The organism is Clostridioides sp. ES-S-0006-03, assembly GCF_020662275.1.
Taxonomy (GTDB): domain Bacteria; phylum Bacillota; class Clostridia; order Peptostreptococcales; family Peptostreptococcaceae; genus Clostridioides.
Genome location: NZ_JADGMM010000002.1, coordinates 1 through 461,373 on the forward strand (window position 1 = coordinate 1; position 461,373 = coordinate 461,373).

Sequence of the window (461,373 nt, forward strand, 5' to 3'; positions counted from 1 at the left end):
CATATGTAATAGGTGGAGAATCTTTATTTAATACTAAAGAAGTGAGTAATACATTACCATCTGTAACTAAAATAGCGGGTTCTGATAGAACAGAAACTAATTCAAAAGTAATAAATCATTTCTATAGAAAAGAGATACTTAATGACTTATATGTAGCTAAGAATGGAATGAATAAACAAGATGATTTAGTAGATGCTTTATCAGTAGGAGTACTTGCAGGCAAAACTGAATCTCCAGTAGTCTTAGTTGGAAATGGATTAGATAATAGCCAAAAAGAGTTAATCAAAAATAAAAAGTTCAAAAATATAACTCAAATTGGCGGGGATGGGAATGAGAAAGCATTTAGTGAAGTAGAAAACTTAGTTAAATAGACTAGAAGGTAGCAACTAGAGTTAGTTGTTACCTTCTTTTTATATATTTTCTTTCTATAAGTTTTTTATTTTCCATGTCATCCAACATTTGTAATGAAGTCATGCAATATATCTGGTATTCTTTAAACTCCATTGATTTTTTATTTGCTTTACCTAGAATAAGAATAAAGAAAATCAAGATAAAACTTTCAATGATAATAAAGTATATTTTTAATTTACTAATTATAATTACAAAAAAGGGTGTTAAAAATGCTACATACAAAGTAATATAAAATGAGGTTACAGGGTTATTTTTAGATTTCAAGGATGACTTAATTCTAGCCTTTTCTTATATTTTCAATAGAGTTCATTTCTTTCATATTATTATAAAATTTAAAACTATAATCATAATATTTTCTATATTTTTCTATATCAATTATTTCCTCTTTATGAATTTTTTTTAATTCATCCATATTATATCTCTCATTTTTAACAATTCTTTTTTTATCTATATTTCCATACATTGATTCTAATTTATTAAAATATTTTTCACTACAAAAAATAATTTTATATTTAATTAAGTATATTATTGTAGTTAATATTATAATTCCTATTCCAATAAGTATAAGATAGGTATTCCAAAAGTTCATATAGTATATCTCCTTTACATAATAATTTTTATGTGTTTTGCTTATATTCTTTTGTAAATAGAAATGGAACATAAAAAATTAAAATAAGTATGGATATTTCTAATATATCAGAATAAGTAATCGTTGAACCATAGGTAATACTAGAACCTGATATAAGAAAAGATGTATTATTTAAAGCGTGGATTATAGCACAAAACCATACATTTTTAGTCTTCATGTATACATATCCTAAAAATATTGAAATTCCAAATATATATATTGAGCGAGTTATTAAGCCTAATACTGGTGTTTCGGGTGTATATAATGTAAATATTAGAGGTAAATGCCACAAACTCCAACACATACTTAGTGCTAGAATACCAATTTTTTTACCAAATCTATCAAAAAAAATATCTTGCAAAAATCCTCTCCAACCATATTCTTCACCAAAAAAAGGGTATATAGAGAAGAATAACATCATAGAAGAGAATATATAATTAAAAATACCTTCATAGTTAGGTTGATTTCCTTGTATTATTAGGCTAAGTGATTCTGGAATAATTTTGGAAAATATGAAATAAAAAATTAATAAACAACCTACTTTAATATTTTTTATAGGAGACAAATCTTTTATACTGTCAGAATAAAGAATAATAGATAAACTACTTATAATAACCAATATAGTATTTAATGATTGAAATTGCTGATTATTTATTAAGTTTAATAATTCAATAATAAGTAAAAATAAGTAAATTAGAAAAAATAATATTATTAATGAATAAAATTTATATTTATCATTAGTCATTCCTTCTGTATAAAATTTTGCGATTGCAACTGAGGATAAGGGCAATATCATCATAAATAATCCGAAATTTTCTGGGTCAATAAACTTATTGAAATATAATAGAAAACCTAATAAATAAGTTAAACCAAAAGTTATAGAAAAAAATATTATAATCTGTATTTTATTTCTTTTTTCCTCGTTTTCAATATATTTTGGGTTTAATAAATCAATCCATTTTTCTTTTAACTTCAATAGAAAAACCTCCTTTAAGATATGACTTTTTTTAAATAATCGCAAAATTATATTATATTTAATTTTCCTAATCAAAGTATAGCAGTAGTATAAGTATAAAGAGTGTCTAAAAAATTACAAATACAAATTGATTTAATTTCAAATATAATATAACAAAAATAAATTAATAAAATTTTATTTAGAAGGGCTAATTTTTATGGAAATAAAAAAGATAGATAGTAATTATATAGAACATTTACTTAATAAATTAATCAATGAAGATAGCATCAATGAAAATATTTTATCCAATTTACTTGAAGTGGAAGTAGAAAAACTAAAAAATTATAAAAAGTATGAAAAAGAGCTAACAATAGATTTAGATACTTGGGTAAATGGGTAAGCTTAGCACTACAACTTGAATATACTATAAATGTTGATTCAGATTCTAGACTTAGAGGTATTTTAAGTTTATTAATTGATTTAAAGTAGTGCCTTCCTGAAATATCAAGTTTTTTGACATTTGGAAAAATCGCATTTCCATCTTTTGATGCCAAGAAAAAACTGTCAGTAAAAGGGGGATATTCTTTAAATTTTTTGTTTTCATAGTATTTTTATTCTTTAAGCATATGAAAGATGTTTTAAATAATTTCAGTATATCATCGAGATGACTTATAAACAATAACACAAATTAAAAATACATCTTATTAAATTGACAAATATTTTAACTTATACTATTGATTATAAAATTAGAAACTTATATATAACGAAATGTTTTTATACAAAAATATTTCGTTATATATAAAATATGTATAAGATTAAAAGATAGTATAAAAATCAGTAAAGAGGTCTATATGTTAACCTCAGAAAGTTTAATATATAAGTAGTAGTTAGAGGATTGGAGCATATAGTAAAGAAGTTGAATTATTAAAAATTATATTGATTGTAATAATTTAACTTGGGAAGAATTTACTGTTTACAGTGCTTCATTATAGCATTTATAAAAGTATATGTCTTATAAATTATATTTATATTAATATGGAATATGTTAAATAAATATATTATTCACATATTCTGTAACAATTTTTACCACTTGCTTTTGCTAAATACAAAGCTTCATCTGCTTTAGAAAATAAGTTTTTATATGATTTACTTGAATCTGTAGCAAAAGCAATACCAATACTTAATGTTATTTGATGATTGTTTTTTACTTTTATTTTGCTTACATCAGTTAAAATATCATTAATACTTTTTATTACAAAATCCTTTGTCAACGATTTCATAAATATCATAAACTCATCTCCGCCAATACGAGCAACTATATCCTTATCATCTGCATTTTGCATTAATATTTTTGAAACAGCAACTAAAACTTCATTTCCTTCTAAATGTCCAAAAGAATCATTTACAGTTTTAAAGTCATCAATGTCAATGACCATTAAAGCTTCACTATTTTTTTGTTTAGTATTGTTAAGATACTCATCTATAAAATTTTCTGATGCTTTTTGATTATAAAGCTGTGTTAATGGATCTCGTTGAGTTTGAGCAATTAATTTTTCTAATTTAGATTTGTCTTCAGTTATATCTTTCAAAACACCAATTGTTTTGATTGGATTATGATCACCATCATAAATAACTGAACATTGAACACGAATCCATCTCCATTCATCTTTAGTTAATGATTCTAACTGTCGTATTTCAATTGTTTCACGAAGATTTCCGCGAAGTACTTCTAATAATTTACCAATATCATCAAGATGAATGCTTTTTCCATCTTTCAATATGTTAGAATAATTTTTCGTTTCAAAATTTTCTAGTTCAATTTTTCGGTCTATTTCAACTCGTTGATATATCATAAAGTTATCGTTTTCAATGTCATATTCAAACATAATATCTGTAATGTTTTGTAAAGCAATGCGATAGCGTTCTCTCTCTAACTTTAATTCAGACTCTATATTTTTTAGTTGAGTGATATCTGTAATAATGCTATTAATTTTTACGATACCATCACTATTTAAGGATTTCATTCCAGAGTCTAATACCCACATTAATGTTCCATCTTTTTTACGTATTCTATATTCAGATGAATAGGTAGTGCCTTTTGCAAAACAACGTTGGCAATCTTCTAGTGCTTTAGGTAAATCTGGTGGGTATACAGCACCTACTGCAGAGCCACCACTCATTTCAATAAACTCATCGTATGTATATCCTAATATTTTGGGTAATCCTTCATTGACATAGAAGAATGAATATGTATCATCATCATTACTTCCTTTTAATCCACCATTGATATTATTGGTAATCATTTCAATTACTTCTGTTTTTTCCTTTAGTAATCTTTGCAAATAATCATAACTTTGTGTTCCTATTTTATTAGGGAAGAATTCATCAACTTGCATTTCACTATATGGATTTGATATGTGCATATGTCTCACCAATAACTGTCCATTATTTTCAATTATTTCAAATGTACAACGCTGACACACCTCTAAAATCATTTGGTCATTTTCTTTAGTACGAATAGTATATTTTCCTACTACAATACATCTATATTTATCTTCACTTACAACTTCAAATGTTTCATTATTCATATCACAAGAAGGGACTTCATTTTGACCAGCATAAAAATAGTCTTTTATTTCATTAAAAGAAGTGAGAAACTCTTGTTCTCCTGGACCAATCCAAGTAATATCTTTTGACAGATATCTTAATACCTCATTAATATCTCGATTTACATAAAAACTCATTAAAATATGTCTTACCAATTCAGGTGCTTTTTTTGAGAGTGTGCTCATGATATTCCCCTTTCTTAATATTATATAAATTAATTATATTATACATTAATGCTTTTAAATTAGAAAACTTTGTTGAACTATGACATTTCTATGAAATAAGAAAAATTTATGCAATATTTTAAGTAAAAGTAGGTTTTTTATATAAAAACTTATTTTATCTATGTTAACTCTGATTTATAGCATCAAATGATTTTATTATAAAAACACAAATAAATCAAAAATAGTTACTCTAAATAGCCTAGTGCCTTAAATTTAAATTAATTTTATTGCATTATATATTAACTTATAGCACATAGTGGGAATTTTATCATCAATTTGTCGAACGATTGTTATTAATTATACATAAATTGGAATTTTAATTTAATAAATCTATAACAGTATTTGTAATTTATTTATAGTTGAGACAGTTAAAATTAAATATCTATTAAATTTTTTATTTTATCAACATCGATATACATACCTTGTGCAATAGATCTTCCATCAATTGCAGAAAGATTACATTGTTTATACATAACTGTAACAATCTGACCATTACGTTTTATAAATCTGTATAAAAAAGGATTAATATTATTTGTGTCAATCATTTCTAAACTTTTTTTATAAACAAAATCTAAATCATCTGGATGAACAATTGCTCTTAAGTTGCCACTCATTTCACCAAAAAATTGTTCTTTTGTATAACCTATAATATCAAACATTTCCTCATTCATATATGTAATAATCATATCACCAAGTAAATCATAGCGAATGATACCTACAGGTAGCATTGAATAAAATTGTGATAAAGTACTACTTTCATCGAGATGAGTGTTTGTCATTTTAGGTATTGAATATGATTCAAATTCATTTATATAACCAGCAGTTTTAATTAAATCTAAATGTATTTTTGTTAAGATTAATTTATTTTCTGAAATAATACAATTTGCACTAAAATAGAAATTACTATATTTTTGATAATCAGTAGTTTCATCAGATAAAACAGCTTCTCCACTAATTAGTAATGAATCTGAACCAACATCATGTGGAGTTATGCTTTTATAAAGAATAGAAAATTTTTTACCTTTGATATGTTTTTCAAAGTGTTCTATCACCTCAGAAAAAGATATAAGTTCTTTTTTGTTATAAAAATCAAACCATTTAATATTTTCAATAACATTTGCTCTTAGTTTTTGCATATCTTGCATAATAAAAAATGCATCAAAGATTTTTTCTATTAAAGATTTTCCTATATCAGAATATTTGATAAACATTTTATCTGAAGTATTTTTTTTAGATAGTAACCTTTCAAATTGCTTACATTCCATAGGTTTTGCATAATAAAAACCTTGAGCAATGTCACAGTTTATGCTTTTGATAAACTCTACTTGTTGTTTTGTTTCAACTCCTTCACATACTGTAAGCATACCAAGAGCTCTTGCAATATTTATTATAGAATACAAAATTGTTGTATTTTTGAAATCATTTAAGTCATGGGATAAAAATATTTTATCAATTTTTATTATATCCAAAGGGAGATTTTGCAACATACCAAAGGATGAATATCCAGAGCCAAAATCATCTATTGATACAGAAAAACCAAAAGAACGTAATTCGTTTAGTTGTTGAATAATTGTATTTGTATCTTCTATTAATATATTTTCTGTAATTTCAATACTAAAATTTGATGTAGATATACTGTATTTCTCAGTAATATTTTTTAAAGTACTTGGAAAATTAGGGTTAAAAAAGTGAAGACGAGAAAAATTACAACAAATTGATACAAAAACATCATTGTTATCAATCCATCTTCTTATATTTCTACAGTTTTCTTCAAATAAATATAAATCTAATTCTATTATAAGTCCAGAGTGTTCAAATAAAGATATAAATTTATCTGGAGTGAGAAGCCCTTTAAGAGGATGTCTCCAGCGTGCAAGTGCTTCACATCCAACTATAGTATTACTTTTTATGTTATAAAGTGGTTGGTAAAATACCTCAATTTGTTTATCCAATAAAGCATATGATATTTCTGATAAAAATTCTTTATCACTTTCTAATTTATTATAAAAATTATTATCATTAAAATCAAATGAAATGTATCTATTTTTACCTTCACTTTTAGCTTTTTTTAAAGCACTATATACTTGATTTAAAAGTATTAAAGTAGTTACATCTGATTTCCCATTCCAAACTGTACTACCAATACTAAATGTAACATTAGAATAGACTTCTTTTTCATTAGGAAGTTGTATTTTTAATTCCCTAGCAGATTTTATAATAGATGTTCCCATATCATCTAATTTTTCCTTTGATATATTTGGGATAGCAATCAAAAATCCTTCTCCTTTTAAATGGCCAACTATTCCTTTAGATTCTGGAACATAATACAATAGTTTTTGAATGAGATTAATTAATAAATTTTCTCCAACTAGGTATCCGTATATATCATTGAATAATTTAAAATTATCAATATTTAATAACATAATTCCAATAGAAGTATTTTTTGAAATACAATTATCAATATATTGATATATACATTTTCTATTTGGCATTTTAGTAAAAAAATCTATTTCGTTTGAGACTTTTAATTTACAATTTCTTTTCTCTAAATCTTTAGACAATAGTTCTACTTTTTTATTTAACATTTTTATATAATCATAATTTGGCATAGCATTCCTCCATAAGATACTTTGATTTTTTGATACTAACTGTGTTTATATTAAAAATATTTAAATGTTAATTAATATTTGAACAATATACTGAAATAATATATCAATATTATTAAATTTATAAAGGTATATTTTGGAAATAAAAAATATCATATAAAAACATAATGGCATAGATGTAAATACAAAGTCAAATATATCTTTTGAAAAGCGTAGAGTCAGAAACATCATAATCAATATTATAATAGAATAATGAACAAAATATAGATATATTTAGATAGTTAACAAAATACAATTTATTTTTGAAAACTTGTTTTAGACGATTTTTTAGTATATTCTAAAATAGAATTAGGGAAATAGACGAGTTATTTATTTTTAAGAAAAAATATAATTATGGAGGTCTTTATATATAAATGAAAGATTATTATAAAATAGGAGAAATATCTAAAATATATGGTATAGGAAGAGATTCTTTAATGTACTATGAAGAAATAGGAATTCTAAAACCATTTAGAGATACCAATGGATATAGAATGTATAATATATCTGATATATGGAAATTGAATTTGATAAAAGAATTTAGAAGTTTGAATTTTCCAATGAAAAAGATAAAAGAATATTTAGACGATAGAAGTATAGAATCTACAAAAACTATATTAAATGAAGAACTTGATTTAATTGACAAAAAGATGCTTGAACTTGTAAGTCACAAGGAAAATATCATAACAAGATTAAGTTCAATTGAAAGTGTGATTCAAAATACTAAAATAGATGAGATAGAAGTTGTATATATAGAAAAAAGAAAAGCCTTAGAATTAAATGCTGATATAGAAAGAGATGAGGATTTTGATTTCTTAATTCAAAAGCTTCAAAAAGAATATGAAGACAGATTTAATATACTTGGAAATAATAATATTGGTTCTGCTTTTTCTATTGAAGCAATCAATAATGGTATCTTTAATGAGTTTAAGTCTGTATTTTGTTTTTTGGAAGATAATGAGGAGATATATAATATAGTTTTTGATGAAGGGTACTATGTAACATTAAATTATACTGGAAGTAACTCTAATAATAAAATATATATGGAAAAAGTATTTAGATTTATAGAAGAAAATAATTATAAAATAAATGCTGCGCCAATAGAGATATATAAAATAGATATACATGAAACTGGAATTGTAGATGAATTTGTAACTGAAATTCAAGTTCCTGTAAATAAATAGCTAAATTTTAATAAACTAGACAATAAATAACATAAAAAAATGTAAATTTGCCACCAATTTGCCACTTTATTATAAAATCGGTGGCAAATTGTATTTTAAGAACTTCTAAAATATTTACTGTTTCATTTCCATTCTATGTGTGACATAAGAATAAGTCTTAATTATGTTTTATATTGGTTAAAGTATAAGTAGATAGTGTTTAGATTGAAAATTAGTAATAATTATCTTTATACCCAATTAACAATATATAATTTTGATTTTCGACAACATTTATTATTTGTTTACTATATAATTTAATTAATAATGTATAAACAGGGGGATATAGGATGAAAATTAAGGGATTATTAAAAATTAACATCAATATTTATCAGACTTAAATCTTATTAGATTGATAGTCATGGATGATAAAGTAGTTAACTTATTGTTTTGGAGGGGAATTTATGTTTGAGAAGTTTAAAGTATTAAAAAGTTGGCAAAAGATATTAATTGTTATTATAGGAATTTTATTATTACCATTAACATTATTATTATTGTCTATTCTATTTTTAGTAAAAAGTATAAATAAAAATAGTAATAAAATAGTGAAAACATTAAAAGTTGTTATAAGCCTATTTGTAGTGTTTATACTCTTAATGTTCAATTGGGTATGGTGGGGAGCAACGTTTAAAGTAGCAACGGAACCTAACTTAAATGAGCAACAGGAAATAAAAAGAAAAGAAGAACAGGATACAAAAGACAAGGAAGTAAAAGAAAAACAAGAATTAAAAGCAAAAGAAGAAAAAGATAACTTAGAGAAACAAAAGAAAAAAGAGTTAGAAGAAAAGAAAAAACAAGAGGAGTTAGAGTTAGCTCAGAAAGAAAAAGAAGAAAAGGAAAAAGCAGAAAAACTTGATAAAGAAAGCGTCGACAAGTCAACTGAAAACGTTCAAGTTCAAAATCCTAAAACTGAAGAATCAAATCCAAACAACCAAAAAACATCTGAAACTGTATATGCAAATGGAGGAAAATCTAAATCAAATAAATATCATTCTTCTCCTACTGCACATAATATGGAAGGTGCAATTTCAATGAGTAGAGAAGAAGCAGAAGCAAATGGATATGTAGCTTGTAAAATATGTTATTAGTAACAAAGAAATAGACTAGTGTTTAGCTAGTCTATTTTTTATATTATATCTCTAAAGATTCTATAAGAGGATTATCACTAAACAACTTTAACAGATTTGTCTTTTTATATCCTTTGGGTAATTTAGTATAGATAATTACTTCTAGCCAATCTCCATCAATGCGTTTAATATTCATATTTATAATTTCAATTTTAGACTGCTTAAATTTTTCTTCAATATATGAGATTGAATCAGTGCTGTTAGAAATTTTGAGAGAGACCTGCTCTGCTGTAGGGAGTTTCATCCATTTCCTATCTCTATGAAGTAGTATTTGCGTGATAACGATAATAATGCTTGAAACAATACCAAGTAAGTATAATCCACAACCAATTGCAAGCCCTGTACCTGCTGTCGCCCATATACCAGCAGCTGTAGTAAGTCCACTCACTGATTGATTTCTGATAAATATCAATCCAGCTCCTAAAAAACCTATCCCACTGACAACCTGTGCTGCAACACGGGCAGGGTCTAAACCAATACCTGGAGTACCTACTACATCATCAAACCCATATTTAGAAACAATGATTATAAGTGCTGATCCTAGTGCTACTATAAAATGAGTTCGGATTCCAGCTTCTTTTAGCCTATTCTTTCTTTCATATCCAATCAAAGCTCCACATAAACCAGCAATAATGATTCTTGCTATATATTCAAATTGAATAAGTATATGATTATTCATCTATTTAGCACCCCCTTTTATGTAATATTATATATACTATAACACTACATTTTTTATGTGGATATAGTAACATTTGAAAATTATATGATTGTTGCACCTAAATCTAAAATCAGAAAAAGTATTTTATATATATAAAAATACTAGAAGGGATATATAAGATTATATGATTAAAGAGCAAACTTAAATTAATTAAGTTTGCTCTTTATAATGGTAAATATTTTTATTTACAATAATTAGACAAAAAAATGTCTGTATTTTTTATATCTGCAAAACTAGATTGTAAGGATGCCATAAATACTTGATGTACAATTTCAGCATTAATCTCTTTGTCATCCCAAAATAAATTTTTTGTTGTGCAAGCATCGCTTATAAGCGTAATATCGTATCCAAGTTTCTTTGCTGTTCTTACACTTGTATCAATACACATATGACTCATCATTCCACAAATCACTAATTTATCTATGTTTTTTTCTTCAAGACAACTTTGTAAACGTGTTTTAAAAAAACTATCTGGTGTATTTTTAATGATAATTTCTTCATTCTCAAGTGGAAAAACATTTTTATTTATTTTTGCACCATAAGTGTCGGGGAGAAAGAATGATGAAGTTGAACTCATTGATATATGCTGTATATGAATAATTGGTAAGTTATTTTTTCTAAAGAGTGTCAGTATTTTTTTAGCATTTTCAGCAGTTTTTTCTGTATTAAATAATTCACATTTCCCATTTTTAAAATAATCATTTTGAATATCAATTAAAATTAAAGCTATAGACATATTTATACCTCCTTATATATTTTAATTATAATACTGCTAAATGAAATGTAAATTACTTACTTTTTGGTATGTATAGAATTATTTATTATAACAGATTCCTTTATTGTGTAAAAATTCTTGTTGTCCATGTTCAAGCATATATTCTATACCTATTTCTTGCATTATCTCTACAGCTTGTAGCATTTTTTTGCCACGATTGGTAAGAAAATATTCAGTATGTAATGGATATCCAGTTGAACTGATTTTATCAACAATACCAAATTCTCTAAGTTCTTTTAATTGTTGGATTAACATTTTTTGACTTATTCCATCTATACTATGCTCTAAGTTAGAGAATGTTTTATTACATTGTCTCAACTTGAATACAATTATAGTCTTCCATTTACCTTTAATGATATCATGTACAATTTCAAGAGGGCATGTATATTCATCTCTTATTTTTATAATATATCACCTCCATAAAATGATAATAAATTATATCACTGTTTTTATAATATGACAAATCTATATGAAGTATATATAAAATTTGTGTTTTATTAAGTTCTAAATTTCTTCTAATATAGTTCACACTTAGTACACAAATAGTTAGTAATATATAAGTAAGTAATATATTTGATACAAATTAAATAATTTTAAAATAATTTATGATAATTTAGAGGAGGAAAATATATGAATATATCAAGAAAAGCTATGAGAATAATAGAATTAGCACAAAGGATTGCAACCAAGAGAGGTATCTCAGTAGAAGAAGCCTGGGATGAGGCATTAAAAGAATATAAACAGAAATACCAACATATTGCATAGAAATTTAAAAATATAGTCCAATTTTGTAAAGTAGAAAATATAATATAATCACTGATTGATTTTTCTGAAAAAATTATAAATTTACAAATTTAAATTATTTACAAAAATTTAGAATATTTAGTAGAAGTTAATAACTTTAAATGATACTATAAATTATAAGGTATATCATTATTAACACAAAAGGAGGATGTACACTTGATTGTAAAAATAGATAATACTTTAGAAAAAAAATTCTGGCAATATGTATCACATGAAGAAAGTTTAAACTTATTTATAATTGGATATGTTGAAAACTATGGATTTAGTTCTGATTCTCAAAAAGTATGGTCTCAGATAAAAGAAGGAAGTATAACTTCTATAATATTAAAAAATAAGTCAACACTTATAATCTATAGTTTAGAAAATAATTTTGATGTAGAAGAGATGAAAAGCCATATAAAAGGATTAGATATAGAAAGTATAAGTGGAAAAAAGTGTGTAATAGATAGGCTGGTGAGTATATACAAAGATTTTTATGAAAAATTGGATAATAAATTTTGTATATTAAAGAAAATAAAAGAGCTGGAATTTTCTACTATGAATGAATATAGGATAGAAAAGGCATATGAAAAAGACATTGATGAAATAGGAAAACTTTTAAATGAATCAGGATATAAGGTAAGTCCAAATTACATAGAAGCAAGAAAAGAGTACTTAAAAGAAGGTAACGTAAGAGCATATTTCATAAAAGATAATAATTCTATGATTAGTACTGTATCAACTGGTATGGAAACTAGTTTTTTGGCAATGATAGTTTCTGTAAGTACAGACAAACAGCATAGAAAAAAAGGGCTTGCTAGTTATATGGTGTACAATTTAAGTAAAGAACTATTGTCAGAAGGGAAAATACCATGTCTTTTTTATAATAATGAAATAGCAGGAAAAATATATCAAAATATAGGATATGAAGAGATAAATGAATGGACAATGCTTTTTAAATAATTCTAAAACACAAAACTCCATCAAGAATTAAAGTATTTATAAATAGATTTATTTTTACTATAATTCATGAGGAGTTTTATTTTAATTAAAATGTTATTTTTTACTGCTTAAATAGTCAAGTGTTTTAAGTTTGTAACCTTCTTTTTCCCAATGTGTAAGTACTTCATCCAATATCTCAGTATTAGTTGAAGAATTTGGATGTAATAAAACTATTGCACCAGGATGTGTTCTAGAGTAAATTTTGTTTTTAGCAAACTCATGAGTAGGTTGTTTCTTTTCATACCAATCTACATAAGCAAAACTCCAAAATATAGATTTATAACCCAAGTCTTGTGTATATTTTAGAGATTGTTCACTAAATTTACCCATTGGTGGTCTAAAATATTTAGGCATTTCTTTTCCAGTAACATCTTTATATGCTTTTTCTACACTTGTAATTTCTTCTTTGAATTTTTCAAAATCTGTAATCCCAGCCATTGATGGATGACTTTTTGAGTGATTACAAACCAAATGACCTTCTTTTTCCATACGTTTTATTAAATCTGGATTACTTTTTATATAACTCTCAACTACGAAAAATTGTGCCTTTGCATTGTGTTTTTTTAGTGTATCTAACAACTTTGGAGTGTTCCCACTTTCATATCCAGCATCAAATGATAAGTATATAACTTTTTCATTAGGGTTTCCTACATAATATGAATCATATTTCTTAAAAAAATTGGCTTCTTTTATAGGTGATGGTTGTTTACCATCCTCTCTAGGATTAAAATACCAATCATATTCATGTGTATCAAGTGTTGGACTAGAAATTTGAGTTTTTGTTTTATCTAGGGATTTAAAGTTCATACTAGCAATTCCAAAAAGTATTAAAGCGAATGCTCCTATCATAATGTATTTTTTCAGGCTATCTTTTTTCACAATGTCACCTCTTATTTAAAATTTCAAGTAAATCTTTCTTATAATATAGTTTGAATATTTATAGTTAAAAATATTCATATATACAAATAATAAATTAAAGAAGTTTCTTTTAAGATATATAAAATAACATTAATTATCTTAAACAAAATACATTATAAATGATAAAATATAAGGAGCAATTATTGTGTAGAAGTGAAATTGGTTTAACTTGAAGGGATAAAAAAATGAATAATATAATAAGTATATTGAATGATGTTGTTTTTTTAGATATAGAAGTTAGTGGAATAGACTATTTAAATTCAGAAATTTTAGAAGTTGGAGCTGTTAAAATTAAAGATTGGAAAGCTGAGACATATCAATCGTTAATAAAAAATAAAGCTGAAGTACCTATAGAAGTATTCTCTCTATGTGATAATCTTAAAAAAATTGATTTAGAAGATGCTTTTAATCTAAAAATGGTAGAAGAGGAGTTAAGAAATTTTGTAGGAGATAGTCTGATTATATGTCATGATTTAAGTTTTAAAATAAAGTTTTTTGAGTACTATATGCCAAAGCTAAAAAATAAATTTATTGATTCAATTGAGTTGGCAATTATTTTAGAGCCATATCATAAGGATTATAGTTTGGTGTATTTAAAAAGTATTTTAACTAGCGATAAATCTGAGACCAAGAATAGAGCTTTATCAGATGCTATTAATACTATAAATATTGTAAATTCTCTTTTAATAAGATTTAATAACCATGAGAAAACTAATTTAGAGCCATTAAGTTTTAAAATAAATTCATATCTAAATAAGTTTAATCTTGGAAAATGGGAATGGAGTAAATTTTTAGAAGAAGCAAACTATGATTTATCTCATGATGTAAGTATTATAAAAGAACATGAGGAGTTTAATCCAAAAGAAGAAAATATAAAAGAAAAAGAAACTTTAAAAATTTTACGTGAGCAAGAAAAGAAATATGAAGAATTATTAAAATATAAGCATATATGGGAGAGTAAAGAGGGATTTACATATGAATATAGACCAGGTCAGTATGAGCTTACTAAGGCAATACGAGAATTGTTTAGAAATAATGAAGATGACGAAAAAATTGCGTGCATAGAGGCGCCAACAGGGATAGGAAAAAGTGTTGGATACTTATTGCCAGCTATATTAGAAGCTAGAATTAATAAAAAAAGATTGCTAATTTCTACTGATACAAAAGAATTGCAGATACAATTGATAAATAAAGATATTCCAAATGTGTTAAATTCTTTAGGGTTAAATGGTAAAGTAAGTTATGGATATATAAAGGGAAAAAACAACTATATATGTATAGATAGATTAGAAGCATATATAGCAGATTATGAGTCTCAAGAACCTACTAAAGAAGAAATATTATCTTTAATATTTTTAGAAAGATTAGTTGAAGGTGGTAAATATGGAGATATAGAAGAAATAAATTATTGGGTGTTGGATAACTTCAAGGAAATAAATACTCACTTAAGAAATATAAGTTGTGACCCAAACATGTGTAAACCTAAAAAATGTAAAAAAGATTGTCTATATAAAAATAGGACAGAAGAGTTAAAAGATGAACATATAACAGTAATAAACCACTCTTTACTGGCTAAATGGCCATATAAAGATGAAAAGCCTTTAGAAAATATAATAGTAGATGAGGCTCACAATTTAACTGAAAAAGGATATGATTTTTTTTCAAGTATCATAAATTCAAAGTCTTTAAGATACTTATTGCAAGAAATTTATCCTTATGAATTTATACAAGATAGTAGTTTTATGTATAAAAAAACTAATACAAACATGAAGAAAATAAAGGCTTTTGATAAATTCTATCATATATTAAAAATTGAAAGAAAAGATAAACAAAAGATTGCTAGGAGTATAAATCTTATTATTGAAGAAATAGATTCAATATTAGCATTTGGCAATTGTAGTGAATATGGTAATGTAAGCAATTATAACCTAAGATGGGAATTAAATTTACAAATAGATGAAATTGCAGGAAAAATAAAAAAAGATGATATAGATACTGAAGTTAGCTATAGATTGTATAGTGAAAAGATAAAACTAAGTTGTGAAAAAATAATAAAAAATTTAGTTTCAATAATAATTGTAATTTGTAGGAATATTGATGATGATAGTATAGATAAAGAAACAGATATATATAAGTTTGGAAAAGCAAAGACAAGAGATTTAGAGGATATAAAAATTGTTTTTGAAATTTTCTTAGAGTATGATGAGAATGATGATTATGCAAGAATAGTTGAAATTGAAAAGAATTATAATGATTTTGAATTTAGAGTAGTTCCATTAAAAATAGCAGATTTATTTGAAGAAAATATTTTATCTCAGCTAGAGAAAGGAATATTTTTATCAGCAACCTTAAGTTTATCTCAAAATATGTCTTATTTTAAAACTACATTGGGAATAGATAGGGTTAAGAATATAGAAAAAATTATAGAACCAATTTTTGATTATAAGAATATGGTTTCTGTAGTAGCGTTTTCTGATATTTGTGAGTATAAAAATGCTGAATTTCCAAATGAAATAAGTAAAATTATATCGAATATATCATGCATTACAGAAGGGCATATGTTAGCTCTTTTTAATAGTAAAAATAGACAAGAAAAAACTTATGATATATTAAAAAAATATTTGCATGGTTTAAATTTAGAAATTTATGCTAATAAAAAAGGTGTTAGACATCTTAATGATTTAAATAGAAAGTGTGTAGTACTTGGCTCAAAAGGATGTTTTGAAGGTGTAGACATTCCAGGCGATGGTTTGGTATGTGTAACTTTGGACAAGCTTCCTAATTTAAACCCTAAAGACCCTTTGTATTATACTATAATGAAGAAGTATAATATAGATTATTACAGTATAAATTATCCCCAGATGACTATAAAAGTAAAGCAAGCTATGGGAAGACTTTTAAGAAGTAAATATGATTATGGATGCTTTGTGATTTTTGATGTTGGCACTAATATAAGCACATTAAAAAGACTAGAGCAAGATTTGCATGGTTGTAAAATTTTAAAGATGAATAGTAACGATTTTTATACTTATGCAAAAAAACACTTAAATAAATCTAGAAGCCTAATACTAAAATCTGTTATATTTGATACTATAAAAGCATTACAGGTCAATACTAAAATAGAAAATGATGAAGTTGATAAAAATACTATAAAAAAAGATATCAATGAAAATATAAGGCAAAGAGCTGTAAAAGGAGAAGTATATCATATAGATATTGAAAACAAAGATATGAGAGTAAAGTATTTCGATAAAAATTATCTAATAAATCTAGATATATTTATGAGAGAAACATAAAAACTAATGGTGGGAGTGATATATTTGGCAAAACAAAAGTTTTATGCTGTAAAAAAGGGCAAAAAAATTGGAATATATGAGACATGGGATGAGTGTAAAAAACAAGTAAATGGATTTTCAGGAGCTGAATACAAGAGTTTTACTACATCACAGGAAGCAAAAGAGTATGTTTATGGAGCAACAAAACCAACATTTAAAGAAGATGAAGAATTTATAGAAGCATATGTTGATGGTAGTTATGAGCATTCAATAAAGATGTATGGTTCAGGTGTTGTAATTCTAAAGAAGAATGAAGTTATAAAAACTTATAGTAAAAATGGAAAAGAGCAAACTTTAGTAGGTATGAGAAATGTGGCGGGTGAGATAGAAGCTTCTAAAATTGCAATGCAGTACTGTATTGATAATAATATTCAAAACCTGATTTTATATTTTGACTATGAAGGTATTGAAAAGTGGTGCACTGGAGTTTGGAAAACAAATAAAGAAGGAACTATAGCATATAAAAACTTTTATGATAGTATCAAAACTGAGTTAAATGTCAGATTTATGAAAGTTAAAGCGCATTCTGGAAATAAATATAATGAAGAAGCTGATAAGTTAGCCAAAAAAGCTATTGGTATATAATTAGGAATTAGCATGCTATTAAAAAAACATTGACTTATAACCAAAAAAGCAGGATTGTATTATAATAAGATAAGTTTCTGATTTCAAAATAATTGATATTATTATCAATTAAGTAAAACTCATTTAATATAATGCAATCTGCTTTTTTATATGTCAAAAGTATAAAATTTTATATTATGTCTAATTAGAATTGACCATAAAGACCTTCAAGTTCTTCTTTTAACAATTCAGGGTCATTTATACCAATAGACATAGTTCTAGCTAATATATTTGCCTGGTCATAAGTTGATGTCCAAGAGAATACACCACCTAAACAGTTTCTAAGCACATATTGAGTTTTTAAGAATATAGATAATGAATCATCATATGACATTGCAAATTCTCCATCTTTAACTAAATATGGAACCTGAGCAACTCTATCAAATCTATATTCATATCCATTTTTATTTATATAATCTTTTCTAAGTTCATCATAAGTTCTTGTTATAGTGGCACCTAATCTTCCATAAAATGGAAGGCCAAGAAGGATTTTTTCAGAAGGCATTCCAGCATTTTCAAGGTTTCTAACCATTGCATCAACACTATATCCTGGTAAGGATAAGTCTGAGTCAAAAAGGTTTGCCTGATGTTTTCTGCCATTTGGCCCTGTTTCACCTGCTGTGAAATCATAACTCATAAGATTAAAATAATCTATTATTGGAGCTATTTTATCTATTTCAGCACTTGAGTTTATATATCCCATATCCCCTGTTCCAGCTACACTAAGCCATTTCTCATCTCCTATAACGTCTCTTATAGCTGTTAGTAAAAGTGTGAAATTTTCTCTATCTTGAGGTCTCGATTTTATACCAGCTGCACTACTTCCAGGATATTCCCAGTCGATATCAACTCCATCTAAAGCATATTCATTTATCATTTGATTGACTTGTCTTGCAAAGTTATATCTGGATGTAGGCGTTAAAGCTGCATCGGAGAATCCTTCAGCTCCCCAACCACCAATGGCTACAATTACTTTTAAGCTAGGCTTTTCAGCTTTAAGCGCAAGCAATTGGTTTAGGAATCTAGGATAAGGAATAAATAAATTACCATATTGGTCTATTTCAGCAAATGCAAAAATAACTGCATCTAATAACTGAGCATCTACATTAGTTGGATTACCAAGAACATATTCCATTACAATAGGATTTATATCTGGACAATTTATATTTTCAACTATTGGATTATATGGGTCATTTATTTGTGGTCTAACTAACTTCTTTGAGTCTTTTAATGTTTTCATAGCTATTTTTTTAGAATTTTTTTCACTTGTATAATCATAGTTTTTATAATTTTGTTTATAGAAATCCTCATAGCTATTATCTTCTTTATCGCATTTATCATAGCTATTATCCTCTTTACTACATTTATCGTATTTGTATTTTATTTCATCACAGGATTTATCTTTAAGTTTATCCTGTTTGGAGTTATGAATTTTGTTAGTATTTTTAGTATGTTTTTGTTCACAATCACAACTATCTTTAACATCCTTATTGTATTCTTGTTTATGGTCATGAGATTTGTTTATACACTTAATATTTTCTTGTTCGTAATCATTTTCAATATTTTTAGTATGTTCTTTTTTACAACTGTAAGTATCATCAATATTTTTAGTATATTCTTCATCTGTGTAATTATCTGGCACAAAACATAAGTACCAATCCATACATGAATACTTTTTATTACAACTATTTACTCTATTTTTTAACTCTTTATAGTTTTTAGGATATGGCAAGATAACAGGCATTCCAGGGAACCAGTTTGCAGGAGTAACTACATTATCTCTATCACTAGTTTGAAGAGCATCTACTATTCTAAGTATTTCTGGTATATTTCTTCCTGTAGTCAATGGATAATAAAGAATAGTTCTTAATATTTGATTATTATCTATAATAAATACAGAACGGATAGTAGATGTATCACTCATTGGTTTTGATATCATGCCATATAATTTGGCAATTCTCATATCTCTATCTTCTATGATAGGGAATGGGATTTCTACACCTGTAAGTAAAAACATATTGTACATCCAAGCTAAATGAGAGCTATTGCTATCAACACTTAGGCCGATTAATTCTGTATTTCTTTTCTTAAATTCATCATAATATTTAGCAAAGCATAAAAATTCAGTAGTACAAACTGGTGTAAAATCACCAGGATGTGAAAATAAAACAACCCAATTACCTTTGTAATCAGACAGTCTAATAGGGCCATCTGTTGTATTGGCTTTAAAATCAGGAGCCTTGGATCCTAAACTTGGCAAATTTGGCATGTAAATCACCCCTCAATAAATTATCATTTATTTCATTCTATTAATTAGCACAGATTAGTGTTACTATTTTATTAAAATGAAGGAATACTAATGTCAAAAAAAGATATTTATTAAAAATATTTAATATTTTCGTAATATAAATGACAATAATAATTGCTATTTTTTTACTAATTTGGTATAGTAATGGATAAGGGGTAGTGTCAATATTAGTGATTATACGAGGTGATTGGATTGAAAAAAATTCTAAGAATTTTAGTTATCTCCATGATGATATGTTTTGCAATGACTTTTGCATTAGTATTAATAAATTCAGTTATGGGAGTACATGTAGGATTGGATTATTACTTTTTAATGGCGAGTGTGCTTACAGTATGCTTGACTACAGGAGTTGTTTTATGCAATGCTAGAAAAATATTTGCTAACAAAACTATACATACAACAAGAATGAAAAATGTCAGTGCTAATAAAAAACAAAAAAGTCATTCTAGGGATATAAAGAGAAAGATATCATAATTTATGTAAAGGAAATATTTATGTATAAAATAATGATTGGTAGGTAAAATAAAAACACGATTTAACTTGTGTTTTTATTTTTTTTCAGGAATTATGATATAATAACCAATAAGAAATTTAGTTTATCATAAATATAAATATTGCTAAATAGAGAGGGAACTATAATGAATTTTAGAGATTTATTTGAAAAAACTGTAGATTTTATTGATGAAAAAAGAAAATCTATAGTAGCAGTTTCATTATCAGCATTAGGCATACTTGTTTTAATCATAGTATTTTTCTTAAGTAGTAATGAATTTAGTGTAGGAAATGAAGCAAATGAGTTGTTAAAAATTGTAGAGAAAAGACAATACTCTATTGCTGTGGATTACTATGCAAGTGTAGATAAAAAGTTTTCTGATTCAAAAATGGAAAGGTTTAATAAATCCATTTCTAAAAAAATAAATAAATTATTATTAAATAGTGGTGACAAATATTTAGATGGAGATATAAGTCAAGAAAGTTTTATTGGATTAATAAATACAGTAAAATCATTAGATAAAATAAATATAAATGTAGATGATTTAATAACTCAAGCTAATAGAGTTGGAGAAATGTATAAAGAAGAAAATATTACTTACAATGTGGCAATTTCTTACATAAATACTATTTCAATTTTAAATGGTATAGGTGGCAACTTAGATGTATACAAGCAAAATGTAGAAACAATTAAAGAATCTAGAGATGTTTATGACTCTGCAGTAAAAGACCAAAAAGTATATAAATATTATGATGCTATTGAAAAATATAATAAAGTATTAAAAGAAGACGAAAAATATTACAACCTAGCTCAAAACGCTAAAAAACAATGTGTTGAAGAAATGTATGATTACTATATAAGTAAAGCAGAAGAAGCAAACACTTCTGGTGATTATGAGAAAGCATTACAGTATATAGACTATCTAAAAGAAGACTATTCAGACGATGAAAAGGTACAAAGTTTAGAGAAGAAATATAAAAAGAATTTATCATTGTATACTTTAACATCTGATGACATTATAAATATAATCTCTAAAAAAAGTGGGAAAGAAAAGGCAAATCTATCTATAAACTCACTTCCACAAATGGTAAAAAACGATAAATACTATTATGCTGAGGTATATGAGTATGATAAATTAATAAATGAAGTTTTAATAAGTGCAAAAACTAAAGATTTATATTCATATAAAGATGGTAAAAAAGATTATAAGGTGGACTATGGAGAAGGATATTTTAGAATATTAGAAGATGGAAGCTATCAATTTGGTATTACTAAATATAAAGCTAAATTTGTGTTGACTAATACTCTTGATGAAAAAGAAAATAAATACAAAAAGGTTGATATATTGGATATAGAAAAAGCTGATAAATATGTAAAAAGTAAAAAAAGTTTAGAAGAATTATTTGGAAAACAAAAAAATATTTATTATTATGCTGTAGTAAACAAAGGTTTATTTAGAGGAAAAGAAGTTTATGCTATCAACATATACAATGAAAAAATATATTCTATATCAGAAAAAGGATTGAGTGAATATTAGTTATTTATATTGATAATGTTAAATTATTATATAATTAAAAAGTTTTTGGGTTTTTAAGGCACATTATGTAGTAATATAATAGTAGGTGTATATAAATAATTTTATTGTAAGGAGAAGTAAGGGATGATTAATGTGAACAAAAAGCTAGTTATAGCTATTGGAGCTGTAGCATTATTATTAGTAATATTTGTAGGTATAATGTGTATGCAGTTTAAAGGGGAGAAAATAGCAAAAAACACATATGTTAATAGCATAAGTGTTGGAGGATTAACTAAATCTCAGGCTAAGCAGGAATTAGCTAAAAAATACAATTTAGATAATGTTGAATTTAATTACAACGATAGAAGTTGGAAAGTTAAAAGTCAAGACCTAAATTTATCTGCTGATTTGGATAAAACTGTAGAAAATGCATATAATTTAAATAGAAAGAATGGTTTCTTTAGCAACCTATCAAAAACTATTTCAGCAAATTTTGGTAAAAAGAGTAATTTAGTAGTAGTAACAAATTATGATAAAAATAAGTTAAAAACAGAAATGGAAAAAATAGCTAAAGAAATAGATGTAGAGGTAAAAGATGCAACAATTGATATAAGTAGTGATAAGGTAAAGGTTGTACCAGATTCTGATGGCCTTAAAATGGATATTTCTAAGAGTATGAATAGTTTTGACAGTCAGATTAAAAAAGGAAAGTATACAAATAAGTTAGTGGTAAAAGCTACTTCAGCAAAAATAAAAAAAGAGCAACTTGCTAATATAGACACAAATTTAGGTAAATATGCAACAACATTTAAAACTTCTCAGGTAAATAGAAGTATAAATATAAAATTAGCAACAGATAGTATAAGTAATATTTTACTTATGCCAGGAGAAACTTTTTCGTTTAATGAACATACAGGAAAAAGAAGCAAAGCGAATGGCTACAAAAGTGCTCCTGTTATAGTAGAGGGAGAAATGGAAGAGGATTATGGTGGAGGAGTTTGTCAAGTTTCATCAACTCTATATAATTCTGTTTTATATGCAGGCTTAGAAATTACTAATGTAAAAAATCATACTATACCATCAAGTTATGTTCCAAAAGGAAGGGATGCCACTGTTGCAGACAGCGGAATAGATTTCTTATTTAAAAACAATCTTAAGCATCCAATTTACATAAAAAATTATGTTTCAGGAAATCAAATTGTTTGCAATATATATGGAAGTGCAGAGGATAAACAAAATATAACAATATCAACAAAATTAGATGGAGTTTCACAAACTACAATGAAGAGGGTCAATGATTCTTCAATGCCTAAAGGAAAAGAAAAAGTAGATAAGAGTGGAAGAAATGCATACTCTGTATCAACATATAGAACATTTAATGATGCAAATGGCAAGAAAATTAAAACTGAAAAAATAGCTAATTCATATTATCCTAAGAAGGAAGGTATTATATTAGTTGGAACTATGGAACCAAAACCAGAAGAAAAGCCAAAGACAGATGAAAATAAAGATAATCAAAATACAAATAATCAAAATACAGATAATAAACCAAAACCAGAAACACCACCAACTGATAATAAACCTAGTGAGACACAACCACAACCACAAGCTTAAAGTTCTCAAGAATAGGATTTATGTAGAGTATTAAAAAATATAAATCTAAATAGGAGGGATTACTTTGAATTTAAATAATATAACTAATTACGTTCAAAGTATTTGCGAGAATATTTCTAATGTGTTAGATGTAGATGTTACTTTAGTTACAAAAGATTTGACTAGGATAGCAGGAACAGGAATATTCAGAGGTAAAATAGGAGAAACAATATCAGAGAAATCTGTGTATTCTCTTGTTTTAAAAGATGGAAAATCCTATGTTATAAATAAGGAAATAGAAGAGAACTGTAATAAGTGTGCAAATAGAGAAAACTGTAAAGAGTTAGCAGATATATGTACTCCTGTTAAAATGGGAGAACATATACTTGGAATATTGGGTATAGCTGCATTTAATGAAGAGCAAAAAGAAAAGATACTTTCAAAAGATAAGGAATTAACTGCTTTTGTAAGGAGTATGTCTGATTTAATATCTTTTAAATTGGATGAACTATACAAACAAGAGGTTAAGACTATGGATGACCTTGAAAGAGAAGCTATAGAAAATGCTATCAAAAAATATGGCAGTAATACAGAAGGAATGAAAAAAGTAGCAGAAGCATTGAATATAGGTATAGCTACTCTTTATAGAAAAGTAAAAAAATTCAACATTAAAAGTTAGTAATATTGTAAAAAAGGTAACCTTTTCATAAAAAGAATTGGATTACCTTTTTTATTGTGAGAATAATGGCAAAAAATGTATAGTTTTGACTTGACATATTAAATATGTTATCTTAAATATATATTTTGAAGTGGAGGTGATTATTATTTTAGTAAAAGATATAAAACAAGATATAGAAAACATGCCTAGAAAAATTTTAGATATATCTTTGATAGAAGAAAATAAAAGCGATTTAACTTTTTTTAACATAGAAGAAGAAGATGGTGATGAGACACTAAAAGCATTAAAACAAAGCTATGTGACTACTAATTATAAAGAAGAGACTCTTTTAAATTTACAAGGAGCTTTGAAGTCAAAGTCAGATACAACATCAAAGGAGTTAAAATTAGAATCATATAAAAGGTACAATAATGCATTGGACTTAGCGTATAAAGACTATATAACTAGTGCTGTTAATATGGTAAATAAAGCTTTAGAAATAAATCCTAAAGATATTGATATATTAAATCTTAGAGGGCTTCTAAAGTTATTAAAATGCGATTTTGCTAAATCATTTGAAAGTTTTTATACTGCTCTATGTTATGAAAATAATCATATATCAAGAAAATATGTTAATTTAATTTCATCTGAAGATTTCAAAACATTTTTAGGCAGATACAATCATTCTATAAGGTTTATAAATGAAGAAATGAATTATGAGTCAATACATATTTTGGAGAATATAGTAGAGGAAGAACCACAACTAATAGAACCATATGTAATCTTATCTTTATTGTATGATAAACTAGGTAATGTAAAAAAGAGAGAAGGATATTTGGATAGACTCAAAGAGATAGATAAAGATAATCCAGTATTTGAAAAAGAAGAAGAGAAACCAGAAGATACAAGTAAAAAAGAAGAGGAAAAACGAGTTAAAAAGAAGAAGAAAAATAGCTTACCATATATTATATTTGCTTGTATTGTAATTGCAATGGGTGTATATTTTATTCAAAGTAAAAAGAGAATAGAAACCTTGAATAATCAGATAAGTAAGAAAGATGAGAAGTTAACTGAAACTGATAAAAAACTGGGTGAAACAAATAAAGAATTAGAAAAAACAAATAAAGAGTTAGATGAAGCTAAAAATAAAGAACCAGAAAAAGAAATCACTGTAGCTAATGAGGAAGACTTATACTATAAGGCTTTAGATTTAAAGAAAAATAAAGAGTATGAAAAAGCGATAGATAGTTTCAAAAGTATAGTTTCCTCAGGAAAAACTAAAAAATACATTTCTGAATCAATATATCAATTAGCAATAACAAATAAAGCATTGAAAAATAAGGATGAAGCTATAAAGTATTATAAGAAGTATATAAATACGTATACTAAAAATGACCAGTACTATGATGATTCATACTATGAGTTAGGCATGCTATATTATGATAATGGAGATTTAGAAAATGCAAAAAAAACTTTTTATAGTTTAAGAAGTGAAGTTCCAGATAGTATGTATAACAATTCAAAAATAAAAGAAATTTTAAGCAAAAAATAGATTTATATAATTAAGTTTTTTGAAACAACCAAGTATGTATTTTATTAAATTAAAATAAAAATAAATTTAAAGAGAGATTGTATTAAATCATAACTTTCTATTTGAAGAAAGATATTTGCTTGTTTATAAGACTACAAATATATGGTTTGAAACAATCTCTTTAGTTTTTGGAGGTGGAAAATGAAAGTTTTCAATCAATTAGTAATAATTTTATGTATATGGGTAATAGGAGAGTATATAAGTTCATTTATACAAAGTGTTATACTTATTCCTGGGAGTATAGTTGGTATGCTATTATTATTCCTATTGCTACAATTTAAAGTGTTGGATTTAAGCAGTATAGAAAATATAAGTGGATTTTTCCTTGATAATATGGCTGTATTTTTTATACCAGCGGGAGTGTCTCTTATAAAATCACTAGACCTAATAAAAGAAAATGTATTAGTACTTTTACTAGTTATATGTCTAAGTACATTAGTAGTAATGTACACCACTGGAATTATAGTGGAAAAAATGATAAAAAAGAAGGAAGAAGGACAAAAGAATGTATAATGTATTACAAACACCAGTATTTGGTATAATAGTAACAATCGTGTTTTTTAATTTAGGGAGATACATTCAGCGAAAAACAAATAATCCTATATGTAACCCTATGTTAATTGCTATTGTAGGAATCATATTATTTCTAAGCATAACAAAAATTCCGTATGAAAATTACAAGATAGGAGCAGATAGCATAAATTTCTTTTTAGGACCTGTTACAGTAGTGCTTGCAGTTCCACTTTATAAACAGTTTGAATTATTTAAAAAGCATATGCTTGAGATTGTTATAGGAATAGGTTGTGGTATAATAATTTCTTTTGCATCTGTATTAATAATTGGTAAAATAGCTAATTCAGATGTAAGTATAATAAACTCACTTATTCCAAAATCTATAACAACACCAATGGGAATATCTTTAGCAAATTCTTTAAATGGTGTAGAGTCAATAACAGTAGTAGCTATAATTTTTACAGGTATTTTTGGTGGGATGGTTGCTTCAACTGTATTTAAACTTGGAAATATAAATCATCCAGTTGCTAAAGGAATTGCACTTGGGACATCAGCACATGCTCTGGGAACAACTAAAGCTTTTGAACTTGGAGAAGTAGAAGGAGCAATGAGTGGAGTTTCTATTGGGGTTTCTGGTACGATTACAGTAATATTAATCCCAATTATAATGAATTTTATGTAAAAATATAAAGTAACAATAGGCGTCTTTGAATACTTAAAACAAAATAAAATAAAAAAATTTTAAAGTAAAAACTGAATGAAAAAATTGCAAATAATGAAATAAAAAAATCATGTACTGAAATTATAAAAATAAAAATTTCATTTAAAACTTAATTATGAATAAAGAATTATATGGTTAAGTTTACTAAAATACTATAAAAATAAATATTTAAGAAAAAATACTATAAATTTACTATATTGCAAGTTGCATAATATATAGTATCATATTGTGCTAGAAGAATTTTAATTTGGAGCATAAATGAGAGAATTTAAGTACTTTGAAATTTTGGAATATAAAAAAATGCACTAGACATATATATAAAAGATACTATAATAGATGATGTAATAGATGACAGTTCAAGAAACTCTATGAAAAAATTTGCTTGAAATATTATCTATTACATCAGTAATAATATATATAAAAGTAAGTTTTTAAAATTCTAAAGATTTATAAGAATTGAAGGGAGAAAGAAATGAGTGAAGTTAAGAATACCCTACAAAAACATCCAGCTTTAAGATATTCAACAATGCTACTGGGGATGTTGATGACATCTATAGGAATAAATGGGTTCTTAAGACCAGCACATCTATTAAGTGGAGGTGCTACAGGTATAGCAACATCTATAAACTATTTGACAAATATCAATGTGGGTCTATTAACATTTTTAATCAATATTCCAATATTTATTTTAGGTTTTATATACCTAGAAAAAGAATTTTGTATTTCAAGTTTATTAAATATGATTGTATTTTCATTATTATTAGGTGCAACTCAGGAAGTAAGTAATATCATACCTATCAATGATATATTACTTCAAAGTGTGTATGGAGGTATATTATCTGGTTTAGGAGTTGGTATTGTATTTAGAACTAGGTCTTCTCAAGGTGGTACAGACATTATAGCTGCAATACTAAAAATTAAGAAAAATATAGAAATGAAAGATACTGCTTTAGCAATAAATGGTTTGATAGTACTTACAGGAAGCTTTTTATTTGGTTTAGATTTAGCATTATATACTCTCATAGGATTATTTCTAAATGCATATTCAATGACTTTTATTAAAGATGCAATGAATTATCAAAAATCTGTTATGGTAATGTCAACTGAAGTCGATTTGATAGCAGAAGACATAATGAGAAGTTTAGTTAGAGGTGTAACTTTCTTGGATGCAGAGGGTGCATACACTCATCAAAAAAAGAAGATTATATATACAATAGTTGCATCAAGTGAGATACCAAAGATAAAGGATATAGCTTTAAAATATGATAAAAAAGCATTTATATCTGTAAATGATGTTACAGAGGTAAAAGGAAGAGGATTTAAAGCAAAAGACTTATAAACTATAAAAATATAAGCTGAGGGTTTGTAATATGTAAATTTATATATTATAGTCCTCAGCTTCTTTTATTTAAAAATATAATAAATATGGTTTATTTACTATTTGTGTATCACTTTAAAAGAGGTTATTTTAAAATTAAAATTGAAAAAATTACTCAATGTGTAGAAAACATGACCAGTATTAGGATATAATAAATTTAATAGATTTAATAAAATATCTATGAATAACGTTGGAGGAATGGCATTATGAATTTATCTAAAGAATATGTTGATTTGTATGATAATTATTTAAAATATATAAATGAAGTAAATAAAGAGATTAAGAGCATAAAAAATATGAAAAAACGTGTTTTAAAAAAGGGTGATTTTGCATCAGAAAGTGAAGTCTTGGAATTAGAAGGAAAAACAATTCGTGATATAGATGATGTCGATACAAAAAAGCCAAAAAACAAAATATATAAATTTTCTAATGGAGATGTATATGTAGGAAAGTTTTTAGAAGGAAAGATGGAAGGTCAAGGTTCATATACTTTTTTTGTTGATGAAGGAACTGATATGGAGTACATAGGAGAATTTAAACAAGATAAAAAAAATGGAAAAGGAAATTTTGTATTTTCAAACGGTAATGAGTATATAGGTTATTTTGAGGAAGACATGATGAATGGCATTGGGAATATGCTCTATAACAGTAAAGATGAATATATTGGAACTTGGAAGAATGGCAAAAAAGATGGAAAAGGCATTTATAAATGGAATGATGGATGTATATATGCAGGAGAATTTAAAGGTGGAAAGATGGAGGGATATGGTATTTGTTATAATAGTGAAGGAGAAATACTTTATGAAGGAGAATGGAAAAATAATTTGATTCATGGAAAAGGAACTTACATATGGTCAAAAGGAAAGAAGTATGTAGGAGAGTTTATGCATGGTAAAAAACATGGTCAAGGTACTTTTTATCTAAATAATGAATTAGTTTATGAAGGAACTTGGAAATTTGATAAGCCATCTATCTTTGATAGAACTTTAGATGAAATATTTTCATTAAGATTGTAGCTTTATCTATTAATAGGTAAAGCTTTTTTATAATACTTATTAAATAAAAAACATATAAAGAGATGTTAATAGGATTTAATTAGTATATATTATCAGTATTAATACATGATAATGTATATATTAGAAATTTTTAGTGAAGCTTTTTAAAGGAGGAATATATTGAAAAAATTAATTGCTTTAGTATTAGTAATACTTATTGTTTTATTTTATAGTCCTGAATTATTGAGAGAAGTAGATGATTTGAAGGAAAAATTTTTTCAAAGCGAAATATGGAATGAGTTTTTAGATAAAATAAACTTAAGTGATAATTCAAAGAAAAAGGAAGATGAGAAAAATCAAAGCTCACAACTAAATAATAATGGAGAGAATAATTTAAACGAGACTAATATAAAAAATTTTGAAAAACTAAATTTAGGAGAAAACTTAAATCAAGTTTTAGCTAATATTGGAAAGCCTGGTAGAATTGATACTAGTGAATATGGATTTGACTGGTATGTATATAATCAATATGGAAAAGATTTTGCAATGGTTGGTGTTGAAAATGATGAGGTAGTTGCACTTTACAGTAACTCTATGAACTCATGTGAAAATCAAGATATAAAAATAAATCAAGATAGACAAACAGTAAGAAACAAGATTACTCCATTAAAATATAAGAAAAAAGGAAATACTAGATATATAATAAATTCAGAAAATCAATATGATATAATAAATAAGGAAGGTAAATATATTACAATTTTCTACGATATTCATGAAAAAAATAGAGTTTGTTCATATTTAATAATTGATAAAAGTACAGAAGATGAGTTCAAAGAATTATATCCAACTGATAAAGAAGAACTTAAAAAATGCTTTGAATTTGAAATTATAGACCTTGTAAATAGTGTTAGAAATCAAAGAGGATTGAATTCACTAAGATACAGTGAGCAAGCCACTTTAAGTTCAAGAAAACACAGTGAAGATATGAGAGATAATAATTTTTTTGACCATATAAACAAAAAAGATGAAACTCCTTTTGATAGAATGAAAAGAGAAGGAATAATATATACTTCAGCAGGAGAAAACATAGCAGCAGGACAGATTAATGCAATATATGCACATGAAGCTTGGATGAATTCAGAAGGACATAGAAAAAATATTTTGGGGAATTATAATAATATTGGAGTTGGAGTAATATTTGGAGGAAGTTATAAAACGTACTACACTCAAAATTTTTATAAATAACTAAAATATTTGAAAGGAAGTTTAAAAATGACACCAGGGAAAAAAAAGACAATATTTAAGAGTTTAATAGCAGTAGTCTTGTTTTGTGGAATAATACTAATAGCCAATTTTAGTAAAGTTTCTGCTTTAATGATGGAAACGAATGAAAATATTTTAATTAAACATGGTTCAAGGGAAAAGAAACTAATAGCAATTACCTTTGATGATGGACCTCATCCTAAAGAAACTGATCAAGTTTTAGATGTGTTAAAGAAGTATAATGTAAAGGCTACATTTTTTATAGCTGGAAAACATGCACAGTGGTATAAAGAACCACTGGTAAGAGCAAGTAAAGAAGGGCATGAAATAGGAAATCATACTTTTAATCATCCTGATATAAGCAATTTAACTTCTAGTCAAATTGAAGAGGAGATTGTTAAGTGTGAAGAAATTTTAAAGAAAGTTACTGGAAAGAAACCTACATTATTTAGACCACCATTTGGGAGTTACAGAGAAAAGGATTTAGTAGAAATTGCAAAAAAGCATGATTACAAAGTAGTTTTATGGACAGGTGTAGATGTGAGGGATTGGAAAAATCCTGGAGCTAATAGTATCGCAGATAAAATAATTAATAAAGTACAAAATGGAGATATAATACTTTTACATGACTATGCAACTGATGATACAGTCAAAGCTTTGGATATATTTATTCCAAAGATGATAGAAAAAGGTTTTAAGTTTGTTACAGTTTCTGAATTAATTAAATAATTTTTTTGGGGGGAGATTTATAGTATGATTCTCATGATAGACAATTATGATTCTTTTGTGTATAACTTAGTACAATACATAGAAGAATTGGGGGAAACAGTTATAGTAAAAAGAAATAATGAAATAACATTAAGAGATATTGAAGAACTAAATCCAGAGATAATTGTGTTATCTCCAGGTCCATGTTCTCCAAAAGAAGCTGGGGTTTGTATAGATATTGTTGAATATTTCAAAGATAAGAAGCCTATACTAGGAATTTGTTTAGGTCACCAAACTATTGGACATGTTTTTGGTGGTAACATAATAAAAGCACAACAACCTGTTCATGGAAAAGTATACAGTATAAACCATAGTAATAAGGGAGTTTTTAGTAGTCTTAAAAATCCTTTAAATGTTACTAGGTATCATTCGCTTATAATTGATTCTGATACAGTTCCAGATGAACTTGAAGTTACAGCAACAACAAGTAAAGGTGAAATAATGGGAATTAGACATAAGAAGTATTTAATAGAAGGAGTACAATTTCATCCAGAAGCTATTTTATCAGAGTATGGTCATGAAATGCTGAAAAACTTTATAAAAGAAGCTAGGGAAAGGATACATAGATAAAATGATAAGAGAAATAAAGACTAAATTAAATTCTTTTGAGATATTTACTATTTTTAGAAATGAAAATGATAGTTTTATATTAGATAGTGCTATGGACAAAGAAAAGTTAGGAAGATATTCTTTTATAAGTAGCCAGCCATTTAAAGTGTTAAGATATAAAAATACTGATGAAAATCCATTAGAAAATTTGAAAAAAGAATTAGATAAATATAAAGTTGTAAATAAAACTGACTTACCGTTTATAGGTGGAGCTGTAGGATATTTGTCTTATGATTTGGGAAATTATATAGAAAAATTACCTAGAACTGCTATAGATGATATTGAGATGCCTGATATGTATTTTGGATTTTATAACCATGTTATAGTAATAGACCATTTGAAGGGAAAAACTTACATAGCCACTCCAGATATAGATATAAAAGTAGAAGAAAAAATAATAGCTGATATAGAAGAAAAAATATTAACAGGAGAGAAAAAAGGAATAGATAGTATATGCTATCAGGAAAAAGATGTAAAACCTATTCAACTTAAATCTAACTTTACAAAGGAAGAATTTAAAAATGCAGTTGGAAATGTTAGAGAGTACATAAGACAAGGTGACATATATCAAGCTAATTTGACACAAAGGTTTAGTGGGGAAACAGAATTGACAAGTTTTGAGTTATATAGAGATTTAAGAAGATTTAGTCCAGCACCATTTGGAGCATTTTTAAATTTTGAAGAAGCACATATCTTATCAAATTCTCCAGAGAGATTTATAAGATGTATTGATAAAAAAATAGAGGCAAGACCAATAAAAGGCACTCGACCAAGAGGTAAAAATAAGGAAGAAGATTTAAAGCTTCAAGAGGAACTTAAAAATAGCGAAAAAGATAGAGCAGAGTTACTTATGATAGTGGATTTAGAAAGAAATGATATTGGTAGAATATCCAAAACTGGAAGTGTCAAAGTTCCAGAGTTGTTTGTAATTGAACCTTATGCAAATGTAAATCATCTGGTTTCAACAGTTGTAGGTGAACTAAAAGATGATAAGGATGCTACTGATATAATAAAAGCAACTTTTCCAGGTGGTTCTATAACAGGAGCACCTAAAATTAGAGCAATGGAAATCATAGACGAACTGGAACCAACACAGAGAAATGTATATACTGGTTCAATTGGATATATAGGTTTTAATGGTGATATGGATTTTAATATAGCAATTAGAACTATAATAAAAAAAGACAAAAAAGTATACTTCCAAGTTGGAGGAGGCATGACTTGGGATTCTGACCCAGATGAAGAATACCAAGAAACACTAGATAAAGCAAAATCTATAATGAAAGCCTTGAGGGGATATTATGAAGAATAATTTAAGCTTTAATAGTAGCTTGAGTAAATTTGGAATTGGGTTATTTGAGACTATTAAAGTTAAAGATGGTATAGCTATAGATTTAAATACACATATAGATAGGATGCTCAATTCGATAACATGTTTGGATTTGAATATAAATTATGAAAAGCGATTTCTAATAGATGAAATTATTAAATACATAAAAAAAGAAAATATTATTAATAAAGCACTTAGGATTACCGTTTTTGATGAAGGTTACAATATATCTATTAGAGAAATTCCATATAATAAAGAAGCATATAATAAAGGTTTTAAATTGACTATATCTCCTATAGTTAGGGGAGATAGCCTAATTTATAGACATAAGACTACTAATTATTTTGAAAATATATATACTAAAAATATTGCAAATAAGAATGGATACAATGATGGTATATTTATAAATTCAGATGGTGTGATTTTAGAATGTTCTATGAGTAATATATTCTTTATAAGAGGAAGTAAAGTATATACACCCAGTAGTAAATTACCAATTTTAAATGGAACAATAAAAAAAAGGATTATAAAGATTTGTGACGAATTACATATAGAGTTGATGGAAAATGAAATTAACATATCAGAAATTAGTAGTTTTGATTTTGTTTTTGTCACAAATAGTCTTATGGGAGCAATGAAAGTTACAGAAATTGACAAGACAGAATTTGGCAAAGAAAATATTATTTTTAATAAAATAATAGAGTGTTTGTAATAAATTAAAATATTAACAATTTATTGGAGATAAGAGATGGCAAGTCATACTTATAAAGTATATAGTGAAAATATTAAAAAAATAATAGACAATCCAAATACATTAGCAGTATTTCTAGTGGGTTCTAGTAAAGATGTAGATTTTAGTTTTTATAATGTAGAAGTTAATGATATTGATGTATTCGTTTTTGTAAAAGAAGGGGAAAAACAAGAGCGAGTACTGTTTGAACAAAAGGGAATAGAATTTGATATAAATTATTTTTCAAAAGATGGTGTAAAAAAATTATTGTCAGATAGAGAGTACTTCTTTGTGAAAGAGATGAAGGATGCTAAAGTACTATTTGATATGGAGAATATATCCAATACTATAAAAGATATGAGCAGAGATATTTACTTAAAAGGTCCTAGCAAATTGTCTTTAGAAGAAAAGTCTTTTTTAAAACAAGATATTGAAACAAAAATATCAAAGTTGAAAAATAAAGAAAAATTTGATGTTTTTGAATATCATTTTTTGACGAATTTATATTTAAAAGATATAATAATTGGGTACTTTAATATAAATGATAAATGGGTACCAAAAGATAAAAAATTGCTAAAAGTTTTGAAAAAAGAAAATAAGGAACTTTTTAACCTAGTATCAAAGGTAAGTGAAAGTTATGACTATCAAAAACTTTTAGATGTTTATAATTATATTTTTAAAGAAATTGAGACAAAAAAGATTATAAAATTAATCTTCTAGTCACGAGTCAATGGGGGGAGTTTAAATGAATAAAGTAGATAAAGAAAAAATACAACATGCAGTAAGAGAAATATTAGAAGCAATTGGTGAAGACCCAGATAGAGAAGGTCTAATAGAGACTCCAAATAGAGTTGCTAGAATGTATGAAGAGATATTCTCTGGTCTTAGTGAAGAACCAAGAGACCACTTAAAAGTTCTTTTTGCAGATGAAAAGCATGAAGAACTAGTACTAGTAAAAGATATTCCATTTTATTCATGCTGTGAGCATCATTTGGTTCCTTTTTTTGGAAAGGCACATATTGCTTATTTACCAAAAGGTGGAAGACTTACAGGGCTTTCTAAGCTTGCTAGAGTAATAGACACATTAGCAAAAAGACCTCAATTACAAGAAAGAATTACTAAAAATGCAGCAGACATAATAATGGAAGAGCTACAGCCATATGGTGTTTTAGTAGTAGTGGAAGCTGAACATATGTGTATGACAATGAGAGGTGTAAAAAAGCCTGGTTCAAAAACTGTTACATCAGCAGTTAGAGGTATATTTGAAAAAGATATTGCATCAAGAGCTGAGGCTATGAGTTTAATTACTATGAAGTAGTAAATTATTGTAGATAAAAATCGTTTGATAAGATATAAATTTTAATTTAAGGGAGTGTCATTAACTGTGTTTGATTATGGTAAAAGAACTTATATAATGGGTATATTAAATGTAACTCCAGATAGTTTTTCTGATGGAGGAGACTTTAGTAATTTAGACATAGCAATAAAACATGCAAAAGAAATGGTTGAACAAGGTGCTGATATAATTGACTTAGGTGGTGAATCTACACGTCCAGGTCATAGATATGTAGATTCAGAGGAAGAACTAAGAAGAGTAATCCCTGTGATAAAAAAACTTAAAAAAGAATTAGATATACCAATATCAATAGATACTTACAAGGCAGATGTTGCAGAAGAAGCTCTAAAATTAGGTGTCACTATGGTAAATGATGTTTGGGGGCTTAGAAGAGATAAGAATATGGCTTCTGTAGTAGGAAAATATGATGCAGAAGTATGTATAATGCATAATCAAGATGGGACAAACTATGACAAAGATATAATGGAGTCAATAAAGGACTTCTTTAAAGAGAGCATAAAAATGGCAATAGACTGTGGTGTAAAAAAAGAAAAAATAGTTCTTGATCCAGGGATAGGGTTTGGGAAGACATTTGAGCAAAATATAGAAGTATTAAGAAGATTAAATGAATTGAAAGAATTAGACTATCCTATTTTACTTGGAACATCTCGAAAATCAGTAATAGGGAAAGTACTTCCAGTTGAACCTAAAAAGAGATTGGAAGGAACAATAGCTACTACTGTACTTGGAATAAGAGATGGTGTAGATATAGTTAGGGTGCATGATGTTTATGAAAATTTAATGGCAGCTAAAATGACTGATGCAATATATAGAAAGTAGGTGTAGTATAATGGATAAAATATTACTTAGTAATCTAGGATTCTATGGATATCATGGTGTGCTTAAAGAAGAAAATTTTCTAGGTCAGAAATTTTTTGTCGACATGGAACTTTATGTTGATTCAAGAGAAGCAGGACTTAGTGATGATATAAATAAATCTGTAAACTATGCTGAAGTTTATAGTGTTGTTAAGGATATTACAGAAAATAAACAATTTAATCTTTTGGAGGCTTTGGCAGAGAACATTGCTGAAGAAGTCTTAAATAAATTTAACCTTGTAAATGGAGTTATGGTTAGAGTTAGAAAGCCAGAAGCTCCTGTAAATGGAATTTATGACTACTTTGGTGTTGAGATAAGGAGAACAAGAGATGAATAAGGCTTATTTGGGAATAGGGACGAATATGGGCAATAGATTTGATAATCTATCAAAAGCATGTGAACTTTTGAGAGATAGTGATTCTATATATGAAGTAAAAGAATCAAAATTATATGAAACAAAGCCATGGGGATATACAGAACAAGCAGATTTTCTAAATATGTGTGTAGAGATAGAAACAGAGTTTGAACCTTATGAGTTGTTAGAATATTGTCAAAAAATAGAAGAAGAATTGCATAGAGAGAGAATAGTACATTGGGGTCCAAGAACTATTGATGTAGATATACTATTTTTTAATGATGTAGTTTCAACTGATGAAAGATTACTAATACCACATCCAAGGATTCAAGATAGAGCTTTTGTTTTGATACCACTTATGGATTTGAATGAGGAACTTTTAATAAATAAAAAATCAATAAAAGAATATTTAAATCTCCTATCTGCTAAAGAAATAGAAGAAGTAAAGGAGCTTGTAGGTTATGAGAAAAAACCTATTTAATGATAATTCAAAGATAGTGATAAATACAAATAATAAAGAAATAACTGTAAAAGAAGATAAACTTGTAATAGCTGGGCCATGTGCAATAGAAAGTTATGAGCAACTTTTAAAGACTGCTAAATTTGTAAAAAGTCATGGTGCAAATATTTTAAGAGGAGGAGCATATAAGCCAAGAACATCACCAAACTCATTTCAGGGATTAAAAAAAGAAGGTCTTGAAATATTAAAAGCAGTTAAAGAAGAGGTTGGGATAGCTGTTATTACAGAACTTATGGATATAAGAGATATGGATGAATTATATAGTATCAGTGATATAATTCAAATTGGCTCAAGAAATATGCAAAACTTTACTCTTTTAAGTGAAATCGGAAAACAAAATAAGCCTGTTATGTTAAAAAGAGGAATCGCATCAACAATTACTGAATGGATAGGTGCAGCAGAATATATAGCAATAGAAGGAAATAGTAACATTATAATGTGTGAGAGAGGTATAAGAACATACAATGATTATACTAGAAATACATTAGACTTAGCGGCTGTACCGATTATTCAAAAAGAAACGGGACTTCCTGTTGTAGTAGACCCAAGTCATGCTACTGGAGTTAGATATTTAGTAAAACCTATGTCAATGGCATCACTTGCATGTGGAGCAGATGGAATAATGGTAGAAGTTCATCCAGACCCAGAAAATGCTCTATCAGATGGGATTCAATCTCTCTGCTTTGATGAATTTGAAGATTTGATGAAATCAATTAGTGTTTATTAAAAAGAGGCAAGAGCCTCTTTTTTATTCGTGATAGTTTTGATGTAAATTTATAAGATAATAGATATATAATTTAATAGTTAGATTATTTGACATAAATAAAAATCTAATATTGATGTAATTAACATAAAAAATAAAAATTTTTTGATTAATAAGAAGGATATCAATAAAAAAAGTCGAATTCTGTATATTGAGTGATTGACAAATTTAGAATATAGTGTAGAATAGAAATGTTAACACAAAAAATTACACCAGAAGGTGATAATATGAATGATATAAAAGACGTTATCGAAGAAATAAAAGCTAGATGTGATATAGCAAGTATAATATCTGAATATATGAATATAAAACAATCTGGAGCTAATTATAAAGGATTATGTCCATTTCATGGAGAAAAAACTCCATCTTTTTATATAAATACATCAAAACAAATTTATAAGTGTTTTGGTTGTGGTGAAGGTGGAGATGTGATAAATTTTGTCATGAAAATGGAAAATTTAGATTTTATGGATGCTGTAAAAATTTTAGCAAATAAATGTGGTATAGAAATTAATACCAACATGAATGAAGAAACTAGAATGAAAATAGAGAAATCTAAAAAGTTTCAAGATATTCATACAGAAGCTGCTAGATTTTATCTTTCAAACTTATTGGGAAGTAAAAATCTTGGGTATGAATATTTAAGGATTAGAGGATTAGATGATAAAATAATTAAAAAATTTGGTCTAGGATTTTCTTTGGATTCATGGAATTCTCTTATGAATGCTCTTATTAATAAAGGGTATACAAAACAAGATTTATTGGAGTGCGGTCTAATTGCAAGAAATAGAGATGGAACTAATTGCTATGATAAATTTAGAAATAGAGTTATGTTTCCTATATTTGATTATAGAGGAAATATAATTGGATTTGGAGGAAGAGTACTAGATGATTCTTTACCAAAATACTTAAATTCTCCAGACACATTAATTTTTAATAAAAAACAAAACTTATATGGACTAAATTTTGCTAGAAAAAATTTAGATAATAAAACTATAGTCTTAGTTGAAGGATATATGGATTTAATTTCACTTTATCAGTATGGTATAAGAAATGTAGTAGCAACCCTTGGAACAGCCTTGACTGAACAACAAGGTATTTTAATAAAAAGATATGCGGATACTGCTATTATATCTTATGACTCTGATGAAGCTGGAATAAAAGCGACTTTAAGAGCTATAGATATACTTATTAAATTAGGCATTACTGTAAAAGTTTTGGATTTGAAAGACTCTAAAGACCCAGATGAATTTGTAAGAAAGTACGGACTTAGTGATTATAAAAAGGCAATGGATGTTTCTACTCACTACATAAAATATAAAATAGATCATCTTAAAAAAGAATTCAATATTCAAAAAGATGAAGAACGAGTGAAGTTTGCAAAAGAAGCTTCTAAGATTATAAAACAATTGACAAGTCCTGTAGAAATTGATTTTTATACAAAATATTTAAGTAATCAAATAGATATTAATGTCGAGTCTATAAAAAGGGAAGTGTATGGTAAAAACTACAATAAGCCATATAATAAAAACCAGAAAAAGATAGAAGAAAAAGTAATTGAAAAAGTCGAAGTTAGACAAGATGGAAAACAATTAGTTGAAGAAACTCTAATAAAAATAATGTTAGAAGACAAAAAAATTAGAGAAATAGCTCTACTTAAAGTAGAAGAAAGTGATTTTTTATTGAATGAAAGTAAAGAAATTTTAAATTACATGATTAAAAATCAAGAATTGGACAAAATAACTATTGACAAATTGAAAAGTTTAAACATATCCGAAGAATACTTAAAAGAATTAAATTCAATTTCTTTGAATAGTATAAACTTAGAGAACACAAAAGAAATAGAAGGAATAATAACAAATATCAGAAAGAACTCATTAGAAGAACAAATTAATAACTTGTTGAAAGAACAACAGGAATTAGAAAATAATAATGATATGAAAGAGGTAGATGGTAAAGTTATGGAAATTGCTTTAAAAATAGTTGAGATAAATAAAATTTTAAAAAGCTTGTAGAGAAAGGAGGTTTGAGTGTGGAAAATAAGTCGAATAAAAAAGAGTTAAAAAAAGTTACCGCTAAGACACTAATAGAAAAAGGAAAAAAGCAAGGTTCATTGACGCTTGCAGAAATAATGGAAGCTTTTTCTGAAACTGAACTTGATAAGGATCAGGTAGAAAATCTTTATGAAACTTTAGGTAATTTGGGAATAGAAATAACAGAAACAAAGAACTATAAAGCTGATATAGACTTTTCGGCTACTGATGACGATTTAAATATGAGCCACATAGATGAAGATGCAGAAGTAATTTCACATGAGGACTCTTCTGCAATAGAAATAGAAACTGTGGATTTATCTTTACCAAAAGGGATAAGTATAGACGACCCTGTTAGAATGTACTTAAAAGAAATAGGAAAAATTCCTCTACTTAAGCCACATGAAGAGGTAGAATTTGCTAGAAGAATGCATGAAGGTGATGAGATAGCAAAGCAAAGATTAGTTGAAGCGAACTTAAGACTAGTTGTAAGTATAGCAAAAAGATATGTAGGTAGAGGTATGCTTTTCTTAGACTTAATACAAGAAGGAAATTTAGGTCTTATAAAAGCTGTTGAAAAATTTGACTATACAAAGGGCTATAAGTTTAGTACTTATGCAACATGGTGGATAAGACAAGCTATAACACGTGCTATAGCAGACCAAGCGAGAACTATAAGAATACCAGTGCATATGGTAGAGACTATAAATAAATTAATAAGAGTATCAAGACAACTACTTCAAGAACTTGGAAGAGACCCAAAACCAGAAGAAATTGCAAAAGAAATGGAAATGACAGAAGATAAAGTAAGAGAGATAATGAAAATAGCTCAAGACCCAGTGTCTTTAGAAACTCCAATAGGCGAAGAAGAGGACAGTCATTTAGGAGATTTTATTCCAGATGATGATGCACCAGCTCCAGCTGAGGCAGCAGCATATTCTTTACTTAAAGAACAAATAGAAGATGTACTTGGCTCATTAAATGATAGAGAGCAAAAGGTATTAAAGCTTAGATTTGGTCTTGAGGATGGAAGAGCTAGAACTCTTGAAGAAGTTGGAAAAGAGTTTGATGTAACTAGAGAAAGAATAAGACAAATAGAAGCAAAAGCACTAAGAAAATTAAGACATCCAAGTAGATCAAAAAAACTTAGAGATTATTTAGATTAAAAAGATACATCATTAATGTTTTTGCAATAAAGGCCATGGGATAAGTGATATCTCATGGCTATTTTGTGGTAGAGATTTTATATTATTTTTTATCTTGGTTTTAGTTTAAAATCAAGAACAAATAAAAAGATTGAAAGGAGATATATCTTTGAAACTAACAGATAGATTATTAAAAATAGCATCATTGGTGTCAGATGGTAAAAAGATAGCTGATATAGGAACGGACCATGGATACATACCAGTTTATTTGCTAAAGGAGGAAAGAGTTCCATTTGCAGTGTTGGCAGATGTTAATAAAGGACCTCTTGACAATGCACGAAAAGAGGTCATACAGAACAATCTTTTAGAGAAAGTCGATTTACGATTGGGTTCTGGTATAGAGGTACTAGAAATAGGTGAAGTTGAAGAAGTAATAATTGCTGGTATGGGAGGTATATTGATAAGTGAGCTTCTAGAAGCTAAAAAAGAAGTAGCACATAGTATAGAAAAATTGATATTACAGCCTATGCAGGCTCAAGAAGAGCTTAGACGCTATCTTCTGAATAACGGATATGAAATTTTAACAGAGGTTTTAGTGAGAGAAGATTTTAGGATATATGAAATAATAGTTGCCAAATATACAGGTAAAAATACTATAATAGAAGATGAGATACAGTTTGAAGTTGGAATAAAACTTTTAGAAAATAAAGATTCTCTTTTTTATGACTTTGTAGAAAAAAAAATAAAAACATATAGTGCTATAGTTAATCAACTAGAAGGTAAACATGGAGAAGAAATAGATAGGAAGAGAGAAGAAAGTAAAATAGCAATAAGAAAACTTGAAAATTTAATAAAATAAATAGGAGGTAAATATGTTACTGAAGAGTCTTACTAGAAAAATTGAAAAAAAGTATCCTCTAAGCTTAGCTGAAGATTGGGATAATGTAGGTCTTATAGTTGGAGATTTTGATATGGATGTAAAGAAGATTCTGGTATCCTTAGAAGCCAATGAAAATGTAATCAATGAAGCTATATCTCAAAATGTTGATTTAATTGTTACACATCATCCTTTTATATTTGGAAAAATTAATAAGATTAATAGCGCAGACTTAAAAGGTAGACTTATACAAAAACTCATTAAAAATGATATAGCCCTTTATTCTATGCATACCAATTTTGACATAGCATTTGATGGTCTAAATGATTATTTCATGGAAATTATGGAATTTAATAACTCAAAAGTTTTAGATGTCACTGAAAATGAGACTTTATACAAACTTGCAGTATATGTTCCATGTAATTATTCAGAAGTGTTGAGAAAGGCACTAAGTAATTCAGGAGCAGGCCATATAGGAAATTATAGTAACTGTACATTTTCGATAGAAGGAGAAGGTCAATTTAAGCCATTAGAAGGCTCAAATCCGTTTCTTGGAAGTATAAATGATATAGAAAGTGTAAATGAGGTTAAAATTGAAACTGTAGTACCACAGAAGCGTTTAGGTGGAGTGATAAGTTCTATGATAGATGCACATCCTTATGAAGAAGTTGCTTATGCTTTGTACAAGCTAGAAAACAAAGGAAAAACATTTGGATTAGGTAGAATAAGTAAACTTGATGAAAGTACAACATTAGAAAATCTTTCTAATAAAATAAAAGAAAAATTAAATATGAAGCATATAAGGGTAGTTGGAAGTCTTAATACCGAGATAACAAAAATTGCTGTTGTAACAGGAGCTGGTTCTGAGTTTGTGAAAAAGGCTAAGAGACAAGGCGCAGATGTTCTAATAACTGGTGATGTAAAATATCATGAGGCACAAGATGCACTTGATATGGGAATATGTATAGTAGATTGTGGACATTTTGATACAGAAGATATATTTAAACATGTTATGAAGAGATTTTTGGATGAATTTGAAGAGATTGAAACAATAAAAAGTAATGTATATTTAAATCCATTTAGTATCATTTAATGGTACTTGATAATAAAAGCACTATATAGAAAATAAATTTGATTTTGATTAGGGGGATAAAAATGAAAGTAGCAGTGATTTTTCATAGCGTTTGTGGAAGTACATATTTATTAGCAAGGGAGTATAAAAAGGTACTTGAAGAAATGAATATAGAGGTAGATATATTTAAAGTAAGTGATGAGGTTGCAAAAACACTTCCTCAGTACTATTTGATAAATTCAAAGGAACATAAAGATGAATTTGAAAGTATAAATGTAATTAAATCTGGAAAAGAATTACTAGATTATGATGCAATATTTATGGGTTCACCAACATATTATGGAAATGTATCTGGTCAAATGAAGATGTTTATGGACAGTTTTTCTGATGTATGGGTAGGAGCACCTTTAAGTGGAAAAATATTTGGTTGTTTTGCTACTGCAGGTTCACAACATGGAGGAGGAGAACTAGCTTTACAATCAATGAATATATTTGCTCAACATATGGGGATGACGCTTTTATCAGTTCCATGTACAGTAAGAGGAGGTCATCCAGCATATGGAATACTTCATATAGCAGGAGATAACTCTGATATAAGACCAAGTGATGATGTTAAGTTTGGTATAAGAGATTATCTAAACAGTCTTAGTATATATAAAAAATAGATATATTTTCAGCAATGGTTTAACCTTACAATTCATTTTATACTTGGACAGATATTATAATCTAAATAAGAGCTAATTAGAGTTTCATTAGACTAAAAAGATGTGGTGCGAAGGTTGTTTTATATAATAGGAGGATAGCAAAATGCGCTTTGAGAGGCTAAGAACATATGAAGATAAATTGTATTTAGAGGCAATAAAGTTATACAATGTAAGTTTTCCTTTTCATGAACAGAGAAACCCATCTTTACAAGCAGAAATTATGGGTCATGAAGAATATCAATTTAACTTAATTTATGATGAAAACGACATGGTTGGTATCATTTTATGCTGGGAAACAGAGAATTTTATTTACGTGGAACATTTCTGTATCAATCCTGAAATGCGCAATAAAAAGTATGGAAAAAGAGCTTTGGAGCTGTTAAACCAGCGAGGCAAAACTGTTATTCTAGAAATCGACCCTCCCATTAATAAAATTTCCATCAAGCGACAAGGTTTTTATGAGAGGGTTGGATATAAGGTAAATGATTTTGAACATATTCACCCACCATACCATGAAGAATGCAATGGACATCAGTTAATTTTGATGTCTTATCCAGAAACATTGACAAAAGTTGAGTATGGTAATTTCAATCAGTATTTAAGAAGAACAGTAATGGGGTTATGATTCAGAGTAGGTATAATTTATATGTGCCTTATTGAGATATTTTACGAAACATCATTTTTGCTGTTTTTAAAAATGGCAAGCATGAAAGAGTGGTATATACCAGCCCATTCTTGCCAATCATATTTTCATGCAAGTCAAGAATAAGGAAAACACCAAAACTCGTATAAACACTACATTTTTATGAGTTGTTGGTGTTTTCTATATTTTTAACTCAGTTTTCTTTGCTTACTCATAATAACGAGTGCCAAATCTTATATCAGTTTTTAATGCCATTTTCTCTCAGATATACTTTTGATGTCATTGTTCAATTTTAATACATAGATGTTCATTGTCGATATTCTCTTATTCTTCAAACAAGCTATATGGAACTTGTAAAGTTCTGCATAGTAAATTTATAATTAAAAGCATCTGTTTTTCTTTGCTTAATTCAGCAAATGATTTATCATGTAATAATCCACTGATACCTTTTAGTACAAATGGCGCAAGCCATTTAGACTCACTTAAGTCTTTTTTATCTGCTAATCTGAGTATTTCAATAATCATTGTCCTAAAAGAGGGCAGAATTGCTTCTAAGGTTAAGCTGTGAATAGATGATAAAACTGACCAATGAATAGCTCCATCAGATAATTTCGAAAATTCATCCATTCCGCTGTCATAGCATTCTATAAGTTGTTCCAATCTCATTCGTGGGGAAATCTTATCGGATTTCTGACTCATCAGTTTAGAAGTTCGCTCTCCTTGCATTTTCATGAAGAGTCTTAAGGCTTCATCAAATAATTCTTGTTTGGAAGAAAAGTAATGGTAGAACATTCCAACTTCTCCACCAACCTCATTTAATATCATGCGAATAGAGGTGCTTTCATAACCGTTTTTTAGAAACAACTGTAAAGCGCATTTAAGTATTTCTTCTCTTTTACCACCTTCTAAAATAGGTTTTCGTGCCATTTATTTAATCCTCCCTTAAACAGAATGGTGTTTTGCTTAAAGAATATCACAATGTATAAATAACGTCAATAATAAAAAGAATAATGTTCTTATAATTATTATTTGTGGATGAGTAATATGTTCAATTTTACCTAGTGCTATGATATATGTACTCATATCCAAAAGGAAAAATAAACAATAAAATATAAATATGAATACAGAAAGTCAAAGAAAAAGAAGGCTAAAGTCTTCAATTTTTTATGTTTTAATCTCTAAAATCAACATTAGTAAATCCTGTTAGCGAAATGTCAATTTGATTTTTTCTCGTACCATTCTTATATTCAAATCCTTTATTCATCTTAGTAAAATAGTCTGGATAATTAATTAGACCATATTTAAGAAATTCTTTATCTGTTGCGGATAGAGAAATAGTGCTATTTTTGTATTGATTTTTTGAAGTAAATTCTATACTTGAATCTTTTGAAGTAACATTTATTGCATCAATACAATTTTCGGGTAAATCATAACTAAAGCTACCATCAAGCACATTTACATCCATATTGCATTTTATATTTGGAATATGGAGTTGAACATAGCTAGAATTGCCCATTTTAGCTGTTTTTCCTGATATAGATACAACCCATTTTCCGTTTTGTTCTATCATTTTAATATTGTAGTATTGGTTGTTGTAATTTGCTATTATTTTGTTGGATGAGGTTGGTAGTATTTCTACTCCTCCATTGCAGATGTCTAAAGAAACATTAAGGTTTTGTGCATTGTGAGGTAAGCTATCACTGCTTTTTTGTGAGTCTGCACCTACCTTGGAATTAGCAGAGGTATTGAAATTTCCTCTATTGCTGATATCACTATCACCATGTACTTGTGATGATGTATGGATTTCTAAAGCTGTTGCTCCTGTTGATAATATAGTTATTATTAAAAATGTAATGAGGAGTAAAAACTTTGGTTTTTTCTTGAATTTCATAATTATTTTCAACCTCTCTTTCAATAATTACTTACTTTTTTTGATAGTTTTAATGGCAAAAAAAGTAAGTAATTTATGTTGATATTTGACATATATGACTGTATTATTTTCAAGTTTTTATATGGGTATGGAAAAATTTATGTCAGCTTGGATACAAGTAACTTTGTGTTGTATCTACATAGGTATTGAGGAAGTTTCTTAAAGTGTTTTGAGCATTTTCAATTAATAAAAATAATGATAAATAAATATATTTAAAGTGACCATACATATAGCCACTTTATTATATCGTATTAGATTATTATAAACGAGAAGCTTTACCAGAAATATGGTCTATTTCTATTTTAACTACAGTTGTCAAATTTATATCTTTTTCTATGTACTTCATACCTTCTTCAATAAAGCCCTTAGAATATTTTTTTATTATTTCTATAAGAGCATTTTTCTTTTCCTCATTGTCTACTGTTGAAGCTTTTCCAAATACTACAGCGCTAGCATATGTAGTACTAAATTTATCTGGAAGAACACTTTCATTAGCTACTACTAAGAAAGAAACCTTGTTATTTGCTGAGATATTATCTAATTTATGTCCACTTCTTGCACAATGAAAATATACAGAATCATTAAAGTATACATAATTTACAGCAACTCCATAAGGATAGCCATTTTCACTTATAGTAGAAAAAGTACCAAATTCACCATTTTTTAATACTTCTATAGTATCTTCTTTTGTCATTTCTCTCTTTTTTAATCTCATTTCTCTAAACATAATATCATCCTTCCTAATTCAATATTTAAATAAAAGTTTAAAGCATTTATAAAAATTATTCTACACTTTTTGTAAATTTTAAATAAAATAAAAAATACAGTTGACAATTATAAAAATTTAGAATATTATAATAGCAACAGCAAATTAAAAATCCTATGACAAGGAAGAGTAATTATGTTTAGCTTCAACATAGAGAGCTGAGGATGGTGGAATCTTAGCAAGAAGGAATATAGTGAATGGACCTTAGAGGAATAAATTGAAATCATATTTTTATGAGAGTAGACTTTATCGTCAGTCGCACGTTACAGCGAATAGGGTATGTAAGTACTTGATAATGAGATATATAAGAATTAAGTTTTAAGCTTATTTTTTATATAATTTAGGTGGCAACGCGGATAATCTCCGTCCTATTGATTTAGGACGGAGTTTTTTATTTTGCAAAAACTATTAATAAAGAAATTATATAATTTAAAATAAAAGGTGGTGAGAGAGATGTTATGAACTTCTAAAGCTAAAGAGAATGATATGGAAAATTGGAACGAAAATGAAATAAATATTAAACAAATTAGGGGGAAATATTACAATGAAAACAAATACAAAAAAATTAACTTTAAATGCAATACTTTTAGCTATGGGATTATTGATACATCAACTTACACCTGCTATAGGACTTCCAATGCAACCAGATATATCACTAGCAATGATGTTTATAATAATGATACTAAATAAGGATGATTATAAGATTTGTTTGGTAGCAGGAATTGTAACAGGAATATTTGCAGCATTAACAACTAAATTCCCAGGTGGTCAGATTCCAAATATACTTGATAAAACTATTACAATAAATATAATGTTCATGATAATGTATATAATTTATAAATTACCATTTATGAAAAAATTGAACAGTAAAAAACAAGATTTAATAGCTGCAACAATAATATTCCCAGTAGGTACAGTTATAAGTGGAACTCTATTTTTACTAGTTGCTCAAGCTATAGTAGGTCTTCCTGGAGGTTCATTCACAGCGTTATTTATGGTAGCAGTGGTACCAGCAATATTGATAAACTTAATAGCTGGTATGTTATTATTTAAAGTAGTAAGTATCTCTATAAGAAGAATAAGTTATCAAGGATAAGATTATATTTTATAAGCATATGACAAAAATAAATAATAAATTAATAAAGAGGTATTAAGTTAAATGTAATCTTAATACCTCTTTTTAAATTAAATTATAACAATATCAAAGACCTATTTTATATGTGGTAAGGAGAGAGTAGTGAGTGTATCCTTAGAGTCTCAACTAGACAACAAAATTTATCTAATAAGCAAACAATTAATGCTTCTTTGTATCTAGGAGGTCTAACAGTAAGTGGCCACATATGTTTTAAAATAATGTCTGTTTCTTTTTCATTTATTTGAAAGAATAAATTTGCGTTTTTTAGTGCTTCTTTAGGATGAGTAAAACCATGTAATCCCTTTCTATCACCTTTATAATGCCAGTCATAAAGAAAAAAATCATGCAGTAGAGCCCCTCTAATAACGCTTTGAATTTCAACATTTAAATGCAATTTTTTACATAATAGATAACTATAATATGCTACTGATAAACTATGTTCAAGACATGAAACATTGCCATGATGAGGAAATGTTCTCATAAGTTGTACTTTTTCAGATGAAAGTATCTCAGAAGCGCAATCATTAAAGTATTTAATTTCAGTTTTTGACAACATTATGCAAATCTCCATTCCTAGTAATATATAAATACTATATTTCAATGATAATATGAAATATTTCTTATCTTACAAAATATAATACCCAATAATACAAGTAAGATACCTTTTATGGTATTTAAAGTAAAAGAGATTTTATAACACTAAAAAGTGAAAAAATTAAAAATATAGCTATAAGAATATATAATATCTTTCCAATCGGATTTCCCAAATTTATAGTCCATCCTATGCCAAATCTTTTATCAACCATAAATGATGGGTCGTTTGGATTATTATATATAATACCTCCTATCCAGTACTTTTCATCATTATCTGGAGTATAAGAAGAATTGGATTTTAAATTTGGAGAATTAATATATGTTACCATTAAATAAATTATAACTAAAAGCATTATTATATTTATAACAGTTAATAAATTTGGATTTGTTTTTAATGATAAAAAAACGATAAAGAATTGTACTATCATCATAATCATCAATATAAAAAACAAATAACCAATTTTATTTAGATATTTAATGTTTTTAGTTTTACTTTCTTCAATTTTATTTGTATCTACTTTAATTCTCGCTTTTATAGCTCCAATAGAAGTTATATATAATAAAATCATTATACAAAACTCAAGACCTATTAATTTAAACACACCAAGATAGGATTTTTTCATAAATCCATCAGGTTTTCCTGTTATAGTAGAGTGCGTAGTAATTAAATCTGGTAATTGATTATAGTTAAGCAATGTAAAAATACTTATTCCAAAAGTAAGTAATACTGGTATTAAATACAATATCTTAAATTTTTTTATTATTTTATTTTTTTCATTTATAAAATCCATATCTATTACCAATTTTGAGTCTGCACTTATCTGACTTAATTCAGTGAAAAACTTGGATTTAGTCATTTTAACTTCTTTATGAATATAGATATATAATATACTTTCATATAGTAAAAACCCTATAATACTAATAGAATAAGAAAATTCTATTTTATCAAACATAAAAACTAGAGCTAAAACTAAAATAAAAATCACAATGAATCCTATAGATAAAAGTTTTTTAAATTTTTTATCAAGTATTATAAAATCAGGATAGTTTCTATGTTCTTGGTTTATAGAAACACCATAAATGTGATTTTTGCCAATAAGATGTGGCATAAAATAAAAAGTAGCATACATCAAAATTAAGGTTGAAAATATTGTAAATAAACATTCAATCTTATTCATAGTATTTCACCTCATACTTATCAAATAGATTTTTACTTAACGTCAAGAACTCTTCTTTATTGATACCTGATAAATAAGATTTTGCTACTAAAAGTTCTAAATCAATTCTATTTTTTTGGCGAGTTGAATTTTCTGTTTCCATTGGAAGTTGAGCTACAATTGCACCTTTTCGCCTATCAATATTTAAAAATCCTTCTTCTTTTAGTTCATTATAAGACTTATTTACAGTATGTAGATTTACACCAATATTTTCAGCCATACTTCTTACAGATGGAAGTGATTCATTTATTTTTAATTCTCCTGAAGCTATAGCTTTAGTTATCTCTTCTTTAATTTGTACATAAATAGACTTATCACTATTAAAATCTAAATTTAAAATCATAAAAAACCTCCATAATATCGTTATAAATAAAAATACTTGTTATATATATAGTATAACACAAAAAACATTATCAAGTACAAAATATAAATTTATATTCTACAAGATGATTTATATTATTTGTAAAAATTGTAATTTAAAAATAACATAATTTTTATCAAAATAATACAGATACTATCTATAAATAGAAATCAGAAAGGAGAAAAAATATGTTAACATATTTAATTAAAAGACAAATGAATAAAAAAGATGATGGAATGAGTAAGCCAATGATGTTTGCAGGAGCCGTGATTACAGGAGTGGGTGCATATGCAACTTATAGGATGATAAAAAACATTAAATCTAAATCTCAAATGTCTCAAATGATTGATACAGAGTATTATGGAAATAATCAATACAATGACTATAAATATGATGAGTTTGGTTATGAATGTGATTGTAGTGATAAAAAACAAGATTATGAATATGAAGAATTAAAAAAAAAAGTAAGAGAATTTAATTCAAGAAGAATAAATTGTGAAAATTGTCCACATGTTTCTCAAGAAGAAATGATGCATTATGTAAATAGTGTTAAAAATGATAAAAAAGACATTGATTTACATGAAGATGACAAAAAAAATAATATTTATAAAGAAGAAGAATATAAAAAATATGAGGAAGAATAAAGTAAGCTTTAAATAGTTAAACAGATGAGAATACCAGTTTATATAAAATTAAATATCTAAAATGTGAGTTGTAGCTTAACTTGAGAAAAATCTATACTATTTTCAAAATAGTTAAGTGTCAACTTGCATTTTTATTTTTATGTTTTTTAGTAATTGTTTGTGACTATTTTGTAATTCTAAATATATTTTAGTATCTAAAACAATTGTGTATAATAAAAGTTGTATATGTAAATAGTTTAAAATTAAAATGTTAAGAAGGGAAATAGTTATGTTAAAGTTATTGATAGTTGAGGATGACAGTACTATCTCTTTTGGAATAAAGTATGCATTGGAGCAAGAGGGATTTAGTGTAGATATATCAAAGGATTTATCAAGTGGAAAAGAAATGATATCTTCTAATGAATATAGTATGGTACTACTGGATGTAATGTTACCAGATGGAACAGGATATGAATTTTGTGAGTATGTAAGAAAGTTTTCTCAGATTCCCATAATATTTTTAACTGCTTGTGATGAAGAAGTAAACATTGTACTGGGTCTTGATATAGGTGGAGATGACTATATAACAAAACCTTTTAGAATTAGAGAATTAATATCGAGAATAAAAGCTGTTTTAAGAAGAAAAGGTGACGCTACAGAAGAAAATAAGAAGATATTTAAATATAGAGATTTAAATATATATACATTAGAAGCTAGAGTATATAAAAATGACAAGGAAATATTTCTGACATCTGTTGAATATAAGCTTCTTTTAATTCTTATACAGAATAAAAATACAGTTTTGAGTAGAAGTCAAATACTAGAAAAGCTTTGGGATGTAACTTATGATTTTGTTAGTGATAATACTTTAACTGTTTATATAAAAAGACTTAGAGAAAAAATAGGAGATGACTTATGTAAACCAATTTACATAGAAACTGTAAGAGGACTAGGTTATAAATGGATAGGAAGTGAAAATAATGTTTCTATATAATCCTGAAGTAAAGAACTTTTTTAGTAAATATATTATTTTAATGTTGATGGTAATTCTTATATCAATTGGATTTGGTATAATCAATATAAATACAACTAAAAATACGATTGTAAAAAATAATCAAGCTATAATAGGAACCTTAGTTAACAAGTATCCAAAACTAGAAAGTGATATCGTAGATATAATAACACAAGGAAAGTCCATGCAAAATGTAGAATTTGGTGAGAAAATATTAAGTAAGTATAACTATGACAAAACTATTAGAATAAATTCTGAGCCTCTTACTTCCAAATTACTTTCAAACACTATAAAAATAAATATAATCTTAGTTTGTATAATTTTTATGATGATATTTATGTTGATACTTAAATATTTTAGAACTATATATAATGATTTATCAGATATGACTAAGTATGTTTACTATAGTTCAGAAGGAAAAGAATTTGATATGAAAAATAGAAATCAAGAAGGGCAGATAGGTCTTTTAAAAACAGAGCTATTGAAGATGACAACAATTCTTAATGAAAAAGTTGAACTTTTAAATTCAGAAAAAATATTTTTAAATAATACAATTTCAGATATATCACATCAGTTAAAAACTCCCATGACTTCCTTAATCATACTAAGTGATTTATTATATAATGATGTACCATATGAAGTGAAAATAGATTTTTTAGACAAGATAAAAAATCAACTAAATCGTATGGATTGGTTGATTAAAAGTATGCTTAAATTATCAAAAGTAGAAGCTAAAGTTATAAAGTTTAAGAGAGAAAAAATAAAGTTTAGTGAACTTATACATAGAGCAATCCAACCAATGAAAATACCTATGGAGATTAAAAACCAAAAGTTAAGTATAGAAGGCAATGGTAATGTATCTTATGTTGGTGATATTGATTGGTCAGTTGAGGCTTTAGTAAATATAATAAAAAATTGTATAGAACATACTCCTGAGTTTGGAAATATAAGTATAATTTACAAAGAAAATCCATTATTTTCAGAGTTAATAATAAAAGATGATGGTGAAGGTATAGATAAAAAAGATATACCACATATTTTTAAACGTTTCTATAGAGGGAAAAGTAGTTCAAAAGAGGATAGTGTAGGTATAGGGCTTGCAATGGCAAAATCCATAATAGAAAGCCAAAATGGAGATATTTATGTAAATAGTGAAAAAGGTAAAGGAACTGAATTTCATATAGCATTTCATAAGATATATGATGATAATAGTGACTAATCTGTAATATTTAATTCACTTTATAGTAATAGCTTGAGTCTAATATATGAAGTATAGAATATAAATATTGGAGGTAGTTATGGAAATTTTAAGAGTAGAAAATCTGACTAAAAGTTATGGTAAAAATGAAACAAAAGTCGATGCAATAAAAAATGTAAGCTTGTCTATAGAAAAAGGTGAGTTTATAGCAATAACAGGTCCAAGCGGAAGTGGAAAGAGTACATTATTACATTTATTAGGAGGTGTTGATAGACCTACTAGTGGTAAGGTTTATATAAATGATGTAGATATATATAATCTAAAAACTAAGGATTTGGCAATCTTTAGAAGAAGAAATATAGGTCTTATATATCAATTCTATAATCTGATTCCAGTTTTAAATGTCAAAGAAAATATATTACTTCCAGCAGAGCTTGATAATAGAAAGATTGATAAAGAATACTTGAATGATTTGATGAAAACATTGGGTCTAAGCAATAGAGAAAATCATCTTCCTAATCAATTATCAGGAGGTCAACAACAAAGAACATCTATAGGACGTGCCTTAATTAATAGACCATCTATAGTATTAGCAGATGAACCAACAGGTAATCTAGATAGCAAAAACTCAAAAGAAATACTAGAGTTATTAAAATTATCAGTGAAAAAATATAATCAAACATTAATAATGATAACTCATGACAAAAATATAGCACTTCAGGCGGATAGAATTATAGGCATAGAAGATGGAATTATAAAAAGTGATGAGGTGATATAAATGAATCTATATACATCTCTAACTGTTAGATATTTAAAACAAAATAAAAGACGAACTATTGTAACTATAATTGGAATAATACTTTCCACTGCTCTAATTTGTGGTATAGGTAACATATTTGAAAGTTTTATGGATTATCAAATAAGAGAAACCATAAAAAATGATGGGAGTTTTCATGCTAAATTCTACAATGTAAACAAAAAAAATATAGACTATGCAACAAAATCGGCTGAAATAAAAAGTTATGCACTTACTAATCAACTTGGATACTCTAGAATAGAAGATACTGTAAATGGTATATTAAGCGTTAAGCAATATGATAAAAATGCTATGGAAGGATATAGAGTTTCTATAAAAGAAGGTAGATTTCCAGATAAAGATGGAGAAATTATTTTAAGTGAAAACATAGTTAATCTTATGGAGAAAAAGCTAAAAATAGGAGATAAGATAACCTTAAAAGTAGGTGATATGTTTGATAGTAATAACAAAAAAATTGATGATATGAGTGTATTTCATGAAGGTGATTATATTGCCAATGAAAAAGAAAAGACATTTAAAATTGTAGGTATAATCAAAAGGCCAGGATTTGAACTCACTGACCAAGTTGCTACTGGTTTAACTTACTTTAATCCTATAGATAATAATAAAGAGACAGTGAATATATCAATAACAGCAAAAAATCCTAAAGATATATATGAAATAACAAGAAAAATAAGTAATAATATATATACAAATAAAGATAAAGCATCAAACTCTGAAATGATAAAATACAATGAACATTTATTGAGATTACAAGGAGCTAGTAAGTATGCAAATATAAATAGTTCTATAAAAGCTATAATTACTATGGTAACTATTTTAGTAATTATATGTACAATTGCTACAGTATATAATTCTTTTAGTATTTCTATAACTGAACGAAAAAAGCAGTTTGGAATATTAAATTCTATAGGAGCTACTACTAATCAAATTAAAAGATTAGTTTTTATTGAAGGTATTATAATTAGCTGTATTGGAATACCAATAGGACTATTGTCTGGAACAGTAGCTATAGATTTAGTATTTAAAGCTATAAATAAATATCTTACAGAATCAGTTGTATCACAGATGGGTTTACAAATAGTATATAATCCATTAATAATAATTATCAGTATAATAATTGTTTTACTTACAATTTTTATATCAATTCTCCTACCTGCAATAACAGCCTCTAATATTTCTCCTCTTAGTGTAATAAGGAGTAGTGGAGATTACAAAGTAGGTAAGGTTAAAAATTCGAAACTTATTAAATTAGTTTTTGGAACAGAAGGTGTACTTGCATATAAAAGTGTAAGAAGAAATAGAAAGAAATTTATTGTGACACTTTTTTCTTTAATAGTAAGTATAGTAATATTTATATCTTTTAGCGGATTTATGGCGAATTTCTTAAAAGGTGAAGAAATCAGAAATTCTCAAAGAAACTACGATTTATATTTAAGTTCAAGACAAATATCTAAGTCTATGGATGATACTATAAATAAACTAAAAAATATATCTGGAATAAAAAACTTTGAAGTAGCTGTAGGAGAGTATATTTCTATAGGAGTAGATAAGGATAAAATAAATAAATCTAAAGAAAATCTAATTAAGGATTATTATCAACAACGTAAGGTTGGAGATAGTTATGTATATGAGTTTAACAACAACGAACTAATTTTTCCTGGAGAAACTGCAATACAAAATAAAACAAAAAACTTAATAAAAGGCTCTTTTGATAAAGAAAGAGCGATTAAAGAAAATGGAGTGATATTTGTTAGAAAAAGTTACTTTGAATCAAAGGGTAAGAAAGGCGTAATAGAGTTAACTAATTACAAAGTTGGAGATACTGTAACTTGTGAATATACTGGCGAAAATGATTCAAAGAAAAAAGTAAACATAAAAATTCTTGGTATAACAGATGAAAAACGTCTAGGAATGGGTTATCAAAATATGGGATTGCAATTTTTAACTTATGATGAGGTTGCTGAAAATATGGATTTAAAGTTAGAGAAAGGTATTGTCTTTATTGACTCAGGGGGAAGTGCTCAGACTAGGAAGAGTATAGAGTCTTTGGCTAAGAAAAATAATGTCAATTTTCATGATGAAAATACAAGTGACAAAAGTGAAAAGCAAAATTTAAAAGCTATTAAAGTTTTTGTATATGGGTTTATAGTAGTGATATCTCTAGTAAGTGTTACAAATATACTAAATACAATAAGTACAAGTATAAATCTAAGAAAAAGAGAACTAGCAATAATACAATCAATAGGTGTTACTCCTGTAGGTTTTAGAAAAATGATATACTTAGAAAGTTTTATCTATGGTATTTTATCTTTATTGTTTGGCGTACCAATTGGTATTGGGTTGATATTAATTATGAATAAATTAGTTTCAGGTGTAATTGAGTTTTCTACAGTTATACCATGGACAGCAATTGGCATATGCATAGTTAGTGTTTTTATAATAACCTTTATAGCAGCATATATACCTATGAATAAATTAAATAAGGAGAATATAATAGATAATATAAGAAAGGAAAGTATATAAAATACTATAAAAATAATTTATAGATATGTAAAATATTATTAAAATCGTTTAATTGGTATAAACTATAATTATGCTGATTAAACGGTTTTTATTTATATAAGAAATCTAATAAATAAATTGCTAGAGGTATTTAACTATTTAGAAAGAATTGGTATTATATAAAGTAGGAGTTTAGATAATAAAGAAAGATATTTGATTATATTGCAAAACAAAAGAAAAAGAAGGTGATTACTATTTCTCATATAACTGCTAAAAACATGTATAAAAGCTTAGAGGAAAGAATAAATAAATTTCCACAGGGTGCTCCACCCTCCGATACATTATATAAAATACTAAATGTACTTTTTACAGAACAAGAGGCAAAATTAGTGGCACAACTTCCAATAAAGCCTTTTAGAGTAAAAACAGCAGCTAAAATTTGGAGTATAAGTGAAAGTGAAGCATATAGGGTGCTAGATAAGCTAGCTAGCAGGGCACTAATACTAGATATAGAAGATAAAAAAGGTAAAAAATATATAATGCCTCCTCCAATGGCTGGTTTTTTTGAGTTTGCCATGATGAGAACAAGACACGATATAGACCAAAAACTTTTATCAGAACTTTACTATCAGTATATGAATGTAGAAGAAGATTTTATTAAAGATTTATTTTATTCAACAGAAACAAAACTTGGAAGAGTTTACGTTCAAGAAGAAGTATTGACTAATGATAATGAAGTAAGTATTTTAGATTATGAAAGAGCTACTCATATAATTGATGAATCGACTCATATAGGTATAAGCATGTGTTATTGTAGACATAGAATGCAACACGTTGGAAAAGCCTGTGATGCTCCTATAGATATATGTATGACATTTGACAATGTAGCTAATTCTTTAATAAACAATAAATTTGCAAGACGTGTAGATAAAGTAGAATGTAAGGAATTACTTCATCAAGCATATGAACATAATTTAGTTCAATGTGGAGAAAATGTTCGAAAAGGAGTTACATTTATATGTAATTGTTGTGGTTGCTGTTGTGAGGCGCTAGTAGCAGCAAAAAGATTTGGAAATCTTCACCCAGTACAAACAACTAGCTTTATACCAAATATAAACCATGAAAGTTGTGTAAAGTGTGGTAAATGTATATCTGCATGTCCAATAGATGCAATAAGTAAAGTAAAAGAAAATGATAAAGAATATATAAAAATTGATGAGGATAGATGTCTAGGTTGTGGAGTTTGTGTTAGAAATTGTCACAAAAATAGTATTATGCTATTAAAGAGAGATGAAAAAATAATAACTCCTGCAAATTCAGTACATAGAGCAGTTCTCATGGCAATTGAAAAAGGGCAGTTACAAAATCTAATTTTTGATAATAATGCCTTAGCTAGTCATAGAGCTATGGGAGCTATACTATCAGCTATATTAAAACTTGAACCAGCTAAAAAAGCTTTGGCTAGTAAGCAGCTAAAGTCAGTATACTTAGATAAATTACTAAGTATGAATGATAAATAAAGATTAATTTTATAATTGTAATAAAAACGGGCTATATTCAAATAAAATTATTTGAATATAGCCCGTTTTAAAATATTAAGCTATTTCTTTAATTTGTTTAAATGAATTTTCATTTCCATTTCCACCAATTTGTGTTACTGATTTAAATCTCATAGTTTTAAATAGTTCTTTTTGACTATAGTCTAGTAAATTTCCTACTAGTATTACAGGAGATTTAGTTTTTCCAGCTAAAACCCCAACAGATAAACCATCTATTAAATCATCTTGTTTATTGATTCCATTTTTAGCTACATATAGGTTATTTATATTAGAATCTTTGTAAAACTCTTTTATTACTTTTGCATTTGTTTCATTTCTAGTACTACCTGATATTCTTTGTGGATTTTTAAGTTTACTTTCTATATTTTTAGAAACTGTGTATTCTCCACCTATTATATAAGATTTATCTATTTTTTTATCTTTGAATAAATCATTTATTTCAGTTATATTACTATTTTCATTAGTAAGTATTATAGGCATATCATTTTGAGCTGATGCTGCACCAATACTTACTGCATCTGCTAATCCTTTTTCACCATTAACTACTGATATTTTTGATACATTACTAATTCCTTTTAATTCTTTAGCAAGATTTAAAGAAGTCTCATATCTATCATTTCCTGAAATTCTAGATACAGAGATATTATCTGACTTTATAGTATCTAAAGATTTTTCGTTTACAGAAGCTTCACCACCGATTACATATACATTTTTAACTTTTAATCTCTTTAATTCAGCTAAAGTTTTTTCATTTATTTGAGAACTTCCAGTTAACAATATAGGAGCATCTTTTTTATATGCAAATGGTGTTGCAGCCAAAGCATCTGCAATTGCAGAATCATTTATTAAAACAGCATTTTCAGCATTTTCCCAACCTGCTTGGCTTATCTTAATAGAAGTTTCATATCTATCAGTTCCTGTTAATTCATTTGCATTTACTTCATCTTGGTATGTAACTTCAAATTTGGCATTTGGACTTCCTAAGAAAGCTATTACGCCTCCTTTTGGCAATCTAACTCTATTATTCTTTGTCACTAAAGAGTAATTTACAGGAGTTCCTTTATCATCATAAACTGCAAAAGATGAATTTTGAGGAAGATTAACTTCTATTTTTTTATTTGCTATATCATCGCCAATTTTGTACCATTTTGCATACCCCTTTGAATCTATTTGATATGTAAAAGATTTTTCTGATGATAAATTAGTTAGAGAATCTTCACTTACATATGTTTGTGTTGCAAATTTTAGGTATTCTGTACCATTTTCTTTATACAGTTTGATATCACTCAAATCACGACCCATTACACCAGGTATTTCTATAAAAGCATTTGAATTATTCTCATCTATTATTTTAGTATTAGCTAAAAAACCTGGAGTTTTATCAGAAACACCAAGAATTGCTTTAACAGAACCAAGCATATAGTGTTGAGAACTATATTTTTCATCCACTATATAGTAGCCTTTTTCACCTCTTTTTTCCCATGCTTCTTTGACACTATCTGATATATCATTGTCATCTACCTTTTGAGCTACGTAGTATAAACTTGCTGTCTGACCTAATCCAGGAACATCATCATAAGAGCTCATATTTAAATATGTGATATTATTTTTTTCTTTTACAAATTTTAGGCAACTATTACCTTTTTCAGATACAAATCTATCTTGACCTATGTATACATATTTATCTTCAGGTCCATTTTCTATGTATGGAGAAGATACTGTTAGAGTACCATTATCATTAACATCGATTTTTAGCATATTTGAAGAAGCATAAAGTCCACTATTTTCTTTTAAGTAACTTGGCATTTTGACTTGTTGTGGCTTACTAAATGTTTTATCAGGTTTTATTTCTTTAATTTTACCTTTTTCTTTTAGTGCAGATAGTAAAATTTCTTGTCCGATTACTTCGTTAAGTTGACTACTTCCACCAGAAGAAACAACTGCAACTGCCATATTTTCATCTGGAAGCACTGTAAGATTACTATGGAATAATAAAGAATCTCCACCTTTTGTAAGTGCTTTTAGATTATATTGATTAAATGGATAAGTGTTGACACAATCCCATCCTAAACCATATCCAAGGATAGAGTCTTCTCCCTCAGGCCATAGACCATTTAAATATTCTTTATTTTCCATAGCTTTTACTGAAGCAGGAGAAAGAATTCCATTTGATTTTTTCATAAATGTTTGTGCAAATGTACATAGATTTTCTGCACTTGAATATAAGCCACCCATACCTATAGTATTAAAGTTATCTTGTGGAACTGCATCTTCCCAATAAGGTACATAGGCTTTTGCAAGTTTTGAACTATCAAAGCTATTTTCTGGAGTTTTTGTGTTTTGTAAGTTAAGTGGATTATTTATGTACTTATCAAGAAAATTAGTAAATGACATACCAGATACTTTCTCTACTAAAATTTCAGCTAAAGTAAATCCATCATTACAATAAACGGAAAAAGCTCCTGGCTTAGCTTTTAATCTTTGTTTCTTTAATTCTTCTAAGAAATTATCATGACTATAAGAATCATTGTCTCCCAATAAAAGGGCATTTTTTAAACTTCCTCCCATTAGCCCTGATGAGTGATTTAATAACATTCTTGGAGTGATTTCTTTATATCTATCATCAGCCATCTTAAATTCAGGTATATATTTTACAACAGGAGTATCTAAATTTACTTTTCCCTGTTCAACCAACTTCATAACAGCTGTAGTAGTAAATACTTTACTGATAGAGGCAATATTATACATATTATCCTTAGTTAAATTTTTATTATCTTGTTTGCTGTATACTCCACCATTTCCAGAAATCTCAATTTTACCATTATCAATTAGAGCATATTGAGCGCTTACAGCACCATATTTAGATAGTAAAGTTTGAATTTTCTCTTTAGCAAGAGCTCTAGTTTTTGTGTAAGACTCCGAACCTTTACTATAATCATTTAACTCTATATCAGAGCTTTGATACTTATCGGAGATATTGTTTGTGTCATTATCAGCAAAAGTAATACTTGGAGTAGCAGTAAATAACATACTAAGTACTAATGTGCTAGATAATAACTTACATAATCTTTGCTTAAACATATTAAATTACCTCTTTTCCCTTTTAATAATTATAATTAGCATAACATTCTTAATTATTTTAATCAACAGATTATTGTTCAAGAAAAGTGTATTTATAATAAGTATACATTTTATATATATGAGAAAAATAAAAATACAATATTTTGTTATCTGATAAAAAATAAAGGGTATAAGTAATATATAAATAAAATGGAGGAATCTTAAATTATGTACAAAACTATAAATAAAAATCAACTTAAGGAAATGATGAAAAATGAAAAAGATGTTTTATTGTTAGATGTAAGAACTAAAGATGAATTTAATGAAAGTAAAATAGAAAATGCGATAAATATATCTTTACAAGAGTTAATTAATAATATAGATGAAATTTATGAATATAAGGATAAAAAGGTAATAATTTATTGTAGAAGTGGTCACAGAAGTGTTACAGCATGTAATTTATTAGTCGAGGAAGGTTTTAAGCATTTGTATAACTTAAAATCTGGAATAACTGATTATATGAATTAAATACTTAGGTTATGTTAGGTGAAGTAATTTAATATTAAATTTTTATGATATGCTTTTATAAATTATAAAGGCATATTTTTATTTAAAGAAAATAAAGCTAGAATATATGTAAAAGTTATAGTTATTTTTTAGAGGAAGAGAATTACAAAGGATTAATGTAACTACAAGTTTATCTAAAGATATGCAGAGTGGTATAAAAAGTGTCAATCTGTGTATCTTTAGATATAGAAGTAAGAGATAGAGTATAATGCTAAATTGTATTTGTAAAATATATGTATCTCTGATTATTGAGCTGGTATATATTTAAATATTCATAAGATAAGTTAGAAAAGAACGAATTCTTTCTATCTTTTCATCATTAGAAATGTCATTACGTAGTAATATACCTTGTTGACCGTATACACAAAAGTATGCTGTTGTATCGGAATCAGGAACATCAATTTCTCCTCGCGAATGAGCTAGTTCAATTTGTTTTTTTACAATTGGCAAAAGCTTTTCACAGACTTTTAAAGATAACTGGTCATGAATTTTTTTGTTTTGTTCTCCATGACATATTTTGTAATAAAGATTATCATCAGTTTCTATATCAATAAATGTTGGTACTTCTTCAATTATTTGTTTTAATGTTTTATTTTTATCGTTTAGTATAGATAGCATTTTATCTACTAAAGTTTGTGCATACTGATCTATAGCACTATCAAATAAGATTTCTTTTGATGGAAAATAACGATAACATAAACCTTGTGCAACATTCATATATTTTGCAATATCAGTAATAGAAGTTTTTTCATATCCATTTTCATAAAATAACTTCATTGCAGTATCTAAAATTTCTTGTCTACGCTCATTAGGTTCTTTAGTAATACGTGGCATATAGCATCCTCCTTCTGATTTCAAGTACATAATAGCATATGGGATTTTGAAAGTCAATGAATGAATATCAGTCATTTATAAGTAATTGTGAGGGATAGTCTATTAACTAGAAAAAGGTAGTAACTGAGAAGCTACTACCTTTAATATAAACTTAAACTATAGATTATTTTTATAGGATTTTTAAAGATATAATCAAGTGTTTAATGTCCAGTTAAATTACTATCACCAAATTTTTTGTTAAATGGTTTTATAACTCTATTTATAGGCCCTTTTAAAAGTACATTTAAGCAGATGAACAAAATCATAAATAATAGTAATACTAATACATCCTTAATTAAATTTGGAGGATATATACCACCAACAGCCTCCCTTGTGGCACCTATTGCGTAAGTAAATGGCATTATAGGGTTTATTCTTTGGAAGAATGTAGGTGTAACTTGTATAGGGAATGTACCACCAGAAGAACCAATCTGTACAACTAGTAGTACTATTGCAATTGCCTTTCCTATATTTCCAAACACAGACACTAAAGAGTAAACTATAAAATTAAACACCATACTAGTAAACATGAGTAGAATTATTAGTAAAATTGGATGTTCTGCTGTTACTCCTAATAATAATATATCTCCAGTTCCAATTATAAATCCTTGAACGAGGGCTATACTTAAAAAAGTAAGTCCTCTTCCAAAATAAATCTCATAAGGTTTATAGTTTCCATGTACAGATGTAGATAATAATGCTGAAAGCAGTAATATACCTACCCATGTAGAAAGAACACTATAAAATGGTGTCATTGCAGAACCATAGTTGGCAATTGGATATAATTTTTCTGTCTTTACTTCAACAGGTTCCTTTAAAAAGTTTGATTTTGTCAATATATCACTTTCAAGTAAGTTAACTAATTTTTTCATATCCTCGCCATTGCTAATTTTACTTAAAGTATCAACTAAGTCATCCAACATTCCTTTTGCCAAAGGCAGTTTTTCTCTTATTAATGATATACTTTCTTGTGCATTTCCTGAAAGACTTAAAGAAGTAGTAAGAATTTCTTCAACCTTTGGAAGTTTTGCTTCTGCTTTATCTAAAACAGTAATTATATCATTTGCTACATTTATGCTTTTTTCAAATATACTATTTATAGGTTTTGATATTTTTGAGTCAAAATTATTCAAAATATTTAAATTAATTCTTCCTATACCATTTGATAAACTTAAAACATTATTTAAGGCACTTATAGATGGCTGTTGCCCAGATATAACCTTATCTTTAATATCATTTAATGTTGATATAGAAGAATCTATTTTATTACTGGAATCTTCAAGGCTATTTATTACATCATCCAGTCTATTGTTGGATGTAAGCTGATTCAATTTAGTTAAAAAATCTTCTAAAGTATCATTTAAAGATTGTAAGTTAGAAAGCTTTTCTGATAAATTGTCTATCAATTTTGGTACATCTTCACTTCCACTGTTTACAGCATCAATTAAATTTAATGTAAGAGAAGAAGCAGAAGATGAAAGGTCAACCATTAAATTTAAATCAGACTTTATAAGAGGAGAAAGTTCATCTACATTGTTATTTGTATCCTCTAAGAATTTTTTTACATCACTTGATAATAATTTTGTATCATTTAAAGTCTTTTTAATTGTAGGTAAATCAGCCTTAATATCTCTAACTGTACCTGATAATTTTGAAGTAGCATCAGCAGCTAAATCGACCGTTTTATTTATATGGTCAAATCTTTTTTGAAGGTCCATAAGAGAGTTTTCAACTTTTGTTAGTTTTGGAAGACCATGTTCAATTCCTGCACCAACTCCATTTGATACACCAAGAACTATTTCACTCACTGTCTTTATTATTGTTTGATTAACTTGTAACTGTATTGCAGAAGCTCCCTTGTCAGTAATCTTTGGTGCAACTGCATTTATCTTTTCATTTACTGTATAGATAAGTTCACCCTTTTTGACATCATCTGTAATTAGGGAAGTTAAATCTTTTGTGAAATTCTTTGGAATCTTAAGTGATGCATAATAAGTACCTTTTTTAACACCTTCAAGAGCCGTTTTCTCATCTACAAACTGCCAACCTAAACTTTTATTATCTTTAAGCTGTTCAATTAACTGGTCTCCGATATTAATTTTCTGTCCTGCTATCTCATTACCTTTATCTTCATTTGTTACTGCTACAAGCATATTAGCAGTACTCCCATATGGGTCCCAAGATGCTTTTATGTTAAACCAAGCATATAAAGATGGTAAAAAAGCAAGTCCTACAACTATTATAAGTACTGCATAATTTCCACGTATATCTTTTAGGTCATTTTTAAAAATTTCTAATATATTTTTTAAACCCTTTGAAGGTCTTAAATTTTTCATATTATTCCAGTTTAAAATTTCTTTTAAACCATTTGTTTTTTTCAAATCTCTCACCTCCTGAATATTTTAATAGATAAAAAAGTTAGATTTATAATCAATTTTAAATTATATTACTTTTTACACAAATAGTAAAGTTAAAGTTTTGTCTTAATTTTAATACATATATATTATATATAATAGTATGCTATAAATATATATAAATATGGGAAATAAAAACAAATAATTTATAAAATATATAGTATAAAAATTAAGAATAAATCAAATATTTATAATTGATATAATCAATTAAATTATTGATTGTGATATACTTTTAATAGTTAGAAAATGCTATGAAGGGATGGTTGAATGAGGTATTTTAAAAAATATATAAAAAAATATATAGTGTTGTTTTTAACAGCAATATTTTTCTTAACATTGGAAGCTTTTTGTGATTTGGCACAACCAACTATAATGGCTAAAATAATTGATATAGGGGTTTCAAATAAGGACTTAGATTACATATTATCAACGGGAGCATTAATGATAGGTATAACTTTTTTAGGAGCAGTATTTTCAATAATAAGAAGTATAATCTCAGCAAGAGTTTCTCAGTGTTTTTCTTATGATTTAAGACAGGATGTATTTGAAAAGATAAATACATATTCATTGAAGCAAGTAGATAAATTTGGTAGAGCCTCACTAATAACAAGAATTACTAATGATATTAATCAGATACAATTATTTGTTCATGGAATGATGAGAGTTTTTATAAAATCACCAATTATGTGTATAGGAAGTTTAATTATAGCGATAAAATTAAATTTAAAAATGTCAATAATTATTTTAATTGCAGTTTCAATTATATTTATTATAATATTGCTTAACATGAAGATTGGATATAAGTTGTTTAAAAAAGTACAAGAAAGTACAGATAAGATAAACTCAAAATTGAGACAGTTTTTAGGTGGAATAAAGGTAGTTAAATTATTCTGTAGGTATGATTATGAGAATAAACGTTTTGAAGAATTAAATAATGAACTTTTTCAAAATAGTAGAAAAGCCACAACAATGATGTCATTTTTTAGACCAACAATTACAATAATTATTAACATTGCTATAATAATAATATTGCTAATTGGGAGATATTTAATTTATTCTGGAGAAATTAAAATTGGAATTATAGTTGCCTATGTAAACTACATGACTAGAATATTAACATCACTTATAATGATTTCACACGTTTTTAATGTTTTTGTGAGAGCAAAAGCTTCTTATGAAAGAATAAGTGAAGTCCTAATTGATGAGAATGAAGAAGTAATTATCAAAAATACTGATTTAGATGCTAAAGAAAGAGAGTTAGAATTTATAAATGGTGATATAATTTTTGAAAATGTAGATTTTTCGTATAATAAAAATATAGATGAGAAGATATTAAAAGACATATCTTTTAAAATAAAAGAAGGGCAAAATATTGGCGTGATTGGTCAAACTGGTTCAGGAAAGACTTCTTTAGTCAATTTAATCCAAAAACTATATATAGTTGATAAAGGAGATATTAAGATTGGAGAGCATAGCATATACAGTATATCTAAAGATAGTTTAAGAGAAAAAATAGGTGTAGTCTTTCAAAATAGCAGTGTGTTTGGAAAGAGTATATCAGAAAATATAATTATGGGAAGTAAAGATATAAGTAAAGAAGATGTTGTAAAAGCATGCGAAATAGCAAATGCAAATCAATTTATAACAAAACTTGAAAATTCTTATGATGAAGTTTTGTTTCAAAGGGGTAAAAACCTATCAGGAGGACAAAGACAAAGAGTTACAATAGCTAGAGCTATAGCAAAAAAACCACAAATATTAATTCTTGACGATTGTTTTAGTGCGATGGACATCAATACAGAAACAGTTATAAGGAAAAATATAAAAGATTATATAAATAATTTAAGAGAAAATGAAAACAAGAAATGTACTATTATAACTATTTCACAAAAAATTAGTTCTATAATTGACTGTGATAAGATTTTAGTTTTAGATGAGGGAGAGGTGGTTGGATTTGCTGCACATGAAGATTTACTGGTTAGTTCTCCAACTTATAAAAAGATTTTTGAGTTGCAAAATCTAGTAAATGAAGATGTAAATTAAGGAGGAAGTGTATTGAATTTGAGTACTGGAAATCAAAAGGTGAGTAGACTAAAGAAAAAAGCAAAGCCTAAAGATTTTAAAAAAACATTTAAAAGAGTTTTTATGTACTTTAAAAAAGATAAAAAAATTACTAGATTAATTTTTTTACTAGTAATAATTGATTCAATTATATCAACTATAATACCATATACTCTTGGAAAAGTAGTTGACATAATAAATATTGATATATATTCAAAGTCTATTTTCTTAAAAGGAATACTTATTTTACTTTTATTTTATATAATTGAATTTTTAGTTAAGTTGTTCAAGGGGATATTTACAGCTAGATTATCTCAAAGCATAGTTAGAGATATGAGAAGTAATTTATTTCTAAAATTCAGGAATTTACCAATAACTTTCTTTGATAAGAGTCCTACTGGAGATATTATGAGTAGAGTAACAAATGATGTTGATAATATTAGTACAGGTATTTCAACTTCATTAGTACAATTAATTACAGGAATTTTGAACATATTGCTAACTTTCATTATGATGTTTATATTAAGCCCTATTTTAACTTTTTGCAGTATCGTGTTAATACCAATAGTAATGTTTCTAAGCAATTTCATTGCAAAGAGGACTAGAGTTTTTTTTAAGCAACAACAAGTAGAATTAGGAAAACTAAATTCTCATATTGAAGAAATGATATCAAATATAAATGTAGTAAAAGCTTTTAATTATGAGAAAAAATCTGTAGGTGATTTCAAAGCAATCAATGATAGGCTTTTGAGTATTTCACTTAAATCACAGATTTATACATCTCTTTTAATGCCTATTATGAACGTAATTAGTAATATAGGATTTGCAATTATATGTATTATAGGTGGAGTACTTGCGTCTAAAGATGTTATAACTATAGGCGTTATAGCAAGTTTTTTAAGTTATGTAAGACAATTTACAAGACCTTTAAATGAATTAGCTAACTTATTTAATACATTGCTTTCAGCTGTAGCAGGATGTGAAAGAGTCTTTGAAGTTATGGATGAGCAAGAAGAAGAACAAATAAATAGTAACACTAAAAGTGACATTTACAACAATAAAAATAATAATTTAAAAAAATCTTTTATAAATGGAGATATTGAATTTAAAGATGTAAGTTTTTCATATGACTCAAAAAAGAATATTCTAAGTGATATAAACTTAAAAATCAAGGCTGGAACATCAAATGCCATAATAGGAGAAACTGGCAGTGGAAAAACGACAATTATAAATCTGATTACAAATTTCTATCAAGTAGAAAAAGGGAAGATATTTTTAGATGGGAATGATATATATTCAGTTGATAGGAATTGTTTAAGAAATTATTTTGGAGTAGTTCCACAAGAAAGTTATATATTTAATGACACTGTTATGGAAAATATAAGGTATGGAAACCTAACAGCAACTGATGAACAGGTTATATCTGCTAGTAAAATAGCAAATTTACACAAGTTTATAATTAAAATGCATGGAGGATATGAGACTGTTTTATCAGATAGGGGTGAGGATTTAAGTGAGGGGCAAAAACAATTAATTAGTATTGCTAGGGCGGTATTAAAAAATGCACCAATACTTATTTTGGATGAAGCTACGAGTAATATAGATATAGCAACTGAAGCTAAGATTCAAGATGCAATAAATAATGTGACTTATGGAAAGACTAGTATAATTATAGCTCATAGACTAAGTACTATATCAAATTGTAACAATATAATAGTTTTAGAAAATGGACGAATTGTAGAATCTGGAAATCATAAAGAGCTAATGAAACTCAAAGGTCATTACTACAGAAATATACTGCTGACAAATCGAAATTAAAAATTAATAAAAAATTTTAAAAAAAATTGTTTGAAGGTATATGACACGGGTATATATAGAATAACTTAGAAAATAAAAAATTAAATTTGATATATAAAATATTAGGAGGAAATTAATTATGAAAAAATTTGTTTGTACAGTATGTGGATATATACATGAAGGGGATGCTGCACCAGCACAATGTCCAGTATGTAAAGTTGGAGCTGATAAGTTTGAAGAAATGAAAGGCGAAAAGAATTGGGCTGATGAGCACAGAATAGGAGTAGCTCAAGGTGTAGATGAGGAAGTAATCGAAGGATTAAGAGCTAACTTTGTTGGTGAGTGTACAGAAGTAGGAATGTATTTAGCAATGAGTAGACAAGCTGATAGAGAAGGATATCCAGAAGTTGGAGAAGCTTATAAGAGAATAGCTTTTGAAGAAGCAGAACATGCTGCTAAATTTGCAGAACTTCTTGGAGAAGTTGTAGTTGCAGATACAAAAGAAAACTTAAGAGTTAGAGTTGACGCTGAATATGGTGCAACTGATGGAAAATTAAAATTAGCTAAAAAAGCTAAAGAATTAGGATTAGATGCTATACATGATACAGTACATGAAATGTGTAAAGATGAAGCTAGACATGGTAAAGCATTCTTAGGATTATTAAATAGATATTTTGGAAAATAAATTTAATATAAATTAAGTAAACTTTTAGGAGTATTTCATTCATGGTTTTTAAAGATTATGAGTGAAATACTCCTTTTTGAGTAAATTAGATTCTAAAACAGTAAATTGACATACATATAGGAATACATTAAACTAAGTATAAAAATATTGACTATTTAATAAAGGTGGTGGATAAACTGATTAAGTATACACATAAAAGTAATATAGCTATTGTAGTGCTACATGAAATTTATGGAGTTAACAATTTTATAAAGGATATTTGTGAAAAATACTATCAAGATGGATATGATGTATTTTGCCCTGAACTTTTGGGTAGCGGGAAAGTTTTTTCTTATTTAAAAGCTCAAGATGCATATAATTTTTTTATAAGTAATATAGGATTTAATATCTATGAAAAAGTAGAAAAACTTATAAATGATTTAAAATTAAAATATAAGCATGTATTCGTTATTGGATATAGTGTAGGTGCAACAATTGCATGGAGATGCAGTGAAAATTCCTTATGTGATGGAATAATTTGCTGTTATGGTTCTCGAATTAGAGATTATATGGATATAATTCCAAAATGTCCTGTTTTATTAGTATTTGCAAAATACGATTCATTTGATGTTGAGTTTGTTGCCTCTCAACTTCTTGCCAAAAAACAAAATATTCAAATTGAAATCGCAGATGCAAATCATGGTTTTGTTGATACATACTCAAAAAATTATTCCAATATTCATACACAAACATTTAATCTTCAACAAATAGAGTTTCTATCTAAATATTCAAGTTAATAGAGAATATAATTATTTATAATAGAATTTAAACTTTGTTTGTCACACTCTCATACATAGAAGAAGAGAGTATGTCAAAATACATTTGTTTGTTGATATTTTAAAATTAGATAAAGACATTTTTACAGAAAAAGATGAAAGTAATAATGAAAATGTTTCCAAGTAAGAATTAAGTATATAAATAAATATAAAATAGATGAAAAATAAAGATGCTTTTAGATAGTCAAAGATACTATCTAAAAGCATCTTTATTTTATAAAAATTATGTTAAGATAAATAAGATTTGTATGAGGAATAAAATTAATTGAGAGAAAAAATCAAAAGAATACAATAATCACTTGCAAAAACTATACTATTATGATAGACTTAAATCAAAATTAAGAATTGTAAAAAGAAGGAAAAAAATAGGTAATCATTTTAATGAACCACAATTTAAAAATAAGATACTAGAATTTAAATAGAAGGAAAAGTCTACATATAAATTTAAATTAGTATAAGGAGGAATATCGTATGCCATTAGTATTATCAAATATAGGAGAAGAAGTAGTTATAAAGAAGATTTCAGGAAGTGATAAGACAAGAACATTTTTAAATAGCATAGGATTTGTAGTAGGAACAAATGTTAAAATAATTTCTAAGATAGATGGTAATTTAATAATAGATGTAAAGGATACTAGAATTGCATTAGATAAAAAAATGGCAAGTAGAATAATAATATAGGGAGGTAGTAATATGAACAAGCTAAAGGATATTAAGTGTGGGGAAACTGTAAAAGTTAAAAAATTAGAAGGAGAAGGAGCTACACGAAGACGTATAATGGACATGGGAATTACAAGAGGTGTTGATGTATTTGTGAGAAAAGTAGCTCCTCTTGGAGACCCAATTGAAATAACAGTTAGAGATTATGAACTATCAATTCGTAAATCAGATGCAGAAAAAATTATTGTGGAATAATAAAGTTAATTATAGTAGAGTTAATGCAATTATATAGTGAGAATGATTTTCTGTATCAAAAATAATTTATATATCTAAATATTAATGGAGGGAATGGAAATGTCAATAAAAATAGGTCTCATAGGAAATCCTAATTGTGGCAAGACAACAATGTTTAATGGACTTACAGGTTCATCACAATATGTTGGTAACTGGCCAGGAGTAACAGTTGAAAAAAAAGGTGGAAAATTAAAAGGAAATAAAGATGTAGAAATAGTAGATTTACCAGGTATTTATTCTCTATCACCATATACATTAGAGGAAGTTGTTACACGTAATTTTATGCTTGATGATAAACCAGATGCAGTAATAAACATTGTAGATGCATCAAATATAGAGAGAAATTTATATTTAACAACTCAGGTTTTGGAATTAGGTATACCTACTGTTATAGCTCTTAACATGATGGACGTTGTTAAGAAAAATGGAGATAAGATAAATATTAAAAAATTATCAGAGGTTATAGGTTGCCCTGTAGTAGAAGTAACAGCTGTTAAAGGGCAAGGAATTATGGAAGCTGCTCAAAAAGCAATTGAAATTGCAAGTGGTAACAATAAATTAGATTTTAAGTTACCTTTTGTTGATGAAAGCAAAGGAGCAATAGAAAAAATCGAAAAGATAATAGAGGAAAAAACTCCATATATAGATATGGAAACACGTTGGTTAGCTATAAAGTTATTTGAAAGAGATGAAAATGTTATACAAAAGCTTGATATTTCTAAAGTAATATTAAATGACATAGAAGAGATAACTAGAAATTGTGAAGATGAATTGGATGATGATAGTGAAAGTATAATCACAGCAAATCGTTATGAATTTATTAGTTCAATAATTTCAAGCATAATAAAGAAAAATAGAAATGGTAAAGAAACTGTTTCAGATAAAATAGATAAGTTTGTAACAAACCGTATATTAGCACTACCTATTTTTGCACTTATAATGTGGGGAGTTTACTACATAGCAGTAAGTTCATTGGGTGCTATAGCAACTGATTGGACAAATGATGTATTGTTTGGAGAAATTATTCAAGGTAATGTAAGTAATTTCTTAGCTTCCGTAAATGTAGCTGATTGGTTACAAGGTCTTGTAGTTGATGGCTTAATTGGTGGAGTTGGAGCTGTATTAGGATTTGTACCACAAATCATGCTTTTATTTTTGCTATTATCAATACTTGAAGATTGTGGATACATGTCACGTGTGGCTTTTATAATGGATAGAATATTCCGTAAGTTTGGTCTTTCAGGAAAGTCATTTATACCGATGCTTATAAGTTCAGGTTGTGGAGTTCCTGGTGTTATGTCAACTCGTACTATAGAAAATGACAGAGATAGAAAAATGACTATCATGTTAACTACATTTATTCCATGTGGAGCTAAGATTCCAATAATAGCTTTATTTGCAGGAGCACTGTTTGGAGGGGCTTCATGGGTAGCACCATCAATGTATTTCTTAGGAATTGTAATGATAATTGTTTGTGGAATTATATTAAAAAGAACTTCTTTATTTGTTGGAGAACCATCTCCATTTGTTATGGAACTACCTCAATATCATGTTCCTAGTGCAAAAGGAGTTTTAATTCATATGTGGGATAGAGGAAAAGCATTTATAATCAAAGCAGGTACAATTATCTTTGTTGCTTGTGGAGTAATATGGTTCTTACAATCATTTAACTGGTCACTACAAATGGTAGATGCAGGAGATAGTATATTGGCTAGTCTAGGAAATATAGTTGCACCAATATTTGCACCTCTTGGATTTGGAAACTGGCAATCATCAGTAGCAACAGTTACAGGTCTAGTAGCAAAAGAGAATGTAGTTGGAACATTTGGCGTTTTATTTGGTATATCAGATGCAACAGAACAAGACCCAACACTTCTTGGTTCAGTTGCAAGTATGTTTACAGTAGTCAGTGCATTTTCATTTATGGCATTTAACATGCTTTGTGCACCTTGTTTTGCAGCTATTGGTGCTATAAAAAGAGAAATGGGTTCATGGAAATGGACATGGATTACATTAGGGTTCCAAACTTTAACAGCTTATATAGTTGCTCTTCTTATCAATCAAGTTGGAAGTGTACTTTTAGGAACTGGTGGAAGTATTGCTGGGGCAATAATATCTATAGTTATAGCAATAGCTGTAGTATTTGGGGTTTTAACTTATTCAAATCGAACAATAAAAAAAGATAAAATTGGTAATTTGAGCTATATGAAAAATTAGTTCATATAAATAAGGAGTGATGATTATGGCTACATTTATTATAGCAGCTATTGTGGTAGTATTAATGGCATTGGCTGTGATGCATATGGTTAATAACAAGAAAAAGAATGGCAGTAGTTGTGGATGTGGTTGTTCTGGATGCTCAAGTAGTAAGAGTTGCCATGATACTAAAAGATAGATAAAATAAGAGTCTGATAATAAAGTAAGTTAAACTTTTTATCAGGCTCTTATTTTTTATATAAATAATAAATTTCATATTTGAAGTCAATTAGACTATATTATATTTTTACTGTATAATTATAGACAAATATATGATTAGGAGGGATTATTGCTAAATACAGCAATATAAATGTTTATTATGTTTAAATTTGATGTAACAAATGAACTTATGTGTATAGCAAGAGGAAGTGGTAAATTTTTTGCTAAAAAAGGTGCTATGGTAGCATTTAAAGGAAATTTTAACTTTGAAAAATTAATATTAGGCCCAAATAATGGTGGTGGTTTAGGTAGAGCATTGCTAGGACATGTTCAAAGGTCATTGACAGGAGAACAAATGCCAATAATGGTTGTTGAAGGTGAAGGTGAAATTTACCTAGCACAAAATGCTTATCATGTAGATGTAATATCAATTGACCCAGGTGACTCGATTTGTGTTGAGAGTGAAAACTTATTAGCATTTTCAGAACAACTAGATTATAGTGTAAAATTAATTGGTTCAGGAGTAATATCTCAAAAAGGACTTTTTACTACACATTTAATAAATAAAACAAGTCAAAATCAAGATATTGCCATAATAACAGATGGGAACCCTCTAATACTTGAAGGGCCTTGTTGTGTCGACCCAGATGCGTTAGTAGCATGGACTGGAAGGGAACCATATCCTAAAGTAGCAAAACTATCATGGAAAACTTTTGTTGGTCAGACTTCAGGGGAATCTTATCATATGGAGTTTGTTGAGCATGGTCAAATTGTTATTATACAACCATCTGAAAGATTGTCCAGCTTGAATACAGATGCAACACCTTCTGACAGAATGAGGTCAGGTGGAGTAAGAATTGGTATAGATTAATTTTTATAGTGAATTTTAATTGTAGCTTAAAATATATTTAAAGAATAAAAAGGGTAGCAGGGGTAGGTATATTAAAAAGGAGTATTAGATGCTGGAGAGAATTCATAGAAAGTTTAAAGGATATTACATTTTCTTACTAATCTTAGTTTTATGGAAAATTGTATGTGTTTTAGGTATATGGAGTAGCTATATTTTGCCTCCGCCTGAAAGAGTTTTGGAAACTTTTATAAAAATGATAAATGATGGTTCTATTTTTTTAAATGTTTATGCTAGTGTGAAGAGGATATTTATAGGTTTTTTAATAAGTTCATTGATAGCAATACCACTTGGAATCGTGTTTGGTGTAAATAAAAAAATGTATGAATATTTCAAGCCACTATTTGAATTTATGAGAAGTACACCTCCACTAGCCTTAATACCTATGCTGATTTTATGGTTTGGTATAGGTGAAGAGTCTAAAATTATAATTATAGTTTTAGCATCGTTTTTTCCAATATTTTTAAATACACTAAAAGGGATAAAAAATTGTGACAGTAAATTAATTGAAGTAGGCAAGTCTTTTAATTTATCTAAGAAAAGAATTTTTTGCAAAATAATAATTCCTAATTCTATGTTAGATATTGTTGTTGGACTTAGTTTAGGTCTTGGGTATAGCTTTAGAGCTATAATTGGTGCAGAACTTATTGCGGCTTCTTCAGGTTTAGGATACTTGATTTCTGACGGTAAGGATATGTCAAGAACTGATATTGTACTGGTTGGAATTTTTGTTATTGGTTTTTTAGGTATACTTTCAGATTATCTATTTTCAATGGCAATAGCAAAATTTAGTAAAGGGAAGCAGGTTGATTTAAATGGTTAGAAATGGATTTTTATTAGAGAATATACATAAAAAGTATTTAGTTGATAATAAAGAACATTTAGTGCTTGATGATATATCATTAAGTATATCTAGCGAAGAAATAACGGTTATACTAGGGGAAAGTGGCTGTGGGAAGACAACCTTGCTTAGAATTTTAGCAGGTCTTGAAAGTACTACTAGTGGAAATGTATATTTTTTTAATAATGATAAAAAGTGTATCCCAAAAGTAGGAGTTGTTTTTCAAGAAAGTAGACTAATGCCATGGCTAAATGTAAGTGAAAATATACTTTTACATACTGAAAAAAATAATAGAAATAAAGTTGATTTAGATAGATATTTAAAGATGATGAAACTTGAAAAGTTTAAGAACTCATATCCAAATGAGTTATCAGGAGGAATGGCTCACAGGGTAAGTATTGCAAGAGCTCTTTCTTTTAATCCAGATATTCTATTGATGGATGAGCCATTTGCAGCATTAGATTATTTTACAAGAAGAAAAATGCAAAAAGAAGTAGTAAATATCCATAAAAATACTAAAAAAGGGGTAGTATTTGTAACTCATAATATAGAAGAAGCTATGGAAATAGCAAAGAAAATAATTGTTTTTAGTAAAAATAAAGGGATTAAACAATTTAGTGTCGAAGATGAATATAATAGAGATTTAACTAAAAGCTATTATATAAGCTTAAAAAAAGAAATATTAAGGGAATTGGGGGAGTTTTAAGTGATTAAAAGAAACAAAAAAATTTTAGCAGTAATGACATCTTTAGTAATGGTATTGGTTGGGACTGTGGGATGTTCAACCAAAGAAGAGGGTAATAAAGATGTTCCTACAAAAAAAGAGACTAGTTTACCTAAGGAAATAAATTTAACCTATGTGAAGTCTCCACTTAACGTTCCAAGTATACTGGAAAAGAAAGATGATTCATTTGGTAAGGAATTTAAAAAGGATAATATAAAAGTTAATTTTCATGAACTAACAACAGGCCCAGAACAAACTCAGGCACTAGCTGCTGGAGAATTAGACTTTTTACATGCATTAGGTGGAACATCTGCTATAATAGCAGCATCTAATGGAGTTGGACTTAAAGTTACAAATATCTATAGTAGATCACCAAAAGGATATATGCTTATAACTAACAATGAAAATATCAAATCTATAAAAGATTTAAAAGGTAAGAAAATTGTAGGTCCAAAAGGGACTATACTTCATCAATTATTGATTGCTGCACTTGCTAAGGAAGGTTATACGATAGATGATGTTGAATATGTAAACATGGATATTCCTAGTGCTGCCTCTGCATTAGAAAGTAAAAGTGCAGATGTTGCAATGCTTGCAGGGCCAGTGGCTTTAAAAACAATAAATGCAGGTAGCAAAATGATAGTAAATGGAGAAGGTTTAGTTAGTGGAATAATAGTTACTGCAGTAAGTGATGATTTTGCTCAAAAATATCCTGAATTAGTAAAAAGATTTATGAAAGTTCATGAAGAGACTTTAAAATATATGGATGAGAATAAAGATAAGGTAATGGAAGAGGTATCAAAAGAAGTTGGTTTAACTTTAGATGAAACAAAGGAAATGTATTCTTGGTATGATTTTAGTTCTAAGATAACAGATAAGGACATAAAAGAGTTAGAGGATACACAAGAATTCTTGATGTCTAATGGAATGCAAGAAAAGAAAATAAATATTAAAGATATGTTATATAACCAAAATTAGTATATTAAGAAATTAGCATATTAAAATAGAAAATACATCCTTAAGTTATTGTGATAATAACATGATAAAAAAGGATGTATTTTTATTTTTAATTATTTTATAGAATAAAATCTAATTAGAAACAGCTTACTATTTTATCTACACTTATGTAGTCAAGTAATTTTCTCATTTTTTTACGATGAAGCAAGAACTTAGAATATGTGTCTTCTGATTGTTTTGGATCACCATAAACTTTCCAATACCTAATCATAGAAACTTCATAGTTACTATATCCCATAAATCCAATTACATCTTTAAGGGGATATCCTAAAAAAATACCTATTTCATCAGGAAAAGTATCAGTTTTAAGCTTTTCAACTAGATGCTCTAAATAAGCATTTACATTAGTATTTTGTTTGTATCCTAAAAACTTCAAGAAATTTACTGTTTTTTTACATTTTAATCTTTCTGACAATGCTGTTTTATTTACAAATAAAATTTTTAATCCTTTTTTTTCTTTATCAATAACTATAAAATCTATTCTTTTACAATTATATAGATATTTGTAAATATCATTAATTTTTTCCTCTCTATTTACATCAGTAAATGAAATATTTATTATTTCAGCAGGTTTAGAGCCTAAAAAAACTGGACCTAAAACTTCTAAAAGCCATTTTATATATGATGATTCAATTTTATTCTTACAACAAAATTGTGAATTGCAACAATGCATAAAAGATAACCTCCTTCAAATGAAAATTAATATCAATTAATTAAATTATACTATGAATGATAATCAATATCAATAATAAAATTATATTTTTTTTATTAATTACTTATCTATTATAATTTCCCAAAAAATAAATTATAAATTGTTTAATTTTAGTAAATAAAAAATAAAAATATAGAAATACTAAATTGAGAAAGAACTTTATTAAAACTTTTTGTAATATAAAACATCTAGGAGGATAATAAAAATGAAATTAAAAAGAACTTTATTTGTAGGACTAGCGTTAGTATTAGCTATAGGTATGACTGCTTGTACTAAAAAAACTGAAAAACCAAATGAAAATGCAGGAAAAAATCCAAATGAATCAGTAAACAACAATGAAGGTTATATGAATTATTATTCAACAAGCTATAATGATTATATAGCAGGTTTAAATAGATATTCTATTTATGATACTCCAGAAAGTATAAATAATCAATTTAAAGATAAAGAATATCCAGGAAATGAAAAATATTTAAGTGATGTAAAGGCTGCATACAAAGACAGTAGAGACAAAATACAATCATTTGTAACATCTCTTAAAAAAGATGGTAAAACAGAAGATGCTGAATTAAAGAAAATGAATGATGAATTAATAACTGAAGGTGAAAGATTAGTAAAAGATATAGATGCTAGATTAGAGAAATTAGATAAAGTATCTGATGAAGATATGAAAAAAGGTCAAAATGACTTTATGAAACTAGTTCATGGAACAGAAGATGTTGGAAATGATATAGGTAGTGGTTTTAGAAAAATGATAAAAGACATGAATGATAGATTAGGAATAACAGGAAATAATAAAAAATAGTAGAATAACCTGCCAATATCAACAATAAAAATTATTTTATAAAGCGCTGTAAAGCCACACGAACACTATGTTTGTGTGGCTTTATGTGTTTCTGTTTTAGTTGCTTAAAAATTCCGTTTTACGCCTATTTGATTTCAATATTTAATGATGGCTTATAAAAACAGTAAAAAAATATAAAACGAGAAATTTTCAGGTATAGTATCTAATCGAATTTTTAGCCTTGTTTTGTTGCCACATACAGGATAGCGTATCTACTCTATTTTTATAATGCTTTACTTTATTTCGATAAATAATTTAGAACACGATTATTAAAATCTTTTGCTTCCTCATACGCAGCATGTCCAAGACCTTTATATATAAATAATTCGCTGTCCTTAATTTTATCAGTTAATTCAACAGAAGAAGTTACACCAACTATCTTATCGTTATCGCCCCCAATTATCAAAGTGGGACATATAATATTATTCAACTCCATATATGCATCATGCTGAATACAAGAGGATGCTTGTATGAGAAACCGTCTAAAATCTTTAGGTTTACCGATTTTCCCAAGCAAGGGGTAAAGAAAACGATATTTTTTTAGATAATTCTCTGAATAAGAATTTTCTGATATGTCAATCATTAGATGCTTATATTTTTCTTGCTCTGCCAATGTAATCCAATTCCCAACAACTTCTTGTATGTTTTTATTCTGCTTTGATAGCGTAACTGCCAGTACGAGTTTCTCAATTAAATCGGGATAATCAATAGCAAGGTATTGTGCTATCATTCCACCTTGAGAAATACCTAAAACTTTAGCTTTAGTGATACCAAGTATTTTCATGGCTTTCGCTTGGTCTTTAGCCATATCTCGTGTAGAATAACCTTCTTTTAAATGGTTTTTTCTGCTAAAAACATATACTTTATAGTCTTTGGCGTACATGCGATATGCTATAGCCATTGCGATAGCCATTCTTTTGACTGTGGTTAATCCATCGCCTAGTCCAGGAAGCATGATTAATATTTTCACAAATATTTAATTCGCATTTTAAAATAGTTCGTTTTTATTTTTTACTCCAAGTTCTTTGCAAATAAGTTCTTTATATGCTTCTACTTTTGCTGGAAAATCACTAACATTCTACTCGAAGAAATCCACATCCAAATAGAAATTAGATAGAACAAGTATCAGTTTTGTCAAAATAATTGAAAGAGTAGTATCTTGATATCCATTTTCTAAACTGATATGAGGTTTTATGAACTTTGTTTTCAATTCAGAATAATAAAAAATAAAAATTTCAAATAAATTTATTGACAAATATTATTAATAAATATATTATATATAACATAGCAAGAAATGATAATCGAATTAAATTAAATAACGTCTTATCAAGAGTGGTGGAGGGACTGGCCCTTTGAAACCCGGCAACCAGTATATTTTATATACATTGGTGCTAAATCCTGCAACTAATATAGTTGATAGATGAGTATAAATAGCTTTCTAAGCCTGAGTTTATACTCAGGCTTTTATTTTGTTAGATACAAATTTAAAATACATAAATAAAAATAAACATACAAATTGAGCAGAATATGTGGGGAGGAAATTTTATGATTAGCATAAAAAATGTTAATAAGTATTATGGAAAGACTCAAGTACTTAAAGATGTAAGTATTGAGATAGAATCTGGAGAAATTTTTGGAATAATAGGTCATAGTGGTGCTGGAAAATCAACACTACTTAGATGTATAAATGGGCTAGAAGAATATCAAGAAGGTAGTGTGCTTGTATCTAATAAGGAAGTAAAGTCATTAAATGAAAAGCAAATGAGGGATTTAAGAAAAGAGTTAGGTATGATTTTTCAACACTTTTCATTACTTGAAAGAAAAACAGTGTTTGATAATGTAGCATTACCTTTAGAGTGCTTTGGATATACAAAGGCAGAAATAAAAAAAAGAGTTTTAGAGTTACTAGAAGTGGTTGGTATATCTGAAAAGAAAAATGATAAACCAAGAAACTTAAGTGGTGGTCAAAAACAGAGAGTTGCAATTGCTAGGGCTTTAGCACTAAACCCACAAGTACTTCTTTGTGATGAAGCAACTTCAGCACTAGACCCAAATACTACAAAATCAATTCTTTCATTACTTGAAGATATAAACAAAAACCTAGGAATAACAATAATAGTTGTAACTCACCAAATGGAAGTTATAAAACAAATTTGTGGAAGAGTGGCAATAATGGAAAATGGAGAGGTATTAGAAATAGGAGATACAGAAGAAATTTTCTTGAGAAATACTAAAGGACTTAGAAAATTAATAGGTGAAGAAAGTATAATTTTACCAAAAGGAACAAATATAAAAATACTATTCCCTAAAGACATTTCTAATGAAGCTATTATTACAACAATGGCAAGAGAGTTAAACATAGATGTATCTATAATATTTGGGAAATTAGAACAATTTAAAGAAGATATTTTAGGTTCACTTATTATAAATGTTTCAGATAAAAGTGGAGATAAAGTAAAACAGTATCTTACAGATAAGGACATAAGATGGGAGGAAATGATAAATGAATAGTCTAATTGATTTTTTAACAACACTATTTCCAAATGCATTACTACAAACTTTATATATGGTCATAGTACCAACCGTAGTGGCAACAATATTAGGATTTATACTAGCAATTATATTAGTAGTGACAAAACCAGATGGATTAAAACCAAATAGTACGATTAATAGTGCACTAGGATTTATAGTAAACATATTTAGAAGTTTCCCATTTATGATACTTATAGTTGCAATGATTCCAATAACAAGATTAATTGTTGGAACAAGTATAGGAGAAACTGCTGCAATAGTACCAATAACTATTGGTGCAGCACCATTTATCGCTAGGATTATAGAAAGTTCATTAAACGAAGTTGATAAGGGACTAATAGAGGCTGCCAAATCTTTTGGAGCTACAAAAAAACAAATAGTATTTAAAGTTATGATAAAAGAAGCAATGCCTTCAATAGTATCTGGAATTACATTATCAGTAATTTCTATACTTGGCTATACAGCTATGGCAGGTGCAGTAGGAGCTGGTGGACTAGGTAATATAGCTCTTATTTACGGATACCAAAGATTTGACACAGCAGTAATGGTTTATACAGTAATAGCACTTGTAATACTAGTTCAAATAATACAAGGTTTAGGAAATCTAGCTTATAAGAAACTAAAATAATTTAATCAATAAAACATTTTTAAAGGGGGAGTAAAAAATGAAATTAAAAAAATTATTATCAGTAGCATTAGTGTCAGCAATAGCAATATCAGCAGTAGGATGTTCAAACAAAGAGGATAAAAAAATATTAGTAGGGGCATCATCAAATCCACATGCAAAAATATTGGAAGTTGCAAAACCTTTATTAAAAGAAAAAGGATATGATTTAGAAGTAAAGATATTTGATGATTATGTGCTTCCAAATACAGCTTTAGATGAAGGTTCTTTGGATGCTAACTTCTTTCAACATATTCCATTTTTAGAGGAGACTGTGAAGGAAAAGGAATATAAACTTACTTATACATCTAAAGTTCATATAGAGCCAATGGGATTCTATTCAGAAAAAGTTAAATCATTAGATGAAGTAAAAGATGGAGCAGTTATAGCTGTACCAAATGATGCGACTAATGGAGCTAGAGCACTTAAATTATTAGCAAAGCATAAATTAATAGAAGTAAAGGATGGCGAACTTATAACTAAAAAAGATATAACTAAAAATCCTAAAAATATACAAATAAAAGAAATGAATGCAGAACAATTACCAACAGTATTAAAAGATGTTGATGGAGCAGTAATAAATTCTAACTATGCTTTAACAGCGAATTTAAATCCTACTAAAGATGCAATAGTAATAGAATCAAGCGATTCTCCATATGTAAATATAATTGCTTGTAGAGAAGATAATAAAGATAGCGATAAGATTAAAGCTTTATCAGAGGCTATGAATAGTAAAGAAGTTAAAAAGTTTATACAAGATGAATATAAAGGAAGTATAGTTCCAGCTTTTTAAATTAAATATACAAAATCTATAAAATGAGTAAAATTTTAAAAACTTTACTCATTTTTTTTTATAACTAGAAAGTGACAAATTTTTTGGGAGAATTGTGGTAACATATTTATAGATAAAACTATATAAAAATGAAGAAGTGGTGGAGAATATGGAATCTAAAGGAACTTTAAGGAAGAATAAGGGCTATATATTGGCTAATGGGTTATTTTTAATTATTGCACTTTTGAATATAAATTTGTATACAGTTTCCATAAATATGTATAGAATAATTTTACTTTGGATATTTGGATATTCTATAGTTTATATAACTAGTTTTGAAAAAGATGAATTTATAAACATACTAAAATTAGGATGCCTTGTATTAGTTTTTGTGGGGATTTTAGGCATAGCAGAATTAGAGATTCAAAAATTCCAAGTTATGATACTCAATTTAAGTATAATTAATATATCTACATTTATATACTTAACAATTTCTAAAATAAAAAAACTGAGAATAAGTCATTTGTTGATTTTCAACAGTACTTTTGTAATAGTAGATTATCTTCTAAGAAGTATTTTTAATAACTTTTATTTGAATATGATTATTATGGCAATTAATGTTGCCATGTCCTTGTTCAATTTATTGTTTGTATTAAACAAAACTAATAGTGAAACTGAACATTATAGCTTAATAAAAAATTTATCATACTTTGCTTTATTTGCAACTATTATAGGTTTTATAACAACTTGTCAAATTAGTATAGTAGATACAGATAGATTAATAGGAGTAGTGTATTTATTGTTATGTAATTATACTTACTATGTGTATGTATACAGTCTAATTAATAGAGTGGTATATCCATATTATGAATTAAATTCAATAAATAAGAAATTAAGTAAAAAGTCAGAACAATTAAGTAAGATAAATCTAGCAATAGAAAAGGACATGACTATACAGAAAACATTAAAAAATTACATAGATGAAAGAAAAGAGTTATTAAGACAAGCACTTGATACTATACCAAATGTATGGATAATAACAGATTATGATTTTAATATAAGTTATACAAATAATGCATTTAAAGATGAATTTTCAAAGGACATGAAAAACTTTTATCACATATTAAATTTTATAAAGGAAGATGAGCATGTAGCTGAAAAGCTAAAGAAATTTGATACGGATATAAGTATAATTGATAAACAAGTAGAGTTGAATAATAAAATATATTTGTTAAGTTTAAGTAATAATGAAGAAGAAAGTAATTATTTAATAAGCTTAAATAATATTACAAATGAAATAAAAATGGATAAAGAGATAAGGGCTATAAATAAAGATTATGAAAATATAATATTAAATATACCATCTCCTATACTTGTAAGAAGTGCAGAAGGTGGTATAAAGAAGAATAAAGTAATAAGCATAAATAAAAAATATGAAAAGAGTTTTAAATGTACACCAAAAGAGCTAGTTAATATGACATTAGAAAAATATTTTGAAACCTTTAACATAGATTTTTTTGATAATAGAGAGTTTAAAAGATTAAATCTAACAAAAGAAAAGAAAGCTGAAATAGTAAGTTATAATGATACAGCAAATTGTATAATTAATTTTGTAATGTCTGATTCAGAGGGCGAAGAACATGTTGAAGAAGTAAGAGTTGGAGATTATTGGTCAAATAATAAATTATTTAAGTTACTTACATTTAGAGATATAACTAAAGAAATAAATATACTTAGAACAGTAAATGAACAAAAAATAATATATGAAAAATTATTAGATGCTATACCAGAGGCTATTTTTCTTGAAGATTTAAGTACATCAAGAGTACTCTATACGAATAGAGCTTTTAGAGAATTATTTGGAATATCAAGTGATGTACTAGGCGTAACAACACAAAAATATAGAAATATCTTAGTAAAAAAATACATAAACAATTTAAATATAGGTGAAAGAGAAAAAAGTATTCATATAGTAAATGAAAACAATCATATTAAAGAAGTAAAGATGATATCAAGAACCTTATACTTTGGGCAGAAGAGAAGTAGAGTGAGAATAATTAAAGATTTAAGTGTACAAAGAGAGTCTGAGAGACTTAAAAAAGCATTAATAAAACAAAGACAGTATGACCAGATGAAGATGGAGTTCTATGCTAATATATCTCATGAACTTAAGACCCCTTTAAATAATATCTATAGTTCAGTTCAGCTTATCGAGAATCTTTATAAAAAAGGAAAGATAATTGACTGTCAAGATATATTAAGAGAACACATAAAAATAACTAAACAAAACATGTTTAGATTATTAAGATTAATAGATAATATAATAAATATTTCTCAAGTTAAATCAGAAATATATAAGATTAAAGCGGTTAACTTTGATATTATCGATATAACAGAAAGAATAGTTACATCCATTAGCAGTTATGCAAAATCTAAGGGAATAGACTTAGTTTTTGATACAAATGAAGAAACCATGAGAGTAGGACTTGACCCAGAATCTATAGAGAGGATAATATTGAATATATTATCAAATGCTATAAAGTTTACTTTAGAAGGTGGAGAAATACTTGTAGGAATATATAAAGAGGGTGAAAATGTAGAAATACTTATAAAAGATACTGGAATAGGTATAGAAAAGGAGAAATTAAACGACATATTTAATAGATTTAAACAAATTGAAAATAGTGGTATATCAAACGAATTCGGCAGTGGAATAGGATTGTGTCTTGCAAAATCATTAATTGAAATTCAAAATGGAGAAATTTATATAGATAGTAAATTAGGAGAAGGAACAAAGGTAAAAATAATATTCCCAATTAAAGAAGTAGTTGAAGAAGTCTATGATAAATCAAATTACAACGATAATATTGAAAAATTCGAGATAGAATTTTTTGATATATATAAGTAGTAAATATTGAAATCCATTATTTTATATATTAATATACAATTAAAAGCAGACTAATTTTACTTATGATTTTAGCTGTATTTAACTGACTATAAATAAACTTTATGAGGTGGAATTTTGGAAAAGGATTTTTTTAGGAAAAATGGAATTGATTTAGCTAAATCTATATTAGGTAAATATTTAATAAGAAAATATGAAAATAAAACAATTGTTACCAAGATAGTAGAGACAGAGGCATACATGGGTATAAATGACAAAGGCGCACATGTATATGGTGATAAAAGAACTGAGAGAACTAAGCCTCTCTATTTAGATGGTGGACATATATATGTTTATTTAATTTATGGTATGTACAATTGTCTAAATCTATCAGCAAATATAGAAAATGTACCAGAGTGTGTGTTAATAAGAGGTGTCGAACCAATAACTTCTTTAAATGAGATATCTGTAAATAGATATAATAAACTGTATGATAATTTGAGTAAGTATCAAATAAAAAATATTACTAATGGACCAGGAAAACTTTGTAAGGCTTTAAAAATAGATAGAAGCTTAAATAGTAAGAGTATAATGGGTGAAGAATTATATATAAGTGACTTTTATTATGATAATGAAGGAAAAAAAGTATTTAGTGAAGATAAATTGGATATAAAAACTAGTAAACGTATAAATATAGACTATGCAGAAGAAGCAAAAGATTTTTTATGGCGTTTTTATATAGAATAGGTACTGATATCAATAAGATATATATTTATAAAAATTATTTTTTATAAATATATATCTTATTTTTTATAGAATTTTTATTTTAGTATAAATAAATTTATAAAGCAGGAGATGTATTTTCAGTAGATTTTTATAATTATTTTCAATTGTTTTGTTTATACAAACAAAGATATATTTCAACAAAATAAGTATGATAATATTATACTATAAAATAAATGAATATTAACTTTTGGACGCATTTTATTAAGAATAGTCGTGTTTATATATAAAGTTAGTTTATTTTATATTAAACAGATTATTTATTACAACAAATAATTATTTATAAAAAATAGAAAAATTTTGACAAAAAAAGAAAGTATCTTTAGAATAGAGATATATTTAAAATCGTATGATTGAGGTTATAAGGTGATTTCATATGGTTTATTATGAAAATTATTGTTAGACAGAAAATTTAAAAATGGAATTTAAAAAGATGATAAATATTTTGATAACGATTGTTAAATTAGGAAATAACAAGTCTGTATCTGTATAAATATTAGAAAAATATGTATAGTTTTAGACTGTAAAATATAAGATATTGTAGAAATAAAAAAAGGCATTGAATAGATACTATTAAATTGTAAAATTATGTTATAATTATTGTAAAGGATGTAAAAATCTGTAGAAATAGCAATATAATAAGCTTGATTTTTAATAGTTAAATTCAAATAAACTATATAATGCAATATACATAAATTAAAGATAGTAATCTGATAAAAATTATACTAATAGGATTTATATATTATGAACTATATAAATAATAAAGTAAATTATAGGAATAACTTAAGTTTTATAATATAGTTTTATAATATAAAAAAAGTCATTATAATCAGATATATTAAAAAATAGAAAAATGATTAATAAATTTTATTAAATTAGGTAGAGAGATATATATAATAAATTATAAATAATGATAAATGTGTAGACAAAAGAAAGTGAATAAATTATATTTATACTAATAAAGTTTTTTTGAGGTGAAATATTATAGATATAATAGCCTATATTTATATTCTTATATTTATATTATGAAAAAATTAAAATTATTTAGGGGTGATGGTTTTGAATAAGGACATAGGAGCAAAAATAAAGCAACTTAGAACTCAAAAACAAATGACACTGAAAGATATGAGTGAGAAAACAAACTTATCAATTGGATTTTTGTCACAGCTTGAAAGAGGATTAACAAGTGTGGCAACAGATTCATTAGGTAAAATAGCAAATGTATTGGATGTAGATTTAACTTACTTTTTTATGAAACCAAAGGAGCATAAGAGACCTGTATTAAGAAGTTATGAAAAAGAAGTTTTTGATGTAGAAAATTCAACATTTATACATTATCATTTATCATCTAATTTAAAAGAAAAAACTATGTTACCAAGATTAATTGAAATTCTTCCAAGTAAAAGTAGTGAAGAAATTTGTTGCTATGTACATAGTGGTGAAGAATTTGTATATGTTTTAGAGGGCACTCTTACAGTGTTTTTGGGTGACGAGCAAATTGAAATGTATCCAGGTGATACAATACACTACAATAGTGAAAAGAACAATCACAATTGGGTTAACTATACTAATAAGATGGTAAGAATTTTAGTGGTAAGTATACCAAATCCATTTGAAAATTCTGATACAGTTAAAGAAGCTTAAAGTTTAGTTATTACTTATTTAAGGAGGAGTATTACAGTGAAAAGAATTGGATTTATAGGTGCAGGGAATATGGCCAGTGCTATGATAGGTGGTATAGTAAATTCAAAATTAGTTGAACCTAATATGGTAACAGCATCAGCATATACTCAAGGAACTCTTGATAGAATACATGCAAATTTTGGTATAAATACTACAAAAGATTCAAAAGAGGTTACTAGAAATTCTGATATAGTAATTGTAGCTGTTAAGCCAGACATATATGATGATATTTTAGAAGAGATAAAAGATTTTGTAGATGATAGTAAGATTATAGTTACAATAGCAGCAGGAAAATCTATAAAAGATATAGAGGCAATTATAGGTGAAAATAAAAAAATAGTTAGAACTATGCCTAATACTCCTGCACTTGTAAATGAGGCTATGTCTTCAATATCTATAAATAAAAATATAAAAGATGAAGATTTAGAAGCAGTGGTAGAAGTATTTAGTTCTTTTGGAAACACTGAAGTCGTACCAGAATATCTTATAGAAGCAGTGATTGGAGCGAGTGGTTCTGCACCAGCCTATGTGTTTTTGTTTATAGAAGCTATTGCAGATGCAGCAGTAATTGCAGGAATGCCAAGACAACAAGCATATAAATTTGCAGCACAAGCAGTTATGGGTTCTGCAAAAATGGTACTTGAAACAGGAAAACATCCTGGTGAACTAAAAGATATGGTATGCTCACCTGGAGGGACTACTATAGAAGCAGTTAAAGTCCTTGAAGAGGAAGGTTTTAGAGCCTCTGTTATAAAAGCTATATGTGCATGTATAGAAAAATCTCAAAAAATGAGCAAGTAATAAGAATTTATTTGAGATAAAAAGAATTGCCTTTTATAGAAAATTTCTATATTAGGCAATTCTTTTATTTACTTAATTTTTAAAATAAACCTGAAAGCCAATTCTTTATTTTTTCAAAGAAACCAACTGAGTCATTAGTATTGGATTGATTTTCAGAATTATTAGTTGTGTTATTTTCACTTGATTGAGTGTTATCATTATTCTCGCTATTATTTTCTGAGTTATCCGTATTATTAGAGTTAGTACTATCTTCTGAGTTATCTGTATTATTAGAGTTAGTATTATCTTGTGGATTTATTTGAACACCTTCTGTAGAGTTTATCACAGCATTTGAGCCAAGAGACTCATCATTAGTGTTATTTAAGATTCCCAAATCTTTTTTATCTCCTCCTGAGAATAAACCAGAGAACCAATCTCCTATTCCACTAAACCATCCACCTATAGTATCTAGTATTCCAGAACCTTTAACACTATCACCTAATTTTTTTAGTTGTTCATTTACATTGTCTGATACATTATCCAATGTATTTTTCATACTATTGTAATCATAATCTTGGTCAGCTATTTTTTTCATTACACCTTGAATTTGTTCTTTTTGTTCTGGTGTAATAGTAATATTGTAATTGTTTACAACATTATTTATCGTATTAGCTATTTGATTAGTATCCTTTGTACCATTTTTTACAATTTCTGTTTTGATATCATTCATCACACCAGTTGCTTTTTCTTGACCTATATCATCTCCTAAATCACCTGTAACCACTAACTCTTCAGAAGCAATTTCCTTTTTTGTTTCGTCAAGTTTTTTTCCTGATGCATCTTCAAATGCTTTCATAATTCCTGTCAATGCACCAGTACCACTTACAGGATATGGAGCAGCAGCAATAACATTTGCATTTTCAAGACCAGCTGTTGTAAGTGTTGAAGCAATCATTGAGCTAGTTACCCAAGTTAAATTTGCTGTTTTAACATTAATTCCATTGCCATTTGTTGTAGGCTCAACATAAGAGCAAGAAATAGTAACTTTACCAAGTTGGCTCTCTGTTGCAACACCTTGTAAATATTGTCTTTCTTCTGCATTTGTTACATCTAAAACTAAGACTTGGTCTTTTTTAACTCCAAAATAATTAAGCATTTGTTGTTTTTGAGATTCTGATAAGTTAGCTCCAAGTGTAACAACATTTGTTCCATCTGCATAAGCAAGGTTTAAACTTCCAAACACAAGCATAGTAGATATAATAATAGAGCTAATTTGTTTTTTAAACTTCATAATAATCCTCCTAGATTTAACATACATTACATTTTCAATATACATTTTTATCAATATACTGAATAAAAATATGTGCTACATTTCTATTATACTAAATATAAACTATTTTTTAAATCAATGCGATTACAAGTTTGTAATAAAAAAGGTAATATAAGGTAAATAATAAAAAAATAATTTTTATAAGAGATTGAAAAAACAATTAATGTAGTATACTATAATATAGAAATGATTATGATAATGTTATAGAATCGGAAGGAGAAAAAATAAATGTCAAAAGAATTAGTAAAAGACAGAGTAATAAAATATTTAATAGAAGATTTATTGGTACCTCAGGACATGATTGATACAAATGTTGAATTAGCAGAATTTGAAGAAGGTGCAGAGGGAACTTTAGATATTATTGTAAATGTTAAAGATGATGAGGATTATTACGCTCCAGTAATGATAGTGCAGTGTTTAGATGAAGATGTAGAATTAGAAGGGGAAGTTTTACAAAAACAAATAGAATTTTTAGAAGAAGTAGATAACATAACTATGTCAGGTAGATTGGTTTTAACTAATGGTGATGCTATGATGTATGCTGATTGGAGAGGCGAAGAATATGATACTGAGGCAGCACTTCCAACTTATGATATAATGGTAAAAGAGTTTAATGAGATGGAACAACAAGTTAAAGATTCAGAAGAAGAACATCATCATCACGATGAAAATTGTGGATGTGGATGCAATCATCATGAAAAGTAAATAACAAGCATATATATTAAAAAAGACTGTTTAATCAACAGTCTTTTTTTAGACATATATCAATCTAAAAACTTAGGATATAACAATATATAATAAAATAAATTATATATATAAGGAGGATATTAGGGTTAGAGGTAGAATAATATTATAGGTATAGTTTTTATAACTTTGTATACATAATATACAAAACAACTTATTTGAAGAAGGGGATATTATGTAGTTGTAGATTATGTAGTTTTAAATTATTTATTTTTGTTTTAGCAAATTCTATGAATAGAAGGGGTTTGATTATGGATACTAAAAAAGAAAATAATTATGAAAATTATATTTGTGTGGGTTCATCAAATGTATCAAATGCGATGAAAATGTATTTAAAGGAAATTGAGGAATACAAAATGTTGTCAGCAGGAGAAGAGGTAGAGCTGGCAAAGGAAATAATCAACTCATCTTCAGTAGCAAAGGAAAAGTTTATAAATTCAAATTATAGGTTGGTAGTGAGCATAGCAAAAAGATATAAAAGAGATAGTATTGATATGCTAGACTTAATTCAAGCGGGAAATATAGGACTCATAAAAGCAGTAGAGAAGTACGATTATAAAAAAGGATACAAATTTAGCACTTATGCTACATGGTGGATAAAACAAAGCATAACAAGATATATTGATGATTGCGAAAATACTATTAGAATACCTATACATCTTCACCAAAGAATAAATTTTGTAAAGAAAAAGAAACAAGAACTTTTAAATGTATTATTAAGAGAACCAACTGTAGATGAGATTGCAGATGCTTGTGGTCTTGAGGTTGAGAAAGTATTGGAATTATTAAAACGAGATAAAAATGTTGTATCTTTGGATACACCATTAAAAGAAGATGAAGATAGTAGTTTAGTTGAATTTATACCATCAGATGCTGATTTTAAAGATGTTGTAATGCATGAAGTGGAACAACATAATTTAAAAGAAAAAATAGAAGAATTGCTTACAGGTCTTGGAGAACAAGAACAGCAGGTTTTGAGAATGAGATTTGGCATTGATGATGATGACCCTAAGACATTAGAGCAAATTGGAAAGGTGTTTGGAGTTACTAGAGAAAGAATAAGACAAATAGAAGCTAAAGCAATAAGAAAATTAAGACATCCAAGTAAATTAAAACAATTAAAGCATTTTTATTAATATTTATAAAGCGAATATAAAAGAAAGTAGGAGAAAGATTCTCCTACTTTTGTTTTTTCTTTTGTTATACTTACACATAATCAATAATGGTTTTTCAATAGGAAAATATGAGATTAATAAAATAAAAATTACCTTTACATTACTTTAACTTGCAGAAAAGTTGAGTTTTTATTAGCTTATTGACGACTATTAATAATCATATTGATGTACTTTATTTAAAATGCACTTATATATTTCTGTTAAGTATTCTTCATTGAGGAGAATACTTTTTTGGATTTTCTTTAAATAAATAGTTATTTAGTAAAAGTGATTAAAATTTTTCAAAATAGATAAAATATGTTAAAATATAACTTAAAAATGATTATATATTTTCCTTATGTTGAGATTATTAAGTTATAAGAAATGAATAAAATGAAATTTAAAGATATTGCTAATATAAGTGTTTTGTTTTACCTAGATTAGAAAATAATAACTCCATTTCTGTGAATTCAATTAAATTTATTCTATTAGATTTAAATTGCGATTATAGAAAATGTTGTATAAATAAAAAACATAAAAAATAATGTTATTTATGATATATTAAAGAATAAACAACTACTATTATCTTCAGAAAATATAGGAATAATAGATTAAATTATATATAATAGGCTAGCTTTTACTGAACTAAAAGAAGTGTGTTAGAAGTGGAGTGATGAAATGAGCAAAGTGGCTAAAGCAACTTTTTATTTGATGATAGTTACTGTAATATCTAAGATTCTTGGCATGGGTAGAGAATTAGTTTTATCATCAATTTATGGAACAGGTTTGTATACAGAAAGTTATTTGACAGCTATGAATATACCAAATATTATATTTGCAGCAATAGGAACGGCTATAGTTACTACTTTTATACCAATGTATCAAGACATAAGTAGTAAACAAGGTGAAAAACAAGCAGTAAAATTTTTAAACAATGTCTTAAATATAATAGTTGGTATATGCATAATTGTAGCTATACTGGGTGTGATTTTTTCAAAACAACTTGTGAGTATATTTGCTATAGGATTTGAAGGCGAAAGATTTGAGCTTACTGTAAAATTTACTAAAGTACTTATAATGGGAATAATATTTATAGGTATTACTAGTGTTATGTCAGCATTTTTACAAATAAAAGAAAATTTTATCATAGTTGGATTTGGTAGTATCCCCTATAATATAGTAATAATTATTTCAATAATGATAAGTACCGTGTTTGGACCATATGTACTTCCAGTTGGTGCTGTAGTTGCTATGATAGTTCAGCTACTTTTTTACATGTTTTTTGTTAAAAAAACAGATTACAAATATTCATTTTACTTAGATTTTAAAGATGATAGTCTTATAAAATTGCTGGCATTACTTTCACCAGTGTTTATAGGTGTTGCTGTTAATCAAGTAAACTCATTAGTTGATACAACTTTAGCATCTACATTAGTTAAAGGTAGTATACCAGCACTTACTTATGCAGATAGGTTAAATGGTTTTGTTACAGGGACATTTACAGCCTCAATAGTGTCTGTTATGTACCCAATGCTGTCAAAATTAAGTGCAGAGAATAATCAAAAAAAATTTACTAGTTCAGTTAAATCTAGTGTCAATATGATAATAATTTCTATGATTCCTATTTCAGTTGGGTCTATTGTTTTTGCAAATCCAGTTGTTAGAATTATATTTGAAAGAGGAGCTTTTGATGCTAGAGCAACTCAAATGACAGCAACTGCTTTAGTTTTCTATGCAGTTGGAATGACTGCATTTGGACTTAGAGATATATTAGGTAAAGTTTTTTATTCATTACAAGATACAAAAACACCTATGGTAAATGGTATTATATCTGTTTGTGTAAATATAGTGCTAGATTTAATTTTAATAAAACCTATGGCTCATGGTGGTCTTGCTCTTGCAACTAGTTCATCATCAATTGCATGTATATTGTTACTTTTCATAAATTTAAGAAGGAAAGTAGGTTATTTTGGACAAGATAAGATAATAAAAGCAACCTTAAAATCATTAGTAGCATCAGTTATTATGGGAATTTTATCATATTTTACGTATAAATTTATATTTGGACTTTTAGGCGTAGGTACACTTAACGAGTTAGTATCATTAACCATTTCAGTAATAGTTGGAGGTGGAATTTATACATTACTAATGACCATTTTTAAAGTTGAAGAAGTTGATATGATATTAAATATTGCAAAAAGAAAGTTACACTTAAAAAACTAGTTTAACTATATTAATTATATATTTAGGAGGATTTTATGAAACACATATTAAAAACAGTAGACCATACTATTTTAAAGGCTACAACGACATGGGAAGATATTAAGATTTTATGTGATGAGGCTATAAACATGAATGTAGCATCAGTTTGTATACCACCATCATATGTAAAAAGAGCAGTAGAATATTTAAATAGTAAAATAAAGGTATGCACAGTAATAGGATTTCCCCTAGGATATCAAACTACTGCAACGAAGGTATTTGAAGCTGAAGATGCAATTAAAAATGGAGCAGATGAAGTTGATATGGTTGTAAATATTTCAGATATTAAAAATGGGGACTATGAGAAGATAGAAAATGAGATAAAAGAAATAAAAGCAATTATTGGAGATAAAATATTAAAAGTTATTATAGAAACATGTTATTTAGAGGAATATGAAAAAGTAAAGATGTGTGAGATAGTAACAGTGTCTGGTGCAGATTTTATAAAGACATCTACTGGAATGGGAACATGTGGAGCTACTTTAGAAGATATAAAGCTTATGAAAGAGCATGTTGGAGAAAATGTTAAGATAAAGGCTGCTGGAGGTGTTAAATCGATTTCTGATGCAGAAAAATTTATAGAGGCAGGTGCTGAAAGATTAGGTACTAGTTCAATATGTAAAATATTAAAAAATGAAGACATAACAGGTTATTAAAACTATTAATTAATGGATAAAACAATGACAACTAGATATTAGTTTAATTATAAATTTATAGAACAAAAGGCAGAGGGAAATTTCCCTCTGTTTTTTTTATTTAATCTTGACAGAGAAAACTTTATAATATATTATAGTCTTATAGTTAGTTACTTAAGTAATTAACTAACTTGAGAAGGAGGAACCTATGAAATTAATATTAAATAATGAAGAACCCATATTTATTCAGATAGCACGAGCAATTGAAGATGAAATACTATCAGATGGAATAAAAGAAGAAGAGCAGGTTCCATCAACAACTGAACTTTCAAAGCTTTATAAAATTAATCCTGCTACAGTCTTGAAAGGAATAAATACATTAGTTGATAAGAATATTTTATACAAGAAGAGAGGGATAGGAATGTTTGTATCAGAGGGGGCAAGAAGTATAATAAAAGAAGTTAGGAAAGAAAACTTTAAAAATAATTTTATAAAAAATCTACTTCAAGAAGCAGATAAATTAGAAATAAACAGAGAAGAATTAGTTGATATTATAATAAATTTTAAGGGGGAGTAATGTATGAGTAACTCTATTAGGATAAAAAATTTGTCTCATAGCTTCAAAAAACAAAAGATTTTTGATAATGTATCTCTGAATTTTGAAGAAAATAAAATATATGGTTTATTAGGAAAAAATGGTGCTGGGAAAACTACATTATTGAATATAATAGTAAATCAATTAATTCAAAGTGAAGGAGATATAGAAATTTCAGGAAAAAATATAAAAGAAGATTTAAAAGTATTGGAAGATATTTGTATTGTAAGAGAAAAAGAATTTTATAATTCAGACTTTAAGGTAGGTCAGATATTTGAGTTTTCTTCTAGCTTCTATAAAAATTATGATAAGGCATTAGAAGAAAAACTATGTAAATATTTTGATTTAAATATAAAGAAAAAGTATAGACAATTGTCTAGGGGAATGAAGACTATACTTTCAAATATAATAGGAATTTGTTCCAATTCAGCTATTACTATATTTGATGAACCAACAATTGGTCTAGATGCAGTAAACAGGCAAGAATTTTATAATGTAATCTTAGATAATTATATAAAAAATCCAAGAACGATAATAATATCAACTCATTTGATTGATGAAATAGATGATTTATTAGAGCATGTAATAATATTAAATGAAGGTAAGATTATTATAGATGAAGATATTGATACTATAAAACAAAAAGCTCATTATATTACTGGAAGCAGAGAAGAAGTAGAAAAATTAGAAGCAATAAGAAGTGTAAAGCCTAAAAAATCATTTGGAAATACAGTTGCCTATTTTTACTATGGTGACTTTAATAAAAACGATGAAAATATACTTAAAAATTCAAATATAGATGTAGGATATATAGGATTACAAGATATGTTTGTAAGTATGACTAAAAAGGAGGTTTTGTAATTGAATGAATTAAGACCATATATGAAATTTTTTAATAAAAATACAAAAACGTATATAATTTTATTTTTGGTAATAGGTGTTTTTTTAAATGTTTTACCACTTATTATTGTAAATTTTGCTAATTTACCTAAAGAAGACTTATCTTCATTTACAACTCCACTTTTAAACTATATAAGTATACTAATATTTGTATATGGAATATCTATAGTAAATAAAGATTTTTCAGGTGCTTTAAGTATAAGGGCAGATAGAAAGAATTGTATAAAAGCTATTATACTAACTTTAATTATTTTAGCCTTTGTTCTTTCTATTGTAAGTATAGTTTTGATATTTTTATCAAAGTTATCTATTGAGCTTATAACTGGTTATAAGGTAGATATGTTAGCTTTACTGAAACAAGATTTAATTTGGACCTCTATACCCATGATAATAAAATCATCAACAACAAATATGCCACTAGCTTATTTAAATTATTTTATAAATTTATGTATTAGTGAAATATGTATAGGTTTGATAGGCGCTTTATTGGGTGCTTTTACGTATAGGGTTAGAAAAGCTACAAGCTTTACCATATTAATAGGACTACCAATATTGATATTAATTTATGTAGTTAATTTTGCAATTAAACATATGCAAAAAATGATTACATATTTAGATAAAATTATTATTTTATTTGAAAATCCTTCTATTTTATTAGGGTTAAAAGTAGGAACTATATTTGTTTGTATAGCCTTAATAATATTACTACTTAGAAGAGCTCCAATTAAGGATTATGCAAATGATTTATTATAATTAAAATAGAAATTACCTTAAAAGTAGATTTAAATATTACTAGTAAAAAGCCCTTAAAAACCATTTGTTTTGGATTTTAAGGGCTTTAATTTCATTACAAATATGAAGTTTCTAAAGCGAAATTTGAATACAATTACTTTAAGCTAGCTTTATTAATTTTAACAAGTATATATTTTACTAATACTTATATTTACTCTTATATTTTTTTATAAACAATATAGATATAAATATAGTTATAATTTCAGCAAATGGAACAGTAAGCCATAATCCATTTAGATGCAATATAGGAGGAAGAATTACAATTCCTATAATTACAAAAACAAAGGCACGACTAAAAGATATAATAGCTGAAATTTTTCCGTTGTGAAATGCTGTGAAAAATCCTGATGCAAATATATTTATACCAACAAATAAAAAAGCAAAAGCAAATATTTTTAGACCTTGTAAAGCTAAACCAAATACCCCATTATCAGGATTTACAAAAACTCTAACAATAAGTGGTGCAAAAACTAAAGCTACAATAAAAACTAAAATAGAAGAAACAAATATAAATTTTAAAGAATGCTTAAATGTTTCTTTTAACTTATCACTATTTTCAGCACCAAAATTATAACTTATCAATGGTGATACTCCAGCAGCAAAACCTAGATAAACCGATGTCATCAAAAAGTGAGCATAAAGTACTATAGTAAGAGCTGCAAGTCCAGTTTCTCCTGCTAATCTTAAAGCAACTATATTAAATAAGAATGTTGTAATTCCTGTAGATAATTCTGTAACCATTTCAGAAGAACCATTTATCATTGTATCTCTTATAAGTCTAAAATCAGTTTTTGGTTTTTTTAATTTTAATGTAGACTTACTTGATAAGAAGTAGGCTATACCTAAAATACAAGTTAAAATGATACCTATAGCAGTTGCAACCGCAGCACCTAGAAGACCCATTCCAAAATATTTAATAAACACATAATCTAATATTATATTTGTTACACCTCCAATTACTGATAGAAATAAACTAAATTTAGAGTTTCCATCAGTTCTTGTAAAATATTCAAATATAAATTTTAAAATATAAAAAGGTGTACATAAAATCATAACCTTACCATAAGTTATACAATAAGGTAGTAGTTTATCTGTTGCTCCAAGTAAAATAGATATTTCTTTGACAAAAAAATACGAGATTATTGTGAATAAAATTCCAATAATCAATGAAAATAAAACTATAAAAGAAAATGTAGAATTGGCTTCATCTTGTCTATTTTCCCCCATACGTATAGAAACTATAGCTCCTCCACCAGTTGCCATCATTATTCCAAAACCACAAACAAGGTTGATTATGGGTAGTACAATATTTATACTAGCAAGAGCATCTGAGCCAACTAATGTTGACACAAATATACCATCTACTATTGTGTATAAAGATATAAATACCATGGATATAATTGCAGGAGAAACAAATTTCAGAAATTCAAAAGTAGTGAATTTTCTTGTAAATAAATTTTCCATAAATTTTACCTCCTTTTATTACTCTCTATATATAATAAGGTATATAGTAACTATATAGTCAAGAAAAACTTTGCTAATACTATAAATGGCTTTAAATCAATAATAACTTATGTTTCGTATAATTTATAGAATAGCGATTAATGAACTTTTATTGAAAGAATAATTATACTCTATTGAAAAAGATAATTATATCTTAAGAAAATCTTTAGAAATATAGGTATATAATCTTAAGTTTTACAGCTTATCATATATATAAGATTTTGTTTGATAAGAAGTATATTTTAGTAACTATATATATTCAATATAGTTTTCCTTAGGTTGGCTATTATTTATTAAATGTAATAACTATAGTATAGAGAATAGGTTACTTTTATTTCAATCAACAATTTTATATATTATATAGATATTAGGAGTGTGAAGTATGAAAAGGTTTTTTGTATTAGTTTTGGGATGTGTTTTTGTTTTAGGTATACTTTCTGGTTGTAGTAAAAAAGAGTCTAAGCCTATAGACACAAGCGAAAAGAATAGTGAATGGTTTTTTAATCTAGAAACAAAAGATGTAGATGGAAATAAGGTAACAAAGGAGGTGTTTTCAAGTAAAGACCTTACTCTTATTAATGTTTGGACTACCTGGTGTGGTCCATGTGTAGGTGAGATGCCAGAACTTGAAGCTTTATCAAAAGAATATGCAAGTAATAATTCAAATGTAGCTATAAAGGGATTAGTTGTAGAAGTGGATGGAGCTGATATGAAAACTGGTCTTTCTGATGAAGAGAGAGACTTAGTTAAAGATATTATGAAAAAATCAAATGCTACCTATCAACAATTAACAGTATCTGAAGGTTTGAAAAAGACTGATTTTAAAAGAATTATAGAGTTTCCAACAACTTATTTTGTAGACAAGAACGGGAAATTTGTAGGTGACAAAGTTGCAGGTGCAAATAGCAAAGAAGAATGGAAAAAAATTATAGATGAAAGATTAAAGATGGTAAAAAGTAATGAGTAACTTTATTAAAGAAAATAAAAAAGGTATTTCTATTATTGTAATTGGTATTTCATTTATTGTATTGGGCATATATCGTGGAGAAGCAAATATAGTATTAACTAAAGCAATTATGATTTGCCTTGAATGTATTGGTATTGGTTAGGAGAGCAATCATGAAGTTATTATCAAAAATAAACAATAATATAAGAATTATTACTCAGATTGCATTTACAGCATTAACAAATGGATATATAAATGGTTTTTTGCAAGGGACTATTTATGGTGGAGAAAGTAAAAACTTGTGTGTACCTGGATTAAATTGCTATTCTTGTCCAGGGGCACTAGGTGCATGTCCAATAGGTTCACTACAAGCCGTTTTATCAAGTAGGGATTATAAATTTTCATTTTATGTTGTAGGATTTTTAATGGCATTTGGAGCTTTTTTTGGACGCTTTGTTTGTGGATGGCTTTGTCCTTTTGGACTTATTCAAGATTTATTATATAAAATACCATTTCCATTAAAAGTAAAAAAAGTTTATGGTGACAAATATTTAAAATATCTAAAATACATAGTTTTAATAGTTTTTGTAATTATTTTACCAATTACTATTGTAAATGTAGCAGGTGGTGGTAATCCTTGGTTTTGCAAGTGGATTTGTCCATCAGGTACATTATTAGGTGGGGTACCTCTTATTTTAGAAAATGAAAGTTTAAAAGAATCCATAGGATTCTTATTTAGCTGGAAATTAAGTATTTTGATATTGATTTTATTAGTGTCAATAATGATTTATAGACCATTTTGTAGGTACTTATGTCCTTTAGGTGCAATTTATAGTTTCTTTAATCCTATTTCAATATATAGATTTAAAATTGATAAAGATAAATGTACAAATTGTACAGTATGTCAGTCAAAATGTAAGCTTGATATTCCAATATATGAAGATGTAAATAGTTTAGAATGTATTAGATGTGGTGATTGTATAAAAGTGTGCCCTCAAAATGCAATTACTGCAACTTTTTCAAAAAATATAAAGAATAAATCAATATTTAAAAAAAATGTAAGGGGAAATAATTTAATGAAGAAGATTACTATATGTATTATGATGTTTGCAATCTCAGTATTAGTATTAACTGGGTGTAATAATGACAATAAAATAAAAAGTGAAGTAGATAATATGTTTAATGCAATAAAGACTCAAGATTCTGATAAAGTAGATAAATATTTTCCAGAATCAGGGTTAGGTAGTTTTATCTATAGTGACAAAGAAGGATTTAAAATGTATTCTAAAAATATGTCTTGGAAAATCGAAAATATAAAGAAAAAAGACGATAAAGTTATTGTAGATTTAAAAATTAATAATACAGATATGGTTTCTATATTAAAAAAGAATCCTCCTAAATTAGGAGAAATGATGCCTAATCCAACTATGGAGGACATTGATTCTGCAAATAAAAAAGAGTTTACAATTGCTTTAGAAGTCGTTAAGTCTGGGGAAAATTATATATGTAAAGCTAGCCCTGAATTTGCAATGAAACTTTTAAATGTAATTACTGGAGGAGGTACAGATTATCTAGCTGAGTATAATAAAGATTATTTTAAAAAACTTGATGGAGAATAAAAAAACTAAATTTATAGATAAAACATACTCAATAATTTATTAAAATTATGGTCAATATGTAGAAGTTTATTATGTAAAAGTTGTTTCTTATAGAAATAAAGATGCTAATAAAGAACATAATTGGCAATATAAATATTTGCTTGAATTATATAAAAATAATTAAATATGTAACATAAATAGTATAATAAAAGTGGCACTTAATTATAAGTGCCACTTTTATTATACTATTTATGTTATTTATAAGAGTTTATGTAGGTATTTTTTATAGGTTATAAATAGATTATATTGATTTGAAAAATTAAGTATTATAGTAATTATAAGTTTTAAATTTTAAGTTTTAAGTTTGGGACATGATATAAAGGATGATTCATATATTTTTCATAATTAGAACGAAGAATAAAATTATGTGTAGCTATGTATATTTGTTCTCCAATGTCATTGTTTAGTTCAACTCCCAATTCTTCACTTGCCTCTTTAGGAAATCCAATATGACCTTCATTTTTAATTGTATTGATAACTTTTTGGATGTTCATCATTTCGTTATCTTGAATAGATATATCAGGGCGTTCTTGGTAATTATCATTTACTAATTCTGGATAGAGTGATAACATATTAGATGTTTCAATCCAGCCTGCGTGAAAATCATTTGGAAATAATTTGATTTTTTCTTTAATAGAATTAGAAAATTTTCTTAAGATTCCCTTTTGTTCGCAATTAAAAATTGAACCCATAGGTGCAATGGAAATTATGCCATATTCTTTGTTGATTGATTCACAGGCTTGTTCTATAGCAATTGTATGTAGTGGGTCAGCATGAGCAGATATAACAACGATATTTTTAACACCCCATTTGACTATGTTCTTTAATGTACTATAAATTATTTTGTAAATTAATTCACGGCTAATATGAATATTACCTGGGAAAGTTCCCATATCTGCAAAGCCCAAAGGTATTATAGGCAGTTTTCCATAACAATAGCTAGGTAAAATTGAGTCTAGTTTATTAATTGCAAGGTTAATCCATTCATCTGTTTCATAAATATCCACACCTATTGGTAAATGTCTACCATGTTCCTCAATTGGAGCTATACCAACAAATACTACTAGTTTTTCTTTGTCTAAATTCAAAATATCTTCCCATGAAAGAGTAAGTAAGTTATAATTCATAGCCTTGAACCTCCTGAAAATTTATTTTAGTAGTGATATTATTTTCTATATACATAATAATTAACACTAATATGTATATATAGTACTTTATATAAATAGTAATATATATACATATTAGTGTCAAGAAAGAAATAACTCTGATTTTAAAAACAACGACGATTCTTTTAATAATTGTTAAGTGAAAAAGTTAATGCTTATAAATTTATTACAATATTTTTTAGACTAAATATAAAGAGCAAGTATAGTACTATTAAAAAATAGAAGATATTTATTCAAAAAACACCAATCGGAAATTAAAACAAAAAACTTTATGGTATTTATGAAAACTTTATTAGAAATACAATTTAAATTATATATTATAGAAGTTTAAATAATAAAAGTAGTAGATATTTTGATTTCTAAGGGAAATAGTATTTAAGAAAATTGGAATATAGAAATTTGAGGACAAGGTAAAAGTGATAGAGAGAAAATTTTATATAGAATTTTCTCTCTATCACTTATGTAGGTAAACTATGTAACATTATTTTATTATTTATGTAATTATTTTTGTTTACAGATGTATTTTATAGACCAAGATTTTCTCCAACTAATATTACTTTTATCTTATTTGCTGGACGACTGATTCTTGTAGTTACCATATATGCACAAATACTTTCAGGACTTGTGCAATCTATACAACTACCATTAATATAGCAAGGAGTATTAACATCTTGAAAACGCTGTACAACTGCTGGTGCAGCAATTGTTCTAGTTCTTTGTATTGCATCACCAATATTTTTTACAATCTTATTCATGCCAGCAACAACTATAACATTTTTTGGTCCAAAAATCATTGCAGCTACACGATTTCCATTCCCATCAATATTAAAAAGCTGACCATCTTCACTAATAGCATTACTACTCATTAAAAAAGTATCACATAGAAGTGCTTGACGCATAATTTCTGTTCTTTCTTCTGGACTTTTTGCCAAATCCCTATCAATAACTTTATATCCTTTATTTTTAACAGCAATTTGTACACCCATTTCCTTAAGAGTTTCAGAACCTCCCCATGAGACTGTATGATTTTGAGGAATTAAATCTAAAATTTGTTGTAAAGCATCGTTTTTAGTTTTACAGTAATAAGCATCAAAATAGCGTTTTTTAAGAGCTGTAACGATGTTTGGACCTAACTTATCGTAACGTTTTTCTAATGGTGTTTGTCTTATCATACTAAAATCACTCCTGTATTTAAATTTTAAAGTTGTAACTATTATGCTAATTAAATTTACCTACTAGATAATTGCATAAATAAAGATAAAGAAAAGATTATACAAAATAAGCTTACATAAAACCAATTTTATTATTAACTTTTCCTAAAATTATGAAAATAGTTACAATATAGTTATAACACAAATAAGTTTTTATTATAAGATGTATATTATTAATTTTTAGTAAATAATCAAGTGGAAAAATAGTTCTGTTAAGAGTTCTTATTTTTAAAACTACTATATAAGAATGTTGTAAATTGTAGTTGATTATATGATTTTTTCACAAATATTTATTATAAATAAATGACTTAAGTTCTGTTGAATAATAAAAAAGTAAAGAAACAGTTTAAATGCATCTTTACTTTAATTAATTTTATGTTATATAAATTTGTTTAGAGTTTTTTAATTACATATTTTTGTAGTTTTCCAATATTCTGATATAATGATTGGCTTCTCTTAACACATGGTCTGCTAAAAGTGGCAATATTATAGATTTTATTTTACATTCTTCTATTCCAGATACTCCAGCCTCTTTAAAATCTTTGAATTCAACTGTTTCATCTAGAGTTTTATCTGTCATACTATTTATAGTAGCATCATTCATTTTATTTGCTTCTTCTATTAATTCCTTAAATTTTGCAGCAAATTCGTTTGAAGTATTGATTAGTTCATTTTCAGATGGGTCAAGTAATCCTCTCATAAACAATGCATGCTCCATCATAATTTGGTCCCAAAATAATTCTATCTCTTTAAAATCTTTTGAATCAATATCTATTTTATTTTCTAGGTCAATTACATAGGAACGATATAAGTTAGCTTCATGTATTATATGTTCAATAAGTAGAGGGTAATTTGAGGTAAATAGATTGCATGATAGCACTCCATCTAGAACTCTTTCTTTTAGATTAATAAGTCCATCAAGTAACTTTAGTGAATCTGAGTTAAGCTGAGCTACATAATTTACTAAATCTTGGCTAACCTGTGGATTTACACCACTTTGTAAATTTAATTCTCTTGTGGTTATGTTTTGATTTATTTCTATTCCTGTAAATTCCTCTGTCTTTTTTTCTGCATTCAATGTATGACTAGTGACAATTTCTTCTGAATATAATATATCAGGTCTAATTACACCATTGCTAGCACTAACAGCATATGATAATAATTCCTCAAATTGCTTTTTATAGTGGTCAGCTTCTAGAGCAAGATTGTAATCCTTAGGTGTGAATCCTGCTTCCAAAAAAAGAGAATGCTCTTTCATGATTCTTGAAAAAAATAAGTGTAATTCAAGTGATAAAATAACATATTTTTGATTATCTATCATAACTTCCTCCCTTTAAAAATTATCTTGTTTATAATACTTTATTCTTAAGATTTGATTTTATGTATATTAGAAATAAATTAATTAAATTCTCTTGTTACTAGTTTTAAGATTTATTATTAGATTTTAGTTTTGAATACATAACTTTTGGATAAAACTATTAAAGCTAAAATACATAAAAGTAGGCAAGAAGAATCTTATATAAAATTCTTTTTGCCTACTTAATATACTTGACTTTATGCCAAACCACACTCACATAATAAAATCATTATTCTATGGAGACATGACTCCACAGTATCTTCGCCATATTTTTTAATAAAATCATCGATTTGAGTTTCTATAAATGAATAGTATTCTTTTAAATTAGCAATATATGCAGTCATTATATGGACACATTCATCAATTTTATCTTTAAACACAACCAATCCCCCTAAAAAACGAAAAATTAAAATATTCAGTAAATAGCATGTATTATTTCATTTGATAACCTATATAGTATGATATATTGGCTAGAAAAATTTTACAAGTGGGTATGCAAAACTGGTTGTTATAATTGCAAAACTGGATAGCTGTTTTGTTATATGTTCATGAATAAGAAACCAAGTAAGATATTGGGCAAATCCATTATCAAATAGATTTTTTATATATCATTTAAATTGGTAAATAGGATATTGATGTATTTTTTTTTATCAACTATAATTTAGAATATGAAGTGATAAATTTCTCCAGTAAATTAAGCTATTTAATGTGTATATATAAATGATTAAGCAATCCTCTGTAATAAAAAATAATTTTGGAAATGTTGTTATAAGTAATAGTAACAATGAAGGAGGCATGTATATGAACAGACATAACATTGAAATTATATTAAATCAGATAAAGACTAATATATATATTACAGATATTCATACTAATAAAATTATTTTTATGAATGAAAATATGAAAGAAGAATACAGTATTTTAGTTCCAGAAGGAAAAGTCTGTTGGGAAGTATTATATCCCGAAAAAAATATTCCTTGCAGTTGTTGTAAGATTTCAGAATTACTGGCGAGCAATAAAAAAGGAGTATCAATAAAATGGTATGAAAAATGTAATAAGTTAAATAGAGTTTTTGAGAATTATGATAGTTTAATTACATGGTATGATGGGACAACTGTTCATATACATCAATCTATAGATATTACAAACTCTATAGATTTAAACAAACAACTTAAGATTGATGAGTTTTGTCACGCATCAGATAACGATGAAAAAAAAGAGAACTTTGAGTATTTAAATATATCAAGAGATAAATTTGATTATGATTCCACTTTACTTTATGATGCTCTTATTAGAGGTACAGATGAATATATATATATATGTAACTTCAAAACAGGAGTATTTCGATATTCACCATCACAAGTTGAATTATTTGATTTACCAGGAGAAATTGTGGAAAATCCACTTGAATATTGGAAAAAAATTGTACATCCAGAGGACTGGAATCGTTTTTATAAGTCAAATATGGAAATAGGTAAAGATTATATGGATTATCATACAGTTGAATTTAGAGCTAAAAATCGTAGTGGAGAATATATATGGTTAAAGTGTAAAGGCCAATTAATGCGTGATGAATTTGGAGAGCCAAGTATTTTTGCAGGAATTATGACGCAGTTAGGTAAACAAAATAAGATTGACCCATTAACACAGTTATTGAACTACTATGAGTTTATGAGTGTATTTGAAGAAAAACTTTCAAATCCCATGATTGAAAAATTATGCATAATGCTACTAAATATTGATGACTTTAAGAATGTTAATGAGATGTATGATAGAGCCTTTGGAGATAACATAATAAAAACTTTAGCACAATCTATAAAATCTATTTTGCCAGGTAATGCTGAACTTTATAAACTTGATGGTGATGAAATGGGAATTCTTGTTGATAATGTTGAAGAAAATGACATTCGAATTCTATATGAACAAATACAGAATTTGATTATACATCTTCACTTGTGGAGAAAATATGGATTAAATATAACAATTTCTACTGGATGTGCTATATATCCAAAGCATGGAGATACAGTAAAAGAACTTTATAAATATGCTAGCTATTCTTTACAGTATGCTAAAGAACATGGAAAGAATAAACTTGTTTTTTTCTCTGAAAAAATCTTGAAAAATAAAATGCATTCATTGGAAATGATGTGGGAGTTGAAAGCATCAATTAATGATAATTTTCGAGGATTTAGTCTTAGATTTCAGCCACAAGTAGACACGCAAAGTCATAAAATAATAGGTGTAGAAGCACTTTTAAGATGGACTAACCAAAAAGGTGAAGCAATTTCTCCTTTAGAATTTATTCCAATTTTGGAAGAAAATGACATGATAAATGATGTGGGAGCATGGGTACTTCGAATGGCATTACGTACTTGTAGTGATTGGATTGATTATAATCCTCTTTTTACAGTAAGCGTAAATATTTCAGCTGTACAAATATTAGAGGAGACGTTTATTGAGGATGTAATTAAAATTATATCTGAGGAAAGTTTTCCTTATCAAAATCTTGTATTAGAGTTGACAGAAAGTCATACAGTACAAAATATGAGTATTTTACAAGATAAGTTTGAAATTCTACAATGTTTAGGAATTCGTATTGCTATGGATGATTTTGGTACAGGGTACTCTTCTTTAGAGATTTTAAAATTTTCTCCAATAGATATAGTTAAAATTGATAGAGTATTTGTCAAAGACATATTAAAAAGTAAGTTTGATGCTACATTCATACGATTTATTGTTGCAATTTGTCATGATGTAGGCATAAGAGTGTGTTTAGAAGGAGTAGAAACACAGGAGGAGTATGATTTAGTTAAGCAAATGAAACCAGATTACATACAGGGATATTTTTTTGGAAAGCCGCAAACAGCAAGAGAAATTTTAGCTATTTTAAAATTAGATATCTAATACTAATCAAATTTTCAATTTCACATTTACTTATATAATCTAGCAAGTAAATATATTTTAATTTTAACTGACATTTAACCTTAGATAAAAATAAAGAAAAAGTAAAATATAGGTAGATTATGTAAATATATATGCTATAATAGGGTTAACAAGAAGAAGCAGTCTACAATCTAAAGAGTGAGGTTCATGCGTAAAGAATATCCTCCCAACGTTAAGAAGGGAGGTGAATTGTGCATGGATATTTTTTTACGAGGTGTACTAGAACGTTTAGTTGCCAGTTTTATAGTTAACAAACTATTTGGAAAATGTAAAAAACCACTCGAAGCGGCAACTAAGAGTGGTTGGGAATTTGATTTAAAAATCACATTCCGTAAAAATGAGTAATTTTAAATTACGAACTCCACTCTACTGACAATAGATTGTAGTTCTTCTTGTTTTTTATTATACCACAAATTGATACAATTATTCAAAAAAAATATTTATATAATATGATTGATGATGCTAGTTCAATTCTAATTGTGTTCAAAATCTATTAATACACTATATTAAGTATTTGAATTGAGATTAAAATCTCATACAATTTTGTATCTTAGTTCAAAGTCTAAAAATCGGGTGGGACTTGGTAACTTCACTCATTATACAGGTACTGGTGATTAATCTAGGTTCGATTCATAGAACTTGAGACATAATATGTAATTCCACCTTAAAAAGACTAAGTTTGGGTAAGTTTAGTCTTTTTAAATTCTAAAATTCTTCTAATGCAGTTCATATTCAGTACACAAACTTTTGGTAATATATAAGTAAATCAAAGAGTGTATAGACACTAAATGAATTCAAATATACATACTTGTACATAAAATATATGATAATTTTGGGAGGTATAAACATGAAATGTCCTAACTGTGCTAGTGAGAAAATTCAAAAAAATATTAAATGGGGAGGAAAAGGAAATGCTGGTAATGTTGGACTAAGATATAGTTTACTAGGAGTAGCAACCGTATATTCTGATTTATGTTTGGATTGTGGTGAAATAGTTAGAACATACATAATGGAAAATACTGATGAGGATTGGCAGATAAAGAGAATAAAGAATATAAAAAAATAGAATAAGTTAAAAGGCTATCTTTGTAGATGGTCTTTTTTTATATAATAAATTGAAAAGGAGAATGAATTATGAAATTTGAAGAAGTATTACCACTAATAAAAAATGAAGAAAAAGCATTTAGATTATATTTGAATGGGAAAGGAATGTACATGCAAATGGATAAAGGCAGAAATTATGAGTTTTCATAAATTTATCCATTCTTTGTAATAAAAAACACATTAAATTCTTTTAATACATGGGTTCCAAGTGTAAGTGATATATTTGCAGAGGATTGGGAAGTAATAAGAGGAGAATGATAAGGGATGGATAGGAGGTTAATAAATGATAAGAGTTTTTATCCAAATAATATTTATCCAGCAATAGACTTTCTCAAGATAAAAAGACAGTTAAAATCAATATACGTTTATGAGATTGAACAGTTATTCAAGTCTCAAGTTGAAAATTTTAGTATATCAAAACTTAAGAATTGATGCTTAAGAAGGTAGCAACTGGAAATAGTTGTTACCTTCTTTTTTATTAAATTTAAATTTTATAAAACAATATATCTTTTCCTAATTAAATAATAGGATATTATTGTTATGATAGACACTAATATTACTGATATTATTGCAGTATCAAGTCTTCTTGTTAATAAACCCATGATTATATATTCTAAACCTATTAAATAGTGATAAAATATTTCTAGTTTAGTAGCTTTTTCTCTATCTATATTCCCATATTTTAATTCTAATTTATCTAAATATTTTTTCTTACAATAATTAGTTTTACCCTTGATTAAATATCCTACAGTAACTACTATTGTAAATGTTACTCCATAACTTAAAAATATAATGTTCCAAGAATTCATAGTAGAGATACCTCCATTTAGATTTATTTTCTTAATCAAAGTATATCAGTAGTATAAACATAAAGAGTGTCTAAAAAATTACAAATATTAACAAAGGGAATAAAATTATAGTAAAAGTTTTAATAATAAAACGAACAAAAACTATCATACTAAAACATAAGACATGTTATAATTGTATTACAAAGTTTCATTAATTACACTAAAAGCACTTCTGCAAAAGAGTGCTTATTTTTTGGGAATTCATTAATATATATGAACTATTAAGAACATTACTCAACACACTTTAAAATTGATTTAAATAGGTCTTTTTAACAACCTAAATCATATGATATAATAAAAAAATAGAAGTGTACTGCCAATACACTTCTATAGTTATAACTAAGCATTCTCATGTCGGGGAGTGCTTTTTTCATTTTTCCAAACAATATTATTTACTTCATCAATAATTATCAAATCAATCTCATTTTCTTCTAATATTTCTGTTGCAGTAAAAATTAGATTATCTAAGTCAAAACTTCGAGTTATTTCTAGTTGATTGTTGTTTAGAGTTCTTTTTAGTATGTAAGTCTTAAAACACACTTATATCACCTCTCATATTTATAAAAAAATTAAACATATATTAGCCTCTAAAATAGTTACATTAACTTGTGTTTTTAATAAACTTGTATTTACTCTTTTTTATCTAAAAGTATATTTATGAGCAAATATGCAACAAATAAAAAAATCTCAATGACACATAGTGTTATAGCTATAACTAGAAGTGATTGATTTTTCCATGCACTATAAGCTATGATGAAAAGAAATGTAAAAGCGCATAATGTATAATTCATAATTTTAACTAATATATGACTTGTTTTCATTGTTAAGTATAAGTCTCTTTCATCTGCATTATCTTGTAATTCTTCAACAATGCCTTTTTTTGAAAAAGCATTGTAAAAATTAAAGATTGCTATTGTAATTAAAAGGAATGATGAAATTAGGAATCTTTGTTCTTTTAAAATGCAGTAAATAACTATGCTAGCACAGCATAACATAGAAGCTATAACAGCTACTATAAAACCTCGTCTATTCTTTACCTTCATGTTTTTTGTCCTCCATTTCTTTATTTTCTTTTAAACAACATAGTTCTTCAATAGTTATACCAAACACTTGTGCCATACGATAAGCAAGCATAAGAGAAGGACTATATTGCTCTTTTTCAATAGAAATAATTGTTCTGTTTGATACATGGACTAAATCAGCAAGTTGTTGCTGTGTTAAACTCATATTTGTTCGAAATTCTCGCACTTTTGTTTTCATTCCATACCCTCTCTCTATATGAAGCTAACTTCATGTGAAGTTAGCTTCATAATATCCTAAAAAGAGTAAAATGTCAATTTTTTTTAGAGAAAAGATAAAAATAAACTAAAAAAGTAGAATATATTGTAAATTTTACCTGTAGTTTTTGTATTAAAAAGTTCCTACTATTAGTTTAAGTTAAATTTTATGTTATATAGAAAGAAGGAATATATTATGCTAAATAAAAAATTACCAGATGCAGAATTAAAACTCATGAAATTTATTTGGAATTTGGGATACAAAACTGTAATATCAAAAGATGTTGCAGATGAAATGGATGAAAACTATGGGTGGAAACATACAACTACAATTACAATCTTAGCAAGATTAACTAAAAAGGTTTTTTAATATCTCAGAGAATTAGAAGACATGTACACTATACAGTATTAGTGAAAGAAAAAGAATATTTGAAATTAGAAAGAAAAAGAATTTTTTGAGGTTTACATAACAATCCTTTATCAGAACTAATTTCAAAGCTACATAAAGAGGAAATAACAGAAGACAAAATAACAGAAATATGAGAATGGATAAAAACTTGGAAAGATGAAGATTAATAGAGTAAAAGGTAGCTACTAATATAAGTGCTACCTTTTTATTGATATGGATAAAATATGGAAAAGTTATATAAAATTGTGGGTAAAATATTTTACTGATATCTAACTGACATTTGACCTTTAAAATTAAAAAAATATTGATTTTATTAAATAATAACTACTTGATTTAGTAAATACTAAAGGATATAGTAACTATATAGACAACAAAGCGAAAAGGAGTGTACAAACCTTGGAAAAACAGTATTTTACTACAGGTGAATTTGCAAAACTATGTGGTGTTTCTAAGCAGACGTTGATTTTTTATGATAAAATAGGGATTTTTTCACCTGAATATAAAGATAAAAACAATTATAGATATTATTCAGTATATCAGTACGATACATTAGATATATTACAATCATTAAGAGAAATAGGCATGAGTTTAGAAGAGATAAAAGAATATATAAAAAATAGAAGCCCTCAACATTGTGTAGAAATGCTTAAAGAAGAAGAAAAAAAGATAAAAGAGAAAATAAAAAAATTAAAACAAATAAGTTCTAAAATACAAAACCGGATAAATACTACAGTTGAAGGTATTTCTAAGATATATAATGAAGAAATTTATATATCCAATAGATGTGAAGAATACTTAGTATTATCAAGTGATTTGAGTAGTATAAATGATGGCAATTTTATGATGGAATTGATTGATTTTACAAATTACTGTAAGTCAAAAAATCTGTATCAGGGGTATGAACTAGGAGCAATAGTAAGTAATGAAAATATAAAAAATGGAGAATATTTAAGTATATCAAGTTTTTATTTAAAAATAGATAAAAAAATAAAAGATAAAAAGCTATATATAAAGCCAGAAGGAATGTATGTGTGTATAAAGCATATTGGGAGATATGAAGACTCATATAAGTCCTATGAAAAATTAAAAAAATATATATACGATAATAACTATAAAATTATTGGTAATTCATATGAAGAAAGTATACTTGACTTTTTTTGCGAAAATAATGAAGAAAATTATATGACTGAGATTTCAATTCAAATATCTATATAAGAATTAAAAATTAAAATAGAGGTATATTCACGTGATAAGTAATTTTACTTATCACCTGAATATACCTCTATTTTAATAATAAAGTATATGAATTTTTAAATAATACTTATAGGATAAAGTTTAATGTTAACTAAATGCTAATTATACAAATAAATTATAAACAAAAGTTGTTAAAAAACAAACAACAAAAGCAAGTACAGTAGGCATTAAAAATCCTAAGGCAGTCCATTTTAAACTTCCAGTTTCTCTTTTTATAGTTAAAAGTGTTGTTGCACAAGGCCAATGAAGTAAGCTAAATAACATAACATTTAAAGCTGTTAAATAAGTCCAACCATGTTCTCTAAGAACTTGACCTAGAGCACTAAAGCTATCTAATTCTATCATAGAACCAGTTGCTAGATAAGCCATTAAAAGTATAGGTACAACTATCTCATTTGCTGGAAAACCAAGAATAAAAGCCATTAATATGAAGCCATCTAGGCCAATTAGCTTAGCTAAAGGGTCTAAAAAGTTTGCAACATGTGATAATATGCTCAAATCTCCTATATAGATATTTGCAAATATCCAAGTTATTACACCAGCAGGTATAGCCACCATTACAGCTCTTCCTAAAACAAATATTGTTCTATCTATTATAGAAGTATATAAAGTTCTACCTATTTGAGGAACTCTATAAGGAGGAAGTTCTAATGTAAATGTAGAAGGAACTCCTTTTAATAATGTTTTGGAAAGAGTATAAGAAACCAACAATGTTATTATAACTCCTAAAATTATTAATAAGGTTATACAAAATGCAGTTGCTATACTAGATACAAAAGAGCTAGTTACAACAGAGCTAAAAAATATTGTAGATATGGCTATTAAAGTAGGAAAACGACCATTACAAGGTACAAAGTTATTTGTAAGTATAGCAATAAGTCTTTCTCTTGGAGAGTCAATTATTCTACAACCAATAACTCCAGCAGCATTACATCCAAATCCCATACACATAGTCAGGCACTGTTTACCATGAGCACATGCTTTTTTAAATAGATGGTCTAAGTTAAATGCAACTCTTGGCAAATATCCAAAATCCTCAAGTAATGTGAATAATGGAAAAAAGATTGCCATAGGAGGTAACATTACAGAAATTACCCATGCTAAAGTTCTATATAATCCTAATACTAACATATCATTTAACCACAATGGACAATTAATGCTATTTAATATATTTGAAATACTTGGTTCAAATCCAAGTAATAAATTAGATAATAAAGTGGATGGATAGTTAGCACCTTCTATAGTAATCCACAGTATAGTACCTAATAATAAGAGCATTATTGGAAGTCCAAATATTTTAGATGTTAATATTTTATCTACTTTTTCTTCTCTATCTGTTGGTTTTTTAGCATTATTAGAACAACACTTATCACTTAATTTTTTAGCATAATCATAATTGATTTTAGTAAATTCATCTCTAGTCTTCTGTTTGTTTATATCATTTGGAACTTTTTTCTTTACTTCGTTAATAGCATCTATAGAATCTTTATCTATATAATTACTCATAGATTCAAAAATACTTTCATCGCCATCAATAAGTCTAAGACCCAACCACCTAGAATTTATATTTGGCATGATATCATCTAACTCTGGTTGAATTGATTTTACTGTGTTTTCTATATTTTCGCTGTATTTTACTGGCTTATTATTAAACTTGTATCTATCAAAAGATACATCATTTAAAATTTCTAATAGTTCACCCATACCAGAACCATTTCTTGCAGCAGTTAAAACAACTGGAATTCCAAGAGATTCCTCTAAGAAATCTTTATTAATATTAATACCTTTTTTTCTAGCTTCATCTATCAAATTTATACACAAAATGACTTTATCTGTGAGTTCCATTACTTGAAAAACTAAATTTAAATTTCTTTCAAGACATGTAGCATCACACACTACTATTACTGCATCTGGATTACCAAAGCATATAAAATCACGAGCTACAACCTCTTCTTGTGACAAAGCAAATAGAGAATATGTTCCTGGTAAATCTATTAATGCATACTCTGTATTTTGATATTTGAAATTACCACGAGCTGTAGCTACAGTTTTTCCTGGCCAATTTCCAGTGTGTTGTCTAAGTCCAGTAAGATGATTAAATACAGTACTTTTACCTGTATTTGGATTACCAGCTAGTGCAATTACAAACTGGTCTTCCTTGTTATCTATATCAAACATGTCTTTTAAAGAATTCATTTTAGTTGAGTTGTGTGTTAAACCCATATTAATATCCTCCTGCTAGAAAATTTTAAATGTCAGAAACTAATATTAGTCTACTTTCTTCTTGTCGTAGAGCTATCTTGCTACCTCTGATGTTGTAGACAGTTAAATTATTTTTTGGTCCTTTTCTAACTACATCTATAACAGCTCCTCTAGTAAGACCAAGCGCTAACATTCTCTCTCTTAAATTACCACTAGATAATATATCTTCAACTTTAACAGTTTTTTTCACTTGAATATCATTAAGGTTTTTCATAGTAGCACCTCCATGCATGAAATTTAGCCTGAGCTAATCTTCTTATTTTAAACTATGCACTATGCTATTACCTTGTTACTTTTTGCAAAAAAAAGATAGGCAATATGCCTATCACAAAGTTGGGTATAATTCTTACTTTTGGGGAAAGTAGAATATAGAATAAAAATTAACATTTTGAATCTATATAATTATTGAATTTTGATAATAAAAAAGTCAGAAAGCGCAAAAGCCTTCTGACTTATATAAGGTATTTTCAAATACCTAGATATCAATTCAATATTTAATTTATGATTTAATTATATATTAACAATGTTAGCTTGTCAACACTATAATCTCATTTTAATATGTTCAATACCTGCTTCATCATACACTTCTGAAATTTCTTTAAAACCACAAGATAAGTAAAGATTTTTTATGTAAGCCTGTGCTGATAAGGTTATATTATTTTCATGCAAATTAACCTTTATAAAGTCTATAGCACAGTCCATCATTTTCTTTGCCAAGCCCTTTTTTCGATGAGTAGAAAGAACTAAAACCCTACCAATAGAAACATCATTATAAGAGCTATATTTTTTAGGGATTATTCTGGCATAAGCACAAATCAACCCATTCTCTTCTAAAAATATATGATAAGAGTTTTTGTCTACATCATCATAATCATTTAATGAAAATATCCTCTGTTCGCATGCAAATACTTCATATCTTGACTTTGCTATTTCGTAAAACTCATTTAGACTTAAATCATTAAAGTGTTTTATTTTAAACATAATAATTACCTCCTAAGTATATTAAAACCAAATATTAAGATATATTATACCATTTTATAATTTTTAACAGTAATACTTTTATTAAAATAGGTATGTGTTAAAAATATTTTAAAAAAGTGTTATACTGTATTAAAAACAAAATATTAGTTAGAAAAATTATGGTTTGTGGAGGAAGTTGTTTTGAATACTACCAAAAAATTAACTGAAGCGGCTTTATTGTCGTCTTTATTTATAGTAATAACAATTATAGCTGTAGGGACTGGGTTTGGATATGCCATTTATTTAGATTTTATAGTGCCAATATTTTTTTGTATAATATGTTTAAAGTGTGATTTAAAGTATACTGTTTTATCTGGAGTTATATCTCTTTTAATAATTTCCTTGGTGTTTGGAAACTTGGGAACTGCTATTTGGGCAAGTCAGAGTGTCTTACTTGGTATAATATGTGGTTATTTGATAAGTAAATCATCAACAGTTATGGATGATTTAGTATATGGTTCAATTATTGGAGTCATTATAATGGTTTTTATTGATATATATGCTTCAGCATTAATAGGATACAGTTTTATGAGAGAATTTCAGGGATATAGTAAATTGATTTATTTTAATGAATACTCAGATTCTATTTTTTACTTACTGATAGCACTGTTTCCTTTTGGAATGGTTTTTTGTATATACTTTTTAAGTTTGATTATGGGACATAAATTACATATTTTAAACTCTAATGCATTAAAAAAGTTTCTAGTGTTTAAGAGTTTTAGATTTTTAAATCAATTTTTATGTTGCTCAAAGAAAGTTTTTTATATGTGTGTGTTTTATTTAACTATTTTTGAAGTTACAAATATATTAAATATTAAAACTGAGTTAGTTTACTTAAAAACAATTTTTATATCAATTGGATATTTGTGTATGTATTTTGTTATTAGAGATTCCTGTATGTCACTACAAAATTTTATAATAACTAAATTTGGAAAAGTAGCATACGCTAGAATTTCTTTTTTGATAGTAGTTATATCTTTATTTCTAATGTTTAAGATAACTGTTATGGGATTAATAATTATAAATGCATTTTTAAATAAGAAAATGAATATAAGATTGACTCAAATTAATATTGTCGATAAACAAATAAATATTTTAATTGAAAAATAAACTTTATGCATTGGTAAAAAATATAAAAAAGTAGTATAATGTAAAAAAACATGTATATAATAATAAAAAAGGTTGACAAAATGTAAAAATAATAATATATTATGAGTAAGTTAAGAAAAATTTCTTGTAATTGATGAAATAATCTGAATATATAAGTGCTGTGAAGAGAAGAAGTAGAGCTGAATTTTATTTAACAGAGAGTTCCAGTTTGGTGAAATGGAATAAATTGATTTAGTTTGAATACATCTTGGAGCAATATCTCTGAAAGATAACAACCACTAAGAGATATCGGAATAGTACACGTTATAGTACATGAGTAAACAAATTATACTCTACAGAGATTAATATCGTGAGATATTAGTGAACTAAGGTGGTAACACGTAAGCAATGCTTTCGTCCTTTTAATAGGATGAGAGCTTTTTTTATTATAAAAATAAAAATCATAGATTATATAAATATTTTAGGAGGAATGAAAATGAAATCAATAGACGAGCAAATGCGAATCATTATGAAAGGTGTAGACGACTTAATAGACGAAAAAGAGCTAAGAGAAAAACTTATTAAATCAGAAAAAGAAGGAAAACCTATGATAGTAAAATTGGGGTTAGATCCAAGTGCTCCAGATATACACTTAGGTCATACAGTAGTTCTTAGAAAGATGAAACAATTACAAGATTTAGGTCATCAAATAGTAATTATAATTGGAGATTTTACAGGTAAAATTGGAGACCCAACTGGAAAATCTAAAGCTAGAAAAGCTTTAACAACAGAGCAAGTTCTTGAAAATGCAAAAACTTATCAAGAACAAATATTTAAAGTTTTAGATAAAGAAAAAACTATTGTAAGATTTAATAGTGAATGGCTAGCTAAATTAAACTTTGAAGATGTAATAAAATTAGCTGCAACTATTACTGTTGCGAGAATGTTGGAAAGAGAAGATTTTAAGAAGAGATATGAAGGACAAATGCCAATATCAGTGCATGAATTTTTCTATCCATTGATGCAAGCATATGATTCAATAGCATTAGAAGCTGATATAGAGCTTGGTGGAACTGACCAAAGATTTAACTTATTAATGGGAAGATCTTTACAAAGAGAATTTGGTATGGAATCTCAAATAGTAATAATGATGCCTTTAATAGAAGGTTTAGATGGAAAAGAAAAAATGAGTAAGAGTTTAGGTAACTATATTGGAATAGATGAAGAAGCTGGAATAATGTACCAAAAATCTATGGAGATTCCTGATGAACTTATAGTTAAATACTATAATTTAGTAACTGATGTTCATCCTGATGAAGTTAATAAAATTGAAACTCAGTTAAAAGATGGTTCAGTAAATCCAAGAGATATAAAAATGAATCTAGCAAGAGAAATAGTAACTTTATACCATGGAGAAGAAGCTGCTAAAGAAGCTGAGGAAAGGTTTAAATCTGTATTCCAAAAAGGTCAAATACCTGAAGATATACAAACAATTCAAGTTAAACAAGAAGAATTTGATTTAATTGAAGTATTAGTTTCTAATGAGATTGTTAAAAGTAAGAGTGAAGTTAGAAGATTAGCATCTCAAGGTGGAGTAAAAGTAAATGGTGAGAAAGTGGAAGATTTAAGTACAGTTGCTAAAGAAAGCGAACTTGTTGTTCAAATAGGAAAGAAAAAATTTGTAAAAATAGAGTTAGTAAAGTAAAATAAAAGCAAGTTCGTTGGTTATATAAAAGTATAATCAATGAACTTGCTTTTTTATTATATTAAGGTTTTAAATTGGTAACCATTATCTTTAAAATATGTTATAATTTGGTCTAGTGCATTTACTGTTTCTTGCTTTCCATAAGTATCATGCATTAAAAGTACAACTATTTCTTTACCTTCAGAAGATTTCTTTGCATGTTCAAATAACTCTTGAGCATTTTTCTTTTTACCTTCTGCATCAGCATTTAGAGCATTCCAGTCTATTGATGCCATATTTTTTTCTTTTAAGTAGTTACCTAAAGGTTCCATATTTTTCCATGACATATATCCACCTGGGCATCTAACTACATGTGATGAAAAATTCCTTCCTAGAACTTTTTTCATGGCTTCATCTGTTTTATTAAGTTCATTTACAAATGTATCAAGATTTAGGCTTCTGCCAGGGTATAGTTTTTTGTAGTCATGAGAATATGAGTGATGAGCTATTGCATTTCCCTCATCAAATGTTCTTTTTAAAATTTCATTGGCACCTTTTCGTTCAAGAGAATCCCCCTTAATAAAGAAAGTTCCTTTAACATCGTGTCTTTTTAAGATATCTAGGACTTGTGGAGTATTAGTAGTAGATGGTCCATCATCGAATGTAAGGAATACTATTTTTTCTCCATTATTTGAATAGTCGTATTTGTTAAGTTTATCCCAAACTAATTTTGCGTCATATCCATATTCTTTTGCAGCTTCTTTTTTTGCACCAATGATAGGCTCATTTTTTTCTTTTTCAATTCTTTCTTTTTCTAATTTTTCAGCTTTAAGCTTTTCTTGAGTTTCTTTAATTTCTCTTTTCTTGGACATATCCGCCCATGCCATAGAAAAAATACCAATAACTATTACAACAATTATAGTAAGTGCCATAGTTTTCTTTTTTCTTTTTTTTACCATGATTTCAACATTCCCCCTTTTTGTCGAATTGTATCAAAAATATATTATAATTATATCGAAGAAAGTAGAAAAAGTAAACCGACAAAGTTGTAACTAAAATAACTAAAGTGTAACTTATACAACATTATTTGCATAATATTAAATTATCCTAGATATTGAAATTATCTATAAAAAAATTTAATATAAGTAAAAAAAATATAAAAAAGGTAAAAATTTATTAAAAAGGTGTTTACAAAAAATGATTAATATATTAATGTTAAATAGTGGATATAAATCTAGATTTAAAATACTGAAAAAATTTACTATAACTATATAAATTTATAGTAATGCTTATAGAAAAACTCTCTTGCTGTTTAGGGGGTTTATAATTTTGCAAAAAAATAAAAAGGAGGGGGCTTTATTGAAAAAATACTTTGGAGAAATAGGACTAATATTCATAGCAATTATATGGGGAAGTGGCTTTGTAGCAACCCAATTTGCACTAGATGGTGGGCTTACACCTCTACAAATAATAACTATAAGATTTTTCTTGGCAGCTGTAATTATGAATTTATTATTTTTTAAACAAATTCGTGCCAATATGGGAAAGCATTTATTAAAAGCAGGAGGGCTTTTAGGAATATTTTTATTTTTAGCCTTTACAGTACAAACCATTGGACTTATGTACACTACACCATCTAAAAATGCATTTATAACAGCAGCAAATGTTGTAATAGTTCCATTCATAGGATTTATACTTTATAGAAGAAAACTAGATAAAATAGGATTAATAAGTAGTTTAGTAGCTCTTGTAGGTATAGGTATACTTTCTTTAGAGGCTGATTTCTCTGTTAATTTTGGAGATTTTTTAACACTTATATGTTCATTTGGATTTGCATTTCATATATTCTTTACTAGCGAATTTGCTAAAGATAACAATCCAATGGCATTAACAGCTATTCAATTTACTGTAGCATTTTTACTGTCTTTAGTAGTTCAGACATTTGCAGGACAGTTGAAAATGGAAGCTGAATTGTCTGGATATATGGGAACTATATATTTAGCTATATTTAGTACTTCAATAGGGTTTTTATTCCAAACTATATGTCAAAAGAGAGTTGATGGAACTAGAACAGCCATAATACTATCTACTGAAGCTATATTTGGGACTATATTTTCTATAATAATTTTAAAAGAACCTATTACAGCCAAATTAGTTATTGGTAGTATATTGATATTTGGTGCAATTATAACAGCAGAAACTAAATTATCATTTTTAAAAAGTAAAAAAGTAGAACTTAAAGAGTCAAAAGATTCTTCACTAGAAAGTATTTAAATAGACAATTGTTTCCTAATTAATCAAATAAAGTATATATTATGTAGAAATTTGACATCAAAACTTAGTTGATACCAATGTTTCAAAGTGATAAAATTAATTAGGAAATAAATTTTATTTTTAGTGTTTAAACTATAGTACATGGGGTATATATATTCTTGTAGCAAGTTATTAAACTTTAAAATAAAAATTTAATTAATATAAAATTGGGAGGAATTTAATTATGAAAAAATTTGTTTGTACAGTATGTGGATATATACATGAAGGAGATGCTGCACCAGCACAATGTCCAGTATGTAAAGTTGGAGCTGATAAATTCGAAGAAATGAAAGGTGAAATGGTTTGGGCTGACGAACATAGAATAGGAGTAGCTCAAGGTGTGGATGCAGAAATAATCGAAGGATTAAGAGCTAACTTTACTGGTGAATGTACAGAAGTAGGAATGTATTTAGCAATGAGTAGACAAGCTGATAGAGAAGGATATCCAGAAGTAGCAGAAGCATATAAGAGAATAGCTTTTGAAGAAGCTGAACATGCTGCTAAATTTGCAGAACTTCTTGGAGAAGTTGTAGTTGCAGATACAAAAGAAAACTTAAGAGTTAGAGTTGACGCTGAATATGGTGCAACTGATGGAAAATTAAAATTAGCTAAGAGAGCTAAAGAATTAGGATTAGATGCTATACATGATACAGTACATGAAATGTGTAAAGATGAAGCTAGACATGGTAAAGCATTCTTAGGATTATTAAATAGACATTTTGGAAAATAATAATTAAAAACATAGATTAAAAGGAGAAACTTTGGTTTCTCCTTTTTTAAATTATACAAAAAATATAAAAAAATCTTTGTAATAAAAGGGTGAAGATAATATGAAATCGGTATCTGTTAGAAGCTGTAAAAATTATGAGTATGAAAATGTAAGATTTTCTATTGAAAAAATTTTAGATGACATTGGAGGCCTTAACAAGTTTGTAAAAGAAGGAAGTAAAGTACTTGTAAAACCAAATCTACTGATGAAAAAAAAGCCTGAAGAAGCTACAACTACTCATCCTATGGTAGTAAGGGTTGTATGCGAAAAGCTTTTAGAATTAAACTGTGATGTAGTAGTAGCAGATAGTCCTGGTGGACCATATAATCAAGCCTCTCTTAAAAGTATATATAAGACATCTGGAATTGAAAAGGTAGCAAATGATTTAGGTATCAAATTAAATTATGATGTTTCAGATGTTAAGATACATAGTGAAAAAGCGCATGCTCTTAAATATATGGATATTATTAAACCAGTAATAGATGCTGATTATGTAATAAATCTTTGTAAATTAAAAACACATGTGATGGCAACTTTTACTGGTGGAACAAAAAACTTATATGGATGTATAGCTGGATTAAAAAAAGCAGAAATACATTATAGATTTCCTACAGAGGAATTATTTTGTGAAAATGTACTTTTAGATATTTGTGATTATGTAAATCCGACACTGACAATTATGGATGGAATTGTAGGGATGGAAGGGGATGGTCCTTCAGCAGGAAACCCTAAAGAAATAGGTGTTTTATTAGCATCACAAAATCCATATGCTATAGATGTTGTTGCATGTAAGATTATAGGTTTGCTTCCAAATAAAGTTGCTACAATTAGAGGGGCTATTAAAAGAGAGTATATAAAAGAAGACTTTTTAGATATTGAGATTGTAGGAGAAGATATAAAGGATTTAATTATAAAAGATTATAAGGTACCAATTGTAAGTAAAGATTTAAGGCTATTTTCTGTAAAATTGCCAAAATTTTTAAATGAACCTATTTCAAAACTTATAACACCAAAGCCAGTGGTTAGATTTAAGGATTGTATAAAATGTGGAAAGTGCAAGGAAGCTTGTCCTGCAAATACCATAGAGATAGGGAATAGAGGTGCTCTTATAGATTTAAATAAATGTATAAGATGTTACTGTTGTCATGAACTTTGTCCTAAAAAGGCTATTGATGTCAAACGTAATTTTGTATTTAAGTATGTAAAATAATGTATAATATTATATGAGTCTATATAAATGAAAATTATAAAGGAGAAATAACATGATTTTAATTAAAAATGGTAGAGTGATAGACCCTAAGAGTCAAAGAGATGAGAAAATAGATTTAATTATAAAAGAAAATAAAATCTATAAAATAGGTAATTTTGATGAAAATGATGAATTTGAAAAAATAATAGATGCTAGTGGGAATATAGTTGCACCTGGATTAGTAGATGTACATGTACATTTTAGAGACCCAGGATTTACATATAAAGAAGATATAGATAGTGGAGCTAAATCTGCAGCTAGAGGTGGATTTACAACAGTTATATGTATGGCAAATACTGACCCAATTGTAGATAATGAAGATACTTTTAACTATGTGAAGGAAAAAGCAAAAAATGCATGTATAAATGTTTTACAAGCAGCAGCTATAACAAAAGGTTTTGAAGGTAAAGAGTTAGTGGATATGGAAAATCTTAAAAAGGCTGGAGTTCCAGGATTTACTGATGATGGATTACCTTTAATGGATAGCAGTCTAATTATGGAAGCAATGATTAAGGCAAAAGAGTTAGATGTACCACTTAGTTTTCATGAAGAAGACCCTTCTTTAGTTGGAAATCCTGGCGTAAATGCAGGAAAGATAGCTTCAGAGCTTGGTCTAAAAGGTGCATCGAATGTAGCAGAAGATGTAATGGTTGCTAGAGATTGCATGTTAGCACTAAAAACTGGTGCTAAGATTGATATACAACATATAAGTTCTGGGGTTTCTGTTGATATGGTTAGATTTGCAAAATATCTTGGAGCAAACGTAGTTGCAGAAGCTTCACCACATCACTTTACACTGACTGAGGAAGATGTATTAGAGTTTGGAACAAATGCAAAAATGAATCCGCCTTTAAGAACTAAGTGGGATAGAGATAAGATTATAGAAGGGTTAAATGATGGTACTATTGAGATAATAGCAACAGACCATGCACCTCATAGTAAAGAAGAAAAAGATAGAGAGTTTATAAAAGCTCCAAGTGGTATTATAGGGCTTGAAACTTCGTTGTCTCTTGGAATAACAAACTTAGTATATAAAAATCATCTTAGTATGATGCAGTTAATAGAAAAAATGTCTACAAATCCTGCAAAACTATACAATTTAAATGTTGGTTTTATAGAAGAAGGAGCAGTAGCAGATATTGTTATATTTAATCCTGAAGAAGAATGGATAGTTGAAGATTTTGCTTCTAAAGCTGACAATTCCCCATTTAGAGGTAAATCTCTATATGGGAAAGTTAATTATACTATATGTAATGGAGAAGTTGTATACAACGCTTAAGGTTGTGTTTTAAGGGTGGTGAATACAGTGATTGAAAGCAAAAGATTATATATTAGACAAATGAATCATAGTGATTTTAAGGAAATAAGTAAAATGTTACAAGATTCAGAAGTAATGTATGCATGGGAACATGCTTTTTCTGATGAAGAAGTTACAGAATGGATTGATAGAAATATACAGAGATATAATAATGATGGATATGGATATTTTATTGTTATAGATAAGTATATAGATAATGTAGTGGGGCAAATAGGCCTTATAAAACAGGACATAGGGTTAGGAATAGGTTATATAGTAAAAAGAGAATATTGGAATCAAGGTTATGCTACAGAAGGTGCTACTATATGTATAGATTATGCTATTAGAAACTTAAATGTAGATACTTTAGTAGCAGATATCAGACCTGAAAATATAGCATCTATAAATGTGGCAAAAAAACTAGGTATGAAGAAAATATCTGAGTGCGACAAGATTTATAGAGGACAAGTAATGAAACATGATGTCTACCAATTAAAAGTAACAGGATTAACTACAAAAATTGTTGAAATAGTAGATTATAATCCAAATTGGAAGTATGAGTTTGAAAAATTAAAATCTACACTAGAAAAGACTCTAGGTAATTCGATTTTGAAAATAGAACATGTTGGTAGCACATCTGTTGAAGGGCTTTCTGCAAAACCTAGATTAGATGTTGATATAATAATTGGAGATTATAGCTACTTAAATGATGTTGTCAGTAAACTAAAAAAATTAGGGTATAAACATCTAGGCAATTTAGAAGTAGAAGGAAGAGAAGCATTTTCTTATGAGACAACTAGTTTCATGGAGCATAATTTATATGTATGTCCTAAAGATGGGAAAGGATATTTAGAGCATATTAAATTTCGAGAGTATTTGAGACTAAATCCAGATAAGGTTAAAGAATATTCTGACTTAAAAAAGAAGCTAGCAAAACTTTATAGGTATGATGTTAACTCTTATTGTGATAACAAAACAGATTTCATAAGAGGCATAATAGATTAGATATTAATATTAAAAATATTTAAAGCAAATAATTCATTAGTAATTTTGAAAATAACAATGCACTATTATATTTGATTTGAAAAAGATTAAGTTCTTAATCTATCATATATAATAGTGCATTAAATATTTAAGCATGTTTTAGAAAACAATTTAAAAATAATAACTTATTAATGGAAATACTATTTATAAATTGCCTTTATAGGGTCTAGTTTAGAGGCTTTAAAGGCTGGTATTAAACCAAATACAACTCCAGTTAATATAGTAGCCAAAATAGCATAAAGTAAGCTATTTAAGCTAGGAATTGCTTCAAATCCAATGTATTTAGAAACATAGTTAGTAGCAATAAATCCAACTATAGTTCCTAAAATTCCTCCACATACCGTTATAAAAACAGCTTCAACTAAAAATTGAAATAATATAGACCTAGGTTTTGCACCAATAGCACGTCTTATACCAATCTCTCTTTGTCTTTCCATAACTGATACATACATTATATTCATTACACCAATACCACCAACAAACATTGCAACTACAGTTATTATAGATACATATTTATTGACATTAGAATTGATGCTTTCAAGATAAGCTGTTTGTTCAGTTGGGTCTGGTGTAGTATAAGAACCATTGATACCAGGATGCATTTCATATAGTTTAGCTATAATATTGTTTGCAACTTCATTCACATTATATCCTTTAGAACAAACTAAGTCTAACTGATAAATTTCAGTGGAGTAAGAGTTTTGACTCATTAGACTATCAAAAGCTTTTTTAGGTATAAGAGAAGTTATAAATTGCATATCTTGATAACCTCCTAAAAATCCTCCAGCTTGTTGTTGGTTAGAAGAATCATCCAATACTCCAATTATTTCAAATATAGTTCCATTTACATTAATACCATGGCCTAAAGCGTCTTCTGGATTTTCAAAAATTTCACTTGCACTTTGCTGTGTAAGTAGAATTACCTTTCTTTTTTCATCATCCAAGGAAAAATCTCTACCACAGATTAAATTTATTTTTGAATCTTTTTTTACTGGTCCAACTTCCACATAAGTCGTTTTTTTATCAAAAGATGCCTCAGAAGAATAAGTTGAATCAAGATTAAATCCATCTCTTGCAGGAGCAATTCTTTCTACACCTTCAACAAATGATAATTCTTCTAAATCTTTTGCATTGAATGGCTTTAAAAATATACTCATATCATTGGTAAGACCTGTGTTATCAGCTGATTCAAATGAAATAGTAGTTTTATTAGGATTAGCGTTATTTACAGATTTCTTGATTTCTTTTTGAAATCCATTACCTATAGAACTAACAAGTATTACTGAAGTTATTCCTATAATAATCCAAAGTAAAGCTACAAAGACACGAAGCTTGTGCCCCTTTAAATTAGCCAAAGAATTTTTTAATAAGCCCATGATTACACCTCCGAAGTAAACACACCATCTTTAAGTCGTATGACCTTAGTTGCATACTTAGTCAAATCCTGATCATGTGTAACCATTATTATAGTCTTGCCTTGTTCATTAAGTTCTGTCAAAAGTTCCATAATTTCCTTGCTAGTTTCACTATCCAATGCTCCAGTTGGTTCATCAGCAAAGATTATTTGAGGGTCATTTGCCAAACAACGTGCAATAGCTACACGTTGTTGCTGACCACCAGATAATTGAAGAGGTTTTTGTTTGATTTTATCTAAAAGCCCAACAGATTTTAGTTTGCTCTTAACAATTTCTTCTCTTTCAGATTTTTTTAATATTTTATTGTAAATTAGAGGTAGCTCTACATTTTGATATATATTTAAAGTTTCTATTAAATTAAATTGTTGAAAAACAAAACCAATATTGATATTTCTAAAAACAGAACGCTCATTTTCACTGAGATTAGTTACATCTGTGCCATCAAATATATATCTTCCTTCGTCAAACACATCAAGAAAACCTAAGATGTTAAGTAAAGTGGTTTTACCACTACCAGATTTACCCATTATCATGACAAATTCTCCAGATTCAATTTCTAAATTTAAGGATTTTAAAACATGTAATTCATCTTTCCCTACTTTGTAATATTTTTGAATATTTTCTAATTTAATTAACATATGTAAATTAATTCACATCCATATTAACTTCTTTTAAATTTTTGTCTGGAGTAGCATCTCCATTATTATTAGAGCCAGCAGTTACACCATCACCTTGAACTGGGTCTCCTTCTTTCATTTCTTTAGTAGGGTATTTTATTACTATATCACCTTGTTCAAGACCGCCTCTAATTACAGCAAAGTCATTATTTTTACTTGCAACATCTACAATTTGTTTTTTCAAGATTCCATCTAAGTCTTTAAATACATATGAGTGTTTTTTATCCTTAAGTACACAAGATGCTGGTATTTTAAAGCTTGAGTTAGCTACTTCAAGTGATGCTTGAAGATGGAATCCATTTGTCAACCCTTCTTGGTTATCAAATGCTATGTTTATATCATAATAAGATAAAGTACTTTGTTGAGCTCCCATCTCGCTACTTGGAGTAGATGGCTTATCAGATATAAAACTTATTCTACCAGTAAGATTTTGGTCAGTTGAGAAAACTAATATATTAACCATTTGGTCAATTTTCATCTTAGGTAAATCTTGTTCACTTGCTTGCCCCTTCATATAAAACTCTAGACCTTGAATAGTCATAAATGAAGCTGGTTGGTCTGGATTTCCAGTTTGGTCATTTAAATATACAGTACCATCAAAAGGAGCAGTAGTTCTATCATATGCTTTCTTATCTAAAGAAGCTATCTGAGAGTTTAAAGCTGTTATTTGTGCATTTATAGAAGCTATAGCATCTCTATTTTCATCAATATTTGCAAGTGATATCTTTTGTTTTTTATATTGGCTAAGTTGTGATTTTAGACTATCTATTTCTGATATTATAGTTGGATTTTTAGCAGTAAAAAGAAGGTCTCCTTGATTTACCTTTTGACCATTTGTAACATTTACATCACTTAACTCATAATCTCCAGAAATATTAAAGTCTTTAGTTTGCTTAGGAACAACCATACCATTTATAAATATTTTTTCGTTTTCTGGAATAGTGTATGTTTCTATGAAGTTTTCATTAGTTTGTAATTCAGTATTTTTTGAATCGACATAAGCAAGTACCCCTAATATTAAAAGTATGATTATCACGATTCCTGCATAGATTTTAAATCTCTTGTTTTTAAAAGGATTATTTTTAAAACCTTTATTTTTAGCTTTGAAATTATTACTTCCAAAGCTAGTATTTTTAAAGCTATTACTCTTAAAGCTACTATTTCTAAATTTTTTATTTTTAAATTTTTTTAGAAAAGACATGTTTTCCTCCTTTGTATAAAAACTACTTATTATATACTGGGATGTACATATAGAATCATTATAAGAAGCATGTTGAATATAAGTCAAATGAAAATAACTTATCAATATATAAGATACTATAGATAATCTTTGAATGTAATAGTAATTTTTGTATATTGATTGTACTCTGAATCTACATCAATTTTATGGCCAAGTTTGTCACAAAGTTCTTTTACTAAATAAAGACCAAGCCCTGTAGATTTAGTGTTATTTCTTCCATTATTACCTGTAAATCCCTTATTGAATATTCGATTTAAATCTTCCTTTTTTATACCACAGCCAGTATCTTCCACCCTTAATTGTAAATAATTTTTGTGGGTTTTGCAATAGATAGATATATTATCTTCTATTGAGGCATATTTTAGGGAATTATTTAATAATTGCTCGAATATGAAGTGAAGCCATTTTTCGTCTGATAAAACTGTATAATTCAAATTATTTAAGTTTAAAATTATTTTTTTTGAGATAAAATATTTTGAATATTTTCTTATAATATCTCTAAGAATATTTTCAATATTTACTTCTTGAATCAAAAAATCTTTATGAAAATCTTCAAGTCTAGATAAATATAAAATTCTTTCAACAGAATTTTCAATTCTAAATATCTCTTTATCAATATCATCTGAAATTTTTTCTTCGATTAAATCTTCGTTTTGTTCAAGTACTAGTTTAATTATTGCTATAGGTATTTTTATATCATGTACCCACATACTCATAATTTCTTTATTTTCTTCAAATTTCTTAGTATTGATATCTATTATATCATCACACTGGTTTTGATAACCTTTAATTATATCCAAATATATTTTTTCTTCATTTGTACATTTAACTAATTCTATATCATTAGTACTAACTTTGAATGTATTATTTTTAATTTTCTCTAAAAATCTATTTTTCTTAATGTAGCCAGTAAGTATATATATAAATGAAAATACTATATTTACAATTAATATGTATACAATAGTATCTACTAAGAGAGCATCAATAGGAGAAAATATAATAACTGCTATCGTAAAAAGTAAGAAACCAAAGTTGTATACTAAAAATTCGAGTTTATCTTTGAGAAAATCTTTAAAACTCATAAATTCACCTACTTAAAACTATTTTAACTGATTATATAACCTAATCCTCTTTTAGTTTCTATAAAGTCTTCCAATCCAATTTCACTTAATTTTGAACGTATTCTGTTTACATTAACAGTGAGAGTATTATCATCTACAAACCAATCATTATCCCATAATTTTTTCATAAGTTTATTTCTACTAACTATTTTACTTTTATTCCTCATAAGTTCATGAAGAATTTTAATTTCATTTTTGGTTAGCTCAATAGTACTATCTTTATAACATATAGTTGCAGTTGATAAATCCAAAGTAACCCCATTATGGACAATTTTATTTGAATTATTATCAACAAAATTATAAGTTCTTCTTAAAAGAGCATTTACTTTAGCTATTAAAACATCTATAGAAAATGGTTTTTGTATATAATCATCTGCGCCTAGATTTACACCCATTATCACATCCATATTAGAATTTCTTGAAGAAATAAATATTATTGGAACTTTGGAAATTCTTCTTATCTCATTACACCAATGAAATCCATCATAAAATGGAAGATTTATATCTAATAAAACCAATTGTGGTTTATAATGCTTAAATTCTTCTATTATGTTTTCAAGATTTTCTATTTGATAGACAATATGTCCCCATTTAGAAAGACAATCTGCTATTTGATGTTTTAATGAAACATCATCTTCAATTACCATTATTTTAAACATTTTTACCTCCTAATCCAGAATAGTTATATTAACATAACTATATTTTACTTGATAAGTTCAAACATTTCTACCTTATAATTTAAAATAATTATATTAATATAACTATATTTTACTTGACAAATTATATTTTAAATATAATTCTAGTAAAAAGGAAGAAATATAATTAATACTTACAGAAATGTAACATTATATTAATATAAGTAAATGGTTAAAAACTACTTTAATATATATAATATATTTATAAGAATTGGAAAATGAGCAATTATGTTGAGGAGTGGTAAGTAATTATGGAAGAAATATTAATTGTTGAAAATATAAAAAAAGAGTATGGTAGAAAAGGCTCAAAATATGAAGCTTTAAAGGGAATAAGTTTTAAAGTTTATAAAGGCGAATTTGTAGGTATTATGGGTTCATCTGGAGCTGGAAAATCAACTCTTTTGAACATTATTTCTACAATAGATTTGCCTTCATCAGGAAATGTTTATATAGAGAATAAGAATATTATTAAAATGAAACAAAATAAATTAGCCGACTTTAGACGTGATAATCTTGGATTTGTATTTCAAGACTCTAACCTTTTAGATACATTAACTATAAAAGAAAATATAATGCTACCTCTTTCTTTAAAAAATGAAAAAGTATCAGTAATAGAAAGTAGAATAAAAGAAGTTTCAAAATCACTAAATATAGAATCAGTATTAGATAAATATCCTAATGAAGTCTCAGGTGGACAAAAACAAAGAGGCGCTGTTTGTAGAGCAATAGTAACAAAACCATCATTAATACTTGCAGACGAGCCTACAGGAGCATTAGATTCTAAATCTGCAAGGGATTTATTAAATTCTCTAGTAAAATTAAATAAAGATAACGATTCAACAATATTAATGGTAACACATGATGCTATAAGTGCAAGTTTTTGTAGTAGAATACTCTTTATAAAGGATGGAATAATCTTTACAGAACTTATAAAAGGAGAAAGCACAAAAGAATTCTATAATAAAATACTAAATACAGTTTCCTTAATTGGAGGAGTTAATAAAAATGAGTTTATTTAAAATTGCTATAAAAAATATAAAAAAGAACTTTTTAAGCTATTTTATGTACTTCGTTTCAATTGTATTTAGTGTATTTATATTCTTTAGTTTCAAGTCAATAGAGTACAATGAAGCCTTAAATTTACTTGGTAGAAAAACTAAAATAGGTATTAATACAAGTTCAATTGTAATAGTGGTATTTGTTTTTTTGTTTATATATTATTCAAATTCATTTTTCTTTAATAGACGTAGGCAAGAGATAGGTACTTATAGCTTGATTGGAATGAGAAAAAATCAGATAGGCAGAATATTTTTATATGAAACTTTTTTGATGGGAATCTTTGCAATATTAATAGGAATATCTTTAGGTTTTTTATTTTCAAAGCTTATGACAATGATTCTTGTAAAATTAATGAAAGAGATTATAGTAGTAAAGATGACTTTAAGTATAAGGGCTTTAATTCAGACATTAGGAATATTTTTAATAATATTTGTAGTAATTGGAATGAGAAATATTATAGTTATTAGGAATAAAAAAATTGTAGAGTTATTTAAGAAGTCACCAGAAAAATATACAAATAAAAGATTTATAAAGCTAAAGGGAACTCTTGGAGTTTTACTGATAGTATTTTCTTATTTAATGTCAGTTAGTCATTTCATTGTTGAAAACATAATGTTTTCAGCTTTTATATTAATTACAATAATACCAGGTACTTTTTTATTTTTTTCATCAATAATGTCGATAATTATAGATGTTGCTAAGAAGAAAAAAAGTTTTTATTACAAGGGAAGAAATCTAATTGCATTTTCAGAACTTGGATTCAAATTAAAGAATAATAGCAGAGTATTGGCAATAATAGCAATATTAATAGCTACAAGTGTAACTATGTTAGGATTTACAATATCAATTTATTACGATATAGATAGAAATATAAATGAAAACTACAAGTATAGTTATACTATAAATGCAGAAAATTCTCTTGTAAATAATGAAATCGATAAGCTGCTATATAAATATAAAGAAGATGATAAGGTGCTTTTTGATAAGACAGTAGAGTTTATAAGTAGAGATGTAAATTTTAAATTGTACTATAAAAAAGGAGGAGTTTATAGAGAAAATACAGTGATTGTAGATTTTATTAAAGAAAGTGATTTTAAGAAATTAAGACAATATCAAAACAGTAATTATGAAGAATTAACTTCAGAAGAGCATGTATATTATGTTTCAGATTCATATAAGAGAATGTTTCTTAAAAGTACTGGTACTCAAAAAATAGATGTATACATTAAAGAAAAAGAGAAGATGAATTTATTTACAGTTCAAAAAAATATTTTAGAGCCAGAAATAAATTTACAATCAACATTTGATTTAATTGTGGTAAAAGATAGCATATTTAATAGATTAAAATCAGGAGGAGAATCGAGATTATTAAGATTAATTGATATAAAAAATGAAAAAAAAGAGTTTGATATGTCTTTAAGATTAAAAAATATAGTTGATAAAAATATGGAATCAACTTATCCTTTTAATTTTACATCAAATGTCGAAAACTATAATGATTTAATTAGAGTAAGTGGTCTTATGTTATTTATAGGTATATTTCTATCTGTAGTATTTCTTTTGTGTACAGGAAGTATAATTTTATTTAAGCAATTATCAAATATATATGATGATAAAGAACGATATATTATGCTAAAAAAACTTGGGGCAAATAATCAAGATATTGAGAAAATAATATCAAGACAATTAAAAGTTGTATTTTTGTTGCCATTAATTGTAGGTACAATTCATAATTTATTTGCTATGTCAATTGCTCAAAAATTTATAACTAGGCCATTGCTTATACCAATTATTACAACACTAGCCATTTATTATATAGGTTATTTTATATATTATTTTATAACATTAAAATACGCTCAAAATATGATAATAGATTAAGTTGTAGAGTATTTTTTACTTAATAAGAATTAAATACTAAAAACAAGATAGCTTATCTAATCAAAACAAAAAAATATTATAATAATGTAATTAAGTCTTGGAAAAAGTTTGTATTTTGTATCAGTTGTATTAATTAATGTTATATAATAAATTTAAGGAAAATATAAAATAAAAATGACAAGGAGTTGAAAATTATGATGTTTGATGCTCATCAACATAAATATCCATCAATAAGAAATGTTATATATGCTAAAAATGGAGCAGTTGCAACTTCAACGCCATTAGCTTCTCAAGCTGGGCTTGAAATACTAAAAAAAGGTGGAAATGCTGTGGATGCAGCAGTTGCAACTGCTGCTACATTATCTGTAGTTGAACCTACAAGTAATGGAATTGGAGGAGACGCATATGCTCTTGTTTGGATAGAGGAAGAAAAACGATTATATGGGCTAAATTCTAGCGGTTTTGCTCCAGAAAGAATGGAATTAAAAAATTACAAGAACATGAAAGAAATGCCAAAGTATGGATTTGGAGCAGTAACTGTACCTGGAATACCTGCAGCTTGGGCAGAATTAAATAAAAAGTATGGAAAACTTAGTCTACTAGAATGTTTATCTCCAGCAATTAAATATGCAAGAGAAGGATATGTTGTTTCTCCTAATGTATCAAAAGTATGGAAAAAATCCTATGAACTATATGAAAAAGAATTTGTTGGAGAAGAATTTAAGTCATGGTTTGAGACGTTTTCTAAGGATGGTAAAGCTCCAGAAGCTGGTGACATATTTGTATGTGAAGAGCATGCTAATACATTAGAAGAAATAGCCAATACACAAGCTGAAAGTTTTTATAGAGGTAGACTAGCAGATAAAATAGATGAGTGTTCTAGAAAGTTTGAAGGAGCTATAAGAAAAAGTGATTTAGCGAGTTTTTATCCAACTTGGGTAGAACCTATAAGCACAGAATATAAAGGATATAAAATATTTGAAATTCCACCGAATGGACATGGAATAACAGTCCTAATGGCATTAAATATATTAAAAGAATTGGACATAAAAGGAGATATAGAAAATGTAGATGACATACATAAGATTATAGAAAGCTTAAAACTGGCTTTTGCAGATTCTAAAACTTATGTAACTGATATAGAACATATGAAAGTAAAGGTTCAGGAATTATTAAGTCAAGATTATGCAAAAAAGAGAAGTTTATTGATTGATAATGAAAAAGCTTTATACCCAAAAGAAGGAGAACCATATTGTGGTGGAACTGTATATCTTTGTACTGCTGACAAAGATGGAAATATGGTTTCATATATACAGAGTAATTATATAAATTTTGGTTCTGGGATAGTAATACCAAACACTGGTATTGCACTACATAGTAGAGGTAATAATTTTAACTTAGACCCTAAACACCATAATGTAGTAAAACCATTTAAAAAACCTTATCACACAATAATACCTGGTTTTTTAGGTAAAGATGATAAGGCAATAGGTCCATTTGGTGTAATGGGTGCTTTTATGCAACCACAGGGACATCTTCAAGTATTAACGAGTATGATAGACTTTGGTTTAAACCCTCAAGAGGCATTAGATGCTCCAAGATGGCAGTGGATAAAAGGTAAAGAGATAGAAGTTGAATCAGAGATGCCAAGACAGATGGTAGATGCTCTTATTGAAAAAGGTCATGAGATAAAAGTAATTCATGATAATGTTGATATGGGTAGGGGACAAATAATCTTCAAAACAGAGCAAGAAAGTTATGTTTGTGCAACAGAGTCAAGATGTGATGGTCATGTTGCAGTTTATTAATATTGTAAACTAAATTTATATTTAATGACTAAAGGAATCTATATGAAATGATGATAATAAAAGGCGAAAGTCTACAATGACTAACGCCTTTATAAAAAACTAAGATATATAATATGCTAGATTTATCTATTATTAACTTTATTCTTGTCCAGTTTTAACTTCGTTGTCATCATAGCTAATCCAGTCACTAAAGCTACCAACATAAATCTTATGGGGCATATTAAGTTCTCTAAGTGCAAGGCTGTTAACACAAGCAGATATTCCTGAACCACAAGACAAAATTATTTCTTCATAATTGTTTAAATCCTTAAAGAAGTCTTTTAAAAATTCAGTATCTTTAAGTGAGCCATTTTCAAAATCACCTTTTATTAAATCCTTGCAAAAGTAATTTTTTGCACTAGGTATATGGCCAGCTTTTGAATATGCAGGTTCAACTAAACCTTGGTATCTTTCATTAGCACGACAATCTATAATCACAGTATTTTTGTCATATAATTTAGACTTAACATATTCCATTGGAACAACTAAACTGTCATTTACATTAGGCTTAATTGTTTTGTCTGTACAGTTTGGAATATTTATTTTTTCTTCTAATTCTCCACCTTCTTTTACAAAAGCTGTTATTCCACCATCTAATACATAGACATTTTCAAGACCTAAGTGTTTTAATTGGAAGAATAGTCTACAAGCACCATTTAAATCTCCATCATCATAAGCTACAATTGTAGTGTAATTATCAACACCCATTTTTTCTAACTTTTCTTTTAATATAAAAGGGTCTTGTAAAGGATTTTTACCGCCATGTTCTTTTGTAGGAGATGATAAATCCTTGTCTATATCCAAGATAAAGCTACCTTTTATATGTCCTTTTTTATAAGAATCAATACCATAAGTTCTATTGATAAGGTCAAATCTACAATCTATAACAACTAGATTATCATTATGTTCTAATTTAGATATAAGCTCTTTTGCAGAAATAATATTTTTCAAAAAACAAACCTCCTATTTTTAATTATTTTTATGTGTATTCATAATAATTATTAACTTTATAAATTAATATTATTATAAATTATTACATAAGTAAATAAATCTTTAGAAAATATAAAAATTTTATATAAAAATTCAAATAATTAATGAATATTAAAAATTTTAGATATATAATAAAATAAGAGTATATTTTAGTTTATATAAAAGCTGGTATTGCAATAGATTAAAGCCTTATACATGTTTAGTTTTTAAAGAAATCTGAGTTATTATGAAAACCTAGGTTAATTTATTAAACAAATAATTGAATAAAAAAAATTTATTATGTATTTATAAAATTTTTGTTACAAATTTGGCATAATATAGTATACTTTAAGTGTGTATTAGGTTAAATCTATAACAAATTATACGTATAATATGGGTTTTAATATTTGTTGGAATTTAAACGTAATTTGTTAATATCAACTATTTGTAATTTGGGCAGTTATAATTATTTTACAGGGGGGATGTCCAATACAAAACATTTAATCGAGAACTAATATTGTATTATAATTAGAGTTATAGTTTTGTGTGTTTATGTTTTAATTAAATTTAAAGTGGGAAAAATATATTTGTTAGAATGGAGAATAGCGAGATGAGTAATAAAATAGTTAGTAAGAGACAATTAACAGATAGTATTTATTTGATGGAAATAGAGGCTCCTAGAGTTGCAAAATCTTCTCAGCCTGGTCAATTTATAATAATTAAAAATGATGAAAAGGGAGAAAGAATTCCTCTTACAATAGCTGATTATGATAGAGAAAAAGGAACAGTAACTATCGTATTCCAAACAGTTGGTGCTTCAACTAAGAAATTAGCAATGTTTGAAGAAAACGATTTTGTGATGGACTTTGTAGGGCCATTAGGACAAGCAAGTGAATTCATACATGAAGATATAGAAGAATTAAAAAATAAAAAAATCCTATTTGTAGCTGGTGGAGTAGGTTCTGCTCCAGTGTATCCACAAGTTAAATGGTTTAAAGATAATGGATTAGATGTAGATGTAATAATTGGTGCAAGAACTAAAGAATTAATCATATTAGAAGATGATATGAGAAAAGTAGCTAAAAATGTATACATATCAACAGATGATGGTACATATGGATTTGATGGAAGAGTTACAGATTTATTAAAAGATTTGGTTGATAATCAAGGCAAAAAATATGACCAAGCAATAGTAATTGGACCAATGATAATGATGAAATTTATGTGTCAATTGACTAAAGAATTAAACATACCTACTATAGTAAGTTTAAATACAATAATGATTGATGGAACAGGTATGTGTGGTGGTTGTAGAGTTAGTGTTGGAAATGAGACTAAGTTTGCATGTGTAGATGGTCCTGAATTTGATGGACATTTAGTTGATTTTGACCAAGCTATGAGAAGACAATCTATGTACAAAACTCAAGAAGGAAGAGCTATGTTAAAACTTGAAGAAGGCGATAGTCATCATCATAGTAATTGTGGATGTGGAGGTAACAAATAATGGATGCTAAAAAAGTAAAAGTACCAGTTAGAGAACAAGAACCTGCTGTAAGAGCAACAAATTTTGATGAAGTATGTTTAGGATACAATAAAGAAGAAGCTATGGCAGAAGCTAATAGATGTCTAGGATGTAAAAAACCAAAATGTGTAGGTGGATGTCCAGTAGGAATTGATATCCCAGGATTTATAACAAAAATTAAAGAAGATGATATAGAAGGTGCTGCTAAAGTAATAGCCAAGAGTAGTTCACTACCTGCTGTTTGTGGTAGAGTATGTCCACAAGAAAGTCAATGTGAAGGTGTATGTATACTTGGAATAAAATCAGATGCAGTATCAATAGGAAAATTGGAAAGATTTGTAGCAGATTGGTCAAAAGAAAATGATATAAACTTATCTGATACAGAACCTAAGAAAAATCAAAAAGTAGCTGTAATAGGAAGTGGACCAGCAGGTCTTGCTTGTGCTGGTGACTTAGCTAAAAAAGGTTATGATGTAACAATATTTGAAGCAATGCATGAACCAGGTGGAGTTTTAACTTATGGAATACCTGAATTTAGACTTCCAAAACAAGCTGTTGTTCAACCTGAAATAGATAATATAAGAAAATTAGGTGTAAAAATAGAAACTAATGTAATTGTTGGTAAAACAATAACAGTAGATGAACTTATAGAAGATGAAGGATTTGAAGCTATATTCATAGGTTCAGGGGCTGGTCTTCCTATGTTTATGAACATACCAGGAGAAAATGCTAATGGAGTATTTTCTGCAAATGAGTTTTTAACTAGAGTAAACTTAATGAAAGCTTATAGAGATGATTATGATACACCTATTAGTTCTGGTAAAAAAGTTGCTGTAGTTGGTGGTGGAAATGTTGCTATGGATGCTGCTAGAACTGCATTAAGATTAGGTTCAGAATCATATATAGTTTATAGAAGAAGTGAAAAAGAGCTTCCAGCGAGAGCTGAAGAAGTACATCATGCAAAAGAAGAAGGAATTATATTTAATACATTGACAAATCCTAAAGAAATTTTAGTAGATGAAAATGGATATGTTAAAGGTATGGTTTGTATAAGAATGGAATTAGGAGAACCAGATGATTCTGGAAGAAGAAGACCTATAGAAATAGAAGGTTCTGAATTTGTACTTGATGTAGATACAGTTATAATGTCACTTGGAACAAGTCCAAATCCATTAATATCTTCTACAACAAAGAGTCTTGATATAAATAAGAGAAGATGCTTAATAACAGATGAAAATGGTCAAACTTCTAAAGAAGGTGTATTTGCAGGTGGAGACGCTGTTACTGGAGCAGCAACAGTAATATCTGCAATGGGTGCTGGTAAAACTGCAGCAGCTTCAATAGATGAATATTTAAAAGCAAAAGTTAATGCTTAATTTGTAAATTAAATATACCAAGTTAGAATAATTTCTAGCTTGGTATATTTTTTTGAAAAATTATATAATAAAGCCATAGTTACTATTGTAATATTTACTATTAAGTAACATAATTTTGTTTAATTATGGTAAAATAATATCGAATAAAGATTTTATAAGGGGGAAATAATGTGTGGTTGGCAGAATCAGAGTTATCAGACTTGACATTAGAACTTATACCTAAAAAGAATATTTTTGGTATAACGGTTACATATATTAGTGCAACAGATATTGAAAATGTAAGCATTTTAGATAAAGCAAGTATAAATTACTTAAAAAATAATATCCCATCATTAGAATATAGGCCTTTCCTATATAAAATTGAAAAATTAAATGTGCCAGTTTTAAATTATGAATCTCGTATAAAGGATTCATATAAATTTAAAGAAAGAATACTTTTGGATTATTCACATAGAGTAATGTCACAAGTTATTAAAGAGCCGATTGAGTATGTATTACAATAGTATAATTAATGGTGTTTAAATATGAGAAAAAGAGAAAAAATATTTGATGGATTAGTTTTTAGGTATATATTAATTTTATGGATGTTATTAATTTTAATTGATTTTACAAGTACAATTATATATGCAAGTAATTCTATGGAGGTTGCTTCTAAAAATATGATTGAAGCCTCAAAAAGAGAATTAGAAAATTATTTAAGTGTCAATGCATCCTTATTAAAAGCTCTTAGTCAAGACGATAGATTTTCTGATGCCAGAACTTCTCTAATTGAAAAAGGTAAGTTATTAAGACCTTATCAAAAACAATATAACCTTTTTATGCTTGGAATAACTGATGCACAAGGGAATACTTCAAGTACATATAGAGAAAGGGTTGGGACAATAAAAGACCGAACTCATTTTCAGAAGGTATTAGAAACAAAGAAAATGGTGATTTCTGACATTACAGTTAGTAAGGTTACAGGAGATAAAGTATTTATTATATGTGTACCTATTATAAAAAATAATGAAGTAACTGGAACTATTTTTGCTTCCTTTTATTTTCAAGATGTAAATAAGATAGTAAGTAGAAGTAATTCTGATGATTCTATTAAGTTTTTAATGGTAGATAAAAATTATGCCATTATTTCTCATCAAAATAAAGACTATGTCCACAATAAGACGGACATGTTTAGTATAGAAGGAAATATTATAGGGTCCAGTAAAAATGAAATTTTAAAAAATATAGATGAGAAACGTCAAGGTGGTTTTTTATCATGGGATAATTGGAAGTTATATAGTGCAAGATATACGAGTATCGAAGGAACTGATTGGACGTTAATATCAAGTTGTGATGTCTTTAAGAACTTTAAAAGCTTGATAATTGATTTTATAATCAAGTTATTTTTCTATATATTAATATTTTTGATATTGTGGAAATTAAGTAATGTTACACTAATAGAACAACTGAAAAAATTAGCTTATTATGATTCCTTAAGTGGAATAAAGAACAAAGAAAAGTTTAAAAAAGATTCTATATATATTTTACATAATTATTATAAGGATGATTTTTACTTAGTTCAATTGGATGTCAATAAATTTAAATACATAAATGAGATGTTTGGTTATACTGAAGGAAATAAGATATTAATACATATTGCAAATGTGTTAAAACACAATACAAACAAATATGAACTTTGTGCCAGAATGGATAATGACCACTTTATATTATTGCTTTCTTGTAATACTGATACTGACCTTTTAAATAGACTAGCTAAAATAAATAATGAAATATGCAATTTAAGTACTAGTAATTCTTCACAATATAAAATTGTTATGTCAAGTGGCATATATAAGATAAATAGAAGTGATGATATACAAAAAATTGACTTGTTAATTGATAGAGCGAATATTGCTGCAAAAACAAAAAAAGATAAGTATGAGCATTCATATTCATTTTTCAATGAAGATACAAGAAATCGATTATATAGAGAAAAGAAATTGGAGGATAATATGAATAAAGCTTTGGAAAAAGGCGAGTTTGTAGTATATTACCAACCAAAATATAGTTTAAATGATGGAAATGAAATTGAAGGAGCAGAAGCTCTAATAAGATGGAACAATCCAGATATAGGATTTATTTCACCCGTAGATTTTGTACCTTTATTTGAAAGAAATGGTTTCATTGTAAATATTGATATGTTTGTATTTGAAGAAGTATGTAAGACCTTGAGAAAGTGGCTAAACAAAGGTTATAACCCTGTGCCAATCTCAGTGAATATATCTAGAGTTCATTTACATAGAGATAATTTTATAGAGAATATTACTGAATTGATAAATAAGTATAATATATCTCCTAAGTTTATAGAACTTGAATTAACAGAAAGTGTTGTATTTGATAATTTAAATATATTGATTGATATAATTAAGAGGCTTAAAAAGATAGGATTTCTTATATCAATGGATGATTTTGGCTCAGGATATTCATCCTTGAATCTATTAAAGGACCTTCCTTTTGATATTTTAAAATTAGATAGAGGCTTTCTAATTGAAACAACAGATACAAAACGTGGAAAAATTATTATCTCTAAGATAGTAGAAATGTCAAAAGCGATTAATATTAAAGTTATATGTGAAGGTGTAGAAACCAATGAGCAAGTAGAGTTTTTAAAAGAAATAGGATGCGATAAGGTTCAAGGTTATTTATTTGCTAAACCGATGGTACTTAGTGAATTTGAAAAGCTTCTAAAATTTTAGTTGAATTAATTATTAATACTAATTAGTTTGTTGATACCCTAACAATTAACTTACAAATATGTAAGTTAATTGTTAGGGTATTTTTATGGTTAAAATGGGATATTCACGATAATATATTACTGTAGTGAAAATAAAAAAGTAATGGAGAATATAAAATGAACATATTAAGTATTAAAAATATATCAAAAACATATTATGGAAAAGTTCCATATAAAGCATTAGATAGTATTAATTTAAGTATAGAAAAGGGCGAATTTGTAGCTGTTATGGGTCCATCTGGAAGTGGCAAATCTACTCTCTTAAATATAATATCTACAATTGATAAGCAGAGTGAAGGCCAAGTTATATTAAATGGACAGGATACAAGTAAATTAGAAGGAGAAAAATTAGCTGAATTTAGAAGAAAACAACTTGGTTTTGTATTTCAGAATTTTAATTTGATTGATACTTTGACAGTTGGTGAAAATATAATGTTGCCACTTACACTAGATGGTAGAAATGTTAAAAAAATGAACAGGGAAACTAAAAATATATCTGAATTTTTAGGTATTGATAAAATTTTAGATAGAAGAACTTATGAGATTTCAGGAGGACAAGCTCAAAGATGTGCAATTGCTAGAGCAATTATAAATAACCCATCATTACTTCTTGCAGATGAACCAACAGGGAATCTTGATTCGAAATCCACTGATGATGTTTTAGAGTTATTTGCCAAGATAAACAAAGAACAAAATGTAACTACACTTATGGTAACTCATGAAGCATATAGTGCAAGCCATTCAGATAGAGTTGTTTTTATAAAGGATGGATACATATATACAGAGATAAAGAAATCAGGCACGAATAGTTCTTTTTACAATAAAATACTATCTGTCTTGTCTCAAATAGGAGGTGTAAGGTAGTGACTTTTGGAAGATTTGCTTATAATAATATAATTAGAAATTTTAGAGCATATTTAGCGTATTTTTTAAGCTCAATTTTCTCTATAATGATATTTTTTGTATTTGCAGTATCTATGTTTCATCCAATTATAACGGATTCTGGAATCCAAAGTGGTTCTACTGCATTTATGGCTCTTATGATTTCAGAATTAATAATATTAGGATTTAGTCTGCTTTTTATATTATATTCCTTAGGAAATTTCTTAAAATCTAGATTAAGAGATTTTGGAGTTATGATAATAATTGGAATGAGTGATAAACAATTGAAAAGATTGATATTGATTGAAAATTTAATAATAGGATTATTAGCAATAATGTTAGGAATACTTTTAGGGCTATCTATTTCTAAGTTATTTTTATTGTATTTAGGTAAAATATTTTATATGAACTTGACAGAAAGTTACTTTCCAATAAAAGCGATACTAATGACAATTATATCTTTTATGTTATTATTTTTGATAACAGGACCACTTAGCTTAAAATTGTTAAACAAAAATAATATTTTTGAACTTTTAGTAGGCACAAAGAAACCTAAAAAAGATATAAAACCTTCAAAATTATTTGGAATACTTGGTATATCATGTCTTATGACAGGATATGCTATGATACTATTTGGTAATAAGTTAAATATAAATGGTGATATGTACATGATAGCGCTGTTGATTACTCTAGGAATGTTTTTATTTTTTTCTCAGTTTACCATTTTAATATTAAAGCATATGAAAAATAGAGAGAAGTTTTATAAAAACAAAATAAATATGTTGCTTATAGGTAATTTAGTATATAAGATGAAAGATAATTCTCGATTATTGTTTTTAATGACAATACTTTTATCTGGTACTTTAGTAGCATTTACAACAACTTTAACGCTTGTAACTTCACAAGGTAAATCCTCTAAAAATAATTTTCCAATGGTTTACTCATATTTCTCAGAAGACAATAATAACAAAAAATATGAAGACTTAGAAGAAATTAGAAACACAATAAAAGAATATGATTATAAGGAATTAAGTTTTCCTATGCTTGAATATAATAATGAAGTATTATTAAGTATGAGTAACTATAATAAATTATCAAAACAATTGGGATTAGATAAAATTAATCTAAAGATAGATGAGGGCATTATAGTTCCTAGATATAATTCTAAAGAGCATATAAATTCTTTAAAAGAAATTAAAGCTTATAAGATAAAAAATGTAAACATAAAGATAAAAGAATCAACAGATAGGATAATTTTTCCTACAGGTATGTTTAGTAAAATTATAGTTATACATGATAATTTATATAATAATATACAAAGTAAGTTTTCAAAAATAAACTTTCATGGATTTGATTATGAAAACTGGCAAAATAGTGCTGATATAACTGAAGCATTAAAAGAAAAACATTTTAATCTAGATAGAAATGATATGAAGTCATATTTTTTAACCTTACCAGATATGTATTTAGCTGAGTTACAACAAAGTAAAATTCTTCAATTTATGGGTATTTTCATAGGTGTTATTCTGTTTATGGCAGTTCTTAGTTTTTTGTATTTTAGACTATACACAGATGAACCTTTTGATAAGGTTAAGTACAACAATCTATCAAAAATAGGTCTATCTTTTAAAAATATGAATAAGATTGTTAGTATAGAGACAGGTATACTATTTTTTGTACCTTTTATCATAGCTATTGTAAATAGCATATTTTCTTTACTCTTTTTAAATAGTGTACTAAACAATAGTTTTAACTTAAAAAATTGGGGTATATTATTAGTGCTCTCATGTATATATTCACTTTATTTTCATTTACTAAAGAAATTTTATATTAGAAAAGTTTGGTTTTTTGATTAAAGTGGTATATAATATATATTATAGAAAATTAATATTTAAAAAGTAGTTAATATTAAGGGAGGGCATATGCACCTCCCTTGTAATATGTGGAAAATTAAATATTAGAAGAAGGAGGAGACTTGATGGATAATCAACAATTATTAGGAACGGAACGAATCAGTAAATTACTACTGAAATACTCTATACCGGCAATAATAGGTATGCTGGTAAATAGTCTATATAATGTGGTAGACAGAATTTTTATTGGGAACATACCAGGGGTTGGACCACTTGCAATAACAGGTCTTGGTGTTACGATGCCAATAATGACAATAATACTTGCATTTGGTATGTTGATAGGAATAGGAACAACGACAACTATATCGATAAAACTTGGGCAAGGTAAAGTAGAAGATGCAAGGAAACTTATAGGAAATGCAATGACATTAGCTGTAGTTACAGGAATTATAATAATGGTACTTGGGATATTATTTGCAAATAAAATACTTACATTATTTGGAGCAAGTGAAAATACATTAATATATGCAAAGACATATATAAATATCATCTTATTAGGAACAATAGTAAATCTTCTATCCTTTTCTTTAAATCACTCAATAAGAGCTGACGGTAGCCCTAAGATTTCAGCAGGAATAATGATAATAGGATGCCTAACTAATATAGTTTTAGATTGGATGTTAATATTTGGATTCAATATGGGAATACAAGGAGCTGCAATTGCTACAGTAACTTCTCAAGCTCTTACAGCCATTTTAACTATAGGCTACTATATAAGTGGAAAATCAAATTTAAAATTCAGTAAATCTCATTTAAAATTAGATAAAAGATTAGTAGGTGCAGTATTTGCAATAGGAATGTCACCATTTGCTATGCAACTTGCAGCAAGCTTAGTTCAAGTAATATCAAATATTGCACTTAAAACTCATGGTGGAGATTTAGCTATAGGAGCTATGGCTACAATTTCTTCTATAGCAATGGTATTTTTAATGCCTATCTTTGGAATAAATCAGGGAGCGCAACCCATTATAGGTTTTAACTATGGGGCTGAAAAATACGATAGAGTTAAAAAAGCATACTTAGGTTCATTAGTAGTAGCTACTATAATTTTATGCATGGGTATGGTAGTAATTATACTTTTCCCAGAGGCAATTATAGGGATATTTAATAAAGACCCTGAGCTTATGAGTATATCTGTAGATGGTTTAAAAATATACCTACTTATGTTACCAATTGTAGGTTTATCAATTACAGGAACAAACTTTATACAATCTATAGGTAAAGCAAAAATGGCAATGTTATTAAGTCTTCTAAGACAGGTAATTTTATTGATACCAGCAGTAATAATTCTTCCTACATTCTTAGGTTTAAAGGGTGTATGGACAGCTCAACCAGTATCTGACTTTATAGCCACAGTAATTACAGGTGTAGTAGTATTTAGAGAGTTGAAAAGATATACACCTAAAAGTGAACGTTTAAGTGAAATAACAACTGAATAAAAAGTATAATTTCAGATAAATAAGTAAAAAATTGTAAAAAATACAATTATATGATAAAATAAAACCGCTGTCAAAAAGAAGAGAAATTCTAATTATGGAGTGATTTTATGGAATTTACAAAAAAAAGCAAATTAAAAAATATGTATGTAAACATGAATGTAGCTAGAATGTTGTCTAAGATAAATGAGTATAAGGGTAGACAACTGCTTTACAAAAAACAACCAAAAGAAATTTTAGAAAGTCTAGAAAAAAAATCTTTAGTAGATTGTTCAGAATCTACATATATTGGAAATCAAAAAGAAAGTAATACTTTTAATTTAGAAAAATTAATAAGTAATGAAGTCACACCTAAAAGTAGAGAAGAGTTAAGTATTGTTGAATACAGAGATGTAGTAAAAACTATTAACAGTGCTTATGAGAGTATACCAATAAGCTCACAAACAATTCTTGAACTTCATGGATACTTATATAAATTTTCATCTACCAGAGGGGGAAGCTATAAATCAGAAAGTGGATTCTTTGAATATAATTTAAAAAATAGTGACTTCATAAATGTTGATGCAAGTGTTAATAAGGTTGAAAAAGCTGTAGAAGAAATATGTGAAGCTTATAATACATTGATAGATGAGGATGAAATTGATATATTAATATTAATTTCTGCATTTGTGTTAGATTTCATCTTGATACATCCATTTAAAGAAGGTAATATAAAAATGGCAAGAGTACTTATACTATTGCTGTTAAACAAAAATGGATATGAAGTTGGAAGATATATAAGTTTAGGAAAAATATTTGATGACAGTTCATATGAGTACTATAGTAACTTAAACTATTTGAAGTCATCTATAGGGAATGAAAAATCAGATATGAATGCTTGGATTGAATATTTTTTAGAAACTATATTGACTGCATATAAGAAGTTAGATGACAGTTTAAATGTATCTGATAAGAAAAGACAGACAAAAACTAGTAGAATAGAAAAAATAATAAATTCTACTCTTGGATATTTTACAAAAGAAGATATAAAGGACTTGTGTCCTGATATTCCAGAACCTACTATAAATAGAGTTTTTAATAATCTAAGAAAACAAGATAAGATAGAGGTTGTTGCAAGGGGAAGAAGCGCAAAATGGAAGAAGAAGTATTAAAAAATACTTTAATAATTTTAATGGTATAGTGTTAAAGCACTATACCATTTTTTATTGAAATTAGAAACTCTGAGAGGAATTTACATAACTTTATGGAACACTTATCTTATCTAAAATACTATAGGTAATTTCTTGATTAGAATTTTAAAATATTTAAAATTATATTATATAATAAATTATGTTTTATTCCTGTACTCTATCAATTTACTTTTTAAGATTATTTAACAAATATATTTCTACTAACTTTATAATTTAATTACAGAATAGAATGGTTATTTTTGTGAAATAATAATATAAAAATAATCTTAGGAGTGAGCTTATGAAGAAAAAATTATTATATATAAATGTGAATTCAAAACCAGAAGATTTATCTTCAAGTAAAACTGTAGCAAGAAAGTTTATCAATAAATTTATAGAAAAAAATAAGGATTTCGAAGTTGAAGAAATAGATCTTTATAAAGAGCATATACCAAGACTAGAATATCAATACTTCGAAAAGAGAAATAGTATAGTCAGCGAAGAAGCCGCTAAGCAATTAGATGATAAGGATAGAAAAGAACTTGCAAAAATTAGAAGCCTTTGTGACCAATTTGTGAGTGCAAGTGTATATGTAATAGCAGCACCTATGTGGAGTTTATCTTTTCCAGCACCACTTAAAGAATATATAGATTGTATAATTCAAGATGGAAAAACTATATCTTTTGAAGGTGATGATAAACCACAAGGAATACTGAATGATATTGATAGAAGTATGGTATATATACAATCTTCAGGTGGACATATACCATGGGTACTAAAACCAGTTATGAATAAAGGGGTAAATTATGTGGAAAGTATCATGAAATTTATAGGAATCAAAAAATTTGATGAATTATTAGTAGATGGAACTGGAACTAGTGAAGAAGAAAGACAAAGTGCAATAGAAAAAGCATCTGAAAAAATAGAAGGCATAGTAGATTCTATGAAGTTTTAGTTATAATATTTTATTTTATTGAAAATATAAAGGAAAAACCTCTCTTAATGTAGAAACCTATATTGAAGGAGGCGAAAATCATGCGAGAAGAAAAAAGTAATGAGAAGTATGATTGTTATTGGTGTAATCAAGAAAATAATTTCCATGTAGAGATAAAAGACAATGTAGTGATGATAGATGATGGCACTGGTATACTTAAACAAGCCGTTTTCATAGGGTATAAACAAATTCAAGTTAATTTGAATTGTTCACATTGTCAAAACTTAAATAGAATAAAATTAAATTTGTAAACTTTAGATATGGAGATTCTTGAAAGAGTTAAAAATAGAAAGTATTAATATTTAGACTGAAAATTATATTGTATACAATAATGATTAATTTAAGCTGTATTGTATTTTAATATTTATTTTCAGTCTTACTTTATTAAAATTATTTTTTGGGAGTATCTTGGAAAAAAGTATCTACTATTTTTTCTGAAATACTTTTTAATTGGTCAGCCATTGAAGTTAGGCTTAGTAAGGCTATCAATAAATCACCTTTATTTTCTGGATTAATACTGATATTTTCAAAATTAGACTCTATAAAGTTTGGCATATTATTTCTTTGCCTTTCTTTTATTGATATAAACTTTTCATAACATGCCACTAAATCTTCTCCGTTGAAGTCATCTTTTTCGTATACACCATTTAAGATTCTTTTAATCTCTTGTATTGTAAGTGTATTTTTCATAGAATAAATGATTATCATTTGTAAGATTTGTTCTTTGGTATATTTTTTTCCCTTAATTGGTTTGATTAATCCTTCTTTACTATAATTATTTATCATTGTTTTAGTGAGAATTTTATCATCCTCAAATCTTTTATTGGCAGAAAGTTTACTGTCAATTAGAGAAATAATCTGATCCATATATAGGTCAATAGATGGAATATCATTTGAAGTTATATCTGTATTATTTAGCGTTTCCAGTATTATGGTATTTAATTCATTGTTCATCATATGTTACCTCCATAATATTTATAATACACTAATTTAGAAAATAAAACAATATTAATGGTTGCAAAAGATATATAAAGTGGTATAATTAAATTTATAATATAGTATTAAAAACTATATATAAAATGTAATTTTTAAAATACATAATTGTAGGAGGATGAAATGTATCAATTTTTTTTAAAGGGTAGAGACCCAATAAGTAGTTTAACTCATTTTATAGGGGCTTGTTTATCTCTTATAGCTACTATAATTTTAATTTTTCAATCTATATCTTTACAACAAACTTCTTTTTTGATGATAGTGTCTGTGTCTGTATTTGGATTATCATTAATTGCTCTTTATAGTGCAAGCTCATATTATCATTTTTTAAAAGGTACACCAGAACAAGAATTATTTTTCAGAAAAGTAGACCACGCAATGATTTATGTATTGATTGCTGGTTCATATACACCAATATGCTTATATTTTATGCAAAAAGAAGAGGGAATAATATTTACTACAGCAATATGGATAGTTGCATTTATTGGTATAGTAATAAAAATATTTTGGATGGATGCACCTAGATGGTTGTCTACAAGTCTATATTTACTTATGGGGTGGGCAATTGTCTTTGATATAAATGCATTTAATTCAATTCCTAAGGATTGTCTTAACTTATTAATAATAGAAGGTGTATCTTACTCTATAGGTGCAGTTATTTACATTATTAAGAAGCCAAACATAAGTCCTGAATTTGGATTTCATGAGATATTTCATATTTTTATTATGTTAGGTTCTTTATTCCACTTTTTAGCTGTTTTATTGTATGTTTTATAGTTTAAGAATCCAGTTAATTGATACTAAAATTTCTACAATGAAGAAAATAAAAAGAACTGTCTTATATAGAATCTATCTTCTACTATAAGACAGTTCCTTATTATAAATACAATTATATTTATAATAACCTGTTTATAAAAATAGCATATTCAAAATGTCTATTCCATAATTCCTTTAATGTATTTCTCATTTACGACATATAGTTTGAATTTATGTACTATAATTATATCCTCTAAATTCTCTGACACACTAACAATTCTAACACATTTATTTCTAATTTCTACAGGCAAATCTAAATCATTTGTTAAATTTACATAGTCATCATATTTATACATAAAATCATCCCTTTACATTAAGATATACTTATTATACTATATTTTAATAAGTTTTTTTAAATTATTACAATTTTTCCCGAAATTTCATTTTTTATACACAAAACTTCCAAATTAAGTAAAGATTAAATATCTAACTGTACAAATAAAAAATCATATAAAATATTTTATTTAAATTTTTAAATAACTATTGCCAATTTTTGAAAAGTATATTATTATTAATAGTAATAAAAAAACTGTAAATTTAGAATATTAATAAAAAATATTTGGGAGGAAATTATCATGGTGAGATTAAATGTAGAAAAATTAAATATAAAATTAAATCATCACCATCATCATAGATTAAAGGGATTGTAATATGAAATTGATTCATAGACACAAGCCCTGTTTTTAGTGTAATTGGTCTTGTATCTATGATGGGAAGTAATTTTAAAAGAAAATTATAGCCATATAGGTATAAAGCCTATATGGCTTTTTTATTGTTTTAAATTTGCAAATGTAAGAGTAATTTTAATGAAAAGGGTGAGAGTATGAAATTTTTAAGAATTGAAGATGAGGTTATTTATTCTAAAAAAAGATACAAATTAAAAAGAGAAATAGACAGGCTTTTCTTAGATGAAGAATATTTTCAAATAGAACCACAATTATTTGAAGAATATGATGAATTTACAAATATAAATAGTAAAATCCCAAAAGAATCTATGGTAAAGGTTGTAAATGGAAGAGTAATGGTGTTAAGAGCTGATATAACTACAAGTATAATAAAAAGCCTCATACCAAGATGGGAAGAGGGTTTAAAACTTAAACTTTTTTATAATTCATCTATATATAAAAATAAGAATACAGTTGGAATAAAAGAGATAAGACAGATAGGTTGTGAGTATTTAGGAGAATCTTCTGTAGAAGCAGATAGAGAAGTGGTAAAATTGGCCCTTAAGATACTTGAAAAGTACAACAATAATTTCATTTTGGAAGTTGGGAGTAGTAAATATATTAATGGATTATTAGAGGAATTAAAATTGAATAAGAATTGTGAAAATCAAATTAAAAACTTATTATATACCAAAAATAACCATGAATTAAAAGTATATATTGAAGATTTAAAAATTAAAAATGATGTAAAAGAATTATTATCAAATATCTTAAGTTTTCAAGGTAATCTATATAATGTTATTGAAAAGGCGCAAAAATTCTATTGTAATGATAAGATGAAACAAGCACTTGAAGAGTTAAAACAAATAAACGATTTAATTGAGGAATGTAATTTTTTAGATAAAGCTAGATTTGATTTATCAATGATTACAATGCTTGACTATTATGAAGGAGTTATGTTTAGAGGATACTATCCAGACTCATATAAAGAAATTCTAAGCGGTGGAAGATATGATTCTCTAACTAAAGAGTATGGAAAAGAAATTCCAGCTATTGGATTTACATTAAGTGTTGATGAGCTAATGAAGTATGTATATAAGTAAGATTGAAAAGGAGGTATTATTTTGGATTATTTAACTATAGCACTAGCAAAAGGAAGAATAGAAGGGGAATCATTTAAAAAATTTAAAAAAATGGGCTTGGGAGACAGTATAGATACTGATACAAGAAAGTTAATTTTTAAAGATGAAAAAAATAAAATCATATATATACATGTAAAACCATCAGATGTGGTTACCTATGTTGAAAAAGGAGTTGCTGACCTTGGTATAGCAGGGAAAGATACTATTTTAGAAAATGAAACAGATGTATATGAAATATATGATTTAGGTTTTGGAAAGTGTAAATTTGCAGTAGCAGGATTAAAGGGAGATAGCATATATAGAAAAGATGAATATTTAAAAGTGGCAACAAAGTACCCAAATATAGCAAAAAAATACTTTAAAGAAAAAGGTCAAAAAATTGAAATAATAAAACTAAATGGTTCTGTTGAACTAGCTCCAATAGTAGGCTTATCAGATGTAATTGTTGATATAGTTGAGACAGGTAATACACTTAAAGCAAATGGACTTGAAATATTAGAAGATATATGCGATATAAGCGCTAGGATTATATCAAATAGAGCTAGTTATAGATTTAAGTATGAACAAATTCAAAATATAATTCGTTTGTTTAAGGAAATTGATAACTAAAATATAATTAAAATTGACAAGGAGAGGTTTAGATTGAGAGAAAAAGAAAGTATAAGAGAACTAAAGGGATATGAACCAAATCATGTAAATTGTAAGGTAAAGCTTGATGCAAATGAAGGAAATAAAAAGTTGTTCAAGTATCTTGTTAAAGAGCTTGGAGATAGCGATATAGATTTAAATTTATATCCTGAAGACTCTTATAGCGATTTAAAAGAGTCTATAATAAATTATATAGATATTTCTGGAGTAAGTAAGAAAAACCTTTTAGTAGGAAATGGTTCAAGTGAAATAATTGATTTGATAATACATACTTTTGTAGATAAAGATGAAACAATATTAAGTTTTTCTCCAAGTTTTAGCATGTACTCTATATACAGTCAGATAAATGGTTCAAAGTTTATAGGTGTTGAGAGTGATGAAAATTTAGTTATAAATATAGATGATGTAATTGAAACAGTAAAAGAAAATAATCCAAAGATAGTAATTGTTTGTAATCCTAATAATCCAACAGGGGCAATACTTAAAAGAGAAGACATAATAAAACTTTTAAACTCAACTAACAGTTTAGTAGTTTTAGATGAAGCATATATGGATTTTGGGGAAGAAAGCATGTTAGAGAATGTTTTTGAGTATGAAAACTTAATCGTTCTTAGAACTCTATCAAAGGCATTTGGATTAGCTGGGATAAGAACTGGATATATGCTATCTAATAGTAGTTTGATAAACTCTGTTGAGAAGGTAAGACCTCCATATAACTTAAATTCATTGTCCGATTTCATTGCTACAAGAGCATTGAAAAATAAAGAAGTAGTTAAGTCTTATATAGATGAAGTAAAAAAAGAAAGAGAAAAATTGTATAAAGAAATAATTGATATGGGTATCAAAGCGTATGAGTCACAAGCAAACTTTATATTATTTTACTCTGAGATAGAAAATTTATCACAAAAGCTGATTGATAGAGGAGTACTAATAAGAAAGTTTAGTGGAAAACTAGAAAATTATTATAGAGTTACAATTGGTGATAAAGAAGAAAATATTATGTTTGCAAATGCTATAAAAGATATTTTTCAAAAGGAGAATTAGGTATGAGAGTTTGGAAGATAGAAAGAAATACGCTTGAAACACAGATTTTAGTAGAACTAAACATTGATGGTACTGGAAAAGTTGAGGTAGATACTGGAATTGGATTTTTAGACCATATGCTTACTTTAATGGCGTTTCATGGTAAGTTTGATTTAAAGATTATTTGTAAAGGAGATATATATGTAGATGACCATCATAGTGTGGAGGACATAGGTATAGCTGTAGGAGAGGCATTTAAAAATGCTTTAGGGGATAAAAAAGGAATAAGAAGATATTCTACTATCTACATACCTATGGATGAATCTTTATCCATGGTGTCTATTGATATAAGCAACAGACCATATCTTGTATTTAATGCAAAGTTTGATACTCAAACGATTGGTAGTATGAGTACTCAATGTTTTAAAGAATTTTTTAGAGCTTTTGTAAATGAATCTAGAGTAACTTTACATATTAATCTTTTGTATGGAGAAAATGACCATCACAAAATAGAAAGTATTTTTAAAGCATTTGCAAGAGCATTGAAAGAAGGTAGCGAAGTAATTTCAAATGAAATAGCATCTTCAAAGGGGGTCTTATAAAATGAATATAATAGTAGATTATGGTCTAGGAAATATAGATTCTGTATCTAGAGGTTTTAAGAAGGCTGGAATAGAAACTAAAATTTCTAACAATTTAAATGAAATAAAGAAGGCAAATTCACTAATACTTCCAGGTGTTGGAGCTTTTAGAGATTCTATAAATGCTTTAAATAAGCTAGATTTGGTGCCAATAATAAAAGAACATGTGTCAAAGGGAAAGTTTTTAATAGGCATATGTTTAGGCATGCAATTACTTTATGAAAAAAGCTATGAATATGGAGAATATGAAGGGTTAGGTCTTATAGAAGGTAGCATTGATAAACTGGATATAAGTTTAAAAGTTCCACATATGGGATGGAATAATCTAAAATTTAATAAGAAAAATGATGATATTCTTAAATATATTAAAGAAGATGACTATGTATACTTTGTTCATTCATATTATGCAAATTCATCAAATAAAGAACTTGTTGCGTTTTCAGAGTATGAGAAGAAGATTCCAGCAATAGTTAGAAAAGATAATGTATATGGTATACAATTTCATCCAGAAAAAAGTGGAGAAGTAGGTTTAAATATATTAAGAGCATATGGGGAGATGATAAAATGATAATATTTCCAGCAATAGATATAAAGGATAACAAGTGTGTAAGATTAACTCAAGGTGATTTTGACAAAGTAAATGTATATTATGATAATCCATTAGAAGTAGCATATAAATGGAAAAATGAAGGTGCAGAATATATACATATAGTAGATTTAAATGGAGCTAGAAGTGAATTTGGTGTAAATACAAAAACAATTGAAAATATAGCAAACAATATAAAAATACCTATTCAAGTAGGTGGAGGGGTTAGAGATAAGGAGAAAGTTCAAAGTTTAATAAAAGCAGGTGTTACTAGAGTGATACTTGGGAGTATCGCAATTGAAAATATGGAGTTAGTTGATGAGTTGGTTAATGAATATCAAGAAAAAATTGTTGTTTCAATTGATGCTAAAAATGGAAAGGTAGCGGTTAGAGGTTGGGAAGTTGTAAGCAATGTAGATTCTCTGACTTTATGTAAACAACTTGAAAAAATAGGAGTAAAGACGATTGTTTATACAGATATATCAAAAGATGGTATGCTTCAAGGTCCAAACTTTGATATATATGAAAAAATATCAAAAGAGACATCTTTAAATGTTATTGCTTCTGGGGGAGTGACTTCTATTAAAGATATTAAAAAACTTAAAGATATGAACTTATATGGAGCAATAATAGGTAAAGCACTTTATGATAAGAAGATAGACTTTAAGGAGGCTCAACAACTATGCTTACTAGAAGAATAATACCATGTTTAGATGTACGAAATGGAAGAGTTGTAAAAGGGAAAAAATTTACAGATATAGTGGATGTGGATAGTCCAGAAGTCCTTGGAAAATTTTATAGTGACTGTGGCGCAGATGAACTTGTATTTTATGATATAACTGCATCAAATGAAGACAGAAAGACATCTTTGGAATTTGTATCTAAAGTTGCAGAAAATATAAATATTCCATTTTGTGTAGGTGGAGGAGTAAATAAATTAGAAGACTTTACTAATATTTTAAGAAAAGGTGCAGATAAAGTTTCTATAAATTCATCAGCAGTAAAAAATCCTGAATTAATAAGAGAAGCCTCACTAAAGTTTGGTGCACAATGTGTAGTTTTATCAATAGATGCAAAAAAAAATGAAGCGGGTTCATGGAGTGTATATGTAAAAGGCGGTAGAGAGAAAACAGATTTAGATGCAATTGAATGGGCAGTCAAAGGTGTTGAACTTGGAGCTGGAGAGATTGTTGTAAATAGTATGGATGAAGATGGAATGAAAAATGGATATGATATAGAGTTACTGTCAAAAATAACATCTTTAGTAAATGTACCTGTTATAGCATCTGGAGGGGCTGGGAAAATGGAAGATTTCTATGAAGCAGTCAAAGAATCTAATGTAGATGGAATCTTAGCAGCATCTGTTTTTCATTTTGGAGAGATAAAAATAAAGGATTTGAAAAAGTATTTAAAAGAAATGGGTGTAGAAGTAAGATTATAAATTAAATATCTATAAGGAGATTGGAAAAATGAATGATAAATGTAATAATGTATGCAGTGAAAAATTTGAAGAATTTATAAAAAATGTAAAATTTGATGATAAAGGATTAGTTCCTGCTGTTGTTCAGGATGTAATAAGTAAAGATGTATTGATGTTAGCATATATGAATGAGGAGTCTATAAAGAAAACTTTAAAAGACAAAATAGCTTGTTACTTTAGCAGAAGTAGACAAGAATTATGGGTTAAAGGTGAGACATCTGGAAATATTCAAAAAGTGGTCAAGATTTCTTATGATTGTGATGTGGATACAATATTACTTTTAGTTGAACAAACAGGTGTAGCTTGCCATACAGGTAATTACTCTTGTTTCTATAGAGATTTATTTGATGATACTGATAAAATTGACTTTGAAGTACAAAAAAATACATTAAAAGAATTATATGATTTAATAAATGAAAGAAAAAACAATCCTATTGAGGGGTCTTATACTAACTATCTATTTGACAAAGGTTTAGATAAAATTCTTAAAAAAGTTGGAGAAGAAAGCAGTGAAGTAATTATAGCCTCAAAAAATGAAGATAAAAGTGAACTTATTTATGAGATTAGTGATTTAGTATATCATACATTGGTTTTAATGATAGAAAAAGGTGTTGAAATTGATGAAATAAAAAAAGAATTAATTAAAAGAAGAAAATAGAATAAAAATAGATTGATAGAAAATAAGAAAGTATACCGTTTTTTAAAAAAAACGGTATACTTTCTTATTTCCTGTTTTATATTGTAGAAGAAAATCACAGGTTTCTTACTTAAGTTTATTATGTATACAATTTATCAATAAAACGATTATAATACATTATTTATTTTAGAAAAAATATAATTATATAATTAATATTTAAGAAAAATAATTTTAAATTAATTTTCATATTGAATAATATGGGCTGAAAAAGGATATGTTTTAAGATGAAATAGATATAAATTTTAATAAAAAGTAAACGTTTTCAAAACTAATATTTTATTTTTTACTAAAAAATAAAATATTAGTTTTGATTTATGGTTTAATTTGGGTTATAATAAATTGTTAAATTATTTATTACTATAAAACAAGCTATAAAATAAATAAAAGTGATACTATTTAGTCAAAAACATTAATAATAAAATACAAATTACAAAAATATAATAAAATGTTTTTGAAAACGGTGAAAATTTATTGCAAAAGGTTTAAATTAACTTTTACTTGTGGATAGAATCTATTCTAATAGATAAATAGATATTGAAATGTAAAACAATTTAACTGTTATGAAGAATGTATCATCATATTGGGATTTTTAATTTTTATAATTTTTTTAAAAAATTTTAATTTTACTTAAAAATTAAAATTTACAAAAGTTTAGCATATGTTATTTTATCTTAATAAATAATAAAAACTATTTTTCTATAATATTGGCATAGTAGATGCTTATATAACTATGAAATTAAAATTAAATAGGAAGAAATAGGAGGAAAAAAATGGGAAATAGTGAGCTAAAAAAGACTCTTGGTGTATCTGCAGCATTATCAACTGTTGTAGGTTCAGTAATAGGAGCAGGTGTATTTTTTAAACCGCAGGCAGTTTATACATTAACTGGAGGAGCTCCAGGACTTGGCATATTGGCATGGTTAATAGCAGGAATCATAACTATAACAGCTGGTCTTACAGCTGCAGAGGTATCAGTTGCAATACCAAAAACTGGTGGAATGATGGTATATATAAAAGAGATTTATGGAGATAAATTGGGATTTTTAACTGGATGGATGCAAATTGTATTATTCTATCCTGGGATGATGGCAGCATTAGGTGTCATATTTGGAGAGCAAGCATCAGCTTTAATTGGTAATTCATCATTATTACTTCCAATAGCAATTGGAATTATAGTGATAGTTGCAGGGCTGAATATGTTGGGTTCAAAAACTGGGGGAGCTATACAAACAATTTCTACAATATGTAAATTAATACCACTTATATTAATAATGATTGTTGGATTTATTAAAGGCGGTGGAGATAATCCAATACTTAGTCCTATGGTTGGTGAAGGATTAAGTCTAGGAAGTGTAATAGGTCAAGTTTTAATTGCTATATTATTTGCATTTGATGGATGGATGAATGTTGGTACTTTGGCTGGAGAAATGAAAAATCCAGGAAAAGACCTTCCAAAAGCTATAATAGGTGGATTATCAGTGGTTATGGCTGTTTACTTTGTAATAAACTTAGCATATCTTTGGGTATTACCAGCTAGTGAGCTAGCTAATTACGCTTCACCAGCATCAGCAGTTGCTGAGGTTATATTTGGTTCAATAGGTGGAAAAATAATATCTGTAGGTATATTAATTTCAGTATTTGGAGCATTAAATGGATTCTTATTAACTGGTTCAAGAGTGGCCTATACTTTAGCAACAGATAAAACTTTGCCTAAATATAAAGTATTTTCTAAATTAAATTCTGCTCAAGTTCCAGCAAATTCTATAGTATTAGTATCTGTTCTTGCAGCTATCTATGCTTTATCAGGTCAATTTAATTTATTAACTGATTTAGCAGTATTTGCTACTTGGATATTCTATGTATTGACATTTATAGGGGTAATGAAGCTTAGAAAAACTCACCCAGATATACCAAGAGAATACAAAGTACCACTATATCCAATTGTTCCAATAATAGCTATAGTGAGTGGTATATTTGTCGTAGTTAATCAATTATGCTTCGCGGGTATGAAAACTACTATGATATCTGTTGGAGGTCTTATAATAACAGCTATAGGCTTGCCAGTGTATGCTTATATGACTAAGAAAACAAAAAATGAGTCTAACTAGTTTATAAATACTTTATGATTATATAAAAAATAAAATCCCAATCTATAACGTAGATAGATTGGGATTTTATTTTTTTATTTTTAGCTTTTATAATTACACCTCTAAAAAATCACCTGTCTTAAAATACTCTATTTTGTCTCCAAGTAATTTTTTCATGTAATCAAATGCAACTAATCCTGTACAATGGAATGTATATATTTTCTGAAAACCAATTGTGTTAAGTTCCTTTATGACATCATCTATGTATTCTGTAGAACAGTTAAGTCCACCTTGTTTTGATAAATTATCCATATGAAATCCTCCAATAATAAACTTAATTGATTTATCTGGAAAGTATTTTTTAACAGTATGAGCGATATTTACAATTCCACTATGACTACAACTACTTATTATTGATACATAGTCTCCATCCACATATACTAAGAATAATTCGTGTTTAAAATCATCTTCAATAAACATATTGTCCTTAAATTTTAACAGATTTTTATCTCTACAAAAGAAATCTTTATTATTGTTTTTATCAGAGAAGATATAAAGATTTTCACTAAGTTTGTAAAAATCATCTATCCAAATAAAGTTTTTATTAAAATCTTCAAATAAGCCCTTTCTATTTCCTATATAGTAGTTTTCTTGCTGATTTTCGTTATGGTAGAAATATTCATATAATTTAGCTTGAGATTTTATATAAACGTCAATATCTTTATTAATTTCAAAAAATTTATCTATACCACCAATATGGTCGGAATGATTATGAGATATTACAAGTGCATCTAAATTTAATAAATCAACATTTAAATTTTTAGCATTTTCTATAAAATTTCCACTTTTTCCTGTATCTAATATATATCTTTTATCATTAATTTCTAAAAATAAAGATAAACCATGTTCAGATTTTAAGTTTTTGGAGCCAGAAATATTTTCAATTAAAGAAATTACCTTCATAAACAATACCTCCCAATAATATTTTTAGAATTTTTATACAACTAATACTTATATTGTAACAAATTATTATGTTGTAATGTAAAAAGTTTCCTATAAAGTATAACACTTTGTAGACAAGTTTATAAATTTTTATTTAATAACAAAAACAAATGTATATGAATATATAAAATATAAGGTCAAAACAAGAAATAATATTATTTTCTTAATATATTTCTTATTTTAAATTTCTATTTTATAGAAAAAAAATTATAAATTTTAAAAATTAGAAACGACATTTTAACTAGTATTAATTGTAAAAAACACTATATAATACTCAATTTTCAACATTCTATACAATTATACAGAAATTATACAGCATAATAATCAGCAAAATAACAAATTTTAAAAATTAAGTAAAACTTTTTGTCGAAGTTCAACGTCTATATATATGTAGTGTAGATTCTGATTCTAAAATACTACAAAAATATAAATGTAAAAATATAGTAATATTGGAGGTCGAACGATGAGAAATAAAAAGAAAAAAATAAATAGAAAGAGATTGTATTTGCTTTTAAGTGCTATAGTAGTCTGTTTAGCATTTATAATAATTGGCATACGAGTTAGTTATATGAACATGAAAGAAGATGAAATTAGTAGAAATGCTAAACTATCAAGTTCTACTATTACAGATATAATATCTAATACATCAGCAGAAGTTAGTAAAGGGCCTAGTAAAAGTTCTGGAAAAGTAGCATACATAACTATAGATGATGGTCCATCTAAATTTACTGACCAAATGATAAAAACTTTAAATAAGTATAATGTTAAAGCAACTTTTTTTATGATAGATGGAAATATGAAGGAATATCCACAGCAAGTTAAAAATATAATTAAAAATGGGAACACAGCAGGTTTTCATAGTGTATCTCATGATATTCATAAACTTTATGTTACTAGTACATCAGCAAAAGATGAATTTGATACGAATGATCAGACTCTTTATAGTATAACTGGTAAACATTCAAAAGTAATAAGAATTCCTTATGGAAGTAAACCATATACTCCACAAGCTTCATATCAAGCCTTAGTTGATGCAGGGTATAAAATTTGGGATTGGGATTTAGATACTGAAGACTGGAAATCTAATTCTGCACAAATTGTACAGAATGTAAAAGCTCATATTAAGAATAGAAAAGGTGAAGATAAGGATCAACTTGTAGTTTTAATGCATGAGAAAAAACAAAGTGCAGAAGCTTTAGATTCAATTTTAAAATTTTTATCAGATGAAGGCTATGAATTTGCAGCAGTAGAGCAAAATCAGATACCAAAAAATTATTGGTTACGTAATTTGGAATAGTAAAAATAAAAAATGTTGATTAAGAGTTTTAAAAATTGAAAATAAAAAATGAGTGAGGTGTAAGTGTTTTGAATAAAAAACTTTGTGTAGGAATGGTCGGAGTACTATCTTTAATGATGGTTGGTTGTAATAAAAGTTTAGCTAAAGTGAATGATGTAGAAATCACAAAGGCGCAATATGAAAAAACAAAGGCAGTATTATCTGCTACTAACAGTTATATAAATGGTCAATCTTTAGATGAAATGGAAAAAAGTTTAGATAAAAAAGGTAGAAATAAATTAGAAAATGTTATAATATCGTTTATGGTGGATAATGAACTTTTATATCAAGAGGCTAAGGATAAAGGATTAACTCCAAGTAAAGGTGAGATAGACTCAAAATATCAAGAACTAGAAAATGAAATGAATTTGAATACAAGCTATAAAGAAAAAATGGACAAAGCAGGTGTAGATAAGGAATATTTAAAGCAAGAAATATCTAGAGATTTAGCCATAGACAAAAGTAAAAAAGCCTTTGAAAATAAAATAAATATAAGTGATGCTGAGATGGAATCTTATTATGTAAATCATAAAAAAGATTTTAACGTAGAAGAAGTAAGTGCTTCTCAAATATTGATATCAACTTTAGACAAAAATAAAAAAGAAGTAAGTAAGGATAAAAAAGAAGCTTTAAAAAAAGAGGCAGAGAGTATATTGACTAAAATCAAAAATGGAGAAAGTTTTGAAGCATTGGCTAAAAAATATTCAGATGACAAAGCGACTGGAAAAAATGGAGGTCAGCTAGGCTATTTTTCAAAGAATGATAAAAATGCTGAATTTACAAAAAAAGTATTCAAATTAAAGAAAAATGAGGTTTCAGGTGTTTTTGAAACTAGTTATGGATATCATATAGTCAAAGTTACTGATAAAAGAGAAAGACAAAAAAGTCTTAATGAGTGTCAGAGTTTAGTAAGAGAATCTATTTTAAACGAAAAATATATTGAGCACATAAAAAAATTGAATGAAAGTGCAAAAGTAGAGAGATAGAATCTATAAAAACTCAATCCTAGCCTGTAGCCGGAGGGAGATTTTACAGGAATGTTTAAGAGTTTAAAGAGAAGGAAAGTTGAGAGATACATTATCGATAATAAAGACTCTTTTTATAGAATTGCATATAGTTATACAAAAAATGAAGAGGACGCATTAGATGTGGTTCAAGAAGCCATGTATAAGGCTCTATATTCAGTAGAAAACCTTAAAGAAGTAAATTATATAAAAACATGGTTTTATAAAATTCTAGTTAGAACGAGTATAGATTTTATTAGAAAAAACCGCAAATATAATAATATGACAGATATCACTCTTATAGATGAGACAGGAGAATGTGATAAGTATACTGATTTAGACTTAAAAAAAGCATTAGAAGAATTACCTATTGAATATAAATCTATTATAATATTGAGATTTTTTGAGGATTTAAAGATTGAAGAAGTAGCAATAATATTGGATGAAAATGTGAATACTGTTAAAACTAGGTTATACACTGCTTTAAAAAAATTAAAATTAAAAATTGAAGAGTAGGGATAAAAAGAATGACGAACAAAGAAAGGTTAGATAAGTTAAGAGATGAGTATCATAAAATTCCAATACCAAAGAAACTAGATACTATAATAAATCATAAAAAAATAAAAGATATATATTGCGAACAAAATAAAAAGATAAATAAATGGAGATTTAAAGTCATTATGGCTTCAGCCTGTATGTTTATAGTATTAGTAAATATTAGCCCTGTATTTGCAGATAACTTTTCTAAATTACCTATAATTGGAGGATTAGTAAAAGTAGTAACTATAAAAAATTATAGTTTAAAAAACGAAAACTATGAAGCTAAAATTGATATTCCTAAAATACAAGGTTTAAAAGATAAAAATTTAGAGAAGAGATTAAATAATAGTTTTATGGAAGATGGAAAGAGGCTTTATGATGAATTTCAAAATAGAATGGAAAAAATAGAATTATCAAAAAATAAGGAACATAAGTATTTAAGCTTAAGTTATAGTGTTAAAAATAATTCTAAAGATTTTCTATCAATAGAAATGACAAAAAATGAGATAGAAGCATCATCATATGTGAGCAAAATACATTATAATGTTGATAAAAAAAGACAAATAGTTTTAACTTTACCTATGCTTTTTAAGGATGATAAATATGTAAAAGTTATTAGTAATAATATAAAAGAACAAATGCGAAATCAAATGAAAAATGACAGCACAAAATCATATTTTATAGATCAGGGGAAAGATTCTCCTGTTAAAGATTTTAAAACAATAAATAAATATCAAGATTTCTATTTTAATAAAAATGAAGACCTTGTAATTTGTTTTGACCAGTTTGAAGTAGCACCTGGTTATATGGGTTCAGTAGAATTTGTAATTCCATATAAAGTAATAAAAAATTTGTAAATAGAATAGTAATTTATATATAAATATATTAAGGAGGTTAATATGAATACATATAAAAAACTTAAAAAATCTATATTTAAAATTGCTGTGATTTCAGTGTGTCTACTTGTAGCATTAGTAAATGTAAATCCTATATTTGCAGGAAGTTCTTCTGATAGAGTTATAAAAAATAATCCGATAAAAGTGATAAATGCTAAAAATTATAGTTTGAAACAAGATAATTATGAAGTCAATATCAAAATTCCTAAGATAGAAGGTTTAAAAGATAAAGATTTAGAGAATAAATTAAACAATGAATTTATGGAAAATGGGAAAAAACTTTATAGTGAATTTCAAAATAAAATGAAAAAAGAAAACAACAAAGGTCATAGATACTTAAATGTAAGTTATAGTGTAAAAAATAATTCTAAGGGCTTTTTATCTATAGAAGTTAAAAAAGAAGAGATAGAAGCTTCCTCATATGTAACTAAAACACATTATACTATTGATAAAAATAGAGAAATACTATTAAACTTACCAATATTTTTTAAAGATAGTAGATATATGGATGCTATAAGTGATAATATAAAAGGACAGATGAAAAATCAAATTAAGAAAGACAATACAAAATCATATTTTATAGACCAAGAAAAAGATTCCCCAGTAAAAAATTTTAAGTCTATAAATAAGTATCAAGATTTCTATTTTAATAAAGATGGAAACCTTGTAATTAGTTTTGATGAATATGAAGTAGCTCCTGGGTATATGGGGCCAGTTGAGTTTGTAATACCAGACAAAGTAATAAAAAACTTAAAGTAGACATATAGAAGATTTTTAAATAGACTAGTAAGGAGAAATATATGAATATATATGAACAAGCGATAAAGTTAATAGAAAATAATGAGGACTTTGCATTTGCTACAATAACTTCTCACTCAGGTTCAACACCACGTGAAACTGGAGCAATGATGATTGTAAAAAGTGATGGCTCTATATTTGGTTCTGTAGGTGGGGGAAGTGTAGAAGCAACATGCATAAAACATTCAATTAATGTTATAAAAAATAGAGAGTCAATGTTGTATAAATTTACTCTAAATAAAACTGATATAGCAAAGCTTGGAATGATATGTGGTGGTACTGGAGAAATACAGATAGATTTTATTGATAGTAATTTGAAAAGCAATTTAGAAAGATTTAATAAAAACTTAAAAGAAAATATAAGTAAAGCATATATATTTGGTGCAGGTCATATTTCAAAAGATGTAGCAGTAATATTATCACTTCTAGAGTTTAGAACAATAGTAATAGATGATAGAGAGGAATTTGCTAATTCTGAAAGATTTCCACACTCAGAAGTGGTAGTTTTAGATTCTTTTGAAAATATACCAGATTTTCCAATTGATGAGAATAGCTATATAATTATTTTAACGAGAGGTCATCTATATGATTCAAGTTCATTGGAATGGGCTCTTAAAACGAATCCTTGCTATATAGGTATGATTGGAAGTAGAACAAAAATTGGATTGACATACGAAAAACTTATGAAAAAGGGGTTCAGTAAGCAAGAACTAAATAAAGTACATGCTCCAATAGGAATAAAATTAGATGCTCAAACACCAGCAGAAATAGCTGTGTGTATAGCAGCTGAACTTATAAATTGTAGAGCAAATAAGGAAAAAAGAAATTAATGAAAATGATGAGCAAAGATTATCAGATTTTAAATATTAATTTTAAAAATAAAGAAATAGAAGCAGTATTACTGTATAAAAATAGAAAAAATATTTGCATAAAAATAGACTCATTTGGCAAAGTAGTTGTAATAAGTCCACCTAAAGTTTCTAAAAAAATAATAGAAGAAATAATAATTAAAAAAGGAGACTGGATACTTAAAAAATCTGGTGAGTATAAAGACAGAGAGGAAGCATACAAGCAAAGAACATTTATGACAGGTGACAAATTTCTTTATCTTGGTGAAGAATATTGCTTAGTTGTAAATAAAACTTTGGATGATTGTGTGAAAAAAAGTAAGTGTAAAATAAATCTTGAAGAATATAAAATAATTGTTAAAACAAATGACCTAAGTAAAGATTTTATCAAAAAATCTTTACAGTGTTGGTACAAAAATGAAAGTCAAAGAATTGTTTCAGAAAGAATCGATTTTCTTAAGTCGAATTGTGATATAATGAAGCAACTAACACCAGTTAATGTAAAAGTAAAAGAACAAAAAAGTAGATGGGGGAGTTGTACATCTCAAAAAAATATTTATATAAATTCAAAAATATCTATGGCGAGATTAGATGTAATTGACTATATAATAGTACATGAGTTTAGTCATTTATTACATATGAATCACTCAAAAAAATTTTATGATTTGGTAAAAAATATTATGCCAGAGTATAAAGATAAAGAAAATTGGCTTAAAAAAAATGGATATAAGATAATAATATGAAAACGATTATTTCAAATGTTCATTTAAAATATAAAAAAGTGATTATTGTGAAGAAAAAAAATAATCTGAAAATTTTAAAAAAGTCGTTGACATTCCAAAAGATAGATAATATAATCTATATTAACAGCAAAACAAAGTTAAAAAAATTAGATAGATAAAAGCAATGACAGAGACAACAATACTAATAGAGTTATCTACAGAGAACCAATGTTGCTGAGAATTGGTGTTAACAGTAGTATAATGATCACTCTGGAGCTTTTGTACTGAATATATTTTAGTAAGTACAAACGTCTGCCAACGTTATATGGCTAAGGTTAAGGTAATCAATTACCCGACCTGAAAAAAGAGTGGTAGATATATTTTTTATATCTACAAATAAGGTGGTACCGCGGAATTTAACTTTCGTCCTTATAAGTAATATTTATATTGCTTATAAAGATGAAAGTTTTTTTATTTTGAGCGATATAAAAGATTAATCCATATAAAATTAATGAAAATAATAATAAAAAATAAGGAGGAGTTTTTTATGGAAAATACTGTATATGCTAAATTAAACCAAGGAATAGATTCTTTTTTAAGAGTGGCGATGACACTTAGAAGAAGAGAAGTTGATATACAATCAATAAGTATGACTGTAGATAATATGAATAATTCAGGTATAAAATTGATAGTAAATGAAGAAAAGACATCTCTAGATAGTGTCTTAAATCACATGAAGAAACTACATGATATAAGAGAAATAACTGTTGAACAAGTAAGACACTAATTAAATATGACTTATAAAAATTAAAAACTAGTATGAAGAAACTAATGTTTAAATAAAAACTAAAGAAAAATATTAGATGAGAAAAATTTTAGATTAAAAATACGATTATTATTGAAATTATAAACCTATTACAAATTCTAAAAACTGAAAATTATAAATATTAAGATTGTTAAAACTATAAATATTGAGATTCTGAAGATTAAAATTCTATAAATTAGAAAATAAAGTTTGTTAAGTAGCATAGAATCAATGATAATGAGTATAAATTTCTAATAAAAATAAATATCACAAAATAATTGAGAGAAAATATTGGGAGGAAGTAAAGATGGCAAAGATGTATTATGAAAATGATGTAAATTTAGAGGTTTTAAAAAATAAAAAGGTTGCAGTTTTAGGATATGGAAGTCAAGGTCATGCACATGCACAAAATCTTAGAGATAATGGTGTGGATGTAGTGATAGGACTTTATGATGGAAGTAAGTCAGCGCAAAAAGCAAAGGAAGATGGATTTGAAGTAAAAAGTGTAGCAGAGGCTACGAGAGAAAGTGATTTAACAATGTTGTTAATGCCTGATGAAAAGCAAAAGAAAGTTTATGAAGAAAGCGTTAGAGATAATTTAAAAGAAGGTCAAACATTAGCATTTGCACATGGATTCAATATACACTATAATCAAGTACAACCACCAGAATTTGTTGATGTTGTAATGGTAGCTCCTAAAGGACCTGGTCACTTAGTTAGAAATGTATTTACTAAAGGAAGTGGAGTTCCAGCATTGTTTGCAGTATATCAAGATTACACTAAAAAAGCCACAGAGACAGTTTTGGCATATGCAAAAGGAATAGGAGCTACAAGAGCAGGTGTTTTAGAAACTACTTTTAAAGAAGAAACAGAAACTGACTTATTTGGAGAGCAATCAGTACTTTGTGGTGGTATAAGTGAACTTATAAAATTAGGATATAAGACACTTGTAGATGCAGGGTATCAAAAGGAAGTAGCATATTTTGAATGTCTACATGAAATGAAACTAATAGTTGACCTTATATATGAAGGTGGATTTGAAAGAATGAGATACAGCATAAGTGATACAGCAGAATATGGAGATTATGTATCTGGTAAAAGAGTAATAACTGATGCAGCAAAACAAGGTATGCAGGATGTATTAGAAGATATACAAAATGGAAAATTTGCTAAGGCATGGATTAAAGAAAATGAAGAAGGGCGTGAAAACTTCCTAAAAACTAGAGAAGCAGAATATGCTACAGAAATAGCTGAAGTTGGTAGAAATTTAAGAAGTATGATGTCATTCTTGAAATAAATATATTAAATGGATTAGTTTGAGGGAAAGAGTGGTGCATAGTAGTGCGTATGAACGGAGCAAAGGTAATTTTAGAATGTTTAAAGAAAGAGGGAGTTGACACAATATTTGGATATCCTGGTGGAGCAGTAATACCTCTTTATGATGCTCTATATGATTATACAGATTATTTTAAACATATAAGGACTTCACATGAACAAGGTTTGGTTCATGCAGCAGATGGATATGCAAGAAGCACTAATACAGTGGGGGTTTGTTTTACAACATCTGGACCAGGAGCAACGAATGCTATAACTGGTATAGCAACAGCCTTTATGGATTCTTCTCCTATGGTTGTAATTTCAGGTCAAGTTCCAACTAGTTTATTGGGGAAAGATTCTTTTCAAGAAATTGATATAACTGGAGCAACCTTATCTATGACAAAGCACAATTATCTAGTTAGAAATACTAAAGAGTTAGTACCTACAATAAAAGAAGCTTTTAAAGTTGCAAACTCAGGTAGAAAAGGACCTGTACTTGTGGATGTTCCAAAGGATTTGTTTTTAGCAGAAATGGATTTTAATGATGAGGACTATGGTTTATGTCAAATAGATGAGTATATGGATTATAAGGATGATTTTGACTTAGATGATGAAAACAACTTTAAACTTTTAAAAGATGCAGTGGAGATGATAAAAGAGTCTAAAAAACCTATAATCTATGCTGGTGGAGGTGTTAAATCATCCAATAGTGAAGAAGTTCTTGTAAAATTTGCAACTAAGATAGATACACCTATATTAAATACACTTATGGGACTTGGAAATATAGATAGAAAAAATGAATTATCTCTTGGAATGGTTGGAATGCATGGAAGTAGAGAAAGTAACTTAGCACTTTCTAATTCAGATTTAGTGATAGCGATAGGTGCAAGATTTAGTGATAGAGTAATAAGTAAAAGTTCTGAATTTGCTAAAAATGCAAAAGTAATACACATAGATATAGACCCATCTGAAATAAGTAAAAATATAAAGTCCAATATATCTTTAGTTGGAGATGTAAAGATGGTTCTTAGTCTACTACTAGAAAGAGTTGAAGGTAAGGACAATAGCAATTGGAAAGAGGAAATAAAGACCTTTAGAAAAGGTGAGGGTGTAGAGGAAAAAGAGTTTCATCCACAGAATATACTTAGAAAAATAAACGAAAAATACGAGCAATTGGCAAATCCAACTGTAGTTGTTACTGATGTTGGCCAGCACCAAATGTGGTCTGCAAAGTATTGGGATTTTAAAGGAAATAAAAGTTTTATAACATCAGCAGGTCTAGGAACTATGGGATTTGGTCTAGGAGCAGCTATTGGAACTAAAGTTGGTAATTTAGATAAAAATGTAGTTTTAGTTACTGGTGATGGAAGCTTTAGAATGAATTGTAATGAGTTAGCTACAGTTGCAAATTATAATGTACCTATGCTTATTTTATTGCTTAATAATAGAACTCTAGGAATGGTAAGACAATGGCAGAAATTATTTTCTAATCAAAGATACTCTCAAACTGATATTAATGAAAATGTAGACTATGTTAAGCTTGTAAATGCTTATAATATAGATGGATATAAAGCATGTGATATGGAAGGATTAGAAAGAGTTTTGGATGCAATAGATTTTAATAAACCTGTGTTTTTACAATGTGATATAGATAAAGACTATGATGTTTATCCTATTGTAGCTCCTAATGATGCATTAGAAAATTTGATATGTAACTAAAAATTGATACTGAATATTGATAAAGTTTTTTATTAAACTTTTATTGATATTCAGTTTTTTATTTTACAATAATCTCAAGTATAGATTAATATTTTTTAGTTTTATAATAATTTAATTCATGTATGATAAAGTATTGATTAAATATTAATGATGGAATTTAGAATAATAATGTAACTTAAGTAAATAATAATTCTGAATAATAATTTACGGAGGTATTTATATGTTTAAGCATGATAAAGCTTTATTAAAAGAAGTAAAAGTAGAAAGACCAAACCCTCAATATGCCGTTTTGATGCAAGAACAGTTAGGTGGTGGAAATGGAGAATTAAAAGCAGCAATGCAATATTTAGCTCAAAGCTTTAGAATAAAAGACCCTCAAATAAAAGATTTATTTCTTGATATAGCAGCAGAAGAACTTAGTCATATGGAAATGGTAGGTCAAACTATAAATTTATTAAATGGGCATGATGTTGATTACAAAGCAGTTGATACAGGGGAAATCGAAACTCATGTTTTAACTGGATTATCACCAGTATTAATAAATTCATCAGGAGCTCCATGGACTGCTGATTATGTTACAGTTACAGGTGATTTAGTAGCTGATTTACTTTCAAATATAGCTTCTGAACAAAGAGCAAAGGTAGTTTATGAGCATCTATATAGACAAATTGATGATAAATATGTAAAAGAAACAATTGATTTTTTACTTAATAGAGAAGAAGCACATAATGCTTTATTTAGAGATGCTTTAAACAAGGTTAAAGATACAGGTTCAAACAAGGATTTTGGAGTTACAGAAGATTCTAAGCTATACTTCGATTTATCAACTCCAGGACCAAATCATGATACTAAGATAGATATCAATCCTCCTTCTTTTGAAAAACCTTTAAAGAAATAGCTTGATATTTCTTGTATTGTTTTGTTTTGGTAGGTATTTTAAAAATTATTTGCCTAGAGGAATTAAGTAGATAAAAACTTAAATATATACAGTTAAAAATGGGTATATGCTTATTATAAGTGTATATCTATTTTTTTATTGCAAAACATATAACAAAATAATAAATGAGGTGGTATTATGGCAACGAATAAAAAACCTAATAATTTAATAAGTGAGAAATCTCCATATCTTCTGCAACATGCATATAATCCCATAAATTGGCATAGTTGGAACGACGAAACTTTTAAAAAGGCAAAGGAAGAAGATAAACCGATATTTTTAAGTATTGGATATTCAACTTGCCACTGGTGTCATGTTATGGAAAATGAATCTTTTGAAGATGAAGAAGTTGCTGAAATAATGAACAAAAACTTTATAGCAATAAAAGTAGACAAGGAAGAAAGACCAGATATAGATAGTGTGTATATGACAGTTTGTCAAGCAATGACAGGTAGTGGTGGATGGCCAATGACTATAATAATGACTCCTGATAAAAAACCTTTTTTTGCAGGAACTTATTTTCCAAAATACTCAAGATATAATAGACCAGGTGTTATAGATTTATTGGAAAATGTATCTGACAAATGGAATACAAATAAGGATATGCTTATAAAATCTGGAAATGAAATAGTAGAGGCTCTTAAAGATGATTTTGGAGTGAAAAATACAGATGGTGATTTATCAAAAGATATGTTGAGTTCATCAGTTAGAATATTTAAAACTATTTATGATGATAAATATGGTGGTTTTGGTAATGCACCTAAGTTTCCAAGTCCTCAAAATCTTATGTTTTTGATGAAATACTATAGTATAGAAAAAGATGAAGATGTATTAAAAATGGTGGAAAAAACTTTAGATGGAATGTACAGAGGAGGTCTATTTGACCATATTGGATTTGGTTTTTCAAGATATTCCACTGATAAAAAATGGTTAGCACCTCATTTTGAAAAGATGCTATATGACAATGCTATGCTTACAGTTGCATATTTAGATGCATACAAGATAACCAAGAAAGAGTTATATAAAGAAATTGCTATAAAAACTATAGATTATGTAATTAGAGAGATGCAAGATAAAGAAGGTGGATTTTATTCAGCACAAGATGCAGATAGTGAGGGCGAGGAAGGTAAATTTTATACATTTAATCCACTTGAAATAATTGATATATTAGGTGAAGAAGATGGAAAATTCTTTAATGATTATTTTGATATAACTAGTAGTGGAAATTTTGAGGGGAAAAGTATTCCTAATCTCATAGAAAATAAAGAATATGATAAGTATAATGAAAGAATAGCTAATTTGAGTAAAAAGGTATTTGAATATAGGAGAGAAAGAACTTCTTTGCATAAAGATGATAAAATTCTGACATCATGGAATGCATTGATGGTAGTAGCTTTAGCAAAGGCTTATAAAACTCTAAAAATGGATAGATATTTAGAGTATTCAAATAGGTGTATTGATTTTATAAATAGTAATCTTGTGAATAAAGCAGGTAGATTATTAGCTAGATATAGAGATGGTAGTGCTGATTATTTAGCATATTTGGATGATTATGCATTTTTGATATGGGCATATATAGAACTTTATGAATCAACATTTGATATAAAGTATTTAGAAGAGGCATTAAAATTAAATGAAAGTTGTATTGAGCTTTTTTGGGACTATGAAAAAAGTGGATTTTACCTATATGGTAAAGATAGTGAAAATTTAATAGCAAGACCAAAAGACTTATATGATGGAGCTATTCCATCAGGTAATTCTGTACAATTATATAATCTTATAAGACTTGCAAAAATTACTGGTGACAATAAACTTGAAGAATTGTCATACAAGCAATTAAAGCTTTATTCAGATAGTGTAAAAAATTCACCAACAGGATATAGTTTTTATATGCTTTCATTAATGTATGAACTTTATCCTACAAAAGAAATCATATGTATTTTAAAGGAAAACTCTGATTTAATTGGTTTTAAGACTTTAGTAAGTGAAAATTTTTTACCAAATTCAACTTTTTTAGTAAAAAAATACAATGAAGAAAATACTAAGATAGATTTTTTAAATAATTATAGATTAAAAAACGACAAAACTACTTATTATGTATGTCAAAATAATAGTTGTAGTCAACCATTTAATGATTTACAAAAGCTAAATGATATAATTTTTATGAGAGACTAATTATAATGTTGAAAGAACTCAGTATTGATATTTGATACTGAGTTCTTTTTGCAATAGTTATTCACCTAGTTACATTTTACTGTTCTCCTTTCTTTTTAGGGATATTTACGTAGTTCTTATTATTAGGCAAAATAAATCATGGTATTCGCACTCCATTTCTTGATTTTATCTGGTTCTCCATATATAATATATGCTGATATATTATAACGAAAGAACCATTTGAATATGGAATATATGTCTTGCCCCTAAGTGGCGATAAAATGGGGCATTTCTGAAAGATGGTGCAAAATATACTGGAATTTTCAAAAATTGATTATATGTGGCTAATACTAAAAGACTCTAAAAAGTCGTATAGTAGAACAAAGAGGAGAAAGGAGCTATAATATGAATAATGTTGTGATTATAGACGATGACAAAGAGCTTTGTGCTCTTATGAAAAAATGTGTAGAGCAAGAAAATTTATCTGCTATTATTGCACATGGAGGTGTGGAGGGATTACGCCTGACTGATGAAAACAAAAATAGCTGCTCTCTTGTGATTTTGGATGTAATGATGCCAGACATAGATGGGTTTCAAGTTCTGAAAAAAATTAGGGAAACAAGTAATGTCCCAGTACTTATGCTTACCGCTAAAAGTGACGAGAATGATAAAGTTTCTGGGTTGCGTCTAGGTGCTGACGATTATCTAACAAAGCCATTCTGCATAAATGAGCTTATGGCTCGTATCAATTCTCTTATTCGCCGTTATACTATGTTAAACCCTACTTTTGTAACAGATACAGATTGCATAATAATAAAAGGCATGGTTATTGACAGAACAAATCGCGTTGTTTCCGTTGACAATATTCCTGTTCAGCTTACAAGCAAAGAATTTGATTTACTTTCTTTTCTGGCTTCTAATAAAGGACGAGTGTTTACCAAAAAACAGATTTATATGCAAGTGTGGGGAGAAGAATATGCTTTTGACGATAGTAATATTATGTCTTTTATCAGTAAATTACGGAAAAAGATTGAAGCAGACCCTGGACATCCATTTTATATTTTGACAGTCCGAGGTGTTGGCTATCGTTTTAATAAGGAGGCATAACCTAAATATGAATGTTTATCTGCTTTTTGCATTTGCTCTTGCTTTAATTATTATAGTGTATCTCGTTTCTATTTTGTGGCGTGTCCGAACACAGCTTGCACTTATAAAATATGCTTTAGAAGATATAAAAAACGGGAACCTTAACCGACGTGTTTTAACAAGGAAGAGTGATATAACAAGACAAATTTGCTATGATATTAACGAAATTGCAATCAACAGTCAATCACAGCTTATCCAGCAGAAACAATCGGAACAAGCATACAAACAGCTAATGACAAGTCTTTCCCATGATGTAAAAACTCCACTTGCTTCTTTGGTTGGTTATTTGGAGGCAATCGAAACTGATATTGTTGTAGGAGAAGAAAAGGACGAATATATACATGTTGCGTATAATAAAGCCCAACACTTAAAACATTTTGTAGAAAATCTATTTGAATGGGTGAAATTGGATTCTAGGGAACAGATTTTTCATTTTGAACTTTTCGATTTGAATGAATTATCTCGTAATATTATAGCTGATTGGGTTCCTATTTTAGAAAAATGCCATTTTGAATATGAAATTGATATACCTGAAACTGAGTATGCTATGCACATAGATGTAAACGCATATACCCGCATTCTTAATAATCTATTACAAAATATCATTAGGCATAGTGATGGAGATAAAGTAACACTACGTATTTTTGAAAATGAACAGCAAGTCAAAATTGTAGTAGAAGATAACGGGAAAGGAATATCTTCTGATAATCTCCCACATATCTTTGAAAGAATGTATCAATGTGACCATTCTAGGTCATCAAAAGGTAATGGCTTAGGATTGGCGATTGTAAAAGAACTTATCAATGTTCACAAAGGAACGATTACCGCCAACAGCACCATTAATATGGGGACTATATTTACAATATTGCTTCCGAAAGCTCTGTAAAATGCAGGGCTTTCTTTCTGCTAAAACAAGATAAAAGCAAGGTTTTGGCAAGGTTTATGTTGTATACTTCTAATTGTGATTGTTTCTGATATTCTATCAGTTATCACATGACAAAAGTAGTTTTATGGAAAGTGAGGAAATTTTATATGAATGATTTTGTGATTGAAACAAAACATCTGACAAAAGTTTATGGAGAACAGGAAGTGGTTAGCAAAGTCAATCTCCATATTAAAAAAGGTCAAATTTATGGTTTGTTAGGACGCAATGGAGCTGGTAAAACCACGATTATGAAAATGATTTTAGGACTGACGCCTATCACTTCTGGCGAAGTAACTGTATTCGGAAAAAATATCAAAGGTAGAGAAAAACAAATATATCCCCGTATTGGCGCAATTATTGAAACACCAGGATTTTATCCAAATTTAACTGGAACAGAAAATCTTGAAATTTTTGCGAAGCTGCGCGGCACAGCCAGCCCACACGCAGTTGAAAACGCATTGAAAATAGTAGGATTGCATTATAAAGACAAAAAGCTGTTTGGTAAGTATTCACTTGGAATGAAACAGCGTCTGGGAATTGCAAATGCTATTTTACATGACCCAGAAGTGCTGATTTTGGATGAACCTACAAACGGTCTTGACCCTATTGGCATTGCTGAAATGAGAGATTTTATTAAACATTTAAGTGTTGAGTGCGGAAAAACGATTCTTATTTCAAGTCATATTCTTTCGGAAATTTCATTATTGGCTGATGATATTGGAATCATCAACAATGGTGTCCTCTTGGAAGAAAGCAGCATGAGCCAACTAGAAAAGAAAAATCGTAAATATATACTGCTGCAAGTGTCAGATACTCCAAAAGCTTTACTGATTTTAGAGCGTCAATTCAACTTAAAAGATTATTCTGTTCAAGACAGCCATAGCTTACGTATTTACGACACTAATCTGAATATGGGTGAAATAAATAAAGCCCTTGTTATGCAGAATGTTACTGTAACTAGTTCGGGGATTTGTAATGATACTTTAGAGGACTATTTCAAAAAAATTACAGGAGGAGAAGGCATTGCTTAAATTTATTCAAACAGAATTTCTTAAACTGCGCCGCAAGAAACTTATTTGGTTAATGTTGTTAGCTACTCTCATTATGCCATTTTTCGCACTATTATATTTCAAGCATTTGGGAGAAACTGATGTTGACCCAATACAATTTTATAAATGGTCTGCGTTCAGTTATACTATTTTTATTATTTTGCCTGTCGTTTTGGGAATGCTTTGCACGATACTTATGCGCGAAGAAAATCAGTATGATATACTCAAACAACTTTTGATTGTGCCTATAAGCAAAATGGGATACTTTTTCAGTAAATTTTTTGTGGTTTTGATTTACTCTATTTGTTTCATGCTGATTACAGCCATTGCTTCTATTATATTCAGTATACTTCCTGGATATGTCGTATTTGAATGGGGAAGCGTTTTATATTTACTGAAAAAATGTTTGGAATTTGGTGTTATTATTGCTTTTGTAATGCTACCAATTTTAGCAATCGCTGTGTCGCAAAAAGGATACATTCTCCCAACTTGTATAACATTGGTGTATGCCTTTTCTGGTTTTATCTTAATGACAGTAAATATGTATTTACACCCGTTATCCAGTATGGCAGTTATCGTTATGCGAAATAAAGATATTCCAGGTCTTGTATATACACAGGCAATTAACATTCCACTTGCATTTCTTTGTATTTGCATTTGGGATATTGTTTCAATAGTACTTGTAAATATAGCATTAAGAAAAAGAAAGTGAGGTATGAATCATGCAAAAATTACTTTGGGCTGAAAGCCAAAAGCTTCGCCGTTCAAAGGTTGTTTGGATTGCAGTTTTTGCAATAGTTATGGTAGCTACTATGATTTTTGCAGGAGGACAAGGTGTGCATGATGGACCAGATTTACATTATGGATTAAAAACTGTATATGAGGGCTCTCGGTATATAGACAATGCAGGGTGGTATATGGACGAAGTTCAACCCTGGGCAACTTTTTTTGTTCTTCCAGCAGTCATTGCCCTTTTAGGGAGTTATATGATTTGTCGTGAAGAAGATGATGATACCATAAAATCTCTGCGCCTAATTCCTGTAAATGAAGCAAAATTAACCATTGCAAAAATGATTGTTACTTTTGCATTTAGCATACTCCTTTATTTGTTGCTCTTTACCATAACATTTTTGACTGAAGTTATTTTACATCTTTCCGATTTATCAGTAGAACTGATTTTAAGTTCTTTGAAAGAATATTTTTTAGGTGGTGTAGGTGTATTCCTTGCAATTTCACCCATTATCGCGCTGGTATCACGTATGAAAAAAGGGTATTGGCTTGCGTTAGTATTTACTGAAATTTATTCTGTTACTGGACTATTTGCGAGTATGTCAAATACTCTAAAAACCTTTTATCCTATTTCAGCTATATTTAACTTTTCTGGTTACCACATAACCACTGTAGGAAAAATAATGGGGAGTACTATAATATTGTTGCTGTGCATCTGTCTTTCTGCCTTTATACTGAAAGGGCTAAAACATAGTGAAGAAAATTGAAATAGGTAATATCAAAATGAAGAAGATGAAAAAGCTGATTATGCTTATTGTATTTCTATTGCTCTTTGATATGCTACACTGTTATATCGAATGGAAATTCAACAATGACTCACCTAAAGGGATAATAGAACTAATAGATGAGTGGACTGACCAGATTGGTCTGCATAATGTGATGGGTGTATTTTTTTATTCGAAAATGCAACTGGAATCATTTCTGTGTGGCGACTAAGAGTGAAAAGTAGAAATTCCTATCAATTCTCTCCCTTTCAGGCTGGAAGTAGAGTGAGAAATGATGAAGCCATTTGAAATTTCAGACAATCATAGAAAACCAGTTTGGTTACATCTATAGATAATTCATCTATGTATTTTAATGTAAGAATAAGCTTATAATGTTTGAGAATCTTATCTAAGCAACTTACTATAATCTGATTTTCATAATCTCGCATGATTTCAAGTTCAATGACCTTAATACAGTCAACAAAAGACTATAAAAGTTATTCAAATTTATAAAAGGATAAATAGATTTAACGGCGATTTTGCAAAAACTAAAGTCGCCGTTTTCATGTTTTGATTTATATTATACAAATATCTATATTTCAAACCTCCATCTTTAATCTCATGAGCATTTAAAAATATTGTGATATTATAGATAGCTTTTTCATTATAATATTAATCTTTTTTATTTACTTTATTTCTTCTTCTTGAGAATTCTTTAAGTGCTTCAGCTTTAATTTTATCAAGTTCTTCATCCTCCATAAAATTAGCATCGTCTTCAAATCCATCTTGTTCTTCGCCATTAAAACGATACATTTTTTTTAGTAAACTCCACAAGGTTTCTAATTCGTCTTGAGTAAACTCATGAAATACATCTGCCATAAAATTTATTCCAACTCTACTACATTTAATCATGACTTGTTTTCCTAAATCGGTAACCTTTACATTAATTGCTCTTTTATCATTTGGGCTTGGAACTACCTGAACATATTCATTTTTTTCAAGGTTAGCAACTATTCTATTTATATTTTGTTTACTTGTACCCATTTTTCGTGCAATATTATTTAATGTTGTTTCTTCTTCTGGTAAGTGAAGAATAGATAAAATAGTCATATATTGTCTTGAAGTAAGTACATCAAAATACTTATCGCCTTCTATTTGTATTTTGTTTGTAAGAGTAAAAAGAGTTGCATATGTTTGATTCATTAGAAACAATTCTTTCAATTCATTTGAATAATCCATAAAATATCTCCTTTGTATTTAGATACTATTTTGACGAAAACAGAATATCACGAATTGAATATAATGTCAATATGATGTCCAAGTATAGTTAAATGTTCTCTCTAAATAATTAATATTCAATAACTAAATTATTATATAGTTATTTAGAGCAACACTTGTATAGCAATTTATGCTAATAATTAATAAGTAAGAAACTTATATAGAACGTTTTGACTTGAAAATTGTAGTAATATAGTATATAAGTTAATATGTTGAATAAATTCAGGCTGGAGGAGTAATTATGAAGTGTACAAATTTTACTTTCAAGGGAAAAGAAGATTTAGATATATATACATATAAATGGGAAGATGAAAGTATAGAAAACCCAAAGGCAATTGTACAAATTGCCCATGGAATGGCAGAAACTGCACAACGGTATGAAGTTTTTGCTAAAGAGCTTACTAAAAATGGATATATAGTATATATAAATGACCATAGAGGACATGGAAAAACCGCAAAGACAGTAGAGAATGTTGGGCATCTAGCTGAAAAAGAAGGTTTTAGATGCCTTGTAGAAGATATGAATACTTTAACAAGTATTATAAAAAAGGAAAATAAAGATTTGCCAATTTATTTATTTGGGCATAGTATGGGGTCATTTGCGAGTCAAAGATACATAATGGATTACAGTGATAATTTATCTGGTCTTATATTATGTGGTTCAAATGGAAAACAAGGTATTATTCTAAATTTTGCTCATCTAATAATTAATCATGAGATTAAAAAGTATGGAAGAAATTCTCGAAGCAATAAAATAAATGATTTAATATTTGGTGGAGAAAGCATAAGAAGAAATAAAAATACTAAATTTGATTGGTTAAGTAGAGATAAAGAACAAGTTGAAAAATATATAAATGACCCATTTTGTGGGGTGGTATGTACTTGTGGCTTTTTTTATGATTTAGTGCAAGGATTAAAAGAAATAGAGGATAAAGAAAACTTAAAAAAGATACCACTTGATATTCCTATTTATATAATATCTGGAGATAAAGACCCTATAGGTAAAAATGGTAAGGGTGTTTTAAGGCTAAGGGATAGATATATAAAATTAGGAGTAAAAGATGTAACATGTAAACTCTATAAAGATGGAAGACATGAATTATTGAATGAGATAAATAAAGAGGAAGTTTTTGAGGATGTTATTTGTTGGCTAAATGAAAAATGGGAATTTTGTAGTCAATGAAATAAGCTTTTAACTTATAATTTAACCAATAGTTAAATTATAAGTCTTTTGTTAACTTTGCCTCGATTTACTAATAAATGCTTTTTTAATATACTTAAATTAAGAGATATACATTAAGGAGGTATATATGCGAATTAAAATAGGTGAAGTCATACAAACATTGAGAAAAGAAAAAAGTTTAACACAAGAACAATTAGCAAAGTTTATAGGAGTGTCAACACCAGCAGTATCTAAATGGGAAAGTGGAAACTCTTATCCAGATATAGAACTATTGCCAGTATTAGCAGATTTTTTTAATGTATCTGTTGATAAACTTTTAAACTATAAAGTAGATTTAAGTGAAGATGAAGTAATGAAAGTCTATAAAGAACTAGAAGCAACTCTTGCTAAAGTAGAAATTGATTTATTAATAGAGGAACCATTAGAAGAATTTAAAGAAGATTTAGAATCTGTAGAAAGACTTGCTAATATGTATATGGAGAAATATCCTCAAAGTTATCTGCTAAAGTTAAAAATAAGTTCGCTATACCAAATGTATTCATATAAATTTGGTAAAGATAAATTCAATAGTAAAATTAAAGAAACAACAAATATTCTTGAAGATATAGTTAGAAATACAGATGATATTCAGATCAAAGAAACAGCGCTTCTTATTTTATCAAATGCATATTATATGTTAGACGATTACGAAAAGGCAGAATTATATTTAAATATGATACATAAAGCAATAGGAGACACAAGTGTTAATTTAGCTATGATATATTTAAGTCAGAATAGATTGGATGAAGCAGAAACATTACTTCAAAATAAATTATTTAGCGATGTATTTAATGCAACTCTGGATTGTAAAGGATTAATTAATGTATGTAAAAATAAATATAAAGAATTAAAGAAAGAATTAGATGATGGAAGCTATAACAAAAAAACAACAGAAAAAGAAATGGAATATATAAAAAATAAATCATTAGGATATGCAAATATATCTTTAGAAATAAAGAAGAAATTTAGTGAAAATAGAGGAGCTTTTTTTGGAATATACATGGACTACATAGAGTTATCTTTAAATTTCTTATTTTTTAATATGAAAGAAGAAGCTAAAGAAGCTTTATATGGTTTAAATGAAATATTAGAAAAATATCACCTACATGAAAGTTCAGATACAAGTCAAATGATGTTTTTTGATAAAGTAAAATCTAGAAATTCATATACTTTTAATGTATATACTAATCTACTTATCATGTTTAATGATAATAGTTTTAATGAATTAAGAGAAGAACCAATTTTTGAATCTATAATTAAAAAGGTTTCAGAATTGGAGAAAATGTTAAAAGATAAATAAATGTTTAGTGTGACGAACTGAAATTAGTAAATAAAAAGCTGGAAATCAGGATACTTAATAAAGTAAATATCTTGTTTCTAGCTTTTTATTTGCATGAAATAAGTTATCAAACATAGAGATTTAATTTGTATGAAATAAGTCATTAACCGTAGAATATAAAAAAATTATGAATAAAACAAATTTAGAAGTTACAAAAAAGTTACATAAATTTAGAAAGTTATAATATACATATATAATATAAGATTAAAACTGTAATAAATAAGTTAATTTAAAATTTGAACATGAAAGGGGAAATATTATGGAGAAAAGAGAAAAGAAAATAATAATATCATCTTTATTAAGTGTATCAATTTTAATGAGTTTAGTAAGTATATATTCTATATTAAATAAAGAAGAGATAAGTCTAACTGTTAAAGGCCAAGAACAAAAAGTGTCTTCATTTAAAAAGACAGTTGAAGAACTTTTGGATGAACAGGGAGTGAAATACAATTCTGAAGATAAAATTAATCCAAGTTTGAATACAGAATTAAAGGATAACATGAAAATCAAGGTTGTTAAAGTAACTAAAAATCAAAAAGAAGAATTTGAAAAAATACCATTTGACACAAAACATATGAATGATAGCAATTTAGTAAAAGGAAAATCTAAAGTCTATCAGGAGGGAATAGAGGGAGAGAAAAAACTAGTCTATAATTTAACTTACCATGATGGAAAGCTAGTCAAAAAAGTCTTATCAAAAGAAGTGATTTCTAAAGAACCAACTACAAAAATTATAAAAAATGGAACTAAAGAAAAAGTATTAATTGCATCAAGAGGAGCAAATACAAGAGGAGGAAAACATATGAGAGTAGTTGCTACTGCATATGCAGGAGATACTATAACATCTACTGGTACAACACCAAGATGGGGGGTAATTGCAGTTGACCCAAATATAATACCATATGGAACAAAAGTATATATACCTAGATTAGGTATGACATTTGTTGCAGAAGACTGTGGAGGTGCAATTAAAGGGAACAGAATAGATATATTTATGAATAGTGAAGGAAAAGCATCTAATTGGGGGAGACAGAGTCTAGATGTATATGTGTATTAATTTAGTGAATATAATAACTTTACTTAGAAGGAAAAAAAGTATAAAATATGAATTAATTAAACTGTTAGATTATTCTTAAAACAGAAAAAACATAGCTAAGGGGGGATAAGATGAAAATAGTCTGCTTAGGAGACAGTTTAACATATGGATTTGGAGTATCACGAAGTAATTCATGGACAAACATTGTGAGTCAGGAGACTGGTTTAGAAATAATAAATAAGGGTATAAATGGTGATACAACAAGTGGTATGTTAGTTAGATTTAATGAAGATGTTTTACAGAATTCTCCCGATATGGTTTTTATAATGGGTGGTACTAATGATTTTATTGCTGGAGCAGGAAATGAAGTTATTAATTCTAATATAATGGCTATGGTACATCAAGCATATGCAAAAAATATTATACCAATAATAGGTATACCACTGAGACCAGATATTCCAAATGTTAGGGAAGATTGGAGTAGCTTTACGGATTTTAATACAGTATCAAAAAAGTTAGAGTCATATAATTATTGGATAAAAAAATTTAGTGTGACATTTAATACTGATTTTGTAGATTTTTATTCTGAATATAATAAGAGTATGGAAAAAGAAGGATATAAAAAATTATATTTTGATGGATTACATCCAACTAAGGAAGGTCATAGAATAATTGCAAATATTTTTATTAAGTCAATTAATAAGTATATAGAAGAGTCATAATTATATAAAAAAGGTTTATCTATGCAATTATAATAAATGGATAAAATAGGGAGGATTTTATTATGGATTATACTAAAACTTATGAAGAATGGGTAAAGAGTTCATATTTTGATGAAGATACAAAACTAGAATTAGATAAAATAAAAGATAATGAAAAAGAGATAGAAGATAGATTTTATAAAGATTTAGAATTTGGAACGGCTGGTCTTAGAGGTGTAATTGAAGCAGGAACTAATAGAATTAACAAATATACAGTTAGAAGAGCTACTTTTGGATTGGCAAACTATATACTAGAAAATACTACAGAGGAAGAAAAAAATAGGGGCGTAGTAATAGCTCATGATAATAGGCATAAATCTAGAGAATTTTGTATAGAATCTGCAAATACATTAGCAGCGTGTGGTATAAAGGCATATATATTTGATAGTTTAAGAACTACTCCAGAATTGTCCTTTGCTGTTAGAAATCTAAATGCAATAGCAGGGATAGTTATAACAGCTAGCCATAATCCACCTGAATACAATGGATACAAAGTATACTGGGAAGATGGGGCACAAGTTATGCCAGATATTGCAAATGCAATAACAGAAAAAGTAAATAGCATACATGATTATAGTATAATACCAACTTTAAATGAAGCTAATAAAAATTTAGTAGTCTTATTGGACGAAACACAGGATACTGAATTTATAGAAGCTGTAAAAAGTCAAGTTATAAGAAAAGATTTAGTAAAAAGCGTAGGTAAAAATTTTAAAATAGTTTATACACCTCTTTGTGGAACTGGCAATATTCCAATAAGAAGAGCATTAAAAGAAGTAGGATTTGAAAACATATTAGTGGTTCCAGAAGAAGAAAATCCAGACCCAAATTTTGCAGGGCTTGACTACCCAAATCCAGAAGAGAAAAAAGCTTTAAACAGAGGAATATTGCTTGCAAAAGAAAAAGGAGCAGACCTTGTAATAGCAACTGACCCAGATTGTGATAGAGTAGGTGTAGCTGTAAGAACCACTACAGGGGAATATGTATTACTTACAGGGAATCAAATTGGTGGAATGTTGACACACTATATAATAGAAGGCTTAAAAGAAAATAATCAATTAAAAGAAAATCCTACAATGATAAAAACTATAGTTACATCAGAATTTGGAGCGGATATAGCAAAAGAAAATAATGTTGATGTACTAAATGTTCTTACAGGTTTTAAATTTATTGGTGAAAAAATAAAATTATTTGAAGAAAATAAAGATAGAAATTATGTATTTGGATATGAAGAAAGTTATGGTTATTTAGTTGGAACTCATGCAAGAGATAAAGACGGTGTTGTTTCATCATTATTAATATCTGAAATGGCAGCATTTTACTATTCAAAAGGCATGAGCTTATATGAAGGCTTAATAGAACTATATAAGAAATATGGATTCTTTAAAGAACAGACTATATCTTTAACTTTAAAAGGTATAGAAGGTGTGGAAAAAATAAAAGAGATAATATCTTATTTTAGAGAAAATCAAATTGATTGTATAAATAATATAAAGGTAATTGATAAAAAAGACTACAAAAATGGTGTAGATAATCTCCCTAAATCTGATGTTTTAAAATATTTCTTGGAAGATGAGTCTTGGGTAGCTATAAGACCATCTGGGACAGAGCCAAAGCTGAAATTTTATATAGCTGTAAAAGGAACTAGTGATGCTGAAGCAGATGAAAAGCTTAGAGGTTTAAAAGAATATATAGATATTATGGTATCAAAATTAAAATAAAATAGACTAAATTGCTACATAAAAGAATAATAAATAAGTATTAAAGATGCAATTTTATTTGTATTTAAATAAAAGCATTATAAAAAACTGGTTGACATTTAACTGAAAGTTAGCCAGTTTTTTAATTAAAAAGTATTTTACGAAAATTATTATTTTAATTATTTGTTTTGACAGTTTTTGTTATATTTGTAATAAATGATTTATTAAATTTTATACAACAGTATATTTTCTTAGCATGTAAACTTTAAAGACATTTGTTTTGAAAATAGATTTATTTTTCATACTTACTACTAATCTATCTCAGTCTTGTATAATAATATAAAAATAAAACAATATATACTATAGGTAATAAGAGTAATACTTTTAAATCAAGGTCAAAAGTATTAGTATAAAATGCAAATATGAGTGCTAATAATACAATTATTAAGTTTGGGATTGTTTGAAAGAATGCTTGTTTTGCTCTTTTATTCATTGTATTTCCTCCTTGTAAATATTAATATTTTAAAATGTTTTTCATAAAATAATCAGTAACTTATATTTGATTTTCTTAATCAAAGTATAACAAGAGAATAAGAATAAAGAGTTACTAAAATATTACAATAAGAAATAAAGAAACAAAAAAGTTTATATTTCAAGTTTTTAAAATTTCTTTATTATAATTGAGACTATTTAAGTGTGATATAATAAAAAGATACTTACTAATTTTACTTAGAGGAGTTTAACTTATATGGAAGTAAAAAAGATTGATAGTGATTACATAGAACCTTTACTTAATAAATTAATTGATGAATATCACATAAATGAAGATATTTTATCAAATTTGATTAAAATAGAATCAGAAAAACTAAGAAATTATAAAAAATATGAAAAAGAATTTACAGCAGATTTAGACGTATGGGCAAGATGGATAAATTTTGTTTTGCAACTCGAATATACTATAGATGTTGATTCAGATTCTAGGCTTAGAGGTATTTTAAGTTTACTAATTGAGATATATGAAATTAATATTGAATTTATAGCTAAAGTTGCACATGTTGAAGAACAATATTTGGTAGATTTTATAAATGGAGTAGATTATGTGCCAACAGAAGTAAAATACAGTATATGTGCTACTGCTATGAATCTGAGTTTAATATTTAAAAATAAGGAAATATAAAGAGTTAAATAAATAGAATAGATTATAATATATATTTGTATTAATCTACCTTAATACCTTATGAAGTTACCTATATATAGAAAAAGCACCTATAATTAAAAGGTGCTTTTCTTATTTATACAATTTATATTGTGTCTTTATCCTATTTGTTTTATTAAAGCTTTTGCAGATTTAATCTTTGATTTTTCATTAGTTTTTTCTAATAAGTCTAAAGCACAATTAGTACAAATATTTACTTCATTACAACTATCTTTTTCAGAGTAAGTTATATACTTATTTTTAGATTTGTCTATCTTGTCTCCACAATAATTACATATTATAAAGTTACTCATATTTTAAGACCTCCGTTTTATTTATTTTTGAATATAAAAATATTATTTAAATAGAATTTGCATTAACAATTAATGTAAAATTTGTATAATTCTGAAAATTAACTTGTTAAAATTATAGCAAATTTGCAACTTTACTTTTAATTATAATGTATTTTATTCAAAAGATAAACATTATAACCATAAATACTTAACTTTTATTACATATTTCTTAAATTATAAGCATAAGATTAATATTGATTTGATATAATCAATAATTGTTTAAGAAGAAAATATAATAAATTTAAAAGTTACCCTGCTAATACTAGTTTGTTTAATATTTTTATTTGTTGTTACTTTAAAAAACCTTTTTGTGTTGTCAATTCAATTAGAAAATACATCTCGAATTTTATCCTTTTAAATTAATACCACTAGAAGCTTGTATATAATCATAATTATAGTCCAATAATATATATTTAATTCAAGATTATACTTTTTATTTTCAGTGATTAAAAAATTAAAATATTAGTAGAATTATTATTTTCAGCTTTTATTTACTTTATTTTTGTTTAAATAATTATATTATGGTATGAATCTGAGTATAATTAATATTGTATAATGAAATTAATATTAGAGAAAAGGGGATATTTATGTTTGGGATAGATAAGAAATTAATTGAATATATAGTAGCAAAATCTAATTATAGTGAGTTAAGTTCAAAATCAGCAGAAGTATCTTTTTTCTTAATGTTGTCTATATTTCCTTTTTTAATATTTACAATAAGTTCTATAGCATATATACCAGTTCTTCATTTAAATAAATATATAGCCTTATTTAGAAACATGATGCCAGAGAGTGCTTTTGATGTATTATCTTCAATTATAGTTTCTGCAATAGACAATAGAAGTTTAAATTTTTTAGCTGTCAGTTTTGTACTTACGATGTGGACATCTTCAAGGGCAGTAAAAGCACTTATTAAAGGAATGAATAGAGCTTATAAAGTTAAAGAAACTAGGTCTTTTTTAAAAATCTTATCTATATCATTTTTATTTACGATTATGCTTTTGGTATTGATTTTTTTATCTATGATATTTTTGGTTTATGGAGAGAAGATAGGTTATTTTATTTTTAACTTTATAGGATTAGATGAGATATTCATAAAAATATGGGATATTCTAAGATACACTGTAGGTATTGCAACAATAATAGTAATATTTACATTTTTGTATAAGTATACACCTAATAAGAGTTTGACTATGAAAGAATCTGCTCCAGGTGCTATTTTTGCTACGTTTGCTTGGTTTGTAGTATCATTTTTCTATTCTTATTATACAAACTATTATGCTAACTATGAAGTAATCTATGGAAGCATAGCTGAAATAATTGTACTTATGACATGGATATATTTTAGTAGTTGGGTTATTGTTGTAGGTTATGAATTAAATTCAAGATTGTATTTTAGAAAGATAAGAAATGAAATGTTAAAGTAAAATATTAAAATAAAAATTGGTATTTGATATTGCAAATGTAAATTTTGTAAAAACGTTTTCTGAAAATAATTTACATTTGTTATTACATATGATAATATTGAGTTAAGATATTGGTAAGGAGATGATTCAATGTTGTCAACAGTTACATGGAGAAAAATGCTAATAAGTGCAGCAGAAATATTAAAAGAAAATAAGATATATTTATGTGAATTAGATGGTATAGTTGGAGATGGTGACCATGGAGTTACTATAGATAGAATAGCTGATTGTATGAGAAAAAGGGCTCTAGAAGAGCATGATGATGATAGTATAAAATCAATTAATGAAGATTTGAGTACTTTATGTATGAATGTAAATGGAGGGTCAGCAGGACCTTTATGGGGAACTATATTTGAGGGAATGGCTGAAGGAATAGAATATAAAAAAGAACTTAAAATAGAAGAAGTAAAAGATATGTTTATTGAAGCAAGAGAAAATTTATCTCTTATTTCTACTGCTAAAGTAGGTCAAAAAACACTAGTAGATGCATTATACCCAGCAATAGATGCTATGCATACTATTGAAAGTGACAACATAAAAGATGTTTTTAAAGTGGGTTATGAGAAAGCAGTAGAAGGCGCAGAAAGCACTAAAACTTACATAGCAAAATTTGGACGAGCAAAAAGTATAGGGGAAAGAAGTTTAGGGCATATGGACCCAGGCGCTGTTTCTATATCATTAATGTTTAAAGGTTTATATGACGCATTATAAAAGAGATTAACACAGCAATTAATCAATATAACAAATTTAATAGGGGGAATTTATCATGTCAATGAAAAAATTTATTAACCAAGCAGAAGATTTAACTAGAGAAGTTTTAGAAGGTTTAGAACTTTCAAATTCGGAGTTACTAAGAGTTACAGATTCAAATTTAGTAATAAACAAAAAGTTGGAAGAAGAAGACAGAGTAACAATAGTTACTTTAGGAGGAGCAGGTCATGAACCAGCTTTGAGTGGATTTGTTGGAGATGGAATGGTTGATATAGCTGTAGTCGGAGATGTATTTGCCGCTCCAGGACCAAATTCTTGTTTAGAGGCTATAAAGATGGCAGACAAAGGGAAAGGTGTATTATTTGTAGTTCTTAATCATGCAGGAGATATGTTGACAGGAAACCTTGTTATGAAACAAGTTAAAAAAGAAGGATTAAATGTTAGAAAAGTTGTTACTCAAGAAGATATAGCAAATGCACCGAGAGAAAATAGTGATGATAGAAGAGGATTGGTTGGATGTATACCTTTATATAAAATAGCTGCAGGGGCTGCTAAAGAAGGAAAATCTTTAGATGAAGTTGCAGAAATAGCACAAAAATTTGCTGATAATATGGCAACTATAGCTGTTGCATGTAAAGGAGCAACTCATCCATCTACAGGTATGGTAATTTCTGAACTTGGAGAAAATGAGATGGAAATAGGAATGGGGCAACATGGAGAAGGTGGAGGTGGACGTATGGAAATGAAGTCTGCTGATGAAACTGCTGAAATAATGACACAAGCTTTAATAAAGGATTTGGATATCGAAGATGGTGAAAAAGTAATGTTAGTAGTTAATGGTTCAGGAGCTACTACTTTAATGGAAATGTTAATAGTTTATAGAAAGTGCCATAGAATATTACAAGAAAAAAATATAGAAATAGTTTCAAATTGTGTTGGAGAACTTTTGACTACTCAAGAAACAGCTGGATTCCAACTATTTATAGCTAGAATGGATGATGAATTATTGAGATACTTCAATTCACCATGTAATACGCCTTACTTTAAAAAAAATTAGACTAAATTAAAGGGAGATAAAAAATGGCAGATAAAGATGGAATAATATTACCAAAAGATTATGGAATAGGGATAAAACCACCTCAACAAAGTTTTTATTTAAAAGGAATGGACAATGTAGATTGGGGAATGAAAAATAGATTATCAAAGATATTTAATCCTAAAACAGGAAAATCATTGATGTTAGCTTTTGACCATGGATATATAATGGGTCCTACTCAAGGATTAGAAAGATTAGACCTTTCAATACCTGAACTTATAGAAGATGCAGATTGTCTTATGGCTACAAGGGGAGCTTTAAGAACGTGTATAAATCCCACTCAAGATAAAGCTATAGCACTTAGATGTTCGGCTGGTAGTTCCGTACTCAGAGAGGATATGAGTAGGGAGGTTATAGGAGTTGATATAGAAGATGCTATAAGAATGAATGCATCATGCCTAGCTATACAGACATTTATGGGGGCTGAAGGTGAGTGTAAGGCTATAGAAAATTTAGTCAAAACAATAGATATGGGAAATAGATATTCAATACCAGTTTTGGGTGTCGTTGCAGTAGGTAAAGAGATGGAAAGAACTGCAAAATATTTTCTATTAGCCACTAGGATGTTAGCTGAATTTGGAGCAAGTATAGTAAAGACTTATTATTGTGAGGATTTTGAGAAAATAACATCTGCTTGTCCAGTTCCAATAGTTATAGCAGGAGGGAAAAAAGTTCCAGAAAAAGAAGCGTTAGAAATGGCTTATAGAGCTATAAATGAAGGAGCAGCAGGAGTTGATATGGGAAGAAATGTATTCCAATCAGAAAATCCAAAAGCTATGATAAAGGCAATAAAGGCTGTAGTTCATGAAAACAATACTCCAGAACAAGCATACAAGTTATTTGAAGAATTAAAAGAAGAGTATAAGTAGTATAAGTTTAATATATAGGTTTTAATATAATTGGAGGGGAATTTATGGAATTTGTACATATAGGTGTTATAACAGATAAGCCACAAGAGCATGAAGAGTTTAATGAAGAATTGAAGGTGTATATAACAGACCCAAAATACACAGATTTCAAATATGAATATTTAAGATTTGTTGAAGGAAGTCCACTTCCAGAAATAATGCAAAAAAATCCTCATGTTGCATATAAAGTAAAAAATATGGACAAATATCTGAGTGAGAATGAAGTAATTGTAGAACCTTTTAAAGTAGGAGATAACTTAAAATGTGCATTTATAATTAATGGTGGTTTTATAATTGAATTAATGCAAGAATGTTAATAATTAAGCTAAAAAGCCCAGAATTTTTCTGGGCTTTTTAAATTTTTTATACAACTTGACAAATTTTATCTAATGAGATAATTTTATCTTAGAATTAGCTTTGAAAGGATGAAAATATGACTATTGAAAACGAAATGTTGAAATTAGTAGAAGTATCAAAAATGTATTATGAAGATAATAAAACTCAAGCAGAGATTGCAAAAATTTTAGGAGTATCAAGACCATTGATAAGTAAAATGTTAAATAAAGCAAAAGAAATTGGAATAGTAAAGATAGAGATTAGGGAACTATTTTCTAGTAATGATTTGCTGATGAATCAGATGAAAGAGATATTTAACATTAGAGGTGGACTAATAGTACCAGAAGCTAAAACCGAATATATAACTCAACAAACTATACTAAGTCATGGAATAAAATATATAAAAGAAGAATTACCTAAGGTTAGTAATGTCGGTATAGGATGGGGATATACTATAGGTAATATAATAGAAGAAATACAAAAGAGTGAGGATACTTTTACTTTTAAAGGAGAAGTATATCCACTGGTTGGAATGGCTAACATACCAAATAAAGGATATCACCCTAATGAATTAATATCTGTATTTTCAAATAGTACAGGATTTAGTCCTGTATTTTTATATGCGCCTGCATTTCCAACTAGTAGTGAAGAGCGAAATATCTATTTGAAAACTGAAAATTATCAGAGTATGGAGAAAAAATGGGATAATATAGATACAATAATTTTATCTGTTGATAATTATCCTCAGGTTCCAGACCAAGCTACTGCGATTAGATTTGGAAAGAAGCTTACAAAAGAAAAAGCAATAGGTTCCTTTTTATCTTATTATTTTAATAAAGATGGAGAAATAATTAAAAGTGATAGTGATTATGTCATACAAATACCTCTTGAAAAATTAAAAAAGGCAAAAAAAGTAATAGCTATATGTTCAGATTCTAGTATAGATTCAATAACAGGTGCACTGAAGACTGGATACATAACACATGTCATTACCGATGAAAAAAAAGCGACACAAATAATTATAAACAAATAATAAATTACATAAAATTAAATTTATTTGAAAATATTTGTTATGAAATATGTTATAATTAATAGAAAAATGTCATATAATTACTTAAGAAGTATTATTATAAATAACATTGAGAGGTCGTGGTTAGGATATGGATATCCATAATAAATATGTGAATTTTATAAAAAATATACCTGTGCCTTTTTTATACTGTAAGATTATAAGAGAACATGAAGATATAGAATATAGAGTGGAATATATAAGTAAAGGTATGAGTCAAGTATTGAAACTAGAAGAGGGAATTTGTGATAAAGATATATTAGATGTATTACCTATATTTAGAGCAAAAAAATATTCTAAAGAGTTGTTCTCAGATAATATAGATTGTATAAAAAGATATATTCCAGCACTTAAAAATTGGATAAACATAAGAAAACAAATAGTTGGAGATTCGTACGTAGTTTTGTATTTTAGTAAAATAGTATTCGATTATAGACAGATAATCGATTCATTTGATAAAAAAGAAAAATTAGCTTATGTTAAAGATGAAGAAGGAATATATATAGATTGTAGTGAAAATTTAATATCAATATTAAATAACAAAATTAAAACTACAAAAGATATATTTGGAAAAAACGATATAGAAGTATGGGGAGAACGAACTGGGAAATTATTTAGAGATGACTATTTAGAAGGAATATCTAGTAAAAAAAGATTTTTACAAAAACTATTTGAATACGAAGAAACATTTTTTATGGTTGAAAAATATTTCTTATATGATGAAAGTGAACTTTTAGGTACTATAGGAATAATAGATAATATAATATACAGTGGATATAATAATAAAAACTATGATTCAAAAAACTTAATGAAGATGATTGAACATTCAATACCAGAGAATATGTTTTATAAAGATGTATATGGAAATTATATTGGATTTAATTCAGGATTTTTGAATCTAGCATGTATGAATAAAGAAGAATTACTAGGTAAGAATAGTCATAAGTTATCAACAGAAGAATCTCTTATAGACAAGATATGTAAAAGTGATAAGGATGTAGTTGAAAATAAAAAGATTGTTACATTTGAATCAAATATGACTATACATAACGAAAATAAATGTATTGAGATTACAAAAAGACCATATTTTGATAGTTATGGTAGTGTCATTGGAATAATTGGTACAGCAAGAGATATAAGTAGAAGAAAAAAACTAGAAGAAGAGATGGATAAAAATAGAATGGAGTTTTTTGCAAATCTATCTCATGAACTTAGAACTCCTATAAATTTAATATCATCTTCATTACAAGTAATAGAAAAGAAAGAGGGAGACTTAATAGAATCAAATGATACTCTAAAAAGAAATCTAGGTATAGTAAAACAAAATGGAAATAGAATATTGAGATTAGTAAATAATGTTATAGATTTTACAAAAATGCAGTCGGGATATTTGGATTTTAAGCCAAAAGAGTCTGATATAATATCATTTGTGGAAGAGATATGTATGTCTGTAGCTGATTTTGCAAGTCAAAATAATATACAACTTACATTTGATACAGAAATAGAGGAATTTTCAATGTTATTTGATTCAGAAAAATTGGAAAGAATAATATTGAATTTACTTTCTAATGGAATTAAGTACAACAAAGAAAATGGGAAAATAAATATATTTTTATATGTGAAAGATAATATGTTTGAAATGAAAATATCTGATAGTGGTATAGGTATACCAAAAGAAAAAATAGATAAAATATTTAATAGGTTTGAACAAATTGACAATGAACTTTCTTATAGAGTTAAAGGCAGTGGAATTGGGCTTTCATTAGTGAAATCTTTAGTTGAATTACATGATGGTAGTATATCTTTAAAAAGTCAACTTGGTGTTGGAAGTGAATTTATTGTCTCGTTGCCAGTTAGAAGCAATAATAGTGAAAAATGCAATTATAAAAGAGAGCTCAGTAGTGAGCTAAGTAAAAAATTAGAAATAGAATTTTCGGATTTATAGATTAAGTATAAAAAATAAAATTAAAAAAACTATTGACAATTTATTTGTAAGGGTTTAAAATAAATTACAATATAATAAATAAAAAAGCGATGAATAGGAAGAGTAAATCTAATTCGATTATCAGAGAGAAAAGTCCATTGGCTGAAAGACTTTTTAAATTAGAGAGATTGAAAACTACCTAGGAGCTACTTTCTGAAGTTATCTATATTAATAGATTTTAGTAAGAATAGTCGTTAACTACGTTAAAGTTTAAAGTGGGTTTTCATAAAAAATGAAAACTAAATTAGGTGGAACCGCGGGAATTATACTCTCGTCCTTATATTATAAGGATGGGAGTTTTTTGTTATTTAAAATATTATTTGAAAGTATAAAAAGGAATTATAAAAAATTATAAAAGCGATGAATAGGAAGAGTAAATCTAATTCGATTATCAGAGAGAAAAGTCCATTGGCTGAAAGACTTTTTAAATTAGAGGGATTGAAAACTACCTAGGAGCTGTTATCTGAAGTTACTCTAAAAAGAGTTTTAGTAAGATTAACCGTTAACTGCGTTAAAGTACAAAGTGGATTTTGTCAATAATTGACAAAAATCAAATTGGGTGGAACCGCGAGTATAGACTCGTCCCTTTATATAGGGATGGGTCTATTTTTATTACAATAAAAGATTGAAAATTAAAAAAAATCGGAAAATTATAAATTTAGGAGGAAAATAAAATGCAAAATAAAGTGAAAATTGGAGTACTAGGATATGGAACTGTAGGAAGTGGACTTATAGATATAATAGATAATAATAAAGAGAAAAGAAATATAGAAATAGTTGGAATATTAGTTAATAATTTAGAAAAGCATAAAGAAAAAAAATACTCTAATATAATAACTAATAATATAGATGACATATTTGAGAAAGATATAGATATATTAGTTGAAGTTATGGGTGGTTTAGAACCAACACTATCTTATATAAAAAAAGCATTAAATAATAAAATTCATGTTGTTACAGCAAATAAAGATTTACTAGCTGAATGTGGAGATGAACTTGCAAAATTAGCTAGTGAAAATAAAGTAAGTATTAAATTTGAAGCTTCAGTTGCTGGAGGGATACCAGTATTAAAGCCAATAATAGAATCATTAGAAGGAAATAATATAGACAGCATAAATGCTATTTTAAATGGAACTACTAACTTTATATTATCTAAAATGTATGATGAGGATTTGTCTTATGACATGGCATTAAAACAAGCTCAAGAATTAGGTTTTGCTGAAGCAAACCCAGAGTCAGATGTATTAGGATATGATGCTGCTAGAAAGCTATCAATATTGTCAACTCTAGCTTATGATAATAGAGTATACTGGAAAGATGTGTATCTAGAAGGAATTACAGATATAGATGAAAAAGACATAGAATATGCTAAAAAACTAAATTGTAAAATAAAATTAATTGGGCAAAGTAAATATGAAAATGATAAAGTAAGTGCATTTGTTAGACCTGTTTTAGTGGAAAAAGATAACATACTTGCTAGAATAGACAATGAGTTTAATGCTGTCATAGTAAATGGAGATTCAGTAGGAGAAGTTTCTTTTGTAGGTAAGGGAGCTGGAAGTCTAGCAACAGGAAGTGCAGTTTACTCAGATGTTATTGATATAATAGATAACAGAGTTTCTAGTATAGATTCTTTTACTAAAGATAGAATACAAGTAAATAAAATAGTTAGAGAAAAATGTGGAGCACTTCTTAGATTTAAAAAATGTAATAAAGATGAAATATTGAATATAGTTGGAAATTGCTTAGTAAACTATGATATTTTAAATGATGATGATGAGCTTGCTATTATGGTTTATGCTGACTCTGAGTATGAAATAAATAACAGTTTATGTCTAATAAAAGACAAAGGATATTGTGAAAAAATGAATAAAATGTTGAAAATAAGCTAAAAAGAAAAGAATATAGGTTTCTATGTAACATATTTTGGAAATTTTAATACTATATAGTATGAGATGAAACAAAACATCTCATAAAAAATTAAAATTAAAAGGAGATATGCTATATGGGAAATAATAAATGTTCAGGAGATTGGTATAGAAGAAGTTATTCTACATCAAGATGGTTCCAAGATGATAATAATTCATGGGATAGAGACAGAGATAGAGACAGAGATAGAGATTGTGACAGAGATAGAGACAGAGATAGAGATTGTGACAGAGATAGAGACAGAGATAGAGATAGAAATTGTGATAGATTTAGAAGAGAAGCAGAAAAAAGAGAAAGAGAAGCAAGAGAAGCATTCTGTGAAGCTGAAGAAAGAGGAAGAGAAGCAAGAAAATTTGAAAATGAAGCTAGAAAAATGTGGGAAAAAGCAGAAAAATCTTGGAATGAACACTCAGCTTATAATTATCAAGGTATAGAATCTCTAGAAGAGTCTAGAAGATTCTTTGACGAAGGTATGGAATGTGAAGCTAGAAGAAATGGAAACAACCATAATAACCATGATTGTGATAGATGTAGATGTCATAAGTGTAATTGTGACAGATGCAAATGTGACAAATGCAACAAATGCAAATGTGATAGATGTAATTGCAATTGCTGTAGAAGATAAAAAATTTCATTGACAAATTAATAGTTAAAATATATCATATTATGTATAATAAAGAGAAAATTCAGAAAGATTAACTGAAATATAGTATAGTTATTAGACAAATAGTGCTCAGTCAGTGAGGTGAGTACAATATGATTAAACTCCTATCCTCTAGTTATTGATAGAGGGTGGGAGTTTTTATTTATTGCTAGAATGATAACATTATAAAACTAGGAGGGAAAAGATGAAGATTATAAAAAAATCAAATATAAAAGAAAAGGTAGATGAAAAAATACTAAGAGAACAAGTAAGTTCTATAATAGAAGATATAAGAAATAATAAAGAGACTGCGTTGAAAAAATATAATGAAATGTTTGATAAAAACACAAGAGATGAATTCAGAGTTACTGAAGAAGAAATAAAAGAAGCCTATAAACATGTAGATGAGGAGTTTATAAACAATTTGAAAATTGCTGCTAAAAATATAAGCGAATTTGCAAAAGCCCAAAAGGCTAGTTTCGAAAATTCTTTTGAAAAGGAAATCTATCCAGGCGTTATTTTAGGTCAAACTAATATTCCTATAGAGTCATGCCTTGCATATGTTCCAGGTGGACAATATCCTTTATTTTCAACAGCTCTTATGCTTATAATACCTGCAAAAATTGCAGGAGTAAAAAGAATAGTGGCATGTTCACCAACTATGAAAAACACTAAAAATATAAATCCTAAAACATTAGTAGCTATGGATATAGCAGGAGCTGATGAAATATATGCAACTGGAGGAGTTCAAGCTATAGCAGCATTTACATATGGTACAGAAAAGGTTAAACCTGTTGATATAATTGTAGGACCAGGAAATAAGTTTGTAACAGAAGCTAAAAGACAATGTTATGGGCAAGTCGGAATTGATTTTGTAGCTGGTCCAAGTGAAGTTCTTATAATAGCTGATGAAACTTCAAATCCAGTCTATATTGCAGCTGACTTGTTGGCACAATGTGAGCATGATTTAAATGCAAGAGGTATATTATTAACTGATAGTTTAGAAATAGCACAAGAGGTTGAAAAAAATATGAAAATCATGTTAGAAGATTTACCAACAAAAGATATTGCATATAATTCATGGAAAAATAATGGTGAAATAATACTGGTTGATGATATAGATGAAGCAGTAAAAATAAGTAATTTTTATGCACCAGAACACTTAGAAATAGCAGTAAATAAATATGAAGAAATTTGTGATAAATTAACTAACTATGGCTCATTGTTTATTGGAAACTTATCTGCTGAGGTATTTGGTGATTATGTTTCAGGTACAAATCATACACTACCAACATTAAAAGCATCAAGATATACTGGTGGTGTTTGGGTTGGTACTTTTATAAAAACTTGTACAAAGCAAATATTAAATGAAAAAGCTATAAAAGTGTTAGCCCCTGTTGCAGAGAAGCTAGCAAAAGAAGAGGGATTATATGCACATGCAAAGGCAGCAGAAGTTAGATTTAAGAAGTAGATAAAGAGAGTTTTAATTGTTATAAAAATGTATACTGCAATAAAAAATAAAATTTTAGAAACAATTATTTATATTATAGTTGAGAATTTAAAAGAAATAAATTTAGAAATAACCTATTTTAAATTTATTTCTTTTTTATTGGAATAATATTGACAAATTTAACCTGTAACTATTATACTAAACTTAATAAATAAAGTTTATAAAGTAAGGTGTTGTTTATGAAAAATATAGTTGGAAAGCCACAAACGATAAAAAAAGTAAATGAAGACTTAATAAAAAATATTATAAAAAATGATGGACCTATAACAAAGCCAGAAATTTCAAGCATTACTGAATTGAGTTTAGCAACAGTTAATAAAATTGTAGAACAATTAGCTTTGAAAAATGAAGTGAAAGTAAGTGGATTAAATGAATCTACTGGAGGAAGAAGAGCTCAACTATTTGAAATAAATGCAGACTTAGAACATATAATAGCCTTGTATTATTATAGAAACAGCTGTATAGGAGTAGTTGCAAATTTATTAGGTGAAATAACTTATCAAGAAGAGTTCAATATAAGAATGGATACATATGAAAACGTTAACCAGGATACTTTTTTTGTTATAGATACTTTGATTGAAAAAGTAAGGGGAAACAATATAAGAGCGATTGGAATTGGTGTTCCAGGAGTTGTAAAAAAAGGTGTAGTCAAAAACATTCCAACAATAAAAAGTTGGGAAGGTATAGATTTAGAAAATTTAATAAAGAGTAAATATAACACTAAAGTATTTATAGAAAATGATACAAATATTACCACTATTGGAATTTATCAAAAACAGTACAAAGACGAATATAAAAATATGGCACTTATGTATTTAGATGATGGTATTGGCTCAGGTATAGTTATAAATGGTGAATTATATCTAGGTTCTACAAATTTTGCTGGTGAACTAAGCTATCTAAATATAGAGTTTAGCAAGTATAACTATGATAACTTAAATATTGAAGATTACATTATGAGTTTAAGAAAAAGATATTTAAAGAGCAAAGATAATAAATTTAAGAAAGAAATTTTATCTATAATATCAAATTTTGTAAGGACTCTTGTTTGTGTTTTAAATCCAGAAGCTATGATTATACAATGCAATATATTAACTAAAAGTGACATGGAATTTATAGAAGAAGATGTAAATAAAAGTGTTGGAGGAGAAAATTTCCCTAGACTAATAAAAGTGGAGTCATTGAGAGAGGGAAGTATAAATGGGGTAATTAGTATGTGTTTAAAAGAAACTGACTACCAATATTCCCTATCTAATAAAAAAGGAGGATATTAATGTGAAATATTTGATTTCAATAGATGGAGGGGGAACAAAAACAAAATTTTGTGTAAGTGATTTAGATGGAAATATACTTAAAGAACATACTACTGGTTCAACTAATTATAAGTCAGTTGGAGTTCAAAAAACATATGAAAATATTAATAATGGATTTGAGAAAATATTAAAAGATTTACATATTGACTATAACGATATTGAGTACACTGTATTTGGTATATCTGGATGTGATTCTCCAAATGATTATAATATTATAATGGATGAAATATTAAAAGTTGGGTTTAACAAAGAAAAAATATATTTAGTAAATGATGCAGTTTTAGCCTTTTATGCGCAAACTGATGCTCCTGGCTTAGTAATTGTAGCTGGTACAGGTTCAATTGTATTAGGAATTAGGGAAGATGGAGACATATATAGAGTTGGTGGATGGGGATATAATTTTAGCGATTTGGGTTCTGGATATGATATAGGAAGAAAAGTACTAAAGAAAGTTTTACTTTATTGTGATGAGTGCCATGAATATAGTGATTTATTTGATTGTGTTTTAGATTTCTTTAATGCAGATAGCTTTAAGAAACTTACATATATGATTACTGAAATAAATAACAATGTTGAAATAGCAAACTTAGCTTCATTAGTGATTGATTGTGCTGAACGAGATGATAAATTAGCTATTGAAATACTGAGAGAGTCATCGATTGAACTGTCCAAATTAGCTCAAGTAATATTAAGTAAAATATTTAATTCAATGAAAAACAATAAAAGTGAAATAGATATAGTTTTATCTGGTGGTACATTAAACAAAACTATATATGCTCAAATGTTAATGGACAACTTAAGGGAAGAAAATACAGATAAAAAGTTAAAATTTATACTTCAAGAAAATCAGCCAGTATATGGAGGGATAAGACTTGCTATGGCGTTAGCTAATAGGAGGGTCAAACATGGATAGGAAAAAAATAGTTGTACAAATCTTTACAGGTGGATTCAAAAATAAAGAAATAAAATTTAATGATATAAAATGTAAGCTATTAGAATTAATGGAATGTATTGATGTAGAAAAAGTCATTATGGGTTGGAGTGTAGACAAAGAACTATATGTAAAAACTAAAAAACTTTTAAAAAAATATAATGTTGAATTATATCTTTGGTTCCCATGTTTTTCGGAAGTAGGATTACTTGAAAAAAGTAATCTATTAGTTGATTATACTGGAAAAGAAGTTAAAGGATATGCATTACAAGAAGATGAAAACTTTGAATTTTATTGTCCAAATAATAAGGGAAATATAGAAAACATAAAGAAAATATATAGTACTTATTTTAGTGAAATTGAGTTTGATGGAATTTTTTTAGATAAGATAAGGTATGGCTCTTTTTCTAATAAATTAAATGGTGTTTTTAATTGTTTTTGTAAAGATTGTTTAGATATATATGAAAAAGATAATATTGATAAAAGGTCATTAATGATAGAAATGGATAATGTATCTAATGAAGTTATAGTTAGTGAAGATACTCCATTTGGTATAACAGAATACATTAATGGAAAATACAAATTTAAAAATAAAATATGGGAAGATTTTTTTGAAATGAAAAGTCAAAATATATATAACGCACTAGTGGATATAAGTAGTTATTTTAAAAGTAAAGGATTGAAAATAGGGATAGACACTTTTTCCCCTTTTATCTCTTACTTTGTAGGTCAAGATTTAGAAAAATTACAAGAAGTAGCAGATTTTATAAAACCAATGATGTATAGAATTACTAAAGCTCCAGCAGGTTTGCCATTTGAATTTGAAAGATTAATTGATGAATCAGTACATGAAAATAAAGAGATTGCAAAAAGAAATTTATTAGATATTTTAGGAATTAGAGAGTATGAAGGAGATATATATCCTATAAAATTTGTGCTAGAGGAAATCGATTTTATAACAAAAAATCTTATCAAAGATATATATGTAGGTATTGAAATAAATAAAAAAGAAATTATAGCTCCTGTTACACCTAAATATATAAGTGAAAATATTTCAAACATAAATAAGACAACAGTAAAAGGGTATGTACTATCTTGGGATTTGTTATCAGCACCAAAAGAAAATATTGATGAAGTTATAAATTGGTTTAGGAATTAGTGAGGTGATATAGTGAGTAAGATACTAAAAATACAACAAATATACAAAAGTTTTGGAAAGGTAGACGTTTTAAATGGTATAGATTTTGAACTAGAAAAAGGAGAAGTAAGAGCCCTTTTAGGAGCTAATGGAGCAGGAAAATCTACACTTATTAAGATTCTAGGAGGAGTCCATTCTCAAACTAAAGGTAAAGTGATTTTAGCTGGCAATGAAATAATGTTTAAAAACCCACATCATTCTAAAGAAAATGGTATTAGTATAATTTATCAAGAATTAAGTTTAATACCAACTCTTACAGTTATTGAAAATATTTTTTTAGGTAGAGAGACTTTAAAAGGAATTGTGTTTTTAAATAAGAAAGATATGCTAGAAGAATACATGAAAATTTGTGAAGATTTTGACTTTAATATAGACCCACATGTAGTAGTGTCTAATTTGAGTGTAGCAAATCAACAAATGGTTGAGATAATGAAAGCAGTTTCATGTAATTCTGAAATCATCATAATGGATGAACCTACAACATCACTTACTAATAATGAAAAAGAAGGATTATTTAAAATAATAAACAGATTGAAATCTAAAGGTAAGACTATAGTTTACATTTCTCATATACTAGAGGAAGTTTTTAAAATATGTGATAGTGCAAGTATAATGAAAAATGGAACTATGATTGGAACTTATGATGTAAAAGATTTAACTAAATTAAAAATAACTCAACTTATGACAGGAAATGATAATCACAAACTTATTGAGAAGAAGGATTATACATTCGCAAAATATGAAGAAGCTCCTGTATTAGATGTTAAGAATGTAAGTTGGTCTAATAAAATAAAAAATGTTTCATTTAAAGTTTATAGAGGTGAAGTTGTAGGTCTTGCAGGTCTTGTGGGTTCAAGAAGAACTGAAATTATAAATTTAATATTTGGGATAGATAATAAAGATAGTGGAGATATATTTATTAATGGTAAAAATGTAGATATAACTTCTCCTAAAGTTGCTATAAAAAATAAAATAGGGTTAATCCCTGAAGATAGAAAAAATCTTGGGCTAATTTTGGAACAAGCTATATATACTAATTCGGCATCAGTACAAATTGATAAATTTAAGAAATTCTTGTTTATAGATAAAAATAGAGAAATTGAGTTTTCTAAAAAGGGTGTCAATGAACTAGGAATAAAAGTTAGTGATGTAAAACAAGAAGTAAAAGAACTTAGTGGTGGAAATCAACAAAAAGTAGTAGTCTCTAAATGGTTAGACAAAGACTTAGATTTAATAATATATGACGAACCAACAAAGGGAATAGATATTGCTGCAAAAGAAGATATTTTTAATACAATAAAAGAATTTTCAAGTAAAGGGATAGGAGTAATCTTTATATCTTCTGATTTGGAAGAAGTAATAAGAGTAAGTGATAGAATTTTAGTGACAAGAGAAGGTTCTATTGTAGATGATTTAAAAAATGAGAATATAAAAGTTCAAGATATAATGAACAGTATATTTAATGTATAAAAGAAATGAAAATGGAGGACTGAGATGAAAAAAGCTTTTGAGAAATTGAATTTAAGAGATTATGGAGTATTACTAGGTTTTTTGGCTTTATGTATAGCGATAAGTGTTGCAACTCCATCATTTTTAGGTAAACAAAATATACTTAATCTTTTGCGACAATCTTCTATAATTGGAATAATTTCGGCAGGTATGACTTTTGTTATAATATCTGGAAACTTTGATATATCAGTTGGGGCAGTAGCAGCTCTTGCAGGTGCTATAACGATGAAATTTGCGACTGGTGGAACCAATTTATTTGTATCTATGCTTTTAGGTATAGCAATTTGTGCAGTAATAGGATTAATAAATGGGATAGTAGTTGCAAAGATAAATGTACCATCGCTAATAGCTACTATGGCTATGGTTACTATTGTAAGAGGATTGCTTTTGATGCTTACAGGAGGATATCCAATTACTGAAAATATACCAATACTCGATTATATTGGAAATGGATATTTATTTAATATACCAATACCAGTAGTAATTTTCTTTATAGTAGTACTAGTTGCATTTATTGTACTAAATAAAACTAAGTTTGGTAGATATGTTTATTCTGTAGGAGGTAATCAAGAAGCAAGTAAACTCAATGGTATAAATGTGGATTCCCATAAAATAAAAGTATTTATTATTAATGCTGTACTTGCAGGAATAGCTGGGATTGTACTAACTGGAAGACTTGGAACGGCAACTGCGATTGCAGGTGAAGGCTATGATATGGATGCTATTGCATCTGTTGTAATCGGAGGGACATCAGTAGCAGGAGGCTCTGGCTCTGTACTTAAAACTGTTATAGGTGTGTTACTTATGAGTGTTATAAACAACAGTTTTAATCTTCTTGGAATAGATGTATATTTCCAATACATATTTAAAGGTTTAATAATTTTAGCAGCAGTTGGATTTGATTCTTATAGCAAGAAAAAGCTTGCTTCAAGATAAAAAATAAGAGGGGGAAATTTTTTATGAGAAAATTAATGAAACATTTAGCATTATTACTATCACTTGTTATGATATTCAGTTTAGTTGGATGCTCAAATGATAGTGGAAAAGGAAAAGATGGAGAAAAAAAGATAGCCGTATTGTTGCCAGGTTCAACAGGTTATTTTGTAGCAACTAAACAAGGTATAGATGCAAAATCTAAAGAATTAGGTGTAAATGTAGAATATGCAGATGCTCAATGGGATGCTAGTAAACAATTATCACAAGCTGAAGATTTTATGGCTAAAGGAGTAGATATGATTGCATTATGTGGAGTTGATTCTGCTGTAAGCGAGAGAATAGTTAAGGCTGCTAATGATTCAGAAGTTCCTATAATAGCATTTACAAATTCTATAGGAAGTAACTCAACTGGAGAATTTAAAGGTTTAGTTACCTATATAGGGCAAAATGAGGAAGAAACAGGAGCATTAACAGGTAAAATTGCTAAAAACTTATTAGGAGAAGCTGGTGGAAAAGCTGTATTAATAGAAGGTGTTCCAGGAACTACTCCACAAGTATTAAGAAAAAAAGGTCTTGAAAAAGAATTAAAAGATAGTAACATACAAATAGTTTATAACCAAACTTCAAATTGGGAGAAAGAGCAAGCCTTAAAGGTAACAGAAGATTTAATTCAAAAGAAAACTGATTTTAATGTTATAATATGTCAAGATGATAACTCTGCTACAGGAGCAGGACAAGCTTTAAAAGATGCTGGTCTTAAAGATAAAGTTAAAGTTATAGGTTTAGGTGGAAGTAAAGACGGATTAAAAGCTGTAACTGATGGGTTAATAGATGGTACAACTTATATGTCTGCTGTTGAAGAAGGTGCATTAGTCATAGAAAAGGCATCTAATTTCCTTAAAGGCGAAAAAGTTGAACCTGTTACACAAATTAAACAAGTTGAAGTCAACAAGGATAATATTTCAGAATTTAAGGGTGAATGGTAAGATATTACATACATTAAAATTGAGAGAGTTACTTTATATAGTTTCTAAAGTAACTCTCTCTTTAAATTCAACCTAGTAATAAGTTATTGGATAGTATTTCTAAACAAATAAAAAATTAATATAAACAAAGACTTATTTATACTAAATTATAAGTCAAATTAATATAAACTTATGTAAAATGAGAAAACATTTAAAGTATTGAAAATACTAAGGTTCAAAAGAATTATTAAAAAAACATAAAAAAACATAAAAAAACTATTGAAAAAAATAAAAAAATTTTGTATAATTAAAGTTTTAAAAAGTGTGGTATACAAAGCCAATTCTTTTGTATATAATATATATAAATTAAGAAAAAGGAAGGGATATGTATGGCCAGGCGGTTATTTTTAGAAAGAATTGGACTTATATTATTAGGTTCAGCAATATTAGCATTTGGAGTTTATAATTTTTACTATCTAAACAACATAACAGAAGGTGGAGTGTTAGGTATTTTACTACTGTTAAAAAATTTATTCAACATACAACCAGCAATAGCAAATATTGTAATTGATGGTTTACTACTTTTAGTAGGATATAAATTTTTCGGTAAAAAATTCCTAATATATTCAATAGTAGCTTCTATAAGTTTTTCAGTATTATATGATTTATTTGAAGCTATAGGACCTCTTGTACCACAATCACAAAATATGCTTTTATCAACTATTTTGGCAGGTATAACTGTAGGAGTAGGAGTAGGGATAATAGTAAAAGCAGGTTGTGCATCGGGAGGAGACGATGCTTTAGCATTAGTAATTTCTAAGACTACATCTTTGAACATAGGGCAAGTTTATCTAGCAACAGATGTTATTGTATTGTTGTTATCATTAGTTTACCTATCCGCATTTGATATTTTTTATTCTTTAATTGCTGTTACGATTAGTGGTAAAGTAATTGATTTTATTTACTATCATGGTAAAAATTTAGATATGGATATGAGTAATGAAATAGTTCCAGAATGTTAATATAAACTAAATAACAGTATTTTTGAAAGGTGGCAAACGTGCCTCCTTTTTTTATGTCTAAATTAAGTAGAGAAGAGCTAATTTTATATTTATGCAATACTAATCAATAATAGATGTATCTTAACCCTATCTTTATACCTAAAATGATAAGATAAATGAAGTAGCAATATGAAACCAAAACGTATCAAAGAAACTAAAGTAAATGGAGGAGTCGAAATGTTAGATATAGTGATGATAGCGTCACTGGCTATAGGATTTATTTCCATGAAGTTGCTTGCTGGCTGGTGTGGGAAACAAACTGAAAAAAAATAATGTAATGTATGGAGGTATTACCTATGTGGTTTCTGGCAGTTGTAATTGTAATGTTGATAGTATATTTGGTGTATGCGCTTATTAATCCTGAAAAATTCTAAATAGTATAGAGGTAATAAGCAAGTTGAATTGGGGGGAAAATTTTTATGGTACAGATAGTAATAGTATTGGCGATATTTATGGTTTTAGTAATACCTATGGGTAAATATTTATATCATATATCCACTAATCAAAAAACATTTGGAGATAAAGTGTTTGATAAAATAGACAATGGCATATATAAGGTATGTAGCATAGATAAGAAAAAAGAAATGAATTGGAAGCAATATGCTTTAGCTTTATTAGTTACAAATGCAGTCATGGTGTTTATAGGATATGTAATACTTAGAACTCAGAGCATGCATATTTTTAATCCTAATGGAATTAAAGGTATGGAACAAAGTTTATCATTTAATACAATAATAAGTTTTATGACAAACACGAATCTTCAACATTACTCAGGTGAAACAGGGCTTTCATATCTTAGTCAAATGACAGTGATAATATACATGATGTTTACATCAGCAGCAACAGGATATGCAGCGGCCATGGCATTTGTAAGAGGGTTAGTAGGTAAAAAGAAAACATTAGGCAACTTTTATGTAGATTTAATTAGAATAACAACAAGAGTACTTTTACCAGGGGCTTTAATTGTTGGTATTATATTAGTTACACAAGGAGTACCACAAACTTTTGCTGGTACAGAAACAGTAACTACTATAGAAGGAAAATTTCAAGATATAGCTAAAGGTCCTGTGGCAGCACTTGAATCAATAAAACACTTAGGAACAAATGGAGGAGGATTTTTTGGTTCAAATTCATCACATCCATTTGAAAATCCAACAATAATATCAAATATAGTAGAGATGTTATCTATGATGATATTACCAGGAGCTTGTGTTGTTGCATTTGGACATATGATAAAGAATAAAAAACAAGGTTGGGTTGTATTTGGTGCAATGTCAATCATATTTTTAATAGGTTTAATGGTTTGTTTTAGAGCAGAAAGTGCAGGAAATCCTATCTTATCACAATTAGGACTTAATCAAAGCATGGGAAGTATGGAAGGTAAAGAAGTTAGATTTGGTATAGCTCAATCAGCATTGTTTACGACAGTGACAACTTCCTTTACAACTGGTACAGTTAACAATATGCATGATACTTTAACTCCTCTAGGAGGATTAGTACCACTTTTAAATATGATGTTAAATGTCGTATTTGGTGGTAAAGGTGTAGGTCTTATGAATATGCTAATGTACGCTATAATAGCAGTATTTTTATGTGGATTAATGGTAGGAAGAACACCAGAATTCTTAACTAAGAAAATTGAAGGAAAAGAAATGAAGCTTATAGCTTTACTTATTATATTACATCCACTTTTGATACTTATGTTCTCTGGACTTGCAGTAGCACTACCAGCAGGTCTTGAGGGAATTTCAAATCCTGGATTCCATGGATTATCACAGGTTTTATATGAGTTTGCATCTTCAGCAGCTAATAATGGCTCAGGATTTGAAGGTTTAGGAGATAATACTATGTTCTGGAATATAACAACAGGTATAGTTATGTTTTTTGGAAGATATGTGTCTATTATAATATTACTTGCAATATCAAGTTTATTAGCATCTAAGAACTCTGTAAATGAAAGCATAGGAACACTTAGAACTGATAATTTCACATTTACAATAATTTTAGTATTGGTTGTTTTAATTGTTGGTGCTTTAACATTTTTCCCAGCCTTAGCGCTTGGACCTATTTCAGAGCATCTAGTATTATGGCACTAAAAAATTGGGAGGGAGTAAAATTTTATGGAAACTAAAAAAACAAAGTTTATTACAAAAGATATTTTCAAAACTTCCATTATAGAAGCTTTTAAAAAATTAAATCCTAAATATATGATGAAAAATCCAGTTATGTTTGTTGTAGAGATTGGATTTATAGTAACTTTGATACTTACAGTAGTACCTAGTTTGTTTGGAGATGAAGGTAATAACTTAAGAGCTTATAATGGGATTGTAACAATAATACTATTTATAACTGTTCTTTTTGCAAATTTTGCTGAAGCTGTAGCTGAAGGTAGAGGAAAAGCACAAGCAGATACATTAAAGAAAACTAGAAAAGATACAGTTGCAAGAGTTTTAGATAAATTAGGAAATGAAAAAATGATAAGTGCAAGCGAGCTAAAACTGGGAGATATTGTTTTAGTCAATGCAGGAGAAGTTATTCCAAATGATGGAGAAGTAATAGAAGGTATAGCTTCTGTAGATGAGTCAGCAATAACTGGAGAATCTGCACCTGTTATGAGAGAATCTGGAGGAGATTTCGCTTCTGTTACAGGAGGAACTACAGTTGTAAGTGACTGGCTAAAAATAAAAATAACAACAAAACCAGGAGAATCCTTCTTAGATAAAATGATAGCTCTTGTAGAAGGAGCTTCAAGACAAAAAACACCAAATGAAATTGCTTTAAATACTTTATTGGTGGGATTAACACTTATATTTATGGTTGTTTTAATCTCTCTTTATCCAATGGCAAATTATGCAGGTGTAAAGATTCCAATTTCTACTATGATAGCACTTTTGGTGTGTTTAATACCAACTACTATAGGTGGATTATTGTCAGCTATTGGTATTGCAGGTATGGATAGAGTAACTAGATTCAATGTTATTGCAATGTCAGGAAAAGCAGTAGAAGCTTGTGGTGATGTTGATACTATGATTTTGGATAAGACAGGTACTATTACTTATGGAAATAGACTTGCATCAGAATTTATAGCAGTTGGAAATGCAGATTCAAAAGATTTAATAAACTATGCTGTTATGTGCTCATTAAAAGATGACACACCAGAAGGAAAGTCTATAGTTGATTTAGGGATAAAACTAGGTTCAACAGGAAAAACAAAAGAGGCCGAAGAAGCTGAGTTTGTAGAATTCTCTGCACAAACTAGAATGAGTGGTATAAATTTATCTGATGGAACAGCTATTAGAAAAGGGGCTTATGACAGTATAATAAATCGAGTAAAATCTTATGGTGGATTAGTACCAGACGATTTAGAAGAAAGTGTAAATCGAGTAGCAAAATTAGGTGGTACACCTCTAGTAGTGTGTGTCGATAATGAGATATACGGTATTATCTACTTAAAGGATACAGTAAAATCAGGTCTTGTAGAAAGATTTGCTAGACTTCGTGAGATAGGAATAAAGACAATCATGTGTACAGGAGATAATCCTTTAACAGCAGCTACAATTGCAAGAGAGGCTGGAGTAGATGGATTTATTGCAGAATGTAAACCAGAAGATAAGATAGAGGCAATAAAAAAAGAACAATCTGAAGGTAAAATAGTTGCTATGACAGGGGATGGAACAAATGATGCTCCTGCACTTGCTCAAGCAGATGTGGGTCTTGCTATGAATAGTGGTACAACATCTGCAAAGGAAGCAGCAAACATGGTAGATTTAGATTCAGACCCAACTAAAATATTAGAAGTGGTTGAAATTGGAAAACAGCTTTTAATAACACGTGGTGCTTTAACAACATTCAGTATAGCAAATGATATTGCAAAATACTTTGCAATTATACCAGCTATATTTACCCTTGCAATACCTCAAATGGAGATATTAAATATAATGAAGCTTTCTACATCATTTAGTGCGATATTATCAGCTTTAATATTTAATGCTATAATTATCCCATGTTTAATACCTCTTGCTATGAAAGGGGTAAAATATAGACCTATGAAATCGCAAGCTATGCTAATGAGAAATATGCTTATTTTTGGTCTTGGTGGGGTTATAGTACCATTTTTAGGAATAAAAGTAATTGATTTATTAATTACACCTTTAGTAATGGTTCTTAATTTAGGTTAATAAATGGAGGATATAAAAATGAAAACATTAAAACCAGCATTGCTTGTAAGTCTTGTATTGTTATTTGTTTGCGGACTTGTATATCCACTTGTTTTAACAGGCGTAAGTCAAGTTGCATTTAAAGATAAAGCTAATGGAAGTATGATAGAAGTAAATGGCGTAAAGGTTGGTTCAGAGCTTATTGGTCAAAGTTTTACAGATGCAAGATTTTTTAAGGGAAGAGTTTCATCAGTAAACTATAATACTTATACAAAAGAAGATTTAATACCAGATAAGGATGGAAATACAGTTTATGGCGGTGTTTCATCGGGTTCTTTTAATTATGGAGCAACTAATCCAGAGCTTCATGATAGAGTTCAAAAAGACATTGAACAGTTTTTGAAGGATAATCCAGGTGTAAAAAAAGAAGATATACCAACAGATTTGCTTACAGCATCAGGTTCAGGACTTGACCCTAATATAAGTCCCGCTTCTGCAAAAGTTCAGATACCTGCTATAGCAAAAGTATCAGGAATATCAGAGAGTAAATTACAAAAAATTGTAGATGATAATACTTCAAAAAAACTTTTCGGAGTTTTAGGTGAAGATAGAGTTAATGTGTTAAAGGTTAATGTAGAGGTTGCAAAAATATTAGGTCTTATATAGTATTTCGTAGAATTTTTGTAGTGAAGTATTGTATATGACTTAGCATAAAGCTTGAAGTTTGAAGAGTGGAAATCGATAATGATTTTCACTTTTTTTGTTTGAATATTACTAATATTAGAAATAAAACAATTGAAGGGATAAAATCCAAAAAAAGGTTGCATTATCAAAATGATAATACTATAATATATTTATCGTTATCAATTTGATAATAGAATTGGACATATAGGAGGAAGTAGTATGTTATATAATAACGCATTAGAGTTGATAGGAAACACACCTGTAGTAAGGTTGAATAATTTAGGATGTACTAACGGGTGTTCTAACATATATGTAAAATTAGAAAAAGTAAATCCAGCAGGAAGTATAAAAGATAGAGCAGTTTATGAAATGCTAGAAGGATTAGAAAAAAGAGGAGAATTAAAAAAGGGTGATGTACTAGTAGAAGCAACTAGTGGCAACACTGGTATTGCATTATCCATGATAGGAAGATTAAAAGGATATGAAGTAGTAATAGTAATGCCAGAGACTATGAGTATCGAGAGACGAGATTTAATGAAGGCTTATGGAGCAAATTTAGTACTTACAGATGGAAAAGCTGGAATGTCAGGCTCTATAGAAAAAGCAAATGAACTATTGAGAGAAAATCCAAACTATAAAAGTTTGAAACAATTTGAAAATAAAGACAATCCAAATGCACATTATAAAACAACAGCAGTTGAAATTATGAATGATGTTAGAGATTTAGATATATTTGTATGTGGAGTTGGAACAGGTGGTACTTTAATAGGGACTGCAAGATATTTAAAAGAGCAAAATCCAAATATAAAAGTAGTTGCACTTGAGCCAAAAAAATCTCCAGCTATATCAGAAAATAAAACTGGACCTCATAAAATACAAGGAATAGGAGCTAACTTTGTTCCTGAAAATTATGATTCTAGTGTAGTTGATGAAGTAATATTAGTTGATGATGAAGATGCTTTTGATACAGTTAAATTACTTGCATCAAAGGAAGGGATTTTGGTAGGTATATCTTCTGGAGCAAATATATTTGGAGCTATGGAAATGGCGAAAAAATATCCAAATAAAAAAATAGTAACAGTAGCTCCAGATGGAGTAGATAAATATATGTCCATGGGAATATTTTAATAATTTTATTTGAGGGAGTGAATACTTTGTTTAAAAAAATAAATAAAGATATTGAATATATAATGAAGAATGATCCAGCAGCTAGATCTAAGATAGAAGTTTTTTTACTATATCCATCAGTGCATGCAATGATAATGCATAGAATAGCTCATTTTCTTTATAAGAAGAAGATGCTTTTTTCAGCTAGATTAATATCCCAGATATCCAGATTTATGACTGGTATAGAAATACATCCTGGAGCTAAAATGGGAGAAGGTATTTTGATAGACCATGGAATGGGTGTTGTAATTGGCGAAACAGCTGAAGTGGGAAATAGAGTAACAATATATCAAGGAGCTACTTTGGGTGCTACAGGAAAGGATACTGGCAAGAGACATCCAACTGTTGGCGATGATGTATTAATTGGAGCTGGAACAAAAATACTAGGACCTTTAAATATCGGTTCTAATTCAAAAATAGGTGCAAATTCAGTTGTTGTTAAAGATGTACCTAATGGAGCCACAGTTGTTGGTATACCAGCAAAAATAGTGAAAATAAGAAATCTAGAACCTGTAAAAAAGAATAAAAGAGAAGTATCCTACGAATACGAAGAGTTAGACAATGTATATTATATATAGTCATAGTGATGTTATAGAATATGAACTTTTGGAAAATGGTGAAACTGTGACTAAAGGTGGGATAGGAAGAGCTTTAGCAGAAGGAGTTTTATTTGGAGGAGTAGGTGCTGTTGTTGGTGGTGGAGCATGTGAAAAGATAGGTTCTATGACTAAAGAAAAATTCACTATGATAAAGGGGAATGATAGGTTTGATACGCTTTACAAAGCATTAGATTTCATAAATAGATAATATTTTAAAATATATAAGGTATTTGTATAAATTATTACTATTTGATGAAAAAAAATAATTTTTTAAAAATATTAGCCAGTTTTGCGTGTTTATTGACTAGTTATGCAGATTTCTTGTAAATCTATCTCTATAGTGCTAGGATATGATTAAATATAAGATAATTGAAGGGGTATAATTGTATAAATTTTAATAAAATAACATCTATGTCATTAGCAACAATTAGTATTTTAGCATTATCGTTTTCTAATCTGGTTATTTCAAACGCAATGGAAAAGGACATAAATTTAAAAAACGAGAAAATATTAGACTTGAGAATGGAGATACAATAAGCATTTCTGGGAATACAAGTACATGGAAGGGTAAATGGTTTATAGATGGAAGAAATTATGATTTTGCAGATGTATTAAGCAAGTATTCTGGTATTTTTATATCTCAACATATGTAATTAATGTATGTTTTAAAGTAATTATATGAATGGTTTTAAAACTAACATATAATTACTTTTTTAATATAAGAATAAATTTATTTTGGAGAGGTAAATATAATGAAAATTTCTAGTCAATATAGAAGCCAATATTTATTAAATAATGAAAGTAACATAAAAAATACAAAAAAAAATACAAATATTATTAAGAAAAATGAAACTATAGAAAAAAATAATTATTTATCTAATATCATGAAACAAAAACAAGAACTTGATAATAGAATTAAAGATTTAAAAGATAAACAAGAACTTTATGCTAAAAAAATAAATGAAGCAATCAGAAATTTATTTAAATCAGAAGAAGAAAATAAAAATAGTAATGTAGAAGAAGAAAATAAAAATACTATTTTGGAAGAATATCCAATTTCTCTAAATACAGGAGAAAAAGAGGAATCATTAAATACAGATGAACTTAATGATAAAAATGAAGAAAAGGTAGAAGAATTAGATCAAAAAGGCGTCGATAATGAAAAAGAGTCAGAAGAACTAGAACAAAAACATATTGATAAAGAAGATAAAGAACTTGAAAATTTATTTTTAGAAGGTAAAACTCGCGAAGAACTTGAAAATATGCTTAAAGATTTTATGAGTATGACTCAAGAGGAAATAAAGAAAATTGAGTCAAGAATAGAAAAGTTAGATAAAGATGCTGAAAAATACAAGAAAAATCAAAATATTAATGGGCAAAAAAATTATATAGATACTTTAATTTAAAGACCCCCCAATAAAATCAGGTATATTTTAGAAGGTAGCAACTAGTTAGTTGTTACCTTCTTTTGCTATTAATCCTATTAGATTTTATATAGCTATATATTTCTTTCTAATTAGATAATATAATGCTGTTGTTATAATGGCTGCTATTATCATTGCTATTATTGTAATGTCTAATTTTCTTGTGAATAAACCTATTGCTATATATTCAAGACCTATTACATAGCGAGAAAGTATTTCTAGTTTAACAGTTCTTTTCTTATCTATATTTCCATACGTTGATTCTAATTTATTAAAATATTTTTCACTGCAAAAACTAGTTTTAGGTTTAATTAAAGATATTATTGTAGTTAATATTATAATTCCTACTCCAATAAGTATAAGATTGATATTTCCAAAGTTCATAGTATATACCTCCTTTAGCATAATAATTTTTTTATGTATGTTGTTTATATTCTTTTGTAAAGAGGAAAGGAAGATAAAATAGTGATACAAATATAAGTCTCTCTAAAATAACATAATAGCTAAGTGGTATTTCAGAACTATTACAAATAACATCTAAACTATCAACTAAAGCATGAATTATAGAACAAATCCATATATTTTTAGTTTTCAAATAAACATAACCTAAAAATATAGAAAGTCCGATTCCATAAATTAAATGAATTACACTTCCCAGTATTGGAGCATCTGGATTATAGAATGTAAATTGTAGAGGTAAATGCCATAAACTCCAACAAACACCTACAATTATAACACCTATTTTTTTGTCAAATTTATTAAAGAAAATACTTTGTAAAAAACATCTCCAGCCATATTCTTCAGACAAAAAAGGATAAATATATATTAATGATATTATAGTAAGGTTCAGATAAAATAAAATACCATTATAATTAAGATTATTTCTACTTATTATTAATCCAAGGATAACTTGAGAAAATATAAAGTAGATAATTAATAAAGCACCTGTTCTTACATTTTTTAGAATATACAGTTCTTTTGATTTAAAAGAATAAATAATAAGATATAAACTGCTTATTAAAATTAATATAGAATTCACTAATTGAGATTGATTGAGGTTTATTAAGTTAAATGATTTAGCAATAAATAATAAAAAATAACTAAGAAAAAGTAATATTACTAATGAATAAAACTTATACTCATTATTAGTTTTTCCTTCTGAGTAAAATTTTGCAATAGCGACAGAAGATAAAGGCAATATCATTATGAATGATGCAAAATTTCCTGGGTCAATAAACTTATTGAAATATAATAGAAAACCTAATAAATAAGTTAAGCCAAAAGTTATAGAAAAAAATATTATAATCTGTATTTTCTTTCTTTTTTCTTCATTTTCAATATATCTTGGATTTAATAAATCAATCCATTTTTCTTGTAATTTCAATACAAAAACCTCCTTTAACATATTACTTTCTTTTCTATAATAACAAATTCATATTGTATTAATTTTCTTAATAAAAGTATAGCAGCAATGTAAGTATAAAGAGTATCTAAAATATTACAAATATTAACAGGTTATATAAAACTATAGTAGAAGTTGTAATAATAAAACGAACGAAAATTATTATACTAAAACATAAGACATGTTATAATTATATTGTATATTTATTAATGTATAAACTATCAAGAGCGTTACTTAACACATCTTAAAATTGATTTAAATGAGTCTTTTTCATACACAAAATTATATGATATAATAAAAAAATAGAAGTGTATTGATAGTACACTTCTATAGCTATAACTAAGCATTCTCATGAGCGGGAGTGCTTTTTTCATTTTTCCAAACAACCTTGTTTACTTCATCAATAATTATCAAATTAATCTTATTATCTTTCAAAATCTCTGTTGCAGTATCAATAAGATTATCTAGGTCAAAACTACGAGTTAATTCTAGTTACTTGTTGTTTAAAACTCTTTTCAGTATGTAAGTATTAAAACACATCTATATCACCCCTTAAGCACTAAGGCATTCTTGTAAGCGCTTCCAAAGTAAAAAATTCGTCTACATACTGGTCAAAGTTTCTAACATATTCAGTCTTGTATTTAGTGTTATTTATTTCTATAAAAGCAATAGTTTTGCCATCATCATAGTATCTGCTTATTACGAAATATTTTTCTGCAGTAGATACATTTTCTTTATCTCCTATAACTAAGCCTTCAGCATTAAAACAAGGTGCCATACTATGCTTTCAAATCCTTAAGTAGTTAATATTAACCTTTTAAGGTTAATTTAATAATATTACTATTTCATAATAAAGTCAAGAAAAATTAACTATAAAAGAGAAATATTGCCCTTAATGGGTTAATTATGATAAAATAAATTAAAAGAGGTGATAAAATGATTTCATACAATCGCTTATGGAAATTATTAATTGATAAAAAAATAAAAAAAATGGAATTTAAAGAAATGACAGGACTAGGAAGTTCAAGTATTAGTAAATTGAACGAGGATAAAGTTGTCTCTATGGCTACAATGGAAAAAATATGTTTGGCATTAGATTGTAACATAGAAGATATTGTTGAGATTAAAAAAGATATTGAGTAGTAATATTTATCTTAAAAAGTATATGATACTAATATGTTTTATAGGGCATTAGAAAATATAGAAATAATAGATTAAGTTTTATACAATGGACGAGGTTTTATCAGATTATAAAGAAAAATAATCATAACACAACTAATAAATTTTATAAAATTTATTTTGAAAAGGTATTATTTTCAAATTTGAGGACATAATAAAAAAGAACTGAAGGTCAAAGTTTTAGTTCGCCAATCGTTGGTAAACAAAAATTTTAAATTTGTAACATCTAGGAGGATTTTATTATGAAAGCAAATGTTAATCAAGATACTTGTATAGGTTGTGGATTATGTCCATCAATATGCCCAGAAGTATTTGACATGGCTGATGATGGAAAATCACATGTTATAGTTGATGAAATACCAAGTGATGCTGAAGAATCAGCAAAAGAAGCTAGAGAAAGCTGTCCAGTTGATGCAATAGATGTGCATTAACAAAAGAAAAGCCTATGAAGATTGAAAGCTCAATCTTTATAGGCTTTTATATTTTATTGAGTTAAAATTTCAATTCCTGTTTCTGTAACTAAAACCATGCACTCCCATTGAGCAGATAATTTACCATCTTTTGTGTAGATAGTCCAATCATTTTCTTCATCAACAAAAATCTCATGAGTTCCTTCATTTACCATAGGTTCTATAGTAAATATCATTCCAGGAACCAATAACATTTCGGTTCCTTTTTTAGAAACATAACTTACAAATGGGTCTTCATGAAAACTTAGTCCAACTCCATGCCCACCAATTTCTCTAACAACAGAATATCCATTTTCTTTTGCATAAGAATTAATAGCATCACCTATATCACCCAAGAATCCCCATGGTTTAGCAGCTTCAAGACCTTTTTGAATGCATTCTTTAGTAACTTGAACCAATTTTTTTGCATTTTCTTTAACATTTCCTACCATAAACATTCTTGAAGCATCTGAGTAATATCCATTAAAAATAGTAGACACATCTATATTTATAATATCTCCATCCTTTAATAGGATGTCTTTACTTGGGATACCATGACAAACTTCATTGTTTATTGATGTACATACACTTTTAGGAAAACCATTATAATCTAGTGGTGCAGGAATAGCTCCATTTTCTAATGTAAAGTTATGGACTAATTCATTTATATCTTCTGTAGACATTCCAACTTTAATTTTATCCGAAATATAATCTAAAATCTTTGTGTTTATTACAGCACTTTTTTTAATTTCTTCAATTTGTGTTGCATTTTTTATGATGTCATGAGTAGGTACAATATGACCTAGCTGAGCAAATGAATTTATTTTATTATCTATATCCATATGACATTTTTTATATTTTTTAGTACTTCCACACCAACAAGCATCGTTTCTGTTTAATTTCATAACTCTTCATCCTTTTTATTATTTATTTAAATTATGGGCTACATAAACTATTTTAAAATATAACCATTAGAAATATTATAACATAAATATCAAAAAGTCTTTTATAAAGAGTACTTTATTAAATAGAAATATATTATTAAGTATTAATGTGTTTCATAGCTTAGTTCTAATTCTTCAAGAAAATTATATGTTAAAGGACAATTTTCTTTCAATATATTTTTTGAGTCTTCATCAAGATAATAATGCACAAATGATTCCGCAAAAAATTCTTCTGGGAATTTACTAATATATGCATGTGCAACTTGTTTAGGGTCATAAAGTTTATACCTTTCTTGAATAAACACTTCCATAAATTCTTCTGAATTTGATTTTTTGTCTAATACATTTTTATCTATAGCATGTGCAGTTTCATGTAATTCCAAATTTTTAGCTGAATGAACATTTGCATAACTAGGGTTACTATAACCTATTTTAGCCACAATAGAGTTGTTTCTATATACCCCAGGTACATCTTTCCAAGTTTTACCTGATCTTACCCAGCATGGAGGTAATTGGTGTTTTAAATCACTAAATTCTGGTTCATCAGTTAAATTTGAATTTATTAATTTTATAATTATATCTTTTTCTTTAAGTGTTTGTAGATATTTTCCATTTATGTTTGAAAGTCTGTTTTTCATGTTTTCAACTTCATCTTTATCATAGTCTGAATTATCCGGAAGTATAATCATTTGTTCAATTATATCTATATTACTTTCTCTTATATTTTTACTGTTTTTGTTAACTTCATATTTGAGGCTATCATCTCGATAAAAAGTCATATTTGCATCGTTTTCTGAAAAAGAGGAGTGAATATTGTCTAAATCTAAAATGTTCATTTGATGTAAAATATTTTTTGTTTCACCACTCCATACCACTAAAGAAAGTGAATTAAAGTTAATTAGTGGATTTTCTTTCATTTTTGTTTTATTACTTATACTGACATCGAATACATATTCAATGGAGTTTTCTATATCAAGATTGTTTGTATTCTTCTTAAGATATAGATATGCTTGTCTTAACTCTATATAAATGTTATCTAAAGATTCGTCGAAAAATTCTGATAGATTGTTTGTAAATATTTCTTCACTTAAAAGTTCACTTTTATCAGTTACACTTTCAATTAAAGTATTAATTTCTTTTATCATCTCAGGAATATTTATCTTCTTGCTTGCTTTTTCATCAGATACATTGCATGGTGCAAGAGCAATGCAATAAAAATCTTCTTCTTTTTTATAAAAGGCTTTAAGTGATTTTGACAAAAGTGTAAAGTCTACACCTATCTGTAAATTGACTTTAAATAAGTTCTTTTGTGATAATTCAATATTATTGCTTTTAGCTATAATTAAATTGTTTTCCATAATCATTGCCCCCTTTTTATTAGGTTATCATAATTTTTTTATATATGTCAATTTATTTTTTTGAAAATTATAATTTTTTTGAAAATTTTATTTTTTATATTTGTGAATTTTTTGTTAGAAGAATAAATATGTTATTAATATGTCAAAATTTAGCGTCAAATACTTTTAGAGTCTACTTTACGAATTTACATTTGAGTTATTGTTATAGCTCACCAATATATAAAATTTACAGCAGTTTTTTTTATTTTATAATATAATGTTTATATATTTAATTTAAGGATGTGAATTAAGATGTATTTTACATATATTATAAGGTGCAAAGATGATTCTCTATATACTGGATATACTAGCAATATAGAAAGAAGAATGAATGAGCATAAGTCAGGAATTAATTCAAAGTATACAAGAGCAAGGGGATTTAAAAAGTTAGAGGTTTATTTTGTAACAAATACAAAAAGTAATGCAATGAAATTAGAATACTATATAAAAAAGTTAACTAGGGATAAAAAATTATCTATAATAAAAAATCCCAATATACTTATAGATTCAATTGACAATAAAGAAAATTATATTATTGGAGAAGAGATAAAAGAACTGAAGTAAGTGTCTTTAATTATATTGTAAATAAGTATATACAGTGTAAAAACTTGACAATAAATACTATTGTAATATAATGAAGTTATAAATATAATAAATTAAAATAGCTAGGGGAGCCAAGAGCTGAGAGGAATACCGACCCTTACACCTGAACTGGATAATGCCAGCGTAGGAAAGCTTAGTATAAAACTTAAGTATGTATTATTTGTGATATATGCGAATTTCTAAGCTATACCTATTGTAGGTATAGCTTTTTTAGTTAATCTATTTAAATTAAATTTTTAGGAGGGTATAAATGAGTAACTACAAAATACCAACACTTACAATAGCTGGTTCAGATTCATCTGGAGGAGCTGGAATCCAAGCTGATTTGAAAACTTTTAGTGCAATTGGCACATATGGAATGAGTGTAATAACAGCTATAACGGCACAAAATACTCAAGGAGTTTTTGCTGTAGAAGATTTAAGCCAAAGTATAATAAAAAAACAAATAGAGGCAGTATTTGATGATATACCTCCAAGAGCAGTAAAAATAGGAATGGTTTCAAGCCCAGAAATTATACTTGAAATAGTTGAAAATTTAAAAAAATATAATCCAGAATATTTAATAGTAGACCCTGTAATGATATCTAAAAGTGGATATTATTTATTAAAACCAGAAGCAAAGGAAAATCTAATTAATTATTTAATACCACTTGCATATATAATTACACCAAATATTCCAGAAGCAGAAGAAATTACAGGAATAAAAATACATAATGTAGATGATATGAATAGAGTAGGAAAGAAAATATTAGAGCTTGGACCTAAATTTGTTCTTATGAAAGGCGGACATTTAGATGGAGAAGCAGTGGATATTTTAGTTGGTAAAAATATATTTGAAGTGTATAAAAGTGAAAGAATTGATAAAAAAAATACACATGGAACAGGATGTACATTATCTTCTGCAATAACATCTTATCTTGCATTAGGTTATGAAATAAAAGAAGCAGTAAAATTAAGTAAAATTTATATAACAGAAGCAATAAAAAATAGTTTTGATATAGGTCATGGAGTAGGCCCAGTACATCATTTTTATAAGTTTGAATAATAAAATTTTATGGAGGTAGAATATGTATAATTTAATTGAAGAAGTAAAGAAAGTAAACCCATTAGTAATTCACTATACTAATAATGTAACAATAAATGATTGTGCTAATGTAACTTTAGCTATAGGTGCAAGCCCTCTTATGAGTTTTTCATATGAGGAAGTAGAAGAAATGGTAAGTATAGCAAATGCTGTAGTTATAAATATAGGAACTATGAATTCAAATATATTAGATTTGTTTTTATTGGCTGGAAAGGCGGCAAATAAATACAATAAACCTGTTATCTTAGACCCAGTGGGAGTCTTTGCAAGTAAAGCCAGAGCAGAACTTACAAATAAGCTTTTAAATGAAGTTAAATTTGATGTGGTTAAAGGGAATATAGCAGAAATAAAATTTATAGGTGGCTTTGATGTAATGGGTAAAGGTGTAGATTCCTTTGATGATGAAGAAGATTCTACTGATATAATAAAAAAAGTTTCTGAGAAGCTTGAATGTATAGTTGCAGCAACTGGAAAAATAGATATAATAACTGATAGTAAGAATACATATAAAATAAATAATGGAACTGATAAATTAAAAGGTATTACAGGCACAGGGTGTATGACTGCTAGTTTGATTGCAAGTTTTATGGCTGTGACTAAAAATAAATTAGAAGCAGCTACAATGGGTGTACTTACAATGTCGTTAAGTGGGGAGCTGGCTAATTTAAATAATCCACCAATAGGTACATTTAAAGAAAAGCTAATGAATTCTATTTATCAAATGGATGAAGAGATTATAAGTAAAAACTCTAATATTGAATTTTTAAATGAATAAATGGTCAACAGGAGGCTGTAAATGATAGATAAAGAATGTTTAAAAAAAGACTTAAAGTTATATTTAGTGACTGATTCTGAAATGCTAGAAGGTAGAGATTTTTATAAATGTATTGAAGATGCAATTGTTTCTGGAATAACAACGGTGCAACTCAGAGAAAAAAATGTTTCTGGAAAAGAATTTTTAAAAAAGGCTATGAAGCTAAGGGAAATAACTAGAAAACATGGTGTTAAGTTTATAATAAATGATAGAGTAGATATAGCAATTATTTGTGATGCAGATGGAGTGCATGTAGGACAGAGTGACATTGATGCAAAAGAAGTTAGAAAGCTTATAGGGAAAGATAAAATACTAGGTGTATCAGCAAGAACTTTAGAAGAAGCTATCTGTGCAAAAAATGATGGTGCAGACTATTTAGGTATAGGGTCTATATTTACAACATCTACTAAACTGGATGCTAAATCCGCATCATTTGAAACTGTCAAAAAAATTAAAGAAAAGATAGATATACCATTTGTATTGATTGGTGGGATAAAACTAGATAATGTAGATAAACTTAAGTGCTTAAATAGTGATGGATATGCTATAATATCTGCTGTATTAAAATCTGAAAATATTTCTGAAGAAGTAGAAAAGTGGACATTAAAAATATAAAATGAGTTATGGTAGTGAAAAAATTGGAAAAATTTGATATAATTTAAAAGTAAAATATAGGAAGTTATAAATGTAAACTTTTCTACATATACTTTTTAATCAAAATATATGTAGATTTGATTAAAAGGAGATATTAATGATTAGGATATTATTAGTGTGCGTTGGTGGTATGTCTTCTACTTTATTGGTAAATAAAATGGAGAAAGATGCAAAGAAAAGAGATATAGACTGTAAAATATGGGCAGTTGGAGAGGGAAATATAAAATCAGAACTTGGTAATTTTGATATTTTACTTCTTGGGCCACAGCTTAGATTTATGTTTGATGATGTAAAATCTATAGTAGGAGATAAAGCTCCAGTAGCTATAATAGATATGGTAAACTATGGTACTTGTAATGGTCATGCTGTATTAAATGCAGTACTAGAAATACTAAATTAAATTAATCACTGATAGTGAACTCTATGATATAGAGTTCACTTTTTATATTTTATAGTTCTTTTTCAAATTTTTTTATTTTCAACAAGGCTGATTTAAATTGTTCATCTTCATAGACTCTTAATATATAATTAACTTAGAAAAAAATTATTTCTAGAAAAAAATTAATAAAGGAGAATATAAGGTAGAGTTGTTTCTATATGTAAATTATTCCTAAATTTGCACTGATTATATACTTATCCATTTAGATTTTAATCTATTCAAAATACACTTCTATTTACTCGTTTATCAATTTATATGGTAATAATTGGATTTGATTGTATGAGATTAGTGCAGTACTATTTATTAGAATAAAAGAATATAATTTATTTTTTCACTAATATATAAAGGATATACTGGTATCATTGACATTTATATTGGAGGTTGATTATGAAGAATGAAATTTTACGTTTTATAAATGAAAAGGTATTATTTGACAATTTTGATGAACTTAAAAAACAAAGTGGTATAGTAACAGAAGATATAGTAAAAAAGTTTAATTTAAGTAGAACTCAATCAAGCAGATTATTAAATGATTTGGTAAAGTCTGATAATCTTATAAAGATAAATAGTAGACCTGTTATCTTTCTACCAAAAAATAAGATAAATGATGCAATAGGTCCTACGAAAAAAAGTATTTATGAAAGTGTTGATGAACTTAGTAATGAGTGTAAATTATTAAAGCAGGAGATTGTATTTAACAGTATTATAGGTCATGAAAGTAGCCTAAAAGAGGCAATAGAGCAAATAAAAACCGCTGTACTTTATCCAAATGATGGACTTACAATAATGCTAACAGGTGAAAGTGGTGTAGGTAAAACTTTTTTAGCGAAGGTAATATATAAGTATAGTGTAAGTAGTAATATATTAGAAAAAAATGCTCCATATAATGTACTAAACTGTGCACAGTACTATAATAATCCAGAGTTATTATCAAGTATACTATTTGGACATGTCAAGGGGGCTTATACTGGAGCAAATGAATCTAGAGCTGGGTTAATAGAGAAATCTGATGGTGGTATATTATTTTTAGATGAGGTACATAGATTAAACAGTGAAGGTCAGGAAAAGTTATTTACATTTATGGATACAGGTACATTTTCTAGAATTGGAGAGAATGGAGTAAATAGAAGTGCTAAGGTAAGGCTAGTATTTGCTACAACAGAAAGCTTATCTGAGTTTTTGCAGACTTTTTTAAGAAGAATACCTATAAATATTTATGTTCCTAATATAGAGGAAAGAGGAACTATTGAAAAAAGGAAGATTATAGAACATTTTATATATGAGGAAAGTAAGGTGCTTGGTTTACCTATAGAGATAACTCAAATTACATTAAATACGATTTTAAAGATAAAATTCAAAGGTAATATAGGTGAATGTAAAAATGTAATAAAATATGCATGTGGAAGGGCATATGCAAAAAACCAAAAAAGAAATGGAAATATTTTTGTTACACTTCAAGACCTTCCTAGAAATATTTATATAGAAAATGTAGATATATTTCAGTTCCAAAGTGCTAAAAGCAAAAGTATTGTGTTTTCTCCTAAACAATTTAATATTGAGACATCAGATGAAGGAAATAAAAGAAATATAATATATCAAAGTCTTACAAAGTGTTTAGATTATTTTGATAGACTAGAAAAAAAAGAAATAACAAAAGAGATATTTAGTGAAAAGAGCTCAAACTTAATGATTAGGTTAATGGATAACCTAGTTTTTTCAAATAATGATGAAAATAAAAATGTACTTATGGAGCTTATAATATCTATAATGCAGGATATATTTAGAAATTTAGAAGTTAACAACAATATAAAATATGATGGAAATAATGTATTAGCATTTTCTTCGTATCTTTATTTGAAGGATGAGTCTTATCAATTGTCTGATGAATGTAAAATCTTACAAAGTAAATTACTAACATATTTAAAGAAAGAAAATTACAAAGAATACTCTATAGTAAATAAAGTATCGACATTAATAGCAAATAGATTGGATATGTATCTTAATAATGTAGATATAATTATAATGATTATATTTATTAAGTCGACAGTTATAAGAATGAAGTCTAATAAAGTTAATGCAATGATTATAGCACATGGGTATGCTACTGCTAGTAGTATGGCAAATGTATGTAATCGTATGTTGGGTAAAAATGTATTTACAGCTATAGATATGCCTATAGATGCGACAATTGCTGATGTATCAAATCAAATGTCTAGATACTTGGAAGGAGATAGGATAAAAAATGGACTAGTTGTGTTATTTGATATGGGCTCTCTTAATCTGATATATGAAGATTTAAAAAGTAAAATAAGTAGTCCAATGTTGTTTATAGACCAAATATCCACTATTTTTGCACTAGAGGTAGGTAATTTATTAATGCAAGGTAAAAACATTGAAGATATAGCAGAAATTATGGATGAAGAAATTAAACCCAACATACAATTGTATTATCCTCAAAAAAATAAAGAGTATGCTATAGTATCTTCTTGTTTTACTGGGATAGGTACTGCTATAAAAATCCAACATCTACTTTCAGAAAGCTTAATGGGGATAGTTGATGTTAAGATAATACCACACGATTATGAGAGTCTTGTTTCTATGGGAGATAAAGATCCACTTTTTAAAATGTATGATGTATTGGCCATAGTAGGAACTGCTAATCCAAATGTAAATGGAGTAGATTTCATACTACTAGAGGATATAATATCAGGAAAAGGAGAAGATGATGTCTTTAGAATATTTAGTAAAGTAGTAGAAAGTGAAAAAATCAAAAACATAAATGATTCTATCATAAAGAATTTTTCTTTGATTAGAGTAATAGATAGTCTGACTATTTTAGACTCAAAAAAAATAATAGAGAGAATAGAAGAAGGAATCAATGCTATAGAAAATAATCAAAAGAAAAAACTTCCTAATGATAAAAAAATTGCTTTATATGTTCACTTAAGTTGTATGATTGAAAGATTGGTTAGACAAGCTGAGATTGAAGAATATACTGATATGAATTTATTAATTAAAAACCATCACAGTGAAGTTAAACTAATAAAAAATGCATTTAGTGTGCTAGAAAAGAGTTATAGTGTGCAAATATCTATTTCAGAAATCGGATATATCTATAATATTATTTATGGTCCACTTCAGTAAAATACAGTATTAAAAAATAAATAAATAAAATCGAAAAAAAGTATGCCACTAGTTGGCATGCTTTTTGCTTTTATAAATAAACAAGAGGATAAAAAATAAAAATTTTAATATATAATGGAGGATTTGAGGAAAATGATATCTTTAATGAGGATTGATGACAGACTAATACATGGTCAGGTAGCATATGGATGGACAACATCATTAGGTATAAATGTAATATTAGTTGCAAATGATGAAGCAAAAAACGATCAAATGAAAGCCATGTCATTAAATTTAGCTAAGCCTAGCAATGTAACTTTATATATAAGGGGGGTAGAGGAATCTGGAGAAATAGTAGAAAAATTTGCTTCTTCAAAGAAAAGTAATGTATTAGTATTAGTAAAAAATACAAAAGATGCTTTAGATGTAGCTAAAAACTCAGGAGGAGTTTTAAAAGAAATAAATGTAGGTGGATTAAGATACGAGGAAGGAAAGAAGAAGCTGACAGACTTAGTTGCTGTTGATGATAATGATATAAACAATTTTAAAGAAATAACTGATTTAGGAATTGATATAGAATTTAGAATGTTACCTAGAGACAAAAAGAAAAAATTATCAGACTTAATAAAATAATTTGGGAGAAAGAAAATGAAAAATTTTTTAATTGCAACACATGGAGAATTATCTAAGGAGCTTGTTGAGACAAGTAAATTAATAATTGGTTCATTAAGTAATGTTGAGTACTTTTGTATGACAAAAGATAAATCAGCAGACGATGCTGAGAAAGAAATGATAAGTATATTATCAAATAACAAAAATAATGGAGAGCTTATCATACTAACAGATATATTTGGTGGAAGTGTAGCAAACATATGTACTAATTTACTTTTACAAGGGTTTAAATTTGAGTTATTGACAGGAGTAAATTTACCGATGCTTTTGGCTATTCTTTTATCAACAGAAGAGGATGCAAAGCTATTAGCTAAATCAGGTTTAGAGGAAGCGAGAAATGGAATAGTTCATGTAAATGAACTATTAGAAAATAAAAATGAAATCAAAAGTGTGATGTAATTAATGTAAATTAAGAGGGAGGTTCACTATGTTAGTACAAGCTATTATGTTAGCTATTATAGCAGGCTTTGGTATATTAGATGGACGTATATTTGGTCAGTCTATGTTTGATAGACCAATAGTTACAGGGGCATTAGTAGGATTAGTTTTAGGAGATATAAAGTCAGGAATTATGATTGGTGCACAACTTGAATTAATTTGGATGGGAATTGCAGGAATAGGTGCAGCTACTCCTCCAGATGTAGTAACAGGTGGTGTATTAGGTACAGCGTTTGCTATATTATCAGGAAATGGTGCAGAAGTTGCTCTAGCTGTAGCAGTGCCAGTAGCAGTTTTAGCACAATCTCTTGGAGTATTGGTTAGAATAGTAAACTCATATTTTTCTCAAAAGGCAGTTTTTTATGCTAAACAAGCTGACTTTAAAAAGGTTACTATAATGATGTGGATTCCAGTAGTATTATTCTTTTTAAGTACATCAGTTCCAACATTTTTAGCAATTATGATTGGTGCTGATAAAGTTACAACATTAATAAATGCAATACCTAAAGTTATATTAGATGGATTAGGTGTTGCAGGAACATTGTTACCAGCAGTAGGATTTGCACTACTTATGGATATGCTACTTTCAAAAAAGATGTCTGTATTTTTCTTTATAGGATTCCTCTTAGCATCTTATGTTGGACTAGATATAACTGCAATAGCGTTGTTTGGAGTCTGTGTAGCAGTTATATTAAACTTTTATATTAATAACAAAGAAAATAGTCAAAATCCTCAAGTAGCAACTAATATTTTAACGGAAGGAGAGATTGACTTTGAATAAACTAACAAAAAAAGAATTAAGAAGTATGTTTTGGCGTTCATTTGCTCTTCAAGGTGCATTCAATTATGAAAGAATGCAAAACTTAGGTTATTGTTATGCAATGTTACCTGCAATAAAGAAGTTATATAATAAAAAAGAAAATCAAGCAAAAGCGATAGAAAGACACTTAGAAATTTTTAATACAACCACAGTAGTAGTTCCTGCTATATTAGGTATAACAGCAGCTATGGAAGAGGAGAATGCTAATAATTCAGAATTTGATGAAAACTCAATCAGTGCTGTTAAAACAGCTCTTATGGGACCTCTTGCAGGAATTGGGGATTCACTATTTTGGGGAACATTTAGAATTATAGCTGCTGGAATAGGAGTATCACTTGCAAAAGAAGGAAATATATTTGGCCCGCTATTATTCTTACTGTTGTATAATATCCCAGCATTTGCTCTAAGAATACTTGGACTTAAATATGGATATAAAGTCGGAGTAAATTCACTTGAAAGAATACAAAGAGAAGGGCTTATGGAGAAAATAATGTCTATGGCTACAACTGTTGGTTTATTCGTTGTAGGAGGAATGGTTGCAACAATGTTGAGTATAACTACTCCACTAAAATTTAATTTAAATGGTGCAGAAGTGGTTTTACAAGATATATTAGATAAAATAATACCTAACATGTTACCTTTAGCTTTTGCATTTGTAATATATTACATGCTAAAGCGAAAGGTAAGTGTAACAAAGTTAACTCTAGGCATTATAGTGGGAGGAATTGCTTTACATGCAATAGGGTTATTATAGAAAAAAAATTATAATTTATTAAATATATGAATAAGGAAGGCATACAAAATGAGAATACAAGATTATATGTTAGAAACACCAGCAAAAATGAGAGAAATGATATCTAATGCAGATAATTTATTTAATGAAATTAAGAAAGAAGATATAAAAAAGATTATAATAACAGGTTCAGGTACTAGTTATCACTCAGGATTGCAAGTACAACCATATTTGCAAAATTTATTAGACATAGATGTTGTAGAAAAGTATCCATTTATGATAACTGAAGATACATTTAAATTTGATAATAAAAATACTTTAGTGGTGGGAATATCTCAAGGTGGAAGTAGTTATTCTGCATATAATGCTATGAAGTTAGCTGAAGACAAGGGTTGTAAAATAGCATCTATGGCAGGCTGTAAAAATGCTCTAATAGATGAGATTTCTGACTATATATTAACAGTGAATTGTGGTGAAGAAAAATCTGGTGCTAAAACAAAAGGCTTTTATTGTACAAAGTTAAATTTAATGTTATTAGGTCTTCAAATAGCTAGAGAAAAGGGAATAATATCTAGTGAAAAGTACAATGAAGAGATAAATAAGATATTGGATGCAATAGATAGATTTGAATCAGTATATAAATCATCTGAGCAATGGATTGAAAGAAACAAAGAAAAGTTAGTTAACGCTAAAGAAATAAGAGTAGTAGGTCACTCTGATATATATGGAGATACATTAGAGTCAGCATTAAAATTATTAGAGACAATGAGAATTCCTGTAACTGGATATGAGTTTGAAGAGTTCATACATGGTGTATACAATGCTATAAATAGTGATTCTACTATATTTATACTAGATACAGGAAGAGAACCTAGAGTAACTAAGATGGTTGAAGTACTTTCTGGATGGACAGACAATGTATTTGTCATAGGTAGAGATGTTGCAGAAGAAGATAAAAATTTAAAGGCAGATATTATAGATAATCCTTACTATCAAACGTTTAACTTCATAGTACCTATACAATTGATATGTGGAGAAATACCTACATTAAGAGGTATAAACCCAAGTATTCCAAAAGATACTAAGTTCCACATGAAGTTAGGTAGTAAGAAGTTTAATAAGTAATTATACATATAAGTACTTTAGTTTATAGTTTCTTGTATAAATTTATAAATATACACTTAAGTAGCATGAATTATAAAGGTGGTGTTTCAAAATGATTTTAATTAATAATTTTGGAACACCACTTTTTAGTGTATATATAATAGATTAGTTTTTTACAAATCTACACACATTATCTTCAAAAATCAACTTACCATTTCTTTTTTCAGTCTCCACATAGCAAGTGCGAAACTTCCACAACATAATATTAAAAATAACACTATAACAGGTAGTATATCTCCAACTAGAATGGTTTCACCAAATATTAGACTACGTAAAGTATTAATAACATGGGTAAATGGATTGAGCATAACTGCTATTTTTAATCCTCCAGATAAATCTTCAACAGGGAAGAGAGCAGAGCTTAAAAAGAAAATAGGAAGTACAATGGCAGTCATAATTGTTTCATAAATTATTTCATTTGGTAATAATAGACTTATAGCATAAGCTAGGCTTGATAAAAAAAAGGCTGTCATAAATATCAATACTATCATTATAGCAATTCCACCAATACCAGATGCTATTTTTACTGAAAAGAATATGCTTACTATGCATAAAATTGCTACTTCAATAAAAGACACTAGGATAGCTTCTAGTAACTGACCAAAGACAATGGAATATCGACTAATAGGTGCAATTAAAACTCTATAAAAACTCCCGCTATTTTTCATTATAAAATTGATGATACCACCACTACTACATGATGAAAAGATAACCAATACAATTATACCTGGAAGTATAAAAGCTGTATAATTATCGATGTTCATATCACTCATAGTTTGGTTTGCGACAGAGCTATAAAGTACAAGCCAAAGAAGAGGTTGTAATATAGTAACTACAAATGAAATTGGATTTTTAAAACGCCATTTCATATTACGCCATAAGATATTTAACATTTCCATTCCTCCTTTAAATCTTTCTTAGAACTTGTTAATGCTAAAAAAACATCTTCAAGACTTGGCTCTACAATTTCTATTGCATCAAACTTTATATTATGCTCTAAAAGAAATTTATTTATTAAAGTAAGTGAAGTTCTACTTTCTTCTACACTTATGAAAAGAGAATTTTCATGTATATTCATAAATTTAACTAAGCAAGCATTTTTAATATCATTCTTATATTTTTTTATATCTTCAATATCATGAAATGCGATACGAAGTATATTTTGCTTAATATAATTACGTAAACTAGATGGTGTTCCTTGTGCCAAATCTTTTCCATTTTTCATAATACAGATATTATCACTTAGCTGTTCAGCTTCTTCAAGATAATGAGTGGTTAGAAAAATAGTTGTATCATATTCATCTCTAATTTTTAGTAGCATATCCCACATAGCTTTTCTTGAATCTACATCCATACCAACAGTAGGTTCATCTAAAAACAGAATCTTAGGAGACGACACCATATTCATAGCTATATCTAATCTACGTTTTACTCCACCAGAATAAGATGAAGTAGGATACTTTAAGTAACTAGTTAACTCAAATTTTTCAATTAAAGAGTTTATTCTTTCTTTTGCAACTTGTGGTTCCACTTTATACATTTTGCTTTGGAATATCATGTTTTCCATGAGAGACAGGTGTTCATCAATAGATACTTGTTGTGCTACACAAGCAATTTGAGTGCGTATCCAAGATGGATTATTTATTAAGTCTTTTCCAAGCATCGTTACATTACCCGCTGTAGGCTTGTAAAAAGTGGTCAAAATATTGATAAGCGAAGATTTACCAGCACCATTTGGACCAAGTAAAGAAAATATTTCTCCAGTCTTTACACTAAAACTTAGAGCATTTAAAGCTCTTACACCATTTTTATATTGTTTTACTAAATTGTTGATTTCGATTGCCAACATGTATTATTCCTCCGATTTAAGTGGAAATATGATTTCTGTAATATATTTATCTGGATTACCTTTTATTAGCATACCTGGTCCTTTAATAAATACTTCTCTCCAAGGAGTTTTTATTGTTAGATTATTTTCATGAATATATTTAAATATCATTTCATATGTTTTCGGCAAATTGTTATATGAACCAATGTGGGTAAAAAACAAAGCTTTTGTTTTAGGAAACTCTTTTATTGTTACACCCATACGATTTGGAGTTTCAGAAGTTGGTACACATAACTCCATTTTTCCTATGCCAGTTTCTTGGTCAACATTATGGTAACAAAAGAATGGTGCACCATTTGATTTTCCTTTTATAGATTTAAATACATTTGGAAAATATTTTGTTGCTTCAGTCATGGGTCCATTGTAACTCATAGTAGCTGCTGTGACTGATTCGATGTTTTTAATTTCAATTTTATAATTCATTTGTTTTCCTCCTTAGGTATGTTTATAATGGTTTAATTAACCCATTAAGTATTAGTACAATATAAGATTTTTGATTCATTGATGATATAACCTTACCTTGTTTGTTTTCAAGTCTAACATAACATAAAATATATATCCTCTCATTTGATGCTCAATTTTGTAAACTTATTATTTGAATTTTGAATTTAATGATTTAATAAATTAAAATCAAATAATTTATTAAAAAGTATTTACAAATTAAGTGTATTAATCGTATAATACACTTAACGAAATATAAAATAAAATTTAAAGTAGAAGTGTATTTTTTTAGAAAAAGTGTATTATCGTATTAATACACTAGAATAGGAGGAAGTATGAATTTTGAATTAGATAATACATCTCCAATTTATTTGCAAATAATAAAGCATATAAAGAGACAAATAGTAACAGGAGAATTAAAACCAGGAGAAACAATACCATCAAGAAGAGAAATGGCACTTAATTTAAAAGTAAATTTAAATACTGTTCAAAGAGCATATAAGGAGATGGGTGATATGAATATAATAAATACTTTTAAAAACTATCAGAGTAGCGTGACAGTTGATGAAAATATATTAAAAAATTTAAAACTAGAGTTAATAAATGAATCTTTAGTTGTATTTATAGAAGATATGAAGGCAATAAATGTTACTAAAGAAGAAGTTTTAAAGATAATAGAAGATAGATATTAGTTTTTTAATAAATATAAACACTTAACTTATAAGGTTAATTGTACAAGCATATTAAATATGGAGGATACTAATATGATAGAAATTAAAAATGTAAGCAAAACATATAAAAGAATGCAAGGACTAAAAGTAAAGAAAATAGATGCTTTAAAGAATGTAAGCTTTAGTATTGAAAAAGGAAAAATAACAGCTTTACTTGGGATAAATGGTGTTGGTAAGTCAACAATTTTAAAAGCAATAGCAGGGCTTATAAAAATTGATAGTGGAGAGATTTTAATAGATGGAGAAAAAATGAATAAAAACATATATAATAAACTTGCATTTGTTCCAGATGTAGAATCTCACTTTAGTAATACAACAATAAAAGAGTCATTTGAATTTATGGAAATTTTTTATCCAAGATGGAATAAAGAAAAATCAAAAGAAATGATGGATATATTTAAACTGAATGAAAATGAATTAATTGACAATTTATCTAAAGGAAATATTGCAAGAGTAAAATTAATTCTTGGATTTTGTCAAGACCCAGACTATATATTACTTGATGAACCATTCACAGGGATTGACTTGTTTAAAAGAGAAGAATTTATAGGAGTAATAGCACAGTATATGAAAGAAAATCAAGCTATTATTATAACCACTCATGAGATAGTAGAAATAGAAAGTCTAGTTGATGAAGTTATAATTCTTGATGAAGGTAAAGTAATAACATCATTTAATGCAGAAGATTTGAGAGAAAGAGAAGGTAAGTCTATATTAGATAAAATGAGGGAGGTATATAAGAATGAATAAGCTTCTATGTCTAATAAATGTAGATTTAAGGAGAAATAAGAGGTTTTATATAGCCTATATATCTTTTTTATCTTTAATTACATTGGGCTTAAATTTATTTGAAATTATTAAATTTAAGAACTCTAAATTTATTATAAACTTAGCAATAGAGGATTTTGGAGGTGTATTTTATGGAATAGGTATCATTGGCAATCTTAGATGTATCCAAACAATTTTGCTGTATGGAATATTGGGAATGTTTACATACTATATTTTTATGTGGAAAAGAGATTTCTTTTCTAAAAATCAAAGTATTTATACTTTAATGATGTTACCTCAGAATAAATTTAAACTTTGTATATCTAAGTCAATCACTTTGATAACAATGGTATATGGTTTTTTGATAAGTCAGATAGCAACATTATTTATATGTAAACACATATTTAATTTTGTTTTTAGAAATGTTCCAATAGTTAATATGTCCTTTGCTCAGGATTTATATTATTTAAATTTAAAAAGTATTCCAATCGATTTTATTTCTTTCATAACAATTTATGTATTTTTACTGTTTGTAGCTATTTCTTTTTTGAATAGTTGTATATTATTCACATTTTCTTACAGAGGTAAATTTTATGTGATTTTAATTACCTTGATAATTTTGGCAGGGTTGTATTTTTCAACAGTATATATAAATATAATTAGTTTGTTTAGAAAGTATTATGGATTTGTTGGAACACAACTTAATTCCTTAGGTAACTATGTATTAAGTTTTATAGTTATAATGTTTATTTTAAATGGAATCTCTTATTTCTTAATAAATAAGAAATTGTCTATTTAGGAGGTGTGACATGAAATTAAAATCTAAAATATCTATACTTATTATATTTTTAGCAGTGGCAATATATTTTAGTATAGACCTATTGAACAATGAAAACAATTTAAGTATAAAAACGATAAAAGGTGACCAAGATGAATTGGGTTATATAAACATATATTTTGGATATGATTTTAATGGATATATAAATTCAAGATATATAATAAATGGAAGCAATAAAACTAAAAAAACAGAATTATTAAAATCAATAAAAGAGAGTGAGAACACGAATAACCTAATCGATGTCTCTAGTGGTTTGGATTCAATAGCTCATGTTGGTTTTGAAATAAGTGATGATTCTAAATCTAGTTCAAAAGGGATAAATTTTGTTATAGATGAGAAAAAAGAAGATCTAGAAAAAGGTGTATTTATTTCAGAAGGAAGTGATAAAAAAGTTGAATATGAAAAACTAGATATGGATAATTTTATAAGAACTAAATATAAAGTAGATAAAGATATCGATGAGTATCATGTAAAAGTGCTATCATCAAAAAGATACAAAAAAGATTTATATGTGTCTGTGCTTTATGCTCCAAATGAGTCATCAGAAAAAAATGAAGAAGATTTGAATACTATAGATATAATAAAGATTAATACTAAAAGTAAAAAAATAGAGACGATAAAAAGTATAAATATAAGCAAGTATCTTTTTGAAAAATACAACAACATACAGAGTATTGATGTAAGTTATTCTAGTAAAGATGGAGATAAAATGTATATTTTGATAGAAGCGATAAATGCAAATACATGGGATGATGTTGATTCTAAGCTCAATTTACTTGAGTATAATGTTAAAGAGAATAAAGATAAAATAATAGAATTAAAAAGTTATAATAGAATGTCTTTGGAAAAAGCAAAGCTAAAAGATAGTAAATTATATATGATAATGTCAGAAAGAGATAATTCCAATAAAAGTAAAGAGGTAAATTTAATAACTTATAACATACTAGATGGCAGTTTAGTTGAAGATAAATATGTTTTGGATGAAAAAGAAGAAAGAAGCATCAGAAACATTGAAATTGATTCAAATAAAATCATTGTATGTACATCAAAAACAAATTCTGTACTACCCTGGGACAATAAGACTATTCTATATATAATAAATAAAAATTCGAAAGAAATAGTGTATAAGGGAGAATTACAGTTTAATAGTTCAAATAGCAGTTTAGAATTTGAAATAAAGTAGGTGAATTGATGAGGGATTTAATGAAGTTATTTGAGTTTGATTTAAAAAGAAACATAAAAAATTATATATTTATAATAAGTTGTTTTTGTTCTATTGTATTTTTAAATCTAGTGAAAAATTTAAATGATTATAACTATATAATAGAAAATGCAGTAAAAACTGAGCAGTTATCAAAAGTAGGAAAGACAATAGAAACAGTAAGTGTCATGGGGTTTTCAAGTTTTGGAAACATAATGGGTTCTATACAATCATGTTTTTTATTTGGGATATTTGTGTGTATTTGTTATGCTTTTTTTATTTGGTATAGAGATTTTGACATGAAAAGCAAATCCATATATACACTTGTGATGCTTCCTAAGAATAAAATTAATATTTATATATCTAAATTATTAAATGTATTGTTTCTAGTGTATAGCTACACTATATTATTTACAATAACTTTATTTATTGCAAGTAAAATACTACCTAATTATATGCTTGGTAGTATTGCAAACTATAATTTTGTACAAGAAACAATATATAAATTAAATATTTTACTTCCATACAGCTTTGAGAATTTATTAGTAGAATATGTATTTTTACTAATAGGAGTTATATGTGTAGTATTCACATCAATTCTTATAAATAAATCTGTGTATAAGATGAGAGCTTTAATGAGTTTTCTATTTTTAGTTATAGAAATTCTAATATTTATAATTCTTGTAGAGTTTATTATACCTTATGAATATAGTAATGTATTTACTGTAGTATATTCAAGTGTGAGCATATTTGTATGTAGTTTTATGTCTAATAAACTTTTAAATAATAAAATTGACTTTTAGGAGGTGTATATATGAAAGAAAAGAAATTAGGAAAATATACAATATGTTTTATAACAGTATGTTTATCAATGATTATTATGACTTTGATATTGAGTTGTCTTAGTAAAAATAAATTATCTATAAGAACTTTAAATGGTAATCTAAAGGATATAGGAAGAGTTAGTTTAGTATATACACCGAATATAAGTAGATATACTTATGAAGAAGTAACCATAAGTAAAAATGGGACAAGAAATGATATAAATCCTAAAACTAAAATTGGAAATGATTATTTGCATATTGATAAGAAATACAGCGATTTTATTGATGATAAAGGAATCGAATTTATATATAAAGATGATTTGAATATAGGGGTAGCATATACTTCTACTAAGTCTAATTCAGTACAGGAAAGAAACAATTTAAATGATTATATAAAAGTTTCAAATAAAAACTTGAAAAGTGGCTTAGAAGAAAATTTTGATATTGATTTAAAAAAATCTGATTTTAAAGAAAATAGTTGGCAAACTATTTTTAACAAAATATATAGAGGAAATTTATATATGGTGATTAGTGAAACAAATGTTTCAGGTGTTACAGTCAATAATATTTGTATATTAAAGGTAGATATGAAAAATAAATCCTATAAATTATTAAATAGATTTAATTTAGACTCACAAAGTAAATACCAACAAAATATTAATGAGATTAAATTTTCTATTGGAAGTAAACTTTATTTAGAGAGGTTAAACAACAAAGAGATAAATGGTGACATTGAAGGGCATGATAATTATTCAGATTTCATTGTGTATGATATAGAAGAGAATTCTTTCGATAAAAGTAACAAGTTTATGGATAATTTAAATAAAGAAAAAAATGCTGACCAAGGGGAAATGGGCTTATTGAGTAAAACAAAGTTAGACTATATCGTTAAAGATAACAAACTAAATATTATAGTTACAGATAAGAGTCGTTTTATAATTAATCTTGTTTATAGTGTTGATTCTAATGAAATTAAACTAGAAGATTATGAAAAGCTTAATTTAAAAGTAGATTATGATGAAGCACTATCTGGTGTTAGGAAAGTTAAGTTATTAGACGATAAAATATACTCTATTTCAAGTGTAAAGGAAACTATTTCAGGAGAGAAAAAAGGAAGTGGAGTTACTTCTGATATAGTTGGAACCAAGCCAATAAAATTTCAAGTATTTGATATGAATCTTAAAAAAACAGTATATGAAGCTGAATTGATAAATGGAGATGTAAGTTTACAAGATAAGTTATTCTTTGTAGCAAATTAAATAATAGTATTAATCAAATAACTTTAAATTTAGATATTTTTTCATGTAAAATATAAAAATGAATAGATAAAAATAAAACAAGATAATTATATACATTTTGATTATCTTGTCTTATTTTAGCATTGATATAAAAGCAATTTGATTAATATCTTTTACATATTATAAATATTCTAATATTATAATATATTCTAGTTTAATCTGATATTTAATTCACTTAAATTTGAAATGATAGTAATATAGTGGTAGAATTAATTATTAGAATATTAAAAATAATAAATAAATAATACATTATACTTGAAGAGGGGGATAATTTAAAAATGAGTAAAAAGTATATAAAAGCAGGAAATTTAATTGATGGAACAGGAAATAGTATTATGGAGAATAAAGGTATAATTATTGATGGAGATACTATACTTGAAATTGAAGATATAAGAGAAGATTTAAGTGGATATGAGGTGTATGATTACCTAGATAAAACTGTTATGCCAGGAATTATGAATTGTCATGTGCATTTGACAATGGAACCAGTAGGAAATCCAAAAGTTTATTATGAGAATGTATCTGATGTAGAGCTTGTAGTAAATACAATAAAACAACTTGATGCATATTTAGATTCAGGAGTAACATATATTAGAAGTCTAGGTTGTCCGAAATATGTGGATGTACAACTTAAAAATCTTATAGACAAAGGATCTATAGATGGTCCTGGTATAGTTACTTCAGGTCCAGTTATATGTATGACAGGAGGACATGGATACTATTTTGGTATTGAAAGTGATGGAGTAGATGAATGTAGAAAATCAGCTAGAACAGTTTTAAAAAATGGAGTAGATTGTGTAAAGATAATGGCTACTGGAGGTGTAACAACTGATGGTGTTGAGCCAGGTTCACCACAGTTGACTTTAGAGGAAATGAAGGCTGCTGTAGATGAAGCTATAAAAGCAGGTAAAATAACTGCTACACATGCACAAGGAAGAACTGGTATAAAAAATGCAGTTCTTGCAGGTATTACTTCTATAGAGCATGGTGTTTATTTAGATGATGAAATAATTGATTTGATGCTTGAAAAAGGAACATATCTAGTTCCAACAGTTGCTGCACCATATTTTATTTTAAATGCAGGAAAAGAAAGTGGAATAACTGAGGCTACTCTTAGAAAGTGCGAAATTGTTGCTATTCCTCATAAGGAATCATTCTTAAAAGCGTATAAAAAAGGAATTAAAATTGCAGTTGGTTCTGACGCAGGAACTTCTTATAATGAACATGGAAAGACGTATTATGAAATGAAATTAATGTCAGATTATGGTATGGATAACATGGATGTAATAGTAGCAGCTACAAAAACTGCATCCGAACTTTTAAGAATTGATAAAAATTATGGAACTCTAGAAACAGGAAAGAAAGCAGATGTGATAGTGGTAAATGGAAATCCTATAGATAATATAGATGTAATGTCAGATGTTTTATCAGTATTTAAACTTGGCAAAAAAGTTAGATAATAAAATAAAAAAGAAATTAGAAAAAAGTGTCTGAAAGAATGTTTAAAAGATTAGAGACACTTTTTTTTATTGATAATATTTATTAATACTTTAAAAATTCATATGTTATTTTATATCCATTAGTTAATATATATATTATAAAAGAATAAAAAGTAATAATTTGTCATGTAAATATATGTGTTTTTATAAATAATATATTTTAAAATAAAAAACAGTATATAAAAAAGGTTTATATGTTATATTTATATAAATATATCTATAAATAAGAAAGGAGCAAGTTGGTAAATGATAGAGGTAGATAAATTATGTAAATCTTTTACAAGGGTTGTAAAAGATGATAAAAGTAAAAGTTCGATAAAAAAATTAAAGAAGATTAAAACTAAAAAAGAAGACTTTCTTGCTGTAAATAATGTTTCTTTTAGTGTTGAAGAAGGTGAGATAGTTGGAATATTAGGACCCAATGGTGCTGGAAAAACAACATTACTTAGAATGTTAGGAGGAATATTAACACCAACATCAGGAAATATAAGTGTTTCTGGATATGATTATTCAATAGATAGAAATTCAGCAAAAAAAGAAATAGGATATCTATCTGGAAATACAAAGCTGTATGGGAGACTTTCTCCTAGAGAACTTTTAACAACTTTTGGAAGTTTATATGAAATGACAAAAGAAGAAATAGAAGAATCAATTAAAAATGTTGTAAAAGTAATGGATATGAATGAGTTTATAGACAACAGAATTGAAAATCTATCAACTGGTCAGACACAGCGAACATCTATAGCTCGTTGCTTAATACATTCCCCAAAAGTATATATTTTTGATGAGCCGACATTAGGTCTTGATGTTTTGAGTAGTGCATCTATAATAGACTTTATGAAAAATGAAAAGTTAATAGGAAAAACTGTACTTTATTCAACTCATTATATGGAAGAAGCAGAAATTTTATGTGATAAGATTTTAATGATTCATAATGGAAAAATAATTGCATCAGGGACTCCAGAAAGTTTAAAAGAAGAATCAGGAGTAAATAACTTGAGAGATGTGTTTATAAATCTTGCTAGAATGGAGGAGGTTTAGATGAGAAGTAAAATTGTAAAATACATATTCAAAAAAGAAATGTTAGACATACTAAGAGACAAAAAGACTTTATTTATGATGATTGTTATACCACTTCTTTTATATCCTTTGCTTATGTTGTTGATGATTCAGGTAATGAATATGTCCGCAAATAGTATGAATAGTAAAGATATTAATATAGCTTTTGATAGTACACCCAATAAAGTGCTTGTATCAATGATTGAAAAGGAGAATAATTTAGAGGAAGACACTGGGAACAATAAAGATACTACAAATGATAAAGGCAAGATAAAAATATTAAGTGTTGATAATTATAAGAAGTCTTTAGAAGAAAATAAAATTGATGCCTACATAAAAATAGAAGAAAAGCAATCAGCTACAAGTTATAAAATATATATGAATTCATCTCAGGAAAATTCTTCTAACTCTGTAAAAAGAATTGAAACTGTTTTAGATAAATACAAGAGACTTACTGTAGAAAATACTTTAGCTGAAAAAGGATTAGATGTACAGAGTACATTGGAACCTATAACATACAATACTATAGATATTGCAAAAACAGAAGAAGTAGCAGGTTACTTTTTAGGTCAGATATTACCATTTATATTAATAATAGGAGTTTTGCTTGGTTCAATATATCCAGCAATAGATGTTATGGCTGGAGAAAAGGAAAGAGGTACACTAGAAACTTTATTTACACTCCCAATATCGAATTTAGAATTAGTAATGGGAAAATATATGGCGGTTTCCCTTAGTGCAATAGTAACAGCAATTTTAAATATTTTATCTATAGGATTAACGATGGCATTTATTTTAGTTAGTGGTGGTCTTAGTAGCCAGTTTGGTTTTGGAAATTTTAATTATGGAGATTTAGTTTTACCAGTTATTACTACTTTAATATGTGTATGTCTGTTTTCAATGGTAGTTGCAGCAATAAGTATGTGTGTATGTTCACTAGCAAAAAGTTTTAAAGATGCTCAAAACTATATAACTCCTCTTATGTTGGTTATTATGATACCATCTTATGTTTCTATGATACCCAATATAGTATTGGATAGAGTAACAGCTGTAATACCTGTGGTAAACATATCATTACTTATAAAAAGTGTATTGTCTTTTAAAAGTGATTTAAATCTGATAGCACTAGTTTTAACATCAAATATAGCTTTTGTAATATTGGCAATTATACTTCTGTCTAAAATGTTTAATTCTGAAGAAATACTTTTTGGAAATAGTAAGAGTTTTTCTTTTTTGGAGAAAAGATGCAATATAAAAAAAGGGTCTATACCAACTGTGAGTGATGGTATTATTTTGTATGCAGTAGGATTAGTTCTTTTAATTTATGTTGGTTCTTTGGTTCAAATTAAATTTGGAACAGCAGGTATTGTAATGACGCAAGTTATGATAATTGCTTTACCACTAATATTTGCATATTATATCAAAGCTGATTTTAGAGAAGTATTTAGTATAAAGATTCCAACATTAAAACATCTCTTAGGAGGCGTTGTTCTTTGGGTTGGAGGATACATAATTATTATGATTATAACTCAGTTAATTTTATTTTTATTTCCTCAAAATATGGAAGTGGCTGAGAGTTTAAATAAATCTTTTTTTATGAAGGATAAATTTTTATTGAATTTATTGATAATAGGATTATTGCCAGCTATATGTGAAGAAATATTTTTTAGAGGTTTTATATTTTCTGCATTTAGTAAATCCAAAAATGGAGTTAAGTCTGTAAAGTTAGCAATAATATGTAGTGGAGTATTGTTTGGTATTATGCATATGGATTTTATAAGAATAATTCCAACATCAATATTAGGAATCATATTTGCATACAGTGTATATAAGTCTGGCTCTATATTTGTATCAATGTTATTACATTTCTTAAATAATAGTGTAGCGGTTATAGTAAGCCATTATGCAACAGGAAATATAGCTAACTTATATAAGTTTATTGAGGTTGATTTTTCAAATTTAAATATATTTAAATTTGCTTTAGTTCTTGTAATAAGCTTTATATTAGTTATATTAGGAATGAGACTTTTATACAGAAAAGATTTAAAAAATTAAATATAAATTTCTTAAATATATTGAGATAATAAATAACACTAAAATATATAAGTATTGCTTTATTTATATATACTTTAGTGTTATTTTATTTATTTATTCATTATATAAACTCTTTATAAATTCATTTATATAATATTTTAATTATATAAATGAATTTATAAAGAGTTTATATCTAAAAAATGACTTTAAAAAATTAGGTAAAAATGGCATATTAAAAAATTTATATTAAATATTATTCAATTTAGTTAATTATAAAAATTAAGTGTTGATTTGTCGAAATGAATAGAAGAAGAAAAACATAATGAAATTTTAAAGGTGAATGTATTGGAAATACTGTGTTTTAATAAAAAGTAGTCATTTCTTGTAAAATGGATAGTTTATATTTATTTTAAAATTTGTAAAATTTTGCTATACTATATATATAGAATATGTTATATTAGTTGTCTTTCCTATTGATTTATACATTTCATATCGGTATAATAGAAAATAAATTGGATTATTTTGGCATATAATTATTGATGAAAAGCCTATATCTTTCTATGAATTTTCTGAAAAATTTTATTTTTATATTATAATTATATTAATTTTTAATAAAAACTATCCATTTTACAAGAAATGGAAACTTTTGGAATGTGTTTGTTTGCTAGTGATTTATAATCAAATAGAGGTGCTTTAATGGGAGGAAATTTTTATGAGGAAATTACAAAAAAAATTAATGGTTTTTTTATTTATTTGTATAATTTTACAAGTTAAATATACAACACCAGTCTATTCTTTACATAAGCTTTATAAAAATAACTCCATAAATAACCTTGAATTCAGATTATTTAATAAACAATTTATTAGCTACTATGCATTGCAGATAATATTTATTATGACGATAATATGTCTAGTACTTATTTTTTATATAATATATGATAAATTAAGTTTAAGAGTTAAATTGCAAAAGATAGTATATACAGATGGTCTTACAGGAGCAAGTACTATGGATAAATTTGTAATTGATGCTAAAAAAATATTAAGCAAAAACACTCAAGAGAAATATGCGTTATTATATATAGATATTGATAAATTTAAGTATATAAATGATTTGTTTGGATATGAAGTGGGAAATAAAATTTTATGTAGTTTAACAAATATTATTAAACATAATATATTTGAAGAAGAAATATTTGCAAGGATATCTGCTGATAATTTCACAATAATCATGAAATATAGAGAAGAAGAAGATATAATAAATAGATTAGAATCTATATTTAAAGAATTGGATTTATTTAATAATAATCAGGAAGAAAAATATAAATTAGTTTTAAGTTGTGGAATATACTTTATACTTCCAGAAGATAAAGATATCAACCCAATAATAGATAGAGCTAATATACCTCATAAAATGGCAAAGGGAGGACATAAAAGTTCATATGCATTTTATGACAACAAGATTCATGATCAAGAAATAAAAGAAAAAGAGATGGAAAATACAATGTTCTCAAGCTTAGAAAATAAAGAGTTCATAGTATACTTGCAACCTAAAATAGAACTAAATACAGGAGAAATACAAGGTTCGGAAGCACTTGTACGATGGAAAAGTCGTGATAAGGGATTAATTCCTCCAAATGAGTTTATACCATTTTTTGAGAAAAATGGTTTTATAATAAATTTAGATTTATATGTACTAGAAGAAGTTTGTATACAACTTAGAAAATGGATTGACACAGGTATAAACCCATTAACTATTTCAGTTAATGTATCAAGAATACATTTATATTGTAATAATTTTATAGAAACCTATAAAAATATAATTGACAAGTACAATATACCTGCAAAATATATAGAACTTGAATTAACTGAGAGTATTATATTTGATAATTTTGATATTTTAATTGATATAATGAATAGTTTAAAAGAGATAGGTTTTTTAATATCTATGGATGATTTTGGTTCAGGGTATTCATCATTAAATATGTTAAAAGAAATTCCTATGGATATTTTAAAACTTGACCAAAAATTTATCATGGAAACATATAATAGTAAGAGAAGTAAAATAATTGTTACTAAAGTTGTAGAGATGGCAAAGGAATTGGGGATGAAAGTAATATCTGAAGGTGTAGAGACAGAAGCACAGTTTAAACTATTGAAGGAAGTCAAATGTGATATGGCACAAGGATATCTATTTGGAAAACCAATGCCAATTGAAGAATTTGAAAAATTGATTGCATACACTTCAGCAAAAGAATAATCAGTTTACTTTATAAAAAATGAATAAGTTATATTAAAAATGAACTCTAAGCTAGTGTTCATTTTTTTATGTGGATTTTTATATAAAAAACAAACTAAAAAACTGATTATCCGCTAAAACACTGTATCTATCAGCACTTTCAAGGGATAAAAACAATCAATTTACTACTAATTTACTACGATTGAATGAGCCTTGATACGTTAAATATCCCAGATATGCAAAGATAAGGTATAGCACATCAGTATTGAAACAATAAAAATTGAATATCTCATAGACTATAGAACGCCAGAAAAAGACGTTCCTTTTCTATTTCCAGCCGTTCAGAAATGGACGGCTATTTTATTACCCAAACGAAAGGAGAAATGAAAAATGAAAGGATTTATCAAGCGACTATGCACAGGCTTTCTTGCCCTTGCGACTATCGCTACTTCACTTCCGACTGCCGTTCATGCTTCTGAAAAGCAATACTGGACAGAAAGTACAGAGCGTGTTGGTATTGTTGAAAAAGTAATGAATGACGGTTCGATTGGCTCTACCTTTAATGAGGGGCATTTGACCGTTGAGGGCGAGGACGCTTACTGTATCGACATCAATACAGATTTTCAAAATGGCTATAAGACCAGAGTTGACGCAAGTACCCGTATGAGTGCCGACCAGATAAGCGACATTGCCTTATCTATCGAGTATGTGAAACAGTACACGGATAGCCACAGAGGAATAAGTAAAAATTATGCTTATCTTTTAAGACAGCTTGTTGTCTGGCAGAGATTGAGCGTCCACTTGGGCTGGAAGTGCGACAACGTGCGAGCTTCCTATGATGAAATCCCGAAAGCGACACAGGACGAAGTGTTCAAGGGTGCAAAAGCCTTTGTCAAGGAAAACAAGGGACGCTATGACTGTGGCGGATATATCTACTCTGGCAAGGGACAGGAGCTTGGACAGTTCTGGGCGAAACTTGCCGTTGGTAACGCCACATTGAAAAAGGCTTCCGATAATTCGTCTATCACGGACGGCAACGGGATTTACTCAATCGCTGGTGCTACCTACGGCGTATATGCCGACAAGGAATGTAAAAATCAGCTTGCAACCTTGACTACTGATGAAAACGGAAATACTGAAACCGTGGAAGTAAGAGCTGGAACGCTGTATGTCAAAGAGTTGTCTGCTCCTGCTGGATATAAGGTGGATAAGAACGTCTATTCCTTAAAGGTGGAAGCTGGCAAGACAGCGACCTTGAACGTATCTAATACGCCAAAGGCAACAGACACTCTGATTGAATTGTTTAAAATCGACATGGAAACACAGAAGCACAATGCACAGGGCGACGCTTCCCTAGAGGGTGCGGAGTTCACATGGAAGTATTATGACGGCTTCTATACAAAGGACAATCTTCCTGCCGAAGCTACCCGTACATGGGTTACAAAGACAATCGCTGAAACAGACAGCGAGGGGGCAGTCCACTACATTACCCGTTTAGCTGACAAATATAAGGTATCTGGCGACAGCTTCTATACACAGGCTGGAAAGAACGTGCTTCCTCTAGGTACGCTGACCGTGGAAGAAACGAAAGCACCAGACGGATATTTGCTGGACGGTGCATATATGCAGACTGACGGTAGCGAGGAACAGATTAAGGGATTGTATGTTACACAGATTGTCGAGGACGGCGACCTTGCTATCCTTTCTGGAAGCAACCAGTACAAGGTATCTGACAAGGTTATCCGTGGCGGTGTGAAAATCCAGAAAAGAGATTTGGAAACTGGCGACACCAGCGGACAAGGAAGTGCGACCTTGAAAGACGCTGAATTTTCTATCACTTCTCTTAATGACAGTCCTGTACTGGTAGAGGGAAAGCTCTACAAAAAAAATGAAGTGGTAAAGAAAATCCGTACCGACATTGACGGTATCGCTTCTACTTCCGCTGACCTCTTGCCTTACGGAAATTTCCGTATCGTTGAGAGTGAAGCACCAGACGGTTACTTGACAGACGGTGCGAAGCCGATTGATTTCTCTATCACGAAAAATGGAAAAATCGTTGACCTTACGGGAAAAGATACCTCAATCTACAATCAAGTGAAACGTGGGGATATTGAGGGCGTGAAGATTGGAGCTGGCACACACCAGCGTCTTGCTGATGTTCCGTTCAGGATCACAAGCAAGACGACGGGAGAAAGCCATGTTATCGTAACCGACAATAACGGGAAGTTCTCCACTTCCTCTGAATGGGCTTCCCACAAGCACAATACCAATGCAGGACAGACCAGCGAGGACGGTATCTGGTTTGGAACGAGCGAGCCAGACGACAGCAAAGGTGCATTGCTGTATGATATCTACATCATTGAGGAATTACGCTGTGAAAGCAATAAGGGCTTCCAGCTCATTCCACCTTTTGAAATCATCGTATCAAGAAACAACCTTGTGATTGATTTAGGTACATTGACCGACGATTACGAGGAAGAAATCTCTATCCATACCACAGCAACCAGCAAGGACGGCGAGAAGTCTGTCGTAGCTGGAAAAGAGGTAACAATCATTGACACCGTAAAGCTGGACGGTTTGAAGAAAGGCACAAAGTATCAGCTAAAAGGCTGGCAGATGATAAAAGATGAAAATGCCGAACTTATCATCAATGGAAAGCGTGTGGAGAACAGCTATACCTTTACGGCTGATGATAAAGACATGAAGATTGAAATGGAATATACATTTAATGCTTCTGCACTTGGTGGTAAAGACCTTGTAACCTTTGAGGAACTCTACGACCTTACCGACAAGGACGAGCCTGTAAAGGTAGCGGAACACAAGGACATTGAGGACGACGGGCAGACCGTTTCCATTAAGGAGCGTATCATCAATATCCATACCAAAGCCACAGACCCAGAGGGCGAAAAGTCTATCGTTGCTGGAAACAAGGTAACAGTCATTGATACCGTGGAGCTGGACAACTTGGAAATCGGCACATAGTATCAGCTTACAGGTTGGCAGATGTTAAAAGAGGAAAATGCCGAGCTTCTTATCGACGGAAAACGTGTAGAGAACAGCTATACCTTTACTGCCGACAATGAGGACATGGAGATTGAAATGGAATACACATTCAATGCTTCTGCTCTTGGCGGTAAGAACCTAGTAACCTTTGAAGAACTCTATGACATGACCGATAAGGACAATCCGAAAAAGGTTGCCGAACATAAGGACATCAGCGACGAGGGACAGACCGTTCTTATTACAGAGTGTGTCATCAAAATCCATACCACAGCTACGGACAAGGACGGCAAGAAAGAGATTGAGCCAGACAAGGAAGTAACAATCATTGATACCGTAACGCTGGACGGATTGGAAGTCGGCGTGAAATATCAGCTTGTGGGCTGGCAGATGATTAAGGACGAAAACGCCGAGCTTATCATCAATGGAAAGCGTGTAGAGAATGACTACACCTTTACAGCAGACAGCGAACACATGGAAGTGCAGATTGCCTTTACCTTTGACGCTTCCGAGCTGGCAGGAAAAGAGCTGGTAACGTATGAGGAATTATACGATTTGAGCAATCCAGACGAACCGAAAAAGGTAACGGAACATAAGGATATTGACGACAAGGGACAAACCGTAACCGTCAATGAAAAGCCAGAAGTTCCAGAAGAACCTACGCCAGAAACACCGCAGACACCGAGCGACAGCCCGAAAACTGGCGACAGAACAAATGTGGGATTGTTCATGGGCTTATTTGCCCTATCTGGTGCTGGACTTGCTGGTATAAATCAAACCGCCAGAATAAAGAAACTATCAGTCAAATTAAGAAAGAAACGAGGTAAAAATATATGGAATTAAAATATGTCGTGCCGAACATGGAAAAAACATTCGGCAATCTGGAATTTGCAGGAGAACACAAAGTAGAACAACAGCGAGTGAACAACCGCTTAAATGTTTTGACAAGAAGCTATAACCTGTACTCTGATGTGCAAAGGGCTGATGATATTATCGTGGTGCTTCCTGCTAAAGCTGGGGAGAAAAACTTTGAACCAGAACAGAAAGTAAAACTTATCAATCCACGCATTACCACAAGTGGATATAACATTGACGGACGAGGATTTACAGACTATATCCTGCTGGCTGATGATATGTTGCCAGCAGAGGAAAAAAGATAAGGGGGGCAAATAGATTATGAGATTAGCAAACGGTATTGTAGTAGACAAGGAAAAGACATTCGGAATGTTGAAATTTTCCGCTTTAAGACGTGAGGTGCATTTACAGAATGAGGACGGCTCTGTATCGCCAGAAATCAAGGAAAGGACTTATGATTTGAAAAGCCGTACACAGGGACGCATGATACAGGTGTCCGTCCCTGCTAGTGTTCCGTTAAAGGAATTTGACTACAACGCAGAGGTAGAGCTTGTCAATCCTGTTGTAGATATGGTAGCAAATGCCAACTATCGAGGTGCAGACGTGGACTGGTATATCAAGGCTGATGATATTATCTTGAAGAATAAAGGAAACCAGCCAGCAGGAAATCCGCAGAACCATAGCCCACAGGGACAGCAGAAGAAATAATCTTGTGACATAGATTTTCATTGTAGCCGTTATATTGTATTGATATAATATGGGTATGAAGTAAGTGATAGAAAAGAATTTGGTGCAATAATAACAGATGTTAATCTGCGTTGCTTGTGGCAACGGCTGTTTTGATATTTAATAGTTGTATCAAAACAAAGGAGGCATAGGTTATGTTAAACGAAAATATTAGAAATCTACGAAAGGCAAAAGGACTTTCACAAGAAGAATTGGCTATTAAGCTAAATGTAGTAAGGCAAACAGTATCTAAATGGGAAAAAGGGTTATCTGTTCCCGACTCAAGTATGCTTGTTTCGTTGGCAGAAGAACTTGATACATCTGTAAGTACCTTGCTAGGAGAAACCGTACAAGAAGAATGTTTAGACGAGGGAGATTTAAAGAATATTTCTGAAAAACTTGAAGTTATCAATCTTCAATTTGCTAAAAGAAACGAAAGAAAAATGAAAACTATTCGTTACTCACTTGTTTTAGTGTGTGTAATTATTGCGGTAGTATTTATTGCTCTTGCAATTATGAATAGTGAATATTTGACTTGGGATTTTAATAACCCAGAATTAGCGATTGTAGGCACTCTACTACATGGTTTCGAGTTTTTGTTTGTGAGATTAGCACCTTTTGTTTTTATCTGTTCTGTAATCGGTATTATACTCACATATAGAAAACGATAATTTCATATCTCTACACACAAAGCAGTTAGTCTTAGGATTGACTGCTTTTTCTATAACCCAGAAAGGAGTTTTTATGTCATTACTTAAATACAAGGGAAAGCGTATCAGAGCTTCTGACAGATACCTTGTGTATCGTTTCTGTGCTGGTACGCTCCTGTCCCTGTTCATAGCTGTATTACTGCTACTGAACATGGGACAGCTCATGCGTACCGACTGGAAACATTTTAGCTTGTTAGATAATGGGCTGACGCTTTCCCCATACAATTTCATAACGATTTTGATAGCGACTGGTGTTTGTGCATTGGTCGCTTTTCTGTTCTACCGCTACTGCTATGACAGCTTCAAAAGGCTGTTGCACCGTCAAAAGCTGGCTCGAATGATACTGGAAAACAGGTGGTATGAAGCAGATACCGTACAGAACAGCGGTTTTTTCACTGACCTGTCCTCTGGCAGATCAAGGGAAAAAATCGTCTGGTTTCCCAAAATGTACTATCAAATGGAAAAGGGACTGCTTCATATCCGCTGTGAAATTACTCTGGGGAAATATCAAGACCAGCTACTACGGCTAGAGGACAAACTGGAAAGCGGACTGTACTGTGAGCTGACCGACAAGACGCTCCATGACGGCTATATCGAGTACACCCTTTTGTATGACATGATAGCAAACCGCATTTCCATTGACGAGGTAAAGGCAGAACATGGAAGCCTGCGACTGATGAAAAATCTTGTCTGGGAATATGACAAGCTCCCTCATGCCCTTATCGCTGGTGGAACTGGTGGCGGTAAGACCTATTTCCTGCTGACTGTCATTGAAGCCCTGTTGCAGACCAACGCTCAGCTTTATATATTAGACCCGAAAAACGCTGACCTTGCGGACTTGGGAACAGTCCTGCCGAACGTCTACCATACAAAGGAAGATATGATAGCCTGTGTCAATGCTTTTTATGACGGCATGGTACGGCGAAGCGAGGAAATGAAACAGCACAAAAATTATAGGACAGGCGAAAACTACGCCTATTTAGGACTTCCACCCTGCTTCCTTGTCTTTGATGAATATGTGGCGTTCTTTGAAATGCTGGGAACAAAGGAAAGCATGAGCCTGTTAAGCCAGCTAAAGAAAATCATCATGCTGGGACGACAGGCAGGATATTTCCTTATCGTTGCCTGCCAGCGTCCAGACGCAAAGTATTTCAGCGACGGGATAAGGGACAACTTCAACTTCCGTGTGGGCTTGGGGCGTATAAGTGAGCTTGGATATGGTATGCTGTTCGGCTCGGACGTGAAGAAACAGTTTTTCCAGAAGCCTATCAAGGGACGTGGGTACTGTGATGTGGGAACGAGCGTCATTAGTGAATTTTATACGCCTTTAGTCCCGAAAGGACATGATTTTTTACAGACAATCGGCACGCTTGCCCTCAAACGAGGGGACGTGCCACAACAAGGAAAGGAGAACATAGAAGAATGAAAATAACTTACAGCTTGATAAGTGTACTGCACAATGATTTTGGAGAAAAGACAGTCTGCATAGGATTGAATTATCGTCAATTCCTGTCTGACTTGAATTTTACCGCTGATACTGGCTTTGATAAATGTGATGAATACCCAGCAGAAGTCTTTCACGAGACATTATCAAATTTCATGGAACAGTTTGGAGAGGATAAGCTGGAACTTCCTTTGCTGTTTTCTCTGGAACTCGACGAGGAAATGTCCATGCTTGGACTTCCGTTTCGTTATACGTTCCTTATGACAGACAGGGAGCATTTCAAGCAGTTATGCCGTCTGTATGAAGTGGATAAGGAAACCGAGGAAAAGTGCCTTTGTGATGATACCGACTGTATCGTGATTTATACGGGAATGAGCTTGCAGGAATAGCACCGAAACGGCAGGACGGGACGGCGACGTGCGAAGCGAAAGTCGTCGGCTCGGACGAGCCGTTGCTGGTGTGGCGTAAGCCACGCCAGCGATAAAGCCCCTCGGTATCTAACAGAGGGGCACAAATCAACAGGAAACAGTCAACAAAATAACGAAAAAGGTACAGGGTACAAGGGTTCTCGATACTTTTCGCTGAAAGTGATAACAGCTTAAAATTATCACACTTTTAAAAGATTGGGGGTATTTCTACTGAATGAAGCACAATGGATAACTGATTTTATAGAAAAACGCAACGCATACGGCGTATCGCAGAAACGGTTGGCTCTTATGGCTGGTATCAGCCGAGAACATCTGAACCGTATCGAAGCAGGAAAGGTCAATCTGACAAACGACATGAAGCTGAAACTTCTGGAAGCTCTGGAAAAATTCAATCCAGAAGCTCCCATGTTCCTGTTGTTCGACTATGTGCGTATCCGTTTTCCTACGCTTGATATACGGCACATCATCAAGGACGTGCTGAAACTGAACATCAATTATATGCTCCATGAGGATTTTGGATTTTACAGTTATACGGAGCATTACTTCTTAGGCGATATATTCGTCTTTACTTCCGCTGATGAGGAAAAAGGTGTCCTGCTGGAACTGAAAGGAAAAGGCTGTCGCCAGTTTGAAAGCTATCTGGTGGCACAGGAACGGAGCTGGTATGACTTCCTTATGGACGCATTGGTTGAGGGCGGTGTGATGAAACGACTTGACCTTGCGATAAATGACAGGGCTGGCATACTGGATATTCCAGAACTGACAGACAAGTGCAACCGTGAGGAATGTGTTTCCGTGTTCCGTTCCTTTAAGTCCTATGCTTCTGGCGAGCTGATTAAGAAACTGGAACAGGACAAGGCAGGCATGGGACATACGCTGTATATCGGCTCACTAAAAAGCGAGGTGTACTTCTGCTGTTATGAAAAGAACTACGAACAGTACGCAAAGCTGGGTATTCCCGTTTCGGAAGCACCTATAAAAAACCGCTTTGAAATCCGCTTAAAAAATGAGCGAGCTTATTATGCCGTAAGGGACTTGTTGACACACTATGACGCAGAAAGGACAGCATTTTCCATTATCAACCGCTATATTCGTTTTGTGGATATGGAAGAAGATAAACGGCGTGAGGATTGGAAGCTCAATGACCGCTGGGCGTGGTTTATCGGAAAAGGCAGAGAGCCTTTGAAGCTGACGACACAGCCAGAACCCTATACCCTTTCAAGGACGCTAAACTGGATAGCAAGACAGGTAGCACCTACCTTGAAAATGCTGAAAAAGATAGACGCAGGAAACAACACAGATTATCTGAAGAACATTGAACAGCACGCAAAGCTGACAGAAAAGCACGAACAGATAATCAAGCAACAGACGGCTTCTGTTATGGAGCTAATCGAAAAGCAATTTGGTGATATGTCAAGAAGAAAATGAAACAGATTTTCTGAGAAAAGGGTAACCTTAATAGACCTACGGCCGATTAGGAACGTAAGTTCGGTATGCGATATGGATTACCTACTCTTTTCCACAGAGTAGAGTTGACTTTTGTCCAGCAGTCCAAAAAGCATACGTATCAATTTACGGGAAGTCAACGCGAGTGCTCGTTTATGCTGATGGGTTCTCACCTCAGCGTATTTCTTGTCATAAAAGGCTTTATATTCCGGACAGTGCGCAATAACACTTCCGGCGGCTTCAACGATGTAGTAGCGCAGGTAGCGGTTACCGGCTTTGTTTAGCGGAGTGTCTTCTGCTTCAAAGGTGCCGGACTGGTTTTCTTTCCACACAATACCGGCATACTTGGCAAGGGCATCATTGTTCTTAAAGCATTTGATGGTGCCTATTTCAGCAAGAATACCGCTGGCATAGACTTTACCGATTCCGGGAACGGAATTGAGGATCTGATACTCAGTAGGGTTCAGCCCTTTTACCGTACGAAGGATCGCGTCATCGATGGCCTTGAGCTCTTTTTCAAAAGCATTGATGCAGTTAAAAGAGCATCCAATAGAAACGGTAAGCGGTTCGTACAGGCACTTATCAAGCCGGTAAGAATCCTGTGCAGCCTTTTGAAGCAGGTAAGTGGTCTGTTCCGGATCAGCGATGCGGCCCCGGCTTTTGGAAGTAATGAACGCAACCAGTTCATCCACAGAGGCATTTACAATGGCTTCCGTGGAAAAGTAATCTGTCAGGATTGCTTCTGCGGTGGCGCCGTATTTATTAGAGAAAGGATGCTCACCTTTGCCAAGCATGGCAAACTCACTGAATTTCAGGAAGATGTTGTTGAGCATATAGCTTTTTTCCCGGGCAATGCATTCCGTGATATGGAGCCGATGCCGGGTCAGTCTCTGAAGAGCCAGGTACTGTGCGCCACGCCAGGGCTGTATATGGATCCTGCCTACCCTTGCAAAGTCAGCAATGACGAAGGAGTCAATCCCATCGTTTTTGTCCAGGGAATTAAAGGATTCCTTATATTTGGCAACCTCCTTCGGATTCAGGCAGTAAACTTTCGTGGAGAAAGGAGCCAGCTTTTCACAGGTGGAAAGAAAGTTGGCAATGTGGACGCCATAGAACCCGGTGGATTCCAAACCGATGATGACGAAACGGAACTCGTGATGCTGATCTAAAACATCCGCGATCATTTGTTCCATCTGTTCAGCGCCATACTGGACATTAGGGACAGGAACCATCTTAATGAGGAATTCCTGTTCAAAGTTTAGAGCCGAGATTACGTTCGTGCGGGATCCAATATCGATCCCGACAAAAAGCGTTGACAGGTAATCGATTTTCTTCATGTGTAATCACCACCTTTCTGATAAGGGATGGGAATCTGAACCAAAGCTTATCCCGATCGGATGTACCGGCTGAAACCTCGCGTTATCAGCATTCGTCCAGTAGAAATACCCTGCTGGTGGCTAGAACTGGGGATGCAGCATTTGTGTAAGCAGTCATGGTACACCGTCTGGGCTGCAAGCTTTCTAAGCAATAGCGGATGCTTTGCAGGAGTGAAACAGCAGTGACCTTAGCTGAGATTCCACTGGGAATCATTATAGCATCGGGGAGCTCTGATATAAAGTAACAAGTAAACTGTATAGATGGGAAAAGGATGAACCAACACTCCTGGAGGAGAACCCTCCTGACATGACATCATAGAATTATCCTTAAATGAAAAAGCTTGTAGATATTCATAATTTTATTTAAAAATAGTTGACATATGAGCTGTATTATTATATTATTGTATTAGGTTATTAATACAATAATATAATAACACAATGAGGAGGCATGAATATGGAATGGGAACTTGATAATAACAAACCTATATATATACAATTAGTAGAACATCTAAAGTTAAAAATAGTTTCAGGGGAAATAAAAATAGGTTCTAAATTAGAAACAGTAAGAGCACTTGCTGAGGATGCTGAAGTTAATCCAAATACGATGCAAAAAGCTTTAACAGAACTGGAAAGACAAGGATTGGTTTATAGCCAAAGAACAAAAGGAAGATTTGTAACAGATGATAAGGAAAAAATAAAAGCTATGAAAGAGGAAATAGCCAATGTTGAAATAAATACATTAAAAGAGACTTTAGTAAAACTTGGATATGACGAAGATGAAATGTTAAAACTTATAACAGAAAATTTGAAAGGAGAATTATAAAATGGATAAAAATATAAATGATGTTTCTCAAAATGACATAGTTGAATTTAAAGGTGTAAATAAAAGCTATGGAACTAAAAAGGTTTTAAAGAATGTTGAGTTGAATATACCAAAAGGAAAAATAGTTGGCTTGTTAGGTCCTAATGGAAGTGGTAAAAGTACAATGATTAAATTGATGAATGGATTATTACAACCTGATGATGGTGAAATTATGATAAATGGAATGAAGCCATCTATAGAAACAAAGAAAATAGTATCATACCTACCAGAAAGAACTTATTTAAACGACTGGATGAAAGTATCAGATTTACTTAAATTTTTCTATGATTTTTATAGTGATTTTGATGTTAGAAGGGCAAATGAAATGATTAAGAGTTTAGATATTGATGTAGATGAAAAATTAAAAACAATGTCTAAAGGAACTAAAGAAAAAGTACAACTTATTCTGGTTATGTCAAGAAAAGCAAATATATATATTTTAGATGAGCCTATTGGAGGTGTTGACCCAGCTGCAAGGTCATATATACTTAAGACTATACTAAAAAACTATTATGAGGATAGTACTTTGCTGATTGCAACTCATTTAATAAGTGAGATAGAAAATATATGTGATGAAGTAATATTCATATCTAAAGGTGAGATAGTACTACAAGGAGATGTTGAATCAATAAGAGAGGAAAAAGGTAAATCTATAGATGCATTATTTAGGGAGGAATTCAAATGTTAGGAAAACTATTAAAATATGAGTTAAAGGCAAGTGGAAGAACGTTTATACCATTATATATAGCTATAATAGTAGTGGCTATATTAAATGGAATATTTATGAAGATTGATATATTCCAAATACAAGGAATAGGAATACTTGTACTTACAAGTCTTTTTATGGCACTGGGTGTTTTAACTATTGTAGTTACAATTCAAAGATTTAGAAAAAATCTTTTGGGAGATGAAGGCTATTTAATGTTTACTCTTCCTGTTAGTACTAGTTCACTTATATTATCCAAATGTATAACAGCACTTATATATGCGGTACTTAGTTTTATAGTTGCAGTAGGTACATTTGCAGTACTAATGTTTTTTAGTGCTTCTGGAATTGCATTTGCTGAGATTTTAGATTTTTTTAATAATGTTTTCAGATTGGGGTTTGAAAATTTTTTAGATATGTTCTTGCTATTATTAACAATGCTTATTTCATATACTTCATTTATTTTATTGCTATATACAGCAATTTCAATGGGGCAATTACCAAAGTTTAATAAACATAGAAATGTATCTGCATTTGTTTCTTTTATAATTATAAATATGATAATATCAACTGTTGGTAGTACAATTGAAAGATTTTTACCAGGAGAAAATACTAACATGATTTATCATTTATATCAAAGTTCTCATTTTATGTTTGCTATACTTGGTAGTATTATAATTTTAGTAATATTATTTATTGCTACAAAATATATACTAGATAGAAATTTAAATTTAGAATAGATATTTTTATAAAGAGCCATCTTTTAGAGTTACTTTAAAAGATGGCTCTTGTTTACTTTAAGAATTAATTAAGTATTATATAAACAGGAATAAATTCTTATATATGGTTAAATGTGTATGTGTATTGTATAATAGAAATGCATATTAAAAATTTTGATAAATAATTACAAAATTCTTATAAACAAATACTGTAAATAGAAAGTCTACAAACAGAGTAATAAAAGTTAAAATTACATAGATTTGAGGGAGAAAATATGAAAAGTTATACAAAGACTAAATGGAGTGTTTGGGGCATAATTACATTTTCATTTATTTTAGTCTTATTTTTAAGGATGTCAACTGCTGTTGTCTCAGATAATTTAGCAAAAGAGTTAGGGTTTAATTCTATACAAATATCAAATATAGCATCATTTTGCCTTTACTCATATGCACTTATGCAAATACCAGCAGGTATATTAATTGATAAATATGGAGCAAGAAAGATTAGTAGTATTGGAATAATAACGGCTAGTATAGGTTCGATACTATTTGGATTAATACAAAATATAGAATTAGCATATCTTTCTCGTATAGTTGTAGGAGCAGGAACATCAGTAATATTACTCTGTATCTTAAAAATTCAAGGTAGATGGTTTGATAAATCGGAGTTTGCTTCTGCAACAGCTAAGTTCTCATTTGTTGGAAATGTGGGAGGAGTTCTTGCTACTTTTCCGCTAGTATTTTTGTCCGAATTTATTGGTTGGAGAAATTCATTTTTATTAATAGGTATAATAGATATTTTAATTGGATGTTGTATGTATATTATTGTTAGAGATACACCAAGAGAATATGGATTTAATGTAAATGTTGATATTTATGAAGAATCAGAAAAAATTAGTATTATTGAAGGGATTAAGTCCGTTATAATTAATAAGTCAACATGGTATAATTCAATAATAATGTTTTCTTTTGTAGGTTTAACAAGTGCATTTACAAGTCTTTGGGGAGTAAGATACATAATGGATGTTTATGGAGTTAGTAAGAGTTTTTCTGCGTTTATAGTATCATTTTTTACATATGGATTTATATTTGGTTCAATAATCATGGATTTTGTGTTTGCAAAAATAAAGTCTAGCAAGTTTAACATAATAAAATATGGTGCAATGATAGACTTATTTATATGGATAATAATTGTAATTGTTTTTAAAGTAAAACCACCAATAATGTTTTTATCAGTAGCATTTTTTATAATGGGGTGTATAGTCATGTCACATCTACAAGTATTTAATGATGCTAAATATAAAAATAAAGAGATTTATTCTGGATTGGCAACTAGTGTTATTAATACCTTTGAATTTATAGGAAGTGGTATTATTAATTTAATCATAGCTATATCTTTACAAATAAATTTCTATAATACAGTTGATGGATATAAAAGAGGATTTATTGTATTTATAGTATTAAGTATTATAACTATAATAGCATCTCATATTGGTGTAAAAAATGATGATTTTAAAACTCAATAGCATTTTCATAGTGGCTTAGCATAAAGTTCTACAAATAATAGAAGGTTTGGATTTAGAAAAAAGAGCTAACTGGAATATAAATCTTGTTTACTATGATTAAATGATATTGTATCATATTAAATAGAAAAATAAGAACTTTAAACTATAATATTGGTTCTAAAATATAAAGTAAGGAGTTTTTTCTATGGATACAACAAAAATAGATGATATAAGTAAGTTAGATTTAAATAATCTAGATATTAATAAAATGGACATGGGTGGTTTGATGGAAAGCCTTTTGGAATGGGCAACTACAAGTGGAGTAAAACTTATAATAGGTTTACTCATACTTTCAATTGGATTTAAAATAATAAAAAAAATTGTAAACCATGTCATGACAGTTCTTGGCAAAAGAGATGTCGATTTAACTTTAAGAAGGTTTTTGAAATCTCTTCTTTTAAGTGTACTTAAAGTTGCTGTTATAATAGTTGTTCTTGAATACTGGGGGATGAGTTTATCTAGTTTTGCTGCTGTAATAGCTTCAGCAGGGGTAGCGATAGGTTTAGCGCTGCAAGGTAGTTTATCAAATTTTGCTGGAGGATTTATTATACTTTTGATTAGACCTTTTAAAGTAGGAGATTACATAGAAGCAGCAGGTCATGGAGGAACAGTTGAGCAAATAGGACTTTTTTATACTCAATTAGCTACTCCAGATAATAAGCAGATACTTATACCAAATGGCTCTGTATCAAATGATAGTCTGATAAATTATTCTGCAAAAAATACTAGAAGGGTTGATTTAGTTTTTAGTGTAGGATATGAAGATGATATATTACATGTTAGAAGAGTCTTAAAAGAAATTGTAAATAGACATAAATTAATAATAAATGAACCAGAACCATTTATAGGAGTAGTAGAACATGGAGATAATGCCATTAAATTTGCAATTAGGGCTTGGTGTAAGACAGAAGACTATTGGACAATTTACCTTGATTTATTAGAAGATGTTAAAATTAGATTTGATGAAGAAGGAATTACAATACCTTATCCTAAAATGGATTTAACAGTTAGGGAACTAAATAAAATTTAAGTTTTTAATTATATAAAGGGGATGCTATTTAAAGCATCTCTTTTAGTTGTTTTTATTTTATGTAGATTTTTTATTTTCATATTTAATTAATGATAATTTTTACTATTTTATAGATTTAAATTTTAAAATTCTGGTATAATAAATTATATTATATAGATTTTAAAAATATTTCATCTTTGAGCGATACACGTATAGTTAAATATTATTTTACGATAGACAGAAAATCATCTTATCTCAGTATTTTAAAATAATAAGAAGTTGTATAACTTTGGATATTTGTGTATCATCCAATTTCATCTCAGTTTATCTCAACATTTCTATTTTTAAGAATAATTATGATTTATAAACAGGTATTATATTAGAAATTTAAAAATTTGTACTCATATCTTATTATTTAGGTTAATTTTCATATAAGTAATATTAAAATAGATTTTTAGCTTTTGATTATAAAGCTTTGAAAATAATTAAAATAAAGTAAGGAAAATATGCAATATAAAAGGGTAAATGAAGGGTTTAAAGGGCATAATATAGAATAAATTAATTATTATTTAAGGAGGATTTTTATGTGTAAAAAATTATATTTATTAGTAGCAAGTATACTTATTGCAGGTTTATTAACTGCATGTAGTGGAAATTCAAATTCAGGACAAGCACCTCAAAATAGCAATACAAAAAAAGAAGCAAATGCTTCAAATAGTGATTTAAAAGATGGCAAAATTGATGAAAGTTTAATGGAACAAGACTTCAAAGTACCTTATACAGATGCAATAAATATGTTTAAAGACAAATATAAGGATGCTGATATAGTAGATTTAAGTCTTGAAAGCGATTTAAATAAATATGTTTATACTGTTGAAGGTGTAGATGATAATAATGAGTATAAGATGAAAATAGATGCTAATACAAAGGATGTATTGCAAGATAAAACTGAAAAATTGGATTCAGAAGATTTAAATGGTAAAGCTAGAAAAGAAAAATTAGATTTAAATGATATAATAACACCTCAAAAAGCTATGGAAATTGCATTGAAAGAACAAGATGGAATAGTAAAAGAATGGAGTTTAGATAAAGATTTAGATGTTACTTTTTATAAAATAAGAATAGATAAAGATAAAAATGAATATGACATAAAGGTAGATTCTAAAAAAGGAACTATACTGGAGGTAGAAAAAGAAGATTAAGAGTTTCAAGTTGCTTTTAAAATAAATTCTTTTTTGAATAAAATTTGTTTAAAATATAACAAATAGGGTATAAAAAGGTTAAATAACTATTTTAGGAGGAGTACGGTATGTCATTAAAATCATTGAAAATAAAAGAAAATTTATATTGGGTAGGTTCACTTGACCCTGATTTAAGAGTATTTGACATAATTATGTATACACCTTATGGAACAACTTATAATTCATATGTCTTAAAAGGCACAGAAAAAACAGTTTTATTTGAAACAGTTAAAGATAAACATTTTGAGAAATATATTGAAAGATTAAATGATTTAAATATAGACTTTGAAAAAATTGACTATATTGTGGTAAGTCATACTGAACCAGACCATGCAGGAAGCGTTGAAAAGCTATTAGATTTAGCAAAAAATGCAAAAGTAGTAGCTTCAGAAACTGCTATTAAGTATCTAAAGGAAATCGTAAACAAAGACTTTGAATATATTGCAGTTGCAGATGGAGATGTGCTATCAATAGGCGATAAGACTTTAGAATTCTTCTCTGTACCTATGCTTCATTGGCCAGATACTATATACACATATATAAAAGAAGATAAAACTCTTGTAACATGTGATTCATTTGGAAGTCATTATAGTAATGACAAGATAGTAAACACTCTTAATGAAGATGAAGAAAAGGATTACTTAGATGCCTTAAGATATTATTATGATTGTATAATGGGGCCATTTAAACCATCTATGGTAACTGCTATAGAAAAGATAAAAGATTTAGATATAGACACAGTGTGCCCAGGTCATGGACCAGTATTGACTGAAAATCCTAGAAAAATTATAGACCTTTATTATAAATGGAGTGTAAATGAACAAGTAAAATTAGAAAAAGAAGTTACAATTTGTTATGTTTCTGCACATGGATATACAAAAATCATGGCAGAGGCTATAAAATCATATATTGAAAAAAATAGCAATTATAAAGTAAATTTATTTGATGTAATAGAGCATAAGCAAGAAGAAATTCTAGATAAAATAGCAGTATCGCAAGGTGTATTATTTGGAACACCAACAATATTAGGGGATGCATTAAAACCTATATGGGATATATTAGTATCTTTAAATCCAGTTCTTCATGGTGGAAAAGTTGCATCAGTATTTGGTTCATATGGATGGAGTGGAGAAGGTATAGAAAATGCTATGGAGAGAATCAATCAGCTTAGAATGACAACAGTGAAACCATTTGCTGTTAATTTTAAACCATCAGGGGAAGAAGTTGACAAATTATATGCTTATACAGGAAAATTCTTAGATAAGTTAAACTCTACTTTTGGAAGTAAAAAGAAGACTAAAAAGTTTAAATGTGTAATTTGTAATGAAGTATTTGAAGGAGATAGTGCTCCTAGTATATGCCCTGTATGTGGAGCCAAAGAGGACCAATTTATAGAAGTTGAAGAAGATGAGGTTACTTTTAGAAAAGATACTGACGAATATTTTGTTATAGTAGGAAATGGTGCAGCTGGCTTCTATGCAGCAGATGCTATAAGAAAAAGAAATAAGACTTGTAAGATAACTATGATTTCTAATGAGGAAGAGTTAACTTACTATAGACCTGCACTTTCTGATGGTATAAATGAAGAACTTAATTCTGATTTCTATATGGAAGATAAAGCTTGGTATGACGAAAACAACATAGTAGTAATATTAGGAACAAATGTAGATAAATTAGATGAAGCAAATAAAACTATTGTAGTAAATGATGGAGCTATTAAATTTGATAAGCTTGTAATAGCCACAGGAAGTAGAAATTTCATACCACCAATTAAAGGTCATGATTTAGAAAATGTATTTACACTTAGAAATATAAAAGACTTATATAATGTAAAAGAAGCATTAGAAAAGTCTAAGAAAGTTGTAGTAATTGGTGGAGGACTATTAGGTCTTGAAGCAGCATGGGAATTTAAATTAAAAGGCTTAGAAGTAGTAGTGGTTGAAGCAATGGATGGTATATTATCAAAACAACTTGATAAAGAAGGCAGTAAAATACTAGAGCAATGTGTAAGAGATACAGGCATAGATGTAAGATTAGGTGTGGCAGTTGATGGTATTGATGGCAATGGAAGGGCTCAAAAAGTTGTATTTAAAGATGGCAATAGTGTTGACTGTGATATGGTAGTCTTTTCAATTGGAGTGAGAGCAAATACTCAGATGGTTCAAGATACATCTGTAAAAATTGATAGAGGTATTGTTGTAGATAATACATTACAGACAAATGTTAAAGATATATACGCTTGTGGAGATGTTGCACAAGTAGGAAACACTAGTCTAGCAATATGGCCATCTTCAGTAGAAATGGGAAAAATAGCAGGAGCAAATGCAAGTGGAGATAGTTTGAAATTTGAAAGTGATGTATATCCAGTTTCATTAGATGCTATGAATGTTAAAGTATTTAGTATTGGTAATATACAAGATTTTGATAAAGAAATTTCATCAAAAGATGAAGGTAAAAGAGTATATAAAAAATTATTTATGAAAGATGGTTCATTAGTAGGAGCTATACTTATAAATGATTTAAGTTGCACTGTTAAATTGATAAGATTAATATCTGAAAAAGGGGATTTTGAAGATGTTATGAAGTCAGATATACTATAGTTTAAATATATCTAGATAAAAAGAAAAAGTCTTGAAATATGATAGATTCATATTTTAAGACTTTTTTGTTATAATATATAATAAAATAAAGATACCTTAACTGTAAATTTACATAAATTATTTACTTTTGAATATTAGATTCCTTTTTGAAATTGGTATGTAATAGCAATATAGAGTATATAATAATAGTTAAAGTTAAAAAAGGGGAAAAGCAATATGCAGTATATACAAGAATTACTTGATTTAACTCAAAACTATTGGGTGTTAGCCACAATAATTGGTTTATTAAGTGCATTTATAGAAAGCTTTATACCAGCCTTACCACTTGTGGCGATAGTTACAGCAAATGCTGCTATACAAGGGTTATTACTTGGGTGTTTGCTATCATGGATTGGCTCAGGGCTTGGGACAACCTCATTATTTTTATTAATAAGTAGATTTACTGATAGTAGACTTTTTAATAAGTTGAGAAATAGTAAAACTGAAAGAGCAATAAGTTGGATGGACAAACAGGGATTTAAACTGCTATTTATAGCATATGCTTGTCCATTTATGCCTGGGTGTTTAGTTACTGTTGCATCAGCTTTTTGTAAAAAAGATATAAAAGATTTTGTTCCAGCAATGTTGGCAGGAAAATTTGTAATGTTTATAGTAATAAGTTATGTGGCAAGTGATATAGAAGGATTTATAACAAGTCCACTAAAGATAGCATCATTTATACTATTAGTATTTTTATCATGGAAGATTGGAAGTAAAGTTAATAAAAACCTTGAAAATCATAACTATGAATTTCATCATAAAAAACACGATAATGATAGAGATAACAAAAGAATTTAACTTGTCAAAAAATTAAAATTGTCTTAAAAGAATTAGATTTAAATAAAAATTAAATTTAAAAGTATTCTTTTAAGACAATTTTTTTAATTTATTTAATTAATTTATAAATATGTAACTATAAAAATACATTAAAATAAAATGTAAAATTGATATCCGATTAAAAAAATAACTATGAAATTTAAAAGTTTAGATATGAATTTTTCCGTTTTTGAACTAGTTTTTATAGGGAGTAAGGAAATGTTTATAGTAATGGGAAAAAACAATTCGATACCTTCTTTGGTAATAAGGTCAAGACACATGTGAGAAAAATATCCTATTATAAATCCACTAGACAGACATGAAAAAACTATATTGTTGTTGGTAAAGATTGTTAGAGACTTAAAAAAACTACTAATGAGTAATAATGCAAGAAGACTATGGGTAAACCCTCTGTGTCTAAACCTACTTCCAAATAATTTGTAAATTAATATGAATTTTTTACTTATGTAAGAACCTCTCATATCTATATCTGGAAACAATGAACCTAAATATGCAAAATAGATATAGATTATAATTAATACTATTTTATATGTAGTATCGTATTTGACTAAATATATATTATTTATAAAGGGGAGTATCAAAAGCGCTAATATATATCCTCCCCTTTCATGTGTTTCTTTTATCATATAAAAATCCTCCTGAATCGTCACTATAAACACAATATTGGTAAATTTAGACTATCTTTTATTATATTATATAGCAAACATAAGTTTTTTTCAAAAGGATTTTAATATTTAATTACTCTTGAGATTTTAAATTTTTGTAATTTTCTAAAGCTCCATTCCAATTAACTACATTAAACCAGTTGTTAATATATTCATTTCTTCTGTTTTGATATTTTAAATAGTAAGCATGTTCCCAAACATCAAGACCTATGATAGGAGTCAAGTTTTTACTTACAGGGCTATCTTGGTTTGGAGTAGTTATAATGGACAATTTACCATCTTTAGTGGCTACCAGCCAAGCCCAACCAGAACCAAAAACATCTAAAGCTGCTTTTTGGAATTCTTCTTTGAATTTTTCAAAAGAACCAAAATCTCTGTCGATAGCTGCTTTTAAAGATTCAGAAGGTATAGTTTTCTCAGGAGTCATTATATCAAAAAAGAATTTATGATTGTAAGCACCACCTGCATTATTTCTTACTGTTGTAGCAATGTCTTTAGGCAAAGAATCTAAGTTTTGTAATAATTCACATAAAGAATAATTATAAAGCTCAGGATATTTTTCAAGAGCTGCATTTAACTTATCAACATAAGCCTGATAATGTTTATCATGATGTAAAATCATAGTTTCTTTATCTATATATGGCTCAAGTGCATCATAAGCATAAGGTAATGGTTTAACCTTAAACTTGTTATTTTCGGGTGTAAAAGCAAATAAAGTTATACACTGTGAAAGTATAAATAAAGACATAATAACTGGTATTAACATTTTTTTCTTCATAAAAATCACCTCCTAATATAGTATTTCTAGAAATTAAAAAATTATGAAAGATTAGCAGATAATTTATAAAAATTTGATAGTAATTTTTTTAAAATTGAATAAGTTTTGAAGGCAAAGACAAAACTATGAAATAAGGGTAACACTAAAAATTAGGAAGGAAATTTGATAATATGTGTGGCAATATTTCAATTTATTATAAAGGAGATATATCTAAAAAAGAAGATATTAAATTTAAAATAAAAGAATCTGTAAATAATATAAATCATATAAGTCTTGATAGTAGAGGATACTTAAAAGGTGAGGAAAAAGAGTTTGATTTTAATAGATTTGATGTAATAGATGTTATACATGGAGTTAAACCATTTGAAAAAGATGGAAAGGTTATAGTTTTAAATGGTGAAATATATAATAGTTGCGAGATAAAAGAAGAATTGATTAAAAAAGGGTACAGCTTTGCTACAGATAGTGATATTGAAATCTTATTAACATCTTATATAGCATTTGGAAAAAATTGTGTACATAAGATAAAAGGTATGTTTAGCTTTATAATATATGATAAAGAAAATGAAAGCATATTTGGGGCAAGAGATTTATTTGGAATAAAACCACTTTACTATATAAATAAAGAAAAAGTGATAATCTTTGCATCAGAATATAAATTTATACTCGAGTATGTTAAAAAACTAAACATAAATGAACGAAGTTTACAGAGTTATTTTTCGTTTCAATATGTTCTTCCTGAAGATACTATGATACAAGGAATAAGATTGATACCAGCAGGACATTTTTTTAGAGTGGAAAACGGAATACTATCTTTAAAGAGATACAATAAACTTGAATTTAGGAGTAGTACAAAATTTTTTTACAGTAAGAATCATTTAGGGAATAGAGATATAGGCGAAGAAGAAATAAGAAATGTAGTAATAGATTCGGTAAGAAGACAGGTAGCAGAAAATAAACAAATTGGGACATTTTTGTCTGGTGGTATAGATTCATCAATTATAACCTCTATAGCTTCACAAATTAATCCAAATATAAAGTCTTTTTCGCTAGGTTTTAATGTTAAAGGGTATAGTGAATTGGAAATAGCTAAAAAAACAGCTGATAAATTGGGCATAGAAAACATTCCACTTAACATAACACAAGATGACTATATAAAAGCATTACCGAGTGTAATTTATTTTTTGGATGACCCTGTGGCAGACCCATCAGGAGTAGGTCTTTATTTTTTAATTAAAGAAGCTAGTAAATATGTTAAAATAGCTTTGTCTGGAGAAGGTGCTGATGAATTATTCGGGGGATATAATGTATACAAGGAATATAATAATGTGAAATCAGTTATAAATTCACCAGTGTATATTAGAGGCGTATTAAATAGAGTTTCAGAGCTTATGCCTAATATAAAAGGCAAAAATTATCTTTACAGAGCTACAACACCTTTAGAAAAGAGATATATAGGAAATGCGAAGATTTTTGAAAATAATGAAGTAAAAAGATTCTTTTTTAAATATAAGGAAAAGAATATACATGAGTATTTATTATCAAATTTGTACAGAGAAGCGCAGAAAAATAATTACGATTATATAAGTAAAATGCAACATATAGATGTAAATACATGGCTTCAAGGTGATATACTTCAAAAAGTTGATAAATTTTCTGTAGCTGAGCATCTAGAACTTAGAGTACCTTTTTTAGATAAAGATGTATTTGATGTAGCGAAAAATTTAAGAGTTGAACAAAAAATAACAAAAAATAACACAAAAGTGCTACTTAGAGAATCTTTTAAAGATATAGTACCAGAGCATGTTATTCAGAGAAAAAAATTAGGATTTCCAACTCCAATAAGAGTTTGGTTAAAAGATGATTTAGGAGTTGTTGTAAGAGAAACTATTTCCAATGCAAATGTAGACGAGTTTATTGATAAAAAATATATAATAAAACTTTTAGATGAACATCTAAAAGGTCACAAAGATAATTCAAGGAAAATATGGACTATATTTACATTTTGTCTATGGCATCAATTGTTTATAGAGCATAAAAACATCAAGTATTAATTTTTTCATGATATGGAGAGGGCGAACATATATAATGTTCTCACCCTCTCTATTGGTATGAAGAAAGAGTAAATTAGTTTATTATTTCGATAAAATTATTGGCAAATATTTTGACAAGATGACTTTCCACTGCTAGATTTAAGTTTTGTCCATCATCATATCCAGCAGAAATTAATCCCAGTAAATTGCCAAACATATCTAAAAGAGCCCCTCCAGAACTACCACTAGAGATTGGAGCTGTAAATTGTATCATTTGAACTGTTTCAAAGTCACGAAAAGCAGAGATAATTCCATCTGAAACTGTATTGAAAAGACCTAAAGGGCTTCCAATTGCAACTATTTTTTGGCCTCTTACAGGTTTTTTACTAACCTTGACTGGTATTGATTTACATTCTCTATCAACTTTTATTACAGCCAAATCATAATCTGAGTGGTATTTTATGATTTGATGTGATGTATAAACTTTATCATCATTTTCAAATCTAACTAAAAATGAATAGCCTTCATTAACTACATGGAGATTTGTAAGTATGTAACCTTCACTATTTATGACTACTCCAGAACCGCTCTTGAATGGTTTGTTTTCATTATCACACACAACAATCATAACAACGGAAGTTGATAATTTTGCGAGTTCTTCATATGTAAGTTCTATTTCTTTATCTTTTTTATTTTTTGTAGATGTAAAGTTTGTGTCAACAGAAGTTTGTTCAGATTGAGGTTTATTTATAGGAGTATAAGTTTTGTTATTATTGATATTATTATTTATATCTGTATTTAATTTTTCCAAAGGTATATCTAGCATAGTTGGACTTTTTTTAGAAAATTCAACTAAAGTAGAAAATCTAGAACATTCAGGATACAAATCAAGGATATCCTTATGAGGATTTATATATAAAATATCACATCCAAGCTGTGATAAAAAATATAAGAAAAAAAGTTCCTGTCTCTTAATATTTCCAAAATACACTACCTTGGGTGAAACAGTAATTTTAATTTTATTATAAAATAATTTAGGTAGAAAATAATCTATCCAACATAAAAGTTTAACAGCAAAATTTTTAACAATAGAAGGTGTTGAATGTGGTGTGTTTTTAGAAAACAAATCTAATGTATTTTTAAATGCAATTTTTTTTGTCCAATCTAATGTATCATTTTCTATCTTACAAGGAAATTCAATATTGTATAAATTCCAACTGTTAAATTTAGCATCATTATAAGTATTGAAAGTATTGAGCATCTTATCTGTTTGTGATTTATCAAAATTTATATTTAAGTTGTTTAGCCTAATATAGGGAACTGTTATATTGTTAAAAAAATGAGCATCTATATTTTTGATGTTTTTTATGTATTTATCAATCGAATTATCAATACCTATATATCGTGTAAAGTAGACTTCTTTAATATAAGAAGAACTCTTATTTGTATAAGACTTACTAGACATAAATTCATTTAAAGGCTCTTTTGAGTTCTTTATTACAACTTTTAATGGTTTAATAGTACAAATCATATTTTTTCTCCTCTAATAAGATGATATAATCTATTATAAAACATCTTAAAACAATATAATACAAAGAATTTTGTAGTTTCAAAATAAAATGTATACTTGTATATATAAATGATATATAATTACATATTAAACATAGATTTTATCTATTTAAAAAAATATGTAAAATCTATGTAAAAAGTAAGAAATATAAACATTTTTTTAATTATATTTTAAAAATATCAAGTAAGTTTTATTCACAAATGAATAAAAAATGTTATAATATGATTAAAGAAAAAGATAAATAATTAGCAAGATTTGTTTAGCTAAAATTAACAAGGGAGCGATAAATTATGGGTATAACATTATCAAAAGGCCAAAAGGTTGATTTAACTAAGGGAAACCCAGGGCTTAAAAATATTTTAGTAGGGTTAGGATGGGACACTAACAAGTATGATGGTGGATTTGACTTTGACTTAGATACAGCAGCATTTTTAACAGGAGCAAGTGGAAGTGTTACTAATGATGGAGATTTTGTATTTTACAACAATTTAAAGCATACTTCTGGAGCAGTTGAACATTTAGGTGATAATAGAACTGGTGAAGGTGATGGAGATGATGAGCAAATAGTTGTTGATTTATCTAAGATTCCTGGAGAAATAAGCAAAATTTCTTTTACAGTTACAATTCATGATGCAACAGAAAGAACACAAAATTTTGGGCAAGTAAGTAATTCTTATATAAGAATAGTAGATAAAGATACAAATGAAGAGCTAATAAAGTATGAATTAGGTGAAGATTTTAGTATAGAGACAGCTATAGTAGTAGCTGAAATATATAAACACAATGGAGAATGGAAATTTAACGCACTAGGTTCTGGTTTTGAAGGTGGACTTGCTGCGTTATGTGGAAACTTTGGAATAAACTTATAATTTTAAATACAATAAACTAGAGGGGGTATTTTCCATGGCTATAGTATTAAAAAAAGGACAAAAAATTGATTTAACTAAGGGAAATCCAGGACTTAAAAATATTAGACTTGGACTAGGATGGGATACAAATTCATTTGATAGTGGATATGATTACGATTTAGATGTCAGTGTTTTTATGGTAGGAGAATCTCAAAGAGTTGAAAGAGATGAAGATTTTATATTCTATAATAATTTAAAACATCCATCTGGAGCAGTTGAGCATTTAGGTGATAATAGAACTGGTGAAGGTGATGGAGATGACGAAGAAATATTAGTAAACTTAGATACAATGCCAAAGCATATACAAAAAATAGCTGTAACAGTTACAATATATGAAGCTGCTGAAAGAAAACAAAACTTTGGACAAGTAAGCAACTCATATATAAGAGTTTTAAACTCTGAAAATGACCAAGAAATATTAAGATATGACTTAGGTGAAGAATTTAGTATAGAGACTGCAATTACAGTATGTGAGATATATAAATATAATGGAGAATGGAAGTTTAGTGCAGTTGGAGCAGGATTTGAAGGTGGCTTAGAAGCACTTTGCAGAAACTATGGATTAAGTGTTTAGTATGAGTAACACAGTATATTAAATATAAGTAGCCTATACAAATAATGTATAGGTTATATTATATAAAATTTTATGGAGGTTTAGTATGTCAATTAATTTATCAAAGGGTGATAAAATAGATTTAAAAAAATCCAACCCAGGATTGAGTAATATACTTGTGGGCCTAGGATGGGACCCTGTGCAACAGGCAGGTGGAGGATTCCTTAAGTCTTTATTTGGTGGAGGACAAGCTGATATAGATTGCGATGCATCTGTATTTATGCTAAATCAGGAAGGAAAATTAAGTGGTATAAAAGACTTAATTTATTTTGGAAATTTAAAGAGTGCCTGTAAGTCAGTTTTACATACAGGAGATAACTTAACTGGTGAAGGTGTAGGTGATGATGAACAAATTCTAGTTAATTTAGATAAAGTTCCATCAAATATTCACAGATTATTATTTGTAGTAAATATATACAATTGTATAGACAGAAAACAACACTTTGGGATGATAAAAAATGCCTATATAAGAGTTGAAGACCAAAGCAATAAAAAGGAAATAGCAAAGTATAATTTATCTGATAATTATTCAGAAAAAACTACTCTTATAGTAGGGGTTATATATAGAAAAGATGGAAGTTGGCAGTTTAAAGCAATAGGTGAAGGAACAAAAGATGCGGGTCTTAAAGAAGTAATGCAAAATTTAGACAGGATTGAGTGTGTATATGGAATTTAATAACGATATCAAATATTATAATGTTGACAAAGAAGACGTAACTAAAGACTTATCTGTTAACCCTGATAGAGGTCTATCAGAATCAGAAGTCAAGGCTAGAAGAGAAAAGTATGGTTTAAATGAATTTACACCAAAAGAGGAAGGAAGCTTTTGGGATGATTTAAAAGACAGTTTAAGTGAACCAATGATAGTTATTTTAATTATTGCAGCAGTAGTAAGTGCAGTAATTGGAGAAACTCATGATGCAATAGGGATTGTAGGAGCTATAGCAATAGGTATAGCAATAGGTATGATTACAGAAGGTCGTTCTAAGAAAGCAGCAGATGCTCTTTCTAAGATGACTGAAAATATTGAAGTTAAAGTACTAAGAGATGGAGAAATACATCAAATTTCTAAGAATGAACTAGTACCAGGAGATATAGTATATATTGAAACTGGTGATATGGTACCTGCTGATGGTAGACTTATAGAAACTATAAATCTTAAAATTAGAGAAGATATGTTAACAGGAGAATCAGATGATGTATCTAAAAAATGTGATGTAGTAGTTCCAATGGAAGAAATAGAATCTAAAGGAGCACTAGTGGTACAAGAACCAATTCCTGCAAAACAAATAAATATGGTATTTGGTGGTACACTTGTTGCTTATGGTAGAGGAATATTAGTTGTAACTTCAATTGGAGATAGCAGTGAAATGGGTAAAATTGCTCAAAACTTATCAGATGCAGATGAGCAAACTCCACTTCAGATAAAGCTTGGAAATTTAGGCGGATTGATAGCTAAAGTTTCCAGTGCAGTAGCAGGACTATTATTTATATTCATGGTTTTTCAAATGGTAAGTAAGAATGTATTAAATGTTGATATGTCTGGAATTTTACCATTTTTAGAATCAATAGACCCTGTTAAAACAGCCTTTACAGTATGTGTTGCATTGATAGTTGCAGCAGTTCCAGAAGGTCTGCCAACTATGATAAATATGACACTTGCAATAACAATGCAAAAAATGGCTAAAATAAATGCCTTAGTTACCAAAAAAGAAGCTTGTGAAACTATAGGTTCTGTTTCTGTAATATGTTCAGATAAAACTGGTACATTAACAGAAAATAGAATGACAGTAGAAGTTGCATATATTGATGGAAGATATATTGAGAGCTCAGAAGAAGAAATAAATAGTTATTTTGAAGAAAACTGTATGATAAACTCTACAGCTGATGTAGAGCATAATGATAATGATGTTAAGTACCTAGGAAGTGCTACAGAATGTGCATTACTTCTATATTATAAAAATGTAGATTACAGACAAGTTAGAAAAGAATCTAATATAGTAGCTCAAAATCCTTTTACTTCTGATTCAAAGAGAATGACATCTGTTATAGGTCAAGATAATAATCATGTGTTGTTATCAAAAGGAGCACCAGAAGTATTGCTTGAGCTATGTTCACACATTCAAAGAGGTAAAGACATAGTTCCAATAACTGAAGGTATAAAACATGAGATTTTAGAAGAAATAAAAAAATTACAAGTAAAATCAATGAGAACATTAGGTTTTGCATATAAAGAAATTTCCCAAGCTGAAGAAGAAGCAGCAGTAACTGCTGAAAGTGATTCTATGAATGTAAGTGCAATGGAAAGTAATTTAGTATTTAGTGGATTTGTTGGTATAAGAGACCCACTTAGAAAAGATGTTATAGAATCAGTGAATACAGCAAATAAAGCTGGTGTTTCTGTAAAAATGCTTACAGGAGACAATATAAATACAGCAAGAGCTATAGGTGAAGAGTTAGGTCTATTAAAAGGAAATATGAGAGCAGTTGAAGCTTCATATATAGATACTCTAGATGATGAAGAATTAAAACAAGAAATACAAACTATTTCGATTGTTGCAAGAAGTAAGCCAGATAGTAAAATGAGAATAGTTTCAGCTCTTCAAAAGAGTGGAGATGTTGTTGCTGTAACAGGTGATGGGATAAATGATGCCCCAGCGCTTTCAAAGGCAGATGTTGGTATAGCAATGGGTATATCTGGTACAGAAGTATCAAAAAGTGCAGCAGATATAATTTTAACTGATGATAGTTTTAGCACTATTGTAAAAGGTATTAAATGGGGTAGAGGAATCTATGATAACTTCCAAAGATTTGTTCAATTCCAATTAACAGTAAATGTAATTGCATTTTTAGTGGCTATAATATCTCAGGTTATGGGGCAAGAAATGCCATTTACAACAATACAATTGTTGTGGGTAAATATAATTATGGATGGGCCACCAGCACTAGCATTAGGTTTAGAGCCTGTTAGAGACCACGTATTAAATAGAAAACCTGTTGATAGAAAAGCAAATATAATTTCTAAGTCAATGGTATATACAATAGTATTAAATGCATTCTATATAACAGCAATACTAATGTTACAATCTACATTTAACTTCTTAGGTGTTGATGAAGCTCATAAGGGAACTGTAATGTTTGCGTTATTTGCTTTTAGTGCATTATTTAATGCATTTAACTGTAGAGAATTTAGTGCAGATAGTATTTTTCCAAACTTTACACATAATAAACTAGCATTACAAATAATAGTTTTAACAGGTATTGCACAAGTAATATTTACTCAGTTATTCCAAGATTTCTTTAACTCTGTAGCTATGGATGTTATGACATGGGTAAAAGTTTTATGTGTTGCAGCAAGTGTAGTTGTAGTCAATGAAGTTGTAAAGTGTGTAATAAGATTAGTAAAACCAAAGAAAACAGCTTAAAACAAATTTTATAAAAAAACAAACTGGCTCAAAATATATATTTTGAGTCAGTTATCAATAAACAATTAAATTGGGAGGATAATTATGGGTGACTCAAAGGTATTTGAAAAAATATTCTCCAGCCAATCAGATAGAGGAAATTACACTCCTTCAAAGGGGTATCTAAGTTATTTTATTTCATATATTGGTTTAGAAGATGAGATTTTGTATAATCTTGAAATATTTAAGGCGAAGCAAAATATTGATAGTAGAAAAGATATTGCCTTATTTACTGATGCTATAGCAAATCCTAGTGATTTTGACATTATTAATTATTTTAAAAATGGGCTTAAAAATTATAAAAACAGTACAGAAGATGTAGACATAAGTATTTTAGGGTTTGAAGAAATAGATTATAAAATAAAGCAAGCAATAGATAAAGTATTAAAAGAGGAAGAAAAGGATTTTACTAATGATAGAGTTAAACAAAATTTTATAGTGAAAATAATGGCATGGATAAAGACTTATATTGGTGCCTTAGATATAAATAAAAATGATGCTCCAAAAATAATATTTTATGGAGACATAAAAAAGCATGAAGTCTATCTACTTTTAATATTGTACTTAGCAGGATTTGATATATTATACCTTAATCCAAACTCAAAGAGTAATATAAGTATCTTAAATTTAGAGAAATATAAGATAGAATTAGAAGAGGCTAATATAATAGAAGAAAATGTTTCTTTTGAAGATAGAGTTGTTTCAGGTGAAAAGATAGATAAAGGCTCTGTAAAAAAAGCTTTTACTGTTGGAGCAGAAGCATCAAAAAGAATAAGTGAAGAATTGTTAAATGATGCTGGATTTATAAAACCCTGGCAACTTCAAGATAGAAAAATAAAAAGCTTGCTTTTAAGTTCAACTATTGATGAAATATCAATATATTGGAATCAGCCATTAAAATTGAGACCAGGATTTAAGTTTAATGATACTATAGTAGAAACTCCAGTTTTCTTTTCTAAAATCAATGGAATATATAATGATAAAAATGAATACATTAAGTTTTTAGATTTATTAAGAGATTCAGAAAGTTCAACATTTATTGAATTTAATGGAGAGATAGATAGATTTTCAAAAGAATTTACAAGAGAAGCTTTTAGCCTATCATTTGTATTAAATTCAAAAGGTATTATAGATAAAAATTCTGTTTTAAATAATAAAGAATATTCTATTTCAACATTAGCATTAAATCAACAAATTATGATTTTAGAAAAAGTGGAAGAACTTATAGAAGGCAACATGTTTTTAAATGGACTAAGTGGAGAGGATAAAATAAAAGGCTTATTCACAGTACTTCATATGGATAAAAAGCTTGTTCATATGATGAATAATTTCGATTACTCTCTCATAAATCCAAAGTTGGTTATATATATGTATAAGAGCATTGTGTTTGATAAAGAAGTTGTATTCCTAATGCTTTTACTTAGTAAAATTGGATTTGATATTATTATATTATCTCCAGGCGGAGAAAATAATATAGAAAATGTTATAAATAACCAATTGATTGATATACACAGATTGGATAAAATGGTATATGACCTTAAATTGAACTTACTTGAAGATGGAATACCTTTACTTAAAAAAATTTTTGGCAAGAGGAGACGATTTTAAATGGGGATAAATATAAATAATTTTTCAAAAGATAATAATTCTGTAGAGACTGTTGAAAATTTACCTACGACTATACAAGAAGAAAATTTTGATATAATGGAATATACAAATAATAAAAAAAATGAACTTAGAAAGTCTAAAGAGGTTGAGGCTTTAACTTCTCTTATAGAAGTAGAAAATCCAGATACAATTTTACAATTTGGTAGAAAAGCATCTGAAGGAGTAGCTAGAGTTTCTGATAGCCTATTAAACACAATAAAATTAAATAGAAATGAAGAAAATTCTAAGATGCTTGTTCACTTAACTAAAATAATGGATAAGTTTGATTTAGATGATTTTCAAGAAACTAAGGAACCAAATTTTGTTCAAAAACTTTTCAAAAAAGCTAATAATGCTATTGAAATGATGTTTCAAAAGTATGAAACACTGGGAGGAGAAGTTGAAAAGATTCAAATTGAACTTGAACAATATGAAAGAGATATAGCTCTTTCTAACAAGCAAATTGGTGCTATGCTAAATGAAAATTTTGACTTTTATAATGAACTTCAAAAATATATTGTTGCTGGAGAAATGGCAGTAGAAGAAATGGATAATGAAATACTACCATATTTCAAACAAAAATCAGAGACTAGTGGAGACCAAATGGATATTGTCAACTATCAAGAACTATTAAAAGTCTATGATATGTTAAATCAAAGAGTCTATGATTTAAGGATAGCAGAAAATATAGCTATTCAGACTATACCTATGCTGAGAGGTATGCAACATAATAACTATGGTTTAATTAGAAAAATCAATAGTGCCTTTGTTGTAACTCTACCAGTATTTAAACAATGTTTATCTCAAGCTATATTACTTAAAAAGCAAGAATTACAAGCAAAGTCTTTAAAAGCTCTTGATGATAAAACTAATGAATTACTGCTTAGAAATGCACAAAATGTAAGTTCTCAAAGTGCACAAATAGCTAGAATGGCTGGAACAAGCTCTGTGCAAATAGAGACATTAGAAAAAATGTACAATACCATTAAATCTGGTATAGATGAAACTATGAGAATAGAAGAAAATAATAGAGTTACAATTAAGGATAATACAAAGAGATTAGAAGAATTAAATACAGCTATAATTTATAATAAGTAGTATATTAAGGGCTAATTTTGATAAAGTTGGCCCTTTCTATGTATATGAGGAGGCCACACATTGAAATATTTCGATTATATCTGCAAAGAGGATTTAGAGAAAATTTTTTTGAAAGTGCCAGAAGACTTTAATGCCAATACTGAAAAAGATGTACTGAAATATGCACTAGGTGCTTTTTTATACGTTCCAGCGACTCAATATAACATGATTTATAAAAGTATTATAGGTGATGTTAAGGGAGTTAGACCATTAGCTATTTGTTTAGAAGATGCTGTTGGGGCAAATGGAGAATCTGAGGCTATAGAAAATCTTAAATTGATTTTGAAAAATATTAGCAATGAAAATATAACTAATAAAGATGGTATACCATTAATTTTTGTGAGAATAAAAGATGTAGAGCAATTGCTAAGAATTAAAGAGATTATAATTAAAAACAATAATACAATAACAGGAATATTGATTCCTAAAGCAAATTCTGAGTTAATTGAAAACTGTATAGAAGTTTTGAATTCTATAGGTCTTCAAAATATGTATGTTATTCCAATAATAGAAACAAGAGAATTCATATATAAAGAAAACAAAGAATTAAGCTTCAGTAGTTTATATAATACTATTTTAAGATATAAATCAAGAATACTCAGTATTAGAATAGGTCTAACTGACATATTAGGTATGTATGGTATAAGAAGAAATAAAAATTTTTCTATATATAATAATTTAATTTGTTCTTCTTTTATATTAGATATAATTACATATCTTCAAAGACCAGAGATAGATATACCAATAAGTGGAGGTGTATCGGAATTTTTTGATATGACAAATGAAGAGATAAGAAATAAGTATATAGAAGAAATACTATTGGATAAATTTCATGGATTAGTTGGAAAGACAGTAATTCATCCAATGCAAATTCAAATTGTACAAGCTTTGTCTGCAGTATCATATGAAGATTTTACTGATGCTTTGGAGATACTTGATAGTACAAATAGTAAATATGGTGTGAGTAAAGGCATATTAGGTGAGAGAATGAATGAAACTAATCCTCATTTTTTATGGGCTAAAAAAACATTGATTTTATCTAAAATATATGGTGTATTAAATAAAGGAGTAGACTATGAAGAATTGCTTAAATTTTAATTGTGAGATTGACATTGTTGATAATCCATTGAACTTAGATTTAAATGATTTTTTAGATATAGGAATAAGAAATAACAGCAAAAGACGTTTTTTATTTATATCAAAAAAACTTGGAAAACATTTAGCTTGTAAGCCAAGTGAAATGGATAATTTAGGAAAACTAATGGCTACGATTTATAATAAAAAAAATAAGGTAGCATCAAATGGAACTGTAATAGCTTTTGCAGAAACTGGGACAGCCATTGGGCATAGCTTTTTTGATTACTTATCTGGAAATTATGAATTTATTCATACCACTAGAGAGCAATTTGATGAGCTAGAAAATTTAGACTTTTTAGAAGAACATTCTCATGCAACAGACCAAAATTTATATTTTGAAATGCTAGACAACTTTAAATTTGGCGATGAAGTAATTTTGGTAGATGATGAAATTACTACAGCTAATACATGTATGAATATAATCAGAAAGATTCAAAGTATCTATCCTAAAAAAAAATATACTATATGTTCTATACTTAATTGGGTAAGTGATGAAAATTTAAGAAGAATTAGTAGTCTAGAAATAGAACTTGGATGTAAAATAGAATTTGTTTATTTATTTAAAGGAGACTTTAATTTTGATATAAATGAAGATATTGTTGCAAATTACAATGATAATTGCACTATTAGTCAATTGAGTATTATGAAGGATGATAAAATAAATTTAATAGTAAATCATATCAATGTTGATTTAGAAGATTATATTGGAAATAAAAAATATATAAGATATACAGGTAGGTTTGGAATTAACAAAAGAGAACAAATTAAATTAAAAGAAATTATAAAAAGAGAAAGTAAAAAAATAGTTATAGAAAGTAAAGAATCTTTAAAAAAGAAAGCAGAAAAGGTTCTATTTTTAGGCACTGAAGAATTTATGTATATACCTATGTTATTTGCAAAAGAAAAAGAAAATCAATGTGATATATACTATCATTCAACAACTAGAAGTCCAATAATTAATATTGATAAAAATAATTATCCTATTAGAAGTAAATTTAAATTAAAGAGTTTTTATAATTTAGATGTTCAAAATTACATTTACAACATAGACAGACATAATTTTTCTGAGTGTTATTTATTTGTTGAGTTAGATAAAAGTGAGAATTCTTATCTGGAATTTATTGATATAATTAAAAATACAAGTATAAAAAAATTGACTATAGTATGTTGTAGCTAAAATGTTTTATCACGATAAAATATATCACAGTTTTAAGATAGGAGTTGAGTCATATGAGAGAATTTAGCACATATTCTAAAGATGATGTTATCTTTTTATTAAAAGATATATCAAATTTAATTGAAGAAGAGGGAAACAAAGAGAGAGAGTTAAAAATACAAAATGGCAGACATTATTCGGAAATGATACCAATAGAGTATGAGGTTAGCGAAGATTATCTGAAATTATATCATGATAAACTAGAAGAAAATAAGAATAAACTTGCATTTTCTATAGGTGTTATGTGTGAAAAGATAATTAAAAAAAATGGAAATGATGTTGTACTAGTTTCACTTGCTAGAGCAGGAACACCAATTGGTATTTTGGCAAAAAGATATCTAAAAAATAAGTATAGTTTAAATTTACCTCACTATACAATATCTATAATAAGAGATAAAGGAATAGATATGAATGCAGTTGAATATATAATAAGTAGTCATCCAAATTCAAACATACAATTTTTAGATGGATGGACTGGCAAGGGAACAATATCAAGGGAGCTAGAAAAAGCATGTGATGAGCTTAAAATTAAATTTAAAAAGAATTTTGATTCAACACTTGCTGTATTAGCTGACCCTGCTGGATATTCTGGACTTTATGGAATTAGAGAAGACTTTTTAATACCAAGTGCATGTTTAAACTCAACTGTTTCTGGATTAGTGAGTAGAACTGTGCTAAGAGAAGATTTGATTGGTAAGGATGATTTTCATGGTGCTAAGTTTTATAGCCATTTAAAGGATAAAGATGAGTCTATAAATTATATAGAAACTATAGAAGCATGTTTCAAAAACCAATTTGAAAATATATCTGATGAAGTTGAAAAATGGAAAAGTGATATTATAACTAAAGATGGTTATTTTGATGTTTTAAATATAAAGGAAAAGTACGATATAAAAGATATCAACTTTATCAAGCCAGGGGTAGGAGAAACAACAAGAGTTTTACTTAGGAGAGTTCCATATAAGATACTTGTTAAAGACTTAAATGATAAATCTTTAGAGCATATATTTATTTTGGCAAAAGAAAAAAATGTTGAAGTTGAGAAAATAGATTTAAAAGCTTACAAGTGTTGTGGCATAATAAAGAATATGAAAGATGTTTAGAAAATATATTTGACAGGAGAATGCTGAATGATTGTTTTTTCAGACTTAGACAGGAGTATTATTTACTCTGATAAATTTTTAAATACTAATAAGAGATATACCAATATAGAAATCTATAAAGAGAAAGAAATCTCTTATATATCTTTAAATACTATAAATTTAATAAAACAAATACAGTACTATGGTATGTTTGTACCAACTACTACTAGAACAATAGAGCAGTTTAAGCGTATAGAATTTAATAAATATGGTATTTACTTTCCATGGAGTATAACTTCAAATGGAGGAGTTATACTTAAAGATAATGAAATATTGAAATCATGGAGTGAAAAGATAGACAAATTAAAATCTGACTATGAGCCTATTGAAAGCATGGTAGATAAATTTAAAATTTATTTGAATGTAGAAGGAATAACTAATTTTAAAGTTGCAGAGGATACATTTTTTTATATAGTTGTGGATTTTAAAAAATTTAATTTAGATTCAATTAGGGAGTATATAAATATATTAGAATCAAAAAATTGGAGATTGTATGTGAGTGGTAGAAAAATTTATTTTATACCAAAAGAAATCTCAAAAGAAAATGCCATAGAATATTTAACCAAAGAATTAGGAATAGAAAGTTTTTATGCAATTGGGGATTCTATTATGGATTATGGGATGCTCGATATTTCAAATAAAGCTTATGTATTGAAGCATGGTGATATAAATAAAAATGAAATAAAAAACACATTTATATCAAGTAAATTTGATGGAATGAGTGGAACTGAGGAAATATTATCTGAAATTTTAGATGAAAGTTGTCTACTCAATATATAACCAATAAACTAGAAAAGTCTGAAATAAATTAGGATAAAATTTATCATACTAATTTATTTCAGATTTTTATTAATTTATATTTAAACAAGAGCTGCATATATTAAAATGAAGGTGGAGTCATTGCCCAGACGGAAATACATTCATCATCATCACAGTTTTCATATATATGTGGTATAGTGCTGTTAAAATAAAAACTGTCACCCTCCTCTAATATATACTCTTTATTACCAAGTGTTATTTTCATTTTTCCTTTTATTATGTATCCGCATTCCTCTCCTTCATGTGTCACAAATTCATTACTTTTTTTTGTATGTCCATTTAATGTAACAAGTATAAATTCTATTTTTTTTCCAATTAAATTAGGAACAAGAAGCTCGTAAAATTTTGTAGAATCGTTAGTTACTATTTTCTTTCGATTGTTTTTCTTTACTACTATATTAGAATTATCCTTCCCAATATCATCAAAAAAATAACCTATGTTTACATCAAGCGTTTTTGATATTTTCCACATTGCTATAATTGATGGAACAACCATATTACGTTCAATTTGACTTATTAAACCTGTACTTAAACCAGACTCTTTTGCTAAGGTAGCTATACTTATATTTTTAGATTTTCTAAGAGCTCTAATTTTGCTTCCAACATCTATGTCCATTAGATAAAAACCCCCTCAAACATGATTATAACATATATAGTTTTCAAAATTAATAAAATAAAATAAAAGTTATATAATGCATGTATTTACATCGTTATATTGAATTTTCTGAAAAGATGAATTATAATAGTATTAATATTCAATATATTGAATATTAATACTGATATTTTAATTTAATGAAATGGAGGCGGTTGAGATGAGGAGTTTTGTAAGTCCTGATAATATTTGGGTATTGTGGGCAATTGTAACTGGATGGGCAGCATTTAGTATTTATTTAGAGCAAAAGTATAGTTGGGCATCAAAAATATCAGGAGCAATAATAGCTCTTGTAGGAGCAATGTTATTATCAAATCTAAATATTATACCAGTAGAGTCTGTTGTATATGACCAAGTCTGGGGTTATGTTGTCCCTTTAGCCATAGCTTTGTTGTTATATCAATGTAATATCAAAAAGATATGGAAAGAAAGTGGAAGATTACTTGTAATATTTCTTGTAGGTTCTATAGGAACTGTACTTGGAGCTATGATTGGATTCTTGGCATTAAAAAATGCAGTACCAGATTTAAATATTGTTGCAGCTATGATGACAGGTTCTTATATAGGTGGAAATGTAAACTTTGCAGCTATGTCAGGAGCATTTGATGCACCTGGAGAATTGGTATCAGCAACTGTTGTAGCAGATAATCTTTTAATGGCATTATATTTCTTTGTTTTAATAGCTATCCCATCTATTGGATTTTTTAGAAAACATTTTAAACATCCACATGTAGATGAGATGGAAAGCATAGGTGTAAATGAAGGCGAAACAATAGCAGCAAATTATTGGGGAAGAAAAGAAATATCTTTAAAAGATATAGCAATAGCCATTGGTAGTGCTTTTATAATAGTTGCAGTATCAGTAGAATTGTCAGGTTGGTTTAAAGCTATAATACCAACATCAAATCCATTTTTAGCAATGTTAAATACTTTATTTGGCAATCAATATCTAATAATAACTACTTTAACTATGATGTTTGCTACCTTTATGCCTAATTTCTTTAGTGATATAAAAGGAGCGCAAGAGCTGGGTACATTTTTAATCTACATTTTCTTTGTCGTAGTAGGTGTTCCTGCTTCAATCCCATTAATAATTCAAAAATCACCATTATTACTTTTATATTGTGGAATAATGGTACTTATAAACATGCTAGTTACATTTACAGTTGCCAAAATATTTAAGTTTAGCTTGGAAGAAGCTATTCTTGCATCTAATGCAAATATTGGTGGACCTACAACAGCAGCAGCTATGGCAATATCAAAAGGGTGGTCTAAGTTAGTAGGGCCAATACTTATAGTTGGAACATTTGGTTATATAGTTGGTAATTATTTTGGTCTTTTGGTAGGAAATATTTTAATATAAGTTTTGTAAAGAGTGAAAAACAAACGTTTGAAAAAGATTTTATTTAATTGGAGGTTGTCATGATTTTTGATGGACATTCAGATACTTGGTCAGATGTAACGATAAGAAGAATTAATGGAGAGAAAGATGTATTTAGAAGAATCCATCTTGAAAATTTTAAAAAAGCAAATATTGAAGGGGCTATTTTTGTAATATGGATAGACCCACCATATGATAAAAAGCCTGAAAAGAGAGTTAAGCAGATAATAGAATGTGTAAAAGAAGAAATTGAAGATATGAAGGATATTGTAAACATAGTAAAAAAATATTCTGATATAAATAAAGGTCTAAATGAGAATAAAATAAATATTTTAATTGGTCTTGAAGGTTTAAGCCATGTTGGAAAAAATTTAGACTTAATCGAATATTATTATAAAGAAGTTGGAGCTAGACATGCATCATTAACTTGGAATGAGCAGAATGAACTTGCTACAGGGTGTTTAGGAGATGAAAACAGAGGCTTAACTGCAATAGGAAAAAAAGCAGTAGATAAGTTAGAACAATTAGGTATGCTAATAGATGTATCACATCTAAATGAAAAATCATTTTGGGATTTGATGTCAGTTGTAAGTAAACCAGTTATAGCATCTCATTCTAATGTTAAGAATCTATGTGATGTAAAAAGAAATCTTACAGATAATCAATTAAAAGAAATTTCAAAAACAGGTGGATTAGTGGGAATAAATAGCTTTAGAGCATTTACCAATATTAATCCTAAGAAGCAAGATTTAATACATTTAGTTGACCATATAGATTATATGGTGAATCTTATAGGTATAGAGCATGTATCTTTTGGTTTTGATTTTAGCGATTATCTAGGAGAAGAGACTATAGGTTCTTTTACTGAAGAAAATTCCAAAAATCCAAGTGTAGATGGGCTTAAAAGTACATATGAAGCTAAGAATATAATAGTAGAGCTTGAAAAAAGAGGATATAAAAAAAGTGATATAAATCTAATATCTAGTGGAAACTTTTATAGAGTGTTTAAAGAGATACTAAAGTAAGATAGTAATTAAATTAGGTGTAGAAAATACTATATTTAATAAGAAGCATTCATATATATAGATTTATATATGAGATATGGGTTAGATTAAATTTAAATGTTACTAGAATTTTTAATTCTAGTAACATTTTTTATATAAAAAAACAAATATATATACATATTGACAATGATAATTATTATTGATAAAATGTAAAAAGAAATGATAATAATTATCATTTTAAGTAAAAAATTAAGGAGGGAGAATGAAAAAGAGATATTTAATTATAGGAATAATAATTTTATCTTATTTTTCCTTATTTATAGGAGCAGAAGATATAAACATAATGCATATATTTGCAAAAAATCAGCATAAACTTATGATATTTGTCATGAGTAGAATACCAAGATTAATAAGTATATTAATTGCAGGTATAGGAATGAGTATAGCAGGCCTTATAATGCAACAGATAAGTAAAAATAAATTTGTATCGCCTACTACAGGAGCAACAATAGATGCGGCTCAATTTGGTATAGTAATTTGTATGCTTTTAATACCAAGTGCATCGATTTTCACGAAGACCATAATAGCATTTATATTTTCTCTTATAGGAACATTTATGTTCATGAAAATAATAAGGAAGTTACAGTTTAAAAGTATAATATTCGTGCCATTAGTAGGTATAATGTTTGGAAATATAATAGGTTCTATGACTGATTTTATTTCATATAAATATGATTTGAGTCAAAATGTAAGTTCTTGGATGCAAGGTGACTTTTCTATGATACTTAAAGGAAATTATGAAATATTATACATAACAATACCTCTCATAATAGTAGCATATATTTATGCAAATAGATTTACTGTTGTTGGGATGGGGATGGATTTTGCAACTAACCTAGGTCTAAGTTATAAAAAAGTCGTTAATATAGGTTTAATAATAGTAGCTCTTGTTACAGTATGTGTAGTTGTTACTGCTGGTAATATACCTTTTATAGGTCTAATAGTTCCTAATATTGTATCTCTGTATATGGGTGACAATATAAGAGATAGTATATGGCATACGGGATTATTTGGGGCACTATTTGTACTTATATGTGATATTTTTGGAAGGCTTATCATTTATCCATATGAAATATCTATAGGGCTTACAGTTGGTGTTATAGGAAGTATACTATTCCTTTACTTAATACTAAGGAGGAATATAAATGAAGCTTAGTCTTAATAAAAAAATTTACTTAGTGACTGCATTACTCTTGATATCAATGGTACTTTTTTTAACCTATGGAATAGATATGAATAATCTAGATTATGCATTATCACAAAGAATACCAAAAATACTTGCAATGATACTTGGAGGAGGATGTATAGCATTTACTACAGTAGTATTTCAAACAATTACTAACAATCAGATATTAACACCAAGTGTGCTAGGGTTAGATTCCTTATATGTAATGATTCAAACTATAATAGTATTTATATTTGGAGCAACCAGTAATCTCATTACAAATGAAAATTATAATTTTATCATTAATGTTACTATAATGATTGTAGCTTCAATGTTATTGTATAGAGCATTGTTTGAAAGAAAAGAAAATAATATTTTCTTTTTAATCCTATTAGGAATGGTATTTGGAACTCTATTTAAAAGTGCAACAACATTTATTCAAGTAATGATAGACCCTAATGAATTTCTAGCACTACAAACTAGCATAATGGCTAGTCTAAATAATATAAATACAAATGTATTGTTAATTGCATTTATAATAGTTATTGCAACAATACCTTTTATATATGATGATATAAAATATTTAGATGTACTATCATTAGGTAGAGAGCAAGCAATTAATTTAGGTGTAGATTTTGATAAAGTAGTAAAAAAAATGATAATCCTAATAGCAATTTTAGTTTCAGTATCAACAGCACTTATTGGACCTATGACATTTTTAGGTCTTTTACTAGCCAACATAGCTAGAGAAGTTTTTAAAACATATAAACATACCTATTTAATTTTAGGTTCTATATTGCTAGGAATGATTACGTTAATAATAGGTCAATTTTTTATACAACATATATTCAAATTTGATACAACATTAAGTGTAGTAATAAATTTTATAGGAGGAATTTACTTTATCCAATTATTATTAAAGGGGGCAAATAGATGATAGAAATAAAAAATATATTTAAAAAATATAAAAATAAAAATGTTGTAGATAATGTTTCTTTTAATATAGAAAAAGGAAAAATAACATCTTTTATAGGTCCAAATGGGGCTGGTAAAAGCACTGTGTTATCAATAGTAACAAGACTTATAGGAGGTGATAGTGGAGAAGTATTGATAGAAGGAAAAAGCTTGAGTTCTTACAACAATAAAGAACTTGCAAAAAAAATAGCTATACTTAAACAATCTAATAATATAACTTTAAAACTCACAATAAGAGAATTAGTTGGCTTTGGAAGATTTCCATACAGTGAAGGAAATTTAACTCAAGAGGATGAAAAATATATTAATGAAGCAATAGAGTATATGAAATTAACTGATATACAAGACAAATATTTGGATGAATTAAGTGGAGGTCAAAGACAAAGAGCTTATATAGCAATGGTAATAGCCCAAAATACGGAGTACATATTACTTGATGAACCACTTAACAATTTGGATATGAATCATTCAGTACAAATGATGAAGGTACTTAGAAGTCTTTGTGATGAGTTAGGTAAGACTATAGTGTTGGTCATGCATGATATAAATTTTGCTTCATGCTATTCAGATAATATAGTTGCACTTAAAAATGGAAAAATTGAAAAGGTAGGTCGTACAGATGAAATAGTTAATGAAAAAGTTTTAGGAGATATTTACGAAATGAACTTTGACATTAAGCATATAAATGGAAATAGAATATGTGTTTATTTTTAAAACACTATAGATAAAAATCTATGAATTTTCTAATCAAAATTTAAACTAAGACAAGTATTAATAAAAAATGAGGGAGACATTAAGATGAATAAAAAAGCAGCAATAATAGCAACCGTGGCTATAGTAGGATTAGTAGCAGTATTTGCATTAGGTGGGAGTAAAAAAAGTGATAAGAAAACATTAGATGCTTCAAATGCTACTATAAAAATAACTCATAGCTTAGGAGAAACAGATGTAAAGTTGAAGCCTAAAAAAGTAGTAGTATTTGATTATTCAGCACTAGATACAATGGATGCACTAGGTGTAAGTGAGAGTTTAGTAGGACTTCCAAAATCAAGCTTACCAGTATCTTTAGAAAAGTATAAAGATGAAAAATATGCAGATTTAGGTGGATTAAAAGAACCAGATTTAGAAAGTATAAAATCAACAAATCCAGATTTAATCATAATAAATGGAAGACAAGAAGATTTTTATGAGCAATTATCTAAGATTGCACCAACAATAAGTACAAGCAAAGATGATAAGAAGTATTTAGAATCTGTCAAAAATAATATAAATAAAATAGCTAAAATATTTGGAGTAGAAGAGAAGGCTAATCAAGAATTTGCTAAAATTGAAAAGAAAATAGAAGTTTTAAATAAAAAAGTAACAGAAAAAGACTTAAATGCTTTAACTCTTATGGTAAATGAGGGGAATTTAAGTGTATTTGGTGAAGAGTCTAGATTTAGCATATTATATAATAGTTTTGGATTTAAGAATAAAGATAAAAATATAAAGGAATCAAGTCATGGTCAAAATATTACTTTTGAATATGTAGCTAAACAAAATCCAGATATTATGTTTGTTATAGATAGAGGTATAGCTACTGGTAGTGATGTGAAAGCTGGTTTAACAGCTAAATCTGTTCTAAACAATGACGTAATAAAGTCTATGGATGCTTATAAAAATGATAATATAATATACTTAGATGCACCAACATGGTATGTAAATGATGGTGGTCTTACATCTTTAAATAAGATGATAGATGATGCTTCAAAAGCAGTTAATAAGTAAGTCTATTTTTTATGGCAAATGTGTTTTATATAATGATTATGTAATCAGCCACCTTAAAGTGGCTGATTTTTTTTGATTTAAATACTTCTGTGGACGAGTTTTGTAGACTTGTATAAATCTATAACAGTTTCCTTTATTGCTGAAAAGTAATTAATTGAATACTTTTTTGAATTTCTTCATCTTGTTCAGAGATGATAATAGAAGTTAGTTTAACTCTAATTGAAATATAGCCAGCATCTTGTATTTTTGATAGAGCAGTACGAGCTGTTTGTGGTGCAACTCTAAATTGCTTGTAAATTGTTTCAATAGATGGTAGAGTTTGCCCTTTTTTATAATGTCCAAATAATATACTCTATGCATAGTATTCATAAATTAAATAATACAAGCCATATTCGTGTTTCAAAGTATTTACACTTCCTATTATTATACAACTTATTTGATGAATCTTATTTTATCATTCTATGTTTAAGGTTTAAGAAAACTAGCTAGAACTTGCGGTTTATTAGTTATTTTGATACAATTAATCTAATACATACATGAACAAGGTTATGTTATTATATTAATAATTCAATGGATATATATTTATTATATAATCTCTCAGGAGTGGTTTAAATATTAGAATAAAATCTTCTAAAAAAACGTTTTTCTATTTTGTTACTAATTATTGATTTTATCCATATAAAACCTCCAGCATATGCACTAAAGAAAGAATGTAGAAATTGATTAAACAGACCCTTATTTCTCAACTAGTTTACATAAAAAATACTTTGCACAACAAAACTTGAAAAACATTTACAAGTGTATGGGCTTATGAGTGATTATTTTATTAAGTATGATTATAAAAAACACATTGATATTTTCAATACCACCTACAAAGGAGAATTAACAAGCTAGATTAATAACAATGAAAAAAAGGAAAAAGGTCACGATAGATTTTAGATTGCAGATTTTGAATAAAAATAAACAAACATTAAACTTGCAATAGCTATTATGATTATAGTATTTATATAGGTTCTAAAGTTTGTTAACAGAAACTAAACCTAGACCTATTGGAAAATTTGAAAAAATGATGATTTACAAAAATATGCAATGTCAAAAATAAACTATGTAGAATAAAATCTTCTATATTTTAAGTAATAAGAGAGTTTTATTAAGGTTTAATACACGTTATTTGAGAAAATGATTATACAATATTTTACTAAGTTGGTTATTAAAAATGTTTAGAAAATTTATTGAAGAAATCATATTAATTATTTATAACATATAAAAACCTAGTTAGCATAATTGTAGAATATCTGATAAACGTGAAAACATAGGGGATAGAGGTATTTTATGAAGAGATTTTTAAAGATAACTATCTTAGTTTTATTTGTTTTATTAATTTCTATAAGTTACATTTCTGTTCAATTAATTCACAACATTGGAGATTATGGAAAGTTGATTAATTATGTTGGTATTGTTCGTGGAGCGAGTCAACGTCTAACTAAATTAGAAATGAATTTTCAACCAAATGATGAACTAGTAGAATATATCGATGAAATTTTACATGAATTAAATACAGGACATGGAAAATATGGTCTAGTAGTCACTGATTGTAAAAAATATAACGAGTATTTATCTTTATTAGAAAGAAAATGGGAAGATTTAAATATTGAAATTAAAAAAGTAAGGATGGAAGAAGATAGTAGTCAGTTACTACAAACAAGTGAAGAATTTTTTAAGATTGCAAATGACACAGTATTTGAGATAGAACATTATTCGAAAGAAAAAAGCGATTATTTAATGACTTTAATAATTATAATATCAGTTGTAGGTATAGTAGCATGGACTATATTGATTATGCAGTACAATAGAAGATTAATTAGACTTGAAAAACTAAATGTAGATTTAAAAAATATTGCATATAAAGATGAACTTACAGGAGCAAATACCATAGACAAGTTTAAGTTGGATGCAGAACAGTATATTTATAAACATAAAGACAAGAAATTTGCTATATTTTATATCGATTTTGAAAATTTTAAGTATATCAATGATATATTTGGATACGATTATGGGGACATGATATTAAAACGCTATTCTAATTTCATGATGGATGATATTGGAAAATATGAAATATTTGCAAGAGAGATTGCAGATAGATTTGTTGCATTAAGATGTTATGTAGATAAGGAAGCTTTACTAAGAAGACAACAAATTGTAGATGATAAGTTGATTAACATTACAGATGAAATTAAAAATAAATATAGTATTACTATTGTCAGTGGAATTTGTTGTATTGAAGATGTGAATGAAAAATTAAATATAGATGATTTGATAAATCGTGCAAATTTTGCACAAAAGACTGTCAAGAATAAACCTGGTACTAAGTATGCTTTTTATAATGAAAATATTCGCAAAAAAATGATTGAAGAAAATACCATTAAGAGTAGAATACATGAAGCACTCAATAGAAGAGAATTTGTTGTTTATTTTCAACCTAAAGTTAATTTACATAATCAAAAAATAGATTGTGCAGAAGCTTTAGTACGTTGGATGACACCAGACAAATGTGTGATATCTCCAGCGATATTTATTCCAATATTAGAAAAGGAATTTTTTATTAGCTTAGTAGACCAATATGTATTTGAAGAGGTATGCAGATGGATTAGAAAGAGATTAGATGAAAATGAACAAGTTGTTCCCATCTCAGTTAATGTTTCTAAGATTCAATTTTATAATGCTAAGTTTGTAGAAACTTATTCGCGTATACAAAATAAATATAATATACCTAAAAATACTATAGAAATTGAATTTACAGAAAGTGTTGCTTTTGAAAATCAAGAGCATCTTTTAGAAATTGTACATGACCTACATGAAAGTGGCTTTACTTGTTCTTTGGATGATTTTGGAAAAGGATACTCGTCTCTAAGTGTTTTGAAGGATTTACCATTTGATGTTTTAAAGCTTGACTCAATGTTTTTTAAAGAAAGTTTAAATAAAGAAAAAGAGAAGATAGTAATAAAAAATATTATACATATGATAAAAGAGTTAAATATTATAACTGTTGCTGAAGGTATTGAATATAAAGAACAGGTTGAGTTTCTTAAAGAGATTGGGTGTGATTTGGTTCAAGGGTTTGTCTTTTATAAACCAATGCCAATATTAGACTTTGAAAAAATATTAGATGAAGAAACTGTTTATAGTTTATAATAGTTAAAGTATATTTTAATATATACTAATCTAATAAAGTGCTTATAATATAAGTGCTTTATTAATTTTGTTAACTATCTAAAATGTACAGTGATACAAATATTGAGAATAACATCAATACATAATATACAACTTTATTTAAATAATTACATGAAAACTATAAATTCTTATAAGGTTTTATGTGAGGTGTAAATAATATAGAGTTATGTTTTAGAGAAGATGAACTTATTGATAGTGTTGATGGCGAATACATAAATAAAGACTATAAGTAGATTTACCTATAGTCTCTTAAACATTGTTATTTTTTCCCTGCAACCCATTTTAAGCCCCAGTTAAATTCATTATCCATTTCTCTATGTCCTTTAAAGTATTTAACTACCTTTTCAACACTAAATGTTTCATCGTTTACATTTTCTATTAATGCTATTGAACACATATTATAGCCATTTTTATGCTCATCAAGCTTAACCACTAAATCAGAATCTTGTTTTTGTTTAATAGTTACAACTCCGTCAGCTTCTGACCAATTAGCCACACCTTCATAAATAAAAGCATAAATCAATATTCTTTTTATTTCTTTTATCTTGTTACCATTGATTCTTATATTTTCGCCTTGTGTATTGCTTCCTGTTCGGTCATCTCCATCTAGTTGAGCAAAAGGAGGATGTTCTAAATTGCCAAAAGAATTGCCTAACGCTTGAACAGCACCTTTTACACCATTTTTCATTTCAAACAAGCAACCTAAATCTAAATCTATATTACTATTTCTTAGAGCTCCAAAAAAGCCCTTTTTTTGTACTTTTTGATTCCAATTTAGATTAACTAAAATCTCACCTAAATCGGTATTTTCTTTTTTTGTAAGATTTATTTTTTGTCCTTTTTTCAATTCTATAGCCATAGTAATCTTCCTCCACAAACATAGATTTACTTAAATGGTAGCACTTAACAAGTCAATATTCAACAAGATTACAATAATAATATTAAAATTATACTAATTCTACTAAAAAACAGGAATTACAATTCCTTTGTATTTTTCTTCAATTAAGTTTCTTGCTTTATCTGATGTAAGAACTTCTTGTAGAACTTTAATTTTTTCACTATCTTTATCTTCACTTCTAAATGCTAAAAGATTAGCATATTCATCATTTACCGGTGCTGTGTAGATTCCATTTTTCTTAGCATCAAGACCAGCAGGTACTGCGTAAGTAGTGTCTATAAATGCAGCAGTTACATCTGGAAGAGAAGATGGTATTTGAGCAATATCTAATTCTTTGAATTGTATGCCCTTTGGATTTTCAATTATATCTTTAGGACTAACTAAATTATTTTCTTTAGGTAAAGTTAAAAGTCCTATACTTTCAAGATATCTAAGGTCTTTAGAACAAGAAGATGGATTGTTGCTTATTGCAATTGTATCTCCCTTTTTAAATTCATCAACAGATTTTATTTTGTAAGAGTAAAGTATCGCTGGGCATACATATAGTTTAGTTCCTGCCATTATTTTATAACCTTTAGCTTTAACAGCTTCTTTTAGATAAGGTTCATGTTGAAATAGATTTGCATCAATTTCGCCATTATTTAAAGCTTCATTTGGAAGTATGTAATCGTCAAAGTTCTTAACTTCTAAAGTATAACCTTTTTCTTCAATCAGTGGTTTTAGTTCCTCTAACAACTCTCCACCTGGAACTAAAGTAGCACCAACAACAATTTTTTTATCGTCTTTAGATTTTGAACATCCAACTACAGATAAAGTAAATACTAGACATAATAACAAGCTTAATAATTTTTTGAATTTCATAAAAATTCCCTCCTGAATATAATTGATTAGTTAAAAATAAAATACCCTCTTTTTATCACATTGTGAAAATAAAATAAGCCTGAGTGTAAACTCAGGCTTTAAAAGCTAATTTAAACTCATCTTTCAGTACAATACTGCAGGATTTAGCACCAATGTATATTAAAAAATATACTGGTTGCTGGGTTTCACAGGGCCAGTCCCTTCACCACTCTGGATAAGAAGTATTAATTTTTAATTATGTTATACATATTAGCATGATTTTTTGTATCTGTAAACATAATTTTATAAATATTTTAAAGTTTTTGTTATTTCTATTTAACACCCAAAATTCCAGAAACTAAAATATTAGTATCAGCACCCAAGAAATAGTCATTTATTTCAATAGCATCTAAAATAGCTCTCAATGAATTCTCCTCATGCTTTGTACCAATAAGTTTATCTTCTACAAAAGATACATCACACTTCCCAAAGAAATCTCCAAAAAACTTTATACTAGTTATTATACCTTTATCAACATTTAAATTAAATTCTACATTTCCACCAGCATATTTTAATTCATTTGAAAGAGAGTATTTTGGTGAATTACCAAAATTCCAATCCCAAGTTTCATATTTTGATTTAGTAAGTTTTTCTATTTCTTCTATGTCATATTTACTTAGAGAGTAATTTGTATTACCAGTATTTGTTGAAGAAAGATAATTCATTATAGCATCTTTAAACTCAAGTATATCCATATCAGACTGTAAATGTTCGCTTATATTGGTTACACGAGACTTTACAGATTTTATGCCTTTACCTTCAAACTTTATGGGTTTTACTTTTAGTGCATTTGAAAGGTCATTTATTTCAGATGAAAATAAAAGTGTCCCATGATGCATCACTTTATTTTTATAGTTATGTTGAGCATTTCCAGAGAATTTTTTACCTTCTATAAGAAGGTCATTTCTTCCAGAAAACTCAGCATTGACATCTAAGGTTTTAAGCAAGTCTATTATTGGTTGAGTGAATCTTCTGAAATCACTAAAGCTATTATTATTACAAGCTATAAATGTAAAGTTTATATTTCCTAAATCATGAAATACAGCTCCTCCACCAGATTGTCTTCTAACAACTGGTATTGAATGTTCTTTTATATATTCTAAGTTTATTTCAGAAAGTGTATTTTGATTTTTTCCAACGATTATAGAAGGTTCATTTCTCCATAAAATAAATAAATCTTCGTCAAAGTTTTTAAGTAGATATTCTTCCATTGCTAAATTAAAATAAGGGTTTGTTTTTTCATTGTAAATTAATAACATTAAAGTAATTCCTCCATATAATTGATAAAATTTTTTTAGCTGATTTTAGTACAATTATTTTTATAATTCGACAATAATATAAAAAATCCTTTAAAGTAAAATTTTTAAAACTTCCTTGCAAATTTTAAATAAATAATATATACTCAAAATATATTTAATAAAAGTGAATAAAAGGGTAGAGGCGCAATAATCTATCAGTACCAATAAGGAGTTAAGCACAAAGAATTATTGGGAAAGGGGATATTGCCGAAGTTTTATAATCGATGCTTTAAGATTATATTGCTGGGGGTACATAAAATATATGTACAACTGTCACAGGTTTATTTGTGGTGAGCTATCATTTAAGGAATTATATTATATTTGTTTTTAGTATTATCAATGTATTGTAATGTTTAAGCCTTGAGTGTTTACCACTCAAGGCTTTTTTATTTTATCATAACCCATAATACCCTATATAATTCACAAAATTAAAAAGAGAGGGAGATTTATATGAGAAATAAAAAATTTAACATTATTTTTCTGACGACAATTATGTTTATAATGTCAACTGTAATGGTATTTGCAGAGGAAGATATAGATACCATTGCACTGGCTAACGCAGAAAAATTTGGAATTTTAACTTTAATACCACCATTAGTTGCTATAATACTTGCATTTATAACTAAAAATGTAATAATTTCTTTATTGCTAGGAATTCTTTCTGGAAGTTTTATAATTCAAGTCAGTGGAGTTAATGTATTTGCTGCATTTATACAAGCGTTTTTAGACTTAGTAGATAGAGCTTTAGTATCTCTATCAGACCCGTGGAATGCAGGGATAATACTACAAGTCTTAGCAATTGGGGGAGTAATAAATCTTGTTGCCAAGATGGGTGGTGCTAAGGCTATAGCTGAAGCACTTGCAAAGAGAGCAAAATCAGCTAAAGGTACACAGATTATAACTTGGTTTTTAGGTCTTTTAGTTTTCTTTGATGATTATGCTAATTCATTAATTGTAGGACCTATGATGAGACCAGTTGCAGATAAAATGAAAATATCAAGAGAAAAATTAGCATTTATAATAGATGCTACAGCAGCACCAGTTGCTGGGCTTGCTATAATATCTACATGGATAGGTCTTGAAGTTGGTTTGATACATGATGCTTTTGAAAGTATAAGTGTAGATGTTGATGCATTTGGCATATTTTTAAATACAATACCATTTAGATTTTATAACATATTAATATTAGCATTTATTGTAATTTCAGCGTTATTATTAAAAGAATTTGGACCAATGAGAAAAGCTGAAATAAAATCTAGAAGTAGAAAAATTGGTACAGACCTTGATGAAGGTGTTGAAGAGTTGGATGATTTAGCTCCAAAAGATGGAGTGAAATTAAGTGTATGGAATGCTATAATTCCAATAGGTACATTAATAGTAGTTGCACTAGCATCATTCTATTATAGTGGATATGCATCTATAATGGGAGGAGAAGATAAGACTTTAATACAATTATTTACAAATTCGCCATATTCTTTTGAAGCAATCAAAGAAGCGTTTAGTGCATCTGATGCATCTAGAGCATTATTCCAATCTGCATTAGTTGCAAGTTTAGTTGCTATTATAATGGCTGTAGTTAAGAAGATTTTTACAGTATCAGAAGCAATTGATGTTTGGATAGATGGTATGAAAAGTTTAGTAATCACTGGTGTAATATTAATACTTGCTTGGTCATTAAGTTCAGTAATAAAAGAGTTAGGTACAGCTAAATTCTTGATACATTTATTATCAGGTTCACTGCCTCCATTCTTACTACCAAGTTTAATATTTGGATTAGGAGCAATAATATCTTTTGCTACTGGAACTGCTTATGGAACAATGGGTATACTTATGCCACTTGCGATACCACTTGCATATTCACTAAATCCTGACATGTCTTATGTAATAGTAAGCACAAGTGCAGTTTTAACAGGTGCAATATTTGGAGACCATTGTTCTCCAATTTCAGATACAACAATACTTTCTTCAATGGGAGCTGGATGTAATCATATAGACCATGTTAATACTCAAATGCCATATGCTATATTTACAGCAGTAATTACTATTGTATTTGGATATATACCAGCTGGATTTGGATTGCCAATATATATAGTATTGCCAGTTGCTATAGCAGCTGTATTTGTAGGTCTTCAAATTATAGGCAAGAGAGTAGATGAAGCAGAAATAGAACTTGCAGAATAAGGCTGTAAATGAATTTTACCTTTTATTATCATTATTTTGTTTATTTTTAGATAATTTAAAAAAGTTATTGAAAATAATAGCGAAATATAGTAAAATAAAAGAGTAATATAAGCGGATGTGGCGGAATTGGCAGACGCACTAGACTTAGGATCTAGCGCCATTGGCGTGGGGGTTCGACTCCCTTCATCCGCACTTTACAGTACTTAGTTGTGCTGAAAAAAAACTGGGGTTGCTGGCTTTCGGAGTGGGCTATCCCGTTTTTATTTTTTGATAAATAACTATATTAAATTAATAGGGATACCTAATGATAGGAATTTGCTATATTGTTATTTTTAGAAAACTTGTAAAAAGCTCAATAAGTTCTTTTTGTTATACAAAAATAAAATTACATATACAACATTTAAAATGTATGTAAATAAAGGTATAAAATTTTATAGCAATGTATTTTAAAAGTATAAAATGATTAAAATTTTAAGAAATATTCAAATCACATAACCATTCAATAGTTGTAATTCTATTAAAAATATTCTATTTTAAAAATCTTATTTTTCACAAGTTTAAAATTGTAAACGATTTCATCAAGTGTATGAATATACTTTTAACATGTTATAGTAAATCTCGATACAAATTTACATTTGGTTCTTTGTGTGTTATTTTAATAATAAATTAAGTGAAAATGTTATTTTGCATTAATATATAATATGTTTGCAGAAGAGTGAATAATATAAAAGAGAAATAATTGATAATAAAAACTTAACAAAAAAATTAATACATAAAAAAAAATAAATATAATGTGTTGACATTTGATTTAAATATTCATAAAATAAAATTGAAAATAAATATTTCCAAGTGAGATTAGCGAGAGAGACCTTTATACAAAAAGGCGCCGAAGAAGAAATTTAAGAAATGCCAATTCTTAGAGAAGCTTTCAGGCAAAGATATCGCTAATTGATGGGACTCTGGAGAGACTTAAGTTAAATACTATAAGTCACCGAAGAAGCAGAATAATATTAAATTATTAAATCTTTCAGGTATACAAACAGGGATATATAGGCTAGGATTATTTCCTATGCTTATATATTTTTTTTATGGGAAAATACAGGACATAATGGCGAAGTTGCTTAAATAGAATAAGTTTAGTTTTATAGGGAGGGTTATATATGAATGAATTAAAAAGAGTACCTTTGTATAATACACACAAAGAGCTTGGTGCAAAGCTTGTTGAATTTGCTGGTTGGGAAATGCCTTTAGAATATGAAGGAATAAACAAAGAGCATGAAATGGTTAGAAAAAGTGCAGGTATATTTGATGTATCTCACATGGGAGAGATAGAAGTAAAAGGAGTAGAATCAGAAAAATTTATACAAAATCTAGTTACGAATGATATAAGTGTATTAAAAGTCAATGACGTCATATATACACCTATGTGCTATGAAAATGGTGGAGTAGTTGATGATTTATTAATATATAAGTTTGGGGAAGAAGATTATTTGTTAGTAATAAATGCAGGAAATATAGACAAAGATGTTGCATGGATAATGAAGCAAAGTGAAGGGTATAAAGTAAATATAAAAAATATATCTAATGAAGTTTGTCAATTAGCAGTTCAAGGACCTAAAGCAGAAAAAATTCTTCAAAAAATCACGGACATAAATTTAGAATCAATAAAATTTTATAAGTCAATGCCAAAAATAAAAGTATCTGGATACTCTTGTTTAGTTTCAAGAACAGGATATACTGGAGAAGATGGTTTTGAAATATATTGCAAAAATGAACATATAAAAGCAATTTGGGATGAAGTCCTGAAAGTTGGAGAAGAAGATATATGTCCAGCTGGTCTAGGTTGTAGAGATACTTTAAGATTTGAAGCAGCTCTACCTCTATATGGACATGAGATAAATGAACACATATCTCCACTTGAAGGAGGATTATCTATTTTTGTAAAAGTAAATAAGGAATCATTTATTGGCAAATCAATCTTAGCAGAAGAAAAAGAAAATGGGATTAAAAGAAAATTAGTAGGATTTGAAATGCAAGGTAAAGGGATGCCTAGAAATGGATATGATATAAAAGTTGGAGATAAAACAGTTGGTTTTGTAACTACTGGGTGTGCATCTCCAACAACAGGAAAAATCTTAGGAATGGGAATTATAGATGCTGAATATGCAAAAACAGGAAATGAAATAGGTATAGCAATTAGAAAAAAAGTTGTTCCTGCTATAACAGTTAAGAAGCCTTTTTATAAAAAACAATATAAAAAAGATAATGTTGTAGTAAATAAAGAAAATAAATTTTCATATATACCTGCCACAAATGAAGATAAGGAAAAAATGTTAAAAGTAGTTGGATTAAACTCAGTTGATGAATTATTTTCAGATATACCAGATGAACTAAAATTAAAAAGAGATTTAAATCTAGATAGTGGAAAATCTGAATTGGAAGTTAGTAAAATAGTAAAAAGATTGTCAGAGGAAAATTTAAGTCTAGAAGATTTAACTTGTTTTCTTGGAGCTGGTGCATACGACCATTATATACCATCAATTATAAAGCATATAACTTCAAGGTCCGAATTTTATACAGCATATACTCCATATCAAGCAGAAATAAGTCAAGGAACTTTGCAAGTAGTGTTTGAGTTCCAATCTATGATTGCAGAAATTACTGGTATGGAAATTGCAAATGCATCAATGTATGATGGAGCGACTGCTGCAATAGAAGCATGTATAATGGCAATGAATCAAACTAGAAAAAGTAAAATAGTAGTATCAAAAACTACACATCCAGAAACTTTATCAGTACTAAAAACTTATTTACAATATAAAGATTGTGAAATAGTAGAAATTGATTTTTGTAATGAATATGGAACTACAGATATAGAAAAATTAAGAACTTCTGTAGATAAAGATACAGCATGTGTCCTTATACAAACTCCTAACTTCTTTGGGATTATTGAAGAGATGGAAGAAATAGAAAAAATAACTCATGAAAATAAAGCCATGTTAATTATGAGTGTTGATCCAATATCATTAGGTGTTTTAAAAACACCAGGTGAAATAGGAGCAGATATTGTTGTTGGAGAAGCTCAATCACTAGGAAATCCTCTTAATTTTGGAGGTCCTTATGTAGGATTTTTGGCTAGTAAATCTAAATATACAAGAAAAATGCCTGGAAGAATAGTTGGGCAAAGTTTAGATACAGAAGGGAAAATTGCATATGTATTAACTTTACAAACTAGAGAGCAACATGTAAGAAGGGAAAAAGCAACTTCTAATATATGTTCAAATCAAGCTCTAAATGCTCTTGTAGCATCAATATACATGGCTACTATGGGTAAAGAAGGATTTAAAGAAGTTGGTATGCAATCAATGAAAAAAGCACACTATGCTTATAATAAACTTGTGCAAACAGGAAAATACAGACCTATATTTAAAGGCAGATTTTTTAAAGAATTTGCAGTACAAGGAAATTATAATATAGACACTATAAACGATAAACTTTTAGAAGAAAATATATTAGGTGGTTATAATTTAGAACACAATTATCCAGAATTAAAAAATTCAACTTTACTTTGTGTAACTGAAAAAAGAAGTAAAAATGAAATAGATAAGTTAGTTGGAATAATGGAGGGGTTATAATGAAAGAATATAATAGTTTGTTGATAGATATATCTAAAAAAGGTAGAAAAGCATACTCACTTCCAGAGTTAGATATAGATGATATAAAAATAGAAGATATGATTGACCCAACTATGGCTAGACAAAATGAATTAAACTTACCAGAAGTTGGTGAATTAGAATTAGTTAGACATTATACTTTATTGTCAAATAAGAATTTTGGTGTTGATACTGGTTTTTATCCTTTAGGTTCTTGTACAATGAAATATAACCCTAAAATTAATGAAGATATGGCAGCACTTCCAAACTTTACTGGAATGCATCCATATCAATCTTCAGATACAGCACAAGGGTCTCTTGCTCTTATGTATGATTTATCAAATAAACTTGCAGAAATTACAGGTATGGATGAAGTGACACTTCAACCTTCAGCAGGTTCACATGGTGAATTTACAGGTCTTATGCTTATAAAAGCGTATCATGAAAATAGAGGAGACTATAAAAGAACTAAAGTAATAATTCCAGATTCTGCACATGGAACAAATCCAGCAAGTGCAGCTATGGCGAATTTTGATGTAATTCAAATAACGTCTGATAAAAATGGTGCTGTAGATATAGATGTATTAAAAGAAGTTTTAAATGATGAAGTAGCAGCCCTTATGCTTACTAATCCGAGTACTCTTGGGCTATTTGAAAAAAATATAAAAGAAATAGCTGACCTTGTACATGAAGCAGGTGGTCTTTTGTATTATGATGGTGCAAACATGAATGCTATTATGGGAATAACAAGACCAGGAGATATGGGATTTGATGTAGTCCATCTTAATCTTCATAAGACATTTTCAACTCCTCATGGTGGCGGTGGTCCAGGGGCTGGACCTGTTGGAGCAAAAAAAGAGTTAGTGTCTTTTTTACCAATTCCAATAATCGAAAAACAAGAAGATAAATATGTATTAAACTATGATAGACCAAAGTCTATTGGAAAAATTAAAAATTTCTATGGAAACTTTGGAGTCCTTGTAAGAGCTTACACATATATATTGACAATGGGAAGAGATGGACTTAAAGAAGCTAGTGAAATGGCAGTTCTAAATGCTAATTATATAAAAGAAAGTATAAAAGATGATTATATTTTACCAATAGACACTTTATGTAAACATGAGTTTGTATTAGGTGGACTACCAAGAGGAGAAGCAAATATAAAAACTATTGATATAGCAAAGAGATTGTTGGATTATGGATATCATCCTCCAACAATGTATTTCCCTCTTATTATAAATGAAGCACTTATGATAGAGCCTACAGAAAGTGAGAGTATAGAAACATTAGATAGTTTTATTGAAGCTATGAAGAATGTCGCCAAAGAAGCTAAGGAAGAGCCAGAATTACTAAAAACTGCTCCACATAATACTTTAGTTAAAAGAGTTGATGATGCAAGAGCAGTGAAAAAGCCTATATTAACATGGTCACAAAGATAAGTAATTAAAATAATAAATAATTTAAATATACAAAAACTTTGTATTTGTATTAAAAAGCTATCTAAACTATTTTAAATTAGATAGCTTTTTTGTATATATGTTGACATACATGGTATGTACTGTTAAAGTTTTTTATAGATTACTAGAAAATGTAAGGATTTAAATCCCTCTTGATTTTATGTATGTTTCAACCATTTCTATATTTTATGCTTGAGACATTTGGAGTTAAGTATACATCTACATCAGAAGTTGGAGTTATGATATCTATGATACCAGTAGTTACAGGGATTATGGGAATTATATTTTTAAATGAAAAAATGAACTTAAAACAAGTAGTGTGTATCGTAATTGCAGTTTTTGGAGTTATAATAGTAAATTTACAAAATACAGGTAATCAAACAAGTAGTATACTTGGAAGAATAATGATACTTGCGGCAGTAATTTGTGCAGGTGCATATGGTGTATATGTAAGAAAATTATCTAAAAGTGAATTTACACCAATTGAAATAACAGCAGCAATGCAACTAATTGGAACAATATCATTTACATCAATATTATCAAATATCGCTATGGTAGTATCTATATTTGCAGGAGTATTTTTACTGAATGAAAAGTTCAATTTTTATAGTATTGTAGGAAGTATGCTTATAATAATTTCAGTTATAGGAATGGTTATATATGGTAAAGGAAAACATGAAGATTTGGAAATTGAATATATAAACTAGTTTTATTTTATAGGGAATAAACCTATTTATTCTTTTAACTTAATTTAAACTTAATAAGAATATATCGAAATTCATAAAAAATTTAGGAAATCTTAAGAATTATGATATTTAAATCTTTAGATTTATGTTTTATTATATAAACTACAATAAGATATATTAAACTAAATTAGAATTTTACAATATATTTATAGATATTACTATTAAAGAAAAAGTTAAGTTGAAAGGAGTATAATATGGATAAAGTTAACTTAAAAAGATATAATTGTGATATAAATGTTGGATTAAACAGTGAACAACTTAAAAGTAGAAGAGAAGACAATTTAATTAATGTATTTGACAATGGAAAAACTAAAACATACAAGCAAATTTTTAAAGATAATATATTTACACTTTTTAATCTTATAAATATTGTTTTAGTTTGTTTGCTAGTTTCAGTTGGCTCTTTTAAAAATACCTTATTTATATTTATTGCTGTAATTAATACTATTATTGGTGTGATTCAAGAGATAAGAGCAAAAAGATTGTTGGACAATCTATCTGTTATAGTATCAAGCAAAGTATCTGTTATAAGAGAAAAAGAGAAAATAGAGATTGATGTTCAAGAATTAGTGCTGGACGATATTATGATTTTAAAAACAGGAAATCAAATTTGTGCTGATTCAAAAGTTTTAGAAGGAAAGTTAGAGGTAAATGAATCTCTAATCACAGGAGAATCTGATATTATTGTAAAAAGCAAAGGTGATTTTTTATATTCTGGTAGTTTTGTAGTTTCTGGAGATGCATTTGTAAAAGTTGAAAACATAGGAAAAGATAACTATGCAAATAAGATAGCTAGTGACGCTAAAATTTCCAAGAAACACAATTCTCAACTCAGAAATTCATTAAATGCAATATTAAAAGTTGTTGGTGTAATAATTATTCCTTTAGGAATTATATTGTTTGTAAAACAACATTTTGGAAATGGAGATTCTATAGTAACATCTGTAGTAGGTACTGTGGCAGCTGTAAATGGAATGATACCAGAAGGATTAACTCTGCTTACAAGTATTGCCTTAGCTGTTGGGACAATAAAACTTGCAAGCCACAAGACTTTAGTTCAAGAATTATATTGTGTAGAGACTCTTGCTAGAGTTGACACATTATGTCTTGATAAAACAGGTACAATTACAGAAGGTAAAATGCAAGTTGATGATGTAGTAATGCTTGAAAAAGTTGATGTAAATGAGATTATGGGAAATTTGTGTAATTCTCTTAAAGATGATAATGCGACATTAAATGCTATAAGAGATAAATATGATATTTCAGATACGTATAAAGTTAAAAATTTGATTCCATTCTCATCAGCAAGAAAATACAGTGGTGTTGTTTTTGAAAATGAAGGTACATACTTAATAGGAGCCTTTGAGTTTATTTTTAAAGATAGATATAAAGACTTAAAAATAGAAATTGAAAAATATTCTAAAGCAGGAAATAGAGTAATAGCTTTAGCTCATAGTAACTCTTACATGGAAGATAATAAGATACCTGAAGATATAAAACCGCTTGCTTTTATATTGATATTAGATAAAATTAGGAATGAGGCTAAGGAAACTTTAGAATTTTTTTATAATGAAGGTGTAGATATAAAAATTATATCTGGAGATAATCCAATAACAGTAAGTGAAGTAGCAAGAAAAGCAGGTCTTAAAACAGCTAATAGATTTATTGATGCAACAACACTTAAAAATGATAAAGACATATACGATGCTGTTGATAAATATAGTGTTTTTGGAAGAGTAAGCCCACAACAAAAGAAACAAATGATTGTAGCATTAAAACAACAAAATCGTACAGTAGCAATGACAGGAGATGGTGTAAATGATGTGTTAGCACTTAAAGAAGCTGACTGTAGTATTGCAATGGCATCTGGAAGTGATGCTACCAAAAATGTTTCTAATTTAGTTTTATTAGATTCAAATTTTGCATCCATGCCAAAGGTTGTTATGGAGGGGAGAAAGGTAATCAATAATATTCAAAGAGCATCTTCTTTGTTTTTAGTAAAAACAATCTTTTCATTCTTCTTATCACTATTAACATTATTTTTCTTTAGTAGACAGTATCCATTTGTGCCAATTCAATTATCATTGATTGGAGCTGTAACAGTAGGTATACCATCATTCTTTTTAGCTCTTGAGGCAAATAGAAGTAGAATTTCAGGAAATTTTTTACTTAATATATTAAAAAATGCTTTACCAGGAGCATTATGTGTAACATTAAATGTAATTATTGTTTACAATATAGTCGAATATTTAGGTTATAGTTCAAGTGTATTTTCCACAATGTGTGCTATATTAACTGGTATATGTGGTCTTTTAATACTAAGACAGCAATGCTTGCCATTTAATAAAGAAAGATTATTTTTAATTGTAAGCATGACCATAGCATTTGTTATTGGGATTCTATTTTTAGGTGGATTATTCTCATTTGTAGCTCTAAGTAAAGAGCTAATCCTTATAACTATGGTATTAGCAGTGTTAATGCCGATTATGATAAAAGTTATGTTATTTGTATTAGATGAGATACTAGACACAATAGTTCCAGATTTAAACTAATTTGAGCAATATAAAAAAAAGAGCAACTTAATATTAAATATAGTTGTTCTTTTTTTATTTACATTAAATTTTATATAAGAATATCATATATATTTATTAATCAGCTATGTATGAACAGCAATAGTCAACAACTTCATTAACTTTTAAATCAAAACTTGAATCAGAAGGAACATTAAATTTTTGACCTTCTTTATATGTCACAAATTCATTGCTTCCAGGTAGTTTTACATCCATGCTTCCAGCAAGCATTTCCATTATTTCTTCTTCTCTAGTAGAAAAAGTATACTCTCCAGGTAACATCAATCCTAAAGTTTTTCTTTCTCCATTAGGAAATATTATTACTCTACTACTTACTTTACCATCAAAATAAACGTTTGCTTTTTTTACTGCAGTAACATCTTTAAATTCACTCATTAGACAAATCCTCCAAAATTATTTACTCATATATATTATATAGAAATAATATAAAAATTGCTATATATTTACAAATAAAATTTAGTATTTATAAAAAAAATTAATAAAGATAAAATAAGAAAAAATTCATATTTTTATTATATTGACTTCGCAATTTTATAAATATAATATGAAAAGTACTTAGGAGAAGTACCATATGCTACACATCAAAAACATAAAGATAGTGTATAATCTAAATATGTTATACAATCTAAAGTTTATAATTATAGAAAGAGGGGATAGGCTTGTCAAAGAGAATATTGGTCATAGAAGACGATATAGATATCCAAAATATAATAAAAACATTTTTAGAAAATGCAGATTATACTATCATAACAGCAAATAATGGTCTTGATGGAATTGAAAAGTTTAAAAAGCAACAATTTGATTTGATTTTATTAGACATACTGATGCCAAAAATAGATGGCTTTGTAGTTTGTGAAATAATAAGAAATGAATCTAATATTCCAATTATTATACTTACAGCATTGGATGAAGAAACAGACCAAGTAAAAGGATTTGAATTAAAAGTGGATGATTATATTACAAAACCATTTTCTACAATTGTTCTTCTAAAAAGAGTAGAGGCAGTATTAAGAAGAACTGGGGATAAGGAAGAAAATCATGAAGATAGAGAATTTTTATCATATAGAGATATCAATGTTGATGTTGAAGGATATAAAGTTTTTGTTAATGGTAAACAGATTGAATTGACTGCTAGAGAATTTGAAGTTCTAAAGGAACTAATAGAACACAAGGGGCGTGTACTTACTAGAGAAAATTTAATAAATAGCTTGTGGAAATATGATTTTTTAGGAGATGAAAGGGTTGTAGATACACATATAAAAAATCTTAGAAAAAAGCTTGATGTGAATTACATAGAAACAATAAGAGGGGTAGGATATAGGATTGATGTATTGGATTAAGAAAAGTCTAAATAGAAAAGTTTTTTTAAGTACAACTTTGATACTTATTTTATCCTGTACACTAATTTACATATTTATCATGATGTCAATGCCCAAAACATATAAATCATACTTAACAGATGATATCAAAAAAAATCTGAATGAATTTGTTAAAGTTATTGAGAAGACTAAATATGAGGATTCTACACTTAAATTTTATGATTTTATAATTGAAAATAATGTGTCTATTAATTTAATGAAAAATGGAAAATCAGTAGAAATACCATCTAATATAAAGTATGGGAAATTAGGTGATGAAAATATTATATCAAATAAGAAGCAAAGAACCATATTCAATGAAGATAATTTTTTATATAATTACCTAAATAATAATCAAATTTCGGGAAGTAGTTATGTAAGTGCCATATCCACTGATATTACATTTAAAAATAGTTCAGATAAATATATTCTCTCTGTTATGCCAAAATTGATGGTAGTTTATGAAGCTTCTATGGTTTTATTAAAATTGATACCAGTAGTTGCAATAATGATTTTGATAATATCACTAGTTACTTCATTTATTTATTCTAGAGTAATTACAAAACCTGTTGTCAAGATAAGTAATACTTCAAAAAAAATTGCACAGATGAATTTAGATGTTAGATGTGATGTAGAAAGTGATGATGAAATAGGCTCTCTTGCTTTAAGTTTAAATGAGCTTGCACATAATTTATCAAGCACACTTAATAATCTTGAGCATGCAAATTTAAAGCTTCAAGAAGACATTGAAAAGGAAAGAAAGAATGAAATAAGTAGAAGAACTTTTTTTGCAGCAGTATCTCATGAGTTAAAAACACCAATTACGATTATAAAAGGTCAACTTGAAGGCATGATATACAATGTTGGCATGTATAAAGATAGAGATGCTTATTTAATACATTCACTTAAGGTAATGGAAAGTATGGAAGAAATGGTACGTGAAATTCTCGATATTTCTCGTATGGAGTCATCTGGATTTAAATTAAATACAGTAGAAATTAATATGAGTTCATTAGTACAGAAATCAATACAAAATTACTTAATATTAGCAGAAAATAAGAATATAGATGTTATTACTGATATAGAAAAAAATTTATACTCTTTTGTAGATATAAAATTGATGAAAAAAGCTATTTCTAATATTATTAACAATTCAATTAAGCACTCAAAAAATGGTGTTTTAGTAAGTATAAAATTGTATAAGAATAATGAATGTGGAGTTTTTGAAGTTGAGAATTCAAATACATTTATAGAAGAATCTGAGATAGAAAATATTTTTAATCCTTTTTATCGTGTAGATAAGTCACGAAGTAGACAATCTGGTGGAAGTGGTCTAGGATTGTATATTATTAAAGTTATATTTGATATGCACAAGGTCAAATATAAAATTGAAAATACATCAGTAGGTGTAAAATTTACAGCTATATTTCCTATCGCATTAAAAAATACATTGCAGTAAATATTTTATAAATAAAATAACCCTATACTAAAATTTTAAGGTTAAATTTAAATTTTAGTATAGGGTTATTTTGAGTATAAGAATGTATTTAAAAAGTATTTAGCTACCATATAAAAAACAAGATAAGAACATATTAACTACATACTTCATTTATATAATAAAAAATGTAATAAGAAACTAAAAAACGTGAAAGGTGAGTGAAACATGAAAATTGATGTTAAAAATTTAAATATGATTTATAGAGCAGGGAAGGAAGCACTAAAAGATATAAATATAAGTCTTGAAAGTCCAAATTTGATAGGCTTACTTGGTCCTAATGGAGCAGGTAAGAGTACTTTAATGAAACTTTTGACTTCAAGAATACTTCAAACTTCAGGTCAGATTTTAGTAAATGGTAAACCCCTTAAACAGAATGAAACAGATTTAAAAAGTAAATTAGGATATTTACCACAAGAATTTGGTTTGTATGATGAGTTGACAGTGTATCAATTTCTTGAGTACATGTCAGTTTTAAGAGGTATTAATAAGAACACAAAAAAGATAATAGAAGAAGTTATTAGTCAAACTAATTTATTAGAAAAGAGAAATTCAAAGATTAAGACCCTATCAGGTGGTCAAAAACAGAGAGTTGGAATAGCTCAAGCAATAATGGGAAATCCAGAGTTATTAATACTAGATGAACCTACAGTCGGACTAGACCCTGAGGAGAGAATAAACTTCCGTAATTTATTTTCAAAAAACTCAAGAGATAAGATTGTAATATTGTCCACACATATTATAGAAGATGTTCAGTCTGTATGTAATAGATTGATAGTAATAAATAAAGGAAATGTTCTATTTGATGGAAGTTCTGAAGAGTTAATTAAAAAAGCGGAGAGACATGTTGGAGTTTATGAAGATAAAAATGGAAAAATACATAGCAATAAAACAAGCAAATTTAAAGTTACATCAAGTATTCTTACTACAACAGGGACTTCATATCGTATTGTAAGTCATAAGCTTCCAGAATTTGCGATACCTGTAGAGCCATCATTAGAGGATGCGTATATGTTTTTAATATCTGAGGAGGAGATAAAGTAATGCAATCAATTAAATTTATCAAAGATGAGATAAAGAGGCTTTTTAGCTCAAAGATTACATGGACTTTCATAGTAGTAATAGCACTGATACCAGGTCTATCAATAATAATGTATGAAAATCCTGGATTATTGCCCCAAGGTAGTTCAGGACAATCACTTAGCTTGAGTATACCTGTTTTACTTAATCCAGCAAAGTTAGGGGCTTTAATAGGTACAGTTTTATTCTCAATGTTTACAATATATGAGATGGATAGTATTTATAGAAACAAAACCAATGGTATCATAGAAACTATTATGGATGCTAAAAGTTTAAATTTAGCTAGAGTGATTTCTATTCTTGTATCAACTATAGTATCTGTAATAATTTCGATGATTATATGTTTTCCATATTCTATCATTAAGATGGGTGATAATTTTAGTTTAAGTACTTATCTTATAAACTATTTAGTTTTAATGTTACCAGCCTTATTATTTGGTATTTTACTTTCAGCAGGATTTTATTCTATAACAAGACGTATTGATTTAAGTATGATTATACTCCTTGTTCTAGTATTTTTATCTATAAATATAAAAGATAGTTATCTTATTGATTGGGTACAGACAAAAGTTACTATTTATTCTGATAGCTTTGGGAATACTTTGCAATTAAAAGCTTTATGTTGGAATAGACTACTTTGGAGTTTTATATCAATATCAACGTATTTATTAGGTGTGATATGCACAAGAAAATATGAAAAAAATGTTTTTTCATCTATACTAATTAATATGAAAAAGGTATTACTATCAATTTTAACTATAGTATTAATTGCAGGTTCTTATAGTGTATATGCATTTGAACCATATTATGATGATACTCCTCCACCTAAAATGGAAAAGGTATCAGATAAGAAGTCTGGCTCAGGTGCTGTTATGTCTACTGGTGCTGATGAAAAGCTAAATAAGAATATAAAATTACTTGATTCAGATCTTGATATAAAAATAAATCCTAAAAAGGCAAGATTAGATGGCAAAATACAATACACTATGGAAAATACTAGTGGAGAAAATCAAAACTTGGAATTTGATTTAAATCCTGGATACGATATTAAAGATATTAAGATAAATGGTAAGAAGGCTAAATATGATATTTCTAAGAAGAAACAAGCAGAAGGAAGACTTAGTTTGAATATACCTAAAGAAAAAAATCTTAAAATTGAAATTGAGTATGGAGGGAAATTAATAAACAATCAACTATTTGAAACTATTCTTGCAGGAGATACAATAAGTAAAGATAAGGTTGAGTTACGTAGTAAAGGTTCAATATTTCCAAAACCTAAAGTTGATGCTATGAATACAATGGAATCGATGATTAATGGTAATATAACTCTACCTACTGGAATAACACCTGTAGTAAGTGGAATCAGTACAGAAAAGGTAAAAGGTGATAAAAAGGATAATGAATGTACATGGAAATTTAGCACAAGAGGAATAATGTTGACTATAATAGCTGCAGACTATGTAAAAAAAGATATAAAAGCAGGTGGGATTGATGTGCAATTTTACTATAATAGAAAGCATGGAGATAAAATAAATAAAATGAATGCAGAGAAAATTATAAAAGATTCTATCAATTTCTATACAAAACAATATGGAGAACTAGAACGTTATAAAGTTATTCCGCTTAAGCTAGTAGAAGGAGGAGCCTCATCAGGACAGGTAACTGGAGGAAAAGCACATGAGAATATAAGTTATATGGATGAAAGTATTTTCAACCCAGATGTATTTGATACTCACATAGGAGAGGGAGAAAATGGATCTGAAGTTTTGGCTCATGAAATATGCCACCAGTGGTGGGGGATTATAGTACAAGTTGACCAAATGACACCTCCTTGGTCACCAGAAGGAATAACAAATTATGCAACTAATAAGTTCATGGAATACGAGTATAGAAAAGAGTATAGTAAAAAAACTATAGATAATTGGAAAGAAGAAAATGATAAGCTTAAGAGAAATTTCTATATGAATAATCCGCAGTATTTGGAAAAATTGCCTGAAAATTATGTATTCAATATTTTATCACCTAATTCTATGAGACTTCTATATAACAAAATGCCATTACAAATTTTGAAGGCAGAAGAGATTTTAGGACAAGATAAGTTTGAAGCTATTCTTAAAGACTTATATAACAAATATAAGTACAATATATTAAAATATGATGATTTCTTAAAGGCTTGTAATCTTACAGGGGAGGAATTGAATTTTGAATAATTTAAAAATAATAAAATATGAAATGAAGAGATTGTTATTCTCTAAGGTATATTTGGTTTTAATATTAATAACAGGATGGTTCTCCTACCATGTCCTTAAGACAAAGACAATCTATGGTTTAAACGACACAGCACCATTTTCAGAGTGGAGTTATTCTGGTTTTTTACTTGATGTAAATCCATTTTTACTAGTTATAGTTCTTGTGTTTTGCACGTACATCTTTTCAAAGAGAGAAGAAGCTGTAAGGACAATTACTATGAGCACTAAGATAAAACCTACAACATATTTTTGCTTAAAAAGTGTTACAATAGCAGTTGCGTATCTTCTAACAGTTGCAGTTGTAATTGCAATAAGTTTTATTTTTTACAATAGATTATTTCAATTTAATGATTTTAGTCAATTTATAAAACCTATAATTCTAATTTTAATACCATCTGTGTTATTTATATCAGGTATGGGCATGTTTATTGGTAATATAAATGGAAACTTTCTATATATTTTTATTCCAATAATATTTCTTATAACAAATTCTGGTACACTATCTATTATATCTGGTAAAAATCTAGTGAACTCTATACTAGAGAGTAAAGTTGCAGACACGATGGGTAATCTTGCATTTGATATTCCACAGAGATTTGTAATAAGTAGAATAGCTTTGGTGATTATAGGTATAGGCTTAATAGTTATTGTATGCAAAGCATACAATAAAACTAAAATTAAAGCTTAGAAGGGTATTACAAAGAGTAATTTAGTTAAACTTCATAAAAATTGTAGCATTCTTATTTAAGGACTAAGAGTAATGTGTACAAATTAAAGTTTAGAAAGAAAACTGACTATGAAAAAACACAATATAATTATTAAAATTAAATACAACTAGAAATAAATCAAAGATAATCTAAAAGAGTATGTTTTAATCTATGATTTCATGGATTTTAGTACATACTCTTTTTATTGAGTATATGAATATTGAGTATATGAATTAAGTAAGGTATGTACAATAAAATTTTTTATTATAATTCTACAGAAGGTTCCTCAATTAATTTTCCACATACATATCTATGAATAATATTTCTGTCATCACCAACATAGATAAATCTTTCAAGTCTTTCAAGTATAGAGTAACTGTCATGATTTAAATCTGAATCATCAATAATTAATGCATCAAAATCATAATTTTCTTCAAAGCTACCAACTTTTCCAAAAAAACTTCCTCCACTTTTAGTTGCAATATAAAAAGCCTCAGATAACGATAGGAAATTACATTTCTTATTAGAATTTACCCAGTATAATTTAGATAGCTGGATTGCAGATACTATTGCTTTAAATATTGACAATGTATGACCACCACTTATATCTGAACCAAGAGCTAGTTTAATATTATTATCAAGTAATTTTCTAATAGGCATGGCTCCACTACCAACATTAAAATTAGAAGCAGGACAATGAACAGCCATAACCTCATTTTCTTTCATTAAATCTATTTCTTCTTGAGAGCAGTGAATACAATGAGCCATTAATGTAGGTGTTTGACCAAATAAATTGTATCTATTGTAGGCATCTCCGTAAAATTTAGATTCAGGTTCTAAACTTTTAACCCATTCAATTTCATCATGGTTTTCAGATAAATGTGATTGTATAGGAACATTATACTTTAAACATAAATCTCCTAATTCCCTTAAGAGATTACTTGTACAACTAGGTATAAATCTAGGAGTTATAATTGGTTTTACAATAGAATTTATGTCACTGTATTTGTTTATTATTTCTTCTGTATCGTTGATAGAATCCTCAGTATTTTCTAGTAGAGTGTCAGGACAATTCATGTTCATATTTACTTTACCAACATATGCTCCAAGACCAGCTTCTTTAAAAATATCCATAAGTTTCATAGATGCTTCTTTATGTACTGTTGCAAATACAGCTATTCTAGTAGTACCTGATTTCCATACTTCTTTTACAAATTTTTTATACATCTTTGTAGCATATTCTATATCTATATACTTTGATTCTTCTGGGAATGTATAAGTTTCAAGCCATGGTATAAGTTCCTTGTCCATAGCCATGCCTAAATTTCTAAACTGAGGTGCATGGCAATGAAGGTCGTTCATACCAGGTATTATAAGTTTATCAGTATAGTCTATGATTTCTGAGTTTTTATATTCTTTAGGTATATCTTTAAAGACACCTTTTACTTTGCCTTTGTTTAGTATAATGTAGCTATTTTCAAATACTGTGAAAGTATCTGAAGTCTTTGTAAAAATTATATTTCCTTTTATTGCTTTTAACATATAGCTCTCCTTAGTTTTAAATTTGTTAGCTTTAATATATAAGTAAATATATAGGGTTTATTAATTAAAATTTTACCCTATGTATTATATCAAATCTGAGTTATAAATACTATTAAATAATAATAAATATTATTGAATTTGAGAGGATGAAAATAATGAAACAATACGAATGTATTGGTAAAGGAAATACATCTAAAATTTATGATTATGGAGAGAATAAAATAATAAAATTATATAAAAGTGAAATTTCAAAGGATTCTTACATTAGGGAATTTTGTATTACAAAAAATATATTAGGAATTAATAAGATTATAATATATGACAAAATGAACAAGATTTATCATATATTATAATCATGTTAGAGACATCTATTGGTAGGAGTATTCTCTTTATAAGTGGATTAAAAAAATATTAGGTACATTACTTAACAGTTTTTAAAATCGATTTAAATGAATCTTTTTTATGACATAAATTGTACAATATACAATTTCCTTTTATTGTATTTCATTAATTTAATTTTAGTACTATATTTCACTATAAGCATTAAATTTTAAGGAATAAATTGGAATAATGCATTTAAAATATGATTAGTAAAATTAGTTTAAGACTATTATCTATCTTATGGGTTTATATTCCATTTTAGATTCTTCATCAGTTCTCTCAATTTTAAAAATGACAGGACGAATTCCATCATTACAGGAGCATATAGCCACTCCTTCTTTATCTATCCAATCTCCATAGTAAAATTTTTCACTACCATGAGACAAAGCAAATACATATTGATACATTGCTTTCCATGCTTCGTCACATAATTTTTCAGGTTTAGCAAAATCTCCAAAAAATACTTCTCCTACTTTATGCATAGGGCATTTTCCAATACCTTTACATCCATACTCATCTGCTAAATCTTTATGGAATGTTGTTTTTATTACTTCTATTTTACATTTTTTCATGAAAGTCATCTCCTCATAATTTGTAACTTTTATTTATATAAGTATATGTGCTATCTTATATTTAAACAAGTATTTACTTTTAAGTAAGGTACTAACATTTAGGATAGTATCTTTATTATAGGATGGTGATTAAATGAGTATGAAAAACTATAATACATCTGATTTAACTAATATAACTTCTACACCATTTGGATATACTCTTTCAATTATTGGAGGAAAATGGAAGATGATTATAATGTTTTGGTTAGTCGAGTATGATGTATTACGTTATGGAGAACTTAAAAGATGTATTGGTTCAATAACTGATAAGATTCTCAATAATCAGTTAAAAGAATTGGAACGAGATGGTATTATCATACGCAAAGAATATCCTCAAATTCCTCCTAAAGTTGAATATTCACTTTCCAAAAGGGGATTGTCATTAATGCCTATTTTAGAAGAAATGTGTAAATGGGGTGAAAATAATAAACTCAATTTATAAAATAAAAGCCCAGTAAAGATTTTGCTGGGCTTTTATTTTATAAATTAGAAATGCTAAAGTTAATTTACAGGTATATAATTTTCTGTGATTAATACTTTGAAAATCACTAATTAAAATCTTTATTAGTGATATTTTTTAATATAAATTAAATAAAAAAATAAAAAATATATCTAAATAAAATGATTATTTTTCTTGAATTTTTTATATAAATATGGAAATTTGTCTAGTTATACATTTTTATTGACCAGTTACGCAATTGATATTGAATATTCTAAATATTGATGTTACTTTATATATGATTTAAGTACAATAGGGGGATATTTTATAAATATGATTTGCGTTATAGATAGATAAAATTTGGAGTAGTAAAAACTTAGATTCATATTTGATGAAATTGTAGAATATGTGTATAGAATGATTCTTGTGTTTCAAGAGAATATAAAGGATGTAATTTGTATAGTTGTTTTATTTTATAGTATATACTTTTAAATTATATAGTGAAAAAGTAAAGATGTACTCCCAATACATCTTTACTTTAAAATAAGTTATAGTTACTTGAAAAGTATAAAAAATTATATAGTTATTTAAGGTAGAAAATCTAAAAAGGTTTTTCTAGAAAATGAAACTTAATTTTAATTATATCTACTTACTAACAATAAAACTTGATATAAACAAGATTCAACTACAGTTTCTCCATATTCTGATATAAAATCATCTAATTGTGTATCTATAAAATTACAATAATCATATGAACTACTTATATAAGCAGTCAATATATGTGTACATCTGTCTATTTCTCCAATAAACATATTATCCATCCCCCTAAAAACTTTAGTAAAAATAAAAAAATTATATATGTGCTAATTTGCTAACATAACTTACAAAGCATTTTTTAGTACTTATCACTATAACTTTATTACTAAATTTTTCTAGTTTTACCAATTTAGCTTTTATTCTACAAGTTAATAATACTAGAATATGATTTATTATTCAACATGCTTGTTTTAGATTAAAAAATATTATAAAATTATATTTATTTTTTGAAGAATAAACTCTGACAATAAACTGATAAGGTTTACATGAATAGATTGAATTAAAGGTTTATATATTTGAATTAATTAGATTCAAAGTAGAGGATAAACTAAAAAAGTATTCAGGATATATTATTAAAATGAATGTAAGAATAAATAAAGTGAAATGCTAGAATATTAAAATTAACAATAATATAAAAAATAAAATTTATTGTTAGTAAGAACTTTAAGATAGATATTTTAAAACGGATATAAAAACTAATTGATTTACTTATAGATATTTAAAAGATATAAAGAGCTTGTAGATAACTCTTTATATCTTTTTTGTTATGATAAAAAATTTTAAGAGACAACAAAAAAGATAAGAGCATATCTATAACACATATATATGTTCTTTTATAAAAATAAATAAAACAATGCAATTAAATTTGGTTAAACTATATTATTTATATGTAATATCTTGATTATTAATAATAAAGTTTTTATATTAAAAAATTCCTTTTAAATATAAAATGCAATTTAAGTCACTATTTGATAATTTTTCCGCAATATGGGCAATAAGTACTATTCTTTACAAGTTCCATTCTTGAATCTAAATAATGATTACAATTTGGGCAACGATAAAATTTCCAATCAATAAAAATACCAACAAGTACAAAAATAATTGATACTATATAATTTTCTATAAAAAAGATAAATGCTGCTCCAATAATAAACATAGCCATAGATGTTAAGAAGATTATTTTTAATTTTGTATAAATATCTATACTTTTCATACAATCACCAACTTATCTTAGATTTAATCCTATTAATAAAAGTATAGCAAGTTTATTATAAAAAATGTAAACTAAAAAATTACAATAAAAATAAGTAGCGAATAAAACTAAACACATAATTTAAGTTTTATTTAAGGTTAGAATTATATTGATATAAGATTTAAGTTTTATTATGTATATAAATAAAAATCAATTAAAAAGACTTAGGAGGAAATGTATATTGATAAGTTGGGAAATAAAGAAATTGATTAAATCTAAGAGCATGTTGATATCTTTAGGGATATTAATATTCATATTATTAATCAGTATATTTGTTAAACCTGTTTTAGAAACAGAAGATTATTATATTGATGAGAAAAAAGGTCATATAGAATATACAAGTAATAGAACAGATATAGCTAATGATAAATTTCAAAAAAAACTTGATATTTTAAAACAACTTTCAAATCAAACATATAGTGATAAATTTTCTAAAAAGATTAAATCCATGTCAAAAGAAAAACTTGATAATCTAAATGTTGATGAATATAAAAATGTTGACTTTTGGAAGGTATTTAATTATAGAGCCACAAATTCACTTATAAATATAGGGATGTTGATTGTCATAATCATAACTGTATCAAATCTTTATACAGATGAAGTAACTTCTTCAGTAAAAGATATTATACTATCATCAAAAGAGAAGGAAAAGGCATTAAAATCTAAAATAGTTATTGCTATATTTATACCATTAGTAATTTATTTTGTTTATTTAATCTGGATATTTATTATGACCTGCATACAACAAGGATTACCGATTAATGGTGACTTAGAATCGTTTAGGATAGTAGACAATATAGCTACATTAAAAGCAAATTCAAATATAACCAATTATGTAATATCAAATATAGCTATAGATATTTTAATGTTTGAAGGATGGGCAATGATAGCTATGTTAGGTTCTTTTATTAGCAAATCTTCAATATCATCAGTAGGTTTTCTTATTTTAAGTATAGCTGTAGCTAAAGTGATGTCAGTAGTTCACATATTACCTAAAGGATTGCTTTCGATTATTTCAACGGTAAATTACTATGATTTAATATTTGGATTTAATAAAATAATAGGAAATTATTTAGGTGATATTAGAATATTTAAAATGAATATAGATATTGTCAATCTATCAATAGGACTTTTAGTAGTAATATTTTTAGGTATAATGACTTTGTGTTTCTCAGTAATAAAGTCAAAGTATATAAATAGATAAAAGGGGAATTAAAATGAATAAATTAGAAGTTAAAAATATTTCAAAGATATATGGAAAAAAAGTAGTAAATGATAAAATTACAGTTACATTAGAAAATGGAGTTTATGGTCTTTTAGGACCAAATGGAGCAGGAAAATCCACTCTAATGAAACAAATAACCACACTAATAAAACCTGAGAGTGGGCAAATATTTTACAATGGTAAGGATATATTTAATATGGATGATGATTATAGAAATATTTTAGGATATTTACCACAAGAATTTGGAGTATATAAAAACTTTACAGCTAGACAATTTTTACAATATATAGGAGCGTTGAAAGGTCTAAAAGGCAGAAATTTAAATTGTAGGATAGATGAATTGTTAGAGTTAGTAGGTCTTTACGATGTCAGAAATAAGGTTATAGGAAAATTCTCTGGAGGTATGAAAAGAAGAGTTGGCATAGCACAAGTTTTATTAAACAATCCTAAAATAATAGTACTTGATGAACCAACAGCAGGACTTGACCCACAAGAAAGAGCGAGGTTTAGAAATCTAATAGCAAAAATATCAAGGGATAAGATAATAATTCTTTCTACTCATATAATTTCAGATATAGAATCAGTTGCAAAAGAAACAATAATGATTAAAAATGGTAAACTTCTTATGAAAGGAACACATAAAGAAATATTAAATCATATGCAAGATAAAGTTTATAATATTCAAGTTGAAGATGAGTGTGATATTGATGAGATTCAATCTAAATATAAAGTTATAAGTATTCAAAGTGATGTTAATTCAATAGTAATTAGAGTTGTGTCAGAAAATACTCCAACTGAAGCTAATGTACAACTAGTTCAAGCAAAATTTGAGGATGTATATATGCTTTACTTTGATTTAGAAGATGCAAAGGAGATATAACAGATATGATAAATTTAGTTAAAGCAGAAATAATAAAAGCCTTAAAATTAAAAAGTGTTTGGATGCTTTGGATATTTTTACTATTATTTGGGTTTGTATTGATTAGAAAATTTAATGTTTTTGACACATATTCAGATATATTTTATAAGATAGAGGGTTCTATACCTTTAATAGGGTTGATAATGTTTATAATAACTTCTGGAAACTATACAAAAGAATATGATTCTAATATGACAAGTCTAATAAATACAACTAAAAATGGGAAAAAGTCAGTAGTAGTATCAAAAATAATAGCTAATGGATTGACTTTGTCCATGATTAACATTTCTTTTGTATTATTGGTTGGGATTAGAGGATTTAGTTTTTTTGAATTTAAAAATTTGAATGAACCAATTAAGAACTTATGGTATTTTAGTAATAGTAATTTAAATCTTACCATAATACAAATGTACTTGATTGTTATAGTATCAGTCATTTTTGGTTCTTTCATATTTGCACAAATAGGACTAGCACTTTCTTCAATATTTAAATCAGCTGTAATGCCTTTCATATTAGGAGGCTTAATTATGGCTGTTCCATACTTTATTACAGGCTTTATACCAGATAATGCTATAAAATTTGTTTCTATTACTCCAAACTGGATTATGATGAGTCAACAAATTGTTAAGTATAATGTACCAAATACTTTAATAGGTTTATCTATATTAATCTCAATCATATTGATAATAATATTAACTAAAATAACATATAAAAATTTTACATCAAGTAAAAGGTTTTAATTAAAAATAAAAAAGAACAATGATTTTGTTTATATATTGACTTGATTTAAAATAATATAAATGAAGCTTAGAGAAGATATATGTTAATATATAGATAAATTATCATAGGAGGTTATTTATGGAAAATAGCATTTTAGTAATAGATGATGAGGTAGAAATTTTAAAACTCTTAGAAACTGTATTTAAGAAAGAAGGTCTTAACAATGTGTATACTGCAAAAACAAGAAAGGAAGGATTGGAAGTATTTAAAAAATATAATCCCAACTTAATCATTCTGGACATTATGTTGCCAGATGGTGAAGGGTACGATATTTGTAAAGAAATAAGAAAAAACTCTAATGTGCCAATCATATTTTTATCAGCTAAGACGGAAGAGTTAGATAAATTACTTGGACTAGCAATTGGAGGTGATGACTATGTTACAAAGCCTTTTAGTCCTAAAGAGGTCGCTTTTAGGGCAAAAGCTCATCTAAGAAGACTAAATTATTTTAATGAAGAACAAAATGAAAGCATAAACTCAGATAATAAAGAAAAGATTATATCATTTGGTCCATATAAATTAAATGAAAGTAGAGCAGAACTCATAAAAGATGGTAAGTCTATTGCATTATCTGCAAAAGAATTAAAAATATTGTCTTTATTTGCACACAATCAAAATCAAATTATAAGTAAAGAAAAGTTATGGGATAAAGTATGGGGTGAAGATTATATTGGATTTGATAATACTATAATGGTTCATATTAGAAAGATTAGAGAAAAATTAGAAGATAATCCTTCAAAGCCAGAATATATCCTTACGATAAAAGGACTTGGATATAAATTAGCAGTAAAGGAAGATTAGAATATGAAGTGGAAGATTACTAGAAACTTTATGTTTACAATCGTATTTGTAGTTATATCAGTGGTTATTATAAATATTGCGTCTATTTTATATGTGATTTCGACTAATAATTTTTTTAATGTTGTAGGTTCTAAAAACAGTCCTGAAGAGTTTGCTCGTTCTTTTGAAAAAGATCTATATGAAAAAAATGGAGAGTTCAAGTTATCAAAAGCTGGCATTGACAAATTAAAAAAATCACATTCTTGGGTACAAGTTTTAAATGACTCAGGAGAAGAATTGTATGGAGTAAATGTGCCAACGAATACTCCAAAAAAATATACTCCTTTTCAAATGGTTAATAACTACAAATATATAGAAACAGAGTATACTAATTTTGTTTTAGAAAAATATTTAGGCAACAAACATCTAAATATAATAATAGGTATGCCTAGTAGAGATGTATCGAGAATAATTTTAACTTATTCTCAAGATAATGCTAAAGCAATTTTAAATAAAATTATCACTTTGACATTGGTAATTGATGGGATGGTAGCTTTAAGCATAGGATACTTATTTAGTAGAAAACTTACAAAGCCAATATCCAATGTAATATGGAGTATTGAAACTATGGCTAACGGAAATTATAGTTTATATCTTAAAAACAGGGGAATATATGAAGAAGTTTTTGAAAATATCAATATGTTGGCTGATACATTGAGGGTAAACGAAGCAGAGAGAAAAGAAAATGAAGAGATGCGAGAGGAATGGTTAGCTAATATAACACATGATATAAATACACCACTGGCTTCTATACAAGGATATGCAGAGATAATCAATGATAAAGATTATGAATTTGTGGAAGAGGAATTACGAGAATATACAGAGATTATATACAATAAGTCCAAGTATATAAAAAATTTGGTTGATGATTTAAATTTATCAACTCGATTAAAAAATAATAGCTTAGTTTTGAACAAGAAGAAAATAAATTTAGTTAGTTTGGTTAGAAATATAATAATAGATATTCTAAATGACAATAGATATAAAAATAGAAATATTGAGTTTGTAAGTTATGAAGATTTAATTGAAGTATATGTAGATTCAATTTTATTTAGAAGAGCTATAACAAATCTTATATTTAATTCAATAGTGCATAATAAAGAAGAAACTCTGATAAAAATAGAAATAGTAAAAAAAGATACTATAGAAATTATAATAAAAGATAGTGGAGTAGGAATAAGTAAAAATGATTTAAAGCATATTTTTGAAAAATATTATAGAGGTACTAATACAGGTGAATTACATAAAGGCTCTGGTCTTGGAATGGCTATTTCTAAAGAGATAATAGAGATTCATAAAGGTAGTATTTATGTGAATAGTGAAATAGGAATAGGAACAGAAGTCGTCATAAAAATAAATCAGAAGTAGGAGATATGATATGGATTTTCTTAAAAAAGGTTTCAATGGATTTACTATTAAAATATTAGCACTGGTATTTATGACATTTGACCATATAGCAGCTTTTATGCCACAAACAATGCATATACCAGTTTGGTTTCATTGGTTAGGTAGAATATCAGCACCATTGTTTACGTTTATGGTAGTAGAAGGGTTTTGTCATACAAGCAACAAAAAAAAGTATATTGCTAGATTATATGTAGGGGCTATCATTATGGCAATAGGGAATCAAATAATTAATACTGCTTTCCAAAATCCAGAAGGTTCAATTATTATGAATAATATTTTTGCAACATTATTTTTGGTAGTAATTTATTTACAGGCTATAGAATTTATAAAGAAATTTAGAACAGAAAAAGAAAAAAAGTATCTTGTGAGAGGGCTTTTGATGATAAGTGTTCCTATAATTTTAGGAATCGTTATATTAACTTTACTTTTTAGCTCAGCGGATAAAGTACTTATGTTTATTATGATTTTTGTACCAGTACCATTTTTGGTAGAAGGGGGACCAATTTTGATTGCACTGGGGATTATTTTTTATTTATGTAGAGGAAAGAAGTTTAGTTTAAGTATTTGTTATTTTTTGATGTGTATATTTATATTTGTAGCCATAGCAGGAGGAGATTATAGCTTGAAAAAATCTCTTCTAGAAAATTACCAATGGATGATGATTGCGTCACTTCCTTTTATGTTGCTTTATAATGGAGAAAAAGGTAAGAGTATGAAATATTTGTTTTATTTATACTATCCAATACATATATATATATTGTATATTTTAGGAGTGTATTTGATAAAAATCTAAGAATATAGAAGACATTGATAAGTATGGTTATTAATAACTTTCTATATTTCATACAAATGTCTATGGTCAATATATTCTACTTATTAATGACTGGCATGTTAAATAATTATGGAGTTGCTGTCTCAGCAGTATCTGGAATTGGATTGAAGATAAATACTTTTGCAGGGATGCTATGTTGGGCAGTTGGTCAAGCTGTCATTATTAAGCTTGGTTGTAACATTTATTTCCATTGTTTTTGTACAAATATTTGCAGAACCAATAGTTGTATTTTGGGGGTCTAAAAATCAAGCAGTTATTAGAGAGGGAATTGTGTATCTTAGAATTTATTGTTTAATTAACAGTTTGATTTATGCAGTAATGCATATTTATGATTCATTTGTAACTGGTATAGGTTTTACTAGTCTAGCTATGTTTAATGCATTGTTAGATTCTGTAGTTATTAGACTATCCCTTAGTTATACACTAGGAACTATTTTAGAATATGGATTTATAGGCGTTTATTTTGCTCAATCTTTATCACCAATACTCCCAGCTATTATTGGGTTAATCTATTTTTATAAAAGAAAATGGAAGGGTATAACTGAGCATGTCAGAAATTAATCGTTTTAAACAGATTAAATAATAAAATAGTGGTTTTGATATAAATAGAATCAAAACCACTATTTAGGTATTATACTGCTTTCTATGCGCTATTCCATTTATTAAGTATCACTTTAATTTTAAATTAACCATTAATAAAACCAAATTATTTATTGTATAAAATTAGTCATAATTTTTTCTTCATATTGAGGGTCTTTGACTCCTGTTTTTTGCCCAGCTGAAATACACTTAAGAAGCCATGCCATGTTTTCACCTAAAGTTCTCATAGTTTGTAAGCCCTCTTTATCTTTCATAACATCCTCTGGGGTAAAACCATGAACCTGATTCCAGTATTGTGATGATACAATAGGCATATTACTGATTGAGAAATATTTATTCAGTTGGTCAAATGTTGCAGTTGCTCCACCACGTCGACATGATACAACTGATGCACCAAGTTTCTTTGCCATTTTACTTCCAGCTGAAAAAAATAAGCGGTCAAGAAATGAAGTTAGTTGTCCACTTGCACCGGAAAAATATACAGGTGAACCAACAATAATACCATCAATATTATCTAGTTCTTTCGCTAACTCATTGACCTTATCATTCCAAGTACATTTGCCGGTTTGAAAGCATGATGAGCAAGCAATACAACCTGGTATTGGTTTTTTACCTAAATATAATATTTCGGTTTCAATGTCGTGCTTATTTAATGTTTTAGCAACTTCATTTAATGCTGTATAAGTACACCCGTATTGGTTTGGGCTACCATTTATTAATAAAACTTTCATTAGAAATTCCTCCAGTAAAATTTATTTAATCGATATTCAAGGGTATTTGCTTTTTCTAAAATAGGTTTTCTATGAATCTATAAGTACAGGTATATTCCATTTGTTCTTAGATTTACATTTAAAACACCTCCTATTACTAAATTTATCAGTGATATGAAACTACATTATGTTAGAAGTTTTTTATAACTTGAATTAAAGAGTAAATAAATTAAAATTTGACAATATGCTAAAGTACTAGTATTAAGTAGAATTTATATGTATTATAGCAAATTGACTTTTAATTGTTCTTACACTATAATTTTATTATAAATTAGCTAAAAGACAAGTACGCACATTTTTGTTCAATACTAACCTAAAGGAGAGTGTAGCACATGGATATGGATTGTATCTCACAAGCAGATTTAAGTGAAACAGGGTTTAGTTATACACTTTCACTGATTAATGGAAAATACAAGATGGTAATTCTCTATTGCCTTGCTGAATTTAAAGTTGTTAGATATAATGAACTAAAACGTTATATAAAGACTATTTCTTATAAGACTCTGAGTTTATCTTTAAAGGAATTAGAAGCAGATGATTTGATTATTCGTACTGAATATCCTCAAATACCACCTAAAGTAGAATACAGTTTATCAAAGAGAGGGAAGTCTTTGATTAAGATTTTAGATGCAATGTGTGAGTGGGGAGAACAGAATAGAATTTAATTTTACATTTGAAGATTGTACATATTGTAAAAGACTGTAGGTAAATTTGAATTTAAACAAATATACTTACAGTCTATATTTAAAAAAATGTCTATTTTCATTTATAATTTAAAAAATTTATTTTAGATATTTTTTATGAAATTTCACCACCAATTTCTTTTATATCATCTTTGTAGATTACACAAGCTTCTATGGCTAATTCCAAACCTTTAACTATTTCTTCTAAAGACATAAATGGTGTATTCTTTTTATCTATTATTTGAGAAGTCATGTATGGTATGTGTATGAAGCCTCCTTTTATATTAGGATATTTTTTATCTATCATGTAAAGAATTCCATACATTACATGATTGCAAACAAATGTACCTGCAGTATTTGAAACACTAGCTGGAATTTTATTTTCATTCATATGTTTTACCATAGCTTTTACAGGTAATTTTGAAAAATATGCAGGTTGACCATCTTCTTTTATAACCGTGTCTATAACCTGATTTCCTTCATTATCTTTTATTCTAAAATCATCTACATTTATAGCAACTCTCTCAGGTGTAATATCAAATCTACCTCCTGCTTGTCCGACTGATATTACTATATCAGGGTTGTGTTTTTGAATAGCTTTATCTATTGCTTCAACAGATTTTGTCATAACTGTTGGTATAGTTATTTTTATAATTTCTGAGCCATTTATATTATCTTTGACCCTTTCGACAGCTTCTTGAGCGGGATTAATTGGTTCTCCACCAAATGGGTCAAACCCTGTTAATAAAACTTTCATTATTTTACCTCCTATTTATATCAAAATCCTAAAAAATACATTACTAATATGTGTGCTACAATTAATATTAAAGCAACTGGTGCTTGATACTTTATAACAACATAATCATTTTTACATTCAAGTAAAGCTGCTGGAACTATATTAAAATTGGCTGCCATTGGAGTAAGTAGAGTTCCACAATATCCTGCTGTTAATGCTAATGCTCCAATTATAGCAGGATTTCCACCTTGAGACAATACAAAAGGAATTCCAATTCCTGCCGTTATGACTGAAAATGCAGCAAATGCATTTCCCATTATCATAGTAAATATAACCATACCCAATACATAAGCTATAACGCCAAATAATCTATTGTCAGTAGGAACTACTCCTGATATCATACCTGAGATAACTTCGCCAACTCCAGCTTGAGTAAACAAAGCACCTAATGCAACCAAAAGTTGTGGTAGCATGCTAGCTGGTCCCATTTGTTGCAATAATCTTGAACCATCATGAACTGAGGTAGATGATTTTGATTTGGTTATTATAAGAGCAGATATTAGTGCAATTATTGAACCTACACCTATTGCAAACTGTGAAGAATTATCGAAATTAGAAAGACTCATAGCTACAATTACTGCTGCAAAAGCTAATATTAATGATGGTATGAATATTTTATTTTTAAGTTTGTCTGCCTGTTCTTTCCCAAAATTTTCATTTGGCTCTTCGTATTTTGCAAATATGACTTGTTTAGTAAGTGTTAATAAACTAGATAATATTAGTATGATTCCTATTATATTAGCTGGAATTAATCTTCCAAATATAAATGGTAGTGATATTAGTATCCAAAATAATGATGTACCGTATTTTTTATTATTGTCTATTGTAGTAAAAGACCTGTATGCTATGACAATCATTAAAAGCCCCATTAATGCATAAAAAATTTCTAATGATATGTTTATAAAATTTTGCACTTTTATACCTCCTAAATAGATCTATCTCTTATGACTTTTATTTAATTTTTTATCATATAGAGTAAATTGGATTGTGGCAGCTATAAATGCTATTACGGCCATAATGATATTAGCTTTTACAATCTCAATTCCAGTTACATTATATCCAAATTGAGTAAGAGTAGATGCTATAAGTAAAACTCCACTGCTACCTGCAAATAAGTTTTGACCATAGAAGTTACCATAGTTTTCTGATGCAGCAGATAATGCTTTTATAGCTTCTTCGTCTGATTCTTTTAATTCATCACTATTGCTTAATCCAGCAGCTTGTGCCATGGGGTTAACAAGTGGTCTTACAAATTGAGGATGTCCACTCATTCTTATTGATAAGGCTCCAGCTATTTGTCTAGCAAACATATATATACTCAGTACTTTTCCTGTTGTGAGTCTTTGTAATTTTTCTATTAGAGAAACTGCTCTTTGTTTTAATCCATATCTTTCTAAAACACCAATTACAGGTAATGTTAGTATAAACAATGACACACCTCTATTTGAGACAAAAGAATCTCCTAGAGTTGTAAAGATTTGGTTAAAATCTAATCCTGCTACAAGTCCTGTTGCTATTCCTGCTAATAATACAGTAAATAATGTATCAATTTTAAGTATAAATCCAATCACAACTATTAATATACCAATCAGTTTTATCATCAATTATTCTCCTTCCATTTTTTCTATTTTGATTTAATTTTACTAAATAAATAAATTTAAACTCTTTTTATAGTATTTACGTTAATATGACTATTATTATAAAATTTAATAAAAAATAAGAAAGTAACTTTAAAATACTTATTTTAAAGTCACTTTCTTATTTTTATTTTGGTTTATTTAAAGTTTTTATTTTAAAGTAATTTGACAAGAAGACTGCTTTTTTTTAAAATAGTGTCGATTTCTTTCGTATCAATTTGTTTGATTGTTTTTATGTAGTCTGGTTTTATAGGATGAGTACCTATGTATTTTTCAAATAACATAACATCATGCCAACTACCAAACTTATATCCTGTATTATGATAAATTCCACATGGTTTGAAACCAAAGTGTTGGTGAAGTCTTTCGCTTTTAATATTAGGTGATGCAATGCTAACATATAAGTTTTGAATATTTTGTAATTTTAATATATCTATTATTGAATTATAAAGAGCTATGCCTATTTTACAACTTACAAACCTTTCATCAATATAAATTGATAATCCAGCATTCCATTGATAAGCAGTTCTTTCATTATGTTCATGAGCATAAGTATATCCAACAATTTTTTCATCAATTAAACATACTAGATATGGATATTTTGAACAAATTGTTTTTATTCTATTTTTAAAATCACTAATATTTGGTATATCATATTCAAAAGTAATTGCTGTATTAGTGATATATGGTGTATATATTTCTAATATTTCTTCAGCATCTGTTTCCTTTGCTAGTCTGATTTTAACTTTTCCCATAAGTATCATCTCCAATGTAGTAAATATAATAGTTTTTGTTTTATAATGTTCAAGTTTAAATGTGAAAACATATTGTATACTTTATTATATTTTATATCAAAAGTTATATAAGGGAAAGTTATGTAACTTTTGATATAAAAATATATGGTAAAACATTCCATGACTTTTGAGCTCTTTGCCATAAAGTAGGGGTAGATGGGGTTGTTAACGAAGAGTATAGCTTATTTTAGTCATTAAAATTTCTTAAAAAATTATCTATATTATCCTGTGATATTTTCAAACCATTGTAATCATTTTTTGTAACTGACTTCATAATCAATTTATCAAAAAATTTCATTTTCTCTAATCTAGCTTCACCACCAAATACACTTATTGATTTTGCACTCTTTAATAATGATGATGGGAAATTACTTGATAGATATTTATCCGTCTGTTCAGAGAATGCGCAACAAAGAAAAATTCCAACTTTCTTTTGGTTTAATGACTCTATATTATCATTACAGAATGTACGAATTTCTTTTGAAACTGAACCCACATATATTGAACTTCCAATAATAACTGTATCAAATTTTGATAATTCAATTTTACTGTTTTTATCCTTAATATCAACAATAGTCACATTATTTGATAGTTTACTTTTTAATATATTTGCACAGTCTGTTGTACAACCATATTTACTTGAATATACAATAATAGTATCCATATTTTACTCTCCTTTTTGTAAAGCATTTTCTATAGCTTTTCGTATAGTATCACTGCTGTAAGTTGCAGAAGTTATAGCATCCACTTCTAAAGATTGTTGCTTAATAATATTATTTACAATCTTTTCAGCTGGTTTACCTAAAAGAGTGTCATGTTTCAATATATGAATATCTTTTATTACTCCATTGTTAACTTTGACAGATACAGTAGCTTTTACTAGACCATTATCAGCATTTCCAAGATAAGTACCATTTTTTATTTTAGTAGGATTTATATTTTGTACTACTAATTTTTCTGGTTTCAAATTAACTACAGCTACAATAATAATACATATAAATATAAAAAATAAAACTATTAATACTTTTAGAATTCTTAAAAATTTATTTTTCTTATTAAGATTTTTGATGTGAATGCTCATTGTAAATTCCTCCAAGTAAAATATCCACGAAATTGTCTATAAATTGTGGGAAGTTATGTAAAGAATACAAGTGATTTTCAACAGCACATAAAACAAAACCTAATAATGCACTTATAAGCATCCAAGAAGCATTATCTATGTTTGATTTAAATATTTTTTGCTTAATTCCAATAGCAAGAAGTTTATCAAACATCTCTATACCATTATTAGCAGGAGTACTAGCAGTATTTTGAGATGCAAATATAATATTCATTCCACTATACATTATGGCTTTTGTCATTTCTGGATTGCTAGAAAGAATTTTGATAAAAGTAAGCATAATTTCTCTGATTTGTTTATCTACTGAAAATGAGGAGTACTTATCCATAACAGTAATAGAATCATTTTCTATTTTATTATAAAGTTCATTAGCCATATCATTAATAATCTGTGCCTTATCTTTGTAGTAAAGATAAATAGTAGTTGGAGAATATTCTATTTTTGTAGCAATTTTTCTAATTGATAAATTTTCATATCCTTCTTGATTGATAATTTCAATGGCAGCATCCATAATTTTTTTCTTCATTTCTATTTTTTCCTTTTTACGTCTTTCTTTGACACTCATATAATCACCTCTTTAACTTAACAGTGTTAATTTAATTTACAATGTTATTGTATGTTTTATTTTTAAGTTTGTCAACAATCTAGATTTCTATACTTTCTATATTGGTACAGTACTTACACATTTTAATTGAATTACTATTAAATCAAATTAATTTGGTTTTGCAAAATAATTTAGGATACTAAAATTGATTAGAATCTTCTTATGTGATATTAAGAAGATACATTGGATTTATTATGTGCTGATTTGGATAATATTAAGATAAAAAAGATAGTATTTATCTAATGATTGATTCTTATATAAAATTGAAAAATGAAGGTTTATTACATGGTATCTGAATATTTCACATAATTATAAAAAACAAAAAAGAGTGCCATAGCACTCCTATTGTGAGAAATATATATGAAATTCATTTTTGCATTAATGCAAAATGTACATATAACAAAGTTTATTTTTTATATTTACTTTATATAATAGCATATTAGTATTAACTAAATATTTATCATAATTAGTAAAAAGAAAAGGGAGTGATTTTACACTCCAGTTGTCAAAAATCTAAAACTGTCATCGCAATATTCTCATTATAACATAATTTATGAGAATGTGTGAATATATTTAAGATTTTTAAAATATTTTTGATATAACTAAAGTTATACTAAAAAATGTAATCATTAGATATTAACATAAAAAAATTAAAACAGAGTATTTATAAAATATATAAATGATAAAAAAGTGTTATAGTTAAAAAAAGTATTATCAATTAATAATTTTACGAATTTTTAAATAAAAATAGACAATAGAGATTATATAGTAGAATCACATAAAAGTTTATCAAATCAGATGAAAATAAATGAAAATAAAAATGTTTTTGTCTAGTTATGCGTTTTAGATTACCACTTATGTATTATATATTGAATATTAAGAATATTTGTGATATTTTTATAAAAAATAAAATGATAATTATTTTTTTTATGAAGATGAATGATTTATATAAATTTAGATTTTCATTATTATGGGACATATACATGGATAAAATTTAATTAAAGGAGTAAAATGTTATGAAAATATGTATTACAGTAGGACACAGTATTCTAAAAAATGGTGCATGTACTTCTGCTGATGGATTAGTTAATGAATATCAGTATAACAAATTATTGGCACCAATATTAGCAGATATATTTAGGAAAAAAGGGCATACAGTAAGCGTAATAATATGCCCTGAAAAACAGTTTAGTTCTAAAAATGAGGAAAAGTCTTATAAAATACCTAAAGTTAATAATGGAGAATATGATTTACTTATAGAGTTACATTTAAATGCAAGTGATGGTCAAGGAAAAGGCTCAGAAGTGTTATATTATAGTAATAAAGGTTTAGAATATGCAACTAGAATATGTAATAAATTAGGTATGGTATTTAAAAATAGAGGAGCCAAATTAGATAAAGGATTGTATATTCTAAATAGTTCAAAACCTACTGCTATATTAATAGAAAGTTTTTTTTGTGACAATAAAGAGGATTATGAGAAAGCAGAAAAACTTGGATATGAGGGTGTGGCTAAGTTAATCGTAGAAGGCGTATTAAATAATAATATAAATGGTGGAGATATCAAGCAGATTAAACATACAATAGTTTATAGTGGAGATGATAGAGTTTCAGCAGAAATAATAGGGTTATATTATAAAAGAAAAGATGAAAGCTGTTTAGTAACAGATATAAAAGATTATAAGCCATATAAAACAGAAAATTTGTATGTTATTGGCGGAGGTGCTTGTAGCAAGATGGAAGAAATGAGTAAGAGCACAGGAGAAAAATTTACACAAATATATGATAGTGATGTGTGGTCAACAATGGATAAAGTAAGAGCATTTATAAAAGAAAAAGCGTAATTTAAAATATTTATTAAATTAAATATTTAGATAAGAAGAATTTATATAAAATTCTTCTTATTCTTTTTGATGAATTAAATTTTATGCCAAACCACATTCACATAATAAAATCATAATTCTATGAAGACAAGACTCTACAATATCTTCTCCATATCTTTTAATAAAATCATCAATCTGAGTTTCTATAAATGAATAGTATTCTTTTAAACTAACAATGTATGCAGTCATTATATGAACACATTCATCAATTTTGTCTTTAAACACAATACATCCCCCTAAAAAATAAAAATATTCAGTAAATAAAATAAATTATTTTATTTGAAAATATATATGTATAATACTTCGCTTTAATATATTTTACAAGTGTATATGCAAAACTGGATATTACAACTGTAAAACTGGTTGAATTATTATTCCTATCATAGTATCTAGTACTAATTTTTTAATATAAAAGCCACTAAAAAGAATATGAACAAACCAAATATATCCAAAAAAGCGTGTTGAAAGTTTTCTTTTCATATAATCACCAAATTGTATTAGTTTTAATCTATTTAAGAAAAGTAGAGCAAAAATTTTAAGAAGAGAATAGTTACTAATCCTTTATATATTCAAAAACTTCTTCTATACTTACATTGAATACGTTAGCAATGTCAAATGCTAATTTTAATGAAGGGTTATATTTTCCATTTTCAAGATTTCCTATAGTTTCTCTTCTTACTCCTACTAATGATGCCAGTTCATCTTGTTTCATATTATATTTTGCTCTATATTCTTTAGTTCTTGAACGAATCATAATTACTCTAGTCCTTTTCCTTCTTTATACTGTAAGTATGCAAAAACTGCAACAAAGCTAATCATTGATATAGAAAAACTTATTCCTAGACCATTTTCAATAGTAGAAATATTATCTGAGATGATGGATAAAACCATAGCTACTGATAGCGATGAAAGTGTAAAGAAAAATGCTGGCACAGCTGCTTTTCTCAGGTTTTCTCTAAATAATTCATCTGGCATAATATTAAAGTATCTAAAAAAAACAAAGAATGCACAAAAACTAATAGTTCGTATTTCACCAGCATATATTCCAGCTAGTCCTAAAAAACCTAAGAAACCTAAAAATCCTAGTTTATTTAATTCCCTAAAACTTTTCATTATTAACAACTCCTTTAGTAAATGTTATATATTTTTAACTTCTTGTTAAAAATATATAACATTTGATGCTTATTTGCAACATAAAAATTAAATTTAGTATAAATTTTATATGTAAATTTAATTAAAGGTATTAATTGTAATATTTATAATATTGTTGTATAATAGTAATCGGTTTAAACGTGCCACATTTTATTAAAGTTTGTTTATTATTTAAGCATGCTTTAATGAGACACATAAAAATATAATAAATTCTTTTAAACTACAAACAGTGTTTTTGTAGTTAGTAAATCAGGTGTTTGAAAGGTTTTAGTTGATTGACAGGTTATAATAAATGACTTAAAATCATAACTAAACTTAACATCTGTACTTGTTCGAGAACTCCAAGTATAAAAAACTAAGGAATTATATAGTGGCAGTATATAATTAATACCCTTAGACACACCTTTTTGAAAGTGGAAAAAAGATGTGTAGTTCTCCTCGACCACAAATCAAGGAGGATAGTAATATGGAAAAAAGAAAAGTAATAATTGATTGTGACCCAGGAATTGATGATTCTTTGGCAATCCTTTTGGCTTTAAACTCACCAGAGCTAGAAGTAATTGGAATTACCACATGTTGTGGTAACGTACCAGCAAATGTAGGTGCAGAAAATGCACTAAAAACACTTCAAATGTGTTCTTCACTAAATATTCCAGTATATATAGGAGAAGAAGCACCACTAAAAAGAACACTTGTAACAGCTCAAGATACACATGGAGAAGATGGTATAGGAGAAAATTTTTATCAAAAAGTGACAGAAGTTAAAGCAAAAAATGGAGCAGTAGATTTTATAATAAATACTTTACATAATCGTGAAAAAGTATCTATAATAGCACTTGCACCACTTACAAACATAGCTAAAGCACTTATGAAAGATAAAAAAGCCTTTGAAAATCTTGATGAATTTGTATCTATGGGAGGAGCTTTTAAAATTCATGGAAATTGTTCTCCAGTAGCAGAATTTAACTATTGGGTAGACCCACATGGAGCAGATTATGTTTACAAGAATTTATCTAAAAAAATTCACATGGTAGGTTTAGATGTAACTAGAAAAATTGTACTTACTCCTAATATTATTGAGTTTATAAATAGACTTGATGAAAAAATGGCAAAATATATAACTGAAATCACTAGATTTTATATTGATTTTCATTGGGAGCAAGAAGGAATAATAGGTTGTGTAATAAATGACCCTCTAGCAGTGGCATATTTTATAGACAGAAGTATATGTAAAGGATTTGAATCATATGTAGAAATTGTGGAAGATGGAATAGCTATGGGGCAATCCATAGTAGACTCATTTAATTTCTACAAAAAACATGCTAATGCGATTATTTTAAATGAGGTTGATGAAAAGAAATTTATGTATATGTTTTTAAAAAGACTTTTTAAAGGATATGAAAACATTATAGACTCTGTGGAAGGAGTGATATAGTGTGAAAAGAAAAATATGTGTCAAAACTATTACACTTATAGCTTTTGGGATTTCTATAAATATAGTAGGTGCGTTTATAGCTATGGGGCTGAGGCTACCTATATATTTAGATTCAATAGGAACTATAATGATAGCTTCACTTTTGGGGCCTAAATATGCTGTTATTACAGGTGTGTTTGGAAGTTTAATAAGTGGAGTTACATTTGATGTATATTCTCTTTATTTTGCACCAGTTCAGATATCAACAGGATTACTTGCTGGTATTGCTTTTAAAAAGAAATTCTTAACTGGTTTAAAAACTCCATTAGGAGTATTGTTGTTTGCCATACCAACATCTATAGTAAGCTCAGTAATTTCAGCTTTTTTGTTTGGCGGGGTGACATCATCGGGTTCTTCTTATATAGTTCAAATTTTAAAAGTACTAGGGCTTGGAGATGTATTTAGTGTGTTTATAACTCAAGTGTTCACAGATTATACAGATAAATTAATTGCTGTTGTTTTGGTAAATTTGGGATTAAATGCAGTTCCAAAGACTTTAAAAGTATCATTAACTGGAGAAAGATAGGAGAGAATATGGATAGATATAGTGAGATAATAAATAAAAATCAAAGAGAAATAGTTTTACTTAAAAGCTTTCCATGTATATGGGGAAGATGTTCTTTTTGTGATTATATAGATGATAATTCTAATTTGGAAGAAGAAATGAACAAAGTAAACTTTGAAGTTTTAAAAAATATAACTGGAAAATATGGAGTTCTTGAAGTCATAAATTCTGGTAGCTGTTTTGAAATACCTAAAGATACTTTAGAGAGAATAAAGAAGATTATAAAAGAAAAAAATATAAAAAAACTATTCTTAGAAAGTCATTGGTCCTACAAAAATAGACTAAAGGAAATGAGAGATTATTTTGAAATCCCTATAATATTTAAAATTGGGGTTGAAACATTTGATTATGATTTTAGAAATAATTTTTTAAATAAGAATGCAAGATTTAAAACTCCAGAAGATGTAAAAGAATATTTTGATTCGCCTTGTATTATGGTTGGAATCAAAGGACAGACTAAAGAAATGATAGATAATGACATGGATATTATTCTAAATACTTTTGAAAAAGCAACTGTGAATGTTTTTATAAACAATTCTTCTAAAATAAAAAGAGATGAAGAGTTGGTTAAATGGTTTATTAATAAGTATGAATTTTTAAATGAAAATCCAAATATAGAAGTTTTATACAATAATACAGACTTCGGTGTGGGAGATTAGTAAGATTTTCTAAAGAGATATTATGCTGTAGTAAAGCTTAATTTAATTTAAATTTTAAATTGAAAAATTTAGTACATTTTTGAAAAAGCTTCTGATATGTAGAAGCTTTTTTTTATATAATTTTATGTTACAATAAGAAAAAAGGAACTAAGGAGTAAATAAATGATGCTTAGTAGGGAAAAATGGGATAAATTGGAATATATCGAATTTTTAGAGTATATGAAATCTATGCAAGATGTTAAGTATAGAGATTTTAATAAGAAACTTATACCAGGAACAGAAAATATAATAGGTATTAGAATTCCTAATTTAAGAAAGTTGTCAAAAGAAATAAGTAAAGGCAACTGGAAAGAATTTTTAGAAGTAGCAGAAGATACTTATTATGAAGAAGTTATGTTACAGGGTATGGTGATTGGCAATATAAATAGTAATTTTGAAGAGATTTTATATTACATAAAAAAATTTGTACCTAAAATTAGTAATTGGGCAATTTGTGATGGATTTTGTTCTGGACTAAAATGTACAAGTAATTATAAAGAATACATGTATGATATATTAAAAAAATATGTTTGTTCAGAAAATCCGTGGGAGATTAGATTTGCATTAGTTATGTTTTTAATATATTATGTTGATGATGAACATATTAAAGATATTTTTGAATACTGTAACAATATACAAAGTGAAGAATATTATGTTAAAATGGGTATGGCATGGCTATTGTCAATTTGTTTTGTTAAGTATGAAGAAGAAACACTTCTTTATATAAAAAACAATAATTTAGATGATTTTACTTATAATAAAATGTTACAAAAAATAGTTGAATCAAACAGAGTAGATTTAGAAAAGAAGAATATAATAAGAAGTATGAAAAGAAAGACAAGAAGATATTGACGGAGGAGTATTAATGAATAATGAGGAAAGAATTGATAAATTTTTAGAATTTCAAAGTAAAGGAATCAAATTTACAGAGATAGCTCAAAATCTAAAAATTAGTCAAAGTACTTTAAGAACTTTTTTAAATAAAAAAGGATATAAGTCAGAAAAAGGTAAATACATATTAAAAGACGAATTAAAGAATAAAGAAGATTTGGATAAAGAAAAAACTAAGGAAGATAACACTAATAATGTAAAAAAGGTAAGCACCAAAAAGAAGAAATCTAATGAAAAGGTTTTAAATAAGAGTATTGAACAAATTGAGTTTAACGACACAGATTTAAAAAATATAAAATCAAGAAAAAATATTAAACCTAAAAAAGACAGAAAAATAAATATAACTCAAGAAGATTTAGATAAGCTTTGTGAAGTGTATGATTGGTATTTAGAAGTGAAGGATTATAATATAAAACCTAAAAAAATATCTAATAAAAAAGATGTACATATAGATAATGAATCTTTAAGTGAATTAAAAACAACAAGAGTACGTATAGATAAAGAAACTTGGAGTGACTTTGAAAGATTATGTAGCAACTCAAATTTTGAAAAACACCAAATACTTACACAAGCATTGAAGGAATTTATGAAAAAGTATAAAAATCTACTATAAAATACTACTATATGAGGTGCTTAATATGAATAAAATAGTAAAAAAATTAATTTTTTTAATGATTATATTAACAATATTTATTTTTACACTGACTGCATGTAAAAGGGAAGAAGAACAATCTGATTCAGTTGAGATTCAAGCAGAAGACAATAATGAAGTAACAATAGATAAGGACAATGCAAAAGTATTGAATATAGGAGCAACAGAGATTATAACTGTAGATGAAGGTGGAAAAATAGATACATCCACAAAGATAGAAAATAATTCAACATTTAATATATCGAATGTTGAACTAATATATAATGAATACGATGATAATAAAAAAATTACTTCATCTGATAGTAAATCTCTGTTAGATATGACTTTAATGCCTGGGAAAGTTGCTTATGTAGAATGTGGACATAAAACTTTTGCCAAAAGTGTAGAAGTCTATGCATATGAATATGAAGCAGAGGGTAAAATTGTATATGTTAATTTAAAAGAAAATACTATTGATATAAGAAACAATAAAATTAAGCTAGAAAATAGTAGTCAGTATGAAGTATTATCTACTTCAGAACTTAAAAAAGTAAATGAGTCAAAAGAGGGAATCACATATCAAATAAAAGTAAAGAATTCATCATCAAAAGACTTAGGAAATATTATCCTTAAGACGGCAGAAGTTAATGATAATGGGGAATACTTGACAGTAAGTCGTGTACCATCATACAAAGTTTTGAAGGCTTCAGAAGAAACAGATATAGATATAACATGTTCAACAAAAGCAAAGAATGTTGAAATAGTAGGATATACTTATGATGATATAAAAGAAAAAGCAAATGTAGATATTGATTTGAAATCTCATAAAGTCAAGATAGACAAGTAAAGGTAGGGGATATTTATGAAGGTTTTGATAGTTGAAGATAATAGGGTGCTTTTAGAAAGTGTAGTAGAAGAACTTAGTAATCATTTTGAAACTGAAAAATGTGAAGATGGAGAAGAAGCATTATATTTAATAAATCAAAATATATATGATTTAGTTATTTTAGATTTAATGCTTCCTAATATAAATGGAATTGATATTTTGAAGAAAATGAGAATCAATAATATAGATACACCTGTACTTATATTGACTGCTAAAGAAGCATTAGATGATAAAGTAGAAGCATTTACTATAGGAGCTAATGATTATTTAACAAAACCTTTTTATATGGAGGAACTAGTAGCAAGAGTATATGCCATATTGAGGACTAATGGAAAAATAAAAGAAAGAAATGGATTAGAATTTAAATCTTTATATCTAGATACATTAGAAAAAAGAGTGTATATTGAAGAAGAAGAAATAAAACTTCAAAATAAACAGTTTAACTTATTGGAATATTTTGTTTTAAATAAAGGTTCAATTTTATTAAAAGAACAGATTTATGATAGAATATGGGGAATTGATTCAGATGCAACTATTGAAATAGTAGAGGTATATGTAAGTAATCTGAGAAAAAAACTAAGTAAATATGGATATGATAAATATATTAAAACTAAGCGTAAGGTAGGATACATATTCGATGATAAATAAGAATGTATTTACCAGCACTAAAAACCATTTGATAAAAATGTACATTGTTGTAGTGGGTAGTTTTTTAATAATATTTTCTATATTTATATATTCATATTTTAGAGGTCTTACATATAGTGGAATTGATAGTGAAATCAATGATGAACTGGAGTATATAGTTTCTCAATTTAAGAGAACCTCATTTTTAAACCCAATAAGACTTAAAGACCCTAAAGATATGGTATATGTTTATGAGAATGACAGAATAAGTTACTATACTCAAAATGAATATTTTGATGAATTACTTCCAGACAGAAGACTAGATAAGAAAAATACATTTTTTAAATATACAGAAAATGGTTATACATTTAGAGAATTAAATGTGGATGTGGGCAGATATCAGATACAAATAATCAGAAACATTGACTCAGAGATGAATTCTTTAAAACAGTTGACATCTGTACTTATAATTGGAATACTAATTTCTGTTATAATAACATACTTTGTAGCTGTATATCTTACTCGAAAAGCATTAATTCCAATAGAGACTGCTTGGAGGAACCAAGCTAAATTTATACAAGATGCTTCACATGAGTTAAGGACTCCAATAACAATAGTTTCATCAAAATTAGAAAGTATGTTAAAATCTCCAGAAAATACAGTAAATGATGAAGTTGAAACAATAGCTACTGCAATGAAAGAAACTAGAAGACTTAAAAAGATGATAACGGATTTACTATCTCTTACTAAGGAAGATTCTATTGTTAAAGTTAACTTGGAGGAAATTGATTTAGAAAAATTACTAGAAGAAATATCAGAAGATTATGTGGATATTGCTGAGTTTCAAGAAAAAAAATTTACATTTAACTCTGAATTAAAGAATAAAGTTATAATAACAGATAAAAATAAATTGAGACAACTTATATTAATTTTTATTGATAATGCTTTTAAATATACTAAACTAGGTGATGAGATAGTATTAGAATTAAAAGAAGATGTGGAAGATGAAGTAACATTACTTATAAGAGATACTGGTATAGGTATAAAAAAAGAAGAAATGCCTTTTATATTTGACAGATTTTTTAGAAGTGAAAATGTGAGAAATAAAGATTTAGAAGGTTCTGGAATAGGTCTTTCAATAGCACATATGATTAGCTTGAATTTATCTATCGAAATAGATGTAACTTCTGATATAGGTATTGGAACTACATTTGAAATATCAATACCAAAAAAATTAAAATAATAAAAATATAAAAATCTGTTTTTACAAATAAAGAATGGGTATACTAATAGTATAAAATAAAATATAAAAGAATTTATAAAAGTAAAATTATATTTATAAATTTCATAGTATAATTATAAGGATAATAAATTTTTAGGAGGATTAAAAAAATGGCAAAAATTATAAATACATCTGAATTTAGAAGTAGTGTTGAAGGTAGTAAAGGAGTAGTTGTAGTAGATTTCTTTGCAACTTGGTGTGGACCTTGTAATATGTTAGGACCTGTATTTGCAGAATTAGGCGAAGAGATGAAAGACGAAGCTAGATTTGTAAAAGTTGATATAGATGAAAGCTTAGAAATAGCTCAACAATTTAGTGTATCTACAGTACCAACTATGATTATATTTAAAGATGGAGAGCCAGTTGAAACTCTAATTGGATTTATGCCTAAGAACAAAATTGAGATGAAAGTAAAATCATATTTATAAAAATGGGTGAATATTATGAGATATGACATAGCTATAATAGGTAGTGGTCCAGCAGGATTATCTGCTGCTATAAATGCAAAAATAAGAAATAAAACAATGATTATGTTTGGCAATGATAATTTAAGCAATAAGCTTGTTAAAGCTCCTTCAATAGATAATTATTTAGGTTTTTATGATATAAGTGGAGATGAATTAAAAGACAAATTTAAATCCCATATAGATAACATGGATATTTCAATTGAAAATAAAAGAATAAATAATATTTATGCTATGGGAGAATACTTTGCAATAATGTCTGGAAATGATATGTATGAAGCTACTACTGTAATCCTTGCAACTGGTGTAGAATATACTAGACCAATAAAAGGTGAAGAAGAATTTCTAGGAAGAGGAGTAGGATATTGTGCTACATGCGATGCACCACTTTATAGAAATAAAAAAGTAGCAGTTATAGGATATAATGAAGAATCTAAAGAAGAGGCAAATTTCTTAAGTGAACTTACTTCAAAAACTTATTTTATACCTATGTATAAAAAAGAAAACCTTATGAGAAGTTCAGATAATTTAGATGATTCTATTGAGATTATACATGATAGACCAGTGCAAATAGATGGAGATAAACTTGTAAATAAGATATCTTTTAAAGAAAATCATATTGAAGTTGATGGAGTATTCGTTATAAAAGATAGTACAGCTCCAAGTACATTGATTCCTGGAATAGAAATTGATGGTATCCATATTAAGGTTGACAATAATATGAAAACTAATATAGAAGGATGTTTTGCCGCAGGAGACTGTGTAGGTAAACCCTATTCTTATATCAAAGCAGCTGGGCAAGGACAAATAGCAGCATTAAATGCTGTTTATTATCTAGATAAATTAAAAAGAGCTTAGTATAATTAGTAAGTAAATTTTTAAATATACAAATAAAAAACTGTCTTAAAATAATATAATTATTTTAGACAGTTTTTTATTTGTATATTATTATTTTACTTCAAGATACATTAGAGATGTATCTCTAGGTATGTTTATTTTGATAGATTTAAATTGACAATTGAAATATATATAGAAACAATTAGAATTATTTATAATAAGTTCCAAAATTTCAAAATAATAGTTGAAAAATCTAATTAAGAGTACTATAATTTAATTAAGTAATTACTTAATCAAAAAGAGGTCTTTATGGAAAATTTGGTTAAAATATTTAAAGCATTGAGTGATGAAACTAGACTTAACATACTTATATTAGTATCTAAAAGAAATATCTGCCAAAAAGGAATTTCTAAATATTTAGGAATTTCAGATTCTGCTGTTTCACAACATATAAAAATATTAAAAGAAGTTGGCATAATAACAGGATATAAAGAAGGATACTATGTTTTATATCATATTAACAAAGAAGTGTTTAACATATGTATGGATTTTATAAATTCTATGTTAAGTAATTCTAGTGAAAGCTTTATAGATGTATTTGATATAAATACAATACATCTAGGATGCAGTAAAGAATGTAAATCTATGAAAAAATGTTGCAAGAGAAGGGAGAAATAATAATGAAAGTATGTATACCAGTAGAAGAAAATAAAGGATTAGATAGTAAACCATATGGTCATTTTGGTTCTGCACCAATCTTTGTTGTGTGTGACTTAGAAAGTGGAGAAGTTAAATCTTTAGACAATGGAGATTTAGGTCATGAACATGGGAAATGCCAACCAATAAAAGCATTATCAGGTACAGTTGTAGATGCAGTAGTAGTTGGAGGAATAGGGCAAGGTGCCATAGTTAAATTAAATAGTATGGGAATAAAAGTTTATAGAGCTGAAGCTGATACTATCAGTGGTAATTTGGACTTACTTAAAGATGGAAAATTAGTAGAATTTCCATCAAATCATACTTGTTCACATGATGGATGTGGGCATCATTAAAAACAAGATAGCTGATGAAGCATATGCTTCATCAGCTATTTTATCATTTTAACAAATAAGATTCTTTATATTTAGTATTAAATTTTGAGGTTGTACAAAGTTTTTTTATATAACCTTAAATTTATAAGTATCTTACTTTAGATTTTCTTTGTATGCTTTTCTATATAGTTAATATCATTTAATATATCGTTAAGTTCTTTATTGAGTGTTTTTAAATCATCTCCATCTACATTATAGTTTAAAAATAACTCTTCTACATTATCAATAATAGAATTGACTTTTCTAGTAACTTCAACAAAAGTTTTAAAGTTACTACTATTTTTAGCATTTAGAAATTTGTTTAAATCCTTTGATATAAATGATATTATTTCATATTCATCATTAAAAAGACCTCTACCAATAGGATATGGTTCAATTCTTTGTAAAAAATATTGATCTTTAGCATTAATATTATAAGTATAAGATATTTCCCAGTTGTCTCCTAAATCAAACTTAATAAAATATAATGTACTACTTACTTTTGATATTTTTGTAGCTCCAAGTTGTCTTAAAAGAACTTCAATTGAATCTCCTTGAACAGTATTAATATTCATATATACACATCCCCTTTAATACTATTATACTATATTTTCTAAAATTTTATAATTAAATAAACAGTAGATATAATAATAGATATAATCATAAGTGGAAAACCTATCTTAAAATACTCTTTAAAAGATATAGGATGACCATGCTTATTGCCTATACCTGCTAGTACAACATTGGCAGAGGCTCCAATAAGTGTCCCATTACCTCCAAGACAAGCTCCAAGGGATGTTGCCCACCATAGTGGCATTACATCAATTCCTTCAGCTTGCATAGTCAAAATAAGTGGAATTAATGTTGCAACAAACGGAATATTATCTAAGAATGAAGAAACTATTGCTGATAACCATAATATTAATAACATTGTAAATACAATATGGCCCTCTGTAAGTCCAATTAATGCTTGAGCTAATTTATTTATTATACCCACTTCTACTAATCCACCAACTACTACAAATAATCCCATAAAGAATAAGATTGTAGACCATTCAATACCTGCCATAATTTCATCTACATCTTGTTTTCCTATAAGAAGCATTATAGATGCACCAGTTAATGCTACAACAGAAGAATCTATATGGATTGTGCTATGAAACATAAAACCAAAGAGTATAAATGCTATTAAAAGAAGACTTTTTATAAGTAAGGGTTTATCTTTAATAGATTTTTTTTCATCAAGCTTTAATATTACTTCTTTGGCTTTATCATCTACAACAAGTTCTTTTCCATAAATAAATTTAAAACATATTATTGTTATAATAAGTATTACTATAACAGCAGGTCCTAAATTTATTACAAAATCCATGAAACTAAGATTGGCAGCACTACCAATCATAATATTTGGAGGGTCACCTATAAGAGTAGATGTACCTCCGATATTTGAAGCTAAAATTTGTGTTATTAAAAATGGAACTGGATTAAGTCCTAGAATTTGTGTAATAACTATAGTCATTGGACCTATAAGTAAAACAGTAGTAACATTATCTAATACAGCAGATAAAATAGCTGTTATAATAGCAAAACAAATCATTATTCTCCATGGATCACCTTTAGCTTTTTTTGCAGTCCAAATAGCTATATATTCAAATAGTCCTGAGTTTTTAACAACAGCAACAAATAGCATCATACCAACCAATACTCCAATAGTATTGAAGTCTATATGGCTTAATCCTTCATCAAGTGTAAGTATATTGAATATTATCATTAATAGTGCACCACCAACCGCTGCTACAGATCTGTTTACCTTTTCTGTAATAATAGCTGCCATAACTATTAAAAATATACATATAGCTATTATTTGTTGAAATTCCATAATATAAGTACCTCCATTTGTATTCTTTTGTGTCTAATGCTAGTACTATATATAGTATTACTTTTTTCTAGTTTTTTCAATGGATGTATAAAAGTATATTATTTAACAAAGTTTTTAAAAAATTAACAGAATTTAGAGAAAATTTTTGCTATTTAAATAAATTTTAAAATCATATCATTACTTATAATATTAAACGACAAACGAAAAAATATACTTCAAAAGTATAATTTATTGTATTTGATAAGCAATATAAAGTATTAATTACATCTAAGTTATAAAATTAATAAAATAAAGTTGAATTTAAAGATAAAACTGCAATTTATTAAAGAAATTATTCATTTTAAACCTTGTAATTTAATTTTATAAATATTATAATTAAATTAATGAATTTTTCACAAGGAATTATGCATTTTTTTGATTTTAAGATTTATTGAGAAAACAATATTAATAGGGGGTAATTAATAAAATGGATTTTTTAAATGGTATTTTAACAGGCATTAACAATGCAGTAGTATTTGTAAACAATTACTTATGGTCTTATATTCTAATTATAATGTTAGTTGTAATTGGTATTTACTTTACTATTAAAACAAATTTTGTACAATTCAGATATTTTATAGAAATGTTTAGGCTTTTAGGTGATGGTGCAGCAAATAAAAATGCAAAAAAAGAAGGAAAAATATCTTCATTTCAAGCCTTTTGTATAAGTACATCTTCAAGAGTTGGTACTGGAAATATAGCAGGGATAGCAATTGCAGTAGTAGCAGGAGGTCCTGGTGCTGTATTTTGGATGTGGCTTATAGCTTTAATTGGTTCTGCTTCAAGTTTTGTGGAGAGTACATTGGCTCAAATTTATAAAGTTAAGAATGGACCAGCTTTTAGAGGTGGACCAGCTTATTATATGGAACAAGGTTTAAATAAAAGATGGATGGGTGTTTTATTTTCAATACTTATAACTATCTGTTATGGATTTGTATTCAATGCAGTTCAAGCAAATACTGTTTCATTGGCATTTAATAATGCATTTGGTATAAGTAAAATGGCTATGGGAATAGGTCTTGGAATTTTAACAGCAATAGTTATTTTTGGTGGTGTTCATAGAATAGCAAAAGTTTCAGAAATAATAGTTCCTGTATTTGCAGGATTATACATATTAGTTGCTTTAGCTATAGTTGTAATGAATATAACAGAAATACCAGGAGTTATATCATTAATAGTAGAAAGCGCATTTGATTTTAGAGGAATGGCAATTGGTACATTTATGGGAGTTGTAATGACTGGAGTAAAAAGAGGTTTATTTTCTAATGAAGCAGGAATGGGTAGTGCACCTAATGCTGCTGCAACAGCACATGTAACTCACCCTGTAAAACAAGGTTTAATCCAATCTCTAGGTGTTTTTACAGATACTATAATTATATGTAGTTGTACAGCATTCATGGTATTATTATATTCAGATTATGCTAGTAGTGGAGCAACAGGAATTGAATTAGCTCAAGAAGCTTTAACTCACCATATAGGTCCAATAGGAAATATTTTTATAGCAGTTTGTATATTCTTATTTGCATTTAGTTCTATAGTAGGAAATTATTACTATGGAGAATCAAATATGGAGTTTATGAGTGGAAGTAAAATTAAACTTAATGTATTTAGAGTTTTCGTTGTAGGTATGGTTTTATTTGGTTCTCTTACTCAAGTAGAAGTAGTCTGGAATTTAGCAGATTTATTTATGGCACTGATGGCTATAATAAACTTAATAGCAATAACTCTTTTAGGTAAGTACGCATTTATTGCTTTAAAAGACTATACAAGCCAAAAAAAATCTGGAATAAAAGACCCTGTATTTATTGCAGATGAAATAGAAGGACTAGAAAATGTATCAGAGTGGCACACTGAATTATCTGATGAACGTTTAGGATAAAAAGTAGTATAAAAATTATAGAGTAATTTTGATAGATTAGAATGTATTTAATTTATGTGAATATAGTATTTTAGCTAACTTATATTACTGGAATTTTTAATTCCAGTAATATTTTTTTATATCAAGTATATTATATTTTATTAAGAGTTTTTAGTATTTTAATATAATTTAGTTATCATAAATAATATATTAAAACCTCTCTTTTTAAATACTACACAATTAAATCTTGTAAGTTATCTTCAAAGCTTTCTAAGTAATCACAAAATAATCTAAACTCTTCTATATTTTTGATTTCTTGTAAATTTCTTAAGTCTATCATCATGTTGCTATATTTATGCAACATAAAACTCATATCATATATTTCACATTTAACAAATCCTTCTTGATAGTTGTATTTATAAGGTTCATATTTTGAAAAATTTGATTCAAAGTATTTTATTTTAGCATAACATAATCTGTGTATATTGAATAAAAGAGCAAATATAGATTCTTTAACTGCAAACTTGTGTGTGAAGTATTTTACAGTGTGGTATTTATCGTGTTTAAATTCCCAAATTAAATCTTCATTCAAAGTAAGAGAATATTTTTTTATAAGGTTACGTTTTTCTAGTGTTAAATCTTGTATTGAACTTGTTTTCATAATTCAGTCCCCCATAAATATTCAATAAACAACCATTAAATTATGGTGTTCATTTATAGTTTATTATTGCTTACTTAATTATATTGTATAATTAATCGAGAAAATAATAAAATAGATAATTAATATAACATTAATATATGCTATAAATAAAAACGATAGCTTTGATAGTAATATGTACAAATTTATGGTATTTTATATTTAGATTTATATTTGTAGTTATTTTAAGCTTTTAAAAGTATTTTTTATTATTAACTTATATTTCCTAGATTACAGGGAATTTAACACTAAAAATCTATCTTGTGTCCTTAAAAATTTACATAATGATTGTATATATTCTAATTTCAAAATATACGTGAATAGTGTTGGTATTTCTAATGAATATGAAGATATGGGTAAGGTTGTTCAAATAGATAATTATCTTTAAAATTATTAAGTACCAAAAGACAAGTATGCTTTGCCATATTGGTACTTAATAGTATTTTATAGTCTCTATTTTAATTTCCACTATTTAATCAATAAAGGTATTTAATCTAGAACCTTAAATAGGTTTGCCATTTCTAGTGCATTCATAGCACAATCATATCCTTTATTTCCAGCTTTTGTGCCAGCTCTTTCAATAGCTTGTTCAATATTTTCTGTTGTTACTATTCCAAATATAACAGGTAATTCATTATCCAAAGATACTTTTGCAATGCCTTTAGATACTTCGCTACATACATAATCATAATGAGAAGTAGCACCTCTTATAACACATCCTAAACATATTATAGCATCATACTTACCACTCTTAGACATTTTTTGAGCAACGAGAGGAATCTCAAAAGCTCCAGGTACCCAAACCACTTCTATATTTTCCTGAGTAACATCGTGTCTTAAAAGGCAATCTTGAGCACCAGATAAAAGTTTTGATGTTATAAATTCATTAAAACGAGAGTTTATTATACCTATTTTTAAATCTTTTCCAATAAGTTTTCCTTCATATATCATTTTTATTTCCTCCAATTTTATTTAGGTTATAAATCTATATTTTTAGTATATATGCATATTATTGTAATAAAAATTACTTAGTAGAATAAAAATTAAATACCATTAGCTATATAATATCTAATAGATGTCCCATTTTATCCTTCTTAGTTTTCAGATATAATTTATTAAAATCATTAATTTCTTCATTAATAGGAACTCTATGTTCAATTTTTATTCCATATTTTTCTAATTGATTTATTTTGTCAGGATTATTACTTAAAAGGTTTATACTTTTTATATGTAAATTTTTTAATATCTGAGCAGCGATATAAAAATCTCTCATATCTTCTTCAAATCCAAGCATTAAATTCGCTTCAACAGTATCATAACCTTCTTCTTGAAGTTTATAAGCTTTAATTTTATTTAAAAGCCCAATACCTCTGCCTTCCTGTTTCATATAAATTAAAACACCACTTCCATTTTCTACAATTTTTTTCATAGAAGTTTCTAACTGTAGCCCACAATCACATTTTAAAGAATGAAATACATCACCTGTTAAACATTCAGAATGAAGTCTGACTAGTGTATTTTCTTCATTTACATTTCCATAAGTAAGGGCAATGTGTTCTTCATTTGAGTAAATATCTTTATATCCTATTATTTCAAAATTTCCATATTTTGTTGGAAGAAAAGCACTAGAAATTTTTTCTATAGTGGTTTCATTTCTTTTTCGATATTCTATCAAGTCTTTTATAGTAATTATTTTTAAATTATGTTTTTCTTTAAATATCATTAAATCATCAACTCTTGCCATTGTACCATCATCTTTCATTATTTCGCAGATAAGACCAATTTCTTTAAATCCTGCAAGTCTAGCAAGGTCTACAGAAGCTTCTGTGTGACCATCTCTAACTAGGACACCTCCAGTTTTTGCTATTAATGGAAATACATGTCCAGGTGTTTTAAAATCTTTACTTGTGGAACTTTCATTACAGAATAGTTTGACAGTTTCAGCTCTCTCATATGCAGATATACCTGTTAAAGTATCTATTCCATCTATAGTGACAGTAAATGCAGTTTGAAATGTGTCTGTATTTTCTTTAACCATAAGAGGTATATTTAGACTTTTAAATTTTTCTTCAGTAGCAGGAAGACAAATAAGGCCCCTACCATATGTAGCCATAAAGTTTATTGTCTCAGGTGTAGCCATTTCAGCTGCCATCAATAAATCTCCTTCATTTTCTCTGCTTTCATCATCAACTACGATTACCATTTTTCCATTTTTGATATCATTAATAGCTTCTTTAATAGTGTTAAACATGTAATTCACTCCTTTTATTATTTTTAAAAACCATTTTTAAATAAAAATTCTTTATCTATATTTGATTTATAGTGACTACTATTAGAATTTAATTCCTTGTAGTTTTTTACAAGAAAATTATTAACATACTTTCCAATTACATCACTTTCTAAATTGACAAAGTCTCCAATATTCTTTGTCAAGAGAGTAGTGTTAAATTTAGTATGAGGTATAACCGAAACCTTAAATATCTCATCATCTAAATAAGCTATAGTTAGACTTACACCATCAATAGCAACAGAACCTTTGTGTATCATTGTTGATAAAAGTTCTTTGGACGGTTGTATGCTTATTAAAACTGCATTTTCATCTTTTTCAAATTTACAAATAGTACCTTTACTATCAACATGACCTGTTACTAGGTGTCCACCAAATCTAGAAGAAAGACTCATAGCTCTTTCAAGATTTACTTCATCACTTGGATTTAATGAACTTAAATTTGTGGAACGGACTGTTTCCATCATGACATCAGCAGTAAATTCATTTTTACCTAAACTTGAAACAGTTAAGCAAACTCCATTTACAGCAATACTATCTCCAAGATTTGTACCATCTAGTATTTTATTTGATTGTATGGTGACTTTTCCACTTTTGCCATTAGCAGTAATTTTTCTAAGTATTCCAACTTCTTCTACTATGCCAGTAAACATTTTAACCTCCTAGACGTGTATATTTATAAATTTAATTTAAAACATCAGACTCTACCAAAATATCGCCATCTATTAAAGTTACATTCTTAATTTCTAATTGTATAGCATCTGATAAGTAATCTATTCCATCTCCAGAAACGAAAGTAGGAGCATCTTTTCCACCTATAATTTTAGGTGATAAAAACAATTTGACTTTATCAACTAAATTGTTTCTAAATAGACTGTCATTAAGTGTAGCACCACCTTCAACTAAAACAGAATCAATTTTTAATTCTCCTAATTTATACATTACAAATTCTAAATCTACCATATTATTTTTTTTAGGAGAAAGTACTACTTCAATATTATTTTTTCTTAGAACTAATGATTTTTCACTATCTTCACAACACGTAAAAACTATAGTTTTATTGTTTTTATCTTTAACTAATTTGCTATCAACTGGCAATTTTAAGTTTGTGTCTATTATTATTCTTACAGGGTGAGATACATTTTCTTGGTTAAGTCTGCAAGTTAGCAATGGATTATCATTTAAAACTGTGTTTATCCCAACCATTATACCTTGATATTTATTTCTATACTTATGAGTTAGATATCTTGATGATTCATTAGATATCCATTTTGATTCTAGCGATTTTGTGGCAATCTTGCCATCTAAACTTACTGCTGATTTTACAATACAAAGAGGTTTTTTTGTTTTTATATAGTAAAAAAATATTTCATTTAATTGTTTTGCTTCTTTTTCTAATATACCTACAGTAACATCAATGTTATTGTCTCTTAGTTTTTTTACTCCATTACCACAAACGATTGGATTTGGGTCTAATGTAGATATTACGACTCTCTTAATCTTATTTTGAATAATTTTATCTACACAAGGAGGTGTTTTGCCATAATGAGAACAGGGTTCTAAATTTACATAAAGGGTAGTGTCTTTTAAACTTTGATTAGCACTATTTATAGCATTTATTTCAGCGTGATTAGAGCCAAATCTCTCATGATATCCTTTACCTATTATGTCATCATCTTTAACGATTACACATCCCACTAATGGATTTGGATTTACAAAACCTTCTCCATTTTTGGCTAATTCAATAGCTTTTTTCATATAATAAATATCTTTCTCTTTTTGACTTATAAATTTCACAATATTTACACCCCCTATTTAAACTTAGATAATTTTCAAACAAAAAACCCCGAGAATTAACTCGGGGTTTAGAATAATCTACAATAAATATTGTATAAATGTATAGCAAAACGGCTCTACAAAAACACTTATTTAGCATATATCTTCTTCCATCCAGACTTTACTGTCGGCTTTGGAATTTAACCAAATCAACCAAGTTTTAACTCAGCTCGCGGGCTATACCGCCGATTGGGAATTTCACCCTACCCCGAAGATTAAGTATTAAATTTATATTTAGAATGTATCATAAATTATTTTACTTTGCAAACTATTTTTTTAAAAATATATGTTAATATATAATATATAACAGCTAGAAACTTTGGAATAATGCGATTGTGAATATAAAAATAAAAATTTGAACATAATCAGAAAAGAAGTTTAATTAATTTGAATTGGGAGAGAAATATATGAATAAAAAACATTTAGAAATATTATCAAAATACTATGGATATACAAGTTTTAGAAAAGGCCAAGAGTCCATAATAAATTCTATTTTGAATAAAAAAGATGTATTAGCTATAATGCCAACTGGAGGAGGAAAATCTATATGTTATCAACTTCCAGCATTGATATTAGATGGGATGACAGTAGTGATTTCACCACTTATATCTCTTATGAAAGACCAAGTAGATGCTTTAAAAGCCATGGGAATCAATGCTGCTTTTATAAATAGTTCATTGGGAAACAAAGAATTTAATGAAATATTAAGTAATATTAGAAAAAATACTTATAAAATACTTTATATTGCTCCAGAAAGATTAGATACCCAAGAATTTCTTGAACTAATAAATAATAATGACATAAGTCAAATTGCAATAGATGAAGCACATTGTGTATCTCAATGGGGACATGATTTTAGACTGAGTTATAGAAGGATTTCTACGTTTATCAATAGTTTGTCTAAAAGACCTATAGTCACAGCCTTTACAGCTACTGCATCAGAAGAGGTAAGAGCTGATATAATAAATTTATTGTGTTTAGAGAGTCCAGATTGTTACATAACAGGGTTTGATAGAGAAAATCTAGCAATAAATATAGTGAAATCATCTAGTAAAAATAAATATATTTTGGACTATATTCAAAATCATAAAAATGAGTCTGGAATTATATATACAGCTACTAGAAAAGAAGTTGAAAATATTTATAATGGCTTGGCAAAGAGAAATATATCTGTATCAAAATACCATGCAGGTTTATCTAAAAATGAAAGAAATAAGAATCAAGAAGATTTTATAAATGATAATATAGATATAATGATAGCAACAAATGCATTTGGGATGGGTATTGATAAGCCCAATATAAGATGGGTTATACACTACAATATGCCTCAAAGTGTAGAAAATTACTACCAAGAAATAGGGAGAGCTGGTAGGGATGGAGAAAAAAGTGAATGTATACTTTTATTTTCTCCAGGAGATGTACATATACAAAAATATTTAATAGATATTGGTGTTGAAAATCCTGAAAGAAAATTATTTCAACATAAAAAACTTCAGCATATGATTGATTTAGTTTATAGTAATTCATGCTATAGGAGGACAATATTAAATTACTTTGGAGAAAATTATATAGAAAACTGTAATAACTGTAGTAATTGTTTAGTTGAAGGAGAAATAGTGGATAAAACTATAGATGCTCAAAAAGTTATTTCATGTGTAGCTAGAATGAAAAGAAGTTATGGTGTTACTACTATTGTAGATGTACTTAGAGGGTCTAAAAACAAAAAAATTTTACAACTTGGTTTAGATACTTTGTCTACATATAATATTATGAGAGATTATTCAAGTGAAGACTTGAAGAATTTTATAAATACATTAGTTTCTCATGGTTTTTTAGATTTAGTCGAAACTTTAGGTAGCGGAAACAGAGGAAGTTACCCAACTATAAGATTAAATGATATGTCTATGAAAGTTTTGAAGGGCGAGGTAAAGGTAGAATTTAAGGAAATTGTAATGACAAAATCTCTAGAAATAGAAGATGAATTATATAGTGCTTTAAGAGAATTAAGACACTTAATTGCAAGTGAAGAAAGAATAGCTCCATATATGGTTTTTGGAGATGGAACACTTAGAGCTATGTCTAGTAGTTATCCAGTCAATAAAGAAGAAATGCTAAATATATCTGGAGTAGGAGAAATTAAATATCAAAAATATGGTGAAGATTTTGAAACACTAATCAAAGAATATGTCGAAAAAAACAATATAGATAAAAAAGACAAAGAAAAAAATGTCGATTTAATAAATGTCAATAGTGAATTTCTTGAAGTTAATACAGATAAAGCTTTATATGAAAGGCTAATAAATATTAGAGAAGAATATGCTAAAAAAGAAAAATTACTTCCATACATGATTTTAACTAATAAGGCTTTGAAAGAAATAAGTGGAAGATATCCTATTGATAAAGAACAATTAAAGGATATTTCTGGTATAGGTGAAGTAAAAATTGAAAAGTATGGGGCTAGTATTTTAGATGAAGTTAAACATTATGTAAAAGAAAATAGTATTGATGTTACTTGGGAGAAAAAGAAAAAAAGAAAATTGATACTAGATGGAGAAAGCAGAAAAAACAATGAAATAGCACTAGATTTGTTAAATCAAGGTAAGGATATACAAAGTGTAAGTCAAGAAATAGAAGTCTCCCTATCTACAGTTATTGGATATGTATATGATTATTTAAAAGATGGGCAAAGTATATCATTTACATTAGATTTAGAAAATTTTTATAGTGAAGATGAAAGGAAGATGATTTTAGAAGTATGTGAAGAAGTAGGTTATGAAAATTTAAATAACATAAAAAGAAAACTTCCAGATTCAATAAAGTATGAAAATATAAGGGCTGTTATACTTAAATCTTATCTTGAAAATTCGAAAAAAGGTGCATCATTGGAGTAAAGTTAGCTGGATTAAAATATAAAATTTGTATTATTATGTTGAACTAATATTTTTGCTGTGTTATACTGAATTTGTAAAAATGATAAAAATTTAGAGCTAGGGGCGCTAGAATTGGCTAGCTGAGAGATAAAGCCGTAACTTACAAACCCTAATAACCTGATCAAGATAATGCTTGCGAAGGGAAGCTTTGTAATATAATTTTGTTATATAAATAGATAAATTATTCTGCATAGTGAGAAATTTGTCTAAGTGTATATATGATTATAAGAGTGCTTTCCAAAACAAGGAAAAGCACTTTTTTTATTGTTAAAAACTATAACTTTAATCTTGGAGGAATGTAATATGAATTATACAACGCAAATGGATGCTGCTAGAAAAGGCATAATAACTAAAGAAATGGAAATCGTTTCTCAAAAGGAACAAGTAGATGTAAATGAATTAAGAGAATTAATAGCAAAGGGACAAGTTGTTATACCTGCTAACAAAAATCATAAATCCTTAAGTGCAGAAGGTGTAGGTAAAAATTTAAGAACAAAGATAAATGTAAACTTAGGAATTTCAAGAGATTGTAAGAATATAGAAAATGAACTTGAAAAAGTTAAAGTGGCAATAGACATGAAAGCTGAAGCAATAATGGATTTGAGTAACTATGGAAAAACTAGAGAATTTAGAGAAAAAGTTGTTGAAATGTCACCCGCAATGATAGGTTCGGTTCCTATGTATGATGCAGTAGGGTATTTAGAAAAAGAACTAAAGGATATAACAGAAGAAGAATTTTTAAATGTAATAAGACAACATGCTATTGACGGAGTTGATTTTATTACTATACATGCTGGTCTTACTAGAAGTGTTTGTCAAAAGATAAAAAATCATGAAAGATTAACTCATATAGTATCTCGTGGAGGTTCACTATTATTTGCTTGGATGGAGTTAAATAATAAAGAAAATCCTATTTATACTAATTTTGATAAGATTTTAGATATATGTGAAGAGTATGATGTTACATTAAGTTTGGGGGATGCATGTAGACCTGGTTGTATAAAAGATTCTACAGATGGAGTTCAGATTCAAGAACTTGTAGTATTAGGAGAACTTACTAAAAGAGCATGGGAAAGAAATGTACAAGTCATGATAGAAGGACCTGGTCATATGGCTATTGATGAAATAGAAGCAAATGTAGTGTTAGAAAAAAGACTATGTCATGGAGCACCTTTTTATGTTCTTGGTCCATTGGTTACAGATATAGCCCCAGGTTATGACCATATAACTAGTGCAATAGGAGGAGCATTAGCATGTGCTAAAGGAGTAGACTTCTTATGCTATGTAACTCCAGCAGAACATTTAAGATTACCTAATTTAGATGATATGAAAGAAGGGATAATAGCTGCTAAAATAGCTGCTCATGCAGGAGATATAGCTAAGAATGTTAAAGGAGCTCGTGAATGGGATAACAAAATGAGTAAAGCTAGAGCAGATTTAGATTGGTGTGAAATGTTTAGACTTGCAATAGACCCTGAAAAAGCTAAAAGATATAGAGATGAGTCAACTCCGACTCATGAAGATAGTTGTACTATGTGTGGAAAAATGTGTTCAATGAGAACAGTTAAAAAAATATTAAACAATGAGGAACTTAATTTAATATAATTTGTGCAGAGAATTAGTTGAATAAAGTCAAAATGAGGAGGTGATTTAGTGAAGGTTAATGGAAAGAATGTTGAATTCAAAGAAAACTTAACTGTTATAGATTTGTTGAATAAATATAATTTGAAGAGCGATAGAGTTGTAGTTGAGATAAATCTAGAAATAATTGAAGAATCCAATTACAATACATATATATTAAAGGATGAAGATGTTGTAGAACTTATTAGCTTTATTGGAGGTGGTTAAAATAAAAATATTTGTAAATGAAGTATTAACAGATGTTGAAAAAAATACAACTGCCTATAAAGTTAGAGATAAATATAATCATAAATGTGATGTATTGGTGTTGAATGGATATCCAATTAAAGCTGACATTCCCCTTTCTGAAAATGATAAATTAACACTTATACAAAAAGGGGTTAAACCTTCTTTTGATGAGTTAGAAAGCTTGTTGATAGCTAGACATACTCCAAATGTGCATAATAAATTAAAAAAAGGAAGAGTTGCTATATTGGGACTAGGTGGACTTGGGTCCAATATAGCTATCTCTTTAGCTCGAATTGGAGTTGGAGAACTTCTACTTATAGATTATGATGTTGTGGAGCCATCTAACTTAAATAGACAGCAATACTTTATAGATGATATAGGAAAACTAAAAACAGATGCTATGGTTGAAAATATAACAAAAATTAATCCATTTATAAAATTAAAAAAGCAAAATATTTTTTTAAATAAATATAATATGGATATACTTAAAGAGGCAGATTTGATAATTGAAGCTTTTGATGATGCTTCATGTAAAGCACAAGTTTGTAATTATATCTTAATAAATTTGAAAGATAAATATTTGATAGCATCATCAGGTATGGCAGGTTACTATGATTCAAATATAATAACTACTAAGAAAATAAGAGATAGATTTTATATATGTGGAGATTTTGTAAATGAAGCTAAAATTGGAGAGGGACTTATGGCTCCAAGAGTTGCTATTTGTGCAAATCATATGGCAAATTTGGCAACAAAAATACTTATAGATATGTAAATACGTGAATCAGAAAATAAAAAGATTGAAAATTGAAAAAAATAAGATGGGGAGGAAAGAAAATGGATAAATTAGTACTTGGAGGACATGAATTCAATAGCAGATTATTGGTTGGAACAGGTAAATATGGCTCAAATGATATATTGCCTAAAGTAATCAAAGAAAGTGGAAGCGAAATAATAACAATGGCACTTAGAAGAGTAGATTTAGATAATAAACAAGAAAATATCTTAACATATATTCCAAAAGAAATGACTATACTTCCAAACACGTCAGGAGCTACTAATGCAGAAGAAGCTGTAAGAATAGCTAGAATATCTAGAAAAATGGGTTGTGGAGACTTTATAAAAATAGAAGTAATATCAGATACTAGATACTTACTTCCTGATAATGAAGAAACTATAAAAGCTACAAAAATACTTGCTGATGAAGGATTTATAGTACTTCCATATATGACACCAGACCTTTATGCTGGAAGAAGACTTATAGAAGCTAAAGCAGCAGCAGTTATGCCTCTTGGTGCTCCAATTGGTTCAAATAGAGGTCTTCAAATGAAAGAAATGATAAAAATAATGATAGATGAATTAGATATACCAATAATAGTTGATGCAGGTATTGGTAAACCATCTCAAGCTATGGAAGCTATGGAAATGGGAGCTGATGCAGTGCTTGTTAATACTGCTATAGCTTCAGCAGGTGACCCTGTGCAAATGGCTAGAGCATTTAAGTTAGCTGTAGAAGGTGGACGAGAAGCTTATATAGCAAAAACAGGAAGTGTATCAGAATTTGCAAATGCATCTTCTCCTTTAACAGGTTTTTTAGGCAATTTATAGAAAGTGGTGATTGATGATGAGTTTTTATGAGGTAATAGAAAAATATAGGGATTTTGATTTTGATGGATATTTAAATAATGTTACAGACAATGATGTTTTAAGAAGTTTATCAAAAGACAAACTTGAGGATTTTGATATATTAAATTTACTTTCTAAAACTGCTGTAAAACATTTAGAAGCTATGGCACAAAAAGCACATAAATTAAGTGTTCAATATTTTGGAAAGACAGTCTGCCTATATACACCAATGTACATAGCAAATTACTGTGTAAATCAATGTGTTTATTGTAGTTACAATATAAAAAGTGGAATAAAAAGAAAAAAACTAACTATGGATGAAATTAGAGAGGAAGGAAATGAAATTTCAAAAGAGGGTTTCAAACATCTACTTGTTTTAACTGGTGAAAGTAGTTTTCATTCAAGTGTAGAATATATAGGTGAAGCTATAGAAATATTAAGAGATAAATTTCCATCTATAGGAATTGAAGTATATCCAATGGAAATAGATGAATATAAGTATATTGTAAACAAAGGTGTTGAAGGTCTAACTGTATACCAAGAAACTTATGATGAGAAAATATATAAAAGAGTTCATTTAAAAGGGCCAAAATCAAATTATAAATTTAGATTAGATGCTCCTGAAAGAGGAGCAAAGGCAGGTATGAGAACTCTATCAATAGGAGCACTTTTAGGATTAAATGATTTTAGAAAAGAGACCTTCTTTACAATATTGCATGGGAAATATCTAAAAACAAAATATCCTCATATTGAGCTTTCATATTCAACACCAAGAATGAGACCATTCAAAGGTTGTTTTGAAGAATTAGTAGATATAAGCGACACTGATTTAGTTCAAGCGATGGTTTGTATGAGGCTGTTTGACCCTCATGCAGCTTTAAATATATCTACTAGAGAAAATTTGGAAATGAGAAGTCATATAGTACCTTTAGGAGTAACTAAATTAAGTGCAGGTGTATCTACAGATGTAGGAGGGCATTCTCAAGATGAACATGATACTGCTCAATTCAAAATAAATGATGAAAGTACTGTTGAAGATATAGAGAAAATGCTAAATTCAATTGGTTATCAACATGTATTTAAAGATTGGGAAAGATTTTAGATGTATTTGATAACAAATAGAAATTTATGTAGCGAGGAACGATACTTAGAGGTTATTAAAGAATCTATATTGAGTGGTGTAGAAAATATTATAATAAGAGAAAAAGATTTAGAATATGAAGCATTAAAAGATTTATATATAAAGATAAAAAATAAAATTAAGTATATTAATTTTCAGGAAAAAATATTGGATGAAAGCTTGAAGAATAGTATAAAAAAGAAAGAGAATAATGATGGATTTAAAGTAAACTTTATAATAAATAGCAATATAGAATTTTTTGAAAAGACAGATTGTCAAGGTATTCATCTTCCATTTAAATTGTTTTTGAATTTACTGGGAAATAGATATAATTTCAATAAAAATAAGATACTGGGATTGTCATTACATAAAGTAGAAGAAGTAAAGTGTCTAGAAGAAATAATAAGAAAACTAAATATAAAAATAGATTACATAACATTATCACATATATATGAAACTAAGTGTAAAGAAAATTTATTGCCAAAAGGAATTGAACTTTTGAAGGAAGCTAAGAAAATTACTGATATTAAGACCGTTGCACTTGGAGGAATCCTACCATCTAATGTCAAGGAAACATTAAAATACTGTGATGATTTTGCTGTAATGTCAACTATAATGAAATCTAAAAATATTGAAGAAACAATATCAAATTATAATGAAAAAATTCAATTAGTAAAATAGAAAGTAAAGTATTTAAATTGAATAAAAATAAAAAAAGCTATCTTTTAAAATCTAAAAGAGAGCTTTTTTATTTTGTATCTTTGCTAATAAAAAATTGTAAAAAGGGAAAACTTTAGTCAGAGAGATTAAAAAGTATCCTATATAGATTCAAAATTTAGTAAAGTATGGAGGACATTATAATGATTGACAGTAAGAAGAAACGATTTATTATACCACACACTTTTACAATTATATTCTTGCTAATAGTATTAATGGCAATATTAACTTGGATAGTACCAAGTGGTGAATTTAGTAGAGAAGATGTAGAAGGTAGGATGGTTGTTGTACCAGGGACTTATCAAAGTGTAGAAAGTAATCCTCAAGGATTTACGGATGTTTTTAAAGCACCCATAGAAGGTTTTATTGATTCAGCAGAAGTTGTAGGATTTGTTTTAATAGTTGGAGGTGCTTTTGGTATTGTAAATAGAACTGGAGCTATAGAAGCAGGAATAGCATCAGTTATATCGAAGTTTAAAGGAAAAGAACTACTTATAATTCCAATATCAATGATTTTATTTGGTCTTGGAGGTACTACATTTGGGATGGCAGAAGAAACATTACCATTTTATATGATATTTGTTCCACTTATGACATCCTTAGGATATGATTCTCTAACCGCCATTGCGATTGTATTTATAGGAGCAGCGGCAGGAGCGGCTGCATCGACAATAAATCCATTCTCAGTTGGTATTGCACAAGCACTAGCTCAACTTGCTCCTGGTTCAGGAGTAGCATATAGAGTAGTGATTTTTATAGCATATATATTAATCAGTATAGCATTTGTTATGTATTATGCTAAAAAAGTTAAAGAAAACCCTGAAAGCTCAATAGTGTATGAGATAGATAAAAATAATAAATCAATACTTAATCATACTTCAACTGAAATAAAAGAGTTTACTTTTAAAGAAGTATCTGTTCTTGCTATATTTGGAATAGGAATGGCAATAATGATTTGGGGTGTTTTAAGTCAAGGATGGTATATTCCAGAGATATCAATGTGTTTTGCTGCGATAGGTGTACTTTCTGGATTAGTTGGTAGATTGTCACAAAGTGAAATTTCCGATAGTTTCATAGATGGAGCAAAAGATTTAGCATCAGCTGCCCTTGCAATAGCTTTAGCTCGTGGAATTGTAATAATTGCTCAAAATGGATTTATAATAGATACTATATTAAATTCTGCAGCAAGCTTTTTAGGTGGACTTCCAAAGGTTATATTTGTATATCTATCATTTTTCTTGGAAGCTGCGTTGGCATTTTTGATTCCATCATCTTCAGGACTTGCTTCACTTACAGTGCCTGTCCTTGCTCCTCTTGGTGATTTAGTTAATATATCAGCTCAAGTTATAGTAACTGCTTATCAATTTGGGGTAGGTCTTACAAACTTTATAACTCCAACATCTGGAGTACTAATGGGAGCACTTGCAGTAGCTCATATTCCTTTTTCAAAATGGGTAAAATTTATAATGCCTATATTACTGATTTTAACAGCTGTATCTTTAGTTTTTTTAACAATAGGTATATATATAGGTTTTTAATTGAAGAAAATTTAATTTAATATATTTAGAAATTATATAAAATACTAAAAATATGATTATTAATAAATTGCCACCATAAATGTCTTGGTGGCAATTTATTTTATAAACACTTCATTTCAATATTAAAATAAAGTATGGCTTTTTTTAAGAAGAGGTGGCTTTATTTTATTTACAACTATTTATTTAGGACTAGGAGCTCTAAATTTGTTTCTATAATGAAGTAATAAATATAATAATGGTATTGCAAACCATATGAACTGGCATGCTGTTGTGACTGTATCTGAATCAAAATAAAAACTCAATATAATCATTCCAATAGATATAACAAATGATAAATACGCAAAAATCTTACTTGCCTTTTTCCATATTTTTTCATCTCCAATGGCCCAAGCACATTTAGTATCTATGTTCTTATAAATTTGTAGCTTAGGTAATAAATTACCAAAATACATAATTATAATGGCATTTATTATAACTGATACTTTGTCGTTAATTTCATAAGAAAATATCTCATCTATACCTAGTAAAGGAATGATAAACCTTCCAACTGCGACTATTAAAAATAACATTTGTAACCTTCTTGCAGTTTTAACTTTAGGGTTATCTTTTGAAAAACCTAAAATTTCTGGTGCATTTACATAGTTTATAATTAATAATGCTATGAGTAATATTAAACCTATATTTTCCATAATAGCCTCCTATATCTTTTTAAAAATATCCAAGAAGTTTCCAAGTACTTCTTGAAGGACCGATAAATTAATAGAATAAATCAAAAATTGCCCCATTTTTTCTGAACTAATAAGTTCTGCATCTTTTAAAATATCTAAATGTTTAGATATTGCTGGTTTAGACATATTAAAATGACCTGCTATTTCTCCTGCATTCATATCTCTTTCATTAAGCAATTTTAAAATTTCTCTTCTAGTTTCATCACTTAATGCTTTAAATACTTTTACCATAATATCCTCCCTACTATAGATATAAATATTTAACTAATTAGTTAAATATTTATATCTATAGTATACTCGTATTAGGAAAAAAAATCCACTATTTTTATAATTTTATTATCACAAAATCTTTTAATTTTATCTGATATTTTAATTCTAATTTGAAATATATATGAAGGTTTTTGGAGAATACTTACTTATAATAGGAAAAAATGTTAAAATAAGAATGTAGTTAAATATAAAGAACTGAAATAGCTAACAGTTATTAAACATAGGAGTGTAAAAATTTATGGGATTAAAAGAATTTGATTTTATTGAAGAGTCTATAGAAATGTTGAGGGTAATGTCTCCAACTTTAGAAACTATATCAGATGAAATAGAAGAGTACTTTGAAAATATCTTGGACGAAAAAAATCAAGAGTATATAAATGTAACCTCTAGAATAAAATCAGAATCAAGTTTGAGGGAAAAGATAATTAGAAATAGATATTTAAAAAAATATGGGGAGGCAAGTAATCTTATTCATAATGTATCTGATTTAATAGGACTAAGAATTGAGTGTAGATTTATTGAGGATGAAAATAAGATATATAGGCTTTTAAGAAGATATTTTAATAAAACAGATGATAAAATAAACTATTATAATAAAGAAAATAAAAATATTAAATTAAAATTGTCTGAAAGACAACCTAATAAGCAAAAAAATGGATTTGAAATATATAAGATAGATGGAGTTTTTGCATATTTAGATAGAGAAGTAAAATTTGAACTTCAAATTAAATCTCTTGTAAATGTGTTTTGGAGTGAGATTGAACATAAAATAATTTATAAAAATAACACATATTTACTTGCTGATAAATTTATAAAGGATATGATGGACTCTATAAAGAATAATCTTACTATGATAGATAATCAGCTTTTGAGTATTTATAAAAACTTTCATTCAGGAAAGTCTTTTAACATGAAAGTAAGTAAAAAAGAAATTGAAAAACTCTTTGCAAAATTAGTGTATGATGCTTTTTCAGAAAAGATGAATAAAAGTATAGGTTTTGTTGTGGATTTTAAAAAGCCATGTGAAACTATATTAAGTTATTCTTTTAATAAACAAGATATAAGTGATGAAGTTTTAGGCAATTTTATGCTTGATGAGTTTGCAAGATTAAATGAAATTGTAAATAAAGATATAGATTTTAATGACCAAATAGAGTTTGAAAGAGAACCTACATTTGATGATAAGTTCTGTAATGATTTAGGAAATCATTTTAGAAGTAGACTAAATACAGAGTTTCCATGGAATTTATTTTTTAGGATACTATTTGAAATAGAACCATGTAATAACACTGAAGATTTTGAAAACTTTGTAGAGTTTATAAAGGAAAATGTATTGCTTGAAGAAAATAGAGAACAACTTTTAGGTCAATTTGAAGAAGATAGTAATTTTATAATTGAAGATATATATGATTGTATTTTTAATAGCATAAGTGAGGTTGATAGTGTTGAAATTTTATATAACTATAATCTTGAAAAAATCAATTTTACATCAAGTGAAATTATAAATTGTATATGTAGAGAATATGAGTGTTATAGTGAATATTTAGAAGAAAAAGAAAAACTTATGAATGCATTTAAAGAAAAAATTATTCAGATTTTTGAGTAGTCAATCAATGTTGAAATGGCGCAATAGCGCCATTTTTCAAATATAAATAAAAGTATTTTAAAGGAGGCGATTTGTATAGAAAAAACAGGTGTAATTTTAGCAGGAGGGAAAAGTTCTAGAATGGGTAAAGATAAAGCTTTTCTAGAATTACATGAAAAGCCTTTTATTGAAATTGCAATAGAAGTATTTAAAAATTTTGATGAGGTAATAATAGTATCTAACAATGAAGAATTATACTCAAAATATAACATTAAAGTTTATAATGATATAATAAAAAATGTTGGTCCAATAGGAGGAATATATACTGCTCTTAAACATGCAAAGTATGATATAGTTACAGTTGCATGTGATATGCCATATCTAAATAATGAAGTAGTCGAAAAAATAGCTGATGAAATGGATGATAAAAGTGTAATTTCAGTAACAAATGGAAAGTTACAACCATTGTGTTCTGGATACAAAAAGAGTATAATAAATAAAGTATCTTTATGTATAGGGAAAAATGATTTGAAGCTTAGAACTCTTATAGAAAAAATAGATAAAAGCTATATATACTTTGATAACGAAGATTTATTTTTAAATGTAAATACTATTGATGAGTATAAAAAATTGACTGAAGTTTAATTAGCTACGGTTGTAAAATAGAGTAGGATTTATATGGAGGAGAATTTATGAATTTACTTAAATGTGATTCTTGGGCAGTGATATTAAATAATAGTGACGAAGAAAGCAAAGCATATAAAATATTAGATGAACTTAAAAAGAATATGTACAAAGTTGTTGCTATAGATGAAGAGAAAAAGAATATTGAAGGTATAGATGTATATGAGTGCCTAAAAGACGTACCACACAATATTGATGTTGTAGCTATTATAGATAAGCAGTCTAAGATGGAGGCCATTTTAGAAGAGATAGAACTTTTAGACATACAAAATATCTGGTTTGAAAAAGGAAGCTTTAGTGAAATGATTATTAAAAAAATTAAGGATTTAAAATTGAATGTAGAATACAATTTAAGTTTATATGATGAGTTAACTAAGTAAATTTATATATAGAAAATTGATTAGGAACATAATTGGTTAACGAAATATCTTATTTTATAGTATAGATTTCCTAGATAAAGTATTAAATTACAAGATTTATTAAGAAGATTGCTATTTACATGATATAATATATTAAACAGGAATATAAAGGAGTTGATATATTATGTTAATAGTAACTACAGAAAAAGTAGAAGGAAAAAAAATAGCAGAAGTTTTAGGGCTAGTTAGAGGAAGTACGATAAGAGCAAAACATGTTGGAAAAGATATAGGAGCAAGCTTTAAGAATCTTGTTGGAGGAGAACTTACAGGATATAATGAAATGCTTACAGAAGCAAGACAAATTGCAATTGGTAGAATGGTTGAAGATGCAGAATCTAAAGGTGCAAATGCAATAATAGCATTTAGATTGTCTTCAGCTTCAGTTATGCAAGGAGCGGCAGAAATGCTTGCTTATGGAACAGCAGTTATTTTAGAAGATAACAATGATATATCTGAAAAATAAAATATAAGGAATTAGAAAGAGACATCTTTTATAAATTTTATGGATGTCTCTTTTTGTTTGAAAAATATCAGGTAAAAGTAATTTTTAACCATTATAATAATAAAATAAGATGATATTATATAAATAAGTAAAATTATATTATATAATATAAAGTATAGACTTTAAAATTTTTATTAGTAGGAGAAAATATGAACAATGTTATAATAGTTAGAGGGGCTGGAGATTTAGCAACAGCAGTTATACATAAGTTACATAACTGTGGTTTTAAAATAATCGCTTTAGAAGTTGAGACTCCTCTTGCAATAAGAAGGAAAGTTTCTTTTAGTGAGGCTATCTATGAAAAGAAAGTTTCTGTGGAAGGTGTTTATTGTGTGTATTGCAAAGATAAAGCAGAAATAAAAAAAGCTTTAAATAAAAGAAACGTGGCACTAATAATAGACCCAAAAGGTAAATATATAGATGAAATACGTCCTGTAGCGGTTATAGATTGTATACTTGCAAAAAAAAATATTGGAACAAATAAAGCGATGGCACCACTTACAATAGCTTTAGGTCCAGGATTTTGTGCAGGTAAAGATGTAGACATAGTTATTGAAACTATGAGAGGACATAATTTAGGAAAAGTGATAAGAAAAGGATATGCTTTAAAAAATACAGGAATACCAGGTGCTATATTGGGTATAACCAAAGAACGAGTTTTTTATTCTGAGAACGTTGGAATAATAGAAAATGTATGTAATATAGGGGATGTGGTTAAAAAAGGAGATATAATATGTTATATCACTGAAAAAAATGGAAATAAAATAGAAGTGAAAGCTTCTATAGATGGTGTTTTGAGAGGCTTATTGAGAAATGGTTCACAAATAGAAAAAGGATTAAAGATATTGGATATAGACCCTCGAATGGAAGAAGTAAAAAATTCATTTACGATATCAGATAAAGGACGTTGTATAGCAGGAGCAGTTTTAGAAGCATTATTATCAGAAGGAATATTACCAGAATAGGTTCTATTAAATAGATTTTTTATTTATAAAAGTTTAATTAATATATAAAGGGGTGAAACCATATGTTTAATGTAGCAATTATAACGCTTAGTGATAAGGGCTATGAAGGGAAAAGAGAAGACATAACAGGAAAAAAATTAACTGAATTTGTTGAAAATACAGGGAATTATAAAGTTATTGAATACGTGTTGATAAAAGATGATAAGGAAATGTTAAAGGAAAATATTATAAAAATTTGTAACAGTAATAAAGTAGATTTAATTCTTACTAATGGAGGTACTGGATTTTCAAAGAGAGATATAACTCCAGAGGCTACTAAAGATGTTTTAGAAAGAGAGATACCAGGTCTCAGTGAATACATGAGAATGAAATCTACAGAAATTACTAAAAAAGCTATACTAAGTAGGGGTGTAAGTGGAATAAGGAATAATTCTATAATAATAAATTTACCTGGAAGTCCTAAAGGTGCAGTTGAAAATCTAAGTTTCATTATTGATGTCTTAGACCATGGCATAGAAATTTTAAGAGGAGAAGCCACAGAATGTGCCACTAATAACAAAAAATAGTATATAATTCAGATAGATAAAAAATAGACAAAGAGGTAGATAGAGTATGATTGATAAGTATGGAAGAAAAATAGACTACCTTCGTATTTCACTTACAGATAAGTGTAATTTAAGGTGTGTTTATTGTATGCCACCAGATGTTAAATTTGAAAAAAATTATATAAACGATAATCTAAGTTTTGAAGACTATAAATTCATTATAAAGGCTATGTCAGAACAAGGTATAAAAAAGGTTAGATTTACTGGAGGAGAACCTCTTTTATATCCCAATTTAAATGAACTTATAAGGTTTACAAGAGAAGAATGTGGAATAGAAAATATAGGAATGACAACTAATGCTCTTGGACTTTCTGATAGAATCTTTGAGCTTAAAGAATGTGGTCTGAATAAAGTAAATATAAGCTTAGATTCTTTAAAGGAATATAAATATAAATCTGTGACAAGAGGTGGCAATTTAAAAGAAGTATTAAAATCGATTGAGTCATGTTTAAATTTAGGTATAAAAGTAAAGGTAAATTGTGTTGCCATAAATGGATTTAATGATGATGAGCTTAAAGACTTTATGTTTTTAACAGTTAAATCACCAATTGATGTAAGATTTATTGAACTTATGCCATTAGGTGAAGCTAATAGAGTCTACAAAAAAGGATATTTTAATGTAAAAGAAATGGTTGAAAAAATATATGGTTTATATAAAGTTAAAAATGATGAAAAAAGTACAGCAGAATATTATAAGTTTAAAGGAGCAAAAGGAAGAATAGGAATTATAACTCCATTAAGTTGTTCATTTTGCAACACTTGTAATCGTATTAGACTTACCTCTAGTGGTGCAATAAAACTGTGTCTACATTCAAAAGAGGAAATAGATATAAAACCACTTTTACATAAACCATTGTTATTTAGAGAAACTATGAAAGATATAATAAAAGAAAAGCCAGAAAAACATCATTTAATAGAAAATAAATGTAGTGATACAAATAGACGTATGTATGAAATTGGAGGATAGGTAATGTTAACGCACATAAATGAAAAAGGGTATGCTAAAATGGTAGATATAAGTGAAAAAGATGATACAAAGAGAACTGCTATAGCAACAGCTACGATTACTCTTGGTAAAGAAGCTTTAGAAAAGGTAAAAAATGGACAAATAAAAAAGGGAGATGTATTATCTGTAGCTCAAGTTGCAGGGATAATGGGAGCTAAAAATACATCTTCAAATATACCAATGTGCCATCAAATTAAATTGGTTGGATGTGATTTGGAATTTGAGATAGATGATTCTATATCTGCTATTAGAATATATGCAACCTGTAAATCACTTGGTAAAACTGGTGTAGAAATGGAAGCATTAAATGCTTGTTCTTTAGCAGCACTTACAATTTATGATATGTGTAAAGCAGTTGATAAAAAGATGGTTATAAGCAATATACATCTTGTGGAGAAAACTGGTGGAAAATCAGGTGATTTTAAGTTTGAATAATTTAAGAATATATGGGTGAAAATTTGGAGGAAATATGGCTAAAGTAGTGTCAATAAATATAAGTGACAAAAAGGGTGTAATTAAGGTTCCTGTGCAATGTGCAGAACTAAAAATAAATTATGGAATAGTTGGAGATGCACATGCGGGAAACTGGCATCGTCAAATAAGTTTACTTGGAAAAGAAAGTATAGATAAAATGAAGATGAGAGGTTTTGACCAATTAAAATTTGGAGACTTTGCTGAGAATATAACTACAGAAGGAATAGAAGTGTTTTCATTACCTGTTGGTACAAAATTAAAGATAGGCAAATGTGAAGTTGAAGTAACTCAAATAGGTAAAAAGTGTCATAATGGATGTGAAATTAAAAAATTAACAGGGGACTGTGTAATGCCACGTGAAGGAATTTTTGTTAAGGTTTTAAAGGAAGGAATTATAAGTATTGGAGATTCAATAGATATAATTCAATAAAAATTTGATTGAACTTAAAATAAATTTCTGATTATATTTTAAAATTTTATTAAATGTTCGTATAGCCTTGTTTTATAGGCTGTTCGGACATTTTTACTGTCAGTAGATACTTTACAATATTTCAGAATGTGCAGTGTGAAGTATTTTAAATAGATAGATTTAACAATATAACATACTGTTGTATAATGTGAGATATGATTATTTGCTGTACGTTCATGTTGTCGTCCACAGTTGCCTTGGGGTTAAGCACTAACTAAATTTAAAAAAGACCCTACACCTATTCTACCTATATTGGAACAATTAAAAACCGACTCATCACTGTATGTGCGAAAGAGTGTTGCTAATAATTTAAATGACATTTCTAAAACACACCCAGATTTAGTTGTAAAGCTTGCGAAGGATTGGTATAGTGTAAATGAATATACTAACTGGATTGTAAAATATGGTTGTAGAACTTTACAAAAAAATGAAAATAATTTGTAAAATTATATTCAATTGTATATAAAAATAATATAAATTTTTATTAAATTTAAAAAATACAAAATATAAATACAGTAATAATATAAAAAATTACATATAAAACTAAAAAATACAAGTAATTTACTTTTTAAGTTGACAAAATATTGCATATATATTATGATATAAATCATAAATAAATAAATAACGTAGATTCGCAGAAGAAGAAAGTAGCATAAAGGAATTTTACAGAGAGTTAGATTTGGCTGAGAACTAATATTGAAATTTGTGTGAAAAGAGCTTTGGAGAATACTATTACAGTTCTATTGTAGTAGTGGTTTAATTCGCCTTAAGAAAATGAGTGAGTAAAATAAATTTTTACTAATAAGAGTGGTAACACGGATTGGTATTCGTCTCTTGGATTTTTTCCAAGAGGCGTTTTTTATTATAAAATTATTTCAGAAAATTTAAAACTATATATTAAATGAAAATTATAAATATATAGTTGTTAATAAATTTATAAATTAGAAAATTGTAAAACAAACAAATTAAATGGTTTTACAATTTTAATGGAGGGATGAAAATGGAAGAAGAAAAAATTAATTATGCCCTGGAACAGGTTCCAGAGAATCAAAAACGTGGTTGGGTAGCTATGTTTTCAGTGCTAGTAGCAATAGGTGTGGATTTATCATCTGTTATTTTAGGAGCTGAGTTAGCTCAAAGTATGCCAATGAAACAAGCAATATTATCAGTAATTGTAGGTTCATTTTTTTCTGCTATTTTGTATACTATATGCTCTTTAGTTGGTTCATCTACAAGCTTATCTACATCTATGATAACAAAATATGTGTTTGGAGAAGCTGGAGCAAAAATATTTTCTCTAGTTATAGGAGTTTCTTTATTAGGATGGTTTGGAGTTCAAGTAGGCTTTTTTGCTCAAAATGCTCAAATAATAATAAAAGATATATTTAATCTAGATGTGAGCATGCAAATTTTAAGCCTCATAGGTGGTCTTTTGATGATGAGTACAGCTATTTATGGATATAAAGCAATGGAAAAATTAAGTGTGTATTCAGTACCATTCTTATTAATTCTTATGATGTTAACTATATTCTTAGCTTTTAAAGCAAATGGAATTCCAGTTGATGATAATATGAAATCGACTATGACATTTGCAGGTGGAGTTTCTCTATCAATGAGTATAATAATAGTTGGAGCAATAGTATCACCTGACATAAGTCGCTGGGCTAAAAGTAGAAGAGATTGTGCACTTTCAAGTTTTCTAGGAATACAATTTGGAAATGCTTTTATGATAGTAGTATCAATAATATTAGTAAAATGTATGGGTACTTCAGATATTATGAGAATTTTTATTACATTAGGAATTGCTATACCAGGTATAATTGTACTTACATTAGCTCAATGGACTACAAATACAAGCAATGTATATTCTGCATCACTAAGTATAGCTCTTGTACTAAAAAAAGCTCCTGAAAAAGTATTAACTATAGTTCTTGGTGTTGTAGCAACTTTATTAGCTGTATTTGGAATATATGAAGGATTTATAGGATTTTTAAATTTACTTGGAATTGTTATTGCACCTGTTGGTGGTGTGTATACAGCAGAATATTATATAGTAAAACAAGAACTTAAAGGATTTGATAAGGGGATAGCATACAAACCAATAGTTAAACATTCAATAATATCTTGGATAATTGGTATATTAATAACATACCTTTCTACATATGGATTTATAACTCTTACTACTATAGCACCTTTAGATGGATTTATAGCAGGATTTATAATACAATCAATTATTGGAAAAGTGATTTGTTCATCAAAAAACAAACAAGAAGCAGAAAAAGCAGTTTAATGAAATATGCTTGTAAAGTATAAAATAAATTTGGAATATGAGGAGAAAGTAACATGAGATTTTTAACAGAAGAAAGCGTGGATAAAATAGCAGTTGGCGCAGCAGTGCTTGGAACAGGAGGAGGAGGAGACCCATACATAGGTAAATTAGTTGCAAAACAAGCAATTAAAAAGTATGGGCCTGTAAAAGTGATTAGTTTAGATGAGCTAGAGGATGATGCTTTAGTAGTACCAGTATCTGGTATGGGTTCCCCTGTAATTACAATAGAAAAATTACTTTCTGAAGTGGAATTAACTACTCCTTTAGAGATAATGGAAAAATTATTGAATAGAAAAGTTGATGTTATAATTCCTATAGAAATAGGAGGAATAAATTCACTTATGCCAATAGCAGTTGCTGCAAAAAAAGGGCTTCCTATTTTGGATGCAGATTCTATGGGTAGAGCGTTTCCGGAAGCTCAAATGGTAACTTTTTATCTTGAAGGATATGAAGCATCACCTGCTGTAATGGCTGATGAAAAGGGTAATTCAGCCATCCTTTATCCTGTTGATGGAATTTGGTCAGAAAGATTGGCTAGAACTTTAACAGTAGAAATGGGAGGAAGTTCTTCTATTAGTGACTATAATTTAAGTGGAGCTCAAGTTAAAAAAGCTGCGATAGGAAATACCTTGACTATAGCTGAAACTATAGGAGGATTTTTACTTGAGAATAAGTCAGACTCAAAAGGTGCTATTGAAAATATATTGAAAGAATTAAAAGGGTATAAATTATTTGAAGGAAAAGTAGTTGATATTAAAAGAGAGTTAAAAGGTGGTTTTACTAGAGGGCATGCATTCTTCGCTGGAATTAATGGATATGATGGAGAATACTCTGTACTATTTCAAAATGAAAATCTAATTGCAAAAAAAGGTAGTACACCACTTTGTATTACGCCAGATTTAATAGCAATATTAGATTTAGAAACTGGATTCCCAATAACTACAGAAAGAATAAAATATGGTTCTCGTGTGATGGTAGTAGCTTTTCCTTGTAATGAAAAATGGAGAACTAAAAAAGGAATTGAGACAGTTGGACCTGAATACTTTGGATATGATGTAGAGTATAAAACAGTAGAAGAATTACAAGGAAAATAAAAATTTAGGGGGAAATTTTGATGTATCGTGTAGGAATTGACGTTGGAGGAACAAATACAGATGCTTGTATACTGGATAAGGAATTAAAAGTAATCCATTCAGTTAAAGTAGCAACTACAAAAGATGTTGAAACTGGTGTTTATAATGCCTTAAAAAAAGTTATAGATGAAAGTAAAATTGACCATTCATTAATAAAATATGCTATGCTTGGTACAACTCACTGTACAAATGCAATAGTAGAAAGAAAAAGACTTAATAATGTAGCAATGATAAGAATTGGAAAACCAGCAACCACTGCTATTTTACCATTTATAGATTGGCCAGAAGATTTAAGAGAAAAAATAGAATTAGATTCAATATTGATATCTGGTGGTTATGAGTTTGATGGAAGAAAGATAAATGAACTTTGTAAAGATGAAGTTGTAGATTTTTGCAATAAGATAAAAGGCAAGGTAGAAAGTGTTGCAATAAGTGGAGTATTTGCTCCTGTAAATAAGCAACAAGAAGAAGAAGTTGCAAAATGGGTTAGAGAGATTCTTGGTGATATTCCAATATCCTTATCAAATGAAATAGGTAATATAGGTATACTGGAAAGAGAAAACGGAGCAATTTTAAACTCTGCATTGTCTAGAGTAGGTAAGGCTGTTTCTTTAGGATTTGAAAAAGCATTGAAAGATTTAGGAATAGATGCAGAAATATATTTTAGTCAAAATGATGGAACATTAATGAATTTGGAGTACACAATGAAGTATCCTATTTTCACAATTGGATGTGGAATAACAAATTCTATAAGGGGAGCGTCTTTCTTGTCAAAAGTAAAAAATGCAATAGTACTAGATGTTGGAGGAACTACGAGTGATTTAGGTGTATTATACAATGGATTTCCTAGAGAATCTTCAATTCCTGTTACAATTGGAGGAGTACATACGAACTTTAGAATGCCCGATGTTTTAACTATTGGACTTGCTGGGGGAACTTGTGTAAAAGGCGAAAAAGACAATATAAAAATAGGTCCTGAGAGTGTAGGGTATAGAATAACTGAAGATGCAATAATATTTGGTGGTGATACTTTAACTTTATCAGATGTTGTTACAAAGTTAGGCATGGCATTTGAGGATAGAAAAAATAATGTTGAAAATTTAGATAAAGATTATTGTGATGAGGTATATAAAAAAGTAATTTTAAAACTAGAAGATGCTGTAGACCAAATGAAGACTAGCCAAAATGATGTTGAATTAGTTTTAACTGGTGGAGGAAGTATAATTGTTCCAGAAAAACTAAAAGGTATAAGTGATGTTATAAGACCTCCTCATTATACTGCAGCAAATGCTATTGGTGCAGCTTTAGGGCAAATAAGTGGGGATGTAGAAAAAGTGTACAGCTTAGATAAAATGTCTAGAGAAGATGCTATAGAAGACGCAAAACAAGAAGCCATAAACAAAGCTTTAAAAGCAGGTGCTAAAAAGGATACTATAGAAGTATTAAATATAGAAGATGTTCCACTTGCATATCTTCCAGGTAATGCACTCCTTATAAAAGTGAAAGTTGTTGGAGATTTGATATAATTTAAAGAAAATTTAAGTCTTTTTGAATATGTTTTAGATATAAAAAAATCGGTGCATAGTTTGTACCGATTTTTATATTTATTAGTAGAGAACTCGTTTTTTTGCTTCTGCTATAGCTCTAGCAGCACTTTTTGCCTCAACTCTTTTTTCTTCCTCTCTTTTAAAAGCATTTATTGTATCATTTAAATTTTTATCGTGTTCATTTTTTTCTTTGTCTTCGTTTTCTCTGTAAACTAATACATAATCTATTATTGATTCATTTATTATTTGAGATATACTTTTATTTTCATTAATTCCTATTCTTTTAACTTCTTTAAGTAATGTTTCATCAATGTGAACTGTTGTTTGTTTTGTATTTTTTGCCATCTTAATCACCTCTTAAAAAAATTTTAACATTAAAATTTTTTCTAGTCAATAAATTTTAATGTTAAAATTCTTTAAAAGTTTTTATTTGTTTTTCTAAAACTTTCTATTTTGTTTATCATATTTTTTTTAATATTTTCTCCTAATACAGAAGATTTTAGTCTAGGATTTTCAATATGGTCATAAATTGGTTCTAGGAATTCAACTTCAACAGGAACAGAGTTAATTTTACCAATAGGTTGATATCCTTCATAAGTATCTTTTGAATTTTTTATGACTAATGGAACAATAGGACACTTTGCTTTATATGCTATTTTTAAGGCTCCACTTCTAAAATCTGATACTAGAGAATTTGGTTCTTTAATCCAGGTTAAATCTCCTTCTGGAAACACTGCCATACTCTGACCTGTAAGTATATTTTGTGAGGCTTCAGCAATACTTTTAATCCCTTCTCTATTATTTTTTCTGTTTACATATACACATCGTAACAACTTCGCCCATTCTTTAAATATAGGTATATTTCTCCAAACTGGCTCATCTGCAATTACACATCCAATTGGTCTTTCTACACTTGCTGCTAGGATAAAACTATCAAGCATACTTGAATGATTTACAACAAATAAGATTGGTTCTTTTGGTAATGTTTCTTTGCCAAGTATATTAAGGTCTATATTTACTATATCTAAAGATTTTTTAGCTTGTTTTTGCATAAATTCAAATTTTTCTTTTAAGCTAAATTTATCTGGATTTTTTTTGATTTTTATAAGTTTAGGTATAGAAGATGTAAAGCCTATGAGCTGATATGTAGCAAATTTTAAGTAATTATTCATAAAATTATCTCCTTAAAATAAAATTGTTTATTACTGTAAAGATTTTAACATAAAATGAAATTTAAGTCTATTTTAATTGGGATTTATAACTTACATTTAAAATAGACTTATTCTGAAATTTTTATACTTATAATTTTATTAATAAAATTATATCAATAATGTAGTATTCTATTAGATTAGCTAAATAACCTTTAAATATTATTTTGTACAAATATAAGAATCCAATATAGTATTGTTTTAAATCTTATATTATGCTAAAATTTATTTGTATTTTATAAATTACAAAAATATATAGTTTAGTTTTCTAGGGTTCCGCATTTTATAATGGGCAGGTCCAAGAGAAAACGCACAGTTATTGTGTACACGGAAGGATAAAAGCCTGGGAGATATTTAATAATATTTCTGTAGGCTTTTTTATTTTTATATATTTTAAAGTTGAGGAGGTATTCTAATGAAAAAATTTGTTGTTGAGGATGAGTTTTGGAACCTATTTCCTAGTTCAAAGATAGGAGTTGTTATTTGTAAGGACATAGACAACTCTATAAAGGATAAAGAAGAATACAAGGAAATGATTTTGCAGGGAGAAAAAGAGGCATTAAAACACTTGAAGGATTTAGAATTTAGCAATAACTAAGTAATTAAAGTATGGAGAGAAGCATTCAAAAAATTTAAAACGAAAAAAGGAGGAAGGTCATCTATTGAGGCATTGCTAAAAAGAGTTCATAATGGAAATCATATAGCAACTATTAACCCCTTAGTGGATATTTACAATTCTATTTCGCTAAAATATGCATTGCCTTGTGGTGGAGAAGACATAGACAAATTTATGGGAGATATTAGGTTGACTAGAGCAGTTGGAAATGAAGAATTTATACCATTAGGAACAGAAGAAAACTCATCTCCATATGAAGGTGAGATAGTCTATAAAGATAATGAAGGTGCAATTTGTAGATGTTGGAATTGGCGTGAAGCAGTGAGGACAATGCTTACTGAAAATACAAATAATGCATTTTTATGTATTGAATTAGTAGATGAAAGTAGATTTGAAGAATTTGAGAATGCCTTGAATTATTTGGCGAAAACAGTTCAAGAAAATTTAGGTGGAACATGTAAAATTTCAATTTTAGATATTAATAATAAAGAAGTATCAATAAATTAATTTTGAGAGGATAGAGTAATGAGTGGTTTTAGTTATAAAGATATTTATATTGAGGATGGAAAAAGAGTATTAGAAGTAAATATACTTCCTGAAAAGTATTGTAACTTTGATTGTATATTCTGTCCTATTGGAAGGTCATATAATAAAGTGGATACACTTCAATCATTTGACAAGATGGATGACTCACTTAGAGAATTAGAAAGTATAATAGAAAAGCATAAGGCAGAACTAGTTTTCATTAATTCAAAAGGAGAATCACTATTGAATGATAAAATTTGTGATGTAATCGAGTTAGTAAAGCGCAAAAGAGTGCCTGTACGATTACTTTCTAATGGATATTTATTAGGTAAAGACGAATATATAGAAATAGCCAATATGTGTGATGAAGTCATTGGAGAGATAAAAACAATATCGGAAAAAGATTTTCAAAAAATTCAGAGACCAATTATAGGATATACTCTAGAAGAATATATTTCAAATATGATTTTATTTAATAAACAGTATAAAGGAAAATTTATTTTAGAAGTAACAATTATAAAGGAATATAATGATAATGAGGAATCTATTAATAAGATAAAAAGTATTATTTATGAATTATCTCCAGATAAAGTAATTGTTGAAAGAATGAACGATGAAAAATTTAAGCAAAAATTTGATATATCTAGTGAAAAATTTGATAAAATTTCAAAAACGTTATTAAACTTTTGAAAACATTAATGAAAAATATTTATATATGAAATAAAAATCTAATAGAGCTAATCTATTGGATTTTTTATATATAATATACTATGTATCTTTACTGAAATAACCCTTATTTATGAAGAGTATTTTATATTTAGGAGAGGGATTTTTTTATTTGTCCAAATAATATTATTTACTTAATTAATAATTATATTGTATATTACCAATAAAAAAAGACTCTTAAAAGAGTCTTTTCCGAAAAAATCTATATAATTATAATATAGTTATGTTTTCTGCTTGCTGACCTCTAGCACCTTTAACTATATCAAAGCTTACTTTTTGACCTTCTTCTAATGATTTAAATCCTGAAGTTTGTATAGCTGAGAAATGAGCAAATACATCATCTCCACCTTCTACTGTTATAAAACCAAATCCTTTTTCGTTGTTAAACCATTTCACTATTCCATTATTCATTAAAAATACTCCTATTAACCTATATCAAGATATACTTGATTTAATTGTGTATTACCACAAATACTATTGTATCATAGATTAATACAAATGTCTACTTAATTGTAATTTTTAGTTAACATTTTTTGCTTATGCTTAACCATAAAAAATTGAAAAGCTTTGTGTTACTATATATTGGTGTAAATGCAGATAAAATACTTTACTAACATTTAATTGACATAAATATTAAAATATAAAATTAAGAGATTTAAAAATCAATGTTTATTTGTGAAAAAAATAGATAGCTATTATTTTATATTGAATAATAGCTATCTATCTTAGAGAATATACAATTATGTATTAAGGTATTAATATTTTAATTTATATACAATATAAAATATATAAATATGATACTATTATAAAGCTAGAGAAGCCCATTTTTCACATTGAGAAATTCTTTTTCCATCATCACCTTGTTTTTTATCATATGCAAATTGAGTTAATATTTCACATGGAAATGTGTCACATAGGCCACAATGTGTAAGATTTTTATTCTCACAACATGATTTTACAGGACATTCTTCAGACCAAAAAGGTTTATCAATATTTGTACATCCAGCGCAATTTACATCTTCCTTATACTTACATTCACAACACAAAATTCCACATCTTGATTCTATCATTTTAAATCCTCCTCAAATATAAACTTTAATATAATCATATGTTAAAATTTATATTTCTCATTGTAAAAATCAGACAAATTTTTTATATAGGTTGTTGGATTAACACCACAAATAGATTTAAAATCATTTATAAAGTGAGATTGGTCATAATAACCTATATTTTGAGCTAAAGTTGTAAATGATATATTATTACTTTGTATTTCTTGTAGTACTGTATTTATACGTAATAATCTAAGGTATGTCTTAACACTCATACCAAGAGAATTATTAAAAATCCTATTTAAATGGCGTTCACTATAACAACTAATTTGAGCAATATTTTTAACAGACATAATAGAGTTTTGTTTCCTAGCATCTATAAGAATTGGTATTGTTAAATCTTTTATATTAGATTTAAATAAGTACGATAAAAATAACCTATCGAATTGTTCAATGAGTTCTTTAAGAGTATTGGACTTTTCAAAGATAGAATTAGTTTCGAAATCAAGTTGAGTGTTAAAGTCTTTAACAGGGATTATTAAATCGGCTGATTCTATCTGAGGAAAACCTGTTAAATAGTATACTCCACATGGAAGAAATTCAACAAATACTCTAAATAGTACATTTTCTATATCATTTTTTACAATAATAGTTTTTGTTGTAGCACCCCAAAATTTGCTAGTTATATCTTTTTTACTAAATTCAAATACGATACATCCACTGGCATCAGGTATCAATGTCAGGTTTTCTATAGAATTTTTATCTGGAAAAGTTATTGTATAGTGAGCTATATATGGTCTTAATAATTTGTGTGGTGAAATATATATATCATGATTGTGATTTTTTAGCATGTTTTTAATTTTTTCTATCATAAGTATATCCCCCTGATACTATTTAGTGATAAATAGATTAGTTTAATTTTAGTATTTTATGTAATAAAACATTCTGATAAAAAGTTTCATTGAGAGTATAAAGTATATAGAATAATTATAAAATAAAGTCTAAAAATGTACAATTATTAAAAAAAATATATGAACTCATGAAACTGGCATATTAGATAGAGTTAGGTATAAACTAAACACAGAAAATAATAGTGTTACTTTTATAATAGATACATATAAAGATATTTTTAAGAATAAAATTTATTATTAAATAAAAAATAAGGGAGAGTGATTTAATAGAATGGCATCAAAACAAATACCAAGAAATAATTTAGAAAAGTTTTTAAGAATAAGAGTTCTATCACATACAGGCGACAAAATACATATAAAATTACCTGTAAATTTTGCAAAGAGAATGATTGAAAACAATGCTTTAGATTTATTTAATGGAAAAGATGATGTAGTTGATGGTAAAAAAGTTACTGAAATACTAGTTAAGGCATTTGACTATGATTTAACTGGAGAAGTGGTTCATCTAGAAAGAAAAAATGGGGATATTATTAAAGTATCAATTGTGCAATAAAATTAATTTATAGGAATTTCAATTTGATGTAATTATAAAAAGATTATATAAAAAATGAATTATTTTACCATGTTAAAAGCTATATAAATTTGTTATTTTGCAAATTTATATAGCTTTTTAAGTATTCTTATTATGTGTGATAGATATAAAAAAATAGTATGTTTATATAAGTTAAGTTTTCTGTATTCTCACTAGTAATATATATTTTAGAAGTATTTTGAAAGTTAAACAATTGGCAGTATATTCTATTTTTCTATTGAAAATGATATAATATAGCTACTAAGAGGGAGGAGGACAAAATTTTGAAGTTAAAAACCTATCAATTGATTCTGATTGTTTGTATGATTTTTCTTTCTTTTCCAATAAAAATTAACTCTGCTTCAGATAGGGTTCCAGTTAAAGTCGGGTATTATGATGATGGCGATTATATGAGTCGAAATGAAAATGGAGAGTATATAGGATTTAATTTTGAATACTTACAAGAAATTACTAAGTACACTAACTGGAAATATGAAATAGTAGATTGTAAAAGTTGGGAAAATGCTCTTGAAATGTTAAAATCAGGTGAGATAGATGTTCTTCCTAGTGTCTATTATACAAAAGAACGTACAAAAGAAATGCTTTTTCCAACACTACCAATGTGTAATATCTATACAACTTTAAATGTAAAAGTGGATGATACTCGTTATGATTATGAGGATTTTGATTCATTTCAGGATATGAAAGTAGGTGTTATTAGTAATAGTAAGGATGCTGAAAACTTTAAAGAATATTGTAAAACAAATGATTTTGAAGTTAAAATTATATCTTATAAAGAAACAGATGATTTATTAAGAGATTTAAAAAATGGAAATCTTGATGGTGTTGCTATAACACATCTTGGTCGGACTAGTACATTTAAAAGTGTAGCACAATTTTCTCCAGAGCCACTCTATACTGTGGTTTCAAATAAGAAACTGGATTTATTATCTCAACTGAATTCTGCTTTGAATACATTGACACTTAGGAATTCAAGTTATGAAACAAAATTATATAATAAATATTTTTCTATAAGTACTGCTCAGAAGCCAGTATTTACAAAAGATGAGCAAGAATATATACAACAATCTGGTGAAATTTCAGCTGTTTATGATTCTACAAAGATACCACTAGAATATGGTGATTCAAAAACAGGTGAGTTTTCTGGTGTGGTTGCTGATTTATTTAAGGAAATTACAAATAACACTGGTTTAAAATTTAGATTTGTTTCTGCAAAAAGTTATAGTGAAGCACTTCAAGTATCAAAAGATTCTAGAATATCTATAGTTTGTGGTATGGAAAACGATTATATTAACAACCAAAAAAACAATATAAGAACAACGCAGTATTATTTACGTGCTCCAGTAGTTTTAGTTAGTGGAGAAAAAGAAAATGAAATTAAAAAAGTGGCAGCTGTAAATGGTTCTTTAATTGGACAAAATATTACTGAAGATGGGAAACTAGATAGAACTATACAGTATTATAATTCTCCAAAAGAATGTTTTGAGGCTGTATTAAAGGATAAAGTGGATGCTGTTTATGTAAATACATATATTGCAGATTATCTATTGTCCAATCCTCGTTATGAAAAATTTTCTGTTTCGACCTTGACAAACTATGCAGAAGAAATAAGTATTGGTATTTCTGATTCTGCAGATTCGAGGTTATTTTCTATACTAGATAAATGTATTCAATATATGTCAACAGAACAAATGGACAGAATAATTTTAAAAAATACGATAATTCAATATGATATAACTTGGCAAGATATTATCCACCAGCATCCAATGGCAATTATTGGAGGCGTTATTATAGTATCAGCTATTATTATTATACTTTTGAGTTTTCTACTTTTATTAAAGTCAAAAAATAATAAACGTATTGAGAGTTTGTTATACCGAGATAGTCTTACAGGAATTTGGAATTTAAATAAATTTTGTAAAGAAGCTATTAAGAGTTTAAGAAGTGCAGAAAGTGGTTCATATGTGATTGTTTATTTAGATATAAAACAATTTCGAATGATTAATGACACTTTAGGTTTTTCAGAAGGAGATGAAATACTTTGTGCATTAGCTAAAGCTTTACAAGATTCTGTATCTTTTGAAGAATCTTGTGCTCGCGTTTCTGCAGACCAATTTGTTATGTTATTAAAATACGATAGTTGGGAGTGCTTAGAAGAACGTCTCTTCAAGATTGATAATCAATTAAATGGTTGGGTAGAAAAAATGAGAAAAACTTACCAACTTATTCTTGTATTTGGTGTATATATAGTAGATGAAGTTGAAAAACATGATATATCTCTCATGCTTGACCTAGCAAATTATGCAAGAAGAAATACAGAAATAACTCACAAAAGTTGTGTTGTACTTTATGATATGACTATGAGAGAGGAAGGGTTACATCAAAGAAACTTAACAGATAGAATGCAAATAGCCTTAGAACATGGAGAGTTTGTTCCATACTTTCAACCAAAGGTAGATATGAATACAAATAAATTGGTAGGAAGTGAAGCATTGGTAAGATGGAATTATCCACATAAAGGTATAATAAGTCCTGCAAAATTCATTCCTTATTTTGAAAAAAACGGATTTGTGGTAGAAATTGACTTTTATATCTATGAAGAAGTCTGCAAAATGTTAAAGAGATGGATGGATTTGGGATTAAATATTAGTCCAGTATCCTGTAATTTTTCCAGAATTCATTTTAATAATGAAAGCTTCTCAGAAAAATTGATAGAAATAGCGGATTCCTATAAAATACCTCACAAATACCTTGAAATAGAAGTCACAGAAAGTATTTTTGTTGAAAATCTCAATCAGATTTTGAGTCATTTTAATCAACTAAGAGAATCAGAATTTCCTATTTCTATAGATGATTTTGGTTCTGGATATTCCTCTCTTGGCTTATTACAACAATTTTCTGTTGATATAATTAAGTTGGACCGTACATTTATACAAAAAGGAATGCATGGTAGTCGTGAACAAGCTGTCGTGCGTGGAGTGGTAAATATGGCAAAAGAATTAAATATGAAAGTTATATGTGAAGGGGTAGAAAGTATAGAACAAGTGAGAATACTAAAAAAAATTGGATGTTATTTGGCACAAGGATATTTTTATGCAAAGCCAATGCCACAAGATGATTTTGAGCAATTATTAAAAAATCCTGTCCTTAAAATTAAATCAAATGTTTAAGGTACTCGTTTATTATATAAGAGAAAAAGAAAAATACCTATTCTAAATTTATATTAACTAAATTGAAAAAGCTATAAATAATAGAATTATTATTTATAGCTTTTTATTATATTAAGTAGTTAATTAAAATTAAATACAAATTGTAGTCATTATATTTTCTGTTTAAGTTTTAAAACTTGTTTTACTATATTTGTTGAATGGTCAGAAATTCTTTCTAAGTTAGTAAGTAAGTCAAGGTAAAGTACACCAGCATCAATTGTACAACTACCATTATTTAATCTAATCATATGAGAATTTCTAAAAGTTTTTTCTAAGTAATTTACTTCATTTTCAACTTCTAAAACTTTGTTTGCTAATTCAAAATCTTTTACATCTAAAACTACTAAAGCATCCTTAAAGTTAGTCATAGTTTTATTGTATATTTCATAGATTTCTTTTATTGCACTATCAGAAAAGTTAACATTCATTTCTTTAACAGTCATAGCCAACTCAGCTATATTTTCAGCATGGTCAGATACTCTTTCGATATCATTTACTGTATTGAAAAGTAAATCTGTTCTAAATCGTTCATCATCTCTGAGTGGTTCTTTAGAAAGTTTTAACAAGTAATTTAATATATCTTTTTGCAATTTATTAACAACTTTTTCAGACTCAAAAGTTTTCTTAATATCCTCACTACTTTTATTTAAAAAACCTGCAATTGAATGTTCTAAAGAGTTTGTAGCTTTATGGCCCATTCTAACAACTTCTTGTACAGTATTACCAAGTGCTATAGATGGAGTACTAAACATTCTTTCATCTAAGTACTTAGTATTGTTTACAATTTCTGACTCAGTTTCCTTAATAGGTATAAGTTTATTTGCTAATTTAACTATGTATTTAGAAAATGGCAATAATATTATAACATTTGTAAGATTAAATAAAGTATGTGCATTTGCTATTTGTCTAGCTGTGTCAGTTGGGTCAAAATGAGTAACTATTGCTGATATAGGTTTATTTAAGACAAGCATAAATATTATTGTACCAATTACATTAAAGCTTAAATGCATTACAGCTGCACGTCTAGCATTTCTATTTGCACCAACACTTGATAAAAGTGAAGTAACACAAGTACCAATATTATCTCCATAAAGTATAGGTAAAGCAGCTGATAGAGGAAGTATTCCTTGAGAAGCTAAAGCTATTAGCATACCCATAGAAGCACTTGAACTTTGTATGATACCAGTGATTGCAAATCCTGCTAATATACCAAGAATAGGATTTTTACTAAAATATAAGAGTGTATCAGTAAATCCCTTATACTCAGCAAGTGGAGCTACTGCATCTTTCATAAATTCCATACCTGTAAATAATATACCAAAACCAATAAGTATTTCAGCTAAGTGTTTTGTTTTTTGATTTGATGTAAATAAATAAAATACTATACCTATACCTAATGCAATTGGGGCTATTCCTTCAAGATTAAATGAAACTAATTGGGCAGTAACAGTAGTACCTATATTTGCACCCATTATTACACCAATGGCTTGACTTAGATTCATTATTCCTGCATTTACAAACCCTACAACCATTACAGTAGTAGCACTTGAACTTTGTATGATACCTGTAACAACTGTACCCACCAATACACCCATAACAACATTACTTGTTAAGAGTTCGATGATTTTCTTTAATTTGTCTCCTGCCGATTTTTGTAAACCTTCTCCCATTAAACTCATTCCATAAAGAAAAAGTCCAAGTCCACCGATAAGACTAACTGCTATATTCACGATATTTCCTCCCTTAAGAAATTAATAAATTTTTTATATGAATTATAAACTTTATTAACTAAAATTTATCGTTTCCATAATATAGAATAACAAATTTTGTCAATTTAAATATTAACGTTTTGTTAAGTATAGGTTAAGAGAATGTTAAATCTTTAAGTTGTTGTTAATTTGAGAAAACTTATATCATATAGTAATTTAAATACTTAAGGTGATATTTAGCATATTTTGGATAAAGTCAACTTAACAAAGAATTAACTGTTTTCGTCAAAATATTTATAATTAAAAAATATCATCCTTTGCAGAATGATATTTTTTAATTATAAATATTTTTATATTCAATTGGTGTAAGGTTGTTGAACTTTTTAAAAACCATACTATAATAATTTTGGCTATTGAACCCAACAAATACAGCAACATCTAAAATAGACATGTCTTCTCGAAGCAAATATTTTTTACTTTTTTCAACTCGAACCTTATTGAGAAAGTTAGTAAATGTATATCCACTTTCTTTTTTAAATAGGGAGCAAAAATAACTTTTATTAAGTTGTAAATCATTACATATATCACTTACTGTTATATCCTCTGAGTAGTTTTTATGAATATAATCGATAGTTTTTTTTACATAAAAACTAAGAGCTGGTTTGTGTTTCATTTTATCATTACATATTTCTGATAAAAGATTTGATATATAATCTACACATGATAGAGGCTTAAATGGTATATCAGAAAACTCAATATCATTATTAATGCATGATTTAAAAGGCCCTATAACAAAATAGCCACTAGAAATATCAAATTTATGTATTGGCATAATTAAAAATTGTATGTCATTGCAAAAACTTAACATTATATAGGATAAGTTTTTATTAGATATAAAATCTGTGCTTTTTATATTATTGAATATGTTTAAACTTGAAAAGTATATTTCTAGTTTATCACTGTAGCCAACACTACAAAGTTCTTTTAAATCCTTATTAATCACTTTTGTTGGGATATTACAACAGTCAAAAAAATCATTAATGATAAGTTCTATATCATCTTTAAAACATTTCAAAAAATCACCTCATCTAAATTTATACAAATATTTTTATAAAAAAACAAATATAGTTAAGAATTTAAAAAACATATCGCGTAAAATAGTTATTGCGAATGATAATTAATTTCGTTAAATAATATTATGATGTAAGAGAGGTAAAAAGTCAATGAAAAAAATAGCTATTTATGGGAAGGGAGGAATTGGAAAATCAACAACAACTTCCAATTTATCTGCATCACTTTCTCATTTAGGATATAAGGTTATGCAAATAGGATGTGACCCTAAATCAGATTCTACTAAAAATTTAATGAAAGGAAAATTTATACCAACAGTTCTCAATGTAATGAAAGAGAAGAAAGATGATTTAAAACTTGAAGACATAGTATTTGAAGGATATGGTGGAGTATTATGTATTGAAGCAGGAGGCCCAACTCCAGGAGTAGGTTGCGCTGGAAGAGGCATAATAGCGGCCTTTGAAAAATTAGAAGAATTAAAGGCATTTGAAATATATAATCCAGATGTAGTAATTTACGATGTACTTGGAGACGTTGTTTGTGGAGGATTTTCAATGCCAATAAGAAATGGATTTGCAAATGAAGTGTATATAGTAACTTCTGGAGAAATGATGTCAATGTATGCTGCTAGTAATATATCTTTAGCTGTAGAGCAATTTAAAAATAGAGGATATGCTTCTTTAAAAGGACTCATATTAAACGCTAAAAATGTTGAGAATGAAATAGAATTAGTTGAAAAATTGGCTGATGAAATAAAAAGTAAAGTTTTTCACTATATCCCAAGAAATAAAATCATGCAACAGTCTGAGAATAATGGAAGAACCGTTATAGAAGAAGATAAAGATGATGAAATGTCACAAGTATATATAGAACTTGCAAATAAGATTATGCAAAGTAACTAGATAAATATAAGATTAAAATAGAAAATACAGATTTAAAATAAAGTTTATTATGGAGGAAATTTTTATGAAATTTAAAAAGATATGTTCAGTATTTTTACTTAGTGCATTAATATTAACAGGATGCTCAAAACCATCAAATGATGAGTCTGCAAATAAGGAGTCAAATAACAACGTAAAAGTTGTTTCAGCCACAGTAGCAGCAACACAAGTACTAGATAAATTAGATGCTACTTTAGTAGGTATTCCAACGACTAAATCTGAATTGCCAGAAAAATATAAAAATCTACCAGAAGTAGGACAAGCTATGAATCCTGACTTAGAAATTGTAGCATCTCTTGAGCCAGATGTATTTATAGTTGATAGTATGTTTAAAGAAAATGTTGAGAAGAGTATGAAAGAATATAACCTAGATACATTCTATTTTGAAACTGGAACATACACAAAGTTTCTTAAAAGTATAGAAAATTTAGGTAATAAAATAAATAAACAAGATGAAGCAGAAAAACTTATAAAAGAGCTAAAAGGAGTAGAAGAATTGGTCGTAGAAAAATCAAAAAAACAGGATAAAAAACCAAGAGTAGCTATTTTATTTGGTGGTGGAAATAGTTTTATGCTAGCTACAAAGAGCTCATATCTTGGTGATTTGGTTAAAACAGTAGGTGCTGAAAATATAGCTGATAACTTAACAGATAGTGTGGATTCAGATTATATACAATTTAGCTTAGAACAAATTATAAAAGAAAATCCAGATTACATACTTAGATTTGCACATGGGAATATAGAAGAGACTAAAAAAGCATTTGATGATTCTTTTGATAAAAATCCTGCATGGGCTACATTGAATGCAGTGAAAAATGGAAAAGTTATAGATTTAGACTCAAGTATATTTAATGTATCAGCAAATATACATGTCAAAGATTCAATAAATAAACTGGGAGATATCTTATATGGAGATAAATAGATTTTAGGTGAATAATATGGATAATAAAAAAGTCTTATTGATATTTACAGGGTTGATAACTGTAATTATTTTATTAATTGTTTTTTCTACTGTAGGGAGTGTAAATTTAAGTATTGGGGAAATATTTGATGCATTGATAAATGAAAATAATACAATGGTTACTACAATAGTTTATAAAATGAGGTTGCCTAGAAATATTTTAGCAGCGTTAGTTGGTGCAAATCTAGCAGTTTCAGGATTATTGTTACAAGCTGTTATGAAAAATCCATTAGCAGACCCTGGTATAACAGGTATATCTACAGGAGCAAGTGTAGCTGCTATTATAATATTGCTTTTATTTCCACAATATACAAGTATGTTACCAATAGTTGCTTTTATAGGAGGACTCATATCTTGTGGAGTAGTATATTTGATGGCGTATAAAAATGGGCTTAGACCAGAGCGAATTATACTAGCTGGAGTCGCTGTAAACACTATATTAGGTGGTGTTATATCGTATTTATCAACTATGTATAGTGAAAGAATTCAAAGTGCAATGTTGTGGTTAAACGGAAGTTTAGCCACAAAGACTTGGTTAGATGTAAATATGCTAATATGGTATTCTGTTATAGGATTGATAGGAGCAATTTTACTTATCAGAAGTACAAATGTACTGCAACTAGGAGATGACGCAGCTACAAATCTTGGCTTCAATGTAAATAAAAGTAGGTTTCTAATCTCATTAGTAGCTATATTTTTAGCAGGTGTTTCTACCTCCATAGTTGGTGTCATCAGCTTTGTGGGTCTTATAGTACCACATATAACTCGTATGTTGCTTGGTAGTGACCATAAATATACGATACCATTTAGTATAGTACTAGGGAGTATAGTATTATTAATTGCAGATACATTAGCAAGAACAATAGGAGGCTCTATAGAGATTCCAGTAGGCGTTATTATGTCTATAATAGGGGGTCCATTCTTCTTATATTTATTAAGAAAGAGAGGCGGTTATTAATGTTCAATGTAAAAAATGTCAAAATAGGTTATGAAGATAAGATTATCATAGACAATCTGAGTGTGAGCATTAAGGAAAAAGAAGTAGTTTCTATATTAGGTCCAAATGGTTCAGGAAAATCTACGCTACTTAAATCCTTATCTAGAATTTTGAAAATTAAACAGGGTGACATATATATTGGTAAGAAAAATATGAAAGTCATGAGTAATAAAGAAATTTCGAGGAAAGTGGCATTATTAGCTCAACATAATGCCTCCTTAAAGGATATAAAAGTAAAAGATTTAATATATTATGGAAGAATACCACATAAAGGTTTTTTTGAAAGTAAAAATAAAAATGATGAAGAGATAGTAAATTGGGCAATGAGAAATACAGGTCTTGAAGCATATAAAGATAAATTGGTAAGTAATTTATCTGGAGGAGAAAGACAAAGAGTATGGTTAGCGATGGCACTTTGTCAAAAGCCAGATATACTTTTATTAGATGAACCTACAACATATTTAGATATATCTCATCAATTAGAACTAATGGAACTTGTAAAAGATATAAATAAAAAATTTGGAATGACTATAATTATGGTTCTACATGATATAAATCAAGCGAGCAAATACAGTGACAGACTTATTATTATGAATAATGGTGCTATAGTAGCGGATGGCCATCCTAATAACGTAATAAGTGAAGAAATAATAAAAGATGTTTATAAGGTAAAATGTGATATAGATATAGATCCAATTAGCAAAAAGCCTAGGATTCATCCAATAATGTTATGTAGAAGAACTAGTAGTATATAAAGTTTTAACATTTGAAATGACCACAGTTTAAAAATATAAAAAGTAATATAAGTGTAACTTTAAATTTATAAAGTTGTATAAGTAATAGGATTGGAAAGGAAAAAATATGTATACTTTAAATGTATTAAATAGATTAAAAGATATAGCATATGATAAAGATATAAAATCTTTATCATATGCTGTGTTTCCAGGGACTCATTGTCCATTGTTTGGAGTTGTATTAACTGCATCATATATAAAAAACATGGCTCTTGTGATAGTAGGAACAAATGAATGTACTTATTATAGTAAAAACTTTGCATATCATAGACAGTCTGGTCAAGATAGTGTTTATTCAGTAGTTCTAAAAGATAAAGATATAGTTTTTGGTGCAGAAAAAAAAGTAATAGAAGCTGTAAAGTATATTTCAGAAGTTGAAAAGTTTGATGCAATAATGATAGTAACTACATGTGTACCAGAGTTAATAGGTGAGGATTATAATGCTTTATCTGAGGAATTGGAAGAACTGATAGGTATCCCTGTTTTAGCAGTTAATACCGAACATTATACTTGTAATTCTCATATAATTGGAATGACTAGAGCTTTAAAGAGTTTATCATCAGTTATGGAGAATCATACAAATAAAAAAGGTGTTAATATTTTAGGGCATAGACAAGAGAATGTAGAAGATACAGAGCTTGTAAAGTTACTTTTTAAAGAAGGCGTAAAAATAAATTGTGTAATACCATCTAAATGTACTATAAGAGATATAAAAAGTGCATCTAGTGCTAAATTAAATATAGTAACAGACATGATAGCATTGGATTTAGCTGAAGATATGAAAAATAAATTTGGAATAGAATACATATATTTTGATAAAAACATGAAAGAGTCAATTATAATGGAAAACTATAATAAACTTTGTAACATTTTAGATATAGATGTACAAGATGAATTATTAGAACAAAGACAAAAATACAATTTGTTATTGAATAAATGTAGACTTCTAATGGAAGGTAAAAAGCTAATTTATGGGAATACACCAATGATGGCGTTTGAAACAGTGGATTTCTTAACAGAATTAGGGTTAGTGCCAGAATTTATACAAGTGCGTGAACTATATGAACAAGATGGTTTATTTAAAGACAACATAATAAAAAAAGGACACAATCCATATATAAGCAGAATTGCGAATATAGCTCCACTTAGAAGTTTGTATGATACTATAAATGCAGATATTTATATAGGCCATGAAAATCCAATGTTATTAAAAGAAAAAGGACTTATGCAAATAACGTTAGACGAACATGCACAAAAAATAGGGTTTGAGCTTCCAATAGGCATAATGGAAACTTTAATTAAATTGTTTGATGTGGAGAAAGTTACAAGAAAGGAAGTGATTTAATATGGAAGTATATAAATATTTTCCAAATCCTTCTGATAGAATGGGAATAATATTTACAGTATCATCAATAAGTGAAGCCTGTGTCATAGAATTTGGCCCATCAGGAACAACTCACTATGCGATAGAAGCAATTGGAAGTTTAAATGGAGAAGACAAAGCAAAGATTTATTCAACTCATATGAGTGAAAGTGATGTTACGTTTGGAAATTATGATAGATTAGAAAAGGCTATAATTGAAATAGATAATAATATTAACCCAAAATATATATTTGTAATGGCTTCATCTGTATCTTCTATTATAGGTGTGGATATAGTAGGAATTTGCAATATCATAAGTGATTCTGTAAACTGTAAGTTAATCCCAATTACAACAGGTGGATTAAGAGAAGATTATAATCAAGGAGTTGAAGATTTTCTTTATATATTAGCAAAGGATGTAGTAAAAGAGAGCAATGAAAAAATTGATAGTTTTAATATAATTGGATGTAATATAGACCAATATAACTTTTTATCAGATTGTGAAGAAATTAAAAGGATGATAAAGACTTTTTTCAAAAAAGAAGTAAATGTAACCTTTACATCATACACATCAATAGATGAAATAGAAAATGCATCTAAATCTAGTTTAAATATAGTACTTAGGAAAGAAGGTATTAAAGCAGCAACTTTTATGAAGGATAAGTACAATATACCTTATGTGTATAAAAAGCCTTATGGAATAAAAAATACTGAAGAATTTATTAAAGACATACAAAAAGTAACTATGTGGGATTTGGATAAAAGTGCTTATGAAGCTGAAGTATCTAACATAAAAAGACAAGTATTTAATATAAAAAGGAAGTTTTATTTTTATAAGGAAAGCAAAAAATGTGCTGTATTTGGAGATTATGACACTGCTTTAGGATTTAAAGATTTATTGAATGAATTAGGTCTTGAAGTTGATAGAGTTAATATATTGCATAATACAGATTGTAATGACGAATCTGTATATATTGGAAATAATGAGTTAGAAAGAAATAAATATTTAAAAGAAAATGAGTTATTGGTTTTATTTGGAGATGGTACTAGTATTGATATGAGTCACAATTCAAAGTTAGATATACAGATAAGTAATCCAAACCTAAAAAGTGTAAATATATATCCATATACACCATTTATTGGATTAAGAGGAGTGCTTTACATAATTGAAAGAATACTTAATATATCACTATAAGATAGATTTATTAAAAGGTTAATACATATTTTCTCACAATAATTTATGAATTCTGTTAGGATTTGTAAGATATGGGATATAATATAAATAAGTAAATTTTATAAATAGATAATTTACTTGCTTTATTTTAATTATGTTGGAGAAGTGGGGGAATAGGTTATGGAAAGACTAATGGAGCTTTTAGAAAGAAAATTTTTAAAAGATGTAGAACTCTTAGAATTGGAAGATATAGAAAATGTAGTAGAGTGTAAAATGACACAGCCATACAATGCTCACTATAATGAATACTTAGTAAAAGTGAAAAATGGAGATATAATAGAAGAATATTTTGTGTATTTAAAACATAGATAGATGTAAAAGAGGTGTGTATTTTATTTGTAATATTACAAAATAAATACACACCTCTTTTAGTATTAGAGTGTAAAACTATAAAATTTTAATTTATATCTATTTTATAGTTTCAACAATATCAGTTAATATTGAGTCTAAATCATTGCTAATGTCTGTAACACCATTATGAGTAATATCTATGATTTCTTTAGTCATAGGAAGTTCACCTAGAAGTTTTAAATCTAAATCATTTAAAAACTTTTCAGTAGATTCACCATCAAATAGTTTGATTTTTTTAGAACAATCAGGACATTGAATATAACTCATATTTTCAATAACTCCAAGAACATTTATGTTCATTTTTTTAGCCATATTAACAGCTTTTGATACAATCATAGATACCAAATCTTGAGGAACTGAAACCATAACTATTCCACTTATAGGTATAGATTGCATAACTGTTAATGCAACATCTCCAGTGCCTGGGGGCATGTCTATAAGTAAATAGTCTAGTTCTTCCCAAAGTACATCAGTATAAAATTGTTTTACAACTCCTCCAACTAGAGGTCCTCTCCAAACAACAGGTTCATTTTCGTCATCTATCATAAGATTTATAGACATTACTTTTATGTTATTTGAATTTTCTACAGGATAAATATAAGAACCATCAGAATAAGCTTTTACATTTTTTAGACCCATAAGTCTAGGAATACTTGGTCCTGTTATATCAGAGTCTAATATACCAACTTTATATCCCATTTTATTTAGTTTATTAGCAAGTAAAGCAGTTACAGTCGATTTACCAACTCCACCTTTCCCACTCATAACACCAATTATTTTTCCAAATTTATTGTTAGGGTTATTTTCAATAGAACAATTTGATTGACTATTACAATTTCCCTTTGATGGACATGAATTACAATCTGCCATATCTATTACCTCCAATGTTTAGTATTTATTAGATTATTTGTAACCTACATATACTATTTTAGTACAATTAAACAATAAAGTCATTATTTAAAAGGAACTTAGAATATTTTCTATTAATCAAATAGTAATTTATTATAAAAAAAAGAAGGTAATAAAAAAATATAACCTTCTCAATAAAATGGTTGTTTCAATTGACCTATAGAGTTTAATCATATAAACATATAGGAAATATTTCAATATATTATACATAAATGGTCATTTTATAAGTATAACTGGGAATTATATATATTTTTTATAGAAGTTTGTTGAAAAACAATTAAAAATCATGAAGAAAAAAGATATAATTAGAAATGTAGTGATAAATTTAAAAATGTGGTAATAAATATTTTACTAAAAATGATAGCATTGAAATATTTTAAATAACATCAGGAGGTATATAGATGGAAATAAAACCAAGAAGTGCAAAAGTAGAAGAGTTTGATAAAGTAACAGGATTAATAAACTATGTGTTTAGAATATCAAGAAACTATAAGCCAACTATGGTGGAAGAGTTTCCCCTTTTATTGAATAAAGATAACATAGAAAATATGATTATAATATCAGAAAATGAAAAAGTAGTTTCAGATGTAAACTATTTGGTACAAGATGTATCTATTCAAGGAAATAAACTAAAGGTTGCAGCTATAGGTGGAGTATGCACACATCCAGATTATGAGAAGAAGGGATATTCATCTAAAATACTAGATAAAGCAGAAGAAAAAATGTTTTCTGATGGTGTAGATGTTTTAATTATTTCAGGGACAAGAAGTTTATATAGTAGAAGAAACTGTAGTGTAGTGAAGAGTTTCTATAAATATACAATAAAGCCAGAAAATATTGAAATACCATATGAAATAGTTGAATTTGATGAAACTAATTTTGAAAAAGATGCTGATTTAGATAAAATGATTGAATTATATAATCAAAATAGTACTAGATTTATAAGAACGAGAGATGAATTTAAAAAATTATTACATGCAGCTACTATTGCTTGGGGGCCAATTGATTATAAGAAAGTATTTATAAAAGAAAATAGTAACATAATAGGATATTTAATAATAAGAACAATAAAAAAAGAAGGTTCTATTATAGGAGAAGTAGTTGAAATAGGAGTGAATAATATAAATGTTGAAAATATATTAAAATATGTTACGAATAAATTTGGTTTAGAGTATTTAGACTATAAGGTACATGTAAGAAATCTAAAGGACCAATTAGGATGTAATGAACTAAAGTCTTTAGATTATCAACAAGGAACAATTAAAATAATAAATTACAGTAAATTATGTGATAATTTAAAAGGTTATTTTAATCAATATGTAGATTCTGAACTATTAGAGCATATTGAGTTTAAACAAGTTGAAAATAAATATATCATCAAATATAAGGAAGAGGAGCTTATGATAGAAAGTTTAGATAAACTTAACAAGCTATTTTTCGAAAGAAATGAAGAACAATACAATGAATTTAAACATTTAAAAAAAATATATGAATTTACTACAAAAGTATTTCCTATAGATTTTCCATGGACTGCAAATTTAAACTACCAATAATTATTATACTTTTTGCCTAAGATTTAAAAGAAATGTTCTTAGAGATGGCTTAAAGAAGTTGATTCAATTAGCTAATCAAAGAAGAGATTACCTACATCAAGTAACTTGAGTATAAAGTTATTTGGTATGGAAGATTAGTTCAATGAGTGTTGGAAAAGTACTTTTATGAAGGAATTTGAAAGGATGAGTATTATATGGACATACTTGAAAAAATAGCAGAATGTATATTAAATATGGGTGTAAATAATATAGAAGAGTTGGTAAAAGACGCTATAGAGGAAAATATTAATGTAGAGGATATATATGAATATGGGTTAAACAAGGGTATGATAGGTGCTTTAGATAAGTTTGAGAATAAAGAATACTATCTTTCAGAAGTGATAGTATGTACAGATGCATTAAACAAAGGTATTAGCATCTTAAAGGGCACTGGAAAGATAAAGAAAAAATCAAAGGGAGTAATTTTAATGTCTGTAGTAGAAGGTGACACCCACGAGATTGGAAAAAATATTGTAAAAGTAATGGTTGAAGCTACTGGATATAAAGTAATTGATTTAGGTGTAAATAGAAAAAGCGAAGATATAATAGAAGAAGCTATAAAAAACAATGTAGATATAATAGGTTTATCTTCAATGATGACAACGACAATGGAAAACATGAAATCAGTAATAAATAAGCTTAATAGACTTAATTTAAGTAAAAGGCCAAAGGTAATAATTGGTGGAGGTCCTGTAAGTATGGATTTTGCAGAAGAGATAGGTGCAGATGGATATAGTCCAAATGCTCCAAAAGCAGTTAAATTAATAGACAAACTTATAGGAGGAGAAATTTAGAATGTTTTCAGATATGACTTTATTGCAATATATAAATAGTGAAGATAGAGGATTTTTCCTGCCTGATATGGGTACAAATGGTTTATTTTTAATAAATAAAAAAGCATATGAAGTATATGATAGTGTAGATTTACAATTGGAATTAGCAAGAACTATGGACAAATATTTTGAATCAGATTTTATATATTCATTTTGTGATGGAATTACATTTTGTGAGACTCTGGGCTTAGAGACACTAAGACCAGATTACGATTTTCCAAGTGTATTGACACATACAATAACAGATAGTGAAAAGTTAAGAAAATTAGATGTACCAGACCCTTATACAAGTGGACGTATGCCACTCAATCTAGAAAGCTTGTCACTAATATCAAAAACCATAAAAAAACCATTGTATGAATCAATACAAGGTCCATTTACTCTTGCAGGTCAATTAGCTGGGGCTACACAACTTTTAAGGTGTATAATAACTGATAAAAAATTTGTGGAGGAGTTATTAGAATTCACTACTGAGTTAGTAAGGCGATATGCTGTGGCTGCAAATAAAGCAGGTGCAAAATATATTTCAATAGCAGAGCCAACATCAGTAACTTTAAACAAAGCTAGATTTGATGAATATATAGTAAAAAATTTAAATAAGATATATGATGAACTTGATTGTTGGAAAGGTATGCATATATGTGGAGACACAAGAGAGTTGTTAGATAATATGTTGAGTTGCAATATAGATGCAGTAAGTTTAGACCAAATTCTAGACTATGAAGAGATTGCACCAAGAATTCCAAAAGATATAGTTTTAATTGGAAATTTAGACCCAATAAAACTTCTTGGACGTTCTACACCTGATAAAATCACAAAGGAAACACTAAAGTTGTTAAAAAAGATGAGAAAGTATGATAATTTCCTATGCGATTTTGGTTGTAACTGTTTAAATACAACACCAGTAGAAAATTTACAAGCAGCCATAAAAGCAGGCAGAATTAGTTATAAAGAATTAGATAGGATTGATATGAATGAGTTGGAATAACAGTAAAAATATGCCTTATTTAGAATTTATAGATTTAGAAAATATTTATATAAATAAAGCTACAGTGCTAAAGTTTTTGGGATATTCTAATAGAAAAGTTCCAGAAATGATTAATGAAATAGTTGAAGAAGAAATAAAAAGTATAAAAAGCATATTGAATATTAAAGTTTATATAAGTGAAATTGATACTGATAAAATGCCTAAAGAGTGTAAAAAGGCATTTGCTATTTTATATACTATAGGAGATAAAATTGATATTAAGATGAACGACTACATGAAAAATTGTAATATGATGGCAGGTCTAGCACTAGACAAAATAGGTGTAGTATGTTTAGATTACATTAATGAAAAAATAAAAATGTATTTAAAGGAAACCTATAGTAATCTCAATATATCATACGAGATATATCCAGGAGATAAAGATTTTAAAGTTGAAAATCAAAAAGACATTTATGAATATATAAAAAATAAATACAATAATTTGGAAATAAAAATCAATGATTATCATCAATTGGCTCCTATAAAAAGTGTCGCGATGCTCATATTAATGGGTGATAAGGAAAATACTGAATCAAGATGCAGTAAATGTATTAGAAAGTGTTTTTAGAAATTTTTACAAGATTAAAGTTGATATTGGCAAGTTGCAATAATTTTTTTAGCTTAAAGATACGCTAGCTAAAAAAATTATTGCAAAATAATAAGATTCTACTTATAAATTATAATAAATTTTTTAATTCAATGAGAGTGTTTATTTCATAAGTTGGTATAGAACTAGTATAATTTATACTGTTATTGGAGTTTAACCAACAAGTATCTATTCCTGAATTTATTCCTCCTAATATATCTGAAGTTAAACTATCACCAATCATCAAAGCCGAAGTTTTATCATAACACTTAAACTTTTTAAATGCATATTTAAATATTTCTGGATTCGGTTTTGATACTTTTACTTCTTCTGATACAATCATTCCATCAATATATTTTTTTATTTCTGAGTTTTTAAGCCTATTATTTTGGACTTTAGAAATTCCGTTTGTTATTATGATAATTTTATATTTACTTTTAAGGTATGGCAATACATCAAGTGTACCTGGCATTAAAAAAGTACATTCTGACAAAAGATTTAAGTACATTTTACTAAGAATTATAGGGTCAACATTTAATTTCATTTCCTTTGCAAAAAGTTCAAATCTAAGTAGCTTAAGCTCATCTAAAGTTATAGTGTTTTTTTCAAGGTCAAGCCAAAGCTTATCACTTATATTTCTATATATTTTTATACATTTTTCAAAGTTAAAATCCAATCCAAATTTAGATAAAAGTTTCTTGAAAGCATAAGATTCACTCTTTTTAAAATCAAATAAAGTATCATCTGCATCAAAAAATATAAATTTATATCTCTTCATAAGGTATACCCTTTATAGTATAACTGCAAAAACTACTTTACTTTCACTATTAGAATCATTTTGCCATTTGTGCTTTGTTCCTAGAGGAATCTTAACACTATCACCTTTGAATAGAGTAAATTCATCATCATCCATAAATAGTTTGACTTCTCCTTCTAAAATGTATGCAATTTCATCTCCATTATGAGTAATTCTATCAACACAAGAAGATGTATTTGGAGCCAAATCCATAATAGCAAATTCTAAGTTACCACTAGAATCTGGAATTAAAACTTCATATACAACATCATTACTTCCAGGTAAAATAACTTTCTTTCTACTATCGCGTCTCACTATTAAACTTTTTTTATCTACTTCAGATACAAAAAATGTAAATAGAGGAACATTTAGAGAAGAGGCTATAGATTTTAATGAGTTTACAGATGGATTAGCAAGACCTCGTTCTATTTGACTCAATAATGATGGTGTAACATCTGCTAGTTTTGCTAAATCTCGAATACTTAGATTTTGTTTTTTTCGAACTTCAGCTATTTTTTCTCCTAAATTTAAATCATTCATATAAATATCCTCTCTTTTTCGTTTTAAAAATATTACTTTAAAATAACCTAAATAAAAAGATTATATAGTATGAAATCATTATAACATATAAGATATAATTTTGAATAAATAATGTTAAATCTAATTGAATAAATTAAAATATAATTGACAAGTGGATACAGAATACTTAAAATATATTTAAATAAAATTAAATTAAGTAAAAAATAATTAACTTACTTTAAGATAGGAGGGAATAGTGTGCAAATAACAACTTTTGGAGCTATATTTGGCTTATTAGTAGCAATTATTTTAATTATAAAGAAATTTCAAGCTGTATATAGTTTAATGTTAGGGGCATTTGTTGGGGGAATAATTGGAGGAGCGAGTATAACAGAAACTGTAGATTTTATGGCAACTGGAGCTATGAATATCTCACCATCAATTCTTAGAGCTTTAGCATCAGGTGTATTGGCTGGAAGTCTAATAAAAACAGGAGCAGTTGATAAAATATCAGAACAAATCGTAAAGATATTAGGAGAAAAGAGAGCCTTACTTTCTATAGCTGCTTCAACAATGGTACTTGCAGGAGTAGGTGTAAATTTGGATGTATCTGTAATAACTGTAGCACCAATAGGCTTATACATAGGAAGAAAATTAAACTACTCTAAATTAGCAATACTTTTAGCTATGTTAGGTGGAGGTAAAGCAGGTAATATAATATCACCAAATCCAAATACCATTGCGGTAGCAGGAAATTTTTCTGTAAATCTATCTAGTGTTATGATAGCAAACGTAATTCCAGCAATTGTTGGTATTGTGATTACAGTTGTTTTGGCAAGTTTATTAATAAATAAAGGAAACAAGGTGGAATCATATGAACTCTTGGAGCAAAGAGAGGACTTACCAAGTTTGTTTAAGTCATTCTGTGGTCCAATTGTAGCTATATTTTTATTGTTTTTAGGAAATATATCACCTATAGTAATAGACCCTATGGTTGCACTTCCTATAGGAGGAGTAGCGACCTTAATAGCTACAGGAAATTTGAAGAATACAAGAGAGTATTTATCTTTTGGATTATCTAAGATGCAAGGTGTATGCATATTATTACTCGGAACAGGGACTATTGCAGGTATTATACAAATGTCTGAATTACAACAGAGTACAATAGGTATACTACAATATTTAAATATGTCACAATTTTTATTAGCACCAATTTCAGGTATACTTATGTCACTGGCAACAGCATCATCAACAGCTGGAGCTACTATAGCATCATCAACTTTTTCTGATGCTATATTAAGTGGTGGATTATCGCCAATTTCAGGTGCATCAATTGTTAATGCAGGTTCTAGTGTATTTGAACAATTACCACATGGTTCATTATTTCATACTAGTGCAGGTAGTATAAATATGGATATAGGTGAAAGATTTAAATTGATTCCGTATGAAGCACTAATAGGAATAGTAATGACTATAGTTTCAACATCTATACAATTAATCTTATAATAAATATAAATATTTAATGAAAAAAGTAGGATTTTGTTATTAAATATTGAATTTATATAAAAAAGAAAGATTGGAGTTTTAAGGTGAATAAAAAAAAGATAGTAATTATAGGGATTATTTATTCATTTTTAGTTGTAGTTTTACTCGCAAATATGTATGTAGGTATGGAGTATAATTTGAATATATTTGAATATGTTAAGAAATCACTTCCATTTACAGAAGAGGAAAAACAATGGCTAAAAAAACATGAAAATTTAGTTTATAGTTCTGACCAGAGCTCTCCTCCTCTTAGATATAAAGGTCAAGAAGATGGTCAATACAAAGGAATTGTTGTTGATTTAATTAATTCCCTATCAATCCAAATAGGGAGAGATTTCTATTTTAAACCAAATACATGGTGGAAAGAATCCTTTGTAAATCCAGTGGATGATAGTATAAGATTTTTTGACTTAATTCCATCAAAAGAAAGAGCAAATAAGTTTGTATTTACTGACCCAATTTATACGTTAAGCGCAAATATATTGAAAGATAAAAAATCACAGAATATAAATAGTTATAGAGATTTAAAAGGAAAAACAATAGCAATACCAGAGGGTGACTATTCTATAAACTTTTTGAAACAAAGAGTTGATAATATAGATATTGTGTTGACTCCAGATATAAAGACTGGAGTCAATTATTTAATGTCAGGTAAAGTAGATGTAGTTGTTGGTGATGAACCAGTACTACAATACTATGTAATAAACTATGAACTTTCAGATAAATATAGTATTTTAAATACTCCTATTTATACCAAAAAGGCAGTTCTCGCTGTTCCTAAACAATATGAAGAATTAGTTGGTATTTTAAATAAGGGAATTTTTAAACTTCAGAAAAATGGTGTATATAAAGATTTAAATAAAAAATGGTATTCTATATATAATGAAGTTGATGATGTATTATATGATAGAGGAGTCATACCAATCATTTATATTTTTATAGGCATAATTTTGATATCTATTTATATTTTTTATAGTTATACATATTTATTAAAAATAGAAATAAAAAGGAAAACAGAAGAAGTAATAGAAAATAAGAAGGCTTTAGAGGCTACATTTAATAGTATCACAGACATAATAATGCTTATAGATGACAATTACAATATAGTTGAATCAAATAAAGTATTCTATGATTTTATCAATGAGACACAATATAAAAAAGAAGAATTAATTGATATAATAAAAAATATTATTGAGAATACATTTTCTGAAAATACACATGAAACAAGTGAAATAGAATTGAGTAATAAAATTTTGAAAATAAGTACTTTCCCTGTAGAATATAAAAAAAATAATGTTGAATATATAGTAGCTTTAATTAAAGACATAACTAATGATAAAATAATAGAAGCAAAGTTGTTGAGAGATAATAAAATGATATCTATAGGGCAACTAGCTTCTGGAGTAGCACATGAGATAAGAAACCCTCTAGGAATAATAAGAAATAATTGTTATCTTTTAAAAGATAATGTCACTATAGAAGAGGTAAATGATTGTGTAAAATCAATAGAAAGTAATGTAGATAGAGCAAGTAATATAATAACGAACTTATTAAATTTTGCAAGAATATCAGATGATAGTTTAGAAAATATAAATATAAGAAATTTTATTGAAAATATAGTCAAGCTTCAGTATAAAGTTTTACAGTTAAAAGATGTTGAAATAAATATAAACTGCAATAAGGATTTAGTGTGTTACATAAATGGAGAGTCTTTAAAACATGTATTTATAAATTTAATATCTAATTCAGTAGATGCAGTACATAAAGGCGGTAAAATTATTATAAATTGCTATGTGAAAGAGCGCTGTTTATTTATAGATTTTAAAGACAATGGTGATGGTATAAAAGAAAACGTTTTAAAGGATATATTTAATCCTTTTTATACTACAAAGCCGATTGGTGAAGGAACTGGATTAGGATTGTATATTACATATAATGAGATTAAAAAGAATAACGGAGATATAAGTGTCAAAAGTCAATTGGGAGTTGGTACTTGTTTTTATATAAAAATTCCACTAAATAAAGAGGTGACTATATGATGAAGATACTAGTAGTTGATGATGAATTAGAGTATGGGACAATAATGAAAAAAATTTTGCAAAAGAATGGATATGTGGTAGATATAGCACTAAGTGGAGAAGAAGCTGTGAGTATTATCAAAAAAAATAAAAATTATGATTTGATTTTGTCTGATGTTATGATGAAAAACATGGATGGAGTACAACTTTTAGATAAAATTAAATCTATTAATAAAAATATAGAAGTTATATTAGTTACTGGATATGGAAGTATTGAAAATGCAGTTGAAGCCATGAAAAGAGGAGCTTTATCTTATTTTATAAAAAGCAATCCTATTGAAACTTTATTAGAAGAAATTGAGAAAGTAAAAACAGAAAAAGAAGTAGTTTGTACACAAAAAAATAATTTGGACTTTACTTTAGAATCTAAAAATAAGGATTTTAATAATATAATAAAAATCGCAGAAAAGGCTGCTTGTAAAGATGTAAATATACTAATTCTTGGAGAATCTGGTGTAGGAAAAGATGTTTTAGCTAGATATATACATAGTCTAAGTCCAAGAAGAGATGAAATATTTGTACCTGTAAACTGTTGTTCTTTTTCTGAAAACTTATTAGAATCTGAGTTATTTGGACATGAAAAAGGTTCTTTTACTGGAGCAGTAGATAATAGAAAAGGCAGATTTGAACTTTCAAATAAGGGCACTTTATTTTTAGATGAAATAGGAGATATACCTCTAAATGTACAAGTAAAATTGTTAAGGACACTTGAAGATAAATCTATAGAGAGAATAGGAAGCAACAAGTCTATTAAAGTTGATTTTAGATTAATTTGTGCAATGAATAAAGAACCTAAAATAGAAATACTAAATGGTAATATAAGAGAAGATTTTTTTTATAGAATAAGTACAATAACAATAACTATACCACCTTTAAGAAATAGAAGAGAGGATTTAAATACACTTATAGACTTTTTCTTAAATAAATACCAGATTGAACATGATAAAAAAATATCCTCAATTGATAAAGAAGTAGTTGATTTTTTAATAAATTATGATTATCCAGGTAATATAAGAGAATTAAAAAATATAATCAATAGATTAGTAGTTTTAAGTGAAGGAAGTAAGTTATCAAAAGATAATTTAAACTTAATATCAAACAATACAAACATAGATGATAAAATAAGTATTAGACCTCTAAGAGAAATAAGAAAAGAATTTGAGTGTGAATATATTGAAAAGGTTCTATCTCTATGTGGAAATAATATTTCAAATACAGCAAAAAAATTGGAGATTAGCAGAAGACAATTAACTAATAAAATATCAGAGTACAATATTAAGTGAGAAAAAAACTTCTCATATACTGAGCAAAAAATTTCTCACAATTATTAAAAGATAAGTAGAAAAATTCTACTTATTTTTTTTATTATAATTTTAAAATTTAAGACTTACAATAATTATAGGTAAATTCAATGTTTATATAAGTAAAAAATGAAAATATCTATGGCATTAACATAAAAAAGCTATATTTTAAATAATTGGCATATAAAATGCTTTATATATAAATAAACGTAATAATAGATATTTTTAATTGCGATTAAATGTATTAAGGGGGATTTTCATATGAAGCTAGAGCTAGGGAATATATTTATAAAAAATGTTGAATTTGGCGAGAAAACAGAAGTAAAAGATGGCATATTATATGTGAATGGTAAAGAAATAGAACAGATAGCTTTAGAAGATGAAAGAATTGTAAGTGTAAATGTTGAACTTGCGAGACCTGGTGAATCAATAAGAATAGCACCAGTTAAAGATGTTATAGAACCTAGGGTTAAAATTGGAGATGAAAGCAAAATATTTCCTGGAATTATTAACAAAGTAAAGACTGTAGGAAGTGGAAGAACTCATGTCCTTTCAGGAGCTTGTGTTATAACTTGTGGAAATATAGTCGGGTTTCAGGAAGGTGTAATTGATATGAGTGGTCCTACTGCTAAATATACACCTTTTTCAAAAACAAATAATGTATGTATTGTTATAAAAGCAAAAGAGGGAATAGAAACTCATGATTATGAAGAAGCAGCTAGAATAGTTGGATTAAAGATAGGTGCCTATATAGGAGAAGCAGGCAAGGAAATTGAACCAGATGAAATAATAGTATATGAAACAAAACCACTATTAAAACAAGTGAAAGAATATCCAGACCTACCAACAGTAGCATATGTTCATATGTTGCAATCACAGGGACTTTTACATGATACTTATTATTATGGAGTTGATGCTAAACAAATAGTTCCAACATTTATGTATCCAAGTGAAATAATGGATGGAGCCATAATATCTGGTAATTGTGTTGCACCATGTGATAAAGTGACTACTTTTCACCATTTAAATAATCCAGTTATACATGACTTATATAAAAGACATGGAAAAGACTTGAATTTTATAGGTGTAATTTTAACTAATGAAAACGTATTTTTAGTTGACAAAGAAAGAAGTTCTGATATGGTTGCAAAGTTAGTGGAATTTTTAGGGGTTGATGGAGTATTAGTGACAGAAGAAGGATACGGAAATCCAGACACTGACCTTATGATGAATTGTAGAAAATGTAGTGAAGTTGGAGCAAGTGTAGTTTTAATAACTGATGAGTTTCCTGGAAAAGATGGAAAGAGTCAATCTATAGCAGATGCTACTAAAGAGGCAGATGCACTTGTTTCTTGTGGTCAGGGAAACTTAGTAGTCCATTTTCCTGCTATGAAAAAAGTTATAGGAACTTTGGATTATGTTGAAATGATGATTGGTGGATATAAAGGATGCTTAAATGAGGATGGAAGTATGGATGCAGAATTACAGATTATAATAGCATCAACTATAGCAAATGGTTACAATCATTTGACAGCAAGATATTATTAAATAAATATTTGAGTATAGGTTATTGTTAATACTATTATTAATTTAATTGATGTAATAACTATAAAGTAATTTGGAGGATTAAGATATGAGTAAAATCAGAGTTGTTCACTATATAAATAATTTCTTTGCTGGTATAGGAGGAGAAGAAAAAGCAGATATTCAACCAGAAAAAAGAAAGGGAGTAGTAGGACCTGGAATGGCATTTCAAAGTCAATTCAAAGATGAAGCAGAGATAGTTTCAACTGTAATTTGTGGAGACACATATTTTGGAGAAAATATTGAAAATGCTACTAGAGAACTTTTAAAAATGATAAAAGAAGAAAAACCTGATTTATTTATTGCAGGGCCAGCATTTAATGCAGGGAGATATGGAGTAGCCTGTGGAACTATTTGTAAAGCTGTTGAAGAAGAATTAAATATTCCTGTAGTTACAGGAATGTATAAAGAAAATCCAGGTGTAGATATGTTTAAACTAGATTTACACATAATAGCCACAGGAAATTCAGCAGCTAGTCTTAGAAAGGTAGTTCCAATAATGTCAAGACTAGGGATTAAATTAGTTAAGGGCGAAGAAGTAGGACCTCCCGAAGTAGAAGGATATATAATGAGGGGAATAAGAAAAAATTTCTTCCATGAATTTAGAGGTTCTGAAAGAGCAATTGAAATGCTGGTTAAGAAAATGAATGGAGAACAATTTGAAACTGAATATCCAATGCCAGAATTCGATAGAGTTACACCTGTAGAGGCTATCAAAGACTTATCTAAAATAAAACTTGCATTAGTAACTTCTGGGGGGATAGTTCCAACTGATAATCCAGATAAAATCGAATCTTCAAGTGCTACTAAGTATGGTATTTATGATTTAACAGGTATGAATTCTATGTCAAATAAAGATTTTACAACTATACATGGAGGTTATGATAGAGCATATGTACTTGAAAATCCAAACTTAGTTGTGCCATTAGATGTGGTTAGAGAATTTGAAAAAGATGGTGTGATTGGAGAGTTGGCAAATTACTTTATAACCACTACAGGTACTGGAACAAGTGTGGGTAATTCTAAGAGATTTGGAGAAGAATTTTCTAAAAAATTGGTAGAAGATAAAGTAGAGGCTGTAATTTTAACATCTACATGAGGCACTTGTACTCGTTGTGGAGCAACGATGGTAAAAGAGATTGAAAGAGCAGGTATAGCAGTTGTCCATGTTTGTACTGTAGTACCAATATCACTTACAATAGGAGCAAATAGAATTGTTCCAGCAGTAGGTATACCATACCCACTTGGGAATCCAAAGCTAGGAGAAGAAGAAAGTAAAAAAATTAGAAAGAACATAGTTTTAAAAGCCTTAAATTCATTAAAAGAAGATGTAGAAGGCCAAACAGTATTTGAATAATAAAAATATAGCACAACACTTAAATTAAAATAGATGTCATGAAATAGTTTTTAAAAATTATTTTATGATATCTTTTTTTATTAAGTAATTTAAAAATATTAAATATATTTGTGTGTTTTTAAATTTACTAGAATGGAAAATTAAATTTAGAGTATTGATACATAAATTTAAATTAGATATACTATGAAACGTAAAGTTATTCACTTTGGAACATATATTAAGCATACTAGAACAGATTAATTGAAAGAAAGAAGTTAACTTTATATAATAAAATAATATGAGAAAGAAGGTGTTACATATTGATTTCAATTGCTATTTGTGATGATGAATCATATATGCTAAATGATTTAAAAGAAAATATAGAGCTATATATGAATAAAAATAATTTATTATATAATATAGAGCTTTTTGATAAAGCTGAGACTCTATTATATAATCATGAATTATTTGATATTATCTTTTTAGATATACAGATGGAAGGTATTAATGGAATGCAAGCAGCTAAAAAACTAAGGTCATATGATAATGATTGTTTTATAATTTTTGTGACAGTTTTAAAGGAATTTGTATATGATGCTTTTGAAGTAGATGCTATAAATTACTTGCTCAAACCATTATCTAATGAAAAACTATCTAAGACAATGGATAGAATAATTATAAAGCTGGATAGTAATGAAAAAAATTATATAACAATACAAAAAGGGCACTCATATTGGAGGTTAAAAATGGCAGATATTTTATATTGTGAAGTTATAAAAAGAAAGATTTATATCCATTTAAAAAAAGAAATTATTGATTATTATGAAACTATTGATAGTCTAGAAAGAAGTTTACCAATAAATTTTTTTAGATGTCATCGTAGTTATATAATTAATTTACAAGCTGTATATAGCTATGAAAATGGTAATGTAGTTATGGAAAATGGAGATATGATACCTGTTTCTAGGTTACGTCAACAAGAATTTTCTGAAGCTATGCTTGAAAATATGAAAAATAGGAGGAGATAGCATGGCTAATTTATCTTCTTCTAATGTATTATTAGAATATAGTATTTTGTTCGTTTTTGCAGTAGATAGAAGTCTAATGGCAGTATTGCAATATTACTTTCTAATTAGTTTTACAAATACTAAGTCGAAATTTGGGGACTGTATTTTATACTTGTTAGTATCAGTTTTGTCAATTAGTATAAATACATATTTTAATTTATATAATTTATTTTATTCACGGCTTATATTTTTTCTACTGACTTTTTTGTTTGTAAAGTATGTAATAAAAAAATCTACAGTTTTATCTATAGTATTATCTCTATTAGTATATATAATTGAGCAGTTAGCATATGGATTTATAGCTCCATTTAATTACTTACTATTTATAAATAATACAGATATAAATATTTATAAATTTGTTATAAATACAGAGATTTCATTTTTTATTACGATTATAATAGTTGGATTTATATATTTGTATAGTGCTAAAAAATTTAATATTAAAACTGTAAAATTTGATAGATATTCAATAATTTTGATAATGCCATTGTTACTCATAATATTATTTTGGCAATCATTTGAGCATACTGGTTATTCAAGTTCAACGATAAATATCGATACAAAACTTCAAACTGTAAAATTATTAATGAATACATCTCTTACTAAAGAAATTCAAGCTTTCCTTTTTTCTTCAATTGGAATTATATGTGTTTTTTTCTCTTTATTTGAGTTTAAGAAATTGATGCAATATTTAAAAGAAGAGAAAAATAAGGCTATTTTAAACCAACAAATTCATTCTCAAAAAAATTACATTGAAGAAGCAAAATCTCGATTGTCACAAACGATGTCTTTTAGGCATGATTTTAATAATCATTTAGCTATTGTAAATGGATTGCTAAAAAAAGGCGAAATTTTAAAAGCACAAGAGTACTTAAATAAACTCGAAAAAATAACCAGTGACCTATCATTTTCTTGTAATACAGGAAATGTTGTAATTGATGCCCTTTTCAACAATAAATTAAGCATAGCAAAACAATTAGGAATACAGGTGGATTGTGACGTAATTATACCAAGTAATACTAGTATAAATGATGTTGACCTCTGTATAGTATTTGCCAATGCTATTGACAATGCAATTAAAGCTTGTAAATTTGTAGATAAACGAAATAGATATTTAAAGCTATCAACTAAACTAGATGGTGGATTTTTTATGATAGAAATAAGGAATAGTTATAATGCAGCAAATAATTACACAAGTGGTTCAGGTATCGGAATTTCAAATATAAGAGAGGTTGCTAAGAAATACCAGGGAGCTATAAGTATAGAGAATACATCAGATTATTTTCAAATAAATATATTACTAATTATTTCATTACACTATACTGACATTTCAGAACAATTAACTTGAAAATAGAATTTGTAACCAATATTATATATGTAAATAAAAGTATATATAAATGAAAAATTTAACATATAGAAATAGGAGGTTACTAAAATGAAAATTGAAAGTATAAGTGGTCAGACACCAAGGATGTCTAATATAGACAGTTCAGGTAATAACCAAAGTGAAATACAAAGTTTAGAACAGCAAAAAAAAGTATTGCAAGAAGAATTGGAGAAAGTTAAAAACGATAAAAGTATTGATAATGAAATGGCTAAGTCAAAAATAGAAAATTTAAAAAAAGAAATAAAAGAAATCGAAAGTAAAATTCAAGAATTAAAAGAAAAGAAAGCACAAGAGTCAGAGGGAGGACAAAATACTGTTTCTGAAGTGAAGAATAGTACATTAGATAGAAAAGAAGAAAATTCTAATAATAAAAATGCAAAAACACCATATGATATTTTTGAAAAAAGCAATGAAGAAGAACAATGGGACAATACTTATAGTCTTGTTCAAGACGATAAAAATTTAAAAGTAAAATTTAATAGACCTATATAGTGTATCTAGAAAATCAACTTGTTGAAATATTAATTAGTATTTTATATTCTTAAGGAATAACAAATATGTATAAACAAACATAAAGAAGTGTTAAAACACGTAGTTTTAGCGATGTTTAAAATAAATTATTATAAACTAACTGACTGACATTGAACTGACAAAACCTATTTTTTTAAGTTTAACTGACAACTAGTTGACAGTCAGTTTTGTTTATTTGAATAATATTTTACTTAAATTATCAGATGCTTTTTTATCCATTTCTTCAAGCACATGAGAGTATCTATTCATAGTTATTTGTATATATTTATAACATAATTTTTCTGAAACAACTTTAATGTTAGTGTCTCCTAATAAAAGCAAACTTGCGTTTATATGTCTTGAATCATATATTCTATATCTCTTAAATTATTTTTTTAACTAAAGAAAATTATACTATGATAAAGAGAACTGATAGGTTTGAGACTATTTATAAGGTATTAGATTTTATTAATAGATAGATTAGAAGGTAGCAACTAGAATTAGTTGTTACCTTCTTTTTGTTTTAATCATTAACTATATTAGTTTTCATACAGTTATATATTTCTTTCTAATTAAATAATATAATACCACTGTTATAATAACTACTAATATTATTGCTAATATTGTAATATCTAATCTTCTTATTTATAAACCTATTGCTATATATTCAAGATCTATTACATAGGGATAAAGTACTTCTAGCTTAACCGTTCTTTTTCTATCTATATTTCCATATGTTGATTCTAGTTTATTAAAATATTTTTCACTGCAAAAACTAGTTTTAGGTTTAATCAAATATATTATTGTAGTTACTATTATAATTCCTACTCCAATAAGTATAAGATAGATATTACCAAAATTCATAGTAGATACCTCCTTTATAATATAATCATCAACTTATAATTAGATTAATTTTCCTAATAAAAGTATAACGAGTATAAAGAGTATCTAAAATATTACAAATATTAACAAAACACATAAAGCGATAGAATAATCTGTAACAATAAAAAGAACGAAAATTATCATACTAAAACATAAGGCATGTTATAATTGTATTAAATAAGATTATTCATATACACTAGTACCCTTATAAAAAAGGGTGCTTATTTTTTTGGAATAAACATCAAAAGTGTTACTCGACACTCTTTAGATAGATTATTGTGTGAATATATTTATATTTGCTATGCAGAAAATTAAAATGAACTGTGATATAATAAAAATATTAGTGAGAAATGGAAAATGAGCGAAAGTAATTCTATGAAGCTTTGGCAAGCTGATAGCAATACAGTAGAATGAAATCCTATCAGGTAATGTATAACCAACCGCCTGTACTGAGTCTTTGGAGTTAAAGTAGTAGTATTAAATTTAAGTGTAATACAGGGAGTGATATATCTGAAATGAAAGTTATGTAATTAAGTTGAAAAATAATTCCAGACGATCAGATATACTATGAACGCCTGAAATTACAGTTCATAAAAAATTATCATGTGTTTGCGCTATCAAAATCCAAACCTCTTATGAGACTCCAAACAAAAATGTATATCTTCCATAAAAATATGTACTGTATGCTGATTGAATACGACATTCTTATCGATACAGTGGGAAAGTAGATATCAAGGATCTAGGAGTGGGTTGGACAATCTGATAATATAGAACAGCATGAAGTCATAAAGTATAATTGTATGGATGTAAAAGTTACTATTGATTTTCATGGTAGCCTAGATAAAGCTAGCATACCTATCTGGAATTCTTAGTGTGCAGACTTTAAGTATCACTTATTTGTGCTTGGACTTTCCTGTGTTTTGTAGTATAACTTCTCACTTAAAACTATTACATAATATGGTGGAAGACGCACGCCATTTTTATTACTTTTTGTGCCACAAGTGTTAGTGGCGGAATGGAGATTTCTATGTCAGAAGAAAAACAACATACCAATCACAAATGGGGAATTCTGTTCACCGTTGTAATCATGACTTTCATGACTACACTTGATACAAGTATTGTCAATATCGCATTACCAGTTATGATGTCGCAGATGAATGTGACTATGAGCAGTGTCGAATGGGTGGCCAGCATCTATCTTATTGTCACTTGTGCTACTATTCTGATTTTCGGACGATTGGGTGATACAATGGGAAAAGTCCCTATATTTCAGTTTGGTGTGCTATTGTTCACCATAAGCTCGCTGCTTTGCAGTATTACCCATTCATTGCCATTCTTGATTATGATGCGTGCTTTGCAGGGACTGGGCGGTGCGGCTGCGTTGGCGACCAATCAAGGGATTATCACTGAGTCCTTTCCTGCAGAGGAACGTGGCAAGGCGCTGGGATTTGTAGCCACTTTTGTGGCGCTGGGTAGTATGGCTGGACCAACGATTGGTGGATTGATTCTGAGTATACTACCATGGCCTTTTATCTTTATCATCAACATTCCTATTGGGTTTGTTTCACTGATAGTTGGGCTAAAGACCTTGCCACGCAGAAAGCTGGCGTACTCAGGTCGGATGGACATCAAAGGGGCACTGCTGATGACTATGTCCATCGTGTTGATTTTCATTCCTATCACGTTGTTGCAAAACGGTGTAACATGGTCGCTGATGCTCATGCTGGGGGTGGGCGTTTTGTTGCTTACTCTATTTTTCATTGTGGAGCGTTGTACCAAGGATCCTCTTATCCCTTTGAGGATTTTCCGTAATAAAATGTTCATAATTAATCTGATTACCATGCTCACTATTTTTATAGCGATTGGTGCCCACAACATTCTCCTGCCATTTTATTTGCAGGATGTACGAGCTTTCGGTCCAGGGCTCGCGGGGATACTGTTAACAGTAACGCCTGTTGTTATCGCAGTTGTGGGTCCACTTAGTGGTATCCTGTCCGACCGTATTGGATGCGAGTTGCCAACTATGTTAGGCCTGTTTTTCAATGCCACAGGTATGCTTCTGATTGTCTTTTTGACTAAGTTTACCCCTATCGCCATACTTGTATGTTTCCTATTTGTAATTGCGCTTGGAGCAGGACTTTTCCAGTCACCCAACAATTCTTTGGTCATGGGCAGTGTTTTAAATAGTGAGTTGGGGCTTGCTGGTAGCCTTGCTGGTCTTATGAGATACATGGGGATGTCCATAGGCGTTACGCTTAGCACTTCGATGTTATACAACCGCATGAGTGCAAAAATCGGATATCCAGTTACTAATTATGTACAAGGACGTCCAGATGTGTTTCTGTATGGTCTGCACTGGGTGTATGCCACTTTGGCAGCAATCGTTCTGTTGGGAGCGACTTTCACAGTAGTTCGATTTATCTATGCAAAAAAGAATAAAACTGTTTCCACTTAGGAAAACAGCCTCTAGATATAATACTGTGTAAAGGTATTGTTGTATAATGGATAAAAATACAATACCATCTAGAAAACGTCTTTTTTTGTATTTAATAGTAGCTATCTTTTTCTTGTGGATAAAATGTGAGAAACTTTTAAGAAAATTGTGGATAAAACATTTTACTGACATAAGTTTTTGGCTTTTATTTTAAAATGTTGAAATATCAACAAATAATTACATAAAAACAGAGAAGAGATTATTTTCTTAAGTAATAATTGCATAAATATACTATATTTATGTAAATTTACATATAGCTTTATAACTACTATTTATGAATTTCTATTTTAAATTTTATACCAAATATAAATATTAGTGACTATCCTCTTAAGGTTACTTGTGGTTTTAATGCAAATGTTTTTAATGCAAATAAAAAAAGAGATTTTAAAATCTCTTTTTTTATTTTTATTTTATATTAATTATTTTTTAAATTTATATTTTTTGCATCAGATTTTCTAATAGCTAAATCAAATCCTCTAAATCTAATCACTATAGGATCATTAAGAGGGGCTATTTTTTTTACTTCAACTTCAGTGCCATCTATTAATCCTAAAGCAAGAAGTCTCTTCATAAGTTTTTCATTCCCAGCTATATTATCTATAATTCCCTTTTGTCCAAGTTTTAAGTTGTAAACAGTCATTATTAACACCTCCTAATGAAAATCATTATCAAGTTCTATACTTATAATATATAATAAAAAAGCTAAATTGTCAATATATAACAAAAAATAAACATACTAGCTTAGTATGTTTATAAAAAATAGTATACAAGGGATACTAATGGCATCTAGTAAAAAACCACTTACTAAGGGAACAACCAAAAACGCTTTTGGAGAATCTCCGTATTTTTGTGTTAAAGAGCTCATATTGGCTAAAGCATTTGGAGTAGCACCTATTCCATGTCCAATTAAGCCACTTATTATGATGGCAGAATCAAAATCTTTTCCAAGTATCTTAAAACAAATAAAGATTGAAAATAAAATTATAAAGATTACTTGAAAAGTTACTATTAGAAGAATTGGAGGCAATAATGTTGATAATTCAAATAAATCTATATTCATAAGTGATAATGTTAGAAAAATTCCTAATGAAAGTTCTTTTAGAAACTCTATAAGTTTAAAATTTAACTCCAGTATATTTATTTTGTCATTTAAATTTCTAAAAATAACTGCTGAAAACATACAAGTCACAACAGAAGGTAAAAGAATGTTACATGTCATATAAAATATTCTGCTTATAATTTCTCCTGTATTTATACAAATAAATATAAGAAGAACTTGCTCCAAAAATATAGTAGGAGTTATCTTTTGGGACGAGTTATTTTGGATTATTTTATTCCTGTTTCTAAAAAATTTATTCATTACTCTCATTGAATCTTTTTTATATTTAAGGCTTGATAAATCTGCTTTTGTTGAAGGTTGCAATTTATACTTTTCTATTAGAAATCTAGCAACAGGGCATCCCAATATCCCGCCTATAATAAGACCTATTGTTGCAGCCGATAAGCCAACTCCAACTGCACCATTTATACCAAGACTTTCTATTGTAAGCCCAAATGCAGCCGAGTAACCATGACCACCTTCCATAGATACATTACCGCACATAAGTCCTAAAAGTGGTTCAAGTTTTATAATTTTTGATATTGATATGGCTATGATATTTTGACAAAATGCTAATATTCCACATAAAATCCAATATCTAAATAATACACTACCACCTTTTTTTATAAGGTTTATGCTTATTTCAAGTCCAATAGTTGTAAAAAAGAAAGTTATGAAATTTGGCATTAAGTTTCCACTCACAGAGATATCTGCTATATGAAAGTATTTAAGAAATAAATTTAAAAAACAAAATAATAGACCTCCTATTACTGGTGCAGGTATACAGAAGTTATTTAAAAATTTAATCTTATTCTTTAACAGATTACCAATTAAAAAGAATAGCATAGATAAGGTTAAAGTTTGTATAGTATTAAAAGTTAAAGTAATCAAAATAAGTCCTCCTTTGTAATTTAAAAATTTAAAATTGCCTTTATATAATTTAAATTATTATGTAATGGAATTTTTACTATCAAATGTATATTAATAAATGTATATTAAAAAAAATCAATGGATATAATTAGATAATTATAAATTAAATGAGAATATTTTACTAATACACAGCTTTTAACATGAAAAATTTTAGTATATTGTTATAATAGAAATAAGACTTAAAAACTTATCAATAGAATATATTATTTATAAGTATAAAAGGAGGATAAAATGTTTGAAAATTTACCTAAGATAGAATTACATTGCCATTTAGATGGAAGTGTTAGAGTAGAAACTATATTTGATATAGCACTTAAAGAGAAAATAGACTTACCATCAGATAATATTGATGAAATAAAAAAATTATCAAAAGTTCCACATGATTGTACTTCACTTGATGAATATTTAAAAAAATTTGATTTACCTCTAAAAGTTATGCAATCTAAAGAAAGTTTAAAAAGAATTACTTTTGAACTTTTGGAGGATGTAAGTAAAGAAAATATTAAATATATAGAAATTAGATTTGCTCCATTACTTCATACTCAAAATGGGTTGAGTGCTAGAAGTATAATTGAAAGTGTGGTTGAAGGAATTAGAGATGCTGAAAGTATTTATGATGTAAAAGGGAATTTAATATTAGGTTGTATGAGAACAATGACCTCAGAAGAGGCATTGTTGGTGATTGAAGCAGGTAAATCTTTTATAAATAGAGGTGTTGTAGCAGTAGATTTATGTGGTCCAGAGAAGGACGGATTTTGCAGTGAATATGAAGAAGCTTTTAAATTGGCAAGAGATTATGGATATAAAGTTACAGTACATGCAGGAGAAGCTGCAAGTGGAAAAAATGTACTAGATGCTATAAATATTTTAAAGGCAGATAGAATTGGCCATGGTATAAAAATTAATGGAGAAAAAGATGCATATGATTTAGTTAAAAATAAAAAAGTATTACTGGAAATATGTCCAACCAGTAATGTACAAACTAAGACAGTAGATTCTTATAAAAGTCATCCATTTTACGATTTTTATAAAGATAATTTGAATGTAAGCATAAATACTGATAATAGAACTGTGTCAGATATAAGTTTAAATTCAGAACTAAATCTAATATTTGATATATTTAATCTAAATTTAGAAGACTATAAAATAATTTATAAAAACACAGTAGAAGCAAGTTTTGCAGATAAGGAGACTAAAAAATATTTATACAGTCTAATTTAGTAGGTTAAATGAACTATAACTTTAAATCAATTAAGTAAGTTAATTAAATTTGTATTTTAGAGTAGGAGATAAATTTGAAAAATTATAAAGAGATTTCTTATAATGAATTAGCAAAAAAAGAATTAGAACAATGGAAGAAAGATATATTAAAAAAACCGTCTATATTTGATAAGGCGTCAAAAGGTATACAAAATAAATTCAATGGAGTCTTGCCAGATAAATACCATGAAATAATGACTTCTTCAATAAAAGGAATGACAAAAACTGTATTGTTTGGATATAAATATGCGACAAAGACACCAATTAGAAATATATCTTTAGAGGAAAGGGAAAAGCTAGTTGATGAAAAGGCTAAAAATTATAAAACTACAGCAATGATTGAAGGAGCAGGTACAGGAGCTGGAGGGATTTTTTTAGGGCTTTCTGATTTTCCTCTACTTTTAGGTATTAAGATAAAATTTTTATACGATGTTGCTTCAATATATGGATATGATGTCAAAGACTATAGAGAAAGAATTTATATACTAAATATATTGCAGTTGGCCTTTTCTAGCCAATCTCATATAAATACAACATTTAAATTGATGGATAATTGGGATGAGTATATAAAAAATTTACCAAATGATATCAATGATTTTGATTGGAGAACATTTCAGCAAGAATACAGGGACTATTTAGATTTAGCCAAATTTTTGCAACTAATGCCTGGAATAGGAGCATTTGTAGGATTTTATGTGAATGGAAAATTAATTGATAAATTACATGAAACAGCAGTATTTGCTTATAGATTGAGGATTAGAGAGTTTAATTAATAAGTGTTAAAATTTTAAAAATGACTATAAAATATATCTATATATATATTGATTTGCATTGATAAAAACAATGATGAGTGAAAGGTAAAGCATGATAAAATCTAATGTAGAGGTTTGTATTTTAATGGAAATATTTAAGTTTTACTGTTTAAAATACAAAATGAATTATAAAGAGAAGTAATTGGGAGGAATGTTTTCATGGCAAATTTACCAAAACAATTTGATAGTTTTAATGAAGCTAGACAAAAAGGATTTATAAATGCAAAGGAACTTAAAGAAAGTGGGAAAAAAATGGTTGGAGTGTTCTGTACATTTACTCCAGTTGAAATTCCAATGGCAGCAGGAGCAACAGTAGTAGGTGTTTGTGGAGTTAGTGAAGAACCAATTCCAGATGCAGAAAAAGTATTACCAAGAAATCTTTGTCCTTTAATAAAATCAAGTTATGGACATGCAATAACAGATACATGTCCATATTTCTATTTTTCTGATTTATTAATAGGAGAAACTACCTGTGATGGCAAGAAAAAAATGTATGAAGAACTTGCAAAGGTTAAACCAACATATGTAATGCATTTACCAAATACTGCAAAAGGTGAGTTTGCTTATAAGCTTTGGAAAGATGAAATGATAAAATTAAAAGATGAAGTTGAAAAGTCTTTAGGAGTGACTATAACAGAATATGATATAAGAGCTGCTATAAAAGATAAGAATGAAGAAAGAGAACTTCTAAAAGAGTTTTATGCACTTGGTAAATTACAGCCATCTGCACTTACAGGTCTTGAACTTCATAATGTTCTATATCAAGCAGGTTTTAAATTTGACCGTGCTGAACTTAAACAATCTTTAAGAAAAGTTATAGATGATATGAAAGAAAGATATGAAAAAGGAGAATGTCCAATTACAAAAGATAAACCAAGAATTCTTATAACAGGTTCTCCAATTGGTGGAATAAGTGAAAAAATAGTTAAAACTTTAGAAGATGCTGGAGCATCAGTTGTTGCATATGAACTTTGTGGAGCTATAAGATCAAATGATTTATTAGTTGATGAAGAAAATGAAGATGTGTATGATGCTTTAACACAAAAATACATAAATATAGGTTGCTCTTGTATGATGAACAATGACCATAGAATTGAACTATTAGATAGAATAATAGATGAATATAATGTAGATGGTGTAATAGATGTAGTTTTACAAGCCTGTCATACATTTAATATAGAAAGTTACAGAGTAAGAGAATTTGTTACAAAAGAAAAAAATAAGCCATTTATGTCTCTTGAAACTGATTATTCAAAATCAGACACTGAACAATTAAGAACTAGATTTGAAGCGTTTGTGGAGATGTTATAGGAGTAAATAATAGGAGGGTTTATGTTTAGTATAGGAGTGGACTCAGGGTCAGTAGCAACAAAAGGTGTGTTATTTGATGGTCAAAAAATTGTCAAAAAAATAATTATACCAACTGGATGGAGCCCTAAAAGTACATCTAAACAAGTTTATGAGTTGTTAAGCGATGGAATTGATAAAAAAGATATAAAAAAAGTAGTAGGCACAGGTTATGGCAGAGGAGTAATGGACTTTGCTGATAAGAAAGTAACCGAAATAACGTGTCACACTAGAGGCGTTTACTTTTTAAATGAGAATGTAAGGACTATTTTAGATGTAGGTGGCCAAGATAGTAAAGTTATAAATTTAGATAGAGATGGAAATGTATTTAATTTTATAATGAATGATAAGTGTGCTGCTGGTACTGGTAGGTTTTTAGAAATTACTTCTAATCTTTTGGGGAGTGATATAGAAAGTATTGATACACTAGCTCAAGGAAATGAACCAGTTAATATATCTAGTATGTGTACAGTTTTTGCAGAGTCAGAAATAGTAAGTCTCTTAGCTCAAAATATTTCTACTGGAGATGTAGCAGCAGGAATACTTAAATCTATTGCAAATAAGTCAACATCAATGCTAGCAAGAGGAGAAATAGTAGATGAAATTGCATTTACTGGAGGCCTTGCAAAGAGTAAAGTGTTAGTAAAAATGATAGAAGAAATATTAGATAAAAAAATATTTATTGCAGAAGATACTCAGATAATGGGGGCTCTAGGAGCTGCAGTAATTGGATTTAAATAAAAATATCTTAAATAATAAAATAAAAAGTTGAAGTTATCCAAGATAATTTCAGCTTTTTATTTTATTCTATTTATTTTTAAAGGAAAACTTTGGTATAATTGATTTAAATGATTATATATTTAGAAATAATCAATATTTAGTCATATATAGTATTAAATCTTTAAAAATTAGCTCGAAGTTAGGGGGAGAAAGTATGAAAAAGTTTGCTTCAAGAAAAGCATCAAGGTTTATTGCATTATTTTTAATTTCTATTTTAGTAATGTCAACGATTCCTGTGTCAGCTGAAAATGGAAATACATTGAATCAGATAAAAAAAGCTGAATACAGTGAGACCTATAAACAATATCTAGAAGATGCTAAAAATGGACGTACAGAAAAATATAATGGTATTATACCAAATCCATATCAATTGGAAGGTACTAAAGTTCAAAGCAAAGGAAGAACAGCTCCAGCATCTTATGACCCAAGAAAGTTAGGATTAATGACATCAATAAAAAATCAAGAAAATCTTGGAATATGCTGGGACTTTGCAGCTATGGCAACTTTAGAAAGTTTCCTGAAATTGAAGAATTATGGAGACTATGATTTATCAGAAGAACATTTAAGATGGTGGGCTTCAGAAGGTGAATATGGATGGACTGTAAATGATATGGATGGTGCTTTAAATTATGAAGCTATGGGATACTTAACATCTTGGTCAGGTCCTAAATTGGAAAAAGATATTCCATATAATGGTAAAATATCTAAAGCACAAGGAGCAACAAAACCAGCTAATATGAATACAGCACCAACTGTCTTTAATGTAACAGATGCTGTATGTGTAAGTAATGATATGAACTCTACAAAAAATGCTATATTACAGTATGGAGCAGTAACATCAGGTTATTATGAAGATATTAGGTATCAAAGTGAAGACCAAAATTCATATTATTGTCCAACAAAAAGTTTTAACACTAACCATGCTATTTCAGTTGTAGGTTGGGATGACAATTATTCTAAGGATAACTTTAATTCAAGCAATAGACCATCAAAAAATGGTGCATGGCTAATAAAAAATAGTTGGGGAGATTATAATTCTGAACGTGGATACTTCTGGATATCTTATGAAGATAAGACTCTTATGTCTGATATAGATAATTTCTCAATCAGAGGAGGTCAAAAACCAAATGATGATGAAAAAATGTATCAACATGACTATGCAAGTATTGTTCCTTTAATTTCAAACAAGATAACAGCTGCAAATGTATTTGACTTTAATAGGGGAGATGAGACTCTAAAGTCTGTAATGTTTTTAACTGAGAGTATAGGAGCTAAGTATGAAATATATTATGCTCCAGTAGTAAATAGCATACCTCAAGAAAATAACATGAAAAAATTAAAAGAGGGCACTACACAATATTCGGGATACATAACAGTTCCAATCGATTCTTTTGATATACCAGAAGGAAAAGGTGCTATAGTAGTTAGCATAGAAGATAAAAGTGGAGAATCAACTATAGGTTCAGAATCAAATGTTCCAGGTTACGATACGTTTAAAGCAAAAGCAAACTTAGGAGAAAGTTACATTATAGATAGTACTGGAAAATTCTATGATATAAATAGAGATAGCAAGTTTTATCCATGTAACTTTACTATAAAAGCTGTTACAGAAAAATCTTCTGGGGAAAGTATTCCAAATGAATCTTTAATTGGTAGTGATAGATATGAAACTGCCATTAAAGTTAGTCAAAATGGCTTTAGTTCTTCAGAAAATGTAGTTTTAGTAAATGGAAGTTCAATAGTGGATGCATTGGCAGCAACTCCTTTTACATCTGCTATCAATTCACCAATACTATTAACACAAAAGGAAGCTTTGAATTCAAAAACTAAAGCTGAAATACAGAGATTAGGTGCAAAAAAAGTATACTTAATAGGTGGAGAAAATTCCATAAGTAAAGAAACTGAACAACAATTAAAAAACTTAAATATATCAACTGAAAGAATATCAGGAAGTGACAGATATAAGACAAGCTTGCTATTAGCTCAAAAACTAAATAGTATAAAAAATGTTTCTCAAATAGCTGTTGTAAATGGTGTAAAAGGTTTGGCTGATGCAATTAGTGTAGGTGCAGCCGCAGCAGAAAATAATATTCCAATTATACTTGCAAATGAAAAAAGCGAATTACAAGGAGCAGATGAATTTTTAAACTCACTAAATATAGAGAAGTCTTATATTATTGGCGGTACAGTATCTTTATCAACTAGTTTGGAAAGTAAACTTAAAAATCCCACTAGATTATCTGGTAGTAGCAGAGACGAAACAAATTCAAAGATAATAGATAATTTTTATAAAAAAGATACTTTGAAAAATGCATATGTAGTTAAAAATGGAATCAAGAGTCAAAATGATTTAATAGATGGATTAGCAGTTGGCCCTTTAGGAGCAAAAAATGCGTCACCAGTAATTTTGGTTGGTGATAAATTAGCTGATAGTCAAAAAGATGTTCTTAAAAATAAAACTTTAGAAAAAGCAACTCAAGTTGGTGGAGGTGCAAATCAAAACGCCTTTAAGGAGTTAGTAAAATTAAAAAGTGCTAAATAAGATAGATACTAGTAGATTAATATATTTCTAGTAGAGAGTGTCAAATGTAAGCTGTAAATAGTTATTTTAATTATTGATAACTGAAACAATCAATAATTATAAGATTCTATTTACAGCTTTAAATATATGTATTAATATTTTAAGTGTATAAATAGAAAAGGGTTATTTTTATATAGAAAGTCTTACATCCTATATAAAAACAACCTGTATTTAATTAACTTTTTTATATAGTTCTAATAGCTATTATAGAGCTAAGTGGTAAATATAGTGTGTAAGTCTCGTTTAAAGATGGATTAGATTCGTCTATATATCTTGAACAAAGTGTAATTGATAAGCTGTCTGCTTCTATAATTTCCCCATATAAAGGGCAACTGCTAAAATAAGAATTTACTTCAACATATTTATTTAAGTTTTCTTGAACAAAATCATAAAAACGATTTTTTGTAGTAGTAGTCATAAAATCAACTCCTTCATTTTTTATTAAAAATGGAACTTTTAAAAAGATAAATATGATTACTGCTATTAGAAACTAAGTTAAAAAATAAGCAAATAGATATGAAAATAGAATAATATATTATTTATACTTTAATTATAACATTATAGCATAAAAAAAGCTATATAAAATTCAGAATTTTCGAAGAATTTTAATGGAATTAAGAAATTTATTGACATTAAAGTGGAAATGAATTATATTGACTGTAAAGATTAATTTAGTCAAATAGGAGGTGAAAGGATGCCTAAATCATATTCTGATAAAGAAAGAGAATACATAGTTAAAAGACTTAAAGAAGAAGCTAGTTTGTGCATTGAGCAATATGGTATTAGAAAAACTACTGTTGATGAGCTTGTAAGACGAGCAAATATTCCAAAAGGAACTTTTTATCTGTTTTTTCAATCTAAAGAATTACTTTTTTTTGAAGTATTGAGAGATATACATGATTCAATACAAAATCAAATGTTATATGAATTAGAAAAACTTGATGACAGTGTTACATATGAGCAGTTGACAGATATATTTATGAAATTTTATAAGTTAGTTGATGATACTTCAATTTTAAATCTGTTAATTAATGGAGAATTTGAAATACTAATGCGAAAATTACCAGATTCTATAATTGAAGAACATTTTAAACATGATGATTTTGAAATTAGTAAGATGATATCTTATATTCCAAATGCAAAAAATAAAAGTGTAGAAAACTTTAGTGGTGCGTTTAGAGCAGTATTTCTTACTATGTTATACAAACATGAAGTTGGTGAGAATTGCTTTGATGATGCTTTAAGATTGATGATAAGAGGTCTAGTTATACAACTTATGGAATAAATTCTTAAACTTGTTTGCTAATATTTTTACTAAAAAGTATTAACAAACAAAAAAATTGATTTTTATTGACTATATAGTTAAAATAGTCAAATATATAAAAAGGTGGGATAAAAATGATTAAAGTTGATAATTTATCATTTAGTTATACAAATAAAAAATTTTTACAAAATATTAATTTTGAAGTAGGGAAAGGAGAAATACTAGGATTTTTAGGACCATCAGGTAATGGTGTGTTAGTACAAAAAATAAAATGAATTATTATAAAAAATTGATGGTAAGGTTCTTATTTTCATCAATAACTATAGTATCTATAATACTAGTCCATAAGGTTCTTTTTTCTTGGTCGCTTAAATCAGAGTATATTTTTTCGAAGTTAATTTCTAAAAAACTTCTTATGTTTTTTAAATTTATTATAGATTTTTTTTCTTCACTATTATTATTTTCTAATTTAATTAACTGTGTATTAAGTTTTTGATACTTAAGTTTGTAATCTTCTTTATCTATTAAGTCGTCAAAATATAAATCTTGAAGTTTATTTATTTGTTTTTTTATCTTATTCTTAAGTTGATTGTTATTATTTTTATTTTTACTTTTATTGTTATTAGATTCATATCCAAAAGCAATTTCTTCTAATTGTCTCCTTACATTTTTCAATAAAAAAGCTTCAAGTTTTTTTTCTGATAATCTCTTTGTATTGCTACATTTTTTAGTAGTCTGAGATACATGACATCTATAATATTTATAGATTTTTTTATCAGAGCTTAAACAATATGTACCACTCATTTTACGACCACATTTACATATTACCATACTAGAAAAAATGTACTGCATTCCTAAACTATTAAGATATTTATTATTATAAACTTTAGTATTTTTTGATAAAAGTTTCTGGACAGTATTAAATTGTTCAGAGCTTATAATTGCATTACAAAAGTTTTCTACAACTAAATCATTGTGAATATATGTACCTGTGTATATATTATTTTTTAATAATTTATAAATAAAATTATAAGAAAAATTAGCATCAAAAGAGTTGTTTATATGTTGTAAAACTTTTATCATAGAAGTTAATTTCTCATAAGAAATAAAACATTCTCTTACTATTTCAGCTTTTTCCTCATCAATTACTAAGTGTTTATCAACAATCTTATATCCAAAAGGTGTACTTCCACTAATAACTTCGCCACGTCTAATTTTATTATTAAAAACAAATTTTATTCTTTCACTTGTTTGTGAAGCTTCATTTTCAGCAACTGATAACATTATATTTATATGTAGTCTACCAGCAGCAGTTGAAGAGTCGTAGTTTTCTAAAATAGTTTTCCAGTCACATTTATGTTTTTCCAATGTTTCCATTATTTTATAGTAATTTTTGACACCACGACTTAATCTGTCAATTTTAGTTATCATAACTAAATCTATTTTGTTGTTTTTCACATCTTCAATCATGCGTTGTAAATTAGGTCTTTTTAAGTTTGTTGCAGAATAACCTTCATCTATGTATTTATCTACTATAATAAAATTATTATCTTTTGCGTATTGTTCTAAAGCTTCTGTTTGTGTTCTAATACTATCTCCATGCAATACTTGTTCTTCTGTACTAACACGTATATAAAGAGCAACACGTTTTATTTTATCCATTGTAAAACCCTCCCAACTTATGTCTAGTGCCTAGTGTAAATTCACTAGGCACAATTAAATAGAATTAATTAATATTAAGTTTATTTTTCAAAGCTTCTTGCAATAACTGAGAAAAATTTATATTATTTTTTTCAGCTTCTTTATTTAGCCACGAAGGTATAGTTAAAGTTTTTTTAATTGACTTACTATCATATTCTTTTATTGTTTCTTTTAAATTAACTTTTACCAATATAGCAGTTTGATTTTCTTTAGTACTAATATTATTTAGTTGTGTAGGTTTTGGAATTTCTAAACCATCTGAATATAAATCAAATAGTTCCAGTTTTAAAGCATCCTCTGCCATAAGGAAAGCTTTTTCTAAGTTCTCGCCACAAGTTATTATATTTGAAAAATCATAAAAATTAACTTCATAGTCACCTTTATCATGTTTTGCTATAACTGCTGGAAATATATATTCATTTTTATACATATTTTCACCGCCTTTATAAAATTAGTTACAAATATTAATTTTCTTCATAATAATCATGAGATTTTGCAAAACTTATAGCATCCAATACTTTTTGTTCTATATTGTAATATCTAGCTACATTAAGTACCTCATTATAATGTTCTTTTTCATTCTCATTATAGAAAATGTAATAGTCTAGAGCTTCTTGAATAAAACTATACTCGCTATCATACCTTATCATATCACAAATTGTTCTTGCAGGATTTGTTATCCAAACACCTTTTCTAACTTCTTCTACATAAGATAAATCTAACTTTTTAACAGGATACACTGTAAAATAATCTGTATCAATCTCTTTATCTATAAAAGCAGATTGAGCTATTATATGATTGTCTGGAAAATTAGTTATTCCTAATAAGCTTCCTGCATATTCTCCACATAGTACAACATTATTGAAAGAGTTTCTTATTACTCCTGTAAAGTCCACCTATCATTCCTCCAAACATAATTTTTATTTGATTTTGATGCTATAAAAGTGTGTATTGGAACTATAAAATTGCTTACTCTTTTATAAACAGTTGCAAACTCAGGCTTAGATTCAATACCTCTTAATCTATTATATCCATGCTCTAAAGTATTAAAATTCTCTAATTGGAACATGTACATTTTTTCTGATATATTTTTATATTTATCTATATACAATCTTACTAAATCATTGCTATTATAACCTTTTAAATAACTTAATGAATATATATCAAATAAATCTTTTAACCTTCTATTAATTTGTTTACTCTCACAAGCATGTATTTTGTCAACCAATATTAATTCTGGTGTATATCCATTAATTGTAACTAATCCACCTAGTGAATATTTCTCTGAGTCTAAAGTAGACCACTTAAAATTCACATCTATACTGAATCTGGTTATTAATTCAGCAGCTCTATAAACACCTATGGTTACACTTTCATTTTTAGTAGCTTCACTTGTTGTTATTTCTTTTATAACTTTATATATTACTTTAAATCTACTATACTGAGAGCAAGCTATTATATCTTTTTTGAAATTAAGCCATTTATTATAATCAGTTCCATGTATATCTATATCTTTTGTTAGTCTTCTATTACCATAATTATATTTTTTAAATGCACATAATAATGTTATTCCACCTTTAAAAATCATATCATTAAAACTATTGCTATGACTCATACAATAGATAAAGTCCTCTATATAATCTAGTGTGCTATTATTATCATGAAAATTGTTACTATTACTCCACTTATTATTAATCAACAGTATCATTTCCTCCTTTCTCTAACTATATTTATATTATAACAAAAATATTAATACGTATCAATACGTATTAATATTTTAGGAATTTATTTTTATTTAGTAATAAGTGTCCTTTCTTCTATGCTTTAAATAATTTTTTATGAATTTATAAAATTGTTTTTTAATTAAATTTTCTATGTTAGTTATACAATTTGAAAGCTTTGTTTTTTTTATATAATGACTTTGTATTAAAGCTGTTTTTTTATCAACTCCGCATATATACATAATTTCATAAATATTTGTGATATTACAATATAACAAAATTATATCTGGACATAAAAGATATTGTGTAAAAATCTCGGCTTCTAATTCAAGTAATTTACTTCTAGAATTTAACTTTACAATACTTGCCTTTTTAGTGTGACCTAGTACTATATGGGCTATTTCATGTGTAAGTGTCCAATGAACAGAGTAAAAAGAGTAGTTGTTATTATAACAAATTATATGTTTATTATCTTTTTCACTCCAAAAAGCAAAGCCTTGACAGTCGTATTTCTCTATTATAAAATCAATATCTTTTTTTATTACTTTTGAGAATTCTATATATGTATAAACCTTGAAGTCATCAGAATTACTGATAATCTCAAGGGGACAAACTGGGTAAAGTCATTATCTTTTTATCTAAAATAAATTTGTAAGCCGATTGCCTTAAATAATCTTGCACTAATCCTTATTAACTGCTTTATCAGAGAAAGAAAAGAAATATTTTTTTATTACATTTCTTTCATCTTTTGATAGTTTTAAGTAATTTCTAAATATATCAATATCTGACTCATCTAGGTTATATTCTATTGCAACTTGTTGAAGTATGTCATCATGTTCTACAAGCATGTTTCCTGTTCCAGTTCGCAACCATTCATCATTAATATTAAATTCAAAACAAGTAATTTTAATAATTTTATCTGTTACATTTCTATAACCTTTTTCAATATTTGATAGATAATTTTGTGCTATTGTAAGTCTTGACCCAAAATCTTTTTGTGAAAGATTAAAATACAGTCTAACAAGCTTAAGTCTTTCATTTATATCTGTTTTTATAAACATATCACCAGAGCCAAATCTAAGCCAATCTTCACTTACATTAAATTCAGAACAAATTTTAGATATGTGAATGTCTTTTGGAGTTCTTGTCCCAATTTCCCACATAGCTAAAGTAGACTTTCCAACTTCAATTTTTTCACTAAAATCTCTTTGACTTAAATTTAATTCATTTCTTAATAATTTAATTTGTTCATTAATTTTTTTATTCATTAAATTTATCCTTTCAGATAGGTGTTATTTTCTTATTAATCATTTGAGAAATGATGTGAGTCAGATAATTCTTGAAGGTTTTCTATATTTTCATTTCTGGTAATGAAAGATGTTGCACTATTTTCCACACAGTTGTCTCTGGAATCAGTATATAATTCTTTTGATTTGTTATTTTTTACTAAATTTCTAATAAATATTGAATCAACAATTTGATTGACAATTTCTTTTTCTGATGATGATAATATTCTATATTTTTTTAATAAAATTTTTTCTTCTTTAGATAAATAACTATGTTCATTTGATGGTTCAATGCTTTTATTTTCAATTCCCTTAGTAATCCAAATTGAGTTAACAGTAAGAGCTTTTGCAATTGATTCTAAAACAGGTAATTTTAACTGACTTATTTCTCCTTTTTCATATCTTTGTATAGTAGAAGTTGCAACACCTACACGGTCAGCTACATCTTTTAACGTTAGACCTATATTTTCTCTAGCATCTTTTATCCTTTTTCCAATATCTTTATTTTTGTTTAAATCTTCTGTTCTTTCTATTTCAACATCACAACCCATCAACCAGGCTTCATTTACATTAAGAGCTTTTGCTATTTTATATATATTATCTTGTTTAGGTTTGTATTTACCAGAAATATACGAACTTAATGCACTTTTTGGTATTCCCGATTTTTTAACCAAATCACTTTGTGTCATGTTTCTTAATTCTAATCCATTTTTTATTCTTTTTGATACAATATTCAATATTACACCTCTATAATATAATTATTTTTGAGAGAATTATCAGCATTATCATATAAATTTATTGTTTCTTCTATATTTTCAGTATTGCCATTTTGAGAAGCTGATTGTTGAGCATTTTCTTCGATATATTCACTTCTATAGTCTTGATACAATTCATCATCTTCTAATATTGTATCAACAAGTGAGTATACATATTTTTTTATTACTTTTTTTTGTTCTCCAGTTAAATTTAAATAACTTTCAAGTATTTTTACATCTAAATTATCGAGATTATATTTATTAGAAAGCTCAGATATTATTGTATTATCATTTTCTATAAAAATATCACCAATTCCATGTCTTAGCCATTTTTTATTTACATTATATTTTTCACATATTAAAGAAAAATTTCTATCAGTAAGATTTCGTACACCTGTTTCTATTTGACCAACTGTAGCTTGCTTTAAGCCTATTTTACTACCAAAATCTGATTGGTTTAAATTAAGATATTTTCTGAGTTCTCTAACTCTTGTGTTTGGATTCATTTTATCATCTTCAAATGAATTTTCTGATTCAATACTTTCATTTGGTGCTTTATCTTTTCCAACAAGAACATCCAATGACATATTAAGTGCATCAGCAATTAAAATAGCATTTGAAATAGCAGGACTTTTTTTACCTTTTATATAGTCTGACATTAATGATGTTTGTATGCCAGTCATTCGGCATAAGTCGGCTTGTTTAAGTTGTTTTTTTTCTAGTATGTTTCTCAAATTTGTGGAAAAATCCATGTTATCACCTCAAAACAATATTAACATTTCTAAAATATAAATTATTTTTTGTAAGTTTCTTCTGATGAATCATAAAGTTCAGTTAGTTCTGATATATTTTCAGTATTACCATTTCTTGCAGCAGACTGCTGTGCATTTTCTTCGATATTTTCACTTCTGTAATCTTGATACAATTCATCATCTTTTAGTATTGTGTCAACTAATGAGTATACATATTTTTTTATTGCTTTTCTTTGTTCTACAGAAAGATTTAGATAACTTTCAAGTATTTTTACATCTAAATTATCAAGTTTATATTTATTAGATAGTTCAGAAATTATTGTATTATCATTTTCTATAAAAATATCACCTTTTCCATGTCTTAACCAATTTTCATTAACTGAAAATTCCCTGCAAATATCTGATATAACTCTATCCGTTACTTTCACTCTATCTATTTCAAGACTTCCTAAATTAGAACGGGATATGTTAATTTTTTTTGAAAAGTCTTCTTGGGTCAATTTTAATACATCTTTTCTTAATTCCTTTATTCTTTTATAAATAGGCATTTATTTAGTCACCTCCTAGGAGGATTATAACATATAGAAAAAAGTGTGTAAAGCACAATGATATGGCAAAAAATGGTTGACAAGCACAAAATATAGTTGTAAAATGTGATTAAAACACAAAACAAAGTGGAGGTGTTGAATATGAATAAAGTTATTGAAAATAAAACTCAAAAACTAATTGAAACAAAAGGAAGCTCAACAAATGAATTTCTTAGTAAAAAAATTGATAGTGATGATTTAATGAAAGAAATTGTAAAAATGCCATACGAAGAAAGAGTAAAAATGTTTTACATAATAAAAGGTGCAAATATTACAAATGGTTCAGATGTATCAATCATGTAATGGAAATAAAGAATCGAGGTGATAGAAATGGATGAAAAAAAAATTGAAAATCAAACAAAAACAGATAAAGAAGTATTAGAAAGACTTATACAAGAAATGAGTATCTTAGAAGAAAAAGCTACTCCAAATGTAAAAGAAATTATTAATATGAAAATTGAACTTTCAAAAGAGATAAGAAGCTTAATAGAATTGCATAGAAAAATAAAATAATAATATAAAAAGAAATAAATTTATGGGGAGAAAAAGATGGAAGAGAAAAAAGAAGTAATAACTTTAAAAGTGAGTATAGAAATAGATGAGGAACTTCTAAATCAGAAAATGATTAAAATTAAAGGCTTGTATGAAGAACTTAAAAATGAATTGAACTCATTTTCTGATTTGATAAAAGCTAGATAAGAGGTGATAAAAATTGAAAAACTGTTTGTTACTGTTGCACAATCAAGACACTTAGGTACGATTATACCTTTGTGTCTAATTTTTACCTTCTAAGGCGAAAACAACTTGTGTAAGATAAACAATTTTGGGTTGTGGCAAAATTGTAAACAAGCAATGTAGGAATGCATACACATACATTGCTTGTTGGTATTGTGTGGATTATTTTTTATCATCCATACCTAGTGATTTTTTTACACTATCTAATGAATTGGCAAAAGCTAAAAGAGCAGCCACTTCATCATCTGGCATCTTTTGAATTTTTTTAAGAAACTCTATTTTAGCAGCAGAAAGTGATGGTGTGGAATTTTTCTCGCCTTCTCCAGTTATTATCCACTGTACAGAGTATCCATAAGTTTCTTCTATGAGTTTGGCTAATGTATCTGAGATATTTAATTTTTTTTCATTTACTAACTGATTAACATAGTTTGCACTTACACCTAAAGTTGATGCAAAATCTACCTGTTTAATATTCCGTTCAGATAATATAATTTTTATTCGTTCACCTAGTGTCATTGCTTTCACCTCAATTCTAAAATAAATCATAACATAAAAATACAACTAAGTCAAATAAAAAACATACTTGACATTTGACTTAGTTAAATATATGCTTTGATTAAGTCAAAGAAAGGAGGAAAAATATGAATACTAAGTTAGATAATAGAGAAGCTTTAAGTAAAATAGCAGAAAAATTAAATGAAAGTGATATGAAGCAAATATTGGCTTTTTTAGCAAGGAGCGTAGCCGCCCCGGAACGGGGCGCTCATCGGTGATTGGGGTGTGTACCCCAACAAGCGAAAGCACAAGGGTGTGTACCGTTGTGCCCTGCTTGCCACTATTGAATCGGGGTTACTTCTTCTCCTGAAGTTCAGCTAATTTTCTGATTTGCTCAAGAGCGTAATCTTGAAACTCTGGGCGTAAATTTTTGAAGATGCTCAAAGCCTCGTCTAGCCTGGCTGTATCAGCGGGGTCACTGTCAAACATTTCCCCCTCGCCGGTTTCTAACCAATGTTGATTTACTCTATAAAGCTGGCAAATATGGCGAAGAAGGAGTTCCTTTGGATGTACGCGGTCATATTCCAAGTTGCTTATCACATCCCGGCTAACCCCTAGCTTCTCGCCAAACTCGCGCTGTGATAACTTTAGAGCCTTGCGCACGGCTTTAATTCTGTTGGGCAAGTGATTTACCTCCTTCCAAAAGGATAAATCTATATTACAACACAAATAAGAAATTGTCAACACAAAAATTATTGCAATTTAGTGTTGACAACTCGAATTAACTGTGCTATATTGAGTTTACAACACATGAGAAGAAAGGAGGTTGAGGATATGACACAAAACAGAGAAGATGTGAGAAGACTTGCGGAGTTAAACTCTCTTTTCTTGACTTTGAACAATAAAGGTCAAGAAAGCGTCTTGACAGTTTTAAGGTCGTTGGATTTTGCACAGTCTGTTATGTGCCAACCGGCACCAACAGAGCAGTCCCGCAAACCGCCTAAAAACCATACCACGTAGTACATAATCCCTCATAACTTCCCGCAAGCACTCACAAGGCAGTTTCGGAAGTTGGGCACCAATCGGGCACCATTTCAAGGCATTTTACTACCAGCTGGAAAAGAAAAAGCCCGTGTTCATGCAGGTTTGCGGGACTTTGGAGGCTATGGAAAGATGGAAAAAGTATCTACTGTAAAGGATTGTATGAAGAACTTAAAAATGAATTGAACTCATTTTCTGATTTGATAAAAGTTAGATAAGGAGTGATAGAAACATGAATGATTTAGATGTAGAAATAAAAATAAATGAATTAGAAAAATATGGTTACTTTAGAGTAGATAAAGATTACATGTTACAAAATATAAATAAAAAAAGTGCTTTATATAGAAAGCATGTTGAAGAATATCCAAATGTAAATTTTAAAAAAGAACTTTTAATTGCAATGAAGTGTGAAGGAAATTTTTATTTTTATTCAAGAGAATTTATAGAAAAAAATAGTGTTTCTGAAATACTAGAAAGTACTAAAAAGCAATTTGTAAGATAAATTAATAAAATATTAAAAAATGGGGGAATACATATGTCAAAACCATATGAAAAAGTTGAATTTAAAGGCGAAATGAATATGGATTACTTTTGTAAAGGATTAGCAAGAGCAAAGGAAATGATGATAAAAAGACTTTTTGACGTAGATTTAGAAATAAAGTGTACATATAGAAAGAAAACAGAGGAAGAAATGAAAGCTGAAAAAGAGAAGAAGCTAGAGAAGGAAGTAATTTAATTGAAATTTAATAATTATGTAAACAAAAAGTGTCTTATAATTCGCAGTTATAAGACACTTTACAAAATAACTTTGTTGTCAAAGCTATAAAATCATATCTACTTTTTATTATAGCAGATAAGACAATAGAGTTCAATAAATACGCCAAAATGGAGCGATTAACGAGCTTGTAATAGGTATTAACATTATAACGATATAAAGTATCTATACAAATATATAACACTAGATACTAATATATAGATGCTAATAAAAGACTGAATGAGGTACTGCTATGAAAAGTTTTATAAGAGAGAAAAAGATATATTGTAATGACTATTTAGAGGTAGATATAATACCAAGAACAGATGTACAAACAAAAGGTAAGAGAGGCAAAAGAGAATACATATCTAAACCAAAGCAAAAGAATTTGAATGATAAAAATGCTAAAAGGTATTTTACACAATCAGTTAATACAAATTTTAATAATAAAGACTTAGTTATACATTCTACATATGCACCAGAATATCTTCCAGAAACATTAGAAGAAGCTGAAAAAGAGGTTAGAAACTACATAAGAAGGATTGATTATAAAAGAAAGAAAGAAGGGCTTGAACCAGTAAAATATATGCTTATAACAGAATTTGGAGAAAAGAAAGATGGAACTAAAAGAGTTCACCACCACATTATTATGAATGGTGGATTAGATAGGCATATAATAGAAAGCCTTTGGTCTAAAAAGCAAAAAGGTAGAAAAGAAGGCGAAAAACTTGGATGGATAAATACACATAGGCTTCAACCTAATGAATATGGATTACAGAATCTATGTAATTATTTGATGAAAGACCCAAAAGGTAAAAAGCGATGGAGTTCTTCTCGAAATTTAAAGAAACCTTTTCAAGTTTGTAATGATAGTCGATACAGTAAAAGAAAAGTAATGGATATAGTAAGAAATGATTTAGACAATAGAATGTTTTGGGAAAAACAGTATAAAGGTTACATATTTACAGAGTGTAAAGCTAGTTTTAATGAGATAACAGGAGTTAGCTTGTATATAAAAATGCGAAGGCTAAAATGAGGTGATTACATGTATTTAAGAGTATGTAAGTTCTGCAAAAAGAAGTTTGAAACAAATGTGTATTTAAAAAAATATTGTTCTTATGTTTGTAAAAATAAATTCAAAAAAGAAAAAAGAAATCAGAAAGAAGGTAATAAGAATGAGTGATAAGCTATCAAAAGAATTTAAAGAAATGGCATTAAAACAGAAACAATCTTTACCTCTTGAAGCAAAAATAATATTAACCAAAAGGAGACTTAAAGAATGGTATGAGTATTGGGAAGGTGATATTTATATAAGTTTTAGTGGGGGGAAGGACAGTACTGTTCTTTTAGATATTGCTAGACAAATGTACCCTAACGTAGAAGCTGTATTCTGTAATACTGGTTTAGAATATCCAGAGATTAAAGAGTTTGTAAAAACAAAAGAAAATGTAACAATAATAAAACCTAAAATAAATTTTAAGAAGGTCATATCAAAATATGGTTATCCAGTTATAAGCAAAGAACAAAGTCATTACATATCTAAAGTTAGAAATACCAAGAGCGAAGTGATAAAAAATAAACATTTAAATGGAATTAATAAGGATGGAAGTAAGAGTCAATTTGTTATCTCAAAAAAATGGAAATACATGATAGATGCCCCTTTTGAAATTAGTGATAAATGTTGTGAAATTATGAAAAAAACACCTTTTAAGGAATATGAGAAAAAGACAGGTAAAAAAGCAGTTATAGGAACTATGACACAAGAAAGTAATTTAAGAAAAAGAAACTATTTGGAACAAGGCTGCAATGCTTTTGGAAGAGATAGACCAGTTTCTACACCTTTAGCATTTTGGACAGAACAGGATATATTGAAATATATATATATATATAAATTGATGATTTCTAAAGCCTATGGTGAGGTTAAAAAAGAAATAGAATCTAATTTAATAGAAGAAATAGAAACATATAAGACTACCTTATGTAAGCGTACAGGATGCATTTTCTGTATTTATGGATGTCATTTAGAAAAAGAACCTAACAGATTTCAAATGTTAAAAAAGACACATCCTAATTTATATAAATATTGTATGGAAGAATTAAAACTAAGAAAAGTATTAGATTATATGAAATTGAAAAGTGAATAGGGGTGTAATAAGAATGAATAAAGAAATAGATGCGATATGTGCCAAGGCTGGAGAGTATATTTGCAAAATATGTAAATTTAATAATACTTGTAGAGTTGAGAATAAAAATGGGTGTATGTGTGGTCATTTTGAAGTAAAGAGCAAGATAGAAAAAATACTAGAAAAAGGTAATTTTATAACTGCCATGGATTTTAAATTAAAAAATATAACTATGAAAGAAATTGAATCTTACTGTGAAGAAAATAATAAAAAAATAGAAAATTGTGGATGGGGAAAAGAACAAATAATAATCTTTATAGATAAAGAGAGGGTAAAAGCTAATGACTAATAAGGAGAAAATAAAAGGCTTTATTTTGGTTGATTTATGTCAAGAAGATTATAGTAAACGAAGAGGTAAAAATGCTTATTATACAGGTAAAAAACACACTTTTAATTATGATTTATACCCTGTGATAGCAAAGGATATAAATAGAGCAAAAATATATAGAACTAAGAAAGAAGCTAAGAGAGAACTTGATACATTAAATAAAAAGTGTATTCATAATTATTTTGAAATTGTTAGCTTCAAAAAATCTATTAAAAATATGAGTAATAAAGAAATGCTAGAATTTATATCTATGAAAGAAAATAAAGCGTATAAAAAGTATTCTAAAGAAATTTGTAATATATGCAAAAGTATAAAATTTAATTGTGAAAGTCTTTATTGTGAAGAAGCTTGTAGCGATTGGTTAAAAGAAAACGCATGGGGTAAAAAAGGGGTGGTAAAAAATGATTTACAAGGATAAAAGACTGTTATCAAAATTATTAAAAATAATTTTAAATAAAGAGAGAAAGATACAAATATTAGAAAAAGAATTAGAAGCTTACAAAGAACTCGCAGCAGAAGGAGAATTTAATTTTTATTTTGCAGAAGAAGATGGTGAATATCATATAGAACTTTATAACCTCAACGAAAATTTTGGGGAGTTTTCAAGAGATGTTATATTAACTAGAAGAGCTTTACAAAAAGAGCTAGAAAAAGAAAAAAATTTCAAAGGAAAAATATTTAAACGAACAAAAGAGTCAACTATATATGACAATATAGATTATATTATAAAAAATAACATGTTTGTTAATATGAAAGATTGTTTTTTGGAAGGTATTGATACAAGTATATTAGAAAAGGTTTGTGGAGCTGATAAAGAATATGAAGTCATAACAACTATAAAAGGAGAGAGTTTTATAATTTTTAAAGATAAATATTAAATAAAAATAAAGAGAAGGTGATAAAAATGACTAATGAAGAATTTGAAAAAATAGAAGAAATATATCGTAGATACAAAGAGTTAATTAGTACAAAAGAAGAAGCAAAAGAAATAAAAGAAATTATTGAAAGTAATGATGTTTCAAATTTTAGAATGATAAGCTTTGATTTTGGCTGGGATGAAAATTTAGAATTTAGTGTTAGCGAAGAAACAAGAAATTATATAAAAAAAGAAGTTATAAATATGCTAGAAAAAGTAATTCAAGATTGCAGTGAAAAAATAGAAGCTATTAAGATACCAAGAAATTAAAAAAGATAAAGTAATCTATTTTAATTAATAATTAAGCGATAAATTATAATATAAAATTCCTTGTAGGAAAAAAGGAGCATAAAATATGGATGATAAAAAACTACAACAAAGATATAAAAATAAAGTTGCTAATGCACAAGGTCAACACTTTGAAAATTACATAAATTCAGCTTGTATAATTTATAGAAATGATAATAGAGCTGAAATAGATAAGACACCAGAACCATTTAGAGTATTAAGCAAAGATAAAACAGGGAAATTTACAGGTAGATTTATAGCTAATGCACAGCCAGATTTTAAAGGTGCTTTAAAGACTGGTATGTGTATATGCTTTGAAGCTAAATACACGCTTAAAGATAATATAAAAAGAAGCGTTTTAACAAATACACAGTTAGAAACATTAGATAGATATTACCACATGGGAGCGATAACAGGGGTTTGTATAGGTATACAAGATAGATTTTACTTTATACCTTTTCTTGTATGGAAAAATATGAAAAATTGTTTTGGTAGACAATATGTAAAACAAGAGGATATAAAAAGATTTGAAGTAAAATTTTTCAATGGAGCTGTATTGTTTTTAGACTATATAACTAAAGACGAGAAAATATTAAATGAAAATTATAGCTTATTAAGAAAAAAAATTGAAAATGGAATAGATGATAGTATTAAAAAAGTGAGGGGATAAAATGTTTTTAAACTTATATACTAAAAAAGATTTTGATGAAATAAAAGCAGAATATGAAATAGCTATTGGTAGAATAGAAGAACTAAAAGATAAATGTTCAAAGAAAGAAAAAATAATTTCAGACTTAGAAAATAAAAACGCTGCACTACATACAGAAAAAATGTCTTTAAAAATTAGATATGAAAATGACCAAAATATAAAAAAAGGGATGGAAGCTGGAGCTGGAATTTTAAGAAAAGAAATAGAAAGATTAAAAGAAGAAAATGAGATTTTGAAAAAAACAATAGAAACTTTTAACAATAAAGTCAAAGAAATAGAATTAAAATTTAAAAAGATGCTAAATAGTAAAATAACTAGACTTGAAGCTATAAAAGCAAGAACGAAGAGGTTTAGAAAAAAGAAAAAAATAGAAAAAATTATTGAGGAACTAGAATTAAAAAGTTTCTTAGAATAAAAAAGGTTGATTATTATGTTATTAGCCAATAAAAATAAAATAATACAGCTTGCAAGTAAAATAGTAGAACTATACAATGTTGAAGATTTAGAAGCAACAATAAAAGCTATACAGTACTTAGAAAAGTTGGAAGTAAATGGAGTTGTACAAGAAGAAGAATATAACAAGCTTCTAAAATTGATTGAAAAATAATATAAGGAGCTGAAAGTCTATGGAAAAGAAAGTAATAAATTATTTTGTAGATTGTATAAAGAAAAATAAAACTAGGATATTGATAGAAAAAGATAATAAGTACTATATATCAGATGGTGCATGTGTTTTTATAGTAGATAAAAATGAAATGGTATTAAATCCCAAGTTATTTGAAACTAACAGTAAGAAGTCTCAGATAATAATGGATAACATAAAAAAAGATAGCTATAGAGAATTGTTATTAAAATATTATATACCAATAAGAGAGCTTGTTTATCATAAATATATATGTGAAGATTTTGCAATTTACCTTGATGAAAACTATATAAAACTTTTTGGGAAATTTGATAAGGTAGAAGGAATAGACAATAACTCTCTTGTTCGCATATCTATAAAGGGGCATATAATAGGCTACTTATTACCAGTAAGGACAACGGAAAATTTTTAGTACTAAAAATAAAAGAAAGAAGGTAAAGTTATGAAAATCATATCTATTTTAAGTTTTAAAGGTGGCACAGGTAAAACAATAACAAGTGCAAATATGGCAGATATTTTATCTGTAGTACATAAGAAAAAGGTGTTGTTAATTGATGCAGATAAACAAGGTAATTTATCACAATACTTCTCAAAATTTGAGGAAAGAGGAAAAGGTACAGCAGAAATGTTGCTTGAAGATAATGCAAACATACATGAATACATATGTAAGACTGAAAATAAAAATATAGATATTATAACTAGTAATATGTATTTATATCAAGCTGATAGAATGTTATTTGATAGTGATAGAGATAAATTTAGTATATTAAAAAGATTGCTAGAAAAAGTTAAAAATGAATATAATTTTTGCATAATTGACAATGCACCAAGTGCAGATATAGTAACAATCAATTCTTTGGTAGCATCAGATGAAGTAATTATAACAGTAAGAGCAGATAAATTTTCTCTTAAAGGAATAAAAGAATTACTGGAACAAATAGAAAATGCTAAACATGTAAATAAAAAATTAAAATTTAAAGGGTGTATAATAACACATTATCAAAACAATGATGTAAATAATCAATTTATAACTTTGCTACAGAATATCTGCAAAGTATTTGAAACTGTAATAAGATTAAATAAAAATGTAGCTGAAAGTACATTTTATCAAAAAACAATAATGAGATATAACAAAAGATGTGGTGCGACAATAGACTATAAAAAGTTAGTTAATGAGTATCTAAATATAGAATAAAAAAATGTGTCCGAATTGGACACATAGAAAGGAAAAGTAAAATGGCTTTTAATATGTTTGAAGCAATTAATAATAGCAATAATAGAAAACTAGAAAATAGCAATCAAAATATTGAAAATGAAAAAACAGAAATAAAAAATATAAGTGTTTATGACTTAGTACCATCCGAAGAAAATTTTTATTCTGTTGAGGATATAGAAGATTTAAAATCTTCTATAGAAATGTTTGGAATAAAACAAAGCTTATTAGTAAAAGAAAATAAAGATAATAAATATACAATAATAGCAGGTCATAGGAGAAGATTAGCAGTATTAAAGCTATTAGAAGAAAGCAAAGAAAATGAAAGATTTGAAATGATACCTTGTATGATAGAAAAAGTAACTGGAATAAGGGCGAAGATTTTATTAATAACAACCAATTCAACTGCAAGAGAATTAACAGATTTTGAAAAAATGAAGCAGGCAGTAGAAATGAAGAAGTTATTAGAAGAGCTAAGAGCAGAAGAAGATATAAAAGGTAAAACTAGGGATTTAGTTGCTAAAATGTTAAATACATCAGCTGGTCAAATAGCAAGGTTAGAGAACATATCTAAGAAGTTAATGCCGAATTTTAAAAATGAGTTTGAGAAAGAAAATATAAATGTATCTACAGCATACGAATTATCAAGACTAGAAGAAGCTGAACAACAAAGTTTATTTGAAGAATATAAAGATAAAGGAAGTTTAAGTATCAAGGATGTTACAGAAAAATCAGAAGAGAAAAAAAGTGAAATAAATGAATTGGAAACTTATGAAATTGAAGAGGATGAAAATGAAGTTGAAGAAATTGAAAATATAATTAGTTTTCCAACTGCAACAATAGAAGATGAAAAAGAAGAAGGAAAAGTTTTTAAAACAATTTTTGAAATACTAAAGGATATGAAGATTAGAAAATTCGCAGAGTTTATTTGTTCTCAATGTAATGTAACTGGAACATTTTGTGATTTTGCGATGGAATGTAATGATAAAAATGGAAAAGGGTGTGTTGATATATGCATAAAGTGGTTAAAGGTGGAAGCACAAGAAAAGAAGTAGATATAAGACATAATAAAAGTGGATACTTAGATAGTACAGCGTATGAAGCTATAAAAAAAGTTGACAAAGAGAAACAAGAAGTTAATGTATTGATTGAATTAATTAAAAAAATGGCTAAGATAGCAGGTTTTGAGATAGTAGGAAGAATAGAACTTAGAAATAAAAAAACAGGCGTTCTATATAAATAAAATATTCTTTGGTGGGTGATAAAAATGGATATATGTAATGATTGTTTTCATTTTAAACATTATAGAGGTATGGAAATTGGAAGATGTAATAAAAAAGAAAAAGTAGTATATGATAAAGCAAATATATGTGGATTTTATAAAAGTAGATTACAAAATCTAAATATTGAGGAATTATTGAGTGAAATAGAACGATGGTCAAATGAAAAAAAGAATAGTTATGTAATATGGTTTGCTGAACATGACAGTATACAGCTTGATATAGTTCAAGACATTAATAGACCTAATAATCCAGAGGATGATGTACTTATAGAAGAATACATTGAAAATAACTATGGTTATGTAAAATATGAAGTTATTGATTTAGATACGATAGAAAAAGTTGAATTATAAAAACAGGAGGAGTAATAAAATGGATAAAGATGTTTGGCTATATAGTTGGGATGATGAATATTTTGCAAGTGATGAATACGAAAGTAAAGAGGAAGCTATTGAAGCAGCTAAGGAAGAACTTAAAAGGTTTGGGGAGTTTGGTAGATTGGTTTATGTTGGGAAAAAAGAAGAGGTTAATATACCTAACATAGATGCAGAAAAAGCGTTAGAGCGTGTTCAAGATAGAATTGATGATGAATTTGGATGGTATGGTGAAGATTGGTTTGAAAATATACATGTTGAAGATATATTGATACTAGAGAATAGAATAAGCGAAGTATTTAAAAAATGGATAGATGAATTTGGATACAAGCCATATTGGTTTGTTGTCACAGATACAAAAGAAATAGAACTAAATGAGGTTATTAATGAAGGTGATAGAAGAAGTAGTGGAGTTGATAATAATTAGAAAGGGATAAAATTATATGGAAACAAATACTATAGAAGAGAATAAAAAAAATAATATCAATTTGATAATTGAAAGAGCAGCGAAGTCAGCAGCAGAACAAGCTATACAAATATATAAAGCAAAATTAAATGAAGAAGCTATTGAACTATATAATAGAAAGATAAGAAATACTAAACTGTTGCTGAAACATTATAGAGAGTTTAAAAAGCATATTGATAATTCTGTTTTTAAAGTCTCTTGCAAAAACGGAAATGCTATTGAAGTGTTGACTACACTAGCAGATAGATATGTAAGTGAAGATTTGTTTGTAGAAAGCATCAGTAAAAGTGTATCTAGGACTAATGTGATAATTGCACATATAGATATAATGTTGAAGATATATGAAGAGTATTGTAATAACTCTAATGATATAGAACAAAGACGATATAGAATAATAGAAGAAAGATTCATAAAAGAAGTAAAACATAAGAAAGATAGATGTAGTATAAACAAGATAGCTAAAAGAGAAAACATAGATACTAGGACTGTATATAAAGATATAGACCAAGCGTGTGAAAGACTAGCAGCTCTAATCTTTGGTGTAGATGGAATAAAGAAGTATTGAAAAAGTATATGTGAATGGGCATGTTTTTATATATAGATAGGTTTAAATAAGATACATATTGATATATAATAATATCAGTAATTGCAAATGATTAAGTGTATAATAAGAGAAGTATTAATTTATAAAGATATAAAGAATAAAAGGGCAATAAGTGTTCATATACAAAACAATTTCAAAATGGTAATATATAAAGTGTAGAATTGTCCTTCTGATATAAAAGGGAAATCAGAGGGAAAAGTGAGGGTAAATATAGGGAAAAGAAAATGTTATAATGATAATATGGAAAAGCTATATATAAGAACTAAATAAAAATATTTATATTAAAAAACCTAGCAAATAGATTAGGTTTTTTATTTTATATGTTTGTCTTAGAAGACTTAGATTAATTTCTAGGTCTTTTTTAATGAAAAAACTTAATAAATTTCAGATATCGGTAATTCCGACATCTGAAATTTATTAAAAATGCATAATACATATTATTCAGATATGCACACTATGCATATCTAAAATTCAAATATTTAGGAGGTTGATTTTATGAAACTAAAACTTGTTAAAAAAGGAAAATTTTTAGGGACAACATGCGACTTTTACATGAATGAAGAAAAAGAAATATTTATGAGCAGAACACAATTAGGTCATGCTCTTAAATATTCTAACCCAAGTAAAGCAATAGAAAATATACATAACAGAAATTTTGAGTATATGAGAGGAAAATCTATTGAAATAACGGGGGCTCAAATTGAGGGGTCGATATATAAAAACAAAAATGCTAAGAGAATATATATGTATAATGAAAAAGGAATCTATGCTATAGTAAGAAAATCTAATATGCCTGTTTCTGATGAGTATTTTGATTGGGTATATGAAGTTATACATTCTATAAAAGAAAATGGATATTATATAGCTAATGAAAAAGATGAAAACTGGTTAGGTATAAGAACAGAAGGTAAAAAAGTTAGAAAAGATTTTACAGATGAAATACAAGAGTTTGTATATTATGCAATGCAAAGGGGCAGTAAGAAACCAGAAATGTATTACAAACATTTCACAGAATTAGTTAGAAAGAAATTAAGTATACCAAAAGGTATTAAGAGAGATGAATTGAATCAAGGGGAACTATTCGACATACAAGCACTAGAAAGAGTTATAACAATGAAGCTAGATAAATTAATAAATGAAGATATGGACTATAAGGATGTATATAAAAAGATAAAAGAATTAATTGATTTAATATAAATAAGAGGTGAAAGTATATGGATGATAATAGAGAAGAAAAGATTAAAATGAGAGATACATTTAGAGACTTAGCAAAATTATTTGATAAAAACATGAAGCTAGAAGATGAAATAAAAAGTTTGACAGAAGAAGAAACTAAGAAACAAGAAAGGTTAGTAAAAAGATATGAAAAAGTAGTTGAAACTATTTGTGAGAAGCTGGACTATCTAGTAGCACTAGAAGAGGAGTAAACAAATGAGAAGAATAGTATGTGATAAATGTAATAATAAATTTAAAGTAGCTTATAAAGATGTAAGAACAGAAACTATTGGAGATATAGAAATAAAATATTTTATATGTAGAAAGTGTAAAGAAAAGTATATTATATATTATGAAGATGAAACATTAAAAGGACTGAAAGAATTATATAAGGAACTTATTTATGAAGAACAAAATGGATTTACAGATAGAACAACAAAGTCTGAAAGAGAAAAAGTTTTTGCTGAAATGATTGCATATGTAAATACATTAAAAGAAGTGTGTAATAAATATCTTAATAAAACAGAACATGAAATGAAAGACATAGAAAAATACATGGAAGAATTATTAAGAGAAGAACCAAGTGAAGTATATGAAGCTTAAAAAAATATGCAGGTGCGGTAAGACAATAGATTATAGCGAGAAGGCATGTAGTGAGTGTGCTAAAAAATATATTAAAAGCAGAAAACAGAGCAATAAAGTATATAATTCTAAGAATAGAAATAAAGAAAGAGATAAATTCTACAATGGAAAAGAATGGAGAGAAACCAGAGAGTATATATTAGAAAAAAATATATATTTAGATTTGTGGGATTATTATATTAATAAAAAAATAACTATAGCTAATACAGTGCATCATATCATTGAGTTGTCAGAAGATGAAGAACTTTCATTAGAAGAAAATAATCTTGTACCATTATCATCTAAAACACATAAAAAAATACATACATTATATGAGAAAAATGAGATAACAAAGAAAGAAACTCAATCAAAATTAAAAGAGATATTGAGACTTCATAAAATATATAATGAATAAGGCTATCCCCCCTACCTATGAAAAAAAGAAAAGGGGATGCGGAGAGCGAACAGGGGTATATATATACGGAGATTTTCCCTTTTTAAGATTTTTTTGTAAAAAAAAAATGCAAGATATCTTGCAAGAAAGTAAACTGTTTTTTAAAAATAGCTGATAGCTATTATTTTTTTGTACAAATTTAAAAAGGATTGGAGGTGTAAAAAAATGGGGAGAAAAAAACAAATGACATCTACAACTAAAAAACATTTAACTAAAAAAGAAAAACAGACTCGGCAAAATGTAGAAAAACAAATAAAACTTGATAGGGATGATTTAGTAATAGTTCCAGAGTTTTTAAATAGTGATATTTTAGCATATAAAGAATTTTTAAGGGTAGTAGAGGAAGCTGGCAAAATTGACTTGTGGGATAATTTAGACTTAGCAATAATTTTAATGTACAGTGATGCATATAGTAATTATATTAAATTGAAAGAGCATATAGAAAAAACAGGTCATGTTACTTCTGGAAAAGATACTGATAAAATAAGTCCTTATGTAACTGCAAAATTTAAATATGCTGAATTGATACTAAAATGTTCTACTAAGCTAGGTTTAGCAACTACAGATAGATTAAAATTAGTTGTTCCAGAAAATGAAAATTCAAAGGAAAATAAATTTGCTAAATTTATAAAAGTAGGAACATAATGGCTAAAAGAAAAAAAGATAGAGTAACAGAATACGCCAAAAAGGTGGTTGCTAAAAAAATAATAGCTGGTGAAAGTGTTATTCTAGCATGTAAAAGACATTTAAATGATTTAAAAAGAAGTAAAACAAAAGAATTTAAATACAAATGGGATGTTGAAGCATCAGAGGAAGCACTTGACCTTTACAATGAACTTACTATTTTAGAAGGCGATGAAGTACAAACTCTAAAAACACGAGGATTTCAAGATTTTATTTTAGGTAGCTTAGAAGGCTGGATTGAAAAAAGAACTGGATATGTAAGATTTAGAGAAGCATATGTCCAGCTTGCTAGACAAAATGGAAAGTCTTTTTTATCTGGAGCTAAAAGTATAAAAACAAGTAATTTTTCTACATATATAAAAGGGAAAATTATTTGTGCAGCTACCAAGAAAGAACAAGCCAAAATTGTTTGGGAAGAAATAGAAAAGTTTATATTGGCAGACGAAGATTTAAATGAAATGTATAAAATAAAACGTTCTGATTATGAAATAATTGCAGGAATGACAGGTACAACAATAAAACCGATTGGAAGAGATACAAAAAGTTTGGATGGATTCCGTTCGATATTAGCAATACCAGACGAATTGCATGCACATAAAACAAATCAAGTATATAAATTACTTCTAGGTGGTCAAAGAAGAGTCAATAATGCTCTGATATTAGCCATAACTACAGCAGGTTTTGATTTGAACAGCTATTGTTATGAACATTATACTTTTTGTAAAAAAATACTATCTGGAGCCATAACTAAAGAAAGTTTATTTATATATATTGCTGAAATGGACAAAGAAGATGATATTTGGGATTATCATAATTGGGCAAAGTCAAATCCGTTACTACTTTTAAATGAAGATGATAGTATAAACAAGTATGAAGTTGCAAAAATGAGTGAAGTCGCAATAGATGCTAAGGAAAAGGGTGGAAGCGAACTCATGGACTTCATGACGAAGTGGTTAAATATTTGGGTTACATATAAGGATGGAAAATATCTTGATGCTAAATGGCTTGAAATATGTGCATGTGACTTAACTCTTGAAGATATGAGAGGTAAAGAATGTTATTTAGGTATAGATTTGTCAAGTGGTGGAGATTTAACTTCTATAGCATTAATATTTCCTCTTGAAGATGAAAAAGTTTATATTTATAGTCATTCATTTATGCCAGAACTAAGAATTATCGAACATGAACAAACAGATGAAGCACCGTACCGAATGTGGGTAAATGAAAAACTTCTAACACTAACTACAGGAGCTTTTGCTATTAAAACAGACTATAAATTTATAATAAAACATTTAGAAGATACATTAACAGAATATGAAATAAATGTAATAAAATGTGCCTATGATAATCACAATGCAAGTGCTTTTATATCAGATTTAGACTTCTTAGGTTGCGATTTGATAGATGTACCACAAAGTGCTAGGTCACTAAATGATGCAACAGTAGACTTTAAACTATCTATGAAAGCAGGTCAAGTTTTATATAATAGAAAAAATAAGTTGTTTAAATGGAGTGCTATAAATGCAACTATAACAAAAAATAGCTTTGGAGAAATAAAAGTTGATAAATTAGAACAAGAAAATAGAATAGACCCAATAGATTCAATTATTGATGGTTGGAAAATGTACTTTGAAGATGTAAAACAAAATGCAGATATTGCATATGTACCAGATTAATTAAAAGAGAGGGGAAAAGATGGGTGTATTAAATTGGTTAAGAAATATTAGGTTCAAGACGCCAAAAATAAACTTTGCTAGAGGTAATAAAAGTAGTTCATTTTCATTTCATAATAGTGATTTAGCCAATAATGAAACTATTTTTGCAGCAATAACTATACTTGCTAATTCGATAGCTAGTGTTCCGATAAGCCTTCGTAATGGATATGTAAAAGTTAAAGCTAAAGAACATTATATATCAAAGATGCTTAGAGATGGGTTAAATCAGAATGACACTATGTTTGAGTTTATAAGACTAATGGAGGTAGTAAGGAATGTAAAGGGGAGTGCTTATGCAATAAAAGAATATGATTATCAAGACAATATAAGTTCTATATGGGTGTTAGACTCGGATTTTGTGACACCTTTTATTGATACTGACACAAAAGAATTATGGTATAAAATATCAACTAAAGATGGAGAAAGTTATTTTCACAATAGACATATAATTGCTGTTAATCATATCAAGTCTGATTTTGGAAAAGGTATAAGCCCTATTAATGTTCTAAAAAATACATTAGATTATGATAGAAAAGTTAAGGAGTTAAGCATTGAACAACTATCTAATAATATTAATTTTAGATATGCATTTAAGATAAATGGTAATATGAGTAATGAAAAAATGGCTGAGTATCATGAGATGATAAAAAGATATATGGATAAGGGAATTATCTATCTGGATAATGGAAAAACACTAGAGGAACTTAAAAATAATTCATTTATTGACCCGAAAGTATTTGAAGTAGAAGAAATAACAGTAAGTAGAGTAGCAAGAGTTTTTAATATACCAACGCATAAATTGTATAGTGGAAAACAGACTTATTCGAGTTCAGAACAGGGTGATTTAGAGTTTTTAGTTGATACAGTGTTACCAATAGTACGCATGTACGAACAAGAATTAAATAAAAAATGTTTAAATACTGCTGAGAGTGACAAAGGTTATGAAATTAAATTTAATTTGAGTGGATTTGCAAGAGCAGACATGAAAACAAGAGGTGAGTTTTATCAAAAAATGATTAGATGTGGCGGGTTGACACCTAACGAAATTAGAGAATTAGAAGATAGACCACCAAAAGAAAATGGAGATGATTTAATGGTGAGTAGAGATTTAATAGCAATTAAAGACCTACCAATGTTATTAACAACAACTAACTTGAAGGGGGGTGATAAAATTGAAGAGTAGAATATTGGAACTTAAAAATAAAGATTCAGATTCGAATACTATTAAAAAGGTTGGAAGTATAGAGATAAAAAATCAAAATGAAAATAGTGCTGATTTATATTTTTATGGAGATATTGTTTCTGAGTCTTGGCTTAGTGAATGGTATGAGGATGATAAATGTCCAGCAGATGTAAGTGAATTTTTAAATGAATTAGAAGGTATACAAAATATAAATATACATTTAAATTCTGGTGGTGGTTCTGTGTTCGCTGGACTTGCTATATATAATCAATTAAAACGATATGATGCAAGTATAACAACTTATATAGATGGAATAGCAGCGAGTATTGCAAGTGTAATAGCATTTTCTGGAAATCGTATTATTATGCCAGAAAATGCTTTGTTAATGATACATAAACCATCCTCTTGGTGTGGAGGAAATGCAGAAGATTTTAAAAAAGAAATTGAGATTTTAGATACGTGTCAGAAAGCAATTTTGAGTGTTTATATGACAAAAGTTAAACCAAACGTTACAGAAGAAGAAATAAATGATTTAATCAATTCTGAAACATGGCTTACAGGAAAGGAAGCAGCAGAATACTTTGAAATTGAGATAGAAGAAGCTATAAATGCAGTTGCTTGTTCCTCGGATTATTTTGATAAGTATAAAAATATGCCCAAAAATAAGATTAGTAAATTAAAAAGTACTAAGAATGATTTAGAGTTACCAGTTATGGAAGAAGAAACAAGGTTGTTAATAGAAAGAATAAAAAATAAAACAAAATAAAAGGAGTGAATTTATAATGAATAGATACCAGTTGGAACAAATGAAAGATGGAGTAAAAGAACAATTAAAGATAGAAAATGAAAATCTAGCTAAAATGTATCTTGATTCTAAAACTACTATAGAAACAAGACAAGAACAACAAAAAATAGTTAAAGATTTAGATGAAAGATTTGAAGGTATAAAAAATAAAATAAAAGAAATTGATGATAAAGAAGCTAAAGAAATGGCTTTGAAGAATAAAAACAAAAACTTAGGAAACAGTGAAAAAGATATTAGAATAAATGCAAAGGCTGAATTAATAAGAAATGTTATGGCTGGTAAAGCAGCTACAAAAGAAGTACGAAATGTTCTTGGTGATGGTGCTAGTCTTAATGATGGAGATAAAATATTGCCTAGAACTGTTGCAAATGAACTATTATATGAACCAATGGCTAAAAATCCATTAAGAGGAATATCGGAAATGACAAATATAACAAATTTAGAAATTCCTAAAATCATTTTTTCTTTAGACGATGATGATTTCTTGGATTCAGATTCAGCTACAGCAAAAGAATTGGAAGCAGATGGAGCAAGTGTGACTTTTGGGCGAAATAAATTTAAAGTTTTTTGTGACATAACAGAAACTGTACTAAAAGGGACTAATACTAATTTAGTTCAAGTTGTAGATGCAGGTTTAGAATCTGGATTAGCTAAGAAAGAGAAGAAAGTAGCTTTTGAATCAACAAATCCTACAGATATGTCTTTCTATAATAAGTCTGCCGAAAGTGGAAATCCATATTTAATAAAAACAATAGAAGGTAGTGATATGTATGAATCCATAATAAATGCTTTAGCTGATTTAGAAGATGATTATTCAGAAAATGCAAATATTGTTATGAAAAAAGCTGATTATTTTAATATGATTAAGATATTAGCTAATGGAAATACAACTTTATATACTGCACAACCAGAGCAAATATTAGGAGCACCAGTTGTATTTTGTGATTTAGCTAAAATACCAGTTGTAGGAGATTTTAGATACTCTCATTTTAATTATGACCTAGAAATGTTTTATGATAGAGATAAAAATGTTAAAACTGGTATAGAAAGTTTTGTTTTAACTGCGTATTTAGACCATAAAATTAAAATGAAATCTGCTTTTAGACTAGCAACAGTAAAAAGCAATACACCCTAAACCAGACCTTCCAGAAGAAGGTCAACCAGAAGTAGTAGAAAATAAATCAAAAGCTAGAAGTATGAAAAAAACACAAGAAGTAAAGTAGGTGAATAGCTTGGATGAAAAAGAGCTACTGAATTCCATTAAAGTTTATTGTAGATTAGATGATTGTTTTGAAGAAGAGTTGAAAGACTTAAAAGAAGCAAGCGAAGAATATTTAAAAAATGCAGGTATAGTTGCTAATTATGAAAATAAATTATATTTTTTAGCAATAAAAATGCTTGTTTTGCATTTTTACGATAATAAGGGAATAACAAGTAATAAAACAGAAGAGGTTCCTTATGGAATAACATGCATAATAAACCAACTACAAATGGGAGGTTTAGCTAAATATAAATGTTAGATAATAGAATAATTATAGAAAAACTTTTTGAGAATGATACAGATGAAAGAGGATTTCCACTTAATGACTGGAAAACATATTATACTTGTTGGTCAGATTTTAAAGCTGTAAGTGGTAAAGAATATATATCTGCAAAAGCTACATCTAGTGAAAATGTAGTAACTTTTACTATAAGATATTCAGAAAAAGTGAAATTGATAATAGAAGATGCAGAAAGCACTAAAAGATATAGAATTAAATTTAAAAATAAAATCTATGATATAATTTATATTTCTGATTTTGAAAATAAACATAGATTTGTTGATTTTAAATGTAAACTTGTATCTTAATAGGATGTGAATAAAATGAGTATGGAATGGAATGGTTTTTCAATATTACAACAGAAATTAGAAAACTTAGAGAAAAAAGTAAGTAATGAAGTAGTGGACAAAGCATTAGATGGAGGTTCAGAGGTGCTTCTAAATGGTCAAAAAGAGACTGTACCTGTTTTAACAGGAAATCTATTGCAATCTTTAGGCGTTTTTGATAAAAAAGGTTCTGGAGCTAATAAAAAAGTAGATATAGGAATAGCACATAATAAAGATAGGTCAGCTACATATGGATATTATCAAAATTATGGTACAGAAAAGATGGCAGGAAATGGATGGATGCAAAAAGCTTGGAATATGAAAATAGGAGAAGCAAGTACAAAAATAAAAGAAATACTCAGAGAATCATTAAAGAATCGTTAAAAAATTGATGGAGTATAAAAAATGATAAATGAATTGATTTGTAAAATAATGAAAGGTCTAAATATAGATTGCTATTATTTAGAAGCTAATTGTAAAAAAGATAAGTATGTTATTTTTTCAATTTACAATGAAAATAGACTTGACCAAAATTTGTATGATGATGATTATATAGCAACTACATATAATATACAATTATCATTCTGGTACAAAAATCCTAGTGATATTGATTTATATGAAGATATAAAAAATAAAATGAAAGAAAATGGTTTTTATCTTAAATCAGTAGTAGATAGAAAAGAAGGCGAGTTTTATGGTAAAACATTCGACTTCTTATATGAAAAAGATGAATAATAATAAAATTGTTGAGGTGTCCAATTTGGACACATTTTTTATGCAAAAATAAAAAAGGAAGAAGGTAATAGAATATGCCAAAAGCAGAAAAAAATTATAAAAGTAAAATAATATCTGGTCTTAAAAACATACATGTTGCAAAAGTAAACGACGATGGAACTTTTGCTGTTCCAGTTCCTATATTAGGTGGAAAAAAAGTCGAATCAACATATGAGGTAAACGAAGATATAACTTATGCAGATGATATGGCTGTTGATAACGATATGAATGTTTCAAATGGTTCTGGAAAAATGTCAGCTTTGGGATTGTTAATAGATGAAAAAGCATTAATTTTCGGTGGAGATAATATGTCTGGAGGTTGGGGACTGTCTACTAATATGCAAATGCCCAACTTAGCGATTCTATTTGAACAACAAAAAAGAGATGGTGGGAAAATTTTAAATGTAATATATAATACACAATTTAAACCAGCTGGAATTAATGCTACTACGGTAGAAGAAAAGAAAGAAAAGGAGATTGTTGAATTAGACTTTACTTCATTACCAGCTATAGCAAGTGTTGATGGTAAAAACTATTTTTATTACACAGTAGATACAAAAGATGAAAATGTAAGTCAAGAAATGATTGAAAACTGGTATAAAACAGTTCAAGTTCCAAAGAGAACAGTAGAGAATACTCCAGAATCATAAAAATAATATGGAGGGCTTATAAACCCTCCATATTTAATTAAAGGTGAAGAAATGAATTATAAAGAAAAAATTATACATGGTTTTGATAACATACATTTATGTGAAATAGATGAAAATTCTGTTCCTAGAAAAATATTAGGTGGAATTTCTGTAAGTATAGAATTAAAACAATCTTACAAAATTATGAAATGTGGTGGAAATGAAAACATAATTTTTTATGGTAAAGTAACTGGCACAGGGAAACTGAATTTATTGGGATTAACAGCAGATGAAGAAGAATTAATATGGAATTTTAAAAGATATAAAAATGGAATAGTTGTTGAAGATAGTATAAAACCAAACAATTTAAGATTACTATTTACAAGAAAAAGACGTGATGGAGCAATTATTTATTACTGTATATATAATGTTATTTTTGATATAGATAGTATTTTAGCTGAAACAGATACAGCAAAAAGAAGTAGTAGTAAAAGAGAATTAAATTTTAATGTGTTTGTTGACAAAAAATTGAAATTAACCTTTTTTTCGATGGACACAAAAAATGGAGAAAAAGAAATTTTAGATAAGTGGTTCAAAAAAATACAAATTCCAGAAAGGTAAAAATATGATAGATGATAAGATAACAATTAAGTTAAATGAAGAAAGTGTTGTGTATGATGCTAGGCTGGATATGGGAGCAATAGCAGAAACACAGCATTTTTTCAAGTTAAGAAATGATTTTATGACAGTACCAGAAGTTTTGAAATGGGTTGGTAAAGGCGATTTTATGGTGGTAAATGAATTAATTATACAGTCTATATTAAGGTGTCACAAACAATTGAATAGAGAAGATATAATAACAAATTTAAAGTTTAGAGAAATGCCCAAAATACATGAATATTTAAATTTGTTACTTGAGAAAGCTATGCCAGCAAAAGAAAAAAATAATGGTGAAGATGAAATTGAGGATATAGAAGAAAAACAAGATGATTGAGACTTTGAGTACTTAGAATATTTATGGACTACAGTATTAAAAAGACCAGTTCGAGATTTTTTAAAAACTACACCAAAAAAATTATTTTCACAACTTGATGCACATGGAAAATTCAAAGGTGTAGATAAAGAAAAAAAGAATGTTGAGATTGTTAATTCTACAGAATTTATGTAAAAAAAGGTGGTGGTTAAATGTCAGAGGAGATAGAGAAGCTATCGGTCACGTTAGCACTAGAAGCAAATAACTTTACTAAACAAATCAGTGCAATAAATAAAGAAATAGGTAATTTAGATAGAGAATTTAAAACAGCAGCACAAGGTAATAAACAATTTGAAAATAGTTTTACTGGTCTTGGTGCTAAGATGCAAAAGCTTACAAAACAGATTGATTTGTATAATAAAAAGTTAGAGAGTCAAAAAAATCAGTATAAAAGTTTGCAATCTACTTTAACCACTCAAAAAGCCAAGCTGGATAGTTTAGAAAGCACACTAGATAAAAATTCTAATGAATGGAAAAAACAAGCTCAACTTGTACAAAAAAACGCTGAAAAGTTAAGTAGATTAGGAAGTAATATAAACCAAACTAAAAGTACGATTAGTAGACTTAGAACAGAATTAACACAAACAGGTCAAAAATTTCAAGAACTTGGAAATAAAACATTAACTATTGACCAAAAACTGAGTAGATTGAATAGTCAAGCGAGATTAACAGAATCAGAGTTCGGTAGACTTGGGGCAGAGCTTGCACAAAGTGGGTCATATTTTCAAAGACTTGGAAATGAAATGAATCAGCTGGGAAGTAAAATACAATCAAATAAAGCTAGATTGGCAATATATCAAGCTGAATTTAACAAATTAAATAATGAGTTAAATCAAAATAAACAAAAACATGCACAACTTGGTGCTGAGATTAGGAAAACTGAAAGTATTTTAAGCCAAGTAGCAGCGTATTATGGTAAAAATTCACATGAAGCACAACAACTCACACAAGAATTATATAGATTAAAAGATGCTTATAATAAACAAGAAATAGAAATAAAACAAGCAGAAACAGCACTAAATGGCTATCAAGCAGAGCTTAATCAGACTAGTGCAAATATAACAAGATTATCAGCACAACTTAGACAAATGCCTTTTACAACATTAAGCCGTTCGCTATTAACGGCTGGACAAAACTTGAAAAGCGTTGGAATGAGTCTAGGTATGTATGTATCTATGCCACTCGGGATGTTAGGGATAGCAGCAACAAAAGCAGGAGTCAACTTTGATACTTCTATGAGTAAGTTACAAGCTACAGCAGGTATAGCTGATAAAAGCAGTGTTTCATTTCAAAAACTACAAGAAAAGGCACAAGACCTTGGAGCTAGAACTTCATTTTCAGCAGCACAAGCAGCGGATGGTTTAACATATTTAAGCCTTGCTGGTTGGGATGTAGAAACATCTTTGTCAAGGATAGAACCTGTGTTGAGAGCTGCCGAGGCGGGTGGTATGGATTTAGCATTGTGTTCTGATTTGGTAACAGATAGTATGTCATCAGCAGGAATCGCAAGTCAAGATTTTACTAAATATTTAGATATAACAGCACAAGCACAAAGAAAATCTAATACTAATATGCAACAAATGCTAGAAGCATATGTAACAGCAGGGGGAATGTTTAAAAACTTAAATATGCCACTTGAACAGTCTGCCGCACTTATTGGAATACTGGCGAATAGAGGAACAAAGGCAAGTGAAGCTGGAAATGCATTAATAAGTGTTTTTAGTAATATAATTGGTGAAAATGGAAGAGCAGGAAAAGCGTTAGATGCATTAAATATATCACTGTTTGATTCGCAAGGGAAGCAGAAGGATACTGTTGCAGTTTTGAAAGAAATGAGTAACGCATTAGGTGTAACCTCTGATTCTACAACAAAGTTGACAGAAGAAGAGCGGGCAAGGTTTGCAACAATGATTGGTGGTAAGACGCAATATGACACATTGATGAAACTGTTAGCAGGTGTGAATGATGAATATGATGAGTTAGAAGATTCTTTAAAAAATTCTAAAGGGTCATTGATGGAAGTTGCTACAACCATGAAAGACAATTTAGGTGGTTCAATTATAAATATGAAATCAGCACTTGAAGGAGCAGGAATAAAAGCTTTTAAAGCTATGGAACCAGTACTTGCAAGTCTTATACAAAAAATTACTGAATTGGCTAATTGGTTTACTAATCTTGGAGAATCTTCGCAACAAAACATAGTCAAAATGGCAGCTATAGCTGTAGCACTTGCACCTGTTTTAATGATTTTTGGTCAACTTATAATTGTTAGTAGTCATTTAACTAATCTGATGGGGAACATTAAGAAAGCTACAACAGCATTAGGAGCTAGTGGTTTTGGGAAATTAGCAGCAAAGGTTGGAGCTTTAATTCCGAAATTATTTACTCTACAAGGTGCTTTTGCACTGTTAGCAGCAGGTGGGATTGTATTAGCTACAAAAGCCTTGCATGACTATAGTGTTGCAGATGGCAAAGCATATGAACAAAGAAAAAAGAATATTGAAACATTAGATAGAGAAAAGAAAAGCTATGAAGAATCACGACAAAAAATTGGATATATAGCTCAAGAGTATGACAAGTTAAAAGGCAAATCGAAATTAAGTTCAGAAGAAGCTGAAAGGTTAAAAACATTAACTAAAGAAATTGCTGAGATAATGCCAGAATTAGTATCTGGATATGATGAGGAAGGCAATCCAATTTTAAAAATGAAAGGTTCAGCTACAGAGTTATGTTCTGAACTAGATAGAGCAATAGAGAAAAAAGAACGTCTTATAAATTTTGATAAAATGGACAATGCTGAAATTGCTGTTGATAAGCAGTCTGGTAAAAGAGGTAAGGATGGTAACAAGCTTACAGGAAAGGCAGCAGATTCATACCAAACAGACGGCGAAAAAATTATAACCATACAAAAAAAGTACAATGATGATATTGCAAAGTTAGAAAAAGATGGTGTAATTCTACGTGGTAAAATAAGAAATTCAGAAGGCAAAGACAGAGAAAAATATATACAAAAATATAATGAACATTTAAGAAAAAGAGAAAAATTAACACAAGATGCACAAAAAGAGAATGAAAGAAGTTTAGAAGAAGCTAAGAAAGTAGCACAAGAAGTTGAAGAAGGTGTATTTGCTACTGTAAAGTCTAGTAGTAGTTTTAAGTCTAGCGAAAATAATGATGCTAAAAAACAGTTTGATGACCTAAAAGGTATTTTAGATTTTAGTGGAATAAAGACACAAGAACAATTATCTAATGCAGAAAATGCTATGAATAAATTGTTTAAGTCAGCCTCAGCTGGGAAAATAAATTTATCTGATGTAAAAAAAGAAATTGAAGGAGCTAATGATGCATTAGCTAAAGATGGAAATTTAAATTCTTATAATAAAAAAATGCAAGATTTGGCTAAAACAATTGCTAATAAAACAGGAACAAAAGCCAGCGACTGGGTAAGCTTATTAACTACTTTAGATAAAGAATTTTTAAAAACTAGTGATTCAACAGATGTTTTTCTTAAAAAGTTTAATAGAACTAGACAACAATTAGAAGCTGGTGACAGTTTAGCTGTTGCAGTACAACAACAATATGAAGCATTAAATGCTGCTCTTGAAGGTCTACAGATAACAGGAAAAGAAGAGGTAGACATACAGACTGTTATTGATTTTACTAATGACCAGAACATACCAGAAGATGTTAGAAATTTTGTAAATAGCTTAATAAAAAAAGATGCAAATGGAAATATAACTAATTCAAAAGAAGTTATAAAATTTACAGCAGATTTATTATTTGAACTACAACAAGAAAATCCTAACTTTGATAATTTACAGGCAGAAGCAGATAAGCTGTTCAAAGGTGACAAAGTAAAAGTAACAGAAGATTTAGAAATTACAGAAGGTGAAATTGACACATCAAATGTCAAAACAGATGATGTTGAACAAAAAATAAAAGATAAATTTGCACAAGATAAAGTATCAGCTAAAATTAATGTTGCAATTGAAAATGGAGATATAAATTCTGATAAAGTTAAACTAGTTGGAGAAATATTTGATAAAATACCAGAAGATGTTAGAACAAAATTTATATTAGATAATACAGAAGCGATTAATAAAGCAAAAAATTACGATGATATAATTAAATATTTAAAAGAAAATCCAGAAATTGCACAAAAATATAATATTAAGGTAGAAGGATTAGAGAAAACCAAAGAAATTAATGAAGAAACTGATAAAATTAATAAAAAGAAAGCTGAACCAGAAGTAAAAGTAAAAAATGCAGGTGAAAGCAAAAAGGAATTAGAAGATGTAGGAAAAGAAGCTGACAAAGTTGACAAGAAAAAACCAGAACCAGAGGTAAAAGTAAAAAATGCAGGTGAAAGCAAAAAGGAATTAGAAGATGTAGGAAAAGAGACTGATAAAATTGATAAAAAGAAAGCTGAACCAGAAATAACTACAAAAGGGGTTGAAGGTACAGCTGAACAGCTGAATCAATTAGCAACTAAAGCAAAAGAAGTAGGGAAAGGTAAATATGAAATAAGCATAACAGCCAAGACAGCACAAGCAGCTAAAAATGTAAGTGGGTTAATAACAAAGATAAATCAATTTGGTAAAGTAAAAGTTAAACAATTAGTATTTAAAACAGAAACAGCACAAGCAGCTAAAAATGTTACTGGTTTAGATAAAAAAGTAGCTAGTTACAAAAATAAATATGGTGGAAAAACTATAACAACAACATTTAGAGCAGAAACAGCACAAGCAGCTAAAAATATTTCTGGATTAATGCGTAAGATAGATTCGTATAAGGCAAATTATGCAAGGTCATTTACAACATCAATGACGGCAAATGTACAAGTTAATAAGAATGTTACAACAACAGAAAAAACAGAAAAAACTGAGACTGGAAAACCTGCATCATTACCAATAGAAAGGGCGATACCTGCACCTACATTATTAAATGATTCACCAACACCAGCTACAAGAGAAAAAATAATCCCTAGAGCTAGAAGTTTTACTAATTCAACGCCAATTGCAATTACTGGCAAAGACATAGCAGATGCATTAAAATATGATGTTAATTTATTGCAAGAGTTAGAAAATAGATTACAAAAAATAAATAATGAATTAACTAGACTAGATAAGTTATCAGAAAATGCAACTGATGCAGATAAAATAAAATATCTACAAAAACAAAATGAATTGTACAAAGAACAGGCAGAAGTACAAAAAGATTTAGAAGATAAATTAATAAGACAAAAAAATTATTATAAATCTGCACTTGAACAAAAAGGACTAAAATTTAATAGTGACGGAAATTCAACAAATTATGAAGAGGAAATATTAAAGAAAAAGAAAATAGTTGCAGACTTAGAAGAAAAAGCTGAAAAAGCAAAAGATAAGAATAGTGATTCATTACAAAAAAAAGCTGAAAAAGAAAAAAATAGCTTGGAAGAAATACAAAAACTTTATGATGAATATATAAAGGTTACTTTAACCAGTTTACCAGAATGTATAGGTCAGTGGAATGAACTTAATCAGAAAATCAAAGAAAATGAACAAAGTATAAAAAATGTAAAAAGAGAGCAAGAAAAATTATTCATGGAATCGACATGGACATCTATGTACAAAGATGTTCAGCAAGTGAAAAATGAATTAGATATGTTAGATGTAAAATTAAAAAATGCATCTACAGAAGAAAAAGAAGAAATAATTAAGAAAAAAATAGAGTTACAAAAAAAGTATAATAAAGAATTAACTGAAACAACTGAGTATATGAAACAAGTCCAGAATCAGCTTAAAGGTAAATTGCAAAAATTAGGATTTGAATTTAGGGATAATGGAGATATTTCTAATTATATACAACAATTACAAAAGTTGAAAGAAGAAAACAAAGATTTTGAAGAAGCGGAAGAACTTGCAAAAGGATATTTAGATTTATTATTAGAAAAAATACCATCTGCACAACGAGAGCTTGAAGGAATAACTGGAGCAATAGCAGATTTAAAAGAAGAACAAAAAAAGCTATATGAAGAACAATTAAACACTATCACAGATGTAGAAAAAGAAATAACAGACATATATAAAAAGCAAGTTGAAGAAAGAAAAAAATTAATTGATGAAGAATTAAAGAAAAGAACAGATTCTCTTAATAAAAAGAAAAAAGCTTATAATGATGCAAGAGAAGAAATGAATTATAAGAATGATGAAAAAGAGCAAAAAGATGCTATTGCAAAAATAGAAAAAGACTTAGAAAAAGCTAGAAAAGATACAAGTTTATCTGGTCAAAAAAGAGTACAAGATTTAGAAAAAAAATTGCAAGAAGAGCAGAAAAAGCTAGAAAAATTAGTACAAGATAATCTTGATAAACAAGTAAATAATATGTTTGACAAAGAAAGCGAAAGATTAGAAAATGAAGCAGAAGAAACAGTCAAAAATCTTGAAGAAAAATTTTCTGATACAAAGCTTGCAGAGATAGTAAAAAATGTTCTTGACAGTGGAATTTTTACAGATATAGACGGTAATGTAAAAGATTTACAGGATACAATGATTGAATTTATAAACAAATACCAAGATGGTCTGACTATTGCAGGTGATAAAATAAAAACTGAATGGTTAGACAAGTTGGATGAAGCTCTTGAAAAAATGGAAAATCTAGCAGAAATAAATGAAAAATTAGGTGTAAAAGAATTTAATACAAATTTAAAATCTTTAGACTATAATTCGCAAAGATATAGTCAACCGACTAGTCGCATGCTAAACAATAATACTACTAATAATAATCAAATTATTTTTAATCCTAGTAAACCGCTGATTGTGATAGAAAATGCTACAAAAGATTCCATACCAGATTTACAAAAAATTATTGATAAAACTGTAAAAGAAGCACTAAATAATTTTGCAAAAGAAATTGTTAAATAAAAAAGGAGATAAAAATTGTTTATTTCAGAAAAATTTATTTTAAATAAAAGAACTAGTGATTCAATGAGTGTAATTTTGATTACAGAATCAAATAATGACATATTCAGTGATTATGGATTTGTGTACTCTGAAACAATAGAAAAAGTAAAAAGTTATAATGATAATTCAACTTTTTTTAAAGGGGAAAAAGATACTAATGAAATAGTATTAAAAATATGTTTAGTAGATGGAAATTATGTTCCCAAAAGGTGGTCTGATTATGATATAGAAGAAATCTACACATGGATTAAAACAGATGATTTTATAGAATTTATCAGTGAAGATAATGTTGAACTTACTTATTATGTAAGAGTAACTAAAATAACAAAAAAATTTACTGATAATATGGAAGGTTATCTTGAAGTTACATTCCAGCCGTTTACAAATTTTGCTTATAAATCAGATGTTAAATCAATTACAATAAAAGAAAATATTGAAAGAAAAATAATTATAAATAATAAAAGTAATATGCAAGAAGATTATATGCCTATATTTGAAATAACTAATCTAGGGGATGAATCTACTGTAAATATAATAAAAAATACTAGTATAGAAGATGGACAATTTGAAATTGCAGGGATAGAAAAAAATGAAAAAGTAACAATAGATAATTTATATTGTACAGTAATTAATACAGAAGGTAAAAGTAGATTTGAAAAATGTAATAGAAATTGGTTAAGATTAAAAATAGGAGAAAATAAATTAAAAATTATAGGCAATTGTAAACTAACAATAAAGTCAAAATATCCTGTTTTAACTTAATCAATAATGAGGTGATACTTATTTTAAGAGAGAAAATTAATTTAAAAGAAATTAAAAAAGATTATAATATAACACTACATAAAGTTAATAAAAATATAATTGGACAAATACCAAAGTACTGTTTAAATTCTCTGACTAGGAAAATTGATGGTATTGACGAGTTAGAATTTACAATACCAAAATATGTTTTTGATAGAGATACATTGAAAAGAAAAATAAATATTATATATGATATGACTAAAAACGAAAGATTTATATGTATTAATAATAAAGAGTATTTTGTTATAAAAGAAATAAAAGAAGATAATTATAAAAGTAAAGTAGTTAAAGCATATTCAAGAGAAATTAAATTATCAAAAGTAGATATAAATATAGAAAATATAAATATACAGCTATTTACAGCAGAGGAAG

The 461,373-nt window shown here is 27.7% G+C and carries 453 protein-coding genes, 1 tRNA gene, 5 pseudogenes, 9 riboswitches and 6 other annotated features (1 of these 474 only partly in view); of the genes and pseudogenes, 345 read left to right on the forward strand and 114 right to left on the reverse strand.

Features of this window, described 5'->3' with window-relative positions; translation table 11 throughout:
- A partial coding sequence (locus IR151_RS02130) for a cell wall-binding repeat-containing protein (RefSeq protein WP_227432758.1) occupies positions 1 to 371 on the forward strand: 371 nt, incomplete at its 5' end.
- A 317-nt stretch (positions 372 to 688) separates the two neighbouring features.
- Here the strand turns inward: IR151_RS02130 and IR151_RS02135 are convergent.
- Both IR151_RS02135 and IR151_RS02140 read right to left on the reverse strand, forming a co-directional pair.
- On the reverse strand, positions 689 to 1,000 hold the full coding sequence (locus tag IR151_RS02135) for a hypothetical protein (RefSeq protein ID WP_227432760.1): 312 nt from the start codon (positions 998 to 1,000) through the stop codon (positions 689 to 691).
- Positions 1,001 to 1,028: 28 nt separating this feature from the next.
- Complete coding sequence (locus IR151_RS02140) at positions 1,029 to 2,015, reverse strand: CPBP family intramembrane glutamic endopeptidase (protein ID WP_227432761.1); 987 nt, start codon at positions 2,013 to 2,015, stop codon at positions 1,029 to 1,031.
- A gap of 196 nt (positions 2,016 to 2,211) precedes the next feature.
- On the opposite strand from IR151_RS02140, the gene IR151_RS02145 reads away from it, so the two are divergent.
- Positions 2,212 to 2,394, forward strand: coding sequence for an HTH domain-containing protein (locus IR151_RS02145; RefSeq protein WP_227432763.1), 183 nt, complete (start codon positions 2,212 to 2,214; stop codon positions 2,392 to 2,394).
- A 658-nt stretch (positions 2,395 to 3,052) separates the two neighbouring features.
- On the opposite strand, the gene IR151_RS02150 is transcribed toward IR151_RS02145, so the two are convergent.
- Both IR151_RS02150 and IR151_RS02155 read right to left on the reverse strand, forming a co-directional pair.
- Complete coding sequence (locus IR151_RS02150) at positions 3,053 to 4,786, reverse strand: sensor domain-containing diguanylate cyclase (protein ID WP_227432764.1); 1,734 nt, start codon at positions 4,784 to 4,786, stop codon at positions 3,053 to 3,055.
- Between the two features lie 413 nt (positions 4,787 to 5,199).
- On the reverse strand, positions 5,200 to 7,434 hold the full coding sequence (locus tag IR151_RS02155; RefSeq protein ID WP_227432765.1) for an EAL domain-containing protein: 2,235 nt from the start codon (positions 7,432 to 7,434) through the stop codon (positions 5,200 to 5,202).
- Between the two features lie 410 nt (positions 7,435 to 7,844).
- On the opposite strand from IR151_RS02155, the gene IR151_RS02160 reads away from it, so the two are divergent.
- Positions 7,845 to 8,654 (forward strand): MerR family transcriptional regulator, encoded by an 810-nt coding sequence (locus tag IR151_RS02160; protein WP_227432767.1) that lies wholly within the window; start codon positions 7,845 to 7,847, stop codon positions 8,652 to 8,654.
- 440 nt (positions 8,655 to 9,094) lie between these two features.
- Complete coding sequence (locus tag IR151_RS02165; protein WP_227432768.1) at positions 9,095 to 9,778, forward strand: hypothetical protein; 684 nt, start codon at positions 9,095 to 9,097, stop codon at positions 9,776 to 9,778.
- 43 nt (positions 9,779 to 9,821) lie between these two features.
- Here IR151_RS02165 and IR151_RS02170 read toward each other — a convergent pair whose 3' ends face one another.
- The 3 genes from IR151_RS02170 to IR151_RS02180 form a co-directional block, all read right to left on the reverse strand.
- The gene (locus IR151_RS02170) at positions 9,822 to 10,496 is read right to left on the reverse strand and encodes an MgtC/SapB family protein (RefSeq protein ID WP_227432770.1); all 675 of its coding nucleotides are present in this window, start codon (positions 10,494 to 10,496) and stop codon (positions 9,822 to 9,824) included.
- Positions 10,497 to 10,716: 220 nt separating this feature from the next.
- Complete coding sequence (locus tag IR151_RS02175; protein ID WP_227432771.1) at positions 10,717 to 11,271, reverse strand: cysteine hydrolase family protein; 555 nt, start codon at positions 11,269 to 11,271, stop codon at positions 10,717 to 10,719.
- A 78-nt stretch (positions 11,272 to 11,349) separates the two neighbouring features.
- Positions 11,350 to 11,628, reverse strand: a complete 279-nt coding sequence (locus IR151_RS02180; protein WP_413927343.1) for a winged helix-turn-helix transcriptional regulator — start codon at positions 11,626 to 11,628, stop codon at positions 11,350 to 11,352.
- Positions 11,629 to 11,940: 312 nt separating this feature from the next.
- Here IR151_RS02180 and IR151_RS20075 point away from each other — a divergent pair, with 312 nt between their 5' ends.
- Together IR151_RS20075 and IR151_RS02185 are read left to right on the forward strand one after the other, a co-directional pair.
- Entirely contained in the window at positions 11,941 to 12,075 is a 135-nt protein-coding gene (locus IR151_RS20075; protein WP_255287760.1) for a hypothetical protein, read from the forward strand.
- Positions 12,076 to 12,270: 195 nt separating this feature from the next.
- Positions 12,271 to 13,056 (forward strand): GNAT family N-acetyltransferase, encoded by a 786-nt coding sequence (locus tag IR151_RS02185; RefSeq protein ID WP_227432772.1) that lies wholly within the window; start codon positions 12,271 to 12,273, stop codon positions 13,054 to 13,056.
- Between the two features lie 93 nt (positions 13,057 to 13,149).
- On the opposite strand, the gene pdaA is transcribed toward IR151_RS02185, so the two are convergent.
- On the reverse strand, positions 13,150 to 13,974 hold the full coding sequence (gene pdaA, locus IR151_RS02190; RefSeq protein ID WP_227432773.1) for a delta-lactam-biosynthetic de-N-acetylase: 825 nt from the start codon (positions 13,972 to 13,974) through the stop codon (positions 13,150 to 13,152).
- A 224-nt stretch (positions 13,975 to 14,198) separates the two neighbouring features.
- On the opposite strand from pdaA, the gene IR151_RS02195 reads away from it, so the two are divergent.
- On the forward strand, positions 14,199 to 17,309 hold the full coding sequence (locus IR151_RS02195; protein ID WP_227432774.1) for a helicase C-terminal domain-containing protein: 3,111 nt from the start codon (positions 14,199 to 14,201) through the stop codon (positions 17,307 to 17,309).
- Between the two features lie 24 nt (positions 17,310 to 17,333).
- Complete coding sequence (locus tag IR151_RS02200; protein ID WP_227432776.1) at positions 17,334 to 17,933, forward strand: viroplasmin family protein; 600 nt, start codon at positions 17,334 to 17,336, stop codon at positions 17,931 to 17,933.
- Positions 17,934 to 18,117: 184 nt separating this feature from the next.
- Here the strand turns inward: IR151_RS02200 and IR151_RS02205 are convergent, their stop codons facing one another.
- Positions 18,118 to 20,241 (reverse strand): peroxiredoxin, encoded by a 2,124-nt coding sequence (locus IR151_RS02205; protein WP_227432778.1) that lies wholly within the window; start codon positions 20,239 to 20,241, stop codon positions 18,118 to 18,120.
- Positions 20,242 to 20,505: 264 nt separating this feature from the next.
- On the opposite strand from IR151_RS02205, the gene IR151_RS02210 reads away from it, so the two are divergent.
- From IR151_RS02210 to IR151_RS02335, 26 genes are all read left to right on the forward strand, one after another.
- Positions 20,506 to 20,754: a hypothetical protein gene (locus IR151_RS02210; protein ID WP_255612780.1), complete on the forward strand. Its 249-nt coding sequence runs from the start codon at positions 20,506 to 20,508 to the stop codon at positions 20,752 to 20,754.
- 164 nt (positions 20,755 to 20,918) lie between these two features.
- Positions 20,919 to 22,310, forward strand: a complete 1,392-nt coding sequence (locus tag IR151_RS02215; protein WP_227432782.1) for a UbiD family decarboxylase — start codon at positions 20,919 to 20,921, stop codon at positions 22,308 to 22,310.
- A gap of 123 nt (positions 22,311 to 22,433) precedes the next feature.
- On the forward strand, positions 22,434 to 23,903 hold the full coding sequence (locus IR151_RS02220) for a VanW family protein (protein ID WP_227432783.1): 1,470 nt from the start codon (positions 22,434 to 22,436) through the stop codon (positions 23,901 to 23,903).
- 64 nt (positions 23,904 to 23,967) lie between these two features.
- Positions 23,968 to 24,561 carry a GAF domain-containing protein gene (locus tag IR151_RS02225; RefSeq protein ID WP_227432784.1) on the forward strand — a complete coding sequence of 198 codons (594 nt, stop codon included), beginning with the start codon at positions 23,968 to 23,970 and terminating at the stop codon, positions 24,559 to 24,561.
- Between the two features lie 130 nt (positions 24,562 to 24,691).
- Positions 24,692 to 26,092, forward strand: a complete 1,401-nt coding sequence (locus IR151_RS02230) for a tetratricopeptide repeat protein (RefSeq protein ID WP_227855086.1) — start codon at positions 24,692 to 24,694, stop codon at positions 26,090 to 26,092.
- A 180-nt stretch (positions 26,093 to 26,272) separates the two neighbouring features.
- Complete coding sequence (locus IR151_RS02235; RefSeq protein ID WP_227432786.1) at positions 26,273 to 26,644, forward strand: CidA/LrgA family protein; 372 nt, start codon at positions 26,273 to 26,275, stop codon at positions 26,642 to 26,644.
- A complete protein-coding gene (locus IR151_RS02240; protein WP_227432787.1) occupies positions 26,637 to 27,326 on the forward strand; it encodes an LrgB family protein in 690 nt (229 codons plus the stop codon). The genes IR151_RS02235 and IR151_RS02240 overlap by 8 nt, the downstream gene beginning before the upstream one ends.
- A 511-nt stretch (positions 27,327 to 27,837) precedes the next feature.
- Positions 27,838 to 28,704 carry a YitT family protein gene (locus tag IR151_RS02245; RefSeq protein WP_227432788.1) on the forward strand — a complete coding sequence of 289 codons (867 nt, stop codon included), beginning with the start codon at positions 27,838 to 27,840 and terminating at the stop codon, positions 28,702 to 28,704.
- Between the two features lie 245 nt (positions 28,705 to 28,949).
- Entirely contained in the window at positions 28,950 to 29,759 is an 810-nt protein-coding gene (locus IR151_RS02250) for an MORN repeat-containing protein (protein WP_227432790.1), read from the forward strand.
- Between the two features lie 159 nt (positions 29,760 to 29,918).
- Complete coding sequence (locus tag IR151_RS02255; protein WP_227432791.1) at positions 29,919 to 30,983, forward strand: CAP domain-containing protein; 1,065 nt, start codon at positions 29,919 to 29,921, stop codon at positions 30,981 to 30,983.
- A gap of 27 nt (positions 30,984 to 31,010) precedes the next feature.
- Positions 31,011 to 31,730, forward strand: coding sequence for a polysaccharide deacetylase family protein (locus IR151_RS02260; protein ID WP_227432793.1), 720 nt, complete (start codon positions 31,011 to 31,013; stop codon positions 31,728 to 31,730).
- 24 nt (positions 31,731 to 31,754) lie between these two features.
- Positions 31,755 to 32,339, forward strand: a complete 585-nt coding sequence (locus IR151_RS02265) for an anthranilate synthase component II (protein ID WP_227432795.1) — start codon at positions 31,755 to 31,757, stop codon at positions 32,337 to 32,339.
- A gap of 1 nt (position 32,340) precedes the next feature.
- Positions 32,341 to 33,690: an aminodeoxychorismate synthase component I gene (gene pabB / locus IR151_RS02270; protein ID WP_227432797.1), complete on the forward strand. Its 1,350-nt coding sequence runs from the start codon at positions 32,341 to 32,343 to the stop codon at positions 33,688 to 33,690.
- Positions 33,680 to 34,420: an aminotransferase class IV gene (locus IR151_RS02275; protein WP_227432799.1), complete on the forward strand. Its 741-nt coding sequence runs from the start codon at positions 33,680 to 33,682 to the stop codon at positions 34,418 to 34,420. Before pabB ends, IR151_RS02275 begins: the two co-directional genes overlap by 11 nt.
- A gap of 36 nt (positions 34,421 to 34,456) precedes the next feature.
- Positions 34,457 to 35,158 carry a hypothetical protein gene (locus tag IR151_RS02280; protein WP_227432800.1) on the forward strand — a complete coding sequence of 234 codons (702 nt, stop codon included), beginning with the start codon at positions 34,457 to 34,459 and terminating at the stop codon, positions 35,156 to 35,158.
- 25 nt (positions 35,159 to 35,183) lie between these two features.
- The gene (gene folE / locus IR151_RS02285; protein WP_003429416.1) at positions 35,184 to 35,756 is read left to right on the forward strand and encodes a GTP cyclohydrolase I FolE; all 573 of its coding nucleotides are present in this window, start codon (positions 35,184 to 35,186) and stop codon (positions 35,754 to 35,756) included.
- 66 nt (positions 35,757 to 35,822) lie between these two features.
- Complete coding sequence (gene folP / locus IR151_RS02290; RefSeq protein ID WP_227432802.1) at positions 35,823 to 36,614, forward strand: dihydropteroate synthase; 792 nt, start codon at positions 35,823 to 35,825, stop codon at positions 36,612 to 36,614.
- Between the two features lie 10 nt (positions 36,615 to 36,624).
- The gene (gene folB, locus IR151_RS02295) at positions 36,625 to 36,990 is read left to right on the forward strand and encodes a dihydroneopterin aldolase (RefSeq protein ID WP_227432804.1); all 366 of its coding nucleotides are present in this window, start codon (positions 36,625 to 36,627) and stop codon (positions 36,988 to 36,990) included.
- Complete coding sequence (folK, locus tag IR151_RS02300; RefSeq protein WP_227432806.1) at positions 36,983 to 37,489, forward strand: 2-amino-4-hydroxy-6-hydroxymethyldihydropteridine diphosphokinase; 507 nt, start codon at positions 36,983 to 36,985, stop codon at positions 37,487 to 37,489. Before folB ends, folK begins: the two co-directional genes overlap by 8 nt.
- Positions 37,470 to 38,255: a 3-deoxy-7-phosphoheptulonate synthase gene (gene aroF, locus IR151_RS02305; protein WP_227432807.1), complete on the forward strand. Its 786-nt coding sequence runs from the start codon at positions 37,470 to 37,472 to the stop codon at positions 38,253 to 38,255. The genes folK and aroF overlap by 20 nt, the downstream gene beginning before the upstream one ends.
- A gap of 263 nt (positions 38,256 to 38,518) precedes the next feature.
- Positions 38,519 to 40,306, forward strand: coding sequence for a DNA primase (dnaG, locus tag IR151_RS02310; RefSeq protein WP_227432809.1), 1,788 nt, complete (start codon positions 38,519 to 38,521; stop codon positions 40,304 to 40,306).
- 17 nt (positions 40,307 to 40,323) lie between these two features.
- The gene (gene rpoD, locus IR151_RS02315) at positions 40,324 to 41,490 is read left to right on the forward strand and encodes an RNA polymerase sigma factor RpoD (protein ID WP_227432810.1); all 1,167 of its coding nucleotides are present in this window, start codon (positions 40,324 to 40,326) and stop codon (positions 41,488 to 41,490) included.
- A gap of 148 nt (positions 41,491 to 41,638) precedes the next feature.
- Positions 41,639 to 42,328: a tRNA (adenine(22)-N(1))-methyltransferase gene (locus tag IR151_RS02320; RefSeq protein WP_227432811.1), complete on the forward strand. Its 690-nt coding sequence runs from the start codon at positions 41,639 to 41,641 to the stop codon at positions 42,326 to 42,328.
- Between the two features lie 13 nt (positions 42,329 to 42,341).
- Positions 42,342 to 43,439 (forward strand): Nif3-like dinuclear metal center hexameric protein, encoded by a 1,098-nt coding sequence (locus tag IR151_RS02325; protein WP_227432812.1) that lies wholly within the window; start codon positions 42,342 to 42,344, stop codon positions 43,437 to 43,439.
- 62 nt (positions 43,440 to 43,501) lie between these two features.
- Positions 43,502 to 44,083: a flavodoxin family protein gene (locus IR151_RS02330; RefSeq protein WP_227432814.1), complete on the forward strand. Its 582-nt coding sequence runs from the start codon at positions 43,502 to 43,504 to the stop codon at positions 44,081 to 44,083.
- 142 nt (positions 44,084 to 44,225) lie between these two features.
- Positions 44,226 to 44,747 (forward strand): GNAT family N-acetyltransferase, encoded by a 522-nt coding sequence (locus IR151_RS02335; RefSeq protein WP_227432815.1) that lies wholly within the window; start codon positions 44,226 to 44,228, stop codon positions 44,745 to 44,747.
- Positions 44,748 to 45,089: 342 nt separating this feature from the next.
- On the opposite strand, the gene IR151_RS02340 is transcribed toward IR151_RS02335, so the two are convergent.
- From IR151_RS02340 to IR151_RS02350, 3 genes are all read right to left on the reverse strand, one after another.
- Positions 45,090 to 45,692, reverse strand: a complete 603-nt coding sequence (locus IR151_RS02340; protein ID WP_227432817.1) for a TetR/AcrR family transcriptional regulator — start codon at positions 45,690 to 45,692, stop codon at positions 45,090 to 45,092.
- A gap of 244 nt (positions 45,693 to 45,936) precedes the next feature.
- On the reverse strand, positions 45,937 to 46,656 hold the full coding sequence (locus IR151_RS02345) for a hypothetical protein (RefSeq protein WP_227432818.1): 720 nt from the start codon (positions 46,654 to 46,656) through the stop codon (positions 45,937 to 45,939).
- 298 nt (positions 46,657 to 46,954) lie between these two features.
- Entirely contained in the window at positions 46,955 to 47,422 is a 468-nt protein-coding gene (locus IR151_RS02350) for a pyridoxamine 5'-phosphate oxidase family protein (RefSeq protein WP_227432820.1), read from the reverse strand.
- Positions 47,423 to 47,568: 146 nt separating this feature from the next.
- Positions 47,569 to 47,835 (forward strand) — a binding site (T-box leader).
- A gap of 170 nt (positions 47,836 to 48,005) precedes the next feature.
- Between IR151_RS02350 and IR151_RS02355 the strand changes: the two genes are divergently transcribed.
- On the forward strand, positions 48,006 to 48,557 hold the full coding sequence (locus IR151_RS02355) for a tryptophan transporter (protein WP_227432821.1): 552 nt from the start codon (positions 48,006 to 48,008) through the stop codon (positions 48,555 to 48,557).
- Positions 48,558 to 48,675: 118 nt separating this feature from the next.
- Here IR151_RS02355 and IR151_RS02360 read toward each other — a convergent pair whose 3' ends face one another.
- The 3 genes from IR151_RS02360 to IR151_RS02370 all read right to left on the reverse strand — a co-directional run bounded on the left by IR151_RS02360 (position 48,676) and on the right by IR151_RS02370 (position 50,750).
- The gene (locus tag IR151_RS02360; protein WP_227432822.1) at positions 48,676 to 49,152 is read right to left on the reverse strand and encodes an HD domain-containing protein; all 477 of its coding nucleotides are present in this window, start codon (positions 49,150 to 49,152) and stop codon (positions 48,676 to 48,678) included.
- A 118-nt stretch (positions 49,153 to 49,270) separates the two neighbouring features.
- Entirely contained in the window at positions 49,271 to 50,368 is a 1,098-nt protein-coding gene (locus IR151_RS02365) for a DUF5808 domain-containing protein (RefSeq protein WP_227432824.1), read from the reverse strand.
- Positions 50,361 to 50,750, reverse strand: coding sequence for a GntR family transcriptional regulator (locus IR151_RS02370; protein ID WP_227432825.1), 390 nt, complete (start codon positions 50,748 to 50,750; stop codon positions 50,361 to 50,363). The genes IR151_RS02365 and IR151_RS02370 overlap by 8 nt, the downstream gene beginning before the upstream one ends.
- 206 nt (positions 50,751 to 50,956) lie before the next feature.
- On the opposite strand from IR151_RS02370, the gene IR151_RS02375 reads away from it, so the two are divergent.
- The 6 genes from IR151_RS02375 to IR151_RS02400 all read left to right on the forward strand — a co-directional run bounded on the left by IR151_RS02375 (position 50,957) and on the right by IR151_RS02400 (position 58,443).
- Positions 50,957 to 51,412, forward strand: a complete 456-nt coding sequence (locus IR151_RS02375) for a hypothetical protein (protein WP_227432827.1) — start codon at positions 50,957 to 50,959, stop codon at positions 51,410 to 51,412.
- Between the two features lie 268 nt (positions 51,413 to 51,680).
- Complete coding sequence (locus tag IR151_RS02380; protein WP_227432828.1) at positions 51,681 to 52,385, forward strand: response regulator transcription factor; 705 nt, start codon at positions 51,681 to 51,683, stop codon at positions 52,383 to 52,385.
- The gene (locus IR151_RS02385) at positions 52,372 to 53,622 is read left to right on the forward strand and encodes a sensor histidine kinase (protein ID WP_227432829.1); all 1,251 of its coding nucleotides are present in this window, start codon (positions 52,372 to 52,374) and stop codon (positions 53,620 to 53,622) included. Before IR151_RS02380 ends, IR151_RS02385 begins: the two co-directional genes overlap by 14 nt.
- Before the next feature lie 79 nt (positions 53,623 to 53,701).
- Complete coding sequence (locus IR151_RS02390) at positions 53,702 to 54,379, forward strand: ABC transporter ATP-binding protein (RefSeq protein ID WP_227432830.1); 678 nt, start codon at positions 53,702 to 53,704, stop codon at positions 54,377 to 54,379.
- Positions 54,380 to 56,944 (forward strand): ABC transporter permease, encoded by a 2,565-nt coding sequence (locus tag IR151_RS02395; protein WP_227432832.1) that lies wholly within the window; start codon positions 54,380 to 54,382, stop codon positions 56,942 to 56,944. It begins immediately after the preceding gene.
- A 224-nt stretch (positions 56,945 to 57,168) separates the two neighbouring features.
- Positions 57,169 to 58,443 (forward strand): 4Fe-4S dicluster-binding protein, encoded by a 1,275-nt coding sequence (locus IR151_RS02400; RefSeq protein WP_227432833.1) that lies wholly within the window; start codon positions 57,169 to 57,171, stop codon positions 58,441 to 58,443.
- A 75-nt stretch (positions 58,444 to 58,518) separates the two neighbouring features.
- On the opposite strand, the gene IR151_RS02405 is transcribed toward IR151_RS02400, so the two are convergent.
- Positions 58,519 to 61,563, reverse strand: coding sequence for a serine hydrolase (locus tag IR151_RS02405; RefSeq protein WP_227432834.1), 3,045 nt, complete (start codon positions 61,561 to 61,563; stop codon positions 58,519 to 58,521).
- 207 nt (positions 61,564 to 61,770) lie between these two features.
- Between IR151_RS02405 and IR151_RS02410 the strand changes: the two genes are divergently transcribed.
- Positions 61,771 to 62,070 (forward strand): rhodanese-like domain-containing protein, encoded by a 300-nt coding sequence (locus tag IR151_RS02410; RefSeq protein WP_227432835.1) that lies wholly within the window; start codon positions 61,771 to 61,773, stop codon positions 62,068 to 62,070.
- Between the two features lie 303 nt (positions 62,071 to 62,373).
- Here IR151_RS02410 and IR151_RS02415 read toward each other — a convergent pair whose 3' ends face one another.
- Positions 62,374 to 62,943: a TetR/AcrR family transcriptional regulator gene (locus tag IR151_RS02415; protein ID WP_227432836.1), complete on the reverse strand. Its 570-nt coding sequence runs from the start codon at positions 62,941 to 62,943 to the stop codon at positions 62,374 to 62,376.
- A 200-nt stretch (positions 62,944 to 63,143) separates the two neighbouring features.
- On the reverse strand, positions 63,144 to 65,372 hold the full coding sequence (locus IR151_RS02420; RefSeq protein WP_227432838.1) for a YhgE/Pip domain-containing protein: 2,229 nt from the start codon (positions 65,370 to 65,372) through the stop codon (positions 63,144 to 63,146).
- 291 nt (positions 65,373 to 65,663) lie between these two features.
- Here IR151_RS02420 and IR151_RS02425 point away from each other — a divergent pair, with 291 nt between their 5' ends.
- The 12 genes from IR151_RS02425 (at position 65,664) to IR151_RS02480 (ending at position 77,573) form a co-directional block, all read left to right on the forward strand.
- Positions 65,664 to 67,439, forward strand: coding sequence for an ABC transporter ATP-binding protein (locus IR151_RS02425; protein ID WP_227432840.1), 1,776 nt, complete (start codon positions 65,664 to 65,666; stop codon positions 67,437 to 67,439).
- A 12-nt stretch (positions 67,440 to 67,451) separates the two neighbouring features.
- Positions 67,452 to 69,275, forward strand: coding sequence for an ABC transporter ATP-binding protein (locus IR151_RS02430; RefSeq protein WP_227432841.1), 1,824 nt, complete (start codon positions 67,452 to 67,454; stop codon positions 69,273 to 69,275).
- Positions 69,276 to 69,393: 118 nt separating this feature from the next.
- Positions 69,394 to 69,939: an NADH peroxidase gene (locus tag IR151_RS02435; RefSeq protein ID WP_107594844.1), complete on the forward strand. Its 546-nt coding sequence runs from the start codon at positions 69,394 to 69,396 to the stop codon at positions 69,937 to 69,939.
- Between the two features lie 164 nt (positions 69,940 to 70,103).
- Positions 70,104 to 70,715: a dienelactone hydrolase family protein gene (locus IR151_RS02440; RefSeq protein ID WP_227432842.1), complete on the forward strand. Its 612-nt coding sequence runs from the start codon at positions 70,104 to 70,106 to the stop codon at positions 70,713 to 70,715.
- 510 nt (positions 70,716 to 71,225) lie between these two features.
- Positions 71,226 to 71,435: a FeoA family protein gene (locus IR151_RS02445; RefSeq protein WP_227432843.1), complete on the forward strand. Its 210-nt coding sequence runs from the start codon at positions 71,226 to 71,228 to the stop codon at positions 71,433 to 71,435.
- 12 nt (positions 71,436 to 71,447) lie between these two features.
- The gene (locus tag IR151_RS02450; RefSeq protein WP_227432844.1) at positions 71,448 to 71,669 is read left to right on the forward strand and encodes a FeoA family protein; all 222 of its coding nucleotides are present in this window, start codon (positions 71,448 to 71,450) and stop codon (positions 71,667 to 71,669) included.
- A 99-nt stretch (positions 71,670 to 71,768) separates the two neighbouring features.
- Positions 71,769 to 73,925: a ferrous iron transport protein B gene (gene feoB, locus IR151_RS02455; RefSeq protein WP_227432845.1), complete on the forward strand. Its 2,157-nt coding sequence runs from the start codon at positions 71,769 to 71,771 to the stop codon at positions 73,923 to 73,925.
- 25 nt (positions 73,926 to 73,950) lie between these two features.
- The gene (locus tag IR151_RS02460) at positions 73,951 to 74,103 is read left to right on the forward strand and encodes a FeoB-associated Cys-rich membrane protein (RefSeq protein ID WP_227432846.1); all 153 of its coding nucleotides are present in this window, start codon (positions 73,951 to 73,953) and stop codon (positions 74,101 to 74,103) included.
- Between the two features lie 180 nt (positions 74,104 to 74,283).
- Positions 74,284 to 74,994 carry an AIM24 family protein gene (locus IR151_RS02465; RefSeq protein ID WP_227432847.1) on the forward strand — a complete coding sequence of 237 codons (711 nt, stop codon included), beginning with the start codon at positions 74,284 to 74,286 and terminating at the stop codon, positions 74,992 to 74,994.
- Positions 74,995 to 75,082: 88 nt separating this feature from the next.
- Positions 75,083 to 75,853, forward strand: a complete 771-nt coding sequence (locus IR151_RS02470; protein ID WP_227432848.1) for an ABC transporter permease — start codon at positions 75,083 to 75,085, stop codon at positions 75,851 to 75,853.
- Complete coding sequence (locus IR151_RS02475) at positions 75,846 to 76,577, forward strand: ABC transporter ATP-binding protein (RefSeq protein WP_227432849.1); 732 nt, start codon at positions 75,846 to 75,848, stop codon at positions 76,575 to 76,577. Before IR151_RS02470 ends, IR151_RS02475 begins: the two co-directional genes overlap by 8 nt.
- A gap of 33 nt (positions 76,578 to 76,610) precedes the next feature.
- Positions 76,611 to 77,573 (forward strand): NrtA/SsuA/CpmA family ABC transporter substrate-binding protein, encoded by a 963-nt coding sequence (locus tag IR151_RS02480; RefSeq protein ID WP_255619376.1) that lies wholly within the window; start codon positions 76,611 to 76,613, stop codon positions 77,571 to 77,573.
- A gap of 115 nt (positions 77,574 to 77,688) precedes the next feature.
- Here the strand turns inward: IR151_RS02480 and IR151_RS02485 are convergent, their stop codons facing one another.
- Entirely contained in the window at positions 77,689 to 78,285 is a 597-nt protein-coding gene (locus tag IR151_RS02485; RefSeq protein ID WP_227432851.1) for a DUF3793 family protein, read from the reverse strand.
- 244 nt (positions 78,286 to 78,529) lie between these two features.
- Between IR151_RS02485 and IR151_RS02490 the strand changes: the two genes are divergently transcribed.
- Positions 78,530 to 79,129, forward strand: coding sequence for a hypothetical protein (locus tag IR151_RS02490; protein WP_227432853.1), 600 nt, complete (start codon positions 78,530 to 78,532; stop codon positions 79,127 to 79,129).
- A gap of 152 nt (positions 79,130 to 79,281) precedes the next feature.
- Here IR151_RS02490 and IR151_RS20335 read toward each other — a convergent pair whose 3' ends face one another.
- Together IR151_RS20335 and IR151_RS02500 are read right to left on the reverse strand one after the other, a co-directional pair.
- Complete coding sequence (locus IR151_RS20335; protein ID WP_227433305.1) at positions 79,282 to 79,380, reverse strand: cysteine-rich KTR domain-containing protein; 99 nt, start codon at positions 79,378 to 79,380, stop codon at positions 79,282 to 79,284.
- Between the two features lie 26 nt (positions 79,381 to 79,406).
- Positions 79,407 to 80,138 carry an alpha/beta fold hydrolase gene (locus IR151_RS02500; RefSeq protein ID WP_227432854.1) on the reverse strand — a complete coding sequence of 244 codons (732 nt, stop codon included), beginning with the start codon at positions 80,136 to 80,138 and terminating at the stop codon, positions 79,407 to 79,409.
- Positions 80,139 to 80,488: 350 nt separating this feature from the next.
- Positions 80,489 to 80,595: riboswitch (SAM riboswitch) on the forward strand.
- 118 nt (positions 80,596 to 80,713) lie between these two features.
- Between IR151_RS02500 and IR151_RS02505 the strand changes: the two genes are divergently transcribed.
- The 7 genes from IR151_RS02505 (at position 80,714) to proC (ending at position 89,287) form a co-directional block, all read left to right on the forward strand.
- Positions 80,714 to 81,679: a methionine ABC transporter ATP-binding protein gene (locus tag IR151_RS02505; RefSeq protein WP_227432855.1), complete on the forward strand. Its 966-nt coding sequence runs from the start codon at positions 80,714 to 80,716 to the stop codon at positions 81,677 to 81,679.
- Complete coding sequence (locus IR151_RS02510; protein ID WP_227432857.1) at positions 81,672 to 82,328, forward strand: methionine ABC transporter permease; 657 nt, start codon at positions 81,672 to 81,674, stop codon at positions 82,326 to 82,328. Before IR151_RS02505 ends, IR151_RS02510 begins: the two co-directional genes overlap by 8 nt.
- Positions 82,329 to 82,365: 37 nt before the next feature.
- A complete protein-coding gene (locus IR151_RS02515; protein WP_227432859.1) occupies positions 82,366 to 83,157 on the forward strand; it encodes a MetQ/NlpA family ABC transporter substrate-binding protein in 792 nt (263 codons plus the stop codon).
- A gap of 148 nt (positions 83,158 to 83,305) precedes the next feature.
- Positions 83,306 to 86,044, forward strand: a complete 2,739-nt coding sequence (locus tag IR151_RS02520; protein WP_227432861.1) for a PAS domain-containing sensor histidine kinase — start codon at positions 83,306 to 83,308, stop codon at positions 86,042 to 86,044.
- Between the two features lie 114 nt (positions 86,045 to 86,158).
- Positions 86,159 to 86,767, forward strand: a complete 609-nt coding sequence (locus IR151_RS02525; protein WP_227432862.1) for a DNA-3-methyladenine glycosylase — start codon at positions 86,159 to 86,161, stop codon at positions 86,765 to 86,767.
- Positions 86,768 to 87,856: 1,089 nt separating this feature from the next.
- On the forward strand, positions 87,857 to 88,447 hold the full coding sequence (locus IR151_RS02530) for a helix-turn-helix domain-containing protein (protein WP_413840640.1): 591 nt from the start codon (positions 87,857 to 87,859) through the stop codon (positions 88,445 to 88,447).
- Positions 88,448 to 88,483: 36 nt separating this feature from the next.
- Entirely contained in the window at positions 88,484 to 89,287 is an 804-nt protein-coding gene (proC, locus tag IR151_RS02535) for a pyrroline-5-carboxylate reductase (RefSeq protein ID WP_227432864.1), read from the forward strand.
- Positions 89,288 to 89,366: 79 nt separating this feature from the next.
- Here the strand turns inward: proC and IR151_RS02540 are convergent, their stop codons facing one another.
- Complete coding sequence (locus IR151_RS02540) at positions 89,367 to 90,557, reverse strand: DUF1002 domain-containing protein (protein ID WP_227432866.1); 1,191 nt, start codon at positions 90,555 to 90,557, stop codon at positions 89,367 to 89,369.
- A gap of 267 nt (positions 90,558 to 90,824) precedes the next feature.
- Here IR151_RS02540 and IR151_RS02545 point away from each other — a divergent pair, with 267 nt between their 5' ends.
- From IR151_RS02545 to IR151_RS02575, 7 genes are all read left to right on the forward strand, one after another.
- On the forward strand, positions 90,825 to 91,301 hold the full coding sequence (locus tag IR151_RS02545; RefSeq protein ID WP_227432867.1) for a type I restriction enzyme HsdR N-terminal domain-containing protein: 477 nt from the start codon (positions 90,825 to 90,827) through the stop codon (positions 91,299 to 91,301).
- Positions 91,302 to 91,591: 290 nt separating this feature from the next.
- Positions 91,592 to 92,476: an RNA polymerase sigma factor RpoD/SigA gene (locus tag IR151_RS02550; protein WP_227432868.1), complete on the forward strand. Its 885-nt coding sequence runs from the start codon at positions 91,592 to 91,594 to the stop codon at positions 92,474 to 92,476.
- A 696-nt stretch (positions 92,477 to 93,172) separates the two neighbouring features.
- Positions 93,173 to 94,717, forward strand: a complete 1,545-nt coding sequence (gene murJ / locus IR151_RS02555; protein WP_227432869.1) for a murein biosynthesis integral membrane protein MurJ — start codon at positions 93,173 to 93,175, stop codon at positions 94,715 to 94,717.
- Positions 94,718 to 94,752: 35 nt separating this feature from the next.
- Positions 94,753 to 95,412 carry a deoxyribose-phosphate aldolase gene (gene deoC / locus IR151_RS02560; protein WP_227432870.1) on the forward strand — a complete coding sequence of 220 codons (660 nt, stop codon included), beginning with the start codon at positions 94,753 to 94,755 and terminating at the stop codon, positions 95,410 to 95,412.
- Positions 95,413 to 95,599: 187 nt separating this feature from the next.
- On the forward strand, positions 95,600 to 95,968 hold the full coding sequence (locus IR151_RS02565) for a GntR family transcriptional regulator (RefSeq protein ID WP_227432872.1): 369 nt from the start codon (positions 95,600 to 95,602) through the stop codon (positions 95,966 to 95,968).
- 3 nt (positions 95,969 to 95,971) lie between these two features.
- Complete coding sequence (locus IR151_RS02570) at positions 95,972 to 96,847, forward strand: ABC transporter ATP-binding protein (protein ID WP_227432873.1); 876 nt, start codon at positions 95,972 to 95,974, stop codon at positions 96,845 to 96,847.
- On the forward strand, positions 96,848 to 97,639 hold the full coding sequence (locus tag IR151_RS02575; protein ID WP_227432874.1) for an ABC transporter permease: 792 nt from the start codon (positions 96,848 to 96,850) through the stop codon (positions 97,637 to 97,639).
- 177 nt (positions 97,640 to 97,816) lie between these two features.
- Here the strand turns inward: IR151_RS02575 and IR151_RS02580 are convergent, their stop codons facing one another.
- On the reverse strand, positions 97,817 to 99,142 hold the full coding sequence (locus tag IR151_RS02580; RefSeq protein WP_227432875.1) for an MATE family efflux transporter: 1,326 nt from the start codon (positions 99,140 to 99,142) through the stop codon (positions 97,817 to 97,819).
- Between the two features lie 421 nt (positions 99,143 to 99,563).
- Here IR151_RS02580 and IR151_RS02585 point away from each other — a divergent pair, with 421 nt between their 5' ends.
- The 3 genes and pseudogenes from IR151_RS02585 to IR151_RS02595 form a co-directional block, all read left to right on the forward strand.
- A complete protein-coding gene (locus tag IR151_RS02585) occupies positions 99,564 to 100,148 on the forward strand; it encodes a TlpA family protein disulfide reductase (protein WP_227432876.1) in 585 nt (194 codons plus the stop codon).
- The gene (locus IR151_RS02590; protein WP_227432878.1) at positions 100,141 to 100,290 is read left to right on the forward strand and encodes a CD1871A family CXXC motif-containing protein; all 150 of its coding nucleotides are present in this window, start codon (positions 100,141 to 100,143) and stop codon (positions 100,288 to 100,290) included. Before IR151_RS02585 ends, IR151_RS02590 begins: the two co-directional genes overlap by 8 nt.
- Positions 100,291 to 100,300: 10 nt before the next feature.
- Positions 100,301 to 101,152: pseudogene (locus IR151_RS02595) on the forward strand (4Fe-4S binding protein); the annotation flags it as partial.
- Positions 101,153 to 102,069: 917 nt separating this feature from the next.
- On the opposite strand, the gene IR151_RS02600 reads toward IR151_RS02595, so the two are convergent.
- The 4 genes from IR151_RS02600 to IR151_RS02615 form a co-directional block, all read right to left on the reverse strand.
- Positions 102,070 to 102,912, reverse strand: coding sequence for a creatininase family protein (locus IR151_RS02600; RefSeq protein WP_227432879.1), 843 nt, complete (start codon positions 102,910 to 102,912; stop codon positions 102,070 to 102,072).
- Positions 102,913 to 103,475: 563 nt separating this feature from the next.
- Positions 103,476 to 104,123: a lactate utilization protein gene (locus tag IR151_RS02605; RefSeq protein WP_227432881.1), complete on the reverse strand. Its 648-nt coding sequence runs from the start codon at positions 104,121 to 104,123 to the stop codon at positions 103,476 to 103,478.
- A 445-nt stretch (positions 104,124 to 104,568) separates the two neighbouring features.
- Positions 104,569 to 105,483, reverse strand: a complete 915-nt coding sequence (locus IR151_RS02610; protein WP_227432882.1) for a DUF2935 domain-containing protein — start codon at positions 105,481 to 105,483, stop codon at positions 104,569 to 104,571.
- Between the two features lie 233 nt (positions 105,484 to 105,716).
- Positions 105,717 to 105,899 (reverse strand): hypothetical protein, encoded by a 183-nt coding sequence (locus IR151_RS02615; protein WP_227432883.1) that lies wholly within the window; start codon positions 105,897 to 105,899, stop codon positions 105,717 to 105,719.
- A gap of 421 nt (positions 105,900 to 106,320) precedes the next feature.
- Between IR151_RS02615 and IR151_RS02620 the strand changes: the two genes are divergently transcribed.
- From IR151_RS02620 to IR151_RS02645, 6 genes are all read left to right on the forward strand, one after another.
- Positions 106,321 to 108,423: a bifunctional diguanylate cyclase/phosphodiesterase gene (locus IR151_RS02620; protein WP_227432884.1), complete on the forward strand. Its 2,103-nt coding sequence runs from the start codon at positions 106,321 to 106,323 to the stop codon at positions 108,421 to 108,423.
- A 234-nt stretch (positions 108,424 to 108,657) separates the two neighbouring features.
- Complete coding sequence (locus IR151_RS02625) at positions 108,658 to 108,807, forward strand: hypothetical protein (protein ID WP_227432886.1); 150 nt, start codon at positions 108,658 to 108,660, stop codon at positions 108,805 to 108,807.
- Positions 108,808 to 109,309: 502 nt separating this feature from the next.
- Positions 109,310 to 109,528 carry a hypothetical protein gene (locus IR151_RS02630; RefSeq protein ID WP_227432888.1) on the forward strand — a complete coding sequence of 73 codons (219 nt, stop codon included), beginning with the start codon at positions 109,310 to 109,312 and terminating at the stop codon, positions 109,526 to 109,528.
- Between the two features lie 68 nt (positions 109,529 to 109,596).
- The gene (locus IR151_RS02635; RefSeq protein WP_227432890.1) at positions 109,597 to 109,716 is read left to right on the forward strand and encodes a DUF2829 domain-containing protein; all 120 of its coding nucleotides are present in this window, start codon (positions 109,597 to 109,599) and stop codon (positions 109,714 to 109,716) included.
- Complete coding sequence (locus tag IR151_RS20340) at positions 109,717 to 109,824, forward strand: MW1434 family type I TA system toxin (RefSeq protein ID WP_227831156.1); 108 nt, start codon at positions 109,717 to 109,719, stop codon at positions 109,822 to 109,824.
- Positions 109,825 to 109,830: 6 nt separating this feature from the next.
- Positions 109,831 to 109,998 (forward strand): hypothetical protein, encoded by a 168-nt coding sequence (locus IR151_RS02645; RefSeq protein WP_227432891.1) that lies wholly within the window; start codon positions 109,831 to 109,833, stop codon positions 109,996 to 109,998.
- 59 nt (positions 109,999 to 110,057) lie between these two features.
- Here the strand turns inward: IR151_RS02645 and IR151_RS02650 are convergent, their stop codons facing one another.
- The 4 genes from IR151_RS02650 to IR151_RS02665 all read right to left on the reverse strand — a co-directional run bounded on the left by IR151_RS02650 (position 110,058) and on the right by IR151_RS02665 (position 111,674).
- Positions 110,058 to 110,375, reverse strand: a complete 318-nt coding sequence (locus IR151_RS02650; RefSeq protein WP_227432892.1) for a hypothetical protein — start codon at positions 110,373 to 110,375, stop codon at positions 110,058 to 110,060.
- Between the two features lie 378 nt (positions 110,376 to 110,753).
- Complete coding sequence (locus IR151_RS02655) at positions 110,754 to 110,954, reverse strand: hypothetical protein (protein WP_227432893.1); 201 nt, start codon at positions 110,952 to 110,954, stop codon at positions 110,754 to 110,756.
- A gap of 89 nt (positions 110,955 to 111,043) precedes the next feature.
- A complete protein-coding gene (locus IR151_RS02660) occupies positions 111,044 to 111,457 on the reverse strand; it encodes a hypothetical protein (RefSeq protein ID WP_227432894.1) in 414 nt (137 codons plus the stop codon).
- Positions 111,441 to 111,674: a helix-turn-helix transcriptional regulator gene (locus IR151_RS02665; RefSeq protein WP_227432895.1), complete on the reverse strand. Its 234-nt coding sequence runs from the start codon at positions 111,672 to 111,674 to the stop codon at positions 111,441 to 111,443. Before IR151_RS02665 ends, IR151_RS02660 begins: the two co-directional genes overlap by 17 nt.
- Before the next feature lie 213 nt (positions 111,675 to 111,887).
- Between IR151_RS02665 and IR151_RS02670 the strand changes: the two genes are divergently transcribed.
- Together IR151_RS02670 and IR151_RS02675 are read left to right on the forward strand one after the other, a co-directional pair.
- Positions 111,888 to 112,061, forward strand: a complete 174-nt coding sequence (locus IR151_RS02670; protein ID WP_227432897.1) for a BlaI/MecI/CopY family transcriptional regulator — start codon at positions 111,888 to 111,890, stop codon at positions 112,059 to 112,061.
- A 435-nt stretch (positions 112,062 to 112,496) separates the two neighbouring features.
- On the forward strand, positions 112,497 to 113,315 hold the full coding sequence (locus IR151_RS02675; RefSeq protein ID WP_227432899.1) for a MerR family transcriptional regulator: 819 nt from the start codon (positions 112,497 to 112,499) through the stop codon (positions 113,313 to 113,315).
- 141 nt (positions 113,316 to 113,456) lie between these two features.
- On the opposite strand, the gene feoB (IR151_RS02680) is transcribed toward IR151_RS02675, so the two are convergent.
- The 3 genes from feoB (IR151_RS02680) to IR151_RS02690 form a co-directional block, all read right to left on the reverse strand.
- Positions 113,457 to 115,577, reverse strand: coding sequence for a ferrous iron transport protein B (gene feoB / locus IR151_RS02680; RefSeq protein ID WP_227432901.1), 2,121 nt, complete (start codon positions 115,575 to 115,577; stop codon positions 113,457 to 113,459).
- 25 nt (positions 115,578 to 115,602) lie between these two features.
- The gene (locus IR151_RS02685) at positions 115,603 to 115,830 is read right to left on the reverse strand and encodes a FeoA family protein (RefSeq protein WP_227432903.1); all 228 of its coding nucleotides are present in this window, start codon (positions 115,828 to 115,830) and stop codon (positions 115,603 to 115,605) included.
- 326 nt (positions 115,831 to 116,156) lie between these two features.
- Positions 116,157 to 116,597 (reverse strand): GNAT family N-acetyltransferase, encoded by a 441-nt coding sequence (locus tag IR151_RS02690; RefSeq protein ID WP_227432904.1) that lies wholly within the window; start codon positions 116,595 to 116,597, stop codon positions 116,157 to 116,159.
- 180 nt (positions 116,598 to 116,777) lie between these two features.
- On the opposite strand from IR151_RS02690, the gene IR151_RS02695 reads away from it, so the two are divergent.
- Positions 116,778 to 117,746, forward strand: a complete 969-nt coding sequence (locus IR151_RS02695) for a DUF2232 domain-containing protein (RefSeq protein WP_227432905.1) — start codon at positions 116,778 to 116,780, stop codon at positions 117,744 to 117,746.
- A gap of 151 nt (positions 117,747 to 117,897) precedes the next feature.
- Positions 117,898 to 118,150 (forward strand) — a binding site (T-box leader).
- Positions 118,151 to 118,221: 71 nt separating this feature from the next.
- A complete protein-coding gene (gene tyrS / locus IR151_RS02700; protein ID WP_227432906.1) occupies positions 118,222 to 119,430 on the forward strand; it encodes a tyrosine--tRNA ligase in 1,209 nt (402 codons plus the stop codon).
- Positions 119,431 to 119,486: 56 nt separating this feature from the next.
- Here tyrS and IR151_RS02705 read toward each other — a convergent pair whose 3' ends face one another.
- Positions 119,487 to 120,368, reverse strand: a complete 882-nt coding sequence (locus IR151_RS02705) for a polysaccharide deacetylase family protein (protein ID WP_227432907.1) — start codon at positions 120,366 to 120,368, stop codon at positions 119,487 to 119,489.
- A gap of 370 nt (positions 120,369 to 120,738) precedes the next feature.
- Here IR151_RS02705 and IR151_RS02710 point away from each other — a divergent pair, with 370 nt between their 5' ends.
- From IR151_RS02710 to IR151_RS20345, 5 genes are all read left to right on the forward strand, one after another.
- On the forward strand, positions 120,739 to 121,683 hold the full coding sequence (locus IR151_RS02710; protein ID WP_227432908.1) for a DMT family transporter: 945 nt from the start codon (positions 120,739 to 120,741) through the stop codon (positions 121,681 to 121,683).
- A gap of 223 nt (positions 121,684 to 121,906) precedes the next feature.
- Positions 121,907 to 122,452: an NADH peroxidase gene (locus tag IR151_RS02715; RefSeq protein ID WP_009889371.1), complete on the forward strand. Its 546-nt coding sequence runs from the start codon at positions 121,907 to 121,909 to the stop codon at positions 122,450 to 122,452.
- 100 nt (positions 122,453 to 122,552) lie between these two features.
- A complete protein-coding gene (locus IR151_RS02720) occupies positions 122,553 to 123,701 on the forward strand; it encodes a DUF362 domain-containing protein (RefSeq protein ID WP_227432909.1) in 1,149 nt (382 codons plus the stop codon).
- A 52-nt stretch (positions 123,702 to 123,753) separates the two neighbouring features.
- Positions 123,754 to 125,019 carry a dihydroorotase gene (locus IR151_RS02725; protein ID WP_227432910.1) on the forward strand — a complete coding sequence of 422 codons (1,266 nt, stop codon included), beginning with the start codon at positions 123,754 to 123,756 and terminating at the stop codon, positions 125,017 to 125,019.
- Positions 125,020 to 125,046: 27 nt separating this feature from the next.
- Positions 125,047 to 126,042, forward strand: a complete 996-nt coding sequence (locus IR151_RS20345; RefSeq protein WP_227432911.1) for a GNAT family N-acetyltransferase — start codon at positions 125,047 to 125,049, stop codon at positions 126,040 to 126,042.
- Positions 126,043 to 126,221: 179 nt separating this feature from the next.
- Here the strand turns inward: IR151_RS20345 and IR151_RS02735 are convergent, their stop codons facing one another.
- The 5 genes from IR151_RS02735 to IR151_RS02755 all read right to left on the reverse strand — a co-directional run bounded on the left by IR151_RS02735 (position 126,222) and on the right by IR151_RS02755 (position 131,193).
- Positions 126,222 to 127,457: an ABC transporter permease gene (locus IR151_RS02735; RefSeq protein WP_227432912.1), complete on the reverse strand. Its 1,236-nt coding sequence runs from the start codon at positions 127,455 to 127,457 to the stop codon at positions 126,222 to 126,224.
- A gap of 2 nt (positions 127,458 to 127,459) precedes the next feature.
- Positions 127,460 to 128,134 (reverse strand): ABC transporter ATP-binding protein, encoded by a 675-nt coding sequence (locus tag IR151_RS02740; protein WP_227432913.1) that lies wholly within the window; start codon positions 128,132 to 128,134, stop codon positions 127,460 to 127,462.
- Positions 128,135 to 128,141: 7 nt separating this feature from the next.
- Positions 128,142 to 129,374 carry an efflux RND transporter periplasmic adaptor subunit gene (locus IR151_RS02745; protein ID WP_227432914.1) on the reverse strand — a complete coding sequence of 411 codons (1,233 nt, stop codon included), beginning with the start codon at positions 129,372 to 129,374 and terminating at the stop codon, positions 128,142 to 128,144.
- A 116-nt stretch (positions 129,375 to 129,490) separates the two neighbouring features.
- Positions 129,491 to 130,495 (reverse strand): HAMP domain-containing histidine kinase, encoded by a 1,005-nt coding sequence (locus IR151_RS02750; RefSeq protein WP_227432915.1) that lies wholly within the window; start codon positions 130,493 to 130,495, stop codon positions 129,491 to 129,493.
- Positions 130,496 to 130,518: 23 nt separating this feature from the next.
- The gene (locus IR151_RS02755; RefSeq protein ID WP_227432916.1) at positions 130,519 to 131,193 is read right to left on the reverse strand and encodes a response regulator transcription factor; all 675 of its coding nucleotides are present in this window, start codon (positions 131,191 to 131,193) and stop codon (positions 130,519 to 130,521) included.
- A gap of 287 nt (positions 131,194 to 131,480) precedes the next feature.
- On the opposite strand from IR151_RS02755, the gene IR151_RS02760 reads away from it, so the two are divergent.
- From IR151_RS02760 to ggt, 3 genes are all read left to right on the forward strand, one after another.
- Entirely contained in the window at positions 131,481 to 132,248 is a 768-nt protein-coding gene (locus IR151_RS02760; protein ID WP_227432917.1) for an ABC transporter ATP-binding protein, read from the forward strand.
- A complete protein-coding gene (locus tag IR151_RS02765; RefSeq protein WP_227432918.1) occupies positions 132,235 to 134,166 on the forward strand; it encodes an ABC transporter permease in 1,932 nt (643 codons plus the stop codon). Before IR151_RS02760 ends, IR151_RS02765 begins: the two co-directional genes overlap by 14 nt.
- Positions 134,167 to 134,360: 194 nt before the next feature.
- A complete protein-coding gene (gene ggt / locus IR151_RS02770) occupies positions 134,361 to 135,974 on the forward strand; it encodes a gamma-glutamyltransferase (RefSeq protein WP_227432919.1) in 1,614 nt (537 codons plus the stop codon).
- Positions 135,975 to 136,112: 138 nt separating this feature from the next.
- On the opposite strand, the gene IR151_RS02775 is transcribed toward ggt, so the two are convergent.
- Complete coding sequence (locus IR151_RS02775; protein WP_227432920.1) at positions 136,113 to 136,964, reverse strand: sulfurtransferase; 852 nt, start codon at positions 136,962 to 136,964, stop codon at positions 136,113 to 136,115.
- 628 nt (positions 136,965 to 137,592) lie between these two features.
- On the opposite strand from IR151_RS02775, the gene IR151_RS02780 reads away from it, so the two are divergent.
- The 10 genes from IR151_RS02780 to IR151_RS02825 all read left to right on the forward strand — a co-directional run bounded on the left by IR151_RS02780 (position 137,593) and on the right by IR151_RS02825 (position 149,298).
- On the forward strand, positions 137,593 to 138,486 hold the full coding sequence (locus IR151_RS02780; protein ID WP_227432921.1) for a sulfide/dihydroorotate dehydrogenase-like FAD/NAD-binding protein: 894 nt from the start codon (positions 137,593 to 137,595) through the stop codon (positions 138,484 to 138,486).
- A complete protein-coding gene (gltA, locus tag IR151_RS02785; protein ID WP_227432922.1) occupies positions 138,486 to 139,880 on the forward strand; it encodes an NADPH-dependent glutamate synthase in 1,395 nt (464 codons plus the stop codon). The genes IR151_RS02780 and gltA overlap by 1 nt, the downstream gene beginning before the upstream one ends.
- A 170-nt stretch (positions 139,881 to 140,050) precedes the next feature.
- Positions 140,051 to 140,383 (forward strand): hypothetical protein, encoded by a 333-nt coding sequence (locus IR151_RS02790; RefSeq protein WP_227432923.1) that lies wholly within the window; start codon positions 140,051 to 140,053, stop codon positions 140,381 to 140,383.
- 21 nt (positions 140,384 to 140,404) lie between these two features.
- Positions 140,405 to 142,615, forward strand: coding sequence for an EAL domain-containing protein (locus IR151_RS02795; protein WP_227432924.1), 2,211 nt, complete (start codon positions 140,405 to 140,407; stop codon positions 142,613 to 142,615).
- 155 nt (positions 142,616 to 142,770) lie between these two features.
- Positions 142,771 to 143,517 (forward strand): ABC transporter ATP-binding protein, encoded by a 747-nt coding sequence (locus tag IR151_RS02800; RefSeq protein WP_227432925.1) that lies wholly within the window; start codon positions 142,771 to 142,773, stop codon positions 143,515 to 143,517.
- Positions 143,517 to 145,391, forward strand: coding sequence for an ABC transporter permease (locus tag IR151_RS02805; protein WP_227432926.1), 1,875 nt, complete (start codon positions 143,517 to 143,519; stop codon positions 145,389 to 145,391). Before IR151_RS02800 ends, IR151_RS02805 begins: the two co-directional genes overlap by 1 nt.
- Positions 145,392 to 145,513: 122 nt before the next feature.
- On the forward strand, positions 145,514 to 146,887 hold the full coding sequence (locus tag IR151_RS02810) for an MATE family efflux transporter (protein ID WP_227432927.1): 1,374 nt from the start codon (positions 145,514 to 145,516) through the stop codon (positions 146,885 to 146,887).
- A 107-nt stretch (positions 146,888 to 146,994) separates the two neighbouring features.
- Positions 146,995 to 148,035 carry a Fic family protein gene (locus IR151_RS02815; protein ID WP_227432928.1) on the forward strand — a complete coding sequence of 347 codons (1,041 nt, stop codon included), beginning with the start codon at positions 146,995 to 146,997 and terminating at the stop codon, positions 148,033 to 148,035.
- A gap of 319 nt (positions 148,036 to 148,354) precedes the next feature.
- A complete protein-coding gene (locus tag IR151_RS02820) occupies positions 148,355 to 149,008 on the forward strand; it encodes an FMN-dependent NADH-azoreductase (protein WP_227432929.1) in 654 nt (217 codons plus the stop codon).
- Positions 149,009 to 149,088: 80 nt separating this feature from the next.
- Positions 149,089 to 149,298 carry a hypothetical protein gene (locus IR151_RS02825; RefSeq protein ID WP_227432931.1) on the forward strand — a complete coding sequence of 70 codons (210 nt, stop codon included), beginning with the start codon at positions 149,089 to 149,091 and terminating at the stop codon, positions 149,296 to 149,298.
- Between the two features lie 139 nt (positions 149,299 to 149,437).
- Here the strand turns inward: IR151_RS02825 and IR151_RS02830 are convergent, their stop codons facing one another.
- Positions 149,438 to 150,004, reverse strand: a complete 567-nt coding sequence (locus tag IR151_RS02830; protein ID WP_413927178.1) for a DUF1836 domain-containing protein — start codon at positions 150,002 to 150,004, stop codon at positions 149,438 to 149,440.
- A gap of 159 nt (positions 150,005 to 150,163) precedes the next feature.
- Here IR151_RS02830 and trhA point away from each other — a divergent pair, with 159 nt between their 5' ends.
- The gene (gene trhA, locus IR151_RS02835; protein WP_227432934.1) at positions 150,164 to 150,817 is read left to right on the forward strand and encodes a PAQR family membrane homeostasis protein TrhA; all 654 of its coding nucleotides are present in this window, start codon (positions 150,164 to 150,166) and stop codon (positions 150,815 to 150,817) included.
- Between the two features lie 158 nt (positions 150,818 to 150,975).
- Here the strand turns inward: trhA and IR151_RS02840 are convergent, their stop codons facing one another.
- Complete coding sequence (locus IR151_RS02840) at positions 150,976 to 151,152, reverse strand: hypothetical protein (protein WP_003420092.1); 177 nt, start codon at positions 151,150 to 151,152, stop codon at positions 150,976 to 150,978.
- A gap of 527 nt (positions 151,153 to 151,679) precedes the next feature.
- On the opposite strand from IR151_RS02840, the gene IR151_RS02845 reads away from it, so the two are divergent.
- The 9 genes from IR151_RS02845 (at position 151,680) to IR151_RS02885 (ending at position 159,846) form a co-directional block, all read left to right on the forward strand.
- Positions 151,680 to 152,624, forward strand: a complete 945-nt coding sequence (locus IR151_RS02845; RefSeq protein ID WP_227432936.1) for an ATP phosphoribosyltransferase regulatory subunit — start codon at positions 151,680 to 151,682, stop codon at positions 152,622 to 152,624.
- 21 nt (positions 152,625 to 152,645) lie between these two features.
- Positions 152,646 to 153,272, forward strand: a complete 627-nt coding sequence (gene hisG / locus IR151_RS02850) for an ATP phosphoribosyltransferase (protein ID WP_227432938.1) — start codon at positions 152,646 to 152,648, stop codon at positions 153,270 to 153,272.
- Between the two features lie 33 nt (positions 153,273 to 153,305).
- The gene (gene hisC / locus IR151_RS02855) at positions 153,306 to 154,355 is read left to right on the forward strand and encodes a histidinol-phosphate transaminase (protein ID WP_227432939.1); all 1,050 of its coding nucleotides are present in this window, start codon (positions 153,306 to 153,308) and stop codon (positions 154,353 to 154,355) included.
- Positions 154,356 to 154,357: 2 nt separating this feature from the next.
- The gene (hisB, locus tag IR151_RS02860; RefSeq protein ID WP_227432940.1) at positions 154,358 to 154,936 is read left to right on the forward strand and encodes an imidazoleglycerol-phosphate dehydratase HisB; all 579 of its coding nucleotides are present in this window, start codon (positions 154,358 to 154,360) and stop codon (positions 154,934 to 154,936) included.
- Between the two features lies 1 nt (position 154,937).
- Positions 154,938 to 155,543 (forward strand): imidazole glycerol phosphate synthase subunit HisH, encoded by a 606-nt coding sequence (hisH, locus tag IR151_RS02865; RefSeq protein ID WP_227432941.1) that lies wholly within the window; start codon positions 154,938 to 154,940, stop codon positions 155,541 to 155,543.
- A complete protein-coding gene (gene hisA, locus IR151_RS02870) occupies positions 155,540 to 156,262 on the forward strand; it encodes a 1-(5-phosphoribosyl)-5-[(5-phosphoribosylamino)methylideneamino]imidazole-4-carboxamide isomerase (protein WP_227432942.1) in 723 nt (240 codons plus the stop codon). Before hisH ends, hisA begins: the two co-directional genes overlap by 4 nt.
- Positions 156,244 to 157,002 carry an imidazole glycerol phosphate synthase subunit HisF gene (gene hisF / locus IR151_RS02875; protein ID WP_227432943.1) on the forward strand — a complete coding sequence of 253 codons (759 nt, stop codon included), beginning with the start codon at positions 156,244 to 156,246 and terminating at the stop codon, positions 157,000 to 157,002. Before hisA ends, hisF begins: the two co-directional genes overlap by 19 nt.
- A gap of 28 nt (positions 157,003 to 157,030) precedes the next feature.
- Positions 157,031 to 157,699, forward strand: a complete 669-nt coding sequence (gene hisIE, locus IR151_RS02880; RefSeq protein ID WP_227432946.1) for a bifunctional phosphoribosyl-AMP cyclohydrolase/phosphoribosyl-ATP diphosphatase HisIE — start codon at positions 157,031 to 157,033, stop codon at positions 157,697 to 157,699.
- 809 nt (positions 157,700 to 158,508) lie between these two features.
- A complete protein-coding gene (locus tag IR151_RS02885) occupies positions 158,509 to 159,846 on the forward strand; it encodes an APC family permease (protein ID WP_227432948.1) in 1,338 nt (445 codons plus the stop codon).
- 93 nt (positions 159,847 to 159,939) lie between these two features.
- On the opposite strand, the gene IR151_RS02890 is transcribed toward IR151_RS02885, so the two are convergent.
- Positions 159,940 to 160,788 carry an MBL fold metallo-hydrolase gene (locus tag IR151_RS02890; protein ID WP_227432950.1) on the reverse strand — a complete coding sequence of 283 codons (849 nt, stop codon included), beginning with the start codon at positions 160,786 to 160,788 and terminating at the stop codon, positions 159,940 to 159,942.
- A gap of 502 nt (positions 160,789 to 161,290) precedes the next feature.
- On the opposite strand from IR151_RS02890, the gene IR151_RS02895 reads away from it, so the two are divergent.
- From IR151_RS02895 to IR151_RS02975, 17 genes are all read left to right on the forward strand, one after another.
- Complete coding sequence (locus IR151_RS02895; protein ID WP_227432951.1) at positions 161,291 to 162,124, forward strand: polysaccharide deacetylase family protein; 834 nt, start codon at positions 161,291 to 161,293, stop codon at positions 162,122 to 162,124.
- A 68-nt stretch (positions 162,125 to 162,192) separates the two neighbouring features.
- Positions 162,193 to 163,149: a peptidylprolyl isomerase gene (locus tag IR151_RS02900; RefSeq protein WP_227432952.1), complete on the forward strand. Its 957-nt coding sequence runs from the start codon at positions 162,193 to 162,195 to the stop codon at positions 163,147 to 163,149.
- 51 nt (positions 163,150 to 163,200) lie between these two features.
- Complete coding sequence (locus IR151_RS02905; RefSeq protein WP_227432953.1) at positions 163,201 to 163,683, forward strand: sigma-70 family RNA polymerase sigma factor; 483 nt, start codon at positions 163,201 to 163,203, stop codon at positions 163,681 to 163,683.
- An 11-nt stretch (positions 163,684 to 163,694) separates the two neighbouring features.
- A complete protein-coding gene (locus IR151_RS02910; protein ID WP_227432955.1) occupies positions 163,695 to 164,564 on the forward strand; it encodes a DUF3298 and DUF4163 domain-containing protein in 870 nt (289 codons plus the stop codon).
- 42 nt (positions 164,565 to 164,606) lie between these two features.
- A complete protein-coding gene (locus IR151_RS02915) occupies positions 164,607 to 165,362 on the forward strand; it encodes a DUF3298 and DUF4163 domain-containing protein (protein WP_227432957.1) in 756 nt (251 codons plus the stop codon).
- A 41-nt stretch (positions 165,363 to 165,403) separates the two neighbouring features.
- Positions 165,404 to 166,231 (forward strand): XdhC family protein, encoded by an 828-nt coding sequence (locus tag IR151_RS02920; RefSeq protein ID WP_227432959.1) that lies wholly within the window; start codon positions 165,404 to 165,406, stop codon positions 166,229 to 166,231.
- On the forward strand, positions 166,231 to 166,992 hold the full coding sequence (locus IR151_RS02925; RefSeq protein ID WP_227432961.1) for a SprT family zinc-dependent metalloprotease: 762 nt from the start codon (positions 166,231 to 166,233) through the stop codon (positions 166,990 to 166,992). Before IR151_RS02920 ends, IR151_RS02925 begins: the two co-directional genes overlap by 1 nt.
- A gap of 154 nt (positions 166,993 to 167,146) precedes the next feature.
- Positions 167,147 to 167,405, forward strand: a binding site (T-box leader).
- Between the two features lie 113 nt (positions 167,406 to 167,518).
- Positions 167,519 to 167,758 (forward strand): ACT domain-containing protein, encoded by a 240-nt coding sequence (locus IR151_RS02930; RefSeq protein ID WP_227432962.1) that lies wholly within the window; start codon positions 167,519 to 167,521, stop codon positions 167,756 to 167,758.
- A 295-nt stretch (positions 167,759 to 168,053) separates the two neighbouring features.
- Complete coding sequence (gene ilvC, locus IR151_RS02935; RefSeq protein WP_255606542.1) at positions 168,054 to 169,073, forward strand: ketol-acid reductoisomerase; 1,020 nt, start codon at positions 168,054 to 168,056, stop codon at positions 169,071 to 169,073.
- 50 nt (positions 169,074 to 169,123) lie between these two features.
- Positions 169,124 to 170,812: a biosynthetic-type acetolactate synthase large subunit gene (ilvB, locus tag IR151_RS02940; RefSeq protein WP_227432964.1), complete on the forward strand. Its 1,689-nt coding sequence runs from the start codon at positions 169,124 to 169,126 to the stop codon at positions 170,810 to 170,812.
- A gap of 220 nt (positions 170,813 to 171,032) precedes the next feature.
- Positions 171,033 to 171,710, forward strand: coding sequence for a manganese catalase family protein (locus tag IR151_RS02945; protein WP_227432965.1), 678 nt, complete (start codon positions 171,033 to 171,035; stop codon positions 171,708 to 171,710).
- Positions 171,711 to 171,887: 177 nt separating this feature from the next.
- A complete protein-coding gene (locus tag IR151_RS02950) occupies positions 171,888 to 173,924 on the forward strand; it encodes a thioredoxin domain-containing protein (protein ID WP_227432967.1) in 2,037 nt (678 codons plus the stop codon).
- Positions 173,925 to 174,308: 384 nt separating this feature from the next.
- A complete protein-coding gene (locus tag IR151_RS02955; protein ID WP_227432970.1) occupies positions 174,309 to 175,010 on the forward strand; it encodes a response regulator transcription factor in 702 nt (233 codons plus the stop codon).
- Positions 175,011 to 175,017: 7 nt separating this feature from the next.
- A complete protein-coding gene (locus tag IR151_RS02960) occupies positions 175,018 to 175,935 on the forward strand; it encodes a sensor histidine kinase (RefSeq protein WP_227432972.1) in 918 nt (305 codons plus the stop codon).
- A 146-nt stretch (positions 175,936 to 176,081) separates the two neighbouring features.
- Positions 176,082 to 177,005, forward strand: a complete 924-nt coding sequence (locus IR151_RS02965; RefSeq protein ID WP_227432974.1) for an ABC transporter ATP-binding protein — start codon at positions 176,082 to 176,084, stop codon at positions 177,003 to 177,005.
- Entirely contained in the window at positions 176,998 to 177,735 is a 738-nt protein-coding gene (locus IR151_RS02970) for an ABC transporter permease (protein ID WP_227432975.1), read from the forward strand. Before IR151_RS02965 ends, IR151_RS02970 begins: the two co-directional genes overlap by 8 nt.
- A 10-nt stretch (positions 177,736 to 177,745) precedes the next feature.
- A complete protein-coding gene (locus IR151_RS02975; RefSeq protein ID WP_227432976.1) occupies positions 177,746 to 178,519 on the forward strand; it encodes an ABC transporter permease in 774 nt (257 codons plus the stop codon).
- A gap of 669 nt (positions 178,520 to 179,188) precedes the next feature.
- Here the strand turns inward: IR151_RS02975 and IR151_RS02980 are convergent.
- Positions 179,189 to 179,755 (reverse strand): MarR family winged helix-turn-helix transcriptional regulator, encoded by a 567-nt coding sequence (locus IR151_RS02980; protein WP_227432977.1) that lies wholly within the window; start codon positions 179,753 to 179,755, stop codon positions 179,189 to 179,191.
- Between the two features lie 280 nt (positions 179,756 to 180,035).
- Between IR151_RS02980 and IR151_RS02985 the strand changes: the two genes are divergently transcribed.
- The 5 genes from IR151_RS02985 to IR151_RS03005 all read left to right on the forward strand — a co-directional run bounded on the left by IR151_RS02985 (position 180,036) and on the right by IR151_RS03005 (position 185,873).
- A complete protein-coding gene (locus IR151_RS02985) occupies positions 180,036 to 180,977 on the forward strand; it encodes an alpha/beta hydrolase (protein WP_227432979.1) in 942 nt (313 codons plus the stop codon).
- Between the two features lie 127 nt (positions 180,978 to 181,104).
- Positions 181,105 to 182,316, forward strand: coding sequence for a helix-turn-helix transcriptional regulator (locus IR151_RS02990; RefSeq protein ID WP_227432981.1), 1,212 nt, complete (start codon positions 181,105 to 181,107; stop codon positions 182,314 to 182,316).
- Between the two features lie 298 nt (positions 182,317 to 182,614).
- The gene (locus IR151_RS02995; RefSeq protein ID WP_227432982.1) at positions 182,615 to 183,412 is read left to right on the forward strand and encodes a 3D domain-containing protein; all 798 of its coding nucleotides are present in this window, start codon (positions 182,615 to 182,617) and stop codon (positions 183,410 to 183,412) included.
- Positions 183,413 to 183,522: 110 nt separating this feature from the next.
- On the forward strand, positions 183,523 to 184,113 hold the full coding sequence (locus IR151_RS03000; protein ID WP_227432984.1) for an SGNH/GDSL hydrolase family protein: 591 nt from the start codon (positions 183,523 to 183,525) through the stop codon (positions 184,111 to 184,113).
- A 62-nt stretch (positions 184,114 to 184,175) separates the two neighbouring features.
- Entirely contained in the window at positions 184,176 to 185,873 is a 1,698-nt protein-coding gene (locus IR151_RS03005; RefSeq protein WP_227432985.1) for a phospho-sugar mutase, read from the forward strand.
- 295 nt (positions 185,874 to 186,168) lie between these two features.
- Here the strand turns inward: IR151_RS03005 and IR151_RS03010 are convergent, their stop codons facing one another.
- Positions 186,169 to 186,345, reverse strand: a complete 177-nt coding sequence (locus tag IR151_RS03010; protein ID WP_227432987.1) for a hypothetical protein — start codon at positions 186,343 to 186,345, stop codon at positions 186,169 to 186,171.
- 255 nt (positions 186,346 to 186,600) lie between these two features.
- Between IR151_RS03010 and IR151_RS03015 the strand changes: the two genes are divergently transcribed.
- The gene (locus IR151_RS03015) at positions 186,601 to 187,029 is read left to right on the forward strand and encodes an HTH domain-containing protein (RefSeq protein WP_227432988.1); all 429 of its coding nucleotides are present in this window, start codon (positions 186,601 to 186,603) and stop codon (positions 187,027 to 187,029) included.
- Positions 187,030 to 187,166: 137 nt separating this feature from the next.
- Here the strand turns inward: IR151_RS03015 and IR151_RS03020 are convergent, their stop codons facing one another.
- The gene (locus IR151_RS03020) at positions 187,167 to 187,361 is read right to left on the reverse strand and encodes a DNA-directed RNA polymerase (RefSeq protein WP_227432990.1); all 195 of its coding nucleotides are present in this window, start codon (positions 187,359 to 187,361) and stop codon (positions 187,167 to 187,169) included.
- Positions 187,362 to 187,987: 626 nt separating this feature from the next.
- Here IR151_RS03020 and IR151_RS03025 point away from each other — a divergent pair.
- The 26 genes and pseudogenes from IR151_RS03025 to IR151_RS03150 all read left to right on the forward strand — a co-directional run bounded on the left by IR151_RS03025 (position 187,988) and on the right by IR151_RS03150 (position 214,978).
- Positions 187,988 to 188,827: a YihY/virulence factor BrkB family protein gene (locus IR151_RS03025; RefSeq protein WP_227432991.1), complete on the forward strand. Its 840-nt coding sequence runs from the start codon at positions 187,988 to 187,990 to the stop codon at positions 188,825 to 188,827.
- Positions 188,828 to 188,956: 129 nt separating this feature from the next.
- Positions 188,957 to 189,577, forward strand: coding sequence for a dihydroxyacetone kinase subunit L (locus IR151_RS03030; protein ID WP_227432993.1), 621 nt, complete (start codon positions 188,957 to 188,959; stop codon positions 189,575 to 189,577).
- A gap of 55 nt (positions 189,578 to 189,632) precedes the next feature.
- Positions 189,633 to 190,634, forward strand: a complete 1,002-nt coding sequence (locus tag IR151_RS03035) for a dihydroxyacetone kinase subunit DhaK (protein WP_227432995.1) — start codon at positions 189,633 to 189,635, stop codon at positions 190,632 to 190,634.
- Between the two features lie 23 nt (positions 190,635 to 190,657).
- Positions 190,658 to 191,542, forward strand: a complete 885-nt coding sequence (gene lsrF, locus IR151_RS03040) for a 3-hydroxy-5-phosphonooxypentane-2,4-dione thiolase (RefSeq protein ID WP_227432997.1) — start codon at positions 190,658 to 190,660, stop codon at positions 191,540 to 191,542.
- A gap of 44 nt (positions 191,543 to 191,586) precedes the next feature.
- Positions 191,587 to 191,898 carry a hypothetical protein gene (locus tag IR151_RS03045; protein WP_227432999.1) on the forward strand — a complete coding sequence of 104 codons (312 nt, stop codon included), beginning with the start codon at positions 191,587 to 191,589 and terminating at the stop codon, positions 191,896 to 191,898.
- A gap of 116 nt (positions 191,899 to 192,014) precedes the next feature.
- Positions 192,015 to 192,950, forward strand: coding sequence for a sugar-binding transcriptional regulator (locus tag IR151_RS03050; protein ID WP_227433000.1), 936 nt, complete (start codon positions 192,015 to 192,017; stop codon positions 192,948 to 192,950).
- Between the two features lie 127 nt (positions 192,951 to 193,077).
- On the forward strand, positions 193,078 to 194,931 hold the full coding sequence (locus tag IR151_RS03055; RefSeq protein ID WP_227433001.1) for an ATP-binding protein: 1,854 nt from the start codon (positions 193,078 to 193,080) through the stop codon (positions 194,929 to 194,931).
- An 80-nt stretch (positions 194,932 to 195,011) separates the two neighbouring features.
- Positions 195,012 to 195,252, forward strand: a binding site (T-box leader).
- Positions 195,253 to 195,321: 69 nt separating this feature from the next.
- Positions 195,322 to 195,560 (forward strand) — a binding site (T-box leader).
- Between the two features lie 84 nt (positions 195,561 to 195,644).
- Positions 195,645 to 196,862 (forward strand): homoserine dehydrogenase, encoded by a 1,218-nt coding sequence (locus tag IR151_RS03060; protein WP_227433002.1) that lies wholly within the window; start codon positions 195,645 to 195,647, stop codon positions 196,860 to 196,862.
- A 113-nt stretch (positions 196,863 to 196,975) separates the two neighbouring features.
- A complete protein-coding gene (locus IR151_RS03065) occupies positions 196,976 to 197,524 on the forward strand; it encodes a hypothetical protein (protein WP_227433003.1) in 549 nt (182 codons plus the stop codon).
- Positions 197,525 to 197,747: 223 nt separating this feature from the next.
- Positions 197,748 to 199,013, forward strand: a complete 1,266-nt coding sequence (hisD, locus tag IR151_RS03070; RefSeq protein ID WP_227433004.1) for a histidinol dehydrogenase — start codon at positions 197,748 to 197,750, stop codon at positions 199,011 to 199,013.
- Positions 199,014 to 199,231: 218 nt separating this feature from the next.
- On the forward strand, positions 199,232 to 200,326 hold the full coding sequence (locus IR151_RS03075) for an ROK family protein (RefSeq protein WP_227433006.1): 1,095 nt from the start codon (positions 199,232 to 199,234) through the stop codon (positions 200,324 to 200,326).
- A gap of 1 nt (position 200,327) precedes the next feature.
- On the forward strand, positions 200,328 to 201,278 hold the full coding sequence (locus IR151_RS03080) for a BadF/BadG/BcrA/BcrD ATPase family protein (protein ID WP_227433008.1): 951 nt from the start codon (positions 200,328 to 200,330) through the stop codon (positions 201,276 to 201,278).
- Positions 201,271 to 202,455 carry a hypothetical protein gene (locus IR151_RS03085; protein ID WP_227433010.1) on the forward strand — a complete coding sequence of 395 codons (1,185 nt, stop codon included), beginning with the start codon at positions 201,271 to 201,273 and terminating at the stop codon, positions 202,453 to 202,455. Before IR151_RS03080 ends, IR151_RS03085 begins: the two co-directional genes overlap by 8 nt.
- A 12-nt stretch (positions 202,456 to 202,467) precedes the next feature.
- Complete coding sequence (locus tag IR151_RS20350) at positions 202,468 to 203,964, forward strand: sugar ABC transporter ATP-binding protein (RefSeq protein WP_227433011.1); 1,497 nt, start codon at positions 202,468 to 202,470, stop codon at positions 203,962 to 203,964.
- A gap of 24 nt (positions 203,965 to 203,988) precedes the next feature.
- A complete protein-coding gene (locus IR151_RS03095) occupies positions 203,989 to 204,939 on the forward strand; it encodes an ABC transporter permease (protein WP_227433013.1) in 951 nt (316 codons plus the stop codon).
- A 23-nt stretch (positions 204,940 to 204,962) separates the two neighbouring features.
- Positions 204,963 to 205,925 carry a sugar ABC transporter substrate-binding protein gene (locus tag IR151_RS03100; RefSeq protein ID WP_227433014.1) on the forward strand — a complete coding sequence of 321 codons (963 nt, stop codon included), beginning with the start codon at positions 204,963 to 204,965 and terminating at the stop codon, positions 205,923 to 205,925.
- Positions 205,926 to 206,293: 368 nt separating this feature from the next.
- Positions 206,294 to 206,926 carry a YitT family protein gene (locus tag IR151_RS03105; protein WP_227433016.1) on the forward strand — a complete coding sequence of 211 codons (633 nt, stop codon included), beginning with the start codon at positions 206,294 to 206,296 and terminating at the stop codon, positions 206,924 to 206,926.
- A 168-nt stretch (positions 206,927 to 207,094) separates the two neighbouring features.
- The gene (locus IR151_RS03110) at positions 207,095 to 207,238 is read left to right on the forward strand and encodes a hypothetical protein (RefSeq protein ID WP_227433018.1); all 144 of its coding nucleotides are present in this window, start codon (positions 207,095 to 207,097) and stop codon (positions 207,236 to 207,238) included.
- Positions 207,239 to 207,261: 23 nt separating this feature from the next.
- Positions 207,262 to 207,339, forward strand: coding sequence for a K(+)-transporting ATPase subunit F (gene kdpF / locus IR151_RS20355; RefSeq protein WP_227433307.1), 78 nt, complete (start codon positions 207,262 to 207,264; stop codon positions 207,337 to 207,339).
- 45 nt (positions 207,340 to 207,384) lie between these two features.
- Positions 207,385 to 209,061: a potassium-transporting ATPase subunit KdpA gene (gene kdpA, locus IR151_RS03120; protein WP_255621459.1), complete on the forward strand. Its 1,677-nt coding sequence runs from the start codon at positions 207,385 to 207,387 to the stop codon at positions 209,059 to 209,061.
- 24 nt (positions 209,062 to 209,085) lie between these two features.
- The gene (gene kdpB, locus IR151_RS03125) at positions 209,086 to 211,143 is read left to right on the forward strand and encodes a potassium-transporting ATPase subunit KdpB (RefSeq protein ID WP_227433019.1); all 2,058 of its coding nucleotides are present in this window, start codon (positions 209,086 to 209,088) and stop codon (positions 211,141 to 211,143) included.
- Positions 211,144 to 211,161: 18 nt separating this feature from the next.
- Entirely contained in the window at positions 211,162 to 211,788 is a 627-nt protein-coding gene (locus IR151_RS03130) for a K(+)-transporting ATPase subunit C (protein ID WP_227433020.1), read from the forward strand.
- A gap of 237 nt (positions 211,789 to 212,025) precedes the next feature.
- Positions 212,026 to 212,934 carry a cysteine synthase A gene (gene cysK, locus IR151_RS03135; protein ID WP_227433021.1) on the forward strand — a complete coding sequence of 303 codons (909 nt, stop codon included), beginning with the start codon at positions 212,026 to 212,028 and terminating at the stop codon, positions 212,932 to 212,934.
- Positions 212,935 to 212,960: 26 nt separating this feature from the next.
- On the forward strand, positions 212,961 to 213,551 hold the full coding sequence (gene epsC, locus IR151_RS03140; RefSeq protein ID WP_227433022.1) for a serine O-acetyltransferase EpsC: 591 nt from the start codon (positions 212,961 to 212,963) through the stop codon (positions 213,549 to 213,551).
- A 109-nt stretch (positions 213,552 to 213,660) separates the two neighbouring features.
- Positions 213,661 to 213,780: pseudogene (locus IR151_RS03145) on the forward strand (cell wall hydrolase); the annotation flags it as partial.
- A 544-nt stretch (positions 213,781 to 214,324) separates the two neighbouring features.
- Positions 214,325 to 214,978 carry a hypothetical protein gene (locus IR151_RS03150; protein WP_227433023.1) on the forward strand — a complete coding sequence of 218 codons (654 nt, stop codon included), beginning with the start codon at positions 214,325 to 214,327 and terminating at the stop codon, positions 214,976 to 214,978.
- 84 nt (positions 214,979 to 215,062) lie between these two features.
- On the opposite strand, the gene IR151_RS03155 is transcribed toward IR151_RS03150, so the two are convergent.
- From IR151_RS03155 to IR151_RS03165, 3 genes are all read right to left on the reverse strand, one after another.
- A complete protein-coding gene (locus IR151_RS03155; RefSeq protein ID WP_227433024.1) occupies positions 215,063 to 215,380 on the reverse strand; it encodes a hypothetical protein in 318 nt (105 codons plus the stop codon).
- Between the two features lie 31 nt (positions 215,381 to 215,411).
- Positions 215,412 to 216,380 (reverse strand): CPBP family intramembrane glutamic endopeptidase, encoded by a 969-nt coding sequence (locus IR151_RS03160; RefSeq protein ID WP_227433025.1) that lies wholly within the window; start codon positions 216,378 to 216,380, stop codon positions 215,412 to 215,414.
- A 577-nt stretch (positions 216,381 to 216,957) separates the two neighbouring features.
- Positions 216,958 to 217,176: a hypothetical protein gene (locus IR151_RS03165; RefSeq protein ID WP_227433027.1), complete on the reverse strand. Its 219-nt coding sequence runs from the start codon at positions 217,174 to 217,176 to the stop codon at positions 216,958 to 216,960.
- A 158-nt stretch (positions 217,177 to 217,334) separates the two neighbouring features.
- Here IR151_RS03165 and IR151_RS03170 point away from each other — a divergent pair, with 158 nt between their 5' ends.
- On the forward strand, positions 217,335 to 217,541 hold the full coding sequence (locus IR151_RS03170; protein ID WP_227433028.1) for a helix-turn-helix domain-containing protein: 207 nt from the start codon (positions 217,335 to 217,337) through the stop codon (positions 217,539 to 217,541).
- Positions 217,542 to 217,819: 278 nt separating this feature from the next.
- Positions 217,820 to 218,008 (forward strand): ferredoxin, encoded by a 189-nt coding sequence (locus IR151_RS03175; RefSeq protein ID WP_227433029.1) that lies wholly within the window; start codon positions 217,820 to 217,822, stop codon positions 218,006 to 218,008.
- Positions 218,009 to 218,061: 53 nt separating this feature from the next.
- On the opposite strand, the gene IR151_RS03180 is transcribed toward IR151_RS03175, so the two are convergent.
- Together IR151_RS03180 and IR151_RS03185 are read right to left on the reverse strand one after the other, a co-directional pair.
- Entirely contained in the window at positions 218,062 to 218,931 is an 870-nt protein-coding gene (locus IR151_RS03180; RefSeq protein ID WP_227433030.1) for a methionyl aminopeptidase, read from the reverse strand.
- Between the two features lie 143 nt (positions 218,932 to 219,074).
- Entirely contained in the window at positions 219,075 to 220,328 is a 1,254-nt protein-coding gene (locus IR151_RS03185; protein WP_227433032.1) for an anthrax toxin lethal factor-related metalloendopeptidase, read from the reverse strand.
- A gap of 291 nt (positions 220,329 to 220,619) precedes the next feature.
- Between IR151_RS03185 and IR151_RS03190 the strand changes: the two genes are divergently transcribed.
- From IR151_RS03190 to IR151_RS03240, 11 genes are all read left to right on the forward strand, one after another.
- Positions 220,620 to 220,931, forward strand: coding sequence for a GIY-YIG nuclease family protein (locus IR151_RS03190; protein ID WP_227433034.1), 312 nt, complete (start codon positions 220,620 to 220,622; stop codon positions 220,929 to 220,931).
- A 93-nt stretch (positions 220,932 to 221,024) separates the two neighbouring features.
- Positions 221,025 to 221,117: riboswitch (TPP riboswitch) on the forward strand.
- A 103-nt stretch (positions 221,118 to 221,220) separates the two neighbouring features.
- Entirely contained in the window at positions 221,221 to 222,015 is a 795-nt protein-coding gene (gene thiD / locus IR151_RS03195; RefSeq protein ID WP_227433035.1) for a bifunctional hydroxymethylpyrimidine kinase/phosphomethylpyrimidine kinase, read from the forward strand.
- Positions 222,016 to 222,037: 22 nt separating this feature from the next.
- Positions 222,038 to 222,829, forward strand: coding sequence for a hydroxyethylthiazole kinase (gene thiM, locus IR151_RS03200; RefSeq protein ID WP_227433036.1), 792 nt, complete (start codon positions 222,038 to 222,040; stop codon positions 222,827 to 222,829).
- A gap of 21 nt (positions 222,830 to 222,850) precedes the next feature.
- Positions 222,851 to 223,483, forward strand: coding sequence for a thiamine phosphate synthase (gene thiE / locus IR151_RS03205; protein WP_227433037.1), 633 nt, complete (start codon positions 222,851 to 222,853; stop codon positions 223,481 to 223,483).
- A 136-nt stretch (positions 223,484 to 223,619) separates the two neighbouring features.
- Positions 223,620 to 223,922: a PTS sugar transporter subunit IIB gene (locus tag IR151_RS03210; RefSeq protein WP_227433038.1), complete on the forward strand. Its 303-nt coding sequence runs from the start codon at positions 223,620 to 223,622 to the stop codon at positions 223,920 to 223,922.
- Positions 223,923 to 224,348: 426 nt separating this feature from the next.
- A complete protein-coding gene (locus IR151_RS03215; RefSeq protein WP_227433040.1) occupies positions 224,349 to 227,105 on the forward strand; it encodes a sigma 54-interacting transcriptional regulator in 2,757 nt (918 codons plus the stop codon).
- A gap of 132 nt (positions 227,106 to 227,237) precedes the next feature.
- On the forward strand, positions 227,238 to 227,717 hold the full coding sequence (locus IR151_RS03220; protein ID WP_227433042.1) for a PTS sugar transporter subunit IIB: 480 nt from the start codon (positions 227,238 to 227,240) through the stop codon (positions 227,715 to 227,717).
- A 15-nt stretch (positions 227,718 to 227,732) separates the two neighbouring features.
- Positions 227,733 to 228,155: a PTS sugar transporter subunit IIA gene (locus IR151_RS03225; RefSeq protein ID WP_227433043.1), complete on the forward strand. Its 423-nt coding sequence runs from the start codon at positions 227,733 to 227,735 to the stop codon at positions 228,153 to 228,155.
- A gap of 28 nt (positions 228,156 to 228,183) precedes the next feature.
- Entirely contained in the window at positions 228,184 to 228,975 is a 792-nt protein-coding gene (locus IR151_RS03230) for a PTS mannose/fructose/sorbose/N-acetylgalactosamine transporter subunit IIC (protein ID WP_227433045.1), read from the forward strand.
- Positions 228,968 to 229,768 (forward strand): PTS system mannose/fructose/sorbose family transporter subunit IID, encoded by an 801-nt coding sequence (locus IR151_RS03235; protein WP_227433047.1) that lies wholly within the window; start codon positions 228,968 to 228,970, stop codon positions 229,766 to 229,768. The genes IR151_RS03230 and IR151_RS03235 overlap by 8 nt, the downstream gene beginning before the upstream one ends.
- A 48-nt stretch (positions 229,769 to 229,816) precedes the next feature.
- A complete protein-coding gene (locus tag IR151_RS03240; protein ID WP_227433048.1) occupies positions 229,817 to 230,872 on the forward strand; it encodes an SIS domain-containing protein in 1,056 nt (351 codons plus the stop codon).
- A 182-nt stretch (positions 230,873 to 231,054) separates the two neighbouring features.
- On the opposite strand, the gene IR151_RS03245 is transcribed toward IR151_RS03240, so the two are convergent.
- From IR151_RS03245 to IR151_RS03255, 3 genes are read right to left on the reverse strand one after another with little or no spacing between them, the layout of a single operon-like run.
- Positions 231,055 to 231,804, reverse strand: a complete 750-nt coding sequence (locus IR151_RS03245) for an ABC transporter permease (protein WP_227433050.1) — start codon at positions 231,802 to 231,804, stop codon at positions 231,055 to 231,057.
- Positions 231,798 to 232,760 (reverse strand): ABC transporter ATP-binding protein, encoded by a 963-nt coding sequence (locus tag IR151_RS03250; RefSeq protein WP_227433051.1) that lies wholly within the window; start codon positions 232,758 to 232,760, stop codon positions 231,798 to 231,800. The genes IR151_RS03245 and IR151_RS03250 overlap by 7 nt, the downstream gene beginning before the upstream one ends.
- 3 nt (positions 232,761 to 232,763) lie before the next feature.
- The gene (locus tag IR151_RS03255; RefSeq protein ID WP_227433052.1) at positions 232,764 to 233,222 is read right to left on the reverse strand and encodes a GyrI-like domain-containing protein; all 459 of its coding nucleotides are present in this window, start codon (positions 233,220 to 233,222) and stop codon (positions 232,764 to 232,766) included.
- A gap of 353 nt (positions 233,223 to 233,575) precedes the next feature.
- On the opposite strand from IR151_RS03255, the gene IR151_RS03260 reads away from it, so the two are divergent.
- The 17 genes and pseudogenes from IR151_RS03260 (at position 233,576) to mobT (ending at position 254,319) form a co-directional block, all read left to right on the forward strand.
- Positions 233,576 to 233,932, forward strand: a complete 357-nt coding sequence (locus tag IR151_RS03260; protein WP_227433053.1) for a GntR family transcriptional regulator — start codon at positions 233,576 to 233,578, stop codon at positions 233,930 to 233,932.
- A gap of 72 nt (positions 233,933 to 234,004) precedes the next feature.
- Positions 234,005 to 234,721 (forward strand): ABC transporter ATP-binding protein, encoded by a 717-nt coding sequence (locus tag IR151_RS03265; protein ID WP_227433054.1) that lies wholly within the window; start codon positions 234,005 to 234,007, stop codon positions 234,719 to 234,721.
- Complete coding sequence (locus IR151_RS03270; protein ID WP_227433055.1) at positions 234,714 to 235,538, forward strand: ABC transporter permease; 825 nt, start codon at positions 234,714 to 234,716, stop codon at positions 235,536 to 235,538. The genes IR151_RS03265 and IR151_RS03270 overlap by 8 nt, the downstream gene beginning before the upstream one ends.
- A gap of 10 nt (positions 235,539 to 235,548) precedes the next feature.
- A complete protein-coding gene (locus IR151_RS03275) occupies positions 235,549 to 236,760 on the forward strand; it encodes a hypothetical protein (RefSeq protein WP_227433056.1) in 1,212 nt (403 codons plus the stop codon).
- Between the two features lie 20 nt (positions 236,761 to 236,780).
- Positions 236,781 to 237,581 carry a hypothetical protein gene (locus IR151_RS03280; RefSeq protein WP_227433057.1) on the forward strand — a complete coding sequence of 267 codons (801 nt, stop codon included), beginning with the start codon at positions 236,781 to 236,783 and terminating at the stop codon, positions 237,579 to 237,581.
- A gap of 11 nt (positions 237,582 to 237,592) precedes the next feature.
- Complete coding sequence (locus IR151_RS03285) at positions 237,593 to 238,861, forward strand: hypothetical protein (RefSeq protein WP_227433058.1); 1,269 nt, start codon at positions 237,593 to 237,595, stop codon at positions 238,859 to 238,861.
- A 317-nt stretch (positions 238,862 to 239,178) separates the two neighbouring features.
- Complete coding sequence (locus IR151_RS03290) at positions 239,179 to 240,360, forward strand: metal-dependent hydrolase family protein (protein WP_227433059.1); 1,182 nt, start codon at positions 239,179 to 239,181, stop codon at positions 240,358 to 240,360.
- A 285-nt stretch (positions 240,361 to 240,645) separates the two neighbouring features.
- Positions 240,646 to 241,440, forward strand: a complete 795-nt coding sequence (locus IR151_RS03295; protein WP_227433060.1) for an ABC transporter ATP-binding protein — start codon at positions 240,646 to 240,648, stop codon at positions 241,438 to 241,440.
- Positions 241,441 to 243,513, forward strand: coding sequence for an ABC transporter permease subunit/CPBP intramembrane protease (locus IR151_RS03300; RefSeq protein WP_227433061.1), 2,073 nt, complete (start codon positions 241,441 to 241,443; stop codon positions 243,511 to 243,513). It abuts the gene before it with no gap.
- Between the two features lie 691 nt (positions 243,514 to 244,204).
- Positions 244,205 to 245,749, forward strand: coding sequence for a bifunctional diguanylate cyclase/phosphodiesterase (locus IR151_RS03305; protein ID WP_227433063.1), 1,545 nt, complete (start codon positions 244,205 to 244,207; stop codon positions 245,747 to 245,749).
- A gap of 369 nt (positions 245,750 to 246,118) precedes the next feature.
- Positions 246,119 to 249,571 (forward strand): annotated as a pseudogene (locus tag IR151_RS03310) (VaFE repeat-containing surface-anchored protein).
- Complete coding sequence (locus IR151_RS03315) at positions 249,562 to 249,888, forward strand: YdcP family protein (protein WP_227433065.1); 327 nt, start codon at positions 249,562 to 249,564, stop codon at positions 249,886 to 249,888. The pseudogene IR151_RS03310 and the gene IR151_RS03315 overlap by 10 nt, the downstream one beginning before the upstream one ends.
- A 16-nt stretch (positions 249,889 to 249,904) precedes the next feature.
- Positions 249,905 to 250,291: a YdcP family protein gene (locus IR151_RS03320; RefSeq protein ID WP_227433066.1), complete on the forward strand. Its 387-nt coding sequence runs from the start codon at positions 249,905 to 249,907 to the stop codon at positions 250,289 to 250,291.
- Positions 250,292 to 250,464: 173 nt separating this feature from the next.
- Entirely contained in the window at positions 250,465 to 250,980 is a 516-nt protein-coding gene (locus tag IR151_RS03325) for a helix-turn-helix domain-containing protein (protein WP_227433067.1), read from the forward strand.
- 73 nt (positions 250,981 to 251,053) lie between these two features.
- Positions 251,054 to 252,445 (forward strand): FtsK/SpoIIIE domain-containing protein, encoded by a 1,392-nt coding sequence (locus tag IR151_RS03330; protein ID WP_227433069.1) that lies wholly within the window; start codon positions 251,054 to 251,056, stop codon positions 252,443 to 252,445.
- Positions 252,442 to 252,852, forward strand: a complete 411-nt coding sequence (locus tag IR151_RS03335; RefSeq protein ID WP_227433071.1) for a hypothetical protein — start codon at positions 252,442 to 252,444, stop codon at positions 252,850 to 252,852. The genes IR151_RS03330 and IR151_RS03335 overlap by 4 nt, the downstream gene beginning before the upstream one ends.
- A 234-nt stretch (positions 252,853 to 253,086) precedes the next feature.
- Entirely contained in the window at positions 253,087 to 254,319 is a 1,233-nt protein-coding gene (mobT, locus tag IR151_RS03340) for a MobT family relaxase (RefSeq protein WP_255619266.1), read from the forward strand.
- Positions 254,320 to 254,396: 77 nt separating this feature from the next.
- On the opposite strand, the gene IR151_RS03345 is transcribed toward mobT, so the two are convergent.
- A complete protein-coding gene (locus IR151_RS03345; RefSeq protein WP_227433072.1) occupies positions 254,397 to 255,674 on the reverse strand; it encodes an IS110 family transposase in 1,278 nt (425 codons plus the stop codon).
- Between the two features lie 493 nt (positions 255,675 to 256,167).
- Between IR151_RS03345 and IR151_RS03350 the strand changes: the two genes are divergently transcribed.
- The 8 genes from IR151_RS03350 to IR151_RS03385 all read left to right on the forward strand — a co-directional run bounded on the left by IR151_RS03350 (position 256,168) and on the right by IR151_RS03385 (position 265,252).
- A complete protein-coding gene (locus IR151_RS03350) occupies positions 256,168 to 256,536 on the forward strand; it encodes a GntR family transcriptional regulator (RefSeq protein ID WP_227433073.1) in 369 nt (122 codons plus the stop codon).
- Position 256,537: 1 nt separating this feature from the next.
- Positions 256,538 to 257,263 carry an ABC transporter ATP-binding protein gene (locus IR151_RS03355; protein ID WP_227433074.1) on the forward strand — a complete coding sequence of 242 codons (726 nt, stop codon included), beginning with the start codon at positions 256,538 to 256,540 and terminating at the stop codon, positions 257,261 to 257,263.
- Complete coding sequence (locus tag IR151_RS03360; RefSeq protein ID WP_227433076.1) at positions 257,257 to 258,021, forward strand: ABC transporter permease; 765 nt, start codon at positions 257,257 to 257,259, stop codon at positions 258,019 to 258,021. The genes IR151_RS03355 and IR151_RS03360 overlap by 7 nt, the downstream gene beginning before the upstream one ends.
- A gap of 254 nt (positions 258,022 to 258,275) precedes the next feature.
- Complete coding sequence (locus tag IR151_RS03365; protein WP_227433078.1) at positions 258,276 to 259,526, forward strand: MFS transporter; 1,251 nt, start codon at positions 258,276 to 258,278, stop codon at positions 259,524 to 259,526.
- Positions 259,527 to 259,710: 184 nt separating this feature from the next.
- Entirely contained in the window at positions 259,711 to 260,595 is an 885-nt protein-coding gene (locus IR151_RS03370) for a mechanosensitive ion channel family protein (RefSeq protein ID WP_227433080.1), read from the forward strand.
- A gap of 563 nt (positions 260,596 to 261,158) precedes the next feature.
- The gene (locus IR151_RS03375) at positions 261,159 to 261,776 is read left to right on the forward strand and encodes a PepSY domain-containing protein (RefSeq protein WP_227433082.1); all 618 of its coding nucleotides are present in this window, start codon (positions 261,159 to 261,161) and stop codon (positions 261,774 to 261,776) included.
- Positions 261,777 to 261,883: 107 nt separating this feature from the next.
- Entirely contained in the window at positions 261,884 to 264,415 is a 2,532-nt protein-coding gene (locus IR151_RS03380) for an FAD-dependent oxidoreductase (RefSeq protein ID WP_227433083.1), read from the forward strand.
- Between the two features lie 216 nt (positions 264,416 to 264,631).
- Positions 264,632 to 265,252, forward strand: coding sequence for a TVP38/TMEM64 family protein (locus IR151_RS03385; protein WP_227433084.1), 621 nt, complete (start codon positions 264,632 to 264,634; stop codon positions 265,250 to 265,252).
- 128 nt (positions 265,253 to 265,380) lie between these two features.
- Here the strand turns inward: IR151_RS03385 and IR151_RS03390 are convergent, their stop codons facing one another.
- The gene (locus IR151_RS03390) at positions 265,381 to 265,917 is read right to left on the reverse strand and encodes a metal-dependent hydrolase (RefSeq protein WP_227433086.1); all 537 of its coding nucleotides are present in this window, start codon (positions 265,915 to 265,917) and stop codon (positions 265,381 to 265,383) included.
- 112 nt (positions 265,918 to 266,029) lie between these two features.
- Complete coding sequence (locus IR151_RS03395) at positions 266,030 to 266,734, reverse strand: superoxide dismutase (RefSeq protein WP_285891625.1); 705 nt, start codon at positions 266,732 to 266,734, stop codon at positions 266,030 to 266,032.
- 170 nt (positions 266,735 to 266,904) lie between these two features.
- On the opposite strand from IR151_RS03395, the gene asnB reads away from it, so the two are divergent.
- The gene (asnB, locus tag IR151_RS03400) at positions 266,905 to 268,788 is read left to right on the forward strand and encodes an asparagine synthase (glutamine-hydrolyzing) (protein WP_227433087.1); all 1,884 of its coding nucleotides are present in this window, start codon (positions 266,905 to 266,907) and stop codon (positions 268,786 to 268,788) included.
- A gap of 73 nt (positions 268,789 to 268,861) precedes the next feature.
- On the opposite strand, the gene IR151_RS03405 is transcribed toward asnB, so the two are convergent.
- Positions 268,862 to 270,298, reverse strand: a complete 1,437-nt coding sequence (locus IR151_RS03405) for a trypsin-like peptidase domain-containing protein (RefSeq protein WP_227433088.1) — start codon at positions 270,296 to 270,298, stop codon at positions 268,862 to 268,864.
- A 329-nt stretch (positions 270,299 to 270,627) separates the two neighbouring features.
- On the opposite strand from IR151_RS03405, the gene IR151_RS03410 reads away from it, so the two are divergent.
- From IR151_RS03410 to IR151_RS03455, 10 genes are all read left to right on the forward strand, one after another.
- A complete protein-coding gene (locus IR151_RS03410) occupies positions 270,628 to 271,206 on the forward strand; it encodes a TerD family protein (protein ID WP_227433090.1) in 579 nt (192 codons plus the stop codon).
- Between the two features lie 34 nt (positions 271,207 to 271,240).
- The gene (locus IR151_RS03415) at positions 271,241 to 271,819 is read left to right on the forward strand and encodes a TerD family protein (protein ID WP_227433091.1); all 579 of its coding nucleotides are present in this window, start codon (positions 271,241 to 271,243) and stop codon (positions 271,817 to 271,819) included.
- 85 nt (positions 271,820 to 271,904) lie between these two features.
- Entirely contained in the window at positions 271,905 to 272,534 is a 630-nt protein-coding gene (locus IR151_RS03420) for a TerD family protein (RefSeq protein WP_227433092.1), read from the forward strand.
- Positions 272,524 to 275,283, forward strand: a complete 2,760-nt coding sequence (locus tag IR151_RS03425; protein ID WP_227433094.1) for a calcium-translocating P-type ATPase, PMCA-type — start codon at positions 272,524 to 272,526, stop codon at positions 275,281 to 275,283. The genes IR151_RS03420 and IR151_RS03425 overlap by 11 nt, the downstream gene beginning before the upstream one ends.
- Before the next feature lie 84 nt (positions 275,284 to 275,367).
- Positions 275,368 to 276,930: a YceG family protein gene (locus IR151_RS03430; protein WP_227433095.1), complete on the forward strand. Its 1,563-nt coding sequence runs from the start codon at positions 275,368 to 275,370 to the stop codon at positions 276,928 to 276,930.
- Positions 276,931 to 278,067, forward strand: coding sequence for a toxic anion resistance protein (locus tag IR151_RS03435; RefSeq protein WP_227433096.1), 1,137 nt, complete (start codon positions 276,931 to 276,933; stop codon positions 278,065 to 278,067).
- 60 nt (positions 278,068 to 278,127) lie between these two features.
- Positions 278,128 to 279,204: an HpcH/HpaI aldolase/citrate lyase family protein gene (locus IR151_RS03440; protein ID WP_227433097.1), complete on the forward strand. Its 1,077-nt coding sequence runs from the start codon at positions 278,128 to 278,130 to the stop codon at positions 279,202 to 279,204.
- Positions 279,182 to 280,420 (forward strand): phosphoribosyltransferase family protein, encoded by a 1,239-nt coding sequence (locus IR151_RS03445; protein ID WP_227433098.1) that lies wholly within the window; start codon positions 279,182 to 279,184, stop codon positions 280,418 to 280,420. The genes IR151_RS03440 and IR151_RS03445 overlap by 23 nt, the downstream gene beginning before the upstream one ends.
- 53 nt (positions 280,421 to 280,473) lie before the next feature.
- The gene (locus IR151_RS03450; RefSeq protein ID WP_227433100.1) at positions 280,474 to 281,562 is read left to right on the forward strand and encodes a cysteine protease StiP family protein; all 1,089 of its coding nucleotides are present in this window, start codon (positions 280,474 to 280,476) and stop codon (positions 281,560 to 281,562) included.
- A gap of 27 nt (positions 281,563 to 281,589) precedes the next feature.
- Positions 281,590 to 282,381 carry an HAD family hydrolase gene (locus IR151_RS03455; RefSeq protein ID WP_227433102.1) on the forward strand — a complete coding sequence of 264 codons (792 nt, stop codon included), beginning with the start codon at positions 281,590 to 281,592 and terminating at the stop codon, positions 282,379 to 282,381.
- A gap of 100 nt (positions 282,382 to 282,481) precedes the next feature.
- Here the strand turns inward: IR151_RS03455 and IR151_RS03460 are convergent, their stop codons facing one another.
- Complete coding sequence (locus IR151_RS03460; RefSeq protein ID WP_227433104.1) at positions 282,482 to 283,036, reverse strand: cupin domain-containing protein; 555 nt, start codon at positions 283,034 to 283,036, stop codon at positions 282,482 to 282,484.
- A gap of 196 nt (positions 283,037 to 283,232) precedes the next feature.
- Between IR151_RS03460 and IR151_RS03465 the strand changes: the two genes are divergently transcribed.
- From IR151_RS03465 to IR151_RS03490, 6 genes are all read left to right on the forward strand, one after another.
- Positions 283,233 to 284,435: a DUF819 domain-containing protein gene (locus IR151_RS03465; protein ID WP_227433106.1), complete on the forward strand. Its 1,203-nt coding sequence runs from the start codon at positions 283,233 to 283,235 to the stop codon at positions 284,433 to 284,435.
- A 59-nt stretch (positions 284,436 to 284,494) separates the two neighbouring features.
- Complete coding sequence (locus IR151_RS03470) at positions 284,495 to 285,478, forward strand: dipeptidase (protein WP_227433108.1); 984 nt, start codon at positions 284,495 to 284,497, stop codon at positions 285,476 to 285,478.
- Positions 285,479 to 285,719: 241 nt separating this feature from the next.
- Positions 285,720 to 286,673, forward strand: a complete 954-nt coding sequence (locus IR151_RS03475; RefSeq protein WP_227433109.1) for an ABC transporter permease — start codon at positions 285,720 to 285,722, stop codon at positions 286,671 to 286,673.
- The gene (locus tag IR151_RS03480) at positions 286,663 to 287,619 is read left to right on the forward strand and encodes an iron chelate uptake ABC transporter family permease subunit (protein WP_227433111.1); all 957 of its coding nucleotides are present in this window, start codon (positions 286,663 to 286,665) and stop codon (positions 287,617 to 287,619) included. Before IR151_RS03475 ends, IR151_RS03480 begins: the two co-directional genes overlap by 11 nt.
- The gene (locus IR151_RS03485; RefSeq protein ID WP_227433112.1) at positions 287,616 to 288,371 is read left to right on the forward strand and encodes an ABC transporter ATP-binding protein; all 756 of its coding nucleotides are present in this window, start codon (positions 287,616 to 287,618) and stop codon (positions 288,369 to 288,371) included. The genes IR151_RS03480 and IR151_RS03485 overlap by 4 nt, the downstream gene beginning before the upstream one ends.
- Before the next feature lie 84 nt (positions 288,372 to 288,455).
- Entirely contained in the window at positions 288,456 to 289,424 is a 969-nt protein-coding gene (locus IR151_RS03490) for a siderophore ABC transporter substrate-binding protein (RefSeq protein ID WP_227433113.1), read from the forward strand.
- 133 nt (positions 289,425 to 289,557) lie between these two features.
- On the opposite strand, the gene IR151_RS20360 is transcribed toward IR151_RS03490, so the two are convergent.
- Positions 289,558 to 289,773, reverse strand: coding sequence for a GntR family transcriptional regulator (locus tag IR151_RS20360; RefSeq protein ID WP_227433311.1), 216 nt, complete (start codon positions 289,771 to 289,773; stop codon positions 289,558 to 289,560).
- 983 nt (positions 289,774 to 290,756) lie between these two features.
- Between IR151_RS20360 and IR151_RS03500 the strand changes: the two genes are divergently transcribed.
- Entirely contained in the window at positions 290,757 to 292,616 is a 1,860-nt protein-coding gene (locus tag IR151_RS03500; protein ID WP_227433115.1) for a GGDEF domain-containing phosphodiesterase, read from the forward strand.
- A 298-nt stretch (positions 292,617 to 292,914) separates the two neighbouring features.
- Here the strand turns inward: IR151_RS03500 and IR151_RS03505 are convergent, their stop codons facing one another.
- The 3 genes from IR151_RS03505 to IR151_RS03515 form a co-directional block, all read right to left on the reverse strand.
- On the reverse strand, positions 292,915 to 293,514 hold the full coding sequence (locus IR151_RS03505; protein WP_227433117.1) for a TerD family protein: 600 nt from the start codon (positions 293,512 to 293,514) through the stop codon (positions 292,915 to 292,917).
- A gap of 102 nt (positions 293,515 to 293,616) precedes the next feature.
- A complete protein-coding gene (locus IR151_RS03510; RefSeq protein WP_227433118.1) occupies positions 293,617 to 294,414 on the reverse strand; it encodes a MetQ/NlpA family ABC transporter substrate-binding protein in 798 nt (265 codons plus the stop codon).
- A gap of 113 nt (positions 294,415 to 294,527) precedes the next feature.
- A riboswitch (SAM riboswitch) is annotated at positions 294,528 to 294,635 on the reverse strand.
- Positions 294,636 to 294,725: 90 nt separating this feature from the next.
- On the reverse strand, positions 294,726 to 295,712 hold the full coding sequence (locus tag IR151_RS03515; RefSeq protein ID WP_227433120.1) for a lipoate--protein ligase: 987 nt from the start codon (positions 295,710 to 295,712) through the stop codon (positions 294,726 to 294,728).
- A 168-nt stretch (positions 295,713 to 295,880) separates the two neighbouring features.
- A riboswitch (Lysine riboswitch) is annotated at positions 295,881 to 296,057 on the forward strand.
- Positions 296,058 to 296,201: 144 nt separating this feature from the next.
- Here IR151_RS03515 and IR151_RS03520 point away from each other — a divergent pair.
- The 6 genes from IR151_RS03520 (at position 296,202) to IR151_RS03550 (ending at position 306,340) form a co-directional block, all read left to right on the forward strand.
- Positions 296,202 to 297,932 (forward strand): Na+/H+ antiporter NhaC family protein, encoded by a 1,731-nt coding sequence (locus tag IR151_RS03520; protein ID WP_227433123.1) that lies wholly within the window; start codon positions 296,202 to 296,204, stop codon positions 297,930 to 297,932.
- 111 nt (positions 297,933 to 298,043) lie between these two features.
- Positions 298,044 to 298,124: transfer RNA gene (locus IR151_RS03525), tRNA-Leu, on the forward strand.
- 657 nt (positions 298,125 to 298,781) lie between these two features.
- A riboswitch (glycine riboswitch) is annotated at positions 298,782 to 298,886 on the forward strand.
- A gap of 206 nt (positions 298,887 to 299,092) precedes the next feature.
- Positions 299,093 to 301,567 carry an aminomethyl-transferring glycine dehydrogenase subunit GcvPA gene (gene gcvPA / locus IR151_RS20100; protein ID WP_255621466.1) on the forward strand — a complete coding sequence of 825 codons (2,475 nt, stop codon included), beginning with the start codon at positions 299,093 to 299,095 and terminating at the stop codon, positions 301,565 to 301,567.
- Positions 301,567 to 303,024, forward strand: a complete 1,458-nt coding sequence (gcvPB, locus tag IR151_RS03540; RefSeq protein WP_227433125.1) for an aminomethyl-transferring glycine dehydrogenase subunit GcvPB — start codon at positions 301,567 to 301,569, stop codon at positions 303,022 to 303,024. The genes gcvPA and gcvPB overlap by 1 nt, the downstream gene beginning before the upstream one ends.
- A 170-nt stretch (positions 303,025 to 303,194) precedes the next feature.
- Complete coding sequence (locus tag IR151_RS03545) at positions 303,195 to 303,749, forward strand: DMT family transporter (protein WP_227433126.1); 555 nt, start codon at positions 303,195 to 303,197, stop codon at positions 303,747 to 303,749.
- A 233-nt stretch (positions 303,750 to 303,982) separates the two neighbouring features.
- A complete protein-coding gene (locus IR151_RS03550; protein ID WP_227433128.1) occupies positions 303,983 to 306,340 on the forward strand; it encodes an HAD-IC family P-type ATPase in 2,358 nt (785 codons plus the stop codon).
- A gap of 96 nt (positions 306,341 to 306,436) precedes the next feature.
- Here the strand turns inward: IR151_RS03550 and IR151_RS03555 are convergent, their stop codons facing one another.
- On the reverse strand, positions 306,437 to 306,754 hold the full coding sequence (locus tag IR151_RS03555; RefSeq protein WP_227433130.1) for a pyrimidine/purine nucleoside phosphorylase: 318 nt from the start codon (positions 306,752 to 306,754) through the stop codon (positions 306,437 to 306,439).
- A 284-nt stretch (positions 306,755 to 307,038) separates the two neighbouring features.
- Here IR151_RS03555 and IR151_RS03560 point away from each other — a divergent pair, with 284 nt between their 5' ends.
- From IR151_RS03560 to IR151_RS03580, 5 genes are all read left to right on the forward strand, one after another.
- Positions 307,039 to 307,719 (forward strand): response regulator transcription factor, encoded by a 681-nt coding sequence (locus IR151_RS03560; protein ID WP_227433132.1) that lies wholly within the window; start codon positions 307,039 to 307,041, stop codon positions 307,717 to 307,719.
- The gene (locus tag IR151_RS03565) at positions 307,706 to 309,196 is read left to right on the forward strand and encodes a sensor histidine kinase (protein WP_227433133.1); all 1,491 of its coding nucleotides are present in this window, start codon (positions 307,706 to 307,708) and stop codon (positions 309,194 to 309,196) included. Before IR151_RS03560 ends, IR151_RS03565 begins: the two co-directional genes overlap by 14 nt.
- 204 nt (positions 309,197 to 309,400) lie before the next feature.
- Positions 309,401 to 310,276, forward strand: coding sequence for an ATP-binding cassette domain-containing protein (locus IR151_RS03570; protein WP_227433135.1), 876 nt, complete (start codon positions 309,401 to 309,403; stop codon positions 310,274 to 310,276).
- Positions 310,276 to 312,522 (forward strand): M1 family aminopeptidase, encoded by a 2,247-nt coding sequence (locus IR151_RS03575; RefSeq protein ID WP_227433138.1) that lies wholly within the window; start codon positions 310,276 to 310,278, stop codon positions 312,520 to 312,522. Before IR151_RS03570 ends, IR151_RS03575 begins: the two co-directional genes overlap by 1 nt.
- Positions 312,515 to 313,249 carry a hypothetical protein gene (locus tag IR151_RS03580; protein WP_227433139.1) on the forward strand — a complete coding sequence of 245 codons (735 nt, stop codon included), beginning with the start codon at positions 312,515 to 312,517 and terminating at the stop codon, positions 313,247 to 313,249. The genes IR151_RS03575 and IR151_RS03580 overlap by 8 nt, the downstream gene beginning before the upstream one ends.
- A 283-nt stretch (positions 313,250 to 313,532) precedes the next feature.
- Here the strand turns inward: IR151_RS03580 and IR151_RS03585 are convergent, their stop codons facing one another.
- Positions 313,533 to 314,810, reverse strand: a complete 1,278-nt coding sequence (locus tag IR151_RS03585) for an amidohydrolase family protein (RefSeq protein WP_227433141.1) — start codon at positions 314,808 to 314,810, stop codon at positions 313,533 to 313,535.
- A gap of 155 nt (positions 314,811 to 314,965) precedes the next feature.
- Here IR151_RS03585 and IR151_RS03590 point away from each other — a divergent pair, with 155 nt between their 5' ends.
- Positions 314,966 to 315,163 (forward strand): hypothetical protein, encoded by a 198-nt coding sequence (locus tag IR151_RS03590; RefSeq protein WP_227433145.1) that lies wholly within the window; start codon positions 314,966 to 314,968, stop codon positions 315,161 to 315,163.
- A gap of 261 nt (positions 315,164 to 315,424) precedes the next feature.
- Here the strand turns inward: IR151_RS03590 and IR151_RS03595 are convergent, their stop codons facing one another.
- Positions 315,425 to 315,763, reverse strand: a complete 339-nt coding sequence (locus IR151_RS03595) for a TIGR04076 family protein (protein ID WP_227433146.1) — start codon at positions 315,761 to 315,763, stop codon at positions 315,425 to 315,427.
- 139 nt (positions 315,764 to 315,902) lie between these two features.
- On the opposite strand from IR151_RS03595, the gene IR151_RS03600 reads away from it, so the two are divergent.
- A complete protein-coding gene (locus IR151_RS03600) occupies positions 315,903 to 316,244 on the forward strand; it encodes a winged helix-turn-helix transcriptional regulator (protein WP_227433313.1) in 342 nt (113 codons plus the stop codon).
- Between the two features lie 632 nt (positions 316,245 to 316,876).
- Here IR151_RS03600 and IR151_RS03605 read toward each other — a convergent pair.
- Together IR151_RS03605 and IR151_RS03610 are read right to left on the reverse strand one after the other, a co-directional pair.
- Positions 316,877 to 317,053, reverse strand: coding sequence for a hypothetical protein (locus tag IR151_RS03605; protein ID WP_227433148.1), 177 nt, complete (start codon positions 317,051 to 317,053; stop codon positions 316,877 to 316,879).
- 749 nt (positions 317,054 to 317,802) lie between these two features.
- Positions 317,803 to 318,051, reverse strand: a complete 249-nt coding sequence (locus tag IR151_RS03610; RefSeq protein WP_227433149.1) for a hypothetical protein — start codon at positions 318,049 to 318,051, stop codon at positions 317,803 to 317,805.
- A gap of 220 nt (positions 318,052 to 318,271) precedes the next feature.
- Between IR151_RS03610 and IR151_RS03615 the strand changes: the two genes are divergently transcribed.
- The 7 genes from IR151_RS03615 (at position 318,272) to IR151_RS03645 (ending at position 324,654) form a co-directional block, all read left to right on the forward strand.
- Positions 318,272 to 319,294 (forward strand): hypothetical protein, encoded by a 1,023-nt coding sequence (locus IR151_RS03615; RefSeq protein ID WP_227433150.1) that lies wholly within the window; start codon positions 318,272 to 318,274, stop codon positions 319,292 to 319,294.
- A gap of 13 nt (positions 319,295 to 319,307) precedes the next feature.
- A complete protein-coding gene (locus tag IR151_RS03620; protein WP_227433152.1) occupies positions 319,308 to 320,195 on the forward strand; it encodes an ABC transporter ATP-binding protein in 888 nt (295 codons plus the stop codon).
- Between the two features lie 5 nt (positions 320,196 to 320,200).
- The gene (locus tag IR151_RS03625; protein ID WP_227433154.1) at positions 320,201 to 320,974 is read left to right on the forward strand and encodes an ABC transporter permease; all 774 of its coding nucleotides are present in this window, start codon (positions 320,201 to 320,203) and stop codon (positions 320,972 to 320,974) included.
- 118 nt (positions 320,975 to 321,092) lie between these two features.
- Entirely contained in the window at positions 321,093 to 321,815 is a 723-nt protein-coding gene (locus IR151_RS03630; protein ID WP_227433156.1) for a response regulator transcription factor, read from the forward strand.
- A gap of 3 nt (positions 321,816 to 321,818) precedes the next feature.
- Positions 321,819 to 323,222: a sensor histidine kinase gene (locus tag IR151_RS03635; RefSeq protein WP_227433158.1), complete on the forward strand. Its 1,404-nt coding sequence runs from the start codon at positions 321,819 to 321,821 to the stop codon at positions 323,220 to 323,222.
- A 10-nt stretch (positions 323,223 to 323,232) separates the two neighbouring features.
- Positions 323,233 to 324,054, forward strand: a complete 822-nt coding sequence (locus IR151_RS03640) for a TraX family protein (RefSeq protein WP_227433159.1) — start codon at positions 323,233 to 323,235, stop codon at positions 324,052 to 324,054.
- 183 nt (positions 324,055 to 324,237) lie between these two features.
- Positions 324,238 to 324,654: a hypothetical protein gene (locus tag IR151_RS03645; RefSeq protein WP_227433160.1), complete on the forward strand. Its 417-nt coding sequence runs from the start codon at positions 324,238 to 324,240 to the stop codon at positions 324,652 to 324,654.
- Positions 324,655 to 324,803: 149 nt separating this feature from the next.
- Here IR151_RS03645 and IR151_RS03650 read toward each other — a convergent pair whose 3' ends face one another.
- Positions 324,804 to 325,424 (reverse strand): flavodoxin family protein, encoded by a 621-nt coding sequence (locus IR151_RS03650; RefSeq protein ID WP_227433161.1) that lies wholly within the window; start codon positions 325,422 to 325,424, stop codon positions 324,804 to 324,806.
- 371 nt (positions 325,425 to 325,795) lie between these two features.
- Here IR151_RS03650 and IR151_RS03655 point away from each other — a divergent pair, with 371 nt between their 5' ends.
- Entirely contained in the window at positions 325,796 to 326,128 is a 333-nt protein-coding gene (locus IR151_RS03655; protein ID WP_227433162.1) for a winged helix-turn-helix transcriptional regulator, read from the forward strand.
- 133 nt (positions 326,129 to 326,261) lie between these two features.
- On the opposite strand, the gene pcp is transcribed toward IR151_RS03655, so the two are convergent.
- From pcp to IR151_RS03690, 7 genes are all read right to left on the reverse strand, one after another.
- Positions 326,262 to 326,903, reverse strand: a complete 642-nt coding sequence (pcp, locus tag IR151_RS03660) for a pyroglutamyl-peptidase I (protein WP_227433163.1) — start codon at positions 326,901 to 326,903, stop codon at positions 326,262 to 326,264.
- Between the two features lie 20 nt (positions 326,904 to 326,923).
- On the reverse strand, positions 326,924 to 327,856 hold the full coding sequence (locus IR151_RS03665) for a DUF979 domain-containing protein (RefSeq protein WP_227433164.1): 933 nt from the start codon (positions 327,854 to 327,856) through the stop codon (positions 326,924 to 326,926).
- Between the two features lie 21 nt (positions 327,857 to 327,877).
- Positions 327,878 to 328,543 (reverse strand): DUF969 domain-containing protein, encoded by a 666-nt coding sequence (locus tag IR151_RS03670; RefSeq protein ID WP_227433165.1) that lies wholly within the window; start codon positions 328,541 to 328,543, stop codon positions 327,878 to 327,880.
- Between the two features lie 191 nt (positions 328,544 to 328,734).
- On the reverse strand, positions 328,735 to 329,334 hold the full coding sequence (locus IR151_RS03675; protein WP_227433166.1) for a GNAT family N-acetyltransferase: 600 nt from the start codon (positions 329,332 to 329,334) through the stop codon (positions 328,735 to 328,737).
- A 226-nt stretch (positions 329,335 to 329,560) separates the two neighbouring features.
- Entirely contained in the window at positions 329,561 to 330,037 is a 477-nt protein-coding gene (locus IR151_RS03680) for a flavodoxin domain-containing protein (RefSeq protein ID WP_227433167.1), read from the reverse strand.
- A gap of 3 nt (positions 330,038 to 330,040) precedes the next feature.
- A complete protein-coding gene (locus IR151_RS03685; RefSeq protein WP_227433168.1) occupies positions 330,041 to 330,454 on the reverse strand; it encodes an FMN-binding protein in 414 nt (137 codons plus the stop codon).
- Positions 330,429 to 331,058: a TetR/AcrR family transcriptional regulator gene (locus IR151_RS03690; RefSeq protein ID WP_227433169.1), complete on the reverse strand. Its 630-nt coding sequence runs from the start codon at positions 331,056 to 331,058 to the stop codon at positions 330,429 to 330,431. The genes IR151_RS03685 and IR151_RS03690 overlap by 26 nt, the downstream gene beginning before the upstream one ends.
- Before the next feature lie 1,055 nt (positions 331,059 to 332,113).
- Between IR151_RS03690 and IR151_RS03695 the strand changes: the two genes are divergently transcribed.
- The gene (locus IR151_RS03695) at positions 332,114 to 332,941 is read left to right on the forward strand and encodes an N-acetylmuramoyl-L-alanine amidase (RefSeq protein WP_227433170.1); all 828 of its coding nucleotides are present in this window, start codon (positions 332,114 to 332,116) and stop codon (positions 332,939 to 332,941) included.
- Between the two features lie 81 nt (positions 332,942 to 333,022).
- Here the strand turns inward: IR151_RS03695 and IR151_RS03700 are convergent, their stop codons facing one another.
- From IR151_RS03700 to IR151_RS03710, 3 genes are all read right to left on the reverse strand, one after another.
- Entirely contained in the window at positions 333,023 to 333,205 is a 183-nt protein-coding gene (locus tag IR151_RS03700) for a hypothetical protein (RefSeq protein ID WP_227433171.1), read from the reverse strand.
- Positions 333,206 to 333,533: 328 nt separating this feature from the next.
- Complete coding sequence (locus tag IR151_RS03705; RefSeq protein WP_227433172.1) at positions 333,534 to 333,734, reverse strand: helix-turn-helix transcriptional regulator; 201 nt, start codon at positions 333,732 to 333,734, stop codon at positions 333,534 to 333,536.
- 2 nt (positions 333,735 to 333,736) lie between these two features.
- Positions 333,737 to 334,093 (reverse strand): DUF3796 domain-containing protein, encoded by a 357-nt coding sequence (locus tag IR151_RS03710; RefSeq protein WP_227433173.1) that lies wholly within the window; start codon positions 334,091 to 334,093, stop codon positions 333,737 to 333,739.
- A 360-nt stretch (positions 334,094 to 334,453) separates the two neighbouring features.
- Positions 334,454 to 334,497, forward strand: a riboswitch (PreQ1 riboswitch).
- Between the two features lie 101 nt (positions 334,498 to 334,598).
- Here IR151_RS03710 and IR151_RS03715 point away from each other — a divergent pair.
- From IR151_RS03715 to IR151_RS03770, 12 genes are all read left to right on the forward strand, one after another.
- Positions 334,599 to 335,567: a nucleoside hydrolase gene (locus IR151_RS03715; RefSeq protein ID WP_227433174.1), complete on the forward strand. Its 969-nt coding sequence runs from the start codon at positions 334,599 to 334,601 to the stop codon at positions 335,565 to 335,567.
- Position 335,568: 1 nt separating this feature from the next.
- Positions 335,569 to 336,132 carry an ECF transporter S component gene (locus IR151_RS03720; RefSeq protein ID WP_227433175.1) on the forward strand — a complete coding sequence of 188 codons (564 nt, stop codon included), beginning with the start codon at positions 335,569 to 335,571 and terminating at the stop codon, positions 336,130 to 336,132.
- 8 nt (positions 336,133 to 336,140) lie between these two features.
- Positions 336,141 to 336,830, forward strand: coding sequence for a radical SAM protein (locus IR151_RS03725; RefSeq protein ID WP_227433176.1), 690 nt, complete (start codon positions 336,141 to 336,143; stop codon positions 336,828 to 336,830).
- A 162-nt stretch (positions 336,831 to 336,992) separates the two neighbouring features.
- A complete protein-coding gene (locus IR151_RS03730) occupies positions 336,993 to 337,721 on the forward strand; it encodes a DNA alkylation repair protein (protein ID WP_227433177.1) in 729 nt (242 codons plus the stop codon).
- Between the two features lie 13 nt (positions 337,722 to 337,734).
- Positions 337,735 to 338,373, forward strand: coding sequence for a DNA-binding protein (locus IR151_RS03735; protein ID WP_227433178.1), 639 nt, complete (start codon positions 337,735 to 337,737; stop codon positions 338,371 to 338,373).
- Between the two features lie 25 nt (positions 338,374 to 338,398).
- Entirely contained in the window at positions 338,399 to 339,238 is an 840-nt protein-coding gene (locus IR151_RS03740) for a hypothetical protein (RefSeq protein ID WP_227433179.1), read from the forward strand.
- A gap of 15 nt (positions 339,239 to 339,253) precedes the next feature.
- Positions 339,254 to 339,925, forward strand: coding sequence for a response regulator transcription factor (locus IR151_RS03745; RefSeq protein ID WP_227433180.1), 672 nt, complete (start codon positions 339,254 to 339,256; stop codon positions 339,923 to 339,925).
- Complete coding sequence (locus IR151_RS03750) at positions 339,915 to 341,147, forward strand: sensor histidine kinase (RefSeq protein WP_227433181.1); 1,233 nt, start codon at positions 339,915 to 339,917, stop codon at positions 341,145 to 341,147. The genes IR151_RS03745 and IR151_RS03750 overlap by 11 nt, the downstream gene beginning before the upstream one ends.
- Positions 341,148 to 341,296: 149 nt before the next feature.
- Complete coding sequence (trxA, locus tag IR151_RS03755; protein ID WP_227433182.1) at positions 341,297 to 341,614, forward strand: thioredoxin; 318 nt, start codon at positions 341,297 to 341,299, stop codon at positions 341,612 to 341,614.
- A gap of 15 nt (positions 341,615 to 341,629) precedes the next feature.
- On the forward strand, positions 341,630 to 342,508 hold the full coding sequence (locus IR151_RS03760) for an NAD(P)/FAD-dependent oxidoreductase (RefSeq protein ID WP_227433183.1): 879 nt from the start codon (positions 341,630 to 341,632) through the stop codon (positions 342,506 to 342,508).
- Between the two features lie 288 nt (positions 342,509 to 342,796).
- Positions 342,797 to 343,165: an ArsR/SmtB family transcription factor gene (locus IR151_RS03765; RefSeq protein WP_227433184.1), complete on the forward strand. Its 369-nt coding sequence runs from the start codon at positions 342,797 to 342,799 to the stop codon at positions 343,163 to 343,165.
- A gap of 2 nt (positions 343,166 to 343,167) precedes the next feature.
- Positions 343,168 to 343,539, forward strand: a complete 372-nt coding sequence (locus tag IR151_RS03770) for a NifB/NifX family molybdenum-iron cluster-binding protein (protein ID WP_227433185.1) — start codon at positions 343,168 to 343,170, stop codon at positions 343,537 to 343,539.
- A gap of 137 nt (positions 343,540 to 343,676) precedes the next feature.
- Here the strand turns inward: IR151_RS03770 and IR151_RS03775 are convergent, their stop codons facing one another.
- On the reverse strand, positions 343,677 to 344,132 hold the full coding sequence (locus IR151_RS03775; RefSeq protein ID WP_227433186.1) for a hypothetical protein: 456 nt from the start codon (positions 344,130 to 344,132) through the stop codon (positions 343,677 to 343,679).
- Between the two features lie 38 nt (positions 344,133 to 344,170).
- The gene (locus IR151_RS03780) at positions 344,171 to 345,436 is read right to left on the reverse strand and encodes an ArsB/NhaD family transporter (protein WP_227433187.1); all 1,266 of its coding nucleotides are present in this window, start codon (positions 345,434 to 345,436) and stop codon (positions 344,171 to 344,173) included.
- A gap of 466 nt (positions 345,437 to 345,902) precedes the next feature.
- Here IR151_RS03780 and IR151_RS03785 point away from each other — a divergent pair, with 466 nt between their 5' ends.
- Complete coding sequence (locus IR151_RS03785) at positions 345,903 to 347,354, forward strand: alanine/glycine:cation symporter family protein (RefSeq protein WP_227433188.1); 1,452 nt, start codon at positions 345,903 to 345,905, stop codon at positions 347,352 to 347,354.
- A gap of 211 nt (positions 347,355 to 347,565) precedes the next feature.
- On the opposite strand, the gene IR151_RS03790 is transcribed toward IR151_RS03785, so the two are convergent.
- The 5 genes from IR151_RS03790 to ribD all read right to left on the reverse strand — a co-directional run bounded on the left by IR151_RS03790 (position 347,566) and on the right by ribD (position 352,114).
- Positions 347,566 to 347,994, reverse strand: a complete 429-nt coding sequence (locus IR151_RS03790) for a hypothetical protein (RefSeq protein ID WP_227433189.1) — start codon at positions 347,992 to 347,994, stop codon at positions 347,566 to 347,568.
- A gap of 525 nt (positions 347,995 to 348,519) precedes the next feature.
- Entirely contained in the window at positions 348,520 to 348,981 is a 462-nt protein-coding gene (ribE, locus tag IR151_RS03795; protein ID WP_227433190.1) for a 6,7-dimethyl-8-ribityllumazine synthase, read from the reverse strand.
- A gap of 106 nt (positions 348,982 to 349,087) precedes the next feature.
- A complete protein-coding gene (locus IR151_RS03800; protein WP_227433191.1) occupies positions 349,088 to 350,281 on the reverse strand; it encodes a bifunctional 3,4-dihydroxy-2-butanone-4-phosphate synthase/GTP cyclohydrolase II in 1,194 nt (397 codons plus the stop codon).
- A 23-nt stretch (positions 350,282 to 350,304) separates the two neighbouring features.
- Complete coding sequence (locus IR151_RS03805; protein WP_227433192.1) at positions 350,305 to 350,970, reverse strand: riboflavin synthase; 666 nt, start codon at positions 350,968 to 350,970, stop codon at positions 350,305 to 350,307.
- Positions 350,971 to 351,001: 31 nt separating this feature from the next.
- Positions 351,002 to 352,114 carry a bifunctional diaminohydroxyphosphoribosylaminopyrimidine deaminase/5-amino-6-(5-phosphoribosylamino)uracil reductase RibD gene (ribD, locus tag IR151_RS03810; protein ID WP_227433193.1) on the reverse strand — a complete coding sequence of 371 codons (1,113 nt, stop codon included), beginning with the start codon at positions 352,112 to 352,114 and terminating at the stop codon, positions 351,002 to 351,004.
- A gap of 137 nt (positions 352,115 to 352,251) precedes the next feature.
- Positions 352,252 to 352,373: riboswitch (FMN riboswitch) on the reverse strand.
- A gap of 187 nt (positions 352,374 to 352,560) precedes the next feature.
- Here ribD and recQ point away from each other — a divergent pair.
- The 8 genes from recQ (at position 352,561) to IR151_RS03850 (ending at position 361,953) form a co-directional block, all read left to right on the forward strand.
- Positions 352,561 to 355,044: a DNA helicase RecQ gene (gene recQ, locus IR151_RS03815; RefSeq protein WP_227433194.1), complete on the forward strand. Its 2,484-nt coding sequence runs from the start codon at positions 352,561 to 352,563 to the stop codon at positions 355,042 to 355,044.
- Between the two features lie 88 nt (positions 355,045 to 355,132).
- Positions 355,133 to 355,244, forward strand: a riboswitch (TPP riboswitch).
- Between the two features lie 142 nt (positions 355,245 to 355,386).
- Positions 355,387 to 356,688 carry a phosphomethylpyrimidine synthase ThiC gene (thiC, locus tag IR151_RS03820; RefSeq protein ID WP_227433195.1) on the forward strand — a complete coding sequence of 434 codons (1,302 nt, stop codon included), beginning with the start codon at positions 355,387 to 355,389 and terminating at the stop codon, positions 356,686 to 356,688.
- 48 nt (positions 356,689 to 356,736) lie between these two features.
- The gene (gene thiS / locus IR151_RS03825) at positions 356,737 to 356,931 is read left to right on the forward strand and encodes a sulfur carrier protein ThiS (protein WP_227433196.1); all 195 of its coding nucleotides are present in this window, start codon (positions 356,737 to 356,739) and stop codon (positions 356,929 to 356,931) included.
- The gene (gene thiF / locus IR151_RS03830) at positions 356,924 to 357,727 is read left to right on the forward strand and encodes a thiamine biosynthesis protein ThiF (RefSeq protein ID WP_227433197.1); all 804 of its coding nucleotides are present in this window, start codon (positions 356,924 to 356,926) and stop codon (positions 357,725 to 357,727) included. The genes thiS and thiF overlap by 8 nt, the downstream gene beginning before the upstream one ends.
- A gap of 62 nt (positions 357,728 to 357,789) precedes the next feature.
- Positions 357,790 to 358,560: a thiazole synthase gene (locus tag IR151_RS03835; RefSeq protein WP_227433198.1), complete on the forward strand. Its 771-nt coding sequence runs from the start codon at positions 357,790 to 357,792 to the stop codon at positions 358,558 to 358,560.
- 16 nt (positions 358,561 to 358,576) lie between these two features.
- Positions 358,577 to 359,680 (forward strand): 2-iminoacetate synthase ThiH, encoded by a 1,104-nt coding sequence (gene thiH, locus IR151_RS03840; RefSeq protein ID WP_227433199.1) that lies wholly within the window; start codon positions 358,577 to 358,579, stop codon positions 359,678 to 359,680.
- A complete protein-coding gene (locus tag IR151_RS03845) occupies positions 359,681 to 360,379 on the forward strand; it encodes a thiamine phosphate synthase (RefSeq protein WP_227433200.1) in 699 nt (232 codons plus the stop codon). It begins immediately after the preceding gene.
- Between the two features lie 179 nt (positions 360,380 to 360,558).
- Complete coding sequence (locus tag IR151_RS03850; RefSeq protein ID WP_227433201.1) at positions 360,559 to 361,953, forward strand: YfcC family protein; 1,395 nt, start codon at positions 360,559 to 360,561, stop codon at positions 361,951 to 361,953.
- Positions 361,954 to 362,132: 179 nt separating this feature from the next.
- Here the strand turns inward: IR151_RS03850 and IR151_RS03855 are convergent, their stop codons facing one another.
- Together IR151_RS03855 and IR151_RS03860 are read right to left on the reverse strand one after the other, a co-directional pair.
- A complete protein-coding gene (locus IR151_RS03855; RefSeq protein WP_227433202.1) occupies positions 362,133 to 362,642 on the reverse strand; it encodes an SdpI family protein in 510 nt (169 codons plus the stop codon).
- A 9-nt stretch (positions 362,643 to 362,651) separates the two neighbouring features.
- Entirely contained in the window at positions 362,652 to 362,912 is a 261-nt protein-coding gene (locus IR151_RS03860; RefSeq protein WP_227433203.1) for an autorepressor SdpR family transcription factor, read from the reverse strand.
- Positions 362,913 to 363,189: 277 nt separating this feature from the next.
- Here IR151_RS03860 and IR151_RS03865 point away from each other — a divergent pair, with 277 nt between their 5' ends.
- The 13 genes and pseudogenes from IR151_RS03865 to IR151_RS03925 all read left to right on the forward strand — a co-directional run bounded on the left by IR151_RS03865 (position 363,190) and on the right by IR151_RS03925 (position 374,648).
- Positions 363,190 to 364,557, forward strand: coding sequence for a GTP pyrophosphokinase family protein (locus IR151_RS03865; protein ID WP_227433204.1), 1,368 nt, complete (start codon positions 363,190 to 363,192; stop codon positions 364,555 to 364,557).
- Positions 364,558 to 364,632: 75 nt separating this feature from the next.
- Complete coding sequence (locus IR151_RS03870) at positions 364,633 to 365,181, forward strand: molybdenum cofactor guanylyltransferase (protein WP_413927321.1); 549 nt, start codon at positions 364,633 to 364,635, stop codon at positions 365,179 to 365,181.
- Between the two features lie 47 nt (positions 365,182 to 365,228).
- Positions 365,229 to 365,600 carry a CoA-binding protein gene (locus tag IR151_RS03875; protein ID WP_227433205.1) on the forward strand — a complete coding sequence of 124 codons (372 nt, stop codon included), beginning with the start codon at positions 365,229 to 365,231 and terminating at the stop codon, positions 365,598 to 365,600.
- Positions 365,601 to 365,763: 163 nt separating this feature from the next.
- Positions 365,764 to 366,102 (forward strand): heavy metal-binding domain-containing protein, encoded by a 339-nt coding sequence (locus IR151_RS03880; RefSeq protein WP_227433206.1) that lies wholly within the window; start codon positions 365,764 to 365,766, stop codon positions 366,100 to 366,102.
- Between the two features lie 188 nt (positions 366,103 to 366,290).
- Positions 366,291 to 367,106: a selenium-dependent molybdenum cofactor biosynthesis protein YqeB gene (gene yqeB, locus IR151_RS03885; protein ID WP_227433207.1), complete on the forward strand. Its 816-nt coding sequence runs from the start codon at positions 366,291 to 366,293 to the stop codon at positions 367,104 to 367,106.
- A 62-nt stretch (positions 367,107 to 367,168) separates the two neighbouring features.
- On the forward strand, positions 367,169 to 367,672 hold the full coding sequence (locus tag IR151_RS03890; RefSeq protein WP_227433208.1) for a molybdenum cofactor biosynthesis protein B: 504 nt from the start codon (positions 367,169 to 367,171) through the stop codon (positions 367,670 to 367,672).
- A gap of 46 nt (positions 367,673 to 367,718) precedes the next feature.
- The gene (gene moaA / locus IR151_RS03895; RefSeq protein WP_227433209.1) at positions 367,719 to 368,678 is read left to right on the forward strand and encodes a GTP 3',8-cyclase MoaA; all 960 of its coding nucleotides are present in this window, start codon (positions 367,719 to 367,721) and stop codon (positions 368,676 to 368,678) included.
- Positions 368,679 to 368,681: 3 nt separating this feature from the next.
- On the forward strand, positions 368,682 to 369,152 hold the full coding sequence (gene moaC / locus IR151_RS03900) for a cyclic pyranopterin monophosphate synthase MoaC (protein WP_227433210.1): 471 nt from the start codon (positions 368,682 to 368,684) through the stop codon (positions 369,150 to 369,152).
- A gap of 34 nt (positions 369,153 to 369,186) precedes the next feature.
- Positions 369,187 to 369,621: an MOSC domain-containing protein gene (locus IR151_RS03905; protein ID WP_227433211.1), complete on the forward strand. Its 435-nt coding sequence runs from the start codon at positions 369,187 to 369,189 to the stop codon at positions 369,619 to 369,621.
- 273 nt (positions 369,622 to 369,894) lie between these two features.
- Positions 369,895 to 370,104 (forward strand): annotated as a pseudogene (locus tag IR151_RS03910) (hypothetical protein); the annotation flags it as partial.
- Positions 370,105 to 370,286: 182 nt separating this feature from the next.
- Positions 370,287 to 370,498 (forward strand) — a binding site (T-box leader).
- A gap of 162 nt (positions 370,499 to 370,660) precedes the next feature.
- Positions 370,661 to 371,950, forward strand: coding sequence for a cytosine permease (locus tag IR151_RS03915; RefSeq protein WP_227433212.1), 1,290 nt, complete (start codon positions 370,661 to 370,663; stop codon positions 371,948 to 371,950).
- Positions 371,951 to 372,003: 53 nt separating this feature from the next.
- Positions 372,004 to 373,083 carry a DUF917 domain-containing protein gene (locus IR151_RS03920; protein WP_227433213.1) on the forward strand — a complete coding sequence of 360 codons (1,080 nt, stop codon included), beginning with the start codon at positions 372,004 to 372,006 and terminating at the stop codon, positions 373,081 to 373,083.
- 20 nt (positions 373,084 to 373,103) lie between these two features.
- On the forward strand, positions 373,104 to 374,648 hold the full coding sequence (locus IR151_RS03925) for a hydantoinase/oxoprolinase family protein (RefSeq protein ID WP_227433214.1): 1,545 nt from the start codon (positions 373,104 to 373,106) through the stop codon (positions 374,646 to 374,648).
- Positions 374,649 to 374,729: 81 nt separating this feature from the next.
- Here the strand turns inward: IR151_RS03925 and IR151_RS03930 are convergent, their stop codons facing one another.
- A complete protein-coding gene (locus IR151_RS03930; protein ID WP_227433215.1) occupies positions 374,730 to 375,014 on the reverse strand; it encodes a transcriptional regulator in 285 nt (94 codons plus the stop codon).
- Positions 375,015 to 375,085: 71 nt separating this feature from the next.
- Positions 375,086 to 375,841: a lysophospholipid acyltransferase family protein gene (locus tag IR151_RS03935; protein WP_227433216.1), complete on the reverse strand. Its 756-nt coding sequence runs from the start codon at positions 375,839 to 375,841 to the stop codon at positions 375,086 to 375,088.
- 293 nt (positions 375,842 to 376,134) lie between these two features.
- Positions 376,135 to 376,229: riboswitch (guanidine-I (ykkC/yxkD leader) on the forward strand.
- A gap of 63 nt (positions 376,230 to 376,292) precedes the next feature.
- Here IR151_RS03935 and IR151_RS20365 point away from each other — a divergent pair.
- Genes IR151_RS20365 through IR151_RS03945 form a run of 3 tightly spaced genes read left to right on the forward strand, consistent with a single transcriptional unit; the run spans position 376,293 to position 377,708 of the window.
- Entirely contained in the window at positions 376,293 to 376,475 is a 183-nt protein-coding gene (locus tag IR151_RS20365) for a hypothetical protein (RefSeq protein ID WP_413927344.1), read from the forward strand.
- Between the two features lie 3 nt (positions 376,476 to 376,478).
- Positions 376,479 to 377,000: a B3/4 domain-containing protein gene (locus tag IR151_RS03940; RefSeq protein ID WP_413927346.1), complete on the forward strand. Its 522-nt coding sequence runs from the start codon at positions 376,479 to 376,481 to the stop codon at positions 376,998 to 377,000.
- 18 nt (positions 377,001 to 377,018) lie between these two features.
- Complete coding sequence (locus IR151_RS03945; protein WP_227433217.1) at positions 377,019 to 377,708, forward strand: radical SAM protein; 690 nt, start codon at positions 377,019 to 377,021, stop codon at positions 377,706 to 377,708.
- 246 nt (positions 377,709 to 377,954) lie between these two features.
- Here IR151_RS03945 and IR151_RS03950 read toward each other — a convergent pair whose 3' ends face one another.
- From IR151_RS03950 to IR151_RS03960, 3 genes are all read right to left on the reverse strand, one after another.
- A complete protein-coding gene (locus tag IR151_RS03950; RefSeq protein ID WP_227433218.1) occupies positions 377,955 to 378,155 on the reverse strand; it encodes a cold-shock protein in 201 nt (66 codons plus the stop codon).
- 392 nt (positions 378,156 to 378,547) lie between these two features.
- Positions 378,548 to 378,814, reverse strand: a complete 267-nt coding sequence (locus IR151_RS03955; RefSeq protein WP_227433219.1) for a DUF3795 domain-containing protein — start codon at positions 378,812 to 378,814, stop codon at positions 378,548 to 378,550.
- Positions 378,815 to 378,855: 41 nt separating this feature from the next.
- Entirely contained in the window at positions 378,856 to 379,665 is an 810-nt protein-coding gene (locus tag IR151_RS03960; RefSeq protein WP_227433220.1) for a helix-turn-helix transcriptional regulator, read from the reverse strand.
- Between the two features lie 310 nt (positions 379,666 to 379,975).
- On the opposite strand from IR151_RS03960, the gene IR151_RS03965 reads away from it, so the two are divergent.
- Together IR151_RS03965 and IR151_RS03970 are read left to right on the forward strand one after the other, a co-directional pair.
- Positions 379,976 to 380,257, forward strand: coding sequence for a hypothetical protein (locus tag IR151_RS03965; RefSeq protein WP_004454426.1), 282 nt, complete (start codon positions 379,976 to 379,978; stop codon positions 380,255 to 380,257).
- A 302-nt stretch (positions 380,258 to 380,559) separates the two neighbouring features.
- Positions 380,560 to 383,466: an EAL domain-containing protein gene (locus IR151_RS03970; protein WP_227433221.1), complete on the forward strand. Its 2,907-nt coding sequence runs from the start codon at positions 380,560 to 380,562 to the stop codon at positions 383,464 to 383,466.
- 149 nt (positions 383,467 to 383,615) lie between these two features.
- On the opposite strand, the gene IR151_RS03975 is transcribed toward IR151_RS03970, so the two are convergent.
- Together IR151_RS03975 and IR151_RS03980 are read right to left on the reverse strand one after the other, a co-directional pair.
- The gene (locus tag IR151_RS03975) at positions 383,616 to 385,235 is read right to left on the reverse strand and encodes a Na/Pi cotransporter family protein (protein WP_227433222.1); all 1,620 of its coding nucleotides are present in this window, start codon (positions 385,233 to 385,235) and stop codon (positions 383,616 to 383,618) included.
- Between the two features lie 313 nt (positions 385,236 to 385,548).
- Positions 385,549 to 386,289, reverse strand: a complete 741-nt coding sequence (locus IR151_RS03980; RefSeq protein ID WP_227433223.1) for a helix-turn-helix transcriptional regulator — start codon at positions 386,287 to 386,289, stop codon at positions 385,549 to 385,551.
- Between the two features lie 148 nt (positions 386,290 to 386,437).
- Between IR151_RS03980 and IR151_RS03985 the strand changes: the two genes are divergently transcribed.
- The 7 genes from IR151_RS03985 (at position 386,438) to IR151_RS04015 (ending at position 392,887) form a co-directional block, all read left to right on the forward strand.
- A complete protein-coding gene (locus IR151_RS03985) occupies positions 386,438 to 387,187 on the forward strand; it encodes an AAA family ATPase (RefSeq protein WP_227433224.1) in 750 nt (249 codons plus the stop codon).
- Positions 387,188 to 387,251: 64 nt separating this feature from the next.
- On the forward strand, positions 387,252 to 388,148 hold the full coding sequence (locus IR151_RS03990; RefSeq protein ID WP_227433225.1) for an ABC transporter substrate-binding protein: 897 nt from the start codon (positions 387,252 to 387,254) through the stop codon (positions 388,146 to 388,148).
- 16 nt (positions 388,149 to 388,164) lie between these two features.
- Positions 388,165 to 389,145 (forward strand): FecCD family ABC transporter permease, encoded by a 981-nt coding sequence (locus tag IR151_RS03995; protein ID WP_227433226.1) that lies wholly within the window; start codon positions 388,165 to 388,167, stop codon positions 389,143 to 389,145.
- The gene (locus IR151_RS04000; RefSeq protein WP_227433227.1) at positions 389,145 to 389,939 is read left to right on the forward strand and encodes an ABC transporter ATP-binding protein; all 795 of its coding nucleotides are present in this window, start codon (positions 389,145 to 389,147) and stop codon (positions 389,937 to 389,939) included. Before IR151_RS03995 ends, IR151_RS04000 begins: the two co-directional genes overlap by 1 nt.
- 106 nt (positions 389,940 to 390,045) lie before the next feature.
- Positions 390,046 to 391,323: a nitrogenase component 1 gene (locus IR151_RS04005; RefSeq protein ID WP_227433228.1), complete on the forward strand. Its 1,278-nt coding sequence runs from the start codon at positions 390,046 to 390,048 to the stop codon at positions 391,321 to 391,323.
- 1 nt (position 391,324) lies between these two features.
- Positions 391,325 to 392,536 (forward strand): nitrogenase component 1, encoded by a 1,212-nt coding sequence (locus tag IR151_RS04010; RefSeq protein WP_227433229.1) that lies wholly within the window; start codon positions 391,325 to 391,327, stop codon positions 392,534 to 392,536.
- Between the two features lie 159 nt (positions 392,537 to 392,695).
- Positions 392,696 to 392,887, forward strand: a complete 192-nt coding sequence (locus IR151_RS04015) for a hypothetical protein (protein WP_227433230.1) — start codon at positions 392,696 to 392,698, stop codon at positions 392,885 to 392,887.
- Between the two features lie 96 nt (positions 392,888 to 392,983).
- Here IR151_RS04015 and IR151_RS04020 read toward each other — a convergent pair whose 3' ends face one another.
- Positions 392,984 to 393,796, reverse strand: a complete 813-nt coding sequence (locus IR151_RS04020; protein WP_227433231.1) for an Mrp/NBP35 family ATP-binding protein — start codon at positions 393,794 to 393,796, stop codon at positions 392,984 to 392,986.
- Between the two features lie 440 nt (positions 393,797 to 394,236).
- On the opposite strand from IR151_RS04020, the gene IR151_RS04025 reads away from it, so the two are divergent.
- The 4 genes from IR151_RS04025 (at position 394,237) to IR151_RS04040 (ending at position 397,855) form a co-directional block, all read left to right on the forward strand.
- On the forward strand, positions 394,237 to 395,388 hold the full coding sequence (locus IR151_RS04025; RefSeq protein WP_227433232.1) for a GNAT family N-acetyltransferase: 1,152 nt from the start codon (positions 394,237 to 394,239) through the stop codon (positions 395,386 to 395,388).
- 194 nt (positions 395,389 to 395,582) lie between these two features.
- Positions 395,583 to 396,221, forward strand: coding sequence for a B12-binding domain-containing protein (locus IR151_RS04030; RefSeq protein ID WP_227433233.1), 639 nt, complete (start codon positions 395,583 to 395,585; stop codon positions 396,219 to 396,221).
- 1 nt (position 396,222) lies between these two features.
- On the forward strand, positions 396,223 to 397,248 hold the full coding sequence (locus tag IR151_RS04035) for a uroporphyrinogen decarboxylase family protein (protein WP_227433234.1): 1,026 nt from the start codon (positions 396,223 to 396,225) through the stop codon (positions 397,246 to 397,248).
- Positions 397,235 to 397,855, forward strand: coding sequence for a hypothetical protein (locus IR151_RS04040; RefSeq protein ID WP_227433235.1), 621 nt, complete (start codon positions 397,235 to 397,237; stop codon positions 397,853 to 397,855). The genes IR151_RS04035 and IR151_RS04040 overlap by 14 nt, the downstream gene beginning before the upstream one ends.
- Before the next feature lie 109 nt (positions 397,856 to 397,964).
- Here the strand turns inward: IR151_RS04040 and IR151_RS04045 are convergent, their stop codons facing one another.
- Positions 397,965 to 398,651, reverse strand: a complete 687-nt coding sequence (locus IR151_RS04045) for a YjjG family noncanonical pyrimidine nucleotidase (protein ID WP_227433236.1) — start codon at positions 398,649 to 398,651, stop codon at positions 397,965 to 397,967.
- Positions 398,652 to 398,663: 12 nt separating this feature from the next.
- The gene (locus IR151_RS04050; protein WP_227433237.1) at positions 398,664 to 399,209 is read right to left on the reverse strand and encodes a helix-turn-helix domain-containing protein; all 546 of its coding nucleotides are present in this window, start codon (positions 399,207 to 399,209) and stop codon (positions 398,664 to 398,666) included.
- Positions 399,210 to 399,446: 237 nt separating this feature from the next.
- Here IR151_RS04050 and IR151_RS04055 point away from each other — a divergent pair, with 237 nt between their 5' ends.
- The 8 genes from IR151_RS04055 to IR151_RS04090 all read left to right on the forward strand — a co-directional run bounded on the left by IR151_RS04055 (position 399,447) and on the right by IR151_RS04090 (position 409,978).
- A complete protein-coding gene (locus IR151_RS04055; RefSeq protein WP_227433238.1) occupies positions 399,447 to 400,694 on the forward strand; it encodes a GntP family permease in 1,248 nt (415 codons plus the stop codon).
- 83 nt (positions 400,695 to 400,777) lie between these two features.
- The gene (locus tag IR151_RS04060) at positions 400,778 to 402,772 is read left to right on the forward strand and encodes an ATP-binding protein (RefSeq protein ID WP_227433239.1); all 1,995 of its coding nucleotides are present in this window, start codon (positions 400,778 to 400,780) and stop codon (positions 402,770 to 402,772) included.
- On the forward strand, positions 402,769 to 404,094 hold the full coding sequence (locus tag IR151_RS04065; protein WP_227433240.1) for a sigma-54-dependent transcriptional regulator: 1,326 nt from the start codon (positions 402,769 to 402,771) through the stop codon (positions 404,092 to 404,094). The genes IR151_RS04060 and IR151_RS04065 overlap by 4 nt, the downstream gene beginning before the upstream one ends.
- Before the next feature lie 279 nt (positions 404,095 to 404,373).
- Complete coding sequence (gene grdG, locus IR151_RS04070; RefSeq protein WP_227433241.1) at positions 404,374 to 405,660, forward strand: sarcosine reductase complex component B subunit alpha; 1,287 nt, start codon at positions 404,374 to 404,376, stop codon at positions 405,658 to 405,660.
- 85 nt (positions 405,661 to 405,745) lie between these two features.
- Complete coding sequence (grdF, locus tag IR151_RS04075; RefSeq protein WP_227433242.1) at positions 405,746 to 407,053, forward strand: sarcosine reductase complex component B subunit beta; 1,308 nt, start codon at positions 405,746 to 405,748, stop codon at positions 407,051 to 407,053.
- A 299-nt stretch (positions 407,054 to 407,352) separates the two neighbouring features.
- Positions 407,353 to 408,060, forward strand: coding sequence for a LytR/AlgR family response regulator transcription factor (locus IR151_RS04080; protein WP_227433243.1), 708 nt, complete (start codon positions 407,353 to 407,355; stop codon positions 408,058 to 408,060).
- A 1-nt stretch (position 408,061) separates the two neighbouring features.
- Positions 408,062 to 409,447: a sensor histidine kinase gene (locus IR151_RS04085; protein ID WP_227433244.1), complete on the forward strand. Its 1,386-nt coding sequence runs from the start codon at positions 408,062 to 408,064 to the stop codon at positions 409,445 to 409,447.
- An 87-nt stretch (positions 409,448 to 409,534) separates the two neighbouring features.
- Positions 409,535 to 409,978: a FlxA-like family protein gene (locus IR151_RS04090; RefSeq protein WP_227433245.1), complete on the forward strand. Its 444-nt coding sequence runs from the start codon at positions 409,535 to 409,537 to the stop codon at positions 409,976 to 409,978.
- A 564-nt stretch (positions 409,979 to 410,542) separates the two neighbouring features.
- Here the strand turns inward: IR151_RS04090 and IR151_RS04095 are convergent.
- Positions 410,543 to 410,860, reverse strand: a pseudogene (locus tag IR151_RS04095) (hypothetical protein).
- A 1,045-nt stretch (positions 410,861 to 411,905) separates the two neighbouring features.
- On the opposite strand from IR151_RS04095, the gene IR151_RS04100 reads away from it, so the two are divergent.
- Positions 411,906 to 413,333 carry an MFS transporter gene (locus tag IR151_RS04100; RefSeq protein WP_227433247.1) on the forward strand — a complete coding sequence of 476 codons (1,428 nt, stop codon included), beginning with the start codon at positions 411,906 to 411,908 and terminating at the stop codon, positions 413,331 to 413,333.
- 454 nt (positions 413,334 to 413,787) lie between these two features.
- On the opposite strand, the gene IR151_RS04105 is transcribed toward IR151_RS04100, so the two are convergent.
- Together IR151_RS04105 and IR151_RS04110 are read right to left on the reverse strand one after the other, a co-directional pair.
- Positions 413,788 to 414,012, reverse strand: coding sequence for a FeoA family protein (locus IR151_RS04105; protein WP_003423664.1), 225 nt, complete (start codon positions 414,010 to 414,012; stop codon positions 413,788 to 413,790).
- Between the two features lie 96 nt (positions 414,013 to 414,108).
- Entirely contained in the window at positions 414,109 to 415,362 is a 1,254-nt protein-coding gene (locus tag IR151_RS04110; RefSeq protein ID WP_227433248.1) for a sodium/glutamate symporter, read from the reverse strand.
- Between the two features lie 270 nt (positions 415,363 to 415,632).
- Here IR151_RS04110 and add point away from each other — a divergent pair, with 270 nt between their 5' ends.
- The 5 genes from add (at position 415,633) to IR151_RS04135 (ending at position 422,142) form a co-directional block, all read left to right on the forward strand.
- Positions 415,633 to 416,622 (forward strand): adenosine deaminase, encoded by a 990-nt coding sequence (gene add / locus IR151_RS04115; RefSeq protein WP_227433249.1) that lies wholly within the window; start codon positions 415,633 to 415,635, stop codon positions 416,620 to 416,622.
- Between the two features lie 74 nt (positions 416,623 to 416,696).
- Positions 416,697 to 417,434 carry an EcsC family protein gene (locus IR151_RS04120; RefSeq protein WP_227433250.1) on the forward strand — a complete coding sequence of 246 codons (738 nt, stop codon included), beginning with the start codon at positions 416,697 to 416,699 and terminating at the stop codon, positions 417,432 to 417,434.
- A 198-nt stretch (positions 417,435 to 417,632) separates the two neighbouring features.
- Complete coding sequence (locus IR151_RS04125; RefSeq protein WP_227433251.1) at positions 417,633 to 418,784, forward strand: double-cubane-cluster-containing anaerobic reductase; 1,152 nt, start codon at positions 417,633 to 417,635, stop codon at positions 418,782 to 418,784.
- A 21-nt stretch (positions 418,785 to 418,805) separates the two neighbouring features.
- The gene (locus IR151_RS04130) at positions 418,806 to 419,561 is read left to right on the forward strand and encodes an acyl-CoA dehydratase activase (protein WP_227433252.1); all 756 of its coding nucleotides are present in this window, start codon (positions 418,806 to 418,808) and stop codon (positions 419,559 to 419,561) included.
- Between the two features lie 193 nt (positions 419,562 to 419,754).
- Complete coding sequence (locus IR151_RS04135) at positions 419,755 to 422,142, forward strand: cell wall-binding repeat-containing protein (protein ID WP_227433253.1); 2,388 nt, start codon at positions 419,755 to 419,757, stop codon at positions 422,140 to 422,142.
- A gap of 223 nt (positions 422,143 to 422,365) precedes the next feature.
- On the opposite strand, the gene IR151_RS04140 is transcribed toward IR151_RS04135, so the two are convergent.
- On the reverse strand, positions 422,366 to 422,599 hold the full coding sequence (locus tag IR151_RS04140; RefSeq protein ID WP_227433254.1) for an ATPase: 234 nt from the start codon (positions 422,597 to 422,599) through the stop codon (positions 422,366 to 422,368).
- 276 nt (positions 422,600 to 422,875) lie between these two features.
- Here IR151_RS04140 and IR151_RS04145 point away from each other — a divergent pair, with 276 nt between their 5' ends.
- Positions 422,876 to 423,466 carry a TetR/AcrR family transcriptional regulator gene (locus tag IR151_RS04145; protein WP_227433255.1) on the forward strand — a complete coding sequence of 197 codons (591 nt, stop codon included), beginning with the start codon at positions 422,876 to 422,878 and terminating at the stop codon, positions 423,464 to 423,466.
- 113 nt (positions 423,467 to 423,579) lie between these two features.
- Complete coding sequence (locus IR151_RS04150; protein WP_413927345.1) at positions 423,580 to 423,720, forward strand: hypothetical protein; 141 nt, start codon at positions 423,580 to 423,582, stop codon at positions 423,718 to 423,720.
- A gap of 4 nt (positions 423,721 to 423,724) precedes the next feature.
- On the opposite strand, the gene IR151_RS04155 is transcribed toward IR151_RS04150, so the two are convergent.
- The 9 genes from IR151_RS04155 to IR151_RS04195 all read right to left on the reverse strand — a co-directional run bounded on the left by IR151_RS04155 (position 423,725) and on the right by IR151_RS04195 (position 430,208).
- Positions 423,725 to 425,107: a recombinase family protein gene (locus IR151_RS04155; protein ID WP_227433256.1), complete on the reverse strand. Its 1,383-nt coding sequence runs from the start codon at positions 425,105 to 425,107 to the stop codon at positions 423,725 to 423,727.
- Positions 425,108 to 425,171: 64 nt separating this feature from the next.
- Positions 425,172 to 425,576 carry a type II toxin-antitoxin system HicB family antitoxin gene (locus IR151_RS04160; protein ID WP_227433257.1) on the reverse strand — a complete coding sequence of 135 codons (405 nt, stop codon included), beginning with the start codon at positions 425,574 to 425,576 and terminating at the stop codon, positions 425,172 to 425,174.
- A 34-nt stretch (positions 425,577 to 425,610) separates the two neighbouring features.
- Positions 425,611 to 426,042 carry a hypothetical protein gene (locus tag IR151_RS04165; protein WP_054277937.1) on the reverse strand — a complete coding sequence of 144 codons (432 nt, stop codon included), beginning with the start codon at positions 426,040 to 426,042 and terminating at the stop codon, positions 425,611 to 425,613.
- Positions 426,024 to 426,845 (reverse strand): nucleotidyl transferase AbiEii/AbiGii toxin family protein, encoded by an 822-nt coding sequence (locus tag IR151_RS04170; protein WP_227433258.1) that lies wholly within the window; start codon positions 426,843 to 426,845, stop codon positions 426,024 to 426,026. Before IR151_RS04170 ends, IR151_RS04165 begins: the two co-directional genes overlap by 19 nt.
- 96 nt (positions 426,846 to 426,941) lie before the next feature.
- Positions 426,942 to 427,466 carry an ImmA/IrrE family metallo-endopeptidase gene (locus IR151_RS20370; protein ID WP_413927347.1) on the reverse strand — a complete coding sequence of 175 codons (525 nt, stop codon included), beginning with the start codon at positions 427,464 to 427,466 and terminating at the stop codon, positions 426,942 to 426,944.
- 81 nt (positions 427,467 to 427,547) lie between these two features.
- The gene (locus IR151_RS04180) at positions 427,548 to 428,135 is read right to left on the reverse strand and encodes a helix-turn-helix transcriptional regulator (protein ID WP_227433259.1); all 588 of its coding nucleotides are present in this window, start codon (positions 428,133 to 428,135) and stop codon (positions 427,548 to 427,550) included.
- Between the two features lie 35 nt (positions 428,136 to 428,170).
- Positions 428,171 to 428,890, reverse strand: a complete 720-nt coding sequence (locus IR151_RS04185; RefSeq protein WP_227433260.1) for a helix-turn-helix domain-containing protein — start codon at positions 428,888 to 428,890, stop codon at positions 428,171 to 428,173.
- A 2-nt stretch (positions 428,891 to 428,892) separates the two neighbouring features.
- Positions 428,893 to 429,660: a helix-turn-helix domain-containing protein gene (locus IR151_RS04190; RefSeq protein WP_227433261.1), complete on the reverse strand. Its 768-nt coding sequence runs from the start codon at positions 429,658 to 429,660 to the stop codon at positions 428,893 to 428,895.
- Between the two features lie 41 nt (positions 429,661 to 429,701).
- Positions 429,702 to 430,208, reverse strand: coding sequence for a helix-turn-helix domain-containing protein (locus IR151_RS04195; RefSeq protein ID WP_227433262.1), 507 nt, complete (start codon positions 430,206 to 430,208; stop codon positions 429,702 to 429,704).
- 141 nt (positions 430,209 to 430,349) lie between these two features.
- On the opposite strand from IR151_RS04195, the gene IR151_RS04200 reads away from it, so the two are divergent.
- From IR151_RS04200 to IR151_RS04210, 3 genes are read left to right on the forward strand one after another with little or no spacing between them, the layout of a single operon-like run.
- Positions 430,350 to 430,550, forward strand: coding sequence for a hypothetical protein (locus tag IR151_RS04200; protein WP_227433263.1), 201 nt, complete (start codon positions 430,350 to 430,352; stop codon positions 430,548 to 430,550).
- Positions 430,551 to 430,577: 27 nt separating this feature from the next.
- Positions 430,578 to 430,760: a hypothetical protein gene (locus IR151_RS04205; RefSeq protein WP_227433264.1), complete on the forward strand. Its 183-nt coding sequence runs from the start codon at positions 430,578 to 430,580 to the stop codon at positions 430,758 to 430,760.
- Between the two features lie 36 nt (positions 430,761 to 430,796).
- Complete coding sequence (locus IR151_RS04210) at positions 430,797 to 430,946, forward strand: hypothetical protein (RefSeq protein WP_227433265.1); 150 nt, start codon at positions 430,797 to 430,799, stop codon at positions 430,944 to 430,946.
- A 198-nt stretch (positions 430,947 to 431,144) separates the two neighbouring features.
- On the opposite strand, the gene IR151_RS04215 is transcribed toward IR151_RS04210, so the two are convergent.
- Positions 431,145 to 431,498: a helix-turn-helix domain-containing protein gene (locus IR151_RS04215; protein WP_227433266.1), complete on the reverse strand. Its 354-nt coding sequence runs from the start codon at positions 431,496 to 431,498 to the stop codon at positions 431,145 to 431,147.
- 125 nt (positions 431,499 to 431,623) lie between these two features.
- On the opposite strand from IR151_RS04215, the gene IR151_RS20105 reads away from it, so the two are divergent.
- Positions 431,624 to 431,755: a hypothetical protein gene (locus tag IR151_RS20105; protein WP_255621474.1), complete on the forward strand. Its 132-nt coding sequence runs from the start codon at positions 431,624 to 431,626 to the stop codon at positions 431,753 to 431,755.
- Between the two features lie 76 nt (positions 431,756 to 431,831).
- On the opposite strand, the gene IR151_RS04220 is transcribed toward IR151_RS20105, so the two are convergent.
- On the reverse strand, positions 431,832 to 432,161 hold the full coding sequence (locus IR151_RS04220) for a helix-turn-helix domain-containing protein (RefSeq protein ID WP_227433267.1): 330 nt from the start codon (positions 432,159 to 432,161) through the stop codon (positions 431,832 to 431,834).
- A gap of 387 nt (positions 432,162 to 432,548) precedes the next feature.
- Between IR151_RS04220 and IR151_RS04225 the strand changes: the two genes are divergently transcribed.
- From IR151_RS04225 to IR151_RS04410, 38 genes are all read left to right on the forward strand, one after another.
- A complete protein-coding gene (locus tag IR151_RS04225) occupies positions 432,549 to 432,704 on the forward strand; it encodes a hypothetical protein (protein ID WP_227433268.1) in 156 nt (51 codons plus the stop codon).
- A 46-nt stretch (positions 432,705 to 432,750) separates the two neighbouring features.
- Positions 432,751 to 433,020, forward strand: coding sequence for a hypothetical protein (locus IR151_RS04230; RefSeq protein WP_227433269.1), 270 nt, complete (start codon positions 432,751 to 432,753; stop codon positions 433,018 to 433,020).
- Positions 433,021 to 433,053: 33 nt separating this feature from the next.
- A complete protein-coding gene (locus IR151_RS04235; protein ID WP_021393851.1) occupies positions 433,054 to 433,254 on the forward strand; it encodes a hypothetical protein in 201 nt (66 codons plus the stop codon).
- A 271-nt stretch (positions 433,255 to 433,525) separates the two neighbouring features.
- Positions 433,526 to 434,308, forward strand: a complete 783-nt coding sequence (locus IR151_RS04240; RefSeq protein WP_227433270.1) for a hypothetical protein — start codon at positions 433,526 to 433,528, stop codon at positions 434,306 to 434,308.
- 139 nt (positions 434,309 to 434,447) lie between these two features.
- Positions 434,448 to 435,416, forward strand: a complete 969-nt coding sequence (locus IR151_RS04245) for a phosphoadenosine phosphosulfate reductase family protein (RefSeq protein ID WP_227433271.1) — start codon at positions 434,448 to 434,450, stop codon at positions 435,414 to 435,416.
- Positions 435,417 to 435,429: 13 nt separating this feature from the next.
- Positions 435,430 to 435,744: a hypothetical protein gene (locus tag IR151_RS04250; RefSeq protein WP_227433272.1), complete on the forward strand. Its 315-nt coding sequence runs from the start codon at positions 435,430 to 435,432 to the stop codon at positions 435,742 to 435,744.
- Positions 435,737 to 436,201, forward strand: coding sequence for a hypothetical protein (locus tag IR151_RS04255; protein WP_227433273.1), 465 nt, complete (start codon positions 435,737 to 435,739; stop codon positions 436,199 to 436,201). Before IR151_RS04250 ends, IR151_RS04255 begins: the two co-directional genes overlap by 8 nt.
- Entirely contained in the window at positions 436,185 to 436,661 is a 477-nt protein-coding gene (locus tag IR151_RS04260; RefSeq protein ID WP_227433274.1) for a hypothetical protein, read from the forward strand. Before IR151_RS04255 ends, IR151_RS04260 begins: the two co-directional genes overlap by 17 nt.
- A 26-nt stretch (positions 436,662 to 436,687) precedes the next feature.
- Positions 436,688 to 436,969 carry a hypothetical protein gene (locus tag IR151_RS04265; protein ID WP_095897439.1) on the forward strand — a complete coding sequence of 94 codons (282 nt, stop codon included), beginning with the start codon at positions 436,688 to 436,690 and terminating at the stop codon, positions 436,967 to 436,969.
- Between the two features lie 85 nt (positions 436,970 to 437,054).
- Positions 437,055 to 437,657: a Holliday junction resolvase RecU gene (locus IR151_RS04270; RefSeq protein ID WP_227433275.1), complete on the forward strand. Its 603-nt coding sequence runs from the start codon at positions 437,055 to 437,057 to the stop codon at positions 437,655 to 437,657.
- 1 nt (position 437,658) lies between these two features.
- On the forward strand, positions 437,659 to 438,111 hold the full coding sequence (locus IR151_RS04275) for a hypothetical protein (protein WP_227433276.1): 453 nt from the start codon (positions 437,659 to 437,661) through the stop codon (positions 438,109 to 438,111).
- 15 nt (positions 438,112 to 438,126) lie between these two features.
- Entirely contained in the window at positions 438,127 to 438,303 is a 177-nt protein-coding gene (locus tag IR151_RS04280) for a hypothetical protein (protein WP_227433277.1), read from the forward strand.
- A 19-nt stretch (positions 438,304 to 438,322) separates the two neighbouring features.
- On the forward strand, positions 438,323 to 438,751 hold the full coding sequence (locus IR151_RS04285; protein ID WP_021382686.1) for a hypothetical protein: 429 nt from the start codon (positions 438,323 to 438,325) through the stop codon (positions 438,749 to 438,751).
- A gap of 30 nt (positions 438,752 to 438,781) precedes the next feature.
- Positions 438,782 to 439,534 carry a ParA family protein gene (locus IR151_RS04290; RefSeq protein WP_227433278.1) on the forward strand — a complete coding sequence of 251 codons (753 nt, stop codon included), beginning with the start codon at positions 438,782 to 438,784 and terminating at the stop codon, positions 439,532 to 439,534.
- 41 nt (positions 439,535 to 439,575) lie between these two features.
- Entirely contained in the window at positions 439,576 to 440,607 is a 1,032-nt protein-coding gene (locus IR151_RS04295; RefSeq protein ID WP_227433279.1) for a ParB N-terminal domain-containing protein, read from the forward strand.
- Positions 440,565 to 440,795 carry a hypothetical protein gene (locus tag IR151_RS04300; RefSeq protein ID WP_227433280.1) on the forward strand — a complete coding sequence of 77 codons (231 nt, stop codon included), beginning with the start codon at positions 440,565 to 440,567 and terminating at the stop codon, positions 440,793 to 440,795. Before IR151_RS04295 ends, IR151_RS04300 begins: the two co-directional genes overlap by 43 nt.
- A 24-nt stretch (positions 440,796 to 440,819) precedes the next feature.
- On the forward strand, positions 440,820 to 441,185 hold the full coding sequence (locus tag IR151_RS04305) for a hypothetical protein (protein ID WP_227433281.1): 366 nt from the start codon (positions 440,820 to 440,822) through the stop codon (positions 441,183 to 441,185).
- A 19-nt stretch (positions 441,186 to 441,204) separates the two neighbouring features.
- Complete coding sequence (locus tag IR151_RS04310) at positions 441,205 to 441,633, forward strand: hypothetical protein (RefSeq protein ID WP_227433282.1); 429 nt, start codon at positions 441,205 to 441,207, stop codon at positions 441,631 to 441,633.
- A 16-nt stretch (positions 441,634 to 441,649) separates the two neighbouring features.
- Positions 441,650 to 442,237, forward strand: coding sequence for a hypothetical protein (locus tag IR151_RS04315; RefSeq protein ID WP_227433283.1), 588 nt, complete (start codon positions 441,650 to 441,652; stop codon positions 442,235 to 442,237).
- Positions 442,238 to 442,771: 534 nt separating this feature from the next.
- On the forward strand, positions 442,772 to 443,473 hold the full coding sequence (locus IR151_RS04320) for a BRO family protein (protein WP_227433284.1): 702 nt from the start codon (positions 442,772 to 442,774) through the stop codon (positions 443,471 to 443,473).
- A gap of 17 nt (positions 443,474 to 443,490) precedes the next feature.
- Positions 443,491 to 443,703, forward strand: a complete 213-nt coding sequence (locus IR151_RS04325) for a hypothetical protein (RefSeq protein WP_227433285.1) — start codon at positions 443,491 to 443,493, stop codon at positions 443,701 to 443,703.
- 4 nt (positions 443,704 to 443,707) lie between these two features.
- Entirely contained in the window at positions 443,708 to 444,094 is a 387-nt protein-coding gene (locus tag IR151_RS04330) for a hypothetical protein (protein WP_021382718.1), read from the forward strand.
- Positions 444,084 to 444,527: an HNH endonuclease gene (locus IR151_RS04335; protein WP_227433286.1), complete on the forward strand. Its 444-nt coding sequence runs from the start codon at positions 444,084 to 444,086 to the stop codon at positions 444,525 to 444,527. The genes IR151_RS04330 and IR151_RS04335 overlap by 11 nt, the downstream gene beginning before the upstream one ends.
- Before the next feature lie 204 nt (positions 444,528 to 444,731).
- Positions 444,732 to 445,211, forward strand: a complete 480-nt coding sequence (locus IR151_RS04340) for a phage terminase small subunit P27 family (RefSeq protein ID WP_227433287.1) — start codon at positions 444,732 to 444,734, stop codon at positions 445,209 to 445,211.
- Positions 445,211 to 446,926, forward strand: a complete 1,716-nt coding sequence (locus tag IR151_RS04345) for a terminase TerL endonuclease subunit (RefSeq protein WP_227433288.1) — start codon at positions 445,211 to 445,213, stop codon at positions 446,924 to 446,926. Before IR151_RS04340 ends, IR151_RS04345 begins: the two co-directional genes overlap by 1 nt.
- A gap of 19 nt (positions 446,927 to 446,945) precedes the next feature.
- Positions 446,946 to 448,148, forward strand: a complete 1,203-nt coding sequence (locus IR151_RS04350; RefSeq protein WP_227433289.1) for a phage portal protein — start codon at positions 446,946 to 446,948, stop codon at positions 448,146 to 448,148.
- A complete protein-coding gene (locus IR151_RS04355; RefSeq protein WP_227433290.1) occupies positions 448,138 to 448,914 on the forward strand; it encodes a head maturation protease, ClpP-related in 777 nt (258 codons plus the stop codon). Before IR151_RS04350 ends, IR151_RS04355 begins: the two co-directional genes overlap by 11 nt.
- Positions 448,915 to 448,930: 16 nt before the next feature.
- Entirely contained in the window at positions 448,931 to 450,088 is a 1,158-nt protein-coding gene (locus IR151_RS04360) for a phage major capsid protein (protein ID WP_227433291.1), read from the forward strand.
- A gap of 97 nt (positions 450,089 to 450,185) precedes the next feature.
- The gene (locus tag IR151_RS04365; protein WP_227433292.1) at positions 450,186 to 450,473 is read left to right on the forward strand and encodes a head-tail connector protein; all 288 of its coding nucleotides are present in this window, start codon (positions 450,186 to 450,188) and stop codon (positions 450,471 to 450,473) included.
- On the forward strand, positions 450,467 to 450,802 hold the full coding sequence (locus IR151_RS04370; RefSeq protein WP_227433293.1) for a phage head closure protein: 336 nt from the start codon (positions 450,467 to 450,469) through the stop codon (positions 450,800 to 450,802). Before IR151_RS04365 ends, IR151_RS04370 begins: the two co-directional genes overlap by 7 nt.
- A 15-nt stretch (positions 450,803 to 450,817) precedes the next feature.
- Positions 450,818 to 451,204 (forward strand): HK97-gp10 family putative phage morphogenesis protein, encoded by a 387-nt coding sequence (locus IR151_RS04375; protein WP_227433294.1) that lies wholly within the window; start codon positions 450,818 to 450,820, stop codon positions 451,202 to 451,204.
- Between the two features lie 21 nt (positions 451,205 to 451,225).
- Entirely contained in the window at positions 451,226 to 451,555 is a 330-nt protein-coding gene (locus IR151_RS04380) for a hypothetical protein (RefSeq protein ID WP_227433295.1), read from the forward strand.
- A gap of 74 nt (positions 451,556 to 451,629) precedes the next feature.
- Complete coding sequence (locus IR151_RS04385; protein ID WP_227433296.1) at positions 451,630 to 452,244, forward strand: major tail protein; 615 nt, start codon at positions 451,630 to 451,632, stop codon at positions 452,242 to 452,244.
- Positions 452,245 to 452,295: 51 nt separating this feature from the next.
- The gene (locus tag IR151_RS04390) at positions 452,296 to 452,844 is read left to right on the forward strand and encodes a major tail protein (RefSeq protein WP_227433297.1); all 549 of its coding nucleotides are present in this window, start codon (positions 452,296 to 452,298) and stop codon (positions 452,842 to 452,844) included.
- Between the two features lie 4 nt (positions 452,845 to 452,848).
- Positions 452,849 to 453,217, forward strand: a complete 369-nt coding sequence (locus IR151_RS04395; RefSeq protein WP_227433298.1) for a hypothetical protein — start codon at positions 452,849 to 452,851, stop codon at positions 453,215 to 453,217.
- 191 nt (positions 453,218 to 453,408) lie between these two features.
- Positions 453,409 to 460,161, forward strand: a complete 6,753-nt coding sequence (locus tag IR151_RS04400; protein ID WP_227433299.1) for a phage tail tape measure protein — start codon at positions 453,409 to 453,411, stop codon at positions 460,159 to 460,161.
- 15 nt (positions 460,162 to 460,176) lie between these two features.
- Entirely contained in the window at positions 460,177 to 460,962 is a 786-nt protein-coding gene (locus IR151_RS04405; RefSeq protein WP_227433300.1) for a phage tail domain-containing protein, read from the forward strand.
- Positions 460,963 to 460,973: 11 nt separating this feature from the next.
- On the forward strand, positions 460,974 to 461,373 hold the beginning of the coding sequence (locus IR151_RS04410) for a hypothetical protein (RefSeq protein WP_227433301.1). Its footprint extends 1,277 nt past the window's final position; the window shows 400 of its 1,677 coding nt (coding positions 1-400); its start codon is at positions 460,974 to 460,976; its stop codon lies beyond the right edge, outside the window.

Coding starts and splice junctions, on each gene's coding strand:
- IR151_RS04285 (WP_021382686.1), top strand. CDS start 438,323: ATGGAAAAGAAAGTAATAAATTATTTTGTAGATTGTATAAAGAAAAAT.
- IR151_RS03385 (WP_227433084.1), top strand. CDS start 264,632: ATGCAGTATATACAAGAATTACTTGATTTAACTCAAAACTATTGGGTG.
- IR151_RS03735 (WP_227433178.1), top strand. CDS start 337,735: ATGAATAATGAGGAAAGAATTGATAAATTTTTAGAATTTCAAAGTAAA.
- IR151_RS03305 (WP_227433063.1), top strand. CDS start 244,205: ATGAGGAAATTACAAAAAAAATTAATGGTTTTTTTATTTATTTGTATA.
- IR151_RS04105 (WP_003423664.1), bottom strand. CDS start 414,012: ATGACTGTTTACAACTTAAAACTTGGACAAAAGGGAATTATAGATAAT.
- IR151_RS04310 (WP_227433282.1), top strand. CDS start 441,205: ATGGATAAAGATGTTTGGCTATATAGTTGGGATGATGAATATTTTGCA.
- IR151_RS03165 (WP_227433027.1), bottom strand. CDS start 217,176: ATGGCACCTTGTTTTAATGCTGAAGGCTTAGTTATAGGAGATAAAGAA.
- IR151_RS04065 (WP_227433240.1), top strand. CDS start 402,769: ATGATGAAGATACTAGTAGTTGATGATGAATTAGAGTATGGGACAATA.
- IR151_RS02985 (WP_227432979.1), top strand. CDS start 180,036: ATGAAGTGTACAAATTTTACTTTCAAGGGAAAAGAAGATTTAGATATA.
- add (WP_227433249.1), top strand. CDS start 415,633: ATGTTTGAAAATTTACCTAAGATAGAATTACATTGCCATTTAGATGGA.
- IR151_RS03315 (WP_227433065.1), top strand. CDS start 249,562: ATGGAATTAAAATATGTCGTGCCGAACATGGAAAAAACATTCGGCAAT.
- IR151_RS03845 (WP_227433200.1), top strand. CDS start 359,681: ATGTATTTGATAACAAATAGAAATTTATGTAGCGAGGAACGATACTTA.
- IR151_RS03760 (WP_227433183.1), top strand. CDS start 341,630: ATGAGATATGACATAGCTATAATAGGTAGTGGTCCAGCAGGATTATCT.
- IR151_RS04290 (WP_227433278.1), top strand. CDS start 438,782: ATGAAAATCATATCTATTTTAAGTTTTAAAGGTGGCACAGGTAAAACA.
- tyrS (WP_227432906.1), top strand. CDS start 118,222: ATGAAATCAATAGACGAGCAAATGCGAATCATTATGAAAGGTGTAGAC.
- IR151_RS02760 (WP_227432917.1), top strand. CDS start 131,481: ATGGAAGAAATATTAATTGTTGAAAATATAAAAAAAGAGTATGGTAGA.
- IR151_RS04390 (WP_227433297.1), top strand. CDS start 452,296: ATGAATTATAAAGAAAAAATTATACATGGTTTTGATAACATACATTTA.
- IR151_RS04085 (WP_227433244.1), top strand. CDS start 408,062: ATGGCTAATTTATCTTCTTCTAATGTATTATTAGAATATAGTATTTTG.
- IR151_RS03800 (WP_227433191.1), bottom strand. CDS start 350,281: ATGTTTAACACTATTAAAGAAGCTATTAATGATATCAAAAATGGAAAA.
- IR151_RS03510 (WP_227433118.1), bottom strand. CDS start 294,414: ATGAAATTCAAAAAATTATTAAGCTTGTTATTATGTCTAGTATTTACT.
- IR151_RS02830 (WP_413927178.1), bottom strand. CDS start 150,004: ATGATGAACAATGAATTAAATACCATAATACTGGAAACGCTAAATAAT.
- IR151_RS02530 (WP_413840640.1), top strand. CDS start 87,857: ATGGTTTTGAATAAGGACATAGGAGCAAAAATAAAGCAACTTAGAACT.
- IR151_RS03950 (WP_227433218.1), bottom strand. CDS start 378,155: ATGAATAATGGAATAGTGAAATGGTTTAACAACGAAAAAGGATTTGGT.
- IR151_RS03325 (WP_227433067.1), top strand. CDS start 250,465: ATGTTAAACGAAAATATTAGAAATCTACGAAAGGCAAAAGGACTTTCA.
- trxA (WP_227433182.1), top strand. CDS start 341,297: ATGGCAAAAATTATAAATACATCTGAATTTAGAAGTAGTGTTGAAGGT.
- IR151_RS04035 (WP_227433234.1), top strand. CDS start 396,223: ATGTTTTCAGATATGACTTTATTGCAATATATAAATAGTGAAGATAGA.
- IR151_RS02215 (WP_227432782.1), top strand. CDS start 20,919: ATGAATTTTAGAGATTTATTTGAAAAAACTGTAGATTTTATTGATGAA.
- IR151_RS03955 (WP_227433219.1), bottom strand. CDS start 378,814: ATGATAGAATCAAGATGTGGAATTTTGTGTTGTGAATGTAAGTATAAG.
- IR151_RS03025 (WP_227432991.1), top strand. CDS start 187,988: ATGTTTGGGATAGATAAGAAATTAATTGAATATATAGTAGCAAAATCT.
- kdpB (WP_227433019.1), top strand. CDS start 209,086: ATGGAAACTAAAAAAACAAAGTTTATTACAAAAGATATTTTCAAAACT.
- IR151_RS02410 (WP_227432835.1), top strand. CDS start 61,771: ATGTACAAAACTATAAATAAAAATCAACTTAAGGAAATGATGAAAAAT.
- IR151_RS03350 (WP_227433073.1), top strand. CDS start 256,168: ATGGAATGGGAACTTGATAATAACAAACCTATATATATACAATTAGTA.
- IR151_RS03925 (WP_227433214.1), top strand. CDS start 373,104: ATGTATCGTGTAGGAATTGACGTTGGAGGAACAAATACAGATGCTTGT.
- IR151_RS02245 (WP_227432788.1), top strand. CDS start 27,838: ATGAGTGAAGTTAAGAATACCCTACAAAAACATCCAGCTTTAAGATAT.
- IR151_RS02350 (WP_227432820.1), bottom strand. CDS start 47,422: ATGTTTAGAGAAATGAGATTAAAAAAGAGAGAAATGACAAAAGAAGAT.
- IR151_RS03685 (WP_227433168.1), bottom strand. CDS start 330,454: ATGAGCATTCACATCAAAAATCTTAATAAGAAAAATAAATTTTTAAGA.
- IR151_RS02565 (WP_227432872.1), top strand. CDS start 95,600: ATGAAATTAATATTAAATAATGAAGAACCCATATTTATTCAGATAGCA.
- IR151_RS03105 (WP_227433016.1), top strand. CDS start 206,294: ATGGCCAGGCGGTTATTTTTAGAAAGAATTGGACTTATATTATTAGGT.
- IR151_RS03370 (WP_227433080.1), top strand. CDS start 259,711: ATGGATACAACAAAAATAGATGATATAAGTAAGTTAGATTTAAATAAT.
- IR151_RS02585 (WP_227432876.1), top strand. CDS start 99,564: ATGAAAAGGTTTTTTGTATTAGTTTTGGGATGTGTTTTTGTTTTAGGT.
- hisA (WP_227432942.1), top strand. CDS start 155,540: ATGATAATATTTCCAGCAATAGATATAAAGGATAACAAGTGTGTAAGA.
- IR151_RS04360 (WP_227433291.1), top strand. CDS start 448,931: ATGAATAGATACCAGTTGGAACAAATGAAAGATGGAGTAAAAGAACAA.
- IR151_RS03880 (WP_227433206.1), top strand. CDS start 365,764: ATGTTAATAGTAACTACAGAAAAAGTAGAAGGAAAAAAAATAGCAGAA.
- IR151_RS02485 (WP_227432851.1), bottom strand. CDS start 78,285: ATGCATTGTTGCAATTCACAATTTTGTTGTAAGAATAAAATTGAATCA.
- IR151_RS03295 (WP_227433060.1), top strand. CDS start 240,646: ATGATAGAGGTAGATAAATTATGTAAATCTTTTACAAGGGTTGTAAAA.
- IR151_RS02820 (WP_227432929.1), top strand. CDS start 148,355: ATGAAGAAAAAATTATTATATATAAATGTGAATTCAAAACCAGAAGAT.
- IR151_RS03915 (WP_227433212.1), top strand. CDS start 370,661: ATGGAAGAAGAAAAAATTAATTATGCCCTGGAACAGGTTCCAGAGAAT.
- IR151_RS04325 (WP_227433285.1), top strand. CDS start 443,491: ATGGATGATAATAGAGAAGAAAAGATTAAAATGAGAGATACATTTAGA.
- IR151_RS04270 (WP_227433275.1), top strand. CDS start 437,055: ATGGATGATAAAAAACTACAACAAAGATATAAAAATAAAGTTGCTAAT.
- IR151_RS03210 (WP_227433038.1), top strand. CDS start 223,620: ATGATTAGGATATTATTAGTGTGCGTTGGTGGTATGTCTTCTACTTTA.
- IR151_RS03945 (WP_227433217.1), top strand. CDS start 377,019: ATGAGTGGTTTTAGTTATAAAGATATTTATATTGAGGATGGAAAAAGA.
- IR151_RS03805 (WP_227433192.1), bottom strand. CDS start 350,970: ATGTTTACTGGCATAGTAGAAGAAGTTGGAATACTTAGAAAAATTACT.
- IR151_RS03425 (WP_227433094.1), top strand. CDS start 272,524: ATGGAATTTAATAACGATATCAAATATTATAATGTTGACAAAGAAGAC.
- IR151_RS03410 (WP_227433090.1), top strand. CDS start 270,628: ATGGGTATAACATTATCAAAAGGCCAAAAGGTTGATTTAACTAAGGGA.
- IR151_RS02660 (WP_227432894.1), bottom strand. CDS start 111,457: ATGAAGGTAAAGAATAGACGAGGTTTTATAGTAGCTGTTATAGCTTCT.
- IR151_RS03725 (WP_227433176.1), top strand. CDS start 336,141: ATGGATAGATATAGTGAGATAATAAATAAAAATCAAAGAGAAATAGTT.
- IR151_RS03695 (WP_227433170.1), top strand. CDS start 332,114: ATGAAAATATGTATTACAGTAGGACACAGTATTCTAAAAAATGGTGCA.
- IR151_RS03275 (WP_227433056.1), top strand. CDS start 235,549: ATGAAATTAAAATCTAAAATATCTATACTTATTATATTTTTAGCAGTG.
- IR151_RS02340 (WP_227432817.1), bottom strand. CDS start 45,692: ATGGCACGAAAACCTATTTTAGAAGGTGGTAAAAGAGAAGAAATACTT.
- IR151_RS02725 (WP_227432910.1), top strand. CDS start 123,754: ATGATTTTAATTAAAAATGGTAGAGTGATAGACCCTAAGAGTCAAAGA.
- IR151_RS03480 (WP_227433111.1), top strand. CDS start 286,663: ATGAAGCTTAGTCTTAATAAAAAAATTTACTTAGTGACTGCATTACTC.
- IR151_RS02150 (WP_227432764.1), bottom strand. CDS start 4,786: ATGAGCACACTCTCAAAAAAAGCACCTGAATTGGTAAGACATATTTTA.
- IR151_RS02250 (WP_227432790.1), top strand. CDS start 28,950: ATGAATTTATCTAAAGAATATGTTGATTTGTATGATAATTATTTAAAA.
- ggt (WP_227432919.1), top strand. CDS start 134,361: ATGATGTTTGATGCTCATCAACATAAATATCCATCAATAAGAAATGTT.
- IR151_RS03035 (WP_227432995.1), top strand. CDS start 189,633: ATGTCAATGAAAAAATTTATTAACCAAGCAGAAGATTTAACTAGAGAA.
- IR151_RS03180 (WP_227433030.1), bottom strand. CDS start 218,931: ATGAAATTAAACAGAAACGATGCTTGTTGGTGTGGAAGTACTAAAAAA.
- IR151_RS02960 (WP_227432972.1), top strand. CDS start 175,018: ATGAATGTTTATCTGCTTTTTGCATTTGCTCTTGCTTTAATTATTATA.
- IR151_RS03500 (WP_227433115.1), top strand. CDS start 290,757: ATGAAGAGATTTTTAAAGATAACTATCTTAGTTTTATTTGTTTTATTA.
- IR151_RS04375 (WP_227433294.1), top strand. CDS start 450,818: ATGAGTATGGAATGGAATGGTTTTTCAATATTACAACAGAAATTAGAA.
- IR151_RS02890 (WP_227432950.1), bottom strand. CDS start 160,788: ATGAAGGTAATTTCTTTAATTGAAAATATTTCTGGCTCCAAAAACTTA.
- IR151_RS03650 (WP_227433161.1), bottom strand. CDS start 325,424: ATGAAAGTTTTATTAATAAATGGTAGCCCAAACCAATACGGGTGTACT.
- IR151_RS02815 (WP_227432928.1), top strand. CDS start 146,995: ATGGAATTTACAAAAAAAAGCAAATTAAAAAATATGTATGTAAACATG.
- IR151_RS02795 (WP_227432924.1), top strand. CDS start 140,405: ATGAGAAAAAGAGAAAAAATATTTGATGGATTAGTTTTTAGGTATATA.
- IR151_RS03110 (WP_227433018.1), top strand. CDS start 207,095: ATGAAACCAAAACGTATCAAAGAAACTAAAGTAAATGGAGGAGTCGAA.
- IR151_RS02465 (WP_227432847.1), top strand. CDS start 74,284: ATGTTTAAATTTGATGTAACAAATGAACTTATGTGTATAGCAAGAGGA.
- gltA (WP_227432922.1), top strand. CDS start 138,486: ATGGATGCTAAAAAAGTAAAAGTACCAGTTAGAGAACAAGAACCTGCT.
- IR151_RS03575 (WP_227433138.1), top strand. CDS start 310,276: ATGCAATCAATTAAATTTATCAAAGATGAGATAAAGAGGCTTTTTAGC.
- IR151_RS03420 (WP_227433092.1), top strand. CDS start 271,905: ATGTCAATTAATTTATCAAAGGGTGATAAAATAGATTTAAAAAAATCC.
- feoB (WP_227432901.1), bottom strand. CDS start 115,577: ATGGGTTTAACACACAACTCAACTAAAATGAATTCTTTAAAAGACATG.
- IR151_RS04260 (WP_227433274.1), top strand. CDS start 436,185: ATGATTTACAAGGATAAAAGACTGTTATCAAAATTATTAAAAATAATT.
- IR151_RS03155 (WP_227433024.1), bottom strand. CDS start 215,380: ATGAACTTTGGAAATATCAATCTTATACTTATTGGAGTAGGAATTATA.
- IR151_RS03270 (WP_227433055.1), top strand. CDS start 234,714: ATGAATAAGCTTCTATGTCTAATAAATGTAGATTTAAGGAGAAATAAG.
- IR151_RS04130 (WP_227433252.1), top strand. CDS start 418,806: ATGTTTAGTATAGGAGTGGACTCAGGGTCAGTAGCAACAAAAGGTGTG.
- IR151_RS04145 (WP_227433255.1), top strand. CDS start 422,876: ATGCCTAAATCATATTCTGATAAAGAAAGAGAATACATAGTTAAAAGA.
- IR151_RS02955 (WP_227432970.1), top strand. CDS start 174,309: ATGAATAATGTTGTGATTATAGACGATGACAAAGAGCTTTGTGCTCTT.
- IR151_RS04295 (WP_227433279.1), top strand. CDS start 439,576: ATGGCTTTTAATATGTTTGAAGCAATTAATAATAGCAATAATAGAAAA.
- IR151_RS03320 (WP_227433066.1), top strand. CDS start 249,905: ATGAGATTAGCAAACGGTATTGTAGTAGACAAGGAAAAGACATTCGGA.
- folE (WP_003429416.1), top strand. CDS start 35,184: ATGAATAAAGTAGATAAAGAAAAAATACAACATGCAGTAAGAGAAATA.
- IR151_RS03640 (WP_227433159.1), top strand. CDS start 323,233: ATGGATTTTCTTAAAAAAGGTTTCAATGGATTTACTATTAAAATATTA.
- IR151_RS04300 (WP_227433280.1), top strand. CDS start 440,565: ATGCATAAAGTGGTTAAAGGTGGAAGCACAAGAAAAGAAGTAGATATA.
- IR151_RS03585 (WP_227433141.1), bottom strand. CDS start 314,810: ATGTTAAAAGCAATAAAAGGAAATATAATTTTTACAAAGACTTCAGAT.
- IR151_RS02395 (WP_227432832.1), top strand. CDS start 54,380: ATGAATCTATATACATCTCTAACTGTTAGATATTTAAAACAAAATAAA.
- IR151_RS03265 (WP_227433054.1), top strand. CDS start 234,005: ATGATAGAAATTAAAAATGTAAGCAAAACATATAAAAGAATGCAAGGA.
- IR151_RS02390 (WP_227432830.1), top strand. CDS start 53,702: ATGGAAATTTTAAGAGTAGAAAATCTGACTAAAAGTTATGGTAAAAAT.
- IR151_RS04005 (WP_227433228.1), top strand. CDS start 390,046: ATGTATACTTTAAATGTATTAAATAGATTAAAAGATATAGCATATGAT.
- kdpA (WP_255621459.1), top strand. CDS start 207,385: ATGGTACAGATAGTAATAGTATTGGCGATATTTATGGTTTTAGTAATA.
- folB (WP_227432804.1), top strand. CDS start 36,625: ATGGATAAAATATTACTTAGTAATCTAGGATTCTATGGATATCATGGT.
- IR151_RS03330 (WP_227433069.1), top strand. CDS start 251,054: ATGTCATTACTTAAATACAAGGGAAAGCGTATCAGAGCTTCTGACAGA.
- IR151_RS03780 (WP_227433187.1), bottom strand. CDS start 345,436: ATGGAATTTCAACAAATAATAGCTATATGTATATTTTTAATAGTTATG.
- IR151_RS02625 (WP_227432886.1), top strand. CDS start 108,658: ATGGATATTTTTTTACGAGGTGTACTAGAACGTTTAGTTGCCAGTTTT.
- IR151_RS03600 (WP_227433313.1), top strand. CDS start 315,903: ATGAAAAACTATAATACATCTGATTTAACTAATATAACTTCTACACCA.
- IR151_RS03175 (WP_227433029.1), top strand. CDS start 217,820: ATGAAAGCAAATGTTAATCAAGATACTTGTATAGGTTGTGGATTATGT.
- IR151_RS04205 (WP_227433264.1), top strand. CDS start 430,578: ATGGATGAAAAAAAAATTGAAAATCAAACAAAAACAGATAAAGAAGTA.
- IR151_RS02740 (WP_227432913.1), bottom strand. CDS start 128,134: ATGTTAATTAAATTAGAAAATATTCAAAAATATTACAAAGTAGGGAAA.
- pabB (WP_227432797.1), top strand. CDS start 32,341: ATGATAAGAGAAATAAAGACTAAATTAAATTCTTTTGAGATATTTACT.
- IR151_RS02170 (WP_227432770.1), bottom strand. CDS start 10,496: ATGAATAATCATATACTTATTCAATTTGAATATATAGCAAGAATCATT.
- IR151_RS04050 (WP_227433237.1), bottom strand. CDS start 399,209: ATGAATGATTTAAATTTAGGAGAAAAAATAGCTGAAGTTCGAAAAAAA.
- IR151_RS02380 (WP_227432828.1), top strand. CDS start 51,681: ATGTTAAAGTTATTGATAGTTGAGGATGACAGTACTATCTCTTTTGGA.
- IR151_RS04255 (WP_227433273.1), top strand. CDS start 435,737: ATGACTAATAAGGAGAAAATAAAAGGCTTTATTTTGGTTGATTTATGT.
- IR151_RS02375 (WP_227432827.1), top strand. CDS start 50,957: ATGTTAACATATTTAATTAAAAGACAAATGAATAAAAAAGATGATGGA.
- IR151_RS02845 (WP_227432936.1), top strand. CDS start 151,680: ATGAAATTTTTAAGAATTGAAGATGAGGTTATTTATTCTAAAAAAAGA.
- IR151_RS02175 (WP_227432771.1), bottom strand. CDS start 11,271: ATGTCTATAGCTTTAATTTTAATTGATATTCAAAATGATTATTTTAAA.
- IR151_RS02755 (WP_227432916.1), bottom strand. CDS start 131,193: ATGTTTAAAATAATGGTAATTGAAGATGATGTTTCATTAAAACATCAA.
- IR151_RS03905 (WP_227433211.1), top strand. CDS start 369,187: ATGGCTAAAGTAGTGTCAATAAATATAAGTGACAAAAAGGGTGTAATT.
- IR151_RS02330 (WP_227432814.1), top strand. CDS start 43,502: ATGAAAGTAGCAGTGATTTTTCATAGCGTTTGTGGAAGTACATATTTA.
- gcvPA (WP_255621466.1), top strand. CDS start 299,093: ATGAATGAATTAAAAAGAGTACCTTTGTATAATACACACAAAGAGCTT.
- lsrF (WP_227432997.1), top strand. CDS start 190,658: ATGGCAGATAAAGATGGAATAATATTACCAAAAGATTATGGAATAGGG.
- IR151_RS03630 (WP_227433156.1), top strand. CDS start 321,093: ATGGAAAATAGCATTTTAGTAATAGATGATGAGGTAGAAATTTTAAAA.
- IR151_RS02370 (WP_227432825.1), bottom strand. CDS start 50,750: ATGATTTTAAATTTAGATTTTAATAGTGATAAGTCTATTTATGTACAA.
- IR151_RS02385 (WP_227432829.1), top strand. CDS start 52,372: ATGTTTCTATATAATCCTGAAGTAAAGAACTTTTTTAGTAAATATATT.
- IR151_RS04280 (WP_227433277.1), top strand. CDS start 438,127: ATGTTATTAGCCAATAAAAATAAAATAATACAGCTTGCAAGTAAAATA.
- IR151_RS04200 (WP_227433263.1), top strand. CDS start 430,350: ATGAATAAAGTTATTGAAAATAAAACTCAAAAACTAATTGAAACAAAA.
- IR151_RS03890 (WP_227433208.1), top strand. CDS start 367,169: ATGTTTAATGTAGCAATTATAACGCTTAGTGATAAGGGCTATGAAGGG.
- IR151_RS03280 (WP_227433057.1), top strand. CDS start 236,781: ATGAAGTTATTTGAGTTTGATTTAAAAAGAAACATAAAAAATTATATA.
- IR151_RS02670 (WP_227432897.1), top strand. CDS start 111,888: ATGCTAAATAAAAAATTACCAGATGCAGAATTAAAACTCATGAAATTT.
- IR151_RS02705 (WP_227432907.1), bottom strand. CDS start 120,368: ATGGTAAAAAAAAGAAAAAAGAAAACTATGGCACTTACTATAATTGTT.
- IR151_RS04090 (WP_227433245.1), top strand. CDS start 409,535: ATGAAAATTGAAAGTATAAGTGGTCAGACACCAAGGATGTCTAATATA.
- IR151_RS03555 (WP_227433130.1), bottom strand. CDS start 306,754: ATGAGTGAATTTAAAGATGTTACTGCAGTAAAAAAAGCAAACGTTTAT.
- IR151_RS02950 (WP_227432967.1), top strand. CDS start 171,888: ATGGCAACGAATAAAAAACCTAATAATTTAATAAGTGAGAAATCTCCA.
- IR151_RS04395 (WP_227433298.1), top strand. CDS start 452,849: ATGATAGATGATAAGATAACAATTAAGTTAAATGAAGAAAGTGTTGTG.
- IR151_RS04210 (WP_227433265.1), top strand. CDS start 430,797: ATGGAAGAGAAAAAAGAAGTAATAACTTTAAAAGTGAGTATAGAAATA.
- dnaG (WP_227432809.1), top strand. CDS start 38,519: ATGAATGATATAAAAGACGTTATCGAAGAAATAAAAGCTAGATGTGAT.
- grdG (WP_227433241.1), top strand. CDS start 404,374: ATGAAGCTAGAGCTAGGGAATATATTTATAAAAAATGTTGAATTTGGC.
- IR151_RS03255 (WP_227433052.1), bottom strand. CDS start 233,222: ATGAATTATAAAATTGAAATTAAAAACATCGAATCAGTCACAGCAGCT.
- IR151_RS02690 (WP_227432904.1), bottom strand. CDS start 116,597: ATGTTTAAAATAAAACACTTTAATGATTTAAGTCTAAATGAGTTTTAC.
- IR151_RS02825 (WP_227432931.1), top strand. CDS start 149,089: ATGCGAGAAGAAAAAAGTAATGAGAAGTATGATTGTTATTGGTGTAAT.
- IR151_RS02620 (WP_227432884.1), top strand. CDS start 106,321: ATGAACAGACATAACATTGAAATTATATTAAATCAGATAAAGACTAAT.
- IR151_RS03345 (WP_227433072.1), bottom strand. CDS start 255,674: ATGAAGAAAATCGATTACCTGTCAACGCTTTTTGTCGGGATCGATATT.
- IR151_RS03680 (WP_227433167.1), bottom strand. CDS start 330,037: ATGGATACTATTATTGTATATTCAAGTAAATATGGTTGTACAACAGAC.
- IR151_RS02275 (WP_227432799.1), top strand. CDS start 33,680: ATGAAGAATAATTTAAGCTTTAATAGTAGCTTGAGTAAATTTGGAATT.
- IR151_RS04030 (WP_227433233.1), top strand. CDS start 395,583: ATGGACATACTTGAAAAAATAGCAGAATGTATATTAAATATGGGTGTA.
- IR151_RS03995 (WP_227433226.1), top strand. CDS start 388,165: ATGGATAATAAAAAAGTCTTATTGATATTTACAGGGTTGATAACTGTA.
- IR151_RS02360 (WP_227432822.1), bottom strand. CDS start 49,152: ATGTTGTCAAAAACTGAAATTAAATACTTTAATGATTGCGCTTCTGAG.
- IR151_RS02195 (WP_227432774.1), top strand. CDS start 14,199: ATGAATAATATAATAAGTATATTGAATGATGTTGTTTTTTTAGATATA.
- IR151_RS02265 (WP_227432795.1), top strand. CDS start 31,755: ATGATTCTCATGATAGACAATTATGATTCTTTTGTGTATAACTTAGTA.
- IR151_RS03790 (WP_227433189.1), bottom strand. CDS start 347,994: ATGAAAACAAGTTCAATACAAGATTTAACACTAGAAAAACGTAACCTT.
- IR151_RS02635 (WP_227432890.1), top strand. CDS start 109,597: ATGAAATTTGAAGAAGTATTACCACTAATAAAAAATGAAGAAAAAGCA.
- murJ (WP_227432869.1), top strand. CDS start 93,173: ATGAGCAAAGTGGCTAAAGCAACTTTTTATTTGATGATAGTTACTGTA.
- IR151_RS03565 (WP_227433133.1), top strand. CDS start 307,706: ATGTATTGGATTAAGAAAAGTCTAAATAGAAAAGTTTTTTTAAGTACA.
- IR151_RS04350 (WP_227433289.1), top strand. CDS start 446,946: ATGGGTGTATTAAATTGGTTAAGAAATATTAGGTTCAAGACGCCAAAA.
- thiM (WP_227433036.1), top strand. CDS start 222,038: ATGTATAATTTAATTGAAGAAGTAAAGAAAGTAAACCCATTAGTAATT.
- IR151_RS02910 (WP_227432955.1), top strand. CDS start 163,695: ATGACGAACAAAGAAAGGTTAGATAAGTTAAGAGATGAGTATCATAAA.
- IR151_RS03285 (WP_227433058.1), top strand. CDS start 237,593: ATGAAAGAAAAGAAATTAGGAAAATATACAATATGTTTTATAACAGTA.
- IR151_RS04370 (WP_227433293.1), top strand. CDS start 450,467: ATGTTAGATAATAGAATAATTATAGAAAAACTTTTTGAGAATGATACA.
- IR151_RS04190 (WP_227433261.1), bottom strand. CDS start 429,660: ATGGATTTTTCCACAAATTTGAGAAACATACTAGAAAAAAAACAACTT.
- IR151_RS04345 (WP_227433288.1), top strand. CDS start 445,211: ATGGCTAAAAGAAAAAAAGATAGAGTAACAGAATACGCCAAAAAGGTG.
- IR151_RS03055 (WP_227433001.1), top strand. CDS start 193,078: ATGGATATCCATAATAAATATGTGAATTTTATAAAAAATATACCTGTG.
- IR151_RS03475 (WP_227433109.1), top strand. CDS start 285,720: ATGAAAAAGAGATATTTAATTATAGGAATAATAATTTTATCTTATTTT.
- IR151_RS03220 (WP_227433042.1), top strand. CDS start 227,238: ATGATATCTTTAATGAGGATTGATGACAGACTAATACATGGTCAGGTA.
- hisH (WP_227432941.1), top strand. CDS start 154,938: ATGAATATAATAGTAGATTATGGTCTAGGAAATATAGATTCTGTATCT.
- thiD (WP_227433035.1), top strand. CDS start 221,221: ATGAGTAACTACAAAATACCAACACTTACAATAGCTGGTTCAGATTCA.
- IR151_RS02220 (WP_227432783.1), top strand. CDS start 22,434: ATGATTAATGTGAACAAAAAGCTAGTTATAGCTATTGGAGCTGTAGCA.
- IR151_RS03515 (WP_227433120.1), bottom strand. CDS start 295,712: ATGTTATTAATTTACAATGAAAAAACAAACCCTTATTTTAATTTAGCA.
- IR151_RS03935 (WP_227433216.1), bottom strand. CDS start 375,841: ATGAATAATTACTTAAAATTTGCTACATATCAGCTCATAGGCTTTACA.
- IR151_RS02610 (WP_227432882.1), bottom strand. CDS start 105,483: ATGATAGATAATCAAAAATATGTTATTTTATCACTTGAATTACACTTA.
- gcvPB (WP_227433125.1), top strand. CDS start 301,567: ATGAAAGAATATAATAGTTTGTTGATAGATATATCTAAAAAAGGTAGA.
- asnB (WP_227433087.1), top strand. CDS start 266,905: ATGTGTGGCAATATTTCAATTTATTATAAAGGAGATATATCTAAAAAA.
- IR151_RS03380 (WP_227433083.1), top strand. CDS start 261,884: ATGTCATTAAAATCATTGAAAATAAAAGAAAATTTATATTGGGTAGGT.
- IR151_RS03045 (WP_227432999.1), top strand. CDS start 191,587: ATGGAATTTGTACATATAGGTGTTATAACAGATAAGCCACAAGAGCAT.
- IR151_RS03655 (WP_227433162.1), top strand. CDS start 325,796: ATGGATATGGATTGTATCTCACAAGCAGATTTAAGTGAAACAGGGTTT.
- IR151_RS02355 (WP_227432821.1), top strand. CDS start 48,006: ATGAAAACAAATACAAAAAAATTAACTTTAAATGCAATACTTTTAGCT.
- moaA (WP_227433209.1), top strand. CDS start 367,719: ATGATTGATAAGTATGGAAGAAAAATAGACTACCTTCGTATTTCACTT.
- IR151_RS03850 (WP_227433201.1), top strand. CDS start 360,559: ATGATTGACAGTAAGAAGAAACGATTTATTATACCACACACTTTTACA.
- recQ (WP_227433194.1), top strand. CDS start 352,561: ATGAATAAAAAACATTTAGAAATATTATCAAAATACTATGGATATACA.
- IR151_RS03715 (WP_227433174.1), top strand. CDS start 334,599: ATGGAAAAAAGAAAAGTAATAATTGATTGTGACCCAGGAATTGATGAT.
- IR151_RS02155 (WP_227432765.1), bottom strand. CDS start 7,434: ATGCCAAATTATGATTATATAAAAATGTTAAATAAAAAAGTAGAACTA.
- IR151_RS04230 (WP_227433269.1), top strand. CDS start 432,751: ATGAATGATTTAGATGTAGAAATAAAAATAAATGAATTAGAAAAATAT.
- feoB (WP_227432845.1), top strand. CDS start 71,769: ATGTCAATAAAAATAGGTCTCATAGGAAATCCTAATTGTGGCAAGACA.
- IR151_RS03490 (WP_227433113.1), top strand. CDS start 288,456: ATGAATAAAAAAGCAGCAATAATAGCAACCGTGGCTATAGTAGGATTA.
- IR151_RS04000 (WP_227433227.1), top strand. CDS start 389,145: ATGTTCAATGTAAAAAATGTCAAAATAGGTTATGAAGATAAGATTATC.
- IR151_RS03130 (WP_227433020.1), top strand. CDS start 211,162: ATGAAAACATTAAAACCAGCATTGCTTGTAAGTCTTGTATTGTTATTT.
- IR151_RS03610 (WP_227433149.1), bottom strand. CDS start 318,051: ATGAAAAGTATAGATATTTATACAAAATTAAAAATAATCTTCTTAACA.
- folK (WP_227432806.1), top strand. CDS start 36,983: ATGAATAAGGCTTATTTGGGAATAGGGACGAATATGGGCAATAGATTT.
- IR151_RS02450 (WP_227432844.1), top strand. CDS start 71,448: ATGAACAAGCTAAAGGATATTAAGTGTGGGGAAACTGTAAAAGTTAAA.
- IR151_RS03020 (WP_227432990.1), bottom strand. CDS start 187,361: ATGAGTAACTTTATAATATGTAATTATTGTGGAGACAAGATAGACAAA.
- IR151_RS03705 (WP_227433172.1), bottom strand. CDS start 333,734: ATGATTCGTTCAAGAACTAAAGAATATAGAGCAAAATATAATATGAAA.
- IR151_RS03085 (WP_227433010.1), top strand. CDS start 201,271: ATGGATAGGAAAAAAATAGTTGTACAAATCTTTACAGGTGGATTCAAA.
- IR151_RS02945 (WP_227432965.1), top strand. CDS start 171,033: ATGTTTAAGCATGATAAAGCTTTATTAAAAGAAGTAAAAGTAGAAAGA.
- IR151_RS04195 (WP_227433262.1), bottom strand. CDS start 430,208: ATGCCTATTTATAAAAGAATAAAGGAATTAAGAAAAGATGTATTAAAA.
- IR151_RS03390 (WP_227433086.1), bottom strand. CDS start 265,917: ATGATAAAAGAAACACATGAAAGGGGAGGATATATATTAGCGCTTTTG.
- IR151_RS02800 (WP_227432925.1), top strand. CDS start 142,771: ATGAACATATTAAGTATTAAAAATATATCAAAAACATATTATGGAAAA.
- IR151_RS04385 (WP_227433296.1), top strand. CDS start 451,630: ATGCCAAAAGCAGAAAAAAATTATAAAAGTAAAATAATATCTGGTCTT.
- IR151_RS02975 (WP_227432976.1), top strand. CDS start 177,746: ATGCAAAAATTACTTTGGGCTGAAAGCCAAAAGCTTCGCCGTTCAAAG.
- IR151_RS02920 (WP_227432959.1), top strand. CDS start 165,404: ATGAATATATATGAACAAGCGATAAAGTTAATAGAAAATAATGAGGAC.
- IR151_RS04240 (WP_227433270.1), top strand. CDS start 433,526: ATGAAAAGTTTTATAAGAGAGAAAAAGATATATTGTAATGACTATTTA.
- IR151_RS02135 (WP_227432760.1), bottom strand. CDS start 1,000: ATGAACTTTTGGAATACCTATCTTATACTTATTGGAATAGGAATTATA.
- IR151_RS02365 (WP_227432824.1), bottom strand. CDS start 50,368: ATGAATAAGATTGAATGTTTATTTACAATATTTTCAACCTTAATTTTG.
- IR151_RS03010 (WP_227432987.1), bottom strand. CDS start 186,345: ATGAATAAAAGAGCAAAACAAGCATTCTTTCAAACAATCCCAAACTTA.
- IR151_RS02550 (WP_227432868.1), top strand. CDS start 91,592: ATGGATACTAAAAAAGAAAATAATTATGAAAATTATATTTGTGTGGGT.
- IR151_RS04320 (WP_227433284.1), top strand. CDS start 442,772: ATGAAACTAAAACTTGTTAAAAAAGGAAAATTTTTAGGGACAACATGC.
- IR151_RS02780 (WP_227432921.1), top strand. CDS start 137,593: ATGAGTAATAAAATAGTTAGTAAGAGACAATTAACAGATAGTATTTAT.
- IR151_RS03250 (WP_227433051.1), bottom strand. CDS start 232,760: ATGTTGGCAATCGAAATCAACAATTTAGTAAAACAATATAAAAATGGT.
- IR151_RS03785 (WP_227433188.1), top strand. CDS start 345,903: ATGGATTTTTTAAATGGTATTTTAACAGGCATTAACAATGCAGTAGTA.
- IR151_RS04275 (WP_227433276.1), top strand. CDS start 437,659: ATGTTTTTAAACTTATATACTAAAAAAGATTTTGATGAAATAAAAGCA.
- IR151_RS02235 (WP_227432786.1), top strand. CDS start 26,273: ATGAAAGTTTTCAATCAATTAGTAATAATTTTATGTATATGGGTAATA.
- hisD (WP_227433004.1), top strand. CDS start 197,748: ATGAAGATTATAAAAAAATCAAATATAAAAGAAAAGGTAGATGAAAAA.
- thiE (WP_227433037.1), top strand. CDS start 222,851: ATGATAGATAAAGAATGTTTAAAAAAAGACTTAAAGTTATATTTAGTG.
- IR151_RS02840 (WP_003420092.1), bottom strand. CDS start 151,152: ATGTATAAATATGATGACTATGTAAATTTAACAAATGATTTAGATTTG.
- IR151_RS02325 (WP_227432812.1), top strand. CDS start 42,342: ATGTTACTGAAGAGTCTTACTAGAAAAATTGAAAAAAAGTATCCTCTA.
- IR151_RS02515 (WP_227432859.1), top strand. CDS start 82,366: ATGAAATTAAAAAAATTATTATCAGTAGCATTAGTGTCAGCAATAGCA.
- IR151_RS04250 (WP_227433272.1), top strand. CDS start 435,430: ATGAATAAAGAAATAGATGCGATATGTGCCAAGGCTGGAGAGTATATT.
- IR151_RS02425 (WP_227432840.1), top strand. CDS start 65,664: ATGAGGTATTTTAAAAAATATATAAAAAAATATATAGTGTTGTTTTTA.
- IR151_RS02685 (WP_227432903.1), bottom strand. CDS start 115,830: ATGAAAAACCTTAATGATATTCAAGTGAAAAAAACTGTTAAAGTTGAA.
- IR151_RS03505 (WP_227433117.1), bottom strand. CDS start 293,514: ATGGCTATAGAATTGAAAAAAGGACAAAAAATAAATCTTACAAAAAAA.
- IR151_RS02580 (WP_227432875.1), bottom strand. CDS start 99,142: ATGGAAAATTTATTTACAAGAAAATTCACTACTTTTGAATTTCTGAAA.
- IR151_RS02165 (WP_227432768.1), top strand. CDS start 9,095: ATGTTTGAGAAGTTTAAAGTATTAAAAAGTTGGCAAAAGATATTAATT.
- IR151_RS03690 (WP_227433169.1), bottom strand. CDS start 331,058: ATGAGTGTCAAAGAAAGACGTAAAAAGGAAAAAATAGAAATGAAGAAA.
- IR151_RS04150 (WP_413927345.1), top strand. CDS start 423,580: ATGATTAAAGTTGATAATTTATCATTTAGTTATACAAATAAAAAATTT.
- IR151_RS04235 (WP_021393851.1), top strand. CDS start 433,054: ATGTCAAAACCATATGAAAAAGTTGAATTTAAAGGCGAAATGAATATG.
- IR151_RS02480 (WP_255619376.1), top strand. CDS start 76,611: ATGACATCTTTAGTAATGGTATTGGTTGGGACTGTGGGATGTTCAACC.
- IR151_RS04265 (WP_095897439.1), top strand. CDS start 436,688: ATGACTAATGAAGAATTTGAAAAAATAGAAGAAATATATCGTAGATAC.
- IR151_RS04215 (WP_227433266.1), bottom strand. CDS start 431,498: ATGACACTAGGTGAACGAATAAAAATTATATTATCTGAACGGAATATT.
- IR151_RS03030 (WP_227432993.1), top strand. CDS start 188,957: ATGTTGTCAACAGTTACATGGAGAAAAATGCTAATAAGTGCAGCAGAA.
- IR151_RS03455 (WP_227433102.1), top strand. CDS start 281,590: ATGATTGTTTTTTCAGACTTAGACAGGAGTATTATTTACTCTGATAAA.
- IR151_RS03675 (WP_227433166.1), bottom strand. CDS start 329,334: ATGGGAAAAGTTAAAATCAGACTAGCAAAGGAAACAGATGCTGAAGAA.
- IR151_RS02205 (WP_227432778.1), bottom strand. CDS start 20,241: ATGCCAAATTTGCCAAGTTTAGGATCCAAGGCTCCTGATTTTAAAGCC.
- IR151_RS02650 (WP_227432892.1), bottom strand. CDS start 110,375: ATGAATTCTTGGAACATTATATTTTTAAGTTATGGAGTAACATTTACA.
- IR151_RS04330 (WP_021382718.1), top strand. CDS start 443,708: ATGAGAAGAATAGTATGTGATAAATGTAATAATAAATTTAAAGTAGCT.
- IR151_RS03170 (WP_227433028.1), top strand. CDS start 217,335: ATGATTTCATACAATCGCTTATGGAAATTATTAATTGATAAAAAAATA.
- IR151_RS03450 (WP_227433100.1), top strand. CDS start 280,474: ATGAGAGAATTTAGCACATATTCTAAAGATGATGTTATCTTTTTATTA.
- IR151_RS03075 (WP_227433006.1), top strand. CDS start 199,232: ATGAAAAATATAGTTGGAAAGCCACAAACGATAAAAAAAGTAAATGAA.
- IR151_RS02930 (WP_227432962.1), top strand. CDS start 167,519: ATGGAAAATACTGTATATGCTAAATTAAACCAAGGAATAGATTCTTTT.
- IR151_RS02735 (WP_227432912.1), bottom strand. CDS start 127,457: ATGGGCTTATTAAAAAATTCTTTGGCTAATTTAAAGGGGCACAAGCTT.
- IR151_RS03670 (WP_227433165.1), bottom strand. CDS start 328,543: ATGATAAAACTGATTGGTATATTAATAGTTGTGATTGGATTTATACTT.
- IR151_RS02345 (WP_227432818.1), bottom strand. CDS start 46,656: ATGAAATTCAAGAAAAAACCAAAGTTTTTACTCCTCATTACATTTTTA.
- IR151_RS03335 (WP_227433071.1), top strand. CDS start 252,442: ATGAAAATAACTTACAGCTTGATAAGTGTACTGCACAATGATTTTGGA.
- IR151_RS04015 (WP_227433230.1), top strand. CDS start 392,696: ATGGAAAGACTAATGGAGCTTTTAGAAAGAAAATTTTTAAAAGATGTA.
- IR151_RS03050 (WP_227433000.1), top strand. CDS start 192,015: ATGACTATTGAAAACGAAATGTTGAAATTAGTAGAAGTATCAAAAATG.
- IR151_RS02765 (WP_227432918.1), top strand. CDS start 132,235: ATGAGTTTATTTAAAATTGCTATAAAAAATATAAAAAAGAACTTTTTA.
- IR151_RS03465 (WP_227433106.1), top strand. CDS start 283,233: ATGAGGAGTTTTGTAAGTCCTGATAATATTTGGGTATTGTGGGCAATT.
- IR151_RS02605 (WP_227432881.1), bottom strand. CDS start 104,123: ATGATAAGACAAACACCATTAGAAAAACGTTACGATAAGTTAGGTCCA.
- IR151_RS02415 (WP_227432836.1), bottom strand. CDS start 62,943: ATGCCACGTATTACTAAAGAACCTAATGAGCGTAGACAAGAAATTTTA.
- IR151_RS03365 (WP_227433078.1), top strand. CDS start 258,276: ATGAAAAGTTATACAAAGACTAAATGGAGTGTTTGGGGCATAATTACA.
- IR151_RS03405 (WP_227433088.1), bottom strand. CDS start 270,298: ATGATTTGTACTATTAAACCATTAAAAGTTGTAATAAAGAACTCAAAA.
- IR151_RS03290 (WP_227433059.1), top strand. CDS start 239,179: ATGAGTAAAAAGTATATAAAAGCAGGAAATTTAATTGATGGAACAGGA.
- IR151_RS03635 (WP_227433158.1), top strand. CDS start 321,819: ATGAAGTGGAAGATTACTAGAAACTTTATGTTTACAATCGTATTTGTA.
- IR151_RS02990 (WP_227432981.1), top strand. CDS start 181,105: ATGCGAATTAAAATAGGTGAAGTCATACAAACATTGAGAAAAGAAAAA.
- IR151_RS02720 (WP_227432909.1), top strand. CDS start 122,553: ATGAAATCGGTATCTGTTAGAAGCTGTAAAAATTATGAGTATGAAAAT.
- moaC (WP_227433210.1), top strand. CDS start 368,682: ATGTTAACGCACATAAATGAAAAAGGGTATGCTAAAATGGTAGATATA.
- IR151_RS04160 (WP_227433257.1), bottom strand. CDS start 425,576: ATGTATAAAAATGAATATATATTTCCAGCAGTTATAGCAAAACATGAT.
- IR151_RS04040 (WP_227433235.1), top strand. CDS start 397,235: ATGAGTTGGAATAACAGTAAAAATATGCCTTATTTAGAATTTATAGAT.
- IR151_RS03765 (WP_227433184.1), top strand. CDS start 342,797: ATGGAAAATTTGGTTAAAATATTTAAAGCATTGAGTGATGAAACTAGA.
- IR151_RS04155 (WP_227433256.1), bottom strand. CDS start 425,107: ATGGATAAAATAAAACGTGTTGCTCTTTATATACGTGTTAGTACAGAA.
- IR151_RS03620 (WP_227433152.1), top strand. CDS start 319,308: ATGAATAAATTAGAAGTTAAAAATATTTCAAAGATATATGGAAAAAAA.
- IR151_RS02260 (WP_227432793.1), top strand. CDS start 31,011: ATGACACCAGGGAAAAAAAAGACAATATTTAAGAGTTTAATAGCAGTA.
- IR151_RS02470 (WP_227432848.1), top strand. CDS start 75,083: ATGCTGGAGAGAATTCATAGAAAGTTTAAAGGATATTACATTTTCTTA.
- IR151_RS03625 (WP_227433154.1), top strand. CDS start 320,201: ATGATAAATTTAGTTAAAGCAGAAATAATAAAAGCCTTAAAATTAAAA.
- hisIE (WP_227432946.1), top strand. CDS start 157,031: ATGAATGATAAATGTAATAATGTATGCAGTGAAAAATTTGAAGAATTT.
- IR151_RS03770 (WP_227433185.1), top strand. CDS start 343,168: ATGAAAGTATGTATACCAGTAGAAGAAAATAAAGGATTAGATAGTAAA.
- IR151_RS02665 (WP_227432895.1), bottom strand. CDS start 111,674: ATGAAAACAAAAGTGCGAGAATTTCGAACAAATATGAGTTTAACACAG.
- IR151_RS02915 (WP_227432957.1), top strand. CDS start 164,607: ATGAATACATATAAAAAACTTAAAAAATCTATATTTAAAATTGCTGTG.
- IR151_RS02810 (WP_227432927.1), top strand. CDS start 145,514: ATGGATAATCAACAATTATTAGGAACGGAACGAATCAGTAAATTACTA.
- IR151_RS02445 (WP_227432843.1), top strand. CDS start 71,226: ATGCCATTAGTATTATCAAATATAGGAGAAGAAGTAGTTATAAAGAAG.
- IR151_RS03245 (WP_227433050.1), bottom strand. CDS start 231,804: ATGTTAAATATCTTATGGCGTAATATGAAATGGCGTTTTAAAAATCCA.
- IR151_RS03445 (WP_227433098.1), top strand. CDS start 279,182: ATGAAGAATTGCTTAAATTTTAATTGTGAGATTGACATTGTTGATAAT.
- IR151_RS03990 (WP_227433225.1), top strand. CDS start 387,252: ATGAAATTTAAAAAGATATGTTCAGTATTTTTACTTAGTGCATTAATA.
- IR151_RS04400 (WP_227433299.1), top strand. CDS start 453,409: ATGTCAGAGGAGATAGAGAAGCTATCGGTCACGTTAGCACTAGAAGCA.
- IR151_RS20075 (WP_255287760.1), top strand. CDS start 11,941: ATGAATATATCAAGAAAAGCTATGAGAATAATAGAATTAGCACAAAGG.
- trhA (WP_227432934.1), top strand. CDS start 150,164: ATGTATCAATTTTTTTTAAAGGGTAGAGACCCAATAAGTAGTTTAACT.
- IR151_RS03415 (WP_227433091.1), top strand. CDS start 271,241: ATGGCTATAGTATTAAAAAAAGGACAAAAAATTGATTTAACTAAGGGA.
- IR151_RS02630 (WP_227432888.1), top strand. CDS start 109,310: ATGAAATGTCCTAACTGTGCTAGTGAGAAAATTCAAAAAAATATTAAA.
- IR151_RS02335 (WP_227432815.1), top strand. CDS start 44,226: ATGCGCTTTGAGAGGCTAAGAACATATGAAGATAAATTGTATTTAGAG.
- IR151_RS04340 (WP_227433287.1), top strand. CDS start 444,732: ATGGGGAGAAAAAAACAAATGACATCTACAACTAAAAAACATTTAACT.
- IR151_RS02895 (WP_227432951.1), top strand. CDS start 161,291: ATGAGAAATAAAAAGAAAAAAATAAATAGAAAGAGATTGTATTTGCTT.
- IR151_RS02600 (WP_227432879.1), bottom strand. CDS start 102,912: ATGAATTATAACTTACTTACTCTTTCATGGGAAGATATTTTGAATTTA.
- IR151_RS04020 (WP_227433231.1), bottom strand. CDS start 393,796: ATGGCAGATTGTAATTCATGTCCATCAAAGGGAAATTGTAATAGTCAA.
- IR151_RS03470 (WP_227433108.1), top strand. CDS start 284,495: ATGATTTTTGATGGACATTCAGATACTTGGTCAGATGTAACGATAAGA.
- IR151_RS02540 (WP_227432866.1), bottom strand. CDS start 90,557: ATGAAGTTTAAAAAACAAATTAGCTCTATTATTATATCTACTATGCTT.
- IR151_RS02590 (WP_227432878.1), top strand. CDS start 100,141: ATGAGTAACTTTATTAAAGAAAATAAAAAAGGTATTTCTATTATTGTA.
- IR151_RS20105 (WP_255621474.1), top strand. CDS start 431,624: ATGAATACTAAGTTAGATAATAGAGAAGCTTTAAGTAAAATAGCAGAA.
- IR151_RS04010 (WP_227433229.1), top strand. CDS start 391,325: ATGGAAGTATATAAATATTTTCCAAATCCTTCTGATAGAATGGGAATA.
- IR151_RS02925 (WP_227432961.1), top strand. CDS start 166,231: ATGAAAATGATGAGCAAAGATTATCAGATTTTAAATATTAATTTTAAA.
- IR151_RS04135 (WP_227433253.1), top strand. CDS start 419,755: ATGAAAAAGTTTGCTTCAAGAAAAGCATCAAGGTTTATTGCATTATTT.
- IR151_RS02905 (WP_227432953.1), top strand. CDS start 163,201: ATGTTTAAGAGTTTAAAGAGAAGGAAAGTTGAGAGATACATTATCGAT.
- IR151_RS04335 (WP_227433286.1), top strand. CDS start 444,084: ATGAAGCTTAAAAAAATATGCAGGTGCGGTAAGACAATAGATTATAGC.
- thiC (WP_227433195.1), top strand. CDS start 355,387: ATGAATTATACAACGCAAATGGATGCTGCTAGAAAAGGCATAATAACT.
- IR151_RS02980 (WP_227432977.1), bottom strand. CDS start 179,755: ATGGATTATTCAAATGAATTGAAAGAATTGTTTCTAATGAATCAAACA.
- IR151_RS02240 (WP_227432787.1), top strand. CDS start 26,637: ATGTATAATGTATTACAAACACCAGTATTTGGTATAATAGTAACAATC.
- IR151_RS04315 (WP_227433283.1), top strand. CDS start 441,650: ATGGAAACAAATACTATAGAAGAGAATAAAAAAAATAATATCAATTTG.
- IR151_RS02490 (WP_227432853.1), top strand. CDS start 78,530: ATGAAATTAAAAAGAACTTTATTTGTAGGACTAGCGTTAGTATTAGCT.
- IR151_RS03225 (WP_227433043.1), top strand. CDS start 227,733: ATGAAAAATTTTTTAATTGCAACACATGGAGAATTATCTAAGGAGCTT.
- IR151_RS03095 (WP_227433013.1), top strand. CDS start 203,989: ATGAAAAAAGCTTTTGAGAAATTGAATTTAAGAGATTATGGAGTATTA.
- IR151_RS02475 (WP_227432849.1), top strand. CDS start 75,846: ATGGTTAGAAATGGATTTTTATTAGAGAATATACATAAAAAGTATTTA.
- yqeB (WP_227433207.1), top strand. CDS start 366,291: ATGAACAATGTTATAATAGTTAGAGGGGCTGGAGATTTAGCAACAGCA.
- IR151_RS03920 (WP_227433213.1), top strand. CDS start 372,004: ATGAGATTTTTAACAGAAGAAAGCGTGGATAAAATAGCAGTTGGCGCA.
- IR151_RS03215 (WP_227433040.1), top strand. CDS start 224,349: ATGAAGAATGAAATTTTACGTTTTATAAATGAAAAGGTATTATTTGAC.
- IR151_RS02715 (WP_009889371.1), top strand. CDS start 121,907: ATGAAAAAATTTGTTTGTACAGTATGTGGATATATACATGAAGGAGAT.
- IR151_RS03375 (WP_227433082.1), top strand. CDS start 261,159: ATGTGTAAAAAATTATATTTATTAGTAGCAAGTATACTTATTGCAGGT.
- IR151_RS03745 (WP_227433180.1), top strand. CDS start 339,254: ATGAAGGTTTTGATAGTTGAAGATAATAGGGTGCTTTTAGAAAGTGTA.
- IR151_RS03260 (WP_227433053.1), top strand. CDS start 233,576: ATGAATTTTGAATTAGATAATACATCTCCAATTTATTTGCAAATAATA.
- IR151_RS03435 (WP_227433096.1), top strand. CDS start 276,931: ATGGGGATAAATATAAATAATTTTTCAAAAGATAATAATTCTGTAGAG.
- IR151_RS03750 (WP_227433181.1), top strand. CDS start 339,915: ATGATAAATAAGAATGTATTTACCAGCACTAAAAACCATTTGATAAAA.
- IR151_RS02885 (WP_227432948.1), top strand. CDS start 158,509: ATGGGAAATAGTGAGCTAAAAAAGACTCTTGGTGTATCTGCAGCATTA.
- IR151_RS03005 (WP_227432985.1), top strand. CDS start 184,176: ATGGATTATACTAAAACTTATGAAGAATGGGTAAAGAGTTCATATTTT.
- pcp (WP_227433163.1), bottom strand. CDS start 326,903: ATGAAAGTTTTATTAACAGGGTTTGACCCATTTGGTGGAGAACCAATT.
- IR151_RS04380 (WP_227433295.1), top strand. CDS start 451,226: ATGATAAATGAATTGATTTGTAAAATAATGAAAGGTCTAAATATAGAT.
- IR151_RS04245 (WP_227433271.1), top strand. CDS start 434,448: ATGAGTGATAAGCTATCAAAAGAATTTAAAGAAATGGCATTAAAACAG.
- IR151_RS04025 (WP_227433232.1), top strand. CDS start 394,237: ATGGAAATAAAACCAAGAAGTGCAAAAGTAGAAGAGTTTGATAAAGTA.
- IR151_RS03730 (WP_227433177.1), top strand. CDS start 336,993: ATGATGCTTAGTAGGGAAAAATGGGATAAATTGGAATATATCGAATTT.
- thiH (WP_227433199.1), top strand. CDS start 358,577: ATGAGTTTTTATGAGGTAATAGAAAAATATAGGGATTTTGATTTTGAT.
- IR151_RS04140 (WP_227433254.1), bottom strand. CDS start 422,599: ATGACTACTACTACAAAAAATCGTTTTTATGATTTTGTTCAAGAAAAC.
- aroF (WP_227432807.1), top strand. CDS start 37,470: ATGAGAAAAAACCTATTTAATGATAATTCAAAGATAGTGATAAATACA.
- IR151_RS03775 (WP_227433186.1), bottom strand. CDS start 344,132: ATGAATATTAATACTGTTCAAGGAGATTCAATTGAAGTTCTTTTAAGA.
- IR151_RS03860 (WP_227433203.1), bottom strand. CDS start 362,912: ATGGTAAAAGTATTTAAAGCATTAAGTGATGAAACTAGAAGAGAAATT.
- IR151_RS03855 (WP_227433202.1), bottom strand. CDS start 362,642: ATGGAAAATATAGGTTTAATATTACTCATAGCATTATTAATTATAAAC.
- IR151_RS02435 (WP_107594844.1), top strand. CDS start 69,394: ATGAAAAAATTTGTTTGTACAGTATGTGGATATATACATGAAGGGGAT.
- IR151_RS03360 (WP_227433076.1), top strand. CDS start 257,257: ATGTTAGGAAAACTATTAAAATATGAGTTAAAGGCAAGTGGAAGAACG.
- IR151_RS03965 (WP_004454426.1), top strand. CDS start 379,976: ATGGCATCAAAACAAATACCAAGAAATAATTTAGAAAAGTTTTTAAGA.
- IR151_RS03000 (WP_227432984.1), top strand. CDS start 183,523: ATGAAAATAGTCTGCTTAGGAGACAGTTTAACATATGGATTTGGAGTA.
- hisB (WP_227432940.1), top strand. CDS start 154,358: ATGAGAGTTTGGAAGATAGAAAGAAATACGCTTGAAACACAGATTTTA.
- ribE (WP_227433190.1), bottom strand. CDS start 348,981: ATGATATATGAAGGAAAACTTATTGGAAAAGATTTAAAAATAGGTATA.
- IR151_RS02145 (WP_227432763.1), top strand. CDS start 2,212: ATGGAAATAAAAAAGATAGATAGTAATTATATAGAACATTTACTTAAT.
- IR151_RS02520 (WP_227432861.1), top strand. CDS start 83,306: ATGGAATCTAAAGGAACTTTAAGGAAGAATAAGGGCTATATATTGGCT.
- IR151_RS03485 (WP_227433112.1), top strand. CDS start 287,616: ATGATAGAAATAAAAAATATATTTAAAAAATATAAAAATAAAAATGTT.
- IR151_RS03060 (WP_227433002.1), top strand. CDS start 195,645: ATGCAAAATAAAGTGAAAATTGGAGTACTAGGATATGGAACTGTAGGA.
- ilvB (WP_227432964.1), top strand. CDS start 169,124: ATGAACGGAGCAAAGGTAATTTTAGAATGTTTAAAGAAAGAGGGAGTT.
- IR151_RS02570 (WP_227432873.1), top strand. CDS start 95,972: ATGAGTAACTCTATTAGGATAAAAAATTTGTCTCATAGCTTCAAAAAA.
- IR151_RS04180 (WP_227433259.1), bottom strand. CDS start 428,135: ATGAATAAAAAAATTAATGAACAAATTAAATTATTAAGAAATGAATTA.
- IR151_RS02645 (WP_227432891.1), top strand. CDS start 109,831: ATGGATAGGAGGTTAATAAATGATAAGAGTTTTTATCCAAATAATATT.
- IR151_RS03590 (WP_227433145.1), top strand. CDS start 314,966: ATGAAACAATACGAATGTATTGGTAAAGGAAATACATCTAAAATTTAT.
- IR151_RS02965 (WP_227432974.1), top strand. CDS start 176,082: ATGAATGATTTTGTGATTGAAACAAAACATCTGACAAAAGTTTATGGA.
- IR151_RS03430 (WP_227433095.1), top strand. CDS start 275,368: ATGGGTGACTCAAAGGTATTTGAAAAAATATTCTCCAGCCAATCAGAT.
- IR151_RS03460 (WP_227433104.1), bottom strand. CDS start 283,036: ATGGACATAGATGTTGGAAGCAAAATTAGAGCTCTTAGAAAATCTAAA.
- IR151_RS02460 (WP_227432846.1), top strand. CDS start 73,951: ATGGCTACATTTATTATAGCAGCTATTGTGGTAGTATTAATGGCATTG.
- IR151_RS02545 (WP_227432867.1), top strand. CDS start 90,825: ATGTCAAAAGAATTAGTAAAAGACAGAGTAATAAAATATTTAATAGAA.
- IR151_RS02745 (WP_227432914.1), bottom strand. CDS start 129,374: ATGTCTTTTCTAAAAAAATTTAAAAATAAAAAATTTAGAAATAGTAGC.
- IR151_RS03710 (WP_227433173.1), bottom strand. CDS start 334,093: ATGAAAAGTTTTAGGGAATTAAATAAACTAGGATTTTTAGGTTTCTTA.
- IR151_RS03835 (WP_227433198.1), top strand. CDS start 357,790: ATGGATAAATTAGTACTTGGAGGACATGAATTCAATAGCAGATTATTG.
- IR151_RS03230 (WP_227433045.1), top strand. CDS start 228,184: ATGTTAGTACAAGCTATTATGTTAGCTATTATAGCAGGCTTTGGTATA.
- IR151_RS03875 (WP_227433205.1), top strand. CDS start 365,229: ATGAATTTACTTAAATGTGATTCTTGGGCAGTGATATTAAATAATAGT.
- IR151_RS02405 (WP_227432834.1), bottom strand. CDS start 61,563: ATGTTTAAGCAAAGATTATGTAAGTTATTATCTAGCACATTAGTACTT.
- IR151_RS03985 (WP_227433224.1), top strand. CDS start 386,438: ATGAAAAAAATAGCTATTTATGGGAAGGGAGGAATTGGAAAATCAACA.
- IR151_RS03300 (WP_227433061.1), top strand. CDS start 241,441: ATGAGAAGTAAAATTGTAAAATACATATTCAAAAAAGAAATGTTAGAC.
- IR151_RS03865 (WP_227433204.1), top strand. CDS start 363,190: ATGGGATTAAAAGAATTTGATTTTATTGAAGAGTCTATAGAAATGTTG.
- IR151_RS02510 (WP_227432857.1), top strand. CDS start 81,672: ATGAATAGTCTAATTGATTTTTTAACAACACTATTTCCAAATGCATTA.
- IR151_RS02210 (WP_255612780.1), top strand. CDS start 20,506: ATGATGATATGTTTTGCAATGACTTTTGCATTAGTATTAATAAATTCA.
- IR151_RS03185 (WP_227433032.1), bottom strand. CDS start 220,328: ATGGAAAACAATTTAATTATAGCTAAAAGCAATAATATTGAATTATCA.
- IR151_RS03740 (WP_227433179.1), top strand. CDS start 338,399: ATGAATAAAATAGTAAAAAAATTAATTTTTTTAATGATTATATTAACA.
- IR151_RS02505 (WP_227432855.1), top strand. CDS start 80,714: ATGATTAGCATAAAAAATGTTAATAAGTATTATGGAAAGACTCAAGTA.
- IR151_RS04125 (WP_227433251.1), top strand. CDS start 417,633: ATGGCAAATTTACCAAAACAATTTGATAGTTTTAATGAAGCTAGACAA.
- IR151_RS03395 (WP_285891625.1), bottom strand. CDS start 266,734: ATGAAGAAAAAAATGTTAATACCAGTTATTATGTCTTTATTTATACTT.
- IR151_RS02280 (WP_227432800.1), top strand. CDS start 34,457: ATGGCAAGTCATACTTATAAAGTATATAGTGAAAATATTAAAAAAATA.
- IR151_RS20365 (WP_413927344.1), top strand. CDS start 376,293: ATGAAAAAATTTGTTGTTGAGGATGAGTTTTGGAACCTATTTCCTAGT.
- IR151_RS04305 (WP_227433281.1), top strand. CDS start 440,820: ATGGATATATGTAATGATTGTTTTCATTTTAAACATTATAGAGGTATG.
- IR151_RS04045 (WP_227433236.1), bottom strand. CDS start 398,651: ATGAAGAGATATAAATTTATATTTTTTGATGCAGATGATACTTTATTT.
- kdpF (WP_227433307.1), top strand. CDS start 207,262: ATGTGGTTTCTGGCAGTTGTAATTGTAATGTTGATAGTATATTTGGTG.
- IR151_RS02750 (WP_227432915.1), bottom strand. CDS start 130,495: ATGAGTTTTAAAGATTTTCTCAAAGATAAACTCGAATTTTTAGTATAC.
- IR151_RS03100 (WP_227433014.1), top strand. CDS start 204,963: ATGAGAAAATTAATGAAACATTTAGCATTATTACTATCACTTGTTATG.
- IR151_RS02160 (WP_227432767.1), top strand. CDS start 7,845: ATGAAAGATTATTATAAAATAGGAGAAATATCTAAAATATATGGTATA.
- IR151_RS03065 (WP_227433003.1), top strand. CDS start 196,976: ATGGGAAATAATAAATGTTCAGGAGATTGGTATAGAAGAAGTTATTCT.
- IR151_RS03015 (WP_227432988.1), top strand. CDS start 186,601: ATGGAAGTAAAAAAGATTGATAGTGATTACATAGAACCTTTACTTAAT.
- IR151_RS03960 (WP_227433220.1), bottom strand. CDS start 379,665: ATGATAGAAAAAATTAAAAACATGCTAAAAAATCACAATCATGATATA.
- cysK (WP_227433021.1), top strand. CDS start 212,026: ATGTTATATAATAACGCATTAGAGTTGATAGGAAACACACCTGTAGTA.
- IR151_RS03240 (WP_227433048.1), top strand. CDS start 229,817: ATGAGAATACAAGATTATATGTTAGAAACACCAGCAAAAATGAGAGAA.
- IR151_RS03595 (WP_227433146.1), bottom strand. CDS start 315,763: ATGAAAAAATGTAAAATAGAAGTAATAAAAACAACATTCCATAAAGAT.
- IR151_RS03550 (WP_227433128.1), top strand. CDS start 303,983: ATGGATAAAGTTAACTTAAAAAGATATAATTGTGATATAAATGTTGGA.
- IR151_RS04100 (WP_227433247.1), top strand. CDS start 411,906: ATGTCAGAAGAAAAACAACATACCAATCACAAATGGGGAATTCTGTTC.
- IR151_RS03605 (WP_227433148.1), bottom strand. CDS start 317,053: ATGTTTATTGGAGAAATAGACAGATGTACACATATATTGACTGCTTAT.
- IR151_RS03150 (WP_227433023.1), top strand. CDS start 214,325: ATGAAAATTTCTAGTCAATATAGAAGCCAATATTTATTAAATAATGAA.
- IR151_RS03520 (WP_227433123.1), top strand. CDS start 296,202: ATGAGAAATAAAAAATTTAACATTATTTTTCTGACGACAATTATGTTT.
- IR151_RS03355 (WP_227433074.1), top strand. CDS start 256,538: ATGGATAAAAATATAAATGATGTTTCTCAAAATGACATAGTTGAATTT.
- IR151_RS03930 (WP_227433215.1), bottom strand. CDS start 375,014: ATGGCAAAAAATACAAAACAAACAACAGTTCACATTGATGAAACATTA.
- IR151_RS02995 (WP_227432982.1), top strand. CDS start 182,615: ATGGAGAAAAGAGAAAAGAAAATAATAATATCATCTTTATTAAGTGTA.
- IR151_RS03570 (WP_227433135.1), top strand. CDS start 309,401: ATGAAAATTGATGTTAAAAATTTAAATATGATTTATAGAGCAGGGAAG.
- deoC (WP_227432870.1), top strand. CDS start 94,753: ATGAAACACATATTAAAAACAGTAGACCATACTATTTTAAAGGCTACA.
- IR151_RS03190 (WP_227433034.1), top strand. CDS start 220,620: ATGTATTTTACATATATTATAAGGTGCAAAGATGATTCTCTATATACT.
- hisF (WP_227432943.1), top strand. CDS start 156,244: ATGCTTACTAGAAGAATAATACCATGTTTAGATGTACGAAATGGAAGA.